Origin of the sequence: Leptospira kanakyensis (assembly GCF_004769235.1) — a bacterium.
GTDB lineage: Bacteria > Spirochaetota > Leptospiria > Leptospirales > Leptospiraceae > Leptospira_A > Leptospira_A kanakyensis.
This window is the reverse complement of the sequence record NZ_RQFG01000005.1, coordinates 806204-1267576: the sequence shown is the minus strand read 5'-3', so window position 1 is coordinate 1267576 and position 461373 is coordinate 806204. Positions and strand designations below refer to the sequence as shown.

Below are 461373 nucleotides of genomic sequence, written 5' to 3'. Positions count from 1 at the left end.
AAACTTCGGCTATTTTGTTTTAGCAGATTCGTTAAAATTTTTAACGAAAGTAACAAAATCTTCTGCAGGTAGAGGTTTGCTATAAAGATAACCTTGGATCATATGGCATCCTAAATCGTGTAATAAATCCCTTTGAACAGGGTTTTCTACACCTTCTGCAATCACTTCCATACCTAAGGAATGTGCCATATTGATAATGGCTTTACAAATGGCCCTATCATCCTCGTTTATTTCCAAATCAATCACAAACGATCTATCAATTTTTAGAACATCTGCATTGATTTTTTTCAGATAACTCAAAGAACTATACCCCGTTCCAAAATCATCGATCGAAACCTTAATTCCAAGACCCGCTAAGTATTCAAATGCTTCGATACTTTTTTCTGGATTCTCCATGATGGAACTTTCTGTTAATTCCAACTCGATTTCTTCAGGATGGATACCAAATTGGAGAATTGTTGATTGAACGCGATGAGACCAATTAGCGCGTGCTAACTGCTTTCCGCTCACATTGATACTTACGGGAAAGGATGGAAGATCTAGACAGTTCCATTCTTTTTTTAACCGACAAGCTTCCTCTAAAACCCAATCACCGATCCTTTCTATAATTCCAGAATCTTCAGCAACAGGAATAAATTCCACAGGAGGAACCCAACCTCGTTCTGGATGTTTCCAACGAATGAGAGCTTCGGCTCCACAAACTTGATTGGTCACAGTAGATATTTTTGGTTGGAAAAAAAGAATGAGTTCTTCGTTTTGAATGGCCTTTCGTAATGAATTTTCAATGTACAATCTTTTTTCAGAACGAAGGATAAGTTCGTTGGTATAAAACTTAAAATTGTTTCTACCAAGTTCTTTAGCTTTGTACATTGCCATATCCGAATTTTTTAATAACTCGGAAGTAGAAACTCCATCGTTAGGAGAAAGTGCGATTCCCATACTAATGGTGGTAAATAAATCACGACCCATAATATGGAATGGTTGGCTTAAAATATCTAAAATTTTTTGTGCAAATTCTGCTGCGGCACTTTTATTCAAAACATCTACTTTTAAAATAGCAAACTCATCACCACCAAACCTAGCTACCGTATCAACCTCGGTCATCACTCGTTTGAGTCTGGCACCTACCATTTGTAAAAGAATATCACCTTTAGTATGGCCCAAACTATCGTTGATGAACTTGAAGTTATCGATATCAAAAAAATAAAAAGCGAGTAAAGTCTCCGTGGACTTATGATTTTTTAATGCTTGGTTTGCATGATCAATAAATAAGGTTCTGTTTGATAAACCTGTTAATGCATCGTAATACGCTAGATATGTAATTCTTTCTTCGGATAGTTTTCGTTCGGTAATATCAACACCGAAACTAATAAAACGTTTTTTATTAGTTTCTGCATCATCAATTGGAATGTACTTTCTTAAAAGATAAGTTACTTTATCATTACTATCTTGAATCAGTTCTTCAAATTCTACAATTTCGTTTTCTTTAGCAGCTACATCTAAATATTTTTTTCGTTTTTCATGAAAATCGATTGGCAGTTCTAATTTTTCGGCAAGTTCTACGTCTGTTTTTTTATATAACCATTTTCGAATTTCTTTATTCGATAAAAATACCGGGTTTGTGTATTCGTATTGGTAATTGGAATTTAACACTGCAATGTCTGAGTCCAAGTTGTCCAAAATGAACTCATAAAATGCCTTTTGATTTTTTACTTGTTCTTGGGATCTTTTTCTTTCTGTGATATCACGGAACGTTGCCCAAATTGCCATTTTACCATTCACAGGAAACAATCGAAAAGATGATTCTGTTGGGATCAAATTTCCCGATTTTGTTTTTAGAGCAGTACTTTCAATGAGGTTTCCTTGAAACTCTTCATCCTCATCTACTTCCACAGGAGGCATAAAAAATGAAAATTCTTTGCCTACAATTTCTTCTAAAGGATATTCTAATACAACAACTGCCTGTTTGTTGGCGTTGATGATCTGGTTGGTTCCAGGATCAATCTGCATTAAAATATCTAACGACTCTTCGAAAACGTTTTGAAGGACAATTACCTTTTCTCTGATTTTATCATAAGCAATCGAACGGTTCATATCCTCTATGAGCCTTTCCGCAAAGTTTAAAATTAAATCTAAAATCCCAATGGAATAAGTTGGTTCTGCGAGATGCAAAAAAGTAGGATGGGCTGCTTGTTCCAACTCGGTAGGAGTTAATGGTGTTACTGATAATAATATATAGGGAGATTCTGGAAATTCTTCAAAAATGAACTTTTGTTTCTCTAGAACTTTAGGATCATTCCAAAATAAGAAGACAGCAGACTCTTTGATGGTTCCTGGTTTGATTTCTAGAATAGAATGAAAGCTATGAACATTGCATGATTCAATGTTTGTTATGTCACGTAGTATGCGATTATAAAAATCATGATCAGACTCTTCGATATAGATCGTAATTTGTTTGAGTGACATGACCTTGGCATAGTAGACGAAAAATCGTTTTCCTTACAATTGATTTTTTTGAGACTATGTTCTTAGATGAATGCGAACCATCTTATATCAGAGTTAAAAAATTTTAATGACCAAAGTTCGGACATCCCCATGGGATCTGTCATGATTTTGTCAGTTTTCTAAAAAAAATAGATTCTAGGTAAAATGAATTTGATTCTCATTACTAGTACTCAAGTTTGGATAAAAAAGACCGAGGTTCTATGAAATCCCTTCAAAATAAGACAAAATTAATCATTCTATTAGGTTTGGTAGCTGGACTTTTCCTCCAGTGTGAAAAAAAGGACGATGACAAGGATAAGACACTCCTTCTTGGTCTTGCTGCATTGACTAATTCTCCTGGTGATTGCACAGTTTCTGCACCTCCTAGAGCAAGTATCAATACTTGGAGTAACCCCGTAACCGCAAACGGAACAGCAACCATTAGCAAAATTGGTTCAGTACCAATAGTAGGTCATCAAACAGCAGCACTCAAACTAACAGCAAAGAATGGAACTGCCGTTGCTCTTAGTGGTAATGCTTTTGTCATCGTATACCAATCTTCAACTTGCCCTCTATCCAATTCAACTAGATCTGGTTTTACACCGACAAGTCTAACAGACTCCAATAGCGAGTTCACTAACTCTTACACAGTGTCTGGAACAGGGACTATAACTTTTACGACTGCTGCTGATTATTATATTTTCTTTTATGCGATTCCATCGCGCGGACAATCTGCAAGCGTAACTTACGTTGTTACTGGCTTATAAAGAAATTTGAAGTTCTTAGTCATTGGGATTCTATTTTTATTGAGTTTTTGTGCAAGGCAGAAGTCTGCCTTGTCTGACGAAGACTTATATGTAAACCAATTGATCACCAACTTGGTCAATGCGGGGAATCCCAATGCTTTGGATAAAATTGTATTCTCTAAATCCAATGGAGATGGAAGTTATACAACTAGGTTCAATGCAACCAATTTAGATTTTTATATTTACTTTCAATTTGACGGAAACAAACAAATTCCTTTTTCAGAAAAAGATTCTCTTACTTGGGATCTTGCATTTAACAGATACAAGGCAGCTACAAATTCCGGAGAAACTAATCGTTTTGGTCTTGGCGGCGCATGTAAGAGCAATACAACTGATTTCGGTATTGCTAGTTCCACTTCTGCTGCAAGCCAAGGATGTTCTTCCTTTACCGTTGATGTTGCCACCACTACACAAGGCATCGGTGGAGCAGGAACAACATATATAGGAAGCGCTATTGTAACTGAATGGTATTTTTACACCATTGGATTTTTAACTCCGAAACCTGATATCTTTCTCATTCGAGGAGGAACCGGTCTTTCTACTTACGCTGTTCATATTGAAAACTATTATAGTGATGCGGGAACTTCTGGTTATCCGACCATCCGATGGAAAAAACTTCCCTAATGCATTCTTTCATTCAGTTCCTATTTCCTATCCTTTGTCTCTTTGTACTTTTTATTGGAGAGGTACATTCCCAAACACGTCCGAAAGATACGGGAAAAAATACCAAAACAACTGACCAAATTCCAAATACACAAACAACACCCAAAGAATCAGAAACAAAGGATTCTAATCCTCAAACAACGGGAACAACAACTGCACCAACTTCTGAAACAGGAACCGGTGAGCCAACAACTCCTAACGAAGAAGTAGACCGGTTTAAAGATTTGGACAATAAAAATGGAATTGTTGTTACGGGATCAAGAGGGGAACGCCGTTTAAAAGATTCTGCGGTAGCGACAGAAGTTATTTCTCGCAAACGAATCGAACAAACCGGGGCACGTAACTTAGGTGAGGTGCTAGAAACTCAAACGGGAATCAATGTAACTCCGTTTTTTGGTGGGTCACAGGTGCAAATGTTAGGCCTCGATTCCAAATATGTTCTGTTTCTTGTCGATGGACAACGGATTGCAGGCCGATTGAACAATACAATTGACCTCACTCGATTTAAGGTTCAAAATATCGAACGAGTTGAAATTGTAAAAGGAAGTTCTTCTTCTTTATACGGCGCCGATGCCATTGGTGGAGTGATCAATATCATCACCAAACAAGCTGAAAAACCTGAACATTACCAATTCCGAACTACTTACGGAAACGGAAGGCAAACCCATTTTGGATCCCAAGGTGAGAAGAACATGATCGCCGATGTTGGGTTTAAAAATGAATATGTTGCTTCCAATTTTTTTGGTGGATTCAACCAATCAGCAGCTTACGACTTAGATCCCAAAACTCCAGCCACTACAGGAAATGCATTCCAAGATGCAAACGTTGGTGGAAACATGATCTTCAATCCCGATGGCCAACTGAAAGTAAAAACAGGTATTAATTATTTAAATCGAAACCAAGCAGGGATTGATTCCAGAGCCAATGGTGGAGTTTTTGATAGAACCAACCTAACAAACGACTTTCTTGGATTAGGTGCTTTAGAATATACTTACGGTAAAAAAAATATGGTTTCATTTCGAGGAAATTTTTCTCGTTGGGAAAACCACTATAAATTAGACCAAAGAAATTCTAATGAACTCGATGTAAAAGAAATCACCAATGAGTTCTCTTCCCAAGGTGTCGCACAGATTGATCACGAAATTAATAATGATCATATGATCACTGCTGGGGTTGAATCCTATTCGGAAGAATTACAATCTGACAGATTACAAAGAAGAAATGCTTATAGAACAAGAAGAGCTGCCTTCATCCAAGATGAATGGGTGATTTGGCGCCAAGGTTTTGTTTGGCGACTTGTTCCAGGGGTTCGTCATGATGTGGATTCCCAATTTGGTGGACAGACTACTCCAAAAATTGCAACAAAAGTAGATATCACAAGCGACTTAGTTTTTCGTGCTAGTTATGGAAAAGGATTCCGCCCTCCTTCATTCAGAGAATTGTATTTACGTTTTGAAAACCCAGGTGTTGGGTATGTGGTTGATGGAAATGACAAACTTAGACCTGAAAAATCTACAACTGTCAACGCAGACATCGAATACACTCCTTTTAAATTTTGGACTCTATCCTTAAGTGTATTTCGTAACGATATCACAGATCTCATCCAATACAGTTTTGGAACGAGAACCAGTGAATTTGCCAACTTCCAATTAAAGAACATCCAACGTGCCTACACTAGAGGTGTGGAAGCCGGATCCCGAGTTCGATTTCTTAAATATTTTGCTTTGGAACTAGGTTACAACCAAACGGATACAAGAGACCTAACAACCGATAGACCCTTGGAGGGAAGAGCCCTACACCAAGGAACAATGAACTTTTTTGTCAATGCCCCAGGCGGTTGGGAATTTGCCCTGCGTGCCAAACGTTTAGACAAACGGCCGTTTTATAGTACAACCAACGAATTCACTGCGGGATCAAGCACTGCTCTTATAGACCAACAAACCAAAAGCGTAGAAGAGAACAATAAGGTCGTTTATGGAAAACCATTTACCTTACTGAACGTACGGATGGAGAAAAAATTCTTCGATGGTAGGATGTCTTTGTTTTTAGGAGTAGACAACGTCCTAGACCAATACGAGCTTACATACAATCCCATTCGGCCCAGGTTTTACTATGGTGGACTCCAAGCCACTTTTTGAACTTAGTTCTCATAAAACAACATTCATTGTTCTTGTTTTTTACTTGGTTTACGGGGTCGTTTTGTACGCCGACGAATCCAAGTTAAATGCAAAACAAACAAAAGTTTTAAAAGAATCTTTTTCCTATTTAGAATCTCTAGAACCCAAACGGATCAAAATCGACAAACCCACCTACACCAAACTCACACAATTCGAATCTATATTTAAGTTTGGTTTTTCAGGAAAAAAACTATCCCGTTGGATCCAATCTCGAATCAAAAAATATTCTTACGGATCTACAGGTGAATACATAGCAATGTATCATGATGGAGATGTTTTACTGGGTCGCCCATTTTTTAGTTTGAGTCGTTTAGATCGAGTCCTTGTTTTACTACACGAAGCAAGGCATGCGGATGGAAAAAACTATGGCCATGTAGTATGCCCAGAAAATTTCCAATTTTTAAATCCCCGCGATTGGAAAATCCATCCCGCAGGAAAAAAGGGCTGTGATTCGGTTGTCGATGGTGGTTATGGAATCACAGCTGCGTTTTTATTTGAATTAGGTGCTTATGGTTATCTCAACCCAACAGAAGCAGCACATAGATACAATTCAGAAATTTCGCGAGTCATCCGCGACTAATACAAACAGGCTTGTTTTAAAGTTGGATCTTCTGCAATTTTAGATTTGATCCTAGATAAAATCAATTTGGATCTTGGGACAGAATCATTAGCTGCAGTTTGAAAAATATAGGAATATTGTTCTTTCATTAACTTTCCTAATTCCTGGTCATGAGTTGGACAACCTAATAGAGATGCGATCGTTCGTATCCTTTCTCCCGTTCCCCTTGATGTTTCCACTTCTAGAGGGCCTTCATTATAACTGAGAAAAACTTCCTGAACTCGATCTGCTCGGACAATCCCATCAGTGGTACAATTCGATGTTCCTGAAGTGATTCCAAAAGTTTGAGATGACAAACTTGTATTTGTGGTGGCTGCAAGGACTTGGCCAATATCATTTTTCCAAACAGGAACCATGGATCCAAGTCCACATCCTGCCATCCCATAAGGTTCGGCTGAAATCTGATTGGAAATTGTAAATAAAAAAACACTAACAAGCGCTAGTTGAATGTTGACGAAAATACGGATACCGAGTCTAGACATATAAACCTCGTTAATTAGAAAGAAAATAAAGAATCGGAATTACGATCGATTTGTGGAAGTCTATGTCCATGTGCCAAAATTTCCCCTGACATAGAGAGAACGGCCCAGGATTTTTCTTCTTTTGTTTTGGTTTGCAGGGATTGGATCATCGAATTTGTGAACGATTCCAATTTTTGATGAAGTACGGTATTGGGAAGTGGCAACGGTTTCTTTTCTTGTGCTTCAGTTGATCTCATGCAATTTGTTTTCCCCGTTGTCTTTAGGATCGGCGAGGGGGCCGGAATGACTAAAGTTTAAAAACTCCAAAAAATGAGTCAAGAAGAGACATAATTCCGAGGAGGAAAAATGAAAACTCTAACTTCTCCTTTTCCCGAAGCATCGGAATGCCAAACTTGACCAAAAACCACCTGTTACGAGGACGACTTTGCTTACCCCTCAGATCAATCTGTTTAAAAAATCCAATCCTATCTTAGCCCAAGTCCTAGCGAACACCCGTTTGACTCCCGAACCGGGAAAAGGCAAACGACCCGCGAAGGAAGGAGATTCGGCAGTACATCGAATCACCATTGCCGTAGACCATAATACTTATCCTTATATGATCGGGCAAAGTGCGGGTATCATTCCTCCAGGTGTGGATCCGGAAAAACAAGCCAAAGGATCCGCCGACCCATCATATACCATCCGTTTGTATTCTATTGCTTCACCATCATTCAGTTTTGGACAAACCAAAGATAATATTGAATTCGTGGTGAAAAGGGACAATGTGTACGATGAAAATGGAAACCTTGTTCATAAAGGTGTTTGTTCCAATTATCTTTGTGATTTGAAACCAGGTGATACGGTTACGATGACAGGACCCGCTGGAAAAAAATTCCTTTTACCTCAAGTGGATTACTCAGGAGATATTTTCTTTTTTGCCACAGGGACAGGGATCAGTCCATTTTTTGGAATGGTGGAAGAACTTCTCGTCCAAAAACTAATTTCCTTCCAAGGAAATGTTTGGTTGGTTTATGGAGCACCTTATTCCGATGAAATCGTTTTACGCGATTATTTTGAAGATATGGCAAAAAACCATCCCAACTTTCACTTTGTAACGGCGATTAGCCGAGAAGAAAAAAATTCTTTTGATGGCGGAAAGATGTACATCACACACCGTGCAAAAGAAAATGCAGAATCCATTAAAAATGCTGTCAATGGAAACGGTAAGTTTTATATTTGTGGCGGTCCGAAGGGAATGGAAAAAGGAGTCATACAAGAAATCATGTCTGCTTGCGGAACTGATCTTTCCTATGATGAATTCAAAAAACACCTGGAAGAAAAAGAACAACTTTTTGTAGAGACGTACTAAAATGGCAAAAACAGGAATCATTCGAGACATTGACAAAGGTAGAGGAGAAGTCATCCGCGTGGAGATTTCCGAATACAAAGGACAAACTTTTTTTAACATTCGAGTTTGGTATACCGATCCCAACGGAGAACTAAAACCGACGCAGAAAGGAATCGCCATTGCACCGGCTTTGGTTGGTGATTTAAAAGAAGCAATCGAAGAAGCAGAACGTTGGTTGGCTTAAACTAACTAGGTTTTTTATCTCCTTCGTTTGCATAAATAATCCTCTGTAAAATTTCTTTGGCAGAGGAAACAGTTTCTGCCACACGAATGTGGTTGTACAACCGAGTGATTTCGAAAATCTTTTTTACCGAATCATGGATGTTGGCAACCACAAGTTCACCACCTCGCCTTCGCAACCAACCCACAATCTGAATCACCATTCCAATCGCAGAAGAATCAATATGTGAGGTATTGGCAAAATCAAAAACAATATATCTATATCCTTCTGAAAGTTTTTGTTCAATCAAAAGTTTGATTTCTGGACATTTGTACAAATCAATATCACCGATTGTCTTATATTCAAATATTTCATCATGAAGGACAATATCCTTTAGATCCAATTTTTCTGGGCCTTTCATGAGTATTTGTGAATTCATAAATAAATGTTTATTTAGGTCATCGGACTTAGTTGTAATTTTAGTTTCTAAAACTTGCAAACGACTAAGAACAGATCCCAGTGCGTTGGGAGCAAAATGTAAATTTTCTTTTATATCTTGAATAAGGCCAAATAACAAAGCTTTGGCGTCTTCGTTATGACCACATTTGATTAAGTCAGAAATTTCTCGAATCCCACTCGTAGCATTGGCAACCAAAATTTCGACCAAAACATCTGGGTCTTGTTTCCCTCGATTCTTTCCCTTTGGAAATTGAAAAGATTCCTTTGTAGACTCTAAAGCATTTTGTTGTAACAAATTATAATAAGAAACGTTCACTTCACAAAAAGGCGATTCTGTTTGGTCCACTCGACCATCGATTTCCAAACGTAAAACTAAATTACGAATGTCGTCGGCTCTCAGATCACCTAACTGCAAATTGATTTTTTGTCTCGAAATGGTTTTAGAATCACCTAAGAATTCATCAAATTCCTCTGCAATTTGGTGGGATGTTTCTGATAAAACCTGTTTCAATCGAACACCAGGAGCAAGTTGTAACTCCACATCGATGGCTTGTGCATACAAGGCACCAATGTCTCCAAATTCATCGAAGAAAATATCAGCAGCCTTTTCTGGATTGTCTATATAATGAAAATTTCCTCCACCCGCCTTTGCTATTTCCACCAACATCTCTTCATTAAAATCGTTTCCGACCCCAATCGTCGTAGTCGAAATTCCCATTGCTAAATGGTCTTCGGCAATTTTTACCAATGCTTCTTTTTCTTTAATTCCAGAAGTGGGATTGCCATCGGTAAGTAATAAAACTCTTTTGTAGGCATTTGGGATTTTTGACTGGCTTAGGTTTTTCAATGCTGACAACCATCCGCCGCTTAAATTGGTAGAAGTAGCAACCTGGATGTTTCGAATTTTATCCGTAACAGAAACTTTTTCTGTTAGGTGGGTGACTGGTTGGATGATTTGTACATCTGCTGAATAAGCAACAATCGCTACTGCATCATGTCTTGTAAGCCAATGTATGAGGGCACAAGAAGCATCAATCACCGCTTCCATTTTTTCACCTTTCATCGACCAACTTTTATCAATCGTAAGACCAATGACCAAAGGTTTACGTTCCTCAATCTTCGGGTTTGCCGGAGTTCGAAACCGTAACAAAAGATGGGTTTCCTGAATCTCTTTTTCTTGGATGATTGGGTATTCCAATTTAGCATCTACGAACATGACCATCAAAAGCAAATTCTGAATAAATGTTTTCGCAAGAACAATTTAAAGGATTCTGACATAGAAGGAAACATCACAATGTTTGGAAAAATTCATGAAGTCTATTCTTCCATTTCTGGCGAAGGAATTTCACAAGGAATCCCTACAGTTTTTATTCGTTTTGCCGGATGTTCCTTACGTTGTGGCAAAACAGATTCAAGAGCATTATGGTGTGACACAGCTTACGCTTTGGGACCAAACCAAGGTACAGAAAAAAGTTTAGATTCCCTTTGGTCAGAGTTAGAAAGTTTAGATTCCCATCATGGATACCAAGTTTTGCTTACTGGTGGCGAACCCTTAGAAGGAAAAAATAGAGATCTATCCACAGCCCTTGCCAAACGCATTTATCATTTCAGAACCGATCAAAATTTACCCTACCCTGCTTCCCGCGTGGAAACCAATGGAAGCGAACGAATCACCGAAGATCCATTTTTTATTTTCACTATGGACTATAAATTACCTGGGTCAGGGATGGAAGACCGGATGGATCAGGAAAATTTCCGGATTCTAGAAAAGAGACATAATTCACTTGACGAAATCAAGTTCGTTGTGCGAGATAGAATCGACTTTGAAAGAAGTATCGAAGTCATTCGCGAAAAAAAAATACACACAAATATATTGTATTCGCCCGTCCACGGTGAAGTGGATGCCAAAGAACTGGTTGAATGGATCAAAGTAGACAATCCACCTAAGTGTCGTTTGTCGCTTCAAATTCACAAAGTGCTTTGGGGAAATCAGAAAGGAGTTTGATGGAAGTCCCTACTCAATTAAGTTTAGATTTTGAAACAACGGTTGAACCAAAACAAACAAACGAGTATGGGTTTCTCATCGATGAACCAGAGTTAGGTCTCGCAAAGGTAACAAAAGAATCACCCACTTCTGTGGAACTGTTCTTTGAATCCAAAGAAATTTTTCGAACACTCAACAAATCAAATAAAAACTTACAGTTTTTAAACCAATACCCCGAATCACTTCGGGCCTGGGAAGAATTTCCGAAAGCAATGGACTTGGCATTAGATGCAAGCCAACTCAAACTCACTTATAATTTTAATAAACTATCCTCTCTTTCTAATTCTAGAACTCGTTTATTACCTCATCAGATTGAATCTACCTTCATTGTTGCCAATAGTTTAAAACCAAGGTTTATTTTAGCAGATGAAGTGGGTCTTGGAAAAACCATTGAAGCTGGTCTTGCCGTAAAAGAACTTATGTTTCGGCGCGGCCTCAAACGTGTGCTTGTGGTGGCACCTTCTCCTCTCCTTGTCCAATGGCAACAAGAGATGAAAAACAAATTCAATGAAGAATTTGCCATTGTTCGCAGAAGGAACTTTGTCACAAACGGCCCAGACCATTGGCGAAACTTTAACAAAATCATTACCTCGATAGATTTCATTAAAAACCCAAGATATGCAGAAGAAATCCTGGGAACCAAATGGGATATTGTGGTATTTGATGAAGCACATAGACTTCGTCGTGATTATTCCAAAATCACACGTGGGTATTTGTTTGCTGAAAAAATTGCAAGAAAAACCGAATGCCTCCTCCTTCTCACGGCCACTCCATTTCGTGGAAAACTAGAAGAACTTTTTTATCTCATGCACTTAGTCGATCCCAATATCCTTGGGCCGTATCATACATTCGTAAATGACTATGTGGTTGGACAAAAAGGGGACTTAAAGGAAAAAATCTCCAAAGTATTACTTCGTCGTCGGAAAGTAGAAGTAGGTGGGTTTACCAAACGTTTTGCAAAGACGGTTCGGATCGATCTTTCTCCCATTGAACGTGCGTTTTATGACGAGACTACTGATTATGTAAAACGCGAATACAATATGGCAATGGGTACAAAAAACCGTGCCATTGGTTTTGTGATGGTGGTTTTCCAAAAACTTTTGGATTCTTCCGTCATTGCCCTCCTTTCTGCCTTACAAAAAAGAAAATTTATGTTGGAATCCAAATTCCATTACATGAAAGAACATGAAACCACTCTCGATGATTGGGATTTAGATGAAACAGAAGGTGTCGAAGATTTCATCACTGAGTTAGAAGATGAAGAAATGTCTAGTTTCCAAAGGATCAAACGAGAGCTATTCACTCTCAATCGCCTCATCCATTTGGGAAAACAAATCAAAGAAGATAAAAAAACTCAAAAACTAAAAGAAACTCTCTATCGTTTAAAGAAAGAAGGTCATAAAAAATTTATTATCTTCACACAATTTCGAACCACACAAGACCATTTACAATCAGTTCTAGAACCAGACTTCAAGGTTTCTCCTTTCCACGGTTCTTTGAGTATGGATGAAAAAGAAGTCGCTATCCAAAAATTTAAAGAAGACTTTGAAATTTTAATTTGTACAGAAGCCGGTGGCGAAGGTCGTAACTTACAATTTGCCAATATCTTATTTAACTATGACTTACCTTGGAGCCCACTAAAAATCGAACAAAGGATTGGAAGGATCCATCGATTTGGACAAAAAGACAATGTTTATATCTTTAACTTTGCTTCCAAAGATACAGTAGCAGAAAGAATTTTAGAAGTGCTCACAAATAAAATCCGTTTGTTTGAAGAATCCATTGGAGCTTCGGATGACTTACTCGGAACCATCGAAGAGGAACTTGATTTCAACTCAAGCCTTATGAAATTTGTGACCGGAACTAAAACAAAAGAAGAATTAGAAACCGAATTTGACCTGCGCATCCAAGTCGCCCAAAAAGGATTTGAAAAACTCAATGCCCTGGTCACACCGAAAGTTTTAGACTTCAATTTAAAAGACTACTACGACCATACATTAGAAGAAAGAGAATGGAATAACAGCCATCTCGAAGAAGTAGTCGCCCAAGGTTCTAAGTTTTTCCAATCTTATCTACCTGGAACTTTAACTTCAGTTGGCAAGGGATCCTACGAATATAAAAATACCGACGGGAAAATCAAAAAAGCTACTTTTGATTCCGATTTAGCACTCACAAATGACTCTCTCGAATTTATGGCCTTTGGTCATCCCTTTGTCGAAAAAGTAACGGAATTACTCACACAAAGTGATGTGGGGCGTAAAAAGAAATACCTACTCTCTAGTGCCTTAGGTCAAAAAATCCTTTTTGTTTTCCAAGTTGAATTTGATTTTTCTCTCAAACGAAAAGATCTTTTTTTCGTTGAATTTGATTTAAAGAAAAAAAGAACTTCTGTCCTTACCGAAAAACCAGCAGAATGGGCAGATGCAAAAACTTATGTGCCTGAAAAAGAACTTCCTCTTTCAAAACTAGAAGAGGCGTTGATTCATTGTTACCCGGTAGTGGAATCAGAGGCAGAAACTAAAAAAGAGATTCTTCGAAAAGAAACTTTGTCTATCTTTCAAAAAGAAGAATACAAAGTAGAACTTTCTCACCAAAAAACCATCCGTCAGTTAGAAGAAAAACTAATGCGCCAAGAGGCCGCTTATAAATGGGACAATCGTCCTGAAAAAAAAGCAGTCCTACATAAAACAATGAAAGAAATCCAACGTGCAAAAGACGAATATACAGTGGAAATTCGCAAAATCAAAAACGGTGCGAAAATTTTTCATAAAATCCGACTCTTTCAAACTTATATAAGTATTTAAATTCATTTACATAGAATTTCTAAAAGATAAAATTTGGGAATGTTCTTTCCCAAAATTCCTTTTTGGATTCAGATTCTCGTATCTTTATTGTTAGGTTTGATTTTCGGAATTCTTTTGAATCCGGAATCTGGTTTTGTCTCGGCTCTCAGTTTAAAGCCATATTTACCGTGGATGAAACTTCCTGGAGATCTTTTTTTAAATCTACTCCAAATGATAATGATCCCATTAGTCATTGTTTCGATTGCCCTTGGGGTTTCCAGTTTACGAAATTTAAAGGATCTTTGGAGTTTGGGAAGCAAAACTCTGGTTTATTTTATTTTTACCACTATTGTTGCCGTCAGTATTGGGATTTCTCTCACACTGATAATCAAACCTGGAAACCATATCCAAACCCAAACAACTACAATAAATCAAAACATACCTTCCACTGACTTAGACTCAAAACAAGAATCCATCCCAGAAATCATAGCCAACATCATTCCCAAAAACTTAGTTAATGTTTGGTCCAAACAACAAATGTTATCTGTTGTTTTTTTTGGAATGATTTTGGGAATATTTTTTCTGACTTCCCGCGATTCAGGTGCGGCCTTAAAAGCATTCTGTCATTCGCTGGAAAGTTTTTGTTTATGGGTTGTGGCCACAGCAATGAAGTTAGCTCCTTTAGCTGTTTTAGGGCTTATGAGTTATGCTATGGTACAAATTGGATTTTCTCTTTTGTTAGGACTTGTATCTTATATTGGAACAGTTCTTTTCGGACTCCTTTGTGTTTTGATTTTTTACGGAATTTTGATTTTGATTTTTACTGGGAAAAATCCCATTCGTTTCCTGATCCAAGTTCGTGAAATTCCCTTACTTGGTTTTTCTACTTCTAGTTCCAGCTCTGTCCTTCCCTATTCCTTAAAACTAGCAAAAGAAAAATTGAAACTAAAAGAAACAGTGTCTGACTTTGTTCTTCCGCTTGGTGCAACCATCAATATGGACGGAACGGCATTGTACCAAGCCGTAGCTACGGTTTTCTTAAGCCAAGTTTACCAAGTAGATCTTTCCCCTCTAGACTTGTTTTTGTTAGTTGGGACAGTAACAGCTGCTTCCATTGGGACTGCTGCCACACCAGGGGTGGGACTTGTTATCCTCGCATCCATCCTCTATACCTTCCAAATCCCGATCGAAGGAATCACTATTCTTTTTGGAGTTGACCGGTTTTTAGATATGTGTAGAACTTCAGTAAATCTGACCGGCGATCTATCTTGTGCCTTTATCATGGACCATATCTGGAAGGAAACCAAACCCAATGAAAAAAATTAAATACGCTGCTCTTTTAGGAATCTTAACCTTCCTAATCCATTGTGATACCAAAAAGGATTATTTTGAAGATGTTGGGGCTCATTTCCTTTGTAACACCTACGCCGTTTGTAATGGGGAAACTCCTGCAAAAACAGGAATCATTGGTGATAGTTGGACAGACATTCTTCTCGGATATCCAGCGGTCGAAACTCTAAGACCCCAATTGGAAAATCGTTTCCAATATAAATTCGTTGGTGCTACACTCGGTGGAAAAACTTTACAACAAGTAGTCAACCAAGGCCTACAATTCCAAGTCATTGACCAAGGCGGAGCTGATATGAAAGTCATCATCCTATCGCTCGGTGGTAATGACATCCAAGCAAATCTTTCCGAGTACATAGGAAACGTAAGTACAGTTCAAGCGCAGAGATTTGCTACCATCAAAGCCAATCTCAAACAAATGATTGTTACTGGTAATGCTTACAAAATCGCTAGATTCGGTGGAGCCCCTATAAAATGGATCATCCATGGATACGACTATCCCAATCCTTATATGTCACCGGCGATTGCAGGTTCCGACGAAGGATGCAAAACCAAATTTGATCGTGTAGGACTTATTGTTCCTGATGCGGCCGCATTCACTTCAGCGCAACTAGATTCTTTTAACAATCTACTAGTAGATATCGCCAGAGAAGAACCTTCGTTTATCTATGTGGATTTAAGAAACACATTAGGTGGAAAACCATTTTCACGCGCCGAATTTATGTTAGATTGTATTCATGCAAACAACTTAGGATATACACTTCTTGCCGACAAATTTGCAAGATTAATTTATCCGATCACAAATGTAGGATTTTAAATATGAAAAATATAATCATCATTTCTCTAGTTTTTCTATCTTCGGTTGTTACGTTATATTCCCAACCAACATCCTCAAATACTGGTTTTGCGCATCCCCTCCAAGTAGAACCTGTAGCAGTTTATACAAAAATCAGAGGTAACGTAGGTTACTGGGATAAAAACTTCAACGGTGTTAAGGAAATTAATAAAAACGTAAACATCGAAGGTGAATATAAATTCTCCGAATCTTTTTCTGTTATTTCCTCCATAGGTAGAACAGAATACTCCCAAACAGATTCAGCAAAAGAAATCACTTGGGATCGTTGGAATGGAGGTATTAAATATGGAAAAATTTTTGATAATGGATCTTCCCAATTTTTAATTGGTGGGGGTTTGCGAATTTATGATAAAAAAAGAAACGCAGAATTTCGCGAGAAAGAAAATCCCGATTTTTATTTGATCCGACCCAACTTCGGACTGGGTTACAAACGCGGTATCTTCCAAATCATGTCAGAGTTTCGTTTCCAAACAGAAACCAACCGACATGGAAAAGAGTCTAGTTTGGAAGAATTCAAAAGATACTACCAAGTAGGAATTGCTCCTTCTTTTGCCATTGCTGATTCTGTTCGTATCTTTACCGAACTTGAATATAGAGAACCCCTTGATAAAACCGCTGATAAAAATTTACGTTATTTTAATTTTTATCCAGGTGTATCGATGAATACAGAAAGTTTTGGTAATTTTAGTTTTTCATTTTTAATGGGAGTTCTTCCCAAAGGAGAGAACGCTATGGACCGAGGTGTTCGATTCTCCTATTTCTACTTTTTTGATACAAGCCAGTAGAGTATGAAAAAAGTTTTATTCTTACCGTTGGTGTTTTCTTTAGTTCACTGTCTCAGTGTACAAACAGGAAATCCTTCGGTAACAATATTTCAAAACAAAGGACAAGAAGGTTGGCATTCTCCAGGCAAAATTCCGTTACCCACCGATCGTTTTGTTGAATCCTGCACTACAAATTACTTTGGTCTTGTGAGTTTAGGAAATGCAAGTTTCGATTTCATTCCACGGAACACTCGCCCTAAAGAAATTCACAGTTTGGATCATTACTACAAAAACCAATATTTCTTTTTCCAAGAACTTTGTTTGCGTGTCACCGGACGATGAAACAGAACATTGACTCCCTCAGCGAATTTGCTAAAAAACTAAAGAGTGGACTTATCTATGAAGAAATAGAATCCAAATTGAAGGATTTCCATTCCAAAAAAAACAATGTATCTAACAAATCTTTGGATGCATTAACTGCAAAAATCCAAAAGAAAGAAGAACAAATCGAAAAACTTTATGACGATATCATCCTTTTACAAAATAAACTTTCTAAACTTTTGGATTTGGAACTCAAAAAATAAATGCCGCCAAGCTTCCATTCGGTTCTTTTATTTTTTGATTTCCCTCCTCACTCTCACATCTTCCTGCGCTAGTTCTGGATTTGGAACCCAGGGTCTACTCTATGAGGATCAAAGAATCAGCATGATGGAGACAGGGAATCCTGCCAGTAAGGAAGGAATCGCCTGTGCTAAATCCTACCTGGGCCTAGTCGCTTTGGGAGACGCGTCCGTAGAGATCGCCCAAAAGAATGGAAATATTAGGGAAATTACGTCTATTGAACTAGAAACTTTTAATTTCTTCGGGATTTACGCAAAACTCTGCACGGTTACCAAGGGAAATTAGTCGAAACTAATTCTAGAAGTCATGGCAATGTGGAAAAAATTTCAAATTCTAATTTTATTTGGTTTTTCTTCCCTAACCTGTCTCCCCAAACCAGAACCCTCTCTTTTGGGTGTACTGGTTCTACCTCTCGTGACACAGACCTCGTCAAACTTTGCCATTGAATCCAGTTCTCCGACCAATGGGGAAACAGGAGTGGCTCTTAGTCCCACAATCACAATCATTATGACACAGGCTGTGGATACGACCACAGTCAATACAAACATCAGCTGCGCGCCATCTTGTCCGAGTCTTAGTGGTGGTGTTTCCAACAGAACCATCACACTCACACCTTCGAGTGCTTTGACAACAGGAACAACTTATACCATTACTCTAAACCAAAACATCCAATCTATCTTTGGATTAACTCTCGGCACAAACACTAGTTTCAGTTTTACCACCCTATAAAAAAAGCCGACGTTTCCGCCGGCTCTTTCTGTTCCATTTAAGGAAAATAAATCTGGTAGATGCTTCCAAAGGAATTTTCCACCAGACTTTTTGTGATCTCGAATGATTTCTTTATTTAAAGAAATTCAAAATGATCCCACCTTTTGTTACAAAAAACTCAGCAAACACAAGTGAGGTGATCGCCATGAGTTTAATCAAAATATTGATCGCAGGGCCAGAAGTATCTTTGAACGGATCTCCTACTGTATCACCCACAACCGCAGCTTTGTGTTTTTCAGAACCCTTTCCACCAGCTGTTTTTTCGATGTATTTTTTAGCGTTGTCCCATGCTCCACCAGAGTTAGCAGAAGAAATTGCAAGAACCACACCAGAAACGAGTGCACCAGCAAGAAGACCAGCAAGTGATTTCACACCAAACAAATACCCAACAACAATCGGGCTAAGAAGAACCAGAAGACCTGGAGGGATCATTTCGCGAAGAGCAGCAGAAGTAGAAATGTCTACACACTTAGCATACTCAGGTTTTGCTTTTCCTTCCATAAGACCAGGGATCTCTTTGAATTGGCGACGAACTTCTTTTACCATATCAAGAGCTGCTTTTCCTACCGACTTCATAGTCATTGCAGAAAAAATAAAAGGAAGCATAGCACCAAAAAGAAGACCACCAAATACTAATGGATCTAGGAGTTCAATTGAAGTTAAATCGATCGCACCTTCTCCCATTTCTTTCGAAGCATTTTGTGTTCTTGTGATAAAAGCTGCAAATAGAGCAAGGGAAGTAAGAGCAGCGGAACCGATCGCAAAACCTTTTCCTACGGCCGCAGTAGTATTTCCCGCTGCATCTAAGTTGTCAGTTCTATCGCGAACTTCTTTTCCAAGTTCTGCCATCTCAGCAATCCCACCCGCGTTATCAGAAACAGGGCCGTAAGCATCAATCGTCAGACCAATCGCGATGGTAGAAATCATACCGATAGCAGCGATCGCAATTCCATACATACCCGCAAGGATATTGGAAACAACAATCACGATCACAAGTAGAATCACAGGAACCACAGTGGATTTGTAACCAAGTGCTAAACCATAAATGATGTTTGTTGCAGCACCAGTATCACAAGCATCTGCTACTTCACGCACTGGTTTGTAAGAGTGAGAAGTGTAAATCTCAGTGATCCAACCAATGAACATACCAGCAAACAAACCTAATGCGACTGATGTGAAAACATTCCACTTAGTGATGGTTTTGTCTCCGATTTGGAAACTATCGATCATAAAGATGTCAGTTACAAAATAAAGTGCAATGGCTACGATGAATGTAGAAATCCAAAGTTGGAGTTTGAGAGCTTTTTCTACGTTTCCACCTTCTTTCACTCGAGCAAAGAAAGTAGTTAAAAGAGAAGCTGGGATTCCAATCGCAGAAATCAAAAGTGGATAGAGTAGAGCCGAGTTATTGTCAGCAAGAGCCGATGCTGTGGCACCAATCACTAGAGCCGCACAAGTCGCTTCCGCTGCCGAACCAAAAAGGTCAGCACCCATACCAGCAATATCACCTACGTTGTCCCCTACGTTATCAGCAATGGTTGCTGGGTTACGAGGATCATCTTCTGGAATTCCTTTTTCTACCTTACCTACAAGGTCAGCACCAACGTCAGCGGCTTTGGTATAAATACCACCACCCACACGACCAAAGAGTGCCACAGAGGATCCACCTAGACCAAAACCAGCAAGTGATTCCATAAGGATGTGTTTGGCAACACCTACGTTTGTTCCTGTGAAAAGAAGGAAAAGTCCGATCATTCCAAGAACAGCAAGACCAATGAGACCAAAACCCATTACGGCTCCAGAGTCATAAGCCACTCGGAAGGCGCGAGATAGAGAAGTTTTTGCGGCTTCTGCCGTGCGAACGTTACCAGCCGTCGCGATTTTCATTCCAATAAAACCAGAAAGGCAAGAAATGAGGGCTCCAGAAACAAATGCAACGGCAGTATAAATTCCTTCGTTGAATTCAGTTTTTGGGTTATCCAAAAGTAAATAGATGAGAACCGTCATGAAACTGATAAATAGCAAAATGACTCGGTATTCTCTGAGAAGGAAGGCCATAGCCCCTTCTGCGATCGCTGCGGAGATTTCTTTCAATTTAGCGGTTTCTTTTTCGCTACCGCCGCCTGCGCCCACTTGGATGCGAACCACCCGAGCTGCGTAGAATATCGCCGTGACAATGGAAACTAGTGCCATGACGATGATGATTAACTCTACATTCATGAGATCCTCTTTGAGATTGTTTATTTGAATTTCTAAGATTATTTAGAAGATGACCGATGAGAATCCATAGATGATACTTCGGTCTAGGAGAATATGGCAATTTGGTGTTCTGGTAACAAGTCTATTTCTGGTTTCCAGTCCAAATTTAGCAGAAACAGAGGTTCTGAACCCTGTTAAGGTTTTTTATGGATACGAAGATCTTTTGCGAATGGCAGAAGACAAAATCATCCAAGAAACCCCAGCCAAAGCCTTCGATTTTCTCATCAAAGCCAAAGAATTAAATCCCGATCCGGACTTTCGGTACTATAATTTAGCAGCCCGTGCCCATATGAAGCTCGGACAGATCTTTGATGCGATTCATGCCTATGAAGAATCGATCAAAAAGAAAAAAGACCAATTGGATTTGGTTCTTTATATTGCTGATTTTTACGAAAAAGAAAGAAAACAAAAAGAGGCTTTGTTCTATACCAAATTGTATTTAGAACAAAAACCAAATGCAAAGTACAGATTGTATACCGCAGCCATTTTATCTAGACAACTTGGTTTGGAATCGGATTACGAATCCTATATTCAAATATTAGAATCAGACAAAACTTTTGTTTCTGAAAAAGAAGCCTTACAAACAAGCCTACTGAAAAATATCAAAGGCAAAAAATGGAAAGAAGCGGATGATTTGAGTTTGCGTTACTTGGTTTATTTTCCCCGGGAAGAAGGGATGTACGAAACCTTAATTTTGGCACGCAGGGGAAGACAGTCCGAACTTTTAGAACAGGCCTACCAATGGACATCTACAGTTTTTTTAAATGAAACCAGATACTTCACAAGGTACGGCGTGTTTCTCCAAGAAAAACAAAGATACTTGGAAGCCTTAACTTTATTTCGCCGGGGATTTTACAATTTACTCAAATTTTATCCGGATTCGGATGCAGGAGAAATTTTATTTCTCATTCGTCAAAGTTATGCGAATCTTGGAAAAGATAGGGACACCCTTGCCATCGATTCTTTGGTTAAAGATTTTAAAAACCAAAACAAACTCACGGCTACCGAATTAGAGAATCACCAAACCACGTATCGTAAAAATAGAGAGTATTTGTTATTTTGTATTCATTGGTTTTCCAAACGAGATACAGCAAAAACAAATGAATACCGGCAAAAATTAAAGGATCGTGATTTAGAATTTGAAGAATCAGAATTCCTGCGGGTGATGGGAGTTTTTTCTGCCCTCCCACAGGATCTTTAAAATAGGTCAGACCCAATTCATCGTAGAAGTTGGGATTTCAAAATCTCCATCTTCTTCCTCTTGAGTTTTAGCCGAAGGAAGAAGAATGGGTGTATCAAAAATCTTATCTTAACTGTGAAATTTTTTCTTATCATCAATTAACGACTGTACTACGGATGGATCAGCGAGAGTGCTGATATCTCCCAAAGTATCAAATTCGTTATTGGCAATTTTTCTTAAAATCCGGCGCATGATTTTGCCTGACCTGGTTTTCGGAAGTCCTGGAGCCCAGTGGATGACTTCGGGCCTTGCAATTTTACCAATTACCTTTTCGACCATAGCAATCAGTTCTTTCTTCAAAGCATCATTGGTTGTCACACCATGTTTCACTGTCACATAGGCATAAATTCCTTGGCCTTTGATATCATGTGGAAATCCAACCACCGCTGCTTCGGCAACTGATTTATGTTCAACGAGGGCACTTTCCACTTCCGCAGAACCAATACGATGTCCGGAAACATTGAGTACATCGTCGACTCGTCCTGTGATGCGAAAGTAACCATCTTTGTCTTTGTTGGCACCATCACCCGTGAAGTAATATCCTTTGAATTGAGAAAAGTAAGTATCAAAGAATCGTTTTGGATCTCCATACACACCGCGCATCATCGAAGGCCAAGGTTTTGCGATGCATAGATTTCCTGAAATTTCCCCTTTGCCTTTGATCTCAACACCTTCATTATCCACAAGAACTGGTTGGATTCCATAAAATGGCCAACTCGCCGAACCCGGCTTTTGCGGGATGGCACCAGGAACACCGGAGATCATAATGGATCCGGTTTCTGTCTGCCACCAAGTATCCACAATCGGGCATTTTGATTTTCCAATATTGGTATGATACCATTCCCAAGCTTCTGGATTGATGGGCTCACCCACAGAACCAAGGAGACGCAGCGATGCCAAAGATCTCTTTTTGATAGGTTCAATGCCTTCTCGCATGAGCGCACGGATGGCCGTAGGTGCCGTGTAAAATACAGTCACCTTGTATTTATCAATCACATCCCAAAACCGGCCGGCATCTGGATAACTAGGAACCCCTTCAAACATGAGAGAGGTAGCACCATTGGATAAAGGCCCATAAAGAATATAACTATGACCCGTAATCCAACCAATGTCTGCTGTGCACCAATAGGTATCCGTATCCTTATAATCAAAGATGGTAGCAAAGGTAAGATTGGCACCGAGTAAATATCCAGCAGTGGTATGGAGGACCCCTTTAGGTTTTCCCGTCGAACCTGAAGTATAAAGAAGGAAAAGCGGATCTTCTGAATCCATCACCACAGGAGGGCATTCTTTTTTGACATCGGATTCTTTCATCAGGTAGTGGTACCAGTGGTCTCTACCTTCTTTCCAATTTAAGTTCCCTTCATCCCCTGTTCGCTTAACAACAATTACATCTTTGACCTTGTATTTACTTTCTTCTAAGGCAACATCTACATTTTTTTTGAGTTCTACTGGTTTGCCACCCCGGTACCCACCATCGGCCGTAATCACTAGTGTGGGTTTACAATCTTCAATCCGACCAAGAAGTGCTTCGGGAGAAAATCCACCAAAGACAACGGAATGTACGGCTCCAATGCGAGTACAAGCAAGTGTTGCAATGGCAAGTTCTGGAATCATGGGGAGGTAAATGAGAACCCGGTCTCCTTTTTTCACATGGAACTTTTTTAGAACGTTTGCAAAGTGATTCACCTCACGGTGGAGGTCATGGTAAGTAAGGACTTTTGATTCATCTGGGTTGTCTCCTTCCCAAATGAGAGCCGCTTTGTTTTTTAATGGAGAATCTAAATGTCTGTCCAAACAATTATAAGAAACATTGAGTTTTCCGCCAACAAACCATTCCGCTTTTGCTTTGGCAAAATCGTGTTTGAGAACCTTAGTCCATTTCTTAAACCATGTTAGGCGTTTTGCCTGTTCGGCCCAAAACTTTTCTGGTTTTTCAATGGATTCTTTGTATTTGGTTTTGTATTCTTTTAAACTAACGTTCGCTAATTTAGCGAAGTCTTTGGACGGTGCCACGATTCTTTCTTTCGGCATAGATTCCCTCTAGAGAAAGAATGCTGAACTTTTTTTTAGAAAAGTCCAGCATGAATCAGAAAATTTGAATTTAAAAATTGAACTTAATGGGAACCGGTTCGGATCAAATCTAAAAACTCACTCCGAGTGGTGGGATCTGTTTTAAATAGACCGAGTAGGCTAGATGTAAATAGTTCTGAGTTTTGTTTTTCCACTCCACGCATCATCATACATAGATGTTTGGCTTTGATGACAACACCTACACCTAAAGGATCCAAAGTTTCTTGGATGGCTTGTGCAATTTGGTCCGTAAGACGTTCCTGCACTTGCAGACGACGGGCAAACACATCGACTATTCTCGGAATTTTACTAATTCCAATAATCTTTTTATTGGGAATGTATGCCACATGGGCTCTTCCATAAAAAGGAAGTAAGTGGTGTTCGCATAAAGAATACATTTCGATATCTCGCACCAAAACCATACCAGTAGTGCTCTCTTCAAAGATAGCTCCATTCACCAATTGGTTCAAATCAGCCTTATACCCGCTCGTCAAAAAGTCATAAGCCTTTTTCACGCGATTGGGCGTTTTTACAAGACCCTCTCTCGAGGGATCTTCACCAATTTGTTTTAGGATTTCTTCGATTAAGTTTTCCATTCGATTCCTTTTGACAGATCTGTTCCTGGTGTCGTGACCCTGCCTTCCAAATTATGAATGCAGAATATTTACTAGTAATTTGACTAGACTTGACTTCTAAGGAAAAGATACATTTCCTTTTTTTAATTTAATTCTAAAGGACATAATCAAATACGAATGCGGCTTAAAATTGGATACGATGCACGGATGATCGAAAATTCTGGGATTGGGATTCGGATCCAACATATTTTGAAGTTTTGGCCCATTTCCCATCAGCTTGCCGATTTATTTATTTTTGGTGATCCCGCAGTTTTAAAAAAATACGACCTTCCGAAGCAGGCAGAGATCATCGAATACAAAACTAGCATCTATTCCCCTAAAGAATTTTTGGGGCATCGCCGGATGGCGGAAATGGATCTGTTGGACATCCCTCACTTCAACATACCTTTCCCTTACATTCAGAAATGTATCGTTACCATTCACGATCTCATTCCTTATCATTTTAAGGCGGCACATAGTTCAATCGTCAAACGAGTGTATATGCAAATTGTCTTTCGCTGGATCAAATGGTTTGCTCGTAAAATCATTACGGTTTCGGAATACACCAAACAGGATTTGGTAGAAAGTTTTGGGTATCCAAAAGATAAAATTTCCGTCATCTACAATGGAATCGATTTAGAAAACTTTTCAAAACAACCGTTAGCAAAAGTTTCTCAATTTATTAAAAAACACAATCTTCCCAAATCCTATTTGTTCACTGTGGGGATTGGAAAAACACATAAGAATTTCCCTTTTTTATTATCCAATTTAGAAACACTTTGGGAAAAAAAGAAACTTTCCTTACCGTTAGTTGTGGGTGGTCTTAGAGAAGAGATCCCCGATGAGTTTTTAGAAATCCAAAGAAAACATCCGGGTAAAATTTATTTTTTATCTCATCTGCCTTATGCAGAACTCCCTCTCGCTTACCAAAGTGCAAAAGTATTTCTCTATCCTTCCTTGTTTGAAGGATTTGGATTTCCTGTTTTGGAAGCCCAGAGTGTAGGCACGCCTGTTTTTTCTTCTAACACGAGCGTTCTACCTGAAGTTTTAGGCAGTGGGTATGAAGCATTTGATCCAAAAGATTCCCTTTCCTTCCAAAACAAACTACTCTCTCTATTGAAAGATTCGAAAAGACTCGGTGCTTTAAAGGTTTTAGGAGGAAAAAATGCGATTCGCTTCCAGTGGAAATCGGCCATCCAAAACCTAAACCAAACCTACAAACCACTCCTAAATCCAAAAACGTAGGAAACCGGATCCAAGTTTTCAGAATTTCTTTGAAATTTGCTAAAATGACTCTAAAAAAAATTCTTGTCGTACCGTTTGGTTACCTAGAGACTGATTCTCAGAACCATGATCAAGTGTCACTGTGCAGAAGTTTTCTTTGAATCTATCTTAAATGTTGTCAAAGATACGAATCGCCCTATACTAGAAGTCGCCCGCGAGATGGGAGCGGCTGATACTTGTACGGCTTGTGTTCCGGATATGTTAGCCTTCATCGAGCAGGAATTGGAAGGTCAACTTGCAGGAAATACAACTCATTGATTCCGACTTAATCGGAAACCTCGTCACAAAAGCCAAAAACGCAGACAGAAAACGTACCAATCACAACTTCCATGAACAAAAGGAAGTGTACCAAAGGTTCCTCAACGTTCTTTCTAAAAATACATACATTCCACCTCACAGACATTTGTCGGATCCAAAACCGGAAACCTTCGTCATCCTCGAAGGTGAAATCGGATTTTTAATTTTCCATGAGAACGGGGAAGTAAAAGAAGCTCATAAACTTTCCGGGAACGGACCAAAACGGGGAATCGACTTACAACCTGGAGTTTGGCATAGTTTGGTTTGTTTGTCTGAAACGGCAGTTTGTTTTGAAGGAAAGTCTGGTCCTTATGATCCAACAATCGATAAAGAATTCCATCCAAACTATCCGCTGGAAAGTGATCCTAAGTTTATAGAAACTATCAAATCCTTTGAATCTTTATTTGTATGAATTTGATTTCATTCAATAAAAAACGAATCCCCTTAATTCTTATGATTTCCTTTTCTTTTTTTTGTAAATCCCTCCCTTCCATTGTTCCTGTAAAGGAACATAGATTGGAATCGATTTCTTCAGATGGAATCATCCGTACATTCCGTTACTATGTTCCTAAACAAATCAAAGAAAATCGTCTGCCTTTGATTTTTATCCTTCATGGCGGTGGTGGCAGTGGGGAAGGAATGATTTACCTGTCTCGAATGTCAGAAAAAGCCGAAGAATATGGATTTATCGCCGTTTATCCTGACGGGTATGCGAATCGATGGAACGATGGTAGAAAAATTCCTCATTCCCTTACCGATAAACGAAATACAAACGACATAGAATTCTTTCGGGATATGGTTCGTTATATCGATAAGGAAATTCCTATTGATTATCACCGAATCCATGCTGTTGGTATCTCCAATGGTGGTTTTATGACACAGCGGTTGTTATGCGAAGCGGAAGATTTATTTAGTTCAGGATATTCGATTGCTGCGGTCACTTCCAAAGGTTTAAAAGACATTTGTAACCCTCCTCCAAAAAAATCGATAGGTTTCATTATGGGAACTTCGGATGATGTGGTACCTTATAAAGGTGGGACTGTTTCCATTCCTTCTGATCCAAGTCCCAATGCACAGAGAATTCCTGCAGGGGATGTGATGTCTTATTTAGAATCCTTAGAGTATTGGACTTCTAGTTTTTCCTGCAAAGAAGAATCAAAATCACAAAAAAGACACCTAAACAAATTTTGGAAAAGAGACATCCAATACACTAAATTCACGGATTGTTCGTCCGACCAAATGGTCGAAGGTTATTTAATCCCTGGTGGTGGTCATATTTGGCCGAATGGATTTTATTACCAAAATGAAAAACAATACGGATACTTAAGTAAGGACTTGGATACAAGAGAGATTGTGTTACAATTCTTTCGAACTAATTATAAAAAAGAAAAGTTGGTAAATAACAATGCACCACTCGGAAATTAGAAATTCGTCCACTGTATTTACCACTTTAGAAACGGGATCAGGAGAACCTGTCCTTTTCCTTCACGGCTTTCCCGATAATCACAAAACCTTTGCCCCAATGATGGAAACCATAGGTAAAAAAGGATTTCAATGCATTGCACCTGTTATGCGTGGATATGAACCTTCAACCATCTCTCATGCTCATAAATTACATGTAGTGGATCTTGTGGATGATATTTTAGGTTGGATGGATGACCGTCGTTGGAACTCCGTACATCTTGTTGGCCATAACTGGGGTTCTGTCATTGCCTTTGCGGCCGGAATGTATTATCCCAACCGAATCAAATCCATCACAAGTTTGGGAGTTCCGTTACTTCGAACTTACCAAGATTCTTTTTTTTGGGCACCCCAACAAACCATCCAATCTTGGTATGTGGTTTTATTCCAAATTCCTTTTTTAGCAGAACTCACCATTCGTTCGAATGGATTTGCTTTGGTTGATTATTTGTGGAAAGATTGGTCACCAGGATATTCACCAAACCAAGACCATTTAGCAGAGATTAAAGCTAATTTTCAGAATCCAGGAATTTTATCTTCGGCCCTTGCTTATTATCGCAATTTAAACGACTTATTTACAGAATCAGGACGAGAGAGTATACTTGGAATCTTAGATTCAAAAATCACTGTCCCCACTCAGATTCTTTATGGGTTAAACGACGGTTGTTTTCATAAAAACTTATTTGAACATCTATTAGATGAAAAAGATTTTCCTTGTGGGTTTCGAAAAATTGGATTTGATCATGCAGGACATTTTCTCCATTGGGAAAAAAGAGAAGAAGTAACTAAGCTGATTTTAGAATGGTTAGAAAAAAATAAATAAAAAATCCAAAGGAAATTTTTCGTCCAATCTACTTTAAGGAGAATGGATATGTTTCAAAATATGGGTCTTTATGACCGAATCATTCGTGTGGTCGTTGGATTGGTATTAGGTGGTTTGTATTTAGGTGGAGTTGTAGAAGGAACAACAGCAATTGTTTTATTTGTGATTGGTCTTGTGATGATTGCAACCTCTGCGATCGGATTCTGTCCCGCTTACCTTCCTTTTAAAATCACAACAAAAGAAAAATAACCTACATTTAGGTAGAGAACCAACTCACAAATTTTTATTTGTGAGTTGTGTAATTTTTTATTTTTTTAAACTCACGAGGACTTCATAGTGTTGGGTTCTTGGAAAAAAATCAAACAAACCTATATAATTTAATCTATATCCTATCTTTTCTAATCTTGTAATATCCCTTTTCAAAGTACTCGGATTGCAGCTAGAATAAACAATTTGTTTTGGTGAAAACATAGAAGCCGATTCAATGATTCCCTCTGTGAGTCCGGCCCTCGGTGGATTCACAATCCAAATCGGAAACTTGGAAGTATGTTTTGGTAAGTGTTTTTGGTATAAATCACTGACTTCATATTCGAACTGGAGTGCATTGTTGGTCTTTGCATTTTCTTTTGCATACCGAATGCTTTTTTCGTGTGATTCGATTCCATACAAAGATGCAATTTTTTCTCGTATAGATATTCCAATCGTTCCACAACCGCAGAATAGTTCCAAAATATTGGCTGAGTCCGGTAACAGATTTTTTATTCTTTCAAGCCAAGGTTCTAAAAGAAATCTATTGATTTGAAAAAATCCCCTTTCCGGAACTTTTAGTTTTGTATTAAAAACACTAATTTCCGTTTGGTCTCTTTCGTAATTCACAACTGATTTTGAGGAAAGACGAAGTTGGATCGATTTATTTTTAGAAACTGACTTTTGAAGGCCAGCGGGAACCATACCCCATAACAAACGTTTATCGACAGTTTTACATACTGATTGAGATTCGTTCACGATTCGATGGCTATTTTTTGCGAAATATCCAATTTCTTTTCCGTTGGATTGCCATTGCACATTGTTTCTGTATTCGTTTTCTGGGCCGGTGACCAGTTCCACTTTCCCTTTCCATTCAGGGAACATAGCTTCGAGTAGTGATGTTTTAATTTTGATCTCATCCTGATAGGAGATATGCCGGTAACTGCAACCACCACATTCCATAAAAACCGAACAATCCGAAGGAATCCTCTTTTCTGCTGGTTCAATGACATCGGAAACAGATCCAAACCATTCTTTCTTACCGGTTTTATAAAGACTTATGTCTACTAATTCTCCGGGGATTCCACCCTCAACAAAGACAGCGTGGCCCTCATGGTGCGCGATACAGAAACCACCATTCACCCACTTTTCTAGTTTTATTCGCAACTTTTCCATTCTCTAGAACCATTCATTGAATATTCATTTGACACTGCACTCGCATTTAACATAACGGATAGGTACTCTTGGAGAAGTGGCTGAGTGGTCTAAAGCAGCGGTCTTGAAAACCGTCGTGGTAATCCCACCGTGGGTTCGAATCCTACCTTCTCCGAGTCGCTGGAGACGTGCCTGAGTGGCCGAAAGGAGCGGTTTGCTAAACCGTCGTACGAGCAATCGTACCCAGGGTTCGAATCCCTGCGTCTCCGTTGTTACCGCCATGAATACCGCCCAAATCAAAGAAAAAATCCAAAAACTCAAGGCTTACTTACTCACTGAGGAAGCTGCAAAAATTTTTGCTGTTTTACCTTTGTATTTTTCTTGGGTTCCTGTTTTTACTTGGAAACGAAGTGTTCCTGCATTTGTGACAGTTTGTTTGTATTCTGCAATTAATACTTGTTTGTTCTTAATCATCCTTCTCTTTGCACAAGTAGTCTCCGTTCTACCCTTTGTTGGGCTTTATTTAGCAGCTACCATCCACTTACTTTCTGTACTACTTTATCTAGGAATTTCTGGATTTTTGATTTACTCCATCCGCTTAAAAAAAAGCATAGAGATACCCGTTCTTTTGGAGTGGGTAAAAATGCTTCAAGCATTCATTGCGCCCATAGCTCAACTGGATAGAGTATCTGACTACGGATCAGAAGGTTAGAGGTTCAAATCCTCTTGGGCGCGCGTGGAAGCATTCGACTCGTTTCTAAAGCGCTATACAGAAGCCCTTTCTAATCATCCCGAAGAAATTCCCTCTTATTCAGAAATCATCACTCGAGATGGAAAACTAGTTTCCTCCGCATTTAATTCCGTCGAACAAACATTAAATCCTACAAAACATAGCGAAATTTTAGCAATGGAAGATGCCCTTTCGAAAACGGAAGGTCGATATCTTACCGATCATATTTTGATTACAGCACTCGAACCATGTTTACTTTGTTCCGGTGCCATTGTACGGGTGAAAATTCCAGAAGTGGTTTATTTTGTTCCGGCAAAACCAGGGGAAGGCATATCCTCCTACACAACCGAATCTATTTATTTATTGAATCACTTTCCCAAGTGTACCCTCATCCCAAGATCCCACATAAAATTTGAATTTCTGAGTTTTTTCAAAGAGAAAAGGTAGAATTCTTTTGACCGTTTCATTTTATGGAAGCCAGTAGAAACCATTGGAGAGATGTCAGAGTGGTCTATTGTGCATGCTTGGAAAGCATGTGTGCCAAAAGCACCCCGGGTTCGAATCCCGGTCTCTCCGCCAGGTTCTACACCGATTTCCTTCCATCTTAAGTTCGAATTCCACTCTGAATTGAACTAACGGAAAATCTCTCCCGGCCCTTACGTTACCTTTTTCAAATCTGTTTCCCCCATTTCAGAAGAAAATATCCATAAACCTCATAAATATTTCATTGCCTCCAACATACGAACTTACAGGATCAAAGTGATTCACAAATTTTCTTTTCATATCTTTTGAAACACGGACTTCCATGAGCGAAAACCACCAAGTACTCTTTCGAAAATACAGACCCCAATTCTTTCGCGATGTGATTTACCAAGACCTTGCTGTTGGTTCTTTACAGAATGCATTCAAATCAAAAAAAATTGGCCACGCTTATATTTTCATTGGCCCTCGTGGTGTTGGTAAAACAACCATCGCAAGAATTTTGGCCAAACGCCTCAACTGTGAACGCCCAGATGGAGTTGAGCCTTGTAACGAATGTACTTCTTGTTTAGAAATCACAAAAGGAAATTCGAATGATGTATTTGAAATCGATGCCGCTTCCAACAGTGGTGTGGATAATATCCGAGAATTACGCGAAAATGTAAAATTCAATGCAATGGGTGGAAAGTACCGCGTTTATATTTTGGATGAGGTGCATATGCTGAGTGGAGCTGCTTTTAATGCTCTCCTCAAAACCTTAGAAGAACCACCAGCCCATGTTGTATTTATTTTAGCAACCACCGAGTATCATAAAATTCCTGAGACAATTCTATCTCGTTGCCAAGACTTTCATTTTAGAAAAGTCCCCGTGACTGTTTTGCAAAACTACATCGAAACTCTTTGTGAAAAAGAAAGTTTGAAATATGATTCCGAAGGTTTGTTCTGGATTGCGAAAAAGGGTGACGGCTCCGTTCGGGATACACTTTCCTTTATGGAACAAGCTGTTATTTTCACCGATGGAAATCTAACAGGCGTCAAACTAAGAAAGATGATTGGGTATCATGGAATTGATACCTTTACTGATTTTTTAAACCAATTATTAGATTCTTCCCAAAGCGCACAAATTTTTGAAACTCTCGAAAATCTTTTCCAAGCAGGAATTGATCTTGGTAAGTTTGTTTGGGACTTTATCGAATTTTTGAATTCTCTATTACTAATTAAAGACAATTTAGCGGATAGAGAATCAATTAACATCCCACAAGAGGACTTACAAAAATTAAAACAAAACTATAGAGAACTCGACCGTGAAGTTTTAGTTTTACTTGCGGAACGTATTTTTTCCGTACATGAAAAATTGAATCTAATGAAACTACGAAGTTCCTACGAGATGAAAGTTTATTTAGAAATTCAATTTCGAAAATTGATTTTGGATCGAGAAAAACCAAGTGTTTCAGGATTATTAGCAAAAATAACTGAGCTCACCAAACTGGTTCAAGGTGACATTTCTCATATTCCAGACAATTTAGAGACTCCCAAAAAAACGGTTCCCGCAGCGACTACTACTGTTACACAAAAACAAGATACTGTAACGAACACGCAACCAACACAAACAAATTCGGAAAAACAAGTAGAGAATCGGGAACCAGAAATAAAACAACATTCGCAGCCAAAACCAAATCCGCCGAAACCAGCAGCTGCGACACCATCCAGCCCAGAAGATATGGAGAAACTTTTGAAAGAAAAATTCTCCGGTATGGAAGTTGACCCCAACCAATTTAAAAATTTATAAGTCCAAAAGGTACTATGGGAATTTTTGATCAAATGAAACAAATGCGGGAAGCTTTCTCGCAACTCGGAAACATCAAAGAAAAACAAGAGGAACTCGCTAAACGACTCGCTCAGATTCGAGTCACTGCCTCAGCAGGAGCGGGAATGGTAGAAGTAACGGCAACAGCTGATGGAATTCTTACGAATCTCAACATCAATCCCATTATGTTCAATGCAGACGATAAAAAAATGTTAGAAGATTTGATTCTTTCTGCAACAAACGAAGTACAAAGAAAAGCCAAAGAAACCATGGCTCATGAAATGAAAAATGTCCTGGGTTTCAATCCTAGTGATTTTGAAGGAGTGTTCAACCAACTCCAAAAGGATGGAGGGTTCCCACCTGTCTGATCCACAATTTCAAAAACTAATCCAATCCTTTTCAAGCCTTCCTGGAATTGGGAAAAAAAGTGCGACAAGAATTGGATTTCATATTTTAAGAATGGATCCCTCTACCTTTCAAACTTGGTTGTCCAATATCGAAGAAGCAAAAGTCAAACTACGATTTTGCGATGAATGCGGCGGACTGACAGAAGATGCGGTATGTTCTATATGTTTGTCAGACAGCAGAGAAACAGGGATACTATGTGTTGTGGAACAACCAGAAGACATTTTCTTCATCGAAAATACAAAGGAATATGTTGGTAAATACCATGTACTCAATGGAGCCATTTCTCCTTTGGATGGGATTGGACCTGACCAATTAAGAATTCGTCAACTTTTAAAAAGATTGGAAGACGGAGAAATCAAAGAAGTTCTGATTGCCACAAACCCGACACTAGAAGGGGATGCCACTGCATCTTATCTTTCCACAGTCATCAAACCGATGGAAATCAAAATCACAAGAATTGCCCATGGAATTACCATTGGTGGAACATTGGAATATTCAGACCAATACACGTTAGGCAAAGCAATTAAGTCTAGATTGACTCTTTAATCGAAATTATGCGAATCTTGTCTTAATTTTTTGTTTATTCATTAATTTTAAATTTACAATGAGACCAAAATTCGAATACGAAACTGTCGTGTATTCAATTAAAATCCACATCCAGGGAGTGAGGTTTGCGGCGTGCAAGCATAAAGACATTGTAAATACATATCAGAACAGAGGTTCCGCGGTTTGTTTGAATCCGAACATGTGGAAAAATATAGAGCCATCATAGATATACAAATAGATTCAAATTTTTTATCCGATTTTTTCTTTTCCTTTTCATCATGACTCTCAAAAGAATCGAACGCATAACAATTCACCAAAAAAGAAAAAACCAAAATCCGTTGAATTAGCCTATTCATCAATTTTTACCTCTTTGGATTTATACTACGGATCGTAGAAAGCGAATCAAAACAATATTTATTGTTTTAAAAACGATGTTCAAACACAATGAACGCTTCCCGTAATACTCGTCCATATTTTGAATCTAACAATACAAAAAGAGCATCCCCAGCTACGAAGTAACCAGACCGAAAGATGATTTGGAAATCTGATGTTACGTTATAACGAACGTTAAAATTATATTCCATCCCCATATAAGTGGATGTTCTGTATCCATTGAGTTCACTAAATTCACGATTGATCCGAATCTCTGGTGATTTAGTGGCCCACAACTGATAGTAACCTAAGGTAAATTGGTATGGACCAAAGGCAATGATGTTGGAGTAAAAGCCATATTCGTTTAAACCAGAAAAACTAGATCCATTGAATAAGACATAACCACCTGTAAAGTCCGTTGCAATGTTGGAAATGGAAAATCCAGGAGCTAAAGTCCTGTATCCATTTCCTTTTAAATTAGCTTCATGACCTTTTTCATCGTAACCAGGTCTTCCTGTTGTTCCAAGAGCGATCAAATTAAAGTTAAGTGATTCACTCCATCGGTAAGTAAATTGAAAATCATACATACCCCCTTTGATGAAATGCCTTTGCGTAGTATTGTAAATAGTAACATCACTCGTATCTGTTACCGCGCGTAATTTTTTTACAGTTCCTGTATTTAAAATTCCATGAACAATGAATGAAAATTTTTGAAAGTTAAATTCATTATGAAGACCATACCAAGCCAGTCTTGCTGTTTCATTATCCGATTTATCATTATCATCCAAAAAATAGGCATATACTTCATTGCGAATGTTTCGAAAGTATTCAAATTTCAATCGATTGTAATAGATATTAGAACTTTGGTAATTTTTATCTGCGAATCCATTTTTATCCACATCCATAAAACTTTGGTCGCGTGCTCGTAAAATTCCACCTTCCAATGAGAGTCGTAAAAATTGAAAGTTTTTAAGAATACTGACACCAGTTCCTGTAGAAAATAAAACACGTCCCTGCGCAGAACTAAAAAGTTGTTGGCCAACTTTGATAAATAGTCCCGATTCAGGAATTCGAAAGTTTAAGTATAAAAAGTTTGTCTGGACGTTGACTGCTGCTGTCCGACCTCTTTCTCCACCAGAACCTGGACCAACGAGTCCCGGATCAAAACCATCTGGACCCGTAGCTCTTAACCCTTTTCCACCAAAAGGAATATCACCAACTTGCATCCCCCAAACTCCTTCCACGTACTTGTTTGCGGAAAAACTCATATTGTAAAGAAACCGTGAATCGTAATAACTTACGTCTTCCTTTCTACGAGTGATTTGGCTTGGTAATCCTTGTTGCCTTCTTTCTAAATCCGATTGTATTGTTTGTTGTTCTGTTTGTTGGCGTTCCGTATTTTCTTTTTCTAAATTGTTGATTGGTGTAACAGGTGTTTTTCTTTCTAATAAAACATCACGCCCAACGTTTGTGGCACGAACCCTAAAGGAACCATTAAAATTCATAAAGGTTCTTTGTGATTCTTCTTCTTGAGCAAACAAAAGATGAGAAGGAATCAAAAGAAAAACAAAACAAATGAAAAATAAATTTCGTAATGACATTTCAGTTTATTCTTTTTTCACCCATTGGTTGGATTTAAAATATTTGTTAATCAAACCTTGGATTTTTCCTGTACGTTTCAATTCTTTGATAAAGAAATTTAAATTATAAAGAAATTCTACATCTCGTTTTGCAGTGGCCATGCTGATATGGTCTTCCTGCACAACTCCCAAAATTGGTAAATAGTTGGCTCGCAGTGAAGAGTCTTTTTGTAAAAGTGCCTGAATGTAAAAAGAATCGGCAACAAATGCGTTTACATTGTTTTTCTTTAGTTCGTTTAATGCAGCCTCATTGGTGAAATAAGAAAAGGTCTGTGCCTTCGGAAAAACATCCCTTAAGAACTGATGGTTAGAACTATTTGCGAGTACAGAATAGGAAATTCCCGTAATGTTTGTTAGGTCATTTAAATTACGAAATAATTGAACGGTTACAATTTGTCCCTCGGGTTCCGGTGGAAGAGCTGTCCTGTTCACCAAAGCAGCCGGTGTCGAAATTAAATAGGGATCAGTAAAGTAGACATCTCTAAATCGATTGATTGAGGATGAAATTCCCGCCATGGCAATTTGTGTATCACCTTTTTCTAACATCCTTGCATGTTGGTCAAAGGTGCGTAATGGAATGATTTTTAAATCTACATCTAAAAATTTTGCATACTCTTGTGCTAACTCTACATCAAGCCCAGGAAAATTCGGATTGGGATTTTCAATATAAAATGGATCATAAAATTCATTTACGGAAACCGTAAGTGTTTTAGTTTTTTTAATTTTTTCTAAAACCAGACTCGGCTCTGCGGAAATAGAGAATGAGAAGAAAACGCCAATAATGAAAACAAATCCAAAATTTCGAATCCAAAGAAGAAGCAACATCCCCATTACCTTTTCTTTGGAAATAGAAACGGCAAGGAAAAATTAAGGATCAATCAGGACAAATTCAGTTCGGCGATTTTTTTTAGAGGAGGCCTCATCTGTCGCTTGCACTACAGGTTGTGTCGGTCCTTTTCCGTCGGTTGCGAGTCGTTTCGGATCCACTCCTTTAGAGACTAAATACTGTTTTACGGACTCTGCTCTTTCCTTTGAAAGAACCATATTGTCCTCAAACGTACCGGTTAAATCTGTATGGCCGATAATTTTCATCTTTTTATCAGCGTTTTCATGTAAGTAATCAACGATGGCATCCAAAGGAATGGATGACTCTGGTTTTAAAATTGAGGAGGCCCTTTCAAAATACACAGAGTCCAATGATATTTTTTTGGTTTCTTCTAGTTTCTTTTGTACTAGATTTTCTTGTTTAGGAACGGATGCGCTAAAAAGGTCAAACGATCTTCCTTCCACTCGCCTACAAAACAAAAATGTTTTTTTTATCTGCTGGAATACAATGTATGCTTCATCTTCACTCGAATTGATAGGTGCACCTAAATTCTCGATATCTTTAAACGAATCTCCATCAATTTTCGCCATGTATAAATCAAACCCACCGTAACCACCAGGACGGTTCGATGAAAAAAACAATAGACTTCCATCATCATTAAATGCGGCTGCAATGGTTGCATAATTATCATTAATGGGTGAAGGAAGAGGTTTTGGGGTAGACCATTTCTCTCCTTTGTATTGGCTAAAATATACTTTTGCCAAATTTGGTTTCCCAAATGGATATCTTGTAAAGAGTAAAGTATCACCGAGTAAATGGGGATTTTCTTCGATTTCTTCTGTGTTGATCGGAGCGGGCAATGCCACAGGTTGGCTCCAACTTTTTCCATCCCAATTGGAAACATACAAATCTCTGGAAATGCCCACCTTTCCATCAGGTAACATCACTTCTACGGAACCATCACGATTTGATGATAACAAAAGTGTTTTTCCATCACGAGATATAAATGGACTTTGGTCGTCAAAGGGAGAATTCAAAACATCTACTTCTTCTGGAAAATCCCAAGTTCCATCTTTTTTTCGTTCCGATTTAAAAATTTCCGTATAACCACGATTAGAACGTTTTGAATAAAAATATAAAGTTTTGGCATCAGGAGTCATCGTTGGCCCAAACTCTTGGAATTCAGTATTGATTGGTCCTTGGATAGGAGCCACTAAGAGGCTTGGTTCACTAGGTTGCACTTGCGCAAGCATCGGTAGGGAGAAAAAAAGAGAAAAGGAAAGAATGTAGAATAAATTGGAAAATTGAATGTTCCTTAAAGATTGCAAGATCCATTCTTTCCCTTTGAGGAAATGTAGGCGAATATACGCATAACGCATATTTCCCTGATTATTGTGGAAATCAGAATATAGGCTATTCGCATAATCGCTATTTTGTGCATTTTTTCCGTAGAGCGTATATTCCCCCAAAGGCGTCGAATATCTGCATTGCATATATATCCGCGCCCCTCCCAATACAGAGTAAAGAGAGTTTGGTTTTAAAATTTCTATTTGTTCACTTTTAAAACTAGATTTAGAAATAACCTTAGATGAGAGTTTGACCGAGTTTGAAATTTGAAGTAGAGGAAGAGAAAGAGTTCTGAATGGAAACTTTGTCTTTAACTTTGATTTAGATAAAAATTTGGATAAAAGTGAATAGGGCATTTGACACCTCGGTCATCTGCCCTAAATTACTAACGAATATATTGTTTCAATACATCCGGAATTTGGAAGGTTCCATCAGCTGATTGGTAATTTTCGATCACCGCAGCAAGTGTTCGACCGATCGCAAGACCGGAACCATTCAGAGTATGGACGAGCAGGTTTTTTCCTTCCTTTGACTTGTATCGAATTTTTCCCCGTCTTGCTTGATAGTCTTTGAAGTTAGAAACAGAGGAAATCTCCATAAAACGTCCAAGTCCCGGCATCCAAACTTCAATATCATAGGTTTTGGAAGAGGCACTAGACATATCCTTACTACAAAGTAACATCACACGGTAGGGAAGTTTCAATTTTTGCAAAATAGATTCAGCATCTTGGAGCATCTTTTCGTGTTCGTTTTGCGAAGTTTCCGGTTCTACAAACTTCACAAGTTCGACTTTTTGGAATTGGTGTACCCGAACAAGACCACGTGTATCTCGTCCGTAAGACCCTGCTTCTCTGCGAAAACAAGAAGTGTGTGCACATACAGAAATTGGTAATTCTTTTTCTGAAATGATTTCATCCCGGTAATAATTGGTGAGAGGAACTTCTGCTGTAGGAATCAAATTGAGTCCGTCTTTTTCCAATCGGTAAAAATCCTCGGCAAACTTTGGAAGTTGGCCTGTGGCAGTCATCGACTCATCATTCACAAGAACCGGAACCCACATCTCTTCATAACCATTTTCAGAAGTATGAGTATCAAGCATCAAATTCATAAGTGCTCTTTCTAATTTGGCACCAAGCCCACGGTATGTATAAAACCTCGCACCAGAAAGTTTGACTCCTCGTTCAAAGTCAAAAATACCCAAAGCCTCTCCGATATCGAAATGAGTTTTTGCCTCAAAGGAAAGTTTTGGAACTTCTCCCCACTGGCGAACAAGAACATTATCTGCTTCTGATTTTCCTTCTGGAACAGATGGATCCAGTAAGTTTGGAAGGCCTAAATTCAAATCATGCAAAGATTCTTCCTGTTTGGTCAGTTCTTCTTCAATTGCTTTGATCTGATCACCAACACCTTTCATCGAAGCAGAAATTTCTGTGATGTCTTTGCCTTGTGATTTTTGAATTCCAATTTCTTTAGAAACTCGATTTCTCTCAGCACGAAGGTCTTCCACTTCTAGTTTTAGCTTTCTTTGTTTTTCAGAGATAGATTTAATTTTTGCTTCAATGTCTGTAGAAGTTACACCTCGTTTTTGTAAGGTGGAAAGTAACTCTTCAGGGTTTTGAACAATACGGTTGATATCAAGCATGGTGATAAGCCTTTCTTTGTGTGAATTTTAATGAATTTTGATAAATGCGATCTGCTACTTCTGCATTGGTTTCTGTTCGGAGTGAAAACATTTTCTCAAGAACAAATGGTAAATGAGAGGAATCATTTCGTTTGCCTCGATGTGGCATTGGTGATAGAAAAGGAGCATCAGTTTCAATGAGAATGGTTTCCAATGGAATCTTACGTGCTGCTTCTTGAATATCGGTTGCTGACTTAAAAGTCACAATCCCAGAAAAGGAAACGTAATACCCTAAATCAACAAACTGTTTGGCTGCTTCATAATCATAAGTAAAACAATGAATCACACCAAAGGCTTTTGATTTGTATTCTTTCAATGCTTCGTATGTATCTTCAAAAGCATCCCGAGAATGAATCACCACTGGTAATTTGTACTCAGAAGAAAATTGTAAAAATTTTCGTAACACTTCATTCTGGGCAAGTCGTGTGCTTGCATCATGATAGAGATCGACACCAATCTCACCGATCGCAGAAAATTTTGGATCGTCCATTCGGGATTTTGCTAAATCTAAAATTTGATCTGCATTAGGGAATTCATGAGTTTCCGTAGGATGACAACCAATCGAATAGAAAATTTCTAAATCATCTTTCGAATGAGTTTCTGAAATACGAACCGCCTCGATAGAACTCGGTAGATCTATCCCAATTTGAACCATGCGGTCTACTCCAGCCATTCGGGATTTCGCCAGTGTTTCTTCTATCTCTTGGCCTTGTTCCCGAATTATGTCTAAGTGGCAATGAGTGTCTATGGTTGAATATCCCATAAATAGCAAGATTTGTAATTTCCACTGGATGAAAATGAAAATTCAATCGAAAGATATAGTGGGTACGATAAGTTTTGTTTAAATAGTCGAAGGTCTAAAAAGAACGTGGAAGTAAAACAAAGACTACATCTAATTTTTTACCGATTACGGTATAAAGTCCAGGAATGGAAGCTTAAGTTATCCCAACGTTACGAGGATCTAGACAAAAAAGGTCGTGAACGTCTGACAATTATGGTCATTCCTCACACCGATCGCAGAACCATTAACTTTGTTATCTCTTACAAAGCGATTTCCATCTTCATTGGAATCATGGTGATCCTTCTTGTGATCAGCGCTGTGAACGTTCTTTCTCATAGTGGATCCATCCACCAACTCACAGAGCTCAATTTAACAAACAAAGACTTTATCAGACAATCTTCCAAGATGAAAGAAGAGGTTAACTCTCTTCACGAAACCATCCAATACTATTACGAAAGAATTTCTAATCTCTATATCAAACTTGGTGGAGATCCTTCTCGAGTTTCCAAAGGGATGGGTGGGCAAGCAGGACAATTTCTCGCATTACAAGGAACACCTCAATCAGACATCACGGACGAATCTTTCCGCATCAAAGAAGACATTCATAATTTAAAATTATCCTCTGAACTTTCTGAAGAGATCATCAAACTCATCAAAAAAAGAAAGAGTATCATTCGTAACACTCCATCCATTTGGCCAACAAAAGGTTATGTATTATTTCCATTTGGAAAATACATTTCTCCAGTGACTGGAAAAGAAGAACTCAACAGAGGACTAGACATTGGATCCTTTCCTGGTGCGGAAGTCATTGCAACGGCTCCTGGAATTGTTTTTGATACTGGATACTCTCCAGCTACTGGTTACTACGTAAAATTATCACATCGATTTGGATGGAAAACAATCTACTCCAACCTCGATAGAATTCGTGTTAAGAAAAATGAAAAACTCTCCAAGGGTGACATCTTAGGTTATGTTGGAAAATCACCAGAAAATCCGATTTACCATCTTCATTATGAAGTACATGTTGGTACCCAAGCGTTGAATCCGTTTTCGTTTCTCAACCAAATTCAAGAATAATGCCGAATCCATCTACAGAAGAAGAATTTTTAGTTAATAGTATCATTGGGGAAGGCGCCGAGTTCGTTGGCGAATTCAAGTTCCCAGGCCTCATTCGTATTGATGGAAAATTTCGTGGAGTCCTCGAAACTACCGGAAAGGTACTTATAGGAAAATCCGGAATCGTCGATACAGATATCAAAGCAAGAGTGGTGGTTGCCGGAGGAGAAATCCGCGGAAACATCTATGCAACAGAACGAGTTACATTACTTTCTAGCTGCCGATTGGAAGGAGACATTGTCACTCCACGCCTCATCGTAGAAGAAGGTGTCGTGTTTCACGGAAAATGCACAATTAATCCCACTCGTCATTAGGCGGGTTTATGATCATCCAAAACAACAACCCTAAGTCGGTATCCACTCAGGCAAAAAAAGGATCCAAAGAAAAACTCTCAGGTGCTTTAGGATCTGTTGATGAATCCAAACAAAGTTTTTTAGATATTTTAGAATCCATTGTTCCCTCTGGAAAAGAAGAAACCAGAGAGCTGAATGAACTTTGGAAAGATTTACCTGATTTGGAAAAGGAACTGATCAAAGATCCTAACCACAGAAACCTCGAATCTTACAAAAAACACATCAAACAAATTGCCGAACTAATCCTTAAAAAAAACTACAAGGTCATGCAAGCCCCACAAAGAGGACGAAATGACCAAAAAGACGTACGTTATGTAAAGGTTGTGGATGAAAAATTGGACCTACTCGCCAAAACTATGTTTTCTCCCAACAACAGTGCTTTCGTGATTTTGAAACAATTAGATGAAATTAGGGGTCTATTGATTGATCTAAAAGGATAAATCTTTGCATACTCCAGACCGCGCTAAGTCAAAAAATCTCCGTGTCCTCTCTAAAACCTTTTCCTATTTAAAACCCTACAGACTCCAAATGACCCTTTCCTCACTGGCTCTCCTTTTTACTGCCGGAGTGACTTTGGGACTAGGACAGGGGTTACGCCATTTGGTCGATGCAGGATTTTCAGCCAGATCAAAACAAGAATTAGGCTACTCACTTGCCTTTATCATTTTAGTTGGAATCTTCCTTGCGATTGGAACTTACATTCGTCATTACGCAGTTTCTTGGATCGGAGAACGAGTCGCCTCAGACATTCGAAGGGATGTGTTCAAACATATCATCTTCATCCACCCCAGTTTTTTTGAACTGAATTCTCCCGGTGAAATCCAATCTCGGATCACAACGGACACCACACTCATCCAAACGGTAATCGGATCTTCCGCATCCATTGCCCTAAGAAATGTTTTGATGTTTGTCGGTGGAATTATTTTTCTTTTTATCACCAATTCAAAACTCACGATGATTGTTCTCTTCAGTGTACCTTTCATTGTGTTCCCAATTTTGTTCTATGGAAAAAAAGTAAGGAATTTATCCCGCACCACTCAGGACAAAATTGCAAGTATTGGAACTTACGTCAGTGAATCCCTTCTCAATATAAAAATCCTACAATCCTTCCACCACCAAGAAGAAGACATTGAAAAATTTTCAAACACTGTTGAAGCAGCCTTCGATGTAGCAGTGGCCCGCATCAAACAAAGAGCTCTTCTGATTGCTGCAGTCATTCTTTTCATCCTTACAGGAATCAGTGTCATGTTATGGATTGGTGGAACTGATGTACTCGAAGGAAAAATTACCGGAGGGGAACTCATCGCTTTTTCTTTCTATGCGATCATGGTAGCCAATAGTGTCGGCGCCGTTTCTGAAGTTCTCGGTGATTTACAAAGAGCAGCCGGTGCCACAGAACGATTGATGGAACTTCTTTTATCAGAATCTGAAATCAAAGATCCAAAGTTTCCAAAACCAATCGCAGACGTACTACTTCCAACGGAAGGGAATGGATCTATATCTCTCAACGGCTCTTCTAAACAGAAGGGATTAAAAATCAATTTGGATCATTTGGAATTTTCGTATCCATCTCGTCCGGAACACAAAGCCATCCGAGGAATTCATTTAGAAATTCCTGCCAACAAAACCACAGCTCTTGTTGGTCCCTCTGGTGGTGGAAAGAGTACACTCTTTGAACTCATCCTCAGATTCTATGATCCCACTGCAGGAAAAATTCTTATCGAAGGTGTGGATCTAACAGAACTTACCTTAAAAGATTTACGCTCCCTCATCGGCTTTGTTCCCCAACAACCCATTCTCTTTAGTGGAACTTTGCGAGAGAACATTGCCTACGGAAAACCGAATGCAAGTTTTGAAGAAATCGAAAAGGCTGCGGCCAGTGCTTATGTTACGGAATTTTTAAACCAACTCCCGAATGGGTATGATACCAACCTAGGACATTTAGGAACAAGACTCTCTGGCGGACAAAAGCAAAGGATCGCGATTGCAAGGGCTATCCTTCGTAACCCAAGAATTCTATTATTGGATGAAGCCACTTCTGCTCTCGATTCGGAATCAGAACAAATGATTCAGCGTGCCTTAGATTTTTTAGTGAAAGAGAGAACTACGATTATGATTGCTCACAGACTTTCCACAGTTGTGAAATCAGATCAAATAGTGGTAATTAAAGAAGGGGAGATTGAGTCCGTCGGAACCCATGACGAACTCATTCGAAAAAGTGAATTGTATGAGCGACTAGCGAAACTACAATTTCACACCGAGCTGCTCTAAAATTCTTTCCATGTCATTTAGGTTGGCGTAAGAAAAAACAATTTTCCCTTTTCCATTCGTTTCATTGTGGGCCACTTCCACTTTGGAACTGTATTTGTTTCTGAGTTTGGATTCTAGTTTTACAATACTCGCATCTCGTTTGTCAGCACCCATAGAAGAGGACTTTGATTTTTTATCTGGGTGCAAAAGATTAGAAACAAAGTTTTCTACCTCTCGAACATTCCAACCTTCAGCGATTACTTTCTGACCCACTTCCAATTGTTTTTTAGGATCAGGGATAGAGAGAAGAGGGCGGGCCTGTCCTTCCGAAAGTTTTCCTTCCTTCACTAAGTCTTGTAATAATTTAGGAAGAGATAGAAGACGAATTAAGTTAGAAATGGTAGCTCTGTTTTTTCCCACACGAGTCGCAAGGTCAGTTACCTTTAACCCCCGTTTGTCGATAATGGCTTGGTAAGCCAAAGCCTCATCCATTGGATTGAGGTTTTCTCTTTGGATATTTTCAATGAGGGCAAGTTCCATCATATCCGCTTCAGAAAGATCGCGAACTATCGCAGGGATTTTTGCAAAGCCTGCAAGTTTGCATGCGCGTAATCTTCTTTCACCAGCTACCAAAAGAAATCCTGAACCCGATGGATTCTTTTGCACAACAATGGGTTGGATCACTCCATGTTCCGTAATGGTATTGGATAACTCTTGGATGGAAGCATCAGAGAATTGTTTTCTTGGTTGGTGTGGGTTTGGTAAAATTTCTGTGACTTTAATTTCTCTTAGGCCCGTTTGTTCCTCTTTAGAAATCTCAACGTTGTTTTCATTTACAGGAATTAAATTCCCAAGTCCTCTTCCTAAAACTTTACCTTTGCCGAGTGCCATAACCTTATGCCTTCCCTACAATTTCTTCCGCTAAACTTTTATAACTTTTTGCACCCACACCATCTGGATCATAATAGTTGATCGGTTTTCCAAAAGAAGGTGCTTCTGATAATTTTACATTTCTTGGAATGACGGTTTCATATACTTTCTCTTTGAAATAGTTGCGAACATCTTCCGCCACTTGGTTTGCTAAGTTAGTGCGTTTGTCGTACATCGTGAGAAGTACTCCTTCGAGTGCTAGTGATGGATTCCATTGCGACTGCACGAGAGATATAATTCTCATCAGTTGTGAGAGTCCTTCGAGAGCAAAGTATTCTGTTTGCAAAGTGATCATCACTGACTGAGAAGCACAGAGGGCATTGATAGTAAGGACACCGAGGGAAGGTGGGCAATCGATTAGAATATAATCATAAGATTCTTTCACAGATGCCAGAGCATCTTTCAGCTTGAATTCCTTTCTTTCCATTCCAAGGAAATCCACTTCCAAACCGGAGAGGTTGATGTTGGAAGGAATGATATCCAAATTGTTTACGAAAGTTTTTTGAACCGCTTCTCTTGCAGAGAGTTCTCCAATCAAAACTTCATAAGTTGTTTTTTGTAAAGACTGCACTTCCAACCCAAGACCTGAGCCTGAGTTTCCTTGCGGATCGATATCAAGGAGCAAAACCTTCTTTCCCAAATCAACAAGATTGGATGCCAAGTTTATCGCTGTTGTCGTTTTACCGACTCCACCTTTTTGATTACTGATAGAAACAATTTTACCCATTCTTGCTTTTCGTCTCCTTAACGATTTCTTTCCAGTCGCGGGGGAATCCCTTTTTGGGAAGGGAATTCTTTTGTAGTATTTTTATATGTCTCTTTCCCACAAACTCTAATTCGGGAATGGGAATTTCTTTTTTCATAAAGAAACCATTGTTGCTAAGAACCTCTGTTTCTTTTTCTAAATCCTGGTAGGGTTGTGCAAGGAAGGGACATAAGATTCCTTTTTGTTTTACCATTCGTGTTGTGACTTCAGCAATGTAGGGATAGGGAACCATTGCTCTGGAAGTGACTACATCAAAATTGGAATTAATTTCTTCTGTTCGTGCGTAGATAAACTCCACTCGTTTTTTGACTTTAGAAAGACTTCCTGTTTCAATTTCTGTTTCGAGAAGTGCGAGTTTTCGTTTTTGAGAATCTACGAGGAAAACATGCGGTGCTTTTTTCAAAAGGGCAAAAAGGAAGCCGGGAAGACCTGGCCCCGTTCCTACATCGGCTATATTTGTTTCACGTGAAACATACCCGGTAACTTTCAGTTTCCAAACATAGATCAGAGATTCGATAATATGTCTCTCGAGAATCTTCTCTGAATCATTTCGAGAAAAGAATCCACCTTTCTCGTTGTCTCGTTTCAAAAACTCGTAAAAGTTTTTTACTAATTCCCAATCAAACTCTGGCTCCAACTTGGGGAACAGATCTGGGATGATGGCTTGGATTTCTTCTTGGATGGTTTTTTCTGACATAATCGTATTATCGTTTTAAATGAATTCGCCGATGTCTCCTGTAGGAGAACTCTTTTCCATGATTCGAATCATTAGTTTTTTAATCATCCTTTCCTTTCCTATTTTAGGTTACACTCCGGGCAAGTGGTCCCACAAAGATGCATACCTATTTAAAAAAATTAAAAAAGTTCCGAACAAAGAGATCGTCCGTAACGGCGAGGGTCAGGTTGTTTATGTCGCTGAATACGAATACAACAGCGACGGAAAATTAATCACCGAAACTTATTCTGATAAAGAAGGAAAGGGCGATGGTAAAACATCTTTCCGTTATACCGATGGTTTACTTTCGAGCGAAGAAGTTTATGACAACGGTGGTCATCTAGTCGAACGAAAAGATTTCCAATTCAAAGGTCGTGCTTTGAAAAAGATGAATGTGAAGGATGGAGAGGGGAGACTACTGATTGTTTATTCGATCGAGAGCGATGGTGAAGGAAATATTTTTGCCGCTGAAGGTAAAAACTTAGAAACCAAAGACAATGAATCTTTCCGATTTCAAATCGATCCCAAACGTCCCAATGTTCAAATTCAATATCTGACTGATGACAAAAAGAAAGGTCTTGGTGAAATCCATTTCAAGTTTGATGCAAAAGGTAACCTAGTGGAGAGAGAATTCTTCCAAGGTGAAAACCGCCGTGTGCATAAACTGAAATACAAAGCGGATGGAAGTCTGGAGTCACATTCGTTTCACGTGAAACAAGGGGACAACTGGATTCTCGAAAAGACCCACGTGCTCGTTTACGAATAGATAGATTTTCAAAAAGATTGTAGGGATCGTTCTAACAATCAAAGGTTCAAATTCGGTGATTTGAAAACATAGAATGGCTGAGTGTTGATATTAAAAAAACTCTCAAAGAGAAAGAGCAAAAGGTTTATCTGAATTCAAAGTTTGATTTCAGATAGTTAAAAGTTCTAATCATTAGTCTTTCAAAATCTGCCTTTGAGATTCTGCAATACAACTCAAAAGGTTTTTAAATTGGGAAGATCGATTCTAAGAAAATCATAAATAAAGAAAGCCAAGAAGGAATATCCCTCTTGGCTTTTTGATTTTAGGGAAGGTTGTTCGTTTGTCTTTGTGTTATCGTCTGTCCACCAAATGATAGAGGAGAAGATCCACATCAGAGGGATCCACTCCAGAGATATGAAGAGCATTTTCTAAATTCATCGGTCGGTGTTTTTCTAATTTCACGACTGCTTCTGTCTTCAAACCTTTCACACTTGCGTAATCAAAATCATTCGGGATCTGAAAGTTCAAAAACTTCTTACGGTATTCGATGGTCTCCAACTCTCGTTTCAGATAACCTTCGTATTTGACTTCCATTTCCAAAACTGCTTTCTCATCTTCATTTAGGTTTTGAAGTTCAGGAACAAAAGTTTCGATGTCTTCGATTTTGATATCAGATCGTTTTAAAAACGAAGCTACTGTGTGACCGAATTTATAATTCTCAATTTTCTTTTCTTCCAAAACTTTTGTGAGTTCTTCTGTTGGCTTCATCGACGTTACAAACATCTGGGTTTTGATTTTATCGATCCGAGCGTAACGATCTTTCATATCTGTATAGAGAGACTCGTCTACAAGTCCCATCTCATATCCGTACTGCATGAGTCTTTGGTCGGCATTGTCTTGGCGTAAAAGCAATCGATACTCGGCACGACTTGTGAACATTCGGTATGGATCTTCCACACCTTTGTAAACCAAATCATCCACAAGAACTCCAATGTAAGATTCACTTCGTTTGAAAAGAATTGGTTCTTCTTTTCTTACAGAACGAATCACATTATAAGCAGCCACAAGTCCTTGGGCTGCGGCTTCTTCATACCCAGTGGTTCCGTTGATTTGACCTGCATGATACAGGCCTTTTACTTTTTTGGTTTCGAGAGTTGGGTTTAGTTCTGTTGGATCTACAAAATCATATTCGATGGCGTAACCCGGGCGCATGAGCTCCACTTCTTCCAAACCTTTGATGCTTCGAAGAAACTTCCATTGCACTTCCTCAGGCAAACTTGTGGAAACACCGTTGAGATACATCTCGTTGGTTTCATATCCTTCCGGTTCGATAAAGATTTGGTGACGGTCTCTTTCTGCAAACCGAACCACCTTATCTTCAATTGAAGGGCAATACCTTGGGCCAATACTTTTGATCTGACCGGAATACATCGGTGAGTATTCTAAGTTTTGTTTGATGAGTTCATGAGTGGTGTCATTTGTGTAAGTGATGTAACAAGGAATTTGTTTTCGATCGATCTTACTAGTTGAAAAAGAAAAGGGGCGCGGGTTCTCATCACCATCTTGCACATCGAGTCCATCAAAGTTGATAGAATTTTTATGAACACGAGCCGGAGTTCCCGTCTTTAATCTTCCGAGTCGCAATTCAAAACGAGCGAGAGTGTGGGATAGACCTTTGGTTGTAGGTTCCCCAATCCGACCTGATTCTTTTTGGTAAGTTCCAATATGAATCACACTCGAGAGAAAAGTTCCTGTAGTTAGGATCACATGATTTGTATAAAAAGTGAAACCACGACCTGTGATGACACCAGTCACTTGGTTTCCTTCCACAATCAAATCCTCAACTGTGTCTTGTCGGATCGAGAGTGTTTGTAATTTTTCCAACTGGTGTTTGATCATGAGTTGGTATTGTTTTTTCTCAGCTTGTGCACGCGGCGCCCAAACAGAAGGACCCTTCGATGTGTTTAACATCTTAAATTGAATTCCGGTTTGATCAATCACTCGACCCATCAGTCCACCGAGTGCATCCACTTCGCGAACCATATGTCCTTTTGCAATTCCACCGATCGCAGGATTACAACTCATCTGTCCAATAGTATCCAAGTTCATCGTGATGAGTAAAGTTTTGAGTCCTGCTTTGGCAGAGATATAGGCAGCTTCTGTTCCGGCATGACCGGCACCAACAACGATACAATCAAATTGGTTGGGATAAAAGGATGGATTCATATTATGTCTTCTTAGTGATTCAGTTCTTAAAAATTGCGAGGGAGTGGGATCAGAAAATCTACTCCTTAGAACGATATCAAAAGCATCGGCCTATGCTTCGAGAGAAAAAAAGATAAAATTCATTTTCTAATTTTGAAACTTCAGAAGATTGGAAGGATAGGAATCTCAATGGCTCAGAATTCATTCCCTTACACATACTTTGAAGGAAAGATTGTTCCTTCCGAGGACGCGAAAGTCAGCGTCCAAACCCACGCCTTACAATATGGGACAGGTGTCTTCGGTGGAATCCGCGGTTACTACAACGAAGCTAAAAAAAATCTTTATGTCTTCCGATTGCCAGAACATTGCAAACGACTTGTGAACTCCACAAAGATCATGCAGCTGCAGATCGAAATCACACCGGACGAAATCCAATCCATCATCTTGGATCTGCTTCGTAAAAATGAAGCCAAACAAAATGTATACTTAAGACCTTTCATTTACACTTCTGCCTTACAACTTTCGCCTCGTTTCCATGACGTAAAAGCAGACATCACAGTTTATGCTTTGAAGTTGGATGACTATCTCGATACACAAAACGGACTGACAACCATCGTTTCTTCTTGGCAAAGATTTTCTGATAACCAAATTCCTACTCTTTCCAAAGTGAGTGGTGGGTATGTGAACTCCGCTCTTGCAAAATCAGAAGCCGTTCAAAATGGAATGGATGAAGCTATCTTTTTAGATGCGAGAGGATTTGTATCAGAAGGTTCTGCGGAAAATCTTTTTATCGTTCGTGATGGAGTGATCCATACACCAACCATTCCTTCTTCTATTTTAGAAGGGATCACTCGTCGTAGTATCATTCAAATTGCAAAGGACTTAGGGATCCAAGTTGTGGAAAGAGACATTGCTCGTTCCGAACTTTATATCGCTGATGAATTATTTTTTTCAGGCACTGGTGTGCAAGTGGCTTGGGTGAAAGAAGTGGATCGTCGTGTGATTGGAAATGGAATCATCGGACCCATCACCAAAAAAATCCAATCGATCTTTTTTGAAGCGGTTCGTGGTGAACAACCAAGTTATATGAATTGGCTGACACCGGTATACTAAAGACCAATGGCTGATGCTTTGTTTTCATTCGACCAAGTGTCAGGCCAAGATGTTGCACTGACTTACTTAAAATCTTTTTTAAATGATAGGTCACGAATTCCTGGATCTATCATTTTTTACGGACCCGATGGAGTGGGGAAGTGGACAGCCGCTGAAAGATTCTCGAGACAACTTCTTTGTTTAGAGGGAACCTCTTGTGGGGTTTGTGATTCTTGCAGACAATTTATGAAAGGAGTCCATCCTGACTTCATTCAATTTCCTAGAAGGAAAAACATAGCCATTGGAAAAGAAAAAGATCCAGAAGACTTCACCATCCGTTGGTTGTTGTCAGCAAGGATTCCTTTCAAACCACATACATCAGATTACCGTGTGGTTTTATTTCCAGAAGCCAATCGAATCAATAATGAAGCAGAAACCACTCTTCTAAAAACTTTAGAAGAACCTCCAGCACATACAAAGTTCATACTCATCGTGAACGATTTAAAAAATTTAAAACCAACCATTCTCTCTCGATCAGTTTGTGTTCCCTTCAACTATCTCCCACAGGATGAAATCAAAAAAATTCGTAGAAACGAAATGACCGAATCCAAGCTTTATTATGGTGGATCACTCAATCCATTTGAAATCTCCGATGAGTTTTTGGAAGAATGGCATGAGAACGTCAGAGAACATTGCCACGATTCCATTTTATTATTCAAATTGGAAAACTGGGTGCGTGACCAACTCGGAGAATTTCGCTCCAACAAAGAAGGGCTTACGGGAATTGATTTTTTAGAAATGATTTGTTTGTTACTTCTTTATGAATACAGACAAAAAAACTTTGAAGCAAATGTAGGAAGGATTGAAGCCATCTTAGATTTTAAAATGAAACTTCATTATGAAATTCCTGCACTGGAATATGTTCTTTTATCACAATTGTTTTTACGTTTAACCACATAGATAAAAAAGGCTGATAGTTATTAAAAAATCACCAATCGAAATAAAGAACACCTAACAAGAATTATAAGAATAAATTCTGTCAATTCAAATAAGGGACATAATTTTTTTATTCGGTTCGACTATTTTTTGTAGTTTGGAGCGTTTTCGGATTTTTCATTTGAATTCTACCTACTTGCTAAAAGTATAGTACCCGATTTCACATTTAGGGCGGGGAAGCTTGGAAAGACGTTGGGAAGAAATTTTAGAAGAAATATCGAAACAGATACCTCCCAAGTACTTTTCTAATTTCATTGCACCACTCAAATTCGATAAATCGGAGAACCAGGTGGTTCACCTGACTGCTCCTTCCACAGGAATCAAACGTCATGTGGAAACCAAGTATACAAGTTTCATTGAAGAAGCCGTTTATCAAGTAGTAGGTGATCGTTTTCGTGTGTCGATTCTTGCGGAATCAGAAACTTCTACACAGATTTTTAAGGAAGTCATCCAATCCAAATTTGATGAATCCGACTCGGATCTAAATCCAGAGTTTATTTTTAGCAATTATATCACTTCCGATTCCAATAAGATCGCTTATACAGCCGCAAAAAGTGTGGCAGAACAACCTGGAAAATACAATCCACTGTATATTTTTGGTCCTGTGGGCGTGGGGAAAACGCATCTCCTCCATGCCATTGGAAATGAAATCAAAAAGAAAGATCCCTGGAAGACAGTTCGTTACGTAAACAGCACTTCCTTTTTAAATGAATTTATTTTTACGGTTCGTCAAAACAATCGCGAGTCACTCGAATCTTTCAAAATTCGTTACCAGTCGTATAATGTTTTACTCTTTGATGACATTCAGTTTTTAAATGGTGGGGCTGAGAAAACCCAAGAAGAGTTTTTTGCTCTTTTCAATTTCCTATACGACAGAAAACGCCAGATTGTCATTGCCTCAGATAGACCAAGTTACGAACTCCCGTTACACGAAAGGCTCAAATCTCGATTCGTGCATGGTCTCCAAGCCGATATCAAATCCCATGACTTGGCCCTTCGAATCGAACTTTTGCGTGCCAATTTTTCAGAATTCAATATTCCTGCGAGTGACAAACTCCTCCTCTGGCTTGCCGAACGATTGGAAGGAGATTCAAGAGCTCTCATTGGTATCGTAAACGATTTGGTTCTATACAAAAAGGCTTATGAATACTTTTTGCTTACGGAAGAAAAAATTCAGGAAATTGCAGAAGCTCGTTTTCTGACGAATAAAAAGCGAATTGGATTCAGCCCCGACATGGTCATTGATCTTGTCTGTGAAAGGTCCAATGTCGCGCGCAAGGATTTACTAGGAAAAAGTCGGAAAGCGGATTTTATCCCACCAAGACATCTTTGTATGCTCCTCCTGCATGACGTCCTCCATGTTCCGAAGGCACAAATTGGAAGAATTTTTTCAACCACACATTCGACCGTCATCCACGGAATCGATAAATTCAAAGAACGTATGAAAACAGATCCACAATGGGAAGACTTGTTTCATACCATCAAACACAAGATAAGTTTCCAATAACCTGTGATTAATCCGACCATTACCTGTCGATAAACTGTCGATAGGACATAGTCAGTCCTTATTGTCCCTTAAAATTTCCACAACCTGTTCAAAGTGACATAAATATTGACAGTTGCAAAAAGGAAAAAACCTGACATAATTCAATAAAAATTGATGTTTCCAGGCTTTATCGACATACTGACAGAACCAACGGAAACGACATAATATATATAAAGATATATAATATAAATAAGAAGAAGAGGAAAAATGAAATTCACTGTCAATACTACAGAATTCCTAAAAGCAATCAACTCAGTGGATGGAGTCATCTCTGTTCGAGAGATTAAATCGGCTCTCTCCAATTTGAAAATCCAAACGGGAGACAATGAAGTTTATCTTTCTGCGACAGATTTAGAGATCGCAATCAAAACTTCTGTTCCTTCTACCATTGGAGAAAAAGGAACTGCATCCTTACCGGCTAAACAACTTTCGAGTATTTTTAAAAATCTAAACTTTGATACAAGTTTACTGACTACTACTGACCAAGCAGAAAACTCTGAGACAACGATCACTGATGCTTCAGGAAAGATGGATACTAAGTTTAAAGTGAATGGTATTGATTCTGAAGATATCAAAACCATTCCTAAAGTTGATGAATCCAGTGTGGTTGAGTTTCCTTGTCAAACCATTCGTGAGATGTTTCGTAAAACTTCTTATGCCATGGCAATTGAAGAAACTCGTTTTGTTTTTAACGGTCTCTTTTTAAAACCAGATGATACTAATCTAATTGTTGTGGGAACCGATGGACGTCGTCTTTCTAAAATTGTTCGTAAGTTTCCTAAACAGTTTCCATTTAAAAATGGAGTGATCATTCCTCACAAAGCAGTTCGTGAAATGTTAAAAATGATGGAAGGAAAAGAAACTGCAAAGATTGGATTTGTTGAAGAACAAATTTATGTTTCCTCTGGAAACGTAGAACTTCTTTTCAAACTGATTGATGGAAACTTTCCAGATTACGAACAAGTCATTCCAAAACAAACTTCGGAATCTGTTCGTGTGGTAAAAGCTGACTTTTTAACTTTCTTAAAACAAGCTTTGATTTCTGCAGAAGAACCATCGAAACAAGTTCGTTTGGCTTTTACAAAAGGAAATGTGAATATCAGTTCTTCTAATCCAGGAACTATGATGTTTGATCACAATATGCCAATTGAATACAATGGAGAAGCAATCACCATTGCATTTAAAGGTGATTATTTGAGTGATGTAGTCAAAGCTGTGGATGATCCAGAAGTAATTTTAGAATTCACAACTTCTAGTGCACCGGTTCTTTTTAAGGATCCATCGGATAGCGACTTTGTTTCTGTCATTATGCCAATGAAACTTTAATGTTTCTAAAGAAAATTTACATAAAGAATTTTCGGAATCACGAAGAAACAGAACTTACATTCAAATCACGTCTTATCTTTTTTATTGGAAACAATGGAGAAGGTAAGACAAACCTACTCGAATCCATTTCACTTCTTTCTTATTTAAAAAGTTTTCGCGAATCAGACCAAAACCAACTCCTTCGTTGGGATACAAAAGATACCTTCATTCGGGCTGAATTTGAATCCGAAGAAAATGAGTATTTATTTGAATATGGAATTGAACATTCTTATTCCAAACGAAAGAAACTAAAAGTCAACGGCGAAGAGTTTAAAAAAATTTCTGACTATGTAGGATACTTTCGTTCGATTGTGATGAGCCCACCTGATATTCTCATCATTGAAGATGGGAATGTGGAACGTCGCCGTTTTCTTGATGCCTTTATATCATCCACCAATCGGTATTATTTAAAACAACTCATTGAATATGATCGTTTGGTAAAACAAAGAAATGCGGCTTTAAAAAAAGAAAATTCTTCTGATCGTGAAATTGGAATTTGGGATGAACCCATCATTGAACATGATGCGGAAATTCGTGAGATTCGAACGAAAACCATCGAGAGCCTTGCCGGATACTTTCATAAAAACTTACAACAGTTAAGTTCTGGAAAAGATCCGTTCTTTTTAACTTACAAACCTAATATCGCATCCAAAGAAGAACATAGACAAAAACTAACCGATAATCTACGTAAAGACAGAGCCATCGGTTATACGAGTTGCGGTAATCATCGCGACACACTTCCAATTGGATTTGATGATAAAGATTTGAGTGGTTTTGGTTCCCAAGGCCAAAAACGAAGCGCTGTCATTGCTCTGAAAACCGCCTGTTTTCAAATGATCCGAGACACAACGGGAGAAGCACCTGTCCTACTGATTGATGATATCATTCGGGAACTGGATGTCAAAAGAAGGGAATACTTTGTGAATTTGATTTCAGAATGTGGACAGGCATTTTTTACCACCACAGATTTGGAAGGAATTCATGAATATGTCGGAAACCTAACACTTGATAAAGAAATCTACCAAGTGGAAGGCGGAAAAGTGAAGGTGTTTTTAGAGAAATGAAAAAAGTCGAACTCTCAGAACTCTTCCAAAGTTTGGAAAAAATGGGTATGGATAGGGAAGCTGTCTTCCGCGACCAAATTCTGAAAACCATTCGGCTACGTTGGAACGAGATTGTTGGCGATTATTTTGGGAAACAGAGTTTTCCGAAATCCATTGAAGGAAAAAAACTCACAGTTGTTTGTCGCCATTCGATGATTTCCCAGGAATTGGAGTTCCAAAAAACCGAAATTTTAACAAAAGCAAATGTAATTACGAACCCAGTTTTATTGGAAAAAATTCAATTTAAAACAGGAAACGAATTCCAAAATCCCAGGTCTTAAGTCACTTAAATCTCCCCGATTTCACTTGCCCTTCGAGGGACTTTCTAGGATACTTCCTATAGGGTATCTTATAAATCTATGTCCAACCAAACCGATCCAAACGCCTATTCAGCCTCGAAAATCAAGATCCTAGAGGGTCTAGAAGCGGTCCGAAAACGTCCCGGAATGTATATTGGAACACAAGATGAATCCGGCCTCCATAAGATGGTTTATGAGGTTGTGGATAACTCTGTGGATGAGGCAATGGCTGGCCATTGTACAGAAATTGATGTCCGCATTTTGCCAGACCATATCATTGAAGTTCGTGACAATGGTCGCGGGATTCCAACAGGAATTCACCCGGATAAGGGTAAGTCTACCATTGAAGTCGTACTAACAATTCTACACGCCGGTGGTAAGTTTGAGAACGATGCTTATAAAGTGTCTGGTGGTTTGCATGGGGTAGGGGTTTCTGTGGTGAACGCTCTTTCTACTTATTTAGAAGTGGAAGTCCACCAAGATGGAAAACTCCATTACCAAAAATACCAAGCTGGTGTTCCTATCGAAGATGTAAAAATCATCGGTGATACAACTCACCGCGGAACAGTCGTTCGCTTTAAAGCAGATGATACCATTTTTACCACTGTTGATTTTTCTTTTGATACCCTTTCTGCAAGATTTAGAGAAATTGCCTTCCTAAACAAAGGGTTACTCATTCGCATCGAAGACCAAAGAAAAGAAGAAGTTGCGAAACACGAATTTAAGTTTGATGGTGGGATTGTTTCTTTTGTGGAATACATCACAGATGCAAAACATCCCTTACATAAGGTTTTGCACTTTGTAGGTGAAAAAGAAAATGTTTGGGCAGAAATTGCTCTTCAATACTGCGATACCTACAGCGAAAACATTTTTTGTTTTACTAACGCTATTAATAACAACTTAGGTGGAACCCACTTAGAAGGTTTTCGAACTGCCCTTACGAGAACTCTCAATGACCATTTAAAGAAAGACCAAATCCTTTTTAAAAAACAACCAAACGGCTTACAAGGGGATGATATCAAAGAAGGCCTTTGTGCTGTGATATCGATCAAAATTCCGCAACCACAGTTCAACTCACAAACAAAAGAAAAGTTAGTGAATGCAGAAGTGAAAGGTCTTATGCAAACGATCACGGGTGAAGGTCTCAATCGTTTCTTTGAAGAAAACCCTGCTGTCATCAAAAAGATTTTAGAGAAATGTATTCTAGCTTCCAAAGCAAGAGAAGCAGCAAGACGAGCTCGCGATCTAACAAGACGTAAAACAGTTTTAGAAGGTGGCGGCCTTCCTGGGAAACTCGCCGATTGTTCCGAAAAAGATCCAGAACATTGTGAGTTGTATCTTGTCGAGGGGGACTCGGCAGGTGGTTCCGCCAAACAAGGTAGGGATCGAAATACGCAAGCAATCCTTCCGCTCAAAGGTAAAATTCTAAACGTAGAAAAAGCTCGTTTGGACAAAATTTTATCAAATGAAGAAATTAGAACCCTAATCACTGTTATGGGAACGGGAATCGGTGATGATGAGTTCAATATCGATAAACTTCGTTATAAAAAAATCATCATTATGACAGATGCGGACGTGGATGGATCACACATCCGAACACTATTACTTACTTTTTTCTTTCGTTACATGAAACCAATCATTGAAACAGGTTCGCTCTTTGTTGCACAACCTCCGTTGTATCTTTTGAAATTTGGACGCGAAGCAGTTTATGTTTATTCGGATCGTGAGAAGGATGAAATCCTCAAAGCAAGACCCAATGACAAAGTAACGATCCAAAGGTACAAAGGACTCGGGGAGATGAATCCGGAACAACTTTGGGACACAACAATGGATCCAAAAGAACGAGTTATGTTACAAGTAAAGTTACAAGATTTTGTAGAAGCAGAGGATACATTCAATATCCTTATGGGGGACGAAGTGTCTCCTCGTCGTCGTTTCATTGAAGCGAATTCATACAAAGTTGCAAATTTAGATCTTTAATCGGAATTAGGATAGAAAAATGACCGAACAAAACGGCCAAGAAAACGAATCAAACAAAACCTTAGCACTCAATCTTTCCGGTAGACCAGACGTAGCCGGTGCTCTTAAATCCGGTGTGCGGGTCATTCCGGTGGAAATTGAAGACCAAATGAAGGAAGCTTACCTTGATTATGCGATGAGTGTGATCGTAGGTCGAGCATTACCCGATGTTAGAGATGGATTAAAACCAGTTCATAGACGAGTTCTCCATGCGATGAATGAAAGAGCTTGGAGATCAGATCGCCCTTATGTAAAATCAGCGAAAATTGTTGGGGAAGTGATTGGTAACTACCACCCACATGGTGACTCTCCTGTTTACGAAACCATGGTTCGTATGGCCCAAACATTTTCCATGCGAGAAACTCTGATTGATGGTCAGGGAAACTTTGGATCGGTTGACGGTGACAATGCTGCGGCTTATCGTTATACAGAAGCTCGTCTTACTAAACTTGCCGAAGAACTTCTCAAAGACATTGAAAAAAATACTGTCAGTTTTTCACCAAACTTTGATGATACGAGACAACAACCGGATGTATTACCAGCTAATTTTCCAAATATTTTAGTTAATGGTTCCACGGGGATTGCCGTGGGTATGGCAACGAACATCCCTCCGCATAACCTAAAAGAATCGGTAAATGCTGTCATTGCTCTCATTCAAAATCCTGACATCACACTTCCAGAACTGATGAAGATCATTCCGGGACCTGATTTTCCAACAGGTGGAACGATCATTGGTGGAGAAGGTCTCTACCAAGCATACGCTACTGGAAAAGGATCCATTCGCATTCGTTCCAAAGTAGACATCATTGAAAACAACAAAGGTCGCGAGATCATTGTTGTGAATGAAATTCCCTACCAAGTAAACAAAAAGAACTTACTTGAAAAAATTGGGGACTTGGTGAATGAAAAGGTCATCGAAGGAATCTCAGAAATTTTAGACCTTTCGGATCGAAAAGGAATTCGAGTAGAGATTCATGTTAAAAAAGATGCCAACGCACAAGTCATTTTAAACCAACTTTTTAAACTCACTCAATTACAAGTGAGTTATGGGATTACAATGCTTGCGATTTTAAACAATCGCCCTAAAATCTTTTCTTTAAAAGAAATTCTAAAATCGTATGCAGATCATAGAAATGAAGTCGTTATCAAACGAACTGAATTTGATTTAGACAAAGCATTAAAAAGAGCTCATATCTTAGAAGGTCTTCGTATTGCTCTCGATAATATCGATGAAGTGATTCGTATCATCCGTGCTTCCAAAGATGTGAAAGAAGCACAAAGTTCCCTCATGGCTACCTTTTCTCTTTCTGAAATCCAAGCGGATGCCATTTTGGAAATGCGTTTGCAACGTTTAACTTCTTTAGAAGTTCAAAAGATTATCGAAGAATTGGAACAAGTGAGACTTCTCATTGCTGACCTAGAAGACATCCTTGCCAAACCAGAACGAGTGAAATCGATCATTTGTGAAGAACTTGGAAAGGTTGCCCAATCTTTCGGAAACAATCGCGCTACAGAAATTAGTTTAGAGTCTTTGGAATCCTCAACATTCAACGCAGAAGATTTGATAGCTGATGAAGAAGTAGTGGTTCAGTTATCAGAAGATATGTTCATCAAACGCCTTCCAATGGATACGTTCCGTCGCCAAAAACGTGGTGGAAAAGGTGTTCAAGGGATCTCAACAAAAAGAGAAGACTTTGTTAAAAAACTAAGCAGTGCGATGACTCATGACAACTTAATGCTCTTCTCTAATAAGGGACGAGCCTTCCTTATGAAAGTTTATGAATTGCCGATTGCTACTAAAGAAGCACGTGGAAAATCTCTCAAAGCAGTGATCAACTTAAATGATGATGAAATCATTACTTCTTTATTTACATTCCGAAACTTTGATGAGTCCTATCTACTCATGGTGACAAGAGATGGATTTGTGAAAAAAATTCAATTGGATGAATTCACAAATACTAAAAAATCCGGAATCATCGCCATTGGCCTTCGTGACGGTGATGAACTCATTGATGTGATTGCCAACCCAAGTAACTACGATGTGTTTATTGGAAGTAAAAATGGTCTCGCAATTCGAATGAATTTGAATGAACTTCGTTCGCAAGGTAGAACGGCCTCGGGTGTGACTGCCATGAAGTTAGAAGACGATGATGCCATTGCAGGGATAACCAAAGTAGAACCAGGAACAAATTTATTCTGCGTCTCCGAAAACGGATTTGGAAAGAGAACTGATTTTGAGGAGTTCTCTACGAAAGGTCGTGGTGGGAAAGGAATGACCTACTTGAAAATTGGTGAAAAAAATGGACGAGCTGTGGGGATCGCTTCTGTAAAAGAAGAAGATGAACTACTCGTCATCACACAATCAGGAATGGCCATCCGTGTCGAAGTCAAAACCATTTCCATGGTGGGTCGTTCGGCTATGGGTGTCAAAGTTGTGAATACCAAAGATGAAGACTTTGTAAAAGACTTCGCTGTTGTTAGAGATTCAGAATCCGAGTCGGAATAAAGAGGAATTATGATTACCATCGGGGGAGTGACTATCAAAGGTGATGTTGTTCTTTCTCCGATGGCTGGTATTTCTGACAGTCCCTATAGACAAATCACAAGAAGATTTGGTTCGGCTTTTGCTTATACGGAGTTTGTATCCACTGAGCAGCTGTTAATGGGAAATACAAAGTCATTAGATATGTTTCGTTATTTAGAAACAGAACGGCCAATTTTTTTTCAAATTTTTGGATCAGATTTAGAAACAGTAGTCAATGCCTCAGAAATTGCGGCCTCAAAAAAACCCGATGTGATTGATTTAAATATGGGATGTTCCGTTGCCAAAGTTTCGCACCACGGCTCGGGTGCCGGGCTTTTAAGAAATGTTCGTTTGGCTGGGGCTATGGTTGAAGGAATTCGGAAAAAAACAAACCTACCCGTCACTGCAAAGATTCGTCTTGGTTGGGATTCTAATTCCTTAAATTATTTAGAAACAGTCAAAGTATTAGAAGGTTCGGGTGTATCTGCCATTTCTGTTCACGGAAGGACAAAGGCCATGGCTTATACTGGTTTTGCTGATTGGAATGCCATTGGTGAAATTAAATCCAAAGCAAATGTTCCCATTTTCGGAAATGGTGACGTAGCCAGTTTTTCAGAAGCGTTGAGTAAGAAAAAGGCTTTTGGAGTGGATCTTGTTCTAATTGGGCGCAAGGCCATTGGAAATCCTTGGATCTTTTCTGAGAGAACAAAGGAAGAAGTAAGTTGGTTAGAAATCAAAGAAGTTATCTTGGAACATTTAAATTTAATGTTAAATTTTTATCCTTCCGAAGATGATTACGCTTTGATACTTTTTAGAAAACATTTTATACGATATATAGAAAATACTGGTTTCCCAGAGGAAACAAAAAGAGAACTTTTAGCAATCACAAATGTGAATCAATTTATAGATAGATTAGAGTCCGTGCAAATGGATTCTAAGTTTTTGGAAACAAGCGAAATAAAAAACGAGAATATCAACTGTGAAACGTTTGTTAGTCTCGCATAAAGGAAGTTAAAATGGCAGATTCGAAACAATCAATATTTTCTGATAGTTATAGTAAGTATGGTGGAGCAAAACAAAAACGTAAAGATGCAAGGGTAAAGTTAGACGTACCTTGTACTGTAGAACTTATCAAATCGAAAAATTCTGCAGTCACTGGACATCTTTCTGATTTGGGAACGGGGGGACTTGCTTTTCAAACCACCGCTATCTTTTACGAAGGGGATCAGGTAAGGATTCAGTTTTCCCTCCATCAAAATCCATTAGAGATAATTGGAACGGTGCACAGAACTGCAGGAAAAACAACTTCGGTGATTTTCCAACCTTTGGCAGCAGCGGAACATAAAATTGTTCAGGAATTCATTCATAAACATTACTTTGATCCAAAACTAAAAAAGTAATTTAAGGCCAGGGCAAAAAAAAAGCCTCCCGATTCAGGAGGCCTTTTTTGAAGTAAAAAACTAAACAGTCAGATTACTGAGCTGCAGTTGCCTTTGCTTCAAGAGCTTTTTGTCCACCCGCATAACGCAAGTATCCAACACACTGACATTCTTCCCAAGTTTCAGGTTCGCCAACATTTGCGCAAATTCCTGTTTCGTTGTTAAGTGAACAGCAGTCATAAACTCCAACACCTTTGATGATACCTTTTGATTCAGAAACAATTACGGAACCTGTGGATTGACCATCAGATACACCAGATGCTTGTTCTAAGTATTCACCTAAGATTTTTTTCAAACCATCACCAGCAACTTGAAGACGAGCTGCTTCACGGCAAGTGGATTGTTTCATTGCAACCGAGTTAGCTTTGATAGCTTTGTCAGAAGCACGTGCAGAAAATTTCATGTAAAGATAATCGTATTCTTTTTCTTTCCCTTTGCAATACTCAGCAGGGCTTTCACCACGTTTTGCAGCAGCTGCATCAGGTGCACAAGCCCAACCTTCAAAAATCCAACCATTTTTACCTACGGTCGTAGCGTCTCTTCTGCCTCCATCATTGGATCCGCAAGATACAACAAATGCGATTAGAGAGGCACATACGATAAGCGATTTCTTCATAAAGAATCTACTCCTTTTCCGAAGAATTTGATCCTATAAGAAACCCTTGTCAATCTTTTCTCAAAGAAAACGAAAGAGGGTTGTAGGATAAAGATTTACATTTTCCCTGAATCGACCGATTCTAATTTTATGTCTCGCCGTTCTTTTCGCATTTTCTACACACTAACCCTCCTTTTTATTGCGTTCTTTCCACAATTTATTTCTGGGAAAGAAATTTCTATTCTCCCTGCCTATATTTCAGGCGATGTTCCTCCCGTTCTCGGGACACGACGCGAGGCGGGTTTTGAATTGTCCCGTCTTTCACGACACTATTTAAAACGAAATTTTTTTACTGAAATCACAGATCCAAAACTTGTAGAAAATTTTTTGAATGAATCTGAGTGGAACGAAGAGGCAGAGTTAAAGGATCAGGATTTATATTCTTATTGTAACGAATGGGATTCGCATTTTGTAGTACAAGATCAAATTGATTTTGGAAATCCCATCCTTGTTAAATCAGTTATTTTCAATTGTAAAAACCAAACGAGACAAACCATCCAATCCAAACTCATTTCAAATTTTGTTTTGGCATACGAAAAACATAATGAAAAAAGTTTTAGATTTTTGCCTCCACGATTTTATGAAAAGAAAAACAAAATTGCTCCCAATTATGAGATTAATGTTTTTATCGATATCAATTCCTCGTATGCCTATTACAAAAAAGATTTCTTAAAAAGTTTAACTTCCATGTACGATCAAGATGGATTGTTTTTGGGTGTGACTCTCATTAAAAAAGACAAAACAGTCACTATTCCACCAACAAAAGAACATATAGAAATTAAAAAATTGATGGAGGAAACCGGTTGGCAGGGAAACAACCAATCAGAATCGATCGTTTCCGCATTACAAGGGTTAAGATCAAAAATCTCCTCTGGGAAAAAAGATTCTAGAAAACTCTTTTTATTACTTTCTTCAAGTATTAAAGATAAATCCGGGTCTATCATTATGGCATTGAATGATTTGCGCCATATGGAAATCGAACCTGTATTGTTAGTTCCCAACCACTCGGAACTGAGTACCATTAGAGAATTACAAAGGATTGGTAAGGCAAGTAATAGCCGGGTTGTAGGAATTACGGAATACCAAAAGATTGGAACCTCAGAAGGATACGAATATCTCTATTTAAACCAATTTAATGTTTATTCCTCGGTAGAAGAATTACAGATGCCTTTCAATTGGAACCAGAACCAAGTCAAAAAGTTTGATGCCTCTTTGGTTCGAGCCGCAGTTGATGTGGTCACTCCATACAACCTTTATCTAGCTTATGAAAAAATATCCGATAAACGTGTATTGGAAAAAGAAGAAATCAAAACTGATTTGGAATATATACTGCGAACAGAATCCAATACAGACCAAACAGAAAAAGATAGATTCCAGACGGTTCTTGTTGAATCAAAAGGAGAAGCCATTTGGATTCAGTTGCCCTATGATGTGGTGGTAACAAAAGGAAAAGAATATTTAATCCAAACTACGTTTGTCCTTGATCCTCTTTCTACTTGGGGAGTGAGAAATGCTCCTGCAGAAACAAATTTACTAAAAATAAATTCAACATATCCAAAAACACTGATGGTAAAACCTTCACAGGCAAAAAAGTTTTTAGATACTAACAAAATTAGAGAATTTAATGGTTACTTGCAAGGGACAGTGAGTGTCATTAAAAAGAAGTAAACCAAGTTCAGAATGGATATGTAGCGGATCTGATATCCAAAAGATTCGCAACCAATGGATGGAAACTTCTAATTCCAATTTACCAATGTTAATCATTGGAGAAAGAGGAGTAGGGAAAAGTTTTTGGATCCAGAGGAGTTTAGAACAAAGGAATATTTCTCCGAGTTCCATCATTCGGTTGGATTTTTCGTATCCATTTCCATTTGTTGAATCCTTAGAAAAAATCAAATCATCCAAACAGATGGTTACCATTCTGATTGATTGCATCACAAAGGCAAACCCAGAAGAAGTATTGTTATTACAACAATGGTGGAAGTCTGAAAAATATGAAGAAAAATCCAAAGTAAACTTATATTGGGAAATCCATTCTGAGGAACTCGAAATCCTAAATCAAAAGAATGTGTATGCTGATTTTTATGACCAGTTAAAATCCTTTCGATTTGAACTTCCTAATTTGAAAAAAAGAATTTCTGAATTACCGTTATTTGTTTCTCAGTTTTTAGAGGAAGCAAACACTGATCTCGGTAAAAAGATTACAGGGATGGAAGAAGAGTTTTTTGTTTTTTTTAAAAACAAAACGTTCACTACAAATCTTTCTGAACTAAGAGATATGATCTTTGCACTTGTTGGATTTTCTTCTGGCAAACAATTGCATTGGAAACATATCCCATCACATTTTTTTGAAAACCAACTTACAGAATTAGAAGTAAAACCTGGAATTAGTTTGGAAAGTTATGAAAAGGAAATCATCAAAGCCAATTTAATTTATACAAAAGGAAATAGAGAAAAAGCGGCCAAACTACTTGGAATCTCTGAACGGAATTTGTATCGCAAATTACATGAATATCATTTGGAGGATCTTTCTTGAAGTAAGGAAAAGAGGTGCATAATTTTTTGTAAAAAATAATTCCTTCCTTCTTCATCGCGAAGCCCTGATTTGAATTTGATATTCATTTCAATCACTTGGTCATAAAATAAATCTAAAGTTTTATCAGTAAATAAAGCGGAATCAGAAACCAATTGCCTTCTTACAAAATTTTTTCTGGCATCAGAATAACTTCCTGTTTTTAAAAGTTCATCCATGATAGGAATGGGAACTTCACCATTGTGTCTTGCTCGAATGACTTTGATTTTGCGAATTTCATCTAGTTTGTAGCTGAGTCTGGTTAAGAAACTGAGGATCTCAGAGTTTTGGTCACTAAACTTTGTAAATTCTTTAAAAAAATCAATCTTACGTTTTTGAACTAATGTTTCTACGAGAACATTCGTATTCAGTTCATTTTGACTAAATAAAACGGAATTCACATCATCGATGGTAAACTTGGAACGGTGTAAGTATTGTTTTAGTTTTTTAACACTTTTAAGGTAAGCTCCCACGTTTGCAGGAATTCGATGGATGAATTCATCGGCAGCATTGGGTTCAAAATGCACTTGTTCTTGGTCACAAACTTCTTTGAAAACTTTTGGGTAATCACTTGGATATAAAAACTTAGTTTTGTAATAGTTTAAAGTTCCTTGAAAAAGTTGAACCAAACTTTGTGGAATGTCTTTTCCATCGTAATGAACAATGAGGAAAATTTCATCCGAAACTGCGGTTATATTTTTACGAAATCCAGAAGCAAAGTCTTTCCATTCTTGCGCGGATTTCGCATCAAGTATGGGTTTAAAAAGTGCGGCAGCTTGTTTGACAATGATGAGTTTTCTTGGGTAGAACATATCAGGTGTAAATAGTTCAGCAAAAAGTTTTGCCTGTTCTCCTGATTCAGATACAATCAAAATGATTTCGTAAGGGCCTGAAGACTTTGAAAGGGCTTCTTTGTAATGATCGATGATGAGTTCAAATTCATAAGAATCTTCGCCTGTGTAGGCAAAAAATTGCGGAAGGTTACTAGTTTGGGTTTTGAATAGTTGGAAAAGAGAGCTAAATTCTCTGGCTTGTGATTTTTTTGTTTCCATTTTCGTGAATCCGGTCTAATCTTTCGATAGGATCGAGGCGATATTCATAGTATGGAAATCTCAAGTAATGTGGCAAGAGTTTCAGGACTAGGGGAACCGTATATGTATGTGTCCCCTGCATACAATACCCAAGCCGTGGAGCAAGTGGAAGCAATCCAATCTCGTTCCTACCAGCCTAAATATGTTTCTGGTGAAACAGAAAAAAAAGCGGCTGAAGTGCAAACCAGCCCTGACGCAAAAGCAGCCTATAAACCGGGAAATTTAGTCAATCTATACGCTTAAAAGACCTTTCCCAATAAGGTAACCATACCGAAGAACGAGCGAAAAAACTTCGGAGGGGAAATCCCATCACATTGGTATAAGATCCAACTCGTTCTAACACGGGACCGTTTTCATCTTGGATCCCATAAGAACCTGCTTTATCAAACGGTTGGCATCGTAAAATATAATCTCTAATTTCATCTTCGTTCCAATCCTTAAATTGAATGACGGTTTCTTCATAAAAGAAATCAACACTCCTTGCGGTTTGTAGACCAGCCCCCGAAAATACCGAATGTTTTTTTCCTGAGAGTGTTTGCAGGATGCGAACCGCATCTTCCAAGTCAGTGGGTTTGTGCAAAATTTCATCTTTGAATACGACTATGGTATCAGCGGCCAAATAGAGATGGTTAGGCTCTAAATCTTGTCCTAATTTTGAGTGAACCATTCGTTCTAAATACCGAAGGGCTGGTTCCTGTTTGTTTTGAGACTCGTCAATGTTTGCTGGTGTTACTTGGAACAAAAAACCGAGGTCAGTCAGTATTTGGATCCGTCTTGGCGATGTCGATTTGAGTATAAACAAATTCTTGCTATTCCTTACGGGATATTGTTTCATTTCATAATGGTGAATCCTCGACTTTTGGCTATTTTTTTATGGGCATTCGTTTTTGTTTTTGGATGCAAACGAGGTCTTTCGGAAGACATCCAAGATTGTAATCCCATAGCGGATTACTACGAAAAGGGAACTCACTATATAAGAAGAGATTTGGTTCGGGATGATAATACTTTAGATTATAAAAAACTTTTGGAAGACACAAAACCTCAAGCTAGCGATTGTTATCCTTCCAATCACGAGGTAAAATGAGTTTGTTTGATGTAAAAGGGAAAACAATTTTGATCACCGGTGCCAGCCGAGGTATTGGTAAAACATTGGCTCTAGGATTTAGAGATGCCGGTGCTATCGTTTACGGTGCAGGTTCCAGACCAGAATCCATTGAATGGATGACCAAAGAAGGTATCAATGGTGTGGTCTTGGATGTGCGAAGTGAAGGTGCGGCTTATGAAGTCATTGGCCAAATTAGAGCAAAACATGGAAAACTGGATACACTCATCAACAATGCAGGGATTGCAACAAACACTCCTGCTTCTGGATTTAAAGAAGAAGAATTACAAAATATAGTTCAAACAAACTATGTGGGAGTATTTCGCAATTGCCAAGCTTACTACAAACACCATAAAAAAGAAGGTGGAAACATCATTAACGTAGCTTCGGTTCTCGGAATGGTGGGAAGTAAACTTGCTTCTGTTTATTCTGGCACAAAAGGTGCTGTCATCACTTTATCCAAAGCACTTGCCATAGAGTGGTGTAATAATGGTTACCGTGTGAATGTGATTTGCCCCGGTCTTATTGATACAGAAATGACCGATATGATCAAAGACAAAGAATTCATCATGAAACAAGTGCTTGCTGGAATTCCGATGGGTAGACTTGGGAAACCAGAAGAATTACTCGGTGCAGCAATTTATTTAGCATCAGATACTTCTTCTTATATGACAGGTCAGTGTATTGTTTTGGATGGAGGTCTCACAGCACAGTAGTTGATGTGAATACCAATGATCCTTTACCTCCATCCAGAAAATCCGGAAGTTCGAAAACTCAAACAAATTTCGGACAGGTTGAAGGATGGAGCCGTATATATTTTTCCAACTGACACAGTTTATGCGATTATTGCCGATTCTCATTCAAAGTTGGGTGTCGAAAAAATATACGCCATTCGTAAACTTCCCAAAGACAAACCACTTTCTCTTATGTGTAAAGACATTTCAATGGCATCCAATTTCATTGAATATTTACCAAATTCAGCCTATCGTCTAATGAAACGAGTGACACCTGGCCCATTTACCTTTGTCCTGAAAGCCAATAAAAATCTACCGAAACCCTCGATCGTTCATCATAAGGATAAACAGATAGGGATTCGTATCCCAGATCATATTTACCTGACTGAACTTTTAAAAATTCATAATTCACCTCTCACTTCCACATCAGCTTTTTGCGATGACGAGTTCATCATTGATATTGATGATTTAGAATCTATTTATGGCAACCAAGTGGATGGGATTGTAGATGGTGGAATTGTCAGAATGGAACTTTCTACTATTGTACAAATCAATGATGACTCGATTGACTTGATCCGTGAAGGAAAGGGATACGATCTGATAGCCGGAGAAATCTCTGGTTAAGAGGAATCTTCTTAGTTAATTTAAAAAGTTAAACCTGGAATTTTTTTAAGGTGTGCTTCATACCCATACATTCTTTTTTCTAAATGTTTCGGAAGTTTTAACGAAATCTCATTTCGTGCATATTTCAGAATGGGTATAATTTTATATCCATGGGAATAAACCCAAACTGGTTCCGTAATTACATTTTTAATTTTTTTTTGATTCCGCGAATTGATTTCTAATTCGAAAGATAAAATGATTCCACCATCAGTGTTTTCTCTATTCTGAGCAGACAAAAAATTACCAAGAGAATAAGCAACCAGTCGATCTTCCCAGGTTTTTTCTTCTTGGAACTGATCAATTCTTTGCACTACATGCGGATGGCCTCCAATGATAATATCAGCTCCGGCCTCAAATCCAAGATTCACCCATTTGGTTTGCGACTTATCAGGTTTCTCTTCATACTCCGATCCATAGTGGTACCAAAGGATAACAAAATGAATTCCGCTTTCTTTGGCGAAAACCACATCTTCTTTGATTTGGTTTTCATCCAAGAGCCTAACAGTTCGACCATTTTTAACAGGAATTCCATTGGTTGAATATGTATAATTATAAATCGCAATTTTGATTCCATTGACTTCGATAAAAAAATCTTTTCTATCTAAGTAATCAGAATTGGATTTAAAAGTTCCAATAGGAACCATTCCTTTTTGGATTACAGAATCAATTGTATGATCAATTCCAAATGGGCCTTTGTCAGCAGAATGATTGTTAGCTGTGGATAAAATATCAAATCCAGAATTTTGTATTCCTGTTAAATAACCAATCGGAGAACCGAATCTTGGGTAACCTGTAAATTCAATTGGATCTGTTGCTATCGTGGTTTCTAAGTTACCTAATGTTAAATCAGCATCTTGTAATAAATTTGAAACGTATTCGAAACTACCACTGGAATCATATTGTTTTGTTTTTGGAAAATAATAGGTAGAGATTTGTGAGTTATGGCACATGAGATCACCAACAACTTTAATTCGCACTTGCCTAGTAAAGTAAACATCAGGTAGAGTGTAACAAGAAAGGCAGGGAACCGTGACCAACCAAAAAAATATAAAACGAAATAATGTAATCATAATAGGTATCTTGCTAGTTCTCTTTAGTTGTGGTTGGGAAAAAGATTATAAACGAGCTGCCTATTTATCCTTACAACCAGATACCGATTTAATATTAGCACCATTTCCATTCAATATATTTGATAGAGAGGCAAGGGATGCAATCACTCTTTCGCATTATTCAAAGGAAGAAATTAAAAATATTTTAGAAGATCACAATTTATCTTGGGAAACGTTAAACCACGAATGGCAATTGGATGCGGAAGATGAAAACTTTTCGAAAGAAGTCAATTACACATCACACTATACACAATACTTTTATGATACAGAAATTCCCATTTGGATTTATGGACCAAAATGGATCCGAACTGGTCAGTATTCTGATGAAATCAACCAACAACACATCCCATCCATATACGGAAAAATTTTAGACTTTAAGTTTAAGAATACAATCGATGTATCCTATTTGGAAAAAATATTCCGCAACGAAACCACTAAACCAGAAATCATTGTCACTGTAGTTGTAGACCAAGGTGGAAGGCAACTTTACAAAGCCCATAAAGGTGCTTATCCTTTCTTGGAAGATTTAAAAAACAAATCTGCCTATTTCAAAAAAGCAAAAGTCGGTCATTTAGAATCCCATACAGCAGTCGGTCATATGGCGATTGGTACTGGAGCTTTTCCAAAGGATTCAAAAATCTTCTCAAATGAAATTTATACTTTTGCAGACGGAAAAGTCCTCCATAGACCAGTTTACCAAGGGAAAAACAAAGATTGGGATCTGAGCGAGATGAAAGTTCCAAGTTTTGCCGATGAATGGGATCTTTCCAAAAACAATGAACCTGTAATCGTAAGTCAATGTTACGCGGCTAGAGCCGCGGTAGGAATGGCTGGTCACGGTAAACTTTTTTTACCAACAACAAAAGGATCTGAAAAAATCTCTCCAGATAATGATTATGTTTATTGGCAAGACATCAAAAATTTATCTTGGTCCACCTACACAGATGCATTCCTTGTTCCGAAGTCTGTGCAAAAGTACAATTTGTACCAATTCTATTTGAATCATAAAAAAGAGATTTCTACTCATTTTGATGCAAAAGATCCTATAGATTTAATTTCAAAAATCCATCATTTCCAAGGTTCTGAATTTCAGGCAAAGATGGATGGTTCCCTCTTTCGCGATACCATTACAGAAACCATTCTTAATACAAAAAAAGATAAAGATGGAATCACGGATCTTGGTTATGTTACTTTAAAAGCGACGGATGCTGTTGGACATTTGTATGGATGGGAATCCAAAGAAGCGGAACAAGTTTTAAAAGCTACCGATAAAGAAATAGAAACCATCTTTGAATTTCTAAAAACCAATTTTGGTGATAACTTTATTATGGTGGTAACAGCCGATCACGGTGCGGCTCCAATGCCAGAAATCTCCAATGGTCTTTTTCTAAGTCATGAAAGATTTTTTGATACTGTGAATGAATTATTACCGGAATCAGAAAGAACCAAACATTCTTTAGTCAAATGGGTGGCTCATTCCCAATTGTCTTTGGATCGTGATTTGATGACGAAATACCAAATCAGTGAAGAGGCAATCATTCAAAAAATCATGTCGATTCAAGTGAAAGAAAGGCAGTTTTTTAGAAAGCTGTGGAAACGAGAAGAAATCCCGAATCTATCTTTATAAAATAGATTCGGAACGAATGTTATTTCTTTTTGGTTGAGGGTTCGTCTTTTTTAAAATCCTTCAATTTCAAAAAAACTTTGATCTCTTCAAAATCAATTCGATCGAGGCTTACGGAAACCGGATCACCGATGAAAAATATTTTGGAATATTTTTTCGAATAAAATGAGAAATCATTTTTTATCGTAACTTCAAATTCATCGGTAAACTCCGATTTATCAAGTACCCCTTCCAAATTAGAAATATCTAATTCGACAAAAATTTGAGAAGGTCGGATTCCAACAATAAATCCCTTAAACTCTTGGATTCCTGTTGATTCCAGGTAACGAAACGATTTGATTTTTACAATGTCTCGTTCCGCATCTGCGGCCCTTCTTTCTTCTTCCGAACAATGAAGTCCCATAACGGCGATTTCATTTTCCGAGTAAGCTCTTTCTGTTTCTAAAAGGGTTGCCTGTAACACTCTATGAACAATTAGATCAGGATACCTTCGGATGGGTGAAGTGAAATGACAATAGTCCTTGAACCCAAGTCCCCAGTGCCCGAGAGGATCTGATCCGTAATACGCCTGCATAAAACTTCGTAACAGTAAGTAATTGAAAATTTTTCCAACGGAACCATCTTCGATTTCTTTTACTGCCTTCATGATTTCTGCGTAACTTGTATCTTTGATTTGGATGTTATATCCATTCAATTGGAGAAAGTGATTGAGGGTCTCTAGTTTTTCCTCATCCATGGCTTCGTGGATTCGGTGTAAGGAAGGAACTTTCTTTTTCCTTAAAAACTCATCTACCTTTAAGTTGGCAGATAACATTAACTCTTCAATGAGCATATGACTTGTTAGGCGTTCCCGATTTTCTATCCCAACAGGTTCTTTTCTTTCGTTCCAAGTGATTGTTGTTTCTCTTAAGTTTAAATCAATTCTCCCGGCTTCCATTCTACGTTTGCGAAGGGCTTCTGTGAATTGTGAAACCTGATACATCCAATTTTTAGGATCTTTGGCTTTGATTTCCTCTTCGGCCATTTCATAAGTGTATCTTGTATTCACTTTGATAACGGATTTATAGAACTTGGCATTGTAAATTTCACCAGATTTACTTGCTTCCATCTCTACGGTAAAGGCGAGGCGATTGGTATTGGCTACCAAACTACAAAGGTTTTCTGATAAAATCGGCGGTAACATGGGAACCACTCGGTTGGCTAAATAAACCGAAGTGGCTCTTTCATAGGCCTCTTTGTCCAGAGGAGAATCTTTTTCTACATAATAGGAAACATCAGCAATATGAATCCATACGCGAAGTCTATTTCCTTCATCGACAAAACTAATGGCATCATCAAAATCCTTGGCTGTGATTCCATCGATTGTGACTGCATATAAATCCCGTAAGTCGGTTCTACTGTTCCAATCAGAAACAGTTTTTTCCGAAACTTCTTCAGGAAAGTCCAAAGGGATAAAGTCAGGATGCACAGGATCATAATTGTATTTCATTAGAATCCGTTGTAAGTCACTGTCTTCTTTTGTATCCGATTCAAAACGAATAAAACTCACATCGTAAAGATTGTCCTGAGGGATGGCTCCCTCTTTGAATTTTACAATGAGGGTATCGTTTACATTAATCGAATCAAAGGTATCTTTGAGAATGGATTTAACGTGAAGGACTCCTTCTTTACCTTCACCTAGCATATCGAGGAAATTTCCAAAAACAAATTTGTTTGTTTTTTCTTTCACTCGCATTCGGTAAAGAACACGGCCTCGTTTGACAATATTTGTGACTTCTGCTTCAAGCCTGTCTCTTTTTCCAATTCCCAAAGGAATGACTTCTACTTTGTCTCCGGTGATAGCGGAATTAGTCATCGGCCCTGGTACAAAAATTTCGTTTTTGGAGGGGAGAGAGATAAATCCATCACCCCTACGAGAGATTGATATTCTTCCTGTTAGGCGAAAGGGACTGGCTACCGTTAGGTATTTTTTGTTAGGAATTAGCAAACCTTCGGCTTCTAACAAATTTATAAGTTGGTCGATTAAGAATTCGATTTCTTTTCTAGGAACTTTTTCTTTTCGTTTGAAGGATTTTACTTTCTTCGTTTTTGGGTCGGGTCGTTTGAATTCACTTGATTCGGTAAATTTTTTTTTGATCTCTTGTCTTGTGATGTCCTTTCCGGATTTTTGATCCAGAAATTCTATGATTTTTCTTTGTATTTTATAGGTATCCATAAATTCATTTGTGATCTACGTAGGTCCCGCGAATGTAGTTGGGCAGGAGAGATAAATAGTCGGTTTTATTAGGTTCTGTTTTGAAATACTCTTTCAAACTATACTGTAGTATAGACGAAAGATTTAGGTTTGTCGCTTCAATTTTTATGGCGGTAATAGGGTAAAACTTAGGCAAATTTCCAGTATAGTACCAATTGTTAGGTGTCCATTCACCTGTTTTAATTTTTGATTCAATGGATTCGGGAGTCAAATCAAGGGATTCCGAGAATTCATTTCCAATATCAAATTTTGTATAGTATTTCCCTTGTTTTCCATCCAAACAAAGTAGGGAACTTCCTTTTCCAGCTTTGTTTTCAGCAATTCCTACCAAATAGGCCTCCAAACTATCCACTCCAAAAACAGGAATTTTCCATAGTTGGGAAAGGTCTCTCGCAGTAGTGACTGTTATGCGAATGCCGGTAAAGGATCCTGGCCCAATCGCAACAATGATAAGATCAGGTTTTTTTATTTTTGCCTTTTCCAAGCCCAAACGAATGCAATCGACCAATTTAAAAGAGGATTCCTTTGGTGTGGTTTCCGTCTGTTCAGAAAGTATTTCTAACTCTAAGTTTTCTGAAGATTTGGCAACGAGAACTTGGATCCAGTCTTGGGTTGTATCAAAGTAGAGAACGTTCATCTAATTTCTTCTTCCGACCATTCCAAAGTATAGGAACGAAATTCTATGGAATCGGATTCAATTGACAAGTGGATACGACTTTCTTTTGGTAAATAAGGTTCCGCAATTTGCCACCATTCAATCGCAGAGACTGCTTCTTTTCCCCAGATTTCCTCGAATCCAAGTTCATCCAATTCTTCTAAAGTTTTCAAACGATATAAATCAAAATGATACAAACGAAAGTTAGGCGAATCGTAAATATTGTATAAGGAAAAGGTAGGGGAATTGATGGAACTTTCTGTTCCAAACCGGCTATACCATTCTCGAACGAAGGTTGTTTTGCCGGCTCCCATTTCGCCAGAAATCAGAATGACTGGGAACCTATTTTTATCTAAGAATTGTTTTACCAACTGGTCCAAACTGAGAAACACTGGGTTTAGTTCTGATTCTCTGAGAGAGAGAAAACTAGCCTTCATTGATTAAAGAATTTCTCCACATCGAAGGAATCAAATTGGTAAGCAGTTCTACAAAATTCACAAGTGATTTCAATTTTTCCCATTTCATCGATGATGGAATCTGCTTCTTGTTTTCCAAGAGAAGCAATGATATCAGCCACTTTATGTCTGGAACAATCACATAAAAATTCGGGAGATTCTTTGCTTAAAACTTCCAATTCAGATCCGATTTCTGTTTGGAGAGAAGTTAACATCTCATCGATACTGAGTGCCCAAAATGCTTCTTTTCTCACAAGTGGTTGGATTTTGGAAATGAGAAACTTAAAACTTTCTTCTGGGGCATCAGGCAAGGCTTCAAAAAACAAACCCTTTGCGGAAAAATCATTTCCAGGAAAATCAAAAGGATACACTTCCATTCCCACGATGGCTTTGATTTGTTCTGATTCGGTTAGGTATTTGATAAAATTAACTTCAAAAGTATCTTCCACAAGGTTTGTGTAAGATTGGTATGTGTCTGAATCAAAATCCCAACGAATCACTTTCATGATTCCTTGGCCTAAAATAAATTCATTTCGAATGTCACCTTCTTCATGACTTGCAGAATACGCGACAGACTTCATTTTCCCATACCGATCACTATAGGCTAAAGCTTGTTTGTTGGAATCATCCTTCCATTGGATGCTCACCTTTTGTTGGTTTTTTGTCATCTCTGCGAGAAAGAGTGCTCCCATCATGGTTTTGGAAAGGAATACGGACATTTCTTTGTTTAGAGAATGAAGAAACATAGGTTCTTTGGCTGTTTCTGTCAAATCGACTAAAGTGAATCGATAGTGGTGGGTGTTGGATATACCTAAAATAACTTGGTCAGACATTATTTGATTGAAAGGGGTGTTTTCTGATTCAGTCTGTGTCACAAGATAGATTCTGCAATCTGAAAAAAGGAAAAATATGATCTTTGGCGCCTGTTATTATCCAGAACAATGGAACCCTAAGGATTGGGATGAAGACCTAAAAATAATGAAAGAGATGGGTCTTTCTTCTGTAAGACTAGCAGAATTTGCTTGGGGACTTATGGAACCCAAGGAAGGAAAGTTCGACTTCTCCTTGTTTGATGCTGTTTTAAAGAAAGTCCAAGAACATGGAATGACTGCGATTCTCGGAACACCGACGGCAACCTTTCCTCCTTGGTTGTACAAAAAGTTTCCAGAAATTGTTCAGGTCTCCAAAGAAGGGATTGTACGTGGGATTGGAACGCGACGCCAGGCTTGTTTTTCTTCCCCTGCTTACAAAAAAGCTACGGAACGAATTGTGACTGCTATGGCCAAACATTTTGGCAATCATCCTGCAGTAGCCGGTTGGCAAATTGACAATGAACCAGGGCATGAAGGCTCCGATGTTGATTATTCTCCATTAGCTCTTAAAAATTTTCGTTTATGGCTGAAAACAAAATACAAAACCTTAGATTCGCTTAACAAACGTTGGGGGAACATCTTTTGGGGAGTAATTTACTCGGATTGGAATGAAATTCCTCTACCGGCGGCTCATGTGGCTAGTAACTTCAACCCAGCGATGATCCAAGACTATTATAGGTTCCAATCAGATGAACTAGTTTCCTACATTCATTTCCAAGCTGAGATTTTACGAAAGTACAGCAAAGAAAAACCTCTCACAACGAATCTTTATCCTTCTCCTTTTTTACCAATCACAGATATGGCAGATATGTTTTCCAAATTGGACTATGTGTCTTGGGATAACTATCCTGTTTGGGGGAACCAACAAGAACCATACCCACATCCACTGGTGACTGCCACGCAACAATATTCTAGAGGTTTGAAGAACAAACCATACACTGTGATGGAACAATTTTCGGGTGTCCAAGGTCACGATACTTTGGGTTACCTTCCACCGCCGGGTCAAATTGGTCTTTGGCTCACACAAGCCATAGTGAATGGAGCGAACCAAATTTATTTCTTTCGATACCGGACGGCAAGATTTGGCCAAGAACAACTTTGTTATGGAATTCTAGACCATGGAAAAAGAAAAACTGCCAAATACTTTGAATTAAAAAATACAATCGAAGACATTCGTGAATTTGCTGCCGACATCGCTGATTCGCCTTACAAAGCTGAGGTGGCTATTTTACACGATATCGAAAATTCACGTAATTACAAACACCAACCGCTCAGTGATGGTTTGAAATTTGCTCCGGTTCCTTTTGCTCAAGTTGGTTACGATATTGAACTCGCCACTTGGTTTGCAGGAACCAATGTTTTAAACGTAAATGCACATTCCCTGCCCATTAGTGCAGAGAACGATTGGTCAAAATACAAAGTATTAACACTCCCTCTCTATACAATGTTTGATCCATCGGTTGTCGAAAAATTAAAAACTTATGTAGCAGGCGGGGGAACTTTGGTTCTTGGTTACCGTGCGGGAATCAAAGACAAAGACCATTGGATGGTAGAAGAACCGGTTCCCGGTGTATTCGGTGAAATGACTGGGGTAGAAGTGTTTCAGTTTGAAGCGCCCGCAACGGACAAAGTTGGGATTCGGATGGGAATATTACCTCTGAAAGGTGCCAAGTTTTGTGAAATTCTGGAACCAAAAACGGCAAAGGTCATCGCAAGATATAATGATTCTAAAAAATTCTATTCCGGAAAACCAGCCATCACCGTGAATTCTTACGGAAAAGGCAAAGTTTATTATGTGGGAACTTCCTTAACTCCTGAAAGTTTCATTCTATTATACCGAAAGATATTAAAAGGGGCAGGAGTTCCTTTTGGTTTTCTTGGAGCCACCATTGAACGCCATTATCGTGAAGGGAAAAAATACAATTACCAAATCACGATGAATCATTCGTCAAAGTATAGGTTGGCTGGTCTTTCGATTTTAAAACCTTTTGGTTATAAGATCAAAAAGATTCCTAAATAGAAATTTGATATTTGAAAAATAAAAAATGAAAGTACAAGATTATCAATCCATCAACCGGATTCTGAACGAAACGTCTGGAAAAAATAAACCCGGTGAAATTTTTGTAGATAACCTACATTCCCCATACATTCAGTTTTCAGAAAAATTTTTAATTCCAGGAACGTCTAGCACACAACCAGAGTTTGGCGATATTAAAAACTTTGTGCAAACAGTTCTAAAATACATTCCCGAAGCGATTGAAGGAACTTGTTTGTTACCAGAGCCTAGACCGAAAAGAGAAACAGGAAAATTGTTTTTTGTTCGGCCAATGATTTTTGGTTCTTCTCGGTTTTTATATGTTTTTTCGGTCGATATGTTGTATTTGGGCGGTGCTGGGTCGGATGAAATTAAAAAACCCGGCTCACAAAATATGACTCCTTCTATCTTGACTGACAGGTTATATTTCCAAGTAAAAATCATTCACCTTCATTCCACGAAAGAAGTAGGTGAGAACGTTATCGACTTCCAAGCCAAACGTTTTCAGGGTGGGATTTTTCGAGTTGAATCGGAAAAAGATGACAACAAACCCATCCGAAGGTTTTCCGAAATTTTTGATGAAATTGACTTTTCGGAAACGGAATCAACCATTCGCGAAGAACTTGGTATCACACCTGAAGTTTGGAAACTGGGTAGGATATATAGCCCCATAGGAATTGATTATTTGTCTTTATCGTTACGTTTTTTAATTCCTAGTTTACCAAAAACCATTGGGCAGTTTCGAAACTTTTATCCCATTCTGACTGAAACAGAAGCGGGAATTCCAGAAGAAACTTTAAATAAGTATCATGAATATCTTTCTTCCTTTGAAGTAGAGAGGACTCAGTCGAAGTCCGGTAATATTTTATGGAAAGTCATTCAGAAATCATCCGATAATTAAAGAGCAGGTAGTATGGGCATATCTTCACCAACCATTAGTTTTCCCATTGATGAAACCATCAAACGGATCGAATACGTAAAAGCAAATGCCATGGGGATCATCCATGAAGCAAAAAAAATCCAAAGAGAAGTATCTTCGATTCGTTCGGAAACTGATGCGGATGAAAAAGAAAGAATTGATGCCGCCGACGGTAAGTTAGGCGATATACTAATTCGTTTTTTACAAAAGTCATTTCCGAAAGATGGAATTATTTGTGAAGACAAACCTACCATTGATGGCGGAGATTTTAGATGGGTGATTGATCCAGTTGATGGTTCCATGAATTTTGTTCGAGGCCTTCCTTTGTATGCAATCTCATTTGGATTGGAACATAGAGAAACACCTGTGGGTGGAGTGGTCATTGTTCCGCCGCAAGAATCGGTTTATTCCGCTGTGATGGGCGAAGGGGCATATAAAAATGGAGAACAAATTCGCACGTCCCGAATTTCAGAATTGAACCGCGCCATTTTTTCTCCCAACCTTCCTACAAAACGAGCTCATATGATCCAAGAGATCATGGCTGACCTTTCTGGATTTTTAACCTATGCCCGTTCGTTTCGTAGAACTGGTTCCTTTGTTTTGGATTCCTGTTTTATCGCCGAAGGTGTGATGGATGCCATTTGGGAAAAGACAGTCAAACATTGGGATGTTTCGGCCATTTCTGTGATTTTAGCAGAAGCAGGTGGGAAATTGACTGACTTAAACGGAGTCCATTACTATACCGGACTTCCGGAGTTAGTGGCTTCTAACGGAGTTTTACATTCGGAAATTTTAAATTTATTGAAGACAGTTCGTTCTACAGTCAGTCGAAATTAATAGAGGGGAACGATTAGAATCGTTCTACTTTTTTAGTTTACGATTTGCTTTTGCGATCCATACTAGAGACAAAATACAATTACACTTGAATCCATCAGGAGAACACCATGGAACATAAACTCCCAGAACTTCCTTATGCAAAGGATGCACTTCTTCCCCATATTTCACCTGAAACTTTAGAGTTTCATTATGGAAAGCACCACCAAACTTACGTTACAAACCTCAATAACCTAATCAAAGGTACTGAGTTTGAAAATTCTACACTTGAGGACATTGTAAAAAAGTCTGCCGGCGGAATTTTTAATAACGCAGCCCAAATTTGGAACCACACATTCTACTGGCATTCTCTTTCTCCAAAAGGTGGCGGAGCTCCTACTGGTGCTGTCGCTGATTTGATCACAAAATCCTTTGGATCCTTTGATGCGTTCAAAGAAAAGTTTTCCCAATCTGCCATTACTAACTTTGGATCTGGTTGGACATGGCTTGTAAAAAAAGGTGACGGAGTAGAAATCGTAAACACGAGCAATGCTGGTAGCCCTTTGAAAGATGGCCTCCAATCTCTACTTACAATTGATGTTTGGGAACATGCTTACTATATTGATTTCCGCAATGCACGTCCAAAATACGTAGAAGCATTCTGGAATTTAGTAAACTGGGATTTCGCAAACCAAAACTTAAAATAAGAACGGATTTAAGAATCACACGTCAAAAGGCAGGTTCCGGAATCCGGCTCCTGCCTTTTTTATTTCATAAAAAGATTCAAAATGAATCTTGGTAACTAATACAGAGTTTTTTATGACCCAAACACTTCCGAAAATTAAGATCCCCAAAAAACCAAATTACACTTCCTTATCCTTACCGGAAGGAATCGAGTTTTGGGAACTCTTTCGGGTCATTGAAGCAAAATATGAGAATTGTTTCCTCCTCGAATCGGCTGGAGACAATCAATACGATTCCCGTTATTCTGTTATGGGATTCGACCCATCACATCTCCTCGTGGGTGAGACGGGAGTCTTAGAAATTGATGGAAAAAAATACTCGGTTGAAAACCCATATTTTGCTCTTCGCGAGTTAGTAGATTATAATTCGCTAAGCATTAGTTATGCGGGTGGATTTGTAGGGTATCTCGGTTATCAAAGTATGCAATTCTTTGAACCAAAATTGAAACTCGCCCCACATCCAGATTTCCCGGCAATGATCTTCGGATTGTACTTAGATGGACTTATTTACGATAAATTTACTGGGGAACTAATCTATTTTGATAACGGAACCAACCGTATCGAAGAAGTGAACCAAATTCTAAACCTTGCAGCAAAACAAAATTCCCAAAAACCAAAAGCAAAGGTTGCTCTTTTACAGGCAGGTCTATCCAAAGAAGTCCATAAACAAATGGTAGAAGAAGCTTTAGAAGAAGTAAAAGCTGGAAATACTTTCCAATGCCAAATTGGATTTGAAGAAACTTACCAAGTAGATGGAAACCCGTTAGCCATTTATGAAACCCTGCGGGAAATCAATCCATCTCCTCATATGTATTATGTAAAATTTGGATCTCGTGCCATTTTGGGTGCGAGTCCGGAGTTACTCTTTCGTTTGCGACAAGGGGAAATGGAATCTTTTCCTTTGGCTGGAACCACCAAACGTGGAGTTGACGCCAAAGAAGACACTCTCCTTGCTCGAAAACTATTAACCGATCCAAAAGAAATTGCCGAACACAATATGTTAATTGATCTCCATCGTAACGATGTCGGTCGAGTGGCAAAATTTGGAACGGTAAAGGTTCGTCGGCGTTTTGACGTAAAAAGATTTTCTCATGTGCAACATATCTCCAGCGAAGTGGTAGGAATTCTTTCTTCCAAAGAAGATATGTTTTCGGGACTAGCTTCGTCATTTCCAGCGGGAACACTTTCTGGGGCTCCCAAAATTGAATCGATGAAAATCATTGAACGAATTGAAAAATCTCCACGTGGTCCTTATGGCGGAGCAGTTGGTAGTTTTGGATTGAATGGAGATTGTACTTTTGCCATTCCGATTCGAAGTTTTTTTGTAAATGGAAACAAGGGATTTGTCCGTGCTTCGGGTGGAATTGTTTTTGATTCCAAACCAGAAGACGAATACCAAGAAATCATTAATAAAATGGCATCTGTTCGAAAGGCCTTAGATTTTCATAAAGCTACATAGTGAGTAGCGAATCAAAATTCAAAATAAAGTAACCGATCAAACAAAAACGGAGAAACCAAAATGAAAGTCCTCATCTTAGATAATTATGATTCATTTACATTCAATCTTTACCAAATAGTCGGGGAGATACTGGAAGAAAGAGAAGAACTTTTTCAGTTAGATGTGATTCGTAACGATGAAAAGTCCTTTGAAGTCATCAAGTCAGCTAACTATGATAAGATTATTATTTCCCCTGGCCCCGGCCATCCAGCAGATCCTGCGTATTTTGGTGTAAGTGCGGATATTTTGAAGGAACTGGGAAAAACTACACCTGTACTTGGAATTTGTTTAGGGATGCAAGGTATGGCCACTGTATTTGGTGGAGAAGTGGTTCGGGCCAATGTAGCCATGCATGGAAAACTTTCACCCATTGAACACGACGGAAAAGGTGTGTTTACAGGTTTAACACAAAATATTGAAATCATGCGTTATCATTCTCTTGTAGCAAAAGAGACTTCTCTTCCCAAGGAATTAGAAGTTACGGCCCGAGTTTCAGCAGGTGAGGGGAAGGGGGAAATTATGGGACTTCGACACAAAACATTAAAGATTGAAGGGGTTCAGTTCCATCCGGAATCTTTTGGATCAGAAGAAGGGAAAGACCTACTTAGAAATTTTATCCATTCGAAATAGTCCGTTCGTATTTCCGTCTGGTTATAATCTAAATTCTAGAAGTGGGCCTTAGTTTTAGTTTGGTTTTACTTTAAATCTTTCAACATGGCTTCTTCCCAAGAGGCAAAAAAATCAAAGTCATTACTTGCTTTTTGGGAATCGTCTCCACCAAACAGAGAAAAACGTTTTCGTTTGGTTTCATTGTAGGTCGTGATGGTATTGATTTGTCCGCTCGGTGTTTTTTTGAATGTAGCGTGAATTTGAGAACCACCCCGGCCTTGGGTTCCTTGGATGAGTAAAGTAAAGAACTCATCAAAGTATTCATCCATATTTCCAGGAATCATAAAGTTCACAAACCCCTGCGGAATGACATAAAAAAATTTACCATTAATTTCCTTTTTTCCAATCCGTACAAATTGTCCGTCGAGTGTGTCTGTTTGTTTTTCAAAACTGGTTTTTAATTTGTACTCCAAGTTTTGGATTTTTACCGTGATTCCAAATGATTTGATTTCTATATCCCCTAAAAATCGAATTTCTTTTGGTGATAGGAAGTAATCGGAAGGGGGATTCACAGGGAAATGAAATTGAATGGTTCGTCCTTGGTTTGTGACTTTAAATTTGTGAGAAGGGTTGCCTTTGTCCCAAACTTCAAGATTGAGTTTAGTTTTTTCTAATCTGGATCCGGTCCTTTGATAAAAACCTGGAAACTTTTGTTTTGTTTCGTCGTTGATAGTAAATTCCAAAGTATGCCATTCTGCATTTTCAGTGACATGACAAGCCATGGCACCACATAAGAATTGTAAGTTTTCGGAAGAGGATTTTAAAGATTGGTAGGCGTTGTGATCGTTGATGGCTAAGGCAAAATCATGAAACCATTTAAAAAAATCTCTTGGTTGGTAACCATTGAGTTTGTGGATGATCTTTCTATCCACAGCATAAATTTCTCTCTCTTCCCATAATTTAGGGACGAAGGTAACTTTTGCCAAAAAATCAAATTTAGATGGATCCGAATCATTCCAATGTAGATTCCAATTTTGTTGTTTGTCCATAGTGCCGGAAAGGGAAAGGAAGGGGTAACCTTCGGCATTTTTTTGGAACTGGGATTCGTTTTCTTCACTCAGGCTACCGGCAAGAGCCGAAAAATAGACGTCATTTTTTGCAGTGGATTTAATGGAACGTTGGAGATGGTCATATCCTGTCCAGAATTGGTAGTAGTTTTCATTTTTTTGAAAACAATTTGAAACACTAACTAGTATTAAAGTAATGATTAAATAATTTTCTAATTTATATTTCTTGTTTAAGGATGCCATACACTTTTTGGATGAGAACATCATCCATTTCTTCCTGATAGGATGAAGATATCAATTTGCCTGCTTTATTAAATATACGTAAATAGGATTCGCCTTTGGTTAGACCAGTCGAAAGGTGGCCTTTGCGATCTAAAAGAATACTTTCGAATTGTTTTGTTTTGGATTCTTCTAAATAATCTTCTACTAGTTTGTTTGTTTCCTGGAAGTCCAAATAGAGAAGGAAGTGAACTTTGGAGCTATCTTTCCAAAGTAAATTTTGCATTTTCCAATAGAGTTTTCTTCCTTGTTTGCGGCAAATTTCCAAATCCTTAAGAAAACAACCCATAAGGACAACGGGTTTTCCTTTGATGGCGCCATCAGAATACGATTGCCCATATTGGTCCTTCATTTGAAATTGTGGCATGGACTGTGCTTTCCATTCTTCGCCAGATACAAAAACCGCTGCCAAAAGAAATATTACAAAACGTGACACAGTTATTAGCCTATTCATAAATTCATTAACGGCAAGTTCAAAAATTTCCTTTGTTTTGATTCTCGTTTTTTTTATCTTTGGTTGCTCCAGTTTCACACATAAAATCAAGTTGGTTGATTCTTCTGCATCTTTGGCTTTTTTTGAAGTGGAAGAAGAGGAGTGGAAAAGTATTTTCCCGAAGGAAATTTCTAAACTCACGACCAACAGTAAAAATTTTACTCAGCTAACCAATGTTTTGAAATCAATCCAATACAAACGAGGAGTTCTTGCTTACGAAGATTGGGAAGTTTTGGTTCCCGATACATACCTTCCTGAAATACAAAAATTTTCTGAAAAGATAACAACAAATCCAGAACCAAAAGTATATTTATGTATTTTTAAAGTAGACGATATCCTTTCACCTAATGTGAAAATTTTAAAAACAAGTTTTTATATATTAAGTACGGATGAAGGGCTGGTTATACTATTTCATGAAATGAATACAAACATCAGCTTTCAAACTCAGTATTCATTTGAAGATTGGGTGATCTTTCATCCTTCGGAAATCAAACCAATTTATAGACCGGAACTTTGGTTGCGAGACAAACAAAATACAAGTCTGTATAAAGATAAGGTTGCTGCAAAAAATGCAATTTATGGAAATGTAGTTATTTTTAATCTTCCAGAACTGATTCCTAATCCTCCGTTATTTCGTTACCCGAAAGAAGATGAAATGGTTGTCCCAACAGAACAGTGGAAATCAGTTCCAGAGAAACTAAAAGCTTTAGAGGAAATGAGGAAAAATCATCTCATCACGGATGAAGAATACAACCGGAAAAAAACAGAGTTACTCAAAGAATTTTAAATTCCATCACCATGAATGAATTCTTGAATGAATCGATCATCTTCTGGGAGATCAGGTGAAGATTTTTCTAAAGACTGTTGTTTCTCAGAAAGTTTGTTAATGAGTTGTTGTTGGGTTTCTACCTTTTCTAACAATACAGAAAAAACTTTAGCAATTGGATCTGGCATTTGATTGTGCTCTAACATTTGTTCTACACTATCAGAAGCAATGTCACCTGCTTTGACTACCTTACCAGGAATTCCAACAACTGTACAACCTGCTGGAACGTTTCGCATAACAACGGATCCTGCTCCAACCCGTACATGATCTTCTACGGTGATGTTTCCGAGGACTTTGGCTCCAGCACCAATCACTACATTTTTACCTATGGTTGGGTGTCGTTTCCCTGATTCCTTTCCCGTTCCGCCGAGGGTCACTCCTTGAAAGATAAGAGAACCAGATCCCACAATGGCTGTTTCTCCAATCACAACTCCAGAGCCATGATCGATAAAAACACCTGGTGCAATTTTGGCTCCTGGATGGATGTCGATTCCTGTTAAAAACCTACTGATGTAATTCACAAGTCGGGGGATGATCGGCAAACGAAGTTTATAAAGTAAATGCGCAAGTTTATGCAGCCAAAGGGCGTGCAATCCCGGGTAACAAAGAACAATTTCCAAATATGATTTGGCTGCCGGGTCAAACTTTTTGATGATTCTTATATTTTCAAACATTGATTAGTTGGTTTTGTTTTTAATCATTAGACGAGTCAACTTTTCCTAGAGTTGGGAAAGATTTAAAAGGAAATGAGACAATATGTCTGTACGAAAAATCCACTTGTTCAATGGATTCTGAAGACCTTCCCAAAGGAAGAAAATTTTTGGTTTCAGTACTTCCTGAAAAAGAGTTCGTCCTGCCAAAATGGATCCGAATTGACACAAATTTACCAAATGAATTTGGGAAAGAGGCGAGAATCTGAATGAGGTTCAGATCCTATACTGAACCAATTTTCCCTTCGTTATTTTAGTTTCTAATTGCCTCTATAGTTAGGTTCCGTATCCTTTCGAGTAGAAATTAATTTCTAGGTTGTTCCGACTTTGGGATCAAAAAAAACAATACATATAATTCTATTCCTACTTACGTTTTTCACCTTAACATACTCAGATATATTTTTGAATCCTCAGGTTCCACAAACATTAGAGAATTATAAACTTATTTTCTTTGAGAATTGGCCTTATTCGGTTTCCTTGTTGTTCATACTCTTTGCGCATGAAATGGGGCATTATTTACCAGCTAGATATTACGGAGTCAAAACCACTTGGCCTTATTTCATTCCACTACCTGTGGGGCCAATTGGAACCATGGGTGCGGTCATTCAAATCAATCAGCCGATTCCTGATAAAAAAATATTATTTGATATTGGAATTGGAGGACCAACTGCAAGTTTGGTACTTTCCATCGTTGCCTGGTTAGTGGGGATTAGCCTTTCCAAAGTCATAACAATTCCACCGGACTTTGATAGATCGGGATTTTTATTTTTTGGAGATAGTCTTTTTACTTATCTAACAAGCCAATGGATTCTTGGCCCAATTGATTTTTCAACTATGGACATCCAAGCGCATCCTTTAGCCAAAGCAGGTTGGGTAGGATTACTCATCACCGCTGTGAATTTGTTACCTTTTGGTCAATTGGATGGCGGCCATGTCATATATTCTATGTTTGGTGAAGGATATCGTAAGTGGATCCACAGTTTGTTTCTCTTGTTTTTGATTTTTGCATTACTTCATTTTACTTGGTTACTTTGGAGTTTTTTCATTTATTTTGTAATAAAAGTTGAACATCCATTCATAAAAGATTCTGTATTGGGAATTGGAAAGTTCCGGTTTTATTTTGGGTTTATAATGTTAGTAACTTTCCTAATCATTTTTGTTCCGAAACCAATTATCTTGGGATCAGAATTTGATGATTCTTCTTTACTGATCGATATTTTTCGTCTGATAACAGATAACATTGGGTTGGATTTATGATTCGTTTTTTATTTTTATTAATATTTTTTTCCTGGGGTTTGTTTGCTCAAGAGAGTAAAGAATACAAACTTACCGATAAAGCTTACGGCCTTGCTTGGGATGGTGTCAATTTTTGGTATATAGATACCAATCGTCGTGCCATCATCAAAATCAATGAAATTGGTGAACAAGAAATCTTTAACTTAGGTTTGGCAAATTTACGTGGGATTAGTTTTGATTCAAGGGAAGGGAAACTTCTTGTAGTTGCTCCAAAACAAATTTTAAAATTGGATCCCAATTCCGGTGGTATCACTGATAAAATCCAAATCCCTCTTTCGAATGTGGCAGGGATTGCCAGTGTTGGAAATTACTATTATATTTTGGATTTGGATTCAGGGAAGGTACAAATTTATGACCAGTCTTCCTCCCTTATGATCGGCGGATTTTTTACAGATAGAACTCGTCCGCGTGATATTTGTTATGGAAGAGATTCTTTGTGGATATCTGATTCAGCTGACAATAGTATCTATCGTTATGATACCAAAACAGGAAAAATTACTGGATCAATCAAAACCAATCTTCGTTCTGTGCGTGGAGTTTTACTGAGTGGTTCCAAACTTTGGGTTGTTGATCGTGAAAATAAAGAAATCAAAAACATTCCCTTCATTGAAACAGAACGTTTCATTGCATCCGGTGAAGAAGAATACAACTTAGAAGTTACTTTAAAATTCAAACTGGATTCGGTTTCATTATCAAAAGCACAAATTGCAATCCTTCATCCCCCGTCCAATGAACAACAGAGAATTCGGTCTGTTAAGTTTTCTGATACTGTCTATCAACCTAGTTTCATTCAACGTAACAGAGTGCATTTAAAGAAACTATCCATCGAAGATTTACCGGGAGAACAAATTGTGAAATATAAGTTCTCATCAAAAAATCAGTTCATTAAATACTATGTTACTGATGAATATTTGGATAAAGATGCAGTGTATCCAGGTGATGTGACTTCTTATTATGAAAAGACAAAAGAAGAATTAAAACTTTTACCTAGAGACTATTTAGATGCGATTTACCAAGCACGCCAAACAAGTATCAGTATAAACGATTTTAAAGATAAAATGAAAGAATTAGGAGTCCCGATCCAACCTTTCCGAATGATTCGATTTGAAAAGGGAAAGGCAAAATCAATTCAGGATTCCTTATCTATTTTTCTTCTTAGTTATGGTTGGATTCCAATCGCAGATTTAGGGTTAGGGAGTAATACGGATAAACGTTATTTCGAAAAAAAAGAATCAGATCTGATTTTATACCAAAGTTTGAATTTCAAATCTTCAGTTTCTCCAGTATACTTTCGTAAAGATGTTAATTCGGAATGGGAAAATCTACCTGCAGAAATTACTTATAAAATTAAGTAAAATTTCGTTTCTTTTTCTATTCTCTTGTTCCATTATCGGCCCAAAGTTGGATTCGGTATTTGTGGACAAAAAGATAGAAAGGGAAACAAAATTTAAAGAACTTGTCACTTCTACTTGGATACAATTTCCGAAACTTGGATTGTACTGCGAAAAAGAATTATCTTATCATAAGATTTTTTGTAAAATCCAAACGGTTCTAAGTTTTCGCAAACTGGCAGAGTATTTAGACATTCAAATTTTTCTGTCAGGACCTCATACTAAATACTATCTTGAACTAAACTCAAACTATGAATTCGGACATTACAATCCTGAATTTCCTATAAAACTACGCGAATATTTACTTCCTGCAAAAACAAATGAAACATTATATACATTAACTTTACCAATTTACGAAGGATTGATTCGGAACACGGCTCGTGAATTTTTTATTGTTTATCAGAAACTAGATTCTAATCCTAAATTCTTTAGAAAAGAAGCAGATCGTTACTTATTATTAGTGGAAGAGAACCGTTTGGATCCATATTATTTGGATCGGTTTATTTTGTTTTTGTATCCAGCATTTACCGATAATGAAGATCCTGAAGAGTCATCACGTTTTGTTTATAAAAAAGGTGATGAAACCATTGATGCTCAAGTGGTCAAAGAACTTGTAGGATTTTGGATTCGTAGAAAAGCTGATGGGACAGATACGGATTTTATTTTAGGTCTAGTGGATTTATTAAAGTTATACGATCCGGGGTTTTATCAAAACCGAATCGCACCCTCTTCCCATTAATTTACATTACCCTAAAATATCTTTTACTGCATCAATCACATCTTTTTCGTCTGATTTAGTCATACCAGCAAATAGAGGTAATGATACAGAACGATCATACATCTGGCAGGCATTCGGATATTCTTTACGATTGTATTGAAAGGTCTTTTTATAATAAGGATGTTCGAAGATAGGAATGAAATGTAGACTAGTTCCAATATTTCTTTCCTTTAATTCTTCTACTAAAGTATCTCGCCCTACCTTAGCAATTTTTGGATCAACTTCTATTCGATAAAGATGCCAACTATGAATTCCGTTTGTATCTTCTTTTGGAAGTTTGATTCCTTTTAAGGAACTAAATTCCTGATTGTAGTGTTTTGCAATTTCTGTCCTACGTTCCCAGAAACTATGCGATTCCTTTAGTTGGACAACACCTAACGCGGCGGCGATGTCCGTCATATTGTATTTATAACCTGCATCGACCACTTCGTAGTACCAACCAGGTCTATTGAACGCATCGCGGTTAATTCCATGGAGTCTCATGATCCGCATTCGTTCTGCTGCATCTTTGTGAGAAGTAGTAACCATACCCCCTTCCCCCGTAGTGATTCCCTTGGTTGCATAAAAACTAAAAACGGTAAAATCACCCCAAGTCCCAATCATCTTATCTTTGTGAACTGCAGGAAACGCATGGGCTGCGTCTTCGATTACATATAAATTGTATTCTTTCGCAATCGCCATAAGTCCTACCATATCGCAAGTATAACCTGCTAAGTGGACGGGCATAATCGCTTTGATTCTTTTGCCGGTTTTTTTACTAATCAGTTCCTTACCGTTCCATTTGCATTTGGATGTAATTGTTTCATGAAGGGTTTCGGGAGTCATTAGGTTGTGGATGGGATCCACATCGGTGAGAATGGGTTCGGCCCCAAAATAACAAATCACTTCTGTCGTCGCAGTAAAGGTTATGGAACTAGTGATGGCGGCATCATCGGCGGTGAGTCCGATGGCTTCCAAAGCTAAATGAAGCCCAGCTGTTGCCGAATTGACGGCGATGGTTTCTTTGCTACCCACAAAGTCACCGAACTCCATCTCGAATTGTTTTACTTTCGGACCTGAGGTGACCCAGCCAGACCTAAGCACTTGGGCGACTTCCTCAATTGCATCCTCCGAGATCGAAGGAAGAGCAAACGGTAGGAATGTTTTGCGAGATGTGAGCATATTCATTTATACGACATAATTCGGAAAAAATTTCCAGTCTTTTCCGCTCCCAAATTTCCTATCGACGGGATTTTTGAAAGCTGAATAGGGATTTTCACCCAAGGTTTAAAAATCTACTTGTAGGCACTTGCGAAATTTCGCATTCTTTCCTGGAACATGGAAGTTCCTTTTTCTGAGATATTAAATCGTATTGCTGTCATTGACCGTGACATTGCGGAGCTGAATCGGTTAAAAAGCCGGCTGCCAGCTGACAGACCGTACTCGCCTACCATCCAACTTACCTTTGATAAACAAATCAATACTCTGTTAAACGAGCGAGTTTCTTTAATGGAACTCCCGATCCTCCACCCTCCCCTTTGGTTACTTTCCAAAGAAGGCTTGGAACCTTCGGCAGAGTCACCTCTCCTCAAAGAGAGAAAGTCCTTACTCGCGGGGGACTTGTCGGTTCCTCATCCGAACGAGCAGGATGTTATCAATTTCATTCGAGAAATTCCAAAAACAGAAGTGCACCTTCATTTGGAAGCTTGTGTGAACAAAGAAACTTTGAAGTTTTTGTACAAAAAGAACGGAATCGAAGTTACTGATAAAGAGTTTGAAGATAAATACAATTTTAAAGATCTCAATGGTTTCATTCAGGTATTTTTCTTTGTGCAAGGTTCGGTGAAAGAAGCATCAGACCTTGGTTATTTTATCGATAGTTTAGCAGACTACTTACGTTCAAATAATATCATCTATTGCGAAGCATTCTTTGCACCTTCTAAGTTCATCCAAAACGGATTGGATTTTGATGAAATGGTCGAGGTGATGGTAAATCGCATTCGTCAAATTGAAGTCAAAGATGGAATCACCATTCGATTGTTAGTGGATGTATCTCGTTCTTTTGGTCCAGAAAATGCGATGAACAATCTCAAACGTGTTTTAGGTCTAAAACATAAAGAAGTGATTGGAATCGGACTTGGTGGTGCTGAACTTATGGGCCCTGCCAAAGATTATTCCGAAGTATTCAAAGTAGCTCGTGAATCTGGCCTACGATGTGTGGCTCACTCAGGTGAAGATGATGGGCCTTGGGCAATTTGGGATGCAGTCAACCTTTGTAAGGCGGAAAGGATTGGTCACGGAACTTCCGCAATCCAAGATCCAGAGCTTGTTCGTTACATGAAAGAAAACAAAATCCCAATTGAGATTTGTGTGACTTCAAATGTTTTTACTGGAAAATATGTTCGTAAGGAACAAAATCACCCTGTTCGTTATTATTACGACCAAGGTTTGATGTTGTGTATCAATACAGATGATCCTGATATCTTTAACGTAAATCTTACTTATGAATTTTTTAAACTCTATCGTTTCTTAGATTTTTCTATCGATGAAATCATTGATTTGGTAAGACAAGGTGTACTTTGTACTTTCCATCCAGAAAAAGAAACGTTGTGGGCGGCAATGGAAGAGAAAATAGACCAAATAAAATTAAAATACAATTTGGTTTCCGATAAACAAGTAACTGCTGTATAGTTTTGATTTTTATATAACCCTATAACTTTAAAGTTATAGGGTTATTGAAAATTCAATTTTTATTGAACTAAGTGTAAATTATATTCTTGAGAAACCAGATAGTTGAATGCATATTCAACCGATTCAGGGATAGCGATTTCAGATTGAAAACCTAGTTTGGGATAAGTAATGATTCTTTGTAAATCGCCTACAATTTCGTTGATAATCATAAAAAGATTAATATGCGAATGAGGGGCATCCAACAAAGAGTAATCGGGGGCAGAAATGATGAATTGGTTCTCTGGCCATTGTTTGTCTAAAGCCAACCTAACTCTTAAAGTCATAGAAGGCTTTTGAATCGCAATGATCGAGTTTACCTTAATATTCTTTCTGTTTAACAAAGATTTAGTGAATTGAATATTTTCACCAGTATTGGTAGAATTATTTTCGATTATGATGTCTTTTGCTGGAATCCCCTCGTTGAGGGCCAATTTAGCAAAAGAATCAGCTTCGGAATCTGAGAATATATTCTTAGTAAAAAAATTGATTCCACCTGAAAAGAGAATTTGCTTCGCATAACCATTTCTGTATAAATCTGCTGCATACTTAGCAATTCTAACGTCATGGCTACAAAGGACAAAAATTAAATCTGCTTTATCGAGATTATCTTTTTGTGTGAGAAAATCCCAAATGATAGAAGCAGATTCTAAATCTGTATCAGAAATTTTTTTATGAGAGAGTAACAACAGAAACCAATTAACTTACTGCTTCTTTTAAAACCGCTATGTCTATTTTTCTCATTTTTAACATGGCTTGTGTGGCACGTTCGGCTTTGATTGGGTCTTTATGCGAAATTAGTTGTAAAAGAATTTTCGGGGTCACTTGCCAATACATACCAAATTTATCTTGAAGCCAACCACACATACTTTCTGTACCACCATCTGCTAAAAGCGCATTCCAATAATAATCTACTTCTTTTTGAGTTTCTACGCTGATCATAAAGGAAACTCCCCAAGTGAATTTAAATTCAGGCCCACCATTGTAAGCTGTAAACTTTTGCCCGTTTAAAATGAACTCACCTTGCATTGGGTTGGCAGTGATGATTTTGGATTTTTTAAAAACCGATGCATAGAACTTTGCCACCTCTTCAATGTTTGCATTAAACATAAGAAAGGGTGTAATACTATGAGTTGGATTGGAGCGATAATCTAACTTTTTTAGATTTGCTTTTGTTTTGGTTCCACTTGATTTTTTCTTCTTTGGTGCTGCCATGATTTTCTCCTTTTATACTATTCTTCTTCACTTTCTTCTTCGTCTGAACTTGGAAAAATTCTTTGGAGCGGTGGCTCGTATGTTTTTACATCATTACATACAATAGTTGCAATGAAGAAACCAAAATTGGCATCGTTTGACCATCTTGGGCTAAAATGGTCACAGGAATAAAACTCAATATCTTTGGAACACCTATCGATATCTTTAGTTTTGTAGTAGGAGTATGGATTAAAAACTTCAAAACGAGTGAATAAATGCAAAATCAGAAAGAAAGAATTTGTAGTTTCTATAGAAAGAGTTCTCCGCATTGGATCAGGGTTTGTATCATTCCTATTATATGAGTGAGTTAACAAACTACAACTGTGCAATTTCGATATAATGGGACTGGTGATTCTTTGGTTTGCTTCTGATCCTTCGATGTAATCAGGGCCATTGTATAAATGGTGACAGTGAATGAAGAAAACAAAGGGAAATATAAATTTGAAATTAGCTAAAAAAATTATGTTCCTTTTTAAGGAGATTAACATTTTTATTTACCTATCTTTTGGATCAAAAAATTTTTACGCTAAAATTTCGGTTCACCAATTAAAAACCAAGCATTAACAATTAGTTGTTTTTCTATTTCGTAAATTGCTAATACATCTATATTTGCTTTTCCTTCTGGAAAGTTTCTAGTAACTAATTCATGATCAACAATTTTACCACCAAACACTTGTCTAGAAATCAATTTTGCAAAAAGATCTGGCTCCTGGAAACGAATTATATGTCTTTCCTTAATTTGGTCAATCCCATCTGCAATTAAAGTCCTCGGATGGAGATATATTTTTGCATTTTTGTCCCAACATTTGAGAAATGAATCAATATCTTTATTGTTATAAGCCTTTAATTGGGTATCGATTAAGTTTATATTTGTTTCTTGATTCATAAAATTTATCGATTAAGAATGATTACATAAGGTAAGGCGATGGTTTCTCTGAAGATAGAATAGAAATCTCGGATTTCAAAATACCTAGCATAGGAAGTTTTGACATTTTGGAATCCAGCTTTTTTTACTAGATATTTGGATCGAGGAAGGTGGTAATACTGCGAGATAATCAGAATTGGTTCTGCAGTATTGGATTCTAAGATATCCTTTAGATTGTTGGCAGATTTTTCTGTAGTGTAACCTATATTATCTTCAATGATTTGATCCGCATTAATTCCTTGTTTGATTAAATAGTTTTTCATGACTTTTGCTTCATCAAATCCTTCTTTTCCAATCCCACCGGAGACAATAATTTTCTGAATCAAACCATCTTTGTAAAGTATGGCTGCTCTATCCAATCTTGCTTGTAATCGATTCGAAGGTGTTCCGTCTAACTCCACTTTATTACCAAGTACTAGAGCGGTATTTGAACTTAAGTTTTCCTCTTCTACAAGACCAGTAGAGATGATATAACTGCAGGATATAAGTATGTAGGCAAAAAATATTTTAAGTGAGAGAATGATGATTTTTTTCATTTTAAAAGAAAGTATATCGAGATCCAAAAAATAAGAAATCAACTAAAAATCAAAATCCTAAATTTCATTTAATTGCTTTCATAACCATAAAGACTGTTCATAATAACCGGAGCAATTTTCCGTTTTCCAACTGTATATTAGATTGACAATAAATGATTTAATATTAAACTATCTAAATAGAGGAGTCGGAATCTAAAAAATTCCGGAAACCAGATGAGCTCAGCAGAAACTAAAGAAAATTCGGCTTTTTTCCAAAATTCCACCACACTTCCTTCCCTTTTTCTGGGGCATGGAAGCCCAATGAATGCGATTGAGGAAAATGAATTTGTGGAAGGATTACGAAATCTGAGTAAAACGATTCCCAAACCGAAAGCCATTCTTTGTATTTCCGCACACTGGGTGACGGATGGAACGTTTGTAACCGCTATGGAAAATCCTCCCACCATACATGACTTTGGTGGGTTCCCCAAAGCCTTATTTGATGTGCAATACCCGGCTCCGGGTAGTCCGGAACTTGCGAAACTCATTCAGTCCGTTGTCATATCTCAAAATGTAAAATTAGATTATGAATGGGGATTGGATCATGGTGCCTGGAGTGTCATCAAACATATTTATCCAAATGCAGACATTCCCGTTGTGCAACTAAGCATGGATTATAAAATTTCGCCGGAAGCTCATTTCCAATTGGCCAAAGAATTGTCCACTCTTCGAAACCAAGGAGTTCTCATTCTTGCCAGTGGGAATATTGTACATAACTTGCGTATGGTGGCTTGGGACAGATTGAACGAAGTATATGGATTTGATTGGGCATTGGATGTAAACCAAAAGGTAAAAAATTGGATCCTGGCTGGAGACAACGAGTCCTTAATTCAAATTAGAAATCACGGAAAAGAATTTGAATGGGCCATTCCCACAGCAGAACACTATTTGCCGTTACTTTATACTTTGGGGACAAAACTGGATTCAGATTCTATTTCTTTTTTTAACGACAAACCTGTGGCAGGTGCTTTGACGATGACTTCTGTAAGATTGGAACCGAGTCATTAAGGATAATAAAGAAATGGAGAAACCACTAGAATATTTAATCCGCAAACCAAAAGTTTCCATAGAAAATCCACCTCTATTGGTATTGTTACATGGAGTTGGAAGTAATGAAGAAGATTTGTTTTCATTAGCCAATTATTTACCAGAATCCTTTCTTGTAGTTTCCGCCAGAGGTCCTTTGACTTTGGCACCAGATAGTTACGCTTGGTATGAAGTTTTATTCACAACTGGCCAACCAAAGATCAATTTAGAACAGGAAAAAGAAAGTAGAAGGCTTTTGTTAGAATTTCTGGATTATCTCAAATTGAATTACCAATTTGATGAATCCAATGTTTGGATTGGTGGTTTTAGTCAAGGAGCCATCATGTCTTATTCTGTTGGATTACTTTATCCAGAGAGAATCAAAGGTATTATTGCTTTGAGTGGAAGGTTGTTAGAAGAAAATAAGGAGATTGTGAAAATCACAGATGATCTTTTGAAAAAAAAGATTTTTATCTCTCATGGAAACAATGATCGAGTTTTATCTGTTGAATATGCCCGTTCGGTAAAACAATATTTGGAATCAATAGGCATTCGGCCTCATTACAGGGAATACCCAGAAGGTCATAGCATCAATCGTGAGATGTTAAAAGATTTAATCCAATGGTTAGAAGAAAATCTTTGATTTAGATTTTGATAAAGTTGGCAGTGAACGTTCTGCCATTTGCGAAGGATATAATCCCTTACCGACTAGTCTTTGAATCACACTTTGTTTTTCGGCCATGAGATTATATCCTTTCTAGTTTGAATCAGGTTTCCATTTACTTTGGAAATTCCATTTTCACTGACACAATCGGAATCAATCAATAATCCCCAATCGTTTGAAAATGAGAGGGATCCTTTCCAAATAAGGTTTGATTTGGAAAATTTCATTCAAATCACTTTCTTTGAGGATGGCAGAACATCTTGGATCTTGTTTTAAAAGGTCACGAAGATTTTTGGATTGGTCTGCCCAAACTGCCATTGCATTTTCTTGAACGATTAAGTAGGCATCTTCACGAGTGATTCCGCCTTTTTCAATCAACCACAACAGAACTTTTTGTGAAAAGATGAGCCCACGTGTTACATTTAATGTACGTTCGGTGGCATCAGGATACACATGAAGTCCTTTTAGGACAAAATTCATTTTTTCCAAAATGTAATCGAGTGCAATGGTAGAATCGGGAAGTACGATTCTTTCGGCAGAAGAATGAGAAATATCTCGTTCATGCCAAAGTCCCACGTTTTGTAATCCCACGTTTACGTTAGAACGAATGACTCTAGAGATTCCAGATATTCTTTCGCAAACGACTGGATTTCGTTTGTGAGGCATAGCCGAAGATCCTTTTTGGCCTTTGGCAAAAGGTTCTTCTACTTCACGGCCTTCTGTTTTTTGTAAGAGTCGGATCTCCGTTGCCATACGATCTAAACTCGCAGCAACTACACCGAGTACTGACATATAGAAAGCATGACGGTCACGAGAAATGACTTGTGTCGCAATCGGATCAACGGTTAATCCAAGTTTGGTTAAAACATATTCTTCAATTTCTAAATCAATATTGGAATAAGTTCCGACAGCTCCGGACAATTTCCCTACGGCCACTTGAGCCCTAGCATCTTTCATCCGTTCTAAGTTGCGAGTCATCTCAGCAAAGAAGAGAGCAAATTTAAGACCAAGTGTCATTGGTTCTGCATGGATACCATGAGAACGTCCGATACAAGGAAGGTCTTTGTACTCTTTTGCTTTTTCTTTCGTTGTTTGTAAAAGGGTTTCGGTTCTTTGGATGAGAAGGTCCATTGCTTGCACCATTTGTACACAAAGTGCTGTGTCACCAACGTCACTGGAAGTGAGTCCAAAGTGAACATGTCGGCCTGCTGGTCCTATATAAGAGTTCAAGTTTGTCAAATAGGCGATGACATCATGGTGGACTTTGGATTCTATTTCTAGAATTTCCTCTACGTTGAATTTTGCCTTTTGTTTGATGGTTTCCAGGTCTTCTTTGGGAACTTCTCCGCGGTTGGCACGGGCTTCGCAGGCATAAATTTCAATATCTGTCCAAATCTTAAATTTGTTCTCTAATTCCCAGATGGCGGAAATCTCTGGGTGGCTATAACGATCGATCATAAGGGCAGTCTTTCATTAGAAACTTCTGTTTCAACTGGGAATTTTACGATTGCCGAACGATGTTCGAAATTCAAGTTTAGAATCTAGTAATAAATCCTAGGGGGGCATATGTCCAAAGAATTCGAAGGAAAAGTAGCACTGGTAACGGGAGCTGCCTCTCCCATTGGTTTGGGAAGAGCAATCGCAAACCGAATCGCATCGCATGGTGCAAGTTTGGTGCTTGTTGATTTGAATCAGGAAAAAATTGAAGAAGCTGCAAGAGAAGTTGAAGCTAAATTTGGTGTGAAAGCAATTGGAGTTGCTTGTAACGTAACAAAACCAGAAGATTGCGACGCTGCCATCAGCAAAACAAAAGAGGCTTTTGGAAAATTAGATTTTCTCGTTAATAACGCAGGTGTTTTAAAAGACAATCTTCTCATTCGTATGTCGGAACAAGAATATGACTTTGTTATGGATGTAAACTGTAAGGGAGTTTTCCTTATGACGAAATCCGCAAGTAAACTGATTCTTAAATCTGACTCTGGTCGGATCGTAAACATTTCCTCAGTTTCTGGACTCACTGGGCAACCAGGCCAAGCAAACTACTCCACTTCTAAAGCCGGAGTGATTGCGTTAACGAAAGTTTCTGCTCGTGAATTTTCTGGAAGAAACGTACTCGTAAATGCAGTTTGCCCAGGATACGTTCAAACAGAAATGACTGGAACACTTTCTAAAGAAGTGCAAGACAAGTTGACTGATCCTTCTGTGATTCCACTCAAACGTCCAGGAAAACAAGAAGAGATTGCTTCTGCTGTTAAATTTTTCTTAAGTAATGATGCGTCTTACATCACTGGAACTTTCCTCCGTGTAGACGGTGGTGCTGCTATCGGGATGTAGATTTTTTATCCTTTGCCTTGGGTGCGATAGTAATTGGTTTCACCGCCTTTTGCACCTTAGGCGAAGATTGTTTGGTTTTTGTTTCTTTTACTGCTTTTTTCTCTTTCGTTGTTTCAATCACAAGTGGTTCTGCGGTCGGCTTTTTCTTTTCTTCAGGAATGGGAGGAGTTTGGATTTCGTAATCATAACGAACTGTAGAACTCCAATTTCCTGCAAAATCTCTGACGCTCGCAAGCACTGTATGTTTTCCTGGTTCGTATAGAATTTCCGGTTCAAAGATTTCTAAACGTCCATCTTTGGGAAAAAATTCGGCCTTCCCTGGAATTCCATCGACTGTGATATCAAAGCCGTCCGGCATAATTCCCGATCCTACATCCACAGCTTTCAAATACAAAGCAAAGTCTTCTCTAGGATAAACTGTTTTGTTCATCAAGTCATGTAGGTAAATGGTCGGAGGAGTTTGGTCAGATAAAACAACAAAGAGTCCTGTTTTACGTAGCCTTACTTTAAAAAACTGACCCCAGGAACTAAAGGAAGATCCATTGATTTTTTTTACATTCCCATCTGCCAATACTTCATATAAGTCCGCTGAATTGATATCTTTGGTTTTGGGAACCTTTACATATAGATCGTAACCTAAATTAAAATCTTTAAAATCAGGGCCGATTTTATATACGCTGGAGAGTTGATTGAGTCCCTTTGTATTAATTTGAATTTGTTCTTGGGCTTCGATATCAAAGAATGCCTTCGAATATACAGCATTCACTGGGAAAAACAATTCTACTTTTGTATCTTTGGATTTGAATGTTGTATAACGGTCATAGTACACATTGTACTTCCATTCTTTGGTAACAATGTGGCTGTAATCACCTTGGTCTTTAAGGATATAAAAGGATGCAAAGGACATCTGCCCGCCCATCCCTGTCGCACGAATGGTGATTTCTTTAGGTTCTCCCATCCGCATTTGTTCGCTATCGAGTAGGCCCTGTTCTCGACCATTACTTCTCATTCCGAGAAGATCATTGCCATCGCGCGTGTGTAAGTAGTATGAAAAAGGATTTCCATTGGGTTTACTAACAGAGCTGTCATACAACAAAACATTTTTTCGTGTATGTTCTTTTAAGATTTTTGAAAGTTGGAATCCTTGTAGGACATGTTCACCAATTAACATATCTAAGGTGAATATTCCTAGACGATTGTTATTTGATTTTTGATGCAAGGCAATTTGAATTCCTACTTTTCCTTGGATGAATAAAGTTGGTGACTCAGACAATTCAAATCGATTTCCACTAGTTTCATAAAAAGGAATTTCTATTGTTTCATTTCGGCCGTTGATAAAGGTTCGTGGTGTTTGTGGAGTGATACGAATGGTATTAAATACAATTGGTTCTGCCACATTGTATCCCAAACCATAATGCATGGGGTTATAATATACGTTATCTTTAAAAAGTTCAAAATGAAGGTGAGGGGGTCCAACACCTGTATCACCAGAGAAAGCAATGGTTTCTCCTGCATCTACTTCGACTGCTTCCGGAAGGGCAATATCAAAATCGGTTCTATCTTTATAACGTTTTGCTTGTTTCGATTTTAAAATCTGTTTGATGATTTTTTGAGAAAATTTATGTAAATGACCATAACGAGATGTCATTCCATCATCATGTTGGAGAAATAACGCATAACCAATGCTAGTCCATCGTCTTTGGACTCGAGTCACTTTTCCTTTTGCTACAGCAATGATGGGAATCCCAATTTTTCCACCGGTAGAAAAATCTTGGCCCATATGAAAATGGCCGGTTCTAAATTCACCGAAAGCACCGGTGATGGAGTCATATCCTTTGACTGGCCAGAGATAAGGATTTTTTAAAACAAAACCTGGCGGGTAATCAGATACAGATATTGCAGAAAGTGGGTAAAGAGAGAGTATAAGTACTAATACGAATGCGCGCAACATCTGATTTCACTATTATTTTCGGCGCTTATGGTGAAAAGACTTATAAGAATCGAGGGGCTGTTGTAATTTTCCCCTCGGGCCTTTCTATTTTTTTTATTTAAAAACGGGTCTACGTTTTTCCTTAAGAGCTGTCATTGCTTCGAGTAGATTGTCAACAACACCTGGTTGTTCAAAGGATTTGATCGTATCCTTCTTATATTGTTCTAAATTTGCAAGGAGGGCACCATTTAAAGTATTCTTTGTGGAACGATAGGCTGCAGACGGAACCTTAGAAAGTGTTTCTAATTTTTTTAGAGCGATCTTTCTTATGTCTTCTGGCGTAGGAGCGATTTCATCAATCAGTCCAATTTTTTTAGCTTCTGCTCCTTTGTAAGTGGATCCTTCCAAACAAACTTCTGCCCAGTATCTTGGATCCACACACATACGAATGCGATCAATAAAACTTCCAGGGAGTGGAAGGCCAACATTCACTTCTGTAAATCCAATCCTTCCTTTTCCATCGAGCATATATTTAAAATCGGATGCCACAGTGATCACTGCACCACCACCCATAGCATGACCAGTGACTTCAGTGATTAAAGGTTTATCAAACTTAACCAGTTCACCAAAAAGGATCACAATTCCACCAACTTCATCGATGAGTTTGTCACGACTTGTGGAAAGTAAATTTTCGGCATCTAGGCCATTACAAAAAAACTTAGGATTGTCTGTGGTTAAGATAACACCTCGTTTAGAATTGTCGGCTTTGATTTCATTTAAGATCTCACCGAGATCTCTCATGTTCTGTCCTGTCAGTGAGTTCTGATCATTCATTTGAAAGCGAATGATTTCGCCTTTACCGTTGGGGATGTCGATGACTTCGCGTTTGTAATTCATTGTTTACTTCTTTTGTTTTATGGTTTTAAAATTTATGATTGTGGCGGATTGTTCGTAGAATCAGAATTAGGTGGCGTTTCTGCGGGTGTTTCGGGAACGGTTGGATTTTCCGGTGTTATTGGAAGGGCCGCGCCTCCCATTGGAATTTCTATTTTTACATCTCCTAAGGAAGTCGGAGGAGTTTGTGCGTTTTCCTTTGCACTATCTTTTGCAAACTTTTCTTTTTTCTCTTTCTTACGTTGTTCTTCTACTTTCTGTTCTTCCATTTTAACGTATTCATCGAATTCGTTCGGAGCCATGAATACTAACATTTTTTCATCATCTGATGCGTGTTCAATGAAAGCTCCCATATGGCGGCCTGCAATAAATACAACCTTTTCATGACCTGAGAAAAGTTTCATCACTCGTTCGAAAACTTCTACTTCTTCTTTGCCGAGTTCCGGAACCACACGAACATCAAAACAAATACGTTCTGCTAGAATGGATTTTAAAAAGTTAGGAGTGAATATTTTTTTGAATTCAGGAAAAACATATCGTTTGAGATTGGCGCGGCATTGGAACAACACACGCCCATGTCCTCGATCCACAACGATAAAAGACATATTGTCCCTAGTTTTTGAAGATTCGCTAAATTTATATTCTTCAATATGGGAATGAATTCGATCGAGGAGTGGTTGTTTGGCTAAAGGTTTCACCATATAATCTGTAAAACCAAGGGCTTTTTGATTTGCGATAAAGTTAGTATCTTCTTTCGGAATCATTGCCAAGATAGGGATGTTGTGTGTGATGACATCCCGTCTTAGTTCCAAAACAAATTCTAATTCTTTTTTGTCCTTAAAAGTTAATCCCATCAGAATGATATCTGGGTTAGAGGATTTTACATATTCTTGAACAGTTTGCGAAAATTTCGTTATGACAACTCGTTGGCGTAAACCAAGGAAGATATTTTCTAAGTCCTGTGCGGAATTTAGATCGTTTTCTATCGCCATGATAAAATGCATAAAATTTTAAATTAAACCCGCCTCTGATGCAACTCGAAACAAATTCCCAACTTTCTTTTGTTTTTCTGACAAAATTTTATCTGTCAATACTTCTTTCACAACATCTTCATGAATGGAATGGAGAAGATCAAAATCTCTTTTATAATCTGATACTGTCATTTTTCCAAAAAGAATATTTGCTTGGAATTGATAAATTTGGTGTTCCATAAGGAATCGTAAAGTATCATAATCCTCAACAGCTTCGGCAGTGATTACTGCTTCTCTGTTATCAGCGAGGCGTTTGCAATAATCAATAAATGCTAAGTTGTCCAAAAATTTAATTTGGTCTTCTTCAATTTTGAACTTAAAACTAATAGGATCTAATTTGAATTCTTTAATCATAATCCCAAGATCCAAAACAATTTGGTGAGATTGACTTTTAACTCCAAAGTCATCAGCAGCAAAACTCATTCCATGAGAATAAAAGGCATGGCAAACATCTTTTAGTGGAAAATGGGAATCATCATAAGGTTTTTCCACGAGTTCAAATCTTATGTTTTCAGGAATTAAATCTTTATTTTGAATGAGTCGCTGTAACCGATCCACTCGATCGATATGAGAAAATGTATCAATCAAGGACTGAGGTGAAATATTGAATTTTAATAATCCAGGTGCCCCTTCACAAGCAATGATCAACTTTTCTAAAATCAAAAGTTCTATTCGGTTTAAATCCTGGTCAGAAGGAATGTCATTGATTAAATCTTTGTAACCTACGTATGCCCCGCCACCGAGAAACACCTCACCACCTTTTACCGAATAAGTTTTATCTTTTGGGTTGAAGATCACAGTGGGTTGGATCATAGCTTCATGAACAGATCCAGAGATGTAAGTATTTGCTTTATTGTAGTATGTCCAACTCCAACGAACTAAATTGTCGTTTAGATTTTTTTCGGAAGATTTATACAATTCTTTATAAATTTCATCGCTATCGGAGATAAAATTAGATTGGGTTCTTGAGACTCCAAAATGAAAGGATACAATTTTATTTTGTAAACATTGTTGTTGGAATTTCCCCACCGAATTTTCGATATTGGGAAACTTTTCAATGTCCCACTCAAAAAGGGGAGAAATACCCATAAGTAGTATATCTTGTTTTTCTAAATAATGAAATCCGAAACAAATGTCTTCTAAATCCAAACAGGAATAAAACTCGGTTCGGAGCAGATCCAAAAATTCAGTGAGTTCAATGCCGGAAATGTTTTCGAAACGAATGAGGAAAAGTGGTTTCCCTTGGTTTTCTTGGATAAAATGTTTTTTGAACACATCCAAGTCCTTCATACCAAAATAATAGGGACCAGTGAATAGTTGATTTTTCAAATGTAGCCTTCGTATATGAATTGATTCTCTAACGACTTCTTGTAAATTTATGAGAATTCAAAAGAAAAGGCAACAAGGATAGTAACTTATGTTTAGTTTTATTTGGTTTTTACTGATTGGTCTTGCGGCAGGTTGGCTTGCCGGTCGTATTTTGCGTGGGAAAGGGTTTGGCCTCATTGCCAATTTGGTGATCGGAGTCGTGGGTTCGTTTTTGGGAGGGGTTGTATTCGGGCTTTTAGGTTTTCGTTCTTACGGCCTCATTGCGGAACTCATTGTGGCTGTGATCGGTGCCATTCTACTTATCTTCATTGCAGGTCTGATCAAAAAAAGATAAATCTGGAACTGAAGAGATTCTCTGTGGTGAGTTTCTACCCAGAGAATCCTACCAAGATAAATTCAGACAGGGCGACATAAATCGCCCCTGTTTATGGATAAAAATTTTTAATCCAATTCCACTCCGTCGCCTAACTCAAAGTTGGAACTCACACCTTGGACATCGTCGTTGGCTTCTAAGTTTTCAATTAACTTCATCACTTTTTCTGCAGTTTCTTTGTCGTTCACTTCCACAGTCGTCATGGGAATGTATTTGATTTCGGATTCTTCCATATTCAGTCCTTTTGTAGAAAGAGCCGATTGAACCGCTTCGTATTCAGCGGGAGCCGTGATCACCGTATACATCCCATCGTTCACTTGGATGTCTTCGGCACCGGCACCGAGTGCTAAATCAAACAATGCTTCTTCGGAAATTTGGTCTGCCTTGAGTGTGATTTGGCCTTTGCGTTCAAAAAGGCGAGAGACTGCACCGGCGTTGGCGAGTGAACCACCCAGTTTAGTTAGAATGCTTTTAATTTCGGGAGTAGTACGTGATTTTTTATCAGTGAGGACATCCACCATAATCGCAACGCCACCAAGTGCGTAACATTCGTACAGACACTCTTCATACACCATACCTTCCAAACCGCCCGTTCCCTTTTTGATGGCCCGTTCGATATTGTCTTTTGGCATGTTGGCAGCTTTCGCTTTTGTGACAGCAAGGCGAAGTCTTGGATTTCCTTCTTGGTCTCCACCACCATCTTTGGCAGCTACGGAAATTTCTTTGGCAATCCTTGTAAAGATGGCGCCCCTTTTCGCGTCAATGGCTCCTTTTTTTCTTCGAATCGTCGCCCATTTCGAGTGTCCTGACATTGTTTTCTCCCAAGGCTAGGATTTTGGATTCAAAAGATTTTTCAACAGATTTAAGTCGCCCTAGTTTCTTGACTCAGAGAGAAAATTCCAAAGTACTGTAAAAAAACATCTATAAGGCACCCCATGATCGATTTTTCCATCACCGATGAACAAAAAGCCCTCCGCGATTTAGCAAGAGATTTCGCCAAAAATGAAATGATTCCGAAGGCGGAACACCATGACCACACAGGTGAATATCCCAAAGAAATTTTAAAGAAAGCTTTTGACGTAGGCCTTATGAATATGCACATCCCCGCTGAATACGGTGGTGCTGGCCTCGGTGTTTTGGACGAACTCATTGCCTCTGAAGAGTTATTTTACGGTTGTTCGGGAATGGCAACGGCCATCCTCGCAAATAACCTTGCATTAGCGCCTGTTTTACTTGGTGCTGATGATTTTGTAATGAAAAAATTCATCCAACCAATGACTGAAAATTTTACATTGGCTGCTTATGCGGTAACCGAACCTGGTGCTGGTTCCGATGTGGCTGGAATTCGAACCACAGCAAAAAGAGTAGGTGACGAATACATTGTGAATGGATCCAAAATGTGGATCACTAACGCAGGTCATGCGGACTGGTTTTTTGTTTTAGCAAAAACAGATCCAAATGCTGGCCACAAAGGTATGACTGGATTCATCGTAGATGCAAAAACTCCAGGAATTATCATCGGTAAAAAAGAAAAAAATATGGGACAACGTTGTTCCGACACTCGTGGTGTTACCTTTGAAGACGTAAAAGTTCCTAAAGAAAACATGATCGGAAAAGAGGGTGAGGGGTTCAAAATTGCCATGGGTGCTTTTGATAAAACTCGTCCTGCTGTTGCGATTGGGGCTGTTGGTGTGGCTCGTGCGGCCCTTGATCACTCCATTCGTTATGCAAACACTCGTAATGCGTTCGGAAAACCAATTTCTGTGAACCAAGGTGTGAGTTTTATCATTGCTGAGATGGCTCGTGATATCGAAGCAGGAAGACTTCTTTGCTGGCAATCAGCTTGGCTTATCGATAACGGATTTAGAAACACATACCAAGCATCCATTGCAAAAGTATTCTGTGCTGATATGGCAATGCGCGTCACAACAGATGCAGTGCAAATCTTTGGTGGTTACGGATTCAACGAAGAATACCCTGTAGAAAAATTAATGCGTGATGCAAAAATCTTCCAAATCTACGAAGGAACTTCACAAATCCAACGTGTGATCATTTCCAAATTTCTTAATGATGGTGTTGGGATCGAAACTCCTAACGCGTAAAGATTGGAATTAGGGCAGGTGGATTCTTTGACAACTCCACTTGTCCTCTCCTAGTATGTTCCTTCTCATCGACAACTACGACTCATTCACCTATATTCTGTACCAATACCTGAACCAAATCACGCCGACAACAGTAATGCGTCATGATGAAGATATGCCGGTAGATTTGTATAAAAATTACAAAGCGGTGGTTTTATCTCCAGGACCCGGCCTTCCGAAAACTTCAGGAAAACTTCTACCGCATTTACATTCAGTTTATGAGTCATTGCCAGTTCTTGGAATTTGTCTCGGACATCAGGCCATTGCAGAGGTGGCGGGTGCGAGGCTCGAACAAACGAGAGACATATTCCATGGACGGCCGTCAGAGATCCAACACGATGGCAAAGGTCTCTTTAAAAACATTCCCAATGGGTTTTTGGCGAATCGTTATCATTCCTGGGCGGTTTCGAAAGTTTCTTTACCCAGTGAATTGGAAGTGACAGCCGAAACCAAAGATGGAGTCATAATGGGAATTCGTCACAGAAAATGGAATAAGGTCTTTGGGGTTCAGTTCCATCCCGAATCCATCCTCACCGAACATGGGGAAACCTTACTTCGTAACTTCTATGAGGAAGTCATCAAATGAAATATTTTTTAAGACTATTGTCCTATTCTGTGCACTACCGAGAACGATTTGTTTTGGGGCTCGTCTTTGCACTATTGACAGCTGTTTTGAATGGTATTTCCCTTACAGCGTTAATCCCCCTTTTTGATTCGTTAGGTGGAGACAAAAACAATCGTTTTCATTTAGATTTAACGCTGCCTGAAAAAACAATTCTAGTTCAAGAAGTACTACTCGGTGAAGATAGTTTGGACGGACTGGAACGACTCAAACGTCTCATCATATCTGCAAAACTCCAAATCAATGAATTCACTGCGGATATGGAACCAAAAGAAGTGGTTTGGGCGGTTTGTATCGCGGTATTTCCACTTTACCTTTTAAAACTAGGCACTTATCTTTTGTCTGTTTTTTGTATTGCTACTGCTGGATATAAAGCAGTGAGGGACATTCGCCAAGAGTTATTCCAGAAAGTCCAAAGGTTACCTCTCACATATTTTTACAAAGAAAAAACAGGGCTCATTATGAGCCGGGTCATCAACGATGCTGAGATTGTTGCGGCCGTCATTTCGAGTAACCTTCGTGATGCGGTGATTAACTTCTTTTATGTTTTAACTCACTTAATGATTTTGATTTATTTGAATTCGGAATTATTACTCCTTGCTTGTCTCACGATTCCCGTGGTGATTATGCCTGTAACTTTGTTTACACGAAAAATTTCTTCTTCTACCGCAAGGTTCCAAGAAAAACTCGCAGATTTAAACAGCCATATCCAAGAATTCATTTCTGGAATTAAGGTGATCCGAACCTTTCGTCAGGAAAACCAAGACCTTAAAAAATTTGATCATATCAACTTTAGAGTGTATCGGCGCACTTTCAAAGGACAGTTTTACTTACAAATGGCACCAAGTCTTGTGGAGTTAACCTCTTCCATTGTGGTTCTAGGATACTTTGCGATGGGTGCCAAATTCATTTATTCAGGTAAGTTCACACAAGGGGAGTTTATGGCCTTCCTCCTTACCTTGTTATTTTTACTTCGTCCTCTCACCCAACTTTCACAGATGGTGGGAAAAATCACCCAAGCCAATTCTGCTGGGAAACGAATTTTTGAAATCATCGATCGTGATTCTGAAGTGGTGGAACATGGAGATGAAATCATTCTCGAAAAAATAGAGAAGGGTATTCAGTTTGATGACATTCACTTTTCTTATCCAGGAACCAACCAAGAAGTTTTAAAAGGAATCAACTTAGATATCAAACTGGGTGAGACTTATGCCTTCGTGGGAACCAGTGGTTCTGGTAAGTCCACAATGATGGATTTAATTCCTAGATTCTTTGATCCTACTGCTGGAAAAATTCGTATCGATGGAATTGACATACGTAACTATTCTCTCAAATCCCTTCGTAAAAAAATTGGAATTGTCACTCAGGAAATTTTCCTATTTCACGGAACCATAGCAGATAACATCGCTTATGGGACTGGGGCTGCCACTCGTAAAGAAGTGGTTCGGGCAGCGCGACTCGCCAATGCTCACGATTTCATCACCAATATGGAAAACGGATACGATACCGTCATTGGCGTTCGAGGGCTTGACTTAAGTGGAGGCCAAAGGCAACGTCTGGTCATCGCCCGCGCCTTGTTGCGAAATGCGGAAATTATGATTTTAGATGAAGCAACGAGTGCCTTGGATGCAGAATCCGAAAGGTTGGTCAGTCGTGCTTTGGAACGTCTTTTTAAAAACAGAACCACCTTTATCATTGCCCACCGCCTTTCCACAGTGCGTCGTGTGAAAAATATTGTGGTGATTGAAGAAGGGGAGATCAAAGAACAAGGGGATCACGATTCCCTTCTCGCCCAAAATGGAATTTATAAAAAATTATACGAAAGTCAATTTGCGGAAACGGAGATCCAAATATGAAAAGAGTTTTAATCGTTGATGATAATGATCGTTATGCGAATAATTTGAAATCATACTTTGACTCTAAAAATATTCCCTCTGACAGGGCCGTGGATGCAAAAGAAGGGTTTGTCCTTTTTTCTAAAAATCCAAATTATGATATGATTGTTTCTGATGTGACTATGGAAACCCAAACCTCAGGGCTTTGGATGATGCGTCAGATTTACAAATCTGGTTACAAGGGTGTTCTTGTGATTGCTTCTACTGGATTTGATGTATTTGGTGTGATGCCTTTTTCTTCTTTGTTTTTACCTTGGTTTTGTGGACTTCACTGGATGATTCCGAAAGTCCCACTCAAACAAGGAACGGTGGAATGGGTTCCCACCGCCCTCTCAAAAGGAAAAGTTAGTCCTTTTTAGGAACTTTGATTTCTTCGATTGGATTGAAGAGATTGTTGTGTTTTCCTTTTTTCAAATTGGAATATTTACCTGTGTTTCCGTCGGTTCCCAATTTTTTCACTTCGATGATGTCTAGTTTTGGATAAAACACCCAACCTGTAACAAAAGCATCACGTGCCCCTGGCAGTGTGGATTCCATTTTTACTTGGATGTATTTGTCCGTTAAGATATCTTCTCCAATCCGGACTGCAAATTCCTTTTTAGTTTCGGAAAGGATGAGACCAATCTCTTTGTTTTTAATATAAGATACAGGTCTTGAACGTTCATTTGGTTCGGCTCGGAGATAATCATCTTCAATGAGAATGATGGCATACTTTCCAAAAGCTTTACGACGAAGTAAAGATTCCCCAATTCGTTTGTTTAATTTTTCATCGGTTTGGGATTCATTCAATCGGATGAGAGCAAATGTAGCAGAGAGAGATGGATTTTTGCTGATTTCATCAATGGTCATAAGAGCCATATTCGGTTCTTCGCTCACAAACTTTTCTAAAATGCGTAGGCTTTCCCGACTTCCATGAATGGCGAGTGCCTCCAATGCGGCTTCTTTGATTTCCTGGTCATTTGACTTAAGAAATTTATCAAACACTTCCACATCTGCATCTAATTTATGATAGGCGAGTCCACGGAGTGCGCCCGAAACAATTACAACATATTCGGAAGATAAACCAGTTGTGAGAATCATTTCCCTTCCTGCAGGATCTCTGGTTTTACCAAGACCTTCGTAACTCACAGCAATCACTTCTGGATCTTCCGCTTTGGTTCCGGCAATAAAATAAGAAATGGAACGTTTGTCTCCAAGATCAGACAGGGCTTTGTAAGCGGCAGGCCTTACCTGGTATCCATCTTTATCGATGGCATTTTGTAAACTGACACGGCCGGCTTTCAATCGACCTAGGGCAAGTGCAGCGGCGGAACGGACACGCGGAATGGGATGAGTGGAAAGAATCCTTTCTAAGTTTTTAGGTTTCCGATAGTATTCCCATTGGAAAACTTGAACAAGGCCGGCACGAATTTGATCCGTATACTCTCTGTCTTTTTTTTCTTCGTCCGAAAGAACTTCTTCCTCTTCCTTTTTTACTAATTCATTGATTTGCTCTGTTGCTTTAACTTTTCCTGTAACTTTCGTTTTGCGATTGAGACGTTTGATTGAAATCTTTGAACCATTCGTTTCTTTTTTAGGAATTATTTTCTCAGGTTTTTTCTTTGTTTCATCTTCTGGAGCAATGATCGGATCTTCAACTGGTTTGGTATCTGCATCAGCGATATCTTTTCCTTGGCTGTAGTTGTTAGAATCAGAACGAATGTTGCGAATAGCGTTTTGGATTCCAATGGCTTTAGGACTGTATTGTTTTAGAGAATCTAAAATATTACCCAACTCATAACTCACCCGACCAATGGCTGGACCATCAAAATCATTAGGTGTACTTTCAATTAGATCCTGATTGGTTTGGAGAAGTCCAGGGAGTTTGGTGACGATGGAAGGTAGGTCTTCTTCCAAATACGCAGCCGCTTGCATTTCTTGGTTCGCAGGTTCTCCTACGGTTTTTTTGCTATCAGCACGGAGGGCTACATTTTCGCCAAATTCCAGAAGCGTAATGGCTTTATGTGCTTCTTGGATAAAATCATCATACTTACGGTTGTTTGTCACCGGAACTAAAATGTTCTTAGATTTGTTTGGATCTAAATCCGATCCTTGGTATTCTTTATACTTAGGTGAAACGTCTGTTAATTGGTAAGGCTTCGAGGTAGAACAACCTATCAACAGAACAAGGACCACCCATAAACTGCTCTTCCAAATTATGTCTTGACCCTTTTGAAACATCTGATAGCCTACTTCCATACTTTGAATATCGGATACGTACTATAAGTAAAATTAGCGGCAATCTAGCTGGTCTCAAGCCAAACCAGTTAAAAAAGTTAAAATCTCTCTCCGAAAGGCGTCTTCGGGAGGATTCTATCATATCTATGGATCTCGCAAGGCTTGTTGGTGAGATTTCAGTCGAAATTCGCAGACAAGTCGGCCTCCTCATTGAGAGGACAGGTTATGTCACGCATTTGATTGTTGGCAATGACAACTCCATCGAAATTCCCCATTTAGACAGGTATCGTGTGGCCCATTCTAGGCTTCGTGGCCTTCGACTCTTCCACACACACCTCAAAGAACATCCGTTAAACCAAGAAGATTTGATGGATCTTGTCCTCAACCGATTTGATTCCATTACCGCTGCTTGTGTGGGCACCGATGGGATTCCCAAATTCTTTTTTTCTGCCTTTATCAATCCCGATCCCGATGCAAAGGAACCTTGGATCCTTTCTCCCAAACAATACCCAGGCCAGTTGAAGTATGGATATTCGGAACAAGTGGAAGCACTCGAATCCGAATTCACAAAAAAAACTTCCAACCTCAAAGAATCACAAAAAGAAAACAGAGCCTTCCTTGTCGGTGTGTATGATGTCAGGAAGATGAAACGTTCGCCGGAACATTCCATGGCGGAACTCAAAGAACTTTGTCGTACAGCTGGCATTCATGTTGTGGATACCTATGTCCAAAAAAGAGATCCCGATCCTCGAACTGTTGTGGGGAAGGGTAAATTACAAGAAATCATTTTAACATCAGTTCACAAAGACATTGAACATTTGATTTTTGATTTGGAACTCACACCTTCACAGGCCAAAAAAATCTCCGATGCGAGTGATTTAAAAATCATCGATCGCACCCAACTGATTTTGGATATCTTTTCCAAAAATGCGAAATCAAGAGATGGAAAACTCCAGGTAGAACTGGCCCAACTCAAATATTTAAAAAACCGACTTTCGGAATTGGATGACAATATGAGTCGCCTAACGGGTGGTATCGGTGGTAGAGGGCCTGGGGAAACTAAGTTGGAAATTGGAAACAGACGTGTGGAAGAAAAAATCACTCGTTTGGAAAATGAACTAAGAGACCTCAAACGTCGCAGGGAATTAAACCGCAAGGCTCGTTCTCGAAACGAAATCCCCATTGTGGGAATTGTTGGTTATACGAATGCCGGAAAATCAACACTGCTCAATGCCCTCACCAATTCGACTGTCATAGCAGAAGACAAATTATTTGCGACTTTGGATCCCACAACTCGTAGGATTCGTTTTCCAGAGGAAAGAGAAATCATCATTTCGGACACTGTGGGTTTTATTCATGACCTTCCCCCAGACCTTTCCCAAGCCTTTAAGGCAACTCTTGAAGAATTAGGGGATGCGGATTTGTTACTCCATGTGGTCGATTCCACAAACTCTAATTATGCGGAACAAATGGAAGCTGTGGACACAATTCTCAATTCATTACAATTGAATGAAATTCCGCGAATGGTTGTTTTTAACAAAGCAGATGGGTTGGATGAGGAAACAAGAGCATCCTTCGAAAAAAACGAAGCACTCCTTGTGTCTGCTGTGACCCGTGAGGGGTTATCTCATCTTTTGGATTTAATCGAAGAAGAACTTTGGAAAAAAAAGGAACCGAGTCCGCAGGTTACGGTTCCCAGTTTGTAATGGCTTCTTGTTTGGTATTAAAAATCTGAACCTTTCGCGGTAAATCCATTAGCCGAATCACGTTTTCCAGAAAATGATTGAGTCCCCCAATCAGAATTTTTCCGTGATGGCTCTCTACTGTTTTGATGATACCGATGAGTGTCGCCACCCCAATGCTATTGATATAATCCAGCTTGGTTAATTCCAAAATGATATTGTAAACGGAATCCCGAAAGATCACGGAAATGTTCCGGTTGATTTCATAAGCGTTGGTATTGGTAATTTGACCCACAAAGGAAACAACCAGAACTCGTTCCCCTTTGATTTCGATGAATTCTGTTTTGAGATCCAGGGATGGAAACTGCAAATCCGCCATAGCGAGTTACAGTTTCTCCAATAGGCGGATGGCCACAGTTTTTTGTTTGATGATGGTCGACATAGTATCAATTTCCTGCAGAGATTTTTGAAATTCCCCTTCTGTCGCTGCATGTGTGACGACAATCACTGACACAGGTTCCGAAGTGGACTCCTTCTGTTGGACGGATGCAATTGAAATATTATGACGGCCAAGCACCTGAGAAATTTCAGCAAGAACCCCAGGTTTGTCCACCGTGGAAAAACGTAAGTAATAACGAACCAAATTGTCAGGCTCTGGAAAGGCTTTCGCCTCCGGAAATAGATTATTCTCTTTTGCGATATCTTTGCTTCCGAGTCGGGATGCGTAGTAAATGATGTCGGAGAGAACCGCACTTGCTGTTGGCATTCCCCCAGCTCCCTTTCCTGTGATCATTCCTGAATCTGCTTCTTTAGTTTTATAAAAAACTGCATTGGATTCATTCATCACATTTGCCAAGGGATGGTCGAGAGGAACGAGAGTCGGGTGGACTTTGGTGAGAACTCCCGCAAAACTTCGTTTAGAGATTCCTAAAAGTTTGATTCGGTATCCAAGAGAAAGTGCGGATTGGATGTCCAAAGATTGTAGGTCAGAAATTCCTTTTACAGAAAGGGATGCGAACGAAACGTACTCGCGGAAGGCAAGACTCGCAAGCAAACCAATTTTATGGCCAGCATCAATTCCTTCCACATCGAAGGTTGGGTCTGCCTCTGCAAATCCAAGGTCTTGTGCTTTTTTCAGAGCCGTAGAATAGTCCCAGGCTTCTTGTTCCATTTTGGTTAAAATAAAATTTGTGGTTCCGTTCAGGATTCCACAGATGACTTCAAATTCGCAGGAAGAGAGTCCATCTCTTAACGTACGAATGATGGGGATGGAACCGGCTACTGCTGCCTCATAACCAAGTTCAGCACCAGTTTTTGCAGCGATTGGATACAATTCCCGACCTTTTTCGGATAACAATGCCTTGTTGGCTGTGATGACCGTTTTCCCATTTTCTAAAGCTGCACGAACCGCCTTGTATGCGGTATCGGTTCCGCCTATCAATTCAACAATCATATCGATATCCGAACGATTTGTTACAGATAATACATCTTCTGTTATTGGAACGTTCGTTTTACCTTGGAGTTTTCCCGGGCTACGGGTGGCAATGGTCGTTAGTTGTAAGTTGATTCCATAATGACGTTGGATTTTTTCTCGGTTTTTATCCAAGAGTTGGAGTAAGCTAGTGCCGACAACTCCGGCACCCAATAGACCAATACGAACTTCTTTCATCTAGGATCACGATTTCGTAGGAGAAAGGGAAACACACTTAAAAAAAATTTAAAAAAAAACAAATTTGAGAAGAAGTTCTTCAGCTTTTTTTGTTTTTATGTGATAACTATAATTAGAATTGTCTCGGCAATAAGGATTATCATTATGGCAACGAAAAAATCATCATCTGCCGCTAAGAAGAAGGCTGTTAAAAAAGCGGCTAAGAAAACAAATACGGTTAAGAAACAATCTACAAGAAACGAAAGTGCATCACTTTTCAGAAACGATGAGTCCGCGCAAGTTTCCCTTCAATCCCCGGTATCTCATTCCGAAGGATCATCCCAATCAAAAGAATCCGGAAATGGAGTGTATCTATTTTTGGTTCTCGCCGGAGTGCTTGCGATCGGTTATTTAGGATACGTGAAATACTTCAAAACAAAGGCTCCTGTAGCTGTAACATCTGCTCCTGCTGATGCACAAACTAAACCTGTGGCTGCAGAACCTGAGAAAAAAGTAGAAGAAACTCCTGCACCTGCGGAAGAATCTACTGCTGGATTTCTCGTGGACAAAGTGGCTTCTAAAAAATGGACAGAAGCTGCAGCTTATTGTAAATCAGTAGGTGGAGTGGTTCCTTCCAAAGATGATCTCGTAAAATTTGCAGCTACGGCTCCAAAAGAGATCAAATCTAGCGAAGAGAAATATTGGACCAAAACAGAAGTGGACAAAAAGTTAGGTTTGGCTTACCGTTTTTCTAACGGAAAAGCTCCAAAAGTGGACAAAGCTACTTCTCTTAAAGTTCTTTGTAAAAACTAATCTCTAACGAGAGTTCGATTGGATCGGGGCTAGAATTTCTCTTCTGATTTTGTACGCAAGGTCAGAAGAAGCAAACATCTTCCCCGATGCATCTGTTAAATAAAAACTATCTTTGGCCCGGCCTGTTTCGAAGTCCGTTTCGATGGTCGCAGTACGAATGTTAATTTGGTTTTGCATTAAAATGCGAGATACATAATACAACAAACCCCGCCCGGCACTACTTTCCAAATACAAACAAGTTTCGTTCCTTTCAGGAAGATCACTAAATATAAATTCTGGAGTTTCACGAAAGAATGTAGCTATGGCTGGTTCTTGGATCTGCAATTTCTCCAAAATCTCTTCAAACTTAGTATTTTTGGAAAATAGGGAATCCATCATCATCCCTAGTTTGAATGCGGCCTGGGTTGTGTCCCCGCCATCTGCCTGTAAAATAAACGAATCGATTGTAAATTCGCGACCTTGTTCTATGACTGTGCTGAGTTCACCTGAGAGGATGTCCATTTTGAGAGCATAAATGATCGTAGCGATTCTGTGGAAGGTACCAATTTGGGTAGAATCCGTTTTGAGGGAAATGAGGATATTTTCCTTCTCTCGTTTGTATTGAAACTCAATCAATCTGGCATTTCCCTTTCCCACAGATTGTATACAAGCTCAGGAAATTTCAATCAAAAGGTTTCTGCAAAATACGCCGATGATGATAAAAGACAGTATGAAAAAACTACTATTGATTCTATTCGTTTTGGGGATAAACATGGCACCCCTTGTTTCGCAAGAGGAAACTTCGGAAGAATCACCCTTTGCATCGACTAAAAAGAAAGTCCAACTCTGGAAAGGCGAAGTTGTCGGTGTTTATAAAAATAGACTTTGGATCAAAGTTCGCATTTATCGCAACCAACGAATCTCTAAACTCTCTTTAAATGAAATTAAGTCCTTATTTGTAGAAACAAAGGAATTTCCCGTGTATCAAAAACTCACGAATCTCAAACAAGGGGTTCTTTTGGTTCGAGATACGGTCTGGGAAGAAAAAAACATCAATCAAAAGAATCAATTCATCGAAGTGGTATTAGTAGGTGATTATAAACCAGATTTAGATTCCAAAATGAAAGAAATCACTACGGATGCTTATATTTCCAGTTATATCGAAGAAGATTTTTTTACAGAACCCGATGCCTTTTTTAAAGGAAGGTTTACCCCTCCGAGAAAAACAGTTTTTCATCCCAAAGATAGAAAGGAAATGGTTCTTGTTACCAGAGGTCTTTTTTTATACGGCCAAGGTACGGATCCTTCTAGTGATAGTTTTAATCCTTATTATTTAGAACCAAAACCTTCCAACCTAAAAGAAATCCCTTCCTTTTATATTGATAAGTATGAAGTCACAAATGCTGAATATGCTTATTTTCTAAAACAAACGAATACCCAAAGTCCTCCTCATTGGATTGGGGGAAAATATCCCGCAGGGGAAGGGGATTTTCCAGTTGTTCATCTCACCTACCGTGAAGTAGAACGTTATGCGAGTTGGGTGGGAAAACGAATTCCTACCGAATGGGAATGGGAAAAAGCAGCCCGTGGACCCGGTGTCATCGAATTTACCAACAGGGATGAAACTTTGGGTTACCAAATCATTGCTACCAAATATCCTTTTGGGGATGAATACGACTCTTTGTATTGTAATACAAGGGAATCAAAAATCGGCAAAGCCCAATCGGTATTAGAATTATCCACGGAAGGGGCAAGTCCCTATGGGGCGATTGGAATGTGTGGGAATGCTTCCGAATGGACTTCCAGTGATTACCAATTGTATCCAGGGCATCATATCAAAAACTTTTCTTTTGGGAAAATTTACAAAGTAGTTCGTGGAGGTTCTTATTCAGACTCTGCGAAAAATTCTACAGCCAGTGCTAGATCTTATGGTGGGATTCCTAACCTATCCGAAGATAGGCGAGCGGGATTTCGATTGGTGATGGACTACCGAGATTAAATTACTTACAGAGAGCGTCTGTTTTTTTACCGAGTTTTTTGCAGATCTTACCAAGGACTTCTTGTTCCTCAGGTGACAATACTGCGAATTCGGATGTGATTCGTTTAACATGATCAGGGAAAATTTGTTCAATGAGTTTTTTTCCCTCAGTCGTTAGGTGGACAGAAATAAATCGCCTGTCTTCCACACTGCGAACACGTTCTACAAGACTTCGTTTTTCTAGGTTGTCGATGACAAGAGTGATGTTTCCTGTACTTTTGAGAATTTTATCCCCAAGGTCTTTTTGACAAAGAGGGCCTAAATGGTACAAAGTCTCGAGTACCCCAAATTGACTTTCTGAGATGCTCCATTTAGTGAACTCAGAAATCAATCGGGAAGACAGAGACTCGGCCGCGCGTTTCAATTTGATGAACGCATCCAGCGCCTGTACTTCTTTTTTGGATCCTTTGAATTTTGTTCCCATTAATTTAATATCAAACTATCAAATCTTAAACCAATTGTCAACCGGTTTCTTGGCTCTTTTGGAAAAGTTCTTTCATGAGCCGAAGTGTTCCAGTAAACCCTAAAACCACAGAGGAGGCTGCAATTCCGCCCATAAGAGCACCAGCCACTCCAGGAGAGCAGGCATCCGCTCCTGTTAGGTAAAGATTTTTGATCGTTGTCCTCACACCTAACCATTCTTGCTGAAAGCGCTCCGGTGTACAGGAAAGTCCATAGATAGAACCTTCTTTATGACCGGTAAAAAATTCCGTAGTGATGGGGGTGGAGAGCTCAGTGAATTCGATTAAGTCCCGAAATCCAGGAAATCGTTTCTCTAAGAATTCTAACATCCCTTCAGTGATCCTTTCTTTGAGTTTTGTATAGTCTTCCCCTCGTTTTTTCCAAGGTTCATCCTTCCATTTGGCAAACAGAGAATAATCAGCAAAACTGATGGCTTCGGCGGTGTGGTCTTCTGCTTCCGGATTCTTTAGGGAAGGGAAAGATAAATACATCATCGGAGGTTTCCCTTCTGCCAGATCATTTCTTTTCGCATAACTAGCGTCATGATTTGTATAAGGAAAGATCCAATGATTTTCGCCGTGGAATCCGAGTTTTGTCGGAGATTCCTTAAATCCAATATAAAGTGTGATAGAAGTGGTTCCTTGTGTGCTGAGAGTTTCCAAAGGTTTTTGGAAAGCAGAGGAATGTTCTTTCGGTAATAATTTGTTATACGTTGTGTAGGCTCCGGCATCGGAAACAATCACATCAGCATAAAATTTCTCTTCAGAAAAAGTTTTTCCTTTTTGAACTTCTACTTTCACACCAACTGCCTTGTCTCCTTCGAGAAGGATTTCTTTGACTGTGTGAAGGATTTTCAAACTCCCACCGTTTTCTTCTACGATGGGTTCAATCGAATCTACTATTTTGGAAGAACCACCAATAGGAAAATAACCGCCATTAAAGTAATGGGTAACAATCATGGAATGGATGGCGAAAGAAGATGTGGCAGGAGGAAGACCATAATCACCCCACTGCGAACAAAGAAGTGCTCTTAAATTCTCATCCTGAATATGAGTGTCCATATATTCTTTGGTAGTGATATAAGGTGTGGGAATATGGTTTAAGTTTAAAAACTTTGCTGCCTTTTCAAATACGGCGGGCAAAGCTTTGAGTGTAAAATGCCTTCCAAACCATTGGGTGAAGGTTTCTACATCTTGAAAGTATCTATCAATGGCTTCGGATTCTAAAGGAAATTTGAGTTTTAAGTCCGAAACAAATTTTTCTTTTTCTCCATAAACAGGAAAACTAAATTCAGGGTAATCGAAAACTTCAAAAGGTTCTTCCATTTTGTTCCACTTCACACCTTTTCTGGTGATAGAATCAAAAAGAGTTCGTAACATTGAACCTTCCGCTAAGTCTCCGATATAATGGATCCCCACATCCCATTCAAACTTTCCAAGTCGTTTGAAGGTGTGGGTGAATCCACCTAACTTAAAATGACGTTCTAAAACTAGCACTTTCTTTTTGGCTACTTGGGAAAGGATAGAGGCGACCGCGAGGCCACCTATACCAGAACCGATAATGATTACGTCATATTTGTTTTCCATTATTGGTATTTTGTTTCTACAGTATATTCCACAGTTACGGTTTCATTGGCTTTTAGAGGAACATCTGTATAAGCCTTCGTTGAGGATTCTTTTGTGAATTTATGAGAGGATTTAGTGATATTCCAATCACCCCAAAGGCTAACATAGAACCTAACTTCGATTGCTTCTTTTTTTCGGTTTCGAATTTCTGCAGAGTAAGTTGATTTATCTCCACGGGAAAGTTTGAACACTTCGTTTGAAAGTCGTTTGCCATTGGCAACTACATCAAAGGCTTGGCCCGTTTTAATTTTTACTTCTTCGTTTTCAGGAGTGTGGTCAATCGTATCTTCTCCCAGAAGTTGTTGGCGTCCTTTAGAATCTGCTTTAAAAACGCGAATGGTTCCTAGTGGGAGCGGGCGACCTAAATTGTTTTTCTTCGCATTTTTGAAGATGTACTTGATGGTTGCGTTATTGAAATTCTTTTCATTTCCCTCATACATAGGTAGGTTTTCAAAAACAAAATACTTTTTGATTTCGATTCCTTCTGATTGGAAAAGTTGGACTTGTTTGGTTTGGTTGTAACCGATATTGGTTGGTTGGTCCAATGTATATAAATAGTATTCTGACAAATTCTCTTGATTGAATTCTGGAGCATCTGCGGATTCAGAATATTCTTTCATCATTGTCTTTTTAACGGAGCGAGGTTGGTTCGCATAAGTGTTGGCTTGGTTGGAGATTAAATTTACCTTTCCTGCCACAAGTTGTAAGATTGCATTTTTAAACTCAGCACCAGAGTTGTTATTCAAAGTAACCCAAGAATTCAACCCACAAAGTTCTTCTTCTTTATCCAAAACAAGGATATAGTCAGCAGACCATCCAAGGCCATGGGTTTGGTAAGAAACTTCTAAAGTTTGTTCTTTTTCCACATCGTTCTTTAGTTTCCAAACCAGAGTAGGTTTCGCATAAAGATTTTCAGGGATGGTCGGAACAGTTACCCGGCCATTGTAACCAAGAGAAATTTCATCTCCAATTTTATACACAGGGTTTCCGTTATTCGAGATTAACGTTGCTTTGACGGAAGTGGTTTTCTCTTTGGTTTCATTGTAAAGAGTGACTTCTTTTCCAATGTATTTGTCCATAAGGCGTTCAGGGGAAATTAAATCGTATTCGTAGTTCTGTTCAAATACTGTAAGTTTTTTAGGATCTTCTCCTTTGACCCTTACGGTTTGAGGGATGATTTGAGAAGGAACATCTTCAAAACGCAAAGTCCGAATTCCCTTCGCAAGATTTAAAGTTCGAGTTTCTCGAACAAGACCGATCCCCCCATTGTAAATGGTAACACTGACTGATTTGCGGTCAGACTGTGTGGACATATCAAATGCGGAATCAGAGGTAATGGCTGCTGTAAAAATCATAAGTGTTAGAGTGGTTAAGGGTAATATTTTGGATTTCATGTATTCTCCCATGAGCATTCTACAGTCTTCGAATGTAAAAAACGAATGCAACCAAAAACGTTGGGGGGAAACTGCACTTTAAGAGGATTCGTATGGCAAATGTAGTGAAAATCGGGGTCATTGGTGGAACTGGCCTATATTCAATTGATGGAATGGAAATTATCAAAGAAATCCATCCAGATACACCTTGGGGCAAACCATCGGACACGATCACTATTGGTCGTTTTAAGGGTAAAGAAATTGCGTTTTTACCAAGACACGGAAAGGGACATTCATTAAATCCTAGCGAAGTTCCGGCACGAGCGAACATAGCCGCATTAAAACAGTTAGGCGTAGAAGAAATTATAGCTTTTAGTTCTGTGGGAAGTTTACGCCAAGAAATTGCTCCTAGAGATTTTGTGATTCCTTCACAAATCATTGATCGTACAAAAGCGCGACCATCTACATTTTTCGAAAACGGAATGGTGGCTCATGCTCCTTTTGCTGATCCGTTTTCACCAGGTCTTGGTAAAAAAGTGGAAGAAGCTGCAAAACAAATCGGCCTACCGATTCATTCTAACAAAACTTTGATTTGTATGGAAGGGCCATTATTTTCTACAAGAGCAGAATCCCATATGTACAGATCTTGGGGAGCTGACATCATCAACATGACTGTCCTTCCAGAAGCAAAACTAGCAAGAGAAGCAGAGATTCTTTACCAAATGGTTTGTATGTCTACTGACTATGATTGTTGGAAAGAAGATGAAGCCCATGTCACCTTGGAAATGGTTTTGGGTAATCTGAGCAAAAATGCGGAAACAGCTAAGAAATTACTTTCGGCGCTGATTGATCTTTTAGGAAAGTCGGATGATACAAGTCTTGTGGGCAGTACAAAGTTTTCTTTAGTGACTTCACCAGAAAAAAGGAATCCAGAACAAATTGAAAAATTAAAATTCCTTTTTCCTACTTATTTCTAATTTGCCTGAACAGCCTGTTCCAAGGTGGGAAAAATTTGGAGCAGGCTTTTTAGTTTCGTTAATTCCAAAACATACCTTACTTTTTCAGAGGGAGAAATGATACGAATGTAACCGTGTTGTTTCATCAGTCTGGAATGAATTCCTAAACAAACACCGAGTCCAGAGCTATCGATATAACTAACTTGTTCAAAGTTTAGAAAAATATGAGAGATCCCTTTGGAGATAAGGATTTCCAAATTCTCTTTCATCACTTGTGAGTTGTAGAGGTTGATTTCCCCAGACAATTCAAAGTAAACTGCAGTTTCTGCGAGGGGCACAAATTTCTGATGGAGGACTTCCATTTTAAAGTCTCCACTTTCAACTGTGTAATCACTCCAGTTTTCGATCATATATAAATTTCCTTTACCCCATCCGAAATTTGAAACTTGTAGAAGTCTAACGCAAGGTTAAATTTTTGTTGATAACTTTTTTTTAAAACTTCTTCGATTTTAGAAAAATGATCCTTCTTATCTAGTACGAGTACGCATCCTCCGAACCCACCACCGATCATTCTCGCACCAGTGACACCCAGGTTCTGTAAAGAATCAACAATGAAATCAGTTTCGGGGCAAGACACTTCGAAATCTTTTGACAAAGACCAATGAGTATGAAAAAGGGCAGATCCTACTTCGATAAAATTCCCTGATTCCAAACCAGTGATGACTATTTTAGTTCTTTCTCGTTCAGAAGTAACATGTTTCGTTCTTTTTGATTCTTCGCTTGTTAGGTGACAGTGATTTAATTCTTCTTCTGATAAATTGACTTCATAAAGTTGCGTAAAATTTGGATACTTTGTTTGTATTTTTAACAAAGCGGATTCACATTCCGACCTTCGTTTGTTGTAAGCGCTATCCTTTAAACTATGTTTTACATTGGAGTTGATTAAGTAGAATTCGTAGTTCCCTAAATCAAAATGGTGGTATGAGTAATTTAGTGTATCAGTATTTAAGGAAATACAATCATTTGCTTTGCCAACGGAAATAATGAATTGATCCATGATCCCACATTTGGTTCCAACAAAAAGATTTTCGGCCTTTTGTCCAATGACTGCCACTTCTTCGCGGGAAATAGGAAAGGAAAAAGTTTCTTTGATGGCAAATGCTGTTACGACTTCCAAAGCTGCTGAGGAAGAAAGACCTGATCCTTGGGGGATATTTCCATCCACAAGAAAATCAAATCCAGGAACCAAATGGCCTTTTTTCTCAATTTCAACAATCACACCAGCGATATAGTCAGCCCACGCTGCCTTTGGATTGGGAAGGAGTGGTTTTTGAAACTCTACCGTTTGATTGTAAGTGACTGAGTGTAATTTGTAGTTTGAAGTATTGTTGGGGCGAAGGTATACTTGCACTGCGAAATTGATCGCAGCAGGAAGTACGGTTCCCCCTAAATAATCTACATGTTCTCCAATTATATTAATTCTAGCTGGTGCTTGGAACAAACGTATTGGTTGTGTTGTTTTTCCAAATATTGATTCAAATCGATTCAAATTTTCTTTACTTATTAAAGAATCCACTTCATCTTCCTTTCGATGCCATACTTTATTTTGGGACAGGTGCTATGTCGAACCTAAAAATTTCGGATCGTTTTGTGAAATCATTTCTTCCTGAAACTTTGCTTCAGAAAGAATTAGGAAACGCCGAAAAAGCCCGACAAACTCTCATTCAAAAAACGGGACTTGGAAATGAATATTTAGGTTGGGTGGATTTACCTGGCCAAACGAGTTCCGTAGAATTACAAAAACTGAGACTTGCTGCAGAAACCATTCAAGCACATTCCCAATATTTGGTTGTTGTCGGGATCGGTGGAAGTTATTTGGGAGCTCGTGCCGTTATCGAAGCGTTAACGCCTGAATTTGGTGGTCATGAATCCCATAAAAAATCAGTAAAAATTATTTATGCAGGCCATCATTTAGATGCAGATTATCATTCGCGCTTACTTGCATTCTTAGAAAACAAAGAATTTTCTGTGAATGTGATTTCTAAATCAGGTACAACAACAGAACCTGCTATCGCCTTTCGTCTGTTACTCTCTTTATTAGAAAGAAAGTATGGAAAAGAAAATGTTAAAAATCGAGTTTTTGCTACTACCGATAAAACAAAAGGTGCTCTCAAACAACTGGCTGATGAATACGGTTTTCCAAGTTTCGTAATTCCTGACGATGTGGGTGGTCGTTATTCTGTTTTCACGGCAGTAGGTTTGTTACCAATTGCAGCTGCAGGATTTAGTATCAACAAACTCATTGATGGTGCTAAACAAATGGAAGCCGAATTAAAATCCAAATCGGCATCGGAAGGAAATATTGCTGCCTTATATGCGGCCATACGAAATTCATTATACTCTCAAGGTAAAAAAATAGAAATTTTTGTAAGTTATACTCCTGCCTTGTCTTTTGTATCAGAATGGTGGAAACAGTTGTTTGGTGAGAGTGAAGGAAAAACTGGAAAAGGAATATTTCCTGCTTCCGTCCAATTTACCACAGATTTACATTCCATGGGACAATACATCCAAGATGGAGAACGTGTTCTTATGGAAACAACCATCAAGGTGGAATCTCCGAAACAAGATGTTTATTTAACGGAAAAATCGGATGATCGTGATGGACTCAATTATTTAGCTGGGAAAAAACTTTCGGATGTAAACCAAAGTGCAATGCTCGGAACTCTCATTGCACATAAAGATGGTGGTGTTCCTTGTTTGGAAATCTCCTTACCTGTCTTGAATGAAGAAACCATCGGTGGTCTATTGTATTTTTTTGAATTTGCCTGTGGAATTTCTGGTTATATGTTAGGTGTAAATCCTTTTGACCAACCGGGTGTTGAAGATTATAAAAACAATATGTTTGCACTTCTTGGAAAAAAAGGATATGAAAAACGAAAAGAGGAAATCTTAAGTCATCTTTGAAGAATTGACAAAACTTAAAATTTTCGTAATTTCCTTCCCAAAAATATCTTTTTGAATATAGGAATCCCAAAGTTCTTTTGTCCCTAAATCCAAAACAGTACCGGAGAATACCTCTCCGGTAATTTCGCCGCGAGCCGCACATTCTTTAAAGATATCAGAAAGATCGTAGTATTTGTTTTTTTCCAAATGGATGAGGCAATTGGGATTTAAAATGGCAAGCCCAATATAATAATAAGCTCCTTTCCCAAATTCTAAACTTCCATTTTCTCCAATATTAATTTGTGTATAGTTTTGATTTGGCGGAGATGGTAATAGATATAGATGAATTTTGATTCCATCCGATAAACTATCATTTGGTGAAAAATCTGGATTGGGAAAAAACAAAGTATCAGGATTGATGAGTAAGATAGATTCATTTAATGAATCCTTTGGTAATCCTGTTCGAATTCCACCAGCCGTACCTAATATTTCAGTTTTTTCCTCTATTACATGAATTGGAAACTTTGTAAAATTTTGAAGATGCGATTTAATTTTTTCGCCTAAGTAGTGTGTGTTGATCCATACATTAGAAATTTTCCATTCATTCAGCAAATATAAACTGTAATCTAAAAGAGTGATCCCTTGAATTTTTAATAGAGGTTTTGGACAGTTTTCCGTAAGAGATCCCATCCGTTTTCCAAACCCAGCTGCCAAAACAAATGCGTTCATAGATTTTTGAAGTCCTTATGGCGACTTAGTTCCTCTCGTAAACTTCGAACAAAAATATATAAGGAATCTGCAAACATTCCTAATTGAATGATTTCTTCCAACTGGTTCAAACAAGAAATAATTGATGGTTTGAACTTTTCCTTTTTGTGATCTGTAACCATTCGGAAATATGTTCCCAGTGCTTTAAAGGAACGTTGGAGCGCCTGGAGGTAAAATGTATCTTTAAATTTTTTTGATTGGTCTATGTTTCTTTCTTGGAAGGACTTTAACATTAAAATCCGAAAGTCTCTCGGAAGAGGATAATATGCATCGTACAAAATAGATGTTAGATCATACTGGGGAACACCCATCCTTGCATCCTGAAAATCAATCAGTGCATAATCTGAATTAGGTGAAATGAGTAGATTTCGGCAGTGAAAATCTCTGTGAGTAAAAACATTAATTGGGTATTTGTTTAAATAACCAACGGTTTCCTCTATAAAAGCCTTTGCTTCATTAGAAATTTCCGTTTTGATATTAAATTCCTTTCTAAAACCTTCAAATTTTTCTAAGGTTAGATTGGTTTCAAAACTTAGTTTTTCTGTATCAAATTTTCTATTTTTTACTAGAGGTGGTGGGTCGAGAGATTGTAGTTTTAGAATTAAATCGATAAGGATAGGAAATTTGTTTTTATAATCATTTAGTTTGTAAGTACTAAAATCATCCAACCCTTCGAAACTCATAAAGGTCAGCCCAAATTCTCTTTTTATGTCCAATACTCTTGGAACTCGAATTTTATTTGTATTCAGAAAATCGGAAATAACGATAAAATCTTCATTTACGTTTTCATCAACACAGACTACTTCTTCTGAATTGTTCGGTAGTGTTAGGCGAAAGTAACGTCTTGTGGATGCTTCTTCTTGTAATGGTTTTATTTGGCAGTTTTTTCCGTTACGAGAAAAAATAAAATCTAATTGAGAATTGTTGAGTCCTGGATACACTTAAGTCACTATCTTTCTGAAACCTTTGGAAAAATAAAATGAAATTTAGATCCTTTGCCCGTAGTTGATTCTATTTCTAACTGAATTTCAAAATTATCTACGATTTGTTTGACCACAAACATTCCAAGTCCGGTTCCTTTACCTAGTTCCTTGGTTGTAAAGTATGGCTCATAAATTTTATCTAATGTTTCAGTCGACATTCCTTCCCCATCATCGGTAATGATTAGGTGGGCATTTTTTGTATCTAAATAGGATATTATTTCAATGGTTCCAATGTTATTGGTAGCATCAGCGGCATTGAGTAAGATGTTCGAAAGCAGTAATGCAAATTGGTCAGAATTCATACGAATGGGAATTTCATTTTCTGATTCTTCTCTTTTGATATGACAGTATTTTAATTTTGCCGTTTCTTTAAATACCTGAAGTACTGATGTAATTTCTTTGTTTAAGTCTAGGACTTTTGATTTTTCGTTATTTGATTTTAAAGATTTTCCAAGTTGTAATAAATTTGATGTAAGTGCTCTTAATTTTTCTGTTTGGTTTAGAGTTACTTTTAAAGCTCTATCTTTTAACATAATGTCAGCATTTTCTCTTGAAGCCATTTCTACAAATCCTTGGATGGCTGTTAAAGAGTTATTAATTTCGTGCCCAATACTTGCTGCAACAACAGATAAAAACGCTCTTCGTTCAGAATGAATGAGTTGTTCTACCATTTGTTTTTTTTGTGTTACATCACGAATCACACCTGTGTAATATCGATCACCATCTAAATTATAAGAACAAATGGCAATATCTGCTAAAAAAGTAGTGTAATCTGAACGAAGCAACGTAACATCCGATAGCTGAAGTGTTGATTTGTTAACTTCCTCGCTGAGTACTTTCGAAACTTGACTCATATATTTTTGCATTTTGTTTTCAGTGAACAAAATTTTAACTGATTGGCCAATTAAATCCAAAGGTGTGAGAAAGCGAAACATATCAAAACTAGATTTGTTTGCTGAAACAACAGTTAATTTGGAATCAATGGTAATCACTGCATCAGAAGTAGCATTTAGAATGGCAGCATTCTGTCTGTTTAAATCTAAATTTTGAGTCCGAAGTGCCTTTTCTAATTTTTCCGATAACATTAATTTTTCCAAATCGGAATCTTTTTGGTTTTTGACTTCTATTGCTCGTTTAACAACCGATAAAATCTGAGTTTTATCTACAGGTTTTGAAATATATTCAAAGGCATGGTAACGAATAGCTGATTCGGCACTTGATAAATTTGGGTTTCCGGTAATTAAAATTACAGGTAAGTTAATTTGTTTTTCTGCAATGAACTTGGTAAAATCAATACCTGACATTCCCGACATCAAAATATCGGAAATTACAACGGAGAAGGTTTCCCCTGCGGATATTCTTTGAATTGCCTCTGCAGCAGATTCCGAAAGTTCAATTTGGTACCCTTCACGTGAGAGAACTCTTTTTAGGGCAATTCGAATGTCTTCTTCATCATCTATAATTAAAATTTTATCCATTATCGTCTGTATGGGCAGGAAGGTAAATTTCTACCTTTGTTCCTGTTCCTTCCTTTGTTTTAATATAGATTTCTCCACCATGTTCAGCGATGATCTTTTTTGAAATCGAAAGTCCGAGCCCTGTTCCTTGTTTATTCCTTCTGGTTGTAAATAAAGGTAAAAAAACTTTTTCCAATGTGTCGTCATCGATTCCAGGTCCATTGTCTTCTACAGAAAATACAACCCACTCTTTTTTTTGATTTTTTACTAAATCAATACCCAATTCAATTTTTGGAAATTGCCTTATCTTATCCATTTCTGAAAGTGCATTGATGGAGTTTACCACACAATTGATTAATACTTGTTCAATTTCTTGCCATCGAACAAAAATTCCCGGTAAATTGGGGCCGGCATGCCTAGTAAAACTAATGTTTTTTTTCCGACAACTCACTTCAACAAGTTCACTGGTACGAACTAAAATATAATAAGGAGAAACAAAATCACGATTAGGACTTTCCATCCTTCCTAAATCAAGTAAAGCTTTTACTAAATCGCGAATCCGTAAATTTGCTGACTCAATTTTTTTTAAAATATTCCTACGTTCATTAGGATCTGTTTCATCAACGGTAATCAAATCATCTAAATACAAAAGTGCACTTTGGAGCGGGTTATTGATTTCATGCGCAAGACCAGCGGCAATTTCCCCAATACTGGCAAATTTCATTGATTCAATGAGTTGGCGATCCAACTTTTTTGCCTCAGTAATATCTGAGAATACCAACATAATCTTTTTATCGTTCGGATCATATCGTCTAACTGGAATAAAGCGAATCTCAAATGTTCGTTCTTCACCAAGAAGCAAATACTCGAATTCTGTTGTTTGGACACTTTGACTTTCAATTGCCGAATCCAAAACTTCCATCAGTTTTTGTTTCATTTTTTCATCAAAAAAATGGAAAATGTCTTCGCCAACTTCGAAGGCAAATACTTGAAAAAGTAAAAATTTAAAAATAGGAGCAATTTCTAAAATTTTTGCATCTTGATTTATGATCACAAAACCATTGTTCATCGTTGCAAAAAAAGTTCTTAATTTATCTTCACCATATTTTAGAATTTTTTCTGCGTTTTGTAATTCAGAAAGATCCAGGAGAAGGATTGTGATTCCATTCGGTTTATCTTGAACTCTTGTAATGAAACTTTGTAATTGGAAACTTACCAACTTTCCTTGTTGAGGTTGGAATTCAATCATCCGTTTTACATTATGTTTCAATATTTCATTTTTAAAACTTTCAGACAATGAAAGTATATCGAAAGCATTATAAGATTGAATTTTATCAGGAGATAATAGAAAAAAATGAATCAAACGTGAATTTGCATAAATGATATTTCCGTTTAAGTCAGCTTGGAGAAAAGGAATTTCTAAATGGTCGATGATCTCAGAATTTTCTGTAGCATACTCATGGTTCCAGTTAATGGTTATGGAATATATTTCTGTGTTAGAATCAAAAAACTCAGTTAATGAGGAAAAATGAACAGAAACAGCAATCTTTTCTAAATTTTCATTTTTTAAGAACCACTTGTAATCACTTTTTGATTGAGGGTGTGTGTGGATTTCTGAAATTAAAAGATCATAGTCATAAAAAAGATTTTGGATTTCCAAAGTTTTTTGATTCTTAAGTTCCAATCGTTCTTTTGTGTTTTCATCAACATAAAGAACTTCTTTGGATTTAAGATCGACGAAAACCAATCCTTTCTGGGAATGGGAAAGTAGCTGCGATAGTCTTTCAATTTTTGAATTTAACATTATGATAAAATATTTTTACCGAAGCTTATTTCGAAATTATCAGTCCCAGAGACGTAAATCAATGAAAAATATGGGCGGAAAACCCTGTTTCGTTCCCATGGGTGGACATAAAATTTTCTACTGGAAATTTGGAAATGGATCCAAAAAACCCATAGTTTTTTTTCATGGTTTACTTGATGAAAGTTTCGGATTTCGACGTGTCGTAAAAGAATTGTTAGATGATGGATATCCACTATATGTATTTGATTTACCAGGATATGGAAATAGCAAACTCCCGCTGGTTAAATACCTTTATCAAATTGATGTTTGGGCGGATTTACTTCTCGAGTGTTTCGAAAAATTGGAGTTGGAAGAAATTTGCTTAGTTGGTCATTCGATGGGCGGCCTCACCTCCCAACATTTAGTTTTAAAAGATTATGCTAAAAGAGTCCAAAAACTCATCCTACTTGCCCCTGGTGGGATTCCACATCCTGAACGTGAAAGGATGCGTAAGATTTTATTTCCAAAAACAGAAAAACAAGTGGTATTACTACTTCGTTATCTTTATGGAGAAGAATTTCCTGAACCTGGGTATTTATTTCGCCATACCCTTGTTACTATTTGGAATGAAAAACCCAATGAATTCTTGCAAGAAAATACTTTAAGGCGAGAAAATGAAATTTTTTTTGACTCAAAAATGAAGGGGATTCAAATCCCTACTTTAATTTTAGCAGGTGCGGAAGATGAGATCACACCACCATTTATGATGAAAAAAATAAAATCTTATATTAAAAAAAGCAAACTTGTATGGATACCCAAAGTTAGACATGCAATCCATCTAGAAAAACCAGACATTGTTGCTGAAAATATCCGAATATTCTATAATACTTAATTATTCACCATCGTCACCGATGGCATCCACTGGGCACATAGCCATAGCTGCTTTTGCCTGTTTTTCCTCTGTGGGGGTTGTTGGTTGGTTTTTGAAGAAAATATGGCTTTCGTCGTCACTATACTGTAACAGGTTAGGGGCTTCCTTAATGCAGTCATTACAGGGAACGCAGGTCTGGTCGACATAGTATTTCCCTGGGACATTCTCGGGTTGTTTGCTACTTTTATCTGCCATAGAGTATTTTTACTTTTTAACAGACCCCCCCTTATAAAATAAAGCATATATGACGAAAAAGAACATCCTCATCGTCGAGGATGAACCCTTCCTCGGACTCAATATCAAACAGAAAATCGAATCTTTCGGTTTTCATGTAATTGCTGTTGTACCTTCAGGGGATGAGGCCTTCCAAATAGTTTCGGAAAAAGTTCCGGATTTGATTCTAATGGATATCAATTTGGAAGGATCTTTGGACGGAATTGAAACAGCCGAATCGTTAAGAGAACAATTCTCTGTCCCTGTTTTGTTTCTCACTGGGTTTTTGGATGAGACCGCAAAACACCGAATCAATCAAAATCCATCTTATGCCTATTTGATGAAACCTTTCACCACAGACCAATTGAAAGAAGCTGTGTCAGATTTTACGGCTTAAAATTATTTTACTAAATCCTTCCATTCCCATCGAATCAAAAATTCCCGATTTCCATCCGCACCTTGGATAGGAGATTCTGCGAGACCTAAAAATTTAAGTCTAGAATCCAAATTTTTAATTTTGCGCCAAATGTTTCGTATCGTATAACCAATATGATGCGAATCTTTCAACACCCCTTTTTCTAATTTGGATGGGTGGACTTCAAACTGAGGTTTGAATAAGGAAATCCCTTGCCAAATCACTTTGGGATTTGATTGGAAAAGAGAAACAAGAGAAGTGAAAACCGGAACAAGTGAAATAAAACTTAAATCCATCGTGATCCAAGTTTCCTCTGTTAATGGTTCTAATTGGGAAATCGTTAGGTCTTTTAAATGGGTGCGGTCAAATACAGTCACTTTTGGATCGTTTGCAATCTTTTGTGCTAACTGGCCATAACCAACATCTACAGCGATGACTCTTGAAGCACCTTTTTCCAAAAGGACCTGGCAGAATCCTCCTGTGGAAGAACCTAAATCGATACAGGTTTTGTTTTGGACATTGGTCTTTGGAAACGAATCAAAAGCACCGAGAAGTTTATACGCACCCCGGGAAACATAGGTTTTGATTTTTTCTTTGGTGCGAACAATATCTTTTGTAGATAGGGATGTTCCTACTTTGGAAATGACAATATCATTCACAAGAACAGACCCAGAGAGGATTAATGATTGTGCATATTTTAAATCGATCGCATAACCTTCGCGAACGAGATATTCATCCAGTCTAATTTTTTCTTTCGGCAATGTATTTAGGTAATCCTAAAAAGAATTCATTGTTTAAGGAAGGAAAGTTTGTAACCAAGGAAATGGCTTTGGATACGGATTCGTCTCGTAACCTTTTGGCAGTTTCCATCCCATATAGACTAGGATAGGTTAATTTGCCGGCTTTGGCATCTTTTCCCGGTGTTTTTCCAAGGTCCGCCAGGTTTCCTTCCACATCTAAAATATCATCGGTAATTTGAAATAATAACCCAATTTCTTTCGCATAACTGGAAATCACGGACTCTCTTTCTAACCAATCCGAACGTAATCGGTTTCCCAGAAGGAAGGAGGCTTCAATCAGAGCTCCGGTCTTTTTTGTATGGATGGAAGAAAGTTTCGATTCCTTATCCGTGACGCTGGGATTTTTTTCTTCTTCGATGTCTTCCATTTGTCCCAGGATCATCCCATTCATTCCGGCCCCTTTGTGGAGGATTTGGATGGAGTCGCGGATGGCAGTGGAGTCAATGTTTTCAAATAAAGACAACAAATAAAAACTCAAAGAGTTAAGCGTGTCACCAGCAAGGATGGCGGTCGCTTCATCAAATTGGATGTGGCATGTGGGCATTCCCCGGCGTGTGTCATCATCGTCCATTGCAGGTAAGTCGTCATGGATGAGAGAATAGGTATGAATGCATTCGACAGCAAGGGCTGCTAAATAAACAGAGAGATGTTCGTTGGTATTGAATGTTGTTGGTAAATGGTCTGGATGAAAATAGGAATTCAGAACAAAGATAGGCCGAATTCGTTTTCCCCCTGCTTTCAGGCTATAAAGACAAGCATCTGTTATGCGAGTGCGTGGCTGAAACAATTCTTTTGTATAGGACTCAAAAAAAGAATCAAAGAGTTGTTTGGAGTTTTTTAAGGTATCGGAAAACTGAGTAGGCACTGGAAAATAACCGGTTCTCTTTAAAGAACCGGCTGTTTGTTTGGTTCGAACTTAGTTAAGTTCATACCCTTTGAAGAAAAACGCAATTTCTTGAAGTGCGTTTGCCACAGAGTCAGAACCGTGAACTGCGTTTGCTTCTTTGCTTTCTGCAAAGAGTGCGCGGATTGTTCCCGCTTTTGCTTCTTTCGGGTCAGTCGCGCCAATTACATCTCTCCAATGTGTTACTGCGTTGTCTCTTTCAAGAGCGCAAGCAACGATTGGACCAGAAGCCATATAAGTGCAAAGGTCATTGTAAAATGGACGAGCTGCGTGAACCGCGTAAAATTGTTTTGCGTCTTCGAGGCTGAGTTTTAGGAATTTCATTCCTAGGATTTTAAATCCTTCTTTTTCAATTCTTTGAAGGATGTCACCGATGTGTTTGTTTTTCACAGCATCGGGTTTAAGCATGATAAAAGTTCTTTCCATATCTCCAAAAGCTTGGAGAAACCGAAAAAAGCAATCGAATCTTTAGGTGCTTAAAAAACGAACCAAAAGAAATGAAGTTGGCAGAAGATCCATTTTCTCAAATCCCATTTCTTCCCAAACATTTAGATCAATGAGGATCAGCGAATACCCAGTGATTTTATTTAAGGCAATGGGATAGGGATTTAGATCTGTTTCGGGTTGTACTAGGTCTTCCACCTTAATTTTGTTCGACTTCATCCCTTTTAGGGAAGTTAGTTTTTGGGCAAATCCAAGGATGGGATCCTTTTCCCCTTTGTAAAGGATGGCTACTTTTTCCACAGATTCTAGGCCATTGTCGATAAGAACCCCCACAGTTGCCGGGCAGTAGTTGAGGATCCCTTTGATTTTTCCTCCCGTATAACTGCGAGAAAATAGGGGTTTGGCGGCACCAATGAGTAAGATGTCCGTATGTTTGACTTTGGCAAAATTGACAATTTCATAAGTGACATTGTCAGTGATGCGGTATTCTGTTTGAACCTGGACACCCATTTGTGCGCCTGTTTGGCGAATGGATTCAAAACTGGCATCACGGTAACGACGAATTTCTTCGTTGGACAAAGAGTCGTTTGGTGAAATATGAAGGGCAGTGATTTCTAAATTTTTCTTTTGGTTTCCGGAAAGGGAATAAGCAAATCGAACTAAACTTTTTCCCATTTTTTCTTGGGCAAATGCCACTAACACTCGTAACTTGCTGTCTACCGGTTTTTCCGTTGTGACGCGTTTTTCTGATTTAGAAAAAAACTTTTGAATTCCATCTAGGAGTGGTCCGGTGGAAAGGGTAGTGACAAGAGCCATTAATACAAAAACGGCAAAGATCTCAGGGCTTAAAATTCCAAGATCGTATCCAATATTGAGGACCACAAGTTCCATGAGTCCTCTTGTGTTCATAAGGGCTCCGATGGAGAGAGAATCTTCCCAATTGGATCCTGAAATTTTTGCTGCAAAGGCACTTCCCACAAATTTTCCCACCACAGCCACAAGGATGACGAGACCAAATACCATCCAAAGGTGAGATCCGTTTAGTAGTCCAATTTCTGTTCGGAGTCCTGTGATCACGAAGAAAATGGGTAAAAATAAAATGACCGCAACATCTTCGATCTTTTCTGCGATGAGTTTTTTGAGGTTTCCTTCTGCTGGCATAATCACACCAGCAAGGAAGGCACCAAATAATGCATGAATTCCGATGACTTCTGTCGCTAGAGAGGACAAAAATAAAATCATCAAAATAAGAGCCACTGCGGTTCTTGTTAAGTTTTCCCTTGAGATATAGATGGAACCCAATCGTTTGAGAAAAGGTGCCACTAGATAAATCATTGTTAGGATATAAGCAAAAGACAATCCAATGGTGAAAAGTGCCGTATTGAGATTTCCTGCTTTGGATATGGTGACAATGATCGCAAGTAGGATCCAAGCAGTGATGTCATCGGCTGCTGCACAAGTGAGAACCATCGCACCAAGAGGAGTCCTTGTTAAATTTCTTTCTTGGAGGATCCTTGCAAGTACGGGAAAGGCAGTGATACTCATGGCAATTCCCATAAAAAGTGAGAAGGATAAAAATCCTACATTCTCAGGTGCATAGTCTGTATAAAAATAATAAGCCAAAATCATCCCCAAAAAGAAAGGAAAGATGATACTGGCATGGCTAATCACAACAGCGGAATGGGCTTTGTTTTTAAGAACGGAGATATCAAGTTCCATCCCAATGATGAACATAAAAAGAACCAAACCAATTTGGCTTAAGGTTCCAAGAGTGGGGAGGCTTGATGGTGGAAACAAAAAGCCCATGGTTTCTGGGAAGTAGTAACCAAGAAGTGATGGCCCAAGTAAAATTCCGGCGACTATCTCTCCCATGACGGAAGGTTGTTTGAGTTTTCTAGAAAAAACATATCCTACAAATCTAGCGGCACCACAGACAATGATGATTTGAAGGAAAAGAAGTGCTAATGGGTGGTGAAACCGATTGAAAATGTTTTCAGCATCCAAATTTTCGTTGGTGATAGGGATAATATTTTTTGTGACTTCGAGTAAACTCCCGACTTGTAAAAGATAATAGCCGAGAGAACCAAACAGTAGTATGGTGAATCCATAAAAAAAAGAAGAACGCGTTTTCATAGAATCCTCAATTCCTCCTTAAACGGAGAATTTTTTGGTAAGGGCTTCGCCCACAATGTCTGGAACTTGATTGGATACAGCTCTTCCATGTCTTGCTACTTCTTTGACGATGGTTGATGACACAAAAGAGTATTCATTGTCCGCCATCAAAAAATAAGTTTCGATTTCTGGTGCTAATTTTTTATTCATAAGAGAAATCGCATATTCGTAGTCAAAATCTGTCACCGCGCGAAGCCCACGTAAAATGACCCGTGAATTTTTTTCTTTGCAATAATCGACAGTAAGACCTTCAAAGGTATCAATTTTGATTTTGTCCCAACCTTTAAAAACCTTTCCGATCATTTCTACACGTTCTTCAGAAGAAAAAAGGGAGGTTTTTTTCGAGTTAATGGCCACCGCAATGATGATCTCTTCGAATAACGGATGGGCTCGCCGTATGATGTCGAGATGACCGTTGGTGAACGGATCAAAAGAACCTGGATATACGGCGATATTTTTCATCTTATTTGTTAACCCTTGCCCATTCTTTCATTGGCAGTCCGTAAAGGTTGATAAAACCTTCAGCGTCATATTGGTTGTACAATTCTTCTTTTTCAAATGTAGATAGTCCTGCATTGTAAAGAGATTTGTTGGATTTACGTCCTACAACAGTGCAACTTCCTTTGTACAATTTGATTCGTACAGTTCCATTGACATACTTTTGTGTGTAATCCATATAAGCACGCAAAGCATTCATTTGGTTGGAATACCATTGGCCATTGTAAATATAACGAGCAAACTCTTGCGAGAGTTCATCTTTTTTGTGTTGGGTATCACGATCAAGTGTGATGGATTCTAAATCGCGGTGTGCGATATGAAGGATGGTTCCACCAGGAGTTTCATACACTCCGCGAGATTTGATTCCTACAAGTCGGTTCTCTACGATATCAACTCGGCCCACTCCATTTTTTCCACCTAGATCGTTAAGTGTTTCCATCACTTCGAGTGGATTTAATTTTTTTCCATCGATGGCAACGCAATCACCATTTTCGAAATCCAATTCCAAATAGGTTGGTTTGTCAGGAGCTTTTTCAGGAGATACAGTTAAGATAAACATATCTTCCTTCGGTTCATTGAATGGATCTTCTAAAATTCCACCTTCAAAAGAAAGGTGCATTAAATTTCTGTCCATGCTGTATGGCTTAGCGGCTGTTACAGGAACAGGGATTCCTTTTTTCTTTGCGTATTCAATTAGTTCTTCTCGTCCACCAAAGTCCCAGGTTCTCCAAGGAGCAATGATTTGTAAGTTAGGCGAAAGTGCTTTGAAGGTTAATTCAAAACGAACTTGGTCGTTTCCTTTTCCTGTGGCTCCATGAGAGAAAGCATCTGCACCTTCTTTCGTAGCAACTTCTGCCATCGCTTTGGCAATGAGAGGACGTGCAAGAGAAGTCCCGAGTAAGTAACGCATTTCATAAATAGCATTTCCGCGAATTGCAGGGAAAATAAAGTCTCGTGCAAATTCCAAACGTAAGTCTTGGATGTACACTTTTGAGGCTCCGGTATTTTTTCCTTTTTCTTCTAGACCGGTAAGTTCTTCTTTTTGACCAACATCAGCGCAAAAAGCAATGACTTCACAACCGTAGGTATCTTTCAACCAAGCCAGGATGACGGAAGTATCGAGTCCTCCGGAGTAAGCGAGAACGATTTTTTTGGGAGCAGGTTTCTCTTTCATAGAATAAGGTCAAAATAAAAGAAAAAACTAAGAACACAATTAAATATTGTCTGAAACGAAGTTGTGTAGTAGATTTGGTGGATGCGTTTTCCCATTTCTTTTTCTGTTTTTATAAGCATTCTCGTTTTTACGATCCATTGCCAAAAGCAAATTGTTCCACAAGAGGAAATCTCAAAATACGTACCTACCCCAAAGGTATACATCCAAAAAGAGGGAATGGCAAAACGTGGTAGTTTTGTAGGGATAGAACCTTATCTCAACAAGTATAGTTACGCAACAGAAGATAGTTTTTATCTGGCTTTGAATGATTACTTTCGAGTGGCAAAGGAAAATGAACTTCTCTTTGTGGATCGCAGCATTGTTGTTTTACCGGAATACATTGGAACTTGGCTTGTTGTGACTGCCGAAGACAAATCCATTTTTGCAACCAATACTATCCAAGAAGCTATGGAAGTTTTGGTAAAACAAAACTTGGGTTCTTTTCTTTGGCATTATCTCTTCAGTAATTCTTACTCAAGTGATACATTAAAAGAAACACTCTTTCGTATGAAGGCATGGCAAATGACTGACAGATACCAGTCTGTTTTTGCAAGACTCTCACGTGAGTATCGGGTATCAATCGTTGCTGGTTCGATTGTTCTGCCTCACCCCAAAGTCATTGAAGGAAAAATCACTCCGACCGATGGGCCTTTAGAAAATGTAAGTTTTTATTTTCATCCAGACGGGAGAGTGGACGACCAAATCGTAAGAAAACTATTTCCCATTATTGATGAGAAAGAGTTTTTAAAAGAAGGTAAGTTGGATGAAAATCCAAGTTACCAAACCCCACTGGGAAAGTTATATACAATGGTTTGTGCCGATTCTTGGTTTCCAGAAGTATATACGGAATTTAAAAAATCAGAATCGGAGTTACTCGCTGTTCCTTCTTTTGTCTCACCGGCTGAGGCCTGGACAACCAAATGGCAGGGTTACAACGGTTATGCGAATCCAAAAGATGTCGATCCCAAAGACATTGGCTCCATTTCTGAGCGGGCGGCTTGGAAAAAATATGCGATGAATGGTCGTCTCAAAGACCCAAAGGTAAAAGCGGGAATCAATGTGTTTTTCCGAGGTGAAATTTGGGATCTAGTAGCAAATGGAGATGCCTTTCTTTCTCTTGCTGGAAAATCCGTTTCGAATGTTGTAAAAGAAGAAAAAAACCAAGGCAGAATCTATGTACTCTATCTCTAGAAAATCCTTTTTGGCCTTATTACTTTTTTGTGCAGGAATTAAATCCAAAATTCGTTATTTTTATTTTAGTGATTCAGAAACAAAAACTGTCACAGCTTTTTCAGAGGTAGTCCTTCCTCTCAGAGAACCAGAAATGCCAAATCTAGAAGAAGCGGATGTTATGCGAAGATTGGATGAAGAGTTGTATTTTGTTTCCGAAGAGATCCAGGAAGATTTTCATTCGGCAGTGATGGTTTTGGAATACCTTCCCCTCCTTTATGGGCAATTTAGTTTTTTTTCCAATCTTTCTCGGGAAAAACGTGAAGAACTTTTATTCCTCTGGGCAGAAACAGATTCTGATATTGTTAGGGCTGTGGTTGGAAATTTAAAACTTCTAGTTTGTCTTGTTTATTATGGTCACAAAACAACATGGGCGCCTATTTCTTATCCGGGGCCTTTTGCTAACCCTCCTGAAAAATGGAGCGAGTCAAGAATCCATTACCAAAACTTGGTGAAAGGAAAGGAACTCTAAGTTGAAATCAGGATTGTATCGTGATTACAAAAGTTATGCGAAGAAGGAAACCATTGTTGTTGATGTAGTGGTCATTGGTTCCGGTTGTGGTGGGTCGACAATGGCCTATGAACTTTCCAAAAAAGGAATCAAAGTAGCGCTCTTGGAACAAGGAGGAAATTACCATACAGGGACCTTTGATAACCATGAACTCAATATGGGTGGAAAAGTTTCTGCGGAGAGAAATTTCCACACCACAGCAGACGGTGGGATCAACCTCGTGTATGGAAACAACTTGGGTGGGGCCTCTGTTCACTACTGGGCCGATAGTTACCGAACCCCAGATGACAGGTTGTTATTATGGAACCGCAAATACGGAATCGAAAACCACCTTCCGGAAGACCTACATTCCTATTGGTCGGAATTAGAAGCCGACCTTCATGTAACCCCAGCGGGTGAAGAATCTTTTAATCCGATGAACCGGTTGTTTCGAAGCGCTTCCCAACGATTAGGTTGGGAAGGACATGCCGTCCCACAAGCTCGGAAAAACTGTCAAAAGTCCGGCCATTGTATGCAAGGATGTATGTTTGGTGCCAAACAGTCGCAACTTGTGACTCATATCCCAAGAGCTGTGCAACTCGGAACCGATGTGTATACCGACCTTCGTGCCGAAAAGTTAAACTATGTTGGTCAGAAAGTCACTGGCCTTGAAGCCGTGGTGATAGACAGAAGGACCCTTCGTCCAACGGCGACAAAAATCACTTTTTTATCCAAAGCCGTTTGTGTTTCCGCAGGTGGCTTTGGCAGTTCTACTTTTTTGCTCCGCAATGGACTGAAAAAACGATTACCAGCACTTGGTGAGTTTTTGGCAATCAATCCTTCTCCCATGGTACATGCGTTATATGAAGAATCCATCGTACAATGGAGAAATATCCCCGCAGCTTATGGTGTTGAGGATTTCCGATTGGCCAGATACCAAAATGGTAAGTACAAGGAAGGTGGGTATATGCTCATGCCAAACCAATTGCAACCCGCCACTCTTGCGGCTCTTATTCCTAGTTTTGGAAAAGACCACTTTTATTATATGAAACAAATGGAACATTTGGGTGGAACCATTGGTTGGATTGATGATGTGGATGGGGAACTGGGTTCTATCGAAGTGGATCTGTTTGGAAAACGAAAAATTCATTATCCTTTTGGAAAAGTCACCAAACAAATCTTTAGCGATCTCACTTACAAACAAATGAAGTTAAATTTTGAAGCTGGTGCCAAAGAAGTTTTCCTTGCAGGTATGAAACTTCGTAAATATTCCAAACTTCCTAAAAAAGAAGAAATCGATGCTCTCGCATGGAGACCGGCAGAATTTCCAATGGCGGCTCCCCACCCGGCAGGTGGATGTCGGATGGGAAAATCGAGCGAAAATTCCGTTGTGAATTCTCGCCACCAAGTGCATGGATTTCAGAACCTGTTTGTGGCTGACTCTTCTGTTTTTCCAACAGGAGTCAGTGTGGATCCAAGTTTTACCATTATGGCTTTTAGTAAAAAAGCCTCTGAGTCTTTAACGGATGTTATGTGAGGTTTTTGTTTCTAAAAACGGCTACGGTTTCTACGTGGTCGGTTCTTGGGAACATATCTACTGGTTGCACCGAATTTAAGAAGTATTGCCTTGCCAGAAGATTTGTGTCTTCTCGTAGACTCATTGGATCACAAGATACATAGACAATTTTTTTGAAACCCATACCCAAAATGGTTTCTGCCACTTCGACACCGAGTCCTGTACGTGGAGGGTCGAGGACTAAGGTATCATAGTTTTTTCCAAACAGAGTTGGTAACACTTCGGCCACCCTTCCTTTGCGAAAACGTACATTATGGATTTTGTTGAATTTGACTGATTCCAGAGCGGTTTTGTGTGAGTTGGGATTTTCTTCAATTCCCATCACCTCTTTGCAATTTCCTGAAATCCAAAACGAAATGGTTCCAATTCCCGAATAAGCATCAATGACTCGCGAGTTTGGTTCGATTTCATCTAGAACCAAATTGTACAAACTGGGAGTTTGGATGGGGTTAACTTGCAAAAAAGTAGAAAGGCCCACGCGGAATTTATGTTTTCCAAAATGTTCGTGGATATAGGGTCTACCCCATAACAGATGTTCTTCGCGGCCAAGTGCCATCGTGGTGTGTTTTGTATTGATGTTTTGGATGATCCCTACAATTTTTCCAAACTTTCCTGTTTTCCCAATTCGATTTTGGATGGCAGTGTGGAGTCTTTTGGAGGCATCTTTGGCATGAGGGAGATCTTCTTTGGCAGTGACAATCCCTAGAATGATTTCTCCTGTGGAAAAAGATTTTCTTGCTACGAGGTATTTCATCATCCCGCGTTTGGATTTTTCGTTGTAAGGGAGAAGTCCTTCTCGCCTAGCCCATTGTTTGACGGCCAGTGCAATTTCTGTAAGGCCAGGATCTTGGATTTGGCATTCGGTTTGGTCGAGAACAAAAGTAGATTCTTTGTTAAATAAACCTAATGTGAGTAAGGTTTTGTTGGCTATGTTTCTACGTCCAAAAGGAAGTTGGATTTTGTGACGGTAATATTCTGGTGAGGGACTGGGAACAATCGTACGAAATTCTAAATGGCGATAGGATTTAAAAAGTTCTTTGATGTTTTGTTCTTTTTTCCGAAGTTCTTTGGTGTAATCAATGTCTAGATAATTACAACCACCACAGGTTCCGAAATGAGTGCAGATTTTTGTACCGGGATTGGTTTGTGTCATAATGGATTTCCGGTTCCTACAAGTTCGGAGATATTGGAGAGTTTCTTTTCTTTGATCACTTTGTCGAGGTAAGAACAAATTTGGTAAGGAAGAAACGGTCCTTCATAAATATAACCAGTGTAAATTTGGACTAGGTTGGCACCGGCTTCTATCATCAGTTTTGCTTTTTCTCCTGAATCAATTCCCCCCACACCGATGATCGGAATTTTTCCCTTTAGAGTTTTGTAAGCAAGGGAAACAAAATGAAGGGATCTTTCAAATAGTGGGCCGCCAGAGAGGCCACCTTCAGGTGGACTAGTTTCACCAAGTATATCTTTATTAAGTGTGGTATTGGTGAGAATGACTCCACTGATTTTATAATCCAAACATACCTTTAGATTTTCGATTAACTCTTCTTCTGATAGATCGGGAGCAAATTTTAGATATAAGGGAATGGGAAACTTGTGATCAAATGCAGATTGAATTCCTTCGATGAGATCGATCAGAGTTTTTTTCGTTTGGAGAGAACGAAGGCCCGGAGTGTTGGGAGAGCTGATATTGATCACAGCATAGTCCCCATAAGGAACTAACTTCTTTAATGTATAAACATAATCACCGACTGCATTTTCTAATTCAGTGACTTTTGATTTTCCCGCATTGATTCCACGTACACCCAACTTTTTTTGTTTTTTGATATTGGATTCGGCAATATCCGCTCCAGGATTATTGAATCCCATTCGGTTGATGAGGGCTTTTTGTTTGGGATAACGGAAGAGTCTTGGTTTGTCGCTACCTGGTTGTTCTTTGGCAGTGATGGTTCCAACTTCAATAAATCCAAACCCCATGTGAATCATTGTGGGAAAAAGTTCTGTTGTTTTGTCGAATCCTGCGGCAAGTCCTAATGGATTGGGAAAATGGATTCCTTGGATGGTTTGTTTGAGTCTTTCAGATTTGTATTCAAAAAGAGAAGATAGAGTTTTGTGGAAAAAAGGAATTTTTTCTGAAAGCGAAAGAAACCCCGATACCAAATGGTGTGCTGATTCTGGATCTAAATGAAAAAGGATAGGTTTGATGAGGTGATTGTAAAACAAAAGGAGAACCCTAACGTTGATTCTTTTTTCACGCTCTTTTCTTACAATTTCTTTCCGAAAATAGCGTTCTTTCAGAGACTCATTATCAGGACTTTAGTGAATGGAATCTAATTCATCATTTCCCCGAATTTGGCAAAATCCTTCCAACTTTCCTGCGGAAACGATACTCCGGGAATTGGAAAACCTCCTCAGATCCAATCCGGATTTTTGGCTTAAAATCAATAAAGAAGGAATCATTGTAGATTATAAATCTTCACGGTTTGTGAACATTGGAGACAAACCAGAAACCTTACTTGGCAAACATATCGATGTGGGTTTACCTCCTTACTTACGCGAAATTGCAACAGAAGCTCTTGCTTATTTATCCGAGAAAAAAAGCCAAGTGTTTTGGAAAGAGTATTCTTATGGTATAGAACCAAACATACGTCATGTGGAAGTACGTTTTGTGGTTTTATACGAAGGATATATCATGTCCAACCACAGGGACATCACAGAAAGAAAAAGATTAGAAAGTGCGTTTCTCGAGAGTGAGTCTAGATTTCTTTCCATGGCACAAAATGCCGCCGATTCTATCATCATCATCAACGACGAAGGGATTATCCAATTTTTTAATAAAACAGCTGAAGATACATTTGGTTACAGTCACGAAGAAGTCATCGGTAAAAATGTTACAATGATTATTCCTGGTGAATATAAAGATAAACATGATGAATACCTTCGGAGATACAAAGCAACTGGTACCCAACATATCATTGGAGTGGGTCGGGAACTTACCGCACAACGAAAGTCAGGTGAAATTTTTCCATGTGAATTGTCTGTAGGAGAATTCAAAACGAAAGCTGGTAAAATGTTTACTGGAATTTTACGAGACATCAGCCAAAGAAAACTTCAGGAACAAGAACTTTACCAATATAGAAATCATTTAGAGGATTTGGTAGAAAGCCAAACCATGGATCTAAAAATGTCCAAAAATATTGCAGAAGAAGCTTCCTATATGAAGTCGTTATTTCTTGCCAATATTTCTCACGAACTAAAAACACCAATCCATGCCATTTTGAGTTATGCTGAATTAGGAGAAGAAAAATCTGCTTCTGTTTCTCCCGAAAAAATTAAAGAATACTTCCAGATCATTGATTCCTCAGGAAAACGACTGTTAGGTCTACTGGAAAATTTGTTAGATATTGCCAAATTGGAATCAGGAAAAATGCGATATCTTTTCGAAAAAAACTGCCTGAAAGAAACAACGAAATTCGTGATCAACGAAATGCGCTTAATTCTGGAAAAAAGAGGGATCACAGTTGTTTTAGTAGATAAGGAAGAACGTTGGGAAGCCGAGTTTGATTACGAACGGATCCAACAAGTCATACGAAATATTCTGTCGAACGCATTAAAATTCATCCCAAATGACACTAATATTGAAATTAGTATGATTCGAAGAGAATTTATTCCGAGAAAAACTCAGTCGTATGTAAATGGTATCGGAATACAAATTCGTGACTTTGGGCCTGGGATTCCTCCGGAAGATTTGGATAAAATTTTTGAAAAATTCATCCAGTCAAAACAGGTGAAAGCGGGGACAAAAGGAACGGGCCTTGGGTTGTCCATTTCTAGAGAAATTGTCAATGACCACCACGGTTTGTTGTATGCCGAGAACCATGAATCAAAGGGAGCTATTTTTACTATGTTAATTCCTTGTTCTCGCGAGGGCCTTCGATGATCAACCTACTAGCAGTGGACGATGAAATGATCAATTTAATGATCATCGATGAGTCTTTGTCTGATAAAGGATTTAACGTCGTGAAAGCAAAGGACGGTGAGGAAGCCTTTCAGATTCTTAGTTCCGATGTGACTTTATTTCATGCCATTATTTTGGATCGACTTATGCCAAAGATGGATGGAATCGAACTTCTAAAAAAAATCAAACGATCGGAAAAGTATAAAGACATTCCTGTGATCTTTCAAACGGCGATGAGTTCTGTCACAGATATGACAGAAGGGTTGGATGCCGGTGCTTTTTATTATTTAACCAAACCGTATTCTCGAACTTTGTTAGTACGGATTGTACAAACGGCAGTAGAACATTTTATCAAACTCCAACGTGCTAAAGAAGACTTACATAAAGGTATGGGTGCCCTTAGGCATATGATAACTGGAGAGTTTCGTATTCGTTCCATTCGCGAATCTCACGAGTTGGCGCCACTTCTTGCCAATGCTTGTCCTGATCCTGAACGTGTGTTAACTGGTATTATGGAAATTTTAAACAATGCCATAGAACACGGAAACCTAGGAATTTCTTATCAAGAAAAATCGGAACTGCATGATAACGACAAACTTATGGAAGAAATTTTTAGAAGGTTAGATACACCTGAATTTAAAGATAAATTTGTAAAAGTTACTTTTGATAAAAATGAACACCATATAGAAATTCGTGTGAGTGACCAAGGTAAGGGTTTTGATTGGCAAAGGTATTTGTCGGTGGAAGCAATGACAAAGAATGCTTTTAAAACCCATGGACGTGGGATTTTTATGGCACGTAAGTTGTCTTTTGATGATCTTTCTTATACTGATGAAGGTAGAACCGCAGTGATTCGCATTGACTTATCAAACAAACAAGGAAATTTACTCACAGACTTTCAAGAATAACATTGGTTTATAATGAAAAAACCAATGCATCTGTGAAGTTATGAATGATTTGGGTTACATGACTTTGTAATTCAGATTCCGTGTGGGACGTGGCCACACCAATGATGGAACATCCGGCTGATTTTCCCGATTCTAATCCCGCCAAGGAATCTTCGAAAACTACACATTCTTTTGGTGGCAGTCCTAACTCTTTTGCGCAGAGTTCATACACTTGTGGGTCTGGTTTTCCTTTTTCAACTTTTGATCCATCGATGATCACATCAAAATAATGTCTTAAAGATAGATTGTCTAAAGTAAAATCTACATTCATTGGAGGAGCAGACGTTCCCAGTGCAATTTTTACACCTTGCTCTTTTAAATAATCTAAGTATTCTATAAGTCCTGTATGGGGTTTCATTTCTTTTTGGTATAAAGTTTGGTACCAACTTTCTTTTTCATCACCATAGCGTTTGACTTCCGTGTCTGAAATATTTCCAAAGATCATTCGAAAAAGATCGGCATTGGTTTTACCATTGAAGGTATCTCGATAGATTTCTGAGTTTAATGGAAAATTATATTTTTTAGAAAATTCCATCCATGCCTTAAAATGAAAGGAATGATTGTCTACCACCACACCATCCATATCAAAAATAAATCCTTTATGTTTCATTTGCGTCCCTTTCATATCCACCCACAAGCCCTGAAATGAAGTTTGGGATTTTGGTTTCAAATGTAAGTTCTTTTTTACTAAACGGATGTGTTAATTGGATGGAAAAAGAATGTAAGGCCATACGCGGATAAGATCTTGTGTCGTTTCCATACTTTGTATCTCCCACAATGGGATGTTTTTTATCAGATAGATGGACACGAATTTGATTTTTTCTGCCTGTTAAAAGTTCAATTTCTAATAGAGAGTATAAGTTTGTTTCTTTTAGAACTTTGTATTTTGTTTTAGAAAGTTTTCCTAATTCGGGTTCATCTGTGGAATACACTCGGTGTGCTTTTGATTCCACAAGGTAGGATTGGATCATACCAGTCTTTTCTTTCCAAATTCCATGGTTTACCGCAAGATAGATTTTTTTAGTTTTATCCCAAGATTCTTGGAGTGTTTGTTTTGCGACTTCTGTTTTTGCAAATACCAAAATTCCTGATGTTTCTCTATCTAACCTGTGAACAATGAAAATTCTATTTTTAGATCTTTCACTTCCTTTTTTCACATAATCCATAAGAGCCGCATAAGCGGTTTTTGATTTTTCAGATTCGGTGGCGATCGTGAGTAATCCTGCTGGTTTGTCCACAACAAGGATGTCCCTATCTTCGTATAAAATGTTTAGTCCTTTCGGTAAAAAACGAGTATTTGTTTTTTGTTTCATTCTTTCTTAAGTAATTTGATGACCTTGGGGTTGTTTTGTTTATCTGCAAATTCGAAAGCAGACTTTCCCCATTTATCTTTTGTTTGTGGGTCAGCTCCTGCTTCCATTAATAGAGTGATTAGTTCGTATTTTTCATTTAATATGGCACTATGCAACATTGTAGATCCATATTTATCTAATCCATTGATATTTTTTTCTATCTTAAGTAAGATTTTTGTGGCTAACCAATTTTCATTGATGATGGCCTGGTCTAGTGCCGTTTTTCCTTTTTGATTCCGCAAACTTGAATCTACATTTTGTTTCGTTAGTATCTCCAAGATTTCAAGAGAATTGCCAATCACACTTAAATGTAAGGCAGTATCACCTTCTTTATTTTGATGGTTTGGGTTGGCATTTGCGTTTAAGAGGATTTGAAATAGTTTTGGTTTGTCCGTATGGTCGTTTCCAATATTAATCATCGCAAGTAATACAGTATTTCCATCCGAGTCTTCTAATTCGATATTGGTTCCGCGTTTGATAAGTTCCTGAGCGAGGGCAAAGTGTTTGATAAAAACAGAAACCATTAATGGAGTTTTTCCAAATTTGGTTTGGGCATTGATATTGGCTCCTGCATTCAGTAAGTTTATCGAATGGTGAATGGATTTAAAATCAAGAGCAGCGGTAGAAATTAACGGAGTTTCTGTAAAAAAATCTTTTGATTCTAAATTTGCTCCTTTTGAAATGAATAAATTGAATATGGAAGGATCAAACTTTCTAGTTTTAATCATATAATAATGAAAATGGGAACGGAGGTAATCGGATTCACCTAGTTGGTAATTTGGATCCACTCCATTTTCTAAAAGTATTTTGATGATTTCTGTTTTATCAAATCCAATGGCTGTGGAGAGGGGAGTATTCCCACGGATCATACTCACATTGGTATTTGCTCCCTTTGTGATTAAAAATTTTGTTAGATCAGCGTTTCCTAGTTCCGCCGCATAATGAAGTAAAGTATATCCATCCACAGAACGTTTTGCATTGATATCAAAACCTTTATTAATTTTATCTTTAATGGTTTTGGGATCTCTCATCTGAGATAAATCCAATTCCGTTGCAAAAATAGGAACAGTTAGGAAGGAAAATACGGTGATACTAAAAACGTATACCAATCGGGTGAATTTATTTTTTACCATGGTGTGACTGCTCCTTTTGGGCGAAGGATTAGGACTTCATTTCCAGTGGAAAGTGCCAATACTTCTCTTTGTTTTGGATGTACAGAAAAAAGATGTGGATTGATGTAGTTGTCTTCATCATCGGATGCAAATACTAAAATTCCTTTTTTTGTATCCACAATGAAGAATTTTCCTGATGAATAAAATCCACCGATAACAAGTATATCATTAGAAGGAGCGACAAGTTCTCCTGCGTCAAAAAAGGAAGATCGAAATATTTCTTTTTTTGTTTCTAAATTGAATCCATACACTTGGAGATAACCACCTCCTATCCCTGCTGAACAATATAAATACTTTCCATCTGGGGTGATGGCGACAGAACGAATGGTTTGTCTATCTTTAGTTTCTAAATCATCCGAACTACTAAGCGGAGTATAAAGGATGGGTCCTGCTGTTTTTTCTTCTACAATAGGCACATTGTTATTTTGAACCATAACCGATTCATTGATTTCGTGAATTCTACCATGGGCATTGCCGTATATAATTGTATTTCTTTTATTAACATGTTGGAATGGAAATTGGTGGTGTGCGATTTCGAATCCAGCTGGTTGGGTCCAGTCTGCTGATTCTGGGTCGGATGTTAATTGAAATTCGTTTATTTTCTTCCCTGAGGTTGTTTCATAAACCACTAACCTACGATCATAAAAATGAGGGCCATCCATAAAATGTTTATAAGAAACTAATATTTTTTTTCCTGCATCAATGAATTTGGCATTATCTATCGTAAGTATCCAGTTAGGTGATAGGCCTGCTGTTTTTCTATTTTGTTTGGTTTCTTCTCCAGGAAAACGATAGTCGATATCAGCAGTGATTGAATAAAAAAACGAAAATTCAGGAACAAACTTTTTCGTAATACTGCCGTTGTCGGCAGATCGGATGACTAAATAACGTTCGGAGTTTTGTTCATTGGGATCTGTTTGTCCAAAACTAAGAAAAGTTTTTCCATCGGGTGATACATCAAAAATCTTTGGGCCATCAAATTCCTTTTGGTAATACATCTTTGCCTGGATTTTCCAAATCAAACTTCCATCTAACAAACTGATGCGGTAGATATAAAAATCAGTGGTGCCTATGATCGCTGACTTACCATCCGGATGGTGTAAAATGCTAAAAATATTCTGCCCATCAATTTGGGGTGAAATGCGACTTTGGATTTGCCAAGCGGAGTTTGGATCGACCAGGTTTTTCCCTTCCCGACTGACCACTGGAAATTTGAATTCGGGTGTGGGACTTGCCCAGACAGTAGTGACTAGAATTCCTAAAAGGAGGAGGTATTGGCGCATCCTCGAGAGTCTAAGAAGGGTAGAAAACGGGTCAAGACTTGTCTATTTCTGGAAAAACAGAAGAAAGAATTTGCACCAAAAAAACAAAAGTTTAATTTATTGAATATATTTCCGTTAAAACAGATATTGGTTTCCAAGGAAGCCGCATGACTTTGGAAGCAACTCTAGTGAATCATTATGTCCCCTTATTCCAACCTATCTTTTCCGTAGAAGAGCAGACTGTAGTCGCGTACGAATCTCTCGGCCGAAGGAAGGACGAGGCCGGGAATTTGGTTTCGATTCCTGAGTTTAGTGATCCTCATGTTTCCGCACTTCGGATGAGTGTCATCGACAGACAATTGCTTGGGCTGGCACTGAATAAAATCCAATCCACGAACGATCTATTATTTGTGAACATGTCTCCTGACCAAGTGATTTTGGAATATGAAGAAAGTCGTTCGAATTCATTACCTATCTCTGATTTAGTGAATAGTTATGGAATTCCTTTGAATCGTATCGTGATTGAGATCACTGAAAAATCGGGAAGTTACGGAACCGATGTTTTGGCCGCAGGGGTTGAACTATTACGTGAACAAGGATTTGGAATTGCATTAGATGACGTTGGGTCTGAATCTTCCAACTTAGAGCGATTAGGTGCTATCAAACCAGATATCATCAAAATTGATTTGAATTTATTAAAAAAATCGATCGAAAAAAGAGAATTCCAATCCATCTTAGAATACTTAAAACAAATTTCATTAAGTATTGGATCGCAGTTATTATTTGAAGGAATTGAAACAGAAGAAGAATTATACCGTGCCATTAGTTCGGGAGCGAGTCTCTTACAAGGATATTTTTTAGGAAGACCGTCGGAACTAAATCATGATAAACAAATTATCTGTGATACTGTTGTTCCACATCTACAGTTGTATCATGAACAAAAAAGAAAAGAAGTCGCGATGGAAATTGAATTTGAAAAGAATATCAAACTCCAATTGAATTTACTTTCTTTAAAAACTTTAGTTTTAGAAAATCGTGTGATCATTGACCCAAATTCTTTTTTTAAATTAGATCAAAAGATCCAACGAGTGTACATCACGGATTGGTTGGGAACCCAAGTGTCTCCATACTATGTTCGAACCAATGAATTTGGATTTGTTGAGAATCTATCCATGTTACAGAAAAACTGGTCTTACATGCCGTTCTTTTATAAACATGTGAAACAAGTATTCCGTGATGCCGAAAATTGGCAGGTCAGTGATCCTTATTGGGATAAAGAATTAAAAAAGAACGTCATCGTATTTTCTAAAGTCAATGAATTAGGTTATTCGTTTTTTATCGACGTTGTTTTGGATTGAGATTGTTGTCATTGGATTTATGACATGGATTCGATCTTCTTTCGGCAGTATTTGATATTGATTCAAAAACATAAAGTTTTCCCTATTGTATTTTAATTTTCTAATACAGAATTTCCTTTTGATTTGTAAGAAATATTGACGATTCGTACCTGTGAATGTTCTCATAACCACTCACGGGGAAAACCAATGATAAACAAAAATTTGATGTTACCGTTCTTGATTGGAATGGCCATGATATCATCTCTTCTAATCTATTCATGTTCTAATTCAAAATTAGAACCAAATGAAGCCAAAGACCAAAATGGGAAAATCATTAACTTGATTCCCGAACCGGGTAGGGAACCAACCCAACAGAAAGAAATCAAAAGTCCCATCCCAGTATTGTCAAACGATGGTAAGTTGAATGTTTCTGGTTGGGCAAGATATCCATACTTTCAAATTGATGAATCTTATATAAAAGTAGATCCAAAACGATACAAACGTTGGGAACATTATACATTCTACAATGAAAAGTTTGGTGGTGCCATCACAGTCACAGACATTGGAAATTTAGCAATGGGCAGTGTGGAACTTTTGGACTTTGCCACAGGAAAGATTTTATTTTCCAAAACAGAATTGGTAAGACCAGGAGAAATCTTTTTTCCAACCAATACAACAGATCCCATTGAATTCAAAAAGGGTGATCAGTTCATTCGAATTACTAAATTAAAGGGAAAAAGAGTCATCGAATACTCAATCGTAGGAGATTCTAATTCAGAATCCATCAAAGGAAATTTTGAATTAGAAGAAAAAGCTCCCGAGGCACTTGCTGTCATCACTCCATTTTCGGAATCAACATTCTTTTATGAATACAAAATGCCGAGTTTGATCTGTAAAGGTTCCATTCAATACAACAATACTACTTACGAATTTAATCACAAAAGTTATGCGGTACTGGACTGGGGAAGAGGGACATGGCCTGAAAAAAATAAATGGTTATGGGCAGCAGGAGCAGGCCTTGTCCAAGGTGAGTTACTCAGTTTGAATTTGGGATACGGCTTTGGAATTCCAAACAATGCCACAGAAAATGGAATCGTTTACAAAGGAAAGGTTCATAAACTAGATAAAGTCACTTGGAAATACGATATTTTAGACTATAAAAAACCTTGGAAATTTACGAGTAACGAAGGTCGTTTGGAATTAGAATTCACACCAGTGTATCTATTATCTTCTGACATTGACTTGGCAGGAATGATCGGATTTTTGAAACAATTGTACCAAAACTTTAGTTTCCCAGAAATTTTAGACCTACTCAAAACAGAAGCTTATCTAAATAAAGTTTTTGGTCATTACAATGGTTATGTGGTCTTGGATGGTGGCACAAAACTAGAAGTAAAAGACCTTGCTGGTTTTGCAGAACAAATGTACCAGAAGTGGTAAATCATTTTATATCATAAATTTTTATCATCTATCTGATTGATTACAGCCAGATAGATGATAAAAACTAAATCAAAATCCTGCGGTCGTGATCGCTGCCTTTGCGCAAGGGTTATTGTTCGGATCACAAGTGTACATTTTGAATGTGAATGTATCGTTTGGATTTGGCCTTTGCGAAGTAGATCCAAAATTACTTCCGCTAGTAAATCCCAAATCTGAACAAGAAGAAGTGGATACTGCATATTTTTTAACGTTAGTATTCAGAAGTCCACCAGCACCACCCGGCGGTGTATTAAAATAAGCAGTAGATCCAACATTTCCACCATTCAATTGGAAGGTATCATAACAAGTTCCCGTATAGGATCCGCCAAGATCGGCCACTTCCATCACTACCAAAGATTTGTTTCTATCGGCCACACCATTCAGTAAGTTATTAATTACAAGTGATGAGATCTCGTCTCGGTTTTGTTCTTTCGATTGGCAATTCCCAAAAAAGTTAGAAACTACTAGGATGATCAATAATCTTATCATTAAATTCATTTTAAATTTCATTTGTTTCCTCTTAGTTGGGTCGATAACTGTAGGCTTCAGGAGAAACAACTCCTGTCCAAAAGTTGGCCTGTAATTGTAAGTAAACTCTTCTGTCATCGATCGGCATCGCATTTCCTGTGTTTGGATTCACGTCAAACTGATTGCCAAGGACTTGGTAGTAAAGTTGTGCTTTAAAATGGTGTTTATCTCCGAACAAGTTTAGACCTGCCCAATACACCCGTAAAGAATCCGTAGGATCCACTTTCCCATTTCTATTAAAATCACCTTGGATGTATTCATACTTGAACACAGGCATAATGTAGTATTTATCCAAAAAAGGAATGTTATATCCAATCGTTCCATGATATCCAAATAAATCATTGGAAGCTGCACCACCAAATGTTGTATAGGCGCCGGATAAATAAAAACCTTTGTAAGTAAACGTACTATCATAGGTGTGACCCACGAGACCCATCTTCGGTCGACCCAAAGTAGGAACAGAATTTTGAACCAAAAAGTTTGGATTTCCATTGGAATCTAAACTTCCACGGTCTGGATTTGCACCCTGTGCGGTTAACAATTGAATTCCACTGGTAGTTCCGGGAGTGTATTCAGGAACATAAAGCGCTGGTGTGATTAAGTTCTGTGTTTGTAAGTAACCAGCTCCCACTGACCATTTCAATTCACGTTGGAAAATTTCTTCTCCTTCTTGCCAGTTCACCATCTTCCCATCAACTTCTCTTTTTAGCCCTCCAAATACATTCACTTGGGCACGTGCATAATAAATTGGTGAAGTGTTGACAGCACCATAACGGTTAGCAGTAGTTAAGTCCTGTCTCCTTCCGGTTCCATAATCTCCACCACCACCTTTTCCGTTACTGACCATAAGTGAAACTTGTAAGTATCTTTCCCATTTGTGATCAATTTCTTTCAAAGGGTTTGCTTGGATCATTACACCATGATCAAACTGAGGAATGGCATTAACGATCATACTGCGTTCTAAAGTTACAAAGTTTGCAGAAGACTGTAAATACTCTCGACTGAATTGTGTTGGCAATTGTCCAAATACAAATCGTAATCCTGCATAAGGAATTTTTGCAAAACCAAAGGCTTCATGAATATAACCACGGTTATCTTTTAATTTAGTGTTGGTTACATAGGTAGTTGTTGCTGGCCTACCATTCGAATCTAAATAATTTAAAGTGTTTGTCGTTTGCACCACATCGGTTCGATTGAGCATGTTTTCCAAACGAAGTTGGATATTGGTTCCCCACCAATCGTTTTCATATTGTGCACCAAACCTTAGCCTACGAAAATTCCAATCGACTGTGTTAAAATCGCGGTGTCCATTATTGAAGAGAGAATCTTCCGATCCAGATACACCACGAAACTGTAAACGACCGAAAATCGTTAGTTTTTCCTTTGTTGTATCATCGGGTCTATGAGCGAAAGCATCTGGTAGGGTGGTTGAATTTCCATTCGTAAGGGGACGATTGTATTCTACCTTCACTCGGTTTGGGCCCGGTTTCGTAAAAATTTGTCCGGACTCCGTATCTTCATAGAGTTCTCGGTATACTTTCGCTTGTGGTTCCTTGGATTCCTTTTTATGTTCTTTGGTTTCTGCCGGAGCTGTAACCTGCGGAATCGGTTCTTTTGTTTGGGTGGGTTCTGGTTCTGCAGAAACCGCTCTCGCAACGATTAAGATGCCCAAGAGAGCTTTGATTATAGTCTTCATTCAGTTTGGTCACGACTGATTTGGATTAATTACAAACGGATGTTACCTTCCGATTGAATGTTTCAGTCTAGTTACAAACGTATTGAAGTATTGTTGGGTCTGGATGACGTAAGTGTTACAAAATGATTACAGAGGCCTAAACCAGCGGTTTTTTGCATATTTTTTTAGCAAAAACTCGGTTTGTCACAATCGGATTTGAGTTTTATGACAAAAGAATCACGATTTGATTCGTGAAAAATCTAGATCTATTGATTTATATTTTGGGCGGATCCACCACCGGAGCGGTGGCGGACCGGGCTCTACGTTCCAATCTTTCGCGAGGCGAAAGGATTTCCACTGCGATCCCTTCCGCTTGGAAACCTATGTTCTATTACAATTGGAACTGGTCGCAAATCCCTTTCAATTTGTCGGCTGTATTGGAAAGATTTTTGGCAGAGGAAGACATCTCTTCGGCACCAGCAGCGGTGTTGATGGTATGTTCATTGATTTGGGTGATGACATCAGTAATCTCCCTAACAGCTCCTCTTTGTTCGTCGGCAGCCACTTTGATCTGGTCTGATTCTCCTTTGACGATTCCAGAGTTTTCCAAAACCGATTGGTTGATTTCGGATTGGGATCCCATAACCGTATAAAGAGAATCCATTGCTTCGGAAACTCCATTGATGTTTCTAATGATTTCTTGGATGAGGGATGTGGAAGATTGGATGCTCTTCGCACCGCCATCCAGTTCTTTAGAGTTTTTGTTGATCATTTCCGAAATCGATTTGATAGAAGATGCAGTTCGAATTGCTAGTTTGGAAATCTCTTCTGCCACAACCGCAAATCCTCTTCCCGCATCTCCAGCACGAGCGGCTTCAATCGCTGCGTTAAGAGCTAAGAGTTGTGTTTGGTCTGAAATTTCATTGATGATGGCAATGATGGCTTTCATCTCATCAGAAGATTTTAAGATATTACTGATCATATCATTCATTCCGGTGAGGGACTGTTCGCCTTCTTTTGCTTGGTTAGAAATGGATTTCATTCGTGTGAGTGTATGATCAATTTCATCAGCCACTTTTTTGACACTATCGGCTAACTCTTGGATTCTGATCTGGAATTGAGAAATGTTTCTATGTTGGATGTCAATGGAACCAGTAATGTTTTCCATGCTGGCAGACATTTCTTCCACAGTGGCTGACATCTGTTCTGTGGAAGCAGCGGTGGCTTGTGCTCCTCCAGAAAAACTGTCGGAACTAGAGGAAAGTTGTCCAGCACTCGAAGCAAGTTCTTGAGATATAAACTGAATCTCTGATACGATCTTTCGAAGACTGACTAAAAAAGAATTTGTATCACCGCTCAGTTCTCCAATCTCATCATCATGTGTGATCGACAAAGATTGGCTTAAGTCACCAGCAGACATTTTTTTCAAAAGATCTCTAAGTCCTGAAATTGGTTTTAATCTTTTTGTGATCAAACGAGAAAGAGCAAAAATCGAAATACTCAAAATCGTAATCACAAAAATTCCAATTTTTAATAACATATCGTGAACAACGGTTAAAATTTCATCTTTCGATGCAATTGTCGCTAAACGTATGTTATATACTTCTAAATCAAACACGGTAGCAATTTTTTCTCTTCCGAAAAAATACTCCATATGTTCTTCGGACTTTAATTCGAGTAATTTCCTTCCCCAATCCAGTTTTTTAATATCGAGATTGAGAATTAACTTTTTATCAGGATGACCAATGACTTGGCCTTCTCTATCTGTAATAGCAACAAAACCTTCTTTTCCAATTTTGACATCCTTCACAACTTCATCGGTGAGGTGATTTAAGGAGATGGCAAAGGCAAAGATCGCCACAACTTGTTTGCCTTGGAAAACTGGCATTGTTAAAACGGCAACGGGTTCCTGGGTGACAGGAGAACGGTTCACCTTACTTAAAAGTGGTTTTCCTTGGAGAACGGCTTTGATATTTTCATCGAAACCTGTATTTCCCCAACGAAAGCCAATGGCTTTACCGGTGGCATCAGAAAAAACAATGGGATTTTCTTCAGCGGTTGAAAGGAAAACATTTTCATAAACTCCAAATTTTTGGCTGAGGTTGGCTAGGAGTGGGTCCAGATACTTACGGTCTTTTTTAATGCAACGATCGGCAAATTCAGGATTTGAAGCGGTAAACTCTGCTAATTGAAATTGTTGGTCGAAAAAATTTCGGATTTGTTTGCCGGAAAGTCTGGCTACATTTTTCATCTCACCGATGTAGGCGTCGACAATATAGGTTTTGCCAATGAAATAAGCAAAGGAAGAAATTCCCAGTGCCAAGACAACGATTACGGCAACACTCAGGGTGACAATGACAGTCTTTAGGCTATTGAATTTCATTTTTCTGATCCCGGTTAAAACAAATAGAATCATATTTCATGATTTATGGATGGGATTTGTCAAACTACATATTTGAATGGTTCTAATGAAAATTTAGAGATGGTCAGAAAAATCAATTTTTTGGGCATCTTGTACGGAAGTTCCGAAAAAATTTCGGACATTCACCTAGACAGTCTAAACCCGTAAATGACTCAGAATTGGTTTTCATTTTTAAAACGGGATTTTCTATGTTATCAGGATCAGGAGTTTCTATTTGAGCTGGTTTGAAATCGAAGGAAAAAAAGTATTTTATGCAAATTATCAGGATTTGGAGCCAGAACAAATGATTGAGAGATTACACGAAATCATCCAAATCTATCGCAAAGAAGATGAAAAATTCTACAGTCTTATCGATTTTACGAATACCTTTTTATCCGAAGCTTATATCAGTGAAATGATGAATGGAGAAATCGGTTTATTACGAAAACAAAAGATCATCAAAACGGCAGTCATAGGACTTAATTTTGCAAAGGTTGCTATTTTAGATGTTTATAGAATTCTAAATTCGGATAATAAATTTAAACTATTTGATACCAAGGAAGAAGCATTGGTTTGGTTATCGAGTGAAATTAAATTGCACGCATAATCATTTTCGTTTACCGATTTTCTTTTCTGATAACCAATTTTAATCCAGACCAAATTTCATCTACAGCACATACTTTCACATCAACGAGTCCTAATTCCAAAGCAAAATCGCGGATGAGATTTTCATTCATATCAGATGGAATTTTGGAAGTTTTTTTTGGCCAAGAGATCCAAATCATCCCTGTTGGCTTTATGAATTTGATGAGTTTAGGTAATTTTGCGTTGTACTCTTTTGATGATGTGGTGAAAAAATGAATCATATCAATTCCCAGTTTTGGTTTGTCTACGATATTGATTGTTTTGGGAAATGTCCCCCAATTGTTAGTAAAGTCTTTAGAGGGGAGATTGACAAAGTGAAGGATCATGTTCTCTTTGATCCCCAGTTTTTCAACGAGTGGTTTTCCTGAATATCCGGCCGTCATAAGATAAAATTCCTTAACTATCAAACTTTCGATTTAGAATATATATCTGTTTTGTTTGATAAAAAAGAACTTATCTAATAGATTCCTTCTTTTTTTGCTTCGGCCAACACCGATTTAAGCTGAAAAGTTTGGATATTGTTAGATTCATTCCAAGTTTTAAACAGTCACCGAGGAAACTAAATACGAACTGTCCGTTCTCCCAGAAAAATTCAAATTTCACTTAAAAAATTGAGAAATACAGAGTATTTCCGCTGGTTTTGATCCGTAGATGAATGGAGACGAATAAAATATTGCACCTAATCGCCATTCTGGCGATGTAATGAATCGAGGGTATTCAGTGTTAACGATTGCGGATCTTTGGAAACAAGGGAAAATTATCATCAACAGAATCAGGTTTGGACTGGTTCTTTTATTCCTTCTCGCGATGATCGGAGCCAAGGACGAATTCCAACCAAAGATGTTTTTGATCCATATGATCGGAACTTGTACGATGGGATTCTATTGTGCTGTTGCTTATGTCTTAGAAAAAAAAACAAACCCTCCGACTTGGTTTCATAAATCTCTGATATTACTCGATACTTTGGTTCTTGGTGGAACCATCATTATGGATTGTACTTTGAGTTTGAAAGAAGCTCAAGCTGCACTTGCTAACGCTGTAGTTTATTTTATCTTCTTTTTTAATGCCATCTATTCTGGATTTTTAGGAGATCGAAAATTTGTTTTGTTAAACTCGTTCATTGGTGCGATCACTTCAGCAGTAGCTTTGTATTGTGCTGTGAATATTGCAGGTATCAAACTTTCTGTGAATCCGGAATTGTCCCGTCAGATGGGTTATGTTGGTTTGGCTGGGGAAGTGATGAAACCAATTTTTATAATGATTGCCGGATACATTGTTAGTTTACTTGTCCAGCTACTAACGAAAATTAGTTCACTTGCGGAGCTAAAAGCAAATGAAGCAGAAATGTTACTTGATCAAACCAAAGAACGAAATAAAATTTCTGCCAATGCTGCCATAAAATTAGAAAGTTCCATCACCAATTTTAGTAATTTTGTTTCACAAACTTCTATCAAACTAGAATCACAAGCTGCTTCCTTAGAAGAAATCACGGCTGTCATTTCCGAATTATCAAGTTCTTTCGAATCCAATGGATCTTCCATTGAAGAACAAAATAATAAAGTTCAAGGTATGGTCGCAGATACAGAAATTCTAAAAGAAACTGTGGATCAAATTCTTGTACAAAGTGAACACCTTGTCGAAATCGCTGAGATCAATAAAAAAGAAAGTATGTCTGTCACAGAAGTTGCCGACCAAACGGCGACTCATTTGGAATCCATTCAATCTTCTTTTGACCAAGTGAATGAAATTAATAACATCGTTGCAGAAATTGGAGAAAAAACAAACTTACTTGCGTTAAATGCTTCGATTGAAGCAGCAAGGGCAGGGGATGTAGGAAAAGGATTTGCCGTTGTGGCCAACGAAGTGAGTAAACTTGCCGAGTTTACGAAAAATAACGTAAAACGAATCGCCGTCGTAGTCAAAAGTTCCAAAGAAATCATAGCGAACGCCAGAAATGCCTCCAAAGAAACGGGGGAACTCGCAAAGTCTCAAATTGATCGATTGAACCAAACTCTTGTAGAAATCCAAGATATGAATCGTTTGTTTTTGGAACAGAGAAATACACTATCGGCAATTTTAGTGGAGTTGGCTCAAATCCGAGAGTTATCGAAACAAATTTCAGAATCCACCAAAGAGCAGTTACTTGGCCAAAAGGAAGCATCCAAAGGAATAGTTCAACTAGAAATGGAGGTGAACGAAATCAGTCGTGCCTCCAAAGATCTAGAAGAACATATTCAAATGATCAAAGATGAATCTAATAAATTAGCATCTATGAGCCAAACTTAGTTCTTTCTTTTGGTATTTTGATCCAATCTAATTCAAACTAACGCAAGTCATTCTTAAGTTTGTTTTAAATTGTTTAAACCTCTTTTAAAAAACTGATGATCTCATCCTTTACACTCTCGGTTCGCAAAATCATTTTGTGACCGAGACCTTTTGTTTTAACGAGTTTCGATTGTTTCCAAGCTTTTGATACAGCAAGGCCCATAGAAAATGGAATCTCTAAATCATCTTCATCATGAATGACAAGAAGAGAGTTGTTCATCTTTGGCCCAGCGGCTCCCAAATCCAAACTGCTGAGAGGTTGTGAAACCTTTCTTTCTAAAACCAGTCGCATGGCTTCTTGTTCTTCTTCGCTTAAACGGTAGTAGTCACTAAAACTTTTTCTTAAGATTTCTAATCTCAATGGAGGTGCAATATAAACCAACTTTTGGGCCAATACACCTAATTCTTGTGCAACGGTAGCAACGGCGCCACCAAATGAATGTGTGATGATATAATCTGGATTTCCAACTTCACTTACAAGTCTTCGAACCATTTTTGCTGAGAGAACAATATTGGAAAACCTTCCGGTAGAAAAACCATGCCCTGGTAGATCAATACCAATGACATTGTATCCTTCTTCTAAAAGTGCCGGTACAATCCTTGCAAAATTTCCAGTGTGCCCATTCCATCCATGAACGAGAAGGATGGTTTTTCCTTCACCCTTCCAATGAAAGTATTGGATGTGGTGTTCTTTTTCTTGAAACTCTTTTTGTTCAGCAAGCGCTAGTACATCCATTTCCTTTCTGGAAGGTTTTTGTTTCTGTGTTGATAAAAAATACTGAGCAGCCACATAACCAAAGAACATTGGTTTTCTTTTGGCAAATGCCCATTTTTCTTCCATCGTGATAGGATAATTCCTATTTAAAGAACGAACGATCGTGCTATTTGTTTCCATAATTTTAATTCCTTTTCTTTGATGATCTCTACTAAAAATTCTTTTTAATTTTCATATTGGTGTCTTTTGAGTAACTCGTTGAAACTTTGTTTGGTCCTTTTTTCCGAGTTTTTGTCTTCTAAAAGTCTATTGTAAAAATGGAAACCTAAGATGAGGCCCCAAATTTCTTGCACCATCTTATCTACATTTGTATTTGCATCTAACTCTAAAGTATCTTTTGCATCTTGTACAAATTGTCTTAAAGTCTTCTGCCAACTGAGTTGTGTTTTTTTCAAATGATCTCTAACAACACCAGGTCTATCGTCAAATTCTGAACTAGAAGACAAAAACAAACACCCTCCCGGTAGGTTATCCGTATGTGCCCAAGACAACCACATTTGAAATGCTGTTTTGAGTCTGTTTAGGCCGGGTTTAGTTTTGAGTGCGGGATAGACTACATTTCTGCGAAAGAGCTCACTTCCAACTCGGAGAACTTCGATTTGGAGGTTTTCTTTGGAAGCAAATTTGGCAAAAAGTCCACTTTTGGACATTCCCAATTCATCGGCGAGGGATCCTATGGTAAGTCCTTCCAGGCCCTGGACACTCGCCATTTGGACAGCTTTGTCCAAAATCATTGATTTTGTATCCTCACCTTTGCCCATAAATAAAAGTACGATCGTTCGTTTAATTTTGTAAAGTATTTTTTTTTAGATTCCGGTGTTTCCGTTGGCAGTTTTGAATCCTTTTTGACTTGAGTTTGGTGAGGATTGGTTACAATCGTGGCCTATGCAACAGTACACATTTAACAAATATTTTGCTAAAAAAAGTTTTTTGAAAATCTTTGGCGGCGAAATTCGTATTTTTGATGAGAGCAAAAACAAACTTCTTTTTTTTGTAAAACAGAAAGCCTTTAAACTAAAGGAAGATATTTCCGTTTATGCAGATGAAACCAAAACAAAAGAACTCTTAAAAATAAAAGCACGAAGTGTGATCGATTTTTCTGCTATTTACGATGTAGTAGATGTTACTTCGAATGAGGCGATTGGATCACTCCGCAGAAAAGGTTTTAAATCTATCCTAAAAGATTCTTGGGAAATACTCGACACAAAAGACCAAGTGATTGGTTCCATTGATGAAGATAGTATGTTCAAAGCAATTCTTCGTCGTTTTCTAACCAATTTAATTCCTCAAAGTTTTTTTATTACATTAAATAAAAATCAGGTGGGAGTTTTAAAACAAACTTTTAACCCTTTTGTTCCTCAATTCAATATAGATTTTTCTTCCGATAATGCCAATGCACTCGATCGAAGAATGGGGATTGCAATAGTCATTTTGTTACAAATCATTGAAGGAAGACAACAATAGATTTTGCGATTGTCTTACAATTTACTATCCTGCGTTAAGGATACGAAGGGCTTGGTCACCTGCCATCATTAGATGGAAGGTGACGGGAGCGAAAGCGAACCCCGGAGTAGCCTGACCCTTTACAGAAGAAATACGGCTGTTAGGAGGGATTGGGAACGCCCAAAGGGAAAAGAAACATTACTTATTTTTTTGTCGTTTAAAATAATTCCTCTAAACTTCTATCCCATTCTTTTGTAAAAGGTTTCTGTAGCCTTTGCTTCTTCCCCTTCGGGAGAGATGTTAAATGCAGTTAGGGAAAATTCTTTATCGCCGATGAATTGAATTTCTGTTCTCCAACCCCAAAGTTTTTCTCCGTATTCTGGATTCCCATAGGAACCTAAGACAGAAAATCCTTTTTCATCTCCTTCTCCACTCGATAACATGATTTGAGTTCCCATATGGAAACTATCAATCCAGGAACTTGTATATCTTTGGTAAGGGATATCAAAACCAAGGATCATTTTTCCCACAAAGGGTTTTCCATCCAAACTACTGCGGTAATCGATTGAGATAAATCTGCCATCTAACAAGGTAGTGATGGTGGCTTCTGCATTGGATTCATCTGCGAGGACATCTTTTTCAAACCAAGTTTTGGTTTTGCCAGCCCAATGACCCACTATACTTTGTAATTGTTTGTGAGCCCCATTTGTTAGAGATTCTTCAAATTTGTTTGATGACATATGGTTCCTTACCTTTGTGATTGATTTGTTAATTTCTATCTTTTGGAGAGAGTTCTGGTTTGATATTTCCTTCGGCCATTCGTAAATCACAGACATTTTTTTGAACTGCAATGGCAGAAAATAATCCATACATTAAAATCGTAATATAAAAACCTTTTTCGTTTAACATCATTTCGGAAGTTGTATTGACCTTTTCCGATTTGGTCAAGAATTTTGTTAGTATCATATAAATAATCCTGATTGAAATATGGAGTCATAGAAAGATTGATTGGTTATGGATTCTGAAATCATCTCTATAGAGAAAAAATACTTAGTTGGTAAAAAAATTGAAATGTCTTTGTCTCAAAGTCTAACACCAACTTTATGGAAGTCTTTTGTTCCCTCCATTAGTTCCATTCAAAACCGAGTTTCAAAGGAAATGATTTCTTTGTCAGTTTATCCGATCGATTATTTTCAAAATTTTAATTTAAATCGAAGTTTTGTCAAATGGGCGGGAGTAGAAGTTTCCTCTCTAACGAACTTACCGGAGGGATTGGAAGTTTTGGAAATTCCTGCGGGATTTTATAGTGTGTTCCCTTACAAAGGTTTGGCGAGTGAAGCGGGCCCGTTTTTTCAATGGATTTTTAGAGAATGGTTTCCTAACTCTGAATATGATTTGGACAATCGGCCCCATTTTGAAGTGCTCGGTGAAAAATACAAAAATGATGATCCTAGTTCAGAAGAATTGGTTTATATACCAATAAAACCGCGTTAAGGATACGAAGGGCTTGGTCACCTGCTATCGTTAGATGGAAGGGGACGGGAGCGTAAGCGCACCCCGGAGAAGCCTGACCCATTGAAAAATAAAATGTTTTTATAGAAAGAGATTGGGAACGCACTAAAGAAAAAATCATGTTCATTCTGGATCTGGGTTCATAATTTTATGAAGTGTTTGGTAGAATTTTTCAATGTATCGTTCTACCTGATTCGATCTCCATTCTGGATTTTCCATAATCTGGTCTTGGACATGTTTGACAACAGCTCGAACAAAGGAAGTTCTCTCTGATAAGGTAGAAATTTCCAAAAGTTCCAAAGTAGTTTTTCTGATGGTTAGTTCTTTTTTTATTGCTTTTGAAATCACCACAATGGCGTCTTCATTGGTAAGGTGAAGATTTTGAACTAGTATGACCCTTGATTCTTGGATCAGTTTCATTTGCATATCACTGAGTGGCATATTTTTCGATTTTTTCGATTTCCTTTTGGTTGGTAAAGTGAAATGTTTATTTGTTTTAGCAAATGAACCTGTTCATAATGTCTCTATTTTTATTTTTTAGATAATCACCTTCCTTCCACAGAACGACTTAGGATTTAAGATCAGATTTGAATCATCCTATACCAAAGGGGGCCAAACACTACTGATTTCAGGTTCTTTTGGCATGAAGACAATCCAAAGTTTATCACCGATTTTTTTTGTTAGATGGACTGATTCATAAATATTGCCAACATTTCCTGTATATTTTTTTCCACTTACTTCAAATACAAATTCAACAATTGTTGGCGATTTGCCGTTTAACGATTGAGTGTAGTCTTTGCGAATGTCTATGATTTCGCCAACTGTGGCCTTTCCTTGTTCTAAGGGAATGAGTTCGTCATTCGCAGTACGTAAACCCCTTCGCCAACAATAGATCCCAATGATGGGAAATAAAATCGTCCAAAAAAATGGAATTGTGAAAATGATTCCGATGAGGGTCATTACATTGCCTGTGTATTTGATCCTTCGTTTGAATTTTGTTGGAAGGACTCTTGGTGCGTTTGGAGGTTCAGACCCAAGATCGTCAGAGTTGAAAGAGTATTCGAGGGTTCCTCCACAATTTGTACAGTTAGTTAATTTTGTATTTGGATATTGAGTTTTGCACCAAGGGCATTGGATCGTTGTATCAAATGGCATAAAGTTTCCGATGCTTATTTTGAATGAATTCTCATTCAATTGTCAAGATTAGTTTTTGAAGGTGGTGGTTTCCTTCTTATAGCAAATTCGAATTTACTTTTTGGTGAATGCATTCGTTTTCACATTCGCATAACATGTATTTTGTTGTGAACAGTGATCTTGGTTAGAATGATTTAAACTTCGATTGATTCTATTGTTCAATTGTTTTGGTACATAAAATCTTTCCAAACATAAGTTGAGTAATTCTATACGAATGAATTGAATTCTTAGTTGATCGAAAATTCAATCAGGATAGAATGTATCGATGCGTTTCGGACTTCTCTTCATACTTGTTGCTTTCATCCATTGCACAGAGCCAGAATTCAATAATCCAAGTGATTTTGGAACTGATTCTTATTTAGAAAACCAAACCATCCTATGTCTCACAGGGCAGACTGCTGCATGCCGGATGGCAGTTCCTGTTTGTACAACCTGTAAATTTTTTTCCACCAGTGTAACCTATAATGGCAATCGGGGAGGCATTCTCGGAGCCGATGCCAAATGTATGAATGACTCCAAAAAACCACCAATGCCAGTGGGTGCGGTATATAAAGCTTTTCTTGTGGATGAGGTGAATCGAATTGCTTGTACTTCAACCGATTGTCTGACGGGAGGAACTTCCGAACATGTGGATTGGGTTTTGAAACCCAATACTGCGTATGTACGAACAGCTGATAATGTGACCATTGCGACGACCAATAGTTTGGGAATTTTTACAAGCCAAACCAATGATGCAGAGAATCCGCAAGTTACTAATGTTTTTACAGGACTATTCACAAATGGTTGGACTACACTATCCGGAGGAAACTGTGCCGGTTGGACGCAAGGAACAACAGCTTCGGCACGTGTTGCTTTATATAGTTCCTCATTACATGTTTCTACTAATGGCGATTGCGCCAATCCTTCCGTTATCTTTTGTGTGGAGCAGTAAAATCACCTTTGCATTTGTTTTTTTAATCTTCTTCTGTCTGACTTGGATTTTTTGTTTTATTCCCCAGATTAAAGTTTATCTTCCCCAGGGAAAATTGGGTTCTATCCACATTTTATATGCGGAAGGAGCTAGTTTTCTTTGTTTTTGTTTTTTAAGTTGTTCTTGTATCGATTACAAAAATAAAAAATACTGGCAAGGAATCGCCATACACGAGTTTGTTCATCAGCGCCAACAACGTTTGTTTTCTCCGTTTGTCTTTGGAATTCTCTATTTTGGAGAATGGATTTTTCGAAAGTTCTATTACAAACAAAGTTGGGGTGAGGCATATCGAAATCTTCGTTGGGAAAAAGAAGCAGAAGTGGCGCGCCTACGGTTTGAAGAAAATATTTCTTAAATCGGTTTTGGAATGGTACGGAGCATTAGCTCTGCAAAAACGATTTCTAAGTTAATGAAACAAGGAATTACAATTCCACAACCTGGATCAGCAACTCCATTGCATCGTAAGTTTGATGTTGTGATCATTGATAGTCCGCCGGGTTGGTGGTATTATTCCATGCTTGCCATTTCTCTGAGTGATGTCATCATTCCTCCGATTAACTTTAATAATGGATCTTCTGTGATCAATTTAGTTCGATTCACAAACCAATACTTTCCTGAATTATTCAAACATTTGAATCCAACTACAAAGGAAGAAAAAATAAATTTCTTAAATTTGAGGTCTCCCGTTTTTTCCCATATGATCATTAACTTTTTTGATAAAAATGATAAAGAAGTTAAGGAGAAAGATTTAGATCAGGTAGTAGCAAAATACTTAGAAAAAGAAATTAAGGATTCCTTTATCAGAAATTCTTTGTTTAGAAATGAAAGGGCCGATGGAATTAGTGGTCGCACCTTCGATGCAATTCGTTTGCCTTTAAATCGTTCGATCAATCAGTTATCATCGCTTGCTCTAGAAGACAAAGACAGGAAAAAAGTTGAAAACGAAGTGCTTAAACTAGGAGAGATTATTGTTTCCGATTTATTTCCGTTTATGAGAGGATAGAAGGATTTAAGATCAGATTTTTAACTTCTTATACCAACGGTCGCCAAACACTACTTTAAGATTGTTTTTGAATAATGAATTAGGTTTTCTGAATCGTTTCTTACTTGCCTGTTCCCTTTTGTTTTTCCAATGCACAAAACTAGACTTAAATAACCCAAACGAATTCGGCACGGAAGCATTTTGGCAGACACAATCGATTCTTTGTCTTACAGGTCAAACGACTGATTGCCAAACGGCAATTCCCGTGTGTACAAGGTGTCGGTTTTTTTCCACGAGTACTAGTTATACTGGCGCACGCGGAGGTATCTCTGGTGCCGATGCCATTTGTATGAATGATGCAAAAAAACCAATGCTACCAGCTAGAGCAGTGTTTAAAGCTTTTCTTGCCGATGACGTGAATCGCATTGCGTGTACTACAAGTGATTGTTCAACGGGAGGAGTCACTGAAAATAAAGATTGGGTTTTAAAGCCTAATACTCCTTATTATAGAGCAGTTGATGGAGGGAACTTTATGATTACGAATAGTGCAGGAATTTTTACTGCGCATTTGCAACATGCGGAAAGTCCGACGATTGTAACTTCGATTTTAACGGGTTTCAGTACGGGTTGGCTTAGCGCAACAAACCATTGCAATCGTTGGACGATTGGAACTACTTCGAACGCAGGTGCCTCCGCAAATAGTGTTACTTTGCACTCCCCTTCCATAGGGAACTGCAGTTCAGCTTCAATCATCTTTTGTGTGGAGCAATAAATGGATTAAATTTATTAATTAAAAAAGAATTAGATTGGGCTCTGTATCTGAAAACGAATCAATTTATTGACTTGCATAAATTCATAACATGATGGTAATTAGGTGTACATGATAGAATAGGAATCAATGCAGGTATGATGCGCATTGATCAAAACGGATTGGGTGTAGTATTTCGAAATGAACAGACAAAACAAACGCATTCATTAGAGGGCATTCTTTCTTCGAAAACTCTCAAAATTGAAAACAAATAAGCGAATTAGGAAACTTTAATATGAAAAAGACAATTTGGATTTTACTCAGCACCTTAGTGTTTGGGAACTGCATTGCATTTTTAGATTTCAATCGAACCAATAATGAATTCTCTAAAGACTCTTTGTTGGTACTCTTAGGTTCTAAGGATGTAGGGGTTCCTGCAGGTGGTGGAACGGGGACTCCATCGGGAACACGCATCCAATCCAGTGACGAACTTTTTACGATTTTGATCCCTGAAGGTGCGATGGAGGAAACCGTCGACTTTAAAATTACGAAATACGAATCAACCCAAGCACCACTTCCTTCTGGTTATGTGCCAACAAGTTCCATCTACCAAATCACTCCATCTTACCAATTCAAAAAAGAAGTTTTAGTCACCATCACTCTGGACCGTGCCAAAGCACAATCGATGAATCTTAACTTTGGAAAAAGTAGAGGTTTTCATGTCTCTACCAAGAGCACAGAACCAGATGCAGAAAGAATGCCTGGTTGGGCCGGCGTCAACACAACACTTGAATCAGAAAGAATTGTCTTTCAAACAAAAAGTTTTTCACTGTTTGGCGGGGGAACTCCTCCACCAGGGAATTTACCTCCTGTCATCAATGGTGCCTACTATTATCTAAAACCTAGCACTCGCCATATTCCGTATGAAATAAGAGCTGATGTGTTTGAACCAGACAATGATGCCATGAATGTGTATTTGGTGGTAGGACCTGCGGGTGGACCAACTAACTACTTCTCGATGACAAGAGAAGGAACAACAAATTGGTATAGATCCAATATCCCTTACGAAGCAATGAGTCCTGGTGGAATCTTAATTCAGATCGTTGCCGTCGATATCCATGGTCAGAAAACGGCTAGGCCATCTACAGGAACGTTTTTATACCCTACTGACTCAGGGAACCCTGCTTACATCAGCCAATACACTCCAGATCGTGATGGTGATGGATACAATGATGTTTGGGAACTCGATAATGGATACAATCCGAACAATGCAAGTAGTCCACCAGGAGGAACCACATACCCACCAGGACTTCCTGTTGTCATTGACAGCTTGGAAATTTTACCAACACAAGCTTGGGTGCAGGTGAATGAACCCATTACGTTTTCTGCTCGAGGGTTCCTTGCCGGTGTTCAAAAATTTGTGAATGTCAATTTCCACACCACTGGCGTTGGCCTTGGTGGAGGCCCCATAGGCAATCTGAATTCATCTACTTTCACAGCAACCACTCCTGGCATTGCGGGAGTGTTTGCCACGTACCAAACTCATGAAGCATCTGCTTCCGTTCATGTTGCCGATACCATTGCTCCGTCGAATATCACCGATTTGGTGGCAACACCGATGTCCTCATCCAGAATCCAGTTGCGATGGACAGCTCCGGGCAGTGTAGGTGCATTAGGACAAGCATCTGCGTATGAGATCAGAAGGTCCACTTCCCCCATCACAAACAATTTGCAATGTGATGCTGCTACTGGGATTGCACATACGATGATTCCAAAAAACGCAGGGTTAGTGGAAACAAAAGAAATTGATGGCCACCTCCCGCAATCAACATACTATTTTTGTGTTCGCGCCATTGATTCTGCAGGGAATCGCAATTCTTGGTCCGGAGTTGTCTCCACCACAACCTATGCACCAACAGACTTAGTCCCACCTGCTGATATCACAACCGCAACTGCAACTGTCGAATCCTACCAACAAATCAAACTGACTTGGATTGCAGTGGGAGACAATGGAAATGTTGGTTCTGCCTCCGCTTATGAAATCAGACGTCGTTCCACTCCCATCAATTCAGATGACGACTGTTCGGCGGGTGTCTTTGTTCCGAATACGGTAGTGGCGTCACCTGCAGGCACTCCATTAGAGTTTACCATCAGTGGATTGTCTTCAGGAACAGTTCATTATTTTTGTATCCGCGCTTTTGACCATGGAGGGAACCGAAGTCTTTGGAGTGGGATTTTACAAGCCACCACACCATTTGCCAACCAAACTCCTGTGATCCAGGTGGCAACGAATATTGCGATAACTTCAGGATTTGAAGCATCACTTAATGCAACACAATCGTTTGACCCAGACGCCTCCTTTTGCGGAGCTCAATCAAATTTATATGAATACAATTGGAGATTGGTCTCCAAACCACCACTATCCAATTTGGCAAATGGTGATATTCAAAATAGTAATAGTAAATTAGCTAAAGTTTTACCTGATGCAATTGGTGATTATATATTTGAATTTTCCTTTAAAGACAATGCAGGCAGTTGCGCAGGAGGAAACCGAACTTCCGCTTCCTTAGTAACAATAAAAGTGAATCCAGTTAATTTAGATTCTCCAGTCGTTGTAGAAGCTCAAGCAGGAGGAAGCAACGCTTTTGTACACTGGACTCCAGTAACAGGTGCTACCTCATACACAGTTTATTACAGCACCAGTCCAGGAGTTTCAAGTATATCGACTAATATAGGATCTATCACTAATCCGTTTACTACAATTCCTGGATTAACAAGTGGATCTATGTATTACTTTAGGGTGGCAGCGAATGGACCAACGGGGGGAAGTGCGTTGTCTTCAATGGAAGCTAAGGCTTTTATGCCGTTTGCACAAATAGGTACAGGTAGTACAACACATGTTGCTTTAACTGTAGGTCCAGTTGGATCGGGTATGGAAATAAGCGCAGTTATCGATACATTTAATCAAAAACTATTGGTTATTACAAATAACGGAGCGAATAATTCCAAACCAGGTTTATTCAGATGTAATTTTGATGGAAGCGGATGCAATCTAATTGATATTTCAGCAGGACAAGGAAGTTATTCGGGCTCTTACATAAATTCGATCATAGATTACATAAATATGAAACTGTTGGTTGTAACGGCGAATGGAACAAATAACGCTAAACCTAGCTTATTTAGGTGTAATTTAGATGGGACAAATTGTTCTCATACGGATATTTCGGTTGGTCAAGGAACTAATTCTGGATTCTACTCAAGTTTGGCAATTGATCTAGTTAATAAAAAGTTGTTAGTTGTTACTACAAATCTAGCAAACAATTATAAACCGAGTTTATTCAGATGTAATTTAGACGGATCTTCTTGTTCCCATACGGATATTTCAGTGGGTCAAGGATCCTTTTCAGGTAATTACCCTAGTATCGTTATCGATCAAATTAGCAGTAAGTTGTTGGTTGTCACTTCAAATGGAGCGAATAATTCAAAACCAAGTTTATTTAGATGCAATCTAGATGGATCAGGTTGTTCCCATACGGATATATCTGCTGGCCAAGGAAACAGTTCTGGATATTCTCCTAGTATCGTTATTGATCAAATTAACAGTAAGTTGTTGGTTGTCACTTCAAATGGAGCGAATGCTGCAAAGCCAAGTTTATTTAGATGCAATCTAGATGGATCAAGTTGTTCCCATACGGATATTTCAGTAGGACAAGGATCAATGTCAGGAACAAATCCTAGCGTGGTAATCGATAATTCTGGTGGAAAAATATTTGTGGTAACCCAAAATGGCGCTAATCAAGAAAAGCCAAGTTTATTCAGATGCAATGTGGACGGAACAAGTTGTTCCCATCGGGATATTTCTGTTGGTCAGGATACTTATTCTGGTATGTATCCCACTTTATTGTTAGATCAGATGAATGCAAAGATAATTGCGGTCACACGAAATGATACAGGTTCTAGACCATCGCTTTATATTCAGTAATCTTTTTTAGAAAAAAAAATTTTACCTCACGTTAAAAAATGAGAATTAATATTTCAAATGTCTCCGAAATATAACCGTCTCACCTGACAAAGGTGAGACGAAAGCGTCAGCGCATCCCGAAGTGAGCCCGATTGATTCAAGAGAAGGATATCAATCAACTAATATAAGACAAGTGCAGATTAGATTTTTGAAGTCAAAATTTGATTTTACTTAAAAAATCCAACACCCAATTATTTTATTCTGTCTGAATTGGATTCTCTGTTTTTGTTTTTTACATTGTTCTTTTGCCGATTACAAAAAGCCGAATCAAATAATCCTAGAATTCAATCGGCATATAAAAAGACATTTCAACCGTGGAAAAGGAAATTTTATAACCATTTTGTGCATAGAATGGCCCACCTAAACCCAATCTCCAATTGATAGAACCAATGGGAATCTCCCAAAAAAAATAAAAACTCTTTGCATAGTTGGTTGAGGAATTGACTCTTCCGATTCCTAAGGTTAACAAAGCATAAAGTTCAAGCGGACTTAAATTATTTCCAGTAGTTTGTGCATAATATAAAGCTAACAATGGATTGATCGTTTTGGGATTTACATCTCCCTTAATGAGGGTATAAGCTCCAAGCGCTTCTAAATTATTTCCATAAGATAAATTGGATAACAAATAAGCACGATAGGGATCACCATCAATGTTTCCGTTATTTAATAAAGAATATCTGCCTATGTTGTCGATTCTTTCATCGAGATTTCTTCCGCCACTAAATACCATTAGGTTAGCAAAATAACCATTTCCATCATTAAAATCTGCGGTACCTTGTATGTTGACTTTTGAATATCCTAAACCTAACCCAATTCTAAATTTATCATTTCCTTTTTTGCCATAATAAATTGCAGGAAGTAACATGTGATAACTTCCATAGGTTTCTGTGCCTAGGTCTTGATTTTTATATTGTTTAATTGGGGAAGATCGATTGGATGAACCGGATTCTCCTTCACTTGAAGACATATTCGTAGCGGTAATGTCTGTTATTTTCTGTTTGGATTGGCGAAAGTTAACATTCCGATTTAGAATGAATAAACCCCAACTATCTCCCATTTGCCATTCCTGCGATTTTAAATCATAAAGGAAGGAAAGATTTTGATCCATTCGTTGATCGTCCATCATGACCGCACGACTTCCAGTAGAAGACACAATTGTCAAATCTGTTAAGTTTGCTTGGACTCCAGGATAAAATGTAAAGTATTTAGCACCATTTTCCTTTTTAAGAGAAAAATCTTTATCTGGCTCCGGAGTCTGTTTTTGTAATGGCGGTTCAAATATTGAATCGTTTTGAATCTGAATTCTTCGACCTTTTGTTTCTTCGTTGGATAATTTTGATCCGGGATTTTCCACTTTCTTTGTATTGGTAGGTTCTTCTGCAAAAAGTGATAGAGAGAAACTTAGAAAAAAAATCAGACAATTTGTACGATAGAAAAAGGACATCATCGGCAAAGATTTATATTCGATAATAATAAATCTATAACATTTTTTAAGTTAGGTTATGAAAGTAAATCTTAATTTAATAGGGATTACACTCTGTTTTAGGGAGTTTGCCCTATACGTGATATTAAGAAGATAAAGGGATTAGAAATTTTGTATTGCCTATATTCTAACAGCTTGCGAAAAAGAATTTATATTTTATTTAAGAGAAATGAAATGACTCAGTTCGTTCGACTTTACCTACTTCTTCTTTTGTTTTGTTTTGTTTCACAATGTGCAGTTATGGAAAGGATGTTTCTATTTCCGGGAACAAGGTGATGTTGCGTGAAAAACCAAGTGAAAAATCAAAAGTCATTCGACAATTAGATGGAAATAACATCGTCACGGTGTAGGAAGAAATCACGAATGACAACTCGGATTACAGGCTTTGGACTAAGGTTCGTTCCTTAAACAATTCAGAAGGATATGTCTATTCAGATTATATTTTTTTAACTCCACAAAGTTCTCTTCCTGGCAAAAATACATTCCCAAAATTGAGATTTGAACTGAACGATGGAAATTTAAGGATTTTAGATGGAAAATCCTCCAAACTATTGGACACAATACCTGTTGATAGTCGCTATCAGAAAGTTTTTAAAACAGAACAAATAGGACATTTCCTTTTAATTGTCATAAAAAATGAAGAGGAAGAATATGAAGGTGTTGTGTATGATTTGAATCTTCGCCGTGTGCTTTTGAAGAATCTCAGTAAACAAATTCACGTGCATATGTGTAACTTTGAATCCGTTTCTCCGCAAAATTTATTTCTAGTGTTTGATGCTGGTAAAGGATTTGTTCGCACAAAATATGTATTTGATCTATCAAAATCCAAATTCCATGTTTTTGACGATATGAGAATTGAATTACAGTGGATAGCACCAAGAACCTTTATCTTTTATGCCACTCCAAAAGAGGGAGAAACAGACTTACCAATTAGGAAAGATGATACCATCTTAGAAGAAAAAAGAATTTGGAGAAATGGAACCATCCATAGAACCAAAACCACACGTTATACTTACCAAGATTAATAAAAAAAGAATTTTTGAAGTCACTTCGCTTGGTAAGTTAATCTCTGGCATCCTACTTTTTGAAGTATTTTTAAAACTAACAGTCGTATGATTTATGTCAGAATAGAAATTTAGATGATAAAAAACTTATAAATTGATCATTGATTGTAATAAATCATACTTGCAAGTTTGGCTCGGAAACTCGAATTTTATCCCATGTCTTCACCAAAACAAACCCTATTTCATCGATTCTTAAGTTTCTATTTTCGCTTACTTTGTATACTGGCAGTCGATTTGGTTGTAACAACCATCAACGGACGGGTATTGGGTCTTACGAGTATGTATGAAAAACCCGTTGTGACTTTGATCGGTATGGGTGTGATCCTTCTGCTTTTTTTCTTTTTGTTCTCCATTATCGATAGGCTAACTAAGATCGTTTTGAAAATTACCGTGGAAATGGGAAATCTTTTGGTCTTCCGTAAAACGGCTATCTTTCTTATCTTATGTGGGATATTGTATGGAATCTATATGCTTTATTATCATACATGGTTCGGAGCATGGCCTAACATTAAATTGATATAAATAAAATTTCAGAATTCAAGGATTGGGCGGTATTGGAATTTCTTTATACCTGTCTGTTATCTCCCAATCACCTTTTCCATCTGGTTTCATCATAAATGCCTCACCACCTTTTGTCCACCAAACTAAAGTTTTGTCATCTGTATAACGAACTCCTGAGGCAGCCATACCTTGATTCAATGTGACAGATTGCCCACTAGGAAATTTTAGAGTCACAGAGAATGTACCTTCTTCATTTGTTGGATTGTGGTAAACTGCCGTAATCCTTTGGCCATCTTCCGCTTGGTAAATGACTTCCATTTCTTCGTAAGCGGTTGAACAAGAGAAAGAGAATAAACAAATGGCGGTCGTTATCGCGATGATAAAAATAGTGATAAATTTCAAGTGGTTAGAAGTTTTCAATTTGGCTTAAGTTAAATCTATTATATCAAACGGAAAAACTCAAATAGAAAAGTAATTTTGAATCACCGAGAATCGCCTTTATCATTTGTTTTCTGTGTTCGACTCCGGATTAGATTGATTTGACTCTTTAGAATATCTCCCATTAGATATTCTGACCATATACCCGCATACCAATTGAATGGTGTGTTGATATAAAACCGACTAGATAGTGTTAGTTTACTGGTTCCATCAGGTAAACTTTCGAGACTGTAAACATCTTGCAATATGTCTACGTATTTTCCACCAAGCACAATATGTTCATCCATCACTGTTACTGGGATAGTGGTTGGATCTATATCTATGTTGAGAACCAGGCGCTTTTCATTCTCAAATTTTGAAATTGTTTCATTGAAATAAAGTCCTTTTTCATATAATGCGATCCTTCGGCCACCAACTTCCATTTTCTCAATGGTTGTGCTGATATGTTTTGGAAATCCTAAAAAGGTAGAAAGGTTAAATTTTTGTTCTTCGGGTTTGATTTCGTTAATGTTTGTCAGCTCTTTCCATACTTCATTCGTTGGAGCTTGGATTGTTACAGATTTTGAAATGTAGAAATCCTTTCGACTTAATGTGCTGTCTCCTTCAATGAAACCAACAACTAGTGGCAAAAAAAGAATGAAGGAACCATGCAAAGTATTCCGATTTTTTTTTGTTTTATGATTCGAATCTGAATTACTTACCTTTTTAATTTGATAAGCTAAAATACCTCCTAAACTAGCGGTAAATGCAAATAAAGGAAAAATCATTAACCAACAGATTTTACCTTCAATATTTAGAGCAATGGTGACACACATCAAAATAAAACAGGGCAAAAACGGTTTAAAAATTGCACCTGATAAACTTTTTGTATGTTCTTTTGGTAATAGGTAAATTGTCAAAAAACCAATCGTAACGGGCGCAAGGATGAGGAAACTAATACTGATAATGTTTCCTAGAAATGGATCTAATAAATCATGAAGGATACGTAACAATAAGCCATATACTGTTGCCGCGGTGACTGCTAGGGTTGTTGGATTTTTCACGTTACTAAATTCCTTTTTCCATAATGATTTAAAAAATGATTCTATCTTGGATCCCATTCACCTGAAGAAATATCATATCTCTTTTGCAATTGAATCTTATAGGCAAAGTATCTCCTAAACCTTTACTTATGAAAAACTGACAATCATCCTTCATTGCCTTTAGAGTGTTCCACTTATAAAAGAATTTTCCAGGGTACAGGCCATTTTTATTTTCCCAAAATACAAATTGGCAACCATGTAGATGACCAGCAAACGCTGAGTGATGGTGGTCCTTAAGGTTGTCGATAGCCTTTGGATTGTGTAAAACTAAAATGGAAAAATCAAATTCTTTTTCTTCAGTTTTCAAAAGATTCCCAACAATTCGAATTGTTGTGTTGTTGATTTGAAATGTAAATGACCGCTTTTCAAGCCAAAAGACATTGTTTGCTTCCATACATTCTTTAATTTTGTCTATTCCGAAAAAATAGTCATGATTGCCTGCAATTGCAAAAAGATTTTTCCGATGTGATAATGATAGAAGTAACAATTTTAATTGGATCAGTCCCTTGTTTGAATCAATATAATCACCGCCAAATAAAATAATTGTGGGGTTTAACTCTTCAATTTTCTTAATTATTTCGTAAACTTTTGTTTTGTTGAACCCATTAAAATGTAAATCCGACAGAAACAAAATACTAAAGTCATCGTTACAATTGCTTTGGTGAGTTTCTTTTCTAATCTCAAATGGGAAATTATACCCGATCTCTAATTTCATCTTTATACCAAATCAATATGGCAATACAGCCAACTAACCAAAACCGAAGTGGATTTTTAAAATTGAATAATCCACACAACATAAATATCGCAATAGGAATGACATTGAGTATAACATGGATTAACCCTATTTTATAGGTGTACTTTATACTTGTAGCTATTGGGTTTGTTTTATTATCAAAAAGAACTGGAAACAGGAACAAAAAATGAACTTCCACAAAATAAAAAATAAACACGAAAGAAGGTAACAAAAACAAATTAACTTTTATAATAAAAAAAACATAGAGGATCGTGATAGAAACTGAAAGTCCATATTTAAAGATCCCATAACCTAAAAAACTGATCGAAGGATCATAATATCTTGAATTCTTAGGACTAATTTCATTTAACCTATCATACATCCATTTTGAACCAAAATCTAGTACATGGATATCTTGATGTTGATGAATCTTTTCCGTAGATTGATCTAGGAACTTATTAGCCTGCGATAATAAATCATAAAACTTCATCTAACGTAAATAAAATGGAACCAAGCTAACCAAGCGATACCATTTCCAAAAATTAACATTCTATGATATAAATTTTCTAGGTGTCCGCAACGTTTTTTATGAAAAATAAATTCATCATAACAAATAGCCGAAACCGTAAAAATCAAAACAAGGATGATTGGAATCAAAAATTCAAATGGTTTGGTGCTGACCATTGCAAACCACATTAGAAAAAACATTGGCAGACCTCCCAATCCAAGGGCGATTGCTTCCACGATTCTCTCTTTTCTTGAAATTTTCATATTGAGAGTTTTTCTATGAAATCTCCAATCCAAAAACCCACCTATCGTTGCTACTATTCCTGTAACAATGATTACATGAAATTGCCAGGTCAAATAAGGAAAACTTTCTGAAATCGAAAGTTTAGAATGATCAATGAATAAAATAAGAAAACTAAGAAACAACCCAGCTGGCGCAAATAACAATATGAGTGAAAGATAATTGTGTATTAAGTGAATTACAAACAATGAATTTAATCTCTATGCATTAGGGTAGGGCAGTCCTACTTTCCTTTAAAGATTCGAATTGTTTGTGACTTGTAAACTCTGTTTTTAGAGAATAAAAGTAAGATTCCTCACTCTTAGCTTCCCCCACAAATTATCTGTTAGATGATGCTGGGATATCTGTATTCAAAGAGATTCTAATAAACTTTAGCTAATAACCCGGTGGAGGTGTTTGCTTCGAAAAGCACCCATGGATGGGTGCGGGCGGGAGCTCTGGCCACGGAGGGCCAGGCGAACGCGAGAAGCGAATGCCGAAACTTTGGAGACGCCGGGAGTCGGTCTACGGTGCCTTCCCGTCCGGGTCAGGCAACCTCTGACCCGTCCTGCTCGAGGTCTCAGGCATCCTGCCTTCGACAGAAACAGCTTCACGCTCCCTATGGGTCGCTACTGTTTCTGACTCTCGCAGTCGTTCGACTCCCGTCGCAAATTATTTGTTAAACGAAAATAAAACTATGATACTAAAAATAAACTTTGGAGACGCCGGGAGTCGAACCCGGGTCCTATCGCCCTCAAATGCAGCTTCTACACGTTTAGTTTGCAAATAAATTTCGGAAAGACTTACCCTACAAACGGGGGACTAATTCCTATCCTACTTAAAGTTCAATCCGGTTCGAAGCGGGCGACAAATCCGAAAGGTCCTTAGAGAGGTGTCGGTTTCTTGGCCACCTAAGGAAACAGCCATGGAAACCGTAGAGCTTAAAATTAAGCTGCTAGAGCAAATTCGTTATTTGCAGTTATTGTTTTGAAGGTTTTTAAGAGGTCCCTCACCCCTACGTGCCACTGAATCCAAGCCAACAACAGTCGAAACCAATGTCGTCCCCAATTCTTACTACTTAGACGAGTAAAACTCAGGGAGTTTGGAAGGAAAAGCAAAAAAGGTTGAATTGGAGTTTTGTTGTGCTGGAATGAAAGAATTCCTATGAAATTATCCATTTTGTTTCGAATTACAGTCACTTTACTTTTCGCGTTTGTTTCTTTCGTATCCTGCTCACAAAAGGAAGCGCCTTCCGATTCAGAAATTAGGCAAGCTGTCTACGGGAATGACCAAAACAGGAAAATTCGTGTCTTAGGCCAAAAACAGATTAATTTGGATGAAACTCCGGAAATGGAAATCTTAGTTTTGTTCCAATCGGGGACAAGTGAGGTTCTTGCTGCCTTCCGGAAAGATGGATCGAGTTGGACGTTTCTTTGGAAGTTGGAATTCTTTTTACAGAGCCTAGGAGAGATGTTTTACGACGCGAAACTTAAATCCTGGGTTCCGGGATCGGCACCGGGAAAGGAAAAAGTTACTTTTGCAGGGGATTGCCTTCGTAGGATTGTGCTCGCTGAACTTCCGGGAGATAATTTTAATTCCGTATTTATTGAAGTTTTGTCCGAAGAACCACCGTTAGGTTTGTTTTCTGTTCCGATGGGTTATCGTAAAGGTAAAAAAGTTTGGGATGGGCTCCAATTAAAAGAACACGAAGAATTAAAAAGAAGTAAACGTGTAGATTTTGAATACAATAACAAAGAAAAATCTTTTCGTATTTTCCCAACAAATCCAAATTACTCACAAGAATTTGTTTTTAATGGTTGGGAAATGATTCCAAACCTTCCGATGCAACCTGTTCCAGCTTTTGTATCCTTGGAAGTGACTCCGAAGTTTGAGATTGGAAAAGAATCTCTTGTAACATTACAACTAAAGAATCGCGGAAACTATGTTAGTTTAACATATTTGTCTTTATCTTTTCCTGAAGCTGGTTCTGTGAGATTGGCAGGAGAAACGCAAGGAGTAAGGTTGTATAAAAAAGGTGACATTGTTTTTAATGTTGTCCAAAATAAAAAAATCCCAGCCGAATATCCTTTATTAGAGGTTACAAAAGAAGGATGGGCAAATAACTTTCGTTATGGTGTAAAATTTTATTACACACCGAAAGAATCTGTAACGCCAAAAATATTATTTCGTTCCACTTATAAGTTTTATCATGAGATTGTTTCCATTCCCAATCAGTTTTCAATTGCTCCTTTTGAACGCGACCAACAAGGATTTCCCTCTTATCTTTTAGGAACACCGGCGAATTAAGCGGAAATGAAACACCAATTGACGGAAGAAGTAAAACTTGCCAGGAGGGAAATCGTTCGTGTGCAAGTGGATCGATTTCATCTTTATTATTATGATTTTTTTCATCGAACTGAAACGATAGAAATGGCAAAATTCTTTTTTGAAACTGTTTATAACTTAGATGGCAAAGAAGAATGGGAAACATTAGCATTTTCTACTTATGACAAAGTAAAAAATATGATGAAGGAAGGCACAAGAGAAAGTGTTGAAAGATTGATCGAACTCAATGCAATCACTGATGAACTGGACATCCAAATGGCAGAACTATTAATCTCTAAAGGTTGGGAACTGGGAAAGGAAATTAGTCAGGAGGAATACTTTTTATTATTCTGTGAATTGGACAAAAGAGAAGTTCGAAAAAAACAATTAGAGGTTGTACTTTTTAATCTTAAAAAATTTTATGAATTAGCACACAAGCCGGTCAGTGCTTATATCATTAAACCTGCATCAATGATGGCGAGGTTACTTGGAGTGTATCCTTTGTTTAAAAAAGTAGAACAAGGTTACTACGCTACTTTGCCTGTGAACCAGGATTTATTTAATGAATTCTATGCAATAGTCCAAGAAAAGGAATGGGATTTTTTATATAAAGCTTTCCCAACCCTCAAAGGGGAAACATGAGAAGACGTTCCAGATTTGTATCCAAAGAAGAAGAACATATAGAAGCGCATGATCGTTGGTTATTGACCTATGCTGATATGATCACCTTATTATTAGGGTTATTTATTATATTGTATGCTATCAGTAAAGTTGATGCTAACCGCCTAACGGAAGTGGCAAAAGATATCAAAAGAGGATTTGGTCTAAATGTAAGTTCAGTTGGAGCGATTCTGGAAGGTGGTTCCGGAATCTTAGAAGACGACACGATGGAACCAAAGTCACAAGTGTTTCGTCTTTGGGAACGAATTGGTTTCGCATTAAAAACACTTCGAGAAAAAGCTAAACTAAAATTGGGTCTTGCTGAAACGGAAGAACTCAAATTGACTTTCGCCGGATCTGATTTGGCATCCGATGATGTATTAAAGGCCGATCCTGATTTAAAATTTGCTTTTGAACAATTAGCCGTATTATCAAAAGGTATGGACATTGATATTGTGGTTCGTGTGCAAATTCCTTATGAATCACAAATTGATAAATCGAAATTTCAAAACTCATGGGATTACCATTCCCATAGGGCTTCTTTACTCGCAGAAAAATTAGTCAATGAATATGGCATTCCAAAAGAACAAATCTCGGTCCAAGGTTATGCCATGTTTCAAAAATCAAAAGATTCAGATACACCAGAAAAAAAAGCCAAAGAAGAACGAATCGAAATTTTGATTCGTAAAAAAGAAACAGCAGAAACGATCAAATAACAAAGGAAATCCAAAAGAGTTTATGAACTTACTTAATATAATATTTTCGAAATTGAATATGAAAAATGGAATTCGTATTTTCTTATCAATCTTTGTTTTAGTAACGGTTGTATCATGTAAAAAAGATAAAGGGATCATAAATGTAGAATGGCAGAATGAATCGTTAAGTTTAACATCTGAAATTTGTGCCAAGTATAGAGAGTGTGCTGATAAAGAATGGAAATCTATTCCAGGAAATCTTAAAAAATTCACCGAAGGCAGACTCGATGAAACCCAATGCCAAAAAAGATTTCGAGAAAGTAATGCATACAAACTTATCGGCGAAGATCCGTTAACAATCCAAACTGCCTATAAGGAATGTCATAAACAGATTTTGTTGTTTAGCTGTAAGGATTTACAAGAAGGAAAAATTGATTCCGTTCCATCTTGTGTGGCTTTTCAAAAAATTCAGAACGGGAATTAGATTTATCTGATTTGGGAAGGCGAGGACAAGATAGAATCTGTCAAATAACTGCCATTCGGATAAGCTCGCTTTTAAATTTTAAAGATAAATGTCATACGAATATCTCGCAAATAGACTTTCATGCGTGAATATGCGTTATTCGTATAGCCGCCGCCGACACAGGTGGTAAATATACGCATTGCGCATAACATCCTGTCCATTTCTTGGACTTCTTGTCTGAGATTGTATATACGCAATGCAGATAAACACTATGTGAAAGTTTTCTCGAAGATCTATATTAGCAATTGTTATGATAAAAAAAATATTCATTTTAGCTTTCTTAGTTTTGTTTGCCGTCTCCGCGTTATATAAGGCTTTTGATTTAGGACTCATTTGGTTTGTTTATCCTTCTGAAGAAAGGTATCCAATTAGGGGTATTGATGTTTCAAACCACCAAGGCAAAATAGATTGGGACTTAATTCCGAAAAAACAAATTTCCTTTGTTTATATCAAAGCGACAGAAGGAGGAGATTTTAAAGACAAATCGTTTCCTTATAATTGGAAAGAAGCTAAGAGAGTGGGATTTAAAGTGGGAGCCTACCATTTTTTTACATTATGTAAAACAGGTGCTGAACAAGCTGAGAATTTTATTCAATCAGTTCCTTTAGAAATAGATTCATTACCACCCGTTGTTGATTTAGAATTTGTTGGAAATTGTAAAGATAGGCCCAAAATTGAAAACGTTCAGAGTGAAATTTCTATTTTCTTAAATAAAGTGGATACTTACTATAAAACCAAAACCATTCTTTATTTAACGAATGAATTCATAGAAAAGTATCTTGGGGATCAGTTATTTAACCATCCTATATGGATTCGAAATATTTTTGTACATCCCAATACATTTACTTCGATTGATTGGATGATTTGGCAATACAAAAGTACTGCGAGAATTGACGGAATCAGCGGCCCCGTTGATTTAAATGTTTTAAATGGTAATCTTGAAAGTTTGATACAAATGAATCATTCAAACTAAAGGCTTCAAATGATTCGAAGCCTTTGGCGAGTAATAGTAATACTCTTTTCATAAATAGGAATTAGTTGGCACGATTAGAGTGATTAATCAACCGAACTGTTATCTGCTTTTTTAGTGAATAATTTTTTCAGAACACCTAGGGCTGCTACGGCACCAATGGCGATGACTTTCCAAAATTTAAGTAACAAAGCAAAAAATCCCGCTTTAGCCAAAACCTTTCCTGCGATCAGTCCACCAATTCCATAAGCTGCGAGTTTATCAATACCTGGTGAATAATCTGAGTATTTTTCTCCATCGTTAAACTCTGTGGATGCGATGATGGCTGGTATATCTTTTTGGACAAGGTTTAGTTTTTGGATATCAGAAATTGCATTCAATTCGAGAATCCCTTTTCTTCCAAGGATACGAATATTATAATTTAGCGTATTCACTTCGTCACCTTCGAATTTGATTTCTTTGGCCCAGTGGAGTTTTTTAGTATTTGCATCATAAAAAGGTTTATTAGCCCAACCTACCAATTCTAAAGTAGGGTAACCTTCTTTTTTGCGATCTTCATTTCCTTCGGAAATATCTTCCTTCATGGATTTTAAAAGATCATCGTAATTAATTTCATTGGCATCGGAATCGCTCACGTATCCGTCTTCTGAAAAGGCGTATGTAATCGCGTAAGTAAAATTGTCACTAATAGGGGACTGGTCTGCTTTAAAAAGCATTCCCAGAATTCCTTCATTTAGTGGGTTTCCCCATACATCATGCAAAACAAATTGACTTTGTTTTGCGTCCAGGAATTTAAAACCCTTGGGAACATTGACAGTAGCAAGTTTATCACCGATGGTGACCTTTCCCGTTTGGTATTTGAGATTGTTAATTTTTTTAAGAACATCATCTTCCGCAGATAATGGTGATAAAGAAATCAAAAGCCCGATCAGTAGTGTTTTTAGATTTTTCATGAAGTTTACTCCTTAGTTTGAGAATTTGTGATATTGGCAGAAATCGAATTGGAATACAATAACAACAGTCATTGTTAGATGGTGGTAATTTGATTACAATTTATTTTTATACACCACATAGGAAGATGTTAGTTTATCATGTATAGCTTGTTTTTTAGATCCTAATATTGTGATTAAAGATAGTATTCCCAAAGTGATTTTGGCAATATAACGAATGAAACTTTTGAATAAATTTAAATTTTTGGCATCTGTCGAAACTACCCTTAATCCTTTGATATAATGACCAGGTGTAGCACGAAAAAAACTTACACATAAAGGATCGTATAAAAAGAGAAAAACAAAGAAAACGTATTGGGCCATCCGGCCATCTACATTTAGGAATAAAATGATTTTTGCCGAAACAAAGATAATAAACAGGAAAAAAATCGCATCATAAATCATCGCTATGTATCTGTCGCTCATGGATGCTGCGGCCGAAATAAGATCGTTAGTTGGTGATTCTGGAGTGGTAGTCATTTCTGTGTCCTAAACTGGATGTTAGGGGGTTGAAAGTAAATATTAAAATTCAAATTTTTCCTTTGGTAACTGTAAATTCTCCAAAAGTTTCAACATTGATCCGTTTTGTGAGATGGAAAGGCCGGCCTAGAGCTTTGGTTTGTTTAATCCGCCACTTTCATTTTGCCACTTGTTATATTTAGGGATTCAAACTTTACCATTTTAAATGGTGTTTGTCCATCAATGGTACCATCCACTTCGGCAATGAGAACCGGACGTTTTGCAACACGAAGGTCGATCATCAAAATTCCTTCTACTTGGTAATCGTTTCCGGTGGCACCGTCATCGACAATGTAAGCAAAAGGAACAACTCCATCGCGTAGTTCTGGTGCAAATATTTCATCATCTCCATTGTCGATAATGTATTTATCCAAAACATTCTCTTCTTCAATATCACCAAACCGATCATAGAAATCGATTTTTTTGTTTTTGCTCATTTGAAACCAATCAAAAAGACGAATGTTCTTTTTCGCTTTTTGATTTCCTTCAAATGGAATGGTGACATTTGCCGACTTGCTAAAAAGTTTTTTATGTTCCCCGATGACTTGATTGAATATGGTTTCAAATTGATTCATAGATTGATTTTTGATATAGTAGTTATTTTCCGTTTACCACAGATGCAATGTTAACGCTATTTAGGATCAGGAACGAATGCATCAAGATGTCTTTCCATTCTTCCTCAGGAAATTTTGGATGATAGATAAGGTTGATGGTAACTCTATAAGTTTCATTGGTATCTTTCATAAAATAAAAGGCGTTTATTTTCGTTCCGAGCAATTCCCCAGGCCCCATTAGAATTTTTGTTTTTTCCGTTTTAAATGTAAGAAGTTCCACCCATTTGTTCACTTCGTACGGTGGGTTGCCAAAATCAGTAGCCCTTGATTCTTCCACTAAAGTTTCATACGATTTTAAAGATTCTGGTATGACAGATACCGCAATCAGTAACGAAAAACATTCTTTTTCTTGAATGCAGTCAGCTTTAAAGAAAGTGATGGGGAACTTATCTTTCATATGAAGTGAGTCCGATCGTTTTGCGATTTTGGGAACGGTAATGGACATGGCCTTTACTTTCTGAACTTCCGTGACGGAGAAATCAATTCCGCGAAAAATATCTGAAGTTTCTGATTCTGTAGCGAAAATAGCGAGGAAGGGGAGAGTGAGTAAGGCAAGGAGTAAAAGTTTGTTTTTCATTTTTTATAAGCTTCCGTTTTACTTTATTAACAGTCACCTAACAGATTAGTTTCATAGAAATATAAAATTTTAGAATTTATTTTTGAAATATAGTTTATTAGACTATAATACTCGATTAAACTCCAAGGGATGAAAATGCCTAACTTTGAGGATCCGAAATAGAAAAGATTTTTTGACCCATTTTGGCTCAAAATTCGAATTTAAAATTAGAGTATTTTTTACCAAATCTATATCGCAATCGGTGCAATTTATAAGAACTTGTTTGCCTCTAATTAAAAATGCTTCTGTTTTGTCTTTTGAAATGAATAGTTTCCTTTTGAATTTTACGGAGAAGGGTAGCATGCTGATAATGAGTTAGGTTTTGTGTGTAGGCTTGTCTTTCTATCTTGGTAGATTTTTAGATTAAAATCAAAAATTTGAACATAAACTATGGGAATGTTGTAAGAAAAAGTATAACTTATATATTTTCCTTACAAATCAATAATAAAAAATTCGATACATAATTCTAATACCTTGGAGTTGATTCATAGGCAAAAGAAAAATAGGAATAAAAATTATTGAGATATTTGTTAGGTATTAGTTTGGAACAGATTTGGATCTTCTTTTTCTGATATTTTGAGGAAAATATGAAAATGAAGTATCATATTTATTATCTGTCACTCATTGAAACTACTGCAATTAGTACATTGTTTATTGAAAGTGAGGTCTTAAAGTAAATTTAGAATTTGGAAATTGTTTGAAAAGAGTGTAGAAAGTTAAATTTTAAACAATTTATCATTTTCAGAGAGAGATAAAATTTCCATCGTTTGGATTTCTATATCTTTTGGAAGTTTGTCTCTTAGTACTGGGAGGACATATTGACAGTTTACTTCCTCTACTATCTCCGTCAGCAAATTCGTAATTTGATTAGAATGGACATTCTCAATTTGATCTTGTAAGACGAAATGTAAACATGGCAGATCAATTGAATCTGCAAATTTAATGTATGCTAAATCAAATGATGCCATTTGACTTTTTTTACTGCCCGTTCCGGGGTTACCTTCTACATTCGACATAGAAAATTTATAAACTCCTTCAGAATTATCTGCACTCAGAAGTGAATGAACGCCATCTAGACGACTTGAAATTTCTGAAAAAATAGAATTAAATTCTGCAATTCTTTTTTGAATTAATTCATCTTTTGAAGTAATTTCTCTATTTATCGCCTCAATCTTTGTATCAATTGTTTTGATATTCTGTATTGATAGTTCCCAGCTTCTTTTTTGTTCTTCTAAGACTCCTTTACGCTCGTAGAAAATATTTAGTTCATCAATAACTTTTTGAAAGTCTTCATAAGTGTTTGACTTAGAGATAATATCAGAAAGTCTTTTTTCCGTCTGTAAAAGTTCTTTTAGATTTTGTTGATTTTTTTTTAACTCTGATTCAATCGACGGTAATTCTTCTGTGATAAATTGAATTTTTTTCTCTACCATTCCATTGTGAAAAACAAGAACATCTGAAAAATTCTTTTGTAGATTAGGAATTAAAACTTTTGCTCGGGCATATAAATTCTTTATCTCTTCCAAATCGATATTTGCTTTATTGGATTCGAGATCTTTTTTACTTTCCTGAATTAATTCCTTTCTAATTTCTAGTCTTGAAATTCCACTTATTAACAAATTTATTTCTTTTCGAACTTTGTTTAACAAAACTAATTCATTTTCAAAATCTTCATTAACATCAAATTTTTTTTTTAATGCAATCAGTTCATCTATTCTCTTATTCGCAATGAGGAGTGCTTGATTAATTTGTGGTAAGTTACTATCTTTTTTTAACCGAGCTTGAATCTTTAATTCGAGATTCCTTTCTCGTATAAACTGATCTTTTGATAAATTTATGTCTATTCCAAACCAAAATAAATGTAAGGTTTCATAAGTAACATCAGTAATTACATTGGGAGCAAGAACTCGAATAGTATTTATTAGTTTATTTTTTTCATCTCTAATATTTTTTGATATTAATTGTCTAAGGGTTGGTAGTCTAGAATCAGTTCGAAAGATTAATTCTTTTAATTTAGTAGAAAATTCTGTATTCTTATAATCAATTCCATTTATCTTTTGAATTCTATCTTTAGCTTTTTTAAAATTTCGCTCAATTGTAAATGTTTTTGAGAAACTATCTCCTATATCTTCAATTAATGTTAGTTTTATTGAAACATTTTCTTGCTTTATAAAATTTTCTACTGCTATGTTATTTTTGTTAAATTCCGGGTCTTTGTAAATATTTTCTCCATTTCCATCGAGGCAAAAGTCGATTAATCTTAAGACAGTAGTTTTCCCAACGTTATTCCCTGAGCTTGTTTTTGAATTATTTTTTGTTTCGTCAATGATTAAGTTGATACCTTTTTTAAATTTAATCTCACGGATAATGGTAAATCCATTCTGTATGATTAAACTCTTTAAAAACATTTCTTTATATTTCCATTCTCAGTAAGTTCAATCGTTCCTAGTATATAAAGCCAGTTTAAGGTCAGAGCAAGCAGATTAGGAGAAATGACTATTTCTTCATTCACAATTTGCAAAATATCTAAAAAACTAAATTCATCCCCCTTCTTTCCGGAGACGGCTTGGATTACTTTTGCACCAAGAAAATACAAATCTCTCTCTGGATTTGTTTCTTTATTAATTAGCATTTTGAGTCGGTTCCTCTAAAATCTTGCAACGAATGAATGCATCTACCAAAATCAGTCTAAGGCCAAGAACAATATCTTCTTCAAAGAATTGAGAGTCTTCCATTTTCTTATAAAGTTCATCGTAAACTTGATCAAAAATTTTATCTGAATTAGCTTTTATAATCTTTATTGGGTCTTTAGAATCAAGAATAAAATCTCCTTTAATCTTTTCATAGACGAATTTTACCCTTTCCAGTAATCGTTGTTTTCTTATTGAACCTTCTTTTTCCAATTCTTCATATAAAGTATTTAATTTGCCCTGAAAAACTTTGTATTCATGAATAATCGAAGAGTTCTTTTTTAGCTCATTGAAACGGATTTTTTCTCCAGGATCCATAATGTTCAATACCTGAGTTTCTGGATATTTATCAATATTTACTTTTGAAAATGCACTGATCGTATTATTTAGCATAGATGGATTTGCCTTTAATCGCTGATTCAAAAAATTACTTTCGTGGTTCCTCTTCATTTCTTTTAATTTTTCAACCGTGTAAATATCGATATCATTAGTTTCTTCATGATGTTGGACACAAAGAAGAATTAAATTTTCATAATCTGCTCTATTTTCATCGGTCATATATGTATTGTATCTCTGACCTCCTTTATTGGCGGCCTCAATATGACAAATATTTGATTCTTTAGCATTTTTTTCATTAACCATACGTTTTGAACATCCTGGAAATGCACATTCATTTCCAGATAATGCAAATAGTCTTTTCAAAGTTTTATCAGAATAATCTCTTGGGCCTTGTCCCATATAATGCTCCTTTAATTATCGTGCAATAATTGGAATTTCATTTCTACATCATAATTTAGGTAATGTTCGACAAATTTGTTTTATGATATTTTATAATGTAATTATTTCATGGATCAATTTAAGCATGATCACTTCAAATTAATTAATTATTTTAATCTAACTTTGCACCTGTTGAGATTTACTTATTTTGCATTTCTGAATGTAAGCGTTCAATTTCACTATTAACTTTTGTCAGAATAATTTTTTGAAGTTCTACTGTTGTTTGTTCGCATATTGATAAACAGAGCTTTTGTTTATCAAGTTCTTTAAAAATACTTTCAGCGCCATAGTTGTCTTTTTTCGTTTTTTGTTTGTAAAACAAATTATAATTAAAGTCTGTCGAAAGGGTAAGTAAATTCTCTACGCCGATTTTAAAATGGTTGTTTTGTGAATTAATAACCATCTTGCAAATTGACAGATTGCCAAATGTTTCCTCTTGTTTATTGGTATCACTATCATAAAGAAGTATGATCTTAGTTGGAATTAGATTCATATTTGCTAAAAAGAATGTTCGTGCTTGATTTAATGCACTATCTCCAGTATTTTCTGCGTTGCCTTTTTCGTTAATACGTCCTATCCATTTAAACTCAATATTCTTTTCTTGATGATTGAAAATTTCAATACACTTTTGGAAATACTTTTCGTCTGTTTCTCCTTCGACAAAAATTAAAGTTTTGTCTTTATTTAGTATTGGAGAAATGTTAAAAGCTCTTTGAATTATCTTCTCGGGAGACCATGAGTAGAATTTTGGTTCAGGTGAAATAATTGTTTCAGAGTAGTTATTCTTTTGTAGAATGATCACTTTGTCAGCATTTCTATTCGAATTATGAATTATAAATGGCGAATGAGTAGCTATAAATAACTGTGAAGTTTGTTCTCCAGTATCATTTGTAAATAGCCTCTTAAAAAAACTGAGAATTTTTAACTGCCAATTTGGGTGTAGGCTTAATTCTGGCTCGTCTATCAAGATGATAGCACCTTTTGAACTTTTTTTATCTTTGAGTAAAAAACTCCCTCGAAATACTATTTGTTTTTCTCCAGAACTGAGATTATCAATATCCATTTCTTTCCCGGCTTCTTCAAATATGACCTTTTTATAATTATTTTCGTTTTTTATTCCTTTGAATTTTTTATTAGGAAACATAAATTCAAAAGCGGAAGTAAATCTTTTAATTCGAATGTCTATCTTGCCTAAATCAATCGGCATTCCATTATTTTTCCTTGCCCATTCTGTAAACTCTAATGCGTCTAGACTCTGAACATCAATTAGTAACTGTGTTATATCAGTTGCGAGGTTTAGCGTTGATTTTTCACTATTGAAATCATTACTATCAATATTCTTTGAAGTAACAGTTTGTATTGCTTTCGGAGAAAAGTTGATTTCAGCGTTAGAAAAAATCATTTTTAGGATTTTTTTAATATCTCGGTCATTAAATAACCATGAGTCTGGCTTTATTAAGGAATTATCGATCGTTTTACCAGTTATGGAAATTTGATTCCAGTTGCCAGTTATCGAATAATCAATGTTTATTGATAAAATATTATCTTTTAATGAATTAATAAATAAATGTTTATAATTTTCGTTTTTTTTTAAAATATCTATTTCATTGTCTGATAATTCAATTTCAAAGTTTCTTTTTTCATTTCTTGTAATTTGTTCAGGCTGTAGACTTGAAAATTTAAAAATTGAATTCAGTAAGTATGATTTGCCGACTCCATTTTCGCCGGCAATAATTATAGTATCTACTGTTTTATCCTGATTGTCAGTAAAGTCGAATAAAATAGAACCTAAAATATGATTATTTTCAAATTTGATTTTTCGAATTTTCATTTGATCTTAATATAGGATGTTTTTTATCCTATCCCCCACCGAATCACCGCTGCCGCTATCGCTGCACCCACTAACGGAATCACCACGGGGAGCCATGCATATTTCCAATTGGAATTTCCTTTGTTCGGAATCGGTAATAACCAATGGGCAATCCTTGGTCCTAAGTCACGAGCGGGGTTAATCGCATAACCAGTAGTCCCACCTAGCGAAAAACCAATGGCCCAAACGAGGAGTCCAACAAATCCAGTTCCTACAACACCGGTAGCACCACCGTTGAACGGAGAAAAGATGGCATGAATTCCTATGATGAGGATAAAAGTTCCGAGTCCTTCACTGATCACATTGGAGAGAGTATGATGGATGGCAGGGGATGTAGAGAAGACAGCTAGAATGGTTCCAGAATCTTTGGTTTCTTTCCAATGGGGAAGGTAGTGCAAATAAACGAGAGTGGCTCCGAGGACTGCACCTGCGATTTGGGCTAGGCTATACGGGAGAAAGATCGAAAAATCTCCGGTTTGGATGCAAACAGAGAGGGTAACCGCAGGATTTAGATGCGCTCCTGGGCTTCCTAAGGCCTTTGCCACCAAAACACCGAAACAGACCGCAAGGGCCCAAGCTGTGGTGATGGTGATCCATCCGCTGTCTTTTGCCTTTGACTTTTCTAATAAAACACCAGCAACCACACCGTCACCCAGTAGAATGAGAACAGCAGTTCCAAAAAATTCTCCAACCAGTTCCAAATTAAGCCCCCTTTGGCTTTTCGTAAGGACTTTATCTAAAGGGACATAGAACCAGCCGCAACCATTTTTGGACGAGCTTCCCTCCAATTTATTCTAGGATTTTCCGTTGAATCATAAATCGTGGGAAAATAGACCATGAAAGAAAGCGCACTTGAGTATCACGCTCGGTTTCCGAAAGGAAAAACCAAAGTAGTTCCGACAAAACCAACGGAGAACAGTTATGACCTGTCCTTGGCATACTCACCGGGTGTCGCTTACCCTTGCCTCGAAATTGAAAAAAAACCAGAACTCGTTTATGAATACACAAACCGAGGAAATTTAGTTGGGATCATTACCAACGGAACTGCTATTTTAGGTCTTGGTAATATTGGAGCCTCCGCTGGAAAACCAGTCATGGAAGGAAAGGCAGTTTTATTCAAAAAATTTGCCGGCATTGATGTGTTTGATATTGAAATCAATGAAACAGATCCTGAAAAATTCATTACAATTGTAAAAGCCCTCGAACCGACGTTTGGTGGTATCAATTTGGAAGACATCCGTGCCCCGGAATGTTTTCATATCGAAAAAACTTTAGATGAAAGTATGAAAATTCCTGTGTTTCATGATGACCAACATGGAACGGCTATCATCTCTACTGCAGCACTACTCAATTCACTAGAACTTACCGGTAAAAAAGCTGGTAACTTAAAAGTTGTGATCAATGGAGCGGGAGCTGCTGCCATTTCGATTGCTGAGATGTTAACACATATCGGCGTCAAACATGAATCCATTTATATGTTGGATTCACGTGGTGTCATCAATCACAAACGAACAAACTTACATGAAACCAAGTTACCTTTTGTTCGTAACACCGATGCAGAAACTCTAGAAGATATTTTTCCAGGAACCGATGTGTTCATTGGAGTGTCTGTTGCCAATGTGGTAACAGAAGCTATGGTAAAAACGATGGCTGACAAACCAATTATGTTTGCTCTTGCCAATCCCGATCCAGAAATTCCTTATCCCGATGCCAAACATGCAAGACCAGACCTCATCATGGCAACCGGTCGCAGTGATTATCCTAACCAAGTAAACAATGTACTGGGATTTCCATTTATCTTTCGCGGTGCACTCGATGTTCGTGCAAAAGTTGTGAATATGGAAATGAAGTTAGCTGCGGCTTATGCGTTAAGCGAACTCACAAAACTTCCTGTTCCTATCGAAGTTTCTGAAGCTTACAACGAAAAAGAAATTCGATTTGGTGCTGACTATATCATTCCAAAACCTTTGGACTCAAGAGTTCTTTATCATGTGGCTCCGGCAGTGGCAGAAGCTGCTGTCAAAACCGGAGTCAACCAAGTAGAGTATCCTGGTCGCGAGGCTTATGTAAAGTTTTTGGAATCCATCATGGCCCAACAACTTGAACCAATCAGCGCTTTAGAAATCTAAACCAATCTAAATCCAACAAGCCGTTCATTTGTATGAGGGACTGTTGTATTTAGATTAAAATCTTTTTAGTTTTGGTTTTAATTTGATTTCGCTAAATTCACTTTCGTTTTAACTTTCAAATGATTTCATTCAGTTAGATTGAATTCTATTTGCAACCCAGCTATCAACCGCTAGTTGGCCACCACCGGCAATCATCAAAATCACTGCCATTCCAATGGCTAAGATATGGTATTCAAATCCTTCGCCCGCTTGTTGGTTGAACCAATTCATAAAAAAGCCGTTTTTTCTCACATAAATGGCGGCTCCAATCATGGTAATCGCAATCCCAAACGAGGACAATCTTGTGAAAAATCCAAAGATAAGGCCCAGGGCCCCAAAAGATTCTGCCACAATGACTAAAAATCCAATGGCATAAGGTATCCCTTCCGATTTAAAAAATTCCAAAGTAGCGGAAAATCCATAACCTCCGAACCATCCACATAACTTCTGTAATCCATGTGGTAGGATGACTAAACCTAAAACCAATCGCAGTAAGGTAAAAAACCAACTTGATTCTGTATAGAATAACTTTTCTAACATTTTGATTTCCTTTTGTAAGTGTTGGTTGTATCTTACGGAAAAACGATAGGTTGGTAAATGGAGAGAATTGGATTTTTATGGTAGTTTTCGTTTCAGTTGTCTAAAAGTTTCGGGTGAGCTGTCCGTATGATTTTTAAAAAATTTACTGAAATAGGAATTATCAACAAAACCTAAAGTCAAAGCAATTTGATTGATATTCAAATCAGAATGAAGTAATAGTCGTTTGATTTCCAAAACCAATCTCTCTTGGATGATTGCCTTTGCCGATTTCCCATATAGTTTTTGGCAGAGTTGGTTTAAATTTCCTGAGGAAGTTCCAATTTGTTTTGCATAATAAGAAGTTGTTTTTTGGTCTTTAAAATGATTTTCCAATAACCGAAAAAAATCCCATAACTTAGAATCGATTGAGATTTTGTCTGCAAAGGATGTATTAAATTCTTTCAGCGATTGTTGTAAAACCAACTGAATCAAAAGATAAGTCATAGAAGAATTGGATTTTGAATTTTTTTCACCGAGTAATCTTTCAAAATCGTTTTTGAATTGTTCTGTACCTTCGACTGTTAGTTTAGAATTTTCATTTCCCAATTGGAAAAAAGGATAATTTTGAAAACTGGTGACTTGGCCCCCATGTTCGGAGAGGTAGTCCGGATAAATTTTTAAAGCAAAACCTTTTACTGGTTTGGAAAAAGTCCAAGAATGCACTTGGCCTGGTCTTAAGAAAAAAAGACTGTTTTCTGTAATCGTATGGGAATGGAAGTCGATGGAATGAGTTCCTTCTCCTTCCATAAAATAGAATAATGCATAATAAGAATGTCTATGAGAACTATCAAAGGTTTGGAATCCATTGGGCAATTCTTCCAAACGACCGACATAAAAACTGGAATTTTGATTTTCACCATGAACATCAGTTAAATGAACCATGGGAATGTTTTTGATTTCGGTTTGTTTCTTAGGTGGTGAATTTAGAGTTTTCATTTCGAAAGTTAAATTAAAGTAACCATCTACCCACCAAAATCCAGAGGATTCGAATCTTAAAAGATGCGGATAGCGGCATTTTCCCTTTAGGGGCAATTCTCTAGTGTTGAATCGTCAATGGGGGTTACGAAAAAAAAATCCAAAAATTTACAAATTAGGATAAAAAAGTTCTTGAAGGATTTTGTGCAACGCACATAACTGTGTTGTGCGTTGCACAATTAGGTGAAAACCAGGAGCTAAATTATGGAAAAACAAATCATGGACATTCTTAACGCAGGTATCGGACTTTTCCAATCAGGAAAAGAAGGTCTTGAAAAAGCAAAAACTCAGTTGGAAACAACTTACAATGAATTAGTATCCAAAGGTGCTTTGGACAACACGGAAGATTCTGTAAAGATTCGCCAATCCGTTGACAAAATCCTAACAGACATTAAAGAATTCTCTAGTGTTGCTGGAAAAAACTACGACGAAACTCGTTCTAAAATCGTAGACAACTACAACAAAATTGCTGAAGAAATCAAAGCAAAAATGCCTGAAGGAAAAATCGAATCCGTAAAAGCAAAAATCAATGAAGTTGCGGAATCTATCAAAAAAACAGGTGCTGCAAAAGCATAAGTTTCTTTAAAGAAGAGGAGGTCGGAATCCCGACCTTTTCTCTTTTCTTTATCTGTATTCTTTTTTTAAAATTCTCATTTAAAACAACCAAACTTCTAAATCTTAACTCACTTCCATTCCATCTGATTTACTTTCCCTATTGACAGATGATTCTTTTCACTTCATCCTGGAATCAATGTTTCGTTCCTACTTATCATTCATTTTAGTTTCATTATTTTTTATCTCTTGTTCTTTAGCCGACTTACGTCCTCCCACCTTACAAAAAGAAGGTTTAAATCCTGATCTAAAGAAAAAAGGATTATCCACCATTACAAACCCACCAGTGAAAGAACTCACTCCTGGTGATTGGAAACAGTACAAACAAATTCAATTTGTTTTGAAAGATGTTTGGCATTCCAAGTTTGTTCGATTTTTTACACCGATCAAAGAATCAGAACAAAGGCTTCGTGTGTATTTGGATTTTGAAAAAGATGCCATGGAAGTGGAATTCCTTGGTGGAGAAAAAAAAGGTCTCATCCTTGGGCTTGTGAAAAAAGATCCCTACCAAATTGCTGCGGATACGGGAAAAGTTTTTACGGGCGACGATGAAGTTCGTGTCTATTTAGAATCCCTTCGTTTGTATCTAACACTCCCTTGGAGACTCACTGAATATCCAATCATTCAATATGCAGGCGCTGTTCAAAAATTAGGCCAAGACTATGAAGTGGTATATTTTACATCCGTCCAAGCCGGTGCCACTCCCGACACAGACCAATACGTTGGTTACTTTGAAAAAACAAGTGGTGCCTTAGAATGGATGGAATTTACTTACCGCGAACTGTTTAGTTTTTACAAAGGTGTGATCAAATACGGATACTATGAACCGTGGAACAACAAACAATACCCCAGACGAATTAGTATTTTAGACAAATTTGAAGATTCTGATTTTGTTCACGAAATCCGAATCGAAAAAATGGAAATTCCAAAACAACCAATGGAAGAAGAAGATAAGGTATTGGAGTTACCGGAGTAGGAGTGAACCGGTGCTCCTGAAAAAAGAAAATTTTTGCAGAGAGAATTTGTTTTAAAATTTTATCCAAATTTTTAAAACTTAGAAAATTCGATTGAATTTCCATGGTTATTACTTATGTTATAACCATGGAAAGTTCTGCAGTCAAAAAAACTACGATTCGTGCGATTGGTAATTCATCGGGGGCTACGATCCCAAAAGCACTTTTAGAAAAATATAATTTTCATGAAGGAGACACTGTCTTTCTTGTGGAAACTGAAAACGGAATTCTTTTGTCTCCCTATGATCCTGATTTCGAATCAGCCATGGAATTTTACCAGGATGCTTCTAAGAAATACCGAAATGCGCTTAAAGAATTAGCGAAATGAAACGGGAACCTAAGTGGCTAAATAGAAAAATTGCTGAGGCTATTCATTTAGATCAAATCAAACAACACGGAGGTTCTTTGGGAATTCGAGATATCGGTTTACTTGAATCAGCGCTGGACCGACCAAAGAATCAATGGCATTACAAACCTGAGTCTACTATTTTTGAACTCACGGCTTCTCTTGGAATCGGTGTCGCAAAAAATCATCCATTTATGGATGGAAACAAGAGAACTTCGTTTTTGTTGATGTATGTATTTTTAGCTTCTAACGGTTTCATTATAGATACATCAGAGGAAGATGTTGTGAATGTTATGTTAAAGGTAGCAGATGGTTCCATAAAAGAAGATGAGTTAGCCAAGTGGTTAAAACATTCATCTAAATCAAATCAATAGGATATACAAATCTTTTCGTTATACGATACTGATTGATTTGTCACGTGATTTCTTCCAGCGAAAGGGATCGTAGCGGAAATCCTGCTCTGCAGATTGCAGCGGAGAGCCCGGTCCACCACCGCAAGGTGGTGGATTCGCCCCAATGATTAGTTCAAAGTAAATCGAATGGGAACGAGCACTTTAACTGTGATCGGTTTTCCTTCTAAAATGGAAGGGGAAAAACGTTTTTTGCGATAAACTTTGACGGCTTCTTCTTCGAGTCCACCACCTAACTGCTTACCAACGGATCTGACTCGTAACACTTCGCCTGTATTTGCTATCACAACTTCTAATGTCATGGTTCCTGTAAGTCCAAGAGCTTTTGCATCAGAAGTATATTCTGGTCGAATGTTAGGTGATAAGTCGATGGGAGAAGTTGCTCCAGAGATGATTGGATCAGAAGCTCCCGCAACACGTGGGTCTTCTTTTTTCTCTTCTTTTTCTTTATCAGTAAGATCAAAATCTCCATCTGTTGGTTTTGTATCCACGGATGGTTCTTGGATTTGAACATTGTCGATAAAAGCTACTTCTTCCACAAGGTCATCCAAACTATCGGTGTCCAAATGAGGTGTGAACCAAAAGAGAATGATGATAGCTTGGAGAAAAGCAGAAATGGCAAGACCGGTTTCGATTCGGTATCTATCGATGAACCGATGAATTCTTTCTCGTTTGGATCTTTTCTGTGTAACAACTGTTCCGTTCACTTTACTTTCCTTTTAACCCGCCACCTTGAGTGGTCTTGGTAACGAGGGAAACCTTTAAGGCTCCTATCTCTCGGAGAGTTTCGAATACATTGTCCAACTCTTCATAAGTAAGATCTTGATCTGCATGAATCAAAACTTTCAAATCAGGAGTGGTAGAAAGTTTTGCACGGATCTCACTCATGGCTTCGTTGAGTTCCATCTTGATCGAATTAAAATAGACAGTTCTTTTGTCATCAGCAGTCAGATAGAGATTGGCTATCTTTTTGTTTAACTGTTCTCCACCAGGAACATCTGGTAGATTGATGGGAAGGTCTGGATCCGAATCCAATACGGAGGTTACCATAAAGAACACGAGGAGTAAGAAGGCAATGTCTGCCATCGAACTTACGGGAACTGAAGGTGCGACTCTCTTTCTTCGTAACATATTATTTCTTCTTTCTCACTGAGATTTTTTCAAATCCACGAAGTTGAACTGCGGATAAGGCATCCAACATCTTTGCATATTTGGTATCACCGGTTGTAACAATGAGTGCTAGTTTGTTTTTAAGATCTGGGATTTCCATTTGGTTTAGGTCATCGCGAAATTCTTTTAAACTAGAATATTCTTTGGTTCCGAATGCTGTGTTACGCATCTTGTATCGATCTTGTGTTACCAAAATTTCATATACATTCTTACGTAAAAAAGGCTGAGGTTCGGATTGTTTGCGAGGAAGGGAAATGTTGAGTCCTTCCTTTACAAAGAATACAGCAGTTACCATAAAAAATACCAAGAGTAGAAAGGCAATATCCGACATGGATGCTGCCGATATTTCCTCTAGTTCTTGTTTTTTCTTTAACTTAATCATGGTTAGTTACTTTCCGTTGTTTACGCTCTTTTACCGGCTTTGAGTTTTAAATATTCTTTGTAGATTTTGTTCGCAGCTTCTTCTACTTCAGAAGTAAAGAAAGCAACTCGACCTTGTAAGTATTGGTAGAATGTCATTGCAGGAATCGCAACGATAAGACCAGCAGCAGTTGTGATAAGCGCTTCTTTGATACCACCAGCAACTACTTTAGCGTTGACTTGGTCAGCGTTTGCAATCGCATCAAAGGCGTTGATCATACCTGATACAGTTCCAAGGAACCCAACGAGTGGTGCAATGGTAGAAACAGCAGAAAGAACAGTAAGACCTTTTTCGAGAAGAGTCATGACTTCACCTGCTTCTCTTTCAATACCAGATGCAAAAATCTCTGGATCGTTTTGGGAAACTTCCATTCCATTTTTTAATACATCAGTGATTCGTTGTCCTTCGTTTGCTTTTAAAAATTCTTCAATCCCATTCATTCCAGATGCATCAATCGCATCTTGTAAGTCTTGGTTGTATCCTTTTCTTACGAGTTTTGCAGTGAAGAAAAAGTAGATTCTTTCTAGAATCACACCAAATGCAACGATGGAAGAGAGTAGGAGCGGCCACATTGACCATCCACCAGTCAAAAACAAACTTACGAGTCCGATTTCAGATTCTTGTTGTGGTGCTTGTGCAGGAGCTTCTGCTACTGGAGCGGGAGTTTCCGCTGGTGTTTCCGTTGTTTGCGCCGATTCTGTGCTAGGTGCTGCTGGTGTTGATTGCGCTTCGATTCTACCTGCAATCGTAAAAATTGTGATGAGTGCGATCACAAAAGACAAAGTGATTTTCGCTTTTGTCTGGTTACATGAGAATTTCATGAATGTCTCCATATCTAATTGATATGTTTCAAATCTAGAATATCCCTGTTACAAATAGATTACAAGTGGATGACAAAGTCGGGATTTAGATGGAGGAGAAGATCTCCTTTAGTTTTGGGATTCCTTCTAGAAACAAAGCAGGCCCTGGTTGTAATATAATACTTGGATCCATTTCAAAAATTTTGTTTTTTTGGATGGCTGTTACATTTTGCCATTCGGGTTTATTTCGCACCCAGTCCCAATCCATAGCCTTCCCACACCAGGATCCCACGTAGACATCTGGATTGGCCTCTCTGACTTCATCTGCTACGATGATACGGTCTCTCGCTAGTTTTCTGTCCTTTAGATGGGAAAAAGTGTCGATTCCGCCTGCAAGTTCAATGGCTTCACTGACCCATTGGATGCCTGTGATGATGGGTTCATCCCATTCTTGGAAAAAAACTTTGGGTTTGTGTATTTTAGATTCGTTTTCCTTTTTCCAAAGGATAATTTGATTTTTCCATTCTTCAATCAGTGTTTTTGCTTTTTCTGATTGGCCCACAAGGTTTCCGAGCATTTGCATATTGGATAATATTTCGGAAATGGATCTTTGGTTAAAGATAAGAACGTTTAATCCTCGTTCTACGAGATCTTTGGCAAGTTGGGATTGGATGTCAGAAAACCCAATGACAAGGTCTGGTTCAAGAGCCGTTATTTTTTTTAAGTTCCCACTGATAAAGGCAGAAACTTTTGTTTTTTCTTCCTTAGCTTTTGCGGGTCGTTCTGTATAAACTGAGATTCCGACAATTCGTTTTTCTTCCCCTAAGAGATACAACATCTCTGTTGGTTCTTCGGTGAGACAAATGATTCTTTCTGGGCCCATGGTTTACGTTTCCAGAAAACGAGCGAGATCGGTTTGAGATCCAAATAAAACAATGATATCGTCTTCTTTGAGGATTGTGTTTCCATGTGGAATTCCTAAAATTTTTTCAGTTTTGGAATCGGAGACACGTTTGGATTCTTTATTTACTGTGGGGCGTTTGATCGTGATGACATTGATATTGTATTTATGACGTAAATCTGCTTCCGCAATGGTTTGGTTGATATAACGTTTGGGAACTGTGACTTCCACCACACTGTATTCATCAGAAAGTAAAAAACTAGAACGCATTCCTGAAAAGGATAATGTTTCTGCCATACTTCTCGCGGCCTTTTCTTCTGGATTAAAAAGATCTTTGATTCCAAGAAGTTCCAAAACTTTCATTTGTAATTCTGTTTGGTAACGAGCGTAGATATTTTTCACACCACATTTTTTTAAACTATCGGCACAGATGATGGAAGTTTCAAAATCATCAGCAAGAGCAATGACTGCATAATCTACATCGGTGATTCCTTGTGATCGTAATGCATGTTCATCGGTGGCATCCAAAGTAACAGCTACGGTTACAAAATCTTTGATTGATTCAATGATTAATGGATCCTTATCAATCGCAATGACTTCATGGCCATCATCAAAAAGATAACGAACAAATAACTTTCCAAAACTTCCAATCCCAATGACTGCTATTTTTTTTCTTTGCATACCAAATTCAACCTACAACTACATACTCTTTTGGATACTCATACGAGGTACGATCTACTTTTTTAGAAACTGCCACAAGTAGAGTCAAAATTCCCACTCTTCCCACAAACATCACAGTACAAATGATGATTTTACCAGAATCTGTCAAATGAGGGGTGAGGCTACGAGTAAGACCTACCGTTCCAAAGGCGGAGACCACTTCGTAACATAAATCGATAAAATTCGCATTTTCAGTGATTAACAAACCAAGGATGGCAAGAAAAATCACAAATAAAGAAAGTACAATGGTAGCACTGGCTCTAGCAATAGATGAATTGGCAATGGTTCGGTGGCCTATTTCCATTCTTTCTTTTCCTCGAATTTCGTTGGTAATATTTAAAAGAGAGATGGCAAAGGTTGTGGTTTTGATTCCACCTCCTGTGGATACCGGTGAAGCTCCCACCCACATCAAAAAAAACGAAATGAATGTAATAGGAAATCCCATTTGGCTTAACTCTAATGTATTAAATCCAGCCGTCCTTGTGGTAACAGAATAAAACAAAGAATGAAAGATTTGTTCTGAAGTAGTGAGCCCTCTTAAAGTATAATTTAACTCTAAAAAATAATAAGAAACCCAACCGAATAACAAAAGACAGCCGGTTGTCCAAAATACTAGTTTGGATGTAACAGACCATCGAAACTTATAATCAAAAGGATTGGAAAGTTTTGTTCGGATTTGGAATAAAACAGGAAAACCAAGTCCTCCGAGAACAATCAAAAACATAATCACAGATAAAAATCCTTCTGAATGTTTGAAGGCTTCTGTGGCCAGTCCACTTGGTAACAAACTAAAACCAGCATTACAAAATGCAGATATGGAGTGAAAAATTGAATAATAAATTTTTTCTGAGAGAGCAATTGGGAAGTTCTCTGGAAAACTATAAAATAATAGAATCGCCCCAACCGATTCAATGACAAGGGTTTGGATTGTGATTTGTTTTAAAATTTCTTTGGCACGACCCATCGTTTCTTCGGAAAGAAGGTCTTTGATCATCATTGTATCACTGACAGAAACTTTTCCGGCAAGGAAGATGGAAAAAAAACTAGTTAAGGTCATAAGACCGAGCCCACCCACTTGGATGAGGAGTAAAACAATTAGTTGTCCTGTGAGTGTGAATTGGCTGCCAATGTCAACGGTGGAAAGTCCTGTGACACAGGTTGCACTGATGGTTGTGAAAACTAAATCAATGGATTTGACCTGGCCATTGGTTGACTTCGGAAAATGTAAAAAACAAACTCCAAGAAAAATGATAAAAGCAAAAGAAGAAACAAATACAATGGAAGGATTTAATTTTTTAGAATCATTTTTTCTGGAAAGTCGAAAGAAATGAGCCAAGTTAGAAAATAAAAACAGAATCTGATTGGCAGATAAAAAGATGATAGTGGTGTCATCTCCCGAAATATGGTATGACTTTAAAATGGAAACTATATCTTTTTCATAAATAAATTCCAATCCTAACATAAGCAAGATGATTAGTTCTATTTTATGAAGAGAAACATATTCTCTCCATCGTTTGTTTGTGAAAATTAAATGGATGGATTCGTAAAAAATAAAAAATGATACAAGTGTTCGAATGGAAAAAGTGACGTAAGGTTTCCAATCTTCAGGATAATAGAATCCAAAATCTAAAATCAAAATAGTAACCGATAAAAATCCAAATAGGATATATATGGTTCTTCCTATCCAACGGAAGTGGTCTATATAGAACTTTCGAATTTCGAATCTTTGGACTTGTAAATAAAGGTAAAATCTTTTTAAAAAAACAAGGAGTCGTTTGAACTTCAAGGGTAAACTTCAGCCAGTTGTTTTTTCTTTTCTCGGTGTTCTTCTAATCTTTGCCTATCGGCATAAACATTTGCCCCGGAAAGACCGGTGGTTCCACCAATCATGATGATACTTCCTGCAATTGTTTTTTCAATTGCCAATGCTGAAGCAATTGCTGTAGAAGCACCTAACGCAAATGGTAAAGTTAAAAAGAAAATGATATAAGCCCGGCGAAATTTTGTTTCTTCATAAACAGCATCTTCGTCAAATTCTTCTTTTTGTTTTTTCTTTAACTCTTGTTTGGTTCTACTTTTTTGGAGTTGGTTCTGAAGTGCTTGTTCGTTGATTTCACCTGTAAGGGGGTTAATTGGTGAATTTTGTGCGCCTGTCATACTATAAGGATTGTTTGCATTTTGACTGGAATTGGATGTTGTTCTGGAATTCATTAAGGCACCAGCACCAGGAATGGAATCAATCCCACTGTATTGCGTTTTTGCATTTTTGGGTGTGGATAAAACGGGAGTGTCAAACTTCGGCGGAAGGGTCACATCCTGTAAAACATTGGATTCCGGATCAGACTTGGGAAGATTTCTTAAGTCATAATTATTTGTGTCATAATATCCTTCTTTGGTTTGCCCAAGGAGTGGGCCCACCGCCAAAGAGAAAACAATCATTGGCACAAAAATTTGGGAAAAAATCCGCATACATTCCAGTTTACCCAATCTGTATCAGGGTCAATCCAATTCACGTCCAGAAAGTTTGGTGGATCTGTAAGAAAATGACTTTTCCCGAATGGACTCCAAATCTTTTTCGGAAACACCGGCAGTATGAGCGTGCCCATACTCTTCCGACATAGTGGTTCCAAATAGACCTGGATCATCAGATCCAATGGTGAGTTTGATATCGTTTTGCAAAAACCTTGTGATGGGATGATCAATATGTGATTCTAACATTCCAATGTATAAATTGGAAGATGGACAACATTCAACAACAGCCTCTGTTTGTGATATTTTTGACATAACATAGTTTTGGAAGGTATGGAGGTATTGGGACTGAGTTCCATCAAACTGAATTTTTAAAAGTTCGGAATCGGGTTTAGTTTTTAAATCCTTTCGTTTGAGTTCCAATTCTTCTTTGGGATAATATGAACCAAAACTTGTGATCTCTTCATAAGATTCCAACTCACATTCGATTTGGTCTTTTGCCTCAGATACTAGTTCTGTTCTTTCATCACCCAAAAAATAATCAGAGTCAATCCCAAGAGCCAATGCATGACCCAGTCTATGTGCCCCGTTTTCTGCTGATTCTAAAACCCAACGTACGGCAGAGGAAGGTGTTTTATCACGGAAACTTTCTCCTACATGATAAAGAATGGAAAGAGCCGTATTTGGTTCTGCTTTGTTATCTTTTAATACGGATTGGAAAAAAGATTTTTTTTCCTTTGGTGGATGACCTTCTTCGATATGACAAAAATCGATTCCCACAAGTCCATTGCGAATGACTGAATCTTTTTCCATCCAATTTTTCATCCAATCATAATGCCTTTCATAATTGATATCTCTATGTAAGGACATAACTAGTTTTGTTTGGATGGTTTTGCCTTCTTTTTTAGCGGAAGTTTCTCCTTTGGAAAGACCTTCCAAACAAGCCATGAGTTTGCTATAAAAACTTTCTTTGGGTTCTTCTTTTCCAAACATCAAACGATATTCTGCATAACTGATATCTTCCAAACTATTGGAAAGAACTACATCATGAGTTACTTCTGTAATTTCTTTGTCATCAAACTTAACAAGTGCGATGATCAAATTGAACTTAGCTTGGAAATGTAAAAAAGGAGCCTTTTCTCTAAAATGATAGAGTTTGGAAAAATCTTTTATGTCCGAATAATCTTCAAAAAAGGTAGAAGGTCTAATTTTTTGACCATAAGCCTTTTCATAGGAATCCAAATACAAGTGCCATCGAGGTTCGGGGTTATTTTTGCCGATTCGAAACAAGGTTTCGGGGGGTAAACATCCATAAAGGTGGTTGTGTAGATCGCAATACATATAAGAATGACAAAACTATGCTTCACAAAATTAGACGCATCTTGCAGCCAACTCGATTGAATCAGAAAATTCTTGGATTAGCAATCCCAGTTTTTTTTGGAATGATCAGTTATACAGCCATCATGGTAGCAGACACTGCTATGGTTGGTAAACTGGGAGAAGTCCCTCTCGCCGCTGTTGGGTTTGGTGGAATGGTTTATTTTTCCATTTTTGCCTTCCTTATGGGTGGATCCATGGCTGTGCAAATCATCGTAGCACGTCGATTTGGCGAAAAAAATGACAGAGGGGTCGGAATCACACTAGTTAATTCCGTTTATTTATCCTTTGTTTTAGGTGCATTACTTTCCTATTTTGGATTTATTTACGCTCCGCAGCTTATGGGTTGGATTGGTGATGATCCACAAGTGATCGAAGTGGCAGGAGTTTATTTATCCTACCGATTTATCGGAACCGTTCTCTTTTTTGTGGGATTCGCTTTACGTGGTTTTTTTGACGGAATTGGAATTGTACAAGTGGGTATGATTTCTTCCATGTTAGCCGCAGGTACCAATATCTTTTTCAATTGGTTACTCATTTTTGGAAACTGGGGATTCCCTGCTTGGGGAGTGAAGGGTGCAGCGATTGCATCTAGTTTGTCTTCAATCCCATCTCTACTGGTTGTGGTGTTTTATTTTTTCCGCAAAGACGTCATCAAATTCTTTCAGTACAAAATCTTTGCACCAAGTTTTGTTACGATCAAAGAACTTTGTACGGTTGGGTTCGCACCTGCTGTCGAAGGAACACTTGTAAACTTTGCTTTCTCTGGATTTTATAAAATTGCAGGAATGATTAGCACAACCACTTTAGCTTCTGCAAGTGTTGTATTAACATGCCTTAGTTTGTCGTTTATGCCTGGATTCTCTTTTGGGATTGCAGCCACTACCATTCTCGGCCAATCCATGGGTCAGGGAAAAATTCGATTGGCTTACGAAGGAACCATGCGTTCGGCAACGTTCTCTGCGATTGTGATGGGAAGTATGGGACTCTTTTTTATCATCGGTGGCCCTTGGCTCATTGGACTTTTTACCGATGTTCCTGCCGTAGCAAAGGTTGCCTATCCTGCACTTTGTATTGTGGCTCTCATCCAAGTGGGAGATGCCTATCATATGGTGATTGGTTCTGCACTTCGTAGTGCGGGGATGATGTACTATGTGATGTTTGTTTATCTCATCGTATCCTTTCTCATCATGTTGCCTTTGGCCTATTTACTCGGGATAGTCCTAGCATGGGGAAATTTTGGAATCTGGTCTGCGTTTTTTATTTGGATTTTACTCATGGCAGTGCTTTTTGTCAGAAAATTTCGTAAGAAGGAGTGGGTGAACATACGAATTTAATAGAACGAGGGGAAAATGAAACGAACAGAACAAGAAAGACAGGCCATTCAAAAATTTTTAAAGTCTGTGGATTTGTTCAAAAAACTTTCCCCTTCCGTTTTGTTACGACTTGCAAATAACGTTCAAGAAAAATTAGTTCGAAGCCACGAAGCTCTCTATTACAAAGGAGAGTCTTCGGAATCCATTTACATTGTAAGATACGGTGAAATACTTCTCGAAAATGTCGCCGGCCAAAGCCACGTCTATGTGGGTTCTGGTCAAGTGTTAGCCGAAAATTCACTTATCTCCAGTTCCAACCATTCCACTTCTGCCATCGCAGTCATTGATTCCCTCGTTTATGTTTTGAATGGAAAATTGTTTTTACAATTAGCATCTCAAGAGAAAGTTTTTGCACAAAACATCATCCAAATGATGGGATCTCGGATGCGAGAAAACTTAAACAGATCCAGTCACAAAGATAGTTTTGTCGGATTACGCAGGTTATGTGTCCATGTACCTTTGGAACCAGAATACCATTTTGGTGAAAAAGTAAAATCGTTCATTGATGAATATGGTGAAGTCACCAAAAAATTATCTTCTGCCATTCCCATTTCCACTTTTAAAGGAATGGATCCCACTCAGATTTCAGAGTATCTCACCAATCTTAGAAACAAAACTCCCTTACTTCATATTTATTTCGATGAATCCACATCCAGAATGGATTTACATTATTTGGTGGTTCAATCCGACTTTATTGTTTTTTGGGAAGACGAACCCGAAAAGTTTTATAAAGAAAAAGAAGAAATCATTCATTTTTGGAAAAGTCGAATTCGTAACTTTGAAGGTCGCGCCATCCGTATGATGGAAAGTGGAGTACGCAAAAGTTATCTTCCACAAGACCAATCTCTCAAAAACTTTTATCAAAAAGATACATTGGCAAGGTATTTGGTCTCCAAAACTCGAGGTTTAGCGTTAGGTGGTGGTGGTGCCAGAGCACTCGCTCACGTTGGATTGTTAAAGGTTTTGCATAGAGAAGGAATTCATTTTGATTTTGTATCTGGTGCTTCTATGGGAGCTGTGATTGCTGCTCTATATGCCAGAAAAAATTCTCCAGAAGAAATTGAAGAAATGATAAAAAATTTCTTTGGTGGATTGGAAAGTGCCTTTGATCCTACTCTTCCCGTCGTTGCCTTTTTTAAAGGGAAACGAATGAAACGAATGTTAAAGAAAGCTTTTGGTGACCAAAGAATAGAGGAACTTCCTCTTCCCTTTGCCACATCCGCAGTGGATTTACAAACGGGGAAAGAACATATTTTTGACCAAGGCCCCATCACGGAAGCACTCACCAGTGCTATGAGTTTGCCTGGTGCCTTTCCTCCCTATCGACTCGGCGAAAAGTTGTTAGTTGATGGTGGAATGATCAATAACGTTCCAGAAAATCTCATTCGTTCCAAAGGTGCAGATGTGGTGATGGGTATCAACGTATCTCCTATGCAAGAAATTGTTCCTGTAAAACTTTTTGAAGATCGTAATACAACAGAAAAGGGATTTTTTCGTTATATTTGGGATACTTTAAAATACCCACCTATTTTACAGATTATGACAAGAACCATCACCTTGGAAGGTAGAGAGATCACAAGGCTGAAACGCCCCAAACTGGACCTGTTTGTGCACTTCCATTTAGAAGAGTTTCAGTTATTTGATTTTGCCCGTTACCAAGAAATCATTGATAAGGGTGAACAGGAAGCCGAAGCCAATTTAGCAGAAATCAAACAATTGTTTTCTTAAGCATAGATAGTTGGGAATTATAGAATAGAGTTTAGTAATTTTGAGTTCACCTTATTGAATGGATTGATGATTTTCAATTTGTTAATTTTTGTTCCATCATTAAAGTCTTCAGACAATAAATAATCACAATTGAGTTCTAAAGCGGCCAAAACAATCAAAGAATCATAATAAGATAATTTATTCTTCTCTCTTAATTTCAGAGCATTTTTGTAAAACTCAATTGTTGGGAAAAAAGAACAAATCGGATCTAAGATTTTTTCTATGAAACTTGAAATATCCTGACCCTTCATTGGTGGTTGTCCTTTTGTAAGCATAACATTGCTAAATTCTTGGATGACTTGGTAACTTATAGAAAATCTATCAGATTTAAAAGAAGCCTTTATGATATTTGAAGAGATTTCCTTTTTTTCAAAATCCTTTTGTGAAAAGAAGTAAATAAATATATTCGTATCGATGAAGATTTTACCTTTCATTTGCTTCTTCACGTGTTATTTTTCGGTTTATCTTTACATATTCAAATTTTTTCAAATATGCATCTAGATCGAAATCTTTTGGCTCAGATTCAGAATAAGCGCGGAGCCATTCATTAAAAATGTCATTGAGTGACCTTTTTTGTTTACTTGCTTTTAGACGAGCTTTTTCAATTGCCCTTTCATCAGCTCTAAAAGTAATACTTTTCATGTTTATTATTTTACACGAGTTTCGTGCAATTTGTCAAATTGAAAATTGGTTATTTTAATACAGTAAACCAGTTTCTGACTAATTTTCTTATTTTCTGATTATTTTGTTCCAATCTCCACCTAAAGAAAGTTAGATACTTTCTCAAGATGGAGTGTTTTTTTTTGGTTTGCGAAAGTTTGGTTTAGGAGATTCGAATTACAAAGAAGAGAGGATTTCTTTTTTCTTTGCTTCAAATTCTTCGGCGTTGATGAGGCCTTGGTCGAGTAAACCTTTGAGTTTGGCAATCCGAGCGGCAGGATCATTGCCGGCAGGTGCTGTCCCACCACCTTGTCCTCCACCTTGGTTCATCATATTACCCATCATTTGGCCCATATTCATCCCCATACCCATGCCCATCCCGGCACCCATAGCCCCACCACCTTGGCCTTCGTTTTCTGCGGCCGCTTGTCCAATATCGAACATTTTCTTTTGTTGGTATTTATCCCCGAGCATATCGATTTCAAATTTGTCGGTGATGATTTTTTGGATTCTTTGGTAGTTGGGATCGTTTTGATCAAAGTTCACCGAAGATACGTTAAACTCTGTTAAGTCGATTCCATATTTTTCAAATTCAGGAGCAAGTTTGACCTTTCCAGCGGTAGAACTTTCATCTCTATATTTGTTAATTTCAACTACAGAGGTGTTGTTGTTTAAGATCACTTCTGCAATAAAATCGCCGATACCGCGGACAATGTTTGGTTTTAGAAATTCATCTATGGATTCGTTCGTGGTTCTGTTTCCACCTTTCACTACATTGAGTAAAAAGGATCTCGAATCTTTGATTCGGAATTTGTAATCCCCAAAAGCACGAATGTTTAATACAATTTTGTATTTAGGATCTTCCAATGGAATTGGGGTGTTTGTTCCCCATTTCATTGCAAAAATGGCTTTGTTTACATAATATACTTCTGCAGTGAATGGAGTTTTTCCACCAAACGGAAGATTGACGAGTGCTTCGAGGATGGGAATGTTTCCTGTTTTTAAGGTATGAGTTCCTGGCCCAAAAGTATCCAAGGCTTTTCCTTCTTTAAAAAAGATGGCTTCTTGGTTTTCGTCGACAACGAGTTGGCCTGCGGTACTGATTTCATCAGATGGATACTTCCAAACGATTTCGTTGGGACTACCTTCAAATTTAATTCTATCTATTAGTGCCATGTTTTATTTCCTTATCCTGTTATTTTAAAAAGATTGAGTTTCTTGATTCAAATTGAGTTTCGAAGTCTAACAAAAGTTTGTTAGTCGATTCAATGGCTGCTTCTGGATTGGTGGCAAAAGCGGTTGGTAATGTTTCCAAAATTTCTTTTTGTAAAACACCTGCTTTTTCCAACATAGAAAAGTCATGGTTTAATAGTTTTTCTATTTCTGCCGATGTGGCTTTGACACCGGTGCCAAGTCCATTCATTCCATAACCTGCTGAACTTACCTTCATGATGATTCGGTCTAATAAAGTTGTGGCTGGATTTGTTTTCCCGATGTTTTGGATTTGAGCTTTCGCCACAAAACCTTCTTCTAGTTTACGAAAACTTTCTTTAAAGGTAGAAAGTAACGCTCCTAGTTCCTTACGAACCAGAAGATCCGTTTTTTCAAACTCTTGGTTGGCCAGAGCTTCTTCAAATAGTTTGGTTTCTTTTAAGAACTTACGGATGGGATCTTGTTCGTTCTTAAATCGTTCTAATGTGGTTTTTAACCAAGTTTGATCCATTTTATTCCTCTGTTACGTTTCCTTCTAATGTTTGTATGGTGTCACAAGTGATGTAATTGAAGATGACACTTTTTTCTGATTGGTAGATGGCTTTGGCAGGAAGTGATTTCCATTTTGTTTGGTCAAATTCGCAGTCATGTTTTTCACCTTTGGTTTCACCACTGGATTCAGTGAAATGGACTAAATACTTTTCTTCTTTTGTGCCTAACCTTTCACAACCAATACTTGTACTGGAACATTCGCGAATTTGCGGAGTGGGCCAATAGGGTTCTTGTGTGGTTCCAAATCCTTTGGCCACAGCGTTGCGATCAAAGGCCCATTTATCAATTCGGTAACTACAATGGTCATCATAAACAGGTTCTTTTCTGTATTTCGTTGTACAACTTTCACTTTCAGAAAAAGTTCCGTCTCCACGATCCGAACGAACTGTACGGCAATCTTCTCCATCAGGAATACTGTCATAACTTCTGATCTGACGGCTTCTGGACACACTGTACGCACCCATTGGCATAGAATCACACCATTCGGATTCTGATACAGGTTTGAATTGGTCAATGGCAATGGTACGAGACCATTCATGGTGAGTGATTTGTAATTCTACTTTTTCAGTCCATAACACACCAAGGCAAACAAATCCAATCCCACCGAAAACAATGGTTCCCAGTAACCATAACACCCATTTCGGAGTTTTGGGATGTGGTTTGATGAATTCTGAATTTTCAAATGCTAAATCTTCTTTTGCTTTTTGCACTGAGTCTTCAGTGAGCCCATCTTGGTCGGAACGAAGTTTGACAGTTTGAGCGCCATCGAGAGAACCACCGCAGTTTCCACAAAACGTGGCTTTGGCACCATTGGCAGTTTGGCAGAAAGGACAGGTTTTATCTGCGCCATAATAAATATGATCTTGGACAGCAACTTTGTCTGCTTCGTTTGGAAAGTATCTACGGCCTGGATCTTGTGTGGCACCGCAGTTCGGACAATGCCTATGTGTTTTACCGAGTAACTTTTTAGAACCGCAAAACTCGCAGTCCCAAAGCATTTCATAGATTTTTTCTTCTGCCATCGCAACCAAGGTTTATCCGCAAAAAATTGACTTTTGCAAGAAAAATATTTTCAATTCCCAAAATCCATCCTAGAATTCTTGGAATATGAGATTGGTACTAAAACCATTTGGCAATTTTCGTTTCTTAATCCTGTCTTTCCTCCTTGTTATTTTCTCTTTTGGTTACATTCAGTCGCGGTCAAAACAGAATGCGGTTCATCCATTAGATAGTTTATACTTAAAACTTTCACCTAATACAGTTAAGGCGGACAAAAAAATTACCTTTCGAAGGCTTTCCCTCCAACTCCGCGGGGTGATTCCCAGTGTGAGCGAATGGAAAGAATTAGATGCCTTAACTCCCGACCAAAGTTTAGAATCGTTTGCTGTTAGTTTTTTAAAACAACCTGAGTTTGCCGAATATTGGGGAACTAAATTTACATCCATGTTTCGTGACAAATCCAAAGGGCGTAAAATTCCCACAGGGGCTTTCTTTCAATATGTAGCCCAATCGATTCATAAAAATAAACCTTATGACCAATTGGTGCAAGAGATGTTAACCTCTACTGGCAATGTAAAAGAATCACCGGCTACCATGTTCTACATTCGGGACGGGGCCGATCCTTTACAAACTGCAGAGTATGTTGGAAGGTTATTTTATGCAAAACGAGTGGCTTGTGCTAGGTGCCATGACCATCCTTATATTTCTGATTTTACAAGAAGGGATTATTATGCTTTGGCTGCTTTTTTTAGCCAACAATTCTTTCGGGATGGAACTTGGGAAGCCGATCGGTATGGAAAATCGTTTAGTTATGTTCCGAGAGAATTAGAAGTCCATCTTCCCATGGAAGACCAAAAAAATCTCCAAGATAAAAACAATGATTGGAATCGAGACAATTGGAACAAATGGAGCGACGAACAACGAAAAGACTACCAAAAGAAACATGAAGTAGAGTATGCCACACTTTATTACCAACCGAAACTCGGACTTCGGTTTCCTCATACAGATGATGCTCCAGGTGGAGATTTGGTTCGACCAAAATTTTTGGATGGAAAAGAAGCCAAACTCAAACTCGGTGAAGATCGTAGAAAGGCCTTTGCTGATTGGTTGACAAACAAATCCAATGACCGGTTCCGTAAAGTCATCATCAACCGAGTATGGACAGAACTTATGGGTTGGAGTTTTTTCACACCACTCGACGATTGGAATGAAGACACAGTTGTTACGGGTGAAGAGATTTTAAACCACCTCGATTCTTATTTTTTAACCAACAGCTTAAAACTAAAAGAACTCATTTTATACATTGTCACATCCAGCGCTTACAATCGTTCGCTGACAAATAACCCAAGTGACCAAGATCCCATTCGGTATTTTTCTCCCAAACGATTAGACAGTGACCAACTTTTGAACTCTCTCATCCGAGTTTCCGATTCACAAAAAATCAGTAATATCCGCGAAAGGAATTTATCTTGGATCACGGGCCTTATGGATAAAAAACCTTATGATTTGACTGGTACAGGTTCTGTTCGATTCCCTCAAGACAACTTAAAAGAATTCACTAATGCTGTGGAAGTGGAAAGGCCTGCACCCTATCACACGATGTTATCAGTCTTTGGATCTGGCCCCCGTGTGGATATTTCAGATGATGTGGAAGAACTTACCATTGAACAAATGTTAACACTAATGAATGGTCGTGTTGTGGGAAAACTGGTATGGGATTTTGGGAACAAAGATTCTCTTGTGAAAGGCGAATTTGATCAAGTAAAATCAATGAATGCAGTCATCACCAACCTTTACTTCCGACTTTTAGGTCGCGAACCAAACTTAAAAGAAAAAGAAAAAATAAAAACACTTCTGTCAAAACCAGATACTACTTTTGACAAAGATTTACTCCAAGACATTCTCTGGGCTCTCATCAATAGCCAAGAGTTCCAACATATCAACTAAGGAATTATAATGGATCGCAAAGAATTTTTAAAAAAATCAATTCTCAGTTTGGGACTGAGTCCCTTTTTGTTTTCTGCCAATTCTTCCAGTAGTTTGTTTGCCGATGAAGAAGAGGAGTCCATTGTTCTTCCTTCCAAGGTAAAGTCAGTCATCTTTATTGAAATGATGGGAGGGATGAGCCATGTAGACACTCTTGATCCCAAACCAAACAGTGCTTTTGGAAAAGTCAGTTCCAGTATCTCGGGGCTTTCTGTTTTAGAACCTTTTTCTCTTACCGCCAAACAACTGCATTCGATTGGAATCGTTCGTTCCACTTGGAGTGAAGAAGGGGATCATGGTTTTGCACAGATGTTACTCAGTACTGGATACCGAATGACAGAAGCTATGGGATTTCCCGACATCCCCCATTTCGGTGCCGTGATTGCTTATGCCAAAAAATCAAAACTCAAATCTTCGTATTTCCCCAGTTATGTGTCGATTGGCGGTCGTGGTGGAAAAAATGGAAACTCTGGGTTCCTTGGAATCGATTATTCAGGTTATCACATTGGAAATGTGGATGAACCCATCCAACACTTAAATCCATCCTATGGAAAATTTGCTGATGATCGAATCCTTCGAAGAAAAGATTTGGTTTCTTTTATGAACGAGGAATTTGCAAAAACCTATCCGACAAGTGAATCCAAACATTGGAAGAATATGCTTGTAGCAGCGGAAGAATTTCGAAATTCCAAAAACATAGATAGTTTTCGAATCAGTTTGGAAGATGAAAAAACAAAAGCACGTTACGGAACCACTTGGCAGGGAAAGGCGATGTTACTTGCCAAACGACTCGCAGCCCAGGAAGTTCCATTCATTCATATTTCGATTGGAGGATGGGACACTCATACCGGCAACAAAGCACAAATTACAAAAATTATGAAAGAAACCGATATGGGAATTGCGGCTTTGTTAGAGGATTTAAATCATACTGGTCTCATCAAACAAACGTTATTTGTTCTTACTAGTGAATTTGGCAGAACCCCTGATGTGGGATCAAGAGATGGTCGTGACCACCATCCCAAAGTTTGGTCAACTTTACTTGGTGGAGGCCCATTTGATAAAGGATATGTTTTGGGAGAAACCGATGAAACCGGATCCAAACCAGTAAAACCAAATGAAGCACTTCATGTTCGGGATCTTGTCGCTACCATTTACAAAGCGGCAGGAGTCGATCCCGATGCCTCACTCACCAATTCCTTTGGCCGTCCTTTTCTGTTAACGACAAAGAAAGCCAAAGTGTATGAAGGACTATTTTAGTTTTTTTCTGCTTTATCGATACAAAGATAGGCAGTGGTCAGGATGGAATCGAGAGATGTAGATCTGTCTCCTGGGTTCAGATAGGTTTCCGTAAATAGGGAACCTGTCCCATAACTTTGGCAATTGGCGATGGCTGATTCACTTGTATCATTTGGCTTAACATAAACTACAGTTGTTACCTTGGTTGTATCGCCGTTTGGTTGGTATCTGCAAACTCCTACCAAGTTTTGCACCGAACATTTTGTAGATGACTTTGTATATCCCAGTGGGCAGGAAATCTCTTCTTTTACCACTGCATACTGTTCCATGCAGGATGGTGAATAGTTGGAAGTTCCAGAACAAGAACCTAAAAATTGGAATGTTCCGCTGAATCCTGGTTTTCCTGCATTGAGACTTGCCAAATACATAGTCTCCAAACACTTGTTTTGTGTTTCTTTAATTTTATCTTCTCTTTGGGCTTTACATTGTCCTAAAAAAGAAATTAACAAAAATATTGTGATGTATGTTCTTATCAATTGGTTCATTTTAATAGAATACCTGTATTTGTGTACGAACCACATGATCCCCTTCCGCAGCCGTTGGAGTTCCTGTATAATAAAAGTAATCCGTTTGCCATTTTAAATTGTGTTCTGCGAAATAATAAGAGAGTGCTCCTCCCACTTCCCTAGAGTACTTCAAACTAGGATCGGTTTCTCCCAAGGGACGAAATTCACCAAATCGAAAACTAAGTTCATAATTATTTGTAAACAAATATCCCAATTGAACAAAGTGGCCTTGCCCACTTCTCGAGTATTCTCTGGAAAGTGCGGAGCTTACTGTTCTTTCCACATAAGCGGTGTTTGCTCTTCGCCATAACCATTCGTATTGGAAGGAAAAACCCATCCATTTGAAATAGATATCTCCGGCCGCATGACTATAATTGAATTTTGCAAATGTATATTCTGTTCCATGTGTACTGAGGGAACGGTCTGAATTTTTGTTGTAAGCGCCTGAGACTCCAATCGACAACTTGGGTTCTTTGTATCTGGCAAAATCACCTTCGGATAACCAATCATTATCAGAACCGGATTTTGACATCCCACCAAAGGGAGAAAATATAAATCTAGCAACAGTCAGTACACCGGGAGTTTGTCTTTCGACTCGGTTTCTTCCTTGTCCACCAAAAACACCTAGATAATAAGCAAACATTCGTTTGTTGCCAAAAAGATCTTCAGAAAAAAGATAAGTTCCTACATCACGATCTAAATTAAATTCAGCGGTAACAGAAGACCGATCAACCGTTTGTAAGGCACCGGATGAATTCCAACGTTGCCTACTAAATGGAACCTTCATTTGGCCAAAAGCAACCTTTACATCCCGATATTGGTTGTACACAATGTTCGCATCCCGTAACGTGTTCCGTCTTTGGCTTTCCATATCTCGTTCAGCAAAACCCATTTGTAGATTCACAAGCCAAGTATCATTGAATAATCCTGCTTTCAGTTGTAATCGTGTACGACGGACAAGGAAGTTGGTTGTGTCCTGAGAAGGATCCAGTTGAAAACTTTGGTTTCCTTGGACTTGGGATCGGAACCGCAGTTGGATATTGTGTTTACCATCATTGGATGTCGCTTTGATTCCTTTTCCGAGTCCCGTTTCCCAATTGGATTTGTTTTCAGGAGTGGTCACCGCTTGTGTCGATTGTGCGGGAGCCGTTACCACTGGTGTTTGCGTGGTGGCAGGTGGGTTTGCCTGGCTCGCACTCGTTTCTACTTTGGGCTCTTGTTTTTCTTCCGCTACCATTGCGAGAGGGAAGGAATAGACACACCAAAAGAGAGATGCCAACGGGAATGGATTACGAATCTTATGTAACATAACTGTAAACTTTGTAATAAATGTCACAGTTGGAAAAAGGAAAGAAATAGCAAAAGGAAATCGGGTCTACTTTTTCAGAATATTTGCCCTTTCCGACTCATTTTTCCTTTTCTTACCAAAGAAACTAAAAATACTGATCTCTGATCTATGAAAAAAGCACTCATCACCGGAATCACAGGCCAAGACGGTTCCTATCTGGCAGAACTTCTGCTCCAAAAAGGCTACGAAGTCCACGGAATCGTTCGCAGAACAAGCCTTTTCAATCGCAATCGCATTGAACATCTGCACGGAAACCAAAATCTCCACCTTCATTATGGTGATATGACAGATTCCTCTAACTTAAATCGTATTTTAGAAAAAATCCAACCTTCTGAGATCTACAACTTGGCGGCCCAGTCGCATGTGCAGGTTTCCTTTGAGGTTCCTGAATACACTGCCGAAGTGGATGCTGTTGGAACCTTACGAATTCTGGATGCCATCAAACAAACAGGGATCAAATCCCGTTTTTACCAGGCTTCTACATCGGAACTTTACGGCCTTGTCCAAGAAGTTCCACAAACAGAAAAAACACCATTTTACCCTCGTTCCCCTTATGCAGTCGCTAAACTTTATGCGTATTGGGCGGTTGTGAATTATAGAGAAGCGTACGGTTTGCACGCATCTAACGGTATTTTATTCAATCATGAATCACCAAGACGTGGGGAAACCTTTGTGACTAGAAAAATCACACTGGGTGTTTCTGCTGTCAAAGCGGGAAAACTTCCCTTTATCACAATGGGAAACATTGATTCTAAACGTGACTGGGGTTATGCACCAGACTACGTCGAAATGATGTGGATGATGTTACAACAAGACAAAGCAGATGATTATGTTGTCGCAACAAACGAAACACACACAGTTCGTGAGTTCATTGAAGAGTCTTATAAAATTGCAGGATACGAAGTCGTTTGGGAAGGCAAAGAAGACAAGGAAGTGGGTAAGGATAAAAAATCTGGCCAAGTCCTTGTGAAAATTGATCCAAAATACTATAGACCGACGGAAGTGGAACTTCTCATAGGAAACCCAGAAAAAGCAAAACGTCAGTTAGGTTGGGAACCAAAAGTTAAGTTTAAAGAACTAGTTCAAATCATGATGAAAGCTGATTTGAAAGACCAAGGATTTTAGACTTTCACCACAAATACAGACTTAAGATTGGTAATCCTGTCTTAAGTTGTAATTCTGAGAGCTTTGTACCTGTTTACAAACTCTTGGTTGGGAACTTGCGGATGGCCTTCCCTTTGTAATTCGGGAAGGAGTCCTTCTACAAAATACATTTTAATATTTCCTTTGTGTTTTGCGGGGATCTCCCCTCGGTATTCACAAAGGAAAAAATCTTTGATGAGTTCATAAGTAGATGAGGAGATATTGATTTTTCCTGTCATTCCTGAAGATTCACACCGACTAGCAGTATTCACTGTATCACTCCAAACATCGTAAGCGAATTTTTTATCCCCAATCACACCGGCAATCAGTTCCCCTGAATGAATTCCTAGTCGGAGTTCCCAATAAGGTAATCCTTGTGCCGTTTTAATTTCTTTCATTTGGTTCATAAATGCTTGGATTTCCAGTGCTGCTAAAACACTATCGATGGCATGGGTAGAATTGGTTTTGGGAATCCCACCAACAAACATATAACTATCACCAATGGTTTTTAATTTTTCGAGTTTGTGACGTTCCATCAAACTATCGAAGTAAGAAAAACAACGATCGAGTTCTTCCACAAGTTCAGAAGGAGAAAGTGTCTCTGCTATTTTTGTAAATCCTTCGAAGTCCGTAAAACATACTGTTGCCGATGGATAATGTTTTGGTTTACTCACTCCATTTTGTTTTAATTCTCTGGCAACTTCCAATGGTAGAACATTGAGTAATAAACTTTCGGATTTTTGGTGTTCTGCGATGAGTTTGTCTTCAGCCCGATTGACTGCTTTTACAAACTGATTGATTAAAAGAATAAAAAAGACAACAAGTAAGACCAGAGGGGGCATTAAATAATCCGCTGGCACAACCCATTTCGGTGGACCAAAAATACCTTCTCCACCCATCACCCGATAATAGTATTGTGAACTTAAAAATAAAAATGCAGATACACTCACAAAGAGCCATCGGAGTTTAATATTTTGCCTAGGAATCATTAAAAAAGGAATCACGGCAAAAAGTAAAAATCCAAGGGGTGCTGGATCATCGGCTTGAGATAAACTAAGTATTGTTATATGAAAATTACTAGCAAGTAGGGCAAAAACAGCACTCATTGCATAATTTCCTTTATATAAAAGATAACGAGAATATCCTAAAGGTAAAACAAAAATAATATAAGAGGCAAAAGAGATTAAATGAGTTTCGGGAGGTTCTGTAAAATAAATCACCGGTAGTAAAAAGGTGGGAATCAAAAACATAATGGTTTGGAAAGTCGCATTCACTCGCAAAGCACGAGCGCTTTCATCACTCAAACCTTTTGTGAGATGGACAAGTTGTAACCGGTTTAAGATTTTTTGAATGCGTTTGGACATAACGGGAAATTAAAAATTGATAGGAATGGAAATCAATTCAAATTGTTATGATTCGAAATTAGTTTTATATAGATTGTTAGGGGTAAACAAGTAACCCAATCGGAACCAACTCTAATTCGGAGTGGGTTTTCTGATTGGGCCTTTTAGGGTTGCAAAAGAAAAGTTAGATTGTTTTAGAGACCAAAAAATTGATCCAACATCAACTTCTTCAAAGTTTCTTTTAGTTTCTCTTGGATGTTGACAATCTTCACTGACATTTTCTTTTCGTCGGCTTTGTTTTTGAAAGAGAGGAGACGAGAAATCCCAAGGGAACTCACGATCACCACTTTCTCCAAATCCAAATAGATTTCTTGAACGTTCTTTTCTAAAATTTCTGCCAAAATTTCGCGGAGCTCTGGTGCATTTCCGTCCAGAATTTGATCCATAAAACGAACACGGATCGTGTTTCCTTTTTCTTCGACTAGTATCTTATCACTCATATTTCGTTGGCCTCTAACGTAAGTCAGGAGGGGAAAGTTGGCAAGAAGTTATTTCAGCTTCTTGAGCTTATTCTCCATGTTAGCCTTTTTATGATAGAATTGGACGAGTTTTTCTAGCTCTGCCATGTCGGAACAAACAATTTTTCCCATATCCATACGAATAAATTTATTATTCTTCATGATATCGGAGATGATCAGTTCGTCTTTGGGATCGGTGAGGCCTACCATCTTAAGAAGGTCTTTGGTTCCAATTTCAAAATTGTAAGCTTGTTTGGGAGCCACTTTGATTCGGTTTTTTTCAGCCAAAGTCATTAGGGTATCTACGATACGGCCTTGTGGGTCTTTGAGAAGTAAGTTCGCAAGTTGTTTGTAGGCGATCCAAATTCTTTCTGACAAAAGAGTGATGAGCCTTGTCGCCAATTGTGGTTGGGCTTTTACCATTCCTTCAAAGTTGGCTTTGTTGATGGCAAGTAGTTCTACGTCACCCGCAGCCACCGCAGAAGCAGAGCGAGGTTTGTTATCAAGGATGGCCATCTCTCCGAAAATATCTCCCGCTTGGAGAACAGCGAGCATCACTTCGTTTTGGTTTACAATTTTGGAAATTTTAACCTTTCCACTTTGTAAAATGAATAATTCCTTACCTGGTTCGTGTTCACAAAAGATCATCTCACTATCTTTGTAGTTTCGATTGAATTTATTGTAATCGATAGGAGGTGCTTGGAATGGTTGGTTGATTGTCTGCAAACGTAGTTTTGCCTGCGGAACAAACTGACCATTGGGAAGGTGTTTTAGATAACTTTGGTAAGCAAATGTTGCATGTGATGTATTTTGCTGTTGGAAGTAGTATTCACCAATTTTAAAGAGTTCGTTTGGATCTTCTTCGACTGCATTTCGAAAGGACAATCTGGTGATGGTGGTATCAAATTGTCGTAACTTCATAGAGAAGAAACGAATGATATTCATAGCCACAGCAGTGGACTTTTGGATTAGGGTTCCAAATTGGTCGTAACTAACAGAGATTAAAGATACATTGGTAAGGGATGTGGCAGATTCAATTTGAGGGTGTTGGCTCATGGCTGCAACCACACCAAAAAAGTCACCAGGTCCTAAAACTTGGTTTGGATCTTCACCGACAACAGCAGTCTCACGAGTGACACGTACCTTCCCCTCACGGATGATATAGAAATTGTTCGCATCCTTTTTCCCCTCTACAATGATGTAGGAGTTCGCTGGGAAAGTAACCATTTGAAAAAACGACATTCTTAAATCTCTGAACCCTTTTTGCTCAACGTGCCTAGTTTATTATCGGAGATCCCTAGGGCAATATTTTCGTAAAAATTACTTATTTTTACTCTCTCCTAAAATTTCCATCTGAGTCAGTTCTAATTCCGCTTCCTGAGCAATTTTACTGGAATACGTATTTTTGATAATGTCCTGAAAAATCTGATGGGCTTTGTCTTCTCTGCCCATCCGAACATAGGCTTTGCCAGAAATTAAGTAGGATTCGAGTCCTTCTTCTGTATTAGGATATTCTTTATAAATTTTGAGTTCATTTTCCGCTAGAGCTAAAATATCTCCCGTCATTCGGTAATTGGAACTTAGGGCCTTTCTTACCTCTCGAGTTCTCGGATGGCCGGGATAGAGAATTAAAAAACTTTTACAAGATTCTACGGATTGGTAGTGGTTTCGGTCTTCCAAAAATTCTTTTGCCTTTTTGAAGAGGAGATCCCCTTGTTTGGTTCTTTCTTCTGCAAAAATTTGGCTGACGGATCTGTCGGCACTCAGGGGAGCCATTCCCACAGAGATAAGGAATCCTAACATAAAAATGCCCTTATTTCCCAACTGCCTAATCATCGAATTTTGTCTCATTAGTATCAGTTTCGGTCAGAACCTTAATTCTCGTGAATGGGTTTTTCTTCCGAGAGGGCAAGAATTTTCGGAACTCCCGTCAAATCCCACAATTCAGCGGAAGCCTTCATTCGTTTTCCCTTGGGGAGTGGAAAAACGAATCGGCCTTTTCCTTCCGTCCCCACCTTCAATTCAATTTGGTGTTTGGTCAGATCTCCCATCCTCCTTTCTCTCAGGGGTGGGATGGGAAAACTTCGTAATTTTTCTTCTGCAGGATAGAGATTCAACTGAACCATATAAGAAGTATTGGTTTTTCCTGAGTATTCGTAGTTGAGAATATAGCCGGATTCGGATCCATCTTCATAAGGAAGAATATTGAGAATTTTGATTTGGTTTTGGTAGTTTGTGGATGTATCTTGCGTTTGCAAAGGTTTTGATTCGGAATTTGAGAGAATTGCCGATTCTGGTTCTTGTGCGAAGAAGATTCGTTTGAAAGAAGAATCATAATCTTCCGGGCGTTTCAATGGATAATAGTTTCCATCTCCTAAAATGGAAAGCCGTTTGAGATCTTCTTCCCCTTTAGGGTCAATATCGATCCCAAGAACTTGCATTCGAAATTTTTTTCCTGAACTTTTTAATTGGTAGAGAACTGCTTTGGGATCTCCGTCACAACTTTCCACTCCATCTGAGATAAAAATAATTTCTGTTTCTTGGACATCATTCAAAAGAAATTCACCAACCACACTTAATGTTTGCGCAATGGGAGTGGATCCAGCGGGAACAATGTTAGAAATTTTTTGGCTCACAATGGAGGCTGCCCCGCGTTGGATGGGATGGTACAATCTTGCAGAAGAACAACCAGCGATTCGGTTCCCGTAAGCCACAAGACCCACACTCACATCTTTGGGCATTCCTCCGAGGACTTGTAAAAGTTTTTCTTTGGCAACCGCCATCCTTGTTTTTCCATCCCATTTTTCTGACATGGAACCACTGGCATCGAGTATAAACACATATCTTTTGTTAGGTTGTGATTGTGTGGAAAGAGGAAGAAAGGAAAATAAAAACAAACCACAATATACGATTCTACAAAATTTGCCAAATCGCCAACCTAGGATTTTATTTTCTTCCCGCACTTGTACACCATCGGCGAAAACGGGAATTGACCTTAGAGGGATTTGGGATCTAAAAAAGGCGGAACTACCAGGTTTGGTTTCACGAGAAGGGGAGTTCTGTCAAAGGAAGAATGCGCCCGTAGGAATCGTAAAATCATTTCGCAGGTGGCACCCCAAAGCAGGCCATCCCCCAAATCAAAATAATAAGCAAAATGTTCCCGGCCAGGGACTTGGATGGCATAAAATGGTTTTGTCCAAAGATCAGAAAAACGAACGAGAAGGACTCGATCAACTTCATCTCTGTTGTGCCTAAAGGAAAAATCACCTTCGTAAGTGGCTAAAAACGGGGTAATATGGAAACCGGTTCTTGTATGGAGTCCTTCTAGTTTTCCAAGAACATTTAATGTAGAACGTTTGACTCCCATCTCTTCTTCCCATTCCCGAAGGGCTGTAAAAAGAAGGTTGGGGTCATTTTCTTCTTTGACTCCACCCGGAAAAGAAATTTGGCCTGGATGTGATTTTAGATGTTTGGCCCGTTCCGTTAGGATGATTCCTTCCGCGAATTCTTTGGATCCAAAAAGTGGAAAGATTACACCTGACTTGACTTCGGTTGTGTCTGGAATCTCGTCGAAGTCCCTTGAAAGTTTTTCTACAAAGGACTGGTAAGGTAACATCAACCTTCGTCTTTTGCGTTTTGGTTTTGTTTTTTCCTACGTTTGGCAACAAAGGCTTCTTTGGAACGAATGGCCACCAAACGGTTGATCATCGAATCAAATGGAAGTCCTTGGATGGCAGCAAGTAAACTTGGACCATAGTTTTGTACTTTCCAATCGGAAAACACATGAAGGGCTTTTAATTCCTCTAAAGATTTTGGTGCTGCTCGCAAAATAACAATGAGTTGTTTGTTCGATGGAAGTAGGGAGTGTTCCATCCGTCTAGCACGCATAATACGGAGTCGCCATTTTTTAGCGTTTTCGAATTTATGATTTTCGTCTTCGTTTAAGTCTTCGCCATGACGTTTTGAAAGTTCTGAAGTGTCGATGGGATCACTGTATTCAGCAGTCAAAAGTTTAAAAATTTCTGTTCCGTCTTTTTTCCCAAACCATTCTACACATTTTTCTTCGTTCGGATGTCCTTTGACAGCTTGTGACAATCTATCGTTATTAAACACACGAAAACTTGCTTTGTTGATTCGTTTTGCTTTTTCATCACGGTAACGAAGGAGTTCTAAAACCTTTCTTCTTTCGAGTGGAGTGAAATTAAGAATGTCAGGAAATTTTCCAAGGGAGAATCCTTCTCCTTCTTTGGCTACATACTCTTCTGAGGCTATGAATTCAAATTCTGATTTTGCTTCTTCATAGAGAGTTCTACGTTTTAATTCTTCTTCCATTTTTAACCAAATGGATTCTAAATAAGCCGTATCGAGTGCTGCGTATTTGAGTTGTTGTTTTTGAAGGGGACGAATTTCCCAGTTAGACTTCTGTTCTACTTTAGAAAGTGTCACTTTATGATAATGTTCCACAACATGTGACAATGAACTTTGTTCTAATGACAACAACCGAGAACTGATCATTGTATCTGCCGTGTTCACAAATTTAAACCCAAAGTCTCGTTTTAAGGCTTTGATGTCGTCTTGTGCCGAGTGGAAGATTTTGAGAATGTTCTCATCTTCGAATAAAGGACCCAAAGCTGACAAATTTGTGATCTTTAGTGGGTCAATTAGGTAGTTTTTGCCATTAGAATTGATCTGGATGAGGCAAACTTTGGGATAGTACGTGTAATAACCGGAGGACTCGGTGTCGATCGACATGATTTTGGACTGTCTGAGATTGATCAGAGCTAAATCCAAAGCTTTTGCTGTATCAACGAGAATATAGTTGGAATTGATTTGCATCTAATTGGGATTTTGGAAATACTGCAATTGTCATTCTAACAATGATTCTCCAATCTGACAAACCAAAAGAAGAATGTGCCATTTTCGGCATCTACAATAGCAAGGAAGCTGCTAATTTTACCTACCTAGGTTTGTACTCAATGCAACACCGAGGCCAGGAGTCCAGTGGGATCGTCACAACCGATGGATCTCACTTATACCGGTATGCCAACATGGGTCTCGTGGCAAATATCTTCACTCAACCGAAGATCAAAGAGCTCATTGGGGATGCGGCCATTGGTCACAACCGGTATTCCACAACGGGAGCGAGTTTTTTACGAAATGCTCAGCCCATCCGCGTGGAATCCCACTTAGGTCCTGTGGCTCTTGCCCACAATGGAAACCTAGTCAACTCCTGGGACATTCGAAATAAGCTCGAAAGAGACGGATCGATCTTCCAAACCACCATTGATTCTGAAGTCATCGTCCACTTAATGGCGAAAAGCCATAAAACAGATTTGTTAGAAGCACTCTGTGAATCACTCGCACAAGTTCGCGGTGCCTACTCTCTGTTAGTTTTAACTCCTAGATACCTCATTGCTGTGCGTGATCCAAATGGTTTCCGTCCACTCGTGATGGGGAAACGTTCGGATGGGGCCATTGTCTTTGCTTCGGAAACCTGTGCTTTTGATATCACAGAAACGGAATATGTAAGAGATGTGGAACCAGGAGAGATGGTTGTCATCGATCATACCGGAATGCGCTCTCTCTATCCATTCCCAAAAGCAAAACCAAGCCTTTGTATTTTTGAATATATCTACTTCGCAAGACCTGATTCCTATATTTTTGAAGAATCCGTTTACAAAGTAAGAAAATCTCTCGGTCGCCAGCTTGCACGTGTTATGCCGGTGGAAGCCGATGTGATCATTCCTGTTCCCGATTCTGCAAACATTGCGGCACTTGGTTACAGTGAAGAGTCAGGAATTCCTTACCAAAGTGGTCTTGTGCGTTCTCATTATATTGGTCGAACTTTCATTGAACCGGACCAAAAGATTCGGGACTTTGGAGCCAAAATCAAATACAATGTGGTGAAAGAAGTGGTGAACGGAAAACGCGTGGTCATCATTGACGACTCGGTGATGCGGGGAACCACAAGCCGCAAAATCATCAAGATGATTCGTAATGCTGGCGCTAAAGAAATTCATTTCCGAGTTTCCGCACCACCAACAGTATCCCCTTGTTACTACGGAATCGATATTCCTACGCATAAAGAACTGATTGCCTCCACACATAGTATTGATGAAATCCAAAAGTATCTTCGTGTGGATTCCCTTGCTTATTTAACATTGGATACAATGCACAAAGCAGTGGAAGGTCATAAGGGTGGTGGGTTTTGTGATGCTTGTTTCACATCCAATTACCCAGTGGAATTCCAAGACCATGCTGGAAACCAAAAGTCACTCTTTACGGAATACGCGACGGAAGAGTAATGGAAGAGCTTGAACTTTCCAAAACCTTTGGTTTTGAAGCCGCACATTTTTTACCAAATGTTCCCGAAGGCCATAAATGCAAACGGATGCATGGCCATAGCTTTCGTTTTGCTGTGTATTTGAAGGGTGAGATTGATCCGCATACAGGTTGGATCATGGATTTTGGGGAACTAAAATCCATCGTAAAACCAATCTTAGACGAACATTTGGATCATTATGTTTTGAATGATGTACCAGGTTTAGAAAACCCAACGAGCGAAAACATTGCTGTTTGGCTCTGGAACCAACTCAAACCAAAATTGCCGCTGCTTGATAAAATTACTCTCTACGAAACTTGCACTAGTTCCTGTGTATACAGGGGACCAAAAAAGTAAATGGTTTCCGTTACGGATTCCTCTCCCAAATCCAAATCTGAAAAAAAAGGTGCCGTTGTACTTCTGTCAGGTGGACTCGATTCAACCACTTGTCTTTATGTGGCAGCTAAAGAATTTGGTTATCCCAAAAACAAAAAATTACCAATACTCGCTTTATCTTTCGATTATTCTCAAAAACATAAAATTGAACTGATCAAAAGTAAAAAAATCGCAAAAACTCTCGGAATCAAACATGTGATCCAAAAATTGGATCCTGGATTTTTTTTGGGAAGTTCCCTTACCGAAAAAAAAATCAAGGTGAGAAAGAACGCCAAATCCTTGTTTAGTGGGATCGAAGAAGAAATTCCGAATACCTATGTCCCAGGGCGTAATATTTTATTTTTATCGTTTGCTTTGTCACTGGCAGAAGGCCATGGGTATGATTCCATTTATATTGGAGTCAATGCACTTGATTATTCTGGGTATCCCGATTGCCGGCCAGAGTTTATTGAATCATTCCAAAAGATGGCAAATCTTGGGACAAAAAAAGGTGTGAGTGGCGATGGTGATTCCATCCAAATCAAAACTCCACTTTTGCATCTGGGTAAAAAAGAAATTATTGAACTGGGAATCCAGGTAGACGCACCACTCCACCTAACTCATTCTTGTTATGATCCTATCAAAGGAAAACCTTGCGGAAAATGCGATTCTTGTATTTTAAGAGCCAAAGGATTTTTAGAAGCTGGAATTTTAGACCCAGCCTTATCACGACAATGAATTTTAGAAGGATTCTTATGAGAATTCGAATACTTTTATTTTTAATTATACTTTCTCTTACTTTTCAATGTACACAAACTAATCTCAATAATCCATCGGATTCAAATACAAAAGCATATTTAGAAACTGCTATATGGAATTGTATCTACAGACTTGTTCCCTGTTATGAAATCAAACAACAAAACCAAGGTATCAAACAATGGACTAGGTTGTTAGGAGGCACTATCGCAGTAACAACGAATTCTTTAGCATCTGCAACAGATTTCGATGGTAATAACTATATTGCTGGTAAGGTAACTGGGGCCCTTCCTGGGCAAACAAAAATTGCTAATGGGTTGTATACCGATATTTTTTTAGCGAAATACGATCCAAATGGGAATCGATTGTGGATTCGTCAGATGGGCTCAGTAGGCAACTATCATTCTGATATACTCGAAATTCATGTAGATACTTTTGGTGATGTCATTGTAACAGGATCGACGGTTGGTGCCTTTGTAGGATATTCATCTACTGATTTTGGATCTTTATTGATCAAATTCTCTAGTGAGGGGGAATTACTCTGGTCAAAAATTTTTTACGCAAATGCAACTCAACTAATTGCGGGAGTGGGCATCACTTCCGATTTACAAGGGAATATTTATGTTACAGGGCATACGGAGCTAACGAACATTGATAGTGAGAATGCTTCTGGTAATTACAACTTGTTTGTTTTCAAATATGACCGGTTTGGAACCATTCTATGGAAACGTTTGTTAGGTGGATATGGCATCGATATTTACGGAGTGAAAGCAACGTATGATTCTTCTACAAACCAAATTTGCGTCGTGGGCCATGTGATTGGCTCGGGAACTTTTTTTAATCAAACTCTTTCTGGCAGTCAAGATAGTTTTGTTTTAGGATTTCATCCAGATGGTTATTACAAATGGGCGAAGATTTTGGGTACAACCGGTGTCAATTTATGGATCAGAGGTGTTTCTGCAGACAAAAGAGGATTCTTTTATATTGCGGGTGATGTTAGTGCGGGTTACGATGGAGAAAGTTTTTCTGGTACCGTAGGTGAGCTGTTAGTGAAATTTGATAGTAAAGGAAATAGAGAATGGACAAAGTTACGAGGTGCCGGTACGGGTACAACAACTACTTCCAGAGGCATTTATGCAGACAATGCGGGTAATGTCTATACTGTTGGATGGACTAATGGAAATCTTTCAGGAGTGACATTGAATGGAACTCAAGATGCCTATCTATCGAAGTATCATTTTAATGGGAACTTGGAATGGACAAGGTTGTCTGGAAGCAGCTTGGTAACGTTAGATGGTATGGCTTTATCTTCCGATCGATATGGTACCATTTACTTAACCGGAGGAACTACGGGAAATCTAGATGCCCAAACAAAAACAGGGGCAAAAGATGCTTTTGTCATTCAATATAAATAGAATTCATCGGGAAAATTTAGTCTAAAATGCGATCATTTCTATTTCTTATCATTTTGATTGTATCCCAATGCAAACCTTTGTCGTTTAACAATCCTTCAGATGGAAACACAAAAGCATTTTTAGAAACACAATTACTTCGTTGTTTATTGGAAGATAAAGAATGCTTCGAAATCCCACAGGACAATCAAGGTGTCAAACAATGGACAAGGTTACTTGGCCAGACAGGGTTCGATACCTATTCACTATCCAATGCTGCTGAAAGAAATGGATTTATTTATCAACTTGGTACAACAACAGGATCTTTATTGAATCAGCCAAAAATATCACCTACTACTGATGATTATGTCGATATTTTTGTATCCCAATTTGATCGAGAAGGAAATGTTCATCGGTTGAAACAGATGGGCAGTTCCGTTGTTTCGTCAACATATGCTGAACTGATTCATATCGATGCTTTTGGAGATCTTTGTATCGTTGGAAGTTCCAATGGCCCTTTCAATGAACTTCCAGCAAGTGGTGGAGGTAGTCTTGTGATTAAAATGCATCCTTCTGGAGTCGTATTTTGGACAAGAATTTTTCCGACGGGTGATGAAACATTAGGGTCAGGTATCACATCCGATAATGAAGGAAACGTTTATATTACGGGTAACACCGAAACTCAAGTAGTTAACGGTGAAACAGCAGGTAATACTCGTAATGTGATCATTTTTAAATATAGCAGGAATGGTGATTTAATTTGGACGAGGTTGATTGGCCAAGTAGGCTTTACAGCTTATGGGCACCAAATTCAATTTGATCCGGTTTCTAATCGTCTATTCGTAACAGGGATTGTGGGGGGTTCCGGTTCCTTCTTAGGTACAACATTACCAGGAGGAGTATCTGATTCCTTTTTATTTTCTTTAGACACAAATGGTGTAATCAAATGGTCGCGGTATTTGGGATTAACAAGTGCAACGACTAACATCGTGGGAATGTCTTTGGATAAAAAAGGTTCTGTTTATCTGGTAGGAGATACTAGCGGGAATTTAGATGGCCAATCTAAAGATGGAAATACGGTTCAAACTTTAACAAAATTTAGCGTATCGGGTGAGAAAATTTGGACACGATTGTTGAATGGTGGCGGAACATCAAACACCAATGGAATTCAAGTTTATGCAGACAATGCTTTCCATGTTTATACTACGGGTTATACGACTGGTAATCTAAATGGTAACACACTCATAGGTGTGCAAGATGCCTATCTTTCCAAATATGATGGAAACGGAAATTTGATTTGGACCAAAACTTCAGGGAATAGCGGATCGACTCTTTATGGAAGAGGGATATCAGCGGATCGATATGGAACAATTTATTATTCTGGTTTTACCAATGGAAGTATCGATGGTCAGGTCAAACAAGGGGCAATCGATTCTTTTTTAATGAAGTATCAATAAGAGCTAACAAAATACATTGTGTAACCTCGAAGTCTTCGGATATACACAATGTATTTCTTATCAATCGAACTAGTATCCGACTGTAAATCTTTGTTTTACATGTTTTTTTTCTTCTAGTTCATCCACAAAAGCTTTTACTAAATCGGCCAGTGAAATATGACTATGCCCGTTGGTATCAACAAGAAGAGATTCTTTGGAAACACGATAGTTACCAGTTTTTGAACCTTCTGGTTCGATGATGGCAGAAGGAGAAAGGAAGGTCCAATCTAATTCCTTCTCTGATCGTAAGTGGTTTAATATCTGCCTTGCACCGTCTGCACCGGCAAAATACTCTTTTGGAAATTCTGGGGTGTCAATCAGTTGCACTCCAGGTTGTACTTCCAAAGAACCGGCTCCACCCATAACAATGATCCTTTTCACACCAGCCTTTTTGGTAGCATTGAGAATGGATAAAGATCCATTGATCATGTTCTCTCGGATATTTGGATCTGTCCAACCAGGGTTATAGGAATCTAATACAGCATCAGATCCGGAAATGATATTGGATAAACCATCAGTATCAAAAATATCCCCTTGGAATTTTGTTAAGTTTGGGTTTTCCAGTTCCAATTTAGAAGGGTCTCGTAAAACAGCTGTCACTTGATACCCCTTGTTTAAAGTTTCTTCTAGAGTTTTACTTCCGATAAACCCCGTTGCTCCAATTAATGTAATTTTCAATTTTTACTCCTTTGTTGTTTTGTTGTAACTTACATTATTACATCTTATATTAAAAAAATTTTAGTTCCTATGCTTGTTTTTTAGATAAACCTTTTTTTTTAGACTCTGTTCTTGTTCGAATTTCGGAACTAACGTCTGCTAAATTATATTTTGAAAGTTTAGATTCCATGGCTTTTTGTGCCTCATCTAAAATTCCCGTCAGGGCAGATTGGATATTTTTTCCAATCGGACAATTGGGATTGGGATGTTCATGCAAAAGAAATAAGGCATCTTCTTTTTCTGTAGCCTTGTAGATATCTAGTAAGTTAATTTCCCTGGCAGGTTTAGACAAGGAAGAACCTTTGATACCCTGACGTACATTGATGATACCTGCTTTTTTTAATTTCCCGAGTAACAAACGAATGATAGCAGGGTTAGTGCCCACCGACCCCGCAATTTCCTCGGATGAAACTTCTCCATCCATTTCCAAAATGGTTAGGATATGAATGGCAACGGAATATCTACTCGGGATCGACATAGTGGCTACTTGTAACCATAAATGTTACACCTTGTTTTTTGGGCAAGTCTTAATTTCCTATTTTCTCCATTTCCCCGGGCTCGAAAAGTTTTTAGTGCGACTTGGTTTGAAATGAAATTTGGATCCTGAATTGAATTTTGGTGCATTGAATCTGGCGTTATTGAACTTAAAACGCCCTGGTTTGATGTCTAATTTTCCTTTGGGAATGTAAGCTCTTTCTTTTAAGAGAGAAAACAAACCACCAAGGTCAATGGCTCCTGTTTCTCCACCACCTCCCCCTCCACCTGCGAGTTCTTCCTCTCCTTCTTCGTCCTCATCATCCTCGTCGTCTTCATCGTCATCATTACCAGATTGTTTTTTTCCATCGGCGGATGCTACATCCAAATTAACTGGTTTGGGTTCTATATACTTTGATTTAAAAGTAACTTGTGAATAAAAATCAATAATGTTTGATTCAGCTAACTTTGGTAAGGTCTCTAAGTTGGTTTCGTTTGGAAGACTTCTAGATAAAATATAAATTTGGCTTTGGGATTTGAAACATGAAAAAACATAATATTCTTTTTTAAACTGGTCAGTTCCCAGATCTGGTTTTGCAATTTCTAAGGTAAAAGTATAAGTTCCGTTTCTATATTCGGGGGAATAGGTTTCATGAATGATTCCTGATTTAGGATAATTTTTTTTGATTTTATCTATGAGATTGGAATTAATAAAATTTTTTAGAGTTTTTTCAATTCCATCTGTGATGATATCGGAATGAATTTTCTGATTCACGTTGATGGCTTGGATCTTAAACAAACCATGAATAGGATCAAAGAAACTTACATTTTTTTTCCCATCTCGTATGACGGCAAAACGTTTATCGACAGGGATTTCCGTTTTGAATAAATCAGAATCGGAAGAATAAGTCCCCCCAAGAACATCACCATAAACTGGATTGAGTCTTTTGATTGGTAGAGGTTCGCTGTTTTTATTTTCTAAAGCAGCTAAAAATTGATCTCTTGTGTGATCAAAGAATCGATAGTCTTTGTTATAGTTTTCTACATCATCAAATAAATTAAACGTAGGTAACAGAAGCCAAGTCATTACTCTCCGATATCCAAATTTATAAGTAGTGAAAGATGGTTTAATTTCTAAGGCAGTTCGTTTATAAACTGTAAAATAATGATTTTCATAATTTACACTGGGAATGATCCCAAGAGAAATTAAAAATAAAATTACATTATAATAATCTTTTTCTCTTTTTGAATAATATAAGTGGTAGTAGGTATCGCAGTTTTCAATTTCTTGTAACAACAATTTGGAATCATTAGAATGATGAAAAAAAGTATCTGCATCTGCGATTTCAGCATACTTATATAAAGTTTTTTTATATTGGGGTTCTGCCGTGTTATTTTGAATTTGTTTGAATCGATCAAATGATTTATTTTTACGAAAAGAATCTAATTCTTTTATATAAGGCCAAGATTCTGGGATTCCATAAATATGTTTGATATGTCTGGTATTTGTATTTTTTAATTTTAAGTTGGTTCGGATATTTTCTATAAATTGAGTATCGATAGCTTGTATATTTGCTGGTGAGTTTTCTTCTGGCGAACCGACTTCTTGAAATTTCAATACCGAAACAAAACAAGAAGTACCAAAATCTCCAACCAAATTTGGTGCATCAGAAAGGGGAAGTTCCGACGTTGTGTTTGGAGATACCCGGGTATGATACCAACTGATATGGCAATTGAAAAGAAGGAGAAAAAAAACAAAACATGATTTCAGAATCCAGTTCACGGAAAGGAATCTACGGTTAATTTTTGTTTTGTCAAAACAAAAAGGAATACTAACAAATCGTTGGTGCTCTTACTTTTTTCTCTTTTATATAACAGCCATTTTTTTTTCTGAAGCACCTAAAAGATTTTCCCAGCTCGACCCTACCAAAAGGAACGGAATCATCTTTTTCGCCGTTTATTCCATATATTTGGCGAAGAATTTGTGCTCAGATTCGAAAAATCGGGAATTCTGGCCTTCAAGGCGGACTGGGTAGGGAATCTGTGTAAAATTTTGTTTCCAAAATGGTCAAATTTTCCATAACTACTTCTAGTATATGGAAATATTTGTTACAGCCGTCACGATTTTCGTCCTCGCGATCTTCGTGGGATTTGAAATCATCACAAAAATCCCTCCCATCCTCCACACCCCACTTATGTCGGGTTCCAACGCCATTTCCGGCATTACCTTAATCGGTGCCCTCTATGCTGCCGGGATCGAAGAGAGTAATATCACCAAAATTTTGGGCCTTCTCTCGGTAATTTTTGCTACGATCAACGTAGTGGGTGGGTTTCTCGTCACTCACAGGATGCTTGGAATGTTCAAGAAAAAGGATACACCTAAATAATGGAATTAGTTAGCATTCTTAACCTTTCTTACCTGGTTGCTTCCATCCTCTTTATTGTTGGAATCAAACAATTGGCTCACCCAAAAACGGCAACTCGAGGAAATTTACTCGGTGCTCTGGGTATGCTCATTGCCGTAGTCGCAACACTATTTGACCAAGCCATTCTAACTTATGATTGGATCCTTGTTGGAGTCCTTGTTGGATCTCTCATCGGTATCATTATGGCAATTAAAATCCAAATGACAGCTATGCCACAACTTGTAGCAGTGCTCAATGGATTTGGTGGGATTGCTTCTGTATTTGTTGCAGGTGCTGCTTTACAACTTTCCATTCCTAAGTATGCGTTTGCAGTGAACTACCAAGAGATTGTTTCCATAGTTTTCTCTGCCGTTGTTGGTGGGATTACTTTCTCTGGAAGTTTTATCGCCTTCGGTAAGTTACAAGGTTTTATTACAGAAAAAGCAGTTCGTTATCCTGGTGATCAACTTGTAAAAATCCTCGTTGGCCTTGCTGCTGTAGGACTTGGAGTTTATGGATGTTTAGAGCCGACTGACGAATCTATTTATTGGATTTTAAGTGGTGTGAGTTTACTTCTCGGTGTTTTCCTTGTGATCCCTATCGGTGGGGCAGACATGCCAGTTGTGATTTCCCTTCTTAACTCTTATTCAGGGATTGCAGCTTCGGCAACGGGGTTTGTACTTAATAATAATGTTCTAATTATCTCAGGTTCCCTTGTTGGTGCTTCTGGAATTATTCTAACACAAATCATGTGTAAGGCTATGAATCGCAGTTTGACGAATGTTCTATTTGGGGGATTCGGGGCTGTCGCTACAGAAATGAAAGATGATGGCGATTTTTACTCTGGTAAAGTTAAGTCAACCAGTGCAGAAGAAGTAGCGATGTTGTTAGATGTCGCAAGAAGTGTAGTGATTGTCCCTGGTTATGGTATGGCTGTAGCACAAGCGCAACATACTGTTCGCGATTTATACCAACTTCTAACTGCTCGTAATATCGATGTCACATTTGCAATCCATCCAGTAGCAGGTCGTATGCCTGGTCATATGAACGTTTTACTTGCAGAAGCAGATATTCCTTATGATCGATTGAAAGAGATGGACGAGATCAATAGTACTTTCGAAAATGTTGATGTTGTGATCGTTAATGGTGCGAATGACGTAACGAACCCACTTGCAAAAACAGATCCAAAATCACCAATTGCTGGTATGCCGATTTTGGACGTTGGAAATGCAAAAACGGTAGTTGTGATCAAACGTTCCCTTAGTCCTGGATTTGCTGGAGTGCCTAACCCGCTCTTCATTGCTGACAACTGCTTGATGTTGTTTGGTGATGGTAAAAAAGCAACTCAAGAGATGATCACAGCTTTAAAAGAATCTTAGAGCCGGAAAATATGAAGAAACAAGTCTATATCGTTGATGACCACCCTCTTGTAGTAGATGCACTACAAAACTTAATTGCTAAATCAGAAGATTTAGAGTGCATCGGGAGTGCGGATAATATTGAAAAAGCATTTAACGATATAGAACAACTGCAACCAACACTCGTTTTGATTGATATCCAACTCAAACAAAACCAAAACGGATTGCAGTTACTCAAACGCCTTCGAACAACATTTCCTAATATCGCCGTCATCATCATCAGTATGTTGACGGATGATACCTTTGTGGACCGTGCATTTAAACTTGGTGCTATGGGTTATGTATTTAAAGAAGATACTACCACACAAATTGTAGAAGCCATCCATACGGTTCTTAAAGGTGATTATTTTGTCAGTTCGTCTCAAGCAACTCGACTGCTCGGACATCTCTACAGAGCTTCCCAAAAAGACGAAAAAGATCCTATCGACAGATTGTCTAACCGTGAGTTAGAAGTGTTTCTGATGATTGGAGAAGGGATGCCGGTCAAAGAAATTGCAGCCAATATGGGACTTGCCCCATCTACCATTGAAACACTACGTTCTCGTATTAAATCCAAACTCAGCATCACTGAAAACGAAAAACTAATTCGTGTGGCTGTGGAATGGAAATACACACAAGCCAAAACGGATATAGTCGTTTCTTAACTAATACCGAAGTTTGAAATAGTGATACAGTAAATCTTTTCCTTCCCTGGAAGAGAGTAACATTCTATATGCTTCTGCAATTTTAGATTCGTTTTGGGATTGTTTTTGGATGAAATGAAAGAAGTCGTTTGCTCTTTCATCATACCCTAAGTTTAAAAGCAAATTTAGATAAAAACTTTGGTCATATTCATCAGCGAATGGTGAGTATGCGATGGGTCGAAGTAAGTTTTCCGCATCTCTCCATTTTCGAATTTCAAAATAACATCTTGCATAAACTTTTTTTTCTCTCCATCCTAAGAGCCTTACATTTTTTAAATAGGTAAGTGATTTTTTAGGATCTTTTTCCGTAGAATAAACAACTCGACCCATTAGATGGGATGCTTGGACATGTTTGGGATCTTGTTCTAAAATGGTAACTAATTCTGCTTTGGCTTTTTCAGTTTCATTGAGTTCTAAATATGTTTTTGCTAAAATGAATTTTGCTTCGTTGTAGTTGGCTTTGTATTCAAGTGATTTGTTTAAGGATAAAATTGCGTTATTGTAATCTTTTAATATATAATAAGCCAGACCTAAATTGTAATGATAAAAAGGATTGTAAGGAGAGATTTGGTTGGTTTCCATCCAAGTATTTTTTGCTTCGGACCAACTGTCTTCTTGTGCATAGATCATTCCGAGTAAAAAACTTGCGGCTTCATGGTTTGGTTCTTTTTTGAGAGCTTTGTTTAAACTTTCTTTTGCTTCTTGCCATTCCATTCGCGAGTACAACAAACTTCCGTTTAAATAATCATATTCAGGATAAGATTTATAAACCTCTGATTGGATTTTTTTCCATTCTGTATCAGCTAAAAGAAACCTTCCATAACGAAGGGCATTGATAATATTACGACTGACCTTTTCTAATTCAATTTTTGCATTGATTTCGATGGTTTCTTTATCTTCTGATTCAGAGTAAATCATGTTGGCAGAGAAAAAGAGAAGAAAAACAAAGATTGGGATTTGAATTTTAGCTTTCATAAATTGATTCTAACCATTTCACAATTTTTATATGAGCATCGCGAACTAATTTTATTTTTGAATGAGGAAAATCTATTGGGAAGTTTTGTTTTTCTGTTATAGAAGAAAGAGATCCTAAATAGGGAATTCCTAATTCTTGTTCCGCAAATTGACCTAAAGATTCGTGGATTGGTGTTATGCCTACCAAACAAACTTTTTTCCCATTGGTTATGGATTCCATCATAGTTTGTCCAAAATATGTGAGTACAAATTCAGAAGATTGAATTTGTTTTAAGAATTCAATGTAGGAAACTCTAGGAATAAATTCTATATTTTGATTGATTGGTGGACTTCCTCCGATACGAATCACAGAATGAATGTTAGTTTTTTTCCCTTTAGATTCCAAATCCAAACACTGGATCAGGTAATCATCAATTTGTTTTGAATTTTTTTGATCTAGACTACCTGCATAAACAAGAACTCGACCTGGAATTGTGATTTGGTTCCAATCCAAGTCGGAAAGAGGGGAACTAAAATAGGAAATTAAATTTTTATTTGGTATTGGTGTGATAGGATTCGGCAGAAAAAAACTAGAATTGGGTTTTGTTGGTAAATGGTTGGTGTTATCAATATAAAACTCATGAGGTAAATGGAATTCATTTTCTCTTATGTCGAGGATATGAGGCAGGTTTTTTGAATGAAGGTCTGGTGTTGTTGAGAGTTCCACTTCATATCCATTCATTTCTAAAAATAAAGCCAAAGACTTACATCTTTCTAAGTGTCCAGTTCCAAACTTAGTAGGTTCCGCATAAACAATCCGAACTTTTTTGGAATTTCGATCCACTTTTGGTAATGAAAAAACCACTTGTTCCACCGAAGCATTGATCAAAAAAAACTCTGGTTTTTCTTTTGCCAATTGGATGACTTCCTTAGCTCCAAAAAATGGATCCTTTAGTCCCAATTCTTTCCATAATTTACAAACGAGTTCATAATCTTTAGGTTCATCAACGGTAATTCGTAAGGAACTTTGTGAAACATCTGTTAAATGGTTTAGATGGTGAGCTTTTAGTCGGATTTGTCTATGGATTTCTGGATGTTCTTTGATATGGAGTGAGACATGTTCCGTATACCTTTCTGGAATTGGTCCATCCATATCATTCAAAAGAGAATCTGCAGAAAAACATTCCACTCCCATCCCTAAAGGGAGACCCACCATCGAAAGGCTGTAATATGGACCAGAAATATAAGTGATTGCTTCATACAAATATCGTATGGATTCTAAATCAACAAATGGGTTATCGCCTGTTAATCGAAAGATATGTTTGGCTTGAAAATGAAGGCATGCCTTTCGAAATCGATCCCGAACATCGTTTTCTGATCCGATGAAGTAATTATAGTTTCTGTTTTGTAAAAATTTTACGAGTTCGGTATCACCTTCGGGTACTAAAAATACAATCTGATCTTTGGGAAAAATAGTGGAGAGTCGATTTTGGATATGATCAAGGACGGAAGTATTTGAATCTTCTGGAATGGATTTTAAGATTTTTTTTGGAAACCTTGTGGATCCTAGTCTTGCCTGAATGAAGGCAAAACAATCACGCGTTGAAAGTATACCACTCATCACAATTCAAACAAGGTGCAGGAATTTTTCCGTGTTCTCCATTAAAACTATGTTTAAAAAAATCTAATCCTTTCTGCCAAATATCGCCGAGAGTTTCTTTATATAAATTTCCAACGATTTCTTTTTGATTTTGTTTACAAATGGAAACGGTTCCGTCTACAGAAAGAGATAAATCGCGAACCAAATGCCAACAAAAATCCCTGTGGATGGGAGTTAAATCACTCACTCGACGTTCGGGGAGTTTGTTTGCAAAAGTATTATATTTCTGTAAGATGATGTTGATTCCTTTTTTCTCAAAATGGGTAAAATATGGATCAATTTCTTCTTCCACTTCTTTCATTTTGATCATTTGAACATGTAACGATTGTTTTGGAAGTACTTGCGAAAGTTTGTCTATAGTAAGGAGAACCTTTTCCAGTTCTGCTTTTCCATATAAGGATTTGTAAACATCAGGTTTTAAACTAGTTACATTGGCTATGATACAAAGTTTTTCTTTTAAAGAAGGATCTAAATTACTAATGAAAGTTAGGAATGAATCGGTGTTTGTATACAGTGCCGTTTCAATGATGAGTTCAGTCAGTAAATTTAGTTTTAGAATTTCTGAAACTACGTTTTCAAATTCAGGATGGAGGAGTGGTTCTCCATTTCCAGAAAGACTAATGGTGATGGGAGAGGTAAGTTCTGCATTTAGTTTTGTGATGGTATTTTTTACTTCTTCTAAAGAAACAAAACTTCCATCGTTAGATAAATCGGCAAACTCACGCGGACAAAATGTACATTTTAGTTCGCAACCTTTGTAAATCTCCCATTCTAAATAAGATGGAGCACTTCGAAATAAACCAGGATTTTCTTTTAATTTGTTAAGTAGATTGTCGTATGATAAATTTGTTCCCAGTGGTAACAAACCTTGGATGAGCGTTAAGGAACGTATTGATGCCATTCGAAAGTCCAAACGAAGTTGGCGAAGGTCAGGTGCCTTATAAAAAATATCTACATCATATTGGTTGATGTTTTTTAGAAAAAAAGAATGAATATCTGTTGTTAACGTATCTAGTAAAGAGGTTAAGAATTCGCGAGTGATGATGGTTGGTGTTAGACCTGGTGGTAAATTTTCAGAATAAGAATATTGGCTAAAAAAGTTTTTATGGCGTTCCCAAGCTTTTTCTGTGAGATCAGAATCTAAAAGTGGAGAAACCCCAGTAAAATAAAGAAAACAAACTTCATCCCAATCTGGATCTTTAAACTGTGATTCCGGTAAAAGATTTCCTAATTTAAGTAAAAATTCATATTCCTTAGAGATGTTTTCATGGATTGTCAGTCGGTTAACTAAGGAAGTGGAACCCAGTTTTTTAGAAAGATTAGAATCAACGTTGATATGAATGGGTATTTTTGGAAATACTAAGGAGAGTCGATTCACAAATTCTTCCCAGAGTTCTATTCTAAAGTTTAAATTTAGAAACTGAATGGAAGGGGAGTCCAAATAAACTACCGCAAAACTTGGGTTATAGTCTTTTCGGTTCATCATTAGTCTATGTTGTATTTTTCTTCTGGGTTACTTATATTGTGTTCTTTGATATAGATAGGATCAAAGATAGAGATAGATGTATTTTTACGTGTGGTTGTGACCCAGTCTTCAAAAGAAGTTTGTTCCTTTTCACGAAACAAAAAACCTTGGATCCCTTTTCTTACTGCGTCTAGTGGTGTTGGTCTCATCCCTTCAATAAAAACGATACAATAACGTTTACGATCATCTCTAAAAACTTCAGAAATTTTTCCAGGGCCACCTACTTGTGTTAATACAGAAGCAGTGATTGGTTGAGTTTTGTACAATTCAAATGTGGGAACCCAATTGACGAGACCCCCATTCAAACGATAACGAGATTCATTTCTTGGGCCAGAAGCTACAAGTTTAAAGAAAGATGGATCTTTTAATGATTTATTTCGGATTTCAGTGAGTTCGTTGAACACTCTTGTTTCTTCGTCAATGGATGCATTTGCTGGAGAAAGAACAATTTCGCGAAATCTAAACTCTGAACCCACCTTCGCCTTGTTTTTGTTATACCATGATTGAACTTCTTGTTCTGAAGGTAGGGGCGGACTCACTTTGATTTGTAAAAGTTGGCCCTTCTTGATTTGGTAAGGTAAATCTTCTAACCAAACATCATAAGGTAAATTGAATTGGTTTTGGACGGCCTTCTTAAATTGTTCTAAGTCACTGATACCTTGGGCTTCCATCCTTTTTTGAATTTCAGCTTCGATTCGTTTTTCATTTACCTGAATGGATTCTTCATCAGCGGCATTGTCCACCACGGCCCGATCAATTAAAAAATCTACTACCTGGGAATGGAGAGATCCTTTTTTGCGATAGTTCGGAAAAAAACGGGATAAGTTTTTATAACGTTCTACACCTTCTTCATAATCCAAACTAGAAATGGATTTAGGGCCAACGATGGCAAGAACCGCATTTAAAGATTCGTAAGAACTTAAACTTATGAGAGGGGTGAGAAGGAGGCTAAAGGTTAAAACCGTAGCAAAAAACGAAATCAAAAATCGAGACATTCGTGATCCTTTTTGCATACGGTCGTAAATTTATCCTATGAACGTAGTATGTAAAGCCTTTACTGCATCTTCCGCTTGGTTTTGTTTGATGACGCAGGAAATTTTAATCTCTGATGTAGAAATCATTTCAATATTGATGTTTTTTTCAGCTAACGATTGGAACATCTTAGCGGCCACACCTACATGGGATTTCATTCCTACACCAACAGCCGAAACAATCGAAATGTTTTCATCGATCTCGGCTTTCCCATTTCCATGGTCTTTCGCATAGGCATCAATGATTGGTTTTGCGGCAGCAATGTCTTTTTTGGCAATAGTGAAAGAAATCGTATTGATTCCGTCTCTAGGAGAGGATTGAACAATGACATCCACGATTACATCTTTGTTTGCCAATTGAGTGAATAACTCCGCAGCAATCCCTGGTTTGTCTTTTACATCGGCAATTGTTACTCGAGCTTGGTCACCTTTCGCAGTCACTCCACTCACTTTCATTTTTTCCATAATTTTGTCCTCACTCATCACTAAAGTTCCCGGTTTGTCGTGGAAACTGGATCGTACGTGGATGACCACGTTATAGTTCATACCTAATTCAACACTTCGAGAATGAAGGACTCCAGCACCAAGGCTTGCGAGTTCTAACATTTCTTCGTAAGTGATTTGTTTGTGCATCTTTGCTGTTGGAATTTTTCTTGGGTCAGCAGTGTAAACACCGTCAACGTCTGTATAAATTTCACATTCATCAGCACCAAGGGCAGCAGCAAGAGCCACAGCAGAAGTATCACTTCCTCCGCGACCAAGAGTTACGATATTTTCGTCTTTATCAATTCCTTGGAAACCTGCAACAATCACCACCTTGTTCTTGTTAAATGCTTCATCAATTCTGGAACGATCGATCATTTCGATTTTTCCGTTTGAGAAGTTTCCATCGGTTAAGATCTTTAATTGGGAACCGGTAAAGGATTGGGCTGGCACTCCAATTTCATTTAAGGCAATGGCAAGTAGAGCAATCGACACTTGTTCACCCGTCGAGAGTAACATATCCATTTCTCGTTTCGGTGGGTTTTTAGAAATTTGGTCAGCCAAGTCGACAAGTTCGTCGGTAGTATGTCCCATTGCAGAAACTACAACGGCAACTTTTTGGCCTTCGTCGTGGTAACGTTTGATACGTTTGGCCACATTTTGGATTTTAGTGGTGTCACCAACGGAGGTTCCACCGTATTTTTGGACAACGATTTTCGATGACATGGGTATATGGACAGGGTGCTACAGGCAAATCGGGGATCAAGTAGAATGAATTTTTTTGCAACCAAACCTTCTTTGCGGACTCCAATAAGTATAGGTTTATTTGTATGAATTCTTCTACCACCGTTGAGCCCGTCGTCAAAGAACAGGCTCCCTTACTTTTCCTGATTTTATTTTTTATGGTTCAGGCCACAGTCCTAACTGTTTTTACTGTTCCTTTTGCTTGGTCACTCGTTTGGCTTGCGATCGGATCCTATTTCCTTAGGATGTTTGGAATCACAGCCGCCTACCATCGTTATTTTTCCCATGCCTCTTTCAAAACTTCCCGAGTGTTCCAATTTGTTTTGGCTTGGATTGGAGCCATGGCTATGCAGAAAGGCCCACTTTGGTGGGCAGCACACCATAGAAACCATCATAAGTTTTCGGATACAGAAAAGGACATCCATTCCCCCAGTCGAAAAGGGTTTTGGTATTCTCATATGTTTTGGTTTTTAAGAAACGATTACAATGATTACGAAGCCAAACTGATTCCTGATTTTTATAAGTATCCCGAACTACGTTTCCTTGACCGTTACCATTGGATTGCGCCACTTTCTTATGCCATCTTATTGTATTTAGTGGGTGGATGGGCTTGGCTTGTTTATGGGTATGCCGTTTCTACTTTTTTTCTAGGACATGCCACTTGGACCATCAATTCCCTTTCGCACGTATATGGATCTGTGAGGTATGATTCAAGAGACACAAGTAAAAACAATCTATGGTTGGCACTTCTAACTATGGGGGAAGGTTGGCATAACAACCATCATTACTACTGTTCGTCGGTCAACCAAGGGTTCTATTGGTATGAAGTTGATATTTCTTATTATTTTTTGAAAGCACTCAGTTGGTTTGGAATTGTTTGGGATCTAAAAAAACCACCGAAAAAAGTGATTGAGGAAGGACTTCTTCGTGACCGAGAACAAAAGGAAACAAAACGAGTTTTGAAAGAATCAAAACAAACTTCTAAGATAAAAAACAAAGTAGAAGTATTGTCTATCTAACTAGGAGTTCTTATACCCCCAATCGTTTGCGAATGTCTGCCGGGATACTTTGAATGGAATCGTATTTCTTTTTTTTCCCTCCCGGCAGCGAAACATAATAGAATCCATTGATCATTTCTAAAAAATAATCCTCTCCTTTTTCACCTAAAGATCTATTATCCAATTCTTTTACCATTTTTTGGTATTTAGAGGGAAGGAGATTCCAATTCATATAATTGGTAACCACACCTTGGTCGTTTACAGTATAAGCGCCATCTTGGTGGAGAATTTTGATTCCATTGTAATCAAAAATTTCCATCACCTTTAGATTGTTGTCTTTCGTTTGTTTGGAGTCCTTTTTGGATTTACCAGTGGACTGGTTCGAAGGATCTTCTTGTCCAGAACTTTGTTTTGACTTTGAACCCAAGGGACTTTCTTTTTTTCTGAGTTTGCCAAATAATAATAAAAAAATACCAGCAAACGCAAGTGATGCGAATAGAAAAATTTCAGAAGTAGATAAGTCGAATAAATAACGCCACATATCTATCGCAAACTGGTTCCAATGACTTTACAAGTATCGGGAATGTATCCTTCGGTATTCCAGGTGATACAATCGATCAGTTCAATTGCGCGAAAACATAGTTTTAGGTCATCAATTTTGACTCTGCTGATAAAAAGTCTGCCTGGAAGTTTTTCTTTGCCACAAGCGGAGTTTTTCATGGCATAAGTTTCAAAGGTCTTTTGGTTTGCCTCAAAAGCAGAATAAAACAAATCATCTTTGTTTTGAATACATTGGAAGGATAAACCAAAACAAAGAATCGGTAGAACCACCACCCTTAGAAAATTAAAATTCATTTTTTAAGTTTGATCCGAGAGACTTCCCTGACAGGGATAGGAAGTTTTCCAAAAGCACTATCCACTTGTACGGTTCCGTAAATTTCGAATTCTGCATCTTCTCCGCGCTTTGCCGCATCCGTTAGTTGTTTTGCTAACGAAAGAAGTTTGGGAAGGATGGATCCTTTTTGGTCGGGTACCAGTTTTAGAACCACAAGCGACTCGGAATTTGGATCCACTTCGAGAGGTGTTTCGTTTTGGAGTTTGCCGATATATTCTTTTCCATTCGGAGTGAGGAGCTCAATCTCTAAATCAAATTGGTAAATACTTACCTTGGTGTTGTTTGGATTGGTTACGGAAACTTGTGGATACAAATCTACTAAAGGGATTAAAGGAAAATTCGGATTTGGTTTGAGATCTACACGAACATCCACCAAATCAAACTTACACGCCTTTAGACTTTCTAAATTCTTTTTTGTATCACTGAGACAATGAGTGAAAACAAAGGAAAATAGAACTGAGAATAAAAATAAATATCTACGGACCAAATACTACCTTCCCTTCGGTCATATGTTGTTTGTAAAATTCCAAACCTTCTTTGTATTCTTCGAATTTAAATCGTTTGTTGATTTTTGTTTGGAAAACAGTTTTTAGAAATTTTTGTGCTTCTTTCGCTTGTTTCTGAAATTCTTCTAATCCAATTTCATAAATCCAAGATGATAACCAAAACCCTTCGACCTTTTTGTTTTGGAATAAAATGATTCCAGAATTCACAGAGAATGGTTTTTCCGAGAGAGCTCCGTAACAAACTACCTTAGATCCATAAGGCATACATTCCACAAGAGACTGAGCTGTTTCTCCTGCTACCGCATCGATCGCATACGTTGCATTTAGTTTTTTGGAAATTTTGAATAAATCTTTTTGGTAGTTGGGGGAAGTGGAGTTTAGAATGTTTTCTGCTCCAATTTCTAAAAGACTGTCTTCTTGTTCTTTCTTTCGCACAACATTGATTAAAGGGATTCCACGTTCTTTACAAAGCCGTACAACCATTTTACCAAGGGCACTGGCCGCTGCGGTTTGGATCATGGCAGGGTGGCCTTCTTTGGAACATTTGGATACCATCGCCCAAGCAGTCATTGGGTTTACAAAAAAACTGGATCCTTCGTCTAGACTCACTCCATCAACTAACGGTAAACAGTTGTCTTCTGTGGTAATCATATATTCTGCCCAGGATCCGTCGTTTTGAGGAGCCACGCAGGATACGTTCATTCCCACTTTTAAAGTTTTAATGGCACTTCCCACGGCATCGACGATTCCGCTGGCTTCAAACCCAGCTGCGACAGGAGCTTTTTTTTTGAACCCATAAAGTCCACGGATGAACATAAGATCCGATGGATTGATCGGAGAAAGGTGGATTTTGATCCTTACTTCGTTATCTTTGGGAGTTGGAATTTCTTTTTCACGGAGTTCCAATTGAGGTTCGGATTCGTCGTATTTGAGGATGGTGACTGCTTTCATCTCGTCCCATTCAGTCATTTAAAATCTGCTTGCCAACTCTTTCTTTGGAAGGAAGAATTTTAAGTCTGCCGTGAAACCAAAAAAGTTATCGAAGGAATCCCTTACAGGCATCATTTTTTTTTCTATTTTGGTCTTTGCTTTTTTCGCAACTGTCGTAGAAACGGATCGCCCAGCTAAAAAAAATCCTTACCGATTATCCTTATTTTATTCTCGTGTGGATGGAATCAAAGAAGGAACAGAGGTTCGGATTTTAGGAGTCCCTAAAGGGTATGTGGCACATATCGACTCGAGACCACTCATTGATGTACCTGATCGCCGATTCCTTGACCATAACATGGATCATGCGATTGAACTCCACATTGCTTTGGAAGACCCCTTAACTCTTTGGGATAATTATGAGGTTGATTTTCAAACTGTGACTTTGTTTTCTGGAAGGATTATTAATATCAATCCAGGAAGTTCAGATGGGAAACGTTCCTTTTTCAAACCAACGTTTCGCGACGGAGAAAAAACACCTGACTATTTGCCCTCTGCCCGTTATTTTGATGATTTTTTCAAAGCAACTTCCGTGACAATGGAAGAAAATCGTGCAGATCTCAGACAAATCACATTGGATTTTCGTTCCATCTCCGATAAATTAAATCATACAGAAGGAACAATTCCCAAATTAATTGGGAGTACAGAAATGTATGATGAACTTCTTGCGACTGTGAAGGACGCAGAAACCATTGGAAAAGAAGGAAGGCGTTATATGGAAAGTTCTAGAAATTTAGAAAACACCATGCCGATTCCTTTTTTAATTACAGCATCGTATTACGGACGTACAACGCCAATTACGGGAAGAAGGATTGGACCACAAGATTAATGAAAGTTGCAATTATACATGATTGGCTCACCGGAATGCGCGGTGGAGAATTAGTTCTCGATAGTTTATTAAAAGCATTTCCGGAAGCGGATTTATTTACTCTTTTTTATTCCAAAGGAAAACTCAACGATAGGATTGAAAATAGAAAGATCACAACGGCTTTCACAAACAATCTTCCTTTCAAAGAAAAATACTATCGATACTATTTACCCGTTTTCCCTACTGCGATTGAATCCTTGGATTTAAAAGGATATGATGTGGTGATTAGTTCTTCGCATTGTGTGGCCAAAGGGGTCATCCCTCATCCTGATACTTTCCATTTAAGTTATATCCATAGCCCAATGCGTTATGTTTGGGATATGTATTATGATTATTTTCCTGGTCGCAAAGGTTTAAAATTTTTCCTTTTACAATCCATTGCCAATTACCTGCGCACATGGGATGCGGCTTCTGCCAACCGTGTGGATTATTTTACATGTAACTCGCATTTTGTGGGGCGTAGGATTCAAAAATACTACCGTCGTGATTATAAAATTGTGTATCCTCCCTGTTTGCCCCAAGACTTCCGAGTCCATGATGTTTCGAAAGATGACTATTACTTGATGGTTTCGGCCTTTGCCCCTTATAAAAAAATTGACCTGGCCATAGAAGCCTTTCGCGAAAACGGAAAACCTCTCATCCTTGTCGGTGGGGGGCAAGAAGAAGGGAAACTTGTCAAAAATCTTCCGAAAAACATCCTTTGGAAAAAGGGACTCCCGCGCACAGAAGTGGTCGAACTCTATAAAAAAGCACGTGGGTTTATTTTTCCAGGGATGGAAGACTTTGGGATCACCCCTGTGGAGTCGCAGGCCTATGCCACTCCCGTCATCGCCTATGGGAAGGGGGGAGCTCTCGAGTCTGTCAAAGAGGACAGAACTGGGGTATTTTTTAAGGAACAGACCGTAAAATCCTTAAATGAGGCCATCCAGAGGGCAGAAAAGATCCATTTCAAACGCGGAGATTTCCAAAATTCCATCAATCGATTTACGGAAGAAAAATTCGTGAGCGAAATTCGAAAGGTAGTCGATAGACATAAATAGAAATCTCTGAAGGGGGATCTCTTGGTCATTTTACATCGACTTAAAGGTGCGGAATTTGTTCTCAATGCAGATTTGATTGAGACCATTGAAGCAAATCCAGATACGATCATCACTCTTGTGAATGAAAAGAAATTCATTGTACAAGAGCCTGTTGCGGACGTTGTGGAAAAGGTAATCGCTTACCAAACAAGAATCCACAACCTTCCCCGAGTTGGTGAAAGAAGGCCTGAGGAAACATAAGAAATGGATATAGCTACAGTCATTGGTTTGGCCTTAGGATTGGCCTTGATGTTACTTGGGGTGGTTTCGGGGGGTCTTGCATTAACAGACCTTATCGATATTCCCTCGGTGATGATTACATTTGGTGGGGCCGCTGCCGCCACGATCATTTCTTTTCCTTGGACCTCTACCATTGGGGTGGGAGCTGTTACCAAAAAAGCCTTCCAAAATCCTCCCTCCGATTTACCAGGACTCATTACGACACTCGTTAGTTTTTCTGAAAAAGCCCGTCGTGAAGGTTTACTTGCCTTAGAAGATGATATCAATGAACTTCCGGAAGAATTTTTAAAGAAGGGAATCCAACTCGTAGTGGATGGAACCGATCCCGAACTGGTTCGAAATATTATGGAAACCGAAATTGGGAACACGGCCACAAGGCATGCGTACGGTCGTTCCTGGTGGGATGCTTACGCTGGTTTTGCGCCAGGGTTCGGGATGCTTGGGACCCTTGTGGGTCTTGTGGGGATGTTAAAGAACTTAGGTGGTGGGGATGCGAGTGCCATTGGACAAGGTATGGCGACGGCCCTAATTACAACATTATACGGATCACTTGCACAGAACTTATTTGCTGCACCGATTGTGAGAAAACTAACACGCCGCTCTGAAGATGAACTTGTGATCAAACAAGTCATGGTAGAAGGTACTTTATCCATTCAATCAGGGGATAACCCACGAATTGTAAAAGAGAAACTTGCGAGTTTCTTAACTCCTGCAGAACGAACTGCACTGAAAGACGACGGAGATTAATTTTTAGTTATGGCTAAAAAAGAAAAATGTCCTGAGTGCATCCAGAAAGTTCCCGAGTTCATGGCGACTTATGGGGACATGGTAACACTTCTCCTTTGTTTCTTTATCCTTTTGTATACAACGGGTAAAACAGATGCAAAGGAGATGCAGATCATTCTATCTGCATTCAAATCCACAACAGGATTTTTCACCGGCGGACAAACTCTTTCTAAAGGTTCTTTGGAAGAAATGGGAATGCAAATTGAATCGTTACCATCCCAAGTGGTTGGACGTAACCTTTCCAAAGCAAAAAAAGATGCTCATGAAGTATTTAAACCAGAAGTAGAAGCAGGAAAGGTTCGGATTTCCGAAAACGAAAGAGGGCTTGTGATTTCTCTTGTGGGTGCTGATTATTTTTATCCAGGTTCAGCCATCCTAACGCCTTCTATCCGTGAAACTTTACGAAAAGCAGCTGGTCTTATCAAAGGACTCGAACGATTTGTTCGTGTAGAAGGACATAGTGATGACGATGCAGTCAATCCTGTAAACCGTCCCGGTCGTGAAGAACGTGAATATATCAATAACTGGGATTTGGCGGGAGCAAGAGCAGTGAATGCTACCGTTTTTATGATCAATTCTGAAGAAATTGAACCAAGTTGGTTCCAAGCCGTTAGTTTTGGATCCTATAGACCTCTAGTATTGGAAAATGAAGGTACACCAGAAGCGAAAGCTTTTAATAGAAGGGTAGATATCATCATTCTTACTGAGAAGTCTACCAAACGTGCGCCAGGGGAAAGTAAATATGGACTACCTGACACTCGTTTGCCGAACACTGAAACAAATGTAGAAGGAGAATTTTAACATGGGTGACCGTGAAGTAGATGAAGAAGAAGGTGGGTTAGCCGAAGGTAGTTCCGCCTCTGCAGGGATGTCCCCCATTGTCAAATGGTTATTGTACATTGCTGCTGCGATTTTTGGAATTATCATTGTAACCGTTATATCAATGTTTGTTGCTCAAAAAACGGCAACAAGTGTGTTTAAACAACAAAAGAATATCTCTCTTGTGAAAGCTCCCCCTCCTTTGGAAGTTTACACATTTCAAGAAGAATTTAGAGTGAATACTTCTGATGTTGGTGAATCACACTTTGTGAAGTTAAAGATGTCTCTTGGATTTGAATCTGGACAACCTGCTCTTTCAGCGGAACTAGCAGCACGTGTGGCTCAAATGCAAAACATCATTAACCTTGTCATTGCACGTAAAACAAAAGACGATTTAAAATCCATTACCAACCAATTGGATTTACGTGAGGAAATCAAAGCCCACTTAAATCACATTTTGACCAATGGAAAAATCAAAGAGGTTTACTTTACCGAGTTCTTGGTAAACTAGGACTATGTCCGACCAAATCCTCGGTGTGATCCCTGCGCGCTACGCGAGCACAAGACTCCCCGGAAAACCACTGGCCCTCATTGGCACAAAACCAATGATCCAGTGGACTTACCACCACGCATCCCTTTCTAAATCTATCCACCGTTTGGTGGTCGCAACCGATGACCAAAGAATTCATGAGACAGTCATAGCCTTCGGTGGGGAATCGGTTCTCACAAGTCCTGACCATCCGACCGGCACAGATCGTATCATCGAAGTCGCAGAAAAATTTCCTAACTACGGAATCATTCTAAACATCCAAGGCGATGAACCCGGGATGGAACCAAATCTCATGGATGGGGTTTTGGCTTTAAAAACCAAACATAGAAATTGGGAAATGACCACAGCGGCAGTTCCTTTTACTCACCAAGAAGATCCAAAAGATCCTAACAAAGTAAAGGTGGTCTTTGACAGAACCGGACGTGCTAATTATTTTTCTCGTTCTCCGATCCCTGCTTCTTTTAAAGGTGAGGCAACTTACCATCGGCATTTAGGAATTTATGCTTATGAAAGAGATTTTTTAATGAATTATAACCATCTACCCACTTCCGATTGGGAAACGGTAGAGTCATTGGAACAACTTCGTGCTTTGCAGAATGGATCAACGATTGGCGTTTATCTTTCGGATAAAGCCAACTTGGGTGTGGATTCCCCTGCCGATTTAGAAGTGGTGATTCGCGATTTCAAAGAGAAGGGATTGATTTAGAGTCAATATTGGCAGCGGATTATTTGGGATAACTAGTTACTCTTATATGATATGCAGTAACTAGTTTATAATAATGACATTAACATTAATTCTAATAATTCTATTGATAACTTTTTTCTTAAACCAAGTTTATCGATTTTCTCATTTTACAGACAAAATTGGAAATACTAAAAAACCTGAGGATTTTTCGATACTTGATTTATTAAAAGTATTTTTAATAGGAATAAGAATACCAAAACCAGTCGACCACATTCGTATTAATAACAATTATACTTCTCACTTCTTAGAATTTAGAAATATAAAACTTAACTACTGGCTTTCTAAAAATACTAAGTCACCTACTATTGTTATTTTATTTCATGGATACGCAGTTTCAAAAACGCAATTATTCGATGAATCAGAATTCTTTATTTCGAATGGATACTCTACAGTATTAGTAGATTTTCGTGGAAGTGGTCAATCTTCCGAATCTTATACAGGAATGGGAACTTATGAATCAAAAGACGTCTTCCAAATTTTTAATCTTTTTAAACACAAATATAAGAACAAAAAAATAATTCTGTTTGGTCATTCCTTAGGTAGCGTTGCGATTCTTCGGGCAATTTATAAATACAAAATTGATCCTGCAGCTATCATTCTTCAGGCTCCGTTTGATTCTTTTCTAAATACAACCAGAAATAGATTTAGAATTCTAAAAATTCCCTACTTTCCTTTTGCTGAATTTTTGGTTTTATTTGGGAGTGTTACTCTATTTACAAATCTTTTAGCATTCAATCCATACAAATATGCAAAAGAGTTAAATATCCCGGTTTTATATTTAATTGGTGAAAAAGATAACAGGGTATTTCTTGAAGATATTCAACGAATTGTATATAATACAAAATCGTATAAATCCTTAGCAATTATTTCAAAGGCATCTCATGATTACCTTTACGCTTCGAATAAACAAGATTGGAAGAAATATATTATGGAATTTCTGACCAATTTAAATAAACTACATAGCATATAACAAGCCATTAAAGTTTTTCCCCTTTTGCTAACTTTTCAATAATATCTTTGATTCGTTTTTCTCTTGTTTCTATTTTTTTTGCTGTGTGAATTCGAAATCCAATAGAGAAAAGATTTGTCTTATTGAGACTCTTGAAGAACTTTTCTGCTTTTTTGTTTTTGCTGAGTGCTGATAAAAAATCATCTGGCACACTCATTTTACTTGGTGAATCGTATGCCTTTTCCCATCTACTATCTGCTTTAGCTTCTTCGACTGCCTTTAATCCAGCAGGTTTCATTTTTCCTTCATTGGTTAATCTTTCAACATGTCCAATGTTGACTTTTGACCAAATGCTTTTGGCTTTTCGGGGAGAGAATTTTTGCAACCATGCCTGTTCGTCAAACTTTTGTTTTTGGCTATCAATCCAACCATAACATAGTGCAACATCAAGGGCTTCTGCGTAACTGATGGTTTTGATTCCGGAATCTTTTTTAAATATTTTTAACCAAATTCCATTAGAACTTTTGTGATTCTTATCAAGCCAAGTTTCAAAAGTTTTTTGTGATTTAAATTCTATCGTTGGTATTGTATCTAATTGAGTCATAAATATTGCATTTAGCTGCTAATCACAATATTTTTTCTTACTTAATAATTTCATTAATAAGATCTGAGCAAATCCAAAATATACTAGGGGTTATCATTCCTATCAGTAAAGATTTTTTGAATAAGTTTGTTTTTGTATTTTTGGGTGAAAAGAAATAAAAAATTATAAAATGGCTCAATATAAATGGGAAAAAAGGAACGAAAAATGCAATTACCTCCGAATCTCCAATGATTTGATTATCGTAAATATAATCTGAGAAGAAAATATATCCAAGTAATCCGATACAATCACCTAGGAAAAAGCAAAATGGATGTAAAGAATATTTGAAGAAATACATGGAGATCCAATTTTTTAGAATGGAACAAATGATATATAGAAAAATTGCAAATACAGTATAAAAATAAATAACTTCTTGTGTATGTGCAATTAATAAAGACATAAGTTCTTAAAACTTTCGCATAACAAACTATTGCAGACCGGGCTATGGTTTGTCCAGAAATGCAGCGTTTCCTTGCTGTTATACGAAAGTTTGCTTTAAGGAATTACATTTGTTTTGCTAGTGCGATAAATTCTAGTTTGATTTTAAGAAGATTACCTTTTTCAAAACCTTCTAATTTACAAATTCTCCCTTTATCAAACTTAACACCTTTGTTTTGGAAAAAATTTAAGATTTTAATTTTGTCTCGATATCTTGTTTCCGCCTGATCTTGGAATCCAGAATAATAAAGATCTTCATCTGGTCGATAACAGCCGACGAGTTCGTTCCCTAAACGAGTTGATTTGTTTTTTAAATCCGTTTCGGAAAATAGTAGAGGGATAGGTTCGAAAAAGGATGAACTAATTGCAGAAATCACGGCTACGTTTTCGCCTTCTGCGTTTAGTGGAGAAAGACCTTTGTTTTTAAGAATTTTGATAATTTTCAATTTACTGCTAATTCTATTTTCTAGGCATTGATTCTTACAATTGTCATCATACCTCATAAGTCCAGAAGCGACGCTAAGTAGATTATTTCCAAATAAATCTTTAATTTGATAATCAGCACCAATATTGATTAGATGATTGAATGTATCAAAGTCACCATAACTAGCAGTATAATAGAGAGGAGACTTGTAACTTTTATCGTATTTGTTAACGCTTTCAGCATTCGGAAACCAATTAGTTCTTTCTTGATCAGATACAGTCATACTTTGGTTATACTTTTTTACGATTTTATCTGCAGAACTTGAGCATCCTACAACTAAAATAACTAGAAATATTAGTAATATGTTCTTCATGTTTTTATCCTTTTTTAATTTTTAATGAGATTGTAAACTTTCGCATAACAGTATTCAATGGAGTCTCTGTTTTAAACAGAGACCATTTGATTCTAATCCATTTGTAAAGGAAAAAAATTACGATACTTCTCTTTCGTTATTTCTCATCCCTCGAGAGATATAGTCATACAAAAATTCTCCAGTGATTACTCCGGGGATGATGACTTTTTGGGCTCCATCCGCCACTAACTTTTTAGCTTCCCCTGGTTCATCACTAGTGAGAATGATTTTTGCGTTGGGTGCGAGTTTGCTAAGAGTAGAAAGCAAACGGTTGTTATTGGTTCCTTTTAAGAACGAGTCAGAAATGGTGCAGATGACCATCGAAGCGTCATGAAGGCCAATATGAGATAAAGAATCCGGATGGGCAAGGTCGGCATAGGCCCAAAGGAATCCTTTGTTTGTGAGTTCCTCTTTGAAGGCCGGATTGTAGTCAGCAATGATGATCCGTTTGATAAGGGACGGAGATAAGTCTTCTAAGTATTCCACAAAGGCCCGAGCAATTCGGAAATATCCAAGGACAATGATGTCTCGCACCATTCCATCACCATGTCCTCCATGCCCACCGTGACCTGATTTGTCATCCTTTCCAGATTCTTCCGCTTGGTCAGAAATTCCTACACGAGCAAGTAATCTTTCGAACGTCGCCGCTATGTTATGGTTATACATAATGATGTATGTGGAGAGAACTGATGCAATGATGGTCGAAGTTAAAATCACCGCTTGTAGTTTTGGAGTGATGTGTTCGAATCCGGCACCTAACGCTAAAATAACGAGAGAGAATTCTGAAATCTGTGCTAGGTTGAGTGCAGTTAAGAAACCATTTCGAACCCCTTTGTTAAGTTTGATGATGACAGGAGCAATGGTAATCATCCTTACAAATAACATAAGAGTGATGATAGCTGCTGATAGTCCGATGACTTCCAAACTAGGAAGAGGTACTTTTAGTCCGAGAGCCACAAAGAATAGAGTCACAAAAAAGTCTCGGATACCAATCAGTTTGGATATGACATCGGCACCATAAGGGAAAGCTGCAATACTCATACCGGCAACAAGAGCACCCATTTCTTTGGATAGTCCCACTTTACCTGCAATCCCACAAACAAAAAAACACCACATAATTGATGTTAATAGAATGAGTTCTGGGCTACTCGCGCAGGCTTTGTACAACTTAGCTAAAACGTAACGACTGACACTAAAACTAAAGGCGATGAGTAAAACGATGATCCCAACAGAAGTGAGAATTTTTAAGATTTCAGGGTTGTTTAAGTTAGGTTGGACCCCCATAAACAAAATGGCCCAAATGTCTTGAAAAACCAAAACCCCTACGGTTAGTTTTCCTGAGAGGGTATTGATTTCAACTTTGTCCTGTAGTAACTTAACAACGATTAGTGTAGAACTAAGGGAGAGTGCGACAGCAATATAGAGGAGATCAAATTTTTCAGAACCGATGGACAGCCCGAAAAAAGGAAACACGGAATATACAAAGGCAACGGAAAGTGTAAACTGAAGGATTCCCAGAGTGAACATAGCCTTACCCATTTTTGCGAGTTCAGCCAAGTTGATTTCTAATCCGATGATGAAAAGTAGTAGGATGAGTCCAATTTCTGAAATGAGTTCGATACTTGCTTCATTGGTGACAAGCTCAAAACCCATTTCCTTGCCGAGCATAGCCCCACCGATAATATAACCTAAAATTAACGGTTGTTTGAGGACTCTGGCAATGTGACTTAAGACTGTAGCGAAAATAATACTAAGACCGATGTCTTGTAATAGCGACTCTTCCCCGTGCATAGAAACCTTCTTTAGGAAGAAGTTTAGAAATTCATTGAGTAGTGAAAGTCGTTTTTTTTCTGAACAATAAATCAGATTAAGGAAATGGAGAAATTTGTAGGATTGAAGCTGTGGAAGCTTGGAAATGGGCAATGGCTACATGGTGATCGTACAAGGCCTTAATTTCTCGAACTGCAGCTTCCGCGCTTGTTTGTTCACGAATGTTCACGAATAGCAGAGTGGAATCACCTAGTGCAAATCGTTCTCTTTCCATCTCTTCTAATTTTCGTGCAAGTTCGACTTCATTTTGAGTCACTGTTACGCGTTTTGCTGAAGCAATCACCTCAGATATGGAATCTTGGACTTCCGTTTTGATTTTGTCTTTTGAAAATTGTAATTCTTGATCCAGTTGGGCAATCTTTGCTTCAGCGGCACCAATAAGACCTCTCGGCCTTTTGGTTTGGATGGGAATGTTCAGGATGAGAGAGGCTTCGAGTTCCGGTTTGGCCTTTGTGACAGAACCTGGCCCAAAGTCTTGGGAACCTGCGACCACTAAATCCACTTGCGGTTTTAATGAATTGTATCCCATGTCCTGGTCTACTCGAACTTTGTCTCGTTTGAATTCGAAGTCTTGTAGTTCCGGTCTGAATTTCCAAGCGAGTTTGATACTTTTTTCCAATTCCACTTTTTTATAATCAATGGGTTTCGGAAATCCAATGGGCAATCTGTTCGTTGTCGGAAGGATTAAATTTCCATCGGGGGCACGTAAGAATAAAGATAAATCGATAGCAGCTTTTTGCATCTCTCGTTCTGCAGAAACAAATTGAGATTCTCTTTGTAAAATGGCGCGGTCATTTTCCGTTCCTTCCATTTTTGGGATGTCACCTAACTTAATACGTTGGGAAATTTGATCTTGTCTGTTTTTTGCTATTGCTAACAAGTCTTTGTTGACCAAATATTCTTGGCCACTGGCCACCCATTTCCAATACCTTCTTGTGGCCTCTTTCGTAACTTCGATTTTCAGTTTTTGAATGGAGAGTTCAGCCAGTCTTCGGTCAAGGTCTGCCTTTTTGATATCGGCTCTGTTTTTATCAATCTCTCGATTGCGCATCAGGGGAAAGATAGCACCCGCCCGAACTTCACCATGATCGTTTGTTTCTCTCCTCCCATCATAAACGGGAAAGGTTCCACGCCCAATCCGATAACCAGCGAAAAAGGAAGTTCCCCCAAGTGGTGTTGGTTTTTCAAATACAGCATCTGCAGCATTGTTTGTATAATAACCCATAGGTTTTGTGGTTCCCATTGATTTAAATTGTAAATCAAAGGCCCCTTCGGCTGCGAGATAGTTGTACTCGGCTTCCGTTAAAAGTTTTTCTGCTGCAAGAACTAATGGATAAGATTTCTCTACGGACTTCAAAAGTTCACCTAACGTGAGTACCCCAGGTTGTTGGTTGATATAATCCTGAGAATATATGTTTGGGCCATGTAAGGATTCAAATGGATCACGTGTTGGATCTGCCTCTATGACAAAGGCAAAAAACATTCCAAAAGGACAAAGGAACGCGAGTAGGGATTGATTTAGTCTACGAATCATTTGACCTTATCCCCACTTCCAGTTTCATCTAACAATGATTTCATTTCTGGGTCATCCATTGGTAAGTTTGGTGGGAAGTCGTTAAACCTTCTCCATAGTTCATAACCAACACTCACACGGTTAAGAAAAATCCAACCTTTGGCTCTTACTCCTTGTCTGAGATAACGGCTAGACGGCCATTTTCTATCATCTCTATCGGGAATGACAAGCACTCGGAAATTTCCAGAGCCATTGTCAGTAATATCAACAAGTTTAACAGTTCCACCAAAAGTTCCCACAGCAGTTTCAGGCCAACCGCTGATTTGTAAAACAGGGTATCCTTGGAATTGTAATCGAACCTTTCTTCCTTCACCAACGAGTGGTATATCGTTGCCGGAGATAAAAAGTTCTACTGCTTTGTCTTCCGCATCGGGAACAAGAATTGCAACCCCGTCCCCTTCTTTTACTTGTTGGGTGTCAGGGTTCACCAAAATTCGCATGATGGTTCCGTCTCTAGGGGCAAATATTTCTTGGGTTTCTTGTCTAGATAACCTAGCTTCGAGTTTAGGAAGGTCTTCCAAAACACGAGCCACTTCGGATTGTGCTGATGCTAAGGATGCTTTTGCATCATTGATGGATGCTTCTGCATCTTGGGCCACTTTTCCCGTATCGCTGTACAAAGCCCTTTCTTCTTTGATGGCTGCATCGTAGGTTGCTTTTGCGCGATCAAGACCCGTCTCTGCATTGGTATGTTCTAGTTCTGCCAGTTCCAATGTTCGTTTGGACGTGAGGCCTTTTTCCCACAATTGTTTTTGACGATCTAAATTAAGATTGGCAGTTTTTAAAGCAGCCTTTGCTGCATCTACTGCTTGTTCGCTGGCACGTACTCGATCTTTTGCCATCATCCTTCTGGAGTCTGCCGCATCCACAGCACTACCTCGGGAAGAACGTAAACTAATGATCCGCGAACGAATGTTATCTTCTCTGGCTCTTGCTGCTTCTAATCGTTGTAAAAGTGCATTTTTTTCTTCCCGGATCCTACTAATAAAATTTGGATCGTTATCGGAAATATCAATGATTGGATCTCCCTTTTTGACTCTTGTTCCTTCGTGTACATGCCATTTTACAACACGTCCACTGATGGGAGATTCGATGACTTGTTGACGGTCTAGGGGTGCATAAGCAACAACCCTTCCAAATCCCATCGTAGTTTGTTGCCAAGGAACGTATAATAGAATGAGAAGACTCAAAAAGAAAATGATGGTAAGTAGATAAGCAAGGCTTTGTGCAGGCAAAGCTGTTTGTACCAAACGATAGGAAGGTAAATTTTTATGAAGTTTCCATTTTTGTGACATATCAGTTTTTATCAACCAAACTTAAGAGTTTACCTTTAAGGAATGGGAATCTGTTTCCAATCGCAAAATCTGATCCATTTGTGAAAGAAGATTTGGTGATTTTGACACAACAAGTAGAGTCCAGTTCCTATTTTTTTGTAACAAAACTTTGAGACAAGCAGTAAGTAGGTGTGGAGGTAAAAGATCTAAGTTCCCATCAATTAACAAAAGTTTTGGTTTTCCAAGAATTGCCCGGGCGATAGAAATCACAGTGGTTTGGATCGTATCAAAGGGATGACCAAATGTCAAAAGTGGGGTATGGATTCCATTAGGGAGGGATTGGATGGTTTCCCAAATACCTAATTCTTCTAAAAGTTGTCTGATTTCGATTAGAGAGATTTCTTCTCTACCCACACGAATGTTTTCGAGAATGGTTCCTTCGAAGATTTCATTTCCGCGAATCAAAAAAGTAAAAGAATGAATCTGTTCTTTAGAAACTTCATGGATGTTTTGGTGGTTGTATTCAACAATTCCGGATGTTGGTGTTCGCATCCCACAGATCAGATCTAATAAAATATGAGCATCATACGGTGTGTTAGATGAGATTCCGATGGATTTACCAGGTGTTACTTTTAAATCAAATTTGTTAAAAATTTTGTGACCGTTGGTGAGAGAATAATTGATTCCAGAAAGTTGCACTTGGATTGGCCCTTCCGGAATTTCAAATTCTACCGTTTTGACTGGAATTGTTGGTAAGTGGAATACGGAATTGATTTTATCAACAGCCGCAATCAAACTATAAAAACTGTCTAATTGTTTGCCGAATTTGGATATATCACTGAGTACTTTTGCAATGACAAGTTCGGCCGCTACTAGTTGTCCAATGGTAAGTTGTCTATGGATGACTAAATAACCACCTAACCCAAGTACGATGGCACTTGCCAATGCTTGGATCCCAACAAGTCCAATGATTTGGCGGATATAATTAAAAAAGTATTTTTTCCTAGCATACAAATAATCTCTGATGAAGGAATCCGCTTTGTCCAAAGCAAAATTGGAACCAAAGGTAGAATGGAAGAGGGCAGAATGTCTGGATATTTCTTCTAGCCATGCCGCGACTTTGTATTTTTCTTTCGAAATTTTGATATAGTTTTCTGCGGCTGGTTTTCCTAATCGATACGTAACCCAATACCCACCAATAAATAAAATGAGAAAAGAAAATACGATAAAGATAGGGTGATAAAAGGAAATCAGAACAAAACCAATGACTGTAGTTAGAACTACGGATAAACCATCAACTAATAAGGAATGAATGGACTTTTGAATTGTCATTGTATCAAAAAAACGATTCACAAGTTCTGGGTTGTGGTGTTTGTCCAAAACATCCTGTCTGATTTTAGGAAATTTGACAGCAAACTCTGTAGCAATTCTAACAAACACACGTCTTTGTAAGATTTCCACAACATAGATTTGGATGGTTTGCATGGCCCCAGCAAATCCAAGGAAAAATACAACTAACAATGTTAATATGATAACTGGTTGGATTAAAACTCCAAAGGCTACAATATTAACAAGTGAGGAAGTTGCAACAGGTACAACTAAAGATAAAATTCCAATTCCAATTCCGTAAATAAAAACAATCCAAACATCTTTGGATTCCATTCGGATCAAATGTGAAATTTGTTTTAATGCATTTTTAACAGCAGAATGGGAACCGGTAACTTCTTTGTTTGTTGTAAATGGAAAAGTAGGTTCGGCAATGATCCAATCTACAGAATCTTTATTTGATTTGATTCCGATGAATTTCATTAATTCTTTTTCGGAATACCATTCTCCTTCATTGTCAAATCCATGTAGAGGTTTTACTAAATAGGAAGAAGTTTGGTAACTGATAATTGCGTAAAATTCAGATAAGTTATGAGTTTCACTGGGAGTTTGAAAAACAAATGGTGAGTCTTGGGAGATAAAAGACTTTATGTCTTGTAATGTTTTTTGGACGATATTAAGGCGGATTTGGTATTGGTGTGATGCTGCAAAAAGAAATTCATAAAAATTCTGATTGGAAAGGATTCTATATTTACTTCTAAGGGAACGAAACCCTTCTATAATTTGACTTGGGACAGAATGGATGTGCAAAGACTCCGATAAAAAGTCTAAAACGGATTTTGCCAAATCTTCATGGGAAAAAAGTCTTGGATCAAAACTTTCTTCTTTTGCCTTGAAGAGTTGGTTCCTAAAATGAAATACCAACAAACGTAAAAATTTTAACATGTGAATTGCGATTCGAACCTTAGACTACACTTGACAAAACTTTGTTCTAGATTTTCTATTTTCAACCAGAGGTTCCTATGAAAATTTTTTATTCCATTTTGGTACTAATCGCACTCAATTTTTCCACCGGACTGATTGCACAAGAAAACTGCACATACGAATATGATCCATCCCAAACCTCATTAGAGTGGACAGCGTTCAAATTTACAGAGAAAACAGGTGTTAAAGGCAAGTTTGATTCCATCAAGGTAACTGGCAAACAAAAAGACAAATCAAAGTTTGGTGCAGTAAAATCAATTCAATTTCAAATTGATTCTTCTACTGCTAATTCGGGTGTTCCTGATCGCGATGGAAAAATTAAAAAATTCTTTTTTGGCTCTGTAAAAGGGAATGGAAAAATTTCTGGATCCTTTTCTGACATTAGCACAGGAGAAACTGGAACTGCAAAACTGAATTTAAGATTCGGAAATGCTAAAACAACGGCGCCAGTCAATTTTGTTTGGAAAGAAGATGTTCTCGAAGTGACTGGAACGGTTGATGTAGTGGCACTGGGATTACAATCGGGACTTAGTAAATTAAATGCTGAATGTAATGATTTACATAAAGGTTCTGATGGCGTGAGTAAACTTTGGCCTAATGTTGATGTAAAAGTTGTATCAACTTTAAAGAAAGTTTGTAAATAAATGTTAAGTCCAAATCGTTTTTGGGAACTTCCCTATCGGTTTGGACACTTTATATTTTATTTTGTATCAGCAAAAAAGGTGGGAGTTGTATCTAGATGAGTAAAGAGATCGAAACATATAATAAATCCCAATCACCAACAGATAAGGAAATTTGTGATCTTCTGTATCAGGAAATCAATTTAAACTTACCGAAAGCTGAAAAGAAAATTTGGCATGCTCATCCCGTTTGGTTTTTGGATGGGAATCCCATTGTTGGTTATAGTAAATTAAAAACTTGTATTCGTCTTTTGTTTTGGAGTGGCCAAAGTTTTGAAGGAGAAGGACTAGAACCAGAAGGAAGTTTTAAAGCAGCAGAAGCCCGATATACAGATGTTAGTCAAATCAAGAAAAAAGACCTGAAACGTTGGCTCAGCCAGTCGAAAAAAATCCAATGGGACTATAAAAATATTGTGAAACGAAAAGGTGTCCTGGAACGATTGAAGTAATCACCAGTAACAGGGACATTTATAGGCATTACCTATATAAAGTTCGTTATACGGCATTTTTAAAAATATATGAAAAGTATATATTTTACATTAATCATTTCCTTATATCTTTGTTTTGCACAGGCAAAGACAATATACGGAAGCGACCTTAAATCACCTGGAATAGGTATTTTGATACATAAAACTCTAAATCCTCATGGTGAAAGATTACATTTTCCGGAAAATTTAGCATTAAAAGTTTACAATTCGAAAAAGAATATAATTGGAGAAATAAGTTCTTTAAACTCAAACGTAATTTTATCCATAAATAATAGTAAAACATTTGTAAAAACTGAAATGATTGCCTATGACGGTTTGGCAATTATCATCTATTCAACATCAGAGAATTTTTATGAAATAAAATCAGAATCTATAAATTTTCCTATTTGGCTTAATAAAAGTGATCTCACCAAAAACGATTTAAAATATTTTCTATGGAATAATTTTTTACTACAATATCAAAAACATCTATATCCGCTAATTCCTTTAAATCTTAGGTCTATACCAGATAAAAATGGAAATAAAATTGTATTGGTAAAGAATCAAAAGTTTGAAATTATACTTACCGGCCAGATTAGCGAAAATTGGGCTAAAGTAAATGTTAATGAATATTCTGATGATGAGCAAGACTGCGGTTCAAACGCAAAAGTATTAAACAAATATAGTGGTTGGTTAAAAATTACTGACGATAATGGAACTCCAAATGTTTGGTTCTATCCAAAAGGATGTTGAATCAATCAAAAAAATTTGAAAGTTTGATAGATCAAAATTTAAAATTTGTAAACGATGCGCTACGGCACTTGCTTGGATACACAAGTTACGTGGCCAGTCCCTAAGGTTCAGAGAAGGTCGTCTCCACTGGTTCTTAATTGAAAGGATGAATATGGATAATATAGAAATTAAAAAACTGTCTTCTAGTGAATTAAGTCAATTTATAGAGCTCATTCGAGTCTTTGAAGATGTCTTTGAAATGAAAAACTTTCAAATGCCAAGTTCTTATTATCTTCAAACTTTATTGGATAGGGATGATTTTTTTGTTTTTGTTTCTATCTCTCAGAATCAAGTGATTGGTGGTTTGACTGCATATACACTTAGTCAATATTATTCTGAAAAACCTTTAGTTTACATTTTTGACCTAGCTGTCCTTACCAAATACCAACGGCAAGGAATTGGCAAATCACTTATCGAAGCGATTAATGTTTATTGTAAAAAGATGGGAGCAGAAGAAGTATTTGTCCAAGCAGATTTGGTGGATGATTATGCTTTGGATTTTTATAGAGCAACGGGAGGATTACCAGAGGAGGTGATTCATTTTACGTATCCGTTGAGTTAAAAAATGCGTTTGGATAATCACATTCCTTTTGACATACAAAGATTCAAAATCTGCATGTCATGTTTATCAAACATTGACCGATTGGAATTCGAATATTCTAATGCAAGGTGTAGTATTGACTTCTTAATCAAAAAAATGATATGTATATAAAGATAATTAATAGGATTGCATTTGTATTCATTTTAATGCTAATATTTACGTTCTTATTAATTTATTGTAAAATTAAGATTTCATCCTTAAATTTAGATGTTTTGAAATTCATGCATATAGATACAGAAGATTTTTCCATATGTAATTTAACTTGTTTCAGAAGGACAGAAATATTCCAGCAGGGAAGGGAAAATAGAAATGTTGGTTTTTATTTATTAAAGAATTCAAATGTGATTGAGAAATATGAAAGTTCAACTAGCAATTATTGTTTGGACTATGTTAAAGATCATACATACGATGGAGCAACGTCTCATCTTGGCATTATTAGATTAAATAGTTTCAAAAAAGGGTTTTGTTTTGGTCGTCGGAATGTCGACAATACGTATTCAGTGATTTGGTTTGAGGCTGGATTGAAATATAATTTATTGAGTTTTATAAGTAATGCTTTTGAATCCTAAGGCTCGTGAGCCTTGTCAAATTTACTGTAAATAATTTCACCCTATATGATATAATGAAACCAAAGCTCGGGAAAGATCAGGTAAAAAAATGAAGATTAGTGATAAGGGAATACATTTATTAATACTAAAAATAGTCTCAATACTGATGATATTGGCAATTGTAAGTTGTAAAAAAGATGAGCGAGAAATTGAAGCATTGAAACTAAAACAACTTTTTGATGAGGGAAATTATACTGAAGCAATAGGTTATTCTGAATTTTTAATGAATAAATATCCTTTATCAAAGAGTGGGTATTTAATCATGATATCCGTTGCTTATCAACAGTTAGGTAATTTAGAAATGACAAAACTTTACATAAAAAAAGCTATTGAAGCTGATAACTCCCAAGGTGAAAACTATGCAAATCTTGGGGTGATTTATTTTAATGAAAATAATTATAATGACTCGTTACCATATTTACTTGAAGGCCTTGAAAAAGGTGGTTATAAGGATCCCTGCGCTCTCGTTTATGCAATTGCAGTCTGCTATTCTAAATTAGGAGAAGTGGAAAATGCGGCAGGATCTTTTATCTCATTCCTTTCAAGGTGCGGGAATGAGCCAATGTTAATTGAGCAAAAACGCATTGCTGAATCCTATTTAGTCACTAACAAAAAGTACATTTCTGAACCTCGGCAAAATAATAATAGCGAATAAGATGTTCCTTAAATTAAGTAATTGGTGCAATACGAGAAAGGTTTTGAAGGGAAAAGCAAACGGTCTGGTATTGATGGTTGTGACAAAGCTACTGCTAATTGGACGAAGCAAAATGGTCGCCAAACTGTTGAAATGACTTTGGAAAATTGGAATATAAATATACCTGTTTATGATGCGAATACCGTCAACGTGAGAAAAAAATGAATATCCTACTTTAAAAAAGAACCGTGATGTTACATCTATGACTACAATTAATATAGAAACTGGAAAGAGAACCATATTATAGAACAAACCATGATTTGCCGAATTGATTGATTATGTAGTACAATATCGAGGAGTCGTAATTTGATATTTAAAAATAATGAACTTGAAGAAGCAGTGACTCTTTATGTTGGCTGGGGTAAGAATATACATCCTTCGATAGATGAAAATTTATTAATCCAAAAGTATGGGAAGGATCTTGGAAGTAAATATTTAGCTAAAATAAGAACACTAAAGCATGATTTCTATAAGACAGATGCGTTTGATAAAGCCAATAATACTACGGAAATGGGAAGAATGGCAATTGCTCAATTCAGAAAATTACATCCAGAAATTGGCTTAAAAATCGCAGAATTATTTGCTTGGTGTTATACTTTTGACAATAAGTAGCTGACCCTTACATTTTCAATGTTTACCTGTAGTTCGTATAAATCTCATTTTTATAGATAATTAAGCGTATAATAAACAAATCTTTTAATAAATATCAATTTTTACTTGGAAAAATGAAGTTTTATTATCAAAAGTGGGTCTGAATGAATCCAACAAAATGAATAACAAATTGAAAGAAACAAAGATTGGTGAAGGAGTTTCTAAAGAGGGGGTCAGTGTAACTGGTTGCAGTAGCGCAACTGATATAGGTTCAACTTGTATTACAATCAAAAAAGAAAAAGGTAAGACATTTGCCAGTAATAACACAACAATAAAGAGTAAATAATAATGGTAAACATGACACGTAATATTCAGTTTAAAAAATTGTTTTTTGTATTTTTATTCTTTGGATTAATGAATTATTGCTTTAAAGAAAAAAAGATTGAATTTGATTCAAATGATCCGGTAGCAATGGCAAAAGAAGCAGAAAGACTTTCAGATGAGTTTTTTGAAAAGAATGAAGAAAAATGGCAACAAGCATATGAGCTGGCAAGGAAAGCTTATGAATTAAATGATAAAGATAAGACTACAATTAGGTCATGGTCATTGTTGCTATCTGAGCGAGCTCATATTAATTTTATGAATAAAAAATTTGATGATGCCATTAAATATGCCAAAGAAGCATTTAAGATAGATAAAAAAAATGACGCCGCAATAAATACATTGAGTGCTTCTTATTATTTAAAGGGTGACCTTAAAGAAGCATTGGAATACGCATTAGAGTTTTTAAAACAGCACACTGAAGATTATACTGCGTGGGGGGAAGCTGGTAAAATGTATTATGAGCTTAAGAAGTATGAAAAAGCGATAAAATATTTAGATAAAGCTTTAGAATTAATTAGAGGTAAGGAAGATGATAAGCAATTGATAGCTTATAATTATTTTATTGGAATTAGTTATTATAGGACAGGTGAATTGAAAAAATCAGCATATTACTTAGAGAAATTTCTTGATTTGTTAAAGAAAAATAATCTAGAAAAAACTCTAAAATATAAGGATGGCGTTGAGGATGCAGATTTTATTATTAAGAGAGCAGGGAATTCCAAATAAAGCATTTCGTGGCGAGTCTCGCCAAAACTATAATAGCGAATAATATGTTCGTCAGGTTAAACGTCAGTTGCAAGCGGGATCGACTGTCAGAATTAATCTTGGTTTTAAGCTTATTTTTTATCCTTTAGAAAAAAATTCCTAACAAATAATTGTTCCCAAACCAAACCCTCCGCGCCAGCGATAGGAGCGGAAATCCTTTCCGTAAAGGATTTATTTTGATCAAATAGGAGATTGGAAAGATTGGAGCGGATAGCGCGGTCGGTTTTAGAAGGCGATGTCAATCAACTAACGAATTCGAGGTGCCCAGAGGAATCAGCGAATCTTATGAATTTGGCATTCCCGCTATCACCAATCATATCATCCTCCGAACTTTGGTTTAAATTTGCACAGAATCTTCGTTAAATTTATTTATTAAGAAATTGAAATATGGCCTGCCAACGGTCGGCCCGATTCCAAGAATGTTTTGAGATTCGAAAGAACACTTGGCCAACCACTAGAAATTCCTTTTAACATCTGTGGGTCTAGATCCTCATGTGTGACAACCAAACGAACAAGTCCATCTGCATAAGGTTCTATATCGAATGTAACTCGAGAATGTTTTGATTCATCATTGAATTCTGTTGGTCTTGACCAAGATAAAACTAATTTCTTTGGAGCTGTGATTTCCAAAACTTTACCGATGATATCGGTTGTTTTTTCATCATCCATTCTTATATGTTTCCATACGGAACCAACCGTCCATTCTGAAACATTAATATGAGCTGGATTTTTTGCTAACGGATCAAGCCAATACTTGGATGTCACCTCAGGATCAATGAGTGCATTCCATACCTTCTCCGGTGTGCTGAGTATAAAAGTAACATAAACAAAGTTATTTGGTTCCATGATCTTCTCCTTCAAGTTGTGTTTTTAAGTCGTGTAAAAAACCTAAACGATTCTCTTCAAATTTTCGAACCCAACGTGCATATACCTCGTAAATTGGAACAGGGTTGATGAAGTGAAGTTTTTCTCGTCCCTTCCAAACAACAGTTACCAAGTTGGCTTTAATGAGGATTTCTATATGTTGGGTTGCCGATTGCCTTTGCATGTCTAATTGTTCACACAGTGAGGTCAGAGTCTGACCATTGTTAGCATAAAGGAGATCGAGAACCTTTCTACGGTTCGGGTCAGCCATTGCCTTAAATACCTGATCAGCTCCCTCCAATTCTTTGGGCATATTTGATATTATGCAGGTATTTACCTGCATGTCAAGAATAAAATTTCCTTAAACGAGAGGATTGGTGGTTTTGAAATTTTTCTCTGGGAGAAGGTAAATTCTCGGAATTTTGGAGGAGGGGATGTGGCTAAACGAAACACGAATATTTACTTGTTATACGCAAGGCCGTAACTAATTAAATTAAATGAAAAAAAACTTCAATATAATAAGCACCACAATATTAATCGTATTTTTGCTTTTATATTTTTCCGTAGATTATTTCATCGAGCGAACAATTAAACTATCAATAAGATCCAATGAACTTGTTTTTGCAAAACTCGCCGCAAAATCAATTGAACAAAAATTCGATAAATACCATCAAGAAATCGATAAGATTCAATCGCTAAATAAAGATTTTCATGATTATTTCGTGCTTAGTCAAACGTTCTTAATAAGAGATGGAATTCCGCATTTACAATCAGAAATACTTTCTCCTGATATTCTCAATAGTAAAAAGCTAATTTCCAGAGAGCATTTAGACCTATATTTAGAAACTAAAAATACTATAGAAAATTTAAGTAAAAAATTATATGAACTAAAACATACTGTAAAAGATTCAGCTCTAAAGTTCAAAAACGAAAAAAGTGAAAAATCTGCATACATTAGTCTCGAGAACATACTTCAAAATGATAGTTTTCTCATCCTCAAAAAGAACGAAAATATAATCTATTCTGCTGTAATTTATCCTTCAGATTTAATCGATAATAACAATTATAACAACAATGGTGCTTTCTTTATTAGAAGCTTCAACAATTCATTAATCTATCAAAACGGAAGCTTAAATTTCAGAAATAAAGCAAAAGCTATCTCTAGTGAAATTATTAATGAAGAAGATTACCTAAAAAACTTTCAAATACAAAGAGAGATAAATAATATTTTATTCCAAATTGTACCGATAACAAAGTTTAAAATCTTTTATATTGAAGCAAAAAAAATTGAGAATTTAGACCAAGAACTTTTTCAACTAAAAAGAAAAATTCTATTTTTATTTATCATTTCTTATCTGATATTAGAATTAATTTTAGCAATTTATTACCTAAAGAAACGGCCCAGCGTATAACAACGTGGAAACGCTGCGCTTCGGCACTTGCGGCCTCGCTTGGCCTGCGGCACATTTCTCTCCGTCACGCTTCTCGCTCCGCAAGAAGACGCGCCGACGCTAACGCCTACTACGTAGGCTCAGCTACGAGAAACGTCGTCTCCACTAGTTCGTTATACGCAATGTGGTAAAATATTATTCATTAATATTAAAAATAAGTTCTACGTAATTACTTGATAGATAAAATAGATTCACTTTTTAATAGTATGAGAAAACAAATTCTCTGATATATTCATAAAAGAATTACACGGACTATTCATAAATTCAACTTTGAAAGAATCTTAATCCATTCGTTTCAATTAAGCATGAAACTTATCAACCCTCTCAATTTTAAATCGAACTATCTAAAAAAAATAAAAGAATACTTCATTGCAATATTATTTGCTTACCTATTATTAGGTTTCGGTTTTTTAGCAGTAAATATCGTCTTTACTTGTTTTAAGAGTGAAATATTATATGGAAACCAAACAGAACAATACGGCCATATGCTACTTACTATATTTTTAGCATTCTCTTACTTACCTATTCTACTACTATGGATTAATAAACGAACGCATGATTTAATCAATTTCAAAATAATCCTTACAGTAGTATCTATTGGCATCTTAAATCCATATACATTATTCATATTTATTGGATGCTTTTTTTACAGAGAATGTTTGTAGTCGACATAACTATACTCTTTCTTTATTTACCATATCCTGCGATATAATCATATTCAATTGAAAAAGAATTAATCTTAATAAATACCACACTGCACATAACAGCAACTAACCGCTTCGCTTCGGGACTTACGCCCTCGCTCGGTCTACGACACATAGGCTTTTGTCACTCCTCTTGCTTATGCAAGCGTCGTGCCAATCCCTAACGTCCCGTCCGGGACTCAGGGCCAGCCTACGTCGGTTAGTCTAGTTCGTTATGCGACATGTTTGCAAAACTTTAAATAAATGATAAAAAAAGATTTTGACAAATACGATACTATATCGTATAATAAATCGTATGAAAGTAACTGCAATTCTCCCTGATGATTTAATTACAGAAGTTCAAAAATATACTGAAGGTAAAAATATTACAGATTCTCTACAAAAGGCTCTTTCTGAATGGGTTAAGCTTGCTAAAGTTAAAAAACTGAATGAAAAATTAAGAAAGAAACCACTTGAATTTGTTACCAATTTCTCAGCTGAAAAAGTTAGGAAAATTAATAGATTACAATGATTTTAGTAGATACTTCCATTTGGATTGAATTTTTCAGAGGAAAAGAACCCTACTTTTCTAAATTAACAGGACTTATTGAAGCTTCTGAGGTTATTGCCCATGAAGTTGTTTTTGGCGAGATTTTACAAGGTTGCAAAAATAAAACTGAGCACGAGTTTGTTTTAGATTATTGGGATAATTTAAATAATGTTTTCTCTAACGGAGCCTTCATCAAAGCCGGAAGCCTCTCCTTTGAAAAAAAACACTTTGAATATGGTATCGGAATTATTGATTCTATCTTAATCTACGAAACTAAAATGAGAAATTTAAAACTTTGGACTCTTGATAAAAAGATATTAAAAATTCTTGAGTTACAATATACTTATCAATAAAAGCAAACATGTCGCATAACAGCGTCTACTCACTTCGCTTCGGGACTTGCGCCCTCGCTCGGTCTGAGGAACATTCCCCTTCTGGCATTCGCTCGCATACGCAAGCTACATGTCAGTCCCTAACGTCCCGTTGGGACTCAGGGTCGAGAAACGTCGTTTACACTAATTCGTTATACGAAATCAATCCCAGTCTTATTTAAGAAAAAAAATGAAGAATTTAATAATTTATTCACACTCCAATCCTAAAAGCTTTACCAAAGCTGTCCTTGATAGCATTCTGAACTCTTTAATAGAAAAATCGGAAATCGTATCACTGATCGATTTATATTCAGATAAATTCAACCCAGTTCTTGTGGTGGATGATTATAATCGGAGAAGAGATATTTGTAATGATAAATATACTCTTAAATATAGAAATCTGATTAATGAAGCAGACCATCTGATTTTTATTTATCCGGTCTGGTGGCATGGTTTTCCAGCTATTTTAAAAGGCTTCATTGATCGAGTTTTCGCATCCGATTTCATATATTCTTTCAAAAATAAAAAGAAAGGAGCTTTGTTTCCTGAAGGATTGATGAAAAATAAGAAAATTTCCTGTTTTTACACTCTTGATGCGCCATCTATTGTTGCTTACTTTGATCCTGGCTGGCTCGCGATCAAATATGGTTTATTCAGATATTGCGGATTTAAAAGAGTAAATAGATATTATAAATCTGGTCTTAAACATTGTGACCAAGAGCAAAAAAATCAATGGTTATTAAAATGTGCAGAAATATCAAAGAATTTTAGATGAAAGCTAAAAGTAAACTAACAAAGGGAATTTATGAAATTTGAGATAAGATATAATGCAAAGGATTATGTGTTCACACATTTATTAATATCTGTTCTATCTCCAAGATTCTATTTATTCATAGTTTTTAGTATCGTTACTGGTCTTTTGATGTATTATTTTCTGGGCTCTTTGCTTTATTCAATAACGTTTCTAACTTGTATTATACTATTACGCTTACTTAAAATTTATTTCTTCGCAAAAGAAAGGGGATCATTCATTCAAAGAGAAGGTGACGTCAAACATCTAATCTCTCTCACGAATGAAAATTTTCAATCTGCGAAACCTGGGGCAGAATTCAAAATAGAATGGAAAAAGATAAATAAAGTTTCCTTAATAGGTCCGTCTATTGTTATTTTCTTTGATATGGGGGAAGTGTTCTTTATTCCAAGAAATCAAGTTGAAGACGAGAATGTTTTGTTTAAATATATTTTCGACAGAATTCTCAAAAACTTCGAGTAGCATAGTTTGTTATGCGAAACGTAAGAAATAAATCTTGAATGTTATGTTCACTTTTTAGATAGATCAAATGATAGAAAAAAATAGAGAAAAAATCTTATTTCGTATTCGAGAAATTGTAGTGAAAACCTTACTTATTCTCATGCCATTCATTATAACTTTTCTCATTATATTGTGGAATATAACTGATAAAAAGAAAGTTTCTAGCAGTGGCGAAAATTTCATTTATTTTCCCGGACAATACTGTCTATACTTGAATAGTGATAATGAAAATAGAATGTGTAAAGAATGCGAATTTGAATGTTCCGTTCTTTACGATCACCTAACATTCGAATCTGATATCGGAAAATTTATTCCTATAAAAGTGATAAATATTGAGGAATTAGGTTACTATAACTTTAAAGAAGAATCGTATAATGAACCAGTATTCTACGAGAATAAAAAATGGAGATTGTACTGCCTAATATCAACTTTTCTTACTGCATTTCTATTAGTATTTATTTTCAATAAATCAAATTTGGGTATTTTCTGAATATTTCAAATAACGCTGATTTTAAATTGGATAAAGGAAATTATGAAAAAATATTCTTTGGAGATAACTGAAGAAGAAGCAATCATTCTATTTGAACTTTTTGTTCGTTTTAGTGATACTAATAGGTTGAGCATTCAACATCCTTCTGAATACATCACAATCCAGCATCTTGCAGCTGAAGTTGACAAAACAACCTCAGCAATGTTTAAAGAAGATTACAAAGAAATTTTAACTAAGGCTCAAAAACGAATTTCGAAGGGATTTGAAGGTATTGTTCCAAATGATAACGCTCAAGTAGCTTGGGTATACAAAACTGTATCTGAATACTTTTGGCCTGAATTTATAGATAGAAATGGAATGATTTTTATTAAAAGTGAATACTCAAAGATAGATAAACTCCCAAAAGATCCTATTGAAGCGGAATGTTTTATAAATCACTTACATATTCTTGATTTATTTAACCATTCTGCAGACTTACCCGATGAACCATTCTGGGATACTGAACATTCTGATTACAAAGACGCTTGGAATTTAGGAAAACATATTTCTGAAATGTGGAAACAAAAACTTGAAAGAGACTTTCCTAATGATAATTTCAGAATCTATCTTTCTAAAAATGACAATCCAGTAGTTCGCTTTCACAAAGTTAGAATAAATCATATAAATTGGTTTGAAAAGGAAGACAATTCGGATCAATCTGAAAAAGAAAAAAATATGATAATTATTATAGAATAGATAATATAGAAGGGTTATGCACTAATTTAACGACTGTTTACTACGTATAACTGCAAAATTTTATACTTTATCTATTTATATAATTAGATTTAATATTGTTAAAATGGACGAAAAAGCACTAGAGTTTGCAATAAATGATCTTCTCTACAAGGGAATATCTAAAAAATCAATTATTAATACTTTAAAAAACGAATATTCCGTCAATGAAGTGAAGAATATAATAGGTGGATCTTCTATTCCACATATTATTAACTTTAAAAAAACTTTAAGCCTGCTAAGTGCTTTGCTTTTTTTGAGTGCATTTTTAACTTTATTTGCAAAGAAAGAAATGAATATAGAGAACTTAATAGAGGTATTCTTTTTTATACCATTTTCATTTCTTTATATTTTTGCTTATTTAAACATTAACTATAATAAGAGCATTCCATTACAAAAAATTTCCTTTTATGGAATTTTCTTTTTTCAGTTTTCTCTATTTGCATTTAATATTGGTTTCTCAATTTTTCAGAAAGAAACAAATTTTGGCTTAATTTTTATTAGCTTAATCATATTTTACTATTTTAGCAGAGCATACATGGCTTTCCCTAAATTTTTAAATTGGGCAAAAGAAAAACAAATAACAATAAATTATGAATAGAGCTTTAATAAATTCACTGTTTTGGGTTTTAGTTCTGATAAGTTCAATTTATTGCCAAAAGCAAATAACAGTAACAAAAGAAAAAAGATTTACTCTCGATATTAATGGCCTAGAAGTTTACGAAAAACCCGGTCTTACTTCGGCTAAAATTGCGACTTTACCTTATGATACAGAAGTAATCTTAGAAGAAAGATTGAAAGGGAAATATCCGCAAAACGATCTTCTAAATAATTTTGATAAAATTAGTTATAAAGAAATTACGGGATATGTATTAAGCATTAGGTTAAATCCCTATTCTCTCCCGAAATCAAAAATTGACTCTAATGATTTTCTGGGATTAAAATTCGAAAATTGGCCGAACACATAATGGTAGCATCCGGCAAGCTTATACCTGAACATTATGATTATGGCATGGAATATTTGAAAAAGGAAAATGCATACTACTTAGTTCTTACAAAGCATATTGATACAGGTTCAATCGAACCTAGATGGTTAGTTACTGATCAAATTAAAATATCCCAACCTGTAAATGGAGTTGGATACAATATATATGAATACGGTAGCATTTGCGAAGATGAAAATTCAGGCTATGTTCCACTAGCATTAATCAATTCTGCAAATATAAAACAGATTGGAACAGAACATTATTATCATTCACCTTATAAGGCCTGGACGATAAATTTTTCAACAAACACATTTTCGGAAATTAACCCTGCTAAAGTTATCTGTAGAATTGAAGGATATTACCCAGATTAAATCAAATTATATGGTATCTTTTGAAATCATCATATAATAGAAACAAACTGCTTAGCTTCGGCTTTTACGGCCTGCATACGTCGGATAGCAAAGTTCGTTATGCGGAATTTTTAAAATGAAAATAAAAGAAAAACTAGGCTTAATTTTAAATTCGATCATTCAATTAATATTTATTCGATTATCCTTGTTGGTGATTCTAACGTTAATTGTTTTCATTTTGTTTTATTTTTTAGCTTTAGGTATTGTTCATATATCTGCTATTCCTATTCGTTTAATTATATTGCCGATAATCCTGGGATGTAGTTTCTTTTCTTTTAGTAAAATACCAAAGTTATTAAAACGAAATTATAGTCTCAATTGGTGGCATTATCCTTTGATACTATTTAGTGTATTTTTGTTAGCATTAATATTATCATTTGTTTCAGGTTTTATATTTTTAGGAGAAAGTAATTCAAGTGACCCTTCAACTTTGATTTATCTTTTTAGTGGATTTGCTATCGGAATATTTCTAGGAAGTACATTTACTTTAATTGGTTATGATTACTTAATGAATAAGGAAATTGATATTAAAGAACTTTATAATTATTCTCTTAGCTTAATTCTATTAATTATATCTATAATAACTTTATTTGGTTTACTTGTTTTAATGAAAGTATAATATTTGTTATATTGAAAATATAAATATTGAAAATCAATAGTTTTGACTACTTGCTGCGTTAGGGCGCAATGGCGAGAATCAGCAAGTGGGCCATTTTGTTATGCGACATTGCCAAAACTAAATTTTAAAATCAAATATAAGGAATCGAATTGTGGGAATTTTTTCAAATATATTTAAACTTGGGAAACCAAAACAAAAAGCAGTTTATGTTACAGCTCAATTAAATCATTTGCTTATGCCAATTGATAGAGGAGATATATACGAAGATCCTCTTGATGACGCCTTAAAATCTTTAAAATATGGGGAAGTTGATGGTGGTGGAACTATGCAACTTACTACTGGAGAAATCGCCCACATTGATGTTGAGATATTGCTTTATAACTTAGAAGATGGTATACCATTTTTGATTAGTAAATTAGAAGAACTTGGTGCGCCAAAATCCTCAATCCTTCATATACAGGATGATTCAAATTCTAAACAAATAGAATTCGGTAAAAAGGAAGGCGTAGCCATCTACCTTGATGGAATTAATCTTCCTAAAGAAGTTTATGAAAATTCGGATATAAATGACTTAATTGAAAAATTAAATATTAGTATCAGTGATCTTGGAAAAATGGAAAGTTACTGGCAAGGTGAAAGAGAAACGGCTCTATATTTTTATGGCTCAAGCGCTGAAGGTATGAAAAATAATTTCAAGTCAATTGTGGATTCGTACCCTTTGTGTAAAGGATGTAGGATCATCACCATTGCACCTAAACAATTATAATATTAACATGGGACAGCACATAAATGAAGCAAAAACTACTATCTTACATTAAATTTCTACCTTTAGGATTTCTTACCTTCTCAATTGCATTCACAATATATATAATCTTAAACGGTTACTTGATAAAAGAACCAGAAAATAAACTAGATTCATCTGAAATCGTATTTTTAGAAACTTTTATTAAAAATGTAAAATCCAAAGATATCAATCAAATATATAAAGTTTTAAACTCTAATATTGGTGATAAAAATTCAATTCTCAAGGTATTAAATGAAAAGGAATTCTATGATACAGTAAACAACGCAATTCCTAAAGTTACTTTGTTTTTAAAAGATGAAAACTATAATCTTGAAAGTGTCGGACTAAAAGAAGGGAAAAGTTTACAGTTTCTTCTGGAGAACAAAAATGGAGAATCTACCTATTGTTCAATTACTATCGGAAAAAACAACAAGGGCAAATTAGAAATTGCTGGTTTCGAATTCACTAATATAAAGTTATCAATTTCAGAAATTATTTTAAAAGATAAATTAAAAACTGAAAACCTAACTTCGAGTAATTATTTAATCATTGGTTATATATTGTTTACACTTATAATTTGGACAGCTGCGTATATAACGCTGATATATTCAAAATATTCTTCGGAAAAGAAATATTACTTTTTGATTTTTCTCTTTGTTTTCGGAATTACTTACGATTGGAATTCATCAGAACTCCTAGAGCAGTATCAATTTATTAGTATGACGTTAAACCCGCTATCTGTTAAAAAAACTAATTTTCTTGAAAACTGGAAACTTATTATCTCATTTCCACTTGGAGCCATTATATTCCTTGCGAAAATCTTAATAACGACAAAGTTAAACAATGAAAAAAATTAGGAACTGACTTTTGAATGATAAAAAATTTCTAGATACTTATTTTGATCGCATTGGATATGGTGGCTCACGTGTTCCTTCACTAGATTTGCTTAACGATATCACTTTGGCACACGTTCGTAATATCCCTTTCGAAAACTTGGATATTTTGTTAGGAAAAAATATTGATATTAGTTTAGATGCAGTTTTTGAGAAATTAATAATTCAGAAACGCGGCGGTTATTGCTTTGAACAAAATGGACTTTTTTTGAGTGTTCTAAATAAATTAGGATTTGAAGTAACTCCTATTAGTGCTAGAGTTCGTTTAGATAAACCTAGAGATTTTATTCCTCCTCGAACCCATGTTTTTCTAAGAGTAGAACTTTCCGGAACTTCATGGTTCACTGATGTTGGAGTTGGTGGAGTATCACTAACATCAGCAATACAATTAATTAAAAATACTGAACAGAAAACCAACCACGAAACAAGAAGAATTGTATATGAAAGTAATAAATATTTCCATCAAGTTCTTTTTCCGCATGGATGGGTCGATGTATGTGAATTTACATTAGAGGAGATGCCTGAAATTGATCGTGTACTTGCCAACTGGTACACTAGCAATCATCCGAAATCGCATTTTAAAGATCGTTTGATCGTGGCACGAGCGGGAGACGACGGAAAAAGACTCACACTTGTAAATAGGGAATTATCTGAAAGGGATAGGTATGGTTTAGCCAATAAATCGATTATCAAATCACCTGAAGAATTAATAAAAACTCTTAAAGAAAAGTTCAATCTTACATTTCCTTTAGATACAGAATTTCAGACGACTGGTTTGCAATGGGAAAACGATATTATCGATTGAATTACATTCGTGAGAAATTTGGTATTGTATATAACAAAAATATTAACGAAAGGTCGGGGAATGTTCTCTCCGTTATTTCGTTATGTGGCACTGCATAAACTCTCACTTCCAACGTTCAATACCGGTAACCGAACAAAATACTGAAGACTCGAAAAATACTTTCTTAGAAGGATGATCTAATATTTCTATTTCAAACTCTAAAAAATTTCCTCCAGATTCTACTTTTAAAAAATTAACATCAGAAATGGCTTTAAATCCGAAATTGTTTTCTATGTTATCTAAATTTATGACTCTAATGGAATATTCTTTTTCCTCCCATTTCAACAATTTATCATCTGAATCCACTTCTTCTACTCTCAGAATTCCACTGGGAAGAAACTTCAAAGAATCATTTGGTGGATAATCAAATATTCCATTTTTCATACATATTTTTGCAACTTCAAAGACTTCTTTTCTGGTAAAATTTGAAAATGTATCAGATTCGGATAGGTTATCTTTCTTAATATAATTTATTAATAATTTTACATCAATTTCATAATTTTTAATATTTTCAACTTTGTTTGATTGCGGTTGGTTGCATAATAAAAGCGAGAATAACAAGATTAAAAAAATTGCTGGGGTCTTCATCGCATTATTCTTATCAGAAAAAAATGTTTAGTCAATTTCAATTTTAAACGAATTATCATCATGAATGCTTAAGGTCAGGAAATTATTGAAGTGAATAATGTTTTGTTCTCAAGCTTAAAATCTAATAGAGCAAATAGTTGAAAATCTTGATTCAACTTTCGATAGCGATGCTAAGAAATTTTTATAATATCAAAAATGAAAAATAACAAACAATGTCTTTTTATTTCGACTTGGGCAAGTCAAGGTCGTTATATAATCTAATACCAATCATCTAACGAATTATACGCGCTCAGAGAATTAAAGAATATATTCCTATTCACCAAGCGACGAGGTGTCACTTATGGGTAACTATGGATGGCGCAAACTCGCGAGTCAAAATAGGAATACTTTTACGGCAATGTTATCCCTTCTTTTTTTAATAATTTTAAAAATTCAGATTCCGATACCAAGGTCACACCGAGTTCAGTTGCTTTTTCTAATTTAGATCCGGCACCAGGACCATAGAGTAGGTGGGTTGTTTTGGAAGAGACTCCGGAGACTTTTTTGCCACCGTGTTTAGTGATGAGATCCATCGCGACGTCGCGAGGTTGGAAGTTTTCGAAACTTCCAGTCACACACCAACTTTGGCCAACAAACGGTTGTATGTCGCTTTTTTCCGTTTCGTCCGCTTGGAATTTAAGTCCGAGTTTGATAAGAGTGTTAACAAGTTTTAAAGTTTCTTTGTCTTTTAGATGGGCAAGTAAGGCATCAACTGTTCTTGGGCCAATTCCGTGGATGGAGGTTAGTTCTTCTTCGGCATTTTTGGATTTGGAAAGCGTAACAAGTTTTTCCCAAGAGTCAAATCCATGTTCGATAAGAATTTCTGTGACTTTAGGACCAACTTCGTTTAGCCCGATAGAAGGTAGAGTGAAACGAAAATCTTTTTCTTTGGATTTTTCTATGGCATCAAAAATAATTTTAACGGATTTTTCACCAAATCCATCTAACTCGAGTATGGTGTCTTTGTATTTGTTTAAGGTATATAAATCGGGAATGTCTTTGACCCAACCTTTTTCAAAGAAAATTTGAATTTGTCTTTCACCTAGGCCTTCGATGTTCATTTGTTTTTTGGAACAAAAGAAAATCAGTTGGTTTAGTTTGCGTTCTGGACAATTGCGATTGGTGCAGAAAAAATCAACGGAGTCGTCTACCTTTGTTAGTTTAGTTTTACAAGCTGGGCATTCTTTTGGTAATACAAAAACTGATTTGGGAGGAACGGTAACTTTTTCAACAGCGGGAATGATTTCGCCGCGTTTTGAGATAAGAACTTTTGCCCCAATGCCTGCACCCAGTTGGTCGATATAGTCTTGGTTGTGTAAGGTGGCGTAAGTGACAGTTGTTCCGGCAAGTGAAATAGGTGTGACCTTTGCCCTCGGTGTGATTTTACCTGTTCGGCCAATGGCAAAATCAATTTCTTCGATGGTGGTTTCTTTGAGTAAGGCATCAAACTTAAATGCGCGAGCCCACCGCGGTGACTGGCTTGTTTCTCCCAAACTTTCACGCAGGTTGAGGTCATCCAGTTTGATCACAAGTCCATCCACAGGGAATGGCATTTTATCTTTTTTCTTACGGAAGGATTCAATCTCTTTGAGAAGGGTTTTTCCTGAGATGACGTTGGTATCAGGTGCCAGTGGGAACTTTTCTTTTTTTAATAAAGTGATGATGTCTTTATGTTTGTTAAATCCTTTTCTCGAAGAAGAAAAATAGGCATCGTAAACGTAGATTCTTAGCGGACGTTTGGCGACGTCTTGTGGGTCTTTTTGTTTGATAGAACCTGCTGCTAAATTTCTAGGATTGGCAAACTTTCCGCCATATTCTTCGTTGAATTCTTCAAAATCAGCGAAGGTCATAAAAATTTCCCCTCGCACCGATAGGTTTAAAGGTGTCGAAAGTGTTTGTGGAATGGATTCAATAGTTTTGACATTTTCAGTAACAATGTCTCCGATCCCGCCGGATCCCCTTGTCACACAATGAGTGAGTTTTCCATTTTCATAGTATAACAAGATGGAGGCGCCATCAATTTTCCATTCAAGGGAATATAGTTCATCAATTCCTGTTTTTTCTAACCATTCCGAGAGTTCTGTTTCATTGTATGTATTCTCTAAAGATAAAACAGGAACTTTGTGTTTGAATTTGCTAAATTGTGGAGAGAGATCTGACCCTACTTGTAATGTAGGTGAAGATGCGACTACCAAGTCTGGGTTCGCTTTTTCAAGAGTTTGTAACTCTTTCACTAAAAGATCATACTCTTTGTCTGAAATTTTAGGAGTGTTGTTTTTATAATAGAGATCGTTATGTTTTTTGATCTCTTTTCGAAGTTCCGCGACTCGTTTGGCAGGATTTTCTTTCTTAGGCAATCAGTAAACTCCGGCTTGCATGTATTGTTCTGGATCTGTTTTTCCTTCTTCGGAGATGAATATTTCGTAATGTAAGTGTGGGCCAGTCACGTTTCCAGTGGCTCCCACTTCTGCAATTTGTTCGCCGGCTTTGACTTCCTGTCCATTTCGTACATAGATTCTGGAGCAGTGTCCATATAACGTGCTAAAGCCGAAGTCATGTTGGATGATGACGTGATGTCCATATCCTACGTTGGAATAAGTAACACGAACCACTCGTCCCGGCGCGGAAGCATAAATAGGAGTGCCAGTGGCATTTGCCATATCCAAACCATCATGGTATTCCCAATAACCAGTGGTAGGTGACTTTCTCATCCCAAAAGGAGATGTTAAGTTATAAGAATACATCGGGTTAAACAGAGGTGACCTGGATAAAATGTCGGAACGTTGGTATAAAAATTGGTAATTTGCTTCCACCAAACGTTGGTAATTGTCCATTCGGTGTTTTAATTGGCGAAGGTCATAAATTTCGCTTAAGTACTTACGACCAACATCTAATTGTTTGTCTTCTTTTTCTTCTTTTTGGAGGGATTCGATTGCTGCAGTTTCGATAAAATCTTCAGCAGGAATTTTTAAAAGTTCATCATCTTGTCCATCAATCAGGGTAAAAAGTTCTAACATACTATCATTTAGTTTGGAATACTCTTCTTTCATTTCTTCCAATTGATTGGCATGAGTGATATACGTATCAAAATAAGTTCCGTAAATTTTTGAGAGTTGGTTGATTTGGCTTTGGGTGGTGCTAGAACCAACGATCCCAAAGATGGCAAGACTGAGTAGACCTACAGTCAGTGCCAAAAAAAATAGAATGGTAAAATGAGAAATTTGGAAGTGGAAAGAACTATCGTATCCGTGAGGAATGACAAGAATGGTCATCCGTTGGTGACCTTTTTCTTTCACCTTATCAATCTGTTTCTTGATTTTCGGATTGTCCTGTGAAAAAACAGACGTAATCTCTTTAATTTTTTTCTTCATGACGAGCCGCGTGTCCTACATAAATATAACCTTCCGATTCCTCTCAAGGGTCAAGTGGAAATCCCTATTTCTTGGAATGATTCTGGTTTTGGGTTTCTTGTGTTTTGTCGCATTGGCAACCAACTTGCGGTTTTGGTATGTCTATCAGACTTCGGTTCATTCCAACCAGCCGACGGAAATCCCTGAAGCAGAAGTGGCGATTGTTCCTGGTGCCGCTGTCTATGGAAAAACTCCCTCACCCATTCTTATGGATCGTTTGGCTTGTGGATTGGATTTGTATCAGACTGGTCGTGTAAAAAAAATCTTACTCTCCGGGGACAATGGTAAGTCGGATTATAACGAACTTCGACCCATGTTGGAATTTATGTTAAATCATAAAGTGAAACCGGAAGATATCTTTGTGGATCATGCAGGGTTCCGAACACTCGATACTCTCATTCGCGCGAAAGAAGTTTTTCTTGTGAAAAAAGCCATCTTTGTCAGCCAATCTTTCTTTTTACCTCGTGCTATTTATTTAGGACGAGAGTTAGAGCTTGAGTTATACGGTTACGAATGCAATTTAAGAACATATAAAAAAGAAACCTATTATTCCTTCCGAGAATTTTCGGCAAGGGTTCTTGCTTGGTGGGACATCCAGTGGGACACACCACCCAAGTATTTAGGCAAACCTTATCCCATTGAAGGGAGTGGTGTTTCTACATGGAAAGGTTCCATTCCTGTTTCTTCACCTAAATGACGTTAACCTTTTATTCTAATTGAACTAGAATCATTCTATTTCAATACTCAGTTGATTCTTTTTTCGAAATTGAATGGAATTTCCGTCTAATACCGAGGGATACGAAAATTATATGATTCGTGTAGTAATTGGTTTTATCTTTAGTTTTTTATTTGTGAATGGTATTTTTGCAGCGGAAGTTACAAAAAAGAATATCGAGTTTTTTGTAGAACATACTACTAAAAATGTAACGGGTGTTTGTAACGAAATTCAAATGGATACCCCAAACATCCAAGTTTCGGGAAATCATTACATTTTAAAATCTCCCTTTGAACTGAAAATTCCTCTTTTGAAAATTACTTCTGGGGATTCAAACAGGGATTCTCATATTCAGGAAATTTTGGGATATCCAGATTCAACAAACATTCTTGTAAAAATTGAATCGGTACAACCAGAAAAGGATCAGACCTACACAATTAAGGGCAAATTGACCATTCATGGAAAAACAAAAGAATTTGTGACAGATGCTACGGTAAAACCAGAGAATCCGAATTCCCTTCTGGTCGATGGATCTCTTGTGGTTAAGTTTTCCGAATATGAATTAGAAAACCCTTCTTTACTTTTTATGAAAGCAAAGGATGAGATTCAAGTGAAGTATCATTTTCAGATTCGGTTGAAGTAAAGCTGGAGTAAACCAATTAAGGAAAGAAAACAATTTAAAGGATTGATTAACTTCCTAAAAGTTCGACCAAACGATTGTATTTTAAAATGATTCGTTTGGTCATCTCTTCCCCTTTTTTATTGATATCCGGATGGTATTTTTTTAAAAGTTCTTTGAATTTCTTTTTAACGTCGGTAATACCCGCACCCGGTTCTAAATCAAAAAAAGCCAGTAAGTCTTTGACTTCATCGGAAACTGTTTTTACGATTTTCTTTTTTTTCTTTTTGGTTTCTCGAAATCTACCATATAACTCGTAATAGGTTCTATCTCTAAATTCACGAGTGATGTCGCGGAAGTTGAGTATCTTTGTAGGGATCAGGCTTTTTAAATATTCATATAAAAATTCTTCCGCTCCAAACTCTGGATGGATTTCGAATTTTTCTAAAAATTGATGGATGGAACGTCTCACAAAGAAATCAATTTCGAATTTATCCATGAGATAAGAATCAACGGCATCATCATAATCAACGGTAGCCGCAGTCAGAAGTAATAATAGTTCTCTGTCTAATTTATGATTGGCGATTGTTTTTTGGATTAGGGTTTTATAAGATTCGCGAAGTTCATATAACGGACGTTCACTAAAAAAAATTCCTCCTCTCAAAAACTCTTCTGCGACTTCGTCTAATTCCAAACTCCAGGCGAGAAAATCAATTAGGAGGTCTCCATCCACTTCATGGAATCCTCCGGAAAGTGTCATTTGCGGTTTTGCCGCTTTGAATTGATAAACTTTGCGAAGGCATTCTTCCTTTCGGATTTCTAAAAGTTCAGAAAGCCTGTCGTACGACAAAAACCACAACATGGACTCAGAAACGTTTTGGAGTTCGAAGATCACATCGTGCAGAATTTGTTTGGATTTTTTTGTTTCTACTCTTTGGACCATAAAGAATCGACTCTAGAACCAATTTCAAACCGGGGCGACTTTTTTGCTAGTGAATCCTATTCCTTTTTTTGAACTGGAAGAATGAGCCACCATATTTCAGAACATCCTTCCTTACAACCGTTCGATATTTCCGAATACAAGGGAGTTCGAGGTAAAAATTTTTACGACATTGATCCCGCCTTACAACGAGTGGTTCACCGTTATTCTGAATCTTTTGCACCGGATCACAAAAAGGCAATGGAAGAACATATCCGAAAGTATGGGGAACTTGTAGGTGGGATTTTGGATGAACTCACGGAAGAATGCCACAAAGAAGGAAAGTATGGTGAAGTTGTTAAGTTTGATCGAACTGGCAAACGAATCGATTTTATTAAATATTCTGAAGAACAAAAATTAGCCCGAAAGATTTCTTATGATCACGGTGTGGTGAATTTAGACTTTCATCCTGAATGGAAATTTGATTTCACACATATTCATCGTTATGCGCTCACATATTTAATGAATATGAATGGAGAAGGTGGTGTTGCTTGTCCGTTGGCTATGACCGATGGAATCATCCTTGCACTGAAAAAAATTGGAACAGAAGAACAAAAGAAAAAATACCTCCCTCTGGTTGCGGGAAAGGGAAGTTCTTCTCATTTTATGGCTGGACAATATGTAACGGAAAGAGTGGGCGGGAGTAATGTTTCTGCCAATCGAACCATTGCAAAAAAACTTCCGAACGGCAAATGGGAGTTAACTGGTGAAAAATGGTTTTGTTCCAATCCAGGAGACCTTTGGGTCACTACTGCAAAGATGGAAGGAACCAATACTGTTGGTATGTTCCTTGTTCCTAGGATCAAAGAAAATGGGGAACTTAACGGGCACCATATCTTACGTAAAAAAGATATCATTGGATCTCGAGGAAAACTCACGGTAGAAATTATTTATGACAAAGTAGAAGCGGAAGAGTTTGGTCGTCCTGGTCATGGACTTGTGAATCTCATCCGTTACATCATCAAAACATCTCGATTGCATGTGGGGCTTGGTTCTAGTGGAAACGCAAGAAGGTCAGTGATGGAAGCATCTGAATATGCAAAGTTTAGAACCGCTTATGGGAAAAAGATTTTAGAATTTCCTTCCTTTACAAAGACATTAGCAGAAATGCAAATTTTGCAAACTGGAAATTGTTTTGTAAACTTTAGATCAGCTAACCTTTCAGAGAAAGGTGACGATGCTGCGGAAATTACTGTTCCACTTATGAAATATAAATCTTCTTCCCAAGCAAGTTATATCACTCAAAAAGCGATCTTAACTTTGGGTGGAAACGGAATTATTGGAGACTTTTCTCCTCTCCCTCGTCTGCACAATGATTCCATCATCAATGAAACTTGGGAAGGAACTCATCTCATCATAGCAGACCATTGTTTGCATGCCTTACAAAAACCAAAGGTTTATACAGCCTTCCAATCTTTGTTGGATGAACTAACAAAGTCTGTTGGGAATCATGGGGAGTTAAAGAACTCATTTGAAGTATTCCAAACCAAACGAAAAGAATTAGAAGATTGTATCAAAAATCAGTCTAAAGATTGGAAGGATATGAATCGGGTTTATATCGCTGATGTAACCTACCAAGTGCTTTTACTTGCTGAGTTTTTAGAACAAACCACTTACGATATAACAAATAAACTCCCGACAAAGTATCTGTATTTTGTTAACGGGTATGCCGAGATGGTGCGGGATGGACTCGAAGCACCTAGACAAAAAGAAGGAGTTTTCTTTGATCCTAAAGCCATGGAGACCTTTCTTTCTTTTTAATTAGTATGGAAAATTTTTTACTACTAGGAATTTGTTTTGGTTTGGGGTTGTTCTTCCGAAGACTTCCCCAGTTTCCAGAATCCACTCCTAAGGTTTTAAACGGATTTATCCTTTTTATTTCTTTGCCTTCACTTGTTTTGTATCATGTCCATGAATTAAAAGTGGATGCGACTTCCCTTTTGCCTTCGTCTATGCCTTGGGTAGTTTTTGGGATCGCTCTTGTATTTTTTCTTGGATTGTATAAACTGAAGTTTTTAAAATTCCATACCGCCGTTTGTTTGGTGTTAACTGCAGGTCTTGGGAACACTTCCTTTGTTGGGTTTCCATTACTTGAAACTTACTTAGGCAAAACTTCCCTTGGGTATGGAATTTTGGCAGACCAACTAGGAACCTTTATGGTTTTAAGTTTTCCCGGAATCATCTTAGCTTCGATTGCTATGGATGGGAAATGGGACTTTGTAACTCTCATCAAAAGAGTTTTGGGGTTTGCTCCCATCTATGCATTGTTTGTTGCTATTTTTACAAGGCAATTTGTTTATCCTGAGGCTCTCAAACTTGTTTTACTTCGTTTGGGTGATACTCTTACTCCACTTGCCTTGGTATCCGTCGGGTTTATGTTAGATTTACGAACTATTGCGGGTCACGGTAAGGTTTTGGCTCTGGGTCTAGGGTTTAAACTCATCCTCGCACCAATCTTTGTGTATTGGATGTATTCTCCTTTAAAAGAGGATGCATTACTCTACCAAACCATTGTTTTGGAATCGGCAATGGCTCCTATGGTCACTTCCACAGTCATCACAATTGAAAAAAATATTTCTCCCCATTTAGCAAGCCTTATGTTGGGAATTGGAATTCCTATATCTTTTGGCACCACATACGTTCTCAACTTTTTGTTGAAAGGAAACTATATTTGAACCTAAAATTTTTACTCTTACTAATCCTTGCAATGGTCTCTTGGGGAATCTCTTGGCCCATCGGTAAAATGATCGCAGGCACAGTTCCTGTTTCTGTTTTGGTGTTTTGGCGATTTTTAGCTACTTTTCTTTCTGTGATCCCTCTCCTTGTTGTGATGAAAATTCCCTTTTTACTCAAAACAGGAAAGGACTACTGGAATGTTCTTGTTGGTGGAATCATTTATACTTTTTACAATCAGTTCTTTTTTATGGGATTAAAAAATGGACTCCCCGGGGCTGGTGGAGTTCTTGTCACCACCCTCAATCCCATTGTTACTTTTTTTATAGTTGTCCTCGTACAAAAGAAACGAATTTCCAAACGCCAAGTGATGGGATTGTTTTTCGGGTTTATCGGTGGGCTTGTGATTTTACAAGTATGGAAGATCAGTATCGATTATTTATTGTTATCTGGGAATTTGTTTTTTTTGTTATGTTCTTTTGTTTGGGCCATCCTATCTCTTAACAGCCAATCCACAGGAAAATCTATGTCTCCTGTGACTTATAGTTTTTATGTTTATGCTGTTGGATCTATCATAGAACTTTTATTTTGTTTTAATGATCCAAGTTTTTGGAAGGTATGGGACGAAGGATTTTCCTTTTGGGCTTCCATCTTTTACTTAACAGTCATTTCGACAACCTTTGGAACTACCGTTTATTTTTATGCAGCAACTCGACTTGGATCCGAGATTGCCAGTAGTTTTATCTTCATTGTTCCTCTTTCTGCCTATTTGAGTAGTTATTTGATTTTGAATGAAGTGATACAAATTCCTGTAATCATTGGAGGTTCCTTAGCCATCCTCGCAGTGTATTTAATCAATTCGAAACAAAAAATAAAGGAACCAAACCTTTGAAAAAAACTACATCTTGGAAAAAAAGATTCAAAATTTGGTTATATAATTTTTATCCTCCTTATGTTGGGGCTGGGATTCGTATCAAAGAAATTGCTCCTGATTTTTCTTACTTTCGATCCGAAATGAATTTAAGATTCTATAACAAGAATTATGTGGGTGTTCATTTTGGTGGTTCTTTGTATTCTATGTGTGATCCATTTTTTATGTTGATCCTTTTGGAAAGATTGGGATCCGATTATATTGTTTGGGATAAAGCCGGCAATATGATCTTTGTAAAACCGGGGATGGGCAAGGTGATTGCCGAGTTTCGCATTCCTGATTCCGAAATCCAAAGGATCAAAGACGAAATCGATGTTAAGAAAAAAGGGGATTATTTATTCACCACTGATGTCAAAAACGAAGCGGGTGAGGTGATTGCGATTCTGGAAAAAACAGTTTATATCCGCAAACGGGGAAGGCTCCCCGTTCAGAATGGATAAGGATAAAAATAAGAAATAAAGGTCCCTGTTTCTTTTTTTTTATCCAATGATCTTAGTATTTTTTATCTTCGTCTTCTGGAATCATACTTGCGTAATATAGAAGTAAAGCATCGTTTTTGGAATGAACCACTCGATTGGATTCTTCAATCATCTTTCGTTTTTCCAAAATCCTTTTTCCTTTTTCCCAAACTTCTTCCGGATCTTTAGTAAGATAATTTCCATCATGGCGGGAAATAAAATCTTCAACTAACATTGTACTCTGTGAAACTTCGACGGAGAAATCGTTCTCCGCTAAAATTTTTGCCACAATTTGGTTTGGTAAAATTTTATGATACTGTTTCCAACCTTTGGTGATGCGGTAACTGAGTTCCAAAGTCGGATCTTCCGTATGCGCATATTCAGAGATAGGAATGGGATCACAAAACTCTACATACACATTGGAACGTTTTGCAAGAAATCCTGCCATTCCCAATTCTTCTGGCATATTACAAAACTGGTTATCTTCTGGAACGGTTTCATATGATACAGAGATGGGAACAATTACTATCTCTGTTCCTGAACTTCGGAATGCATTCACTGCCGTTGTTAAAAGTCCCGTTTTGACAGGAACAATTCCGCCTGTGCGAGAACGAGTTCCTTCTGGATAAACAAGAGAAGGAATCCCTTGTTCTAACATCACTTGTGAATAAAGAGTGAGGCATTCCAAATACAAACTGTTTCTGGTTCTTTCGCGATCCACTGCGTAGGCACCGAGTGACTTTAACATCCATTCCCAAAAAGGATTGGACATTAAGTTGATACCTGCCGCATAACGAGGAACAGGTAGTCCTAAGTGAAATAAGGAATAAGCAACTTCCACAGAATCTAAGTGAGATCTATGAGTGGGGGCATACAATAAATTGTATTTAGAAGACAATGCCTTCACTACTTCTGTTTTCCCGCCAACATGAGGAATCATAGATCCTTTCAAAAAACCACCAGAGAAAAGTCGAATGGGAGCTACAAACCGTAGAACAGATTCGCGAACTGTCGGGCTATAGTTGTCCGCAATTTCTGTTACATAAAATCGAACGAGTTCTTTAACAAGAGTGTTCTCTTCGTCTTTTTGGCAATTTTGGAATCGTTGCCATATTTCAAGTTCTGATGCAAATTTAACCTCATCCAACTTTTGTTTTTTACGAGTGGCTTTGGTGAGTCTTTTTTGCGTGGATTCAATCACGGCAGAAGATTGTTTTTTAACACGAGTCACGGTGCCTGGAACATTGCTAATGTGTTTTAAAATTCGATCCACAAGTAGGTTTTGAAAATCAATTCCTGATGTTAAGTTGAGTCCTACCTTCTTTTGAACCACGAGAGGAATGTTTTTTGATTCTGTTTTTTTACCACAAATCAAATCAATCAGTGAATCTGGTGGTTGTTTTCTAGTAAGAACATCGAATAAAGTTCTGTGTAAGGTAAATGGCAGGCGAATTTCATTGGCAAGTTCAATGAGAATGCTGAGTGCATAAGTTCCTTCTACGTTATCATGCCATTTGGTAGATTCTCTTTCGATAAAAGATCTTGGTGCAAAAAATATTTCGATTCGATCTTTAATACTTAGTTTCTCTCCACCTGACAAAAGTTCTCCGACAATTTTTTGTCCAAATCCTCTGTTTCTACTTTTGTTACTGGTTGCCGTTGTGATAAAATCGGCAAGGCCTGATCTTCCCATCACTGTATCGGGTCTTGCACCATAACGCATGGCAAGGTCTCTTACTTCTTGAAATCCTACGGATAAAATTTCACCCAGTAAGTTGGATCCATATCTCGGAAGAAGAGAAACAATCCCACTGGCAATGGCCATTGGGTTTTTGGCAACTCCTACAATTTCCATTCCTACAACATCATCGGTAACAGATGTATTGATAAAATTTGAAGAGAGAACATCAGCTAGATACTCAGAAGTCTCTTTTTCATAAGATCCAATATTAAAAAAACTAAATTTCTCATCTAAGATTTCCCCGAGAAGGGAAGGGCCATTGACAACTGCAACAGATGCGTTTGAAAAAATTCTTTCTTTTAAATAATTTTGTAAGTATTGCGAATAAGTAATGAATCCTGTTTTTTTTCTGTTTTTAGAATCCAGAATTCCTTTTGTTAAAAAAGAAAAAACATAACTATTGGTGGGTTCTAAAACTTCCAAAAGGGCGTGGACACTGTCCAAAAAAGATCTGGAAGGAACTGCCACATGGAAAACCCAATCATCTCGTCCAAAAGCATCCAAACTGGAGACTATGTCGATATGATCAGGAAGGTCAATGGTCTTTCCCATAATTTCTGTTTGGCGGCGTTTCTTTAGAACCTCTACCAATTCTTTGTCAGGAATCCAGAGAGTGATGGGGTCGAACTTCTGTGCCAGTACGGAAGCGATGATGATACCCATGGGGCCGCTTCCCAGAACTGCTTGTTTTAAGTCGTTATAGGCTATTTGCATAAAAAATTAACAATACGAATCGAGGGGAAATCTCACTTTATTTGTTTGCTTGAAACGATTCGAGTCTATCGAAAAAGTATCAGGAGAGTGTAAATCGTCAAGTCACAATGATTCGAGCTGGTATTGTATTTTCAAGTCTAACCGTGATCCCGGCCCTCTTTGGCTGGTATCAACTCTGGCTCGGTCTCACTCGGCCACAAGAGATCAATTTGGCCATTGCATTACTTGTTTCTTTCCTTTGGGTGACAGAACTTTTTCCTCTCTATGTCACGGGTTTTTTAGTTTTATTTTTAGAATTGGTCTGGTTACTTCCCGCTTGGGGACCAGGTGCCCCAAAAACGATTACTTTCCTATCTTGTTATTTTTCTGAGACCATTTTACTCTTCTTAGGTGGCTTTGTCATTTCTTCAGCAATCACATCTTATGGATTGGATTCTGCCATCGCTCGTTTTGTGATCCAAAAAACGAAAGGTTCAGCCTTTTTACTTGTACTTTCCCTGGGTTTTGCCACAGGTTTTTTATCTTGTTTCATGAACAATACTGCTACTGCGGCCATGATGCTTGGTCTTGTTTCTTCGATGATGAAGTCTTTAGAAGAGAACAATCCTTTACGAAAATCACTTCTCTTCATCGTTCCTTTTTCTGCAAACCTAGGTGGGATCGGAACACCAGTGGGAACACTTCCCAATGTGATTGGGATTGGATATTTACAAGAAAGAGGATTGGAAATTGGATTTTTAAACTGGATGGCCTTTGCCTTTCCAGTATTCATTCTTTCTGTTTTAGCACTTGCTATACTTTTGTACATTGTGTACTTAAAAAAGGACAAATCTGAACTTTCAATCGCATCAATTCAAATTTCTGACTCTAGTTTATCCGTTTCGAAGAGAGATCGTTCGATTGCTTTGGGTATCATCACGATCACCATTTTAGGTTGGATCAGTTCTGACCTACATGGATTTTCCAACGGAACCGTTGCACTATTTCCAATCATTGTATTTTTTGGGTTTCGACTTTTAGATTTAAAAGAATTCCGGAACTTGTCATGGGATGTTTTGATTTTGATGGGAGGGGGAATTGCTCTCGGAAAAGCCTTTGAAGAAACAGGTCTTGCAAAACATTTTGTCGAATTGTTTATGTTAGGTGAATCGAATCAATTGGGTTTGTTTTTATTTTTTTCTATCCTTTCTCTAGGACTTTCTTGTTTTTTAAGTAATACCAGTGTCGCCAATCTTATCCTTCCTATTACCATGGGTTTGCCAACTCATCTCATTTTGCCTGCAGCGATTGGGGCCACCATCGGAGCTTCCCTTGCCATGCCACTCCCCGTATCCACACCTCCCAATGCGTTGGCTTTCAGTTATGGTGGAATCAAAAGTTTTGAGATGTTAAAAGTTGGTGGAATCATTTCTATCGTCGCTTGGATCTTTTTTGTGACTCTCGGGGGCCTTATTTTACATATCTTAGGAATTGTCGATTTTTCTAAGTTTTAAAAAAAAGACTTTTCCTCTCCTTTCCTTCCATTAACCTACTTTCGAATTATGCGAACTTTTCGATTTCTGATAATTTTCACATCTTTTGTCTCATTTTCTCTTTCCTCTTGTTACAATTACATGAGCGAAGATGTCCCTATCATTTCTAGACCAGACTTCAAACAACAAATTGGAATCCTTACCATCAAAGTTTCTACTCCGGAAAATGATAAAACCAAACGAGAAATTACGTCTATTTATACTAGGTATCTAATGGAAACGGGATATTTCGGAAGAGTGTTATCAGACGGAGTGAGGGCCAACCACCATATCGATTTATATACCAGTGAAGTAAACGAATATGAACATTTTTGGATTTCTTCCATCTCCACCTTGTTTATGTTAGGTACTGCTGGATTATTACCGTCTATTTATTCTAAAGAAAGAGTCCTTCATGCCGATTTTTACATAAACGAAAAACTTGTAGGACGAGAGAAATACAGACAAAAACATTCTACACTATTTGGAATTCCCTTTATTTTTATCTGGGAAGCTGGAATCAAAGAGGCGAAAACAATTCATTTTAATAAAGAAAAGAATCTAATCCACAATGTGGTGCAAGATTACAATCGTTACTTATAGGAGATTCTATGAACTTTTTTACCAAAACAAACTTTTTCACAACTCAACTTAGAACAATAACCATTATTTTTGTTTTTAGTTCCTTTTCTTTTGTTTGTAAAACTCCTGAAGTCAAAAAAGCTCCTGTTGTTGAGGAGAAAAAACCGGAACCAGTTGAAAAAGTAGTCGAAGCACAAGATCCTAAATTAGCATTTTTAGAAAGTATAGAAGATGGTAGAGAACTTCCCGAATCTGATAAATGGAAGGTAGAACAGTATGATGTATTCACAGAAGATACTTTCCCTTCTTATGCTCCAGCAAATACAAATATTGATTTCGCAAAAGTCGATTATCCACTGTTAAATGCTGCAATCTTTTATGTAAGTTCTAAAGAAAGAAAAAATCTGGGTTTGCGTCCGTTTAAGTATTCTGAAAAATGTGAACAGGCGGCCTTTGGCCATGCTCAAGACATGGTCACTTATGATTTTTATTCGCATACTAGTACAGTGAATGGAAAGGAAACTTTACGAGATCGTTTGGATTTGGTAGGAATCACAGATACTTACTCTGCAGAAAATATTATCAATTCATTTGGAATACAATACCAAGGAGGGAGGGCGGTTTTTACACCTGCGCAAAATGGGGGAGCTTTTTTCAGTTATACAAAAGCAGGAGCGCCCATTCCCAATCATACTTATTTAAGTTTGGCAAAAGCTGTCGTTGAAACTTGGTTTAATTCGCCAGGTCATAGAAAAAATATTCTCAATCCAGAATTTTCTTATATGGGCGCGGGCACTTCCTTTTATAAAGATAAAAAGTTTTATGATATTGATAAGGTAAAAGCTGTACAAGTTTTCACAGCAAAACCTTAAAAATTAAAATATAGATTCTGTTTAGAATCATTCGAACGTTAGGAAGTTGTTTTATTGGACATCAATGAATTTTATTTTTTGGCAAAACTTGCAGCGGAATTAACTGATTCAAAAATTTCGTTAATCACGATCCTAGAGGAAAAGGAACCAAAATCGATTGCTGAATATGGAATTTTGTTGGATCAAATTCCTTCTTTCGTATCTTTATCTGTCGAATTGTTGGGTAACACAAAAGATCTTGTTGTTTTTGAAAACTTAGAGTTAGAACCAAATTTTAAATCCACACATCCAACGTTAAAAAATTTCCCGATTCAATTCTTTATTGGGATTCCTTTGCTTTCAAAAGGAAAGGAGGGAATCCTTCTAGGTTTTCTTTTGGTTTTTGATGAGAAATCAAAAGTTTTGAACGAAAACCAAATGAAATTACTTAAAGAAATTTCTTTGAGAGTTTTGGATCTGATCAGCCAAAAACAAAATGAATTACCCATTAGCGAATTGATTTTGCAAGGAAGGAATCCTGGTGATTCCGCTTTATCTGTATATGGATCTAACGAAGCAATCACTGAAATCAAAAAAATAGAAAGGGAACTGCGAGCTAGTGAAGCTGCCTTCCGTGGAAATTTTGATAATGCTGCGATTGGTATGGCTCTATTGGATGAACATGGCAAATGGCTCCGAGTGAATCAACGGGTTTGTGAAATTGTAGGTTATACAGAATCAGAACTCATGCAGTTGACTTTTCAGGACATCACTCATCCTGAAGATTTGCTGGCCGATTTAACTTATTTGGAAGAACTAGTCGCTGACAAACGAAAGTTTTATCAGATGGAAAAAAGATATTTTCATAAAAATGGAGATATCGTGTACATCATTTTAGCTGTATCGATGGTAAAAAATGATGAAGGTAAAGTTCTTTATTTCGTATCTCAAATCATAGATATCACAGAATGGAAGTTAGTTGAACAAAAACTTAAAATTACCTTAGCAAAAAACCAAGCTATTTTGGATGCCAGTACACTTGTTGCCATCATTAGTACTGATACAGAAGGTATTATCACCGAATTCAATCATGGTGCTGAAAAAATGTTGGGATATTACGCAGCTGAACTCATTGGAAAGTTCACACCTCAGATTTTTCATATAGAAAAGGAAGTTGAAAAGAGAGGAAAGTTACTTTCCAGTGAATACAATCGGCAATTTGAAGGATTTGAGATATTAACTTACAATGCAAAAATTGGAAAACCAAATACCTTAGAATGGATACATAAACGAAAGGATGGATCTACATTTCCCGTTCTTTTGTCTATTACTGCAGTCAAACAAAACGATAAAATTTCTGGTTATCTTGGCATGGCGGTTGATATTTCTGAACTTAAAAAAGCAGAAGCAGAAATCAAATCATTGCTCGACATTACTAGCGAACAAAACAATCGGTTAAAAAACTTCACAAACATTGTTTCTCATAATCTAAGATCTCATAGTTTTGGAATTAGTGGAATGATGGATATACTCCAAAGAACATATCCCGATTATTTTCAGAATGAAATGATGTCTTTGTTACTCGGAGCTACAGAAAATTTAAAACGTACGATTGAAGATTTGACCGCAGTCATTAAGGTGAATTTAGCTCAGGAAAATTATGAGTTGATCGACATTGAACAAGTAGTTCAGAAAAATTTAGAAAGTTTGGCCCTTCAAATTTTAGAATCAAAATTAAAAGTCGAAGTGAACTTACAGGACCAATGTTTTGTGCGTGTGATTCCAGCCTATTTGGATAGTATTGTTTTAAATTTAATCACCAATGCCATCAAATACAAAGCAAAGGATCGAGATAGTTTTCTAAGAATCTCCGGAATTCGTAAAAATCGATTCATAGAAGTTCAATTTGAGGACAATGGCCAAGGAATTGATCTAAAAAAACATGGAGATAAACTCTTCGGCATGTATAAGACCTTTCATGAAAATAAAGAGGCAAGGGGAGTTGGATTATTTATTTTAAAAAGCCAAATAGAGACGATGGGAGGAAAAATTGAGGTTGAAAGTACCGTAGGATTGGGTACAAAGTTTACTGTATTTTTACCCTATGAATGAAATTAATTTAGCCTGTGTTGTAGAAGATGACCCTGTTCATCTTTTTTTGACAAAACAAGTCATCACCCTATCCGGAATGGTAAAACAAACTGTAGTTTGTCAAAATGGAAAAGATGCTTATGATATGCTTGTCTCTCGAATTTCTAGTTCGGAATCTTTACCTGATTTGATTTTATTAGATTTGAATATGCCAATTTGGGATGGTTGGCAATTTTTAGACGAAATCACTTCTATCTCTCTAGATCAAAAAATTACCATTTATATTGTTACTAGTTCTTCTGACGAAGATGATATGCGTAGGGCAGAGAAGTACAATCTCAGCAACAACTACATAGTAAAACCCATTACCTTAGAGAAACTAAAAGAAATTATTTACGCAATGAGTTGATTTTTACTTCGAAGCCATTTTGACTACGATATCAAATTCTTTCTTTGTCACAGGTTGGATCGATAGTCTTGACCCTTTTTGAGTCACAACCATTTTCTCGAGTCCCTTCATGTTACGAAGTGTGTCCAAAGGAATTAATTCTTTAAATTTGGTATGAGGTTTTAAGTGCACTCCATACCATCTGGGTTCTGTTCCTTTTAATTTTGGATCAAAGTATTTATGGTTTGGATCAAACTGGTAAGGGTCGGGGGTTGCTTCTTTCGCAACTTCGGCAATTCCTACAATCCCTGGTGGATCGAGTCTACTGTGATAAAATAAAACCAAGTCACCTAACTTCACTTCATCGCGAAGATAATTACGTGCTTGGTAATTTCTAACACCTTCCCAATACGAGAGTTTTTCTCGTATTAGGTTGTCGATGGAAAATACATCTGGTTCTGTTTTAAAGAGCCAATACTTCATCTGTGCTTTATGCAGAGTAAGCTGGTTTTGTTGCCGAACTACCTTTTCCTTTTTTGGATCCTATTCCCGATTTGGAATCAGCGAATTTATCAAAAGAAGGTTGGACAATGTTTGTTAGTTCTTCGGCATCAATCGTTTCTTTGGCAAGAAGGGCTTTGGCAATCGCATCCAATTTCTTTTGGTTCTTTTTCACCAAGTCGCGACCTTTATCGAGACAAGTTTGGATGATACGTTTGACTTCTTGGTCAATCATGGCTGCAAATTCTTCAGAGTAAGGTTTGCTAGTATGACCATAGTCTCTTCCCATAAACGGTGAGGATTCTCCTGATCCGTAGTGGATGGTTCCGAGTTTTTCAGACATTCCCCATTCACAAACCATACGACGAGCAATGTTTGTTGCTTGTTGGATGTCGTTAGAAGATCCATTGGAAGGATCACCAAAGATCAGTTCTTCGGCAATGTATCCACCCATCGACATCACAATTCGATCCAAACAATAGTTTTTACGATAGGAATGTCTGTCTTCGACAGGAAGGGATTGGGTAAGACCAAGGGCACGTCCTCGAGGGATGATGGTTACTTTATGAACTGGTTCGGTATACGGCAGTAAGGTGCCAAGTAACGCGTGGCCTGCTTCATGGTAAGCTGTCATTTCTTTCTCTTTGTCAGAGATAAACATAGACTTACGTTCTGGTCCCATCATGACCTTATCACGAGCTTCTTCGAGTTCTTCCTGGGTCACACGTTTTTTGTTACGACGTGCGGCAAGAAGGGCTGCTTCGTTGATGAGGTTAGCAAGATCCGCTCCTGTAAATCCAGGAGTTCCACGTGCAATTGAGTTAAGAGATATATCAGATACTAAAGGTACTTTTTTAGCATGGACTGCTAAAATTTCTTCACGACCCTTGAGGTCAGGAAGATCCACAATCACTTGTCTGTCAAAACGACCAGGACGAAGGAGGGCAGGGTCAAGGACATCCGCGCGGTTTGTTGCCGCCATCACAATGACACCTTCGTTCATTTCAAATCCGTCCATCTCGACTAACATCTGATTGAGGGTTTGTTCTCTTTCATCATGTCCACCACCGAGGCCTGCCCCGCGAAGGCGACCTACAGCATCAATCTCATCGATAAAGATGATACAAGGTGCATTCTTTTTTCCTTGGTCAAAAAGATCGCGGACTCTCGATGCTCCCACACCCACAAACATTTCGACAAAGTCAGATCCAGAAATAGAGAAGAAAGGAACACCCGCTTCCCCAGCAACCGCTTTCGCAAGTAAGGTTTTACCAGTTCCTGGAGGACCAACAAGAAGAACTCCCTTAGGAATTCTTGCACCAATGGCTTGGAATTTTTTTGGATCTTTTAAGAACTCAATGATTTCAAGTAATTCAACTTTTGCTTCTTCACAACCTGCGACATCGTTGAATGTAACTTTGACTTTTGGATCCACATTCATTTTGGCACGAGACTTACCAAAGGTAAATGCTTTGTTGCCTGATGCTTGGAGTTGGCGCATCATAATGAACCAAATGATACCGAGAGCAAATAACCAAGGAATGATGCCGGAAACAACACTCCAAAATTTATTTTCTTCAGTGGATTTCGCAGTGAAACTAAGGCGCGACTTACGAAGTTTGGTCACCAAATCATCGTTTACTTGTGCTACGTTTGTTTTGAAGAGTTTTGGTTTGTTGTCCTTACTGTTTTCAGGAATGTACCAACCTTCAATGAGCTCTTTATCAATGACGATTTGTTGTTTGGCGGAAGTTTCCTTTCCGTCTTTGGAGGTAATTTTCCCAATTGGCTTTTTCCCTTCGATGGGTTCCACCATATTCAAAAAATCGGAATAACTGATTTCGTCGGGTTTACCGGCGAAGTCCTGACCTTTATAAACCGTTGCCAAAATGACAAGGAATACGAGCAAAAATAGAAATACGGTTTTGATGTTTTTATTCATGTAAAGACTTCTCGATGATTAGACTGAAATCAAAGGTGATATTTCTGAATCACTTCGTCAATATCCCCCATGGATATGGAACGAATCGCCGCTTCGGCGTCATTGATGATCTGTATCAAACTCAGGTTCTCTAATGGCTCAAAATCTTCACGTAAAAATTCTTCTCTTTTTTTAGGATTGAAGGCTGAATTAAGAACGCCGATCCGAATTCGTATAAAATTGGGGGATCGTAATGAGACAGAAACCGAGTTGACCCCAGGGTTGACGTCGTTTTCTCCACCTTTGGTGACTACGATTTGGCCCAGTTCAAGGCCTACGTCTTCGTGGATGACAACGATATCTTTTACCTGGATTTTTAAAAAGGAGGCAATGTAGAGAACCGACTCACCGGAAAGGTCACTGAAGGTTTGTGGTTTGAGTAAAACCACTTCGTCCCCTTCAAAATCACCACGACCGATGAGAGATTTCTTTTTCTTTGTTTTGATTTCGATGCCAATGTTGTTCGCGATGACATCAAGAATCTTAAAACCAATGTTAGATCGATTGTTGTTATATTTATCGCCAGGATTTCCCAGCCCTACAATTAACTTCATTGGTTCTTAAAAGAGGATCTTATTTCTTTCCAGCTTTTTTCGCTGCTGGTTTGCCTTTAGCGTCAGCTTCTGCTTTTTCAGCACGTTCTGCAGCTAAGATCGCTTTTGTTTTGCTACAAGAAGCAACGATCGGATCACCATTTACAAGGATTTCCCAAGATGCTGGGTGAGGAAGTTCGGAAACTTTAATCATACCTCCGATATCCAATCCACTTACATCAATTGTGATTACGTCAGTTAAATCTTCTGGAGTAGACTTCACTTTGATTTCGTGAACGAGGTGTTCGAACTGACCACCAGCTTTAGAACCTTTTGCTACACCAGATGTTTTGATAGCAACTGTTGTTAGGATCTTTTTACCAGGAGTTACTTTAAAGAAGTCGATATGACGGATTTGACCTGTGTGTGGAAATCTTTGGATTTCTTTTACGAAAACTCTTTCTGTTTTACCATCGAGTTCGAGGTCGATGAGAGTTGCCTTACGGATTCCAGAGTCGATGAGTCTTTGAATTTCTTTTTCGACAACACTTGCCGATCTTGCTTCACCGTTTCCGATGATGTTCGCCGGTACTAAACCTTCCACACGCATTCTTCTTGCAGGACCTTTTCCTTTAGAAGTTCTTGTTTGTGCTTTGATACTGATTTTTTCCATGATTATGTTCCTTAAAGTTATGAAAACAGACTAGAGATTGATTCTTCGTTATGAATCCGCTCGATGGCTTTAGCAAAGAGTGGGGCGATGGAGAGCGTTTTCAAGTGATTTATTTTTTTGGTCTCCGGAATGCTGATAGAATTTGAGAGCACAATTTGTTTGAAGTTTCCTTCATTCAATTTGGCCGGTGCTTCTCCGGAAAGAACTCCGTGAGATGCACAACATAATACCGATTTTGCTCCATTTTGGTACAGGGCAGTGGCCGCTTTCGCAATTGTTCCACCGGTATCGATCATATCATCAAGTAATAAGCAGTTTTTATCTTTGATTTCACCAATGACATGCATCACCACAGACTCGTTAGCTTTTGGTCTGCGTTTGTCAATGATGGCAAGAGATCCGTTTACTTTTTTACCAAAGTTACGAGCTCTTTCCGCTCCACCAGAATCTGGAGAAACAATCACGAGGTCTTCCATATTGAGAGAGTTAATATACTCAGCAAGGACTGGTGAAAAATACAAATGATCCACAGGAATGCGAAAGAATCCTTGGATTTGGTCAGCATGTAAGTCCATTGTAAGGACACGATCTGGACCAACAGTTTCGATTAAATCGGCAACCATACGAGCAGAAATCGGAACCCTTGGTTCTACCTTTCTGTCTTGGCGTCCATATCCATAATAAGGAATGACTGCGGTGATACGGCGAGCCGATGCTCTTCTTGCAGCATCAATGATGAGTAAAAGTTCCATCAAGCTGTCGTTAGCTGGATAGCTTATGGACTGAACCACAAACACATCACGGCCACGTACGTTTTCTTCGATTTTTACAGAACTTTCTCCATCGGAAAATCTTTTGACTGAAATTTGGCCGTTCGGAATGCCCAAGTGTTTACAAATTTCCTCGGCAAGAGGTCTATTTGCATTTCCAGAAAATACAACTACTTCGCTGGGATTCATACTCCAACCAACCCTTTATCTATATATTGTTTTGCGAGAGCTAAATCATCAGGAGAATTAATACCGTGGCTTTCCAACGCATTTGCCAAAGTTTTTGCTCCGACTTTTTTTCCCAAAGATCTAAAAATTTTGATCACGTCTGTGAGGTAATATTCTTTTTGAGCATTGTGATTACCAATTTGTTTCAAAGCACCAAACAAATCTTCCGTATTGAAACAATACGTTCCTGTATTCACTTCGTTCACAACTTTCTCTTCGGCACTCGCATCTTTTTCTTCTACAATGCGTAGAAGGCTACCGTCATCGGCAGAACGAATGATACGACCATAACCTGTTGGGTTTTCCATCTTTGCAGAAAGAACAGTCGCAGAGTATCCATTGGATTTATGAAGTTCTATGAGTTCAGAAAATGATTTTGCAGAGATAAGTGGTGCATCTCCGCAAGCCACAACCGTATATCCTGTGTAAGGTGCTAGTTGTGTCTCAGCGGAAAGAACAGCATGACCTGTTCCCAATTGTTCTGTTTGTTCTGCAAATTCCACACCGGGAAATGATTTTGCGATATCGGTAACGATATCTTTGCGGTAACCGACAACGACAACTTTGCGTTCGATGCCGGCGGATTCGATATTACGAAGAACGTGGAGTAAAAGTGGAGATTCGTTCAGTACAACCGCAACCTTGGGAAGTTCACTCTTCATTCGAGTTCCTTTCCCCGCCGCCAAAATAACAGCAGTTACAGTATTATGTAGGTTCATCGTTCGTTCTATCGGATCTTTTAAAACTGGCTGGCCTGCTAGGATTCGAACCTAGGGAATGGCGATACCAAAAACCGCTGCCTTACCGCTTGGCTACAGGCCAGTTTCTAAAAAGAGAACGTTCGAAATTCCATATCGGGAAATCGATTGGAGACAATGCGAAGGGCTTCGTCTCTTTCTCTATCCGAAGGATAAATGCCATAAAAGCAAGAACCCGAACCCGATAAAGAAGCATAGACTGCTCCCGACTCAAAAAACCCTAATCTCAATTCCTTTAGTAAGGGTTGGGTCTGAAAAGCGATTTTTTCAAACTCGTTCTCAAGCCTGTTTTGCAGGTATGCCCAATCCCCGACTTGAAGACTTCGAATTAAATCCTCTGCCAGAGATTTCCATACTTGGGAACCATAGGGTTTTTGTAAACTTTTTTGAAGGCCTGCGTACATAGATGCGGTGGAAAGTCCGAAGGGAGGGATGGCCAAAATCCCTGTTCCCTTGGCTACAGAAATGGGTTCGAGCACCTCGCCGATCCCACTCACAAAACAAGGAGAGGATTGTAGGAAAAAAGGGACATCGGCCCCGATGGACTTCGCCAGGGAAATCTGATCTTCCTTGGAAAGTTTTGTCAAAGGGAAGAGTTCCTTTAAAAAAGACCCAGCATTGCTACTCCCTCCACCAATTCCCCCTTCAGGAGGGAGATACTTTTGTAAGTGGATGGAAATGGAAACAGGGTGAGAAAGGTAAGTGACTAACTTTTGAAAGGCCTTATAGAGAATGTTTCTAGTGAAATCTCCTCTTTCGGAAACTTCTTCGAATTTCGAATGTCGATAACCCTTTAGGTGATTTTCGGAAACGAGATGGAGCACAGAGTTTGAACCTTCTGGTAGAGGGTTTACCTCTATATCCATCGGATCTCCCAAACTAATGGGAACAAAAACACTACGAATTTCGTGGAGCCCGTCCTCTCTTTTGTATGGAACAAACAAACCAATGTTAATTTTTCCAAACGAAATGAATTTTGAAGTCATACTAAGATAACGAATGGAGATTTGGTTTTGAGGGTGCTACCGATTGTAAGTGCAATTGGATGGAAGTTTTGATTTCCTCTGGTTCTGAAACAAAAACAGAAGTCCCATATCCTAAAATGGTTTGGATGAACCAATTTTGATCTCTGATGGGAGCTTGGAATTCTCGATAATTAGAATCACCAATTTGTTTTTGGTTACCCGTCGGCGTAAGTTTTAGTTTCATTCCCAAATGGTAAGAGGCTCCATCCGTGATCCAAAGTTTTGCAATTGCTTTGTTTTCGGAATCGGCACCAAACAATTGTTTGAATCCTTCTAGGAATTCTCCTGCTGTATCAGGTAGGGTTGGGTATTTTGAATCAGCAATGTTCAGGTCTAAAATATAATCCAACCGAAATGACCTGAATCCTTCTTTTTTCAAATCATAAGCCAATAGATAAGAATCATTTTCTTCCCAAAACAACCAAGGAGCTAAAGTTCTTGTTTCTTTCTCTTGTGTGTCTCTTTTCCAGTAAACAATTGTTAGTGTTTTTTTCTTATTAATGGCTTCAATGATGGTTTCTTTTGTTTTTTGGTAGGGAGACCAATCACCGGAAGGAATGACAGAATCTATTTTGTTTAAAATTGATTTTTTGACTTTAGAATCTTCGGTTTTTGTATCTCTGATTAACAAAGAACGAAGGAGAGACCATTCTTTTGGGGAAAGTGGAAGTGCGGAATCAACGGCAATGGGGAGTCGGATTTTTACTTTCTCCCCATCAAAATCTAAATCCACAGCATCGGTTGGTGAATAAGGATACATCTCAATCATATACAACTCACCTAAATCTTTTTTGAGAGCTGCGATTGATTTGTGACCCGTTACGCTTTGGATTTCTTCTAATCCAAGACCTTCTGGATGTGAAGCCAGAAGGCGGATTAAATTTAATTTGGAAGCGGCCCGAGCAGTGGATGGATTCATTATGCTTCTAGAATTACTTTTAATTCCTTAGCATTTGATGCACATAATGATTGTTTTTCGATGTTTTTTGCTTTTAGGTGTCCACCAGTTAATCTTTGGCTCACAACACTTGGTCCAAAATCAATGATCGTGTTAATGGCACTGTCATTAAAAATAGGAGCAATCGCCAAATCCCAGTAAAGTGGCTCAATGAGAACCATCTTAAAAAGGATGTCACGAAGGTTTCCATCTTTTTGTAAGTTGTGACCATCGTAGATACTGTATACAGGAACTTTTAGATCAGCACCAGTATATGGGAATGGAACCACAGATGCATCTTCTGCATTGAATTTATCAAGTGATGTTTCCATAAATGGGCAATGGAAAGGTGCAGTTGTTTTTAAATATACAAACTTAAATTTCTTTTCGTCCATCTCTGCTTTCCATTGTTTACGGAATGCAAGTAGAGAAGAAGGAAGTGCAGAAAGAATCATAGAATCTGGAGTGTTGTAAAGAGAAATGAAAACTGTGTCTTGTCCTTTGAGTCCAAGAGAGTCATTTGTTTTTTTCACTCTTTCTTCTAATTCATCTTTTGTATAACCAATCACCGCAACCATTGGTGCTGGATTTTTATCTCCATTGGCTTCGTTTTCTTTGACTACTTCTTCCGAAACAACAAAGTTAGGATAAACTTTTTGACCGTTAAATCCAAGATAAAACACAAACTTTAAGAAGTCAGAATATGCCTTTAAAAAATCAGCTCCATCTTTTCCAAGACCAACAAGAGCAGAAGCAATGACCCCTTGGCTATGTCCACTGACAGCACCTGTTGCTTTGATGAGTTCCACTGTTGGGTAACCACGTTTTGAAACTAAAACGTAATTGGCAATTTGGGTCATAAAGATACCCGGAACAGAAATCGGTGCGCGCGCTAGATAATCTTCAGAAGGAGCGCCATCTGGATTTTCGATCCAAGATTTGAAATCAAATCCTTCATTGAGAAGGGGACTTTTGCCATCACGAGCGGCAATTTCAGCAATGGTTTTGAAACTTGTTTCGAAAAATTCTTTGAGTTCTGGTTCTGCGTATAATTTTACGAGTTCTTTTAGATAAGGTGAACCCTGTCCTCCAAATTGAAGGAAAAATTTTTGTGAATTTTGGAGAGTGGCAGTAAGGAGTTTGGCCGATGTCATTTAATCTTCCTGAGATATGATTTTTCTGTTACCGTACAGACGGGACTTCCTAGAACAAGGAGAAAATTCAAGGGAGGATCCTAAGAAAGGGAGCAGATTTTTGCATTGGTTTGCTTTGGAGAGTGAATTTCCGGGGAAAGTCAATGGGATTCGAATGTCAGATTCGAAGGAAGGTGAGTTAAATTGGATCTTCAGTGGCGAAGGAAAGCGGGTGAAAAAGGTAAGTCGGTTACTTTTTCCAGTGACTTTCAAAAGAAAGCCAATGGCGAAATCAACTTAGTTTCAAACGATAGCCAGTTTCGAAAGAAAGTCCCTCACCAAAGCGAGAGACTTTCCAAATCGTATTAGTTGCCCAATTAAGCGGCTTTACTTTGTTCGAGATTGGATTTAATGCGTTCGTGATCCAAGGCGAGGAGGACGGTATTCTCAAAATAGGTAGAAAAATCGATTCTGCCGGAAGAATAGTCTTCGTGGAGAAGGGCTAAAAGAAGATAGAACATAGATCCTCCTGGTGGTTCCGAATCTATTAATGCGACATAATTCGGAAAGTCTTTTTCGATCAAAGAGTTACAATGAGTGTCGACCGGTTTGCAAAATTTTGAAGGAAAATAATCCCCGATAGGCGAGATTCGGGATTTCCTCTTTACAAAGTATTCATTTCTCGTCTCTTACGAGCGTATGTTTGTCTCGCTCGCTCCCATCGATTATTCCATCTTATTTGTTTTTATTGGGTTTATGGTTCTGATTGGGTTTCTTCTTAAGAAATCCATGAACCAATCGAGCGATTTTCTCCTGGCTGGGCGAAAGATACCCAGTTGGATTACGGGGATTGCTTTTATTTCCGCCAATATATCCGCATTGGAACTGCTCGGGATGAGTGCGAGTGGTGCCGAATATGGTTTTTTGACCTTCCATTTTTACTATTTAGGTGCGATCCCCGGTATGATTTTTCTTGGGATCTTTATGATGCCATTTTACTATTCTTCAAAAATCAGAAGTGTACCGGAATATTTACGTTTTAGATTCAATCGACCAGCACATCTTTTGAATGCATCCATCACATTGTTATCGTTAGCACTTGGATCAGGGATTTATCTTTATTCTTTATCCTTGGTGTTTGAAACAATGTTTGGTTGGAATCCTCATGTATCGATTCTTTTTAGTGCCTGTATTGTTTTGGTTTATACATACTTTGGAGGACTTAGTTCTTCGATTTATACAGAGGTGATGCAATTTTTTCTAACCGTTCTTGGTCTTTTTCCTTTAGTGATTATCGGTTTAACAAAGTTAGGTGGATGGGATGGGCTGATGCAAAAAATTCCGAATTCACATAAACATATGTGGGTAGGACTCGCCAATGGACAAAATGAACTCGGCTGGGATTTGTTAAGTGTAACAGTGGGACTTGGTTTTGTATTATCTTTTTCCTATTGGACTTGTGGGTTCACAGAAGTACAAAGAGCAATGGCTGCAAAAGATTATAGGGCTGCAAGAAGAACTCCTCTTATTGGAGCTATGTTTAAATTGTTTTTACCTTTTTTGACCGTCATACCAGGGTTAATTGCCTTAACTGAATTTTCAAAAGAGATGAATGGAGAATATAACAAAAGTTTTTTAATACTGCTAAAGAATTTTTATCCTTCTGGGATGCTCGGTCTTGGAACCACTGCTTTACTTGCCGCATTTATGGCAGGTATGTCTAGCTCCATTACGGCAATGAATACCATCTTTACTTATGATATTTATCAAACCTATATCAATCAAACTAGAGAGGATAAGGATTATTTAAAAATTGGAAAACTTTGTACAATGTTTGCGGTATTGTTTGCTATTTTTGCATCTTACATAGCGATGCAATTTGAAAATATTATGAACTACATCCAGTTATTATTTTCCTTTTTTAATGCTCCGCTAATCGCTATATTTTTACTCGGAATGTTTTGGAAACGTGCTTCTGCTTGGAGTGCCTTCTACGGAATGTTACTGGGAACAACGAGTGGGCTCGTTCATTTTATCCTATATTCATTGGGGATAATCGATTACAAATCGGATATGGTTTCTAACTTTTATGGAGCTATCGTTTCTGGAATGGTTTGTTTTTTAACAATGGTGATTGTTAGTTTGATTGAAAAAGAAGACCCAAATAAAGACTTACACGGTCTCGTTTATTCCGATCGGGATCAAACAAATCCATTTTGGGATCCACGAATTTTAGCCTGGGGGGTTGGACTGATTGTCCTTCTTGCAGGGTTTAATATCGTTTTTGCATAAAGATTTATACGTACGTAATAAAATAGTAATTGAATGAGAGTTTAATTATCCTATGTTTGTTGCTATATACACGAAGACTATGAAACCAAATCATTATACAGAAATTCCAGCCACGTTCGAAGTTCAATTGGAACAACTAAAAGATTATGATTCGAAAAAACACATCAGTGCTCGGGGAATCATGTTTTACCATCCTTATGACATTGAAGTGCCTTCGATATTAAAAATATCTTTAAAAATGATTTCTATGACAGGTTCTGTTGACTTTCTGGTGAAAACTTTAAAGAGCGAAAAAATAGGGAATGAACCTCTGTTTGAGATTCATTGTAATTTTTATGACACAAATGCTGAAAAAGAAGACGAAGTGTTAAGTTTTATTAGTAGTTACTAATTTCTATAATCATTAAAACTTATAGGGTTCCTCCCTTTTCAATTAGATACTGAAAACTGTCTTCTGTAAAGGACTTGTCTTTAGGTCCATACTGCATAAGCCACCGCGTTGGTGGCAAAAATCCTTCTGTTTTTAAAGCATATCCACCACCTAACGGTGCGCCAATGGTCGAACGAAGTTCGAAATGTAAATGCGCCTGATAACTTCCACCCGCATCACCAATGGTTCCTATCCATTCTGTTTTTTTAACCAATTGTCCCGGTTCTACATCAATGGTATGTAGATGGGCATAAACAGATTCTAAATACCAGAAGTCCCCATTTCCTACATTATGGTAGTGAACAATCCGAACTACCTTTCCCCAACCACCACCATAGTCTGCAATTTCTGAAACCACGCCGTTACCAAAAGTATATACGGGAGCAGCAAAATCACTGTCACCTCCTGTGATGGCATTCCAATCTTCCCCTAGATGTTTTCGGCCGCCAAACTTTCCATTTTCGGCTCCAAACCTTTGTGCTAAGTAGTAACCTTCTGCATACTTTCCACCTACTGGGAATTCGAAGTCGGTAGCTTGGAAAGAAGGGTATCGTTTGAGAATGGGATAGGGGTCAGTGGCACGAACTTCACCAGAAGATTCCATCCAACCAAAGAGTGGGTTTCCTTGGTAAGTGTAACCTTTTGAGACACAACCTGTCCCAAGTAGCGATAGACAGGTTGTGAAAAGGAAAATAAGAAAAGAGTTATTTGCTACGAACCAATTTCTTTTTAGAAGAACTTGAAGGTTTTGAAGATTCATGACGGCCTTCCGAAAGGAATTCCGCTCGTGCTTCGATTGGCAAATGGTTTCCGAGTTTTGCCGATCTTTTTTTACCGGTTGCCATTTCTTCTTTCATCTCATAAAGAAAGGAATCGTAATCCACCTGGATGGTATGGCGAGTACTACTCACATACCTTTTTTTCATTTTGACTTGGTCTTCTTCGATGGCTTTTTCCATATCCTCTTTGGATGGTAACACATAATTTCCCGTTAGATACTGAGAAATCCATTTCCCTTGGCATTCCGCCAGAGGCATAATGGCACCTAACGGCTGCATAAGACCAACAAAAAACAAATTATTGATTCCTGGTTTGATCATTTTGTAGAACAGAGGAATGTAGTTATTGGGTGCTGATAAAAAGTCTTCATCAAAGAATGGAAACTTGATATTGTATCCCGTACAATAAATGAGAACATCCGCATCTTCTTCTGTTCCATCAGCAAAGGCAATTTTTTTACCTTTGAGTTCTGTGATGACTGGTTTTGGTTTGATATCCCCTCGTCCTAGCCTAACAAGTAAATCTTGAGAGATGGTGGGGTGGGCAGAACCAAACTTATGATCTGGTTTTGGTAAACCAAAGTTTTCCATTTTTCCGACGCCGAAACGAATGAGAAGGTGAGCGAGTGTTTGTTGGATAAAAAAAGGAACCCAATGTGGTGTGTATTCTGTCAATTTATCTAATGGTTTTCCAAATAGATAGTTAGGAATGACATAAGCACCGCGTCTTGCTGATAAAAATACTTTTTTGGAAACACCGGGTCTAGAAAGTTCCACAGAGATATCCATCGCACTGTTCCCCATACCAAGAACGACTACGTTTTTTCCTTCACAGTTAACAGGTGTTTTTGGGTCTACATAGGAATGCGAGTGCATGATTTGACCGGAAAATTTTCCAGGAAAGGCAGGATCAGGCCAACGTTCATTCCAATGGTGTCCATTGGCGACAACTAACGCGTCATAGTATTTGACTGGACCTTTTTCGGGAGTGATCTTCCAAATCCCATCTTCGGTTCGCTCTGCTTTTTTGATTCCATTTTTGAATTGGATGTGTTTACGAAGCCCAAAGTGATCCACGTAGGATAAAAAGTAATTTTGAATGGGTTCATGGTTTGGATAATCCGCATAATTTGTTGGCATCGGATAATCGCGGTATTCCATACGATCCCTATGTGTGTTGATATGAAGGGATTTGTAAATATTACTGAGGCCATTGTCGTTTTTGTAACGCCAGTTGCCGCCCACATCACTTCCTTTTTCATAACAATCAAAGGGAATTCCATTTTCCTTTAATGATTTAATGACTGTGATACCGGAAGAACCGGCGCCAATTACGCAAACTTTAGGAAGTGCCATAGTATTTCTCTCGCAACCAAAGATAGACTTAGGGAGAGATTTTGCGAATAGAGAACGACGTTATCAAGAAGATTTTACATTTCTAAGGAAAAAATTCGTCATTTTGACACATATGAAGAATTGAAGGTGGATCTTTTTCGCAATTTGTAAGTGCAAAGGCTGGAGATGTTTGTTTTTCCGAGCACTAAACTTTGAATAGGTTTTGTAAATACTTTCCGCTTAATGTTTTATAAATAGAAAAGTCTGAATCAATGCTTATAATTTTGTTAATTCCTCTTTTTTCAGAAATACACATAAGTGAAGCATCAGCTAAATCCATTGGCAGATCTGAATATTTCTTCATCCTATTTTTGATGTATTTGAGATCGTCTATTGACAAATCATCTAAATGAATGCCACCTCGTTCGATCCACTCAAGAAAATCTGATTGTACATCATTTGAAAAAGAAAGAAGATAAATTACTTCGGTAACCACCGGCCATGAAGTAATTAACTGACCGTTATAGTTCTTAAGGAATTTGAGGATGGATTTATGAAATTTATCTTTAGCGTTAAATAATGCTAGGATTGGTCCAGAATCAATGAGAGCTACGTTTTGCATGTTTCTTCTCAATTTTTTGACGAAGGTAATCTTTTCGATTTTCTGCTAAATCTGTTTTTCCCGAATCATATTTTCCAAATAAATCGAAACCTAAATCAAAGGGAGTTTTAGTTTTACCACGGTTTTGGATGTACTCTAGAATTGATTCTTTTACAATTTCTGATCGGGATTTGCCTTCTGACTTTGCAAATGAATCTAGTTTTCTTTCTAAATCTTTTGGTAATCGAAGGCTAATCATTCTTAGATTGTATCACCTTTTTGTATTACGGTCAACCAAGGTGAGGAAATTTTTTGCGATTTTACAACGGGAAATCCGAAGTATAGCTACTTATTTGCTTTGAGAAGTATCCAAAAAACTACGAATCTCTGCTTCCGCATTAGAAATTTGAATTTTGGTAATCTTTCCCGCTTTCAGTTGGATGAGGGTGAGAGAACCTTTCGTTCTTGGATATGGATCGGCCAGTTTTTCTTCTCTCACCAAACGAAGAGTATACGGATAAGATTTCATTTTGGGTAAAGCTACAAACTTGGAAATGAGAGAAGGCATTCTATGGATATCAGAAATAAGCACTGCTTGTTTTGACTCCAAATATCCTTTTCCTTCTTTTTCTAAAATAGGATGGATGATTTTACTCGCATCCATATCAGAAATAAAAATCAGCTTTGTCGTATCGGCAGGAACGGGACTTGGTTCTTCCCACTGGTTTGTATAATTAATTTCGGGAAGGGTATTGCCAACAACTAGAGTTGGAGTGGTGGGTTCCTCAGCGGAGAGAGTCAAAGCAGAGAATAAGATTAGAAATGAAAGTGCGTATGTGATGATAGTTTTTAGTCTTAAGTTGAAATTCATTTTGGTTGGTTGAAAATTAATTTGATCCATGGGTGCTCGTGGTTGTTGAAAACAAACTTCTCCTAAAGACGGTATAAATATTCTAAAACTTGTTCTTTTGTCATCTTACTCGCGTTAGAGAATTCTCCTCCTTTGGTGGAGGTGAGAATTTTACCTGACGGGTCAATGACAACAAGAGCCGGAATTCCGTTTTGAATGGGATTCCCAAGTGTATCGTTTAGACTTAAGTTTTTATCGAAGCGGCCCACATCGACTTTAAAGATGATAAAATTTTGAGAGAGTAGGGCTTTGGGTTCTGGTTCCTGAAAGATTCCATCTAATGCTCTACAGTCGGGACACCAATCGGCACCGAAAACCACAATGAGTTTACGATTTAAGTTTTTTGCCTCGGTCAATCTCTCTTGGTATTGAGAAAGTATTATGTCACTTTGTTTGGAGCAGTAAGAAAGGGTGGTAAGGGAAAATCCAAGAAGGAGGAGAGAGAAGAAAAATCGGAATTTTGATTCCATAAAAAAAGCGGAAGGAACCTTCCGCATATCTTATTTCTTTGCGATTTCTTTAAGGATTTCTTGTCTTTTTTTATCTTTATCGATATGGGAAAGAGACAACCAATCGCGTTTCAATTGTTTCTCTGAAACACCTTTGAAGGTTGCATATTTGCCGAGGATTTTTGCTGTTTTTGCGTTCATGCCAACCAGATTCTTTTGCCTCTCCTTTCTGTCAATGCGAACCTTGGTTGCTGTTTCATCCTTGACCCCTAAACTCTTTACGAAACATAGTAAAGTGCAAGAAATCCAAAGACCCTATGAAATCACAGCTACCTGACCGTTACGATCCCGAATCTGTAGAGCCCAAATGGATAAAAACCTGGGAAGAAAAAAAAACCTTCGCGCCTGACTCTTCTCGCAAAGAAACATTTTCGATCGTCATCCCTCCACCAAACGTAACTGGGAATTTACACATTGGTCATGCACTCAATCATACCATCCAAGACATCATCATTCGTATCGAACGTAAAAAAGGTAAAAATGTAGTTTGGGTTCCAGGAATGGACCACGCTGGGATTGCCACACAAGTGGTTGTGGAACGTGAGTTAGGAAAAGAAGGAAAGTCTAGAACTGATTTTACTCGCGAAGGATTTATCGAAAAAGTTTGGGAATGGAAAGCTCATTCTGGTGGAATGATTGCCAAACAACAGCGGTTACTCGGTGAATCAGTCGATTGGTCGCGCGAACGATTTACGTTTGATGAAGGACTTTCCAAAGCAGTCATTAAAGTATTTCGCAGTTTGTATGATGAAGGATTGATTTATCGCGGTGAACGAATCATCAACTGGTGCCCGGTAACAAAAACTGCTATCTCAGATATTGAAGTAGAGTATAAAGAAAAACAAGGTAAACTCTACCATATCAAATATCCAAAAGCAGAGTTTCAATCCAAAGATCCAAAAACTCTTTCCAAGGGCGAATACATCGTTGTTGCAACCACAAGACCCGAAACCATGTTTGGTGACGTGGCAGTTTGTGCTCATCCAGATGACGCACGTTATACGGAATTAAAGGGTAAGTTTGTATTTTTACCAATTGCCGGTAAAGAAATCCCCGTATTGTTTGATTCCTTTGTAGATAAAGAATTTGGATCGGGGCTTGTGAAGATCACTCCGGCCCATGACATCAATGACTATGAAGCGGGACTTCGTTTGAAACTCACTCCACTCAACATTATGAACTTGGATGGAACTTTAAACGAACATACAGGTAAATACAATGGACTCGACCGGTTCGAAGCTCGCAAACGAGTTGTGGAAGAACTAGAAGCCAATGGTTATATTGAAAAAATAGAAACTCATATCCATAGTGTAGGACACAACCAAAGAGGGGGAGCGGTCATCGAACCGTTGTTATCGACTCAGTGGTTTGTAAAAATTGAATCTCTTGCAAAACCTGCTATTGAAGTGGTTAAGTCAGGCAAGGTACAATTCCAACCAAAGATGTGGGAAAAAACATACTTTGAGTGGATGGAAAATATACGTGATTGGTGTATTTCTCGCCAACTCTGGTGGGGTCACCGAATTCCTGCTTATTATGCACCAAATGGTGAGATGGTGGTTGCGGAATCCGTAGAGGAAGCAGTGTCTCTATTTTCTAAAAAAGGAATTTCAGTAACCAAAGAAACCATCAAACAAGATGAAGACGTTTTAGATACTTGGTTCTCTTCCGGACTTTGGCCTTTCACTGTATTTGGTTGGCCTGAAAATTCAACCGAACTCAAACAATACTATCCTACCTCCGTTCTCGTGACGGGATTTGATATCATTTTCTTCTGGGTCGCTCGGATGATTATGAACGGTCTTAAATTTATGGGGGATGTTCCTTTCCAAAAGGTTCTCATCCATGGTCTCGTTCGTGATAAAGATGGTAAGAAGTTTAGTAAGTCCCTTGGAAACGTAGTGGATCCTTTGGATATGATGACTAAATACGGAACGGATTCGTTTCGATTTTTTCTCGCAGCCGTTTTGCCGGAAGGAAAGGACATACTTTTCGACGAATCACGGTTAGACGGATACAGGTCTTTCTGTAATAAAATTTGGAACTCAAGCCGGTTTATATTTATGAACCTGCCAGAAGAGTTCACAACCAAAGAACCAGATATTAATTCTTTAGAAGATACTGACCTTTGGATTTTGAATGAATTTGATCGGATGCTTAGTAAGTATGAAAAAGCTTATTCCGGTTATCTTTTTTTCGAAATGGCAAATGCAGTTTATGATTTTGTTTGGGGATCGTTCTGTGATTGGTATTTGGAATTAACCAAAGCTCGTGTGTATGGAAATGTAACTCCCGAATCGCAAGAAAAAGCTCGCTTTGTTCTTGTGAGTGTTTTGAAAAAATCACTGGGACTTTTACATCCGTTTATGCCTTTCATTACCGAAGAAATTCATTCCTTACTGGATCCAACTGAACTTGCGAAAACAGAATTTCCTAAACCGTATGGAGTTTCTGATTCCGCACCGGCTGTGGTTCGTATGGAACTTGTGCGTGAGATCATCACAAAGATCCGAAACATGCGCGCAGAACTCGGAGTCAAACCTGAGAAAAAATGTAAGGTCATCATCAAGTGTAGCCATAAAGAATTAAAAGAAATGATGGAAAGAGAAATCAAATCCATTCTCCAACTTTCCAAAGCAGAGAGTTTGGAATTTTTAGATTCTTATGAAGCAAAAAATACGGATTCCGTTGGTGCATTTTCGATTGGAGAAATTTTTCTTCCTTTGGAAGGTATTTTTGATTTTGAAAAAGAAAAACAACGATTGGAAAAAGAGAAAAAACAAATCCAATTGGAGATGGAAAAGTTGGAAAATAAAATCAACAATCCATCTTTCTTAGAAAAAGCAAAACCGGATGTGGTAGAAAAAGAAAGAGAAAAGTATAATACTTGGAAAGAGAAACTAGATAGTACGGTAAGGGCTTTAGAAAAAATTGGAACATAAATTTAAAGTTTTACTCATTGGAAGTGGCGGAAGAGAACATGCGTTAGCGGATGCCATCTCTAAATCAAAATCTTTGGAATCGCTTAAGGTGTTTCCAGGGAATGGTGGTTTTTCGAAAGATATCTTATTGGATACAAAAGATATATCCATCACTGATAAATCTAAATTTTTTGATTATATAAAATCTTCGGGAACAAATCTGGTTGTGGTTGGCCCAGAAGATCCACTCGTCAACGGACTTTCTGATTGGTGTGCTGAAATAGGTATCCCTTGTTTTGGGCCTTCTGCTTATTGTGCGCAAGTGGAAGGAAGCAAACACTTTGCCAAAGAAATGATGAAACGGGCCAAAGTTCCTACGGCTTCTTTTGCAGTATTTACAGACCATGAATCGGCTTGGAGTTATGCCCAAAAAGAAATTTTACCTTTGGTTGTCAAAGCAGATGGCCTTGCTGCAGGAAAGGGTGTCACTGTTGCCTTCGAAATGAAGGAAGTAAAACAGGCGTTAGATGAAATCTTTTTAGAATCAAAGTTTGGGGAAAGTGGTAATAAAGTAGTTTTGGAATCCTTTTTAGAAGGAGAAGAAGCATCCCTTTTTGTGATTGCCGATGGGGAAAGGTATATGTGCCTTCCTGCAGCCCAAGACCACAAACGTGCTTATGACGGCGACATTGGTCCAAACACAGGTGGGATGGGTGCTTATGCCCCGGCACCGATTGTCACAGATTCTGTTCTTTCCAAAGTAAAAGAACAAGTCATTGAGCCGATGTTAGCTGAGTTTAGATCCGCCGGCCATCCTTATAATGGACTTCTTTATGTTGGTCTTATGATTACCAAAGAAGGAAATCCCAATGTAGTGGAATTTAACTGTCGATTTGGGGATCCAGAAACACAGTGTGTGCTGCGTTTGTTGGATGAAGATATTTTACCTATTTTTTATGCTTCGGCGGTGGGCAACCTCCCGGAGAGAAATCTAAAACTAAAAGAGGGATCATCTGCTATAGTTGTGCTAGCAGCGAAAGGATATCCGGACGCCCCACAAAAAGGAATGCCTTTAGAGATTCCGCCAAACGAGGGGAATGTGGTGGTTTACCATGCAGGAACGAAAAGCCAAGAAAACCAAATTTTGGCAAATGGTGGACGAATTCTCGGAATCACTTCTTTTGGAAATTCTCTAAAAGATGCAATTAATGATTGTTATGCGTTTCTTGGAAAAATCAAAGCACCAGATACATTTTATAGAAAAGACATAGGAAGGCGTGCTCTCTAATGCCATTTAGTATCTCTGGAAATTTTAAAATTTGTGAACGTACGAACCTTCGCAATTTTGAAAAACATCTAGGGATCATTTTGTCTGAGAACCAAACCCAACTCCAACAACATTTGATGATTCGCCGTGCCCTTCAAAACTTAAGTGGATCGGTGAGTGTTCTTTCAGGGCTCAGTCGTCAAGAGTTGTTATCTTTTATTTTTATCCTCACACAGTTTGGTGATATCATACGTTCGGAAACTCCACCTGAGTACCTTCAATTGGAATCCATTCCTTATGTGATTGAATGGGCCAAAGGCCATTATATGATCCCGATGGAAATTTTAGAACATCTGGCTCATGAAAGGATATTCAAAGACCAAGGGTATTTGTTTGCATTGATTCCAGCCTTATCCATTAAAGAAAAAAAATCTTGGATTCGTTGGATCGGTGTGGATTTTGAAAAGGGTGGAGACCGGGATTTAAATTTTGAAATTTATTCCCAGTGTCGTGTTTTGCAAAAACCTTTTCTTGGTAAGTCCCTTGTCCAAGAATCAGAAATTCGTTTAGAACAAATTTGGCCCAAAGGAAAAAACGAATACATCGATTGGTTTTACAAAGGTCTTTCTACTTTTTATTATTCTATGGAAGAGATGAGTCGAAAAGAAAAAGATCCTTTTTTACTCCATGTCATTGAACTCATTAAGTCAGGTAAGTTCATACTCAAACGTTTGCCTGATACATACGGAAAAGAATCAAGTTACTCTCTGGTGGGAACCGTAGAAGGAAATACGCCACAACTCAGAGAAACCATATTCCAATGGGAAGTGGAACGACTTCGCAAAGATTCTTTGTTTTAAAACTTCCACTTCGGATTTACGCATTATGGATAGATCACTAAAAGACTTAAAAAAACAAACATCAGAAATGATTGAGACTTTCCAATCCTATTGGACGGCACAAAATTTCCAAGAAGACTATGACCGTTTATCCTCACTCATTGAAAAAGCAAACGACCCAAAGTTATGGGACTCACCTGACCAAGCAAAAACAGTCACTCAAAAACGAAACGAGTTACAACTAAAGTTAGATCCTTGGTTAGATTTAAAAAAGGAATTAATTGATTTTCCTGATTTGATTGAACTCACTTCCGAAGAAATGGGTGAGGCGGGCCTAAAATCTTTAAACGATGATTTTGATCGCATGTTTGAGACGTTTGAAAACTTGCAAATGTTAGATGCTCTTGCTGGAAAAGATGATGGCAAAGCTGCCTTTATCAATATCCATCCAGGGGCCGGTGGAACAGAATCCCAAGACTGGGCAGATAAGTTACTGCGAATGTACACAAGGTTTTGTGAACAAAAAGGGTATCGTGCAGAACTCGTGGACTACCAACCGGGGGAAACTGCCGGAATCAAAAACGCGACGCTTTACATCCAAGGGGATCATCCCTTTGGTTATTTAAAATGTGAATCCGGAGTCCATAGACTTGTTCGGATCTCACCTTTTGATTCGAATAAAAGAAGGCATACTTCCTTTGCTTCTGTCTATGTAACACCAGAAGTGGATGACGACATCCAAGTGAACATCGAAGAAAAAGACCTTCGTGTGGATGTGTATCGTTCTTCGGGTGCTGGGGGACAGCACGTCAACACAACAGACTCTGCTGTGCGAATCACACATATTCCTACAGGTGTTGTGGTTTCTTGCCAAATGGAAAGATCGCAAATTAAAAACCGTGATACGGCGATGAAGATGCTTCGTGCACGTTTGTATGAAATGGAAAAACAAAAAGCCGAAGAAGAAAACGCTAAAAAAGCCGGTGAAAAACGTGATATCTCTTGGGGTTCACAAATTCGAAGTTATGTGTTCCATCCTTACAATTTAGTAAAAGACCATAGAACCGATTTTGAAACAGGAAACGTTCATGCAGTTATGGATGGAGACTTGGAAGATTTTATCATTGCCTACTTAAAATACCTGACAAACCAAAAGGCAAACGCAAAAGTATAACCAAATGTCTGTAAAACAGGATATTTCCGGTACTCTAAGGAAAATCCAAAAAGAAATTCAACAACTTCCGAATATTACGGATCGATTGAATTTCATTTTGGACATGACTCTCACTTTGTTTGGAGCTTCCACCGGTAGTATTTCCATTATGGACCAGGAAGAAAAAGTCCTTACCATTGTTGCGGCCAAAGGGATGGATTGGGAAAAGAAAATTGCCGCCAAACTTCCATTCAACTTGGGTGTGACTGGGCGCGCAGCTTCCACCAGAGAAATTATCTATGTTCCCGATGTTACCTTAGATAAAGACTATGTAAAACTGATTGAAACGGTTCGATCGGAACTTGCGATCCCTCTTGTCACAAGAGATTCCACTATTGGAGTTTTAAACTTAGAATCGGATAAGGTTAATTTTTTCTCATCCGATATCATCAACCAAGCTACATTATTTGCATCCCAATTAACAATCGTTATTTTAGAAGAACGAATTGCCAAAGAAGCCTTTGAAAAATCTAAAAGAGAAGAAGATCCTGTTGAAGAAATCCTTGGTTATGATCCGAGCATATTATTTTTAAAACATAGGATTCGTCAAGTGGGCCCCTCCGATACATCGGTGATGATCATTGGAGAGGAAGGAGCTGGTAAAAAATTAATCGCGAAAGCCTTACATTATATCTCCCAAAGAAAGAATGGCCCATTTTTCACTGTAGATTGTTCAGGTCTTAGTTATGAACTTTTAGAAGCAGAACTCTTCGGTGTCCAAAGTGGAAAAATATTCAATCCAGGAAAACTAGAACAGGCCAACGGTGGTTCCTTATACATTGAGTCCATTGGTGATTTACCTTCAAATTTACAAACAAGACTATTTCATACCTTAAGAGATAAAACAATGCCCAATCCTTCTGCCAAAAAGAAGGAGGAGGTTTTAAACATTCGGATTTTTACAGGTAGTAAAAGAGATTTATTAGAAGATATTCAGAAAGAAACTTTTTCGATGGATTTGTATTACCGCCTAGCGGAAGTTCCGTTGCGAGTTTCACCATTACGCGAACGAAGAGGGGATGTTCCACTTCTCGCACATCATTTTTTATACCAATACAACAAACAATATGGAAGAAACAAAACGTTTTCAACAGATGCTTTACGAGCTCTGACAGGAATGCCTTGGAGTGGAAATGTAAGGCAACTCCAAAGTGTCATTCAATATGCAGTCCTTGTTCCACCGGAAGTTGTTTTGGAACCTCATTCCTTTTCACAAGATGGAAAACGAGAATCTGAAACTCCAACTAAAGTTCAAAGTTTTGGAGTGGGGACAGAGATTTTGTCTCCTTCGGAAAATTTATCTCTCAATATTGCCATCGAACGATTGGAAGCCATTTGGATCAAAGAAGCATTCCAACGAGTCTCCACACAGGAAGAAGCTGCAAAACTTCTAGGAATTAGCCGAGGATCTTTACAATATAAGATCAAAAATAACCAATTTCTGGACGGATTCAATGCAGAAAGCCCAAGAAAATAATGGATAGATTGGCCTCACCTGTCGATATATCTATAAAGGAGCTTTCACGTGGCAGATAGTTATTACCGTACCATAAGTGGTAAACAATATGATAATGAATTGTTAGAAATTGCTGAAAAAGCCACCAAACGTAGCAAAGCTCCCATTGGTAAAAACGTCGCCAAGACCTTATTTGATGCTATCAAAGATGGTGGTGATTATACAGATGTTGAAAAACGTACTGTAAAATACATTCGAGATAATTTTAAATTTTCCCCTGACGCTGATGAATACCTTCGTTCTGAAATTCGTAAATGGGCAGCAAAAATTTCCGTGCCTGCTGCAAAGAAAAAATCTTCTACTAAAGCATCTACGAAAAAAGAATCCACAACAAAACGAAGTTCAGTTCGTTCTGCTAAATCTTCTGATGAAGGTTTTACTCCTTATACCGACAGTTATGAGTTTGGCGAAACATCACGTGACGAAGTGGCTCCTACACCGGAATACCATGAACTTGTCGCATTAAATAAATTTCAAATCACACCGAAACAAAATCGAATCGGTAGACTCATCTTATTAGGATTGGTTTTCGTATTTTTTATTGTTCTCATTATTTTTGGAATTCGTAGTTGTAATCGTACTTCCAAATCACCACAAAACGTAAACCAAGGTGCGAATGTTTCCACTGAGATGGGAAATAGATCTTTGGAACGAGTGGAGTTATCTCAAGGTAAAGTATCGAGCCGATTTGAATCTAGAGCATCAGCCATTCGTTACATCAACGACTTACAAATTCGTTTTATCAAACAAAGTATGCAAACAGAAGATGTTGCGGCTGATAAAATTGCTACTCTAGCAGAAACATTAAAAGCATATCCTGGAATTAGGATTCGAATCAAAGGACATACTTGTTTTATTGGTGAGATGGATGAAAACAAAATCCTATCCGATGAACGTGCTAAGTTTATCTTTGATGAATTGGTAAAAAATGGAGTCAGTGTTACACAACTCGACTATCGTGGGTTTGGTGAAACGGCAGAAATTGAGTCCAATTCCACTGAAGCAGGTCGCATCAAAAATAGACGTGTAGATTTTACAGTTTTATCCGTTACAGAATCATCGAATTAATTATAACATTCGATAGAGTGATTTCGTAAGCATCCGTTTGGTAGACCGAACGGATTCGTATAATCCTTCGTATAACAATAAAGATTTTTTTGCAACACCTAGTTGTGCGTTTTCTTTTTCTTCCAATGTTAGATTGTCATCATAACCTTCTGTGATGGTTAAAATCACTCTTTGGATTCCCAAACTTAATATTTCATTCAAACCCTTTTTTCCAGATACTTGTTCATCGATTGAATCCATTTGTTTGATGTCTTCGGAAAAGGTTTTGGGGTTGATTTGATTCCTTTGGATTTGGTTGTAAATCCTTTGAGAAACAACAAGCCCTCGTTTGACGGTAGAAACAAATTCCGACAATGCTTCCGTTGTGGACCGAATCTCTGAAACCAATTGTTTTTGATCGAAAAAAGGGTTTTCTATTTTCAATTGAGATTGGATTCGATTGCGAACAGATTGTACCAAATTGGTTTGGGTTTTTATTTCGCCTTCATCACTCGCAAACTCTTTTTCAAAATTGGAATGAGGGATTCCTTCTAATTTTGCCCCAAACTTGGTTAGGTTAGTCCAAGGATTTTCTTTTGCATGGTCTTCGAACCATTTTTTAAAGATTAACATCTTTTCATTGGTGATATAGGTTTCTTCTAAATTCCCTGTGACTTTTTTTTGGGGTAAGGCAAACAGTTGTTTGTAATTATGTTTTTCCCGGCGAAACTTCCTGGATTCTAAATAATTCAATCGTTCTTCGAGCACTGCCCCTTTGGAATGTGCAAGACCTTTTGTAAAACTCAAATCTTGGCCCACTAAAAAAACAGACTTTGCCCCCATTAGAGTCGCAAGACTGGCGGCATTGGTAGATACGGAACCACCAAATGGTACAGAACCAATCTCCGAGAAACCAGTTCTTTCGAGAAGTCCAATCAAAGGAAAAGGAGAAGAGGTCACAAAACCTTTGTTTGGCCCCTTCTCTAACCTAAGACTTATATAGGTGGATGTGGGATCAAAAATAAGAATTCCATTTCCAGAATCATCTTCCAGATATTGGCTATTTAAGGCTTGTGGGTCGACCGAAAAAATCAAATCGGGTTCTACACCAAAAGAATTCAGGATGGGCAGGGCCGTATCGACTGCGAGAAGGAGAAACTGGTTTCTGTACTTTGTTAAATCGGGTATGGATTCGGAAAGGCTTGGACCTGCACCGCAAACAACAATCGAGATTCCTTCGGCAATTCCAAATAGATCGGAGACCGGGCGAAATTTGGATAATTCGGGAAGATTGTAACAAATATTTTTGGCCCAGATCTTTTCGAACCGTGTGAGGGTAGCAAGGTTCACATCTTTTTTGTGAAACATCTGTTCGGCGGTATGACGAAGTTTTAGATAATCTGATTCTCTCCATTGCCAAGATCCCCTATGTGGAACAAAACTAATGGGGTGTGTTCCTTTCCCTTTGACTGCTTCGGAGAGTTGGTCTTCTAATCCTTCTCCTGTGATAAGGATTAATTTTTCATCTAACAATGGTTTGGAAAAGTCAAAAATTTGAAAGGATTCTTTGATGAAAAACTGATATGGTTCCATCCAGATGATGGTTACTTTTTCTCTTTCGAGAAGATAAGGAATGATGTATCCAAGTCCTGCACCAAACAAAAGATAAATACGTTCACTGCCATCATGGGGAAGTTCGGTGGCAAACCGTTCTGCTTCTTTTTTAGGATCAAACCGGCTGTGGATCCAAACTCCATCTAGTTCTAAAGTTGGATCTCCAACTTTTGATTTTGTCAGTTGGTAAGTGGGATTGGTTTTTAAATTTTGTGAATGTAATCCTTCAAAATTTTTTTCTGGATTTTGAATCAGTGCCGCAAGTTGCGAAGGTAAGGCCGCTAGATTTTTTTCTAGATAAAACTCGTTCACTTAAGGTTCCAAAACAATTTTGATCACAGCATTGGGTGAAAGTGAAGATCCTGCTTTGGGATCTTGTAATTTGACAAATCCAGAACCTTCTAATTTGTATTCTGCTTTGAGTTGTTTTAAAATTTGGATGGTTTCGGAAGCTGTGAATCCAGTAAGGTCAGGCATCACCTTGGGATCGAGTTTATAAATTTTATTTCGTTCACCCTTCAATCGATATACTAGTGCTTTTTCACTTTTTTCTACGATAGGAATGATACTTTCCACCACCTCACGAAAGACAGGCGCCGCAATCCCACCACCCGTATGAGTTTCTCCACCAGGTTCATCAAAAACAATAAGGCCTACATACTTAGGTTTTTCGGCTGGAAAAAATCCAAGAAAACTCGCCGTAAAAAGACCAGCTTGGTATCCCGCACCGGCTTTTGCTTTTTGAGAAGTACCTGTTTTTCCTGCGATAAAGTAGTTTTCTAAATAGGCTTTTTTTCCTGTTCCTTGGGAGACTGCCTTTCCCATTGCGTTTAATGTTTTTTTGGCTGCTCCTTCTTTGATTCCGAGCAGTTCATTTTTAATTGAAAACTCATGAACCAGTTCTCCGTAGGAATTGGTAACTTGAGAAACCACAGAAGGTTCAAATAAAATCCCTCCATTCACAACAGCTGCTGCTGCGGAAATGAGTTGGATGGGTGTGACAGAAAGTCCTTGGCCTATCGATAAAAAGTAGGGTGTACTTTTGTTCCATTTATTTAAAGGAGGTAAATATCCTTTGGCTTCATGAATGGAAAAATTGGTTCGTTTTCCAAACTTGAATTTCTCCATATAATTATAGTAAGTTGCTTCATCAATTTTCTGGGCAGCTTTGATGATTCCTACGTTACAAGAGTATTGTAAAATTTCGTCCAAATTCACATGGCCATGATTGTCAGTGCAACGAATGGTGGTTTTTCCAATTTCAATATAACCGGGACAATGAAATCTTTCACCGGGAAGGATTTTTCCTTCATTGAGTAACATAAGAGCAATGAAGATTTTCATCGTGGATCCAGGCTCATACACATGGCGGATGGACCAATTGGTATGCGACTCCAAAGGAAAATCTTGGAAATGATTGGGATCAAAATTAGGATAAGAAGCCATCGCTAAAATTTTTCCCGTTTCCGTATCCATAATCATTCCGATCCCACGTTTGGAAACAGTTTGGATAAAAGCTTTTTGTAATGATTTTTCTAATCTATATTGAATGATACTATCGATTGTTAGATGGACATTATTTCCTTTACTCGATTCTGCATCAGGTGTAGATAATAATTCCAAATTGAATAACATCTCAAGGCCCGAGAGTGCTTTGTCGTCATCATATCCGGTAAATCCAAGTAAACTGGCAGCCAAACTTCCTTGTGGATAAATTCTTTTGTATTCTTTTTCCACTCGGACACCAGGGAGAGACAGTGCTTTGATTTTTTCAGCTTTGGTAAGTTCAATTTCCCTTTTTAATAAAAAGTAATTTTGTTTTTCCCTTATGGTTTCAATGAGTTTGTTTGGAGTGATCCCGAGAATAGGGCCTAACTCCTGTGCGGTGAGTTCCTGATCATATATGTTTGTGGGATCGATCCCAACCGTTGCCGATTCACGAGAAATTGCAAGTTCGATCCCTCGTCTGTCAAAGATGGTTCCGCGTTGGACATATTTACTCGATTTAAGATTGATGATATTATCGTTAAAGTAAGTAAGATAAATCACTCGAAAGAGTAAAATGGCAAATAGAGAGAGTATAAAAAGAATAATATACTTAAAACGTTGTTTGTATTCGGTCATCGTCAGAAATAAAAGATTACTTTGCCTTTGATTTTTTCAACAGGCACAAGTCCAAACGAACGGGAGTCCGTTGAATACTGTCTGTTGTCACCTAAAAGTAGATAATATCCAGGGGGAATTCTCCCTTGTCTGTCCATAGCAAGAAATGGAGAGTTGTGGCGATTGATAAAAATGGATGTACTCGGTTCGCTTGTATAAGTTCCTTTCGGAAGATAGTTTTCTAGTAACTCAGTGGAGTCGATGAGAACCCGTCCGGCTTCGATGGAATAAAATTCTCCTGGTAAACCTATCACTCGTTTGACGACAAGTTCGTCCTCTTGACTGACAAATAAAACCAAATCCAATTTATCAATTTTGGGATCTGTATAAAGAAGTTCCGTTCCAAAGAATTTGGCAGAAATGGCAAATCCACCCTTCCAAACAAAAACCACAGATCCGTGTTCTAAGGTCGGATACATGGAATTTCCCTGGATGGAATAAATTTGGAATAGAAAAATACGCACAAATAGGAGGAAACAGAGAAAGAAAAAGATGAGAATGCTACGACGAGTGTAACGTTTGAATTTGGCCCAAAGGCGGGAGACTTTAGTTTCTGTTTCCATATCCATCAAAAAACGATAAAAATCATTCGTGCATTTTTCCCCTTTCTCAAGAATGGAAAAGGAACTTTCCGTAAATCTGAAGCCTAGAGAAGTCTATGTCACTTACAAAATATCAATTCCGAGCACAGTTTCGTTGTTCAAACGACTCCTGTGGAAAAACCTATCCTCTCCACCAGGTGATTTATTCCTGCGAATCTTGTGGGGAACTTTTAAATGTCGAACATGATATAGACAGTCTCAAACAAGTTTCGGCAAAAGAATGGAAATCAGAATTTGAATCTCGGTTTCGTTCGAGCCAATTCCCGAATGCTTCTGGGGTTTGGGGGAAAAAGGAATGGGTTCTCCCTGGAATAAGCGATGAAAATATCATCACTTCAGGGGAAGGGACAACTCATTTGTATGATGCCAGTCGGTTTGCCAAAGATTTGGGTCTAGGCAGTCTTCATGTCAAACAGTGCGGGGTTTCTCATACGGGCTCTTTTAAAGATTTAGGGATGACGGTTCTTGTGAGCCAAGTCAACCAAATGATCGCGGACGGAGTGCCCATCCAAGCGGTAGCTTGTGCTTCCACCGGTGATACCTCTGCAGCTCTTGCCTCCTATGCTGCCAAAGCTGGGATTCCTTCCATCATTCTTTTACCAGCAAACAAAGTATCAACGGCCCAACTCATCCAACCTGTTTCCAATGGGGCTCTTGTTTTGGCACTCGAAACAGACTTTGATGGTTGTATGGCAGTGGTAAAAGAACTCACCAAAGAAAAATCAATTTATCTAGCAAACTCAATGAATTCGCTGCGAATCGAAGGTCAAAAAACCATTTCAATTGAGATCACACAACAGTTAGGTTGGAAAGTTCCGGATTGGATTGTGATTCCTGGTGGAAACTTAGGAAATGTTTCTGCTCTCGGAATGGGATTTGAAATGTTGTTGGAACTTGGACTGATTGATAAATTACCAAGAATTATTTTAGCTCAGGCGAAAAATGCAAGCCCTCTCTACGAATCGTTTAAGAAAGGTTTTGCGGACTTTGCTCCTGTAACTGCGGAAAAAACTTTAGCCTCTGCGATCCAAATCGGTGATCCAGTTTCTGTGAAAAAAGCCATTCGGGTTTTAAAGAAATTCAGCGGTGTTGTGGAAGTGGCTACAGAAGAAGAGTTGGCCAATGCAGCCGCTCGCGGGGATTTATACGGACTTTACAATGATCCTCATACCGGTGTGGCTCTTGCGGCACTTTTGAAATCCTTGGAATCGGGTGTGGTGAAAAAAGGTGAGTCGGTGGTTGTGATTTCCACGGCAAACGGCCTCAAGTTTACCGAATTCAAATTGGCCTACCATGAAGGGAAAATCCCTAATATTGATGAAAGGCTGAAAAACCGGATCCAGTCCTGCAAACCGAACCTGAGTGGAGTGATGGAAATCCTAGGCAAACAACTTAAGAAATCATAAATCGCTAGACAAATCCCCTACATGTTGGCAAATTTTTTCAGTTTACCGGTATGTCTCAAGAGATCCAACTAACTTCCCAGTTTTGCACCTCGGTGGATCGTGCCGTGGAACTGGGAAAAAAGATCTCCATGATCACCTACGTGATGGGGGATATCGGTGAAGCCAAACTCAAATACATTTTACTTCGGATTTTAAGTTCCGTGGGTCGTGAAGACCTGATGGAGCTTTTTTATACAGCTGCCAAGGAACTCATCGTCAATTCGACAAAAGCGGCAATCAAACGAATCATCTTTGAAGAACTCAAACTCAACATTCAAAATTTACAAGATTATGAAGAAGGGATGAAACTCTTTAAAACCAGTCTCAATGAAAGAAAATTCCCTAATTATAAAAAGAAAATGCGGGAGACGGGACTCTTTGTAAAAATCACCTGCATCTACCAAAAGGACAAAATCGACCTAGAAATCAGAAATAATTTTCCATTATTGCCCATTGAGGCAGAACGAGTAAAAGAAAAGTTTATTAATGCGAAAAAGTATGATAATCTATTCGAGTTCTTTATGGAACACGGCGATAGTACGGAGGGAGCGGGGATGGGAATCACAATGGTAGAAATATTATTGTCCCAATCTGGTTTTGATCGTCGATTGCTCTCTATATATTCATCAGAAAGGAAAAAGGAAACAATAGCGCGAGTGGAAGTCAATTTAAGTGAGATACCAAAATCTACTGAGACCCACGAACAGTTGTTTGTAGAATAATGTCCGAATTAAGCTCAAAAGCAGACCAACTCAAAAGACAAGCAGACCTAATCGGTCTGACAAGAGAAGCCGTGTTTACGGACGAACAAGCCAAGGAAGTTTTACAAGGTAAAATTACTGATGGTTATCTTGTGAAAATAAAAATCGATTTGGACAGTTTGAACGGAATGGTTCTCATTCTGGTTTCCTCCATTCGTAAACATGTGATGGAACTTTATGCTGTAGTGGGAACCTCACCAACATTCCGAAGAATCCGAACCTTTGCTGATCATGTCCAGATCTCTACTGACTTAGGGGATATTGGAAAAACTGGCGGTTATGATCCGGCAATTTCTGAAAACATTGGACGTGCGGTTCATAGAGTCTTCACCAAAGAGAAGTTAGAGGAACTACTCCCCCTTTGGCAAAAAAAAGATCCTTCTCATATCGCTGAAATTTTAGAAATGCCAATACTCGCAGCAACCAAAGGAAGAAATATTAAACTACAAGCTGAAGTAGATAAACTTTCTACTGCCAAGTTTCGGTATGAAAATCCAATGAAAGGTGTAATTTTACCCATTCCTAAACCAGAAGATGAAACTCCTTCCGCAAAAGATGCATCGGTTCCAGGTGTTTCCACCGAACCGGCAAGAGGTGAATTGTCTTCCCTCGAACGCCAAATTGCGCAATACCGGACTTCTTTCCCTAAAGAATTGAATATGAAAACTGTCATTTCACCAATCAATGGAGTGGAGTTTGATAATTTAATGGAAGGGATGGAAATTCTATTTCGGGTACCAACAGAAACCCCAGAAGGATTAACCAATGCGCAAATCCTTGGTCTCATCGATGAAGAAGGAAAAATTTCAAAAGAACCAGTGGTGGGAAGGTTTCTAGGAATTGCCGGGAATAAAACAGAATATCATATTTTTGCAGAAGGACCAAACCAGTATTTACTTCATTCGGTGGAAGAACATCCTGTAAAGGTTGCCATTCCTAAACCTGCTAGTATGGCAGGTACACCAAACAAAGGTTCTGCGGCACAAGGTCAGAAAAAGAAAGTTGGGAATGCCCCCGCACAAGAATCCAAGTCTTCTGGAGCTAACTTGTTTATGTTAATGGGTGCTTTTATCACCATCGTACTTTTTGGAGTTTTGATTTTTGTGATGGTGATCTTGTAAAAGATCACCCAGCTACTACGATATTGACGAGTTTTCCCTTCACATAGATTTCTTTTTTGATCTCTTTGCCTTCCCAAAATGGTTTTGCTTTTTCTACTGCTTTGGCAAGAATCAAAACTTCTTTTTCCTCTATTTCACGAGGGGCGAGAAACTCTCCTCGCATCTTTCCATTCACTTGCACCACAATCGTGATATTGGCATCCACCAAATACTTCTCATCCCATTTTGGATAAGGATGGTAAGCTAGGGATTCTTTATAACCAAGTTTAGCCCAAAGTTCTTCTGCTAAATGAGGTGCAAAAGGGGAGAGTGCGAGAACAAAAGGTTCCAATACTTTTTTCGGTTTTCTTGGATTACTTGTGAACTCATTGATGAAGATCATCATTTGCGATACGGCTGTGTTGAATGAGAAGTTATCTATATCGTCTTTTACTTTTTTAATCGTACGATGAAGGGTTTTGAGTTCTGCTTCGTTTGGTTCGATATCTTCTACAAAGAAGGATTCGTTTTCCCCTGAATGAAAGAGTCTCCAAACTCGATTTAAAAATCGAAAGACCCCATCCACACCGTTTTTACTCCAAGGTTTGGACATTTCAAACGGGCCCATAAACATTTCAAAAAGGCGAAGTGTGTCAGCACCAAATTCAGAAACCACATCATCCGGATTGACTACGTTGCCCCTGGACTTGGACATTTTTCCTTTGTCTTCCCCGAGAATGAGGCCTTGGTGCACCAATTTTTGGAAAGGTTCCGGGGAAGAAACATGGCCCAAATCAAAAAGGATTTTATGCCAAAATCTAGAGTATAGCAAGTGTAATACGGCGTGTTCTGCCCCACCCACATACACTTCGACAGGCATCCAAGCTTTTTCGAGTTCTGGATCAATGAGTTTCTCGTTGTTTCTTGGGTCGATATAACGAAGATAATAATAACAAGAGCCTGCCCACTGCGGCATGGTATTGGTTTCTCTTTTGCCTACTTCACCTGTGACTGGATCCGTATACACAAGCCAATCTTTTGCTAAGGCAAGAGGTGATTCACCTGTTCCCGAAGGTTTGAATTCTTCTAGGTCTGGCAAAACTAAAGGAAGTTCTGATTCAGAGAGAGCTTTCGGAGTTCCATCGGCAAAATGAACCAGAGGAATGGGTTCACCCCAATACCTTTGTCTGGCAAATAACCAATCTCTGAGTTTGAATTGGATTTTTTTGCGACCAATTCCCTTTCCTTCCGCCCAAGTCGTCATTGTTTGGAAGGCATCTTTGTAAGATTTACCATCTAACTTAACTTCTGCGGAAGTAGAGTTGATACAAACAGAGTCTTTTGAATCAAAAGCAAGGTTTGGTTCCATTTTTCCATCGATCACTTGTTTGATCGGAAGTTGGAACTTCACGGCAAAGTCATAGTCTCTTTGGTCATGAGCAGGAACGGCCATAATGGCACCGGTTCCATAGGAGATTAAAACGTAATCGGAAATATAAATCGGAACTTTTACAGATGGATCTGTAGGCAAACTAGCATAAGATCCCGTAAAAACTCCAGTTTTATCTTTATTTAGTTCGGTTCTTTCCAAATCACTTTTTAAAGAACAATCTTTTTGGTATTTTTCGACTGCTGATTTTTGTTCTGCAGTGGTGAGTTCTTTTACCAAAGGATGTTCTGGGGCAAGGACAAGGTAAGTGGCACCAAAGATGGTATCAGGTCTTGTTGTATAAACAGTGATGTCTTTGGATAAGTGAGGAACTGGGAAACTCAGTTCCAATCCTTCGGATTTCCCAATCCAATTTCTTTGCATCTCTAAGGTGGATGTCGGCCATTCACAAAGAGAAAGATCGTTTAGCAAACGTTCGGCGTAAGCAGTGATCCGCATCATGTATTGGCGCATGGGTTTTCTTTCCACAGAATACCCTTTGGAGGTCCATTCTTCCACTTCTTCATTGGCAAGAACAGTTCCGAGTGCCTCACACCAATTGACGGGGATATTGGCTTCATACACCAATCGGAAGTGAGATAAAATGTCTTCTTTTTCTTTGCGGGATTTGGATTTCCAATCAGAAGCAGAGAACTGCACTCCTTTCGGGAGTTCTTTTCCTTCAAAAAAACTAGATCCTTCTCTTTCGAAGGTTTGGATCAGTTCTGCAATGGGGACTGCTTTGTTTAACTTTCTGTCAAAGTAGGAATTGTAGATTTGCAAGAAAATCCACTGGGTCCAGCGGTAATAGTCGGGATGAGTCGTGGAGATTTCTCTTTCCCAGTCATAAGAAAGGCCAAGGCTTTTGATTTGGCGACGGAAAGTATCAATATTGTTCTTTGTTGTGGTGCGAGGATGAACCCCAGTCGTCATCGCATATCGTTCTGCAGGTAGACCAAAAGCGTCCCAACCCATGGGGTGAAGGACTTCAAATCCTTCCATTCGTTTGAGTCTGGAAATGATGTCGGTGGCTGTGTATCCCTCAGGGTGGCCTACGTGAAGGCCAGCGCCACTTGGGTAAGGAAACATGTCTAAACAATAGTATTTAGGTTTGGTTGAGTGGGCGTTTGTGCGAAAGGTCTGGTTGTCGTCCCAGTGTTTTTGCCATTTTTGTTCAATATCTTGGAATGGATAATTCATCGACTAACGTAGAGAAAGTGTAGTAATTCTACTTTCTCACGGAGTCGATGATTTTTACAAGCTTTTTGAAACTCTTGGACAGACAAACTTTACAGAGATTGTATTGAAAGAGGTTAGTGACGGATCCACATTCCGCACAAGGTTTAAGATTGTTAATTTTCACATTCATAAAGTCTGCATTTTTTATCTGTGTATTGCATTCGAGCATTCTATATTTACCTGTATGAGTCCGCTTATCGACAGTGCTGTTCATAACTCCCAAAAATCTTCCCCAAAGGGGGGAGGGGAAACACTACGATGAAGTTACTTTATATGAAACCCCACCTTTGGGGTCAAAAAAAATTAGGATGTACGCTCAAAAAGATAAGTAAAAATTTGTCAGAATTTTTTCGAATCGGTGCAATATAGTTGGAACGAAAATGAAAATTGAAAAAATTATAACTGTTATGGAAAAAATTGAAAAATCGTTGTTAGGCGGTATTTTTTCTGATAAATGCCCGTTATTAGTCATGTCTTATTTGTTAGGTGATAAAATCTTTGGGGGAAAAACCTAGTGTTGGAATTTAAAAATGTGTTTAAGTCATTTCACAATGAATCGGAAACGATTGATGTGTTGAAAAATATTTCATTTCGCATTGAAACAGGCGAATTTGTAGCGATTATAGGCCCATCAGGATCAGGTAAATCAACTCTTCTTGGTGTAGCGGCCGGTCTAGATAAACCTGATACAGGGGTAGTGGCACTGGATGGAACCGATCTCACAAAGGAAAATGAATCCAATTTAGCTGATTTGCGTGCAGATCACATTGGTTTTATCTTTCAAAACTTTCAATTACTTCCTGGACTGAATGCCATTGAGAACGTAGGGATTCCTTTATACTTAAAATCTTCTCTGACAGAATCAGAGATTTTAAAAAAATCAGAAAAAATTTTAGAATCAGTGGCTATGTCACACAGAGCCACACACTTCCCAAAACAATTGTCAGGTGGTGAAGAACAAAGAATTGCCATCGCAAGAAGTTTTGTCAACGATCCAAAGATTATTTTTGCCGATGAACCCACTGCTAACTTAGATTTTAAAAATAGCAAAACTGTTTTAGATCTTTTGTTGTATAGAAACAAAGAACAAGGAACCACTCTTGTTGTGGTCACTCATGACCCTGATGTAGCGAAACTCGCTGACCGTGTTTTAGAAATGAAAGATGGGGAAATTATTTCGGATTCTCGCAATAAAAATAACGGAAAGAAGAGTTCTTCCCAAAAATTGACCGCAAAAAAGACCACCAAACAAAAGAAAACGACCGGTAGTCTTAAGCAGGCGAGTCGATGAAAGCATCTCTTTTTCGTTTTTACCTGAAACGTGAGCTTTTCTCCCGGTTTCGGTATTCTTTACTCATTGTAGTCTCCATCACTCTCGGTGTGGGTTCTGTGATTGGAATCCATTCCTACAAAGACAATACGGCCAATGCCATCAAGAGAGAGGCCAAATCGATTATGGGGGCCGACATTGCCCTCCAATCCCCCCAAGAAATCACTAAAACTGCAGAAAAATTGGTCGAAACTAGCCTTCCGAAGGGTTCGGAGACCAGTGCTTCCATCCAATTTTTATCCATGATATCCAATGAATCGGGGGAAGAAAACTCCCTTAGTTTTATCAAAGCTGTGGAGACAAACTATCCATTCTACGGGGAAATGAAAACCGAACCGGAGTCTGCGTATCGTAATTTAAAACCAAACCAAGTCCTACTCGATAAATCTCTCGTGGAAAATCTCAAACTAAAACTCGGGGATCGTGTTCGTTTGGGTGATAGTTTACTTGTGTTAGCTGGTGTTGTTGTGAAAGAACCTGGTGCTGTGGGTTCCTTTGTAGGATCGGCTCCAGGATCTATCATTTTAAGAGATACGGCAAACAAAACAGGACTCGTACAACGTGGAAGTCGCATTCGTTATACCATCTATGCTAAATTTCCAGAATCTGTAGACAGTTTGGGTTGGAAGGACAAAGAGTTTGAAGCCCTCATCAAAGAAGACTTAACCATTTATCATAATACTGAAGTCAATTCCGGATCCCAACAGTTTATCAAAAACACTTTTGATTATATGGCACTCCTGGCTCTGGCTGGCTTTTTCTTAGGAGCCATTTCTGTTTATACAGCCGTTCGCACTCGGTTACTCGAAAAACGAAATGAAATTGCGATTCTTATGTGTCTTGGTGCCAAACCCAATGTGATTTTACTTTTGGTTTTTGCTGAAATATTCATTTTATCGATACTAGGAACCACTCTTGGTCTTGTCCTTGGGTATGCGATCCAATCGATTTTACCCGATATCAGTGGTCTGATGTCAGTAGAAACTGGGATTGCCTTTGGCCTTTCTTTCTCTTCTCTTTTATGGAGCTTGGTACTTGGAGTGGTGTTACCACTTCTTATCTCTATTCCTCTTGTTTTAGAAACAAGATCGGTGAAACCTCTTGCCGCATTAAAAGAAGTGGAATCACAAACCAGTGGGAATTTATCCACATCCAAATGGCAATTTGGATCTTTCCTTTTGATTTATCTTTTGTTTACCAGTCTTGCGGTTCTCGAAACAGAAAGTATCTTTAAAGGAATTCTGTTTACATTGGTTTTGTTAACACTACCGGTTCTTGTGTACGGATTGTACATCATTCTTGGACTTCTCATCACAAAAATTTCTAAACTGGGATGGTTGTCCAAAGAATGGAGCCTTGTGACTAAAAAAGTCACTCGTAAATCGGGAGCTTTACGACTTTCGATCATTGGTCTTGGATCGGCGCTATTCATTCTCACCTTATCACTCATCTTACAAGAGAGTTTACTGGAACTGAGTGGAGCACGTGAGATCGAACGTAGGCCCAATATGTTTCTTTTGGACATCCGAGAGACTCAAAAAAATGACCTCCTAACGGCAATTAAAGCTTTTCCTGTGGAAAAACAATACTTGGCTCCAGTGATTGGTGCCAGGCTTTCCAAAGTGAACGGGGAACCCATTAAAAAAGAAGATACCATCAAAAACGCAATGGATCGCAACTGGCGTGCTACGGCGAGAACCAGGGAATACTTTTTATCTTACCGGGACGAGTTGTATGATACAGAAGAGGTGACAAAAGGATCGTGGTGGGACGAATCGGGACGAAATGAAATTTCGGTAGAACGGGACTTTGCTGGGTATTTGCAAGCGGGAGTGGGTGATGAGCTAACTTTCAATGTCCAAGGCCGTGAAGTTTCTGGAAAAATCACCAATTTACGTTCTGTGAACTGGGCCGATATGAAACCAAACTTTGTAGTCTTATTTTCCAAAGGAATTTTGGAAAAAGCCCCACGGTTTTATATTGTTTCCTTACTCATTGATTCTGGTGAAGACAGATACCAATTACAAAAGGTCATTGTGAATCAGTTTCCCAACATCACCGTAATTGATACGGAAAAAACCATCCAAGCCTTTATGGGAATTTTGGAGAAGGTGACACAGATGATGGCTCTTATGACGGCTTTTATCTTAGCAGCATCTTTTGTTCTCGTATTCACAACGTTATATGCCAGCCAATCGGAAAGAAAACGGGAATTTGCCTTATTACGAGTGATTGGTGCGAACAGTCGCTTTATGGTAAAACATTTCCTTAGGGAAGCACTTCTCGTTTCTGTGATTTCGTTTTTACTGGGACTTATTTATTCCATTGTTTCCAACGAAGTTCTCAACCGTTCGGTTTTAGAACTTAGAAGTGTTTATCCTTACGGACAATTGGTGTTTGTGTTCTTAGGAATTTGTTTGGTGACGGTGAGTTTATACGCACTCGGACTTTTTAGTTTCTTTCGAATGCCAACGAAGACGGTTCTAAAAGAAATTAAATAAAAACAAAAAAGCCCGGGGTTTCAAAACCGGGCTTTCTCATTGAAAGAGATGTTTTCGGGATTATTGTGCTACCGAAATAACCTCATCTCGGTTGATTACGTTAACAATATGTTTGTATTCAGGAGAATCCTTTCCATATTTTAACTCAGTGGCACGTAATAAGTGAACGTTCTTTTTGTAACGATACTTGAAGAGCATATCATCTGGACCTTTTGTCTTTTTGATCATGTTTTCTTCGAAGCTATATGCGCTTGCAAGATACTTGTGAGCAGGATATTCTTTCTCGTTATCATCGATTTCGATGTAAAGTTCAAGAATTGGGATGGTTTGAGGAAGATTTTGTAGGTCATACTCAGCCATAATCCAAGAACGATAAACGTCAGAAAGAAGTCTTTTGAACTCAGGTCTTTCTCTTAAGTCAGGGTTTTTAATTTCATCAAGGTGATTGATCGCTTTAGAGAAGTAGTTGAGAGCGTCTTGTTTCGCTTTCATTTTTTCACGGTAAACTACACGTTCTTCTCTTGCTTTACGATCTACTTTTTGCCAGTACCATTTTTCATCTAAGCGTTTTTTCTCAGCTTCTTCTTTGCGGTACTGTTCCACCCAATCTCTATTTTTCATAACGGTGTTAACACCGGATTGGTAGTTGGAAAGAGCCAATCGGAATTGGTTGTTTGCGAAAGTTTTAGAAAGTTGGTGTAACTCTTGGAAAGTTTTGTTATACCCTTTAAAATCAGGATTCTTCCAAAGAGATTCCTGTTCCATAATTTCTTTCTTTCTCTTCTTTTGGTCTTCGGTAAGTTCCGCATCGTCATTCTCAGGAACGAGTTCGCCTTTGAGAAGTTCGTCGACTTGGTCTTTAGCCGCTTGGCTATCTTGAGCGTTCGCAGGCTGAGTTTGTGCGAAAAGCACACTGAAGCCGGACACCAGTTGGAGAATAAGGAGATACTTAATAATCTTCATAGTCGTGTGACCCTTTTGTCTCTTTCAATATTTTGAAGGAATAGGTTTATCTATTTCTTCAATGAAAGTATCGGAATGGCAAGAGTCAATAATAACGAATTAATGAGGAAAAAAACCTAATCGCGAACTTTTTCTTCCGATTCTCTTTGATTTAAAGGGACATAAGTCCTGAATCACCTAAAAAATCTCATTCCTTGACAGCTTAGAGAATTCGAGAAGATTGCTCCTTGGAGATGAATTTATCCGAAATTACTGCCATCCGGGACGGAAATCCACAGTGTAAAACCTGTGGTGGGGTTGGGATTACCTTGGCCGAACATGTTCGCGGCTCTCGTTCCGGCGCCCTTGTCCTTTGCCATTGTATCGGTAGCGACTGTAACACTTGTGAGTCGAAAGGTCAGGCTCCTTTTATGACCTTTGACAGAAAGTTGGACAAAATGCTCCCCTGTGTTTGTCATAATGCAAGGTTTACCCTTCGCAACCTAGAGAATTTGGTCGAAAAGGCCAACATTCCTGCGAGGTATCGTTTCCAATTTTTATCCAATATTGATATTGGAGACACAGTCAACGATCCCGATATGACCTTTATTGTTGCACACGACTGGGCCAATGAACTCGTTCATAATTTTAAAAATGCGGATTTTTCGCCGCAAGGGTTTTACCTTTGGGGTGGGACTGGATCTGGAAAAACCTTACTTGCTTGCGTCATATTAAATGAACTCATCTTTCGTTATGGGATTACATGTAAGTACGCTAAAGTGAATAAAGACTTTTTGTCTGCCATTCGTGATACTTACCAATCTGATAGCGAAACTCATGGGCAAGAACGTTCCATCGAAAGGGAATTTGCAAATGTAGATGTGCTTGTGATTGATGATTTTGGAGTCCAAAAAGAATCCGAATTCAACAATCGAAAGTTATACGATCTGATTGATAGCCGTTATGAACAAGAGAAACTCACACTTCTCACTTCGAACCATTCACTTGTGGAGTGGAGAGACCGTGGGCAGGGCCGTATTTATTCCCGTCTTATGGAAATGACAAAGGAGATTGAACTTAAGTGTCCGGATTACCGCACTAAGTTTGTAAAGAGGTAAGATTATGAAATATTCCAACATTGCCTTTTTGTCTCTGGGTTCCAACATCGGTGACAGACACCATTTTATGGACCAGGCAATTTGGGAAATTTCTACCTTACCAGAAGTTCAAATTTTAAAACAATCGGAACGATTGGAAACGGCCCCACTTGAAAACACAAACCAACCGTATTTTCTAAATCAAATTCTAAAAGTGATGGTGTCCTCTGCCTTCACACTACCATGTTTGTTGGATTCTCTCCAAGGGATTGAAGACAAACTCGGTCGTAAACGTAGGTCTTGGAAAGGTCCTAGAGAAATTGATATCGATATCCTTACTTATGAAGCAGTGGTAATGAAAACTGATTTTTTACACCTGCCCCACCATTCGCTTTATTCAAGACCCTTCATCAAACAACTATTAACCGATATGGGAGAAATTGGAGTGTATGCACTCTTTTTGGAACTAAACCATGAAAAACATTATTCTTCAGTATAAAAAGAAATACGATGCCGGAGAACCTATCTCTGTCATCACTTGTTACGATTATACCTTTGCGACTCTATTCAACCGAACGGAAGTAGATTGTATCCTTGTGGGTGATTCTCTGGGAATGGTGATCCAAGGAAACCAATCCACACTTCCTGTGACTTTAGATGAAATCATCTATCATACAAAAGCAGTTTGTAAGGGAGCTCCCGACAAAACCATTGTTGCGGACTTACCATTTTTATCTTACCAAACATCCATTGAAGAAGGGATTCGTTCTGCAGGCCGTGTGCTCAAAGAAACCAATGCTTCTTGTGTGAAACTGGAAGGGGATTCCGATTTTATCATCGAACTAACCAGTCGAATGACAGAATCGGGAATTCCTGTGTTTGCTCACTTGGGTCTCACACCACAATCGGTGCACACCCTCGGGGGACACCGTGTCCAAGGAAAAACCGAAGCGGCTCGTTCCAAAATGGTTCGTAAAGCTCGGGAACTTTCGGAGGCAGGCGCCTTTGCTTTGTTACTTGAGATGGTTCCCGAATCTCTCGGAAAAGAAATCACAGAAGCCGTGCGCATTCCTACCATTGGGATTGGTGCTGGAAAATACACATCGGGCCAAGTACTTGTGATGCAGGATTTACTAGGTCTCAATGAAGACTTCCACCCTAAGTTTTTAAAGAAGTTTGGAAATCTTGCGGGGCCAGTGAAGGATGCGGTGAATTTATACCACCGCGAAGTTTCGAAACGTGAGTATCCATCGGAAGCCCACGCGTTTTTGGATACTTAAACTTTATTTTCTCTTTCTTGCAGCTTCTGCCAATCTCTCGAGCATAGGAACCGTTGTTTCCCAAGAAACACAAGCATCTGTGATGGATTGGCCATAGGTCAGAGGTTTCGCATCAATGGACTGGTTTCCTTCTTTGAGATGGCTTTCAATCATCACACCTAAGATATAGTTGCTACCATTGGCAAATTGTTCTGCTACGGCATCAATCACGGCAGGTTGTTTGCGAAAGTCTTTTTGGCTATTGCCATGAGAACAATCGACCATAACTTTCGGAGGAAGGCCTGCTTTTTCAATTTGTAATCCAACTTCTTTTACAGACGCCTCATCAAAGTTAGGCCCTTTGTTTCCCCCACGTAAAATCACGTGAGTGTCTTTGTTTCCTGCGGTTCGAAAGATGGCGCTACTTCCTTGGTTGGTAACAGAAAGAAAATGATGGCTAGAACTTGCCGAACGAATGGCATCCACAGCAATTTGAACATTTCCATCCGTTCCATTTTTGAAACCGATAGGTGCCGAAAGTCCTGATGCGAGTTCCCTGTGGACTTGGCTTTCTGTGGTTCTTGCACCAATGGCACCCCAAGCGACTAAGTCAGCAATGTACTGTGGGGATATCACATCTAAAAATTCGGTTCCGCAAGGGATTCCCATATTGTTAAGATCTAACAAAAGTTTGCGGGCAAGTTGTAATCCTTTGTTGATATGAAAAGATCCATCTAAGTCTGGATCATTGATGAGTCCTTTCCAACCCACTGTGGTTCTTGGTTTTTCAAAATAAACTCGCATCACTATGAGAAGTTCATTTTTAAACTCTTCGATTTTTGGTTTGAGTTTGGATGCATATTCCATGACGGCACCAATGTCGTGGACAGAACATGGGCCAACAACAACTAACATACGTTTATTGTCTTTGCCGTGAATGATATCAGAAATTTCACTTCTCGTGCGGACGACCACTTCGCATGCTTCATCTGTCAATGGAAGTTCTTCCATAATGACAGAAGGAGGGATCAGACTATGTTGTTCTAAAATTCTTAAATTGGCTGTAGGTTTCATAATTAATACTTTTGCATGGAAGGATCGACTAAATCGGAATAGGCTAGGGTTCCTCCGGCTACGTTTTTGTAGGATTTAAATCCAGCTTGGGCTAAAATTCCACAGGCCATTCCTGACCTTCCACCCGAACGGCAATACACTAAAATTTCTTTATCAATTTGGCTTTTGATTTCTTCAATGCGAGCAGCAAGTTCACTCACAGGAATGAGTTTGTCTGTACCAGGAACCAGAGCAATTTGTTGTTCATTTGGATTTCTTACATCCAAAACGTAAAAATCATCTTTGCCTTCTGCACGTGCATCCAGACGTTTTTTAAAACTGACTACATCGATTTCCGGTACCATTATGTGACTCCGCCCATTTCCTCTAGTTCTATCGTAATATCCTCCCAACGTTTCGTGAGGAGGGTTATCTCTCTTTTAATATCGTTATAAGTGTCCATTTCCAACTGAAAACTTCTGTTTTTAAAGAACTCCGGATCCTGTAAAAGTTCCTCTTTGTCCTTTTTATTTTTTTCCAGTCTCTCTATTTGGACTTCCAAATCGGCAATTTCTTTCTCTAATTTCTTTCGTTTGTTTTTGCTGGCTTGCGGATTGGCCTTTTTTTCTTCAAATTTAGATTTGCCGGAAGTATTTTGGGCCGGAGATTCTGTTTCGTCTTCTTTGTGGAACTTGAGATAATCGTCAAAACTGCAATTTAGGTTTTGTAAGACTCCGCCAGAAAGTTGGAAGGTGCGGTTACAAAGTCCCTTCATAAAATCGGGATCGTGGCTGATGATGAGAAGGCTTCCCGGAAAATCAATGAGGGCCCGTTTGACTGCTTCCCGGATCACAATGTCCAAATGGTTTGTGGGTTCATCTAAAAATAGGCAATTGGTCGGGTGGTTCACAAGAAGGGCCAACCGAAGCCTACTCTGTTCTCCACCTGATAAGTGTTTTACGGATTTAAAAACTCCATCCCCTGGAAAGGCAAAATGTCCGAGTAGGGTTCTTGCTCTTTCTTCACTGAGTTCTGGGTATTTTTTGATTACGGTTTCAACAAGGTTCAGGCTTTCGTCCAAGTCTTCCCCGTGAGTTTGGGAAAAGTATCCAAGTTTGGTTTTAGGTCCATAATAGAGAGAACCAGAATCCAACTTATGCCTTTCTAAAAGACAACGCATGAGTGTTGATTTTCCGGCCCCATTCGGGCCAACGAGCGCCACTTTGTCACCTGCGGAAATTTCGATTTCGGCATTTTCAAAAATCGTTTTTTTCACACCTGTGTTTTTATCAGGATAAGAAAAAGAAGCATGTTCCAATCGAAGGATGATATTACTCGAAGGAACAAATTGGAATTGGTAGTCTGGTTTTTGGTTCCAAAAAGATTCTTCTGGATTTTCTAGTTTGTCTCTTTTTTCCAATCGTTTGATGACCGATTGGACCTGCCTTGCTTTGGTCGCTTGGGCACGAAATCTTTCCACCCATTCCATTCGGCTTTTTAGAAAGGTTTCTTCTTTTTCGAATTGGGCTCTTAGTTGTTCTTGGATTTCATTTTTGGCTTCAAAAAATTCTTCCAAACTTCCTTGGAATTCAAAAGTTCCATGGGGATTGATTTCAATGATGGTATCAACCGTTTGGTTTAAAAATTCAGGATCGTGTGTTACAAGAACAAAGGCTTGGTTCTGTGAGACAAGAAAGTCAGCTAACCAAGATTTGGTTTTATCATCCAAATGGTTTGTAGGTTCATCGAGAAGTAATAAATTATGTGGGTTGAGTAGAGCTATGGCTAGACCAATGCGGTGGTGATAACCCGGAGAAAATTCTTTGGTTTTTCGAATGAAGTCGGCCGTTGAAAATCCAAGGCCAGAAAGAATTTTTTTTGCGCGAGCTTCGAGACCGTGTAAGTCGTGTAAGTGGGCAAATTCTTCTAAATCACTTTGTTCATGAAGGAGTTCCTCAAAAGCCGGGTCTTCATGATCAATCGTTTCGAATTTGGATTCTATGATTTTTCTTTTCCCATCATACTGTGCATAGAGTTTGTTTTCATCAAGGACTGTGTCTATGACAGAAGTCTCGGGACTAAATTCGGGGATCTGTTGGAAAAGGGAAAGAACGGTATTTTTGGAACGGATGACTTCCCCGGATTCGGGTTTCATCTTTCCGGCCGCCATTTGGAAAAGCGTAGTTTTCCCGGAACCGTTTGGGCCGACAATGGCAACCCGGCATCCTGGTTTGATATGCCAGCTGAATCCCTCAAATAGGACTTTGGGGCCGAAGTGTTGGTGGATTTGGATGAATTGGATCAAGGGCTGTGAAAACCCGCCGTAAGGCGGGGAATTTAGGAGGGACTAACCTTATTTCTTGGCTAGAAGTTCCGCCTTTCTTTCGCGAAGGTGTTTTACATAAAGGCTAGATTCGCCGTTCATGGTTTCCACTGATTTGCTGATGGCTGAGTCAATTTCTGCTACAGTCATTTTCGCGATTTTTTTGTTCTTCTTTTCTTTTTCTTCTGACATGGAAGTTTTCCCCTTTTAGGTACGTCACTGAGATTCTTCCAGAGTTTCCTCGGTAAATGAGACTGCAAGAAAAATAAGACAAAAATACAGACAAGTTGCAAACTGACCGGATGAAACGACTCCGACGATTTTTCAGTGAAGTGTACTTGTACGATGTCCATGGCCTGGCTTCGGAACTTTCGTTTACTTTCCTTCTGACTCTCTTCCCACTTCTTGTGGTTTTTGTGACCTTACTTGGACTTTTGCAAGATCCAAGAACGATCAACTTAGTGACCGATCAAATTGGTAAATTTTTACCCGCACCCATTTTCCAACCCATAGACAAAAGTGTTGAAAATCTAACAAAAGTTAAAAGTTACAATGTAATTGCTCTGAGCATTGCCATTTCGTTTTTTTCGAGTTTAACCATTTTTGGAACCATATCCAAAGCCCTTCGTTTTATTTCAAGGGATGAAACAAAGGTTGGTTTTATTGCTTCGCAGTGGATCAACTTTCGATTGCTTGTGATCTCTCTTGTGTTACTAGTTTTATACTTTTATTTAACCTATGGGATGGTTCACGCAGAACGATACTTGTTCCAAAAGTTTCGATTTGGATTTTTTAGAAATAGTCCTTATTTATCAGTCTCTCTGATTATTTTGCCATATAGCATTGGGCTTTTTACATTCTATTATGCTTATATTACCAAAGCAAAAACCACTTTAAAAGAAAATTTGCCGGGTGCGATTTTTGCATCTCTTTTAGTTCTTGGAATGAGTTTTGGATTTCAGTTTTACCTAAAAATGAAAAACGTAGGTGTGAACTATTCCTTAGCTTATGATTTGATATCTAAGATGGTGGTTTTGATGTTGTATACTTATATCAACTCAACATTTTTTATTTGGGGATTTTTATGGAACCAAGTCCTTGCGGATGATCGAAATAAAAAATCTCATTCTAAAAAATAATCAGGTTCTAAGATTCTCGGACAAAAGGATATAATGATCCCAAAGTAGTGGCGTGCGAGCGAAAAGAAAAGCCACTCTCCACCAGAAGAAAGGATATCATCCGCATCAAGATCGGTGTATCCTTTTTTATGAAACAATTGGTCAAGGCTCCAGTTTTCTTCTCCAGGGATGACTTGGACTTTTAGGTGGGCATAAAATTTATTTTCTAAACTATGATATCGAAATACCAAAGCTCTCCCACCTAACGGATTTCTGATGGTAAAGGTGAGCCAAGAAGGAAAATCGTTTTCTGGTTCCGAACTCAAGTGGTAAAGTTCCCAACCTACATCCTTAGCATTTCCAAAAAATTCTTGAAAGCTGGATGTAAAAGCGGATTGGTATTCGGCTGTGATCCCCATTTCTTTTTTGATAGAAATGGAACCCTGGTTTTAAGGCAAATTTTATCTCATTTTTTCTAAGAAAGATTTAAAATGTTTTTTGAAAAAGAAAAACAAATTCCGGTTTCCCTAAGAAGGAGATTCATTAGAATGGGGAGCCTGAGGTTTGCCACATGATCGAAACCATCAATATCAATTGGCCTAGTGGAGCCATCGATCCCATCATCCACTGCCCAGCTTGTGGGAGTTTAGTTTTAAGTCCGCTAGAAGAAGAGGGGCCAGGTTGCCACCACATTCAGTTCATCATCGATAGTGAATCTGGCGAATTTAACTACATCACAGAACCCTTTGATGAAATTTTAAAAGAATTTCGCAAACCTGATGTGGAAGAGTTTGATGAGTGGGATGCCACAGAAGTTTTTTTAGAAGAAGCAGAATCCAATACATTCTATGTAATGAATTTAATTTTACCAAGTAATGTTTCCATTGAAGATGATCCAGTTTGTTTACGAATTGGATTTGAATTATTTTTTTCAGAAGACCAAGAAGAATTGTACGAAGAATTAGAAAGAAGACATGATGAGGAAGGTTTACATGACCATAGCCAAAACTAAAATTTCACAGGTAGTATCGTTAATCGTTGTAATTTTTACTTTTACCAATTGTTTGATCAGTTATAAGGATCATCCGAAGATTCTTCCTCTTCCTTCCGAAGAAAAAACAATTGATGCAAATTTTGTTTATGTACTTCCAACCTTCCCGCAACTCAACTTAGGGGGAAGGGAAGCATTAAAGAATTATTTTCAGAACAAAACTCGTTTTAAAAATACAGTGGAAGGAGTGGATGTACCAAAATCTGGTTATTTAGTAAATGTGAAAGTTAACTACCGTTCGCCGTCGCCGGAAGCCACTGTATTTCTTGGAATTTCTACTTTGACTGCGACTTTACTTCCTGCTTGGTCAACCCAAGATGGATACGATATCCAATACCTACTCTATAAAGATGGAAAAAAAGTAGCAACCTATGATTACCATATTTTTAGAACCTATGCGCAGTGGCTTTTGTTTGTTCCTATCTCTTGGTACAATTTTGAAACCGCAACAGAAAGAGAGGTATTCGAAAGAACCACGCATAAATTTTTTGAGGATGCCAAGGATCACTTCTAAAATCATTGGATCTCAACTTTCAAATATACAATGAGTTTGTTTGGGGATTTTGGCCTGGGATCTTCGTTGTATTTGGAGTTGGGTTCTTTGTTGGATATTTAGCATCGTTTTTAGGACTCGGGGGTGGATTTATTTACACCCCATTTTTTCATAGTTTTTTTCATCTAACTGCGGTTCAAGCGGTTGCTGTTTCATTAGCGCAAATGCCGGTATCTTCTTTATCCGGACTTGTTGTTTATTATAAAAACAATAAAATCCGCTGGAAACAAGGATTCCTTTTACTTTGTACATCGATCCCGACTGCCCAATACACTGCCTATAAGTTTGGAAGGTTTGAAGACACAGAGCTCGGCAAACAGTTGTACTACGGAATTCCATTCTCAGAGTTTATTTATCTAATTGTTTTCACAGTTTTTTTAGGAATCCTTGCGGTTTATAATTTGGTAACAGCCCTAAAAAGAAGGAAAAAATACTACCAATCTTTGGAGGTGCAGTCTCAAAACTCTTACCCAAATCCTACGGCAGCTTCGAAAATATCTGATTCAAATTCAAATTCTGGTGCAAACGCGAATCAGGAGCATACGGAATCCTTTTCTTATTCTCGCAAATCTGTATTGATTGTTCTTTTCACTGGGATCTTTTTTGGACTGTTTTCTTCTTTTTTTGGAATTGGTGGAGGTTTCTTAGCTGTCCCTTTATTTGTGTATTACTTTCGAATGAGTCCTGTTGAGGCTGTTGCCACTTCTTTCCTCGGAATTTTTCTCACTTCCTTTGGAACGAGTATTTTGTATTTTTTCCAAGGTAAATTGCATTTGGAATTGGCACTCATTGGAAGTTTTGGTGGGATTTTTGGGGCAAGGATAGGATCATTAAAAGCAATCAATGCCAAACCTTACACCATCCTTCTTGTTACTGCCACATTCCAATTCTTAGTTGTGATTTGGTATGTGATAGGGAAACTTCCAAAATTCTAATTGTATAATTTCAAATTATTTGTAAGTTTCGTCTAAAAAGTATCACGCTTATGAAGCCTAAATTCCCCGAAGACCAACTCATCGAAGCACCCTCAGGTAAAATTCCCAAGTTGTATAGTTGTGTAGAATGTCGTAATGGGGCGGGCCTAGATTTTTCTTTTACGATGGCTTTCCAACCCATCATTGATTGGAACCAAAAAACCATTTATTCCCATGAAGCACTGGTTCGCGGAACCAGTGGGGAGTCCGCGTATTCAATTCTATCTAAGGTTAATTCATCCAACAGATACCAGTTTGACCAAGCCTGTCGTATCAAAGCCATTCAATTGGCAAGTCAAATTGGTATTCCCTCATATTTGAATATTAACTTTTTACCAAATGCAGTCTACCAACCAGAAACTTGTATTCGAACTACTTTAGAAGCCAGTCAAGAATACCAATTCCCATTGAATCGATTGGTCTTTGAATTAACGGAAGGTGAAGAAGTACAAGACCATGACCACATCATTAATATTTTTAAAAAATACAAAGAATATGGATTTTTAACTGCAATTGATGATTTTGGATCTGGTTATTCGGGACTCAATTTACTAGCAAAATTCCAACCTGATTTGATAAAATTAGATATGGAACTCATCCGAAACATTCATACCAATTCGGTGGCTCAAAAACTAACCAAAGCCATTGCGGGTGTCTGTCATGAAATTGGAATAAAGGTAATTGCTGAGGGTGTTGAAACAATAGAGGAATTGAAAGTTTTGGTGGATATGGGAATTTCTCTTTACCAAGGGTATTTGTTTTCTAAACCAGCCTTTGAATCCGCTGGTGAAGTGGTTTATCCAACCCTTTAAATCATAAAACTTTCTAATTCACGTCTAGGGGAATTGTATTCATAGGAACTCCTTCCCATCCTTGCAATCAATTGGATTTGTTCTTTTGGTTTTAATCCAAGTGTTGTTTTCAGATGTTTGGTGAACTCTCTACTTTCTGGATAATCTTCCACAGATTGGTTCATGGTATGAAAGGCAATCTTTCGAACGGCACATGCCAAACTAACACGCATAAAATCTCTTCCCACTTCGATCCATGTACGTTCCTCTTCAGAACCTTCTGTGATAAAGAAAACAAGTGCCTTGGAAGAATAAACTTGGTTTTGAAACATTTGGATTCCCGCATCCTTGGAAGATTTCGAATGCCAGGCTTCTTTCGATAGATCTACGAAGAATGTTTTGGCAAACCAGAGTTTGATTCCGGAAAGTCCATTCCCTTCCAGTGTAAGTCCATCTCGTTTTTGGTAGATATCTTCTTTGGAAACTCGAAACCATTTACGATTCAGTTCATTGGATACTATACGATTGGTTTCCATAGCGAAAGCTGCATCCAGTATGGGTAAGATGGTTTCTAATTGTTTGGGATCATTCACAAAAAGTAGTTTATGTTTGGTTGGCCCCATCAACATTTTTAAGTCATTGATTTCTTCGTTTGTAATGAATTCCCCGGAATATACGGAACGGTTCATTCGGCGGTCAGGTACTCCAGAAAATAAAAAGTCATGAACACATTTTGATTTGGGGAAAATTTCAAATTTGGCAACAGGCAAAGTAGAAAACGTTTTGGAACTTGGTTTTCCTTTTGGAAAGTATGTGATTTTGGTATCAAACATAAGTTTATCGGCTGTTAAGTGAGCTAGTTCTAAAAAACAACCTTGTGTGTGGAAAAATTGCCGGTTTAGGGAATCGATTTCCGGGAGTTGTTTTTCTCCATCACCAAAAAGTAAAAATTCGGAGTCGGAAACACGTTTGATTTTCCAAGGTTGGGAATTATGGGAGTTGGGTGCAAGAAGGGCCGTCACAAGGATCTGGTCTAGTGGTTGGGTGAACCCCAAAGACTCCGCAAACCCGAGTGGGTCTTTTCTGTGTAGGGCAGAAGTTTCCGCCCCATAGGCATATAAATTCTTTTGTAATGTGGAAAGGGAAACCAAGGCACCGGTGGCAAAACTATTAATCAGGAATCTTTTTCTTGTGAGCTTCATTATTTTCCCATTTATGGTTCTAAACCTTAATTGGATGGGAGTCTAATTTAAAATGTCAACCAACTCTGAACCTTTTTCCATTGATATCGTATCCGATGTAGCTTGCCCTTGGTGTTATGTAGGAAAAAAGAAACTGGAGTTGGCCCTCCAAACTGTAGGAACTAAAATTGATCCACAAGTTCGATGGAGGCCTTTCCAACTTTCACCAGAAATTCCAGAAGAAGGAATCAATTACAAAGAACACCTAACGCAGAAATTTGGAAGTTTGGATAGGCTCGATGGAGCTTGGCAACGTCTCACTGAAATTGGAAAATCCGTAGGAATACCTTTCCAGTTTGAAGCCATCCCAAAAGCCACGAACACTCTCATATTACACGCACTTGTAGCAGGACTTTCTACTTTAGAAGAACAAGCAAAACTTGTGGATTTGTTTTTTTCAGCCAATTTTACGGAAGGAAAGGATCTTACCGACAAAGAAACCATTTGGAAAGTGGCAGAACCATTGTACAAAGACCGTGCTAAGTTTGATGCAATTTTTGCAGATCCAGAACTCAAAGAACATATCCGACAAGAGATATCCTATTACCACCAAAATGGAATCAGCGGTGTTCCTTATTTTATCATTGGCGGAAAGTATGCTGTGAGTGGGGCGCAAGACCCATCTGTTTTTGTAGAAGTGATTGAAACTGTTTTAAAAGAACGAGAGTCAGAAAAACAAAGTCAATAAATTAACGTTTCACCTTGACCGAACATTCAAGATTTTTAGATTGATTCTAACCGAATTCTATTTATGAAAAAAATTATCCATTTCTTCGTCTACAAACCATTAGTTGCCAATTTGGTTTTTATCTTTTTGTTCCTTGCGGGAATGATCTCTGTCCTTTCCATGAAACGAGAAGCATTCCCTCGGGTGAACTTTCGCCAAGTACGAGTTCTCACTGTATATCCTGGTGCAAGTCCCGTGGACGTAGAGAAAAAAGTTACCATTCCCATTGAAGAGAAATTACGGGAAGTAGAAGGATTGGACTCAGTTCGATCCATCTCTCGTAACTCCGAATCTGATATCAGCATCAAAATTGATTTAGAACACAATAACCCTGATGGTGTTGTGAACGATATCAGACGTGCTGTGGATCGTGTGACTAATTTACCAACACAAGTGAAAGACCGACCTATTGTCACAGAACAAAAGAGTTCCAACTTTCCAGTGTTAGAGATTGCGATCCATGGTGCCATGAATGAAATGGAACTACAAGAAATGGGTCGATTCATCGAAGATGAAATGCGCAAAGTTTCTGGTGTTTCTCGTGTGGATGCTTTTGGAAAACGAAAAGAAGAATGGCGCATTCGTGTTGATCCTGATTTAAAGAAACGATACACACTCGGTTTTTCTGATATCATCAACGCAATTTCAAAAAGAAATATAAGCGTTCCTGCTGGATCATTTTTACGACCCATCACTCAAGACATTCGGGTGACTGGTGAAATTAACGAAATCAATGATATTAAAAACATTCCCATTCGTTCGAATGAAACGGGAAATACCATTCTTTTATCACAAGTTGCCAATGTAAAAGATACATACGAAAGGCCTCGTGTGATTGCCGTTGTGAATGGCGAACCTGCATACGTCTTACAAATCATCAAAAAAGACAGTGCCGACATCATACGAACTGTAGAAGCGGTCCAAGACCGTATTGATGAATTAAAGAAACAAATTCCCGCTAACATTCAATTTACGGAATTAAATAATGAAGGGGCACGTGCCATCAAACGATTGGATGTGGTGATCACCAATTCCCTTCAAGGATTGTTTTTAGTTGTTTTAGTACTAATTCTATTTTTTAGTCTTAAAGATTCACTTCTCACAAGTTTATCTTTGCCATTGACATTATTTGCAACTACGATTGCATTTCCTATCTTTGATGTATCCTTCAACTTAGTATCAATGCTCGGGATTATCATTTCCCTGGGGATGTTAGTTGATAATAGTATCATCATATCGGAAAATATCTACAAGTTCAGATCTAAAAAAATGGATTCAAGGGAAGCGGCAGTACTTGGTGCTAGCGAGTTATTTGTTCCTATCATTGGATCTTATCTCACAACAGTAGCAGCCTTTTTGCCGATGGCGTTTATGTCTGGAATTATGGGTAAATTCATTTGGCAAATTCCATTTATGGTGATTGTGGCTTTGACTTTATCTTTGTTTGAATCCTTTTTATTACTTCCCGTTCGGTATGCACAGTTCACATCACATGAGGTCAAAAAACGTTCGAAACATCGCGAAAGGTTTCGTTCTGTTTTAGAAAATGGATTTGAATCTCTAAAAGCTGGATTCACTCGTTTCATTACTCGCGTTGTCAATCGACCTTTCCTAACACTTGGTTGTATCCTCATTGTATTTTTATCTTCTTGTGGGCTTGTCGGACTCATGAACTTCAATTTGTTTCCTAAAGAAGGGATTGATTATGTGATGGTTCGAGCAGAATTCCCTCCTGACTTTTCTGCACAAGAGACCACCAAACAATTGCAATACTTCCAACCCATTTTGAATAAAATTCCTAAAAATGAAGTTCAAAGTATTATTTTGAAAATTGGAATCCAACAAACAGATCCAACCGATCCATTAACTCGGATTGGTGAGCAGTTAGGTATGGCGCAGATCATTCTTGTTCCGGAAACAGAACGAAAACGAACTGCCCAAGAAATTTTTGGAGAACTTGAACCTGATTTGAAAAAACTTCCAGGTGCGGTTTCGGTGATGGTTGATTTAGTAGTGAACGGCCCTCCCATTGGAGCCGCTGTGACCGTTGCGATTGAAGGTCGCGATTATAAAACTCTAAAACAGATCTCAACTGAGATGCAGGATTTTTTAAGAAAACAAGAAGGTGTCATCAATATCAACGATGATTACAAACCTGGTAGAGAAGAAATTCAAATTCGTATGAAAGACACTGCTTCTGCCATCACAGGAATTGATACAGAAGTCACAGCTTATTATGTGCGAACCGCCATGGAAGGTTTAGAGGCATCTAACCTACGTAAGGGTAAGGATGAAGTCAAAATTGTCATCCAAAACGATGACCAGTTCCGCGATGGATTGGAAGATTTGGATTCAATCCAAATCTCTAATAAATTTGGCCTCCTAACACCAATTACCGCAGTTACCACAAAAACAACGGTTCAGGGGATTGAAGCTTTGTATCATAATGATTATGAAAAAGCCATCACTGTACTTGCTGATGTGGATGAAGCCAAAACAAGTTCCACCATTGTGAATGGTAAAATAGTGGATGAGTTTGGAAATATTGGTAAAAAGTATCCAGGTTATAAAATTAAGTTCCGAGGGGAACAAGAAGAAACTGCCAAGTCAATGGTCTCACTTCTGACAGCTGGTGTTTTGGCATTCTTTGGAATTTTTGCCATCCTCGCGATCATCTTCAATAGCATCAAAAAACCAGTGTTGATTTTGTTATCAATTCCCTTAGGATTTGTGGGAGTGGTATTTGGGTTTTTGATTTCAGGAAAGGCTTTAAGTTTTCTTGCAATGATTGGTATCATTGGTCTTGCAGGAGTAATTGTGAACGCCTCCATCGTACTTGTAGATACCATCCAAGAATTCCAAGCCAAAGGAGAAGGGTTGTATGATTCTCTCATAACGGCTTCTGGTGAAAGATTTCGCCCCATTCTTGTGACAACTCTCACCACTATGGCTGGAATGATTCCGACTGCTTATGCGATCGGTGGTTCGGATCCGCTCCTCATTCCGATGACACTCTCCTTAGCCTGGGGACTTGGATTCGGAACCTTTGGATCACTTATTTTTATTCCTGCTAGTTTTTCAGCTTATTACAAACTAAAGAAACGAACATAAGTTATATGCTTTAGTAATGATTCAGAACATCTTCGGCAAACCCGAGGATGTTTTGGAGTTTCAACTTTTTCCCATTGTCCAAAACCATAGTTCCATTAAACATTCCAAACACTTGGTGTTGTACCGTTTTAATGATTAAAAAATTCATATAAGAATTTCTATCTACGATGGGTGTAAAATCCAAATCCAAACGATTGTTATTGGAAGTGAATTTCCATGGCGCCATATAGTTTTTGGTATCAATGATAAAATCCACTTCCTCTAGTTTATGAATTTTGCCATCGTAAAGAATGATGTTTTCAGAAGCAGGACTTCTATCTGTAAATCCATATCCTAAGTTGAGACCAAATGGTTTTCCATCCACCCAAGCAGAGACGGAACTCCAATACCATCTGTTTTTATATGTCCAAACTCCACGTCCCCAATCGAGTGCGCCAAAATCTTTTTTGGAATCGAATTGATACGTTGTATTTCCTACGAATACTTTTCCGGAAGCGGGCATACAATTGATTTTAGTATTATAATAGAATGCTTTTCTGTTTTCTTTCCAAGAGGTAGCAATATTCATCGAATCCATTTTAGGTTCGGTAAGTTCGATTTTTCCTTGGATTCCTTTTCCCCCATCTGGTGCGTCGAAAGATTTGGATTCAAATTCTAAAATTCGTTTTCCATTTATGACTTCAAATCGTAGTTTCAGTTTTTTATCTTCAAACTGAACCACCCCACCACTACTAACACGTGGAAATCCTGTTTTGCCAAGAGGTAGAACCGAAAGTGTATCGATTTGTTTAAATGTTCCTTGTTTGAAATCTAAAAAACAAATTGCAAAGAGACCCGCATAACCCAAATCAGATGCCGTTATAGTGATTCCAAATTCTTTTGTAGGTGATAAAATAGAATAATAATCCCATTCCTTGATTTTTAATGCTGATGCGGCGATATTTTCACGGTTATAAGTCCAAAAAGGGGAACGAGCCCAACCTTCTTCCGTAAGGGTTCCATCGTTTTTTAATAGGGGAATTTGTTTTTTAATCTCAGGCATGAACCGATTCAAAAAGATTGATAACTTTCGACGAGAAGTTTTTATTAGAATCACTAAGAGCGAATTGACAGGAATCGAATTCCATTGCAGACTCGGTTTCGCTCACGCACCACAAACAAGGAAAAACGAACCATGAGTCAATCCATTCCAAAAGAACAAAATTATGATTATGACTTTATTATCGTAGGGTCTGGTTTTGGAGGATCTGTTTCTGCTTATCGGTTATCACAAAAAGGTTATAAGGTTTTAGTGATTGAATCGGGAAAAAGATGGAAATCAACAGACTTTCCAAAAACAAATTGGAGCCTTCGTAAATACTTATGGATGCCAAAGTTAGGTTTTTATGGAATTCAAAGGATCAATTTACTGAATGATTTTTTACTCGTGAGTGGGGCAGGTGTGGGTGGAGGTTCATTAGTTTATGCTTGTACGTTATATGTTCCATCAGCTAAAGTTTTAAACTCTCCTTTATATTCCAAAATGGGTGGAGAAAAAGCATTATTACCATATTATGATGTTGCAAAACACATGCTTGGTGTAACAGAGAACCCACAACTTTGGGAACCAGACCAAATTTTATTAGAAACTGCCAAAACTTTTGGTAAAGAAGATACCTTCCGAAGAACTCCTGTGGGAATTTATTTTGGTAACAAAAAAGATCCAAAGGATCCTTTTTTTGGAGGCGATGGTCCCGATCGAGACCCTTGTAATTTTTGTGGTGGTTGTATGGTCGGTTGTCGTCATAACGCAAAAAACACTCTCGATAAAAACTATTTATATTTAGCCGAGAAACTCGGAGCAGAAATTCTTCCTGAAACCAAAGTCACTTCTCTTGTTCCACTGAATGAAAAAGGAATTCCTGATCCAGAAGCTAGCGGTGAGTTTGGATATGAATTAGAATCAAACAGTACAACCGGTTGGTTTGGTTATCCGAAAAGGAAATTTCGTTCCAAACAAGTAGTTCTTTCTGCTGGTGTGATGGGTACTGTTGGACTTCTACTCAAAATGCAATTTGAAAACAAATTGATCCGTTTGTCAGAAAAGTTAGGTGATACAGTTCGAACCAATAGCGAAACCGTATTACCAGTAACAGTTCCAGCGAGTAAGGGTGTTGATTATTCACGTGGGATTGCGATTACATCATCTGTCCATCCCGATGAAAATACTCATATCGAACCTGTTCGGTATTCCAAAGGATCGGATTTTTTTGCTCTCCTTGCCAGTGTGATGACTGATGGAGGTGGGAAGTTTCCAAGACCACTCAAATTTTTTTGGACTATGCTTCGCCATCCCATCTATTTTTTAAAAGCACATAATCCTGTCGGGTTTGCAAAAAACTCTATCATTTTACTTGTGATGCAAACTGTTGATAATAGCGTACGACTTGTCCGTAAAAGACGAATCATTTGGCCTTTCCAAAGAACCATCACATCGGCTCTTTCCACTGGTGAACCCACACCAACTTATATTCCGATTGCCAATGCCTTTACAAGGAAACTCGCAGAGATAGTGGGTGGGATTCCTCGCAGTTCTTTCAATGACACTCTTCTCAGTGCCCCTTTGACAGGTCATATCATGGGTGGTTGTATTGTCGCTGACTCAGCAGAACGTGGTGTGATCGACATGGAAAACAAAGTGTTTGGATACGAGAACCTACGTGTTTGCGATGCGTCCATGCTTACGGTGAACTTAGGTGTAAATCCAAGTTTGACCATCACAGCTCTCTCGGAACGAGCCATGAGTTTTGTTCCTACCAAGGGTAATAAAGCGATCCAATTTTTATCTTTCGAAACCAAAAAAGGTTTTGATAAAATCCTTGGTTCGATTCCGAAGAAACCTTCCGTTAAAAAATCGACTTCTGTGAGGAAACGTTTATCATTACCTAAATGAGTTTGATAGACATAGCCAAATCTGGCAGTATCGAAGACTGGGACGCCGAGATCAGCGCTGGTGCTGATCCAAATGAATTAGATTTTTATGGAACGAATGCTCTCTCCTGGATGTTAAAGATGGAGAGTGCGGAGCTCTTTCGTCATGCCATCCTTAAAGGAGCTGATCCCTTATCTCCTTATACCACTCCAGGCAATGTGATCTTTGATGTAGTGAATCAAAACAAAGATTCTTTCCTTCAAATCTTAGTGGATACGGTTTCTGTTTGGAAAAATTCAAAATATCTTCTCACAAGAGATAAAAATGGGAACACCATCTTTCATTTGGCAGTTCTTGAGTCCGCTGAATCTCTATGGGAGGTTTTATTTAATTCATTAACGGAAGAGATTGTTTCTTTACGAAATGAAGAGGGGCGGTCTGTATTTTTAGAAGCAATCATCGAAGACCGAATGGAAATCATCACCAAACTTCTGTCAAAGTTTCCAGATATCGTCCAACAAATTGATCGTGAAGGGAAAACTGCCCTCCATTTGGTTGCTGAGAGAAACTTACATGAGTTATGTTCGTTTCTTTTGGAAGAAGGAAATGTTTTATTAGAAACAAAAGATAATTTCGGAAATACGGCTTTGTTTTTATCGGCTTCCGCCGATGCAGTCGAATGTATGGCTGACCTTCTCCATGTCGGTGCTAATCCATTTGTTTGGGGGGAAAATGAGGAATCGATTACGAGATTACTCGACCGTGAAAAATTTGGTCATTCACTCAAAACTTGGAAAGATTTTGTGATCCAAAAAGCAATCCTCGGCGCAGGGTATGTACGCCGAGAGGAAATGATTGAATTTCTTCGAAAAGAAAAACCATTCAAACCAGAAGAACTAACCAAAGCAAAGTTAGTTGATCTGATTTAATTAAATTCGGTTGGATCGAATTACTTTTGCGGAGTGGAATCATCTCCTAAAAATTTTGGCCCATAGTTTCCTTCCCTGTCAGTATATGACCTGTCGGTTTTAGGACTTTCAAACGTATAATGTTGTTCGATATTGGTTTTGAAAGGAGCATTCTCCGGAGATTCGCCGTATTGGTGTAACTCTCGAATCCTTAAATCGGATCTGGGATGTTTTCCTAGCCTTCCTTGGAACTTAAAGAAGGAGGAGAGTTTGGGATCTACTTTATGATGACCGTCAGGATCTTTGTCTGCCGGTTGGTTCACCCATCCTGGTTCTTCCCAAGCCACAAGCCTTTCAATTTGCCCTTTGATCATCTTACGTGCATCCACATAACGAGTTGGTTCGGGCAGGTCTTTACATTCACAATCATCTAACGTAGCTGTTTTGTCAGTGATTCCTGAACCAATTTTAACATTGGTTAAATCTTTTTCCGATAAATTTTTCGGAATGATTAGGATAGAGTTTTCTGGGTCAAAACTTGGAAACACATCCCAAGGATCAGAAATATAATTAAAGAGTGCATTGCCTGCATGAAGTTTTACCGTATAACCACCATAAGCTGATGTTGGATTCCCACCATCGGAGCTCATATTCCCTTTGGCCACATAAAGGATTGGATGATTTTTTAATGAATTGATATTTCGAAAATCCGTATCGAGTAGGATATGATCATGTCCTGTCAGTAAAATTCGTTTTGGTTTTCCTTCTTTTGAGACAAGAAGTGCATAAGATTCTAAATCCCCTTGGTGGATATTTCCAAATTTGGTTGGTCCTTCATTCCAATCATACCAAATCCAATAAGAGATAACCATATCTCCATTTCCTACTCCATACCAATAGTTACCGTTATCTCTAAATCCTGGCAAAGCTTCTTTTTGTGTACCCGATACAGTGGCATTGGCATAACGAACATGATAGTACAAATGGGTTTGTTTTTCTGTTTCGTTTAGGTCAGGAAATTCAACATAGTTCCAAGTTGTTTGGCCTGTTGTTTTACGACGGATATCTTTATTTGGAAGAGTGTATTCTTTCGGCTGAAAATAATTTGCATACTTTTCTATATTCGTTGGTAGGTATTTTTTATCCTTGTGAAAGACAAGGATGGGTGCAAATTTTGAAGCCAACTCTTCTTGTTTGCGATTGGGGATCAGGTTTTCTTGACTTACAAAAGTAAACTCATGTGTTATGTTTGGATTTTTAGAAAATGAATCTGTATTTTGAATCCAAAAAGGATTATGACCTGGTGAGTATTTTCCATAAACTTTTTCTATTCCTTCGATGCGGATAGAAAGATGTGTCCACTGGTTTGGAGCCAGTCCATGAAAGTTCATTTGGTCAATGGAAGACTGGATTTGTTTTGTATTTTTATGCGATTGAATTGATATAGGCGTATAACAGTCTTTAGCTGTTATGTTAGGACAATGATAAAATTTAAGCAAATAAGATATCGTTTCCCCATTTAATTCTTTAGGGATGGATTTTAATTTGAATTGAAACCGAAGGGAAATTGGATTTGTTATTTCTGGTTCTTTTCCGTTAGAACTAGAACAAGAATTGATAAAGAACAAAAAGAGGATGAAAGTGAAGCAGGTGGTTGTTTTAGTGATTGGTTTCATTTGATTTTTGGGGCATAAAAAAACCCCTGTTTCCAGAGGTTTTACTTTGAAAAAGATTTAGACTACTCAGCGTCTTTTTTTGCTTTTTTCTCTTTTTTGGCTTTCTTAGCTTTTTTAGCCTTTTTCTCGCCTTTTTTATTATTCTTTTTCTCTTTTTTCTCACCGTCTTTGTTGTTCATTTTTTCTTTTTTAGGTTTAACGGTTTCGGAAGCTTCCTCAGTTTGCATAGTAGGTTCTTCGTCTGCTTCTGTTTGAGCAAAAACGCCGAAAGTACTGAAAGAGAAAATAGAGAGAATCACAAGAATTTTTTTCATTTTTTACCTCGTATGGAATGTGCACCAATTAGATACTATTTCGATGAATAGACAATCGTAAATTTTAGGGTTTTTGTGAATTATTTACCCACACAAAATTTACTAAATATCCTTCCAAGGATTTCTTCATTTTCCACATGACCATTGACTTCACCAATTTCTTTAAGGGAGGTATTGATTTCCTGAATGTAAATTTCTGCAGGTGCGTTATCTTCCATAAGCCGGATGGCTTCGGATAAATTAGATTCTATTTTTTGAATATGATATCTTTGTCGGTCTTCCAATAAAACCACATCTTCCGAGTTATCTTGAGAAATGAGTTTTGTTTTCAAAAGTTCTAATAAATGAGGAATGCCGATTTTTGTTTTACAAGAGATCTCTGTCACTTCCAATTCAAATTCATTTTGTAATTCATCCAATTGGTTTCGGTTCCAATCTTTATATTTTTCATCAATTTTATTGGCAACAAGGATGGCACCATGAAGTCGTTCTTTATGTTTTGTTAAAAACGAACTTTTGTCGAATGGGATTGAGGTGTCGATGAGAAGTAATTTTACATTGGCGCTATCGGCTTCGCGTTTACTTCGTTCAATCCCCATTTGTTCTATGTTATCCGATGTCTCTCGAATTCCGGCAGTATCCACAAGTCGAATCGGAATTCCATCCAAACTCAATTCTTCGGCAATATAATCTCTCGTGGTGCCGGGAATGTCCGAAATAATCGACCGATCTTTTCCGATGAGTACGTTCATCAGACTCGACTTACCCGTGTTCGGCTCTCCAAATAGAACAACAGTGGATTGTAAAATTAATGTTTCTGCTCGTTCAGAATCTTTGATGAGTTTAGAACAAAGATTCTTTAGAGAAACCATTCGATGTTTCCTTTCTTCTAAACTTTCGAAGGTTAAGTCTTCCGTAGAAAAATCTATTTCTGCTTCACATTCTGCTTTCAGTGAAATCAGATCACTTCTGATTTTTGAACTTAATTTTGTAATCTCGCCAAATACGTTTTTTTGTGCTAACTCTAATTCATATCGAGAGCGAGCTTCAATGAGTCGACCAATCGCTTCTGCACCGGATAAATTGATTTTACCATTTAAGTAAGCTCGTTTTGTAAACTCACCCTTCTGGGCAGGCCTTGCCCCTTTATCGAAAAGGATTTGTAAGGCACGTTTGAGTAGAATTGGATTTCCATGTAAATGGAACTCGGCCAAATCTTCACCTGTATATGAGTTAGGTGAAGCAAAATAAAAAAATACAATTTGGTCTAAAGGTAAATCTGCATCTACAAAATCACAATAAATGGCAGTCCGTGTTTGGTTTTTAATGTATTCTTCGGTGAGAGGAGATCCGTTCTTTTGGAGAACGGCCAGAACAATGGGCAATACGGCAGAGCCCGATACCCGAAGGATGCCAATCGCTCCGGGCCCTGAGGCTGTGGACAATGCCGCAATGGTATCAATCAAGATCTTCTTGGTCTACTCCGTCAGCAAAGTCTTCAACAGGAAGGCCTTTTTTAGACGGATCTTCCAAATCTTTGTATTTATGTTTTTCTTTTGCAGAGATGACACGAACTCTTTTGAAAGTTCCATTTCCTTCGGATCTTGTGAACACTCTTTCATCTTCTTGGATTGCCATATGAACAATTCTTCTTTCAAACGGATTCATTGGATCGAGTAGTTTTGATCTTCCGGATTTAATTACGGATGCAGCAACAGATTTTGCCAATCGAATGAGAGATAACTCACGTTTGTCGCGGTAGGATTCAATATCCAAAACAATTTTTCTATTGTGACGAATTTTTGGATCAACCATTAGGTTGAGAAGGAATTGAAGTGAATCTAAAGTGCCTCCTCGTTTTCCGATAATCAGTCCGGATTCTTTACTCGTGAGTTCAACGTAGATTTTTCCATCAACATCACCCATTCCAACAACTTCAGCAGGGATCCCCATTTTTTTCAAAATGGTAATGATCACTCCATGAATGATTTTTTCGGATGGGATGTCATTGTTTGCAACAAACGCACGTACAACGGCTGGTTTTTTTTGTGTGATTCCTAAAAATCCGGATTTTCCGGAATCAACTACTTCGAATCGTAAATCGCCTGGTTGGAGGCGAAGTGTTTCGAGTGAATATTCTTCTGCCTCACTTTTAGTTTTTCCTTCGGCTTCGAAAATGTAATTATTCATCTGTGATCTTCCTTGTTAAACAATGATTTCATTTTTTCTTTTTGTTCTGGTTTCTAAAACCAGGTCTTGCAACTGCTGAAGCGTTGTTTGCTGGTTCTGGCCCATTATTTTTTGGTTTTTTATCTTCCGATTTACCAAACTTATTTGTATACACTTGTTGTGCGATAGACAGAATGTTTTGCATTGTCCAATACATAGTCACACCAGCCGGCATTGACCAGAAGAAATATAACATGATGACAGGCATCATATACATCATCATCTTTTGGTTAGGGTCTGAGGAAACCGTAGTCATTCTAGATTGAACCACTTGTGTAGCCACCATGATGAGTGGAAGGATATTGATCGCAAGCGCACCAATAAAAGCTAACTTTGGAGTTGTGTAAACAGTGTCTGGTTCACTTAAATCAGTGATCCATAAAAATGGAGAATTCCAAAGATCCACTGTGTCAGAGAACGCAGTATACAATGCGATAAAGATAGGAATTTGAATGAGCATCGGAAGGCAACCCGCCATCGGATTGGTTCCGTTCTTTTTGTATAACTCTACAGTTTTTTCTTGTTTGAGTTTCGGATCATCTGCATATTTTTCATTGATGAGTTTGATTTGTGGAGATAACTCCTGCATCTTCTTCATCGATTCCGCCTGTTTTTTGTTCAGCGGATAAAATGCTAATTTGAAAAGGATGGCAAAAATAACAATTGCCCAACCATAGTTAGGAATGACGAGATAGATCTTTTTTAAAATCCAAACAATTCCATTACGAAGAGGGGTTGTAATCCCTTGGTTGAAGGACTTGTCGAGAGAATCACTAAGGCCTGCAAATACAGAGTCCTTGTTGATTTTTGGATCAAGTTTGCTGTCACGGAAAGCGGTTCCATCAAGTTCTCTCACTCCGACATAAGCAGCATAATCTAGGTTTACTTCTTCGCCGGGTCCAAGTTTCCAATTATCATAAACTAAAAGAACACCTGTTTCGTTTCCTTTACGATTATCAAGAAGAACTCCTGCTGGTTTATCATCCAATGGATCGATAACCCCAATGAAGTAACGGCTTCCTGTTCCCACGAAGTCTACTTTTTCGTTAGAACCTTTTTTGATTTCGTAACGAGTGTCTTTTCCATCATTCGAACCAAACAGGTTATCAAAAAAACCTTGTGTGGTGGTTCCGTCTACGTGGTCTTTAAAACTTCCATCTAAATAGTAATAACGGAAATAGTGTGCATTGTCACGGTCATTAAAATCTTCTTTTTTCTTAAGTACTGGACCAAGAGAACTGAAGGATCTAAAGTAAACATCAGATTTTGATGAAGAAATATTGATGGTTTCGTTTGATCTGTTTTTAAGTGTTAAATGAAACTTAAAATAATTTTCAGAAGGGAAAAATTGAAATTTCTTTTGGATTGTGAATTTACCATCTAACGAAGGTGCTTCGAAGATTACAGTTTTTGTTTCAGCGTTGTAACTGGAACTAAAATTTACTAAGTTGTATGCTGAAAAAGGAATGGTGTCTTTGTCTTCAATGATGTTGAAGTCAAAACCTTGGCCTCTCGTGAGTTCCACTGCTTTTTCCGTTTGTCCATCAAATTCAATTTGAAACTTAGGATCTTTTGCGACAGCAAACTCGGAACCATCTGGTTCTTTATGATCTTTGATATAGTATTCAGTGATCCTTCCACCTAAACTAGAAAATCGAACTAAAAAGGAATCTGTTTTTAATGCGAAGGTTTTTACATCTTCTGGTTTTACCGGATTTAACTTTGGTGTTTCTGTTGTTGGTTTCTTTAATTCTGCTTTTGGATCTGTAGTGGTTCCGTTAGTTTTCTCTTTTTCAGAGTTTTCTTTGTTAGAAACTTCATCAGCGGTTTTTGGTTTCGGTGTTTGTGGTGGAAAGAAGAAGTAGTTAATCCCCATCCATACTGCTAAACTGAGAAATAGCGCTAGGAATAAACGACTTTGTCTGTTAGTGGAATCATTTTGCATAAGTTAACTCTTGTTAAAGGATTTCGGTAAAGGATCATGCCCACCCTCATGATAAGGATGGCATTTAGAAATTCGAACTACACTGAGAACAAATGCTTTATACCATGGATAGGTTTCAAACGCTTGTTTGGCGTATTCAGAACAACTGGGGGTAAATCGGCAAGCCGGAGGCAATAGTGGGGACAGCAGTTTTTTGTAGAGGTAAATAAGAACCAAAAACAGCCGATTCATGGGAATTGTTTTAGAACCGAAAGGAACAAAACCTCTCGGTCTTCCTTAGATAACTTCGCAAATTCTTTCTGAACCAGTAGGGCACAATCGTATCCTACTGGTATTGAAGAAAGATGGTTCCGAACCAGTTCTCTGAGAATTCGTTTGGAACGGTTTCGTGCAACGGCTGTTTTGTGAGTTTTGTCGGGACAAAATAAAAAACTGGCAAACGGAAGGCCGTTTTTTCGAACAAGCCATCGCATCGGTGGCCTGCCCATTTTACGATTCTGACGAAAGAGTTCCTGGATCCTGGTTTGGTCGCGAAGGGTCTCCGAAGGAAGCTCCTAAATTAGAACTTTCTCCCGATTTTTTCGTCGGAAACAGTCAATTTAGCGCGTCCTTTTCTTCTTCTTGCGGCAATCACATTTCTTCCGCCTGGGGTAGCCATTCTGGCTCGGAATCCGTGAGTTCTCACGCGTTTAATTTTACTCGGTTGGAATGTACGTTTCATGAAACACCTAATTAATCTATATATGATCGCAAAAATATGAGGTCTTTTGAAAGGTTTTTGGTACCCCCATGGAAGTCAAGGGGAATTGGGAAAAATGATTGGACAGCGACTTTCTTATGAGACATAAGGCAAAAACATTCAGTTTTAGATGAGGGCTTACCTTTTTGCATAGTTTTCTTTGGAAAGAGGGTCACTAAGTCGTGATTATATCCTGAGTAACTGAGTGAATTTTTCTAGTCCCTTTCTTTCGAAACTGGGTTTCTTTTTTGTATCACTTTCCATCGAAAGTGAGTTACCTTTGACAGTCTCTTTCCTTTGATAGTGGGTTCCTTTCTAGCACTGCTTTCTTTCGAAACTGACTTACCTTTTCTCATCACTTTCCAAAGAAAATCGCAAACTTTCTTTCGTGAATTTTCCAGTTTTCGTCTCAATCTGTTTAAAGGTATTCAAAATTTCAGCAGTAAACGAAACCATACTCTATGGGCAAAGGTAACCAACTGAAAAAAGAAAGTGGCTTACCTTTTCGTCTGGTGATCAAAATCGCGTCAGTTTCCTTTGTCATCGGCTTACTTTTGGCTATGGCTTTATTTGCAGAGCCAACGCAGAATCGAAATTACGACCAAAGTCAGAAACGAACAGACCTAACCTTAGTTTCGCATAACCCTCAAACTTCTAGTTCCTCCAAAAATTTGGATCATACAAAAGATCTGAATCTAGAGTTTGCTTTCAAAGAATCCATCCGATATTTTGAGAGGAAACCTAAAGATAGTAAATTTCGTTTTGGAGAAGAGGAATACACCAATGAGGAGGTTCTTCGCTCTTTAGAAAATCTTCAAATGATCATTCGTGATACACCCTCTCACCAAATTCAAAATGAAATCAAAAAAAATTTTATATTTTTTGTTTTGAGCCCTTCTGATGGCCCTCCCACTATAACAGGATATTATGAAGTACGAATTTATGGAAAAAACAAACCAGAAGGAGAATACCAATATCCTGCGTTATCTCCACCAAAATCTGATCTAACAATATCTGAAAATCCGAAACTCTTTCTTCGAGAAAAGTGGAGTCAAAAATCCATTTGGGAAAAATATTCCAAACCAATTGTTTTCTTACGTTTGACAGACTTACATTTGGCGCAGTTGGAAGGATCCGCAGTTGTCGAAACAGAAACAAAAGAAAAATTTCGAATCAACTATGCTGCGGACAATGGTCAGAATTATATTAGTCCTTCCGTTCATTTGGAAGGAATTTGTCCAAGTCTCAAACCATACCATCTTTCAAATTGTATTCAATCCAGGCCTAAGGAAGTTACTGATGCCATTTTGAAAAATCCAAGATATATATTTTTTGAAAAAGAATCGTTTCCAAAAAAGCAATTAAATGAAAATTCATTCGGACCAATGGGAAGTGACGGAATTCGTTTGGTTTCTTTTCGATCTGTTGCTATGGACAAAAAAATTCCACTTGGATTACCAATCCTTCTTTCATTTCAATCAAACAAAGAAACGATAAACGATCGTTTGGTGTTTGTTCACGACAGAGGGAATGCAATCACTGGTGCGGGTCGTTTGGATTATTATTTGGGAAGTGGTGATGGTGTGGAAGAAATGGCAAACAATTTGTTAACCAAAGGAAAAGTAACTTTGTTACTTCCCAAAAAGGAGAAAACTAGAAATAAATAAGTCTCTTCTATTACTAGATAATTCAAATGATTTAAAAATGAATTAAATAGTAATAAAATAATTTTGAAGAACATCATCTGAGGTTTTAGAGCCTTCGCGATATTTGCGAACTTTTACTTTTTGATTCCTTGATAAAAAATCAAAAATAACGTTTCGATTTCTTGATTCGGATCCAATGGTAACTTGGGTGCTAATATAAATTTAGTAATTAAAAAACTAGCACTCAAACTAAAAGAAGCTCTAACGATTTGGTTTGCATCTAAATCCTTTCTGATATCACCTATTTTTTGAAAGTATTGGATGGCTTTTACAGAAGTATCATACAAATTTATTTTCCAAAGAGTTCCAAAAATTTCTGAAAATTCTTTTGAGAAAAGAAGAGCACCGAGAAGTAATTTTAATTTTTGAGGTTCTTTTGCGACAGCTTCATACCTTGCTTTTAAAATAGAAATATACCAGTCTTTAAAATCTGGTTTCAATGATTCTAATCTTTCTTTTAAATCAGACATATGGCCAGGCACAATTGTTGAAAGAAGTAATCCCGCTAGAACCCGCCTATATAAATCATTCTTTGAAGGGAAATATTTAAAGAGAGTACGTTCTGTTACACCGGCTCTTTTTGCTAGTTCTGCTGTTGTGGCACCAGTAAATCCTAATTCAGCAAATACCTCCTCAGCAGCGCTTACTATATCTTTTTCCTTTTCTGATTCTGGGTTTTGGTAAAATTCAAATTCGTTTTGTAGTAATTTTAATGTCAGTTTCATAGGTTCACTCGAGTCCGTTTGGAATCATTTTTTCTAAGGGGCGAAATTTTTCGATTGATTTTTTGTATAGTGTTTACTATACCTGGGAGATCGAAATGAAAAAGGTTCAATTGGGGTTGTTACCAAAGTTGGAAATTCAGTGGAATCGTAAGTCTGTGGATTCGGCTGAATCGGGACGGGAAATACTTAGAGACGGAAGGGTTAAATATTGGATTCGCCATGATACAATCAGGGGTGTACATCCAAAAATGTTGGCTTGGTGGTTCCAACATCTGGAAGGTGAAATCGAATATGAAGGAAAGATTTACAATCGTTATCATGTTTGGCACCCCGAAGATCATGTCCATGTCAGTTATGAAAAACGAAAACCTGATGGCAGTGTGGGATCTGGCGCGGAACTTCGAATCGTAGAATACTTGGGTAGGAATAAGAGTTATTTAGTAAATGTGGTAAGTCCCATCGAAAAATTAGATGAGGAAGGTTTCATTCATAATCCAAAACTTTATGGTTTTTTACCCATTGCGAGAATGGAATATAGTTTTAAGGACAGCGCCGAGGGAACTCGTTATGAAAATTGTTTGATTGTTGGATGGAAGGGATTTAGTTTTAAGCTGATACGGCCAATCTTTGAGTTTTTGTTTTTTGACAAACAACACGGTTTTTTTTGGATCAAACATAACATTGAAGAGGTGGGTCAGTTCGAAAGATTTTTACCAAACCTTTATAGGAAAGAAAATGAAAATTTACGGTGACAGACAATCAGGAAATAGTTATAAACTTTTACTTGTAACTTCCTTCTTAGAAATTCCGTATGAATGGCAAGACATCGACATTAAAAAAGGAGAAACCAAAACAGATTCATTTTTACAGATGAATCCGAATGGAAAAATTCCCGTTTTAATTTTGGATGATGGGAGGATTCTGTCGGAGTCCAATGCCATTTTGAATTTTTTGGCAGAAGGAAGTCATCTGCTTCCCAAAGATAATTTTGAACGAGCAAAAGTATTTCAGTGGCAGTTTTTTGAACAGTACAGTCATGAACCATACATTGCAGTAGCAAGATTTATCAGCCATTATCTGGGGATTCCTGAAGAAAGACGTGCCGAATACGAATCAAAACAAATTGGCGGTCATAAGGCCTTACAAGTTATGGAAACCCAACTAACAAAAACAAAGTTTTTAGTAGGAGATTTTATGACTACTGCGGATATATCTTTGTTTGCTTACACTCATGTTGCTCATGAAGGTGGATTTGATTTATCTTTGTATCCAAAGATTTTAGATTGGATCAAACGAATCCAATCTTTAGATAAATTTAAACCAATGAATTCAGTCTGAATGAAGTTTACACTGTTCGCCGTCAGTTTCTAGTTCGATGGTTGTGTGGATGATTTCAAATTCCAATGCAACCTTTCTAATTTTTTCTTTAATTTTTTGGAATTCGTTTAGTTTGACCGTTTTGTCTATGAGTACATGTAGGGAAGCAACATGGTGATTCCCATCCAAACTCCAAATTTTGATATCGTGAACCGACTGAATCCCTTTGATTTTTTCCCAATGTTCAATGAGGTCATTACGATCCACTGATTCGGGAACAGCTTGTAACATTACAACCATCACTTGTTTGATGTTACCGTATGCATTCCATAAAATCCATAATGCAATCGATAACGATAACAATGGATCGAACCAGGGGACTTTGAAATACATCATAACAACACTACCGATAAGCACTGCAATCCATCCGAGTATATCTTCTAAAAAATGAAGAAACACTGCTTTTTCAGTGAGTGATTTGCCATGGTTGAGTCGAATCATGGCAATCCCGTTGACAATAACACCAATGATGGCAAGTGCAAACATTACATCTGCTTTTGTTTCTTCCGGAGTGATGAATCTTTTGATAGATTCGATGATCATAAATATGGAACCAACAGAAAGGATAACGGATATGATGAGTGCTCCGAGTATGGAGAACCTTTTGTATCCATAATCAAATAAACTGTCTTTTGGTTTTGTTGAAATTTTTTGCAGATACCAAACAAGAGCCAATGATAAAGCATCTCCAAAATCATGAAAGGCATCAGAGATGATAGCGATACTATTAGAGAAGAGACCACCGATTAGTTCTAGAAGGGAAAAACTTAAGTTAAGTAAAAATGCTAGGGCTAGATTTTTAGACGAGGAGGACGAATGATTGTGGTTATGGTTGTGCGAGTGATGGTCGTGTTTAGAATGATTATGACCTTGTCCCATAGAGGATATATTTTTAGATTCGTTTTTTCTCTGCAACTAAAGAAAGAGGGGAAAAACAAAATCAACCAACGAGTTTGGGACTAATCAATCAAACAGTATTTCTGGTCTTGAATATAGATAACCTTGGACAACATGACAAGAAGTTTGTTTGAGGCGGAGGATTTGGTCTTCATTTTCAATCCCTTCTGCAATTGTTTTTAGTCCCAAAGAGTCGGCCAAATGGCAAATCGATTCTAGAAGTAGAAAATTTCTGTCAGAATTTGCAATATCATCTAAAAACGATTTATCAATTTTTAATTCATCAAATTGAATTTTTTGCATATAATGAAGGGAGGAATATCCTTTTCCAAAATCATCTAAGGATACAGAAATTCCTTTGGATCTAAGTTCAGAAACAATTCGTTCGATGGTTTCGATTTCGTCCAAGAACACATCTTCGGTGATTTCGAATATTATGTTTTTTGGTTCTATTTTTTGTTCTGTTAAACAATGGATGATATATTCATTAAAATTTGGATATAAAAAGAAAATTGGTGATATGTTGATAGAAACCTGGATTTCTTTTCCATAGGTTTCTAGTAATTTAGGAATGTGTGAAATTACTTTTTCAAAGATACATTTCCCAAATGGAACAATTAACTCTGATTTTGTGATGATTGGAATGAATTCGTCGGGAGGAACGTTGCCAAACTCGGGGGCATCCCACCGTGCCAGAGCCTCGAGTCCAATTGTTTTTCCGGAACTAATATCAACTTTTTCTTGATAAGCAATTTTGAAACTTTTTTGATTGATGGTTTTTTCTAAATATATTTTAAGTTTTTGTTCTCTTTCTATTTTTGATTCCATTCCAGGTTGGAACCAAACTAATTTTGGCAAAGATTCTTCTCTGGCCACATTCATTGCGATGGAAAGTTTACGAATCATTTCATCTAAATGTTTTGTATCTTTAGGGAATTGGATTCCGGAAACGCGGTATTGTAGTCTATGTCCCAATCTTTCAGGTGTGAGTATTTGGTTGTTATTAAGATCAAACTTTACGATTGCTTCCTCAATTTTTGTTTTCGTTGAATTTTGAATCCAAAGGATAAATTCATCACCGCCCAAACTGGCAACCAAGGTATCCGGTCGTTCTTCAGTGAATTGTTTTAAAACACTTCCTATGAGTGTCAGTATTTGATCACCGAAACTAATTCCATGTAATGCATTAATGACTCTAAGACCTTTTATATTGATCAGTAGGAGGAATGTTTCTGGTTTGCTAAACTCAATTCTATTGTTAATTAAATTTTCGAACAAATATCTATTTGGTAAATGAGTTAAAGAATCATAAAATGCTAATTTATCTATATGTTTTTTGTTTTTAAGTATTTTGCTTCTTGATTCTTTTAAATAAACTATGTTTTTGATTAATTTTGCTCTAAGTCTTTGGATTAAAAATCCACTTAAGATCGAAAAAATGATAAGACTAACAGATTTAAAATACCATTCCCTTGGGCTATTGTTTCGGATTCCTAAAAATTCTGGGAATTGCAACCATGAGAAATAAACCATGATACCAAATATTCCAGGAAGGATAGATATTAAAAGTGATGAAACCAAACTGAGGATTGGTGGAAGGAAAACAAAAAATGAAATGATGATAAAGGCTAAGGAAATTTCTCCGGTTCCGAGTAATCCGCTGCGAACAAATGACAAAACGGATATAAAAATAGTGGTACCAATCAAACTAAAAACTCGAACGACGAGTGGAACTTTGTTTTTTAATAAATATTCTAGGTATAAAATTCCGGAAATTCCTAAATCGACAAAAAGAAAAATGTAATCAATCTCTCCTTGGTTTGTAAAAAATGGAATGATGTGTAAAACTGCTGCAACAATAAACAAAGCAGACGTAACTAATAAAAAGCGGCGAAGCAGAGGACTTGTGTCCTTCCTGAATTTCGTCCAATAGACATAGTTATGTTTATCTGTTACCATTTGGTTTTCATTAGACGATTTGAACTTGTCCGAGAAAACCTTAAAAAAGCCTTTCCTTAGTGATTGGTCAAGACTAAGTTATCCTCATTGTGACGAATACTAATGATTTACCTGCCAAGTCTCCCCAAGATTCCGCTGTAGAAACTAGACACCTTGTACTTCCTAACGATGCGAACCATTATGGAACAGCATTCGGTGGGGCTATCATGAGTTGGATTGATTCGATTGCGGCGATGTCGGCGCAAAGACATTCCGGTCACGAAGCGGTGACGGCTAGTATCGATCGTATTAATTTCATCACACCAATCCAGATCGGTGATCATGTGAATTTGAAAGCTATGGTAAATTATGTGGGAACTACTTCGATGGAAGTAGGCGTACAGGTAAACCGCGAAAACCCATATACAGGCGAAATGGTCCGAGCTACAACCGCCTATCTCTCGTTTGTTGCTTTGGACTCAAACAAAAAACCTTGTCCCGTTCCTCCCTTACGATTGGAATCGGAACTGGAAAAACGTAGATATGCAGAGGGAAAACTCCGAATTGAAATGGCAAAAGAATTTGCAGCCAGAATCAAAGTTGGAAGAAAATAAATTTAAAAATACCTTTCATATTCAGCGATTTGAGTTGTACTTTCAACCGATGGGACAAAATATTTTTCCCTTATTTTTTTATATTCGGGATCTGCAAAAAAACTGAGTTTCCTTTCTTTATTTTTGAAATAAATTAAAAATAGTCGATTGATAGAAGATTCTGTTTCCGATTTTAATGTTTCTTGGATTTTGAAATCATACCGAAAACCACCTTCATACTTATCTAACAAATATTTCATTTCAGTTCTATATTTCGTATAAAGTTCATCATCCTTTACTTGAATACCTATAATGGTTTCTAATGATAATAGTTGATTTTCCATATTTTCTCCTGCTGTAAAATTAAATTAAATTTTGAAATTTTTTGATTTTGATATTTTTAGCCAATTACTAGTCATAAAATTTTTGGTTTTTTTCCATTCTTCTGAATAAAGAAAATGACCAACCCCGCCATTATCACCAAAAAAGGAATACTTACTAAATTGAGAGAAAGCCAACCGATTTTGTTTTCCAAATAACCCGCGCTATAAGTGGAAAGGATCGCAAAAGAATAAACGATTGTATCATTTACCGCTTGGATGGAGTTTTTTTCCGATGGATGGTATTGTTCGACAAGTAGGTTTGTTCCACCTACATACATAAAATTCCAACCAATACCAAGTAAAATGAGCGCTGTTGCAAAAGGTAAAAATTCAGTCCCTTGGAGTGCCGCAAAACTTTCCAGAGCCATCACAAAAATTCCCAAAAGAATCAAATACGGTGCTGTCATTTTTCGCACCAATTGGCCTGAGAAAAAAGAAGGAATGTACATCCCTAAAATATGCCATTGTAATACCAAAGTGGACGCATGCATTTCATGGCCATGTGATTTCATTGCAACAGGTAAAGCAGACATAAGCATCGCCATGATTCCAAAACTAAAGGCAGTTGCTAAAATAGAAACCCATAGTCCAAAATTTTGAATATGATAAGAGAATGGTCTAACCGATGTTCTTGGAGATAAATCATTATTCGTTAGATTTGTATTTGTTATTTCTTTGTTGGGTGTGGGTAAAAATAGGATAAAGAAAAACTGCAAACATAAGTTAAAAATTAAAATTAAATAACATCCCAAATATAATGAGTTTGGGAAAAGTTCCTTTCCATAGAGGCCGGCAAGTGGGCCAAGAAATGCCGCTGGAATTCCTGCAATTAAAATCCAAGACAATGCACTTGCTCTATCATGAGTTGGAACAGATTCCATGGCAACAAATCTTAAATATTGGATAAATGCTTGGTGGAACCCATATAACAAATGTGCAACGGAGAAAAGAATGAAATTTTTCTCATACATAGCATAGGATATAAGAGCCGCACCTAAAATTCCAATGACTGTCCCTGTAAGTAATCCAAATTTACTTCCTTTCCATTTCATGATCCTGGATGCAGGAATTAAACCCAGCAGAGTTCCTAAAATCACGAAGGATATAGGTAAAGAAGCAGATTCTGGAGCAGGTGCTATGTTTTGGCCTGCCAGTGCAGAGACTGCCATAATCATAACAGTTCCAATTTGAAAGACAGTTTGTGTGATCGAAAAAATTCCTAGGATTTGTAATTTATCTATAATTTTTTTCATAAGAGAGATATGTTTTAGACAATAGAAATTTGTATTTTAATCATTTAGATCCCTAACTTTGAAATGATTTCTTTAGCTTGGGATACGAAATGCTTTTCTTCTTCTTTTTGAAAGGGAACAAAGATATTTTTTTCAAACCGAATAGAAAGATGGGCGTATTCGATACATCCAGCTACTGTTAATTCTGGTTTTGCTTTGCCTGGAAAAATTTTGATATCTGATCCGTCGGGAACCACAAGGGATCGGGGAGGGATTTTTTTCCCACCGCGAATCATACAACCAGCAGCAATTTGGGAACCATCACCTATTTCTGCACTATCAAGAATGATAGAGCCAATCCCAACAAGAACCCCTTTTCCAATTTTGCAACCATGGATCATTACGTTGTGTCCAACTAATGTCCATTCGCCGATACTTATGGGACTTGTGCTATCTGTGTGTAAAGTGGAATTGTCTTGGATATTGACATAACTTCCTAGTTTGATTGTATTCATATCGGCCCGCACCACAGCACCCGGCCATAAAGATACGGAAGTTCCGTATTCAATCATACCAAAAGCAGTGGCAGATGGGTGGATGAATGGTTTGGTAAAAACAGGAATTTCTGAATAGGACATGATATCAAAATCAACTTAGACTTTGAATTTCGCAACCGATAAATGTTATATCGTCTTGTTTTACGTCTCCTTCTGTAAACGAAGATAGTTCGCTGAGTACTTTTGCCATTGTATGATCCAAACTCATCTTTAGGTTCTCTTTTAAAATATCATACAATCGTTCTTCACCAAACAATTCTTTGTCTTCGTTAAATTGTTCAAAAATTCCATCGGTAAAAAGAAAAATACGATCCCCTTCTTCAATTTGGTGTTCGATGACCCGGTATTGGGTATGATCCATAAGTCCAATGATTTTCCCAGTCCTTGGAAGGAGTTTGATGTCATGAATTCTCTGATGGATTTGGTCGGGATGTCCTGCAGAAGCATAAAATAACATTTTGTTTTTTAAATCAATATCACAGACAGAACAAGTAAATATGGTTTGAACATTACTGTATTTGTTAATAAAAATTTGGTTCATATGAAATACTAAATCGTCAGGATGATCATAAATCATTTTGAGTGATTCGTATTCTGCTTTGATTGCCATGGTGATGAGAGCGGCTTGGATTCCGTGTCCTGTGGCATCTGCTACAAAAATTCGATAGTAGTCAGGTTTTACTTGTGTTAGGTCATAAAAATCTCCACCCACCTCTGACATTGATTGGTAATAGGAATGGAAATGAATTCTTGGATCGCTTGTTTTAATGTCAGAAAACAAAGTTTTTTGAATTTTTTTAGCAACGTTCAAATCCTTTTTGATTAAGTTTAATGATTCATCCAAAGTTTTTGTTCGTTCTCTAACTTTTTCTTCCAATGTCACTAGTGCTAATGCTTGGGTATTTGCTTTTTCTTCTTTTAGTTCGTTGATTTTGTTGGCAAGAGCAAGTGATAAAATGCCAGCTTCTAAAGTGGAGCCAATTTGATTTGCATAAATCGTAAATAGATTCACAGGCAAAATACCATTTTGCATCAAAGTATACATTAAAATTCCAAAAAGTAAGGTAATCCAACCAAAAAGAAATAACCTGGCTTGTTTATTTCCCGTACTATAATTGACTAAGGCGACCACAAGGACAGAAACAACAAAAATTTGTGCAATTAGATTTCCTAAACGAACGGCAATGGGAATGGATAGATAGGAATACGGAATTAAAATATAAAATAGAACAATGATTTTTAAAGATTGGATGAGTCTATGAGACCAAGGATTTAGTTCTCGTAGATTGAGAGTTTGTTGGGCAAAAGTCCAACCTGATAATGCGGAACAAGTAACAATGATACTACCAATTCGATTGTGAATTTCTGGATGGTCTAATGTGACTATCTGATTGAGAATTCCATTTAAATACATTTGTAAGGCCAAATTAAAAAAAATGGATATGGAATAGGAAATGTATGCTTTCTCTTTTAAGATAAAATAAATGAATAAATTATAAATTACCATAATGAATATGGTTCCGTAAAAAAATCCCAGAATGGTGTTTTCTAAATTTTCTTTTAAATAAAAAGTTTCTTTGGAATAAAATCGAATCAAATAACTTATATTTGATGAAGATTTTGTTTCTAGGATTAATGTTTTTGTTTCATTTTCTTTCCAATCCAATTCAAAAGCAATGGATTTAGAAAAAGCGTCCCAGTGTGAATGGGCAATAAAATCTCCACCTTCTTTAATGGGTTCTGGATTTCCCTCTTCATAGAGACGAACAAAATCTAAATGTGGATTTCCTAAATCAAGGATCAGTTTGTTTGCAGAAGTTTGGTTGGTTGCTTTGATCCGAAGGTAAACATGATCCGATTGGAAACCTAAACTTAAATTGTTTTTAAAGATTGGTGTCCATCGGAGTTTTTGAAAATCTACATCAATGGCCGAAGAGATCGCATAATCGATTTTTTGCGGAACAAAACTATCATCAGTGATAGACTTTTGTATTTCCAGTCGGGAACAGGATAAGACCAAACCCGACAAAATGACTGTTAGGAGTGCCCTCATAAACTCGGATGATTTCCCGATAAAAATCGGGATTTGTCAAAACAAATTTATCTTAAACTATATCCGTTCTTCTTTGCTGTTTCTACAAGGGAATCAGAAAGTTCTTTGAACCTATCTTGTGTAAATGTTTTGTCATAGGACATAAGTCTAAACCGATAGGTGACAGATTTTTTTCCTTCACCCACTGTTTCCCCTTGGAAGATGGTTTGGACAAAAACAGATTCTAGTTCTGGAATTTTCATCTCTTTCACGAGGTTTGCAAAAGATTCAGTTGCGTCTTTTTCGTTCATGAGTAAAGAAAGATCCAATTGGCCTTGCGGGAAATTAGAAGGTGGAACAAAATGTGAGTTCCTTCCATACTTTTCCCAAACTTCCACTAACTTTTCCATATTGATTTTAGAAAGAATGGCTCTGCGTTTTAAATCATATTCATCCGCATAACGCGTGTGAAGGATGCCTAGTTCGGCAATCTCAACTCCATCGTAAGTCAAAACAAGTCCAGCACTAGGGTGGAAATAGTTTCGATTTGTTTTGGCCCATTCGAACTTCGGTAGGTTTAAATACTGGAAAAGTTCAGAAATGGTTTCTCTAACTTGTAAGAACTCTAATTCAACACCTGTTAAGTCATTTGGTTTGTTTTTGGAAAGAGAAAGGATGGACATCCAACGTCTTTCTTCCGCAAGTTCCGTTCCTTTTCCTTCTTTATGATAGGTTCTACCTAGTTCAAACAAATTAACAGACTCAAATCGGTCTTGGTTGAGTTTGGCTTGTTTGATAAGTCCTGGGAATAAACTGTTTCGTAGTAACGAATGTTCGTCTGGCATTTCATTGGCAATTTTTAAGGACGAACTTTCTTCTTTTGATTCGAATTTAGAATCAGTAGGGGAGGCAAAAGAATAATTATAAACTTCGTTGAATCCCATTTCTAAAGCGAGGAAGTTTTTGACCCTTCTTTCCAATTCACGTAATGGATTTCGAATTGGTGTTTCCACTGCCATAGAAAGGGCTTCAGTTTTGATCGAAGCATAACCAATGGTTCTTCCAATTTCTTCCACAAGATCTTCGGGGATTGTAACATCATAGTTTTGTCTGTATTTAGGAACAAGAACCGTTAATTCTTCTTCCTTGTTTGTGACTTTGAATCCAAGTCTGTTTAGGATTTCCGTGACTTCACTTTGTGAAATGTTTTTACCTAATTTATTACGTAAGAAAGTTAGATTCGTTTGAATGGTAACCGATTTTGATTCTGTTTGGTTGAAACCTTGAGGTTCATAAACTTTGATGTTTGGATTTCCATTCTCCTTCAATAGTTGCACTGCCCGTTTCATCACAGGTAAACAAGTATAACTATCTAAACCTTTTTCATAACGAACCGCAGATTCTGTACGGATATTGGTTTTACGGATTGTATAACGAACATCTTCTCTTTTGAAAACTGCCGATTCCATCACTATGTTTTTGGTAGAATCGATCACCGCAGAATCCTTTCCTCCCATCACACCCGCGAGGGCAACGGGATCTTTTCCATTCTGAATGAGAAGAAGATCTTTTTGAAGTTTTGGAGTTGTATCATCTAACAAAGGGAAGGAGTCACCTTCTTTTGATTTTACAACAGAAAAGGATGTGGACTTTAATCTTTCGCGGTCAAAAAAATGTGTGGGTTGCCCTAGCTCTAACAAAAGATAGTTGGAAACATCCACAACATTATTGATCGAACGAATTCCACATTTTTCGAGTCTAGATTTGATTTTGGTATTTGATGGAGTGATATTTACATTCTGTATAGAACAAACATAATACGCGTGTGCATTGTCTGTTTTTTCTACGGTGAGTCCTTCATTTCCGGATTCCCATTTTGTATCTGCTTGGAAAGGAAAATCATTCAAAGGCAATTGGAGTTGGGATGCCAGTTCACGTGCAAATCCAAAATGATTCCAAAGGTCTGGTCTATGTGTGATGGATTTATTATCAATCGTGAGAATGGTATCTTCCCATAAATATAGTTTGCGAACGGAGATTCCAAGACTTGTGTCCGCAGGGAAAATCAAAACACCAGAAGATTCTAAAGCGAGACCCAATTCTTTTTCGGAACAATACATCCCTTGGGAACGAACACCCCTTAGTTCCGAATCTAAAATTTCTTTTCCATCTAATTTGGTTCCCGGAAGAGCCAAAGGAACAATGTCACCCACATTCACATTGGTGGCAGCTGTGACAATTTGGTATTCCTTGGAGCCATCTGTGGCGATGGTTGTTTGCAGTTTCTCCGCATTGGGATGTTTTTCCAGTGATTTGATTTTGACAGTGATAACCGACGATAGGTGGACTTTAAATTCTTCCACATCATCAATTTCGCAAATGGATGTATTAATTTTTTCCAGAACCTTTTCGAACGGAATCTGGGAGAGCGGGGTAAATTCGTTTAACCAATCAACTGAAAGTTTCAAGTGAAATCCTTAATTGATAAAAACGGTGGGAAAGCGAACGGGTCAATCCGAAATTCCAAGTTCTGTCTTCAGAAATTGAAGGCAATCCTCGGAAGTCATCGGTTTGGCAAAATAAAATCCTTGGATGAGGTCAACTCCACTTTCTGCAAGTAATTGTACCTGTTCCTCGGTTTCCGCACCTTCCGCAACCACACTCAAACCAAGGTTATGTGCTAGGTTGGAAACAGCATGGATGATGGTTTTGGAATCTTTGTCGGATGTGATCTCAGATACAAAAGAACGGTCAATTTTTAAGGAGGAAATGGGAAGTTTTTTCAAATACCCCAAACTGCTATACCCAGTTCCAAAATCATCAATGGCGATTTTGGCCCCGAGTTTTCGAATCTCTTGCATCGTACGAACGGCAGCATCAGCATTTTCCATAACGGAACTTTCTGTAAGTTCCACTTCTAAATCATGCGGATCCACTTTGAATAGTTTTAAGTTTTCCGCAATGGTTGAAATGAGTCTTTCGTGTTTGAACTGTTTGGTGGAAATATTGACCGCCATTGAAACATCATTAATCCCTTCATCTTTCCAATACCTCATGGTTTGGATGGCTGACTTAATCACCCATTCCCCAATTGCTAAAATCATTCCTGTTTCTTCGGAGATGGGAATAAAAACATTGGGAGAGATAAGTCCACGTTCCGGATGACGCCAACGAATGAGAGCTTCTACACCCGTTGGTTTTTTTGTATAAAGATCGATTTTGGGTTGGTACATCAAAGTGAATTGATTTTCGATGATGGCAATCCGCATCCGGTTTTCGATTTCTAATCGTTCTGCCACAACGGTTTGGAGTTCTTCAGTGAAAAATACATAACAGTTTTTCCCTTGCGACTTTGCTAAGTTGAGGGCACTATCTGCATTTTTTAGAAGGGTATTGGAATCTTTTCCGTCTGTTGGGTATAAGGCGATACCAATTGATATATTAACAAATATCCTTTCGCCATCAATGACAAATGGATGTGTCATCGCATCTAAAATAGATTCGGAAATGACGGCTGCGTCTCTTTCGTTTGATAAATCAGGTAATACAACTGTAAACTCATCTCCACCTTGTCTACTGATCAAATCATACACTCGTATACTTTCTCGAATTCGATAAGCAACTAGTTTGATGATTTTGTCACCAAAGTCATGGCCTCTGGAATCATTGATGATTTTGAAATTATCCAAATCAATTGCAAGAACTCCGACGAGGTTTCCATGCCTTCTTGCTTCTTCAAAGATAGGAAATAGTTTATCAATAAGAGAATTACGATTGGGAAGGTTTGTGAGTTGGTCAAAAAAAGCCATGTAGGCGATTTTTTCTTCTGCATGCCTTCTTTGTGTGATGTCGAGAAAGGCAACTGCCAGACCAAAGTTTTCCATAGGGATGGGAGTGGCTAAAATATCAAACCAAGTAATTTTATCTTCCTTGATCAGACCAATTTCCATATTACGAATTACTTCTTTGTGACGAAGGGCTCGCATCAGGCTGGAATTTCTTGGATAGATTTTACTTCCATTGGGTTGGATGAGGGTGTATTTACGAATGTTTAAAGTACGATTTAAAAGTTCCCCGTCCTGGATGTTAAAGTAGGTTCTTGCTGTTTTATTGGTTTCAATAATTTTTCCTTTTTCATCCGTTATTGCAATTCCCATAGGAAGGTTATCAAAAATCGATTTGTACTTCTGCTGTTGGAGGAGGAATTCAAAGGATATATCTTTTTGGATTGTGACATCGCGATCAAAACCCAAAATGATTTTGGACTCACGTAAAGGGATGAGTAACCAAATGATCCATACCTCTTCTTTAGAGTTTGTGACCAAACGGTTTTCGAAATTTACAATATTCGGATTTTCACCCAGACTATCAAAAGTGTATTTTGTGTTCTCTTTGTCGTCTTCGTGAGCAAAGTCGACTATAGATTTGCCGACAATTTCTTTGGGTTCAAATTCTAAAAACCGAGCAAAACGTTCGGTAACAGAAACAAAATTCCCTTCCCAATCTAATACTTGAAAACTATTCGGATATTCGGCAAGGAGTGACTTAACTGTGAGTCCAGAGAGAATTTTACTGCCTAATGGCTCATTTTGCATGTATTTCTTTGCCTAAAAAATAAACTGATTCGATGGATCCAGGGAAATTAAATCCTTCAAATGGTGACCAGCCGGACTTACTTTTAACCATTGATTTTTTAAATTCAACTGGTTTTTTTAAATTTAGGATAGAAAAATTCGCCGCATAACCTTGATTAATGATACCAACTCCTTTGCCAAAATGGTTAGGAAGGTAGGGGGCCACAAATTCGCCAGGGTTTTTGGAACATATTGTTGCTATGGTCTTCATGGGAATGTTTAATTTGAGTATCATATAGGTGACAAACAACCCATAAGTATCGAGTTGAGAGATCCCACTGGTTCCCTTTTGTTTTTCTTCTATAGAATGGGGGGCGTGATCCGTTGCCAAATAGTCAATATGCCCATCCAAAATCCCTTTTACCATAGCTTCGCGGTCTTCTTTGCCACGAAGTGGAGGGTTCATTTGAAACCATTTATGATTGGTTTCTGTTAACATATCTGTATCAAACATCAAATGAGTGGGTGTCACTTCACAAGTCACATTCACTCCTCGTTTTTTAGCCGCGATGATTTTAGAAAGACCGTCTTTTGTCGAATAATGACAAAGTTTGCCTTTGAGATTGTATTTTTCGATCAAATACAAAGCAAAATCGGTAGCCACTGTTTCTGCTTCTTTGGGTCGTCTTTCTTCATGGGTAGGTTGTGACTGATTAGCAATTAAGATTTCTGGATCTTCGCAGTGAAAACTAATGTCTTGGCCCACATAATGTTTGATGACTTCTTCTAAAGAAGCATTGTCATGAAAAAATAATTCTCCGATGGATGGACCCATAAACACTTTATAGGGAACTTTTTTCTCCAAAGGTTTGGTATGTGGGCCGATCCCTGCATACAAAGTGATATGGATGGGTGCTTTTTTAGTGAGCGCCTGTTTTGCGGCGTAGGATTCATCATCAATGGGAGGAACCGGATTGTTTGGCATATCAGCCACATGGATCACACCCCCATTGATGGCAGCGTTACCTGCTGAGATAAAATCTTCTTTATAAGTATGTTTTCCACTCACATCTTCTCTTGCGTGGATGTGGATATCACCGAAACCAGGAAAAATCACCGAACCATCAGAAAACTGGCGAGCATCGGCATCGATTCCATCTTTTATAGATGTGATGAGTCCGGTATTCGAATCAAATTCTATCGTACCTTCAAATTCCCTTTCGTGGGTTACGATCTTCCCTGCAATTTTTTCCATTTTGCCCCTATGAATCTGCAGATTCTAAGAGACTAGGAAAGTTTCAAGGGAATTTACTTGGGATTTGAGAGTGTTTAGAACCCCGTTTCTTGGTTCATTGAGTACGGGGCAATTAAAATCAAATCAGTCCCATTTGGATAAGATATCAATGATATCATTTCCAAACCGCTCCACTTTGGCAGGGCCAACACCTTTTGTGGCTTCTAGTTCAGAAAGGTTCTTTGGTTTTCTTTCTGCAATTCGTTTGAGAACAGGATTTTGAAATACCATAAACTTCTTCCATTTGAGTTGTCTTGCTTTCCGATCCCGATAGTTTATGAGTTCTTTCAATATTTGTGAATTGAGAGTGGGTGGTTTTTTCAGTTTTGTGGCTGATAGATTCGTATTATCAGAGTTAGATGAAGAAGATTTCGATTTTATTTTGGCAAAATTGGGCAAATAAAGTTTTGGATATTTGGCTCCGGCCACGAGGACTTTTTTTTCTTCTACCCAAGTTTCCAGTTTAGCCACCACTGCTTCTTCTGGAATTCCATCCAATTTTCCATGGAAGGGATTTCGTTCCATTCGGTATCGGAGTACATCTTTGGTTCGTTTGCCTACAAGAGTTTTAGCGATGATGGTTTTTCCAAATACGGCCGGATGTTCTTTCAAAAAATTTTGGATGGTTTCTTCTTCCCATTCGGAAAGAGGATAATCCCGTTTTTCATTTTTCTTTTGAACTTTTGCAGCTTCCGATTTTAAAAATTTAGAACGGTGGAGATTGGCACCTACTTCAGTGCAGATATCACAACTTCCGCAAGGAGAAATGGTTTCGCCAAAATAGGAACAAAGTTGGGTCTGCCTACATTCTTCTTTGCCCGCATATTCTTTTATGTATTTGAGAAGAGTGTCTCCTCCTTTGAAGTTTGTTTCTTTTGATAACATAAAAGCTTGAGTGGCCACGTCCCCCGCTTTAAAAAACAAAACACATTCCGATCCAAGTCCGTCTCTTCCGGCTCGACCTGCTTCTTGGTAATAAGCTTCCAGAGAAGCCGGGACTTGGTAATGCACCACCAAACGAACATCAGGTTGGTCCATTCCCATCCCAAAGGCATTGGTGGCCACAAGGATAGGAACTTTACCAGAAGAGTAGGCATTTTGTGTTCGTTCCCGGATTCCATCAGTGCGACCTGCATGGTACTTTCCCACAGAGAATCCGAAGTCTTTTAAAAGATCATAAACTTCGTCGGTTTTTTTTCTTGTGGCACAGTAAACAATGGCGCGACCCGGAAATTTTCTTCCGTCTTTCCAAGGTTCTAAAAGTTCAATGAGTCTGTCCGCCTTGTCCCTTTCGGCAGCCGGATATTCCACACTGAACTTTAAATTGGGTCTATAAAAAGTAGAAAGTACTACTTTGGGTGATTTCATTCCAAGAGCTGCTTGGACATCGGTTTGGACTTTGCCTGTGGCTGTTGCAGTCAGTGCGAGGATGGGAAAATTAGGACGAGGGTGACGTTCCCGCAAAACATGGATTTGGCGATATTCAGGGCGAAAGTCATGTCCCCACTGCGAAACGCAATGCGCTTCATCCACAACAAGGGCAAATAAATCCAGTTCCCGAAAGATACGTAAGAATCCATTCGACAAGGCTCTCTCTGGGGAAACGAGTAGGACTCGAATTTCTCCTTTTACCGACTTGGCAAGGATGGTCATTTGTTCCACTTCGTCTTGAGTGGAATTACAAAACGCCGCAGGAATTCCTTTGGCGAGTAAACTCTCGGTTTGGTCTTTCATTAAAGCAATGAGAGGAGATATAACTAGGGTTAGTTTGTTTTTCTGAATGCTGGCGGGGAATTGGTAGATGAGAGATTTTCCCGCACCGGTTGGTAAAATGGCCAAGGTGTCTTGTCCCTCGAAGATGGAACGAATGGCCTCTTCTTGGCCCGGGCGAAATTCCGAAAAACCGAATTTGGTTTTGAGTTCCGAACGTAGATCCAAGGTAACTCTCAAGATTTCTGCAAATCCGAAAGGGTCAACGATAAGATTCCCCATTTTACCCTCATTTTTGAATTTTACAGAATCGAGTGATCCGGAAATTGTAACGAAGACCGATGCTTTTTAATACTTTTGTTTTTTTGTTATTCTTTCTGGTCGTTTATTCGGTCTTTTTGGGATTCGGATGGTTTGCCGGAAAACAGAAATGGGCCTACCGCGCACAAAACCTTTGGCTCCTTCTCGCATCCTATTTTTTTTACGGATGGTGGGAGTGGTTTTTTCTAACCCTCATTCTTATCAGTACCATCATCGACTACTGTGCTGCCATCTTCATCGAAAGTACAGAAAACCAAATCCGTCGTCGCCTCTATCTATCGGTTTCGATTGTTGCCAACTTGGGCCTACTTTTTACAATGAAGTACTACGATTTTTTCGCAGTGAACCTCATTGACTCTTGGAACCAATTGGCCTTGTGGATGGGTTCCACTGCTGCCACCGATTCGAATACTTACTTGTTAAGAAATATCATCTTACCGGTAGGAATTAGTTTTTATACCTTCCAAACCATGTCCTATACCATCGATGTGTTTCGCAGACAAATCAAAGCGGAACGTGACTTTTTTGACTTTGCTCTCTTTGTGAATTATTTCCCACAACTTGTGGCAGGTCCCATCGAACGTGCCCAAGACCTTCTTCCCCAATTGAAAAAACCAAAATTCCCGACTTGGGACGGGGTGCAAAAAGGATTGTATGATATCCTTCTTGGTTATTTTATGAAGGTGTATGTGGCAGATAATTTATCCACATATGTAGACCAAGTTTTCCTTGCTGGAAAATCTCTTTATACACAAAATCCAGACATCATCCAAGCTATGGACGGCTCACAAGTGTTTGCTGGTGGATTTTTGTTTTTAACACAAATTTATTGTGACTTTGCTGGGTATTCTTTTATTGCTCTTGGTGTTTCTAGACTTCTTGGTGTCACTCTCACTGTTAATTTTGAAACTCCAGAATTTTCCAAAACACCTACAGAGTTTTGGAACCGTTGGCATGTAACACTGAATCGGTGGTTTCGCGATTATATTTATATTTCCCTTGGTGGGAGTAAATACGGTAAATTTGCACAGTACAGAAACTTATTTATTATTTTCTTTTTGTCCGGACTTTGGCACGGAGCCAATTGGACTTTTATCACTTGGGGTTGTTTGCAAGGGATTTATACCATTATTTATCTGGTTGCCTTTGCCAAAAAGAAAGAAGACAAAACAAGTGATTTGGAAATCGTCCCTCCTTCCTTATGGGAAAAAATCCAAAGTATCCTTTCGGGAACTTTTTCTAGAGTACTCATTTATACACTCGTTGTTTTTAGTGCTGTAGGCTTTCGTTCTTATGATGCCAATATGATGTTTCTTTATATGAAAAAATTCTTAATGGTTTGGGATTGGGACTTAAATCCAAATAATAATATTAAGGATATGTTGGGTCTTTTCGAAGAATATTTTAAGATTTTTTTACCACTACTCATCATCGATGGAATCACTTATTTCAAAAAAGAAAGGTATTGGGTTTTTGTATCCCATCCACTGGTTCAAGTTTTTGTTTTGTTTTTTATGGGATTTCTCATCCTCACCCGTGGAGTTTTTGGAAAGGAGGTAATCTACTTTGCGTTCTAAATTTTTAGGAATAGGGATTACCCTTTTATTGTTTTTGGTTTTGGAAATTGTGGTTCGACTTACCGGAGTTCATTATTTAGAACAACCAGAAATCTTTTTTGTAAACTTAAAGAAAAAGTTCGTGGAATCTGGAACAGGTGATGCCGATATCATTGTGTTAGGTGATTCAAGGTCGATGGCCCTAGCTGGTTACTCAAAACAATCTGGAATTGAATTTTCTGTTTATAATCATAGTTTGCCGGCCATGGGGCCAAAATACTATCGTTTCTTCTTAGATAAGTATCTACAAAAAGGAAATACAAAACCAAAAATGGTTTTGTTTGCTGCATCACCTAAACTATATTCTACGGGATATGGCCCACCACTGTATGATCCAGATGCAAAACAAGTAAAAGAAAATGAATCCGTTTCTACTTATTTGAATCGAAGATGGAACGAAGGGATCGAGAAAAATTTTTTCCGAACTCCAACACCAAGTAATATTGTGAGTTACAGTGGAAAACAAGAGGACTTCAACCAAATCCTTTGGGAATTTTTTGGTCATAGATACCTACACCAATTTACGTATTCAGAACTATCCGAACAATACTCCGGTGTGGAAAGATTGTTTATCCTCTCCAAAGCAGCACCTTTGTTATACGAATCGTACCGGTTCCATGGAGCCATTCGTAATGCGCTTAGTGGGTCCAATTGGAAGGTAAACAAAAATTATAAAGAAAAATCCCTCTTTTGTGAATCCTGTGAAAACATAGAAGCAGGGCTTTGTAAACCATCCGCTTCCCAATTAGAGGACAATCTTACCATTGAAGACCAAATTAGTCGTCATTTAGGAAAATACAATATCTCCAATCGATTGAAACCGGAACTGGTGATGTTTTCCAAACAATTGGTTCGTAAGGAATTGGAGGATGAATTGAAAAATCCCCTCCCTTATACATATACAAACCCTGACTTTGTGGTTTTGAAAGATCTGATCGAATACACTCGTTCGCGGGGAATTAGTTTTGGACTGGTATATATGCCTTGGCTGAAAGAAAGGCAAAACACTCGGGAATCCCAAGACTTACTTGCTGATCTAAAAGTTTTTTTTAAAGAGAATCCGGAGGCTGGGCTCTTTTTCTTTCCCGAATCTTCTTACCCAAGCGATCGATTTGTAGATAATATCCATTACGATTGCCGAGGAGAAAAACGGGTAAACGAAGAATTTCGCCAATTTGTTCTTCCTCAGGTGTTCCGTTTTTTGCATTCCAAACAAAAATCCAATTGATTTCCGATTTCCGGTGATGGAGAATTAGGCACTCCATTCGGATAAGAGGAAACCCAATCATGTTTTCGTTTCGAAACATATTTGTTTGTATTCTAACGGCCTATCTCATCGGATTACCGGTGTTTGGGCAGAACCGTTATGCGTTGTTCATTGGAACCAACTACAAAGGAAACACCGCTAAAATCCCTGAGTTGAATCTCTGTGAAGCCGATGCCACTTTCTTAAAAGAAAAAATCCAAAAGAAAGGGAACTTCAAAGATATCAAAGTTTTGTTAGGTTCCATGGTCACTCGTGACAATGTCAAAAATGCAATTACCCAGTTGGGTAAAGTTGTGGGAAAAGAGGATTCGGTTTTTTTATACTTCTCCGGTCACGGAATGTATATGAAAGATGCGAAGGCAAAAAACGGAATGCGTAACTATCTGATTTGTTATGACCGTCCTCATATCTCCGATGAAGAGTTAAACGAATTTCTAACAGAAATCAAATCTCAAAAAACCGTCCTTGTGATGGATTGTTGTTATTCAGGCGGAATCGCCAAAAAAGGGAAAAATACTCGTGGTGCCGCTGAAATCCCGATTGCCCAAGGGAACGATGGGGTAGTCCGCCAAAATGCTGAGGACTATTTTTTCCAAGACAAAGCTGTCATTTCTTCTTCCGATGATGACCAAACTTCCATCGAAGTGGGTGGAACCATCAACCATGGTATCTTTACTTATAACTTTGGAAATGCCCTGGAAAAAGGGGACTTAAACAAAGATAGCGTGGTGACTGCCCTCGAAGCCTTCTTTGTTGCCAAAGAAGAAACGGTAAAAATGGCGCGCCAGTTCAATCATGAACAGACCCCACAAGTTTCTGGAAATGCGGCAGGGATCTTTTTATCAGGATCTCCGAAACCACAAACCCCTCCACCAAAACCACCGAATGTTGTGGTAAACGTACCGATCACGCCGGTGGAAACAACAACGCCAAACACAAATAACAACACAACACCTCCTGTGGCACCAGAGCCGGAACCAACTCCTGCCAACGATACCACAGTGGTCATTCCACCAATTGTGGAAGAACCACCAGCACCACCTTCGGTCACAACAGGAAGTATCCTCATCCGTACCTCCATCATCAAAGACAAGTCTTATGGGGGAGCGGCTACAAAATCGCCTTATGACCTTCTGAACAAACAGGGAAAACTAAAATCTTCTCCTGCGGAAGACAAGGTAAGATCCATCAAAGTCCTTGTGGACGACCAGGAATACACTTCCCAAGTCACCACTGAGAAATCAAAAATCTGGGGATCGGTAACGAAAAACGGAACTTTGGTTCAGGGAGATATCTACAATGTGAAAATTGATAACCTTCCTGCCGGAGTGCACCAAATCGAAATCCGAGCGGACAAATACCCGATTTACAAAACAGCAACGGCAGTTCTCCCCAAACAGACTGTGACTGTGGATGCGATCAACTCTATGGATGGATTTGGGGCGATTCGAGGGCGCGTGTTTTACAAGACTCTAGACAACCCCATCGAAAAACACCCCATCTACATGCCGACAGTGGTTTCGACAAACCAGATTTTCAAGGTCACCACTGACAAAGATGGATACTTTTGGTTCACCAACCTAAAACCAGGAAAATACGAAATCCGAGCTAGTTTCATGGAAGAAATGAAATTGGAGAACTCAGAGATCCACGTACAACCCGGGGAAGTGACCAATGTGGACATCATCCTCAATAAAAAATTGAGTTATACAAAGACCAAATACTGATCAAAAACCCCATCCTAAGTTTTTGATTTTTTACAAAACCCTCCTTCGCGGAGGGTTTTTTTATTCCCGAAGTTTCCAAAAGTCTTGTTTCGAACCTGATTATGGGGGTAAACGATTAAATTTAATCCTATTTTGATTAATATTAATCCAAATTCATCTTTTTTTCTTTTTTTGAGCTCCAAATGGGGAAATTCTCTGTAATTTCCGATTGAATTTAATCCTAACAAGAAGAGTTTTAGAGTCATAGAATACAAATAGGGAATCGGAAAAAGAGGTTCCCACTCTAGAGAGGATCACATGAAAACAACAAAGATTATCGCAACAGGGATCTTGGCAATGGGGCTTGCAACAGCAAACCTTCATGCTTTAGATACAAACGAAAGATTAGAGCTTTTGGAGACTGCTATGATTGAACAAGCAACAACTCCAGCGCAAAAATCTGCAGTTTCGGAATACCTAGCGAATGTCGCAAAAGAAAAAGTAGAGTTAGCTCAAGCACTTCGTGACAGAGCAAACTCTCCTCGCGGTGGCAAAATCGTTAGCCAAATGAACGAGAAGAAAGACCTTCTTCGCCGTGCTGAGGCTCTTGAAAAAGAAGCACAAAAATACCGCAATGTCTCTATGGACCTACACAACGCGTCCATGCAGGTAGCACAAAACTAATCAACTTCAAACATCAGTTTGAAGTTTGTGAGAAAGGTCAGGTTCGCCTGGCCTTTTTTTGTACCCACCCCGTTCATATTAATGCTTTCCAAACAGCCTCACTATGTGACATAATCAATATATGGTTGACACTCCCCAAGAAATCAAAGAAAAACGATTTGGGCGCGTGGTTCCCATTCTGCTTGTTTTTTTGGGCCTTGTGGCTCTGGGGCTAATCTTTCGTTGGGCTAAACCAGCGAAGCCAGTGGTTCGATTGGAATGGGAAGGGCTTGTGGTTCTTTCTCCCAATTTGATTCTCACGTTTCTAGATGTGGATCCAGAATCACCAAAGATAGGAGATTGGAAGGATTGGGAGAAAAAACTCGCAAACCATCCCAGGATTCGCAAGGTAAGAATCACAAGGGACCCTGATGGATTTTTAAATATCAATGTACAGGAGAAAGTCGCCGAATTTGTCATACATGTAGGAAGTTCCCTGTATGAAGTGGATGAAGATCTGGAAATACTTTCCAGAGATCAAGTGTTAGCTGATCATTTAATTGTGATTAGTGGACAGTTCACCGTGGGGGAAAACAAACTGGAAGGCAGACAAATTTTTGATATCACCAAAGAAATGCGACATGCTCTTTCCCTTTATCCAACACTTAAATCCAGAATTTCAGAACTTGTCGCTGAACGAGACGGCAATTTTACTATGTATCTAAAATCACCAAACTCCATAAAGGTGTATTTGGGTGATAAGTTAGAGTTAAATGTATTTCGAAAATTATACGCATCCCTGGCTTATATGGAAACTGAATCAGTAAAAGCAGTTTCTATTGATTTAAGAGGAGAGGACGCAATTTACCATTAATATGAGCTATGATGATGCACCTATCATAACGGCCTTGGATTTAGGATCCTCACTTGTAAAAGTTGTCATTGGACGACTTGTAGGTGATCATGAAATAGAAATTATAGGGACGGGAGTTTACCCTTCCGCCGGAATCAAAAATGGTTCCATCGTTAATATTGAAACCACAACTAAGTCCATCATAGAAGCGTTTGGTGATGCGGAGTTAATGGCAGGCCAAGAAGTAAATGCTGTTGTGGTTAATGTTTCCGGAAAGTCAGTGTATGGATTCAATGAAAAAGGAATCATCGCTGTAACAAACAGAGAACGGATTGTTTCCGAAACCGATATCATGCGGGTTGTGGAAGCAGCCCAAGCCGTACATGTTCCCAACGACCAACAAGTCATCCATGTTCTTACAAAAGAATTCAAAGTAGATGATCAGGTCAATATCAAAGATCCTATCGGTATGACTGGAGTTCGTTTAGAAGCAGAAGTACATATTGTATCCTGTGGGAATACTGCTCTCAATAATATTGATCGTTGTGTGGAACAAGCTGGTCTTTTACAAATGGACCGAGTGTTATCAAGTCTTGCTTCTTCAGAGGCCATCCTCACATCAGGTGAAAAAGATTTGGGAACTGCCGTCATTGATATTGGTGCCGGAATCTGCGATATCATTATTTATGTTGATGGGGGAATTGCTTTTTCTTCCGTAGTTCCTTTTGGTGGATTTCATATCACTAGTGATATTTCGATAGGTTTAAAAACTACCGTGGAAACAGCCGAAGTCATTAAAAAACGCTACGGCCATACGCGCATTGATATGGTTGATCCTACGGAAAAATTCGAAATTCCTTCAATTTCCGGTAGGCCTGCTCGTTCTGTATTTCGCCAAGAACTCGTTGAAATTTTAGAACCAAGGGTTCGCGAAATTTTAGAAATGATTGATCACGAACTTATAAGATCAGGATTTAAGTCTAGTTTGGCGGGAGGAGTGATTCTTACTGGCGGTACTTCTCTTTTACAAGGAATTGAAGCCACTGCAGAAGAAGTATTACGTCTATCAGTTGGTCGTGCGAAACCAGCCGGTCTCAGTGGGCTTGTAGATAAAATTTCTTCTCCTGAATATGCCACTGCTGTTGGTCTGATTAAATATAGTTCAAAAATACAAAATCTAGAACAAAGAAACATGCACTCCGGATCTGATTCAGACGGTTGGATGAAGAAGGTTCGTCGTTGGATGGAGAATAATCTCTAAGGATAAGTGAATGTTGTACCTAGAAGAAGAAAAAACAAGCCCAGCCATTATTAAAGTCATTGGAGTCGGTGGAGGCGGAATGAACGCCGTCACTCGAATGGTTCATTCTAAAATGACAGGTGTTGACTTTATTGTGATGAACACCGACGAACAAGTATTATTAAAATCTCCCGTAGAAGTAAAAATCCAGTTAGGTAACAAAGTAACAAGAGGAATGGGAGCCGGTGGTGATCCTGAACTCGGTGAGAAAGCAGCACTGGAAGACAAAGAACGAATTGTATCGGCACTGAAAGGGGCTGATATGGTTTTTGTCACTGCGGGTATGGGTGGCGGAACGGGAACAGGAGCTGCTCCTATCATTGCTGCCATTGCCAAAGAGATGAAATGTTTGGTTGTGGGTGTGGTGACAGTTCCTTTTTCTTTTGAAGGAAAACGTAGAGCGGAACTTGCGAAACTTGGCATTGACCAACTTCGTGCAAATGTAGACACACTCATCACAATCCGTAACGATTCTATCTTTCAAGTAGTGGATAAAAACACTCCCGTAGATATGGCTTTCCGTGTGATCGACGATATTTTGTTAAATGGTGTTCGTGGGATTAGTGATATCATCAACCATCCAGGAATCATCAATGTAGACTTTGCCGATGTAAAAACAATTATGAAAGATACTGGAGATGCCATTTTAGGTGTAGGTGAAGGAAGTGGGGAAACTCGTGTGAGTGAAGCCGTGGAACAAGCCATCAACAACACTCTGTTAGAGGATTCCAGCATCCAAGGTGCCAAGTCCCTACTCATCAATGTGACTGGGGGAAATGATTTGACCATCCATGAATGGAACGAAGTTTCACAAATCATTACGGCCCAAGCAGATCCCGATGCCAATATCATCATTGGACTGAACGAAGACCAGTCCCTAACGGATCAAATTCGGGTGACTGTGATTGCTACTGGGTTTAACAAAAAAGGAAAACAATACCAAAGAGAACAAAAGGTAGTAGGTTCGGAAGAATCTATTTCTCCTATGGTTTACATCCGAAAATCAGAGGAAAAGGAATCTGGATTGGGAAGGGATGTTGATTCAACTCGTTCCATCCGCCAAACGAACCGAGGATTTTCGTCTCAAAAACAATCCTCCCCGTTTCAAAACTACGGAGAGGATTACGATATCCCTGCTTTTTTAAGAAGAAAAAACGATTAAAAATTAGTTCGAATAAGAACGAACAGAAACAAACAAAGGTTTGTCGGCTTCCACAAGGAGTTTTCTCGGAGCCGCTGTCACTACCGATCCAGGAGATTCTACTTTAAAATCGTATTCTCCTGGAGCAAGAAGGATCCGTTTGACTTGGAAGTTGGCAGGAATGGTTCTCCAACAACGTAAGTCAGGAGCAATTGTTTGTGAAACAGCAAGACCTGCCGCAGCACCGGCCGCCACTCGGATCAACGTAGAAACTAAATCGTTATTTTTATTTTTCCCACCAGATTCAATGGCGCGAGCCATAGCTTCTGATGCGATCACAGCTGCTACGACTTTAAGTGAAATTGATGTTAGGTTTTTAGTGATGAGAGTTTTATAGCTTTCATTGAAGTTGTTCATCGCTGTTTCCGAATAATTATTCATAATGTCTGAATAACCAACATCCACACCGTTGATGTAATACTTTTTAGGAAGAGAACCTTTTGGATCTCTTTCTTTATAAACTGGAATTGGATTTTCAGCTACCGATAAGGCAGCGATTGCACCAGCTAAAGATGCTCCTGCTCCTTTGGAACGAAGGCCTACTTCCACGGCTCCGCGTAGAGCCACGGCAAAATATTCATCTTCAATTAGTTTTCCGCGAGACATTTTGATCGCAGACTTTCCCGCTTCGTGGATGATAATGACCTCGGAAAGTTTTTCATTTTCAGGAGAAGTTCTTTGCATAGAACTATTGTAGGCTTGCAGGCTAGAACGTCCTGCCGCATACTTATTTTTGTCCGTAGAATCTCCTTCTTTGGCAGCTAACAAATACCTGTCGGCAATTAGATTTTGGCTTTTTCCAATGAGTTGTTCCATGTTTTTGTATTGGACCCTCGCATCATTGTAACGACCAAGACTTTCTGAAACATAAGCATCAATCAGACGAGCGGCATTGTTTTGGCGATACTCTGCCGATAAAAAACGCATTTCTTTTAGTTCGAAATCGAGCCTTCTGAAATAAATTTTTGCATTGTTTGTATCACCTTGGAGTAGATAATTATTTGCAATGTAAAACTTGATCATCACCCTTTCAAAATCTTCACCGGTGTAATTGGATTCGTTATCTGATAAAATAAACGATAATCCGGATCTCGTCATACTGACTTTGATATTGTCTGCAATGTCTTCTGCTTCTTTGAAAACCTTATTCGAGGTAACATAGTCCCCTTTGGTATGAAAGATCATACCGGCTTCCATCAAAAACAAAAGTTTGTCCTTATTAGAAGAACCTTCGTAAAGTTCTCTAATTTTAGGAATGGCAGAATCATAGTTTTGCCCATAGTATGCCGATTCGGTTGCTTGGATGATTTTGTTGTAATCACTGGCACAACCGAGAATGAAAAGAGAAAGGAAGAGAATCGTTTTTTTCATGGAGTGATGGAGAGGTTTACCAACTAACCCCTTTATTTCCTCGAACAGCGAGTTTACGATAAGATACTTTTTCAGACCAAACGGCGATCGTAGTTTCTACTTCAACAAGTTCAATATTGATGGACTGTTCTACGATTTTTTCTCCATCAGAAGTAAACATGTTTTCATTAATTTCACAACGAACAAAGAAGTTGGGAGATTTTAACTTTCCAATCGAAAGTCTATTGGAAGTGAGTCCAGATAAACTGAACTGGATTTCGTTGAGGGACTGTTCTCTTGTTTTGGTGCGAACTGTATAAATTTTTCCTTTGATGAGTTTGGAAACAAAGGCATTGTCAAATAGTTCTGTTTGGATTTGTTCAGAAGTATCGTTACGAGTAGGGAAGTGGGCAACGAAAACTCCTTCTTCGTGTGGGTTTTCTTTAAAGTACTCACCAATTTGGCCTGCTAGTTTGTCAGCAGCTTTCACCAATTCCTGGCTTGTGAGCCCACCTGAGTCGGAGATATAATCATCGGCGTTGTCGAGTCGTTTGGGACTGCTACTGCATTGGAATAAGAATCCTACTAAGAGAAACGAGAAAAGAATTTGTTTCATAACCCCATTTATAAGGGGGGATGCAAAAGGACTTGTCAATTCCAAAAATCGACTTTCAGTTCTTCCTGTTTTGCACTGCGATAAGAAGTTCTTTCTTCTTCGGACATTTCTAATAATTCCCGTGCATAAATTAGGTCGACTACCTGGCGGAAAAACATAGGACTTTCCCAGGACTGGATTTCCCATTTTTCTTTTTGGTAAAGATCCGCTTTTTTCTTTAGAAAAATTCTTTTTCGTTCTCTAGAATAACTGTAGGGATTTTTCTGAATGTAATCTTCTAGAAAGGATAGAAGCCAAACTGGCGGTTTGGTTGGGTGTTTGGGAAAAAGGAGCTGGCGGAGTACAAGGGGAAAAATTTCTTCCGATAAACGATTCACGGCTGTTAGCTTTTCATAAGAAGAAAGATCGTCTCTCGTTTCCACTTCCTGAGTTTTTTCCTTCCAATTCATAAACGCAACGTATACGGCATAAAGTACATGGCCCCTTTCATCCGGATAAGTTTCGAGTAAAAAGACATAGGTTTTGTCTCTATCCCCTTCCCAAAGATAGGATTCTTTGCCCCGGAGGGTTTCTAAAAAATCACGTAAATCGGAAGGATATCCAGGCCCTTGTAGAACCTCTGGGCGGTTTTGTAACCTCTGCCAATAGACCTCGGAGCGGGAATCATAGGAAGATTCTTTAGGATCTGGGTTCGCTTTTTTCTGAAAAAGGAAATAGACAAGACCACCCAAAAGGAGGGAAAGTAGAATCAGTATGAAAAGGAAGGTAATGATTTTCTTTTTATTAACAGGCATTGTCTTTACGGCGAATGGTTGTAAAAAAGAATCAAATGAGGATTCTGAAACAGAATTACTTGGTTCGATTCTATCGCAAGAAAGCGCGATCCAAGCGGCCTGTCAAAGATTTATTCTATCGGAATCAAGTTGTGTGGCCACCACCGATTCCAGTGCCAGTGTTTGTTCAGGACTGATTTCGAAATTAAAAGGGGAAATCCTTCCTCAAGAACTTAGTACGGATGCAGTTGCCATTTTATACTTTGATTGTTTTACAAAAACAAATTACACTTATAACATTGCCAAGGCTTGTAACCAAAATTCTTTTAATTCTAATTCCGATTACCGGAGAGTCCAAAGGACAGGAACCTCTCAAGCAGAAATATCTTGGCGCGAAGCATTCAATCAGTGTGGATCATTGGAAAATGAAGTTCCACCATCCGATTCGGGAATTTCGGAAACAGATACCATCCTTCGTTCCGATCCGTTTTAATATTCACTAAAAGGAGTGTTATATGTCATTAGTTACTAAAGACCAGTTGGTTCAAAAATTAAATCCAGTTTACCTTCCTCACGAAATTGAAGAAAGGATCATTCCTTTGTCGGAAGAAATTAACCGCCTTAAAAAAGAAAAAAATGCTGTGATCCTTGGTCATAATTATATGACTCCCGATGTTTTTTGGGGAGTATCTGATATCATTGGAGACTCTTTGTATCTTTCCAAAATGGCAAAGGAAACCAAAGCCGATATGATCCTTTTTAATGGGGTTCATTTTATGGCTGAAACTGCTAAAATTTTATCTCCTGAAAAAAGAGTGTTGATTGCAGACATGAAAGCTGGTTGTTCTTTGGCTGAAGCCATCACAAGAGACGATGTCAAAGCACTCAAAAAAAAATATCCAGGAGTTCCCGTTGTCACGTATGTCAACTGTTCGGCGGAAGTAAAAGCAGAAACTGATGTATGTTGCACTTCGGCCAATGCTTTACAAATTGTAAACGCTGTGGAAGGGGATACTGTGATTTTTTTGCCGGATGAATATTTGGCAGGAAATGTTCGCAATCATACAACAAAAACCATCATTTCTCATCCTGGTCGTTGTATGGTACATGAAATGTACACACCTGAAGACATTAAGTCCGCTAAACGTTTGTTTTCTGGCGATTTGACTGTCATCACACATCCAGAATGCCATGAAGATGTTGTCAAAGAAGCAGATTTTTCTGGATCTACTTCGCAAATGGTGGATTTCATTCGCCAAAGCAAAACAAACAAAATTATGTTAGTGACAGAGTGTTCGATGGGGGACAACCTGCGGGCCGAGTTCCCGGAAAAAGAATTTGTCTCTACTTGCCAAACCTGCCCGCATATGAAAAAAATTACTTTGGAAAAAGTAAGAGATGCACTTCTCAAAGAACAGTTTGAAATCTTTTTGGATGAAGAAGTGATTCGTCTCGCACAAAAGTCTGTGAACCGAATGTTAGAATTGAGTTATAAAAAGTAGGATTTATGTTTAGAGTTGGAAACGGAATTGATTTTCATAAATTAATCCATGAACCTTTTCGCCCGCTTGTCCTTGCTGGTGTGGAAATCAAATCGGAATTTGCCTTTCTTGGTCATAGTGATGCTGATATTGTCTTACATGCGGTGGCGGATGCCATTCTTGGAGCATTGGCTCTCGGTGATATTGGGGTTCATTTTCCAGATACGGATCCACAATACAAAAATATGAAGTCAACGCGGATCATAGATAAATGTTTAGAACTCATCGCAGAAAAAAAGTTTAAACTTGTGAACGTTGATTGTACTTATGTCGGAGATCATCCTAAGATCAATCCGATTCGTGCGGAACTAAACGAATCTTTGGCAAAAATCACCAAATTACCGTTAGACTGTGTTTCAATTAAGGCAACTACCTCGGAAGGGATGGGTGCTCTCGGTCGCAGTGAAGGTGCCATGGTGATGGCGACCGTTTTACTCGAAAGTACAAAGGCCAAATCTTAGAATAGTTTTTGTTTTCCATCAGCAATGTGGTTAAGATCCGCAGTGCTAAAAAATAAAAATAGAAGTTTGGAAAGGAAATTGGGATTTGTTTCTGCTTCCCAAGTTCCGTGAATACGAACGCCGTTCTGGATGAGTTCCCAGCGGTAGGACTCTTTTAGAATTCGGTAATGTTTGAATCCTTCTGTGGAGATTTGGAATTCTGATGATTGTAGATTTGCTAAAGTGGTAGTGCTTTTTACTGGCTCTCCCATCACTTTGGATTCCCAGGTTTCTCCTACTACAGGGGAACGGAAGGATTTGGGTTGGAAGGATTCGTAAAGAACCTTTTGCACTTGGTCTGGTTTGATTGTGACATCCCAAGTCCGCTCCACTTTAGTTTCACTTTGACGGAATGTAACTACCGCAAAAACCAAAACAAAAACACCAAATACACGAAGATACCAAATCATATCTCCATTGAAAAATCTATTGCCTAGGGATCGATTGAAATTTATTTTTCTCCTACCGAAGGGAATCCTAGGTGAGGGTATTACCACTGCAATCAGGAAGAGAAATATCATCAAAACGTGTCTCGGGACTAGTGCAAGTGTACCTACGCGAAAATCATCTTTCGCGCCACAACAATCCATTTCCCGAAATTTTAGATGATACGGTTTACATTCGGATTCTAAAAGATCCTAATTATTGGATCTCACAAGACTTAGAAGATAAAATCATTCAAATCATCGCCCAATCTTTAGATATTTCGGGAATTTTATACCACCTAGGAACAGAAAGTCTCATCACCAATGCTTATGATTTATTACCTCTAGATGATTCAAGAATTGATTTAGAGGAGATGATCCAACGTTTACCTATTTTGATTGGTCGACTAACACGCGCAGTGTATTTGAATGTAAAACCTGTTGCGGATCATAAAGTTTTATTTATATTCAAGTATTTACCGGAATACCAAGAGAAATGGTATGATGCTGTTTTTTTTCAAGGTATGCTAAACGGTCTTGCTGTTCTTTTTGAACTTAAAACGTTTACGATTCGGATGACAAAAACTCGGCTTTTTGGAATCCATGTTTCGCATAAAGAGTTAGGTGAAGACATTCTGTTCGGAGCCGATTCCAATGAATATGAATTGGAGTGGTTGGAAGACAAAATGTTTTTGTCTAGGTCTCGTTTGACTAAAGACGATGTATCAAACCGCCACCGTGTGATGGTAACTTCACGTTCGGATTCTCATTTAGAAGAAATTTCCATTGTGGATGTCAAGGATGTGGTAAGAAGGTCAAGAGAACTTGCAATTGAAAACAGGGATTTGGAAGCGGCTGTTGAAGTATTAAAATCTTTCAAACAAGAGTTAGAGAAAAAACAACTTTCCATGGCAAAAGACTTACGTCTGGCAAAAAACATCCAAAAAGGATTAATTCCAGAAATTATCCCTGATTGGAATGGAATTCAGTTTTGGACTGGATTCACTCCGATGCAAGAAGTCAGCGGTGATTATTATGATTATTTTCCATATAACATGGATAAATTGGGAGTGGCTGTTTGTGATGTGTCTGGTCACGGAGTTCCTGCTGCCTTTATTACTGCACTTTCTAAGTTATTATTTTCGAATTATAAAAAACCTAAACCATCAGAAATTTTCAAACTGATTAACCGAGAGTTGTTGGATTTAGTCAAACAACAAGGATACACAACTTGTGTTTATGTTTTAATTCATGACGATTATAAAGTTTTGTATTCCATTGCCGGCCATCCAAGACCCATTTTATTTCGAGCCAAAACCAACAAGGCTGAAATTTGTGAAGGTGATGGAACCTTTCTTGGAATGTTTCCGGATGCTGGTGAAACCTTTCTGGATTTCCAAATCCAATTGGAACCAGGTGATAAAATGTTTTTATACACAGATGGACTTACAGAAGCAGAGAACGACAAGGGAGACGCATTTGGAGAAACCAAACTCATCCAAATCATAGAATCTTGTTTTGATAAATCCATCCAAGAAACAGTAGAGAATATTCTTAGCATCCACAAAGAATTTACCATGGGAACAGATCCTATGGATGATATTACACTTCTTGGCCTTCAGTTATCTCCTCGGTTACCCGAATTCAAAACGATTAAATCGAAAGGTGATGCAGCCTATCAAAATAAACAATTTTCAGAAGCAGTTACTTTTTATGAAAAAGCGCATCAAATTTTGCCACGTGATTTAGACACACAACTTTTGTACGGAAAAGCTTTGGCTTATAGTCGAAATTTTGATAAGGCCATAGAATTGTTGGAATCTTATAATAAATTCAAAACCAATCATTTTAAATCACATTCTGTTTTGGGATATTGTTATTATCAAATAGAGTTGTTTGAAAAAGCGGAACTAGAATGGAAAAAAGCCCACTCCATAAGCGATGCAAATTTATCTAATTTATGTAACTTAGCCCAAGTATATGCAAAGTTGAATGAAAAGAAAAAAATGAAAGATGTCATTCAAAAAATGAAATCAATTGAAAAGTCGTATCTTCATATCCTTCCACTTGAAAAGAAGTGGGAGTCTTTGCCCGATGAATAGAATTAAAGTTTTATTTTTATCACTTTGTTTTTTTCATTTTAGTTTTCCTAAAGATCATAGTTTTCATTCTGATTATGGATTGGAATGGTGTTACTTTGTTGGATTTGTAGAATCTCATTCAGGAAATTCGTATGGTTATGAACTTTCTTTTTTTCGATTGAAATTTTCGGATGGCGGAGATTGGAATCCCGAAGTATTCCCGGTTCATTTTGCGATTTCGGATTTTTCTTCGAAAAAACATCATACATCACAGACAATCAAACGAACCATAGGTGATCTTGCAGGATATACCGACAAAACTATTTATAGCGGTGATTATCATTTAAAAATTATTTCAAAAGATAGATTTCATGTCTTTGCCGAATCAAAATCAAAAGATTTACGTTTAGAATTAGATTTACAAGGAAATGGAAAAATTTTGGTTCATGGAAAGGATGGAGTTTCTATCAAATCCAACCGAAATCCAAATATATTTTCGTATTACTACAGTTATCCGAGACTAAAAACTTCAGGAACACTCTCGGTAAATGGAAAAAAGGAAACCATTGTTTCGGGAAGTTCTTGGATGGATCATGAATGGAGCGAAAAAAATGCAAAATCCATTCCTAGTCTTGCCACGGGAAATACCAGTTGGGATTGGATTTGTTTATCCGATGATTTCGGCGGAGATTATGTTTTTTTTAGATTTCGCGAATCGAACACAATTCCCCCAGAAATTTTTGGAACCTATCGCAATCCAGAAGGAAAAATCACTTCCTGGACGGAACCAGGCCAGATCCAAATGGGGGCCATAGGAACCAAATGGAAAAGTCCCAATACAAAAATTGAATACCCTTTACATTGGAAAATTAAGTATCCCGGCGGAGAGTGGACGGTGTCTCCCATTTTCAATGAACAAGAGTTTGATGGAACCAAATCAACAAGAACCATTTATTGGGAAGGTGGGGTGACCGCCATAGATTCAAAACAAAAAAAGTCTGCCAAAGGATATTTAGAATTGAAAGGTTATAAAAAACCGAAAGAGTGGTGGGAGTTCTAAGACATGTGGAAATATTTTTTAAAACGGTTTTTACTTATCTTTCCTACCCTACTTGGAATCACTTTCCTTGTTTTTTTAATTTCCCATTTTGCTCCCGGGGGCCCACTCAATAGCGAAATTGCAAAATTAAAAGGTTCTGGGAATTTGGCAGGTGCCTCCACCAAACAAATTTCAAAAGAAGAAATTGAACTCATCAAACAAAGACTTCATTTAGACAAACCAGCACCCGTGGCCTACTTACTTTGGTTGAAACAAATTGTTCAATTTGATTTAGGTGAGTCTCGTTTGCATTCCAGAAAAGTTTCAGATCTCATTGTAGAAAAACTTCCCGTATCACTTTTTTTTGGACTTTCAGGATTCTTTTTAACTTATTTGATTTGTATTCCTTTAGGGATCCAAAAGGCATTAAAAGAAGGCAGTCGGTTTGATTTCATTTCTAGTTTTATCATCTTTTTTACTTATTCCCTTCCTGTTTTCGCCTTTGCCATGTTACTTTTATATGTTTTTGCATCGGGGGAGGTGTTTTCTTTTTTCCCTTTGGGACATGAAGTATCTGACTTCTATGAAGATTTGAGTTTTTGGGGAAAGGTAAATGATCGTTTAACTCATATGTTTTTACCTGTGATTTGTTATGTGGTAGGAAGTTTTGCTGTCCTCACCTTGTTAATGAAAAACAGTCTACTTGATCAAATTGCAAAAGAATATGTTCGGACTGCGATTTCAAAGGGACTTAGTTTTTCCGATTCCATTTTTCGCCATGCATTTCGTAATTCTCTGATTCCTATCGCCACAGGATTTGGAAGTAACTTAACTTTGATATTCTCTGGATCTTTGTTTATCGAACTTGTATTTAATATTGATGGAATGGGCCTTCTTAGTTTTGAAGCTGTCAGAGAAAGAGACACGGATTTAATGATGGGTTTACTTCTCGCTCAGAGTTTTTTAGGGCTCATTGGAAAAATTGTCTCTGATTTTTGTTATATACTCATTGACCCGAGGATTGATTTCGAATGAATTTTATTTCAAACCCGGCAAACATACGTAAGTGGGAGAAGTTTAAAAAAAACAAACGAGCTTACTATTCGATGTTAATTCTTTTTTATACTTATCTTTTATCTTTGTTTTCTCCGCTTCTCATCAATAACAAACCACTTTTTGTTTTGTATGAAGGAAGTTTGTCTTTTCCAATTTTTAGTTTTTATCCAGAAACAAAATTTGGGGGAAATAATCTTACAGAACCAAATTATAAAAAACTAAATTTGGAATCTAGGTTTTCTGAATCTTCTAATCTTATGCTTTTTCCTCCGATTCCTTTTGGCGTGAATGAAGACAATTTAGAAAGTTTGGAAGAAGGAACCAATCCACCTTCCAAACCTACTTTCAGTCATTGGATGGGAACTGATGATCGGGGTAGGGATGTGTTCACTCGTATTATTTATGGTTATCGTTTGGCAATGACCTTTAGTTTGATTCTCATCATTGTCGAGATTTTCCTTGCTTCATTTATCGGTGGAATCCAAGGATATTTTGTAGGACGACTCGATTTGTTTTTACAACGAATCATTGAAATCCTTTCTGCCATTCCCTTCCTCTATCTAATTTTGATTATGGGTTCTTTTTTTGGACGAGGATTTTTTGTTTTAATTGTTACTTATGGATCACTCAGTTGGATCGGACTTAGTTATTATATGCGTGGTGAATTTTTGAAACTCCGCAAACAACAGTTTGTTGATGCTGCAAAAACATTAGGTGCATCTTCCTTTTCTATTATCATGCGTCATTTGTTGCCCAATTCGATTACCCCTCTGGTTACGTTTTTACCTTTTATTTTGATCTCCGCCATCTCTGTTTTGTCGGCACTTGACTTTTTGGGTTATGGAATTCCTGCTCCCAATCCTTCCTGGGGTGAACTCATTGGACAAGGAAGAGAGAGGTTAACTGCTTGGTGGTTGATTACTTTTCCATCCGTAGCACTATTTCTCACCATTTTGTTTTCTGCTTTTGTAGGAGAAGGATTACGCGATGCATTTGATCCAAAGGATAAGGTGGTTTACGAATGACAAGTATCACAAAAGCCATCGAAGTCAAAGATCTATCCATCCAAATCAAAACAGACGAGGGAATTTTACCCATTGTCGACAACGTAAGTTTTCATTTGGTGAAAGGGGAAACTTTAGCTCTAGTTGGGGAATCGGGTTGTGGAAAATCGATCACAAGTTTGGCCCTGACACAAATCCTTCCTTCGAACACTACTTTGTATCCGACTGGTTCCATTTTATTTGAAGGTGAAGATTTATTAAAAACTTCCTCAGACCACCTAAGATCAGTTCGAGGAAGGGAAATTGCTTATGTGTTCCAAGAGCCATTTTCAGCACTAAACCCCCTTCATAAAATCGGCGCCCAACTCATCGAAGGTTTTCTGTTACATGGTCTTGGTTCCAAAGACGAGGCCGAAAAAAAAGCAGTGTATCTATTGGAACGAGTGGGAATCACAGATGCAAAACTCAGATTAAACCAATACCCTAATCAATTTTCCGGTGGTATGTTACAAAGAGTTTGTATTGCCATGGCCCTCATGTGTGATCCAAAAATTTTAATTGCAGATGAACCAACAAGCGCCATAGACGTAACCATCCAATTACAATTGATTGAACTTCTTAAAGAGTTACGAAAGGAAAATGGAATGTCTGTTCTTTTTATCTCTCATGATATTGGACTTGTGAGTCATATTGCAGACCGAATTGCGGTAATGTATGCAGGAAAAATGATCGAACAAGGAACTGTCGAAGAGGTGATCGATACTCCTAAACATCCTTATACAAAGGCTCTCATTGCTGCATACCCCAATCATGAAAATATAGGTAAAAAATTGGTGACTATAGAAGGAATTGTTCCTTCACCAAAATCATATCCCACTGGTTGTCGTTTCCACACTCGTTGCAATCAAAAATTAGAAGTTTGTCATACTTCTATTCCCAAGGCGATTTCCATGTCTCTAAATCAATCAGTAGAATGTTTTTTATATGGAGGGAAAGAAAGTGCTTAATGTAAAAGACTTAGTTGTTTCTTATAAACAATCCCAATCTCTTTCCTTTTCTACTAAAAGACTTGTGGCAGTTGAAGGAGTCAGTTTTACGATTCCTCAAGGAAATATTCTAGGTCTTGTCGGTGAGTCCGGTTGTGGGAAGTCCACCATTGGTCGTGCAATTCTTTCTTTATTACCTTTTGATTCAGGTTCCATCCAATTTGAATCTAAGGAAATTAAGGATATTCAAAATGAAGAACAGAAAACTCTCAAAAGAAAGATCCAAGTTGTATTCCAAGATCCATATTCTTCGTTAAACCCACGTTTTACGATCGAAGAAATCGTCACTGAGGGTTTACAAATTCATTTCCCCAATTTGAGTATCGCAGAAAAAAAAGAAAAAGCAATTAAGGCTCTTGCGGAAGTTAATTTACCTTCTGATATTTTACATCGTTATCCTCATGAATTCAGTGGTGGGCAAAGACAAAGGATTGCGATTGCAAGAGCATTAATTTTAGAACCAAGTCTTGTTGTTTGTGATGAAGCAGTTTCTGCATTGGATATTTCTACGCAAGCACAGGTAATTAATAATATTTTATTGTTACGTGAGAAATATGGACTATCTTATTTGTTTATATCTCATGACTTGAACATTGTAAAACACGTATCGGATCGTATCGCTGTCATGTATTTAGGACAAATTGTCGAAGAATGTAGTCGTGATGAGATTAGCAAAACACCACTACACCCTTATACAAAAGCATTGTTCTCTGCTAGTTTTGATTTAAAGGATCGAACCAAAGTTTCTGAACCTCTAACGGGGGAAATTCCTAGTTTGATGAACAAACCCACTGGTTGTCGATTCCATACAAGATGTCCCATAGTAAAAGATATTTGTAAAACACAGGAACCTGTGGAATCATATCCTACACCAACACGCAGAGTGAAATGTCATTTCCCATTAAAGTAAAATCATTATGAAACTGAGCATTCGAGACAGAATCAAAGGAGTTATCGGTAAAATCCTACTAACAGGAATTTTTGTTTTATCGATGACGATGTTTTTTATTTTATACCCGCTTTTGGCAGACCCAGACTACTATAAAAAACTAATCCTGGACACTACGAACCAACTAACAGGCCTTCAGGTGAATTATCAAATTTCTGAACCTGTTTTTTTTCCATTCCCTGGAATTGAACTTACTGAGGTATCTGTATCTAAAAATGATGATGAGTTGATTCGTGTACATAAACTGAGGATCGAAGTTTATTATGGAGTGTTTGTAGGGCAACCTCTTGAAATTCGAAAAATTTATCTCAATACGGGCACGGTGGAGATCCTAAGAGAAAAGGATGAATCCTTTCCTTTATTCGAAAAGATTCTAGCCGGTACTGAATCTAATTCCAAAGAAAATCTGAAAAAAACGGAAGAACCGGCTGATACCAATACAAAAATCTATTTTTCTAAAACCTTTGCCAATTTCGTAAACCAAATCGAAATCAAAAATGTTACTATCCTATTCGAAGATAAATTGTATTCGCGAAAAATTAAATTATATCTTTGGGAAACTAAATTTCAATTGGATCAAGATTTACGAGACTTAGATATTTATATCTATGGAAAGTTAAACGAAGAAACCATTTCTCTTAGCACAAACATTTTTTTTGTTACTGATGAAATGTCTTATGAATCTTCGAGGTTGGAAGGAGAGTTTACATTCCAAAATATTAAAGGAATCGATCTTCACGATATACTCATTATTTTTACTTATGGAGATTTACGGTTCGCAAAAGCAAGTGGTGCCATTCCTTTTTACAAACGGGATGACGCAAAAATTTATGCCATTGCTGATCGAGTGCACATTCGTGATTTAGCATTGAAAGACGGTAAACCATTTGCCGACGGTTATGCATCTACAGTCATGAACTATGACATTCGGGAATCGAAATTATCGTTTGCGGATATCATTGTTGATTGGAAGGGAAAATCTAAACTTTATGGATCCGGATTTGTTAACTTTTTAAAACCACCTTTGTCCCCAACAATTTCTTTTGAAGGAACCTCTGATTATTTGGATGTTCCCAGTATCATCAAAGTAACTAAAATTTGGGTAGATCCCGATTTAGAAAAATCAATCCTCACCAGAAACATACCAAGCACAGGTTATGTGAATCGAATGAATGTATATTTAAATTTTAATTTTAGAAATTTGAATATTGGAAACTTTAATGCAGATTCATTAAAGTTAAATATTCATTATGCAAAACGGAAATTAAACATCACAAAATTTGAATTAAAGGCTTACGAAGGAACTGCCATAGGGACAGGTCATTATCTTTGGGGCAACCAACCTAATCTTGAAATCAAAGGGAATATTAAAAATTTGGGAGTGGCTCCCATCTTAGCCGATTTATTTAATATCTCACCTATCACAGGAAATTTAGATTCTGAATTTCTTTTATCATCACCCGCTGATACAGAAGATGGACTCATTAACAATTTACAAATCACTGGAAATATCAATGCAAAGAATGGTGAACTGTTAAGTTATACCAATATTTTAAAACCAATTAGTTCGATTGGTAGTGTCATCAACTTAAAAAAAATAGATTTCAGTCGAGCAACACCATATAACGAACTCAAGTTTGATTTTCAATATATGAAAGAAAATATTGAAGTAAGAAATTTTGCATTAAAGGCAGATGGAATTGTTGGTTCTGGCGGTGGTAAAATTGGATTTAATAAAAATATCGATATGAAGTTTACCATCGCTATGCCAGGAGTTGCTGGTAAGGCTTTAAAACTTCCGATTATTTACCGTGGAACGTATGGTGTTTCTGCTCCCTTCATTGATCCCATTTGGCTTGGTTCGGTATACGTGGGGACAATTTTTTTGGCAAGTCCTGCCGGTGCCGCTGTGGGTGGGATTGCTGGCTCCGCGATGTCTGATTATGTAAATAAAGCTGTGGATAATGTAACAGGTGGTGTTCAAAAAGGATGGAAGGGAATTAAGTCGTTGTTTGGTGGGACGGAAGAGGAAGAACCGGAAAAATAAATCCCAACGAACATTTCGTTGGGATTATTCAATTTGTAGTTTGATTCTATTGCATAATATGTTGAATCACTTGGCAAACCCCAGAATCTTCAAATTTGAAATCTACATTAGGTTTATCTGATCTTAGTTCAGAAGGTGAAAATTCAAATTGAAAGAATTTTGATCCGCCTTCGTAAAAACATAAGTCTTCTGTAGGCTTTAATTCTTCTTCATATTCACTATAACAATTGCTTTCAATACCTGTAATGTATAACTCACCTTTTGGTTGTCTCCATTTACTAATAGAAAAACAACTACTATCATTCACAGAAAAAGACGTTTCTAAAGTTCCTGAATAATCGGTTGTTCTTTTGACGGTTGAGTTGAAGCGAAATAAATCTAACATGATCCAATATCGTTTCGAAGCAGACAGGATATAAACCATTTTACCTATTTTTTCATCAAATCCACCTTCACCGAATTTAAGTGCAATTAACATTTTAGCTTTTTCGTAGTCATTGTTTTTGATGATTTCTTTGTAATCATTTGGAATTGCCTTGAGGTATTCTTTGAATCCCTCTCCAGCTATGAGTAGGTTAGGTGTCGTCTCAAGGGGAGATAAAATAAAATCTTGTTTATCTGTTTTGACTTTAAATCCCAAAGAACTTCCTGATTCCTCTGCCGAAATGGAAACTAGAGAATAGGAATCTTCTTTTGTAACAGTGCCATTCACATCTAAAGTTTGGAGTTTTAATCGAAAATTAGTTCCTGAATCATTCAAAATTTCGAATAGTGCTACCATCTTGGATGGGTCAAGATTTGGGTCTATTTTTTTAAGTTTATTTATCGCCGATACTCCGGAATCCGCATTCACTAAGTATTGTGCTTCAAATCCAGAAACAGAATATATTCCTTCTTTGGATAAATACTCGAATAATTTTTCAGTAAAGTAAGGAAAAGTTTTTACTTTATTAAACTGACCCACTAAACCTTTGAAAGTAGATGATCGTAATGGGAATCCTGCTATGTATGAGTTTAACAATTCATTTCTGGTTTCCGTTAGTTTTTGTTCAAAATCATTGTTTGTTACTACAGAAGTAATAGCACCTGCCTCATCCATTTCTTTTAAAAAGGGATATTTTTTCTTAAGAGAAGTTACATACTGATCTTCTCTAGTAGGGTTTTCAATTAGTTTGATCGCTTGGTAAAGTTCTTCAATTTTTAGAAGTTTGTCATCAGGGGAAGAAACCAAAGATTGTAATAAAAATTGATATATTGTGAAATGATTCAAGGTGATCGAAGACATGATCGATTTTGAATCCAGAATCAATTTTTTTAAATCATTACTTTCATAGTATTCATCTTTTGAGACAATGATCTTTTTTTTCTGAAGAGCAGAATGGGTGGAGGACAATTTAAGAAAATCATTTCCAGCTACATCAAATTCTCGAATATAACCAAATTCCGTTTTACATTTATGTTTAATCGAAGTGGGACATTTGATTTGGTATGTTTTGTATACCATATCGTTTTTTTCATAGGCAATAAAAGCTATAACTTGTACTGCATCTACATCAGAAATGGTTCCAATCTTCTCTGCTAAAGGCTCTTCTGATTGTAAAACTTCAATTGTGTCTTTCTGGTCTACAAAGAAGATTTTTTTAGGTTCGGTAAAGTTCTCTACTTTCTTTTTGCTACAGTTCATAAGAACTACAGCAAAACTTAATAAAAGTATTCCGCTTAATTGAATCGATACTTTTTTCATATATAATCCTTAATAACTATCTACCACTTGGATATATTCGCCGAATAAAAATCCTTTTTTACCATCGCTTGTTTTGACTTGGTACCAAAAATCTTCCATTTCTTCACCTTTGCTATTGGTGATGATGTACTTCCTGGGTTCTCTGGATATAATTTCGACTACAGAATTTCCTTGTAAACCAGTGATCACTTCTGATCGTTCATTCGCTTTGGAACGTAAATTCAATCGATCCGATACATTGATAATCGCATATTGTTTTGCAGCTTTTAATTTTTTTAAGTTTGCACTAAGATCCGCTAGATTTGGGTGATTTGGGTTCGACTTTTTGAATCGGATTAATGTTGGAATGACTTGAGCAGGTTTAAAATTAGAAATTGCATCAAATGCTTCTTTGCTAATTTCAGTGTCTTGGCTTGCAAGTAATCCTTCAATTGCTAATAAAGACTCATCTGTTTTAAACTTACCAGCACTGTACAAACATGCCATGACAAAATCTTTATCTTGGTTAGAACAAAATGGTTTTACATACTTCCATTCATCCCAAGCATTAATGTTTCCTAATCCCCGAATCGCTGCTAGTTGAGTAGGTTTGTCTTTCCATTCAATTGCATTTCGGAAAATGGGCGCATTACCACTGCGACCAACTTTAGATAATCCTTGGACACTATAAAAACGAATTTTTTCACTTTTGTCTTTTACCCCTTTTTCAAAGTAAGATTGTGATTTTGAATTTCCGATTTTTGCAAGTGCCTCAATAGCGGCTTCTCTCACATAAATATCATCGTTATCGAAAGCTTTTTGTAATTCGTTGATTCCAGCCTTTAGTTCACCTAAAGAACTTGCCGCTTGCGAACGAATTTTACTAGATTCGCCTTTTTCCAATTGTTCAGTAATGGGTTTAACAAATTTCGAATCCCCTGACTTTCCCATTTCCGAAAGAATGGAAATCTTATCGCTATCATTTGTTGCATTTTTGAGATCTTCTTTGAGATCACCAGCAAACAAACCAAAACTGATAAATATTGACAAAAATAAAAGGAAATTCTTCACATAACTCTCCATTGGTTGACTCTCACCTGTATTTCGACAATTATCTGGAAAAATTATGGAGTTGTCAAAGAATTAAAATAAGATTAAGAAAACTAAAAATCAACTTTCAATCCTCTTCGTTACGAATCGGGATCCCTTCTTTTTTTAGAATCTTAAGGGCATTTGTGGAACCGGAAACTCCCTCGCGAATTTGGTAATCGAAATCCATTTGTCCGTCTTTTTCTAGTTCGGTGAAATGGAATCGTTTTGCCCAAGGAACTTCCGCTAGTTTTAAATCGTGAGTTGTGAGAAAGACGATGGCTCTTTTTTCTCGTAGTACAGAAAGAATTTCCCGTGTTGCAATAAACCGTTCTTTGGAATTGGTTCCTTTTAAAATTTCATCCAAAAACAAAACTGGTATTTTTTTAGAACTCTCTGCGTTATGGATGATCGACGATAACCTTCTGACTTCACTGTAGAAAAAAGAAACTCCATCTTCCATCGAATCTTGAGATCGGATGAGAGTATGAATCTGAAATTCTGGAAATTCAAATTCCGAACCAAGAACGGGTGCACCTGAACCGGCAAGTAACAATGACATGGCGATGGACCTAAGGTAAGTAGTTTTCCCACTCATATTGGATCCGGTAACAATCATTAAATCTCCAGGTTCCATTTTGGTAAGTGGATTGAATACACGACTGGATTTAGGGAGCAGGGGATGTACCAGACTTTTCGCACTTAAGTTTCCAGCCGATGATGACCCTGCAAAACTAGCTTCTGGAAACAAAAATCCAAAATTCACGAAGGGCAATAGGGAATCAGTTTTTATGATTTTGATTCGGAGATCATTCCAAAGATTTCCAAATTTACTTTTCCATTTCTCGAGGGATTTGATTTTCCAAAGATCCCATAAACAAATAAGATTCAAAATCAAATGTGGTAAAGGAGAAATGAGTAACTCAGAAGAATCACCGAGAGAAGAAATTCGACCTATCATTTGTTTGGTGGGTTTTCTATTTTTTGCCAAATAAACGAAAGTTTTTTGAAACCTGGAAGCCCCTGAAGAGAGCGCCTTAATTTCTTTCCATTGTTTTAAAGAATCATTTCGGTAGGTAACAAACAAAATTCCATTGATGAGGAGAAGGAGTGGGAGGAGAGGTAAGTCAAACAACAGTCCCAAGGACAAATACACGGGTGAGAATACACCCCAAATAGGGAAAAATCCCTTTAAAAACCTTCTTTTTTTCCAAAAAGAATCTTCTGCATTTACATAAGTTAAAGGAAACTTTTCATTTGTTTCCGCCTCAGGTATTAAATACTTACGAAGGAGATGGTATGCAAAATAAGAATTTTTTTTCAGGATGTTTTGAATTTCATCAGGATGAAAATTTAGTTTTGTATCTTCGATGGATTCTTGTAAAAAACGTTTGAGGTAAGTCTGAAATCCCACTTCTGTGATGGTGGTATCATAAACCCCCAAAAACCCTTGTTTGGTGCAAAGATCCAAATCAATGGAAAGAGGATGGTTACGCACAAATTCAGGATATTCCCAAACTTCTCTTGTTTTGATTTTTTTGAATTCGCCTGTTAGTCTAGAAAGTTCTTCTAAAATAAAACTTTGTGTTTTTTTTACATATTGGATTTGAATTTTTCGTTTTGAATACAACCTAACCAAATACACAAAAGGAAGAAGGATCAGAAGGGAAAATAAATATTCTTTCCAGGTTTCTTTGTTTAGATAACAAAAAAGAACTGCCGCAGAAAAAACGGTAAAGGTAATGAACCGGAGTATGGATACCCGCTTTAGTTTTTTCGAAAGGGATTGGATTTTTTTTTGGTAACGTTTGTTCCTACGAATTAGGAACAAATAAGTTGGATTAGTGGAAAAGAGGTCGTTCGTAATTTTCTTCTTCCCTGCGAGAAATCTCTGTATCTAGGACACGAATGAGACTTCCTAAGTCATTTAATCTCCATTTGTCGATGAGACGACCTTTGTCTCGGCCAGAAAATTTATTCAAATACAGGGTGCCAAATAGGTCTTCCCCGTACTCATAAGCAACGAAACGCCCGTTCCGTCTGCCAGTAGAATTTTCCAATCGAATCGTCATGAACGAATACCAAAAATCAGATAAAAAAAAATAGTACAAGCAAAATTTTTTGCTTCAGGATATTCATTTTCCGGCGATACATATATTGGGGAAAGGCTACTTACCACGGATGGTTGGGAACCTTAAAAGACAAATACCCCGGAAACCGGAAAGCACGGAGGCTTGTATGGATTTCTATCCCGATATGAATTTGGAGTTTAAAAGCTCCTTTACGAAGACCAACCAGTTTTTAGCCAACACACAAGACGAAACCCTTCTCCCACAAATGGGACTTGCGGCACGTAACCTACTCAATCTCGAACAAATGACCAAACTCCGCGAAATTCGCAAACGCCATTTGAAAAAAGGACACCAACGCGAAGGGTTCCACTGGGACTAAATCCCTAAATTTCTCTTGACCATCTAAAAGTAGGCCCTATCATTAAGACCGCTTTTAGATGGAGAGATATGGCAAATAACCTAGCAGACGTTTATAAGGAATCCGCAGAAAAATTCGGTCCAAGACCAGCATTCTGGTATAAGAATGCAGAAAAGGATTACCAAGCCCTCACTTACAAAGAACTCTACGAAGACGGACTGGCACTTGCAGAAGCCCTCATTGATTTAGGAGTTAAGGCCAGAGAACACGTTGGTGTTTTGGCTGATAACCGTATGGAATGGATCATTGCCGATTGTGCAGTGCTCACGGCAGGTGCCGCAAACGTTCCACGGGGTTCTGATATTACCGATTCCGAAATTGTTTATATTTTGAATCATTCTGAAGCGAAAGTTGTTTTCGTGGAAAATGACAAAGTTTACGAAAAATATAAAAATAACAAATCTCAGGTGAAGTCGGTAAAAACCGTCATCATCATGGACAAAGACACCAAATTAAAGTCAGGTGCTGGAATCCTCCATTTTTATGATCTCCTAGAAAAAGGGAGAGAAATGCGTGCCAAAGGAAAACGAGAAGCGGAAAAACGAATGGCCGGAATCAAACCGGACGATTTGTACACTCTCATTTACACTTCTGGAACAACAGGAATGCCAAAAGGTGTGATGCTTATGCATTCCAATATGATCCACCAAATGCATTACGTGGTTCCGCGTGTTGCTAAAGTAACACCTGACGATCGTATGTTGTCTATTCTTCCTGTTTGGCATATCTTCGAACGTGTTGTGGAATACTTTGCCATCATTAATGGTGGTTCGACTTACTATACAAAGGTAACAGAACTTCGTAACGACATCCAAAAAGCAAGACCTACCTTTATGGCTTCGGCTCCACGGGTTTGGGAAAGTATTTATAACGGGATTTACACTCGTATCAATGACCCAAAACAAACTCCTCCTGTCCGAAGATTTTTGTTTAAAGTAGCATACTTTTTTTCAAAACACTATCATTCAGCAGTTCGTTTCCTCAAAGGTTGGGAAGTGGATTATGAAGGAAGAAATATCATTCAATCTTTGGCATTGTCCATTGTATCCTTCATTAAATTGTTGTTAACTGGCCCTTATACAGTGACAATTCTTTCTTTAGCGGCAGCACAGTTTGGTTTACCAGAAGAAAGTCCTTTGAAAACCCCTCTGTATGTGGTAGCAGGCCTTGGACTTATTTTTAACTACCTCACTCTTGACCGAATTGTTCTTTCTAAAATTCGCCAAGCAACAGGCGGACATTTGCGTGCGACACTTTCCGGTGGTGGTGCTCTCCAAAAACACGTAGATGCCTTTTTTATGGATATTGGGATTACAGTGCTCGAAGGTTACGGTATGACAGAAACAGGTCCTGTGATTTCCGCACGAACATTTGATCGTCCGATTATGGGTTCTGTGGGTGATATTGTTCCACTCAGCCAAGTACAAATTCGTGATGATGCGGGAAATGTTCTTTGTCATATCGACGACAAAAAGAATATCATCTTTGGTAAGTTAGGTGTAAAAGGTGTGGTTCATCTCAAAGGGCCTCAGGTAATGAAAGGATATTACAAAAATCCAGAAACTACCAAAAAGACCATCGTGGACAATTGGATGAATACCGGTGATATCGGTATGATCAACTTCAAAAAAACACTGACCCTCACTGGTCGTGCCAAAGATACGATCGTACTTCTCGGTGGGGAAAACGTAGAACCAGTTCCTATCGAAAACAAAATTGATGAATCACCTTACATCAAACAATCGATGATTGTGGGCCAAGACCAAAAAGTTTTAGGTGCCATCATTGTTCCTGATTTTGATGCACTGGTTCCTTGGGCTGAAGAAAACGGAATTTCAGAAAAAAATCCTGAGAAACTAATCACCAATCCAAAGATCGTTGATTTTTACAAAAAGGAAGTTCGTAATTTTAACAGTGTTAAAACAGGATTCAAAAACTTCGAACAAGTACAGTATGTAACACTCATCACAAAACCTTTTGAGGTTGGAGATGAACTTACTAACTTAATGAAGATGAAACGACACGTGATTACAGAAAAATACAAAGACAGAATTTTGGAACTCTACAAAAACAGTTAATATGAATCCTTTTGCAGAGATCTTTCATGGGGAACGCATCTTGGAAATCAAGATGCAGTCCAATGAAAAGAATACTTTCGATTTCGAAGCTTTTGTATTATTCGAACAAATTTTGAACAAACACGCAAACAATCCAAATTTGCGTGTTTTACTTTTTACATCCGCACAAACACAGTTTTTTTCCAACGGAATTGAACCCACACTTATGTATGGAAAAACGGAATCCGATGTTCGGAAATCCGTTGAACAATTGTTAAGAACTGCACAAACCTATTTCCATTTTCCTGTTCCTACGATTGCTGTGGTGAATGGACATTGTATGGCGGCAGGGGCCGTGTTCGCTTTGTTTTCAGACTATCGGTATATGGTGGACAAAGGGGCAAGGATTGGATTTTCCGAAGCCATTGTTGGCCTAAACTTTCCATCCATTCCTACGATTGTTTTACAAGATTTAGTGGGTGTCAAAGTCACTCGTGACCTTCTTTACTCAGGGAAACAAATCAAAGGCCCTGAAGCCAAAGAAATTGGTCTTGTGGATGAATTGTTTACTGCAGAAACGTTGTTTGGTGAATCCTTAAAATTTGCTGAGACACTTTCCAAACTCACAAACAATTCTAGTCGTGGAATGAAAACTGCCCAAAGAGAACCTTACCGAAAAAAAATGGAATCTTTGTTCCAAATTGATGCAGATCTTTTCACAAAAGTCATTCTGTCTCATGATGGACAAGAAGGGTTCCATTCCCTCATCGAAAAACGTAGGCCTAAATTCATCACTTGAATTTAGGTTTACCTTTCCAAACGATTAGAAAACTTCTTATCTTTTTTCTTTTCGTTTGGAACCTTGTGATGTAAAGATGGGTCTTACTTTTAGGCGCTATTCGCTTAAACTTTGAGGTAACTTGCATCTTTCTGAAATTTCCATCCGCAATCCTATCTTTTCTTGGATGATGATGTTCGCCATGGTTCTCCTTGGCGCTATCGGACTTTCTAGACTTGGGCTCTCTCAGATGCCCAATGTTGACTTTCCTGTAGTCAATATTGTTCTCACATTACAAGGTGCTAATCCCTCCGTAATGGAGTCAGATGTAGTTGATCCGTTGGAAGAAGTTCTTTTGACGGTGGAAGGTGTCGAAGAAATCCGATCTACTTCTAATGAAAGTGCTGCAACGATTACCGTAGAACTTGGATTAGATAGAGATGTTGATGTTGCTCTACAGGAAATCCAAACTAAAATTGCACAGGTTCAAAACAAACTTCCCGATGCACTTGATCCCCCAATATTATTAAAAGCAAATCCGGATGATACACCGATCATTTGGGTTGCTTTGACTGCTGAGGGAAAAACGGATCAAGAGAAGATGATTTTTGTGAAATCATACCTCAAAGATAAATTTCAGAAAATTCCTGGAGTTGGTGAGATTTTACTTGGGGGTTATGTAGATAGAACCATCAACGTGTATTTGGATCCTAATCGGTTGGCTCGCAATGAACTAACCGTAGATGACATAGCAAATACATTATTAGAACAAAATATTGAAGTTCCATCAGGTAAATTAGAAAACAAAAAATCAGAAGTTTCACTTCGCGCCGTAGGTGACGTACCTACAGTGGAACAACTTTCTAATATATATATCAATTCACGTACTGGTTCGGCAATGTACCGCCCGGTGAAATTAAAAGATGTCGCATCCGTAGAAGATGGGTTAGATGAAGTAAAAAGAATTAGTCGGTTTAATCGAATCCCAGCAGTGGGTTTGGGTATTAAAAAAATCAAAGGTTCTGATGCCGTTGCCGTTGGAAAAGCAGTAAAATTAAAAATGGAAGAACTCAAACCTTTTTTACCTAAAGGTTATAATTTGAGTATTGCTAATGATAATACAACGTTTATCAGCGAATCAGTTGAAGAACTTATTTTCACTTTAATTCTTTCAATCATACTAACTGGTTTAGTTTGTCGTTTATTTTTAGGAAGTTGGAGTAGTACAGGAAATGTTTTACTCGCTATACCTACATCCATCATAGGAACATTTTTAGTTTTATATATACTCGGGTTCACATTAAATACATTCACATTACTTGGATTGTCACTGGCAGTGGGAATTGTTGTGGACGATGCCATCATGGTGCTTGAAAACATTAGCCGTCATAAAGAAATGGGTAAAACTTGGTACCAAGCATCCCTGGAAGGTGCAGCTGAGATCCGTTTTGCGGCACTTGCAGCCACACTAGCAATCATTGCAATTTTTTTGCCCGTTGCCTTCATGCAAGGAGTCATCGGCAGGTACTTTTTAGAATTTGGAATTACCGTAGCTGTAGCAGTTGTGTTATCTTTGTTTGAGGCACTAAGTTTTACGCCTATGCGTGCTTCCAGATACAAAGACAAAGAAAAATCGAAATCAAAACAAAAACTTCAAATGACGAATGAAGTATCAAATTGGAAAACAAATCGATGGATCCAATTGTTTTTAAAGTTTTGGGATCGAATCGGGATTTTTAAAATTTTAGATCCAATCATGGAAACCTTTCTTAAAAAGGCAGAAGTATTTTATGAAGATACACTAAAGTATGTAATTCGATATCCTATTACAATATTAGTTGTTTCCACTTTGGTATTTATATTTTCCCTGGGATTTTTTTTGTTATTAAAAAAAGAATTCATTCCATCCCAAGATTTGGGTAGGTTCATTCTACGTGCTAAATTACCTGTCACAACCTCAATTCAGGGAACAGACTCCGCTATGCGGAAGGTAGAAGAATACTTACTTTCTAAACCAGGAATTGAAAGATACATGGGAAATGTAGGAGGGTTTGATGGATCAGAATCGAATGCTGCTATGTTTTTTGTTTCGATGCAATCCATGGGCAAACGACCTATCAGTTCTAAAACAGGAAAAGAAATCACACAAAATGAAATTTTTGAAGATTTGCGTAAAGAATTAAAACCTATCGTACCAGAAGCAAAATTTACGATTATAGACATCTCACAACGTGGTTTTAGTGCAGGGCGTGGTTATCCAGTAGAACTTGTGTTAACTGGCCCTGATTGGGATGTTTTGGCAAAAGTCTCAGATAAAATAAGGCTAAAACTGGAAGAAGAAGCTGTTTTACAAGACATCGATACAGATTATGTTTTGGGACAAGACGAACTTCGAATTTTACCAAACCGCGATGCCGCCGCTGTAAGAGGTGTGAGTATGGCTAATATTGGCAATACAATTGGACCTCTTATGGGAGGAAAAAAAGTAAGTAGATTTACCGAAAATGGTAGGAGTTATGATGTTCGAATCAAAATTAATAAAGAACAAGGTGAAAATGCAGACATCATACCTAATATCAAGGTAAGAAATACTTATGGAGAATTCATTCGTTTACAAGAAATTTTGGTATTTGAATCCAAAAAAGCCTTGAAGAGCATTACAAGAGTTAACAGGGACAGAGCGATAAAATTATTTGGAAACCCTCCTATCCAATTAGGACAAACTGTATCCATGGAAAAATCTATTAAAATTGCAAAAGAATACCTTCCTGAAGGATATTCCGTTGCCGTTTCAGGATCGGCTAAAACTGCGAATGAATCAACTAACGGTTTGGTCTTTGCACTTTGTTTAGGAATTTTAATTTCTTATATGGTACTCGCAAGTCAGTTTAATAGTTTGAGACAACCGTTATATGTCCTCCTTGCTATGCCTTTTAGTTTTTCTGGGGCCCTTGTTGCACTGTATGTAACGGGACAGACGTTTAATATGTACAGTTTCATCGGCCTAATCATGTTGTTAGGTCTGGTGAAAAAAAATTCTATCTTACTTGTTGAGTTTGTAAATTTTGTACGATCCCAAGGTAAAAACATAAAAGATTCCATATTAGAAGGTTGCCCAGTTCGTTTGAGGCCAGTTCTTATGACCTCGTTTGCATCCATTGCAGCGGCCATTCCTCCTGCACTTGCATTGGGACCTGGGGCAGAAACAAGAATCCCTATGGCTGTGACTATACTCGGCGGTTTGATACTTTCCACTCTCATTACCTTTATTGTGGTTCCCGCAGCTTATGTACTGTTTGAAAAAGAGAATCCAAAATGAATTTAGTTAATAGTTATTTATTTCGATTTTGTTTATTTTTAGTGGGTTCTCTTTTGGTTTCCTTCTGTTCATCTAGTCCAGATATAAAAGTAGGTGATGGAGTTGTTGAAGATAGTTTAAAAAAAATAACTGGCGTTACCACAAAGGATTTAGAACGAACATTATCTAAAAATTCGATGGGTTTGAATGATTTGTTTGTTTTAGCTGTGGAAAAAACAGAAAGAATCGCACTTAAAAATGAGGCTACAAACCAAGCTAAGTATGGCAAAAATAAAGCCATGGCTGGGTTTTTGCCCACCCTATCTTATGTTTACAATAAGTTCTATTCAATTCCTGGTCATACTGCTGATCCAACTCCTTTGGATAATTATAAAACATACCAGGCTATACAAAGTGAGAATTATGCATCTCTTTTGCCGTCACGAACAACTTCATCCAATCTTCCTCCAACCGTAGGAGCAGGTTCTCGTTTGTTACTAAGTTTTCCATTATCAAATGGGCTTTTAGCTTACCAAGATTACAAAGCATATACAAGTTTAGCAGAACAAAGGAGAATGGAAGCCAAGTTCGAAGCAGGGCGAATGTATATGGAGATTGCACTAGCTTATTATAATGTTTTGCAATTGGAAGATAGTCTAAGCCAAGCGGAAGAATCTCTAGGTTTACATTTAGAAGCTGCGAAAGAAAAAAGAAGACTTTTTTCTCTTGGAAGAATACTTCGTTATGAACTCTTAAATTCTGAAACAGCAGTCACTAATGCCCAGGCAGTATTAGAAGATACAAGGTCACAACTGGAACAAGTTCAACTGACCTTATCGACTATGGTCGGAATGGAATCTAAGATCACTTTGGAAAATTCGGTTCCTCGTTTTAAATCACCTAATATTGAAAATGTGGATGATGTTTTAGTGAAACGATATGATGTGATTTCATCCAAAAAAGGAATAGAAGTAGCCAAAGCAAACGAAAGTAAAGCTTTGTTCGGTTTTGCACCTAATGTTGCTGTAAATACTTTTTATTCATTTCCTACACCCGGGCAAACACATACTAAAGATGTGACAGCTCAGCTCGCGATTACCATGCCACTCACACCGCTTACACAATATGCAGATTTAGAGATGGCAGAATCGGCAACCAAACAAGCAAAGTTGACCGCTTCACAAACAAGAAGGGCGGCCGTTCAAGAAATCCAAAATGCGATACAAAGTTTAAAAAATTCAGAAAAGTTATTTGGGATTTATGAAAAGGCATACCAGTTTGCATTAGATACATTAAAGAGCCAAGAGTCGGCCTATCATTTGGGACGGACAAGTTTGGCAGATTTAATCGGAACCAAAATTAGCACCCTCAACTCCAAAATGGCATTACAAAAAATGGATTACCAAAGGCATTTAAATCGAGTGGTACTAGGTGTTGCCACAGGCGAATTGCCCCTCCTTACAGATTCACAATCTTCTGATGAATGATTTAGAGCGATGGATTTAAACATTGTAATTTGTCTAATATGTTGTACAAATCCAACATTCTGAAGATGATATGACGGTTACAGTCGTTGTTCAAAATATTTGGTTTGAAAATCTGGATTTTGATACTATAACGATATAGCTAACAAGTTTGAGGAAAAAAAATGGCAGAAAATCATTATTATAACGCAAAAGATCTTGGAAAATTTGGTGAGATTGGACGTACGAATCCTGCTCTAGCAGAAAAGTTTTTTGCTTATTACGGTGCTGTAATGGCGGAAGGTGCACTTACGGAAAGAGAGAAAGCTCTGATTGCCTTGGCAGTTTCTCATGCATTAAAATGTCCGTATTGTATTGATGCCTATACATCCACTTCTCTCCAAAAAGGTGCCAATGAAGCACAGATGAATGAAGCAGTTCACGTGGCTGCAGCAATGGCAGCTGGAATCAATTTAGTTCATAGTGTTCAAATGCAAAACAAAATAGACGAACTTTCTTTTTAGTTATGGAAACGAAGGAACAACTTTCCACCTTACAATCATTTAGTGGTAAAAAGTTTTCCGATTCTGTCGGACATTCTATTCATGCTCGGTCTCTAAAAATTTTCCAAATTAATGTTGGCAAATGGTGTAACCAGGCTTGTCGGCATTGCCATGTAGATGCGTCTCCCATCCGAACCGAGATGATGGATAAAGCCACAATCGATTTGTGTTTGGAAATCATTGAAAAAACACCGGGTATTGAAACCGTAGATATCACGGGTGGAGCGCCAGAAGGAAATCCATATTTTAAGGATTTAGTTTTGGGTGCAAGAAAACTCGGCAAACGCGTGATGGATCGTTGTAACTTAACCATCCTTGAAGAACCAGGATATGATTGGTTGTATGAATTTTTAGCATCCAATCAGGTGGAAGTTGTATCCTCATTACCGTCATTCATTGAAAGTACGACGGACAACCAAAGAGGAAAGGGAGTATATCAAAAATCCATTACCGCATTGCAAAAGTTAAATGCTCTTGGTTATGGAACCAAACTACCTTTAAATTTGGTTTATAACCCGAATGGTTTATTTTTAGGTTCAGGGCAGTCTGTTTTAGAAAGAGAATACAAAGAAACTTTGCAAAAAAAATACGGAATCGTATTCAACCAATTGTTTTGTATCAATAACCTTCCGATCAGCCGATTTTTAGGAGCTCTCGTTCGGGGTGGTAAGTTTGAAATGTATATGGAAACTTTAGCCAATGCCTACAATCCTGCAACTGTAGAAGGTCTTATGTGTTTGGATCAAATATCCGTAGGATATGATGGTTCCGTTTATGATTGTGACTTCAATCAAATGTTAGATTTGAAAGCACAAAACGTAAAACATCTAAAGGATTTCGATTTGCAATCCTACCTTGGTCGAGAGATCGTAGTAGCAAATCATTGTTACGGGTGTACTGCCGGTGCGGGATCCAGTTGTGGTGGGGAGATTGTTTAGATGTCGATTCAAAATGAAAAAGACCTTCAAGGGATATTAAAAGCAGGAAAGTTTGTCGCAAAGGTTCGTGAACTTTTAAAACTTCTGGCTAAACCCGGAGTGTCTACTTTGGAACTAGACAACGTTGCAAAACAGGAATTTGAAAAGGCAGGAGCATTTTCTGCGCCTAAGTTTGATTATAAATTTCCTGGTTATACTTGTATCAGTACCAATTTTGAAATCGCACATGGGATTCCTAAAAAAGAAACCATCTTAAAGGATGGAGATTTAGTGAATATAGACGTTTCTGCGAAACTAGATGGTTATTATGCCGATACAGGAATTTCTTTTGTAGTCGGTACAGCAAACGAAACACTTCAAAAACTTTGTGAAACAGCAATCGAAGGAACGATGCGTGCCACAAAACAAGCGTTTACTGGAAATTATTTACGAAACATTGGAAGAGAAATTCATTCTGCCGCAGTAGAAAATGGATTTACTGTGATTAAAAATTTAGCCGGACATGGAACGGGAAAAAAACTCCATGAAGAACCCCAAGTTTTGGTTTATGAAGAAAAACGTGACCAAAGAAAATTGGGAAATGGTCTTGTTCTTGCGATTGAATCTTTTATTTCTACTGGTAGCCAAACTGCTTATGAAGAAGAAGATGGTTGGACACTGGTCGCAAGTAACCGTCGTGGGGAACTCAGTTATGTAGCTCAGTGCGAACATACTGTCATTGTCCAAAACGGAAAACCCATCATCGCTACACTTTAAGACTCATTGGATTCTTTAGAAATCATTGAGTCGGGAGCCTCACAAGAAGAGGCGAGAGGTGTTCTTGTTCTTTGGCCAAGCACTGGTGGCAATGCGAGATCGTTTCGGATTCGTGATAGTGAACTAGAAGTACTAGGCCTTAGGCTTGTTCGTTTCAATCCTCCTTCTCATGGAAATTCAAAGGGAATCTACGATCCCAAAACCGCCATATCGTTGTTAAATGTTTATCTGAAAGAGCGCGGATATACAAATAAAGAATTGTATGGGATCGGGCATAGTGGAGGAGGGGCTGCCCTCATGATGTATGCCAAAGAAGTTCCCTTTCAAAAATTGTTTTTACTTTCTCCCATTTTGGATAGTGTCCTTAGCCTTCGGTATTTATACGAATCAGGTTCCATTGAAGAGTTTAGTCGCCTCCTCTTAAAACCCGGAATTTCAGATGAAGAAAAACCCAACAAACAGATATTAGAGACTCTTTCGAACTCTCTGTGGTTAGAGGGTGGAAATGTTGGTCATCTGAATGTTCCCATCCAAAACTCTAGAATTCGGTTAGATGATTTATCTCAGTTTTTAAAAAATCTTTTTTTACCTGGGTTTGTGGTAGATACCTCCGTCATTCAAAAAAGAACTCATTACACAATCTTTCTACCGAAAGTTGATAAGTGGTTTCCGAAAGAATACAGCGTCAGTTTTGCAAAAGAGAACGGACTGAACTGTATCGAAATTCCAGAAGCCCCTGACCATTTTTTTTCATCCTCATGGCTTACCGTTTGGAAACAGATCCAAAAGATTGGGTTTTAAAAGAAAGCATTCAGATCCAACCAAGAATTTCATTTAATTAGTTTACAAATGAATTAGAGTCATTTAGAATCTCCACCTGTATCTTCAGAACTAAGATGATTTGGTTCTGATACAAAAGGAGGATTTGTGGAAACCATTTATCTTACACTCATCGGATTTACACTTTGGGCATTGGGGCTTGGAGTATTTTTAACTTCATATCGAAGTGTACAAGTGTTACTTGGTAAAAAGAAATCAAATGAATTCCCTGCGGGGATCCAACATGGTTCTGATTTTTATTGGAGAATCAACAGAGCTCACCTCAACAGTTTGGAAAACCTTCCCTTATTTGTGGCAGTGGTTTTTTTAACAGCCAACTTAGGTATGATTGATAGTTTTGTAAACCAAGCTGGCCTTGTGATTTTAGGAGCAAGGGTTTTACAATCCCTCACTCATTTAACTTCTACTAGTGTATGGGCAGTGAACATTCGGTTTACATTTTATATGACCCAAATATTCACTTATATAGTTTTACTGGTGCGTCTTTTTTAGACACCTTCCCGTTTGAGGTCACGACCCATAAGAGCTTTTACCACTTCTTTTGGGTCTTTATCTTCGTATAACATTCGATAGACTTCCTGGGTGATGGCCATCTCCACACCCAGTTTGTCAGAAAGATTTTTTGCAGAAAGTGTGGTTTTGACACCTTCCGCTACTTCATTCATAGAAGCTAAAATTTCTTTTAGTTTTTCGCCCTTACCCAATCGAAATCCAACAGTTCTGTTACGCGATGCTTCCCCGCAACAAGTGAGAACCAAATCCCCCATACCAGACGGTCCAAGGAAGGTCATAGGATCGGCACCCATTTTGATTCCTATCCGCGAGATTTCGTTTAACCCGCGTGTGATGAGAGCGGCCCTCGTATTTTGTCCAAACCCGAGTCCATCAGCAACTCCTGCAGCAATGGCGATTACGTTTTTTAAAGCACCGCCTACTTCGACACCCACAACATCGGGGGTCCAATAGGTTCTAAAATAAGTAAAACTAAAGATCTCTTGCACTCGTTTGGCGGTGGCTTCGTTTTTAGATGCGATAGAAACAATGGTTGGAACTCGTTTCACCATTTCTTTGGCAAAACTGGGGCCTGAAAGATACGAGAGTTGGGAATGGAATTGTCCAGGAAGTTCGGATTCAAAAATTTCCGATACCAGTCTGAGGCTTTCGTTTTCTATCCCCTTAGAGGCAGAAACGATAGGCACCTTTGGAGGGATATGATCCTTAATTTCTTTTAAAATTCCCGAAAGCGCATGGCTTGGAGGAGCCGAGACAATCATCTCCTTGTCTTTCACAACATGGATGAGGTTCGTATCCGCTTTTAATTTCTCCGGAAGCACCAAATCGGGCATTTGTTTGGAATTCATATGGTTTTCATTGATGGATCTTGCTTGATCCTCGCTTCTTGTCCAAAGGGTCACGTCATAACCCTTGTCCGCTAAAATACTACCTAGTGCAGTGCCAAAACTTCCGGCGCCAATGATACCAATCTTCATGAGTTCTGTATTCTAAATCTGCTTTCCAAAAAGGCAATAGAAAATAAAAATTAAAATATGCTTTTAACGGATCTTCTCCGTTTCAATCCGCTGAATCTCTTTTTGCCACCCAAAGTGGTCCCAAAGAGTAATTATAAAGTTACCCTGCTTTTGGGTAGCTTACGAAAGGTCATATCGACAGAAATCATTGCGGAGGATCCCGATTTAGAGAGTTTGGAAGTCTCTTCTGCCAAGGGTGAAGTCATTATGACTGGAGTTTACCGAATGGGTTGGCTCTGGATCGCTCGTTTTTTGAAAGTGGAATCGATTAAATACCGAGTCCGCCTAAAACCTGTTTCCGTTAAAGACAACAAAGCTCGTTTGAAAATTGTTGGGTATCGGGTTTGGGATACAAAACCAAGACGATTCGACTTTGTTAGGTGGTTTGGTAAAGTGGATCCTTTCCATAAAAAAAAGGTTTTTGAATCCATCTTAAATGCAGCACCTCATCTACTTTCGATCACTGGTTTACAGTGGGAAATTTTATTCGATCTAAATTATTTTTTAAATTTGGTTCCCTCCATTGCCGGAAAAATTGATATCCAATACATCATTGGAGATAATAACGAACTATATATTTTTGTAAGATCTTCCACCATCTTAAAACCACTTGTGGATTTTTTTGGTCCTGAATATTTAAAGATCGATTATATTGAAGAAGACCGAGACATTCAGATGTTACTTTGGGAAAATGAATAAATGAAAATCATTTATCTAACGGATATCCATGATGGTCTTCATGGTTTGAAACGAATCCTGCAAACAACAGAAGCAGATTTGTATTTGTTTTCCGGAGATATTATATATAAGGCATTTTTTTCTTTTGATCGTATCATTGATTTTTGTGGAGTACAGGAAGAGTTATATTATTTATTAACGGAAAGAAAGGATGATTCTACTCCTTTTGATTTTACAACTCATGCCATTCGTTTTCCTGAAAAGTATTCCACTGCCATTGTAGAAAAATCCCATAAGTATCGAGACTTGTATAAACTTGCTGCCAAAACGATGAAAGAAAAATATGAAATCATCGAAAAACTTATCATCAAATATGCAAAGTCGCCTGTGTATTGTTTGCCGGGAAATTATGATTTGGATTTACAATACACAGAACTCTACCAACGCGAAGTTCATCGAAAAAGTTTTGATTTTGGAAATTTAAAAGTTTCTGGTTATGGTGGTGCTCCCATTTGGACATCTGGGATTCCTGAAAAACTAACAGTTGTTTTCCATGAATATACCAAAAACGGAAAAAACTATAGCGAACCGGAAGATTTTTTTCGACAAGAAATGCCAGACATTTGTTGGATTCATAACCCGGCTTATGGATATTTTGATAACATTCCTGGTGTAGGAAAATGTGGAAGCCAAGGGATTCGTCGGTATTTGGATGATGAATCTCCTTCTCTTGTGGTTTCAGGTCATGTCCATGAAGACCAAGGAATCAAAAAAACAAGAAACACAGTTTTTATCAACCCATCTAACTTTGGTGCCGTAGATTCCTTACATGGATTTCAAGAAGGTGGGTATTATGCAGAAATCATTTTGGATGGGAAAGATGTCGTACAATCGAATCTTTGTCAATTGCGAGGAGAGGATTGGCATACACTGATCGAAGTGGATTGTACTGAAAAACATTTGAAACTTATTTCACAAAATCCCATTTCCACAGTGAGTTCAGAAGATTACATTCGAGGTAATTAAATGGTCACCTTTCTTACGATTTGTGGTGTCCTATTTACAGTAGCTTTCTTTTTGTATGCCCTTTCTGCTGTTGACAACCAAAGTTTAGACAAAAAGGAAAAGGAACGTCTCGCAAAAGAAGGAAATTTGCGTGTAGGTGATCCGAGAAAAGTTTACGGAAAGGAAAAAGATCCAAAATTACCGCGCCTTCGCCTATGTCCTGTTTGTGGGACTGTATTAAACAAAAACGAATTTTTATATGCTGCCATTTCTGCTTATACAAACAGTGAAGGAAAAAAACAGGCTCAAATTTATGGATGTAAGTATTGTTATTTGATTTTGGATTCAGAAAAAACGAATACGGATTCTTCTCCCGCAGTTAATGACAATGGCTTTGGGCCCCCCACACCCACGGATGAGTTATGAAACAAGGACTTGATTTATCACAAAGTTTATCTTCTCTCAAAGGGATTGGACCCAAACGAAAGTCGGTCCTTCTGGAACATGGAATCTCAACTTTCTTTGAACTCCTGACTTATTTTCCTCGTCGGTACCTAGATCGTAATTTTACAAAAGACATCATTTTAAAACAAGGGGATGTGGTCACCTTACTTGGTTCCATTGCTGATAGTTATATTGTACATGGAAAAAAAAGCCGGTTACTTGTTGGGTTTAGAACCTTAAATAATGAAAGAATCAATTTGGTATTCTTTCGCGGTGTAAATTTTTTTCATAAGATATTCACAGTCGATCGAAAGGTTGTGATTTCGGGGAAACTTGAATACTTTAAAGGTTATCAAATTGTCCATCCCGAGTATGAATTTTTGTCGGACAAAGATGATCCGGAAGATTCCATCCATGCAGGTCGAATCATTCCTCTTTATCCTTCTACGGAAGCACTCAAAGAAGACGGTCTTGATTCCAAAGGATTACGAAAACTCATACATCAAGTTTTGGAAGGGGGAGAGATCACGGAAAATCTCCCACAAAAACTAGTCAAAAAACGATCCTTGCTTGGTCGTGACAAAGCCTTTCATGAAATCCATTTTCCTGAAACCATGGAAGCCGTACAAATTGCACGGAAACGATTTGCTTATGAAGAGTTTTTTTATTTCCAAAGATTATTGTTATACAAACAAAGAGAACGTCAAAAAGTAAAGCGATTGTTATGGCCACTACCCAAATCCCCTTCCAGAGAGAATTTGGAAAAAAATCTTCCCTTCGAATTGACAGAAGATCAAAAAGTTGCTGTAAATACCATTCTATCCCAAACGAGTTCAGATTCTCCGGCTGCCTTTTTACTCCAAGGGGATGTGGGTTCTGGAAAAACCATTACGGCCTTACTCATTGGTCTTCACTATATTGATAATCACATCCAAGTGGTATTTTTAGCTCCGACGGAAATTTTAGCACGCCAACACTACCAAACCATTTATAAATTTATGGGAAATATGCCATTCCTTGGCATTGAACTGCTGCTTGGTGGAGAAAACAAAAAAACTCGTTCGGAGAAACTGGCAAGGATCAAATCGGGCGAATCCAATATCATCATTGGAACACATTCCTTACTACAGGAAGATGTGATTTTTTCTGACCTTGGGCTTGTTGTGATTGATGAACAACATAAGTTTGGAGTGGATCAACGGGAAACCATACGTTCGAAAGGAAAAAATCCTGATATCCTCGCAATGACGGCCACACCGATCCCGCGAACTCTTTGCCTGACTTTGTATGGGGATCTATCACTCGTAAATATAAAAACCAAACCCAAAGGCCGTAAACCCATTGATACAAGATGGTATAAAGAAGACCGAAGGACAGGAGTTTATAATTCGATTCGTAAGTATGTAGGATCGGGTAGACAGTGTTATATTGTGTATCCCTTAGTAGAAGAATCAGAAAAGGTAGATTTGGAATCTTGTACGGTTGCTTATGAAAATTTACGAACCAATATTTTTCCTGATTTAAAAATTGGTTTGTTACATGGGAAAATGAAAAGTGCAGAAAAAGAATCTGTTATGGAAAAATTCAAATCGGGAGAAATCCAAATCCTTGTGACAACAACAGTTGTGGAAGTGGGAGTGGATGTTCCCAATGCCACTATTTTAGTAGTGGAACATGCCGACCGGTTTGGAATTTCCCAATTACACCAGTTACGTGGTCGCGTGGGAAGAAGTGATATCGAAAGTTTTTGTATTCTAATGACCGGTGATTTTATTAGTGATGAAGGACGAGATCGGTTGGAAGCACTTGTTGCTTCTAATGATGGGTACTATTTGGCAGAAAAAGATTTAGCCATCCGAGGACCTGGTGAACTTCTCGGAGTCAAACAAAGTGGACTGCCTGAATTTAAAATTGCCGATTTGGTATCGGATCGTAACTTACTTGATGAAGCCAAAGAAGACGCTTCTTCTTTTCCTTTGGACGATCCAAAAGAACTGATGGAATTGAGTACAAGATTCAGCGAAGGCAAATTTTTATTTGCTAATTAATCCGTAAATTTTTAATGAACTTAACTATGTTCCGAACTAAGTATGTATCTCTGTTGTTTGTTTCTTTCTTTTTAGTTTGCGGAGAAAAACCAGTCAAACCATCCAAAACGGATTTGTATTTAGGTCTTGAAAAAACCTCTTATTTGACTGGTAAATTTAATTCACCTGGGCCGTTAGCGCCTGTTATCCTGGAAGAAAATGGAAAAGACCATTTTCTAAGGCCGGAAGTAAAAAAAGCCCTACATCAAATGGTCAATGATTTTGAAGATTCCAAACCAAGTTCTTACAAACAACATATCTTTTTAGTATCTTCTTTCCGTAATTTTACTCACCAAAAAGCAATTTGGGAATCTAAGTTCACTGGTAAAAAAGCCATGCGTATCCCCATCAAAGGAAAAACTCCAGAAGAGATCATCGGTTTGATTTTAGAATTTTCTAGTGCACCTGGAACCTCTCGTCACCACTGGGGAACTGATTTCGATATCAATGCATTAGACAATGCTTATTTCGAAGAAACGGGAAAAGGGAAAATCCTTTACGATTGGCTCAAACAAAATGCAGCAAAATATGGCTTTTGTCAACCTTACAGTAGTTTATCGACTAGGAACAATAAGGGATACCAAGAAGAGAAGTGGCACTGGTCTTACGCTCCTATTTCTAACCAACTCACCAAAGAATGGGTTAAGGGATTTGAATCAGGAGAGATTCAATTGACGGGAAGTTTTTTAGGTGCTGATGTTTTAGGGAACCGGGCTTTGGATTATGTTCGTTCCATAAACCCGGATTGTGAAAAAATTCAAAACCCTTCGTTATAGGGTTTTGTAAAGGCTCCACATACTAGAAAGTAAAGTTTCTGCATCACTGTAAATAGGTTTCCAATTCAAAAGTTCTCTCGCTTTTGCAGAGGATGCCAATAGTTTTGCAGGATCGCCCGCTCGCCTAGGGCCTGTTTTGTGAGAGATGGTTTTACCAACTACTTTTTCAGAAAGATCAGCCATTTCTTTAACTGAATAACCAGCTTCCGATCCTAAATTTACCGTTAAACTTTGATTTTTCGATATGATATAGTCCAACGCCAGAACATGAGCCTTGGCTAAATCAGAAACATGGATGTAATCACGAACACAAGTTCCATCTTCTGTTTCGTAATCGGTTCCAAAAATTTCATAACCATTACGAATTCCAGTTGCTGCTTCCATAATGATAGGTAATAAATTGGCGGGAGTTTTTTCAATACCTCTGATTCTACCTTTGGGATCGTAACCTGCTGCATTAAAATAACGTAATCTCGCTGATTTTAATCCTTTTAATTTATCAAACCATTCTAAGTTTTCTTCAATACATAACTTTGTATATCCGTAGTAGTTTTCTGGATTCAAAGGATGTTTTTCGTCGATAGGAAGGTATTTTGGTGCTCCATACACTGCTGCTGAGGAAGAAAAAACAAAGTATTTACAATCATACTTTACCATTGCATCTAACAAAGTAAAGGTTCCATTTAAGTTGTTCATTGTGTACTTTAATGGATCTGTCATGGATTCACCAGCAGCTTTCCAAGCCGCAAAGTGAAATACCGCATCGATTTTTTTTGTAAATGCCTGTTTTAAGACTTCTGGATTTTGGATTTCCCCTTTGATGAATTCATTTCCTGGAAACAAATTAGCTTCGTTTCCTTTTTCCATATCATCAACAACGAGAATTTCATGTCCAAGTTCCATAAGTTCTAAAACGATATGGCTTCCAATATAACCGGCTCCCCCGGTAACGAGAACTCTCATTCTTCGTCAGATCCACCAGAAACAAAACGATGATCGACAACACCACGTTTGCTTGTTTCAAAAAATTGGATGATCTTTTGGACTTCTGGTGCAGGATTTGGGTCTTTTTTTAATTCGGTCAGCGCTTGTTTGGTATTGAATCCACTGTGGTAAATAACTTTGTAAACGCGTTTGATGGCCAAACGAACATCAGCAGAAATTCCTGCTCGTTTCATTCCCACAACGTTCAAACTAACAACGGCACCGGGATGTCCGTCGACAGTTGCATAAGGAGGAACATCTTTGACTACTTTAGTAAGTCCAGCTAACATTGCATAATCAGAAACTCGGACAAATTGGTGGACACCCACGGATCCGGAGATAAAAACTTTATCACCAATGACAACATGACCGGCAAGCATTGTGTTTTGCACCATAATGTTATGGTCACCAACAATTACGTCGTGAGCAAGGTGAACGTTTCCCATTAGATAGTTGTGATTCCCAACGGTCGTAGCTTTTCCTTCCACAGTTCCCCGGTGGAAAACAACATTTTCTCTTAGAATATTATGGTCACCAATTTCCAAATAGGTTTTGGTTTCGGGTTTGAACGCTAAATCCTGTGGTAATCCACCGTAACTTCCCCCAGAAAAGAGTTTATTGAACTTACCAATGCGTGTTCCTGCGTGGATTTTGACATGGGATTCAATGACGGTTCCTTCGCCGATTTTAACATCTTTCTCAATGATACAAAATGGTCCGACTTCTACGGACTCATGGAGTTCCGCCTTCGGATCGATGATGGCAGTGGGGTGAATTTTCATAGTGTTTTACAAAAAAATACGGTTCCGAAGCCATGCAAATGATTTTTTAAAATGTAATTTACACGCTTTTTAGAGTCTGTTTACTTTTGGTAGGAAGGTGCAACTTGCTAATAGATTGGTCTCGAATAGAATCTTTAGTGGATATGAACGATCCGGAAGACCAGGCTTGGTTAAAAGAGATGATGACCTCTCTTTTAGAAAACATGGCAATTCGGGTTCAAAATTTGGGTGGGCTTCTCGTGTCCAAAGAACCCAAGGAATTGCAGGCGGAGTTACACCAAATCAAAGGTGTGGCTGCCAATTTTGGTTTGGCCGCATTATCTGAAGTGGTAGTCAAAGCCGAAGGTTTTGCCAAAACTGGTGAGATTGATTCCGCAGTGGAAGAAGGTAAAAAAATTGCCGCTATCTGGGAATCCACCAGACAAGAATTAGAACAAAAGTTTTCTAAATAAAATCCATTAGTTTGCGGTCGCTATTTCCACGGCCGTCTTACTACCGTTATAAACTCCCTCTACAATATTTTTTATGACTGATTCATTCATCCGAAGTAACAAGTCATCCGATTCTGTAAATATTTGAATTAGTTCTTTTGCATGGATCACTTCACGGCATTCCACAGTTCCTTCACCAAGTTCTAAAGATCGAAACACAGATGCTGCTTCGTGATCACCCACTCTTCGAATGAATAGTTTAGGTACAGGATAGAAGGCGAGCTCCGAAGGTTTTGTGACAAGGACATCTGCAATGCGGATGAGTTTGTCCGTGGCAGAAAAAGCTTCCGTATGTGATGGAAAATGAAACAAAACCACTGGTGGATTGTTTTCATTATCTTCAGAACGAAGAGGATGGCGTTCGATAAATTTAATTAAATCTTCCCAAGTGTTGATGGATAAGTAAGGAATTTTTTGTAGAATTAAATATTCTTCAATGGATTTGAGAACTTTGGAATGATCACCCGTATTGATCCAAAAAACTGCTTTTTTATTCTGTAGATTCTTTTTACTCAAACGGATTAAATCTAATACATAACCTTTTTGTGCTCCTGCTCCACCAATCGGAATGAGAAACCTTCTGCATTTTTTTGCATCAATCCTACGAACACGATTTTCACAATCGGTGACAGCATTCGACAGGACATCTTCAGAAACCCAATGACCTGCGACTGCAATGTTTTCTTTTGGAACTCCCATCTCTATAAACTTTGTGTAAGCCGAAGGAGTTTGAACTAAGTTGAGTGCCCCCGGTACTAATAAATAATACTGCGGGTAGTTATCACAAATCAGATGGATTGTTTTTTGAAATCCTGAAGCTACGGATATTTGACCATTTAACGGATATGTGGTGATGATAGGGGAGTCAGTGGGAATTCCATTCATAAGTCCTTTATAAAGTTCTGCCAATTGGCAAGAGAGTTCTAATGAGGTTAAATTTCCTTGTGACATAAGCACACCCCACAACCATTCCACAGGACCACCAATTTCTGCACTGAGGCGAGAAAAATAACTATAACCAGAATCAATGTCTGCAATGGCATTGGCTTCTGGCGATTGGATTGCCAGTAGGTCGTGCAGGTAAGTAGGAATTTGTTTTTTTAAGGAATGTGAATAAACAGAAAGAGCCATCCTGTGGTGGCCGTAACCCATACGAATGCTACCGACCACCAATCGTTTTTGGATGGGATTTGTGCCTTTGTCGGAAATGAGTTCTAATCCAGGATACAACTCAGATGGCGAGGAATACAAAGAAACGGAAGATTTGCCGATAGAATACCTTTTTTGGAGGATCCCACGAATGAGACTTGCTGTTTGTTTGGATAAAAAGCCGGTTTCCAGGCCGAACATGGGTTCTCGATTCATGCAGGAAGTGTAACGATACCAGATTCTCTTTCAAGTGAAATTTCAATTCTTAGCTGACAGGTGACTAAATTTGGCCATTCCTGGTATCTATGGAACAAGTTTACATTTTGGGCGGACTTAGATCCGCATTCGGTAGTTTTGGCGGAACTCTCAAAGATTTGAGTGCCGTAGACCTCGGAGTCGAAGTTTCAAAAGCGACACTTCAAAAGACTGGCGTGGATCCTTCCCTCATTGAAGAAAGTATTTTTGGAAACGTTATCCCTACAGGCAAAGACGGAATCTATTTAGCACGACACATTGGTTTGAAAGCAGGAGTTCCGATTGCAAGTCCTGCACTCACTCTCAACAGGCTTTGTGGTTCTGGAATGGAAGCTGTCATCCAAGCCGCCAAAAAAATTATGTTAGGTGAAGCACATACAGTTCTTGCTGGTGGTGTGGAATCTATGAGTAACGCACCTTATGTGGTTAGAAATGCAAGATTCGGAGTTCGTTATGGAAATACTGAATTCGAAGATTCATTGGCAACTGGTTTAACAGACGTATATGTAGAACTTCCTATGGGTATGACTGCTGAAAATTTAAGTGACCAATACAAAATTTCCAGAGAAGAACAAGACCTTTGGGCCGCGACTTCGCAAGAAAGAGCAGAAGAAGCTACCAACAAAGGAATTTTAAAAGATGAAATTCATGCCATCACAATCAGTGGAAAAAATCCTATTGTCTTTGATAAAGATGAATTCATCAAAGGAAAAGCGGGAGCTACAAAACTAGCAACCTTGAAACCTGCTTTCAAAAAAGACGGAACTGTCACAGCGGGAAATGCATCCGGTATCAATGATGGTGCTGCTGCATTGATTGTGGCTTCCGCATCCCAAGCAAAAAAATTAGGAAAGGAACCATTGGCCATTGTGAAATCATGGGGTCACGCAGGTTGTGAACCAGCAAAGATGGGAATTGGTCCGGCAGTGGCAATCCCTGCGGCTTTACAAAAAGCAGGACTTAGTTTAAAAGACATTGGTTTATTTGAAATCAATGAAGCATTTGCAGCACAGTACTTAGCAGTTCAAAAAGAGTTGGGTCTTGATCCAAAAATTACGAACGTAAATGGTGGGGCTGTTGCGATTGGTCATCCACTCGGAGCTTCTGGAAGTCGTGTCACATTGACATTGGCACTAGAGATGCAAAGACGAGGAGTGAAATACGGTGTCGCCTCACTTTGTATTGGTGGTGGCCAAGGAATTGCAATCGTTTTAGAAAATCCAAAAGCTTAAAACAACAATGTATTTACTACTTCCGGGTCGTCACCATTTACTGACACGGTACCAAAAGGAATACCTGAACCGCTTGGTGAAGGATGGCCTCTCGGAAGTAAAAAACCATTTGGGAAATCCTCTACAAATTTCAGAGTTTCCCACTGCTATTATTTTCGCAGTCACTTCCGCCAATCATAACAACACAAGACGAAACCCTCTCCCACTTTACCAACGTGCTATGATGATCCAGGATTTTTCTAGAGATTTAGAAATTCCAGTTTTTGTGATCCCTATTGATGACATTGGTCAATCACCTAACTTTGCTTCGTATACAATCAAAAAAATTGAAGCAGAATCGGAAATGTTACTCAACCTAAATCCTATGAACACCGCTGTACTTTGTTCTACACCGGTTCTTAAGTTATATTCTGGTTTAGGATTTTCGATCCTACCTGTAGAACGAGTTCCTGGTAGAGAAGAAAAATTTAGCACAAAACTCCCTTGGGAGATTTTGGAAGATTTGGCTACCAATGGAAAAATGGATCATCAAACAAAAGCGGATTTGGTTTCTTATATGGATCCGGCAAGTATTCGTTTGTGGGATGTATATAATGTTTGGGATAAAATACAAATGTTGTTTTCCGATTCACTAATTGGTGAAGACGGAGATCTTACTGAGTCTAGAGATTATAATACTTATGTTCGAGAGATGGATTTAATCGCCGAACTAAAGTTCAATGAAACAAAAAACTATATTTTGCCGGGACGAATTGGGGACATTGGCTGTGCTGTTGGTTCTTGGATTAAGTTGGCTTCTGAAAAATCCAATTTGTTTGAATCCGATTTTTATGGAGTAGAGATTGCTAGGCAACTTTTCCAAGTTTGTGAACAAAGAAAAGAAAACGGAGAGTTTCCCAACCCAAATGTTTTTTTCTTACGGAAAAATGCGGTCAGTGGCCTTGTTTTCCCAGCGGGAACGATGAATACCATCCATTCCTCTTCCCTCACTCATGAAATCGAATCCTATGGAAATCGAGAGAAACTTCTTTCGTTCATTCAGAACAGGTATTTGGAACTGGCGATGGGTGGGGTTTGGATCAACCGTGATGTTGTAGGCCCGGAAGATAAAGATAGGGAAGTTTATGTTTGGTTTCAGGATGCAGACGGAACCAATTTAGGACAAAAACCAAATTCCTATCCCAATCTCAAAGAGTATTTGGATTCCTTATCCACGAAAGAAAGATTTTTCCGATTTCAATCCGACTTTCGAAAGGAAGAAGGTTATGTGCTTAGGACTGAAGTCTTTTCCGTCGATGGTATAGAATACTACCGTATGAAACTAGCCGATGTCTGTGAATTTCTCTCCAAAAAAGATTATACCGACAACTGGGAAAGTGAAATGCACGAGTCCTTTTGTTTTTGGAGTTTTAGCGATTGGAAAGTCCATTTGGAATCTGTTGGGTTTCAAGTTTCGCACCAGTCCCATTCCTATCGGAATGAATGGTTGGTTGAAAATCGATATTTGGGGAAAACTAAAATTTTTACATCGTCAAAAGACATTCCAAAATCGCAGGAAGATTTAATTCCCCTGGAATTTCCTGTCACTCATATGTTAATTTTAGCGGAAAAATAAATGCAATCGGAAGTTAGGCGAAATCTTGAAAAAATCCGAGCTGTTTTTCGTAATAATTATTTATTAGCAGAACTAGAAGAATCAGAAAGAGAAAACCTAATTCCATCGATCGAAGTGCGTTTTGTTCGGTTAGGACAAAATTTAATCAAAGCAAACCAAATGCCGGAGTACATTCATTTTGTATTAACTGGTCGGTTTGGTATGAAACAAAACAAAAATGAAAGCCATTTCGGTAGGCATACCTTTGTCGAAGTGGGTGAATCTATTGGTGAAAGGATCACTCTCACAAAAACTCCACCAAAAAATGATTATTATGCTCTTGAACCTTCGATTGTTTTATTACTTCCTACATCTCGTTTTTTAAAGTTAGTTGATTCGCATCCGGAGATTGCTGAAAAAGCTAAACATAGAGAAGAAGAACAAGAAAAGTTTTATTATGTTCGTAAACTAAGTTTTTTCGAAGAACTTTCTCCAGAAGAAATCAAACTCATTCTAAAATCCATCCAACTGGCAAAAATCAAACAGGGTGATTTTATTTTTGCAGAAGGAGAAGATGGAGATGCCGCTTACATTGTTCGATCAGGAAAAGTCCAGATAAGAACAGAAAACCCTAGGAAAATTATCTCGATTATGCGGTCGGGCGATATTTTAGGTGAGATTGCCATTTTCAAACAACAAAAACGTTTGGCAAGTGCAGTGGCGTCGGAAGATTCCGAATTATATAAAATCCCAGGCTCTGTATTCAGAAAAGTTATCGGCGTTGAAAAAGGAAACAAGTTAGAAGAAATTGTTCAGTCGCGACTATTACGTTATTCGACTTACAAAGCCAAAGAAAAAGAAGAAAATTCAATCCGCCCTTTTGTTTCCAAACGTTTTGAATTTCGAAAAACAACTAAGAAAATATACATTGAACAAGTAACAACGGATCAAGTTACATTGGTTGGACTTGTTTGTAGTGAACTTGCTTTAAGAGCCTTTGATAAACCACTACCAACAAACTGGAAAATTAGAATCAAAAATGAATTAACCAGGAATATAGTTCCTGGTATTTTTGAGTTAGCTATTGAATTAGAAAAATTAGGATTTTTAACCAAACAACAACAACTATCACCTGAACAACTTTCCGATTTAGAAAATCCTGTTTTTATTACTGATGATGAAACCATTCCCTGTTTGTTATATTTATACGAACCAGAATTAGATGCCGTTCTTATTTCTCATCCGATCAAAGGAGTTTATGAACTCTCAATCTCAGAGTTTTTGAAAATTTGGGATGGGGTGATTTTACAATTTTCACCAGCTCCTGCGGCCCTTTCGGCCGATGTTAGTTTGATAAGTTTTTTTAAAGAACTTCGGATGTTGTTTAGTCCTAAAAAAAGAGAAATACGTTGGATTTTGGTCGCAACTTTATTATCAGCAATTTTAACTTTGTCCTTACCGTATTTAGTTCGTCAGGTTGTCGACCAGGTACTTGTTTTTTCTGATCGTAACTTTTTATTTACCTTGGTGTTTGGAGTAGCATTAGCCGTCCTTTTCCAAACCTTGTTTTCTTTATTCCGCAACTTAATTGCCATAGGGCTTATGCAAAGTTTGGAGTATAATTATTTTGTTCGTTTTTTCCAACACATTCTAAACTTAACCTTACCAGAATTTCGAAAATTTGAAACAGGTGACTTTACCCAAAGATTAAAAGAAAACCAAAGAATTTTGGAAATCACACAGAGATCGGGTCTATTTTTAATTTTAGATTTAGTAACCTTACCAATTTATCTTTTTATTTTATTTAGATTGGATAACTCTTTAACATTTGTTGGACTCTTTTTTCTAATTGTTTATTCGTTGTTTGTTGTTCGTTCGAGCGCAAAAATAAAAAAATTACAAAAACATAGTTTTGAATCCAAAAAGAAAACAACTTCATTTTTCCTTTCATTGTTTGCAGGGATGCCACTGATCAAATCCGCTGCAATGGAAAGTCGGTATCTTTCAAAAGGCCTTAATGAAATAGCTAGAACCATCCTTACCAATTTAAGAGTGGGGAAACGAGTCCATGTATTGGAACTCGTGAGTAAGTTTTTTGAACAAATGGGTTTGATCGCGGTGATTACTTTCGGTGTCAGTGATGTTTTAGATGAATCATTAAGTTTAGGAAGTTTTTTAGCATTTTTAGTTTTGTATTCACTCCTAATGGAACCAATAGTCAGATTATGCCATGTTTATGAGGATTTGAGTGAACTACGAGAAGCCAGGATGCGACTTACTGAAATTTATTCACTTCCTGGTGAAATTGTCAGCCAACGTCCGTTTGGTGAACTACCGAGATTATCAGGGAAAATTACTTTAGATCATATTAGTTTTCGATATTCAGAAACAAGTCCAGAAATATTATCTGATATCAATTTTGAAATTGAAGCGGGAGAAAAGATTGCCATTGTCGGAAGAAGTGGTTGTGGTAAGTCTACGCTTATGAGGATTCTTATGGGAACTCTCACTCCTACGAAAGGGAAGGTATTTGTAGATTCTTTTGATCTTTCTACCCTAGATCCTGAAGAAGTAAGAATTCAATTTGGGGCAGTGGAACAAAACCCTATACTTTTTTCAGGGAGTATCACTGAGAATCTTGCGAAAAAAAATCCTTCACTTAATTTAGAATCATTGTTAGCTGGTGCAAAACTTGCCTCAGTAGATCAATTTGTTGAAAGATTTCCAATGAAATACGAAACAAAAATTGGGGAATCGGGAATTGGGCTTTCTGGTGGACAAAGGCAACGTTTAGCCATAGCTCGGGCTCTTGTAACAAATCCAAGTATTCTATTTTTGGATGAACCAACTTCAGCACTTGATTCAGAAACAGAATCTCATATCCAATCACAATGGGAAACTGTATTTCAGGATAGAACTGTCATTCAAATTTCTCATCGGCTTCATAGTACAGTCAGTGCAGATAAAATAATCGTTTTAGATGAAGGTCGAGTTGTTGAGATGGGAACTCATGCTGAGTTAATCACTACCAAAGGTTTTTATTACCATTTGTTTCCTACATTAAGCGAAGGGGATAAAGATGTTTAAAAAATTTAAAAACATAAAAGAAACAGATTCTAATTGGGAATCTCGACACTCTGCTTCCTATTATGATGAGTTATTGAAACATCCTGCACCCAATTGGGAGAGGAAGGGTATTTACCTTATAACTACATTTTTTATTTGTTTCATTCTGTTTTTAATTTTTGGAAGAGTTGATGTTGTTGTGGAAGCAACAGGTTCCATTCGTCCAAAAGGTAACTATTATATGGTAGAAGCTTTGGAGACGGGAACACTCACTAATTTATATGTGAAGTCAGGGGATTTTCTTAAAAAGGGAGATCCCATTATGGAGTTAGAATTTTCGGAACAACAAATTGAATTATCTAAGGATACAAATAACTTAGATTATGAAGAAAAAAAATTACAACGCCTCATTCGTAACAAAAGAGAAGCAGAGAAAATTTTAAAGAATCTAGCTTATAATTTAGAAAATAATTCTGGATCAGCTTTGTCGGGTGGTGTTTTGAATAAATTTGTAAATCTTAAAAAGGCATTTATGGATTTTCAAAATGGAGTTGGTGCTAAGTTTATTTACGATCAAAATTTATTAGAGTTTAATGAAGAATTTGGAAATCTAAAAGATGAAATCCAAAGAGAAGAAAATGTGATTTCTAGTCTTAGAGGTGATACAAAGTTAAAACGAGAAAGAGTTGCGAATGCCATCATTCGTATGCCTTTTTCTGGTATCATTGGTGAACTTTCTGTTAATAACGTTGGGCAAAATATCATTCGTGGACAAACTGTTGCTTCATTAATGGAAGAAGGTCAACCATTAGAAGCAATCGTAGAAGTAAGTAGTAAAGACATTGCTGCTGTTCGTATTGGTTTGAAGTCTGTGATTAAAGTAAAGGCATTTCATCAAAATGACTTTGGCGTTGTGGCAGGAACTGTTTCTCAAATCATTCCTAATACAACAGACAAAGATTCTTTTTCTGTTGTATTGATTTTAGGAACACAAGATTTAAATCAAGATGGAAAGGAATTCCAGTTGTTTCCTGGCCTAAAGGTTGTTGCGGATATTGTAATCGATAGAAAAAGTATTTATCAAATTTTGTTTCGTTATGCTGATCCTAGGAATTAACTTTGAAAACTGTAAAAGAAATTCCTAAAGTTATCTCCGATGATGATTTTTTATCTACCTTATCATCAAATGATTTAAAAAAATTTTTAGGTTTATTCGAATTTAGATCCTTAGTTGCAAATGATAGAATCGGTGCCAGCGAGTTAGAACCAACACCAATTCTTTTTTTAGAAACAGGAAGGATTCAGGTAAAATTAAAAATCAATGAAAAGGAATTATTAATTAAAACATTAACGGAAGGTTCGTTTTATGGAGTATCCGAATTATCATCCGATTCTCTAAAAAAACAAATTTTTCAAGCAGAAGAAAATTCCAAAGTTCGAGTTTTATCTTCTAATTTGTTCTTAAAGTTTATCGAATCCGATAAACAAAGAAAACAATCCTGGAATGAATATAAAGAAAATGTTCAACTTCGCGATGAATTAAGAATACATCCTTATTTTAGAAAACTTTCCAATTCAGAAATTGAAGATCTATCAAAGATATTAGTAAAACAAAAAGTATCTCCGGGGCAAATTTTAATCAAAGAAGGAAGTAAAAGTTCATCTTTATTTTTTATTCGATCGGGTCGATTTAAAGTCACTAAGTCTACTTGGCAAAAAGACTATTTTTCCTTTGTAGAAGCTGGGTCTGTGTTAGGTGAAATGGGGGTTTTGGAAAAAAAGGCAAGAAACGCCACTGTTACAGCCGTAGAGGAAAGTTTTGTTTATGAACTATCTTCCAAAGATGCAACAAACTTTTTTAAAAAGTCTGAAAGTTTATTAATTACCATTCGTTCTATTATGAGCGAAAGAAAACTAAATCTTGGTGATGGTTCCGAGGAAGATAAATTCGAAACATCATCAATATATGAAGAAGATCAGTTTCATTTTTTACCAAAACAAAAAATTTCTCCTCCACTTAGAAACCAAATTCGGTTTCCGTTTTTATTCCAAGATGGCAAATCACAATCGGGAGATGCTTGTCGTAAAATGTTATTTCGATATTGGGGATACTCTTTTGCGGATTACGACGCAGATCCTTCTTTTCCAGATTTTGATCCTGACATTCGGCCAAGTCATTGGAAAGGTAGTTTTGGAGAATCCAAAGGTGATTGTTACTTTGTAAACTGGAAAGACCACGAATCAGAATTAAATAACAATCCAACTATCAATTTTTTTGAAAATTCAAAGTATATAATCTTAAAGTCCATTGGACCTAAAAAAGTTTTGATTTTGGATCCAGAGTTTGGCGAGATCAGTCTTTCTCGTGAAGAATGGGAAAAAAAATCTTCTAATGTTGTTATCTATTTTGTTCCTAAAGTCAAACCAGAACAAAACTTTGAATGGAAAAATAGATTTTTTTCCGGACTGGCTGAGTATTTTTTACCAGCCATCAAATATTTAAAAGCCGGTATTGTTGCAAGTTTTGTAATTAAAGGTTTGGAAGTATTCATTCCATTAATCAACTTATATTTGATTGATGCAGTTCTTTTGAAAGAAAACAAAGAGTTTTTTTTACCTGTAATTTTAGTTGTAGTTCTTCTTAGTTTCTCACAATCCTTTCTTGCCTATTTCAGATCCAATGTAATTTTTTTTACGAGCAATCGAGTGAATCAAACAATCGCAATTCGATTTTTGGTAAAATTGATTTCTTTACCGATTTCATTCTTTGAAAGGAACAGAAAAGGTGAAATTTTGAATCGTTGGGAAGAAATAGAATCTGTGATTTTATATTTTTCTGATCAAGGAGCAATGAAGATTTTTGATTTACTCTTTAGTTCTTTAGTTTTTATCATTTTTCTTTTTCTCTCTCCTTTGTTGTTATTAATTATTGGTTTATTGATTTTACCGGAGATGTTGATCCTTCGTGCGTTTGTACCAAGGATTGTTGAAGAAACAAAAAAAGAATCCTTAAAAAAATCAGACACCTTGAGTTATTTCATCGAAACCATCAATGGATTTGAAACTATAAAAAATTTAGGTGCTACATATTCTCATCGTTGGGATTTTGAAAAAAGACTCACCACACAATTGAATTCAGAAGGTAAAAAATTATTTTATTCAAATTTGCTTTTTACTAATACTGAGTTTTTTAAACAAATAACTGTAGTTATTGTTTTATTGGTGGGAAGTATTTTGATTTTGAAAGATCAAATGACACTTGGAACTTTGTATGCCATTATTGGACTTGTTGCTTACATTCGAAATCCAATTGTTTCTTTGTATGATGATTTTTTGAAACTTCAAAAAGCTAACGTATCTTGGAATCGGTTACGTACTTTTGAATCTTTGGATAGTGAAATTACTGATAGAGATAATTTGTTTAAGGTAGACTTACCTGAAGTTAAAGGTAATATCCAGTTTAAAAATTTAAGTTTTTCTTATGATACTTTAAAACCTGAATCGGGAATCCGTAATTTAAATATAAAAATCCAAGCTGGTAAAAAAGTTGCCTTTGTTGGTCGGAGTGGAAGTGGAAAATCAACTATATTAAAGTTGATCCTTGGATTGTATAATCCACATGAAGGGGAGATCATCATTGATGATGTTTCTTTGGATGAGATTTGGCTCCCTAGTTTACGAACAAAAATTGGTGTCCTTTTTCAAGAGAATCCGCTCATTGCGGGAACAGTCAGAGAAAACATTTCGATCACGAAACCAGAAGCAACTTTAAGTGAAGTGGTTGAAGCCGCCAAACTTGCTTGTATTCATGATGATATCGTCAAACTTCCGCTTGGTTATGATACGGAAATTTCTGAAAGAGGATTCATTTTTTCCGGTGGTCAAAAACAAAGGGTATCTCTTGCTCGTTTGTTTTTGCAAAAACCGAGTGTACTACTTTTGGATGAACCAACCGCAGCTTTGGACAAGGAAACTGAATCCCGAATTCTGTCTCATTTGAATTCTGTGTTTGCAAATGCCACTATCATAACAGTGGCTCACCGATTGGATACAATTCGTAATTATGACCAGATTTTTGTATTGGAAAGAGGAAAATTAGAGGGTAAAGGCACTCATCGAGAGTTACTTTCTAAAGGTGGAATTTACCAATTACTTCATTCCAAACAGGAAGCAATCCGATAATTGATTTAGTGATTCGGTTTTATTTACTTATATTTTTCTCTTCCTTTGTCATTTTGCCAATTTCCCAACTTTGGCCAGATGCTGTGGATTTTTATGACTTACCAAAGTTAGTTGGTGAAAAGTCATATGAATTAAAACTCAAGGAAATGGAAATTGAACGTAAAAAAGTGGACGTAGACTCCAAAAGTTTACGTTATCTACCAGCTGTAAATATTGACCATTCTCCTTTTTTTGAGGCATTAAGGGGTGATGGTTATAATAGAAAGGGTTGGAGCACGTCTCTGAATCTGAATTGGAATTTTCAAGAACAAGGTAATACCGTTCTTACCAATATGATTTTAGAATTAGAATACGAACGGTTGTTATTGGAATATAAGGCCTTATACCAAAAGGAATTATTTGACCAAGCCTTTCAATATGCTGAAACCCTAAAACTTTTAGCTTTTTATAATTACGATTTTTCGAATGAGTCAGGTGCTGATAAACAATTCCAATCGGTTCAAAAACTTTATAAACAAGGAATCGAATCTTATTTAGTAACTCAGAACTCTAAAGTAGATTATTTCTTTTACAAATACAATGTCACTAAATCTAGGTTGGACCAACAAAAAAGTCAGTCGGTATTTAGAAGAAAATTTCTTTTGAAAGATGTGGTTCTAAAACCAATTCCGGAACGAGAATATAAAATTCTGCCTTTAGACTCTACTTTAGCAGAATATGAAAAGAATCTAACTGATTTGAATTTTGATCTTATATTAACTGTGAACCAAGTTAAAATTTTAGAAGTCCAGAAGCTAGTTCGTTTTAATGAACTTTGGGTGCCTGATTTTTTTGTAAATGTTTACAACCAATCTAGCAGAGAATCTTTTTCTGGACTTAGTGGGACATGGACAAACTCCATGGAACTCTATGATTATAGTCGGAATGATTTTAGTAGATATGCAAGATCATCTGACGCGGATTTTGATGTTGGTGGTAATTTTGGATTTAGATTTCCTTTGTTCAATCGTTGGTTGTCTAAAAATGAATATGATAAGTCAAAAGTTGAAATCAAATTAGCCAAATCCCAATCCCAGTTTTTAAGAGAAAACACCGGTTTATACCTTTTTGAACTCATCCAACAACATAATAACTTAGTTGAGTTGTATGATATTTCCCGTGAAAGCAAACGTATCGCGGAAGAAAATTATCAAATTATGGAAAAAGCATATAAAACTGGATCTGCTTCTGTGATTGAATTACAAACGGTTGATAGGCGACTTCGTGATGTGATGCGAAATGAAATCCAAAATCGTTACGATCTAATCCAACTAAGATTACAAATTGGTCTCCTTTTGGGAGACACTATGAAGTTTCTAAATAACTAAAGGTCTGTTGGTCTAGTTTGGTTTTGTTCTGGATTGAAATCAGCAATTCCGCATCTTTCTCTTTTCCATTGTTTTAGAATTTCATCCGATCTTAACTTATTCTGATATTGAATGTATGGAGTGGTAAGGATTGGTAATAAAAATATGGGTGAAAATGCAGAATTCAAAAGGGAAAGTGTAATGACTAGTCCCAAAGTGAGTAAATTTTCATCAAATACTTCTGTAACTTGCCTTTTGGTTTGGTAATAATAGGCTAAACATTCTTCCGTATTGTTAGCAGGATGAAAAGGAATACTAACACATCCAACAAAACTAAAAAGATTTAAAATTATAATGATTCGGATAAATTTTGGATACATGTTCTAACAGCTTCTAAATTAGTTTCTTCAATCATACGATGAAAGTTCCGCACTTTATAAAATCCGTATATAGATTCATTTGCCTTTCCTGTTTTGGAAATGGTCTCCTCTTTAACAATCGATTTGTTTTTATATAATTTATATTTAAATTCAACATTGTATTCTGCTTCTCTATGTTGGAGAGGCCAAATTCCAGTGAATGGATAAAGAGCAGGCCAGGTGTACCACCAATTGTATTTGTCTTCGTAATGGGTTTTCATTTCTACATCAATAGTATAAAAATTGGTAGTAGTTTTTGGGTCTATTGTTGTAACTACATCGGGAAAAATACCTGAGGAGGTGAGTTGCCCTTTGAGTGCCATGCGCCATGCATCGGTGTAAACTCCACGATCAGCAGAAACAATTTCAAACTTACCAATTACTAATGGGAGATTCGTTTGAGATCTGTTTAAGTATCCATTTGGTGATGGTGGTGGAACCTGACGCAAATCAACAGAACAATGGATAAACAAAAGAAATAAAAGGTTATAAACGAATGGTTTCATTTTTCAGGTATTTAGAGTGATTGATTTCTAAAATGAATCAATCAATTTTCCGTACGTTTGTAGATTTGTATATGGTTTTCTATCATTTGTTCCCACTCGTAATGATTAGGCACGGGAGGGGTTTGTGAGTTTCCTGAAAATACATAATACACTAAATAATCTGCCGTATACTCTTGGTTTGGTAAAAATAATTGAACAGAAGTTCGGTTGGAAAGGTATTGTGGAAGATTGGAAACTACTGATTTTCCATTTAACAGACCACGTAAAGTTGTGACATCCTTTGGGGATCCGCCAGGATTCATATATTCTTTTCTATAGGAATAAGATTTGGAGATTGGACCAAAAAAACAGAATATTAGAATGGAAACGAATAGGGATAAATAACCAAATAGAATTTTGTTTTTTTGATTCAGATGATCCAAACTTTCTATAAAACTAATCATAATGATGGGAACTGCGATAAAACTATGATGGGTGAAAGGAGTTTTGTTCACTTCATAAGAGGAAAAAAGTGAATACAAAAAATAAGGAACCAAACATAAGATAAGTTTATTTCTGAATTGTAAAAAAAGAAACGGTAGGTTTAGGAATAGAATTAAATAAAGAAATAAATGTAAGTTTTGTAAAGCGGCAATGGGGTTCTCGTATCTTTCCCAATGTGCTGGCATCGGAATTTGGCTTCCAGAATTTCGCAGATGACTCAGTAGAATGATACAAAAAATAAAATAAACAAGTGCCGTAAGTCCGATGGAAATACTTTCTTTTTTTTTCGATTTTCCTTCGATCAAAGCAAAGACGATCCAAACTAATGCGGATTCTTCTTTTGTGAGTAAACTTAAAATAAAGAACAAAATCCAATAAGGAGATTGTTTTTTCCAAAAGTAATAAAATAAAAAAAATAAAGGGATCCAAAGGACTTCGGGATGAAAATCAAAAACCTGAATCCAATAAATCGGAAGAAATAGTGCGTATAACAATGGATAAATCCAATTGTTTTGGTTATCTTTTTTATAAAGAGGAAAAAATAGGATAGGTAAACTGATCACCAATGCTTGGAAGATGAGTAAACTTTCTACATAAGGAAAAAATTTGTATAATATTGATAGAGGGTAAATATACCAATTGATATGATCGGAAAAATAATGATGAGAATTTCCATCAATCCCGATGGATGTGACAGCCTTTCCTGAATGCACTAAATTATAGAATAAGTTTTCAAATAATCCTACATCGACTCCTGCACCCAGATGTTGGTAACGAAAGATGGATCTTTCTGTTAAAAAATAAAAGACTACCATCCAGATAATGAAGGAAGGTAGATGAAAACGAAGTTGTTTCATCTTTATTTTGTGAAATTACCGGTGAGTGCCGCTTCCGCACATTTCATTCCATCAATGGCAGCAGATACTATGCCTCCCGCATAACCAGCACCTTCTCCACAAGGAAACAATCCTTTGACACGAACATGTTCTAATGTTTCTGGATTTCTAGGAACTTGGATAGGAGAAGAAGTTCTTGTTTCCGGTGCGTGGATGATGGCTTCGTTTGTGAAATATCCTTTCATAGAAGATTCAAATTCCTTGAATCCTTTTTTTAGTGAATCTGCAATGAGTTGTGGCAATAATTCAGAGAGAGAAACAGAAACTAGTCCCGGAGTATAGGAAGTTTTTGGAAGATCGTTTGAAATGATATCTTTGGTGAAATCGACCATTCGTTGTGCTGGTGCTTTTTGTGTTCCACCATTCATTTCAAAAGCTTTTCTTTCAATGGACGATTGGTACTGGAGAGCAGAAAACACTCCATAGGATTCGAATGATTTGAAATCATCAAATCGTAGTTCTACGACAATTCCAGAATTGGCAGTCGGACGTGAACGTTCTGCACTTGACCATCCATTGGTGACCACTTCACCAGGTTTTGTAGCACAGGGAGCAATCACTCCACCAGGACACATACAAAAACTATAAACACCTCTCCCATTAATTTGTTTTACAAGGGAATATTCGGAAGCAGGGAGTAATGGATTTTTAACGTCACAATGGTATTGGATGGAATCAATCAAACTTTGCGGATGTTCCACACGTACACCGATGGCAAGAGGTTTGGTTTGGATTTCGACTCCTTTTTCATAAAGGAGTTGGAACATTTCCCGACCAGAATGTCCTGTTGCAATGATTACATTTTTTGCCATCCACTTGTCACCGGAGGTCGACTTCACACCTGTAATCGAATTTCCAGAAAGAATTAAATCGGTGATGCGAGTTTTAAAATGAATTTCCCCACCAGCGGAAAGAATACATTCTCTGATATTTTGAATGATACGAGGAAGTTTGTTTGTTCCAATATGAGGGTGAGCATCAACTAGTATTTGTTTGGTGGCTCCAAAAGTGACTAAGTATTCTAAAACTTTTCGAATGTTTCCACGTTTTTTTGATCTTGTATAAAGTTTTCCATCGGAATAGGTTCCAGCTCCTCCTTCTCCGAAACAATAATTCGAATCTTCATTTACGATATGATGGACATTGATTCCTCGAAGGTCTTCCACTCGTTCTTTGACATTTTTTCCACGTTCTAAGATGATTGGTTTTTTTCCTAACTCTAGAACTCGTAAGGCAGCAAATAAACCAGCGGGTCCCGCACCAATGATGAGAACGGGTTCTTCTAAATTGACATTGGGAAAATGGGGAATGGGAAATTCTAGAGGGATAAAATCTTCGTTTACGTAAACATCCAAACGTAATTGGAAAACAACATTTCTTTGCCTGGCATCAATGGAACGAGATGTGCATTCGATATGTTTGATATCTGCTTTGGGAATTTTATTTTGTTTGGATACGAATTGCAATAAATGGTCTGGATTTGATGCAATCTCTGGTGTGACTCTGACGTTTAATTCAAGTTTCAAGGTTTAGTTCGTAATCCAAATTTTAAAATAAGAGAACTATTGAAAAGGATGTTTTGTCTACCACGATTTGTGAATGGTTTATTGATTTAAACCTTTTCTCATTAAAGAGGCAATCGCTTTTTCATTTTCTCCCGGCAACAATTCTAGATTTGAGATCACAAGATTTCTGCGTTCCACAGAATGGTTTTGGCTGAGTTTTTGTTTCCCTTCCATGTTTGTGATTTTGATTTCAAAGGGAACAATTCCCTTTTTTAAACCTTCGATATAATTTGAATCCACGGAATCAATTTTATACTTAGAATCTTTGGCTTCAAATCGTTTGATTAAATTTAATAAACTTTGATGAATTTTCAAAGGATCCTCTACAATATTTAGAATTCCTTTTACATGGACTGCTGTGAAGTTCCAAGTGGGAACTGCTCTTTCCGTTTCATACCAAGAAGGTGAAATATAACAATGAGGGCCAGAAAAAATACAAAGTACTTCCTTACCGTTAGAAAGACCTTGGGGATTTGGTTTGGCAAAATGGCCTACTAATGTTTGTTTGTTTTCCGAAAGGAGTAAAGGTAAATGTGTTGCGATCATTTCTCCTTGGTTATTGGAAACCAAGATGGAAAACGGATTCTCTTCAATCGATTGGTAAATGAAATCGGTTTCCATTTGAAAATATTCGGGGATGTACATTTTGTCCTTACTCCTTCTAAACGTTTGTTAAACAGATTTCCAAAAATAAGTTAAGAATTCGGTTTCTTGTTCAAATCCTTCCTTTGTATACAAAGCACGGGCATCTTTGTTGTGTGTGGAAGTGGAAAGTTCTAATCCTTTTCCCGAATTGGATTTTGTAAAAGATTTAACTTCCGCAATCAATTGTTTGGCGATTCCTTTTTTACGAAAGTCCTTTTTCACATAAAGATCGTTTAGAATGTAAGATCTTTGCATAGAAATGGATGAAAACACGGGATACAGTTGGGTGAAACCTGCAATTTCGCCAGTGTTTGGATCCTCCGCCACAAAAATTATGGATTGAGCATGTTCCATTCGGTCTTGTAAAAAGCGAGTTGCGCCTGTTATGTTAGTTGATTGTCCATAAAATTGTCTGTATTCATCGAATACAGGAGAGATTTTTAAAACGTCTTTGTAGTTAGCTTGTCTAATTTTCATATTTTGGTACCAATGAGAAACAAATTCCGGATAAAACTGCTGTTACCGGTGTAGCCAGTAAAGTTTCTAAATCGGTAACGGCAACTAGATTCCCTATTGTATTGGCTAAAAATATAATACCGATGAAAGCAAACACAAGTCGAATCCAAAGAGGCACCAAACCTTTGTTTAGGTATTGAGTGTATTGAAAACTGGCCCATAAAAAGAATGTATTTACAATGAGAGAAACGGTCTCCATCACATACATTTCTTCCACACTGCTAAGCCTTCCACCCCAAAGGTATTTGTAAGGGATGAATTGAAATAGGGCAATCACATGAAAGATCATCGTGAAGGAAAACAAAACGATTAAAATTTTACTGGCAATGGTTCTTATTTTTTTAGATGGGTTCCACATACTATTTTCCTTGGGTTTGTAGGTAATAAACAAAATCGATTTCAGGAGATTTACCACCTAGCCCTGTTATGGCGGCAGTGATTTGGCCTCGATGATGGGTTCTATGGTTGAAATTGTGTTGAATGACGTCGCTAAAGATCAATTCGGCTTCGAATCCTCGCATTGTTTTATAACGGAAGATAGTGTCCCAAATAGAATTGTCGAGTCCAAGAAGCCAAGAACTCCATAATTCTAAACTTTGGATCATTCGTTGTTTTAATGTTTGGCGATCCTCTTCAATTTCTTCACTTAAGGAAGTTGGAACATAAATTTCACCAATAAGACGTGAATACCATACTTTTTCAACAAGTAATAAATGATTTAGAGTTCCATGTATGGATTTAAAAAATAATCCTACATCTTTTTTGTAATCTTCATCGGATATTGTTTCTGATGACTCATACAAAAGATTGGTTGCCCATATATGGTAAGCATTGTTCCTTAAGAAAAAATCTTTCATAGAGAAAGATTTTTCCAAGACATTGGGGAAATCAACGACTAATTTGGTTTAGGTCAAAATAGAGATACAGTGATTTCTTTTTAATAAAGGAATAAACTAACGATAACGGTAACTAAGACTACCGCCCATGATGGAATTTTCCAGTATTCTAGAAGTAAAAATCCAGAAGCAACCAAAGCAAAATCCTTCCCTGAAAAAACTGCGTTTGTCCAAACAGGTTGGTATAGAGCAGCGAGTAAAATTCCAACCACTGCTGCATTGATCCCAGACATCGACTTTCGTATGTTCGGATTTTTTTTTAGGTTTTCCCAAAATGGTAAAACACCAATGATCAAAAGGAAAGATGGCAAAAAAGCTGCCACCAAACAAATGATAGCACCAGACCAGGCGTTTGGTTCTATTTCTGATATGGCACCCAAATAACCACTAAATGCAAACAAAGGTCCTGGGATTGCATTGGACATTCCATAACCAGCAAGGAAAAGATCATTGTTTACCCAACCAGAGGGAACTACTTCTGCTTGTAAAAGGGGAAGTACTACATGTCCACCACCAAACACAAGTGCACCGGCTCTATAAAAACTATCGAATAGTTTGATTTTTTGGTCAGGATAAATTTCTCTTAAAAAAGGAAGAAAAAATAACAAAACAAAAAATAAAATTAAAAATAGCAAACTAATGTTTTTGTTTCCTTTATGTAGTGGTTCCTCCGGTAAGTTGGGCAAAGATTTTAGAAAGAATACTCCAAAAAATCCTGCGCCCACTAAAACCAACACTTGAAACAAAGCAGAACTGAAAAATAATAAAATAACGCTTGTTATTATGGCAATTGTGATTCTTTCTTTATCGGGACAAAGTTTTTTTCCCATTCCTAAAATGGCTTGGGCCACAACGGCAACGGCTACTACCTTCAATCCATGAAGCCAATTTTTGTTTGTCATATCTTTTGCCTCAGACATTCCAAGTCCAAAAAGAATGAGGATGATCGCCGATGGTAAAGTAAAACCAATCCAAGAAAGAATCGCACCAAAAATTCCTGCACGTGAGAGTCCAATGCCCATTCCTACCTGGCTACTGGCAGGCCCTGGAAGAAATTGACAAAGAGCTACTAAGTCAGCATAGGCCTCTGCACTAATCCATTTTTTTTTGGTTACATACTCGTCATGAAAATAACTTAAGTGAGCGATGGGGCCACCAAACGAGGTACAGCCGAGTTTGAATGCAGTAAAAAATACTTCTAAATATTTCATTGGTTTTGTTTTCATATATTTATTAATTTATATTTTTTTATTCAGTTAACTGAGTATTTCACCAATTAATTCTTTTAATTTTATTTTTGCACTAGAGAGTTCTTTTTTCCCTTTGGGTGTGATGCGGTAAAATTTTTTCATTACTTTTCCCATTTGTTCTTTGCGCGAACGAATGAACCCCTTGTCTTCTAAGTTTTTTAGTAGAGGATACAAAGAACCAGGACTAATTTTATACCCATGTTCTTTAAGTTCCTCTATCATCCATACACCATAAATTTCTTCTTTTTCACAGTGATGTAAGATATGAATTTTGATAAAACTTGAAAAAAAATCATTTATCTTCATTCAAAATCAATTTACGATATCGAATACCGATAGTCAAAATAAAAATTCAAATAGATTTAATTTAAAACGATTACAATTTAAGATTTTTCACGACCGAAAGCGGTAGGAAGGGGGCGCCTCGGATCTATTGAATGAGTCACATACGATCCATACACGACCGCGCCCTACGTTCCAATCTTTCCCTTTGGGAAAGGATTTCCACTGCGGTCGCTGGCGCAGGGATTTCATTTTAGATTGGAATTTTTAAATCAACTGGAAGATGGATTCTTTTTTAGGATCTTCTAACTCTGCTTCTTTGTCTGGAAAATGATTCCAATGGTCTGCAGTTTCTTTCTTTTCTGGAAAGTTTGTGTATATGATATCAAAAGAAAATCGATTGCTATCATAGTTTCCTTTGTGGATGAGGTGGGCTGAAAACACTAACAAATCTCCCGGGTTGTGGGGGATGAGGATTTGGTTGGGAAGACCTTCATGGTTTTTTTTACCTTCTAGTTCCAAACGAATCTTTCTTTCTTCCTCGGTGTCCCAACGTTTGTGAGATCCGGGAACCACCCAAATTCCAGGATCTGTTTCCAAGGGAATACGAAAGTGCCAAACAAAATCTTTTTGAATTCTTTTGTATTGATCTTCTTCCGGAATGCCCATGTATTGGATGTCCCGGTGCCAATAGGGGAGTTTGTTTGGATCTTCTGGATTAAAAAATATTTGTGTATTGAGAAAATACATTGGTTCATCAAAAACAATTTTACCAATGTTCAAGAGTGGCTCTGATTCTATAAATTGAAAAAGTATATTTCGATCGTTTGTATCTTTTGTGAATTTTGTCGAAGTTAGGTAAGCACTATTTACATTTTTCGGATGATTGAGTTCCTTGGACCATTCGGCATTGGAACGAAGAAGGATCTTTTTTAAGATCCTAACCATATCCATGGGAAAGTTGTTGGGAAACAAATAATAACCCAAAGTTTCTAATTGTGATTTTACTTCGGAAGGAATCACCTCATTCATACAGAGTGACTAAATTTGTTTTTCCATATAGTGATGTGATGGAATGATTCCTTCCCATCCAATCGGATTTCTTGTTTCTTTGATTTGAAAACCTAACTTTTGATAAAGGGAGATGGCGGGTTTGTTTTCAGCAGATACATCTAAAGAAATAGTTTTGTATTTTGGATTGATTTGGATCATATACTCGATTAGTTGTTTTGCGATTCCTTTGTTCCTTTCTGTTTCTAAAACAGCAATATGCCCTAAATACAAACAACTGGATTTAGGTGGTTGGATGATGGTTTCTGTTTTTAGACCTCTTGCCATTACCTTGGGAGCATGCCATTTGTATAGGGAAAGGATTCGTATGGCAGTTCCTGCTGTGAGTGCAAGAAAACTTGGTTGTGTATAGGAAAGAATTGATCCCACCACTTTACCACCTACTTCTGCCACATAATGGTTCGTATACGAAACAGTATTACCACGTTGGGTATAGGATGAGTTTAAAAAATCAAAAGCTGTTTTTTTTCCTTCTGAAAAAACAAAAGTCCAAGCTTTCGGGCCTGAAGAATAAATGAGTGGGACAATGGATGTTACATCGTTTGGTGTGGCATTTCTTATGATAAGTTTTGAATCTGTCATGGATTTTAGTTTTAATATAAAGGATAAAGTTTGATTTTCCAAATGTAAATCGTTCTAGTTACTTTCGTCAATATAGAATTTCTATTTCACTAGCGCCCCGGATCACAGCGGAAATCCTTTCCGTAAGGAAAGATTGCAGCGGAGAGCCGGAGATGTGCGCCCAAAAAAAAATCTACAATTCTTTTAAAAAGTAAAAGAAGCAAAAATGTTGATGAGTTCCCTTGTTGCCAATTGAGGGCCATTTAAATTTTGATGAAAGGGTTTGCCATATTCAAAACCAAAACGAGTCCCTTGTAAAATTCCTGAGTTTATTAAAAAGTTAACACCGATAAGGAGGTCACTTCGCATCCCACCTTGACGAAAAGGATCGTTTTGGGGATCCATTTTAGGATCAAGTGTAGCGTCCATTCCTTGGAGGTTTAGCCACCTTTGTTTTGTCATACGAAGAGAAAATGAAGTGGTTTCATGAACAAGAAAGGATAACCATCCCGAAATTTCGTATCGATTTCCGAATCTGTAGTTATTATCATTTTTTCCGATTCTTAAGTTTGCTTGTGATTGTGCACCCCAGGAAATTCTCTTATAATTTCCGTTATACGAAAGTTGCGGTAGTAAACTATAAGTTCCAACACCAGGTTGCATGTTATAAGGAACTTTTTGTTTTCCCATCATAGGCATATTGTCTCTTTCATCAATAGAACCTGTAGGAAGTGAAATTCCCATCCCTGTAAAAAAATTCTGATGTTCCGTTTTTATCAATCGGTAGGCTGTGCTGAAACTAACATCACCAATCCCTGCAGAACTCATAGGAGCACGATCAAAATTACTAGATAACATTGTCATTTTGTTTTTGACTGCAGGAACCATAAACATAATCATCCATTTGTCTGAAATGGAAGTCATAGCACTCACCATATTCATTTCCATAACCATATCAGTTGGAACTGACATGTAATTGTACTTGTTAGCTGATAAAATAGGTAAAGTAGTTCCCAGTGGAGAGTTAGTGATTAAACTTCCTGTAGGCATGGCAACAGTGGGATCGGTAAATGGAAAATATAATGTTCCAAGATCACTCAGCCCAGTAGTTCCTGATTGTAATCCCCACATTTTCATTCCCATATAACGATAATCGATCATCCACTTTCCTGGTTCATGAATGTGTGGGTTCATAATTCCAGCAGGAGCTAACATATCGGCACGGTTATGATTTTTATGTCCATCATGTCCGGAATGATCATGTTCCGAATGGTCTTCGTTCGTTTGTACATTGGGATCAAAATTTGACATATCAACTTCATCTGTAGTTTGAGAAACATGATTGTTATGTCCTGTTTCTTCTTTTTTGAATGAAGTAGAAGTGGATTTAGTGTTTGTATCTTTGTTTGGCGATGCAGTTTCTACAGAGATAGTGGTTTGTAGTTCAGATCCATCAGAAAAAATAAAACGAAAGGGAATGGAATCCTTTAGTTTTAAAGGAGATGTAATTCCAAAGAGCATGATATGAAACCCTCTGGGAGTGAGATGGGTCATACCATTTTTGGGAATGGGAATTTCGGTAACAGGAACCATTTTCATTCCTGTACCTGAAGGTAACATTGTATATAACTCGACTCGATCAGCTATATTTGATTTTGTTTGGATTAGTTTTTTTTCGATGTTTGTTCCGTTGTTTAAAGTGAGGTAAACAACGGAAGTTGTTGAGGATGTATATTTGATATAAGCATTCTCAATTTTAACTTCTTTGGTTAGAAGAGGGGTTGTGATTAGAAATAGAATGAGTATATGTTTGAGCTTCATTTGTTTTTTGTCCTTAACCAAAAAATCATACTGGCTACTTAATTCACCAGTATGACAAGTGTTTGGAGAGAGAATTTACATTTCTGTATTAGAAACGATGGAACCAATTGTGAATGAAGTGATGGTAGCCCCATTCAATACAAAACCCAATCGGTTGCCGTTTGTATACACAGGAACATTCATCATTTGCATGATTGGATAGTAGGACATGGATCCTCTTTCTGTGTCTGTGAGTTCCGAACAAGGTTTGTTAAAACCATTGAGGAATCGTGAACCTCCTGCTGTGGATTGAAAGTCTAAACAAAATGTATAATTGGTTCCCACAGATGGAATGGGTGCAGAAACCGATCCACCTTTGCCTGTATTTGCAAATACATTGGAAACATTTTTATACTGAGTCTGAGCTCCTGCAATGAAACGATAAGTAGGCCCACTCATCGGACTACCAGTTCCATAAGCAATTACATCAAGAGTGCTTGCGGAAGAGTTTAAAACAAAAGAAACTTCAATATTAGTTCCTCCTTTATTTGTAGCCAACATCACATCTTTGTTTGTTGTTATGATTGAGTTACTACTTGTTCCTGTTGCGCCTTTAGTTACTTCTAATTGGGTCAAATCTAAATTACTAAATCCAACTTCATCACAGGCTGAAATGGAATATTTTGTGCGTTGTTTGTTTTCTACTTGGGTGAGGTTACTTGTGATAGCTGTCGTGGAAGAGATGGAACAACCTGGATTGGTATTTGTCGCGACAAGTAAAGATAACAAATTAGATGCGTTGTTTGTTTCTGTGTTTTTGGCCATTGTACAGTTGAAAGTGGCCAAACTGAGGAGAGAAATGGATAATAAATTCTTAAACATAAAATTACCTTTGTATGGGAATCCAATGGTCAAACTTTTGTTTTAGTTTGCCTAAGTATAGTTTGTATGTTCTATTAAATAGAACCGATTGTTTTAACTTCTTGGATTAGCTGGTTTTGAATCTTGGTGGTTTTTCTGGTAGATGAGAATATCCATTGGAAAGGTTTACATTGGATATAGTAAAAAAAGTTGTTTTGATTAACTGCATGGTTTGATGGAACTTTGTTTCAGAAGTAAAACTAGGATTCATCAGTTGGGATTGGAGAACCTTTGTGGCTGATTTTTTTTTGGCGCAGGAACATTGGTGCTGACCACTATTCTTTGTTAAATGGCATGTGATCCGTGTGGGAGTAGGGGAATCCTCATTTCTATGGATTTCGTTTTTGGATCCATGATTGCAATGACAAACCATCGAAAGTCGGTACATTGACTGGGCGAGTAATCCCGTTTCCAGAAATAGGATTTTTCCTATAAAGGGAAGTAGAATTAAAACCGAAGCTATTTGTAACCAACGTTTCATGGTGATTCGTTATCATTCTACTGGGCCCCTCTTTGTTTTTCAATGATCTAAATCAAGAGCAGTCAAATTACTCTATTGATAAAAATCATATTTTAAAAATTACGTTTTTGAAATCGTTTGAAAGAAATGTAGAGAGGGAAAGTCACCCATAAAGACAAAAACAAAACGGTAATTCCTAATACACCCCAAACTCCTAATTGTTTTAGTAACAATGCTCCTGAAAATCCAAGTAATGCAGAGGAACTTGTTTGGAGAATTAAAAGTATTCTAATTAAATCAATAGGATTGAGTAAGATAACGATGAGTGAAGGGATCTCAATGGGATAATCACCTGAATACAAACTGAAAATAAAAACGAGAGCATCAAAGAAGATAAAAAAGTATAACCAAACTAGAAGTGAAATAGTTAAAACAATTTCACCTCTTCTGATAAAAGAGGAAATTGAAAATGCAATCGCAACAAAGATAGAGGTTAAAAAGATTCCAAAAAAAAGTAATTCAAAAAACAAAAATAAGAAATTGGGATCATTTGCAAATACGAATAACCCCGGAATTCCAAGTCCGAGTAACAAACCTAAAGATAGGGAAATGGTAATTCCTAAATACTTACCGAAAAATAAGGAAGTGCGTGTGACAGATTTGGAAAGTAAAACTTCTGCAAATGGCATAGATTCCAAAAAAGACATTCCTGAGAATGTAATCGAAAATAGTGGAACCACGATGAGGGTTAAGTTCATGATGCTGACAAGAAGTCGAATTCCGTTTTGATCACCAAAAAAACTGAGGATCATCATTACTAGTATCAGTAATCCAGAGTAAATGAATACCCAACGGCTTCTAATGTTTTCTTTAATTTCAAATAATAGAATTTCTTTCATAGTTTTGTTTTGTATTCCTCATTCCAGAAATTCATTAATGCCTGATCCAAATTGGATTTATTGTTTTTTCTAAGAAAATTTTCAGGTGAATCATCAATTAAAATAGTACCTTCTGATAAAAGTAAAAAACGATCTGCCAACTCTTGTAATTCAGCAAGTATATGTGTGGAAAAGATGACTAAAGATCCTTCCTTTTTCTTTTCAACTAAAAGAGATTTTAGTAAGTGCGAAATATATGGATCTAAACTTGCTGTTGGTTCATCGATGATGTATAAATCTTTTTTAGAAGAAAAACATTGCAGGATGCTGATCTTTTGTTTGGTTCCACCGGAAAGAGAACCAATTTTTTTATCCATGTGGTTGTTTAATTCTAAAATAGAAATTAAATTTTGGAATCTATCTTCTTCCACAGGTTCCAATTTATTAAAAAAGGAAATTAACTCTCGAACTTTGATATTTGTTGGGAAACGAGGAGTTTGTGGCATATAACCGATTGTATGTGGTTCTGATTTTTTTTCTAAAAAGTTGATTTGGCCTCTCAAGGGTTGCACAAGCCCAAGGATTCCTTTGATAAGAGAACTTTTGCCGGAACCATTCGGGCCTATGATGGATAAAATAGTTCCTGGTTCGGTTGAAAAGTTAACATCTTTGACAACAGCTGAATTCCCAGTATAACCTATGGTAAGATTTTTTACTTCTATCATATTCTCTCCTTCATCCTTGGATGTTGGTCTTCAAATTCGATTGGTGTGACAATCGGGAAAGCCTTTTCAATTCCTTGTAAAAAAAGAACCACTGGCGATTCATAAAGTACCATAAGAAATGGATACACAGCGATCCAGTATCCGAAAAAATGAATTGTTTTATGTGGCACATCACCAATTTGGTCGTTATCTAAATCGTATCCTTCGTAATGATCCCAATAGTTATTTTTAAATTCATTAGTTGTAGATTTCGTATTGGTACTTATATCAAATACATTTTTAATAAAATTATTATTTATGATTTTGTTATTATCCGTATTTCCAAGAATTTTGAGCCCCCATCCATTATTGATAAAGTTATTGTTTTGGAAGTTGATATTGGTGATTCCATCAGCAAACACAGCAATGGTGTTTCCTTCAAATCGATTTTTAGATAGTGTACTATCTGCAATGTCTTTGAGTAGGATTCCATTAGAACTTTCTCCCCAGTTGTCCATAAATGTATTATCTTGCATATTGATGTCTTTGCTATACATCACGGCAACACCAGCAGAGTTGTTTTTAAAAGTGTTTTTGCTGAATTGATTGTGGTTAGAAAACATAAAGTGCATTCCGTAACGAATGTTTTCTTCTGCTTCATTGTTATGAATTTCTAGATGTTCTGAGAATTCTAAATATATGCCATCACGGTGTTTTTTTAATTTGTTTCCGATCATTTGGTTATGGCTTGCTGACCAAAGATGGATTCCATTTCCACCGAGGACTTCATTTTCTGCGTTTCCTATGGAAGTATTGTTTTTGAGTGTGCAGTTTGTAGTTTCGGCTAAATAAAATCCGTAGACATTGTCTTCTAGAATTAAATTTTCAAAAAAACAATCTTTGACTTTCTCCGCATGTACACCGGCAAACTCACTTAGATCTGAAATTCCACTGCCTATAACTTTTAAATTTTTGATACGAACACCATTGGCATAAACTCCCAATACATGTTTTTCTTTGAGTCCATCAATCACAACACCTTCCTCTCCAATGATGGAAATGGATTTAGTAATAGGTAAAAAACCTTCTTTGTAGATTCCTGATTGGATTTGAATGACATCTCCATTTTGTGCGAGAACAATTGCATTTTTGACTGTTTTTATTGTACAATCTGTACATACAGAAAGAGTTTTGGCAAATAATGGATCTATTGAGAAAGTGGAATAAAGAATAAATGAAAGAATAGAAAAGAGACATTTCCCTTTGAAAAAGATGCGGTTATGATTTTGATTTATTTTATGATTCAAATGGGTTCTACGATAATCCCTTTTAATTTTGAAATGGGGAAGAGTCTTCATGAGTTTTAAAAGCGGCAAGTCCCGCTCCCATTGGTGAACGAATTTTGTCTGAATGGATGATGATGGCTTCGTCTTTCGGGATAAATTCACTTTTATTTAAATAATTCGTAACCCAAATATTTTTTATTTTTAAATCTTTTTGTTTTTGAAATTGATCCATACATTCAATGGCATCGAAGTGATATCTTTTCCCTTTGTATGTGATGAGCTGGGTATGAAATCGCATGTCCACAATAGACATAGAACAATGGCTACATTTGACTTCCCCCACATTCAATGGCTCTGGACGAACATCCCCACAGCCCACTAACGCGACTGTGAGGGAAATACAAATTAGTTTGAAACTCTTAAACCACATTTGATTTTTTCCTTCGATTTTCATCCCAAAGAATATAAACTAATACGACGAGACTTAAACCAAGAATCATACCACCATATGAAGGATAACTACAAGCAGTAATGTTTAACATCACCTTGCAGCCAAGAAGAGGAGGTTGGTAAGCCATTCCTTCAATGATGATTGGTGCTTCTGGATTTAAATTGTGTCCATAGTTATATTCCCATCTCCAAAAATCAGAAAGTCCAACTAGTCCCACGAAGATCAAATTAATGATTCCAAGAATTGCCATCCCAACTTTAGGATAGAGTTCTGTTACAAACGCACCAAAGATCAAATAACCAAGAACATACGGCATAAAAAGAAGTTCTGGAATGGATTCCGAAACAATTTCCTGCATACCAATATAATGGTTTAGAAGATTGATGTTTTTTAGATCATAGGGTGTGGCACCAGTGATTTGATTGATCCAAATATGCATGCCGAGTCCTTCAGGGTACTGTGGTGCTGAAATGGAAATCGACCAAATAGGAATCAAATAAACGGCTAAAAGGACTAAACCGACTCCTAAGATTAGGAGCCGGTTTCTTTTACTTAACGTTTGGAAAAGTAAAGTTTTCATATCAGTTATGGACTAACTCGGATATACTGTTGCATCTCTTGGTGTAGAGCAGAACAGAAGTCAGTGCAATAGAATGGATACACTCCCGGTTTAGGGGCTACCCATTTAAAGGTTCTAGTTTCCCCTGGCATGATGAGTAAGTTTGTCATGTTAGGTGCTCCACCGATTGCAAAACCGTGAGGAATATCATAATCTTGTTCCAAGTTGGTTACGTGGAAATATAAAGTTTCCCCTGTTCTTGCTTCAATGATATCCGGTTTGAAATGGGAACGAATCGCAGTCATGTAAATATGGATTGTACTTCCAAGTCTTACGATTCTTGCTTCGTTTTCATTTTTTGTAGCATATGGATGTTTGTTTTCCTCTAACGGGTAGAGTTTAGCAGTTTTATCCATAAGTAATTTTGCTGGAATCATTTGTGAGTAGTGTGGTTCCCCTACAGTAGGAAAGTCTGACAACAACTCCGCTTTACCAGATGAGATATCATAAAGTTGTGCACTTTGTGGTAATTCCATACCAACAGGCAAATATCTATCTTTGGTAATTTTGTTCATTGCAATGAGATACTTACCATAAGGTTCAGTGGAACTACCACCAACAATCGATAAGTGACCTACACTATAATAAGCAGGAAGATGTTGTACTACTTCCCAAGTTCCTAGTTTCCATTTTACAACTTCAGAACTTACGAAACAAGATGTATAAGCATACCCTTGACCATCAAACTCCGTATGTAATGGACCAAGACATGGTTTTTGTACTTCGCCTGCAAGTGTTGATTCATATTTAAGAACAGGAATTCCTTCGATTTCAGTCGAATGATGTTCCTTTTTGTCTTTTACCTCGATCATTTTGCTAAAGGAGTGAACAGGGATTACGGATGCTAACTTTCCTCCACCAACAATGTATTCTCCAGTGGAATCAACGTCTGTTCCGTGTGGACTTTTCGGTGTAGGCATATAATACATCATACCTGGACAATCTTTCGGATTTAACATCTTCACACCGCTTAACTTAGTTGATACGGCAGGTTTATTTTCTTCTCTAAAGTTGTTTACGTATTCACCACCAAAGTTATAAGCCTTTCCTTGGTCTTTACATTCTTTAGCACGTACCCAGTTGAATGCCAAGATAAAGTCTTTATCTTTTTTAGAAGCACCAACTTCTAACATTTTATGTGCTTGTTCAGAGTTATAACTACTGAAGAAACACCAGTCATGAGATTTCTTTTTACCACAACGAGATAGGTCATAGTCAAAACCAGGAACAAGAACTTGTAGTTCAATTGAAAGTCGTCCTGTGTTTTTATCTACCTTTACCATCGAGATGGTACCTTTGAATCCACCTTTGGAAAAACTATCCACAGCGACACTTGCTTGCGGAATTGGAACAGAGAAACGAGTGGCTGCCATTAGATACTCTGTGTTTTCAGTAGCAAATGGAGATGCATGGTTTCCTGCAGTATTGGGGATTTCTAAAATTTCTTTTGTTTCAAAAGATTTTAGATCAATCCTTGCAAGTCTCGGTGTGTTGTTTGCATTTAAGAACACCCAACGACCATCTTGTTTTCCATCGGTCATAGATGCTTCAACGTGATGGCTATCATCCCATGGAACATATCCATGAGTTGTTTTTAACATATCTTTGGTTTCTTCATCAAATCCATATCCGTTTTCAGGAAAAACTGAGAATACAGGAATGATTTTAAACAATCTTGCGGATGGAATTCCGTAAACGGACATTTGACCGCTAAATCCACCAGATAAAAATGCGTACACTTCGTCCTTTTCTCCTGGAGCCACATACACTCGAGAAGCTGCATCGGAAGCAAGTGTTGCCGTTGCTGCTCCCTTTTTGCAATTCGGAACGAAAGCAAAAAGAGAAATTCCAAGTGTAACAAGTATTAAATTTGATTTTTTTAACATATAGTTACCTATTTTAAATCCATCTTGCGGAAGTACTCGAGGATCTCGCGGGCCTCTTCTTCCTTTATGTTTTGAAATGTCATTTGAGTTAAGTGTTCGCCGAGTAACTCTTGTCCAATGGGATCTTTTTGAGTCATCTCTATTGGATTTAGAATCATATTCATAATCCACTCTGGCGTTCTGCGGAGTGTTACATCTTGAAGAGCAGGCCCTACAACCTTTTCTTCAAATTTGTGACAAGCCGAACACTTTGCTTCAAATTGTTTTTTACCACGATCTGCCATTGTTTGGTCTAATGCTCCGATGCTAACGGATTTCACTGGCCCTATTCCCTTAGAACTAGCATTAGATGTTGGTGTTTCCTCAGTTTTATCTCCTCCACAGGATATGATTGTCATACTGACGAAGAGACCTAATACGAATCCGATTTTGAATCGGAAGGGCACTCCGTTTAATTTTGAAAGGTTCATCTTAAATACTCCTTGGTATTTTATTACTTATCATTTCTTTGCTGGTGGTAACAAAACAGTGTCTACCACATGGATGATCCCGTTTGTTGCAGGAATGGATGCAATGATGGTAGCTCCGTTGATCATAACCTTTCCATTTTTTAAGGAAACCTTTGTATGGCTTCCGTTTGCCATACCGAGTTCATCATCTTTACCAGTGAACTCCGATTTCAAAATGGATTCAGTTAGGTTACCCACCACAACATGGTATTCTAATATATTCTTTAATGAATCTTTTTGGCTTGGTTTTAGAAGGTCATCCACAGTACCTGCTGGTAACTTTGCAAATGCATCATTCGTTGGAGCAAACACAGTGAATGGACCTTGGTTCGCGAGCGAATCCACTAAGCCGGCGGCTTGAACTGCAGTTACAAGGGTTGTATGGTCTTTAGAACCCAAAGCAATCTTTAGAACGTCTTGTTGTGATTTGTCATCGGCAACGGCGGAAATTCCTTTGCCTGAATTCGAATCTTCACTTTTTCCACAACTTACACCGACTAATAAAAGATAGGTGACAATTGTGATTGTTATAATTTGAAAATTTTTTTTGTTCATATATACCGCCCACTTATTGGTTCACTTACCATGAGATGCCAGAATGAACGAAACTACATTGATCTAGGTCAAGAGGGGAGGAATCATTCTTATTGATTTTTATCAATCAATAGAAATGAGATGATTCTAATTCAGAAATCAAAGAGGTTACTTTGTTTGAAACTGTATCTACGTTGCAGAAGGATTAGGTTTAGGTGAAAATATTAGAATTATACTAATTATAGTTAATTGGATTGAGCAAGCTGACCTTGGTCTATTCTTAGGGATTATCACTTGTTCTCTAAGGAGGCTACAAAATCCTGAATTAACGAGGTTTTTCTCATGGTTACAAAATGGGATTCGAAATACGAAACGAATATTTCAGAGATTGATTCTCAACATAAAAAACTCTTTCGATTGATCAATAATATTGAAACAGTTTATGATGAAAACAAAGAACATCTTTCAGGGAAATCGAGAATATTGTTGGATGCGGTTTCCGAATTAGAAGATTACACACTCAGTCATTTTTTAATTGAAGAACGTGTGATGGAATTAAACCAATATCCTGAATTGGAAGCTCATAAAAAACAACACGACAGGTTCACAGATAAAATTTTAGAATTAAAGAACCGTCTAACATCTGGTAATCTTCTCACAAATGATGCTGAGTTAGATCAATTTTTTGGTGACCTTCTTAATTTTTTACGTGCATGGCTGACAAATCATATTCTAAAAGAGGATATGGATTACAAACCGTACATTAAATTTAATATTTAAAGTTTGTTCATTATACTTTGTTCATTCAAAGTATAATGAAAATTTAGCTATTGTTTTGATGAGATTTAATTTGGCATTTTTTGCTAAATGAATATCATTTCCCTTCATTCGATTCACTTCTTCTATTAATAAGTTTATATACTTTTGAAGTTCTTCATTGTTTTGTCCCGATAGTGTTTGTGAACTTTGGATTTCATAAATGATGGATAAAATTTGATCTCCCTGACGATGATAGTCTTCTATAGACTCAGAGAAATCCGTTGGATCTATTGGTTTGTCCATCTTTTCTAACCCTAACCTTCTGGATGTATTGGCCACAGAAGGTTTTCCATGATTTAGGCATGTAAGGAATTGATCTAAATCAATTGTGGTTAATTTTTTGATAAAAAAGTATTCGGATCTACAGTTTATCTGTAGGTAATGGATCTAACCCATATTAGTTTAATAAAACTAACGATTCCTAAAAAAATTAGAAATTTTCCAAATAAAATTAGATGGTTAGTTGGATCTAAAAATTTTGTAAATAAGTACAAAATAAGACCTAAATTGTAACTATAAAATAAAAACCATATCTCTATTGTCGAACCTCTGGGATATTCTGACATGTGTTTGGGGAACATCCAATAAGCGTTCCCCATAATGAATTGAATCAAAAATCCCCATATAACAATAGAATAATGTAAAGGTAGGAGTCTCCATATTTCAGGACTCAAAACAAAGGTTTTGTTTAACATGAGGATGGCCCCGAGAGAGGTTCCTAGTAAAAGGTAAATCAGCGAAATTCGGATGAGCCAAATAGATGGAATGGGAAACATAATCTATTTTTGTGATTTTAACCTTGGCCAAATTTCTAATACATAACAAAGGATTCCCGTAAATTGTAAAAACACAGATAGACAAAATGGTAAAATTAAAATCTCTCGATGTTGGTAAATCCAAGGTTCGGAAAAGATTCTAAGGATAAGACCAAGATTTAAGGAAAAATATGCCATCCAAGCAAGTACTGATCCATCTTTGGACGTCGACTTGTTTCCTTTCGGATACATCCAAAGGGACACCCCAATGATGATTTGTGTGATCCATCCCAAGGCAATCAAATGCCAATAAACAGGCATTAAATGAATTTCCCATTTTATACCTGGAAATTCTGAGAGAAAATAAAATAAAACACCAAATAAAAGATACAACAATCCTGATTTGATAAAGTATCTTGAAATTTTTGGCATAATCTATATTTACTTAGAATT

The 461373-nt window shown here is 37.8% G+C and carries 451 protein-coding genes, 5 tRNA genes, 1 other RNA gene and 2 pseudogenes (1 of these 459 running past the window's edge); 230 read left to right on the top strand and 229 right to left on the bottom strand.

Translation table 11 applies throughout. The features are described 5' to 3' along the window. Window positions 1-9 precede the first annotated feature (9 nt). Window positions 10-2466: a sensor domain-containing protein gene (locus tag EHQ16_RS06660; RefSeq protein ID WP_135634500.1), complete on the bottom strand. Its 2457-nt coding sequence runs from the start codon at window positions 2464-2466 to the stop codon at window positions 10-12. A 239-nt stretch (window positions 2467-2705) separates the two neighbouring features. Here EHQ16_RS06660 and EHQ16_RS06655 point away from each other — a divergent pair, with 239 nt between their 5' ends. From EHQ16_RS06655 to EHQ16_RS06640, 4 genes are read left to right on the top strand one after another with little or no spacing between them, the layout of a single operon-like run. Continuing rightward, the gene (locus EHQ16_RS06655) at window positions 2706-3251 is read left to right on the top strand and encodes an LIC20153 family lipoprotein (RefSeq protein WP_135634502.1); all 546 of its coding nucleotides are present in this window, start codon (window positions 2706-2708) and stop codon (window positions 3249-3251) included. A 6-nt stretch (window positions 3252-3257) separates the two neighbouring features. Next, on the top strand, window positions 3258-3914 hold the full coding sequence (locus tag EHQ16_RS06650) for an HmuY family protein (protein ID WP_208742241.1): 657 nt from the start codon (window positions 3258-3260) through the stop codon (window positions 3912-3914). Beyond that, window positions 3914-6091, top strand: coding sequence for a TonB-dependent receptor plug domain-containing protein (locus EHQ16_RS06645; RefSeq protein WP_135634504.1), 2178 nt, complete (start codon window positions 3914-3916; stop codon window positions 6089-6091). Before EHQ16_RS06650 ends, EHQ16_RS06645 begins: the two co-directional genes overlap by 1 nt. Continuing rightward, complete coding sequence (locus EHQ16_RS06640; RefSeq protein WP_135634506.1) at window positions 6066-6710, top strand: hypothetical protein; 645 nt, start codon at window positions 6066-6068, stop codon at window positions 6708-6710. Before EHQ16_RS06645 ends, EHQ16_RS06640 begins: the two co-directional genes overlap by 26 nt. Here EHQ16_RS06640 and EHQ16_RS06635 read toward each other — a convergent pair. Next, window positions 6707-7231: a DUF3015 domain-containing protein gene (locus EHQ16_RS06635; RefSeq protein ID WP_135634508.1), complete on the bottom strand. Its 525-nt coding sequence runs from the start codon at window positions 7229-7231 to the stop codon at window positions 6707-6709. The two genes, EHQ16_RS06640 and EHQ16_RS06635, sit on opposite strands and share 4 nt — an antisense overlap. A 14-nt stretch (window positions 7232-7245) precedes the next feature. After that, window positions 7246-7467 (bottom strand): hypothetical protein, encoded by a 222-nt coding sequence (locus EHQ16_RS06630; RefSeq protein WP_135634511.1) that lies wholly within the window; start codon window positions 7465-7467, stop codon window positions 7246-7248. 188 nt (window positions 7468-7655) lie between these two features. On the opposite strand from EHQ16_RS06630, the gene EHQ16_RS06620 reads away from it, so the two are divergent. Continuing rightward, window positions 7656-8579, top strand: coding sequence for an FAD-binding oxidoreductase (locus tag EHQ16_RS06620; protein WP_135634514.1), 924 nt, complete (start codon window positions 7656-7658; stop codon window positions 8577-8579). A 1-nt stretch (window position 8580) separates the two neighbouring features. Then, on the top strand, window positions 8581-8802 hold the full coding sequence (locus EHQ16_RS06615) for a transcriptional coactivator p15/PC4 family protein (RefSeq protein ID WP_004785453.1): 222 nt from the start codon (window positions 8581-8583) through the stop codon (window positions 8800-8802). 1 nt (window position 8803) lies between these two features. Here EHQ16_RS06615 and EHQ16_RS06610 read toward each other — a convergent pair whose 3' ends face one another. Further along, window positions 8804-10459, bottom strand: a complete 1656-nt coding sequence (locus EHQ16_RS06610; RefSeq protein WP_167482638.1) for an anti-sigma factor antagonist — start codon at window positions 10457-10459, stop codon at window positions 8804-8806. A gap of 72 nt (window positions 10460-10531) precedes the next feature. Between EHQ16_RS06610 and EHQ16_RS06605 the strand changes: the two genes are divergently transcribed. From EHQ16_RS06605 to EHQ16_RS06565, 9 genes are read left to right on the top strand one after another with little or no spacing between them, the layout of a single operon-like run. Continuing rightward, a complete protein-coding gene (locus EHQ16_RS06605; protein WP_135634516.1) occupies window positions 10532-11242 on the top strand; it encodes a 7-carboxy-7-deazaguanine synthase QueE in 711 nt (236 codons plus the stop codon). Next, window positions 11242-14085 (top strand): DEAD/DEAH box helicase, encoded by a 2844-nt coding sequence (locus EHQ16_RS06600; protein ID WP_135634518.1) that lies wholly within the window; start codon window positions 11242-11244, stop codon window positions 14083-14085. The genes EHQ16_RS06605 and EHQ16_RS06600 overlap by 1 nt, the downstream gene beginning before the upstream one ends. A 39-nt stretch (window positions 14086-14124) precedes the next feature. Next, window positions 14125-15390 (top strand): dicarboxylate/amino acid:cation symporter, encoded by a 1266-nt coding sequence (locus EHQ16_RS06595; protein WP_135634520.1) that lies wholly within the window; start codon window positions 14125-14127, stop codon window positions 15388-15390. Continuing rightward, window positions 15377-16228, top strand: coding sequence for an SGNH/GDSL hydrolase family protein (locus EHQ16_RS06590; protein ID WP_135634522.1), 852 nt, complete (start codon window positions 15377-15379; stop codon window positions 16226-16228). Before EHQ16_RS06595 ends, EHQ16_RS06590 begins: the two co-directional genes overlap by 14 nt. A gap of 2 nt (window positions 16229-16230) precedes the next feature. Continuing rightward, the gene (locus EHQ16_RS06585) at window positions 16231-17052 is read left to right on the top strand and encodes a hypothetical protein (RefSeq protein ID WP_135634525.1); all 822 of its coding nucleotides are present in this window, start codon (window positions 16231-16233) and stop codon (window positions 17050-17052) included. Window positions 17053-17055: 3 nt separating this feature from the next. Then, complete coding sequence (locus EHQ16_RS06580) at window positions 17056-17373, top strand: TRL-like family protein (protein ID WP_135634528.1); 318 nt, start codon at window positions 17056-17058, stop codon at window positions 17371-17373. Next, window positions 17370-17615: a hypothetical protein gene (locus EHQ16_RS06575; protein ID WP_135634530.1), complete on the top strand. Its 246-nt coding sequence runs from the start codon at window positions 17370-17372 to the stop codon at window positions 17613-17615. The genes EHQ16_RS06580 and EHQ16_RS06575 overlap by 4 nt, the downstream gene beginning before the upstream one ends. Then, a complete protein-coding gene (locus EHQ16_RS19640) occupies window positions 17551-17937 on the top strand; it encodes a TRL-like family protein (protein WP_135634533.1) in 387 nt (128 codons plus the stop codon). The genes EHQ16_RS06575 and EHQ16_RS19640 overlap by 65 nt, the downstream gene beginning before the upstream one ends. Before the next feature lie 27 nt (window positions 17938-17964). Continuing rightward, window positions 17965-18381 carry an Ig-like domain-containing domain gene (locus tag EHQ16_RS06565; protein ID WP_244241959.1) on the top strand — a complete coding sequence of 139 codons (417 nt, stop codon included), beginning with the start codon at window positions 17965-17967 and terminating at the stop codon, window positions 18379-18381. A 111-nt stretch (window positions 18382-18492) separates the two neighbouring features. Here the strand turns inward: EHQ16_RS06565 and EHQ16_RS06560 are convergent, their stop codons facing one another. Further along, the gene (locus EHQ16_RS06560; RefSeq protein ID WP_135634539.1) at window positions 18493-20640 is read right to left on the bottom strand and encodes a sodium-translocating pyrophosphatase; all 2148 of its coding nucleotides are present in this window, start codon (window positions 20638-20640) and stop codon (window positions 18493-18495) included. Window positions 20641-20710: 70 nt separating this feature from the next. Here EHQ16_RS06560 and EHQ16_RS06555 point away from each other — a divergent pair, with 70 nt between their 5' ends. Continuing rightward, window positions 20711-21880, top strand: a complete 1170-nt coding sequence (locus EHQ16_RS06555; RefSeq protein ID WP_135634541.1) for a tetratricopeptide repeat protein — start codon at window positions 20711-20713, stop codon at window positions 21878-21880. A 108-nt stretch (window positions 21881-21988) separates the two neighbouring features. On the opposite strand, the gene acs is transcribed toward EHQ16_RS06555, so the two are convergent. Both acs and folE read right to left on the bottom strand, forming a co-directional pair. Beyond that, window positions 21989-23953 carry an acetate--CoA ligase gene (gene acs / locus EHQ16_RS06550; protein WP_135634543.1) on the bottom strand — a complete coding sequence of 655 codons (1965 nt, stop codon included), beginning with the start codon at window positions 23951-23953 and terminating at the stop codon, window positions 21989-21991. A gap of 83 nt (window positions 23954-24036) precedes the next feature. After that, window positions 24037-24591, bottom strand: a pseudogene (gene folE / locus EHQ16_RS06545) (GTP cyclohydrolase I FolE); the annotation flags it as partial. Between the two features lie 153 nt (window positions 24592-24744). Here folE and EHQ16_RS06540 point away from each other — a divergent pair. From EHQ16_RS06540 to EHQ16_RS06515, 6 genes are all read left to right on the top strand, one after another. Beyond that, window positions 24745-25851, top strand: coding sequence for a glycosyltransferase family 4 protein (locus EHQ16_RS06540; protein WP_409035580.1), 1107 nt, complete (start codon window positions 24745-24747; stop codon window positions 25849-25851). Between the two features lie 105 nt (window positions 25852-25956). Next, window positions 25957-26148 carry a (2Fe-2S)-binding protein gene (locus EHQ16_RS06535; RefSeq protein WP_135601708.1) on the top strand — a complete coding sequence of 64 codons (192 nt, stop codon included), beginning with the start codon at window positions 25957-25959 and terminating at the stop codon, window positions 26146-26148. Next, entirely contained in the window at window positions 26126-26599 is a 474-nt protein-coding gene (locus tag EHQ16_RS06530; RefSeq protein WP_135634547.1) for a WbuC family cupin fold metalloprotein, read from the top strand. The genes EHQ16_RS06535 and EHQ16_RS06530 overlap by 23 nt, the downstream gene beginning before the upstream one ends. Beyond that, window positions 26596-27612, top strand: a complete 1017-nt coding sequence (locus tag EHQ16_RS06525) for a CE1 family esterase (protein ID WP_135634549.1) — start codon at window positions 26596-26598, stop codon at window positions 27610-27612. The genes EHQ16_RS06530 and EHQ16_RS06525 overlap by 4 nt, the downstream gene beginning before the upstream one ends. Then, window positions 27593-28471: an alpha/beta fold hydrolase gene (locus EHQ16_RS06520; RefSeq protein ID WP_135634550.1), complete on the top strand. Its 879-nt coding sequence runs from the start codon at window positions 27593-27595 to the stop codon at window positions 28469-28471. Before EHQ16_RS06525 ends, EHQ16_RS06520 begins: the two co-directional genes overlap by 20 nt. Window positions 28472-28519: 48 nt before the next feature. Next, the gene (locus EHQ16_RS06515) at window positions 28520-28720 is read left to right on the top strand and encodes a YgaP family membrane protein (RefSeq protein WP_135587986.1); all 201 of its coding nucleotides are present in this window, start codon (window positions 28520-28522) and stop codon (window positions 28718-28720) included. 57 nt (window positions 28721-28777) lie between these two features. On the opposite strand, the gene EHQ16_RS06510 is transcribed toward EHQ16_RS06515, so the two are convergent. After that, complete coding sequence (locus tag EHQ16_RS06510) at window positions 28778-29893, bottom strand: class I SAM-dependent RNA methyltransferase (protein WP_135634552.1); 1116 nt, start codon at window positions 29891-29893, stop codon at window positions 28778-28780. Window positions 29894-29963: 70 nt separating this feature from the next. Here EHQ16_RS06510 and EHQ16_RS06505 point away from each other — a divergent pair. Both EHQ16_RS06505 and EHQ16_RS06500 read left to right on the top strand, forming a co-directional pair. Beyond that, window positions 29964-30047, top strand: a tRNA-Ser gene (locus EHQ16_RS06505). A 7-nt stretch (window positions 30048-30054) separates the two neighbouring features. After that, window positions 30055-30141, top strand: a tRNA-Ser gene (locus EHQ16_RS06500). A 55-nt stretch (window positions 30142-30196) separates the two neighbouring features. Here the strand turns inward: EHQ16_RS06500 and EHQ16_RS19480 are convergent. Next, the gene (locus EHQ16_RS19480) at window positions 30197-30346 is read right to left on the bottom strand and encodes a hypothetical protein (protein ID WP_167482637.1); all 150 of its coding nucleotides are present in this window, start codon (window positions 30344-30346) and stop codon (window positions 30197-30199) included. A 187-nt stretch (window positions 30347-30533) separates the two neighbouring features. Here EHQ16_RS19480 and EHQ16_RS06495 point away from each other — a divergent pair. From EHQ16_RS06495 to recR, 6 genes are all read left to right on the top strand, one after another. Continuing rightward, window positions 30534-30607: transfer RNA gene (locus EHQ16_RS06495), tRNA-Arg, on the top strand. 1 nt (window position 30608) lies between these two features. Continuing rightward, on the top strand, window positions 30609-31049 hold the full coding sequence (locus tag EHQ16_RS06490; RefSeq protein WP_135634554.1) for a nucleoside deaminase: 441 nt from the start codon (window positions 30609-30611) through the stop codon (window positions 31047-31049). 45 nt (window positions 31050-31094) lie between these two features. Further along, window positions 31095-31181, top strand: a tRNA-Ser gene (locus tag EHQ16_RS06485). A 226-nt stretch (window positions 31182-31407) separates the two neighbouring features. Then, on the top strand, window positions 31408-32871 hold the full coding sequence (dnaX, locus tag EHQ16_RS06480) for a DNA polymerase III subunit gamma/tau (protein WP_135634556.1): 1464 nt from the start codon (window positions 31408-31410) through the stop codon (window positions 32869-32871). A 20-nt stretch (window positions 32872-32891) separates the two neighbouring features. Further along, window positions 32892-33257 carry a YbaB/EbfC family nucleoid-associated protein gene (locus EHQ16_RS06475; RefSeq protein ID WP_208725802.1) on the top strand — a complete coding sequence of 122 codons (366 nt, stop codon included), beginning with the start codon at window positions 32892-32894 and terminating at the stop codon, window positions 33255-33257. Next, window positions 33235-33843 carry a recombination mediator RecR gene (gene recR / locus EHQ16_RS06470; protein WP_135634558.1) on the top strand — a complete coding sequence of 203 codons (609 nt, stop codon included), beginning with the start codon at window positions 33235-33237 and terminating at the stop codon, window positions 33841-33843. Before EHQ16_RS06475 ends, recR begins: the two co-directional genes overlap by 23 nt. A gap of 422 nt (window positions 33844-34265) precedes the next feature. On the opposite strand, the gene EHQ16_RS06465 is transcribed toward recR, so the two are convergent. The 5 genes from EHQ16_RS06465 to EHQ16_RS06445 form a co-directional block, all read right to left on the bottom strand. Further along, entirely contained in the window at window positions 34266-35816 is a 1551-nt protein-coding gene (locus EHQ16_RS06465) for an alginate export family protein (RefSeq protein ID WP_135638840.1), read from the bottom strand. 6 nt (window positions 35817-35822) lie between these two features. Next, the gene (locus EHQ16_RS06460) at window positions 35823-36680 is read right to left on the bottom strand and encodes a substrate-binding periplasmic protein (protein ID WP_425269952.1); all 858 of its coding nucleotides are present in this window, start codon (window positions 36678-36680) and stop codon (window positions 35823-35825) included. Between the two features lie 42 nt (window positions 36681-36722). Next, window positions 36723-37934 carry an OmpA family protein gene (locus EHQ16_RS06455; RefSeq protein ID WP_425269951.1) on the bottom strand — a complete coding sequence of 404 codons (1212 nt, stop codon included), beginning with the start codon at window positions 37932-37934 and terminating at the stop codon, window positions 36723-36725. A gap of 479 nt (window positions 37935-38413) precedes the next feature. Beyond that, a complete protein-coding gene (gene serS, locus EHQ16_RS06450) occupies window positions 38414-39670 on the bottom strand; it encodes a serine--tRNA ligase (RefSeq protein ID WP_135634564.1) in 1257 nt (418 codons plus the stop codon). Continuing rightward, entirely contained in the window at window positions 39663-40472 is an 810-nt protein-coding gene (locus tag EHQ16_RS06445; protein WP_208742240.1) for a TatD family hydrolase, read from the bottom strand. Before EHQ16_RS06445 ends, serS begins: the two co-directional genes overlap by 8 nt. A gap of 105 nt (window positions 40473-40577) precedes the next feature. On the opposite strand from EHQ16_RS06445, the gene EHQ16_RS06440 reads away from it, so the two are divergent. The 4 genes from EHQ16_RS06440 to EHQ16_RS06425 are packed head-to-tail and all read left to right on the top strand — an operon-like array spanning window position 40578 to window position 44230. Continuing rightward, complete coding sequence (locus tag EHQ16_RS06440) at window positions 40578-41567, top strand: M23 family metallopeptidase (protein WP_135634568.1); 990 nt, start codon at window positions 40578-40580, stop codon at window positions 41565-41567. Then, the gene (locus EHQ16_RS06435) at window positions 41567-41920 is read left to right on the top strand and encodes a bactofilin family protein (protein ID WP_100788910.1); all 354 of its coding nucleotides are present in this window, start codon (window positions 41567-41569) and stop codon (window positions 41918-41920) included. The genes EHQ16_RS06440 and EHQ16_RS06435 overlap by 1 nt, the downstream gene beginning before the upstream one ends. Before the next feature lie 8 nt (window positions 41921-41928). Further along, window positions 41929-42399, top strand: a complete 471-nt coding sequence (locus EHQ16_RS06430; RefSeq protein ID WP_135634570.1) for a YaaR family protein — start codon at window positions 41929-41931, stop codon at window positions 42397-42399. Window positions 42400-42403: 4 nt separating this feature from the next. Next, window positions 42404-44230 carry an ABC transporter transmembrane domain-containing protein gene (locus EHQ16_RS06425; protein WP_135634572.1) on the top strand — a complete coding sequence of 609 codons (1827 nt, stop codon included), beginning with the start codon at window positions 42404-42406 and terminating at the stop codon, window positions 44228-44230. Here the strand turns inward: EHQ16_RS06425 and EHQ16_RS06420 are convergent. The 3 genes from EHQ16_RS06420 to EHQ16_RS06410 are packed head-to-tail and all read right to left on the bottom strand — an operon-like array spanning window position 44204 to window position 46602. Beyond that, on the bottom strand, window positions 44204-45100 hold the full coding sequence (locus EHQ16_RS06420; RefSeq protein ID WP_135634574.1) for a ParB/RepB/Spo0J family partition protein: 897 nt from the start codon (window positions 45098-45100) through the stop codon (window positions 44204-44206). The two genes, EHQ16_RS06425 and EHQ16_RS06420, sit on opposite strands and share 27 nt — an antisense overlap. Before the next feature lie 4 nt (window positions 45101-45104). Continuing rightward, entirely contained in the window at window positions 45105-45866 is a 762-nt protein-coding gene (locus tag EHQ16_RS06415) for a ParA family protein (RefSeq protein ID WP_100743669.1), read from the bottom strand. Continuing rightward, complete coding sequence (locus EHQ16_RS06410) at window positions 45859-46602, bottom strand: RsmG family class I SAM-dependent methyltransferase (RefSeq protein ID WP_135634576.1); 744 nt, start codon at window positions 46600-46602, stop codon at window positions 45859-45861. Before EHQ16_RS06410 ends, EHQ16_RS06415 begins: the two co-directional genes overlap by 8 nt. Before the next feature lie 58 nt (window positions 46603-46660). Here EHQ16_RS06410 and EHQ16_RS06405 point away from each other — a divergent pair, with 58 nt between their 5' ends. Further along, the gene (locus EHQ16_RS06405; protein ID WP_135634578.1) at window positions 46661-47386 is read left to right on the top strand and encodes a hypothetical protein; all 726 of its coding nucleotides are present in this window, start codon (window positions 46661-46663) and stop codon (window positions 47384-47386) included. A gap of 330 nt (window positions 47387-47716) precedes the next feature. Here the strand turns inward: EHQ16_RS06405 and mnmG are convergent, their stop codons facing one another. Then, window positions 47717-49591: a tRNA uridine-5-carboxymethylaminomethyl(34) synthesis enzyme MnmG gene (gene mnmG / locus EHQ16_RS06400; RefSeq protein WP_135634580.1), complete on the bottom strand. Its 1875-nt coding sequence runs from the start codon at window positions 49589-49591 to the stop codon at window positions 47717-47719. A 168-nt stretch (window positions 49592-49759) separates the two neighbouring features. On the opposite strand from mnmG, the gene EHQ16_RS06395 reads away from it, so the two are divergent. The 10 genes from EHQ16_RS06395 to EHQ16_RS06350 all read left to right on the top strand — a co-directional run bounded on the left by EHQ16_RS06395 (window position 49760) and on the right by EHQ16_RS06350 (window position 61914). Then, a complete protein-coding gene (locus tag EHQ16_RS06395) occupies window positions 49760-50683 on the top strand; it encodes a branched-chain amino acid transaminase (RefSeq protein ID WP_135634582.1) in 924 nt (307 codons plus the stop codon). A 6-nt stretch (window positions 50684-50689) separates the two neighbouring features. After that, a complete protein-coding gene (locus tag EHQ16_RS06390; protein WP_135634584.1) occupies window positions 50690-51622 on the top strand; it encodes a hypothetical protein in 933 nt (310 codons plus the stop codon). A 217-nt stretch (window positions 51623-51839) separates the two neighbouring features. Beyond that, window positions 51840-53165, top strand: coding sequence for a chromosomal replication initiator protein DnaA (gene dnaA, locus EHQ16_RS06385; RefSeq protein ID WP_135634586.1), 1326 nt, complete (start codon window positions 51840-51842; stop codon window positions 53163-53165). Window positions 53166-53411: 246 nt separating this feature from the next. Next, window positions 53412-54530 carry a DNA polymerase III subunit beta gene (gene dnaN / locus EHQ16_RS06380; protein ID WP_135634587.1) on the top strand — a complete coding sequence of 373 codons (1119 nt, stop codon included), beginning with the start codon at window positions 53412-53414 and terminating at the stop codon, window positions 54528-54530. Beyond that, complete coding sequence (gene recF, locus EHQ16_RS06375) at window positions 54530-55633, top strand: DNA replication/repair protein RecF (protein ID WP_135634589.1); 1104 nt, start codon at window positions 54530-54532, stop codon at window positions 55631-55633. The genes dnaN and recF overlap by 1 nt, the downstream gene beginning before the upstream one ends. Beyond that, on the top strand, window positions 55630-55953 hold the full coding sequence (locus EHQ16_RS06370; protein ID WP_135634591.1) for a DciA family protein: 324 nt from the start codon (window positions 55630-55632) through the stop codon (window positions 55951-55953). Before recF ends, EHQ16_RS06370 begins: the two co-directional genes overlap by 4 nt. A gap of 78 nt (window positions 55954-56031) precedes the next feature. Further along, window positions 56032-57951, top strand: coding sequence for a DNA topoisomerase (ATP-hydrolyzing) subunit B (gene gyrB, locus EHQ16_RS06365; protein WP_135575817.1), 1920 nt, complete (start codon window positions 56032-56034; stop codon window positions 57949-57951). 19 nt (window positions 57952-57970) lie between these two features. After that, window positions 57971-60496 carry a DNA gyrase subunit A gene (gene gyrA / locus EHQ16_RS06360; RefSeq protein WP_135634593.1) on the top strand — a complete coding sequence of 842 codons (2526 nt, stop codon included), beginning with the start codon at window positions 57971-57973 and terminating at the stop codon, window positions 60494-60496. Window positions 60497-60505: 9 nt separating this feature from the next. Continuing rightward, window positions 60506-61519, top strand: a complete 1014-nt coding sequence (locus EHQ16_RS06355) for a tRNA dihydrouridine synthase (RefSeq protein ID WP_135634595.1) — start codon at window positions 60506-60508, stop codon at window positions 61517-61519. 11 nt (window positions 61520-61530) lie between these two features. Further along, on the top strand, window positions 61531-61914 hold the full coding sequence (locus tag EHQ16_RS06350) for a PilZ domain-containing protein (RefSeq protein ID WP_135634597.1): 384 nt from the start codon (window positions 61531-61533) through the stop codon (window positions 61912-61914). A gap of 73 nt (window positions 61915-61987) precedes the next feature. Here EHQ16_RS06350 and EHQ16_RS06345 read toward each other — a convergent pair whose 3' ends face one another. After that, window positions 61988-62569 (bottom strand): lipoprotein LipL21, encoded by a 582-nt coding sequence (locus EHQ16_RS06345; protein ID WP_002972335.1) that lies wholly within the window; start codon window positions 62567-62569, stop codon window positions 61988-61990. A 129-nt stretch (window positions 62570-62698) separates the two neighbouring features. Between EHQ16_RS06345 and EHQ16_RS06340 the strand changes: the two genes are divergently transcribed. Further along, window positions 62699-64276 carry an LIC10012 family protein gene (locus EHQ16_RS06340; RefSeq protein WP_135634599.1) on the top strand — a complete coding sequence of 526 codons (1578 nt, stop codon included), beginning with the start codon at window positions 62699-62701 and terminating at the stop codon, window positions 64274-64276. Further along, window positions 64257-65144: a helix-turn-helix domain-containing protein gene (locus tag EHQ16_RS06335; protein WP_135634601.1), complete on the top strand. Its 888-nt coding sequence runs from the start codon at window positions 64257-64259 to the stop codon at window positions 65142-65144. Before EHQ16_RS06340 ends, EHQ16_RS06335 begins: the two co-directional genes overlap by 20 nt. On the opposite strand, the gene holA is transcribed toward EHQ16_RS06335, so the two are convergent. Then, window positions 65123-66232, bottom strand: a complete 1110-nt coding sequence (gene holA, locus EHQ16_RS06330) for a DNA polymerase III subunit delta (RefSeq protein ID WP_135634603.1) — start codon at window positions 66230-66232, stop codon at window positions 65123-65125. The genes EHQ16_RS06335 and holA overlap by 22 nt on opposite strands. Before the next feature lie 51 nt (window positions 66233-66283). Between holA and EHQ16_RS06325 the strand changes: the two genes are divergently transcribed. After that, complete coding sequence (locus EHQ16_RS06325; protein ID WP_135634605.1) at window positions 66284-66514, top strand: hypothetical protein; 231 nt, start codon at window positions 66284-66286, stop codon at window positions 66512-66514. On the opposite strand, the gene EHQ16_RS06320 is transcribed toward EHQ16_RS06325, so the two are convergent. Further along, a complete protein-coding gene (locus EHQ16_RS06320; protein ID WP_135634607.1) occupies window positions 66498-67073 on the bottom strand; it encodes a Maf family protein in 576 nt (191 codons plus the stop codon). The two genes, EHQ16_RS06325 and EHQ16_RS06320, sit on opposite strands and share 17 nt — an antisense overlap. Before the next feature lie 24 nt (window positions 67074-67097). Here EHQ16_RS06320 and EHQ16_RS06315 point away from each other — a divergent pair, with 24 nt between their 5' ends. The 3 genes from EHQ16_RS06315 to EHQ16_RS06305 are packed head-to-tail and all read left to right on the top strand — an operon-like array spanning window position 67098 to window position 68731. Next, window positions 67098-67355: a hypothetical protein gene (locus tag EHQ16_RS06315; RefSeq protein ID WP_244241956.1), complete on the top strand. Its 258-nt coding sequence runs from the start codon at window positions 67098-67100 to the stop codon at window positions 67353-67355. Further along, window positions 67352-68089: an SDR family NAD(P)-dependent oxidoreductase gene (locus EHQ16_RS06310; RefSeq protein ID WP_135634609.1), complete on the top strand. Its 738-nt coding sequence runs from the start codon at window positions 67352-67354 to the stop codon at window positions 68087-68089. Before EHQ16_RS06315 ends, EHQ16_RS06310 begins: the two co-directional genes overlap by 4 nt. A 15-nt stretch (window positions 68090-68104) precedes the next feature. Next, window positions 68105-68731 (top strand): L-threonylcarbamoyladenylate synthase, encoded by a 627-nt coding sequence (locus EHQ16_RS06305; protein ID WP_135634610.1) that lies wholly within the window; start codon window positions 68105-68107, stop codon window positions 68729-68731. A 20-nt stretch (window positions 68732-68751) separates the two neighbouring features. Here EHQ16_RS06305 and EHQ16_RS06300 read toward each other — a convergent pair whose 3' ends face one another. Next, complete coding sequence (locus tag EHQ16_RS06300; RefSeq protein ID WP_135634612.1) at window positions 68752-69840, bottom strand: CapA family protein; 1089 nt, start codon at window positions 69838-69840, stop codon at window positions 68752-68754. Between EHQ16_RS06300 and EHQ16_RS06295 the strand changes: the two genes are divergently transcribed. Next, window positions 69800-71506, top strand: coding sequence for an alkaline phosphatase family protein (locus EHQ16_RS06295; RefSeq protein WP_135634614.1), 1707 nt, complete (start codon window positions 69800-69802; stop codon window positions 71504-71506). The two genes, EHQ16_RS06300 and EHQ16_RS06295, sit on opposite strands and share 41 nt — an antisense overlap. A 19-nt stretch (window positions 71507-71525) precedes the next feature. Here the strand turns inward: EHQ16_RS06295 and EHQ16_RS06290 are convergent, their stop codons facing one another. Genes EHQ16_RS06290 through EHQ16_RS06275 form a run of 4 tightly spaced genes read right to left on the bottom strand, consistent with a single transcriptional unit; the run spans window position 71526 to window position 75700 of the window. Beyond that, complete coding sequence (locus tag EHQ16_RS06290) at window positions 71526-73718, bottom strand: ribonuclease R family protein (protein ID WP_135634616.1); 2193 nt, start codon at window positions 73716-73718, stop codon at window positions 71526-71528. 4 nt (window positions 73719-73722) lie between these two features. Beyond that, a complete protein-coding gene (gene tsaB / locus EHQ16_RS06285) occupies window positions 73723-74394 on the bottom strand; it encodes a tRNA (adenosine(37)-N6)-threonylcarbamoyltransferase complex dimerization subunit type 1 TsaB (RefSeq protein WP_135634618.1) in 672 nt (223 codons plus the stop codon). After that, window positions 74391-74849: a tRNA (adenosine(37)-N6)-threonylcarbamoyltransferase complex ATPase subunit type 1 TsaE gene (gene tsaE / locus EHQ16_RS06280; protein WP_135634620.1), complete on the bottom strand. Its 459-nt coding sequence runs from the start codon at window positions 74847-74849 to the stop codon at window positions 74391-74393. Before tsaE ends, tsaB begins: the two co-directional genes overlap by 4 nt. After that, window positions 74846-75700 (bottom strand): Hsp33 family molecular chaperone HslO, encoded by an 855-nt coding sequence (locus EHQ16_RS06275; RefSeq protein ID WP_135634622.1) that lies wholly within the window; start codon window positions 75698-75700, stop codon window positions 74846-74848. Before EHQ16_RS06275 ends, tsaE begins: the two co-directional genes overlap by 4 nt. Window positions 75701-75776: 76 nt before the next feature. On the opposite strand from EHQ16_RS06275, the gene EHQ16_RS06270 reads away from it, so the two are divergent. The 6 genes from EHQ16_RS06270 (at window position 75777) to EHQ16_RS06245 (ending at window position 82377) form a co-directional block, all read left to right on the top strand. After that, window positions 75777-77759 carry a beta-galactosidase gene (locus tag EHQ16_RS06270; RefSeq protein ID WP_135634624.1) on the top strand — a complete coding sequence of 661 codons (1983 nt, stop codon included), beginning with the start codon at window positions 75777-75779 and terminating at the stop codon, window positions 77757-77759. Between the two features lie 25 nt (window positions 77760-77784). Next, the gene (locus EHQ16_RS06265; protein WP_135634626.1) at window positions 77785-78675 is read left to right on the top strand and encodes an LIC_10030 family protein; all 891 of its coding nucleotides are present in this window, start codon (window positions 77785-77787) and stop codon (window positions 78673-78675) included. A 12-nt stretch (window positions 78676-78687) separates the two neighbouring features. Further along, a complete protein-coding gene (locus tag EHQ16_RS06260; RefSeq protein WP_135634628.1) occupies window positions 78688-79530 on the top strand; it encodes an inositol monophosphatase family protein in 843 nt (280 codons plus the stop codon). A gap of 107 nt (window positions 79531-79637) precedes the next feature. Continuing rightward, window positions 79638-80213: a superoxide dismutase gene (locus EHQ16_RS06255; protein WP_135634630.1), complete on the top strand. Its 576-nt coding sequence runs from the start codon at window positions 79638-79640 to the stop codon at window positions 80211-80213. Between the two features lie 112 nt (window positions 80214-80325). After that, the gene (locus tag EHQ16_RS06250; protein ID WP_135634631.1) at window positions 80326-81708 is read left to right on the top strand and encodes an anthranilate synthase component I family protein; all 1383 of its coding nucleotides are present in this window, start codon (window positions 80326-80328) and stop codon (window positions 81706-81708) included. A gap of 60 nt (window positions 81709-81768) precedes the next feature. Further along, the gene (locus EHQ16_RS06245; RefSeq protein ID WP_135634633.1) at window positions 81769-82377 is read left to right on the top strand and encodes an anthranilate synthase component II; all 609 of its coding nucleotides are present in this window, start codon (window positions 81769-81771) and stop codon (window positions 82375-82377) included. A gap of 65 nt (window positions 82378-82442) precedes the next feature. Here EHQ16_RS06245 and EHQ16_RS06240 read toward each other — a convergent pair whose 3' ends face one another. Then, window positions 82443-83666 carry an LIC10025 family lipoprotein gene (locus tag EHQ16_RS06240; RefSeq protein ID WP_135634635.1) on the bottom strand — a complete coding sequence of 408 codons (1224 nt, stop codon included), beginning with the start codon at window positions 83664-83666 and terminating at the stop codon, window positions 82443-82445. Beyond that, window positions 83641-84069 carry a hypothetical protein gene (locus tag EHQ16_RS06235; protein WP_135634637.1) on the bottom strand — a complete coding sequence of 143 codons (429 nt, stop codon included), beginning with the start codon at window positions 84067-84069 and terminating at the stop codon, window positions 83641-83643. Before EHQ16_RS06235 ends, EHQ16_RS06240 begins: the two co-directional genes overlap by 26 nt. On the opposite strand from EHQ16_RS06235, the gene EHQ16_RS06230 reads away from it, so the two are divergent. After that, window positions 84068-84982 (top strand): SHOCT domain-containing protein, encoded by a 915-nt coding sequence (locus EHQ16_RS06230; protein ID WP_244241955.1) that lies wholly within the window; start codon window positions 84068-84070, stop codon window positions 84980-84982. The two genes, EHQ16_RS06235 and EHQ16_RS06230, sit on opposite strands and share 2 nt — an antisense overlap. Here the strand turns inward: EHQ16_RS06230 and cysE are convergent. After that, window positions 84979-85695: a serine O-acetyltransferase gene (gene cysE, locus EHQ16_RS06225; RefSeq protein WP_135634639.1), complete on the bottom strand. Its 717-nt coding sequence runs from the start codon at window positions 85693-85695 to the stop codon at window positions 84979-84981. The two genes, EHQ16_RS06230 and cysE, sit on opposite strands and share 4 nt — an antisense overlap. Before the next feature lie 363 nt (window positions 85696-86058). Between cysE and EHQ16_RS06220 the strand changes: the two genes are divergently transcribed. From EHQ16_RS06220 to EHQ16_RS06210, 3 genes are all read left to right on the top strand, one after another. Beyond that, window positions 86059-86988 carry a site-2 protease family protein gene (locus tag EHQ16_RS06220; protein ID WP_208742239.1) on the top strand — a complete coding sequence of 310 codons (930 nt, stop codon included), beginning with the start codon at window positions 86059-86061 and terminating at the stop codon, window positions 86986-86988. Next, entirely contained in the window at window positions 86985-88382 is a 1398-nt protein-coding gene (locus EHQ16_RS06215; RefSeq protein WP_135634641.1) for an NHL repeat-containing protein, read from the top strand. The genes EHQ16_RS06220 and EHQ16_RS06215 overlap by 4 nt, the downstream gene beginning before the upstream one ends. Window positions 88383-88443: 61 nt before the next feature. Next, the gene (locus EHQ16_RS06210) at window positions 88444-89157 is read left to right on the top strand and encodes a hypothetical protein (RefSeq protein WP_244241954.1); all 714 of its coding nucleotides are present in this window, start codon (window positions 88444-88446) and stop codon (window positions 89155-89157) included. A 6-nt stretch (window positions 89158-89163) separates the two neighbouring features. On the opposite strand, the gene EHQ16_RS06205 is transcribed toward EHQ16_RS06210, so the two are convergent. After that, on the bottom strand, window positions 89164-90357 hold the full coding sequence (locus EHQ16_RS06205; protein ID WP_135635538.1) for a DegT/DnrJ/EryC1/StrS family aminotransferase: 1194 nt from the start codon (window positions 90355-90357) through the stop codon (window positions 89164-89166). A gap of 156 nt (window positions 90358-90513) precedes the next feature. On the opposite strand from EHQ16_RS06205, the gene add reads away from it, so the two are divergent. After that, the gene (gene add / locus EHQ16_RS06200) at window positions 90514-91866 is read left to right on the top strand and encodes an adenosine deaminase (RefSeq protein WP_135634645.1); all 1353 of its coding nucleotides are present in this window, start codon (window positions 90514-90516) and stop codon (window positions 91864-91866) included. A 59-nt stretch (window positions 91867-91925) separates the two neighbouring features. Here the strand turns inward: add and EHQ16_RS06195 are convergent, their stop codons facing one another. Genes EHQ16_RS06195 through EHQ16_RS06175 form a run of 5 tightly spaced genes read right to left on the bottom strand, consistent with a single transcriptional unit; the run spans window position 91926 to window position 94617 of the window. After that, the gene (locus EHQ16_RS06195) at window positions 91926-92591 is read right to left on the bottom strand and encodes a YdcF family protein (protein ID WP_244241953.1); all 666 of its coding nucleotides are present in this window, start codon (window positions 92589-92591) and stop codon (window positions 91926-91928) included. Window positions 92592-92601: 10 nt separating this feature from the next. Continuing rightward, window positions 92602-93117 carry a VOC family protein gene (locus tag EHQ16_RS06190; protein WP_135634649.1) on the bottom strand — a complete coding sequence of 172 codons (516 nt, stop codon included), beginning with the start codon at window positions 93115-93117 and terminating at the stop codon, window positions 92602-92604. A gap of 17 nt (window positions 93118-93134) precedes the next feature. After that, window positions 93135-93644, bottom strand: a complete 510-nt coding sequence (locus EHQ16_RS06185) for a hypothetical protein (protein WP_135634650.1) — start codon at window positions 93642-93644, stop codon at window positions 93135-93137. Between the two features lie 38 nt (window positions 93645-93682). Continuing rightward, complete coding sequence (locus tag EHQ16_RS06180; RefSeq protein ID WP_135634652.1) at window positions 93683-94042, bottom strand: nuclear transport factor 2 family protein; 360 nt, start codon at window positions 94040-94042, stop codon at window positions 93683-93685. A 5-nt stretch (window positions 94043-94047) separates the two neighbouring features. Beyond that, window positions 94048-94617, bottom strand: a complete 570-nt coding sequence (locus EHQ16_RS06175) for a YdcF family protein (protein ID WP_135634654.1) — start codon at window positions 94615-94617, stop codon at window positions 94048-94050. Between the two features lie 213 nt (window positions 94618-94830). On the opposite strand from EHQ16_RS06175, the gene ygiD reads away from it, so the two are divergent. Continuing rightward, complete coding sequence (gene ygiD, locus EHQ16_RS06170) at window positions 94831-95664, top strand: 4,5-DOPA-extradiol-dioxygenase (RefSeq protein WP_135634656.1); 834 nt, start codon at window positions 94831-94833, stop codon at window positions 95662-95664. A 13-nt stretch (window positions 95665-95677) separates the two neighbouring features. Further along, entirely contained in the window at window positions 95678-96325 is a 648-nt protein-coding gene (locus EHQ16_RS06165) for an alpha/beta hydrolase (RefSeq protein WP_135634658.1), read from the top strand. A 174-nt stretch (window positions 96326-96499) separates the two neighbouring features. On the opposite strand, the gene purB is transcribed toward EHQ16_RS06165, so the two are convergent. Continuing rightward, a complete protein-coding gene (gene purB, locus EHQ16_RS06160) occupies window positions 96500-97804 on the bottom strand; it encodes an adenylosuccinate lyase (protein ID WP_135634660.1) in 1305 nt (434 codons plus the stop codon). Window positions 97805-97912: 108 nt separating this feature from the next. Here purB and EHQ16_RS06155 point away from each other — a divergent pair, with 108 nt between their 5' ends. Further along, a complete protein-coding gene (locus tag EHQ16_RS06155) occupies window positions 97913-98680 on the top strand; it encodes a glucose 1-dehydrogenase (protein WP_135634662.1) in 768 nt (255 codons plus the stop codon). Here the strand turns inward: EHQ16_RS06155 and EHQ16_RS06150 are convergent. The 4 genes from EHQ16_RS06150 to EHQ16_RS06135 form a co-directional block, all read right to left on the bottom strand. Further along, window positions 98667-100631 (bottom strand): M23 family metallopeptidase, encoded by a 1965-nt coding sequence (locus EHQ16_RS06150; protein WP_135634664.1) that lies wholly within the window; start codon window positions 100629-100631, stop codon window positions 98667-98669. The two genes, EHQ16_RS06155 and EHQ16_RS06150, sit on opposite strands and share 14 nt — an antisense overlap. 93 nt (window positions 100632-100724) lie before the next feature. Continuing rightward, window positions 100725-101507, bottom strand: a complete 783-nt coding sequence (locus EHQ16_RS06145) for an enoyl-CoA hydratase/isomerase family protein (protein ID WP_135634666.1) — start codon at window positions 101505-101507, stop codon at window positions 100725-100727. A gap of 32 nt (window positions 101508-101539) precedes the next feature. Further along, a complete protein-coding gene (locus EHQ16_RS06140) occupies window positions 101540-102508 on the bottom strand; it encodes a response regulator (protein WP_208742238.1) in 969 nt (322 codons plus the stop codon). A gap of 6 nt (window positions 102509-102514) precedes the next feature. After that, a complete protein-coding gene (locus EHQ16_RS06135; RefSeq protein WP_135634668.1) occupies window positions 102515-103864 on the bottom strand; it encodes an EAL domain-containing protein in 1350 nt (449 codons plus the stop codon). Window positions 103865-103952: 88 nt separating this feature from the next. Between EHQ16_RS06135 and EHQ16_RS06130 the strand changes: the two genes are divergently transcribed. Next, window positions 103953-104198: a GlsB/YeaQ/YmgE family stress response membrane protein gene (locus EHQ16_RS06130; protein WP_135634670.1), complete on the top strand. Its 246-nt coding sequence runs from the start codon at window positions 103953-103955 to the stop codon at window positions 104196-104198. Window positions 104199-104305: 107 nt separating this feature from the next. On the opposite strand, the gene EHQ16_RS06125 is transcribed toward EHQ16_RS06130, so the two are convergent. After that, entirely contained in the window at window positions 104306-105049 is a 744-nt protein-coding gene (locus EHQ16_RS06125) for a YebC/PmpR family DNA-binding transcriptional regulator (RefSeq protein ID WP_135587860.1), read from the bottom strand. 123 nt (window positions 105050-105172) lie between these two features. On the opposite strand from EHQ16_RS06125, the gene EHQ16_RS06120 reads away from it, so the two are divergent. From EHQ16_RS06120 to EHQ16_RS06105, 4 genes are read left to right on the top strand one after another with little or no spacing between them, the layout of a single operon-like run. Further along, window positions 105173-106339: an acyl-CoA dehydrogenase family protein gene (locus EHQ16_RS06120; RefSeq protein ID WP_135634672.1), complete on the top strand. Its 1167-nt coding sequence runs from the start codon at window positions 105173-105175 to the stop codon at window positions 106337-106339. A 55-nt stretch (window positions 106340-106394) separates the two neighbouring features. Continuing rightward, a complete protein-coding gene (locus EHQ16_RS06115; RefSeq protein ID WP_135635543.1) occupies window positions 106395-106964 on the top strand; it encodes an anthranilate synthase component II in 570 nt (189 codons plus the stop codon). Beyond that, window positions 106961-108856 carry an ABC transporter ATP-binding protein gene (locus tag EHQ16_RS06110; protein ID WP_135634674.1) on the top strand — a complete coding sequence of 632 codons (1896 nt, stop codon included), beginning with the start codon at window positions 106961-106963 and terminating at the stop codon, window positions 108854-108856. Before EHQ16_RS06115 ends, EHQ16_RS06110 begins: the two co-directional genes overlap by 4 nt. Further along, on the top strand, window positions 108853-109254 hold the full coding sequence (locus EHQ16_RS06105; protein WP_135634676.1) for a response regulator: 402 nt from the start codon (window positions 108853-108855) through the stop codon (window positions 109252-109254). The genes EHQ16_RS06110 and EHQ16_RS06105 overlap by 4 nt, the downstream gene beginning before the upstream one ends. On the opposite strand, the gene EHQ16_RS06100 is transcribed toward EHQ16_RS06105, so the two are convergent. After that, the gene (locus tag EHQ16_RS06100) at window positions 109241-111115 is read right to left on the bottom strand and encodes a HEAT repeat domain-containing protein (protein WP_208742237.1); all 1875 of its coding nucleotides are present in this window, start codon (window positions 111113-111115) and stop codon (window positions 109241-109243) included. The two genes, EHQ16_RS06105 and EHQ16_RS06100, sit on opposite strands and share 14 nt — an antisense overlap. A 143-nt stretch (window positions 111116-111258) precedes the next feature. Between EHQ16_RS06100 and hflX the strand changes: the two genes are divergently transcribed. Continuing rightward, window positions 111259-112818 carry a GTPase HflX gene (hflX, locus tag EHQ16_RS06095; protein WP_135634680.1) on the top strand — a complete coding sequence of 520 codons (1560 nt, stop codon included), beginning with the start codon at window positions 111259-111261 and terminating at the stop codon, window positions 112816-112818. Here the strand turns inward: hflX and EHQ16_RS06090 are convergent. Both EHQ16_RS06090 and EHQ16_RS06085 read right to left on the bottom strand, forming a co-directional pair. Next, complete coding sequence (locus EHQ16_RS06090) at window positions 112799-113173, bottom strand: STAS domain-containing protein (protein ID WP_135634682.1); 375 nt, start codon at window positions 113171-113173, stop codon at window positions 112799-112801. The genes hflX and EHQ16_RS06090 overlap by 20 nt on opposite strands. A gap of 6 nt (window positions 113174-113179) precedes the next feature. Further along, a complete protein-coding gene (locus EHQ16_RS06085; protein WP_135634684.1) occupies window positions 113180-114463 on the bottom strand; it encodes a homoserine dehydrogenase in 1284 nt (427 codons plus the stop codon). A gap of 144 nt (window positions 114464-114607) precedes the next feature. Here EHQ16_RS06085 and EHQ16_RS06080 point away from each other — a divergent pair, with 144 nt between their 5' ends. Then, window positions 114608-115255 carry a hypothetical protein gene (locus EHQ16_RS06080; protein ID WP_135634685.1) on the top strand — a complete coding sequence of 216 codons (648 nt, stop codon included), beginning with the start codon at window positions 114608-114610 and terminating at the stop codon, window positions 115253-115255. A gap of 3 nt (window positions 115256-115258) precedes the next feature. Here the strand turns inward: EHQ16_RS06080 and EHQ16_RS06075 are convergent, their stop codons facing one another. Further along, entirely contained in the window at window positions 115259-115870 is a 612-nt protein-coding gene (locus tag EHQ16_RS06075) for a hypothetical protein (RefSeq protein WP_135634686.1), read from the bottom strand. Between the two features lie 94 nt (window positions 115871-115964). Here EHQ16_RS06075 and EHQ16_RS06070 point away from each other — a divergent pair, with 94 nt between their 5' ends. Further along, on the top strand, window positions 115965-117233 hold the full coding sequence (locus EHQ16_RS06070; RefSeq protein ID WP_135634688.1) for a formylglycine-generating enzyme family protein: 1269 nt from the start codon (window positions 115965-115967) through the stop codon (window positions 117231-117233). Between the two features lies 1 nt (window position 117234). Here EHQ16_RS06070 and EHQ16_RS06065 read toward each other — a convergent pair whose 3' ends face one another. Genes EHQ16_RS06065 through EHQ16_RS06055 form a run of 3 tightly spaced genes read right to left on the bottom strand, consistent with a single transcriptional unit; the run spans window position 117235 to window position 120753 of the window. Beyond that, window positions 117235-117696 (bottom strand): MarR family winged helix-turn-helix transcriptional regulator, encoded by a 462-nt coding sequence (locus EHQ16_RS06065; RefSeq protein ID WP_135634690.1) that lies wholly within the window; start codon window positions 117694-117696, stop codon window positions 117235-117237. Between the two features lie 37 nt (window positions 117697-117733). Then, window positions 117734-119320 (bottom strand): phytoene desaturase family protein, encoded by a 1587-nt coding sequence (locus EHQ16_RS06060; protein ID WP_135634692.1) that lies wholly within the window; start codon window positions 119318-119320, stop codon window positions 117734-117736. After that, complete coding sequence (locus EHQ16_RS06055) at window positions 119320-120753, bottom strand: DUF4139 domain-containing protein (protein WP_135634694.1); 1434 nt, start codon at window positions 120751-120753, stop codon at window positions 119320-119322. Before EHQ16_RS06055 ends, EHQ16_RS06060 begins: the two co-directional genes overlap by 1 nt. Before the next feature lie 92 nt (window positions 120754-120845). Here EHQ16_RS06055 and mtnP point away from each other — a divergent pair, with 92 nt between their 5' ends. Further along, on the top strand, window positions 120846-121709 hold the full coding sequence (gene mtnP, locus EHQ16_RS06050; protein ID WP_135587835.1) for an S-methyl-5'-thioadenosine phosphorylase: 864 nt from the start codon (window positions 120846-120848) through the stop codon (window positions 121707-121709). Here mtnP and EHQ16_RS06045 read toward each other — a convergent pair. Both EHQ16_RS06045 and galK read right to left on the bottom strand, forming a co-directional pair. Next, window positions 121706-122098 carry an STAS domain-containing protein gene (locus tag EHQ16_RS06045; RefSeq protein ID WP_135634696.1) on the bottom strand — a complete coding sequence of 131 codons (393 nt, stop codon included), beginning with the start codon at window positions 122096-122098 and terminating at the stop codon, window positions 121706-121708. The two genes, mtnP and EHQ16_RS06045, sit on opposite strands and share 4 nt — an antisense overlap. Then, window positions 122095-123264, bottom strand: a complete 1170-nt coding sequence (gene galK / locus EHQ16_RS06040) for a galactokinase (RefSeq protein ID WP_135634698.1) — start codon at window positions 123262-123264, stop codon at window positions 122095-122097. Before galK ends, EHQ16_RS06045 begins: the two co-directional genes overlap by 4 nt. Before the next feature lie 44 nt (window positions 123265-123308). On the opposite strand from galK, the gene EHQ16_RS06035 reads away from it, so the two are divergent. Next, window positions 123309-124652, top strand: a complete 1344-nt coding sequence (locus EHQ16_RS06035) for a glucose-6-phosphate isomerase (RefSeq protein ID WP_135634700.1) — start codon at window positions 123309-123311, stop codon at window positions 124650-124652. Here EHQ16_RS06035 and EHQ16_RS06030 read toward each other — a convergent pair. Genes EHQ16_RS06030 through EHQ16_RS06015 form a run of 4 tightly spaced genes read right to left on the bottom strand, consistent with a single transcriptional unit; the run spans window position 124638 to window position 129643 of the window. Then, window positions 124638-125360, bottom strand: a complete 723-nt coding sequence (locus EHQ16_RS06030; protein WP_135634702.1) for a nucleotidyltransferase family protein — start codon at window positions 125358-125360, stop codon at window positions 124638-124640. The two genes, EHQ16_RS06035 and EHQ16_RS06030, sit on opposite strands and share 15 nt — an antisense overlap. After that, the gene (locus tag EHQ16_RS06025; protein WP_135634704.1) at window positions 125357-126340 is read right to left on the bottom strand and encodes an aminoglycoside phosphotransferase family protein; all 984 of its coding nucleotides are present in this window, start codon (window positions 126338-126340) and stop codon (window positions 125357-125359) included. Before EHQ16_RS06025 ends, EHQ16_RS06030 begins: the two co-directional genes overlap by 4 nt. Window positions 126341-126348: 8 nt before the next feature. Then, window positions 126349-127860 carry a hybrid sensor histidine kinase/response regulator gene (locus EHQ16_RS06020; protein ID WP_135634706.1) on the bottom strand — a complete coding sequence of 504 codons (1512 nt, stop codon included), beginning with the start codon at window positions 127858-127860 and terminating at the stop codon, window positions 126349-126351. Continuing rightward, entirely contained in the window at window positions 127853-129643 is a 1791-nt protein-coding gene (locus EHQ16_RS06015; RefSeq protein WP_135634708.1) for an ATP-binding protein, read from the bottom strand. Before EHQ16_RS06015 ends, EHQ16_RS06020 begins: the two co-directional genes overlap by 8 nt. 70 nt (window positions 129644-129713) lie before the next feature. On the opposite strand from EHQ16_RS06015, the gene EHQ16_RS06010 reads away from it, so the two are divergent. After that, on the top strand, window positions 129714-130514 hold the full coding sequence (locus EHQ16_RS06010) for an alpha/beta fold hydrolase (RefSeq protein ID WP_244241952.1): 801 nt from the start codon (window positions 129714-129716) through the stop codon (window positions 130512-130514). On the opposite strand, the gene EHQ16_RS06005 is transcribed toward EHQ16_RS06010, so the two are convergent. After that, window positions 130515-130748, bottom strand: coding sequence for a ferredoxin (locus EHQ16_RS06005; protein WP_135634712.1), 234 nt, complete (start codon window positions 130746-130748; stop codon window positions 130515-130517). Between the two features lie 49 nt (window positions 130749-130797). Here EHQ16_RS06005 and EHQ16_RS06000 point away from each other — a divergent pair, with 49 nt between their 5' ends. After that, a complete protein-coding gene (locus EHQ16_RS06000; RefSeq protein ID WP_135634714.1) occupies window positions 130798-131163 on the top strand; it encodes a response regulator in 366 nt (121 codons plus the stop codon). A 2-nt stretch (window positions 131164-131165) separates the two neighbouring features. Here the strand turns inward: EHQ16_RS06000 and EHQ16_RS05995 are convergent, their stop codons facing one another. From EHQ16_RS05995 to EHQ16_RS05970, 6 genes are read right to left on the bottom strand one after another with little or no spacing between them, the layout of a single operon-like run. Beyond that, the gene (locus EHQ16_RS05995; RefSeq protein ID WP_135634716.1) at window positions 131166-131942 is read right to left on the bottom strand and encodes a TlyA family RNA methyltransferase; all 777 of its coding nucleotides are present in this window, start codon (window positions 131940-131942) and stop codon (window positions 131166-131168) included. Beyond that, window positions 131923-132846, bottom strand: coding sequence for a polyprenyl synthetase family protein (locus EHQ16_RS05990; RefSeq protein ID WP_135634718.1), 924 nt, complete (start codon window positions 132844-132846; stop codon window positions 131923-131925). Before EHQ16_RS05990 ends, EHQ16_RS05995 begins: the two co-directional genes overlap by 20 nt. A 51-nt stretch (window positions 132847-132897) precedes the next feature. After that, a complete protein-coding gene (locus tag EHQ16_RS05985; protein WP_100788832.1) occupies window positions 132898-133311 on the bottom strand; it encodes a nucleoside-diphosphate kinase in 414 nt (137 codons plus the stop codon). Between the two features lie 42 nt (window positions 133312-133353). Then, window positions 133354-135462 (bottom strand): cation:proton antiporter domain-containing protein, encoded by a 2109-nt coding sequence (locus EHQ16_RS05980; RefSeq protein ID WP_135634720.1) that lies wholly within the window; start codon window positions 135460-135462, stop codon window positions 133354-133356. Between the two features lie 18 nt (window positions 135463-135480). Further along, window positions 135481-135963, bottom strand: coding sequence for a pantetheine-phosphate adenylyltransferase (gene coaD / locus EHQ16_RS05975; protein ID WP_135601801.1), 483 nt, complete (start codon window positions 135961-135963; stop codon window positions 135481-135483). A gap of 1 nt (window position 135964) precedes the next feature. Then, entirely contained in the window at window positions 135965-137173 is a 1209-nt protein-coding gene (locus EHQ16_RS05970) for an argininosuccinate synthase (RefSeq protein WP_135634722.1), read from the bottom strand. 81 nt (window positions 137174-137254) lie between these two features. Between EHQ16_RS05970 and EHQ16_RS05965 the strand changes: the two genes are divergently transcribed. From EHQ16_RS05965 to EHQ16_RS05955, 3 genes are read left to right on the top strand one after another with little or no spacing between them, the layout of a single operon-like run. Further along, window positions 137255-138403 carry a nitrilase-related carbon-nitrogen hydrolase gene (locus EHQ16_RS05965; RefSeq protein WP_208742236.1) on the top strand — a complete coding sequence of 383 codons (1149 nt, stop codon included), beginning with the start codon at window positions 137255-137257 and terminating at the stop codon, window positions 138401-138403. Further along, window positions 138387-138914: a hypothetical protein gene (locus EHQ16_RS05960; protein WP_135634724.1), complete on the top strand. Its 528-nt coding sequence runs from the start codon at window positions 138387-138389 to the stop codon at window positions 138912-138914. The genes EHQ16_RS05965 and EHQ16_RS05960 overlap by 17 nt, the downstream gene beginning before the upstream one ends. 1 nt (window position 138915) lies before the next feature. After that, entirely contained in the window at window positions 138916-140469 is a 1554-nt protein-coding gene (locus tag EHQ16_RS05955; RefSeq protein ID WP_135634726.1) for an FAD-dependent oxidoreductase, read from the top strand. On the opposite strand, the gene rlmD is transcribed toward EHQ16_RS05955, so the two are convergent. After that, window positions 140462-141661: a 23S rRNA (uracil(1939)-C(5))-methyltransferase RlmD gene (gene rlmD, locus EHQ16_RS05950; RefSeq protein WP_135634728.1), complete on the bottom strand. Its 1200-nt coding sequence runs from the start codon at window positions 141659-141661 to the stop codon at window positions 140462-140464. The two genes, EHQ16_RS05955 and rlmD, sit on opposite strands and share 8 nt — an antisense overlap. Further along, window positions 141658-142731: a quinone-dependent dihydroorotate dehydrogenase gene (locus EHQ16_RS05945; RefSeq protein WP_135634730.1), complete on the bottom strand. Its 1074-nt coding sequence runs from the start codon at window positions 142729-142731 to the stop codon at window positions 141658-141660. Before EHQ16_RS05945 ends, rlmD begins: the two co-directional genes overlap by 4 nt. 100 nt (window positions 142732-142831) lie before the next feature. On the opposite strand from EHQ16_RS05945, the gene EHQ16_RS05940 reads away from it, so the two are divergent. Both EHQ16_RS05940 and EHQ16_RS05935 read left to right on the top strand, forming a co-directional pair. After that, the gene (locus tag EHQ16_RS05940; RefSeq protein ID WP_135634732.1) at window positions 142832-144448 is read left to right on the top strand and encodes a sensor histidine kinase; all 1617 of its coding nucleotides are present in this window, start codon (window positions 142832-142834) and stop codon (window positions 144446-144448) included. Next, window positions 144445-145374, top strand: a complete 930-nt coding sequence (locus tag EHQ16_RS05935; protein ID WP_135634733.1) for a response regulator — start codon at window positions 144445-144447, stop codon at window positions 145372-145374. Before EHQ16_RS05940 ends, EHQ16_RS05935 begins: the two co-directional genes overlap by 4 nt. 7 nt (window positions 145375-145381) lie before the next feature. On the opposite strand, the gene EHQ16_RS05930 is transcribed toward EHQ16_RS05935, so the two are convergent. From EHQ16_RS05930 to EHQ16_RS05915, 4 genes are read right to left on the bottom strand one after another with little or no spacing between them, the layout of a single operon-like run. Beyond that, the gene (locus EHQ16_RS05930; protein WP_135634735.1) at window positions 145382-146023 is read right to left on the bottom strand and encodes an HAD family hydrolase; all 642 of its coding nucleotides are present in this window, start codon (window positions 146021-146023) and stop codon (window positions 145382-145384) included. Continuing rightward, entirely contained in the window at window positions 146013-146726 is a 714-nt protein-coding gene (locus EHQ16_RS05925) for an RluA family pseudouridine synthase (RefSeq protein ID WP_135634737.1), read from the bottom strand. The genes EHQ16_RS05930 and EHQ16_RS05925 overlap by 11 nt, the downstream gene beginning before the upstream one ends. Next, window positions 146723-147898 (bottom strand): ankyrin repeat domain-containing protein, encoded by a 1176-nt coding sequence (locus EHQ16_RS05920; RefSeq protein ID WP_135634739.1) that lies wholly within the window; start codon window positions 147896-147898, stop codon window positions 146723-146725. Before EHQ16_RS05920 ends, EHQ16_RS05925 begins: the two co-directional genes overlap by 4 nt. Then, window positions 147892-149220, bottom strand: a complete 1329-nt coding sequence (locus tag EHQ16_RS05915; protein ID WP_135634741.1) for a hypothetical protein — start codon at window positions 149218-149220, stop codon at window positions 147892-147894. The genes EHQ16_RS05920 and EHQ16_RS05915 overlap by 7 nt, the downstream gene beginning before the upstream one ends. 146 nt (window positions 149221-149366) lie before the next feature. Here EHQ16_RS05915 and EHQ16_RS05910 point away from each other — a divergent pair, with 146 nt between their 5' ends. Then, on the top strand, window positions 149367-150557 hold the full coding sequence (locus EHQ16_RS05910; RefSeq protein WP_135634743.1) for an EAL domain-containing protein: 1191 nt from the start codon (window positions 149367-149369) through the stop codon (window positions 150555-150557). A 231-nt stretch (window positions 150558-150788) separates the two neighbouring features. Continuing rightward, window positions 150789-151976: a DUF2804 domain-containing protein gene (locus EHQ16_RS05905; RefSeq protein ID WP_244241950.1), complete on the top strand. Its 1188-nt coding sequence runs from the start codon at window positions 150789-150791 to the stop codon at window positions 151974-151976. Between the two features lie 69 nt (window positions 151977-152045). Here EHQ16_RS05905 and EHQ16_RS05900 read toward each other — a convergent pair whose 3' ends face one another. The 3 genes from EHQ16_RS05900 to EHQ16_RS05890 all read right to left on the bottom strand — a co-directional run bounded on the left by EHQ16_RS05900 (window position 152046) and on the right by EHQ16_RS05890 (window position 156601). Beyond that, on the bottom strand, window positions 152046-152525 hold the full coding sequence (locus tag EHQ16_RS05900) for an LA_3150 family lipoprotein (protein WP_135634747.1): 480 nt from the start codon (window positions 152523-152525) through the stop codon (window positions 152046-152048). 10 nt (window positions 152526-152535) lie between these two features. Next, a complete protein-coding gene (locus tag EHQ16_RS05895; RefSeq protein WP_135634749.1) occupies window positions 152536-154239 on the bottom strand; it encodes a hypothetical protein in 1704 nt (567 codons plus the stop codon). 370 nt (window positions 154240-154609) lie between these two features. Further along, window positions 154610-156601, bottom strand: a complete 1992-nt coding sequence (locus tag EHQ16_RS05890) for a methyl-accepting chemotaxis protein (protein ID WP_135634751.1) — start codon at window positions 156599-156601, stop codon at window positions 154610-154612. A gap of 253 nt (window positions 156602-156854) precedes the next feature. On the opposite strand from EHQ16_RS05890, the gene EHQ16_RS05885 reads away from it, so the two are divergent. Then, entirely contained in the window at window positions 156855-157226 is a 372-nt protein-coding gene (locus EHQ16_RS05885; protein WP_135634753.1) for a hypothetical protein, read from the top strand. Between the two features lie 10 nt (window positions 157227-157236). On the opposite strand, the gene EHQ16_RS05880 is transcribed toward EHQ16_RS05885, so the two are convergent. Next, window positions 157237-157647 (bottom strand): DUF3052 domain-containing protein, encoded by a 411-nt coding sequence (locus tag EHQ16_RS05880; RefSeq protein ID WP_135634755.1) that lies wholly within the window; start codon window positions 157645-157647, stop codon window positions 157237-157239. A gap of 319 nt (window positions 157648-157966) precedes the next feature. On the opposite strand from EHQ16_RS05880, the gene EHQ16_RS05875 reads away from it, so the two are divergent. Further along, complete coding sequence (locus tag EHQ16_RS05875) at window positions 157967-159550, top strand: methyl-accepting chemotaxis protein (protein WP_244241949.1); 1584 nt, start codon at window positions 157967-157969, stop codon at window positions 159548-159550. 73 nt (window positions 159551-159623) lie between these two features. Here the strand turns inward: EHQ16_RS05875 and EHQ16_RS05870 are convergent, their stop codons facing one another. Both EHQ16_RS05870 and EHQ16_RS05865 read right to left on the bottom strand, forming a co-directional pair. Continuing rightward, window positions 159624-160484, bottom strand: a complete 861-nt coding sequence (locus EHQ16_RS05870; protein WP_135634757.1) for an alpha/beta hydrolase — start codon at window positions 160482-160484, stop codon at window positions 159624-159626. Window positions 160485-160528: 44 nt separating this feature from the next. Next, a complete protein-coding gene (locus tag EHQ16_RS05865) occupies window positions 160529-161125 on the bottom strand; it encodes a TetR/AcrR family transcriptional regulator (RefSeq protein WP_135634760.1) in 597 nt (198 codons plus the stop codon). Between the two features lie 124 nt (window positions 161126-161249). Here EHQ16_RS05865 and EHQ16_RS05860 point away from each other — a divergent pair, with 124 nt between their 5' ends. Continuing rightward, window positions 161250-161828 (top strand): LURP-one-related family protein, encoded by a 579-nt coding sequence (locus tag EHQ16_RS05860; RefSeq protein ID WP_135634762.1) that lies wholly within the window; start codon window positions 161250-161252, stop codon window positions 161826-161828. Window positions 161829-162046: 218 nt separating this feature from the next. On the opposite strand, the gene EHQ16_RS05855 is transcribed toward EHQ16_RS05860, so the two are convergent. Both EHQ16_RS05855 and EHQ16_RS05850 read right to left on the bottom strand, forming a co-directional pair. Beyond that, complete coding sequence (locus EHQ16_RS05855) at window positions 162047-162547, bottom strand: DUF1579 domain-containing protein (protein WP_135634763.1); 501 nt, start codon at window positions 162545-162547, stop codon at window positions 162047-162049. Window positions 162548-162575: 28 nt separating this feature from the next. Next, window positions 162576-162773, bottom strand: a complete 198-nt coding sequence (locus EHQ16_RS05850) for a YiaA/YiaB family inner membrane protein (protein ID WP_135634765.1) — start codon at window positions 162771-162773, stop codon at window positions 162576-162578. 48 nt (window positions 162774-162821) lie between these two features. Between EHQ16_RS05850 and EHQ16_RS05845 the strand changes: the two genes are divergently transcribed. Next, window positions 162822-163301, top strand: a complete 480-nt coding sequence (locus tag EHQ16_RS05845; RefSeq protein WP_135634767.1) for a GyrI-like domain-containing protein — start codon at window positions 162822-162824, stop codon at window positions 163299-163301. Window positions 163302-163442: 141 nt separating this feature from the next. Here the strand turns inward: EHQ16_RS05845 and EHQ16_RS05840 are convergent, their stop codons facing one another. Next, window positions 163443-163760 (bottom strand): hypothetical protein, encoded by a 318-nt coding sequence (locus EHQ16_RS05840; protein WP_244241948.1) that lies wholly within the window; start codon window positions 163758-163760, stop codon window positions 163443-163445. A 156-nt stretch (window positions 163761-163916) separates the two neighbouring features. Beyond that, on the bottom strand, window positions 163917-164474 hold the full coding sequence (locus EHQ16_RS05835; RefSeq protein ID WP_135634769.1) for a hypothetical protein: 558 nt from the start codon (window positions 164472-164474) through the stop codon (window positions 163917-163919). 304 nt (window positions 164475-164778) lie between these two features. On the opposite strand from EHQ16_RS05835, the gene EHQ16_RS05830 reads away from it, so the two are divergent. The 5 genes from EHQ16_RS05830 to EHQ16_RS05810 all read left to right on the top strand — a co-directional run bounded on the left by EHQ16_RS05830 (window position 164779) and on the right by EHQ16_RS05810 (window position 171195). Continuing rightward, a complete protein-coding gene (locus EHQ16_RS05830) occupies window positions 164779-165444 on the top strand; it encodes a DUF1554 domain-containing protein (RefSeq protein ID WP_135634772.1) in 666 nt (221 codons plus the stop codon). A 94-nt stretch (window positions 165445-165538) separates the two neighbouring features. Next, a complete protein-coding gene (locus EHQ16_RS05825; protein WP_244241947.1) occupies window positions 165539-165838 on the top strand; it encodes a hypothetical protein in 300 nt (99 codons plus the stop codon). Between the two features lie 12 nt (window positions 165839-165850). Next, window positions 165851-166486 (top strand): ParA family protein, encoded by a 636-nt coding sequence (locus EHQ16_RS05820; RefSeq protein WP_135634776.1) that lies wholly within the window; start codon window positions 165851-165853, stop codon window positions 166484-166486. Window positions 166487-166553: 67 nt separating this feature from the next. Next, on the top strand, window positions 166554-167237 hold the full coding sequence (locus EHQ16_RS05815; protein ID WP_244241946.1) for a DUF1554 domain-containing protein: 684 nt from the start codon (window positions 166554-166556) through the stop codon (window positions 167235-167237). A gap of 271 nt (window positions 167238-167508) precedes the next feature. Continuing rightward, complete coding sequence (locus tag EHQ16_RS05810) at window positions 167509-171195, top strand: fibronectin type III domain-containing protein (protein WP_135634778.1); 3687 nt, start codon at window positions 167509-167511, stop codon at window positions 171193-171195. Between the two features lie 316 nt (window positions 171196-171511). Here EHQ16_RS05810 and EHQ16_RS05805 read toward each other — a convergent pair whose 3' ends face one another. Beyond that, window positions 171512-172588: a hypothetical protein gene (locus EHQ16_RS05805; RefSeq protein WP_244241945.1), complete on the bottom strand. Its 1077-nt coding sequence runs from the start codon at window positions 172586-172588 to the stop codon at window positions 171512-171514. Window positions 172589-173208: 620 nt separating this feature from the next. Between EHQ16_RS05805 and EHQ16_RS05800 the strand changes: the two genes are divergently transcribed. Both EHQ16_RS05800 and EHQ16_RS05795 read left to right on the top strand, forming a co-directional pair. Beyond that, complete coding sequence (locus tag EHQ16_RS05800; RefSeq protein WP_244241944.1) at window positions 173209-173742, top strand: SH3 domain-containing protein; 534 nt, start codon at window positions 173209-173211, stop codon at window positions 173740-173742. Window positions 173743-173937: 195 nt separating this feature from the next. Further along, complete coding sequence (locus EHQ16_RS05795; protein ID WP_135634780.1) at window positions 173938-174303, top strand: hypothetical protein; 366 nt, start codon at window positions 173938-173940, stop codon at window positions 174301-174303. A gap of 15 nt (window positions 174304-174318) precedes the next feature. Here the strand turns inward: EHQ16_RS05795 and EHQ16_RS05790 are convergent, their stop codons facing one another. The 5 genes from EHQ16_RS05790 to ssrA all read right to left on the bottom strand — a co-directional run bounded on the left by EHQ16_RS05790 (window position 174319) and on the right by ssrA (window position 178388). Continuing rightward, window positions 174319-174684, bottom strand: a complete 366-nt coding sequence (locus tag EHQ16_RS05790; RefSeq protein WP_244241943.1) for an MliC family protein — start codon at window positions 174682-174684, stop codon at window positions 174319-174321. Between the two features lie 80 nt (window positions 174685-174764). Then, complete coding sequence (locus tag EHQ16_RS05785) at window positions 174765-175763, bottom strand: SRPBCC family protein (protein ID WP_135634782.1); 999 nt, start codon at window positions 175761-175763, stop codon at window positions 174765-174767. A 28-nt stretch (window positions 175764-175791) separates the two neighbouring features. Continuing rightward, window positions 175792-176517, bottom strand: a complete 726-nt coding sequence (locus EHQ16_RS05780) for a metallophosphoesterase (RefSeq protein ID WP_135634784.1) — start codon at window positions 176515-176517, stop codon at window positions 175792-175794. A 504-nt stretch (window positions 176518-177021) separates the two neighbouring features. Then, window positions 177022-177531: a hypothetical protein gene (locus tag EHQ16_RS05775; RefSeq protein ID WP_208742234.1), complete on the bottom strand. Its 510-nt coding sequence runs from the start codon at window positions 177529-177531 to the stop codon at window positions 177022-177024. 507 nt (window positions 177532-178038) lie between these two features. After that, window positions 178039-178388, bottom strand: a transfer-messenger RNA (tmRNA) gene (gene ssrA / locus EHQ16_RS05770). A 98-nt stretch (window positions 178389-178486) separates the two neighbouring features. On the opposite strand from ssrA, the gene EHQ16_RS05765 reads away from it, so the two are divergent. The 5 genes from EHQ16_RS05765 (at window position 178487) to EHQ16_RS05745 (ending at window position 182498) form a co-directional block, all read left to right on the top strand. Then, entirely contained in the window at window positions 178487-179629 is a 1143-nt protein-coding gene (locus EHQ16_RS05765) for an LIC13341 family surface-exposed protein (protein ID WP_135634786.1), read from the top strand. Window positions 179630-179635: 6 nt separating this feature from the next. Beyond that, window positions 179636-180289 (top strand): FFLEELY motif protein, encoded by a 654-nt coding sequence (locus EHQ16_RS05760; protein WP_135634788.1) that lies wholly within the window; start codon window positions 179636-179638, stop codon window positions 180287-180289. After that, entirely contained in the window at window positions 180286-181023 is a 738-nt protein-coding gene (locus EHQ16_RS05755) for a flagellar motor protein MotB (RefSeq protein ID WP_135634790.1), read from the top strand. The genes EHQ16_RS05760 and EHQ16_RS05755 overlap by 4 nt, the downstream gene beginning before the upstream one ends. 22 nt (window positions 181024-181045) lie before the next feature. Then, entirely contained in the window at window positions 181046-181486 is a 441-nt protein-coding gene (locus EHQ16_RS05750; protein ID WP_167482636.1) for an LA_2478/LA_2722/LA_4182 family protein, read from the top strand. 289 nt (window positions 181487-181775) lie between these two features. After that, window positions 181776-182498, top strand: coding sequence for a glycoside hydrolase family 25 protein (locus EHQ16_RS05745; protein ID WP_135634792.1), 723 nt, complete (start codon window positions 181776-181778; stop codon window positions 182496-182498). A gap of 83 nt (window positions 182499-182581) precedes the next feature. On the opposite strand, the gene EHQ16_RS05740 is transcribed toward EHQ16_RS05745, so the two are convergent. From EHQ16_RS05740 to EHQ16_RS05700, 9 genes are all read right to left on the bottom strand, one after another. Next, window positions 182582-183448: a DUF2167 domain-containing protein gene (locus EHQ16_RS05740; RefSeq protein ID WP_135634794.1), complete on the bottom strand. Its 867-nt coding sequence runs from the start codon at window positions 183446-183448 to the stop codon at window positions 182582-182584. 93 nt (window positions 183449-183541) lie between these two features. Further along, complete coding sequence (locus EHQ16_RS05735; RefSeq protein ID WP_135634796.1) at window positions 183542-183964, bottom strand: RDD family protein; 423 nt, start codon at window positions 183962-183964, stop codon at window positions 183542-183544. Between the two features lie 143 nt (window positions 183965-184107). Next, window positions 184108-184578 carry a hypothetical protein gene (locus EHQ16_RS05730; RefSeq protein WP_135634798.1) on the bottom strand — a complete coding sequence of 157 codons (471 nt, stop codon included), beginning with the start codon at window positions 184576-184578 and terminating at the stop codon, window positions 184108-184110. A 22-nt stretch (window positions 184579-184600) separates the two neighbouring features. After that, entirely contained in the window at window positions 184601-185194 is a 594-nt protein-coding gene (locus tag EHQ16_RS05725; protein ID WP_135634800.1) for a hypothetical protein, read from the bottom strand. 755 nt (window positions 185195-185949) lie between these two features. Next, window positions 185950-187641, bottom strand: a complete 1692-nt coding sequence (locus EHQ16_RS05720) for a DUF2326 domain-containing protein (RefSeq protein ID WP_135634802.1) — start codon at window positions 187639-187641, stop codon at window positions 185950-185952. Further along, window positions 187632-187865 carry an ABC-three component system middle component 6 gene (locus tag EHQ16_RS05715; protein WP_135634804.1) on the bottom strand — a complete coding sequence of 78 codons (234 nt, stop codon included), beginning with the start codon at window positions 187863-187865 and terminating at the stop codon, window positions 187632-187634. Before EHQ16_RS05715 ends, EHQ16_RS05720 begins: the two co-directional genes overlap by 10 nt. Further along, complete coding sequence (locus tag EHQ16_RS05710) at window positions 187855-188661, bottom strand: ABC-three component system protein (protein WP_135634806.1); 807 nt, start codon at window positions 188659-188661, stop codon at window positions 187855-187857. The genes EHQ16_RS05715 and EHQ16_RS05710 overlap by 11 nt, the downstream gene beginning before the upstream one ends. A gap of 178 nt (window positions 188662-188839) precedes the next feature. Then, window positions 188840-190531, bottom strand: coding sequence for an AAA family ATPase (locus EHQ16_RS05705; protein WP_135638837.1), 1692 nt, complete (start codon window positions 190529-190531; stop codon window positions 188840-188842). Between the two features lie 23 nt (window positions 190532-190554). Further along, window positions 190555-191271, bottom strand: coding sequence for an MIP/aquaporin family protein (locus EHQ16_RS05700; RefSeq protein ID WP_135634810.1), 717 nt, complete (start codon window positions 191269-191271; stop codon window positions 190555-190557). A gap of 135 nt (window positions 191272-191406) precedes the next feature. Between EHQ16_RS05700 and EHQ16_RS05695 the strand changes: the two genes are divergently transcribed. After that, window positions 191407-192699: a malic enzyme-like NAD(P)-binding protein gene (locus EHQ16_RS05695; protein WP_135634812.1), complete on the top strand. Its 1293-nt coding sequence runs from the start codon at window positions 191407-191409 to the stop codon at window positions 192697-192699. Between the two features lie 129 nt (window positions 192700-192828). On the opposite strand, the gene EHQ16_RS05690 is transcribed toward EHQ16_RS05695, so the two are convergent. Further along, on the bottom strand, window positions 192829-193278 hold the full coding sequence (locus EHQ16_RS05690; protein ID WP_135634814.1) for a DoxX family protein: 450 nt from the start codon (window positions 193276-193278) through the stop codon (window positions 192829-192831). A 75-nt stretch (window positions 193279-193353) separates the two neighbouring features. Next, window positions 193354-194253: an AraC family transcriptional regulator gene (locus EHQ16_RS05685; protein WP_135634816.1), complete on the bottom strand. Its 900-nt coding sequence runs from the start codon at window positions 194251-194253 to the stop codon at window positions 193354-193356. A 243-nt stretch (window positions 194254-194496) separates the two neighbouring features. Between EHQ16_RS05685 and EHQ16_RS05680 the strand changes: the two genes are divergently transcribed. The 4 genes from EHQ16_RS05680 to EHQ16_RS05665 all read left to right on the top strand — a co-directional run bounded on the left by EHQ16_RS05680 (window position 194497) and on the right by EHQ16_RS05665 (window position 196637). After that, entirely contained in the window at window positions 194497-194868 is a 372-nt protein-coding gene (locus EHQ16_RS05680; RefSeq protein ID WP_135587735.1) for a phasin-related domain-containing protein, read from the top strand. Between the two features lie 175 nt (window positions 194869-195043). After that, window positions 195044-195880 (top strand): LBF_0142 family lipoprotein, encoded by an 837-nt coding sequence (locus EHQ16_RS05675; protein ID WP_135634818.1) that lies wholly within the window; start codon window positions 195044-195046, stop codon window positions 195878-195880. A gap of 125 nt (window positions 195881-196005) precedes the next feature. After that, a complete protein-coding gene (locus EHQ16_RS05670) occupies window positions 196006-196245 on the top strand; it encodes an AbrB/MazE/SpoVT family DNA-binding domain-containing protein (RefSeq protein ID WP_100719865.1) in 240 nt (79 codons plus the stop codon). Next, the gene (locus EHQ16_RS05665) at window positions 196242-196637 is read left to right on the top strand and encodes a type II toxin-antitoxin system death-on-curing family toxin (protein ID WP_135634820.1); all 396 of its coding nucleotides are present in this window, start codon (window positions 196242-196244) and stop codon (window positions 196635-196637) included. The genes EHQ16_RS05670 and EHQ16_RS05665 overlap by 4 nt, the downstream gene beginning before the upstream one ends. 146 nt (window positions 196638-196783) lie before the next feature. Here the strand turns inward: EHQ16_RS05665 and EHQ16_RS05660 are convergent, their stop codons facing one another. From EHQ16_RS05660 to EHQ16_RS05620, 9 genes are all read right to left on the bottom strand, one after another. Beyond that, on the bottom strand, window positions 196784-197380 hold the full coding sequence (locus EHQ16_RS05660; RefSeq protein ID WP_135634822.1) for an energy transducer TonB: 597 nt from the start codon (window positions 197378-197380) through the stop codon (window positions 196784-196786). Between the two features lies 1 nt (window position 197381). After that, window positions 197382-197804, bottom strand: a complete 423-nt coding sequence (locus EHQ16_RS05655) for an ExbD/TolR family protein (RefSeq protein ID WP_135634824.1) — start codon at window positions 197802-197804, stop codon at window positions 197382-197384. Between the two features lies 1 nt (window position 197805). Then, window positions 197806-198225 carry an ExbD/TolR family protein gene (locus EHQ16_RS05650; protein ID WP_100743556.1) on the bottom strand — a complete coding sequence of 140 codons (420 nt, stop codon included), beginning with the start codon at window positions 198223-198225 and terminating at the stop codon, window positions 197806-197808. A 20-nt stretch (window positions 198226-198245) separates the two neighbouring features. Further along, window positions 198246-199085: a MotA/TolQ/ExbB proton channel family protein gene (locus EHQ16_RS05645; RefSeq protein ID WP_135634826.1), complete on the bottom strand. Its 840-nt coding sequence runs from the start codon at window positions 199083-199085 to the stop codon at window positions 198246-198248. An 85-nt stretch (window positions 199086-199170) separates the two neighbouring features. Beyond that, window positions 199171-199947 carry a cobalamin-binding protein gene (locus tag EHQ16_RS05640; RefSeq protein WP_135634828.1) on the bottom strand — a complete coding sequence of 259 codons (777 nt, stop codon included), beginning with the start codon at window positions 199945-199947 and terminating at the stop codon, window positions 199171-199173. A 3-nt stretch (window positions 199948-199950) separates the two neighbouring features. Beyond that, a complete protein-coding gene (locus EHQ16_RS05635; RefSeq protein ID WP_135634830.1) occupies window positions 199951-200646 on the bottom strand; it encodes a potassium channel family protein in 696 nt (231 codons plus the stop codon). 7 nt (window positions 200647-200653) lie between these two features. Then, window positions 200654-202471: a TrkH family potassium uptake protein gene (locus EHQ16_RS05630; RefSeq protein ID WP_135634832.1), complete on the bottom strand. Its 1818-nt coding sequence runs from the start codon at window positions 202469-202471 to the stop codon at window positions 200654-200656. Then, window positions 202468-203154 (bottom strand): hypothetical protein, encoded by a 687-nt coding sequence (locus EHQ16_RS05625; protein ID WP_135634834.1) that lies wholly within the window; start codon window positions 203152-203154, stop codon window positions 202468-202470. The genes EHQ16_RS05630 and EHQ16_RS05625 overlap by 4 nt, the downstream gene beginning before the upstream one ends. Before the next feature lie 30 nt (window positions 203155-203184). Beyond that, window positions 203185-204495 carry an amidohydrolase family protein gene (locus EHQ16_RS05620; protein ID WP_135634836.1) on the bottom strand — a complete coding sequence of 437 codons (1311 nt, stop codon included), beginning with the start codon at window positions 204493-204495 and terminating at the stop codon, window positions 203185-203187. A 56-nt stretch (window positions 204496-204551) separates the two neighbouring features. Between EHQ16_RS05620 and EHQ16_RS05615 the strand changes: the two genes are divergently transcribed. Continuing rightward, entirely contained in the window at window positions 204552-205868 is a 1317-nt protein-coding gene (locus EHQ16_RS05615; RefSeq protein ID WP_244241942.1) for an MATE family efflux transporter, read from the top strand. A 15-nt stretch (window positions 205869-205883) separates the two neighbouring features. Beyond that, window positions 205884-207635 (top strand): patatin-like phospholipase family protein, encoded by a 1752-nt coding sequence (locus EHQ16_RS05610; RefSeq protein ID WP_135634840.1) that lies wholly within the window; start codon window positions 205884-205886, stop codon window positions 207633-207635. A gap of 17 nt (window positions 207636-207652) precedes the next feature. On the opposite strand, the gene EHQ16_RS05605 is transcribed toward EHQ16_RS05610, so the two are convergent. The 5 genes from EHQ16_RS05605 to EHQ16_RS05585 form a co-directional block, all read right to left on the bottom strand. Beyond that, window positions 207653-208108 carry a PIN domain-containing protein gene (locus EHQ16_RS05605; RefSeq protein ID WP_135634842.1) on the bottom strand — a complete coding sequence of 152 codons (456 nt, stop codon included), beginning with the start codon at window positions 208106-208108 and terminating at the stop codon, window positions 207653-207655. Continuing rightward, complete coding sequence (locus EHQ16_RS05600; protein WP_004787168.1) at window positions 208098-208316, bottom strand: hypothetical protein; 219 nt, start codon at window positions 208314-208316, stop codon at window positions 208098-208100. Before EHQ16_RS05600 ends, EHQ16_RS05605 begins: the two co-directional genes overlap by 11 nt. A gap of 195 nt (window positions 208317-208511) precedes the next feature. Next, window positions 208512-209510, bottom strand: a complete 999-nt coding sequence (locus EHQ16_RS05595) for an SPFH domain-containing protein (RefSeq protein WP_135634844.1) — start codon at window positions 209508-209510, stop codon at window positions 208512-208514. Window positions 209511-209529: 19 nt separating this feature from the next. Beyond that, entirely contained in the window at window positions 209530-210057 is a 528-nt protein-coding gene (locus EHQ16_RS05590) for an LIMLP_15305 family protein (RefSeq protein ID WP_135634846.1), read from the bottom strand. A gap of 1 nt (window position 210058) precedes the next feature. Further along, window positions 210059-211129 (bottom strand): zinc ribbon domain-containing protein, encoded by a 1071-nt coding sequence (locus EHQ16_RS05585; RefSeq protein WP_135634848.1) that lies wholly within the window; start codon window positions 211127-211129, stop codon window positions 210059-210061. 76 nt (window positions 211130-211205) lie between these two features. On the opposite strand from EHQ16_RS05585, the gene EHQ16_RS05580 reads away from it, so the two are divergent. Both EHQ16_RS05580 and EHQ16_RS05575 read left to right on the top strand, forming a co-directional pair. Continuing rightward, a complete protein-coding gene (locus EHQ16_RS05580; RefSeq protein ID WP_135634850.1) occupies window positions 211206-213044 on the top strand; it encodes a DUF1553 domain-containing protein in 1839 nt (612 codons plus the stop codon). 9 nt (window positions 213045-213053) lie between these two features. Beyond that, window positions 213054-214340, top strand: coding sequence for a DUF1501 domain-containing protein (locus tag EHQ16_RS05575; protein ID WP_135634851.1), 1287 nt, complete (start codon window positions 213054-213056; stop codon window positions 214338-214340). Here EHQ16_RS05575 and EHQ16_RS05570 read toward each other — a convergent pair. After that, window positions 214337-214864, bottom strand: a complete 528-nt coding sequence (locus EHQ16_RS05570; RefSeq protein ID WP_135634853.1) for a hypothetical protein — start codon at window positions 214862-214864, stop codon at window positions 214337-214339. The genes EHQ16_RS05575 and EHQ16_RS05570 overlap by 4 nt on opposite strands. Before the next feature lies 1 nt (window position 214865). Next, window positions 214866-216194, bottom strand: coding sequence for a porin (locus EHQ16_RS05565; protein WP_244241940.1), 1329 nt, complete (start codon window positions 216192-216194; stop codon window positions 214866-214868). Between the two features lie 147 nt (window positions 216195-216341). Between EHQ16_RS05565 and gmd the strand changes: the two genes are divergently transcribed. Then, window positions 216342-217358 (top strand): GDP-mannose 4,6-dehydratase, encoded by a 1017-nt coding sequence (gene gmd / locus EHQ16_RS05560; protein WP_135634855.1) that lies wholly within the window; start codon window positions 216342-216344, stop codon window positions 217356-217358. Window positions 217359-217399: 41 nt separating this feature from the next. On the opposite strand, the gene EHQ16_RS05555 is transcribed toward gmd, so the two are convergent. The 7 genes from EHQ16_RS05555 to EHQ16_RS05525 form a co-directional block, all read right to left on the bottom strand. After that, window positions 217400-218740: an adenylate/guanylate cyclase domain-containing protein gene (locus EHQ16_RS05555; RefSeq protein ID WP_135634857.1), complete on the bottom strand. Its 1341-nt coding sequence runs from the start codon at window positions 218738-218740 to the stop codon at window positions 217400-217402. A 173-nt stretch (window positions 218741-218913) separates the two neighbouring features. Next, window positions 218914-219219, bottom strand: a complete 306-nt coding sequence (locus EHQ16_RS05550) for an STAS domain-containing protein (RefSeq protein ID WP_135634859.1) — start codon at window positions 219217-219219, stop codon at window positions 218914-218916. A 48-nt stretch (window positions 219220-219267) separates the two neighbouring features. Further along, window positions 219268-220479 carry a Crp/Fnr family transcriptional regulator gene (locus tag EHQ16_RS05545; RefSeq protein WP_135634861.1) on the bottom strand — a complete coding sequence of 404 codons (1212 nt, stop codon included), beginning with the start codon at window positions 220477-220479 and terminating at the stop codon, window positions 219268-219270. Between the two features lie 78 nt (window positions 220480-220557). Beyond that, the gene (locus EHQ16_RS05540; RefSeq protein ID WP_167482635.1) at window positions 220558-221088 is read right to left on the bottom strand and encodes a tetratricopeptide repeat protein; all 531 of its coding nucleotides are present in this window, start codon (window positions 221086-221088) and stop codon (window positions 220558-220560) included. Between the two features lie 23 nt (window positions 221089-221111). Further along, window positions 221112-222134, bottom strand: a complete 1023-nt coding sequence (locus EHQ16_RS05535) for a vWA domain-containing protein (protein ID WP_244241938.1) — start codon at window positions 222132-222134, stop codon at window positions 221112-221114. Window positions 222135-222232: 98 nt separating this feature from the next. Continuing rightward, window positions 222233-222853: an NUDIX hydrolase gene (locus tag EHQ16_RS05530; RefSeq protein WP_135634865.1), complete on the bottom strand. Its 621-nt coding sequence runs from the start codon at window positions 222851-222853 to the stop codon at window positions 222233-222235. After that, entirely contained in the window at window positions 222853-224073 is a 1221-nt protein-coding gene (locus EHQ16_RS05525) for a ribonuclease D (protein ID WP_135634867.1), read from the bottom strand. Before EHQ16_RS05525 ends, EHQ16_RS05530 begins: the two co-directional genes overlap by 1 nt. A gap of 41 nt (window positions 224074-224114) precedes the next feature. Between EHQ16_RS05525 and purF the strand changes: the two genes are divergently transcribed. From purF to EHQ16_RS05500, 5 genes are read left to right on the top strand one after another with little or no spacing between them, the layout of a single operon-like run. Next, window positions 224115-225542: an amidophosphoribosyltransferase gene (gene purF, locus EHQ16_RS05520; protein ID WP_135601884.1), complete on the top strand. Its 1428-nt coding sequence runs from the start codon at window positions 224115-224117 to the stop codon at window positions 225540-225542. Continuing rightward, the gene (queD, locus tag EHQ16_RS05515) at window positions 225542-225916 is read left to right on the top strand and encodes a 6-carboxytetrahydropterin synthase QueD (RefSeq protein ID WP_100743536.1); all 375 of its coding nucleotides are present in this window, start codon (window positions 225542-225544) and stop codon (window positions 225914-225916) included. The genes purF and queD overlap by 1 nt, the downstream gene beginning before the upstream one ends. Then, window positions 225917-226672 (top strand): 7-cyano-7-deazaguanine synthase QueC, encoded by a 756-nt coding sequence (gene queC / locus EHQ16_RS05510; protein WP_135634869.1) that lies wholly within the window; start codon window positions 225917-225919, stop codon window positions 226670-226672. Window positions 226673-226689: 17 nt separating this feature from the next. Next, entirely contained in the window at window positions 226690-228105 is a 1416-nt protein-coding gene (locus EHQ16_RS05505) for an SBBP repeat-containing protein (protein WP_244241937.1), read from the top strand. Between the two features lie 26 nt (window positions 228106-228131). Further along, the gene (locus EHQ16_RS05500; RefSeq protein WP_135634871.1) at window positions 228132-229538 is read left to right on the top strand and encodes an SBBP repeat-containing protein; all 1407 of its coding nucleotides are present in this window, start codon (window positions 228132-228134) and stop codon (window positions 229536-229538) included. Window positions 229539-229607: 69 nt separating this feature from the next. Here the strand turns inward: EHQ16_RS05500 and EHQ16_RS05495 are convergent, their stop codons facing one another. The 3 genes from EHQ16_RS05495 to EHQ16_RS05485 form a co-directional block, all read right to left on the bottom strand. Further along, complete coding sequence (locus tag EHQ16_RS05495) at window positions 229608-230255, bottom strand: NAD(P)-dependent oxidoreductase (RefSeq protein WP_135634873.1); 648 nt, start codon at window positions 230253-230255, stop codon at window positions 229608-229610. A 67-nt stretch (window positions 230256-230322) separates the two neighbouring features. Then, window positions 230323-230772, bottom strand: a complete 450-nt coding sequence (locus EHQ16_RS05490) for an Rrf2 family transcriptional regulator (protein ID WP_135634875.1) — start codon at window positions 230770-230772, stop codon at window positions 230323-230325. A 57-nt stretch (window positions 230773-230829) separates the two neighbouring features. Beyond that, the gene (locus EHQ16_RS05485; RefSeq protein ID WP_244241936.1) at window positions 230830-232551 is read right to left on the bottom strand and encodes a hypothetical protein; all 1722 of its coding nucleotides are present in this window, start codon (window positions 232549-232551) and stop codon (window positions 230830-230832) included. A gap of 313 nt (window positions 232552-232864) precedes the next feature. Here EHQ16_RS05485 and EHQ16_RS05480 point away from each other — a divergent pair, with 313 nt between their 5' ends. Genes EHQ16_RS05480 through EHQ16_RS05470 form a run of 3 tightly spaced genes read left to right on the top strand, consistent with a single transcriptional unit; the run spans window position 232865 to window position 235235 of the window. Further along, entirely contained in the window at window positions 232865-233155 is a 291-nt protein-coding gene (locus EHQ16_RS05480) for an NAD(P) transhydrogenase subunit alpha part 2 (RefSeq protein WP_135634877.1), read from the top strand. Continuing rightward, window positions 233155-234552 (top strand): NAD(P)(+) transhydrogenase (Re/Si-specific) subunit beta, encoded by a 1398-nt coding sequence (locus tag EHQ16_RS05475; RefSeq protein ID WP_135634879.1) that lies wholly within the window; start codon window positions 233155-233157, stop codon window positions 234550-234552. Before EHQ16_RS05480 ends, EHQ16_RS05475 begins: the two co-directional genes overlap by 1 nt. 11 nt (window positions 234553-234563) lie before the next feature. Continuing rightward, complete coding sequence (locus EHQ16_RS05470) at window positions 234564-235235, top strand: response regulator transcription factor (protein ID WP_100789490.1); 672 nt, start codon at window positions 234564-234566, stop codon at window positions 235233-235235. Here EHQ16_RS05470 and EHQ16_RS05465 read toward each other — a convergent pair whose 3' ends face one another. From EHQ16_RS05465 to EHQ16_RS05445, 5 genes are read right to left on the bottom strand one after another with little or no spacing between them, the layout of a single operon-like run. After that, window positions 235236-236249: a tetratricopeptide repeat protein gene (locus tag EHQ16_RS05465; protein ID WP_135634881.1), complete on the bottom strand. Its 1014-nt coding sequence runs from the start codon at window positions 236247-236249 to the stop codon at window positions 235236-235238. It lies immediately after the preceding gene. Next, window positions 236239-237849, bottom strand: coding sequence for a cytidylyltransferase domain-containing protein (locus EHQ16_RS05460; protein ID WP_135634883.1), 1611 nt, complete (start codon window positions 237847-237849; stop codon window positions 236239-236241). The genes EHQ16_RS05465 and EHQ16_RS05460 overlap by 11 nt, the downstream gene beginning before the upstream one ends. Continuing rightward, window positions 237824-239374 carry a spiro-SPASM protein gene (locus tag EHQ16_RS05455; RefSeq protein ID WP_135634885.1) on the bottom strand — a complete coding sequence of 517 codons (1551 nt, stop codon included), beginning with the start codon at window positions 239372-239374 and terminating at the stop codon, window positions 237824-237826. Before EHQ16_RS05455 ends, EHQ16_RS05460 begins: the two co-directional genes overlap by 26 nt. Further along, window positions 239374-240426, bottom strand: coding sequence for a putative peptidyl-prolyl cis-trans isomerase (locus EHQ16_RS05450; protein WP_135634887.1), 1053 nt, complete (start codon window positions 240424-240426; stop codon window positions 239374-239376). The genes EHQ16_RS05455 and EHQ16_RS05450 overlap by 1 nt, the downstream gene beginning before the upstream one ends. A gap of 12 nt (window positions 240427-240438) precedes the next feature. After that, complete coding sequence (locus EHQ16_RS05445; protein WP_135601897.1) at window positions 240439-241653, bottom strand: aspartate kinase; 1215 nt, start codon at window positions 241651-241653, stop codon at window positions 240439-240441. Between the two features lie 104 nt (window positions 241654-241757). Here EHQ16_RS05445 and EHQ16_RS05440 point away from each other — a divergent pair, with 104 nt between their 5' ends. Next, window positions 241758-242690, top strand: a complete 933-nt coding sequence (locus tag EHQ16_RS05440) for an acyl-CoA desaturase (protein ID WP_135634889.1) — start codon at window positions 241758-241760, stop codon at window positions 242688-242690. Between the two features lie 10 nt (window positions 242691-242700). Here the strand turns inward: EHQ16_RS05440 and EHQ16_RS05435 are convergent, their stop codons facing one another. The 4 genes from EHQ16_RS05435 to EHQ16_RS05420 are packed head-to-tail and all read right to left on the bottom strand — an operon-like array spanning window position 242701 to window position 245039. Further along, a complete protein-coding gene (locus EHQ16_RS05435; RefSeq protein WP_135634891.1) occupies window positions 242701-243210 on the bottom strand; it encodes a hypothetical protein in 510 nt (169 codons plus the stop codon). 2 nt (window positions 243211-243212) lie between these two features. Further along, on the bottom strand, window positions 243213-243524 hold the full coding sequence (locus tag EHQ16_RS05430; protein ID WP_135634893.1) for an LIC13255 family lipoprotein: 312 nt from the start codon (window positions 243522-243524) through the stop codon (window positions 243213-243215). Then, complete coding sequence (locus EHQ16_RS05425; protein WP_135634895.1) at window positions 243521-244051, bottom strand: LEA type 2 family protein; 531 nt, start codon at window positions 244049-244051, stop codon at window positions 243521-243523. Before EHQ16_RS05425 ends, EHQ16_RS05430 begins: the two co-directional genes overlap by 4 nt. Next, complete coding sequence (locus EHQ16_RS05420) at window positions 244041-245039, bottom strand: zinc-binding dehydrogenase (protein WP_135634897.1); 999 nt, start codon at window positions 245037-245039, stop codon at window positions 244041-244043. The genes EHQ16_RS05425 and EHQ16_RS05420 overlap by 11 nt, the downstream gene beginning before the upstream one ends. A gap of 52 nt (window positions 245040-245091) precedes the next feature. On the opposite strand from EHQ16_RS05420, the gene EHQ16_RS05415 reads away from it, so the two are divergent. The 8 genes from EHQ16_RS05415 to EHQ16_RS05380 all read left to right on the top strand — a co-directional run bounded on the left by EHQ16_RS05415 (window position 245092) and on the right by EHQ16_RS05380 (window position 251114). Continuing rightward, window positions 245092-245886, top strand: coding sequence for an MlaD family protein (locus EHQ16_RS05415; RefSeq protein ID WP_135634899.1), 795 nt, complete (start codon window positions 245092-245094; stop codon window positions 245884-245886). Beyond that, window positions 245886-246965 (top strand): glycosyltransferase, encoded by a 1080-nt coding sequence (locus EHQ16_RS05410; protein WP_135634901.1) that lies wholly within the window; start codon window positions 245886-245888, stop codon window positions 246963-246965. The genes EHQ16_RS05415 and EHQ16_RS05410 overlap by 1 nt, the downstream gene beginning before the upstream one ends. Before the next feature lie 21 nt (window positions 246966-246986). Beyond that, window positions 246987-247205: a flagellar FlbD family protein gene (locus tag EHQ16_RS05405; RefSeq protein WP_135634903.1), complete on the top strand. Its 219-nt coding sequence runs from the start codon at window positions 246987-246989 to the stop codon at window positions 247203-247205. 3 nt (window positions 247206-247208) lie between these two features. Beyond that, window positions 247209-247991: a motility protein A gene (locus EHQ16_RS05400; RefSeq protein WP_135634905.1), complete on the top strand. Its 783-nt coding sequence runs from the start codon at window positions 247209-247211 to the stop codon at window positions 247989-247991. 9 nt (window positions 247992-248000) lie between these two features. Beyond that, window positions 248001-248831, top strand: a complete 831-nt coding sequence (gene motB, locus EHQ16_RS05395) for a flagellar motor protein MotB (RefSeq protein WP_135634907.1) — start codon at window positions 248001-248003, stop codon at window positions 248829-248831. Between the two features lies 1 nt (window position 248832). After that, on the top strand, window positions 248833-249360 hold the full coding sequence (locus EHQ16_RS05390; protein WP_002972703.1) for a flagellar basal body-associated FliL family protein: 528 nt from the start codon (window positions 248833-248835) through the stop codon (window positions 249358-249360). A gap of 4 nt (window positions 249361-249364) precedes the next feature. Further along, the gene (kdsB, locus tag EHQ16_RS05385; protein WP_135634909.1) at window positions 249365-250105 is read left to right on the top strand and encodes a 3-deoxy-manno-octulosonate cytidylyltransferase; all 741 of its coding nucleotides are present in this window, start codon (window positions 249365-249367) and stop codon (window positions 250103-250105) included. Between the two features lie 73 nt (window positions 250106-250178). After that, window positions 250179-251114, top strand: a complete 936-nt coding sequence (locus tag EHQ16_RS05380; protein WP_135634911.1) for an alpha/beta hydrolase — start codon at window positions 250179-250181, stop codon at window positions 251112-251114. A 7-nt stretch (window positions 251115-251121) separates the two neighbouring features. Here EHQ16_RS05380 and EHQ16_RS05375 read toward each other — a convergent pair whose 3' ends face one another. The 6 genes from EHQ16_RS05375 to EHQ16_RS05350 form a co-directional block, all read right to left on the bottom strand. Then, a complete protein-coding gene (locus EHQ16_RS05375) occupies window positions 251122-251697 on the bottom strand; it encodes a YdeI/OmpD-associated family protein (protein ID WP_135634913.1) in 576 nt (191 codons plus the stop codon). 542 nt (window positions 251698-252239) lie between these two features. Then, window positions 252240-252971 carry an ankyrin repeat domain-containing protein gene (locus EHQ16_RS05370; RefSeq protein WP_135634915.1) on the bottom strand — a complete coding sequence of 244 codons (732 nt, stop codon included), beginning with the start codon at window positions 252969-252971 and terminating at the stop codon, window positions 252240-252242. Between the two features lie 117 nt (window positions 252972-253088). Further along, window positions 253089-254801 (bottom strand): cation:proton antiporter, encoded by a 1713-nt coding sequence (locus tag EHQ16_RS05365; RefSeq protein WP_135634917.1) that lies wholly within the window; start codon window positions 254799-254801, stop codon window positions 253089-253091. A gap of 76 nt (window positions 254802-254877) precedes the next feature. Then, window positions 254878-256374, bottom strand: a complete 1497-nt coding sequence (locus EHQ16_RS05360; protein ID WP_135634919.1) for a TolC family protein — start codon at window positions 256372-256374, stop codon at window positions 254878-254880. Continuing rightward, complete coding sequence (locus EHQ16_RS05355) at window positions 256371-257708, bottom strand: HlyD family secretion protein (protein WP_208742233.1); 1338 nt, start codon at window positions 257706-257708, stop codon at window positions 256371-256373. The genes EHQ16_RS05360 and EHQ16_RS05355 overlap by 4 nt, the downstream gene beginning before the upstream one ends. A 21-nt stretch (window positions 257709-257729) precedes the next feature. Beyond that, complete coding sequence (locus tag EHQ16_RS05350; RefSeq protein ID WP_135634921.1) at window positions 257730-259958, bottom strand: ABC transporter transmembrane domain-containing protein; 2229 nt, start codon at window positions 259956-259958, stop codon at window positions 257730-257732. Between the two features lie 77 nt (window positions 259959-260035). On the opposite strand from EHQ16_RS05350, the gene EHQ16_RS05345 reads away from it, so the two are divergent. The 8 genes from EHQ16_RS05345 to EHQ16_RS05310 all read left to right on the top strand — a co-directional run bounded on the left by EHQ16_RS05345 (window position 260036) and on the right by EHQ16_RS05310 (window position 265540). Beyond that, window positions 260036-260641 (top strand): YceI family protein, encoded by a 606-nt coding sequence (locus tag EHQ16_RS05345; protein WP_135634923.1) that lies wholly within the window; start codon window positions 260036-260038, stop codon window positions 260639-260641. A 95-nt stretch (window positions 260642-260736) separates the two neighbouring features. Then, window positions 260737-261126 (top strand): DUF1801 domain-containing protein, encoded by a 390-nt coding sequence (locus EHQ16_RS05340; RefSeq protein WP_135634925.1) that lies wholly within the window; start codon window positions 260737-260739, stop codon window positions 261124-261126. Between the two features lie 69 nt (window positions 261127-261195). Continuing rightward, the gene (locus tag EHQ16_RS05335; RefSeq protein ID WP_135634927.1) at window positions 261196-261897 is read left to right on the top strand and encodes a hypothetical protein; all 702 of its coding nucleotides are present in this window, start codon (window positions 261196-261198) and stop codon (window positions 261895-261897) included. Window positions 261898-262048: 151 nt separating this feature from the next. Then, window positions 262049-262498 carry a GNAT family N-acetyltransferase gene (locus tag EHQ16_RS05330; RefSeq protein WP_135634929.1) on the top strand — a complete coding sequence of 150 codons (450 nt, stop codon included), beginning with the start codon at window positions 262049-262051 and terminating at the stop codon, window positions 262496-262498. 696 nt (window positions 262499-263194) lie between these two features. After that, on the top strand, window positions 263195-263800 hold the full coding sequence (locus tag EHQ16_RS05325) for a tetratricopeptide repeat protein (protein ID WP_135634931.1): 606 nt from the start codon (window positions 263195-263197) through the stop codon (window positions 263798-263800). Window positions 263801-264145: 345 nt separating this feature from the next. Further along, window positions 264146-264451, top strand: coding sequence for a hypothetical protein (locus EHQ16_RS05315; protein ID WP_135634933.1), 306 nt, complete (start codon window positions 264146-264148; stop codon window positions 264449-264451). Between the two features lie 169 nt (window positions 264452-264620). Beyond that, entirely contained in the window at window positions 264621-264776 is a 156-nt protein-coding gene (locus EHQ16_RS19475; protein WP_167482634.1) for a hypothetical protein, read from the top strand. 11 nt (window positions 264777-264787) lie between these two features. Next, entirely contained in the window at window positions 264788-265540 is a 753-nt protein-coding gene (locus EHQ16_RS05310) for a tetratricopeptide repeat protein (protein ID WP_167482633.1), read from the top strand. 411 nt (window positions 265541-265951) lie between these two features. Here EHQ16_RS05310 and EHQ16_RS05305 read toward each other — a convergent pair whose 3' ends face one another. Together EHQ16_RS05305 and EHQ16_RS05300 are read right to left on the bottom strand one after the other, a co-directional pair. Next, a complete protein-coding gene (locus tag EHQ16_RS05305) occupies window positions 265952-266425 on the bottom strand; it encodes an SRPBCC family protein (RefSeq protein ID WP_135634937.1) in 474 nt (157 codons plus the stop codon). Further along, complete coding sequence (locus EHQ16_RS05300) at window positions 266412-266756, bottom strand: ArsR/SmtB family transcription factor (protein WP_135634939.1); 345 nt, start codon at window positions 266754-266756, stop codon at window positions 266412-266414. The genes EHQ16_RS05305 and EHQ16_RS05300 overlap by 14 nt, the downstream gene beginning before the upstream one ends. A gap of 184 nt (window positions 266757-266940) precedes the next feature. Here EHQ16_RS05300 and EHQ16_RS05295 point away from each other — a divergent pair, with 184 nt between their 5' ends. The 12 genes from EHQ16_RS05295 to EHQ16_RS05240 all read left to right on the top strand — a co-directional run bounded on the left by EHQ16_RS05295 (window position 266941) and on the right by EHQ16_RS05240 (window position 276568). Beyond that, entirely contained in the window at window positions 266941-267855 is a 915-nt protein-coding gene (locus EHQ16_RS05295; protein ID WP_135634941.1) for a hypothetical protein, read from the top strand. A gap of 1038 nt (window positions 267856-268893) precedes the next feature. Next, complete coding sequence (locus EHQ16_RS05290) at window positions 268894-269109, top strand: hypothetical protein (protein ID WP_100745168.1); 216 nt, start codon at window positions 268894-268896, stop codon at window positions 269107-269109. After that, window positions 269106-269480, top strand: coding sequence for a PIN domain-containing protein (locus EHQ16_RS05285; RefSeq protein ID WP_135634945.1), 375 nt, complete (start codon window positions 269106-269108; stop codon window positions 269478-269480). Before EHQ16_RS05290 ends, EHQ16_RS05285 begins: the two co-directional genes overlap by 4 nt. A gap of 208 nt (window positions 269481-269688) precedes the next feature. Further along, complete coding sequence (locus EHQ16_RS05280; protein ID WP_135634946.1) at window positions 269689-270273, top strand: NAD(P)H-dependent oxidoreductase; 585 nt, start codon at window positions 269689-269691, stop codon at window positions 270271-270273. 1069 nt (window positions 270274-271342) lie between these two features. Then, entirely contained in the window at window positions 271343-272035 is a 693-nt protein-coding gene (locus EHQ16_RS05275) for a hypothetical protein (protein WP_135634948.1), read from the top strand. Between the two features lie 103 nt (window positions 272036-272138). Next, window positions 272139-272672, top strand: coding sequence for a hypothetical protein (locus EHQ16_RS05270; RefSeq protein WP_135634950.1), 534 nt, complete (start codon window positions 272139-272141; stop codon window positions 272670-272672). Beyond that, window positions 272665-273039, top strand: coding sequence for an SH3 domain-containing protein (locus EHQ16_RS05265; RefSeq protein ID WP_135634952.1), 375 nt, complete (start codon window positions 272665-272667; stop codon window positions 273037-273039). Before EHQ16_RS05270 ends, EHQ16_RS05265 begins: the two co-directional genes overlap by 8 nt. Continuing rightward, complete coding sequence (locus EHQ16_RS05260; RefSeq protein WP_135634954.1) at window positions 273039-273428, top strand: hypothetical protein; 390 nt, start codon at window positions 273039-273041, stop codon at window positions 273426-273428. Before EHQ16_RS05265 ends, EHQ16_RS05260 begins: the two co-directional genes overlap by 1 nt. Window positions 273429-273543: 115 nt before the next feature. Continuing rightward, window positions 273544-274086, top strand: coding sequence for a hypothetical protein (locus tag EHQ16_RS05255; RefSeq protein ID WP_135634956.1), 543 nt, complete (start codon window positions 273544-273546; stop codon window positions 274084-274086). Between the two features lie 151 nt (window positions 274087-274237). After that, entirely contained in the window at window positions 274238-274852 is a 615-nt protein-coding gene (locus EHQ16_RS05250) for a hypothetical protein (protein WP_135634958.1), read from the top strand. Window positions 274853-274875: 23 nt separating this feature from the next. Continuing rightward, a complete protein-coding gene (locus tag EHQ16_RS05245) occupies window positions 274876-275727 on the top strand; it encodes a hypothetical protein (RefSeq protein WP_135634960.1) in 852 nt (283 codons plus the stop codon). 10 nt (window positions 275728-275737) lie between these two features. Beyond that, window positions 275738-276568: an arylamine N-acetyltransferase family protein gene (locus EHQ16_RS05240; RefSeq protein ID WP_135634962.1), complete on the top strand. Its 831-nt coding sequence runs from the start codon at window positions 275738-275740 to the stop codon at window positions 276566-276568. Window positions 276569-276670: 102 nt separating this feature from the next. Here the strand turns inward: EHQ16_RS05240 and EHQ16_RS05235 are convergent, their stop codons facing one another. The 3 genes from EHQ16_RS05235 to EHQ16_RS05225 form a co-directional block, all read right to left on the bottom strand. Continuing rightward, on the bottom strand, window positions 276671-277195 hold the full coding sequence (locus EHQ16_RS05235) for a hypothetical protein (protein ID WP_135634964.1): 525 nt from the start codon (window positions 277193-277195) through the stop codon (window positions 276671-276673). Between the two features lie 389 nt (window positions 277196-277584). Further along, window positions 277585-279591, bottom strand: a complete 2007-nt coding sequence (gene ligA / locus EHQ16_RS05230) for an NAD-dependent DNA ligase LigA (protein WP_135634965.1) — start codon at window positions 279589-279591, stop codon at window positions 277585-277587. Further along, window positions 279592-280605 (bottom strand): M23 family metallopeptidase, encoded by a 1014-nt coding sequence (locus EHQ16_RS05225; protein WP_135634967.1) that lies wholly within the window; start codon window positions 280603-280605, stop codon window positions 279592-279594. 76 nt (window positions 280606-280681) lie between these two features. On the opposite strand from EHQ16_RS05225, the gene EHQ16_RS05220 reads away from it, so the two are divergent. Then, complete coding sequence (locus EHQ16_RS05220; RefSeq protein ID WP_208742232.1) at window positions 280682-281341, top strand: SanA/YdcF family protein; 660 nt, start codon at window positions 280682-280684, stop codon at window positions 281339-281341. A 112-nt stretch (window positions 281342-281453) separates the two neighbouring features. Next, a complete protein-coding gene (locus tag EHQ16_RS05215) occupies window positions 281454-282002 on the top strand; it encodes a YceI family protein (protein WP_135634971.1) in 549 nt (182 codons plus the stop codon). 46 nt (window positions 282003-282048) lie between these two features. Here the strand turns inward: EHQ16_RS05215 and EHQ16_RS05210 are convergent, their stop codons facing one another. Next, window positions 282049-282921, bottom strand: a complete 873-nt coding sequence (locus EHQ16_RS05210; RefSeq protein WP_135634973.1) for a molecular chaperone DnaJ — start codon at window positions 282919-282921, stop codon at window positions 282049-282051. An 81-nt stretch (window positions 282922-283002) separates the two neighbouring features. On the opposite strand from EHQ16_RS05210, the gene EHQ16_RS05205 reads away from it, so the two are divergent. The 4 genes from EHQ16_RS05205 to EHQ16_RS05190 are packed head-to-tail and all read left to right on the top strand — an operon-like array spanning window position 283003 to window position 287001. Beyond that, window positions 283003-284718, top strand: coding sequence for an acyl-CoA dehydrogenase family protein (locus tag EHQ16_RS05205; protein WP_135634975.1), 1716 nt, complete (start codon window positions 283003-283005; stop codon window positions 284716-284718). A 41-nt stretch (window positions 284719-284759) separates the two neighbouring features. Then, a complete protein-coding gene (locus EHQ16_RS05200) occupies window positions 284760-285632 on the top strand; it encodes an AEC family transporter (RefSeq protein WP_244241934.1) in 873 nt (290 codons plus the stop codon). Continuing rightward, a complete protein-coding gene (locus EHQ16_RS05195; RefSeq protein ID WP_135634979.1) occupies window positions 285629-286522 on the top strand; it encodes a DMT family transporter in 894 nt (297 codons plus the stop codon). The genes EHQ16_RS05200 and EHQ16_RS05195 overlap by 4 nt, the downstream gene beginning before the upstream one ends. Further along, window positions 286519-287001, top strand: a complete 483-nt coding sequence (locus EHQ16_RS05190) for a DUF4442 domain-containing protein (RefSeq protein ID WP_135634981.1) — start codon at window positions 286519-286521, stop codon at window positions 286999-287001. The genes EHQ16_RS05195 and EHQ16_RS05190 overlap by 4 nt, the downstream gene beginning before the upstream one ends. A gap of 52 nt (window positions 287002-287053) precedes the next feature. On the opposite strand, the gene EHQ16_RS05185 is transcribed toward EHQ16_RS05190, so the two are convergent. Further along, the gene (locus EHQ16_RS05185; protein WP_135634983.1) at window positions 287054-289474 is read right to left on the bottom strand and encodes a 1-acyl-sn-glycerol-3-phosphate acyltransferase; all 2421 of its coding nucleotides are present in this window, start codon (window positions 289472-289474) and stop codon (window positions 287054-287056) included. Window positions 289475-289581: 107 nt separating this feature from the next. Between EHQ16_RS05185 and EHQ16_RS05180 the strand changes: the two genes are divergently transcribed. The 5 genes from EHQ16_RS05180 to EHQ16_RS05160 all read left to right on the top strand — a co-directional run bounded on the left by EHQ16_RS05180 (window position 289582) and on the right by EHQ16_RS05160 (window position 294918). Beyond that, a complete protein-coding gene (locus EHQ16_RS05180; RefSeq protein WP_135634985.1) occupies window positions 289582-290967 on the top strand; it encodes an SLC13 family permease in 1386 nt (461 codons plus the stop codon). A gap of 120 nt (window positions 290968-291087) precedes the next feature. Next, entirely contained in the window at window positions 291088-291588 is a 501-nt protein-coding gene (locus tag EHQ16_RS05175) for a hypothetical protein (protein ID WP_135634987.1), read from the top strand. 8 nt (window positions 291589-291596) lie between these two features. Then, the gene (locus EHQ16_RS05170; RefSeq protein ID WP_135634989.1) at window positions 291597-292439 is read left to right on the top strand and encodes a CAP domain-containing protein; all 843 of its coding nucleotides are present in this window, start codon (window positions 291597-291599) and stop codon (window positions 292437-292439) included. A 54-nt stretch (window positions 292440-292493) separates the two neighbouring features. Then, entirely contained in the window at window positions 292494-294530 is a 2037-nt protein-coding gene (locus EHQ16_RS05165) for a PAS domain S-box protein (RefSeq protein ID WP_135634991.1), read from the top strand. Continuing rightward, entirely contained in the window at window positions 294523-294918 is a 396-nt protein-coding gene (locus tag EHQ16_RS05160) for a response regulator (protein ID WP_135634993.1), read from the top strand. The genes EHQ16_RS05165 and EHQ16_RS05160 overlap by 8 nt, the downstream gene beginning before the upstream one ends. Before the next feature lie 3 nt (window positions 294919-294921). On the opposite strand, the gene EHQ16_RS05155 is transcribed toward EHQ16_RS05160, so the two are convergent. The 10 genes from EHQ16_RS05155 to EHQ16_RS05110 all read right to left on the bottom strand — a co-directional run bounded on the left by EHQ16_RS05155 (window position 294922) and on the right by EHQ16_RS05110 (window position 303457). After that, entirely contained in the window at window positions 294922-295380 is a 459-nt protein-coding gene (locus EHQ16_RS05155) for an EVE domain-containing protein (protein WP_135634995.1), read from the bottom strand. 7 nt (window positions 295381-295387) lie between these two features. Then, on the bottom strand, window positions 295388-297340 hold the full coding sequence (gene ftsH, locus EHQ16_RS05150; RefSeq protein ID WP_135634997.1) for an ATP-dependent zinc metalloprotease FtsH: 1953 nt from the start codon (window positions 297338-297340) through the stop codon (window positions 295388-295390). A gap of 29 nt (window positions 297341-297369) precedes the next feature. After that, a complete protein-coding gene (gene pth / locus EHQ16_RS05145) occupies window positions 297370-297933 on the bottom strand; it encodes an aminoacyl-tRNA hydrolase (RefSeq protein ID WP_135576212.1) in 564 nt (187 codons plus the stop codon). Window positions 297934-297952: 19 nt separating this feature from the next. After that, window positions 297953-298585 (bottom strand): 50S ribosomal protein L25/general stress protein Ctc, encoded by a 633-nt coding sequence (locus tag EHQ16_RS05140; RefSeq protein WP_135572291.1) that lies wholly within the window; start codon window positions 298583-298585, stop codon window positions 297953-297955. A gap of 17 nt (window positions 298586-298602) precedes the next feature. Further along, entirely contained in the window at window positions 298603-299544 is a 942-nt protein-coding gene (locus EHQ16_RS05135) for a ribose-phosphate pyrophosphokinase (protein ID WP_135634999.1), read from the bottom strand. After that, the gene (locus EHQ16_RS05130) at window positions 299541-300302 is read right to left on the bottom strand and encodes a sugar phosphate nucleotidyltransferase (RefSeq protein WP_135635001.1); all 762 of its coding nucleotides are present in this window, start codon (window positions 300300-300302) and stop codon (window positions 299541-299543) included. Before EHQ16_RS05130 ends, EHQ16_RS05135 begins: the two co-directional genes overlap by 4 nt. A gap of 27 nt (window positions 300303-300329) precedes the next feature. Continuing rightward, window positions 300330-300405: transfer RNA gene (locus tag EHQ16_RS05125), tRNA-Gln, on the bottom strand. A 4-nt stretch (window positions 300406-300409) separates the two neighbouring features. Beyond that, window positions 300410-301327, bottom strand: a complete 918-nt coding sequence (locus EHQ16_RS05120) for a 4-(cytidine 5'-diphospho)-2-C-methyl-D-erythritol kinase (protein WP_135635003.1) — start codon at window positions 301325-301327, stop codon at window positions 300410-300412. A 1-nt stretch (window position 301328) separates the two neighbouring features. Then, complete coding sequence (locus EHQ16_RS05115; protein WP_135635005.1) at window positions 301329-302285, bottom strand: WYL domain-containing protein; 957 nt, start codon at window positions 302283-302285, stop codon at window positions 301329-301331. After that, on the bottom strand, window positions 302285-303457 hold the full coding sequence (locus EHQ16_RS05110; RefSeq protein ID WP_135635007.1) for an ACP S-malonyltransferase: 1173 nt from the start codon (window positions 303455-303457) through the stop codon (window positions 302285-302287). The genes EHQ16_RS05115 and EHQ16_RS05110 overlap by 1 nt, the downstream gene beginning before the upstream one ends. 183 nt (window positions 303458-303640) lie before the next feature. On the opposite strand from EHQ16_RS05110, the gene EHQ16_RS19470 reads away from it, so the two are divergent. Continuing rightward, window positions 303641-303805: a hypothetical protein gene (locus tag EHQ16_RS19470; RefSeq protein ID WP_167482632.1), complete on the top strand. Its 165-nt coding sequence runs from the start codon at window positions 303641-303643 to the stop codon at window positions 303803-303805. Window positions 303806-303813: 8 nt separating this feature from the next. On the opposite strand, the gene EHQ16_RS19465 is transcribed toward EHQ16_RS19470, so the two are convergent. Then, the gene (locus tag EHQ16_RS19465; RefSeq protein WP_002972181.1) at window positions 303814-303957 is read right to left on the bottom strand and encodes a hypothetical protein; all 144 of its coding nucleotides are present in this window, start codon (window positions 303955-303957) and stop codon (window positions 303814-303816) included. Between the two features lie 178 nt (window positions 303958-304135). Here EHQ16_RS19465 and EHQ16_RS05105 point away from each other — a divergent pair, with 178 nt between their 5' ends. Both EHQ16_RS05105 and EHQ16_RS05100 read left to right on the top strand, forming a co-directional pair. Further along, complete coding sequence (locus EHQ16_RS05105; protein WP_135635009.1) at window positions 304136-305728, top strand: sodium:solute symporter family protein; 1593 nt, start codon at window positions 304136-304138, stop codon at window positions 305726-305728. A gap of 79 nt (window positions 305729-305807) precedes the next feature. Next, the gene (locus tag EHQ16_RS05100) at window positions 305808-306119 is read left to right on the top strand and encodes a hypothetical protein (RefSeq protein ID WP_135635011.1); all 312 of its coding nucleotides are present in this window, start codon (window positions 305808-305810) and stop codon (window positions 306117-306119) included. A 19-nt stretch (window positions 306120-306138) separates the two neighbouring features. Here the strand turns inward: EHQ16_RS05100 and EHQ16_RS05095 are convergent, their stop codons facing one another. From EHQ16_RS05095 to EHQ16_RS19460, 7 genes are all read right to left on the bottom strand, one after another. After that, complete coding sequence (locus tag EHQ16_RS05095; RefSeq protein ID WP_135635013.1) at window positions 306139-306918, bottom strand: M23 family metallopeptidase; 780 nt, start codon at window positions 306916-306918, stop codon at window positions 306139-306141. Continuing rightward, window positions 306863-308293 (bottom strand): flavin-containing monooxygenase, encoded by a 1431-nt coding sequence (locus EHQ16_RS05090; protein ID WP_135635015.1) that lies wholly within the window; start codon window positions 308291-308293, stop codon window positions 306863-306865. The genes EHQ16_RS05095 and EHQ16_RS05090 overlap by 56 nt, the downstream gene beginning before the upstream one ends. A gap of 184 nt (window positions 308294-308477) precedes the next feature. Beyond that, the gene (locus tag EHQ16_RS05085; protein ID WP_135635017.1) at window positions 308478-308894 is read right to left on the bottom strand and encodes a type II toxin-antitoxin system VapC family toxin; all 417 of its coding nucleotides are present in this window, start codon (window positions 308892-308894) and stop codon (window positions 308478-308480) included. Continuing rightward, the gene (locus tag EHQ16_RS05080) at window positions 308872-309132 is read right to left on the bottom strand and encodes a ribbon-helix-helix protein, CopG family (RefSeq protein ID WP_135635019.1); all 261 of its coding nucleotides are present in this window, start codon (window positions 309130-309132) and stop codon (window positions 308872-308874) included. The genes EHQ16_RS05085 and EHQ16_RS05080 overlap by 23 nt, the downstream gene beginning before the upstream one ends. Window positions 309133-309222: 90 nt before the next feature. Beyond that, entirely contained in the window at window positions 309223-309774 is a 552-nt protein-coding gene (locus EHQ16_RS05075; RefSeq protein WP_135635021.1) for a hypothetical protein, read from the bottom strand. A 32-nt stretch (window positions 309775-309806) separates the two neighbouring features. Then, the gene (locus EHQ16_RS05070) at window positions 309807-310280 is read right to left on the bottom strand and encodes a thioredoxin family protein (RefSeq protein ID WP_135635022.1); all 474 of its coding nucleotides are present in this window, start codon (window positions 310278-310280) and stop codon (window positions 309807-309809) included. A 3-nt stretch (window positions 310281-310283) separates the two neighbouring features. Further along, complete coding sequence (locus EHQ16_RS19460) at window positions 310284-310433, bottom strand: hypothetical protein (protein WP_002972862.1); 150 nt, start codon at window positions 310431-310433, stop codon at window positions 310284-310286. Window positions 310434-310549: 116 nt separating this feature from the next. Here EHQ16_RS19460 and EHQ16_RS05065 point away from each other — a divergent pair, with 116 nt between their 5' ends. From EHQ16_RS05065 to EHQ16_RS05040, 6 genes are read left to right on the top strand one after another with little or no spacing between them, the layout of a single operon-like run. Beyond that, entirely contained in the window at window positions 310550-313234 is a 2685-nt protein-coding gene (locus EHQ16_RS05065; protein ID WP_135635024.1) for a valine--tRNA ligase, read from the top strand. Further along, window positions 313224-314501, top strand: a complete 1278-nt coding sequence (purD, locus tag EHQ16_RS05060) for a phosphoribosylamine--glycine ligase (RefSeq protein WP_135635026.1) — start codon at window positions 313224-313226, stop codon at window positions 314499-314501. Before EHQ16_RS05065 ends, purD begins: the two co-directional genes overlap by 11 nt. After that, the gene (locus EHQ16_RS05055; RefSeq protein WP_135635028.1) at window positions 314501-315340 is read left to right on the top strand and encodes a hypothetical protein; all 840 of its coding nucleotides are present in this window, start codon (window positions 314501-314503) and stop codon (window positions 315338-315340) included. Before purD ends, EHQ16_RS05055 begins: the two co-directional genes overlap by 1 nt. A 25-nt stretch (window positions 315341-315365) precedes the next feature. Further along, window positions 315366-316493: a peptide chain release factor 2 gene (prfB, locus tag EHQ16_RS05050; RefSeq protein ID WP_135635030.1), complete on the top strand. Its 1128-nt coding sequence runs from the start codon at window positions 315366-315368 to the stop codon at window positions 316491-316493. A gap of 4 nt (window positions 316494-316497) precedes the next feature. After that, window positions 316498-318009 (top strand): sigma 54-interacting transcriptional regulator, encoded by a 1512-nt coding sequence (locus EHQ16_RS05045; protein WP_135635032.1) that lies wholly within the window; start codon window positions 316498-316500, stop codon window positions 318007-318009. A gap of 48 nt (window positions 318010-318057) precedes the next feature. Beyond that, window positions 318058-319116 (top strand): OmpA family protein, encoded by a 1059-nt coding sequence (locus EHQ16_RS05040; RefSeq protein WP_135635034.1) that lies wholly within the window; start codon window positions 318058-318060, stop codon window positions 319114-319116. Here the strand turns inward: EHQ16_RS05040 and EHQ16_RS05035 are convergent, their stop codons facing one another. Genes EHQ16_RS05035 through lepB form a run of 3 tightly spaced genes read right to left on the bottom strand, consistent with a single transcriptional unit; the run spans window position 319117 to window position 323435 of the window. Beyond that, complete coding sequence (locus tag EHQ16_RS05035; protein ID WP_135635036.1) at window positions 319117-321021, bottom strand: motility associated factor glycosyltransferase family protein; 1905 nt, start codon at window positions 321019-321021, stop codon at window positions 319117-319119. After that, window positions 321022-322833: a penicillin-binding protein gene (locus EHQ16_RS05030; RefSeq protein WP_135635038.1), complete on the bottom strand. Its 1812-nt coding sequence runs from the start codon at window positions 322831-322833 to the stop codon at window positions 321022-321024. A 2-nt stretch (window positions 322834-322835) separates the two neighbouring features. Further along, complete coding sequence (gene lepB, locus EHQ16_RS05025; protein WP_244241931.1) at window positions 322836-323435, bottom strand: signal peptidase I; 600 nt, start codon at window positions 323433-323435, stop codon at window positions 322836-322838. Between the two features lie 95 nt (window positions 323436-323530). Here lepB and thrC point away from each other — a divergent pair, with 95 nt between their 5' ends. From thrC to EHQ16_RS05010, 3 genes are read left to right on the top strand one after another with little or no spacing between them, the layout of a single operon-like run. Beyond that, window positions 323531-324880 carry a threonine synthase gene (gene thrC / locus EHQ16_RS05020; RefSeq protein WP_135635040.1) on the top strand — a complete coding sequence of 450 codons (1350 nt, stop codon included), beginning with the start codon at window positions 323531-323533 and terminating at the stop codon, window positions 324878-324880. A 50-nt stretch (window positions 324881-324930) separates the two neighbouring features. Next, window positions 324931-325641, top strand: coding sequence for a hypothetical protein (locus EHQ16_RS05015; protein WP_135635042.1), 711 nt, complete (start codon window positions 324931-324933; stop codon window positions 325639-325641). After that, window positions 325641-326801 (top strand): LIC10486 family protein, encoded by a 1161-nt coding sequence (locus EHQ16_RS05010; protein ID WP_135635044.1) that lies wholly within the window; start codon window positions 325641-325643, stop codon window positions 326799-326801. Before EHQ16_RS05015 ends, EHQ16_RS05010 begins: the two co-directional genes overlap by 1 nt. A gap of 4 nt (window positions 326802-326805) precedes the next feature. Here the strand turns inward: EHQ16_RS05010 and leuS are convergent, their stop codons facing one another. Continuing rightward, the gene (gene leuS, locus EHQ16_RS05005; RefSeq protein ID WP_135635046.1) at window positions 326806-329409 is read right to left on the bottom strand and encodes a leucine--tRNA ligase; all 2604 of its coding nucleotides are present in this window, start codon (window positions 329407-329409) and stop codon (window positions 326806-326808) included. Window positions 329410-329828: 419 nt separating this feature from the next. On the opposite strand from leuS, the gene EHQ16_RS19635 reads away from it, so the two are divergent. Genes EHQ16_RS19635 through EHQ16_RS04995 form a run of 3 tightly spaced genes read left to right on the top strand, consistent with a single transcriptional unit; the run spans window position 329829 to window position 333279 of the window. After that, window positions 329829-329963: a hypothetical protein gene (locus tag EHQ16_RS19635; RefSeq protein WP_265391022.1), complete on the top strand. Its 135-nt coding sequence runs from the start codon at window positions 329829-329831 to the stop codon at window positions 329961-329963. Continuing rightward, window positions 329963-330739 carry an ABC transporter ATP-binding protein gene (locus EHQ16_RS05000; protein WP_135635048.1) on the top strand — a complete coding sequence of 259 codons (777 nt, stop codon included), beginning with the start codon at window positions 329963-329965 and terminating at the stop codon, window positions 330737-330739. The genes EHQ16_RS19635 and EHQ16_RS05000 overlap by 1 nt, the downstream gene beginning before the upstream one ends. Beyond that, the gene (locus EHQ16_RS04995) at window positions 330736-333279 is read left to right on the top strand and encodes an ABC transporter permease (RefSeq protein ID WP_135635050.1); all 2544 of its coding nucleotides are present in this window, start codon (window positions 330736-330738) and stop codon (window positions 333277-333279) included. Before EHQ16_RS05000 ends, EHQ16_RS04995 begins: the two co-directional genes overlap by 4 nt. 60 nt (window positions 333280-333339) lie before the next feature. Here EHQ16_RS04995 and fcpA read toward each other — a convergent pair whose 3' ends face one another. Next, window positions 333340-334242 (bottom strand): flagellar coiling protein FcpA, encoded by a 903-nt coding sequence (fcpA, locus tag EHQ16_RS04990; RefSeq protein ID WP_135635052.1) that lies wholly within the window; start codon window positions 334240-334242, stop codon window positions 333340-333342. Window positions 334243-334475: 233 nt separating this feature from the next. Here fcpA and EHQ16_RS04985 point away from each other — a divergent pair, with 233 nt between their 5' ends. Genes EHQ16_RS04985 through panB form a run of 3 tightly spaced genes read left to right on the top strand, consistent with a single transcriptional unit; the run spans window position 334476 to window position 336598 of the window. Then, the gene (locus EHQ16_RS04985) at window positions 334476-335339 is read left to right on the top strand and encodes an ATP-binding protein (RefSeq protein ID WP_167482631.1); all 864 of its coding nucleotides are present in this window, start codon (window positions 334476-334478) and stop codon (window positions 335337-335339) included. A gap of 4 nt (window positions 335340-335343) precedes the next feature. Then, window positions 335344-335817: a 2-amino-4-hydroxy-6-hydroxymethyldihydropteridine diphosphokinase gene (gene folK, locus EHQ16_RS04980; RefSeq protein ID WP_135635056.1), complete on the top strand. Its 474-nt coding sequence runs from the start codon at window positions 335344-335346 to the stop codon at window positions 335815-335817. Beyond that, complete coding sequence (panB, locus tag EHQ16_RS04975) at window positions 335792-336598, top strand: 3-methyl-2-oxobutanoate hydroxymethyltransferase (protein ID WP_135635058.1); 807 nt, start codon at window positions 335792-335794, stop codon at window positions 336596-336598. Before folK ends, panB begins: the two co-directional genes overlap by 26 nt. Before the next feature lie 3 nt (window positions 336599-336601). Here the strand turns inward: panB and EHQ16_RS04970 are convergent, their stop codons facing one another. Genes EHQ16_RS04970 through EHQ16_RS19455 form a run of 4 tightly spaced genes read right to left on the bottom strand, consistent with a single transcriptional unit; the run spans window position 336602 to window position 340145 of the window. Further along, complete coding sequence (locus EHQ16_RS04970; protein ID WP_135635060.1) at window positions 336602-337651, bottom strand: 3-deoxy-7-phosphoheptulonate synthase; 1050 nt, start codon at window positions 337649-337651, stop codon at window positions 336602-336604. 2 nt (window positions 337652-337653) lie between these two features. Continuing rightward, window positions 337654-337995, bottom strand: a complete 342-nt coding sequence (locus tag EHQ16_RS04965) for a rhodanese-like domain-containing protein (RefSeq protein WP_135635062.1) — start codon at window positions 337993-337995, stop codon at window positions 337654-337656. Continuing rightward, window positions 337995-339935, bottom strand: a complete 1941-nt coding sequence (locus tag EHQ16_RS04960) for an ABC-F family ATP-binding cassette domain-containing protein (RefSeq protein WP_135635064.1) — start codon at window positions 339933-339935, stop codon at window positions 337995-337997. The genes EHQ16_RS04965 and EHQ16_RS04960 overlap by 1 nt, the downstream gene beginning before the upstream one ends. Before the next feature lie 48 nt (window positions 339936-339983). Next, window positions 339984-340145, bottom strand: coding sequence for a hypothetical protein (locus tag EHQ16_RS19455; protein ID WP_165779465.1), 162 nt, complete (start codon window positions 340143-340145; stop codon window positions 339984-339986). 110 nt (window positions 340146-340255) lie between these two features. On the opposite strand from EHQ16_RS19455, the gene EHQ16_RS04955 reads away from it, so the two are divergent. Further along, on the top strand, window positions 340256-341092 hold the full coding sequence (locus EHQ16_RS04955; protein WP_135635066.1) for a YihY/virulence factor BrkB family protein: 837 nt from the start codon (window positions 340256-340258) through the stop codon (window positions 341090-341092). Here the strand turns inward: EHQ16_RS04955 and EHQ16_RS04950 are convergent. Continuing rightward, complete coding sequence (locus tag EHQ16_RS04950; RefSeq protein ID WP_135635068.1) at window positions 341077-341490, bottom strand: hypothetical protein; 414 nt, start codon at window positions 341488-341490, stop codon at window positions 341077-341079. The two genes, EHQ16_RS04955 and EHQ16_RS04950, sit on opposite strands and share 16 nt — an antisense overlap. Window positions 341491-341642: 152 nt before the next feature. Here EHQ16_RS04950 and EHQ16_RS04945 point away from each other — a divergent pair, with 152 nt between their 5' ends. The 4 genes from EHQ16_RS04945 to EHQ16_RS04930 are packed head-to-tail and all read left to right on the top strand — an operon-like array spanning window position 341643 to window position 344461. Beyond that, window positions 341643-342083, top strand: coding sequence for a hypothetical protein (locus EHQ16_RS04945; RefSeq protein WP_135635069.1), 441 nt, complete (start codon window positions 341643-341645; stop codon window positions 342081-342083). Then, window positions 342064-342636, top strand: coding sequence for an LIC12231 family lipoprotein (locus tag EHQ16_RS04940; protein WP_135635071.1), 573 nt, complete (start codon window positions 342064-342066; stop codon window positions 342634-342636). The genes EHQ16_RS04945 and EHQ16_RS04940 overlap by 20 nt, the downstream gene beginning before the upstream one ends. A gap of 5 nt (window positions 342637-342641) precedes the next feature. Continuing rightward, complete coding sequence (locus EHQ16_RS04935; RefSeq protein WP_135635073.1) at window positions 342642-343610, top strand: sulfite exporter TauE/SafE family protein; 969 nt, start codon at window positions 342642-342644, stop codon at window positions 343608-343610. A gap of 50 nt (window positions 343611-343660) precedes the next feature. Then, window positions 343661-344461, top strand: a complete 801-nt coding sequence (locus EHQ16_RS04930) for an EAL domain-containing protein (RefSeq protein WP_208742230.1) — start codon at window positions 343661-343663, stop codon at window positions 344459-344461. Here the strand turns inward: EHQ16_RS04930 and EHQ16_RS04925 are convergent. Next, on the bottom strand, window positions 344458-345642 hold the full coding sequence (locus EHQ16_RS04925) for an Acg family FMN-binding oxidoreductase (protein WP_135635075.1): 1185 nt from the start codon (window positions 345640-345642) through the stop codon (window positions 344458-344460). The two genes, EHQ16_RS04930 and EHQ16_RS04925, sit on opposite strands and share 4 nt — an antisense overlap. Before the next feature lie 52 nt (window positions 345643-345694). On the opposite strand from EHQ16_RS04925, the gene EHQ16_RS04920 reads away from it, so the two are divergent. Together EHQ16_RS04920 and EHQ16_RS04915 are read left to right on the top strand one after the other, a co-directional pair. Next, window positions 345695-346369, top strand: coding sequence for a DsbA family oxidoreductase (locus EHQ16_RS04920; protein WP_135635077.1), 675 nt, complete (start codon window positions 345695-345697; stop codon window positions 346367-346369). Between the two features lie 63 nt (window positions 346370-346432). Continuing rightward, complete coding sequence (locus EHQ16_RS04915) at window positions 346433-349519, top strand: efflux RND transporter permease subunit (protein ID WP_135635079.1); 3087 nt, start codon at window positions 346433-346435, stop codon at window positions 349517-349519. Window positions 349520-349529: 10 nt separating this feature from the next. Here the strand turns inward: EHQ16_RS04915 and EHQ16_RS04910 are convergent, their stop codons facing one another. Then, the gene (locus tag EHQ16_RS04910) at window positions 349530-350561 is read right to left on the bottom strand and encodes a DUF2804 domain-containing protein (protein WP_135635081.1); all 1032 of its coding nucleotides are present in this window, start codon (window positions 350559-350561) and stop codon (window positions 349530-349532) included. A gap of 132 nt (window positions 350562-350693) precedes the next feature. Here EHQ16_RS04910 and EHQ16_RS04905 point away from each other — a divergent pair, with 132 nt between their 5' ends. Then, window positions 350694-352451: a GMC oxidoreductase gene (locus tag EHQ16_RS04905; protein WP_135635083.1), complete on the top strand. Its 1758-nt coding sequence runs from the start codon at window positions 350694-350696 to the stop codon at window positions 352449-352451. Beyond that, entirely contained in the window at window positions 352448-353359 is a 912-nt protein-coding gene (locus tag EHQ16_RS04900) for an ankyrin repeat domain-containing protein (protein WP_135635085.1), read from the top strand. The genes EHQ16_RS04905 and EHQ16_RS04900 overlap by 4 nt, the downstream gene beginning before the upstream one ends. 20 nt (window positions 353360-353379) lie before the next feature. On the opposite strand, the gene EHQ16_RS04895 is transcribed toward EHQ16_RS04900, so the two are convergent. The 8 genes and pseudogenes from EHQ16_RS04895 to rpmH all read right to left on the bottom strand — a co-directional run bounded on the left by EHQ16_RS04895 (window position 353380) and on the right by rpmH (window position 360223). Then, complete coding sequence (locus EHQ16_RS04895; RefSeq protein ID WP_135635087.1) at window positions 353380-355014, bottom strand: hypothetical protein; 1635 nt, start codon at window positions 355012-355014, stop codon at window positions 353380-353382. A gap of 62 nt (window positions 355015-355076) precedes the next feature. After that, window positions 355077-355328 carry a hypothetical protein gene (locus EHQ16_RS04890; RefSeq protein WP_135635089.1) on the bottom strand — a complete coding sequence of 84 codons (252 nt, stop codon included), beginning with the start codon at window positions 355326-355328 and terminating at the stop codon, window positions 355077-355079. An 80-nt stretch (window positions 355329-355408) separates the two neighbouring features. After that, window positions 355409-356794, bottom strand: coding sequence for a tRNA uridine-5-carboxymethylaminomethyl(34) synthesis GTPase MnmE (gene mnmE / locus EHQ16_RS04885; RefSeq protein WP_135635091.1), 1386 nt, complete (start codon window positions 356792-356794; stop codon window positions 355409-355411). After that, window positions 356787-357518, bottom strand: coding sequence for an RNA-binding cell elongation regulator Jag/EloR (jag, locus tag EHQ16_RS04880; RefSeq protein WP_004784914.1), 732 nt, complete (start codon window positions 357516-357518; stop codon window positions 356787-356789). Before jag ends, mnmE begins: the two co-directional genes overlap by 8 nt. 28 nt (window positions 357519-357546) lie before the next feature. Further along, complete coding sequence (yidC, locus tag EHQ16_RS04875) at window positions 357547-359502, bottom strand: membrane protein insertase YidC (RefSeq protein WP_208742229.1); 1956 nt, start codon at window positions 359500-359502, stop codon at window positions 357547-357549. Window positions 359503-359505: 3 nt separating this feature from the next. Further along, window positions 359506-359733, bottom strand: a complete 228-nt coding sequence (yidD, locus tag EHQ16_RS04870) for a membrane protein insertion efficiency factor YidD (RefSeq protein WP_135596247.1) — start codon at window positions 359731-359733, stop codon at window positions 359506-359508. After that, a pseudogene (rnpA, locus tag EHQ16_RS04865) lies at window positions 359730-360035 on the bottom strand (ribonuclease P protein component); the annotation flags it as partial. The pseudogene rnpA and the gene yidD, both read right to left, overlap by 4 nt. A gap of 26 nt (window positions 360036-360061) precedes the next feature. After that, window positions 360062-360223, bottom strand: coding sequence for a 50S ribosomal protein L34 (gene rpmH / locus EHQ16_RS04860; protein WP_135635095.1), 162 nt, complete (start codon window positions 360221-360223; stop codon window positions 360062-360064). A 479-nt stretch (window positions 360224-360702) separates the two neighbouring features. Here rpmH and EHQ16_RS04855 point away from each other — a divergent pair, with 479 nt between their 5' ends. Next, complete coding sequence (locus EHQ16_RS04855) at window positions 360703-361908, top strand: MltA domain-containing protein (protein WP_135635097.1); 1206 nt, start codon at window positions 360703-360705, stop codon at window positions 361906-361908. 113 nt (window positions 361909-362021) lie between these two features. Here EHQ16_RS04855 and EHQ16_RS04850 read toward each other — a convergent pair whose 3' ends face one another. After that, the gene (locus EHQ16_RS04850; RefSeq protein WP_135635099.1) at window positions 362022-362672 is read right to left on the bottom strand and encodes a TetR/AcrR family transcriptional regulator; all 651 of its coding nucleotides are present in this window, start codon (window positions 362670-362672) and stop codon (window positions 362022-362024) included. Between the two features lie 95 nt (window positions 362673-362767). Between EHQ16_RS04850 and EHQ16_RS04845 the strand changes: the two genes are divergently transcribed. Both EHQ16_RS04845 and EHQ16_RS04840 read left to right on the top strand, forming a co-directional pair. Continuing rightward, window positions 362768-363424, top strand: a complete 657-nt coding sequence (locus EHQ16_RS04845) for a DAPG hydrolase family protein (RefSeq protein WP_135635101.1) — start codon at window positions 362768-362770, stop codon at window positions 363422-363424. Further along, entirely contained in the window at window positions 363408-364010 is a 603-nt protein-coding gene (locus EHQ16_RS04840; RefSeq protein WP_135635104.1) for a glutathione S-transferase family protein, read from the top strand. Before EHQ16_RS04845 ends, EHQ16_RS04840 begins: the two co-directional genes overlap by 17 nt. Here the strand turns inward: EHQ16_RS04840 and EHQ16_RS04835 are convergent. Continuing rightward, complete coding sequence (locus tag EHQ16_RS04835; protein ID WP_135635106.1) at window positions 364002-364928, bottom strand: cation diffusion facilitator family transporter; 927 nt, start codon at window positions 364926-364928, stop codon at window positions 364002-364004. The two genes, EHQ16_RS04840 and EHQ16_RS04835, sit on opposite strands and share 9 nt — an antisense overlap. Before the next feature lie 84 nt (window positions 364929-365012). Further along, window positions 365013-366905, bottom strand: a complete 1893-nt coding sequence (locus EHQ16_RS04830; protein WP_135635108.1) for a putative bifunctional diguanylate cyclase/phosphodiesterase — start codon at window positions 366903-366905, stop codon at window positions 365013-365015. Window positions 366906-366994: 89 nt separating this feature from the next. Here EHQ16_RS04830 and EHQ16_RS04825 point away from each other — a divergent pair, with 89 nt between their 5' ends. Beyond that, entirely contained in the window at window positions 366995-367498 is a 504-nt protein-coding gene (locus EHQ16_RS04825; protein ID WP_135587481.1) for an acyl-CoA thioesterase, read from the top strand. A 2-nt stretch (window positions 367499-367500) separates the two neighbouring features. Here EHQ16_RS04825 and EHQ16_RS04820 read toward each other — a convergent pair whose 3' ends face one another. The 8 genes from EHQ16_RS04820 to EHQ16_RS04785 all read right to left on the bottom strand — a co-directional run bounded on the left by EHQ16_RS04820 (window position 367501) and on the right by EHQ16_RS04785 (window position 379541). Further along, complete coding sequence (locus EHQ16_RS04820; RefSeq protein WP_135635110.1) at window positions 367501-367821, bottom strand: DUF1330 domain-containing protein; 321 nt, start codon at window positions 367819-367821, stop codon at window positions 367501-367503. A gap of 71 nt (window positions 367822-367892) precedes the next feature. After that, window positions 367893-369113, bottom strand: coding sequence for an MFS transporter (locus EHQ16_RS04815; protein WP_135635112.1), 1221 nt, complete (start codon window positions 369111-369113; stop codon window positions 367893-367895). 44 nt (window positions 369114-369157) lie between these two features. After that, window positions 369158-369715 carry a gamma carbonic anhydrase family protein gene (locus tag EHQ16_RS04810; RefSeq protein WP_409035603.1) on the bottom strand — a complete coding sequence of 186 codons (558 nt, stop codon included), beginning with the start codon at window positions 369713-369715 and terminating at the stop codon, window positions 369158-369160. A gap of 25 nt (window positions 369716-369740) precedes the next feature. Next, window positions 369741-371702, bottom strand: coding sequence for a 7TM diverse intracellular signaling domain-containing protein (locus EHQ16_RS04805; RefSeq protein ID WP_135635117.1), 1962 nt, complete (start codon window positions 371700-371702; stop codon window positions 369741-369743). Window positions 371703-371749: 47 nt separating this feature from the next. Then, window positions 371750-374149, bottom strand: a complete 2400-nt coding sequence (gene pheT, locus EHQ16_RS04800) for a phenylalanine--tRNA ligase subunit beta (protein WP_135635120.1) — start codon at window positions 374147-374149, stop codon at window positions 371750-371752. 42 nt (window positions 374150-374191) lie between these two features. After that, window positions 374192-376276: a sensor domain-containing protein gene (locus EHQ16_RS04795; protein WP_135635122.1), complete on the bottom strand. Its 2085-nt coding sequence runs from the start codon at window positions 376274-376276 to the stop codon at window positions 374192-374194. Then, window positions 376266-377510, bottom strand: coding sequence for an amidohydrolase family protein (locus tag EHQ16_RS04790; RefSeq protein ID WP_135635124.1), 1245 nt, complete (start codon window positions 377508-377510; stop codon window positions 376266-376268). The genes EHQ16_RS04795 and EHQ16_RS04790 overlap by 11 nt, the downstream gene beginning before the upstream one ends. A 123-nt stretch (window positions 377511-377633) precedes the next feature. After that, window positions 377634-379541 (bottom strand): RecQ family ATP-dependent DNA helicase, encoded by a 1908-nt coding sequence (locus tag EHQ16_RS04785; protein WP_135635126.1) that lies wholly within the window; start codon window positions 379539-379541, stop codon window positions 377634-377636. A gap of 59 nt (window positions 379542-379600) precedes the next feature. Here EHQ16_RS04785 and EHQ16_RS04780 point away from each other — a divergent pair, with 59 nt between their 5' ends. The 7 genes from EHQ16_RS04780 to ftsZ all read left to right on the top strand — a co-directional run bounded on the left by EHQ16_RS04780 (window position 379601) and on the right by ftsZ (window position 388147). Beyond that, window positions 379601-381157, top strand: a complete 1557-nt coding sequence (locus tag EHQ16_RS04780) for an MBOAT family O-acyltransferase (RefSeq protein ID WP_135635129.1) — start codon at window positions 379601-379603, stop codon at window positions 381155-381157. Then, on the top strand, window positions 381147-382424 hold the full coding sequence (locus EHQ16_RS04775; protein WP_135635130.1) for a DUF1574 domain-containing protein: 1278 nt from the start codon (window positions 381147-381149) through the stop codon (window positions 382422-382424). Before EHQ16_RS04780 ends, EHQ16_RS04775 begins: the two co-directional genes overlap by 11 nt. 59 nt (window positions 382425-382483) lie before the next feature. Beyond that, window positions 382484-384190, top strand: coding sequence for a caspase family protein (locus EHQ16_RS04770; RefSeq protein WP_135635132.1), 1707 nt, complete (start codon window positions 382484-382486; stop codon window positions 384188-384190). A gap of 297 nt (window positions 384191-384487) precedes the next feature. Further along, window positions 384488-384853, top strand: a complete 366-nt coding sequence (locus EHQ16_RS04765; RefSeq protein WP_135635134.1) for an LIC_10421 family protein — start codon at window positions 384488-384490, stop codon at window positions 384851-384853. Window positions 384854-384974: 121 nt separating this feature from the next. Further along, on the top strand, window positions 384975-385706 hold the full coding sequence (locus EHQ16_RS04760) for a cell division protein FtsQ/DivIB (protein WP_135635136.1): 732 nt from the start codon (window positions 384975-384977) through the stop codon (window positions 385704-385706). A gap of 1 nt (window position 385707) precedes the next feature. Further along, window positions 385708-386946, top strand: a complete 1239-nt coding sequence (ftsA, locus tag EHQ16_RS04755) for a cell division protein FtsA (protein WP_135635138.1) — start codon at window positions 385708-385710, stop codon at window positions 386944-386946. A gap of 10 nt (window positions 386947-386956) precedes the next feature. After that, window positions 386957-388147 carry a cell division protein FtsZ gene (ftsZ, locus tag EHQ16_RS04750; protein WP_135635140.1) on the top strand — a complete coding sequence of 397 codons (1191 nt, stop codon included), beginning with the start codon at window positions 386957-386959 and terminating at the stop codon, window positions 388145-388147. A gap of 3 nt (window positions 388148-388150) precedes the next feature. Here the strand turns inward: ftsZ and EHQ16_RS04745 are convergent, their stop codons facing one another. Genes EHQ16_RS04745 through EHQ16_RS04735 form a run of 3 tightly spaced genes read right to left on the bottom strand, consistent with a single transcriptional unit; the run spans window position 388151 to window position 390946 of the window. After that, window positions 388151-389557, bottom strand: a complete 1407-nt coding sequence (locus EHQ16_RS04745) for a COG3014 family protein (RefSeq protein ID WP_135635146.1) — start codon at window positions 389555-389557, stop codon at window positions 388151-388153. Window positions 389558-389573: 16 nt separating this feature from the next. Continuing rightward, on the bottom strand, window positions 389574-390152 hold the full coding sequence (locus EHQ16_RS04740; RefSeq protein WP_100789602.1) for a penicillin-binding protein activator LpoB: 579 nt from the start codon (window positions 390150-390152) through the stop codon (window positions 389574-389576). A gap of 35 nt (window positions 390153-390187) precedes the next feature. Beyond that, window positions 390188-390946 carry a hypothetical protein gene (locus EHQ16_RS04735; protein WP_135635153.1) on the bottom strand — a complete coding sequence of 253 codons (759 nt, stop codon included), beginning with the start codon at window positions 390944-390946 and terminating at the stop codon, window positions 390188-390190. On the opposite strand from EHQ16_RS04735, the gene EHQ16_RS04730 reads away from it, so the two are divergent. Genes EHQ16_RS04730 through ispF form a run of 3 tightly spaced genes read left to right on the top strand, consistent with a single transcriptional unit; the run spans window position 390921 to window position 392927 of the window. Further along, window positions 390921-391418, top strand: coding sequence for a hypothetical protein (locus EHQ16_RS04730; RefSeq protein ID WP_244241929.1), 498 nt, complete (start codon window positions 390921-390923; stop codon window positions 391416-391418). The two genes, EHQ16_RS04735 and EHQ16_RS04730, sit on opposite strands and share 26 nt — an antisense overlap. Window positions 391419-391440: 22 nt before the next feature. Next, the gene (gene nadA / locus EHQ16_RS04725) at window positions 391441-392427 is read left to right on the top strand and encodes a quinolinate synthase NadA (RefSeq protein WP_135635165.1); all 987 of its coding nucleotides are present in this window, start codon (window positions 391441-391443) and stop codon (window positions 392425-392427) included. 5 nt (window positions 392428-392432) lie between these two features. Next, window positions 392433-392927 (top strand): 2-C-methyl-D-erythritol 2,4-cyclodiphosphate synthase, encoded by a 495-nt coding sequence (gene ispF / locus EHQ16_RS04720; RefSeq protein WP_135635171.1) that lies wholly within the window; start codon window positions 392433-392435, stop codon window positions 392925-392927. Here the strand turns inward: ispF and EHQ16_RS04715 are convergent. Then, window positions 392924-393376, bottom strand: a complete 453-nt coding sequence (locus EHQ16_RS04715) for a hypothetical protein (protein WP_135635176.1) — start codon at window positions 393374-393376, stop codon at window positions 392924-392926. The genes ispF and EHQ16_RS04715 overlap by 4 nt on opposite strands. Window positions 393377-393513: 137 nt before the next feature. Between EHQ16_RS04715 and EHQ16_RS04710 the strand changes: the two genes are divergently transcribed. The 7 genes from EHQ16_RS04710 to EHQ16_RS04680 are packed head-to-tail and all read left to right on the top strand — an operon-like array spanning window position 393514 to window position 402613. Next, window positions 393514-395493 carry a SpoIIE family protein phosphatase gene (locus tag EHQ16_RS04710; protein WP_135635182.1) on the top strand — a complete coding sequence of 660 codons (1980 nt, stop codon included), beginning with the start codon at window positions 393514-393516 and terminating at the stop codon, window positions 395491-395493. Beyond that, the gene (locus tag EHQ16_RS04705) at window positions 395486-396532 is read left to right on the top strand and encodes a carotenoid 1,2-hydratase (protein WP_135635184.1); all 1047 of its coding nucleotides are present in this window, start codon (window positions 395486-395488) and stop codon (window positions 396530-396532) included. The genes EHQ16_RS04710 and EHQ16_RS04705 overlap by 8 nt, the downstream gene beginning before the upstream one ends. 3 nt (window positions 396533-396535) lie before the next feature. Continuing rightward, window positions 396536-397546 carry an ABC transporter permease subunit gene (locus tag EHQ16_RS04700; protein ID WP_135635187.1) on the top strand — a complete coding sequence of 337 codons (1011 nt, stop codon included), beginning with the start codon at window positions 396536-396538 and terminating at the stop codon, window positions 397544-397546. Next, on the top strand, window positions 397543-398592 hold the full coding sequence (locus EHQ16_RS04695) for an ABC transporter permease subunit (RefSeq protein WP_135635189.1): 1050 nt from the start codon (window positions 397543-397545) through the stop codon (window positions 398590-398592). The genes EHQ16_RS04700 and EHQ16_RS04695 overlap by 4 nt, the downstream gene beginning before the upstream one ends. Further along, on the top strand, window positions 398589-399578 hold the full coding sequence (locus EHQ16_RS04690) for an ABC transporter ATP-binding protein (RefSeq protein ID WP_135635191.1): 990 nt from the start codon (window positions 398589-398591) through the stop codon (window positions 399576-399578). Before EHQ16_RS04695 ends, EHQ16_RS04690 begins: the two co-directional genes overlap by 4 nt. After that, the gene (locus EHQ16_RS04685) at window positions 399571-400527 is read left to right on the top strand and encodes an ABC transporter ATP-binding protein (protein ID WP_135635193.1); all 957 of its coding nucleotides are present in this window, start codon (window positions 399571-399573) and stop codon (window positions 400525-400527) included. Before EHQ16_RS04690 ends, EHQ16_RS04685 begins: the two co-directional genes overlap by 8 nt. A 7-nt stretch (window positions 400528-400534) precedes the next feature. Beyond that, complete coding sequence (locus EHQ16_RS04680; protein WP_135635195.1) at window positions 400535-402613, top strand: AsmA family protein; 2079 nt, start codon at window positions 400535-400537, stop codon at window positions 402611-402613. Between the two features lie 46 nt (window positions 402614-402659). Here EHQ16_RS04680 and EHQ16_RS04675 read toward each other — a convergent pair whose 3' ends face one another. From EHQ16_RS04675 to EHQ16_RS04660, 4 genes are all read right to left on the bottom strand, one after another. Continuing rightward, window positions 402660-404357 (bottom strand): hypothetical protein, encoded by a 1698-nt coding sequence (locus tag EHQ16_RS04675; protein WP_135635197.1) that lies wholly within the window; start codon window positions 404355-404357, stop codon window positions 402660-402662. 9 nt (window positions 404358-404366) lie between these two features. Next, complete coding sequence (locus tag EHQ16_RS04670; protein WP_244241928.1) at window positions 404367-405407, bottom strand: HEAT repeat domain-containing protein; 1041 nt, start codon at window positions 405405-405407, stop codon at window positions 404367-404369. 106 nt (window positions 405408-405513) lie between these two features. Beyond that, window positions 405514-407037 (bottom strand): MutS-related protein, encoded by a 1524-nt coding sequence (locus EHQ16_RS04665; RefSeq protein WP_135635573.1) that lies wholly within the window; start codon window positions 407035-407037, stop codon window positions 405514-405516. 229 nt (window positions 407038-407266) lie between these two features. Then, complete coding sequence (locus tag EHQ16_RS04660) at window positions 407267-407497, bottom strand: hypothetical protein (protein WP_100743326.1); 231 nt, start codon at window positions 407495-407497, stop codon at window positions 407267-407269. A 166-nt stretch (window positions 407498-407663) separates the two neighbouring features. On the opposite strand from EHQ16_RS04660, the gene EHQ16_RS04655 reads away from it, so the two are divergent. From EHQ16_RS04655 to EHQ16_RS04610, 10 genes are all read left to right on the top strand, one after another. Beyond that, a complete protein-coding gene (locus EHQ16_RS04655; protein ID WP_238734641.1) occupies window positions 407664-407876 on the top strand; it encodes a hypothetical protein in 213 nt (70 codons plus the stop codon). 68 nt (window positions 407877-407944) lie between these two features. Continuing rightward, a complete protein-coding gene (locus tag EHQ16_RS04650; RefSeq protein ID WP_135635201.1) occupies window positions 407945-409993 on the top strand; it encodes an AMP-dependent synthetase/ligase in 2049 nt (682 codons plus the stop codon). Between the two features lies 1 nt (window position 409994). Further along, the gene (locus tag EHQ16_RS04645; protein ID WP_135635203.1) at window positions 409995-410771 is read left to right on the top strand and encodes an enoyl-CoA hydratase/isomerase family protein; all 777 of its coding nucleotides are present in this window, start codon (window positions 409995-409997) and stop codon (window positions 410769-410771) included. A 166-nt stretch (window positions 410772-410937) separates the two neighbouring features. Beyond that, on the top strand, window positions 410938-414069 hold the full coding sequence (locus tag EHQ16_RS04640) for an efflux RND transporter permease subunit (protein WP_244241987.1): 3132 nt from the start codon (window positions 410938-410940) through the stop codon (window positions 414067-414069). Next, complete coding sequence (locus EHQ16_RS04635) at window positions 414066-415535, top strand: TolC family protein (protein WP_135635206.1); 1470 nt, start codon at window positions 414066-414068, stop codon at window positions 415533-415535. Before EHQ16_RS04640 ends, EHQ16_RS04635 begins: the two co-directional genes overlap by 4 nt. Window positions 415536-415696: 161 nt before the next feature. Then, window positions 415697-416035, top strand: a complete 339-nt coding sequence (locus tag EHQ16_RS04630; protein WP_135635208.1) for an arsenosugar biosynthesis-associated peroxidase-like protein — start codon at window positions 415697-415699, stop codon at window positions 416033-416035. 2 nt (window positions 416036-416037) lie between these two features. Next, a complete protein-coding gene (gene arsS / locus EHQ16_RS04625) occupies window positions 416038-417012 on the top strand; it encodes an arsenosugar biosynthesis radical SAM (seleno)protein ArsS (protein WP_135635210.1) in 975 nt (324 codons plus the stop codon). Continuing rightward, window positions 417013-417768, top strand: a complete 756-nt coding sequence (gene map, locus EHQ16_RS04620) for a type I methionyl aminopeptidase (RefSeq protein ID WP_135635213.1) — start codon at window positions 417013-417015, stop codon at window positions 417766-417768. It begins immediately after the preceding gene. A 6-nt stretch (window positions 417769-417774) separates the two neighbouring features. Next, complete coding sequence (locus tag EHQ16_RS04615; RefSeq protein WP_135635215.1) at window positions 417775-418569, top strand: alpha/beta hydrolase family protein; 795 nt, start codon at window positions 417775-417777, stop codon at window positions 418567-418569. A gap of 126 nt (window positions 418570-418695) precedes the next feature. Beyond that, window positions 418696-419100 (top strand): MAPEG family protein, encoded by a 405-nt coding sequence (locus EHQ16_RS04610; RefSeq protein ID WP_135635217.1) that lies wholly within the window; start codon window positions 418696-418698, stop codon window positions 419098-419100. Here the strand turns inward: EHQ16_RS04610 and EHQ16_RS04605 are convergent. After that, entirely contained in the window at window positions 419097-420098 is a 1002-nt protein-coding gene (locus EHQ16_RS04605) for an NAD(P)H-dependent glycerol-3-phosphate dehydrogenase (RefSeq protein ID WP_135635219.1), read from the bottom strand. The genes EHQ16_RS04610 and EHQ16_RS04605 overlap by 4 nt on opposite strands. Window positions 420099-420155: 57 nt before the next feature. Here EHQ16_RS04605 and EHQ16_RS04600 point away from each other — a divergent pair, with 57 nt between their 5' ends. The 5 genes from EHQ16_RS04600 to EHQ16_RS04580 are packed head-to-tail and all read left to right on the top strand — an operon-like array spanning window position 420156 to window position 425127. Then, entirely contained in the window at window positions 420156-420836 is a 681-nt protein-coding gene (locus tag EHQ16_RS04600; protein ID WP_135635221.1) for a hypothetical protein, read from the top strand. After that, complete coding sequence (locus tag EHQ16_RS04595) at window positions 420837-421841, top strand: metallophosphoesterase family protein (protein WP_135635223.1); 1005 nt, start codon at window positions 420837-420839, stop codon at window positions 421839-421841. After that, window positions 421842-422246, top strand: coding sequence for a hypothetical protein (locus EHQ16_RS04590; RefSeq protein ID WP_135635225.1), 405 nt, complete (start codon window positions 421842-421844; stop codon window positions 422244-422246). Then, complete coding sequence (recG, locus tag EHQ16_RS04585) at window positions 422243-424312, top strand: ATP-dependent DNA helicase RecG (RefSeq protein ID WP_135635227.1); 2070 nt, start codon at window positions 422243-422245, stop codon at window positions 424310-424312. The genes EHQ16_RS04590 and recG overlap by 4 nt, the downstream gene beginning before the upstream one ends. Before the next feature lie 14 nt (window positions 424313-424326). Continuing rightward, window positions 424327-425127, top strand: coding sequence for a M15 family metallopeptidase (locus tag EHQ16_RS04580; protein WP_244241927.1), 801 nt, complete (start codon window positions 424327-424329; stop codon window positions 425125-425127). Here the strand turns inward: EHQ16_RS04580 and galE are convergent. Together galE and lpxA are read right to left on the bottom strand one after the other, a co-directional pair. Beyond that, window positions 425122-426090: a UDP-glucose 4-epimerase GalE gene (galE, locus tag EHQ16_RS04575; protein WP_135635229.1), complete on the bottom strand. Its 969-nt coding sequence runs from the start codon at window positions 426088-426090 to the stop codon at window positions 425122-425124. The two genes, EHQ16_RS04580 and galE, sit on opposite strands and share 6 nt — an antisense overlap. Further along, window positions 426087-426893 carry an acyl-ACP--UDP-N-acetylglucosamine O-acyltransferase gene (gene lpxA / locus EHQ16_RS04570; protein WP_135635231.1) on the bottom strand — a complete coding sequence of 269 codons (807 nt, stop codon included), beginning with the start codon at window positions 426891-426893 and terminating at the stop codon, window positions 426087-426089. The genes galE and lpxA overlap by 4 nt, the downstream gene beginning before the upstream one ends. A gap of 143 nt (window positions 426894-427036) precedes the next feature. Between lpxA and EHQ16_RS04565 the strand changes: the two genes are divergently transcribed. Then, window positions 427037-427345: an Hpt domain-containing protein gene (locus tag EHQ16_RS04565; protein WP_135635233.1), complete on the top strand. Its 309-nt coding sequence runs from the start codon at window positions 427037-427039 to the stop codon at window positions 427343-427345. 6 nt (window positions 427346-427351) lie between these two features. Here EHQ16_RS04565 and EHQ16_RS04560 read toward each other — a convergent pair whose 3' ends face one another. Continuing rightward, a complete protein-coding gene (locus EHQ16_RS04560) occupies window positions 427352-428734 on the bottom strand; it encodes a DUF6938 domain-containing protein (protein ID WP_244241926.1) in 1383 nt (460 codons plus the stop codon). A 104-nt stretch (window positions 428735-428838) separates the two neighbouring features. Between EHQ16_RS04560 and EHQ16_RS04555 the strand changes: the two genes are divergently transcribed. From EHQ16_RS04555 to EHQ16_RS04530, 6 genes are read left to right on the top strand one after another with little or no spacing between them, the layout of a single operon-like run. Beyond that, entirely contained in the window at window positions 428839-430020 is a 1182-nt protein-coding gene (locus tag EHQ16_RS04555; protein ID WP_135635236.1) for an acetyl-CoA C-acetyltransferase, read from the top strand. A 7-nt stretch (window positions 430021-430027) separates the two neighbouring features. Then, window positions 430028-431635 carry a transferase gene (locus tag EHQ16_RS04550; protein ID WP_135635238.1) on the top strand — a complete coding sequence of 536 codons (1608 nt, stop codon included), beginning with the start codon at window positions 430028-430030 and terminating at the stop codon, window positions 431633-431635. Beyond that, entirely contained in the window at window positions 431636-434701 is a 3066-nt protein-coding gene (locus tag EHQ16_RS04545; RefSeq protein ID WP_135635240.1) for a peptidase domain-containing ABC transporter, read from the top strand. Beyond that, on the top strand, window positions 434694-435797 hold the full coding sequence (locus tag EHQ16_RS04540) for a beta-barrel domain-containing protein (RefSeq protein ID WP_135635242.1): 1104 nt from the start codon (window positions 434694-434696) through the stop codon (window positions 435795-435797). Before EHQ16_RS04545 ends, EHQ16_RS04540 begins: the two co-directional genes overlap by 8 nt. Window positions 435798-435799: 2 nt before the next feature. Beyond that, window positions 435800-438862 (top strand): ATP-binding cassette domain-containing protein, encoded by a 3063-nt coding sequence (locus EHQ16_RS04535; RefSeq protein ID WP_135635244.1) that lies wholly within the window; start codon window positions 435800-435802, stop codon window positions 438860-438862. 8 nt (window positions 438863-438870) lie between these two features. Further along, a complete protein-coding gene (locus EHQ16_RS04530) occupies window positions 438871-440229 on the top strand; it encodes a TolC family protein (protein WP_409035588.1) in 1359 nt (452 codons plus the stop codon). Here EHQ16_RS04530 and EHQ16_RS04525 read toward each other — a convergent pair. From EHQ16_RS04525 to EHQ16_RS04415, 23 genes are all read right to left on the bottom strand, one after another. Continuing rightward, window positions 440226-440588: a hypothetical protein gene (locus tag EHQ16_RS04525; protein WP_135602050.1), complete on the bottom strand. Its 363-nt coding sequence runs from the start codon at window positions 440586-440588 to the stop codon at window positions 440226-440228. The genes EHQ16_RS04530 and EHQ16_RS04525 overlap by 4 nt on opposite strands. Then, a complete protein-coding gene (locus tag EHQ16_RS04520) occupies window positions 440558-441133 on the bottom strand; it encodes an LBF_2127 family putative lipoprotein (RefSeq protein ID WP_135635246.1) in 576 nt (191 codons plus the stop codon). Before EHQ16_RS04520 ends, EHQ16_RS04525 begins: the two co-directional genes overlap by 31 nt. A 41-nt stretch (window positions 441134-441174) precedes the next feature. Continuing rightward, window positions 441175-442473 carry a DUF2079 domain-containing protein gene (locus EHQ16_RS04515; protein ID WP_135635248.1) on the bottom strand — a complete coding sequence of 433 codons (1299 nt, stop codon included), beginning with the start codon at window positions 442471-442473 and terminating at the stop codon, window positions 441175-441177. A gap of 2 nt (window positions 442474-442475) precedes the next feature. Beyond that, entirely contained in the window at window positions 442476-444038 is a 1563-nt protein-coding gene (locus tag EHQ16_RS04510; protein ID WP_135635250.1) for an NAD(P)/FAD-dependent oxidoreductase, read from the bottom strand. Between the two features lie 78 nt (window positions 444039-444116). Next, window positions 444117-444722 carry an FMN-binding negative transcriptional regulator gene (locus EHQ16_RS04505; RefSeq protein ID WP_135635252.1) on the bottom strand — a complete coding sequence of 202 codons (606 nt, stop codon included), beginning with the start codon at window positions 444720-444722 and terminating at the stop codon, window positions 444117-444119. 27 nt (window positions 444723-444749) lie between these two features. Further along, a complete protein-coding gene (locus EHQ16_RS04500) occupies window positions 444750-445199 on the bottom strand; it encodes a GNAT family N-acetyltransferase (RefSeq protein WP_135635254.1) in 450 nt (149 codons plus the stop codon). Next, window positions 445189-445596: a hypothetical protein gene (locus EHQ16_RS04495; RefSeq protein ID WP_135635256.1), complete on the bottom strand. Its 408-nt coding sequence runs from the start codon at window positions 445594-445596 to the stop codon at window positions 445189-445191. Before EHQ16_RS04495 ends, EHQ16_RS04500 begins: the two co-directional genes overlap by 11 nt. Window position 445597: 1 nt before the next feature. Further along, entirely contained in the window at window positions 445598-446095 is a 498-nt protein-coding gene (locus EHQ16_RS04490) for a DinB family protein (RefSeq protein ID WP_135635258.1), read from the bottom strand. Between the two features lie 80 nt (window positions 446096-446175). Continuing rightward, window positions 446176-447345, bottom strand: a complete 1170-nt coding sequence (chrA, locus tag EHQ16_RS04485; protein WP_135635260.1) for a chromate efflux transporter — start codon at window positions 447343-447345, stop codon at window positions 446176-446178. A gap of 45 nt (window positions 447346-447390) precedes the next feature. Continuing rightward, the gene (locus tag EHQ16_RS04480) at window positions 447391-447690 is read right to left on the bottom strand and encodes a PadR family transcriptional regulator (protein ID WP_135635262.1); all 300 of its coding nucleotides are present in this window, start codon (window positions 447688-447690) and stop codon (window positions 447391-447393) included. A 243-nt stretch (window positions 447691-447933) separates the two neighbouring features. Then, the gene (locus tag EHQ16_RS04475) at window positions 447934-448698 is read right to left on the bottom strand and encodes a phytanoyl-CoA dioxygenase family protein (protein WP_135635264.1); all 765 of its coding nucleotides are present in this window, start codon (window positions 448696-448698) and stop codon (window positions 447934-447936) included. A gap of 9 nt (window positions 448699-448707) precedes the next feature. After that, window positions 448708-449319 (bottom strand): GNAT family N-acetyltransferase, encoded by a 612-nt coding sequence (locus EHQ16_RS04470; RefSeq protein ID WP_135635581.1) that lies wholly within the window; start codon window positions 449317-449319, stop codon window positions 448708-448710. Window positions 449320-449502: 183 nt separating this feature from the next. Beyond that, on the bottom strand, window positions 449503-451119 hold the full coding sequence (locus tag EHQ16_RS04465) for a copper chaperone PCu(A)C (protein ID WP_135635266.1): 1617 nt from the start codon (window positions 451117-451119) through the stop codon (window positions 449503-449505). Window positions 451120-451194: 75 nt separating this feature from the next. Further along, entirely contained in the window at window positions 451195-451980 is a 786-nt protein-coding gene (locus EHQ16_RS04460; protein WP_135635268.1) for a hypothetical protein, read from the bottom strand. Window positions 451981-452086: 106 nt separating this feature from the next. Next, window positions 452087-452500 (bottom strand): LIC_11090 family protein, encoded by a 414-nt coding sequence (locus tag EHQ16_RS04455; RefSeq protein ID WP_135635270.1) that lies wholly within the window; start codon window positions 452498-452500, stop codon window positions 452087-452089. 92 nt (window positions 452501-452592) lie between these two features. Next, window positions 452593-453378: an ABC transporter permease gene (locus tag EHQ16_RS04450; RefSeq protein WP_135635272.1), complete on the bottom strand. Its 786-nt coding sequence runs from the start codon at window positions 453376-453378 to the stop codon at window positions 452593-452595. Continuing rightward, window positions 453375-454082, bottom strand: coding sequence for an ABC transporter ATP-binding protein (locus EHQ16_RS04445; protein WP_135635274.1), 708 nt, complete (start codon window positions 454080-454082; stop codon window positions 453375-453377). The genes EHQ16_RS04450 and EHQ16_RS04445 overlap by 4 nt, the downstream gene beginning before the upstream one ends. Further along, the gene (gene nosD, locus EHQ16_RS04440; protein WP_208742228.1) at window positions 454079-455437 is read right to left on the bottom strand and encodes a nitrous oxide reductase family maturation protein NosD; all 1359 of its coding nucleotides are present in this window, start codon (window positions 455435-455437) and stop codon (window positions 454079-454081) included. Before nosD ends, EHQ16_RS04445 begins: the two co-directional genes overlap by 4 nt. Beyond that, entirely contained in the window at window positions 455391-455777 is a 387-nt protein-coding gene (locus tag EHQ16_RS04435) for a nitrous oxide reductase accessory protein NosL (protein WP_135635279.1), read from the bottom strand. The genes nosD and EHQ16_RS04435 overlap by 47 nt, the downstream gene beginning before the upstream one ends. Then, the gene (locus tag EHQ16_RS04430) at window positions 455767-456378 is read right to left on the bottom strand and encodes a hypothetical protein (RefSeq protein ID WP_135635281.1); all 612 of its coding nucleotides are present in this window, start codon (window positions 456376-456378) and stop codon (window positions 455767-455769) included. The genes EHQ16_RS04435 and EHQ16_RS04430 overlap by 11 nt, the downstream gene beginning before the upstream one ends. 5 nt (window positions 456379-456383) lie before the next feature. Then, on the bottom strand, window positions 456384-458303 hold the full coding sequence (gene nosZ, locus EHQ16_RS04425; protein ID WP_135635283.1) for a Sec-dependent nitrous-oxide reductase: 1920 nt from the start codon (window positions 458301-458303) through the stop codon (window positions 456384-456386). Between the two features lie 8 nt (window positions 458304-458311). After that, complete coding sequence (locus EHQ16_RS04420; RefSeq protein WP_135635285.1) at window positions 458312-458773, bottom strand: c-type cytochrome; 462 nt, start codon at window positions 458771-458773, stop codon at window positions 458312-458314. 30 nt (window positions 458774-458803) lie between these two features. Then, window positions 458804-459367, bottom strand: a complete 564-nt coding sequence (locus EHQ16_RS04415; RefSeq protein WP_135635287.1) for a fasciclin domain-containing protein — start codon at window positions 459365-459367, stop codon at window positions 458804-458806. 321 nt (window positions 459368-459688) lie between these two features. Here EHQ16_RS04415 and EHQ16_RS04410 point away from each other — a divergent pair, with 321 nt between their 5' ends. Beyond that, on the top strand, window positions 459689-460126 hold the full coding sequence (locus tag EHQ16_RS04410; RefSeq protein WP_135635289.1) for a bacteriohemerythrin: 438 nt from the start codon (window positions 459689-459691) through the stop codon (window positions 460124-460126). Window positions 460127-460147: 21 nt separating this feature from the next. Here EHQ16_RS04410 and EHQ16_RS04405 read toward each other — a convergent pair whose 3' ends face one another. The 3 genes from EHQ16_RS04405 to EHQ16_RS04390 all read right to left on the bottom strand — a co-directional run. Next, window positions 460148-460444 carry a hypothetical protein gene (locus EHQ16_RS04405; RefSeq protein WP_135635292.1) on the bottom strand — a complete coding sequence of 99 codons (297 nt, stop codon included), beginning with the start codon at window positions 460442-460444 and terminating at the stop codon, window positions 460148-460150. A 500-nt stretch (window positions 460445-460944) separates the two neighbouring features. Further along, entirely contained in the window at window positions 460945-461352 is a 408-nt protein-coding gene (locus tag EHQ16_RS04395) for a hypothetical protein (protein WP_135635296.1), read from the bottom strand. 19 nt (window positions 461353-461371) lie between these two features. Further along, a protein-coding gene (locus EHQ16_RS04390) for a hypothetical protein (RefSeq protein ID WP_135635298.1) crosses the window boundary here: on the bottom strand, window positions 461372-461373 show a 2-nt sliver of it. The gene runs 481 nt beyond the window's last position; just 2 of its 483 coding nucleotides fall inside the window; its start codon lies off the right edge, out of view; the stop codon is cut by the window's right edge — 2 of its three bases fall inside, at window positions 461372-461373.

Coding starts and splice junctions, on each gene's coding strand:
- EHQ16_RS06060 (WP_135634692.1), bottom strand. CDS start 119,320: ATGGAAAACAAATATGACGTAATCATTATCGGTTCTGGTATAGGTGGC.
- EHQ16_RS05960 (WP_135634724.1), top strand. CDS start 138,387: ATGTACTCTATCTCTAGAAAATCCTTTTTGGCCTTATTACTTTTTTGT.
- EHQ16_RS06390 (WP_135634584.1), top strand. CDS start 50,690: ATGGCTGATGCTTTGTTTTCATTCGACCAAGTGTCAGGCCAAGATGTT.
- galE (WP_135635229.1), bottom strand. CDS start 426,090: ATGAGAGTTCTCGTTACCGGGGGAGCCGGTTATATTGGAAGCCATATC.
- EHQ16_RS06100 (WP_208742237.1), bottom strand. CDS start 111,115: ATGTTTCAAAAGGGTCAAGACATAATTTGGAAGAGCAGTTTATGGGTG.
- EHQ16_RS05965 (WP_208742236.1), top strand. CDS start 137,255: ATGCGTTTTCCCATTTCTTTTTCTGTTTTTATAAGCATTCTCGTTTTT.
- EHQ16_RS05555 (WP_135634857.1), bottom strand. CDS start 218,740: ATGTCCAAACGCATTCAAAAAATCTTAAACCGGTTACAACTTGTCCAT.
- EHQ16_RS06130 (WP_135634670.1), top strand. CDS start 103,953: ATGTTTAGTTTTATTTGGTTTTTACTGATTGGTCTTGCGGCAGGTTGG.
- EHQ16_RS04415 (WP_135635287.1), bottom strand. CDS start 459,367: ATGAACAAAAAAAATTTTCAAATTATAACAATCACAATTGTCACCTAT.
- EHQ16_RS05345 (WP_135634923.1), top strand. CDS start 260,036: ATGAAAATTTTTTATTCCATTTTGGTACTAATCGCACTCAATTTTTCC.
- EHQ16_RS04450 (WP_135635272.1), bottom strand. CDS start 453,378: ATGAAAGAAATTCTATTATTTGAAATTAAAGAAAACATTAGAAGCCGT.
- EHQ16_RS04500 (WP_135635254.1), bottom strand. CDS start 445,199: ATGAAAATTAGACAAGCTAACTACAAAGACGTTTTAAAAATCTCTCCT.
- EHQ16_RS06190 (WP_135634649.1), bottom strand. CDS start 93,117: ATGGCAGCACCAAAGAAGAAAAAATCAAGTGGAACCAAAACAAAAGCA.
- EHQ16_RS05270 (WP_135634950.1), top strand. CDS start 272,139: ATGGACGAAAAAGCACTAGAGTTTGCAATAAATGATCTTCTCTACAAG.
- ygiD (WP_135634656.1), top strand. CDS start 94,831: ATGAGCTCAGCAGAAACTAAAGAAAATTCGGCTTTTTTCCAAAATTCC.
- EHQ16_RS06065 (WP_135634690.1), bottom strand. CDS start 117,696: ATGGGAACAAAATTCAAAGGATCCAAAAAAGAAGTACAGGCGCTGGAT.
- ftsA (WP_135635138.1), top strand. CDS start 385,708: ATGAGCTATGATGATGCACCTATCATAACGGCCTTGGATTTAGGATCC.
- EHQ16_RS05170 (WP_135634989.1), top strand. CDS start 291,597: ATGAACTTTTTTACCAAAACAAACTTTTTCACAACTCAACTTAGAACA.
- EHQ16_RS05185 (WP_135634983.1), bottom strand. CDS start 289,474: ATGCAAATAGCCTATAACGACTTAAAACAAGCAGTTCTGGGAAGCGGC.
- EHQ16_RS05090 (WP_135635015.1), bottom strand. CDS start 308,293: ATGGCACTTCCTAAAGTTTGCGTAATTGGCGCCGGTTCTTCCGGTATC.
- EHQ16_RS05480 (WP_135634877.1), top strand. CDS start 232,865: ATGGAAATATTTGTTACAGCCGTCACGATTTTCGTCCTCGCGATCTTC.
- EHQ16_RS05285 (WP_135634945.1), top strand. CDS start 269,106: ATGATTTTAGTAGATACTTCCATTTGGATTGAATTTTTCAGAGGAAAA.
- EHQ16_RS06445 (WP_208742240.1), bottom strand. CDS start 40,472: ATGGGATATTCAACCATAGACACTCATTGCCACTTAGACATAATTCGG.
- EHQ16_RS05880 (WP_135634755.1), bottom strand. CDS start 157,647: ATGACGGCCGGATATTCAGGAAAACCACTCGTTGAAAAACTGGGGATC.
- EHQ16_RS06600 (WP_135634518.1), top strand. CDS start 11,242: ATGGAAGTCCCTACTCAATTAAGTTTAGATTTTGAAACAACGGTTGAA.
- EHQ16_RS05360 (WP_135634919.1), bottom strand. CDS start 256,374: ATGATTCGTAGACTAAATCAATCCCTACTCGCGTTCCTTTGTCCTTTT.
- EHQ16_RS04785 (WP_135635126.1), bottom strand. CDS start 379,541: ATGGGGAATCTTATCGTTGACCCTTTCGGATTTGCAGAAATCTTGAGA.
- EHQ16_RS05935 (WP_135634733.1), top strand. CDS start 144,445: ATGATCAACCTACTAGCAGTGGACGATGAAATGATCAATTTAATGATC.
- EHQ16_RS04770 (WP_135635132.1), top strand. CDS start 382,484: ATGTTTTCGTTTCGAAACATATTTGTTTGTATTCTAACGGCCTATCTC.
- EHQ16_RS19480 (WP_167482637.1), bottom strand. CDS start 30,346: ATGATTAAGAACAAACAAGTATTAATTGCAGAATACAAACAAACTGTC.
- EHQ16_RS04815 (WP_135635112.1), bottom strand. CDS start 369,113: ATGAAAAAAATTATAGATAAATTACAAATCCTAGGAATTTTTTCGATC.
- EHQ16_RS06565 (WP_244241959.1), top strand. CDS start 17,965: ATGTGGAAAAAATTTCAAATTCTAATTTTATTTGGTTTTTCTTCCCTA.
- EHQ16_RS05370 (WP_135634915.1), bottom strand. CDS start 252,971: ATGAAGAACATATTACTAATATTTCTAGTTATTTTAGTTGTAGGATGC.
- EHQ16_RS05735 (WP_135634796.1), bottom strand. CDS start 183,964: ATGACTACCACTCCAGAATCACCAACTAACGATCTTATTTCGGCCGCA.
- EHQ16_RS05470 (WP_100789490.1), top strand. CDS start 234,564: ATGAAGAAACAAGTCTATATCGTTGATGACCACCCTCTTGTAGTAGAT.
- EHQ16_RS05210 (WP_135634973.1), bottom strand. CDS start 282,921: ATGGTCCAAAGAGTAGAAACAAAAAAATCCAAACAAATTCTGCACGAT.
- EHQ16_RS04655 (WP_238734641.1), top strand. CDS start 407,664: ATGGATTTCTATCCCGATATGAATTTGGAGTTTAAAAGCTCCTTTACG.
- queC (WP_135634869.1), top strand. CDS start 225,917: ATGGTTTCCGTTACGGATTCCTCTCCCAAATCCAAATCTGAAAAAAAA.
- EHQ16_RS04505 (WP_135635252.1), bottom strand. CDS start 444,722: ATGTACATCCCCGAATATTTTCAAATGGAAACCGATTTCATTTACCAA.
- ispF (WP_135635171.1), top strand. CDS start 392,433: ATGTTTAGAGTTGGAAACGGAATTGATTTTCATAAATTAATCCATGAA.
- nosZ (WP_135635283.1), bottom strand. CDS start 458,303: ATGTTAAAAAAATCAAATTTAATACTTGTTACACTTGGAATTTCTCTT.
- EHQ16_RS06005 (WP_135634712.1), bottom strand. CDS start 130,748: ATGGCAGATAAAAGTAGCAAACAACCCGAGAATGTCCCAGGGAAATAC.
- EHQ16_RS04480 (WP_135635262.1), bottom strand. CDS start 447,690: ATGAAGATAAATGATTTTTTTTCAAGTTTTATCAAAATTCATATCTTA.
- EHQ16_RS04605 (WP_135635219.1), bottom strand. CDS start 420,098: ATGAAGATTGGTATCATTGGCGCCGGAAGTTTTGGCACTGCACTAGGT.
- EHQ16_RS05155 (WP_135634995.1), bottom strand. CDS start 295,380: ATGAAGTATTGGCTCTTTAAAACAGAACCAGATGTATTTTCCATCGAC.
- EHQ16_RS04515 (WP_135635248.1), bottom strand. CDS start 442,473: ATGAAACAACTTCGTTTTCATCTACCTTCCTTCATTATCTGGATGGTA.
- chrA (WP_135635260.1), bottom strand. CDS start 447,345: ATGAAATATTTAGAAGTATTTTTTACTGCATTCAAACTCGGCTGTACC.
- EHQ16_RS05915 (WP_135634741.1), bottom strand. CDS start 149,220: ATGCGCCAATACCTCCTCCTTTTAGGAATTCTAGTCACTACTGTCTGG.
- jag (WP_004784914.1), bottom strand. CDS start 357,518: ATGAATAATTACATTTTCGAAGCCGAAGGAAAAACTAAAAGTGAGGCA.
- EHQ16_RS05930 (WP_135634735.1), bottom strand. CDS start 146,023: ATGAAACATAAAGGATTTATTTTTGATATGGATGGTGTGGTGGTAGAC.
- EHQ16_RS06660 (WP_135634500.1), bottom strand. CDS start 2,466: ATGTCACTCAAACAAATTACGATCTATATCGAAGAGTCTGATCATGAT.
- EHQ16_RS05745 (WP_135634792.1), top strand. CDS start 181,776: ATGATAAAAAAAATATTCATTTTAGCTTTCTTAGTTTTGTTTGCCGTC.
- EHQ16_RS19460 (WP_002972862.1), bottom strand. CDS start 310,433: ATGAACGCAAAAACAGCAAAAATCCTCGGCAAATATGCAACCTTCAAA.
- EHQ16_RS04465 (WP_135635266.1), bottom strand. CDS start 451,119: ATGAAGCTCAAACATATACTCATTCTATTTCTAATCACAACCCCTCTT.
- EHQ16_RS05380 (WP_135634911.1), top strand. CDS start 250,179: ATGACATTAACATTAATTCTAATAATTCTATTGATAACTTTTTTCTTA.
- EHQ16_RS05030 (WP_135635038.1), bottom strand. CDS start 322,833: ATGACCGAATACAAACAACGTTTTAAGTATATTATTCTTTTTATACTC.
- EHQ16_RS05300 (WP_135634939.1), bottom strand. CDS start 266,756: ATGCCCAAAGAATTGGAGGGAGCTGATCAGGTATTTAAGGCAATGGCT.
- EHQ16_RS05350 (WP_135634921.1), bottom strand. CDS start 259,958: ATGTTAAAATTTTTACGTTTGTTGGTATTTCATTTTAGGAACCAACTC.
- EHQ16_RS05910 (WP_135634743.1), top strand. CDS start 149,367: ATGACTTTGGAAGCAACTCTAGTGAATCATTATGTCCCCTTATTCCAA.
- dnaN (WP_135634587.1), top strand. CDS start 53,412: ATGAAATTCACTGTCAATACTACAGAATTCCTAAAAGCAATCAACTCA.
- EHQ16_RS04660 (WP_100743326.1), bottom strand. CDS start 407,497: ATGACGATTCGATTGGAAAATTCTACTGGCAGACGGAACGGGCGTTTC.
- EHQ16_RS05840 (WP_244241948.1), bottom strand. CDS start 163,760: ATGCCACTCAGTGATATGCAAATGAAACTGATCCAAGAATCAAGGGTC.
- EHQ16_RS06115 (WP_135635543.1), top strand. CDS start 106,395: ATGTTCCTTCTCATCGACAACTACGACTCATTCACCTATATTCTGTAC.
- EHQ16_RS06015 (WP_135634708.1), bottom strand. CDS start 129,643: ATGTTAAATTCAAAAATTGAAAGACTATCGCAGCTACTTTCCCATTCC.
- EHQ16_RS04490 (WP_135635258.1), bottom strand. CDS start 446,095: ATGAAAGATTTTTTCTTAAGGAACAATGCTTACCATATATGGGCAACC.
- EHQ16_RS06405 (WP_135634578.1), top strand. CDS start 46,661: ATGATTCGAATCATTAGTTTTTTAATCATCCTTTCCTTTCCTATTTTA.
- EHQ16_RS06215 (WP_135634641.1), top strand. CDS start 86,985: ATGATTCGTTTTTTATTTTTATTAATATTTTTTTCCTGGGGTTTGTTT.
- EHQ16_RS04740 (WP_100789602.1), bottom strand. CDS start 390,152: ATGAAACAAATTCTTTTCTCGTTTCTCTTAGTAGGATTCTTATTCCAA.
- EHQ16_RS05375 (WP_135634913.1), bottom strand. CDS start 251,697: ATGACTCAATTAGATACAATACCAACGATAGAATTTAAATCACAAAAA.
- EHQ16_RS06090 (WP_135634682.1), bottom strand. CDS start 113,173: ATGGCGGATTTGCAGTTTCCATCCCTGGATCTCAAAACAGAATTCATC.
- EHQ16_RS04550 (WP_135635238.1), top strand. CDS start 430,028: ATGTATTTACTACTTCCGGGTCGTCACCATTTACTGACACGGTACCAA.
- EHQ16_RS06340 (WP_135634599.1), top strand. CDS start 62,699: ATGTCTCGCCGTTCTTTTCGCATTTTCTACACACTAACCCTCCTTTTT.
- EHQ16_RS06515 (WP_135587986.1), top strand. CDS start 28,520: ATGTTTCAAAATATGGGTCTTTATGACCGAATCATTCGTGTGGTCGTT.
- EHQ16_RS05265 (WP_135634952.1), top strand. CDS start 272,665: ATGAATAGAGCTTTAATAAATTCACTGTTTTGGGTTTTAGTTCTGATA.
- EHQ16_RS05355 (WP_208742233.1), bottom strand. CDS start 257,708: ATGTCACAAAAATGGAAACTTCATAAAAATTTACCTTCCTATCGTTTG.
- EHQ16_RS05340 (WP_135634925.1), top strand. CDS start 260,737: ATGAGTAAAGAGATCGAAACATATAATAAATCCCAATCACCAACAGAT.
- EHQ16_RS05215 (WP_135634971.1), top strand. CDS start 281,454: ATGATTCGTGTAGTAATTGGTTTTATCTTTAGTTTTTTATTTGTGAAT.
- EHQ16_RS05750 (WP_167482636.1), top strand. CDS start 181,046: ATGAACTTACTTAATATAATATTTTCGAAATTGAATATGAAAAATGGA.
- EHQ16_RS06645 (WP_135634504.1), top strand. CDS start 3,914: ATGCATTCTTTCATTCAGTTCCTATTTCCTATCCTTTGTCTCTTTGTA.
- EHQ16_RS04640 (WP_244241987.1), top strand. CDS start 410,938: ATGATGATGTTCGCCATGGTTCTCCTTGGCGCTATCGGACTTTCTAGA.
- EHQ16_RS04795 (WP_135635122.1), bottom strand. CDS start 376,276: ATGCAAAATGAGCCATTAGGCAGTAAAATTCTCTCTGGACTCACAGTT.
- EHQ16_RS06345 (WP_002972335.1), bottom strand. CDS start 62,569: ATGAAGAAATCGCTTATCGTATGTGCCTCTCTAATCGCATTTGTTGTA.
- EHQ16_RS06045 (WP_135634696.1), bottom strand. CDS start 122,098: ATGATCGAAAACTGGAGTGATTACACAGTTGAAAGTGGAGACTTTAAA.
- EHQ16_RS04855 (WP_135635097.1), top strand. CDS start 360,703: ATGGGCAAAGGTAACCAACTGAAAAAAGAAAGTGGCTTACCTTTTCGT.
- EHQ16_RS05830 (WP_135634772.1), top strand. CDS start 164,779: ATGCGTTTCGGACTTCTCTTCATACTTGTTGCTTTCATCCATTGCACA.
- EHQ16_RS05455 (WP_135634885.1), bottom strand. CDS start 239,374: ATGATGAACCGAAAAGACTATAACCCAAGTTTTGCGGTAGTTTATTTG.
- EHQ16_RS05590 (WP_135634846.1), bottom strand. CDS start 210,057: ATGGATCAAACTTGGTTAAAAACCACATTAGAACGATTTAAGAACGAA.
- EHQ16_RS05045 (WP_135635032.1), top strand. CDS start 316,498: ATGTCTGTAAAACAGGATATTTCCGGTACTCTAAGGAAAATCCAAAAA.
- EHQ16_RS05290 (WP_100745168.1), top strand. CDS start 268,894: ATGAAAGTAACTGCAATTCTCCCTGATGATTTAATTACAGAAGTTCAA.
- EHQ16_RS06155 (WP_135634662.1), top strand. CDS start 97,913: ATGTCCAAAGAATTCGAAGGAAAAGTAGCACTGGTAACGGGAGCTGCC.
- EHQ16_RS06590 (WP_135634522.1), top strand. CDS start 15,377: ATGAAAAAAATTAAATACGCTGCTCTTTTAGGAATCTTAACCTTCCTA.
- EHQ16_RS04985 (WP_167482631.1), top strand. CDS start 334,476: ATGAATTTATCCGAAATTACTGCCATCCGGGACGGAAATCCACAGTGT.
- EHQ16_RS04895 (WP_135635087.1), bottom strand. CDS start 355,014: ATGAAACCAATCACTAAAACAACCACCTGCTTCACTTTCATCCTCTTT.
- EHQ16_RS04940 (WP_135635071.1), top strand. CDS start 342,064: ATGACCATAGCCAAAACTAAAATTTCACAGGTAGTATCGTTAATCGTT.
- EHQ16_RS05670 (WP_100719865.1), top strand. CDS start 196,006: ATGGAAAGTTCTGCAGTCAAAAAAACTACGATTCGTGCGATTGGTAAT.
- EHQ16_RS05445 (WP_135601897.1), bottom strand. CDS start 241,653: ATGTCATCGAAAATCGTTGTCCAAAAATACGGTGGAACCTCCGTTGGT.
- EHQ16_RS06205 (WP_135635538.1), bottom strand. CDS start 90,357: ATGCTCACATCTCGCAAAACATTCCTACCGTTTGCTCTTCCTTCGATC.
- thrC (WP_135635040.1), top strand. CDS start 323,531: ATGTCACTTACAAAATATCAATTCCGAGCACAGTTTCGTTGTTCAAAC.
- EHQ16_RS04410 (WP_135635289.1), top strand. CDS start 459,689: ATGGTTACAAAATGGGATTCGAAATACGAAACGAATATTTCAGAGATT.
- EHQ16_RS05980 (WP_135634720.1), bottom strand. CDS start 135,462: ATGAAAACGCGTTCTTCTTTTTTTTATGGATTCACCATACTACTGTTT.
- EHQ16_RS05295 (WP_135634941.1), top strand. CDS start 266,941: ATGAAAAAAAACTTCAATATAATAAGCACCACAATATTAATCGTATTT.
- EHQ16_RS06325 (WP_135634605.1), top strand. CDS start 66,284: ATGGAAATCTCAAGTAATGTGGCAAGAGTTTCAGGACTAGGGGAACCG.
- EHQ16_RS04705 (WP_135635184.1), top strand. CDS start 395,486: ATGAATAGAATTAAAGTTTTATTTTTATCACTTTGTTTTTTTCATTTT.
- EHQ16_RS05905 (WP_244241950.1), top strand. CDS start 150,789: ATGATATCATCTCTTCTAATCTATTCATGTTCTAATTCAAAATTAGAA.
- nadA (WP_135635165.1), top strand. CDS start 391,441: ATGTCATTAGTTACTAAAGACCAGTTGGTTCAAAAATTAAATCCAGTT.
- EHQ16_RS05610 (WP_135634840.1), top strand. CDS start 205,884: ATGAAACGAACAGAACAAGAAAGACAGGCCATTCAAAAATTTTTAAAG.
- mtnP (WP_135587835.1), top strand. CDS start 120,846: ATGGCAAATGTAGTGAAAATCGGGGTCATTGGTGGAACTGGCCTATAT.
- EHQ16_RS05705 (WP_135638837.1), bottom strand. CDS start 190,531: ATGAAAATTCGAAAAATCAAATTTGAAAATAATCATATTTTAGGTTCT.
- EHQ16_RS04435 (WP_135635279.1), bottom strand. CDS start 455,777: ATGTGGTTTAAGAGTTTCAAACTAATTTGTATTTCCCTCACAGTCGCG.
- EHQ16_RS19465 (WP_002972181.1), bottom strand. CDS start 303,957: ATGTTCTATCTTCTTTTAGCCCTTCTCCACGAAGACTATTCTTCCGGC.
- EHQ16_RS05280 (WP_135634946.1), top strand. CDS start 269,689: ATGAAGAATTTAATAATTTATTCACACTCCAATCCTAAAAGCTTTACC.
- EHQ16_RS04420 (WP_135635285.1), bottom strand. CDS start 458,773: ATGAACCTTTCAAAATTAAACGGAGTGCCCTTCCGATTCAAAATCGGA.
- EHQ16_RS05410 (WP_135634901.1), top strand. CDS start 245,886: ATGAAAGTTGCAATTATACATGATTGGCTCACCGGAATGCGCGGTGGA.
- EHQ16_RS05140 (WP_135572291.1), bottom strand. CDS start 298,585: ATGGAAAAAATCAGTATCAAAGCACAAACAAGAACTTCTAAAGGAAAA.
- map (WP_135635213.1), top strand. CDS start 417,013: ATGTCGATTCAAAATGAAAAAGACCTTCAAGGGATATTAAAAGCAGGA.
- EHQ16_RS05710 (WP_135634806.1), bottom strand. CDS start 188,661: ATGGGACAAGGCCCAAGAGATTATTCTGATAAAACTTTGAAAAGACTA.
- EHQ16_RS04645 (WP_135635203.1), top strand. CDS start 409,995: ATGAATCCTTTTGCAGAGATCTTTCATGGGGAACGCATCTTGGAAATC.
- EHQ16_RS06270 (WP_135634624.1), top strand. CDS start 75,777: ATGATCTTTGGCGCCTGTTATTATCCAGAACAATGGAACCCTAAGGAT.
- EHQ16_RS05325 (WP_135634931.1), top strand. CDS start 263,195: ATGAAGATTAGTGATAAGGGAATACATTTATTAATACTAAAAATAGTC.
- EHQ16_RS06640 (WP_135634506.1), top strand. CDS start 6,066: ATGGTGGACTCCAAGCCACTTTTTGAACTTAGTTCTCATAAAACAACA.
- EHQ16_RS05640 (WP_135634828.1), bottom strand. CDS start 199,947: ATGGGCCCAGAAAGAATCATTTGTCTCACCGAAGAACCAACAGAGATG.
- EHQ16_RS06630 (WP_135634511.1), bottom strand. CDS start 7,467: ATGAGATCAACTGAAGCACAAGAAAAGAAACCGTTGCCACTTCCCAAT.
- EHQ16_RS06615 (WP_004785453.1), top strand. CDS start 8,581: ATGGCAAAAACAGGAATCATTCGAGACATTGACAAAGGTAGAGGAGAA.
- EHQ16_RS06310 (WP_135634609.1), top strand. CDS start 67,352: ATGAGTTTGTTTGATGTAAAAGGGAAAACAATTTTGATCACCGGTGCC.
- EHQ16_RS05390 (WP_002972703.1), top strand. CDS start 248,833: ATGGGTGACCGTGAAGTAGATGAAGAAGAAGGTGGGTTAGCCGAAGGT.
- EHQ16_RS05080 (WP_135635019.1), bottom strand. CDS start 309,132: ATGATTAGCCTTCGATTACCAAAAGATTTAGAAAGAAAACTAGATTCA.
- EHQ16_RS06105 (WP_135634676.1), top strand. CDS start 108,853: ATGAAAAGAGTTTTAATCGTTGATGATAATGATCGTTATGCGAATAAT.
- EHQ16_RS05015 (WP_135635042.1), top strand. CDS start 324,931: ATGTCTCAAGAGATCCAACTAACTTCCCAGTTTTGCACCTCGGTGGAT.
- EHQ16_RS04745 (WP_135635146.1), bottom strand. CDS start 389,557: ATGAAAAAAACGATTCTCTTCCTTTCTCTTTTCATTCTCGGTTGTGCC.
- EHQ16_RS05440 (WP_135634889.1), top strand. CDS start 241,758: ATGAATTCTTCTACCACCGTTGAGCCCGTCGTCAAAGAACAGGCTCCC.
- EHQ16_RS06030 (WP_135634702.1), bottom strand. CDS start 125,360: ATGAACGCATTTGTTTTGGCAGCTGGGTTTGGAAAACGGATGGGATCT.
- EHQ16_RS05545 (WP_135634861.1), bottom strand. CDS start 220,479: ATGTCGTTTTTTCAAATGGTTACTTTCCCAGCGAACTCCTACATCATT.
- EHQ16_RS06260 (WP_135634628.1), top strand. CDS start 78,688: ATGGGCATATCTTCACCAACCATTAGTTTTCCCATTGATGAAACCATC.
- gyrB (WP_135575817.1), top strand. CDS start 56,032: ATGTCCAACCAAACCGATCCAAACGCCTATTCAGCCTCGAAAATCAAG.
- EHQ16_RS06265 (WP_135634626.1), top strand. CDS start 77,785: ATGAAAGTACAAGATTATCAATCCATCAACCGGATTCTGAACGAAACG.
- EHQ16_RS05075 (WP_135635021.1), bottom strand. CDS start 309,774: ATGGATCAAATTAATTTTCAACCAACCAAAATGAATTTCAACTTAAGA.
- EHQ16_RS04635 (WP_135635206.1), top strand. CDS start 414,066: ATGAATTTAGTTAATAGTTATTTATTTCGATTTTGTTTATTTTTAGTG.
- ftsH (WP_135634997.1), bottom strand. CDS start 297,340: ATGAATAAAAACATCAAAACCGTATTTCTATTTTTGCTCGTATTCCTT.
- EHQ16_RS04565 (WP_135635233.1), top strand. CDS start 427,037: ATGAACGATCCGGAAGACCAGGCTTGGTTAAAAGAGATGATGACCTCT.
- EHQ16_RS04910 (WP_135635081.1), bottom strand. CDS start 350,561: ATGCCTGAGATTAAAAAACAAATTCCCCTATTAAAAAACGATGGAACC.
- EHQ16_RS05180 (WP_135634985.1), top strand. CDS start 289,582: ATGATTCGAGCTGGTATTGTATTTTCAAGTCTAACCGTGATCCCGGCC.
- EHQ16_RS05245 (WP_135634960.1), top strand. CDS start 274,876: ATGAAGCAAAAACTACTATCTTACATTAAATTTCTACCTTTAGGATTT.
- fcpA (WP_135635052.1), bottom strand. CDS start 334,242: ATGAAGATTATTAAGTATCTCCTTATTCTCCAACTGGTGTCCGGCTTC.
- EHQ16_RS06010 (WP_244241952.1), top strand. CDS start 129,714: ATGGGCGGAAAACCCTGTTTCGTTCCCATGGGTGGACATAAAATTTTC.
- EHQ16_RS05095 (WP_135635013.1), bottom strand. CDS start 306,918: ATGAATCTTCAAAACCTTCAAGTTCTTCTAAAAAGAAATTGGTTCGTA.
- EHQ16_RS04930 (WP_208742230.1), top strand. CDS start 343,661: ATGAAGCCTAAATTCCCCGAAGACCAACTCATCGAAGCACCCTCAGGT.
- serS (WP_135634564.1), bottom strand. CDS start 39,670: ATGCTTGATATCAACCGTATTGTTCAAAACCCTGAAGAGTTACTTTCC.
- tsaB (WP_135634618.1), bottom strand. CDS start 74,394: ATGAACGTTCTCTACTTTGATACAACCCAAGACTGGATCCAAGTTCTC.
- EHQ16_RS05330 (WP_135634929.1), top strand. CDS start 262,049: ATGGATAATATAGAAATTAAAAAACTGTCTTCTAGTGAATTAAGTCAA.
- EHQ16_RS19455 (WP_165779465.1), bottom strand. CDS start 340,145: ATGTCAGAAGAAAAAGAAAAGAAGAACAAAAAAATCGCGAAAATGACT.
- EHQ16_RS06560 (WP_135634539.1), bottom strand. CDS start 20,640: ATGAATGTAGAGTTAATCATCATCGTCATGGCACTAGTTTCCATTGTC.
- EHQ16_RS05620 (WP_135634836.1), bottom strand. CDS start 204,495: ATGTATTGCGATCTACACAACCACCTTTATGGATGTTTACCCCCCGAA.
- EHQ16_RS04945 (WP_135635069.1), top strand. CDS start 341,643: ATGATCGAAACCATCAATATCAATTGGCCTAGTGGAGCCATCGATCCC.
- prfB (WP_135635030.1), top strand. CDS start 315,366: ATGGATAGATCACTAAAAGACTTAAAAAAACAAACATCAGAAATGATT.
- EHQ16_RS05465 (WP_135634881.1), bottom strand. CDS start 236,249: ATGAAAGCTAAAATTCAAATCCCAATCTTTGTTTTTCTTCTCTTTTTC.
- EHQ16_RS05850 (WP_135634765.1), bottom strand. CDS start 162,773: ATGATACTAACAAAATTCTTGACCAAATCGGAAAAGGTCAATACAACT.
- EHQ16_RS06165 (WP_135634658.1), top strand. CDS start 95,678: ATGGAGAAACCACTAGAATATTTAATCCGCAAACCAAAAGTTTCCATA.
- EHQ16_RS04695 (WP_135635189.1), top strand. CDS start 397,543: ATGAATTTTATTTCAAACCCGGCAAACATACGTAAGTGGGAGAAGTTT.
- EHQ16_RS05475 (WP_135634879.1), top strand. CDS start 233,155: ATGGAATTAGTTAGCATTCTTAACCTTTCTTACCTGGTTGCTTCCATC.
- hflX (WP_135634680.1), top strand. CDS start 111,259: ATGGATCTCGCAAGGCTTGTTGGTGAGATTTCAGTCGAAATTCGCAGA.
- EHQ16_RS05335 (WP_135634927.1), top strand. CDS start 261,196: ATGAAAAGTATATATTTTACATTAATCATTTCCTTATATCTTTGTTTT.
- EHQ16_RS04765 (WP_135635134.1), top strand. CDS start 384,488: ATGAAAACAACAAAGATTATCGCAACAGGGATCTTGGCAATGGGGCTT.
- EHQ16_RS06175 (WP_135634654.1), bottom strand. CDS start 94,617: ATGAAAAAAATCATCATTCTCTCACTTAAAATATTTTTTGCCTACATA.
- EHQ16_RS05580 (WP_135634850.1), top strand. CDS start 211,206: ATGAGATTGGTACTAAAACCATTTGGCAATTTTCGTTTCTTAATCCTG.
- EHQ16_RS05235 (WP_135634964.1), bottom strand. CDS start 277,195: ATGAAGACCCCAGCAATTTTTTTAATCTTGTTATTCTCGCTTTTATTA.
- EHQ16_RS06080 (WP_135634685.1), top strand. CDS start 114,608: ATGGCAACGAAAAAATCATCATCTGCCGCTAAGAAGAAGGCTGTTAAA.
- EHQ16_RS05260 (WP_135634954.1), top strand. CDS start 273,039: ATGGTAGCATCCGGCAAGCTTATACCTGAACATTATGATTATGGCATG.
- EHQ16_RS05400 (WP_135634905.1), top strand. CDS start 247,209: ATGGATATAGCTACAGTCATTGGTTTGGCCTTAGGATTGGCCTTGATG.
- EHQ16_RS05255 (WP_135634956.1), top strand. CDS start 273,544: ATGAAAATAAAAGAAAAACTAGGCTTAATTTTAAATTCGATCATTCAA.
- EHQ16_RS05940 (WP_135634732.1), top strand. CDS start 142,832: ATGGAATCTAATTCATCATTTCCCCGAATTTGGCAAAATCCTTCCAAC.
- EHQ16_RS04650 (WP_135635201.1), top strand. CDS start 407,945: ATGGCAAATAACCTAGCAGACGTTTATAAGGAATCCGCAGAAAAATTC.
- EHQ16_RS05085 (WP_135635017.1), bottom strand. CDS start 308,894: ATGCAAAACGTAGCTCTCATTGATTCTGGACCAATCCTAGCATTATTT.
- purF (WP_135601884.1), top strand. CDS start 224,115: ATGATTCTCCAATCTGACAAACCAAAAGAAGAATGTGCCATTTTCGGC.
- EHQ16_RS04445 (WP_135635274.1), bottom strand. CDS start 454,082: ATGATAGAAGTAAAAAATCTTACCATAGGTTATACTGGGAATTCAGCT.
- EHQ16_RS04475 (WP_135635264.1), bottom strand. CDS start 448,698: ATGAATGAGGTGATTCCTTCCGAAGTAAAATCACAATTAGAAACTTTG.
- EHQ16_RS06035 (WP_135634700.1), top strand. CDS start 123,309: ATGTCGAACCTAAAAATTTCGGATCGTTTTGTGAAATCATTTCTTCCT.
- folK (WP_135635056.1), top strand. CDS start 335,344: ATGAAATATTCCAACATTGCCTTTTTGTCTCTGGGTTCCAACATCGGT.
- EHQ16_RS06020 (WP_135634706.1), bottom strand. CDS start 127,860: ATGGATAAAATTTTAATTATAGATGATGAAGAAGACATTCGAATTGCC.
- EHQ16_RS06575 (WP_135634530.1), top strand. CDS start 17,370: ATGAAACAGAACATTGACTCCCTCAGCGAATTTGCTAAAAAACTAAAG.
- EHQ16_RS04760 (WP_135635136.1), top strand. CDS start 384,975: ATGGTTGACACTCCCCAAGAAATCAAAGAAAAACGATTTGGGCGCGTG.
- EHQ16_RS04920 (WP_135635077.1), top strand. CDS start 345,695: ATGTCAACCAACTCTGAACCTTTTTCCATTGATATCGTATCCGATGTA.
- EHQ16_RS06540 (WP_409035580.1), top strand. CDS start 24,745: ATGCGGCTTAAAATTGGATACGATGCACGGATGATCGAAAATTCTGGG.
- EHQ16_RS04905 (WP_135635083.1), top strand. CDS start 350,694: ATGAGTCAATCCATTCCAAAAGAACAAAATTATGATTATGACTTTATT.
- EHQ16_RS05970 (WP_135634722.1), bottom strand. CDS start 137,173: ATGAAAGAGAAACCTGCTCCCAAAAAAATCGTTCTCGCTTACTCCGGA.
- EHQ16_RS06535 (WP_135601708.1), top strand. CDS start 25,957: ATGATCAAGTGTCACTGTGCAGAAGTTTTCTTTGAATCTATCTTAAAT.
- EHQ16_RS05685 (WP_135634816.1), bottom strand. CDS start 194,253: ATGAAAACTCTAAATTCACCACCTAAGAAACAAACCGAAATCAAAAAC.
- EHQ16_RS05600 (WP_004787168.1), bottom strand. CDS start 208,316: ATGAAAAGTATTACTTTTAGAGCTGATGAAAGGGCAATTGAAAAAGCT.
- EHQ16_RS05925 (WP_135634737.1), bottom strand. CDS start 146,726: ATGAAACAAAAAACAAATACTCGTTTTTTACCGAAAGGACTAAACATT.
- EHQ16_RS04965 (WP_135635062.1), bottom strand. CDS start 337,995: ATGGTACCGGAAATCGATGTAGTCAGTTTTAAAAAACGTCTGGATGCA.
- EHQ16_RS04955 (WP_135635066.1), top strand. CDS start 340,256: ATGAAACGACTCCGACGATTTTTCAGTGAAGTGTACTTGTACGATGTC.
- EHQ16_RS05055 (WP_135635028.1), top strand. CDS start 314,501: ATGCCATTTAGTATCTCTGGAAATTTTAAAATTTGTGAACGTACGAAC.
- arsS (WP_135635210.1), top strand. CDS start 416,038: ATGGAAACGAAGGAACAACTTTCCACCTTACAATCATTTAGTGGTAAA.
- EHQ16_RS05680 (WP_135587735.1), top strand. CDS start 194,497: ATGGAAAAACAAATCATGGACATTCTTAACGCAGGTATCGGACTTTTC.
- EHQ16_RS05765 (WP_135634786.1), top strand. CDS start 178,487: ATGAAATTATCCATTTTGTTTCGAATTACAGTCACTTTACTTTTCGCG.
- EHQ16_RS05755 (WP_135634790.1), top strand. CDS start 180,286: ATGAGAAGACGTTCCAGATTTGTATCCAAAGAAGAAGAACATATAGAA.
- EHQ16_RS05505 (WP_244241937.1), top strand. CDS start 226,690: ATGAGAATTCGAATACTTTTATTTTTAATTATACTTTCTCTTACTTTT.
- holA (WP_135634603.1), bottom strand. CDS start 66,232: ATGGAAACAAAAAAATCACAAGCCAGAGAATTTAGCTCTCTTTTCCAA.
- EHQ16_RS05420 (WP_135634897.1), bottom strand. CDS start 245,039: ATGACTGAATGGGACGAGATGAAAGCAGTCACCATCCTCAAATACGAC.
- EHQ16_RS06140 (WP_208742238.1), bottom strand. CDS start 102,508: ATGCATTTTATCATGGCGATAGAAAACGATCTAAATTCCGCACAGGAC.
- yidC (WP_208742229.1), bottom strand. CDS start 359,502: ATGCAAAATGATTCCACTAACAGACAAAGTCGTTTATTCCTAGCGCTA.
- EHQ16_RS04520 (WP_135635246.1), bottom strand. CDS start 441,133: ATGAAACCATTCGTTTATAACCTTTTATTTCTTTTGTTTATCCATTGT.
- EHQ16_RS04835 (WP_135635106.1), bottom strand. CDS start 364,928: ATGGGACAAGGTCATAATCATTCTAAACACGACCATCACTCGCACAAC.
- lepB (WP_244241931.1), bottom strand. CDS start 323,435: ATGGAAACAGAAACTAAAGTCTCCCGCCTTTGGGCCAAATTCAAACGT.
- EHQ16_RS05310 (WP_167482633.1), top strand. CDS start 264,788: ATGACACGTAATATTCAGTTTAAAAAATTGTTTTTTGTATTTTTATTC.
- EHQ16_RS04470 (WP_135635581.1), bottom strand. CDS start 449,319: ATGACAGATTCAAAACTTATCATAAGAAATGCCACACCAAACGATGTA.
- EHQ16_RS05070 (WP_135635022.1), bottom strand. CDS start 310,280: ATGCGGAAGGTTCCTTCCGCTTTTTTTATGGAATCAAAATTCCGATTT.
- EHQ16_RS04690 (WP_135635191.1), top strand. CDS start 398,589: ATGACAAGTATCACAAAAGCCATCGAAGTCAAAGATCTATCCATCCAA.
- queD (WP_100743536.1), top strand. CDS start 225,542: ATGGAAGAGCTTGAACTTTCCAAAACCTTTGGTTTTGAAGCCGCACAT.
- EHQ16_RS05305 (WP_135634937.1), bottom strand. CDS start 266,425: ATGGAACCAAATAACTTTGTTTATGTTACTTTTATACTCAGCACACCG.
- EHQ16_RS05205 (WP_135634975.1), top strand. CDS start 283,003: ATGAGCCACCATATTTCAGAACATCCTTCCTTACAACCGTTCGATATT.
- EHQ16_RS04675 (WP_135635197.1), bottom strand. CDS start 404,357: ATGAAAAAAGTATCGATTCAATTAAGCGGAATACTTTTATTAAGTTTT.
- add (WP_135634645.1), top strand. CDS start 90,514: ATGGAAGTTCCTTTTTCTGAGATATTAAATCGTATTGCTGTCATTGAC.
- EHQ16_RS06350 (WP_135634597.1), top strand. CDS start 61,531: ATGGCAGATTCGAAACAATCAATATTTTCTGATAGTTATAGTAAGTAT.
- EHQ16_RS05865 (WP_135634760.1), bottom strand. CDS start 161,125: ATGGGCAAAGGTGAGGATACAAAATCAATGATTTTGGACAAAGCTGTC.
- EHQ16_RS04460 (WP_135635268.1), bottom strand. CDS start 451,980: ATGTTTAAGAATTTATTATCCATTTCTCTCCTCAGTTTGGCCACTTTC.
- EHQ16_RS06070 (WP_135634688.1), top strand. CDS start 115,965: ATGAAAAAACTACTATTGATTCTATTCGTTTTGGGGATAAACATGGCA.
- EHQ16_RS06355 (WP_135634595.1), top strand. CDS start 60,506: ATGATTACCATCGGGGGAGTGACTATCAAAGGTGATGTTGTTCTTTCT.
- EHQ16_RS05855 (WP_135634763.1), bottom strand. CDS start 162,547: ATGTCATCAAACAAATTTGAAGAATCTCTAACAAATGGGGCTCACAAA.
- EHQ16_RS05645 (WP_135634826.1), bottom strand. CDS start 199,085: ATGAAATTCTCATGTAACCAGACAAAAGCGAAAATCACTTTGTCTTTT.
- EHQ16_RS05605 (WP_135634842.1), bottom strand. CDS start 208,108: ATGAAAGGTAAAATCTTCATCGATACGAATATATTTATTTACTTCTTT.
- EHQ16_RS05530 (WP_135634865.1), bottom strand. CDS start 222,853: ATGTTACCTTACCAGTCCTTTGTAGAAAAACTTTCAAGGGACTTCGAC.
- rpmH (WP_135635095.1), bottom strand. CDS start 360,223: ATGAAACGTACATTCCAACCGAGTAAAATTAAACGCGTGAGAACTCAC.
- EHQ16_RS05740 (WP_135634794.1), bottom strand. CDS start 183,448: ATGAAAAATCTAAAAACACTACTGATCGGGCTTTTGATTTCTTTATCA.
- EHQ16_RS05920 (WP_135634739.1), bottom strand. CDS start 147,898: ATGGTAAAAAATAAATTCACCCGATTGGTATACGTTTTTAGTATCACC.
- EHQ16_RS06000 (WP_135634714.1), top strand. CDS start 130,798: ATGACGAAAAAGAACATCCTCATCGTCGAGGATGAACCCTTCCTCGGA.
- mnmG (WP_135634580.1), bottom strand. CDS start 49,591: ATGAATCCATCCTTTTATCCCAACCAATTTGATTGTATCGTTGTTGGT.
- EHQ16_RS06235 (WP_135634637.1), bottom strand. CDS start 84,069: ATGCCACAATTTCAAATGAAGGACCAATATGGGCAATCGTATTCTGAT.
- EHQ16_RS06125 (WP_135587860.1), bottom strand. CDS start 105,049: ATGTCAGGACACTCGAAATGGGCGACGATTCGAAGAAAAAAAGGAGCC.
- motB (WP_135634907.1), top strand. CDS start 248,001: ATGGCTAAAAAAGAAAAATGTCCTGAGTGCATCCAGAAAGTTCCCGAG.
- EHQ16_RS06585 (WP_135634525.1), top strand. CDS start 16,231: ATGAAAAATATAATCATCATTTCTCTAGTTTTTCTATCTTCGGTTGTT.
- EHQ16_RS04595 (WP_135635223.1), top strand. CDS start 420,837: ATGAAAATCATTTATCTAACGGATATCCATGATGGTCTTCATGGTTTG.
- EHQ16_RS06110 (WP_135634674.1), top strand. CDS start 106,961: ATGAAATATTTTTTAAGACTATTGTCCTATTCTGTGCACTACCGAGAA.
- EHQ16_RS05525 (WP_135634867.1), bottom strand. CDS start 224,073: ATGCAAATCAATTCCAACTATATTCTCGTTGATACAGCAAAAGCTTTG.
- EHQ16_RS05715 (WP_135634804.1), bottom strand. CDS start 187,865: ATGCTAATTAATAAAGAAACAAATCCAGAGAGAGATTTGTATTTTCTT.
- EHQ16_RS06415 (WP_100743669.1), bottom strand. CDS start 45,866: ATGGGTAAAATTGTTTCTATCAGTAATCAAAAAGGTGGAGTCGGTAAA.
- EHQ16_RS05500 (WP_135634871.1), top strand. CDS start 228,132: ATGCGATCATTTCTATTTCTTATCATTTTGATTGTATCCCAATGCAAA.
- ftsZ (WP_135635140.1), top strand. CDS start 386,957: ATGTTGTACCTAGAAGAAGAAAAAACAAGCCCAGCCATTATTAAAGTC.
- EHQ16_RS04730 (WP_244241929.1), top strand. CDS start 390,921: ATGATTTTCTTTTTATTAACAGGCATTGTCTTTACGGCGAATGGTTGT.
- EHQ16_RS05435 (WP_135634891.1), bottom strand. CDS start 243,210: ATGTGGCGTTATTTATTCGACTTATCTACTTCTGAAATTTTTCTATTC.
- EHQ16_RS05720 (WP_135634802.1), bottom strand. CDS start 187,641: ATGTTTTTAAAGAGTTTAATCATACAGAATGGATTTACCATTATCCGT.
- lpxA (WP_135635231.1), bottom strand. CDS start 426,893: ATGAAAATTCACCCCACTGCCATCATCGATCCGAAGGCGGAACTCCAT.
- yidD (WP_135596247.1), bottom strand. CDS start 359,733: ATGAATCGGCTGTTTTTGGTTCTTATTTACCTCTACAAAAAACTGCTG.
- EHQ16_RS04845 (WP_135635101.1), top strand. CDS start 362,768: ATGAAAAAGGTTCAATTGGGGTTGTTACCAAAGTTGGAAATTCAGTGG.
- EHQ16_RS05760 (WP_135634788.1), top strand. CDS start 179,636: ATGAAACACCAATTGACGGAAGAAGTAAAACTTGCCAGGAGGGAAATC.
- EHQ16_RS06510 (WP_135634552.1), bottom strand. CDS start 29,893: ATGGAAAAGTTGCGAATAAAACTAGAAAAGTGGGTGAATGGTGGTTTC.
- EHQ16_RS06055 (WP_135634694.1), bottom strand. CDS start 120,753: ATGAAATCCAAAATATTACCCTTAACCACTCTAACACTTATGATTTTT.
- EHQ16_RS05365 (WP_135634917.1), bottom strand. CDS start 254,801: ATGCACGGGGAAGAGTCGCTATTACAAGACATCGGTCTTAGTATTATT.
- EHQ16_RS06250 (WP_135634631.1), top strand. CDS start 80,326: ATGACCCAAACACTTCCGAAAATTAAGATCCCCAAAAAACCAAATTAC.
- EHQ16_RS06305 (WP_135634610.1), top strand. CDS start 68,105: ATGATCCTTTACCTCCATCCAGAAAATCCGGAAGTTCGAAAACTCAAA.
- EHQ16_RS04600 (WP_135635221.1), top strand. CDS start 420,156: ATGCTTTTAACGGATCTTCTCCGTTTCAATCCGCTGAATCTCTTTTTG.
- EHQ16_RS04970 (WP_135635060.1), bottom strand. CDS start 337,651: ATGAAACCTACAGCCAATTTAAGAATTTTAGAACAACATAGTCTGATC.
- EHQ16_RS06150 (WP_135634664.1), bottom strand. CDS start 100,631: ATGTTGCGCGCATTCGTATTAGTACTTATACTCTCTCTTTACCCACTT.
- EHQ16_RS06085 (WP_135634684.1), bottom strand. CDS start 114,463: ATGAAAGAAGTTCGTATTGGTCTATTGGGTGCCGGAGTTGTCGGCACT.
- EHQ16_RS06525 (WP_135634549.1), top strand. CDS start 26,596: ATGAATTTGATTTCATTCAATAAAAAACGAATCCCCTTAATTCTTATG.
- EHQ16_RS05730 (WP_135634798.1), bottom strand. CDS start 184,578: ATGAATCAATTTGAAACCATATTCAATCAAGTCATCGGGGAACATAAA.
- EHQ16_RS04925 (WP_135635075.1), bottom strand. CDS start 345,642: ATGAAGCTCACAAGAAAAAGATTCCTGATTAATAGTTTTGCCACCGGT.
- tsaE (WP_135634620.1), bottom strand. CDS start 74,849: ATGAAGGCTAGTTTTCTCTCTCTCAGAGAATCAGAACTAAACCCAGTG.
- EHQ16_RS04455 (WP_135635270.1), bottom strand. CDS start 452,500: ATGAAACGTTGGTTACAAATAGCTTCGGTTTTAATTCTACTTCCCTTT.
- EHQ16_RS06420 (WP_135634574.1), bottom strand. CDS start 45,100: ATGGCACTCGGCAAAGGTAAAGTTTTAGGAAGAGGACTTGGGAATTTA.
- EHQ16_RS06465 (WP_135638840.1), bottom strand. CDS start 35,816: ATGTCATTACGAAATTTATTTTTCATTTGTTTTGTTTTTCTTTTGATT.
- EHQ16_RS06580 (WP_135634528.1), top strand. CDS start 17,056: ATGAAAAAAGTTTTATTCTTACCGTTGGTGTTTTCTTTAGTTCACTGT.
- coaD (WP_135601801.1), bottom strand. CDS start 135,963: ATGAAAAATATCGCCGTATATCCAGGTTCTTTTGATCCGTTCACCAAC.
- EHQ16_RS04590 (WP_135635225.1), top strand. CDS start 421,842: ATGGTCACCTTTCTTACGATTTGTGGTGTCCTATTTACAGTAGCTTTC.
- EHQ16_RS05870 (WP_135634757.1), bottom strand. CDS start 160,484: ATGGAAACAAATAGCACGATCGTTCGTTCTTTAAATAGGAATTATCCT.
- EHQ16_RS05460 (WP_135634883.1), bottom strand. CDS start 237,849: ATGAGTGGTATACTTTCAACGCGTGATTGTTTTGCCTTCATTCAGGCA.
- EHQ16_RS05890 (WP_135634751.1), bottom strand. CDS start 156,601: ATGAAATTCAATAGCCTAAAGACTGTCATTGTCACCCTGAGTGTTGCC.
- EHQ16_RS05540 (WP_167482635.1), bottom strand. CDS start 221,088: ATGAGACAAAATTCGATGATTAGGCAGTTGGGAAATAAGGGCATTTTT.
- EHQ16_RS05010 (WP_135635044.1), top strand. CDS start 325,641: ATGTCCGAATTAAGCTCAAAAGCAGACCAACTCAAAAGACAAGCAGAC.
- EHQ16_RS05225 (WP_135634967.1), bottom strand. CDS start 280,605: ATGAAGAAAAAAATTAAAGAGATTACGTCTGTTTTTTCACAGGACAAT.
- EHQ16_RS05795 (WP_135634780.1), top strand. CDS start 173,938: ATGTCTTCACCAAAACAAACCCTATTTCATCGATTCTTAAGTTTCTAT.
- EHQ16_RS05695 (WP_135634812.1), top strand. CDS start 191,407: ATGAAAGAAAGCGCACTTGAGTATCACGCTCGGTTTCCGAAAGGAAAA.
- EHQ16_RS05780 (WP_135634784.1), bottom strand. CDS start 176,517: ATGAAATTAGAGATCGGGTATAATTTCCCATTTGAGATTAGAAAAGAA.
- EHQ16_RS05725 (WP_135634800.1), bottom strand. CDS start 185,194: ATGAAAAACAAACTTTTACTCCTTGCCTTACTCACTCTCCCCTTCCTC.
- EHQ16_RS19640 (WP_135634533.1), top strand. CDS start 17,551: ATGACGATATCATCCTTTTACAAAATAAACTTTCTAAACTTTTGGATT.
- panB (WP_135635058.1), top strand. CDS start 335,792: ATGAAAAACATTATTCTTCAGTATAAAAAGAAATACGATGCCGGAGAA.
- EHQ16_RS05115 (WP_135635005.1), bottom strand. CDS start 302,285: ATGAATCCATCCACTGCTCGGGCCGCTTCCAAATTAAATTTAATCCGC.
- rlmD (WP_135634728.1), bottom strand. CDS start 141,661: ATGACACAAACCAATCCCGGTACAAAAATCTGCACTCATTTCGGAACC.
- EHQ16_RS05065 (WP_135635024.1), top strand. CDS start 310,550: ATGAAATCACAGCTACCTGACCGTTACGATCCCGAATCTGTAGAGCCC.
- EHQ16_RS06655 (WP_135634502.1), top strand. CDS start 2,706: ATGAAATCCCTTCAAAATAAGACAAAATTAATCATTCTATTAGGTTTG.
- EHQ16_RS04830 (WP_135635108.1), bottom strand. CDS start 366,905: ATGGTAACAGATAAACATAACTATGTCTATTGGACGAAATTCAGGAAG.
- EHQ16_RS05120 (WP_135635003.1), bottom strand. CDS start 301,327: ATGACTTCAAAATTCATTTCGTTTGGAAAAATTAACATTGGTTTGTTT.
- EHQ16_RS06435 (WP_100788910.1), top strand. CDS start 41,567: ATGCCGAATCCATCTACAGAAGAAGAATTTTTAGTTAATAGTATCATT.
- EHQ16_RS05450 (WP_135634887.1), bottom strand. CDS start 240,426: ATGCAAAAAGGATCACGAATGTCTCGATTTTTGATTTCGTTTTTTGCT.
- EHQ16_RS06255 (WP_135634630.1), top strand. CDS start 79,638: ATGGAACATAAACTCCCAGAACTTCCTTATGCAAAGGATGCACTTCTT.
- EHQ16_RS05665 (WP_135634820.1), top strand. CDS start 196,242: ATGAAACGGGAACCTAAGTGGCTAAATAGAAAAATTGCTGAGGCTATT.
- recF (WP_135634589.1), top strand. CDS start 54,530: ATGTTTCTAAAGAAAATTTACATAAAGAATTTTCGGAATCACGAAGAA.
- cysE (WP_135634639.1), bottom strand. CDS start 85,695: ATGTTTGAAAATATAAGAATCATCAAAAAGTTTGACCCGGCAGCCAAA.
- EHQ16_RS05820 (WP_135634776.1), top strand. CDS start 165,851: ATGGTACGGAGCATTAGCTCTGCAAAAACGATTTCTAAGTTAATGAAA.
- EHQ16_RS04950 (WP_135635068.1), bottom strand. CDS start 341,490: ATGGGGATCACAGCCGAATACCAATCCGCTTTTACATCCAGCTTTCAA.
- EHQ16_RS06300 (WP_135634612.1), bottom strand. CDS start 69,840: ATGATTACATTATTTCGTTTTATATTTTTTTGGTTGGTCACGGTTCCC.
- EHQ16_RS05565 (WP_244241940.1), bottom strand. CDS start 216,194: ATGTTACATAAGATTCGTAATCCATTCCCGTTGGCATCTCTCTTTTGG.
- EHQ16_RS06120 (WP_135634672.1), top strand. CDS start 105,173: ATGATCGATTTTTCCATCACCGATGAACAAAAAGCCCTCCGCGATTTA.
- EHQ16_RS04700 (WP_135635187.1), top strand. CDS start 396,536: ATGTGGAAATATTTTTTAAAACGGTTTTTACTTATCTTTCCTACCCTA.
- EHQ16_RS05985 (WP_100788832.1), bottom strand. CDS start 133,311: ATGGAAAGAACTTTTATCATGCTTAAACCCGATGCTGTGAAAAACAAA.
- EHQ16_RS05100 (WP_135635011.1), top strand. CDS start 305,808: ATGAAACCAAATCATTATACAGAAATTCCAGCCACGTTCGAAGTTCAA.
- EHQ16_RS06605 (WP_135634516.1), top strand. CDS start 10,532: ATGTTTGGAAAAATTCATGAAGTCTATTCTTCCATTTCTGGCGAAGGA.
- EHQ16_RS05275 (WP_135634948.1), top strand. CDS start 271,343: ATGAAAAAATATTCTTTGGAGATAACTGAAGAAGAAGCAATCATTCTA.
- kdsB (WP_135634909.1), top strand. CDS start 249,365: ATGTCCGACCAAATCCTCGGTGTGATCCCTGCGCGCTACGCGAGCACA.
- EHQ16_RS06275 (WP_135634622.1), bottom strand. CDS start 75,700: ATGTCTGACCAAGTTATTTTAGGTATATCCAACACCCACCACTATCGA.
- EHQ16_RS05220 (WP_208742232.1), top strand. CDS start 280,682: ATGATTCTGGTTTTGGGTTTCTTGTGTTTTGTCGCATTGGCAACCAAC.
- EHQ16_RS06245 (WP_135634633.1), top strand. CDS start 81,769: ATGAAAGTCCTCATCTTAGATAATTATGATTCATTTACATTCAATCTT.
- EHQ16_RS04680 (WP_135635195.1), top strand. CDS start 400,535: ATGAAACTGAGCATTCGAGACAGAATCAAAGGAGTTATCGGTAAAATC.
- EHQ16_RS05430 (WP_135634893.1), bottom strand. CDS start 243,524: ATGAATTTTAATTTTCTAAGGGTGGTGGTTCTACCGATTCTTTGTTTT.
- EHQ16_RS06460 (WP_425269952.1), bottom strand. CDS start 36,680: ATGTTGCTTCTTCTTTGGATTCGAAATTTTGGATTTGTTTTCATTATT.
- EHQ16_RS05655 (WP_135634824.1), bottom strand. CDS start 197,804: ATGTTACGAAGAAAGAGAGTCGCACCTTCAGTTCCCGTAAGTTCGATG.
- EHQ16_RS05110 (WP_135635007.1), bottom strand. CDS start 303,457: ATGACATCGGCCAAACTCCTTACTGCCACTCTCCAAAATTCACAAAAA.
- EHQ16_RS04430 (WP_135635281.1), bottom strand. CDS start 456,378: ATGAAAACTTTACTTTTCCAAACGTTAAGTAAAAGAAACCGGCTCCTA.
- EHQ16_RS05835 (WP_135634769.1), bottom strand. CDS start 164,474: ATGCCATTTGATACAACGATCCAATGCCCTTGGTGCAAAACTCAATAT.
- EHQ16_RS04545 (WP_135635240.1), top strand. CDS start 431,636: ATGCAATCGGAAGTTAGGCGAAATCTTGAAAAAATCCGAGCTGTTTTT.
- EHQ16_RS06145 (WP_135634666.1), bottom strand. CDS start 101,507: ATGAATTACAAACGCGAAGTCATCGACATCCCCAACGGTAAAGGCGAA.
- EHQ16_RS04900 (WP_135635085.1), top strand. CDS start 352,448: ATGAGTTTGATAGACATAGCCAAATCTGGCAGTATCGAAGACTGGGAC.
- EHQ16_RS04820 (WP_135635110.1), bottom strand. CDS start 367,821: ATGGAAAATCAACTATTATCATTAGAAACCATTATAGGTATTCAAGTA.
- EHQ16_RS05105 (WP_135635009.1), top strand. CDS start 304,136: ATGTTTGTCTCGCTCGCTCCCATCGATTATTCCATCTTATTTGTTTTT.
- EHQ16_RS05490 (WP_135634875.1), bottom strand. CDS start 230,772: ATGTCGATCCCGAGTAGATATTCCGTTGCCATTCATATCCTAACCATT.
- EHQ16_RS05550 (WP_135634859.1), bottom strand. CDS start 219,219: ATGAGTGATAAGATACTAGTCGAAGAAAAAGGAAACACGATCCGTGTT.
- EHQ16_RS04790 (WP_135635124.1), bottom strand. CDS start 377,510: ATGGAAAAAATTGCAGGGAAGATCGTAACCCACGAAAGGGAATTTGAA.
- gyrA (WP_135634593.1), top strand. CDS start 57,971: ATGACCGAACAAAACGGCCAAGAAAACGAATCAAACAAAACCTTAGCA.
- EHQ16_RS06610 (WP_167482638.1), bottom strand. CDS start 10,459: ATGGTCATGTTCGTAGATGCTAAATTGGAATACCCAATCATCCAAGAA.
- EHQ16_RS04805 (WP_135635117.1), bottom strand. CDS start 371,702: ATGAGGGCACTCCTAACAGTCATTTTGTCGGGTTTGGTCTTATCCTGT.
- EHQ16_RS06240 (WP_135634635.1), bottom strand. CDS start 83,666: ATGGCATCCTTAAACAAGAAATATAAATTAGAAAATTATTTAATCATT.
- EHQ16_RS05895 (WP_135634749.1), bottom strand. CDS start 154,239: ATGAAGACTATAATCAAAGCTCTCTTGGGCATCTTAATCGTTGCGAGA.
- EHQ16_RS06595 (WP_135634520.1), top strand. CDS start 14,125: ATGTTCTTTCCCAAAATTCCTTTTTGGATTCAGATTCTCGTATCTTTA.
- EHQ16_RS05595 (WP_135634844.1), bottom strand. CDS start 209,510: ATGGCACTAATAGATAGAATTAAATTTGAAGGTAGTCCCAACGAAATC.
- EHQ16_RS04540 (WP_135635242.1), top strand. CDS start 434,694: ATGTTTAAAAAATTTAAAAACATAAAAGAAACAGATTCTAATTGGGAA.
- EHQ16_RS06395 (WP_135634582.1), top strand. CDS start 49,760: ATGGCTCAGAATTCATTCCCTTACACATACTTTGAAGGAAAGATTGTT.
- EHQ16_RS04560 (WP_244241926.1), bottom strand. CDS start 428,734: ATGTTCGGCCTGGAAACCGGCTTTTTATCCAAACAAACAGCAAGTCTC.
- acs (WP_135634543.1), bottom strand. CDS start 23,953: ATGCCGAAAGAAAGAATCGTGGCACCGTCCAAAGACTTCGCTAAATTA.
- EHQ16_RS06555 (WP_135634541.1), top strand. CDS start 20,711: ATGATACTTCGGTCTAGGAGAATATGGCAATTTGGTGTTCTGGTAACA.
- purB (WP_135634660.1), bottom strand. CDS start 97,804: ATGATCGATCGTTATAGCCACCCAGAGATTTCCGCCATCTGGGAATTA.
- EHQ16_RS19635 (WP_265391022.1), top strand. CDS start 329,829: ATGAAAATTGAAAAAATTATAACTGTTATGGAAAAAATTGAAAAATCG.
- EHQ16_RS05875 (WP_244241949.1), top strand. CDS start 157,967: ATGAATCGAGGGTATTCAGTGTTAACGATTGCGGATCTTTGGAAACAA.
- EHQ16_RS04890 (WP_135635089.1), bottom strand. CDS start 355,328: ATGAAAAAAATTCTTGTGATTCTCTCTATTTTCTCTTTCAGTACTTTC.
- EHQ16_RS04850 (WP_135635099.1), bottom strand. CDS start 362,672: ATGAAACTGACATTAAAATTACTACAAAACGAATTTGAATTTTACCAA.
- EHQ16_RS05675 (WP_135634818.1), top strand. CDS start 195,044: ATGTTTCGTTCCTACTTATCATTCATTTTAGTTTCATTATTTTTTATC.
- EHQ16_RS05175 (WP_135634987.1), top strand. CDS start 291,088: ATGAGCGAAGATGTCCCTATCATTTCTAGACCAGACTTCAAACAACAA.
- EHQ16_RS05570 (WP_135634853.1), bottom strand. CDS start 214,864: ATGAACCAATTGATAAGAACATACATCACAATATTTTTGTTAATTTCT.
- EHQ16_RS05635 (WP_135634830.1), bottom strand. CDS start 200,646: ATGCAAAGAAAAAAAATAGCAGTCATTGGGATTGGAAGTTTTGGAAAG.
- EHQ16_RS05130 (WP_135635001.1), bottom strand. CDS start 300,302: ATGAACCTACATAATACTGTAACTGCTGTTATTTTGGCGGCGGGGAAA.
- dnaX (WP_135634556.1), top strand. CDS start 31,408: ATGAGCGAAAACCACCAAGTACTCTTTCGAAAATACAGACCCCAATTC.
- pth (WP_135576212.1), bottom strand. CDS start 297,933: ATGAAGTTAATTGTAGGGCTGGGAAATCCTGGCGATAAATATAACAAC.
- EHQ16_RS06290 (WP_135634616.1), bottom strand. CDS start 73,718: ATGGATACCTATAAAATACAAAGAAAAATCATAGAATTTCTGGATCAA.
- EHQ16_RS06410 (WP_135634576.1), bottom strand. CDS start 46,602: ATGTCAGAAAAAACCATCCAAGAAGAAATCCAAGCCATCATCCCAGAT.
- EHQ16_RS06455 (WP_425269951.1), bottom strand. CDS start 37,934: ATGCTTGCGCAAGTGCAACCTAGTGAACCAAGCCTCTTAGTGGCTCCT.
- EHQ16_RS04735 (WP_135635153.1), bottom strand. CDS start 390,946: ATGCCTGTTAATAAAAAGAAAATCATTACCTTCCTTTTCATACTGATT.
- EHQ16_RS06185 (WP_135634650.1), bottom strand. CDS start 93,644: ATGTTAATCTCCTTAAAAAGGAACATAATTTTTTTAGCTAATTTCAAA.
- gmd (WP_135634855.1), top strand. CDS start 216,342: ATGAAAAAAGCACTCATCACCGGAATCACAGGCCAAGACGGTTCCTAT.
- EHQ16_RS05900 (WP_135634747.1), bottom strand. CDS start 152,525: ATGAAATTTAAAATGAATTTAATGATAAGATTATTGATCATCCTAGTA.
- EHQ16_RS04915 (WP_135635079.1), top strand. CDS start 346,433: ATGAAAAAAATTATCCATTTCTTCGTCTACAAACCATTAGTTGCCAAT.
- EHQ16_RS05575 (WP_135634851.1), top strand. CDS start 213,054: ATGGATCGCAAAGAATTTTTAAAAAAATCAATTCTCAGTTTGGGACTG.
- EHQ16_RS05135 (WP_135634999.1), bottom strand. CDS start 299,544: ATGAATCCCAGCGAAGTAGTTGTATTTTCTGGAAATGCAAATAGACCT.
- EHQ16_RS05650 (WP_100743556.1), bottom strand. CDS start 198,225: ATGATTAAGTTAAAGAAAAAACAAGAACTAGAGGAAATATCGGCAGCA.
- EHQ16_RS06520 (WP_135634550.1), top strand. CDS start 27,593: ATGCACCACTCGGAAATTAGAAATTCGTCCACTGTATTTACCACTTTA.
- EHQ16_RS04495 (WP_135635256.1), bottom strand. CDS start 445,596: ATGTGGAACCCATCTAAAAAAATAAGAACCATTGCCAGTAAAATTTTA.
- EHQ16_RS06635 (WP_135634508.1), bottom strand. CDS start 7,231: ATGTCTAGACTCGGTATCCGTATTTTCGTCAACATTCAACTAGCGCTT.
- EHQ16_RS04780 (WP_135635129.1), top strand. CDS start 379,601: ATGCTTTTTAATACTTTTGTTTTTTTGTTATTCTTTCTGGTCGTTTAT.
- EHQ16_RS06370 (WP_135634591.1), top strand. CDS start 55,630: ATGAAAAAAGTCGAACTCTCAGAACTCTTCCAAAGTTTGGAAAAAATG.
- recR (WP_135634558.1), top strand. CDS start 33,235: ATGGAGGGTTCCCACCTGTCTGATCCACAATTTCAAAAACTAATCCAA.
- EHQ16_RS06230 (WP_244241955.1), top strand. CDS start 84,068: ATGGACTGTGCTTTCCATTCTTCGCCAGATACAAAAACCGCTGCCAAA.
- EHQ16_RS05160 (WP_135634993.1), top strand. CDS start 294,523: ATGAATGAAATTAATTTAGCCTGTGTTGTAGAAGATGACCCTGTTCAT.
- EHQ16_RS04395 (WP_135635296.1), bottom strand. CDS start 461,352: ATGCCAAAAATTTCAAGATACTTTATCAAATCAGGATTGTTGTATCTT.
- EHQ16_RS04715 (WP_135635176.1), bottom strand. CDS start 393,376: ATGATTTGGTATCTTCGTGTATTTGGTGTTTTTGTTTTGGTTTTTGCG.
- leuS (WP_135635046.1), bottom strand. CDS start 329,409: ATGAATTATCCATTCCAAGATATTGAACAAAAATGGCAAAAACACTGG.
- EHQ16_RS04630 (WP_135635208.1), top strand. CDS start 415,697: ATGGCAGAAAATCATTATTATAACGCAAAAGATCTTGGAAAATTTGGT.
- EHQ16_RS05625 (WP_135634834.1), bottom strand. CDS start 203,154: ATGCGGATTTTTTCCCAAATTTTTGTGCCAATGATTGTTTTCTCTTTG.
- EHQ16_RS05810 (WP_135634778.1), top strand. CDS start 167,509: ATGAAAAAGACAATTTGGATTTTACTCAGCACCTTAGTGTTTGGGAAC.
- EHQ16_RS05690 (WP_135634814.1), bottom strand. CDS start 193,278: ATGTTAGAAAAGTTATTCTATACAGAATCAAGTTGGTTTTTTACCTTA.
- EHQ16_RS05845 (WP_135634767.1), top strand. CDS start 162,822: ATGGATTCTGAAATCATCTCTATAGAGAAAAAATACTTAGTTGGTAAA.
- EHQ16_RS05860 (WP_135634762.1), top strand. CDS start 161,250: ATGCAACAGTACACATTTAACAAATATTTTGCTAAAAAAAGTTTTTTG.
- EHQ16_RS04525 (WP_135602050.1), bottom strand. CDS start 440,588: ATGTATCCAAAATTTATCCGAATCATTATAATTTTAAATCTTTTTAGT.
- EHQ16_RS04555 (WP_135635236.1), top strand. CDS start 428,839: ATGGAACAAGTTTACATTTTGGGCGGACTTAGATCCGCATTCGGTAGT.
- EHQ16_RS04995 (WP_135635050.1), top strand. CDS start 330,736: ATGAAAGCATCTCTTTTTCGTTTTTACCTGAAACGTGAGCTTTTCTCC.
- EHQ16_RS04840 (WP_135635104.1), top strand. CDS start 363,408: ATGAAAATTTACGGTGACAGACAATCAGGAAATAGTTATAAACTTTTA.
- EHQ16_RS04580 (WP_244241927.1), top strand. CDS start 424,327: ATGAACTTAACTATGTTCCGAACTAAGTATGTATCTCTGTTGTTTGTT.
- EHQ16_RS06180 (WP_135634652.1), bottom strand. CDS start 94,042: ATGAATCAAGAAACAAATATAAACTTAATCGATACCCAATTAAAGGCT.
- EHQ16_RS06430 (WP_135634570.1), top strand. CDS start 41,929: ATGATCATCCAAAACAACAACCCTAAGTCGGTATCCACTCAGGCAAAA.
- recG (WP_135635227.1), top strand. CDS start 422,243: ATGAAACAAGGACTTGATTTATCACAAAGTTTATCTTCTCTCAAAGGG.